This is a genomic window from Streptomyces tatrensis (genome assembly GCF_049310065.1).
Taxonomy (GTDB): domain Bacteria; phylum Actinomycetota; class Actinomycetes; order Streptomycetales; family Streptomycetaceae; genus Streptomyces.
This window is the reverse complement of sequence record NZ_JBMDLB010000007.1, coordinates 1-454,699: the sequence shown is the minus strand read 5'-3', so window position 1 is coordinate 454,699 and position 454,699 is coordinate 1. Positions and strand designations below refer to the sequence as shown.

Genomic DNA, 454,699 nt, shown 5'->3' with positions numbered 1-454,699 from the left:
GGGCCACGCGCTCGCGCTGGGCCTCCTCGGCCTCGGGATCGTAGAGCAGTCCCTCGTCCCCGTGCATCGCGAAGACGTCGGGGGCGAGGAAGGCGCACTGCGCGTATCCCTGGCACCGGTTGAGATCGACGACGAGCCTCAGCAAGGTGTGGTCCTTTCGGTGCCCCCCTGGGCTTCCCGGACCAGCGTGCGCGCGGTGGCGCGGGGAGGCCCGTCCGAGGAGGCCGTTGGAGTGAGGTCCAGGCGCCCGTCAGGGTGCCGGGCCGGGGGCAGGGCCGGGGCGGCCCCGGCCCGACCGCAGGATGTACAGGCTCACGAGCAGGGCCCAGGCCGGGAAGACCAGCTCGGACCAGGGCAGGGAGGAGCCCGCCACCAGCAGCACCAGGCCGGCGAGGTACCCGGCCAGGGCCAGCGGGCGCGGGAAGGCCCCGAGCCGGCGGCCGATCGTGGAGGTCGCGAACACGAACACGGCGGCCATCCGCATCCCGTACGTGGTCAGCAGGTTGTAGGCGAAGTGGCGGCCGAACTCCTGGGGCTGATCGGCGTCCAGCACCGTCCCGGCGGCCGCGGCGGCGCCGAAGAGGCTGGCGACGAAGATCAGCCCGCTGCCCAGGAAGACGGTGGCGACGAACCGGTCCTCGGCCTCGCCGGAGTGCTCCCGCAGCGCGCCCATGAACCACAGGAAGGCGATGCCCGCGAAGGGGACGAGCTCCAGCGCGGTGGTCACCGCGTCCCGCTGCCCCGAGGTGACCCGCAGCTCTGCCGCGCCGCCCCCCTCGGGCAGGCCGATCCGGGCCAGCACGATCGCCGCCGCCATGAGGACGGCGAAGAGGATCCCCGCGAGCCCCGCCGCCCTGGGGGTGCTCAGGCTCTGTCCCGGGGCCGTCCCCGGTGCTTCTGGTCTCATGCGTCCAGCAAGCCCGGGGTGCGGCCGTGGTGCCAGCGGGGCCGCGCGCCCGGGTGACACGGGGGCGGGCCCCGCCCCCGCGAGACCGATGTAAGAAATCATTGACACCGGGTATGGATCCTTTTACATTCGTGATGTCAAAGTTCTTTTACATGGGAGCGGGTGCGGTCGTGGCCTTCGAAGAGAAGCGCGCGTGGATCATGGGGGTGGTCGCGGTCATCGGGTACGCGGTCTACCTGGCCCTCGTGCTGGGCCGGTCCGGCGACGGGGTACCCCTGGCGGAGGTCCCGTACATCACGCCGCTGCTCTGGACGGTCGGCGGCGCCATCGCCGCCGCGATCCTCCTCAACATCACCGTGGCGCTGGCCAAGCCCGGCGAGGCCGAGGTCAAGGACCAGCGGGACAGGGAGATCGGCCGCCTAGGCGAGCACGCCGGGCAGTCCTTCCTCGCCATCGGCGCCGTGGCCGCGCTGATCCTCTCGATGGCCGGCGCGGACCGCTTCTGGATCTCGAACGCCCTCTACCTGGGCTTCGTCCTCTCGGCGGTGCTCGGCTCGCTCGTCAAGCTCGCCGCCTACCGCACGGGGTTCCAGTCGTGGTGAAGCCGACGGGCATCACGAACCGGATCAGGATCCTGCGCTTCGAGCGCGCGGAGATGACCCAGGCGGAGCTGGCGGAGCGCATCGGCGTGACCCGTCAGACCGTCATCGCCATCGAGAAGGGCCGCTACTCGCCCTCGCTGGAGACGGCGTTCAGGATCGCCCGCGTCTTCGCGGTGCCGCTCGAACAGGTATTCCAGTACGCGGACGGCGCAGACGGCACGGACCACGCAAACGCTGCAGACGAGGAAGGGACGGCGCCGTGAAGGCGATCGTGCAGGACACGTACGGCTCCAGCGAAGTACTGGAGCTCAGGGACATCGAAACGCCGAGACCGGGCACGGGCGAGGTGCTCATAGCCGTCCGGGCCGCCGCGCTGGACGCGGGGGTCTGGCACCTGATGAGCGGCAAGCCCTACCTGCTGCGGCTCCTCGGCTACGGACTGCGCGCACCCAGCGTGCCCGTGCGCGGCCGGGAGGTCTCCGGCCGGGTCGAGGCGGTCGGCGAGGGCGTGAGCGCCTTCCGCGAGGGGGACGAGGTGTTCGGCATCTGCGAGGGCTCCTTCGCGCAGTACGCGACCGCCCGGCAGGACAAGCTGGCGCACAAGCCCGCCGGGATGCCCCTGGAGCAGGCGGCCGCCCTCCCGATCTCCGGACTCACCGCCCTCCAGGCGCTGCGCGACGCCGGGCGCGTACGGCCCGGGCAGCGGGTCCTGGTCATCGGCGCCGCGGGCGGGGTCGGCACCTTCGCGGTACAGCTGGCCAAGGCGTACGGGGCACACGTCACCGGGGTGTGCAGCACCACCAAGACGGAGCTGGTGCGCGGGCTCGGCGCGGACGAGGTCATCGACTACAAGCGCGAGGAGTTCGCGGACGGCGTCCGCCGCTACGACCTCATCCTGGACACCGCGGGCAACCGGGCCCTGTCGCACCTGCGGCGCGCCCTGACCCCGCGCGGGACGCTCGTGATCGTCGGCGGCGAGGGTGGCGGCCCCTGGCTGGGCGGCATGGGCCGGGTCCTGTGGGCCGCGCTGCTGAACCCCTTCGTGCGCCACGGCCTCAAGGGGTTCATCTCCGCCGAGCGTCAGGCCGACCTGGAGGTGCTGCGGGGGCACGTCGAGGACGGCACCCTGTCCCCGGCCGTCCAGCGCACCTGCGGGCTCGCCGGGGCCCCGGACGCCATCGACCGGCTCCACCGGGGCGAGGCGCGCGGAAAGATGCTGATCGTGCCCTAAGGCGTGGGCGTGGGCGCAGGAGCCGTGCCGGTGTTGCTGCCGGACGCGGTGGACGCGCTCGGAGCGGAGGAGGCGCCGGGCGCCGTGGGCGCGGCCGGGATCCCGGGGGTGCCCGACGGGGTTCCCGGGGTGCCCGAGGGGGTCGCGCCGGGCGTGGCCGTGGGGGATTCCGGGGCGCAGACGATCTCGTCGCGCGGGGTGTAGTGCGTACGGAACGTCTCGCGGCCGACCTCGCGGCCGCCCCGGACGAAGACGCGGTCGACGGAGACGTCGAACCCTTCCAGCGGGGTCTGCGGCTCGCACGTCGGGCCGCTGACGGTGCGCTTCGCCGGCGGGGTGACGTTCGTGCGCGGGCTGTGGGTGGCGCGCACCTCGTCGTACTGCTTCGTGCCGAGCAGCGTGACGGTCACCGAGTTGGAGGTGGAGGAGGCCCGGACGGTCACGGGGTGCCCCGAGTCGTTCTGCCAGCGCAGGTCGAGGGTGCCCCAGGCGACGGTGGCCTCGCGGCCTTCCGGGTACCGCTCGATGTAGAAGGAGTGGGCCCCGTGCTCGACGGGCTTCAGGCCCGCGAAGAACATGGCGTTGTACATGGTCGTCGCGACCGCGGAGACCCCGCCGCCGGGGGACTTCACGTAACGGCCGTCGTTGATCATGATGCCGTCGACGAAGCCGTTCTCCACGGTCCGCTCGCCCACCGCCTGGTTGAAGCTCCAGATGTCGCCCTGCTGGACGACGGCCCCGTTGATCAGTTCCACGGCGCGCGCGATGTTGTGCGTCCGGTAGGGCGCCGCGGGATAGGCGACGGTGAAGGTGGAGAGGACCTGCTGCCCGACGGCTGCCGGGGCGGTGGCGGTGGCCGGGGCCGTTGCCGAGGGTGTGGCCGTGGGCCCGGCGGTGCGGTCCGGGGCGGGCGTGCCCGCGGCGGCCGCGGAACCGGCTACGAGGCCGCCGAGGCCGAGCACGGCGGCCGTCCCGGCCGATATCAGGGCGATCCGCGTGGTGGCCGTACGGCCGTGGGCGCGTCGCATGTCTCTCCCTGTCGCTGCGGAATCCGAACCACACAAGTTTGGTCCAAAACGGACCAAAAGGGTGAGAAATGTGCCGGGTCTCACGATCCGGAGGCCTACGGGACCGAGCGGATCCGCCTGACCAGCAGCGATCCCACCAGGGCCAGAGCTCCGGCCAGCGCGTACAGGGCCGTGTACCCGCCGAGGTGGGTGACGACCGGGGCCGCGATCACCGGGGCCAGCACCTGCGGCAGCGCGTTGGCGATGTTGATGACGCCCAGGTCCTTGCCCCGGTCCTCGGCGGTCGGCAGCACGTCCGTGAGCAGGGCGAAGTCCACCGCCGTGTACACGCCGAAGCCGAGGCCCAGGACGAGCGAGGCGACGACCGCGCCGGTCCAGGTCTGCCAGACGGCGAGCAGCAGCGTGGCCGCGGCGATGACCAGCCCCGACCGGATGACGTAGGACTTGCGGCGGCCGCTGCGGTCGGACCGGATGCCGCTGATCACCACGGTGGACAGCAGGGTGAGGGCGTTGAGCGCCGTGAGGATCAGGACCCCGGTGTCCGCGTCGCCCCGGTAGCGCACGGCGTCGGTGAGGTAGTAGAGCAGGTACATCGTGCTGATGGAGTACGAGAGGTTCATCAGGAAGCGGGTCAGCCAGGCCCAGCCGAAATCGGGGTGGCGGCGCGGGTCGATCCAGAAGCCGGTCAGGAAGCCGCGCCACCGGAAGGCCGGCCGGGCGGCGGGGGCGAGCACCGAGTCCCGCCGCATCAGCACGTACGGCACGGCCGCGAGGACGGAGAAGGCCGCGCAGGCCAGGTAGCCGGCGGTGATCCCGCCCGCGACGGTGGCCAGCGCCGTGCCGACCAGGATCCCGATGACCTGGGAGACGCCGAGCCAGCCGCCGACCAGCCCGCGCTGCCGGGCCGGTACCTGGTCGGGGACGGCCGCGGTGAGCGCGGCGAAGGCGGCGTTGAGGGCGAGCTGCACCAGGCACCAGCCCGCGATCACCACCGTGAGGCTCTGCGCGAACCCGAGGACCACCAGGCCCGCCGCCCCGCCCGTCACCCCGGCGACCACCCAGGGGATGCGGCGGCCCGCGCGCGCCGTCGTACGGTCGGACAGGGCTCCGAAGACGGGATTGGCCACCATCGAGACGGCCGCCCCCAGCCCCGTCACCAGGGCGAGGGTGGACGCCTTGTTCTCCGGGGTGAGGAACTCGGCCTGGCGTGCCAGCAGCAGCTGGAGCGGGCCGAACCAGCCGACCCACACCCCGAGGTTGGCGAGGGACAGCGCGCTCACCCACCGGCCGCCCGGCGGCGTGGCGGTCACCTCCGCCGCGGCGGCCTTCGGCCCGGCGGTCACCTGCCGCTCTGGATCAGGTCGCGGTACCAGGCGTACGACTCCTTGGGGGTCCGCGCGAGGGTCTCGTAGTCGACGTGGACCAGGCCGAACCGCTGCCGGTAGCCCTCCGCCCATTCGAAGTTGTCGAGGATCGACCAGATGAAGTAGCCGCGGACGTCGGCCCCCTCGGCCATCGCCTCGTGCAGGGCGCGGACATGACCCTCGTGGTAGGCGATCCGGCGCGCGTCCTCGATCCGGCCCGTGCCCGGATCCGGCCCGTCCCCGTACGAGCAGCCGTTCTCGGTGATGTACAGCGGCGGCAGCCGGTCGCCGTAGCGCTCGCGCAGGGTGGCGAGCAGTTCGCGCAGCCCGTCCGGGACCACCGGCCAGTCGAAGTCGGTGCGTTCGTACCCCTCGATCTCCCGGATGCCGAAGGGGAGGCCGGAGGGGATCTCGATCCCGCCGAAGGCGGAGGCGCCGGCCGGGGTGGGGGCGCCGACGAGCATCGGGTTGTAGTAGTTGACCCCGTACCAGTCCAGCGGTGCCGAGATCGCCTTGAGGTCCTCGGCCACCGGGCCGGGCAGCAGGGACTCCAGGCCGTCCGGGTAGGCGCCGGTCAGGATCGGGTCGGCGAAGAGGCGGTTGGTGAGCGTGTCGTACAACGCGGCGGCGGCCCGGTCCTCTTCGCCCTCGCCGGCGGCCCACACGGGGCTGTGCGAGGCGGCTATGCCGATGTGGCGGGCGCCCGCCGCGCGCAGGGCCTGTACGCCCAGACCGTGGGCCAGCAGCTGGTGGTGGGCGGCGGGCAGGGCGTCGAAGACGAGCTGCTTGCCCGGGGCGTGCTCGCCGAGGCCGTAGCCGAGGAGGGTCACCTCGGCGGGCTCGTTGATGGTGATCCACATGGGCACGCGGTCGGCCAGCCGCTCCGCGACCACCGAGGCGTACGCCGCGAACCGCTCGGCGGTGTCGCGCTCCAGCCAGCCGCCCCGCTCCTCCAGGGCCAGCGGGGTGTCCCAGTGGAAGAGGGTGGGCACCGGGTCGATCCCCGCGGCGCACAGCTCGTCGACGAGCCGGTCGTAGAAGTCGAGCCCCGCCCGGTTGACGGCCCCGTGCCCCTCGGGCAGGACCCGGGACCAGGAGACGGAGAACCGGTAGGCGTCCACGCCCAGTCCGCCCATCAGGGCCACGTCCTCGCGGTAGCGGCGGTAGTGGTCGGTGGCCACCTCCGCGTGCGAGCCGTCCTTGACGCGCCCCCGCTCCCGGGTGAAGGCGTCCCAGGAGGAGGGACCCCGGCCGTCGGCGGTGGGCGAGCCCTCGATCTGGAACGCGGAGGCGGAGACCCCCCAGCGGAAGCCGGCCGGGAAACGGGGAACGGGCGCCGCGGAAGGCGCGGGTGACACGGGCGGTACGGACGCGGGCATGCGGACTCGCTTCGGTCGGGGACGTTCACGGCACTTTCGGGTCCCCGGACCCGCCCTGTCAATGAAAAGTGAACAATTCTCAACTTTTGCCGGAGCGGGCCGCGTCGAGCAGCAACGCCTGCGCGAGGCGGGCCCGCAGGGCGGCGGCGAAGAGGAGGCCATGCCCGAGGAAGGCGAGAGGCCGTCCGGGTTGCCGCCAGTCGGGACGGGCCCCGGTCCTGCCTGCGCTCGACAGGCTGATACCGCCGGTCCGGCGGCCTCGGCGCCTCGGCGAGGTTGACCGCCGCGTTGATGTCGCGGTCCAGGACGGCCCCGCAGTACCCGCACTCCCGGACGCGGACGCGGACGTGCAGGGACTTGGGGCCGTTCTTGGCGCCGCACACGCGGCAGACCTGGGAGGTCGGCTCGAAATGGCCGACCAGGCCACGGCCACCGTGCGGCTGCTCCTGGGCCTGATCGAGGGCGGCTCCAGGGACCGGGTGCTCATGCCGAACGACCTCGTGGTCCGCGAATCGTCCTGAGGGAGCGCTCCCTCAGGCGCCGCTTCCCCCGGAGGAGCCCGTCACGTCCTGTACGTGCCGCAGGCCCGGCCCCGCCAGGACCTCGTGAAGCTGCTGGAAGACCTGCCGGGCGCCCACGGCGTTCCAGTCCGCGGGGAGCAGCTCGGCGGGGAGACCCGGATCGAGGTAGGGGAGCCGGCGCCACTCGGTGAGCATCGGCACGTAGTGGCGGAAGGCCTCGGCGGCGTCGATGCCGTCCTGCAGGGCGAGCTTCGCGGCGACCGGTGCGTACGCGCCGGTGAACGTGGCGTACTGGGCCTGGATCGCGGGGAAGTCCCACCAGGAGCTCACCGCCTCCGGCAGGTCGCTGAACGCGGCGTAGTCGGCGGCCGCGAACAGGTGGACGTACTCGCTCAGGCCGAGCCGGACGAGCATGTCGCGCGCGTCCTCCAGGAGCCGGCCCGGCGCCAGCCACACGCCGGGGGCGATGTTGCCGAAGCCGAGCCAGGTCAGCCTGGTGCGCAGCTGGTAGCGGTGGGAGCGCTCGGACTCCGGCACGGAGAAGACCGCCATGGCCCAGCCGTCGCCGAGGTCCGCCGGCTCGAGGCTGGCGAAGATGCGCCGGTCGCCGGCGTCGAAGACGGGGTGGACGGCCGGGCTGAGCCGGTACCCGGTGGCACCGCGGCGCTCAGGTTCGAGCACGCCCTTCTTCTTGAGCCGGGAGATGGCCGAGCGCACGGCCTGGCTCTCCACGCCGAGTTCCGACATGAGCGTGATCAGGTCGGCGACGGAGATCCAGCCGCCGCTCCCGCGCACGAAGGCCCCGTAGACCGTACTGATCAACGAGCTGGGCCTGAGGGGGCTGTCCGACATGATCACCTTCCCGTGGTGTGGGGTGGTGATCCTATCGAGGGGCGGCGGCCGGGCCGCCCCCGGTCACCCCGAGGCCCGCGTCCCCGAGTGCAGGGGAGCCTGCGCGTACGCGCCGGAGAGCAGATGACCGGCGCCGGGTGCGACGGCCGGCAGGTCGAGGGCGCGCAGCATCTGGTGGGCGGTGCAGACGGCCGCGGAGACGACAGGCTTGCCGAGCAGCTGCTCGGCCTCCTCGATGGCGCTGAGCGAGGGCATCTGCACGCAGGCCGACAGGACGACCGCGTCGGCGTCGGCGTAGTCCAGGGCGCGGGCCAGGCCGGGAAGCCTGGCCGGGTCGTGGGCGGCCACGTCGAGGTTGTTCGGGATCTCCAGGGCGTGGTGGTCGAGGACCTCGATGCCCTCGTGGGTGAGGTAGTCGACGACGGTCTGCGTGAGCGGGCGCATGTACGGGGCCAGCAGGGCCACCTTCTTGGCGCCCATCGTGTGCAGCCCGTGGACCAGGGCGCCGGCGCTGGTGACCACGGGGGCGGGGGCCCCGTTCTCCACGGTGCGCGTGTGCAGACGGTCCTCGGAGGTGCGGTGGTAGCCGAGGCCCATGCTCATGATGGCGACCAGACAGGCATAGCCGAGCACGTCGACCCGTGCGTCGGAGAGCTCCACGGCGCAGCGGTCGGAATCGGCGTCCATGGCCCTGAGCTGCTCCGGCGTCACATGGGTCATGCGCATGCGGCTGGAGTGGAAGGTGAAGCGGTCGTCGGGCGCGATCTCCATGCGGGCGCGCAGGATCGCGGGCACCTCGGTTTCCATGGTGACGTTGGAACTCGGGACGATCTGGCCGATGCGGTAGGTACGGGGCGGCACGGGTGCTCCTCGGTTCTGTATCGGGGTGTTGGGGTGTCGGGGTGTTCGGGGCCGGGTTCAGCGGGCGTCGACGACGGGGTTGGCGAGGGTGCCGATGATCTCGACGGTGGCCTCGACGGTGTCGCCGGGCACGAGGAACTCGGGCGGGACCATGCCGGCCCCGACGCCGGAGGGCGAGCCGGTCGCGATGACGTCGCCGGGCTCCAGGGTCACGCCCGAGCTGATGTCGGCGATGAGCCGGGCGATCGGGAACAGCATGTGGCGGGTGTTGGACTTCTGCTTCGTGACCCCGTTCACCCGCAGTTCGAGGTCGAGGTCCATCGGGTCCGGGACCTCGTCGGCGGTGACCACGGCCGGGCCGAAGGGGGCGTAGGAGTCCTGCCCCTTGGAGAAGAACCACTGGCCCGAACGGCGCTGGTCGCGGGCGCTGATGTCGTTGACGACGCTGTAGCCGAAGATGTGGCCGTACGCCTCCTCCTCGGTCACCCGGAAGGCGGTCCGGCCGATGACCACGGCGAGCTCGCACTCCCAGTCGAGCTGCGTCGTGAGGTCGGCGTTGTGCAGGATCGGCGCCCCGGGGCCGGTGACGGCGGTGGCGGGCTTGCTGAACAGCACCGGACGCGGGGGCAGGTCCTTGTCGGTGTCCAGGCTCCGGCTGGACTCCTCCACGTGCTCCACGTAGTTCAGCCCGACCCCGATGATCTTGCCGGGTCGCAGCGGGGCGCGCAGGGTGACGTCCTCCAGGCGGTGGACGGCCCCGGCGGGCCGGTCCGCGGGGTCGCCGGCCAGCAGGCGGGCGGCCGTCTCCCGGGCGGGGGCGCCGGCCCGGACGAAGGAGAGCAGGTCGGCGGGCAGGTCCACGCCCGCGTGCCGGGCGAGGGCCACGAGGTCGTACACCAGGCCGTCGGCCTGGGCGCCCAGACGGTCGGCGGTGGCGGTCATCGGCGCGGTCGTGTAGGTCACCAGTCGCATCGGTGGCTCCTAGGGGGAGAGGGAAGGCGGAAGGGGAAGGAGGCAGTGGCAGCGCGGGGGTGCGCCGCCGCACCGGGACCGGTGTCAGGGCCGGCGGTCCGGTGCGGCGACGCGGCTCAGGAGGCGGGCTGGTGCCCGCCGTTGTCCGGGTACGCCTCTTCGCGGTGGAAGCCGAGGGACCGCATGACGGGGAAGTCGTTGAAGGAGAACAGGCAGGCGTCCTCGGACGGGTCGAGGTTGTGGTGCTCGTGCCAGGCCCAGGACGGGACGCAGAACACGTCGCCCTGCTTCCACTCGAAGCGCTGCCCGGCGATCACCGACACGCCGTGTCCCTTCGCCGCCGTGTAGATCACCGACCCGGTGTGGCGGTGGGCCAGGGTGGCCTGGCCCGGGCGCAGCAGCTGCATGTGGGCGCTCATGGTGGGCATCACCGAACCGCCGGTCACCGGGTTCGTGTACTCCGCGATGACCCCGTCGTACGGGGATCCACCGGTGGCCGCGGCCAGGCCGCGCAGGGCCTCGTAGGTCTGCTCCCAGGGGTAGGCGAGCAGCGGGGAGTAGGGGCGGGTCCACTTCTCGGAGCCGTACGGGAGCAGGTTCGCGGCGTAGGTCAGGACCGAGGAGTTCACCACCTTCCCGGGCTGCTGGTACAGCTCCGGGTGGACCTCGTAGAACCCGGCGTCCAAGGCGTTGACCAGCGGGATGTCGAGGCCGTCCTGCCAGATCACCGGGGCGTCGGTGGCGTCGTTGCCGTGCTCGTGCCAGGTGCCGTTCGGGGTGATGGCGAAGTCGCGCGGGCCGACCTTCAGCTTCTGGCCGTCCACGATCGTCCACGCCCCGGTGCCCTCGTGCACGAAGCGCAGCGCCGCCGCCTGATGGCGGTGGGCGGTCATCGCCTCGCCGGGCCCCATGATCTGCAGCCCGGTGTAGAGGAGTCCGGCGGCGGCGCTGACGTCCCTGCGGCCGGGGTTGACCAGCATCACCACGCGGCGGCCCGCATCGTCGGCCCGGACCAGGCCGAGGGCCTTGTGGACCAGCGGCCGCAGCTCCTCGTAACGCCACAGCACGGGAACGGACTTGGGCTGCGGGTACCAGGGCTCGATGTCGTTGGCCACCGTCCACAGCGCGCCGGCCTCCAGGGCTTCGAGCTCGCCGTAGTAGGCGGTGAGTTCGGGGGTGTCGGACACCCGGGCGCGGCCGAGCGCGGTGTCGTCCTGGTCGGTGGTCATGCGTCCTCCTCGGGGGCGATGGTGGTCGGCTGGGCGGAGTGCGGACCGGGCTGCGGGACGGTGAAACTGACCGGCAGGCGCGGCCGGTTGTCCACTTCGAGGCGGAAGACGTCGAAGCGGTTGTAGTGCCCGGTGATGTCGTGCATCTGCTTCGGCTGGATGCACCGGTTCAGGTCGATCTCGGCGTAGACGATGCCCTCGACGTCGACGAGCGGCTCCGTGACCGGGCGGCCGTCGGGGCCGAAGATGCCCGACAGGGCGCTGCGCGGCCGGGCGAACAGGGCCCGCACCTCCTCGTCCTCACCGGCGACCGCGTCGACGATCTCGGGGGAGACGGTCGAGCAGGCGACGACCGAGAAGACCTTGCCCTCGAAGCTGTGGGCCGCGGTACGGACGGCGATGGCCTCGGCCATGTCGTAGTCGGTGGGCGCCACGGGCAGGGCGATGTAGCAGGCCGCGTGCACCAGTTCGCCCTGGGCCAGGAGCGTGAAACGGGCCAGGGTGTTGGTGTTCTCCCCGCACGCGAGGGCGCCGACCGGGCCGACGGGGGTCTGGTGGACGCGCAGGGAACTGCCGTCACCGCCGGTCCAGGTGAGCTTCTCGGCCCAAGTGGGCACCAGCTTGCGGTGAATGCCGAGCAGCTCGCCGTCGGGGCCGATGGTCAGCAGCGTGTTGTAGAGCACGCCCAGGCTGTGCGGGGCGCGTTCGTTGACGCCGATGACCAGGACGACCCCGTACTGGCGGGCCGCCGCGCGCAGGGTGTCCACGTGCGGGCCGGGGACGTCGATGGACGCGCGCTGCAGGCGCTCGAACCAGGGCGAACCCTGGACCGGGTTCATCGTCCAGTTCCAGTACGGGTAGCCGGGCACGAACGCCTCGGGGAACACGACGAGTTCGGCGCCCTTCCCGGCGGCCTCCGCGATCAGGGCGACGGCCTTGTCGACGGTGGCGGCGGGATCGAGGTAGACGGGAGCGGCCTGGACGGCGGCCGCGGTGAAGCGGGGCAGCGCGTTCGGGGAGCGGGTGTGACGGGTCTCGTGGGTATGCACGGGCTTCGGCCGTTCCGTTCAGAGGGCCGGCGCGGCGACGCGCGGCAGCCATCGCTGGTGCACCGGTGCGGCGGGCCGCCGCAGCAGTTCGAGGCGGGGCGGCACCCGGTCGGTGCGCGCCGCCGGGGGCCGGGCGCTGCCGGCCCGCCAGGACCGGGCCCACGGCGCGGCCGGTCCGCGGTACCCCTGGGCCACGGCCGCGTGCAGGGTCCACAGCGGGTCGTGGAGCTGGGCACGGCCCACCGCGCACAGGTCGGCGCGGCCCGCCAGGATCACCGAGTTCACGTCGTCGTAGGTGGAGATCGCACCGACGGCGATGGTCGCCACCCCGGTGGTGTTGCGGATCAGGTCGGCGTACGGCGTCTGGTAGCTGCGCCCGAAGGACGGCCGCTCGTGGGAGACGACCTCGCCGGTCGAGACGTCGATCGCGTCGGCGCCCGCCGCGGCCAGGGCGCGCGCGATGTGCACGGCGTCCGCCTCGTCGAGGCCGCCCTCGGCCCAGTCGGCGGCCGAGACGCGGACCAGGAGGGCCTTCCCGGCCGGCCACACCGCGCGCACCGCGCCCAGCACTTCGAGCGGGAAGCGCAGCCGGTTCGCCACCGGTCCGCCGTACTCGTCGGTGCGCCGGTTGGTCAGCGGAGAAAGGAACCCGGACATCAAATGGCCGTGCCCGTACTGGAGTTCCAGGACGTCGAAGCCAGCCCGGTCGGCGCGCTCGGCCGCGCGCACGAAGTCCCGTACGACCAGGTCCATATCGGCGCGGCTCGCCTCGCGGGGCACCTGTCCGCCCTCCTCCCAGGGCAGTGCGGAGGCGGCCAGCGGCGCGTCCCCGGCGGCCCGGCGGCCGGCGTGGGTCAGCTGGATGCCGAGACAGGTGTCGGACTGGCCGTGGGCGAAGGCGGTGATCCGGCGCCAGGCGGCCTCCTGCTCGTCGGTCCACAGACCGGGGCAGCCCGCGTCGGTGCGGCCGCCGGAGCTGACCGCCGTCATGCCGGCGATGACCAGGGCCGCGCCGCCGAGGGACTGGGTGCCCAGGTGGACGAGGTCGAAGTCGCCCGGGACTCCGTCGACGGCGGTGGACAGGGCCATGGGCGGTACGACGATCCGGTTGCGCAGGCGCAGTCCGCCGAGCCGGAAGGGCCGGAACATGGGCGGGACCGGCGCCGAAGTGTTGACGGCGGTGGTGAACTCCTCGTCACGCACCCGCAGGTTGTCGTAGGTGACCCGGCGGCTGCGGGTCAGCAGGTTGAAGGCGAACTGGTGCGGGTCCTGGCCGGTGTACCGGTCGATGTTCTCGAACCACTCCAGGCTGGCCTGCGCCGCCCGCTGCGTGGACTCCACGACGGGCCTGCGCTCGTCCTCGTAGGCGGCCAGCGCGCTGTCCACGTCGGGGTGCTCGTGCAGGCAGGCGGCCAGCGCGAGGGCGTCCTCCATGGCGAGCTTGGTGCCGGAGCCGATGGAGAAGTGGGCCGTGTGCGCGGCGTCCCCGAGCAGCACGGTGTTGCCGTGCCGCCAGGAGCTGTTGCGCACCGTGGTGAAGCGCAGCCACTTGGAGTTGTTGGGAATGAGCCGGTGGCCGTCCAGGTGCGCTGCGAGGATCTCCTCGCAGCGGCGGATCCCCTCCTCGTCACTGGCGCCGGGCACGAGGCCCGGGCCGGCGGACCCGGCGAATCCGCCGCGCCGCCAGGTGTCCTCGTCCATCTCCACGATGAAGGTGGAACGGGTGTCGTCGTACGGGTACGCGTGCACCTGGAGCGTGCCGAAGTCCCGTTCCTCCACGATGAAGGTGAAGGCCTCGAAGACCTTGTCCGTGCCGAGCCACATGTAGCGGCCCGCGCGCTCGTCGAGATCCGTGCCGAAGGTGTCGCCGTGGGCGGCCCGGGTGGCCGAGCGCACGCCGTCACAGGCGACCACCAGGTCGTATTCGGCGGCCAGTTGATCCGGCGGAGGAGACTGCGTGCGGTAGCGGACGTCCACCTCCAAGGCGGCGCAGCGCTCCTGGAGGATCTCCAGCAGCCGGCGCCGGCCCAGAGCGGCGAAACCGTGCCCGCCGGAGGTCAGGGTCCGGCCGCGGTGGCGGACGTCGATGTCGCTCCAGCGGGCGAACTCCGCCGACATCGCGGCGTGCACGAAGGGATCGGCCTGCGCGATGCCGTCGAGGGTCTCGTCGGAGAAGACCACCCCGAAGCCGAAGGTGTCGTCGGGAGCGTTGCGCTCCCAGACGGTCACCTCCCAGTGTGGGGAGATCTGCTTGGCCAGGGCGGCGAAGTACAGGCCGCCCGGCCCGCCTCCGATGACTGCTATGCGCACGGGGCGCCTCCTCGGTTGTTCTCGATCAGTTCGGGGGCCTGCCGGCCCGCCTTCGTGAGGACCTCGCGGACCTCGGCGGGCCAGGGGGTGGTCCCGGTCGCGCGGGCGGCGGAATGGGCGATGACCATCCGGCCGGTGGCGGCCACCGCGCCGTCCGGGCCCGCGGTGTCGTCCCTGTCCGCGGTGCCGTCCGTATCCGCGGTGCCGTCCGGGCCCGGAGGGCCCGGCTCGCCGCGCACGGTGAAGGCGTAGTGGAGGGAGCTCGCGCCGACCTTGGTGACCCGCAGCTCGGTCCGTACGGCCTCGCCGAACCAGAGCCGGGCCCGGTAGTCGGCCTCGAAGTGGACCCGGGGCGTGCTGCCGAAGAGGTGCGACAGGCCCAGGCGGCGCAGCAGCACGGCCTCGGCCGCCTCGACCCAGCGGATCACGGTGGAGTGGTGGTAGTGGCCCGCGGCATCGGTGTCGGTCCACTCGACCCGGCGCTCGACGACCACGCTCGGCAGGTGCGGCACCTGCGCCTCGGGACACCCGGCGGCGCAGCCGCCGTCGTCCGGGGCCGGGACGGCGGGGGCGGTGGGGGTGGCTTCCGCCGGTTCCCCTCCCCGGCTGCGGAGTTCGCCGCGCCGGAGCTTGCCGGTCTCCGTGCGGGGGAGCTCGGTGACGAACTCCACCGCACGCGGGTACTTGAAGGGGGCGATGGCCGCCTTGACGTGCTCCTGGAGCGTGCGGACGGTGTCCGGGGCGGCCGGGACGCCCGCGCGCAGGACCACGTACGCCTTGACGAGCATCCCGCGCCGGTCGTCGGGGACCCCGACGACGCCGCAGTCCGCCACGTACGGGTGGTCGGCCAGTGCCTTCTCGACCTCGGGTCCCGCGATGTTGTAGCCCGAGGAGACGATCATGTCGTCGCTGCGGGCCACGTACCAGAAGTAGCCCTCGGCGTCGCGGATGTAGGTGTCGCCCGTGATGTTCCAGCCGTCCCGGACGTACGTGGTCTGGCGCGGGTCGTCCAGGTAGCGGCAGCCGGTGGGCCCGGTGACGGCGAGCAGGCCGGGCTGCCCGTCGGGGACGGGCACCCCGTTCGCGTCCACGACGGCTGCCCGGTAGCCCGGGACGGGCCGGCCCGTGGAGCCGGGGCGGATGTCCTCGTCGGCCGCGGAGATGAACACGTGCAGCATCTCGGTGGCGCCGATGCCGTCGATGATGCGCAGCCCGGTGGCGGCGTGGAACTCCTCCCACACGGCGGCGGGCAGGGGTTCGCCGGCCGATACGCAGCGGCGCAGCCCGGCCAGCCGGCCGGCGGCGCCCGCGGCCAGGATCGCGCGGTAGGCGGTCGGCGCCGTGAACAGGACGGTCACCCCGTGCGCGGCCACGAGGTCGGCCAACTGCCCCGGCGTCGCCGTCTCCACGAGCAGGGTGGAGGCCCCGACGCGCAGCGGGAAGACCACCAGCCCGCCGAGCCCGAAGGTGAACGCGAGCGGCGGGGTGCCGGTGAACACGTCGTCGGGCTCCGGCCGCAGGACGTGCCGGGAGAAGGTGTCGGCGTTCGCGAGCACGTCCCGGTGGAAGTGCAGGGTCGCCTTGGGGCGTCCGGTGGTGCCGGAGGTGAAGGCGATCAGGGCTACGTCGTCCGCGGCGGTGTCCACGGAGGTGAAGACCCCGGACTTGGTCGCGCAGCGGGCGGCGAGGTCGTCCTCGCCGGGGCCGCCGTACGGGACCAGCAGCGGGGCGGTGGCCTTGCCGGGGCCGGGGCCGGGGCCGGGGCCGGGGCCTGGTCCGGCGTCGGTGGCAGTGGCGGCGTCGGCCGCTGCCCGGAGTTCCCCGAGGTAGCGGTGGTCGCACAGGGCGACGGCGGGGAGGCTGATCTCGCACAAGGCGGAGAGCTCGGCGGCGCGCAGCAGCGGCACGGTGGTGACGGCCACCCCGCCCGCCTTGAGCACGCCGAACCAGGCGGCGACGAGCCAGGGGTTGTTCGGGCCGCGCAGCAGCACGCGGTTCCCGGGGAGCAGGCCCAGGTCCTCGGTGAGCACCTGCGCGACCTGGTTGGCCCGCCGCAGCAGCTCGCCGTACGTCCAGCGCTCGTCGGTGGTCAGCAGGCAGGGGCGGTCGGGTCCCCAGCGCTCGACGGCGTCGTCGAGGAGGCTGTGGGCGCAGTTGAGCCGGTCCGGGTAGTCCAACTCCGGCAGGTCGAAATGGAGTTCGGGCCAGAGGTCGAACGGCGGGAGCCGGTCGCGGCAGAAGGTATCGGCGTGCGCCGAAGGGGAGAGCTCCATGGGGCGGCACCTCAATCAGGGAGCAGCGGGGGAGATGGGGCAAGTATCTCGATAATTTGGCGGCCGTCAATTCCTCGCCATATTTCTGTGGGGTGATCGTCCGCCCGAGAGGTTCCCCGGGGTCCGTCGATCCGCGTCGATCCGCGTCGATCCGGGCGTCAGGCGACCGGTATGCGCACCCGTACGGACTTACCGAACTCATCGGCCTGGACGCTGAGTTGCCCGCCGACCTCGGTGGCCATCAGGTGCACGATCAGCAGGCCGCGGCCGTCCTCGGCGTCCGGGTCCACCTCGCCCCGGGGGTGCGGCAGCCGCGGCAGCGAGGGGGCTCCGTCGGCGACCTCCAGCTGGAGCCATCCCCCTCGCAGGGAGATCCCGACGCGCAGGCGGCCCGCGTCGGCGGCGTGCAGGACGACGTTCCCGACCAGCTCGCTGACGGCCAGCAGCAGGACGTCCGCGATCTCGGCGGAGACCTCCCAGCCGTCGAGCACCGAGCGCACGCGGGAGCGGAACAGGGGGGCGGTCGCCGCGGTGGGCTCGGCGGCCCAGTGGTCGAAGCCGCGGGCCCGGGGGGCGGTCGCGGAGGCCGGGGCGTCCGGGTCGACGGGGGTGGCCGGGTCGGTGGCCGACCGGGTGGCGGGGGGTGTGGAGGTGAGCATGGCGTGCTCCCGGAGGGGGAAGGCGACGACATTCGCACGGTGGCTCGTGTAACTGCCGGGGAACTTGGACTGCCCGTGCTCTTGTGGTCTGCGGAAACGCGTCGCTAGAGTCGTGATTACACGTGTAACACGCTAGGCCTCCTCCCCGGCCCGCGCAAGCATTTCGGACATACGTTACGAAGCCTTGTCCGTAGCGCTGAGTGCCCAGCACCCAGCACCCAGCACGCACACCCGGTGCTCATTGCTTGCGCGGCCGGGGCGGGACCCCGCACCTGCCCCCCCGGCCCCAGGGCCGAACAGATTGGAAGGGCCGCAATGACGCAATCGCTCCCTGCCGCGATCGATCCGGCGGACATGACCTGGCCGCCTCCGCCGTTCCGCACCCCCGAGTCCGCCGTCGTGGACGCGAACGGGGTCCGCCGCTTCGACGGGATCACCTACGCGACCTCCCCCGGCTACCGCCCGCGGCTGCTCGACGTCCAGGTACCCGCCGGCGAAGGCCCCTTCCCGGCGGTGGTGTGGATCCACGGCGGCGGCTGGCTGGACGGCGACCGGCGCTATCCGCCGCCGACCGTGCCCGTGGAGCTGCTGCACGGGTCGGTGCTGGGGGCGGGGCTGGCCCTCGTCTCGATCGATTACCGGCACAGCCTGGAGGCCCCGTTCCCGGCCCAGCTGCACGACGTGAAGGCCGCGATCCGCTACGTCCGGCAGTTCGCCACCGCACTGGGCATAGACCCGGACCGGATCGGGGTCTGGGGCGAGTCCGCCGGCGGCCACCTCGCGGCCCTCGCCGGGGTCGTCGGCGCGGACACCCCGGACGCCGTCGCACTGGAGGGCACGCAGGGAGTGGGCGCCGGCGACACCGCCGTACGGGCCGTCGTCGACTGGTACGGGGTCTCCGACCTGCTCACCCTCGCCGAGCACCCCATGCCGGCGTTCCCGCCGCTGCCCGGCGGAGCCGAGTTCCCCGACCCGTACGAAGCCCTCCTCGGCGCGTCCGTCGCCGAACGCCCGGAGCTGGCGCGGGCCGCGAGCCCCGTCACGTACGCCGTCGAGGGCTCGGACCCGCCGCCGTTCCTGCTGATCCACGGAACCCTGGACGGGCTGGTCCCCTACAGCCAGAGCGAGGAGCTCGCCGCGGCCCTCGCGAAGGCCGGGGGCGAGGTCGTCCTGACCCCCGTGGAGGGAGCCGACCACATCTTCCTCGGCTCTCCCGACATCGACCGCATCGTCATCGACAGCGTCGCCTTCCTCGCCCGCCACCTGACTGCCTGAGCCCCGGCAGGGCCAACGGCCCGGCCCCGCACCGCCCGCCCCGACCCGATGGCGCGCGGCGCGGCGCCGGGCCCCTCCCGGATGTGCGGATCGGGCTCGAGGCGTGCACCCCGCGGGCCGTCGGCGCGAAGCCTCCGCCTGACAACTCCTAACAGAATGGGCCGCCCTCCGATCAGTGCGCGATAGGGCAGGCGAGTGCAAAGGAAGATCACTACTCTGCACGAGTGCTCTCATACGACCAGTTGAATACACCCGAGCGCGAGCTCTGGGATCTGGTCCTCGAAGGACGCCGCGTGGACCTGCGCACGGGTGTGCCCGAGGATGACGATGTCTCCGAGGGCGGGCAGTGGGGCCCCGGTCGGACGGTCCGGGCCACCGTGATCGTGGCGCTCCTTCAGGGCGCGAACACCGCGCAGACGGGCGCCGTCGCCTGCCTGAGGCTCGCTGGGGCGCGGATATCCGGGCACCTCAACCTGGCCGGCGCGCAGGTCGCTCACGCTCTCTGGCTGGAGGACTGCTGGTTCGAGGAGGGCGTGGACCTTTCCGGAGCGTCGACCCGGTCGATTGCGATCGTGGGCAGCCGCGTGCCGGGCGTGGAAGCGGGCTTGATCCGCATCGAGGGACGTCTTGACCTGCGGCGCTCCCGTCTGAGAGGTGGCTCTGCCTCGCCCTGCCATCGCAGGGTCACCGCCCTGTCGCTCATCAACGCCCACGTGAGCGGCGCCGTGAACCTCAGCGGCGCTGAGATCACCGCGTCCGGGGAGTGGGCCGTGTCCGCCGGCGGACTGGTTGCGGAGGGTGGCGTCTACTGCGAGGACGGATTCGTCGCGCACGGTGAGGTCCGTCTCATGGGGGCACAACTGCCGGGCGGACTGCACATGCGGGGCGCTCTACTGGAACGTCCCGGCCGGCGCGGGGTGGCGCTCGCCCTGGACAACGCCGTGGCCGCGACGCTCGACTTCTCCGACGGGTTCGTCGCGAACGGGACCGTACGGCTGCGGGGTTCCCGGATCTCGGACAGTTTGACCTTTCAAGGAGCCGTCCTCAACGGGCCGCCCGACGGGCGCGGTCCGTCATTGGTCGCCCTGCTGATGCAGGCGGTCGATTTCGACTTCACCCTCGCCCGGCAACCGTCCGCCGCCGTGGACCTGCGGGGCGCGCAAGTCTCCTACCTCCACGACAGCGACCACAGCTGGCCGAAGGTGGTGGAGCTGGACGGCTTCGTCTACGGCTCCATCAAGGTGGATGAGGCAGGCGAGCGGCGGGAGGCCGTGGGACGGCGGGACTCCGTGGCCCGCCGCGTGGCGTGGATACGACGCAGCCCGGGCTACAACCCCCAGCCCTATGAGCAGTTGGCGAGCTGGTACCGGAAGGCCGGCCACGACGACGACGCCCGCCGCGTACTCCTGGCCAAACAGCGCCACCGGCGTCAAACCCTGCCCCTGGCCGCGCGCGCGTGGGGACACCTGCTCGACGCGACCGTCGGTTACGGCTACCGTCCCTGGCTGGCCGGCATCTGGCTCCTCGCGCTGACCTTGCTGGGCACGCTGTCCTTCGGCACGCGCTCCCCCAACCCGGTCAAGCAAGGCGAGGGCGCCCCCTTCCAGCCCCTTGTCTACACACTTGACCTTTTGATCCCCGTCGGTGGTCTGGGTCAGCGCACGGCCTGGTACTGGTCGAACGACATCCTCCAGGCGCTGGCCTACCTCCTGATCGCCTTCGGCTGGGTGCTGACGACCGCCGTCATCGCGGGTGTCACCCGCGCCCTGCAGAAGAACTAGCGGGCGACAGCTGAGTCAGGAGTTCTAAGAGGTCTCGCGCTGGATCAGGACCGCCTCTATCTCGGGCACGGGCGCCGTGGTGCCGGTCTCGATCAGCTCGTGCACGGCGTCGGCGACCATGGCCGGCGAGGCCAGCTCCAGGCGGATCGAGGTCAGCGGGGGGTCCTGGAGTGCGGAGATGACCAGGTCGTCGGAGCCCACGACCGCCACGTCCTGCGGTACGGGGATCCCCTCGGCCCGCAGCGCGTGGAGGAGCAGGGCGGCGTACTCGTCGTTGTACGCGAACACGGAGTCCAGCCCGAGGCTCCGCCAGCGCCGGGCCAGCGCGGTCGCGGACTCCCGGGTGTACGAGAGTTCCACGGGGGTCACCGTGGCCATGTGCCGGGCGGCGACCGATTCGGCGCCCGCGAGCCGCGGCGCGGCGAACAGGCCGAGGCCGCGTTCCTGGGGCATGACCACACCGATACGGGTCCGGCCGCGGGCGATCAGGTGCTCGGCGGCGGTGGCGCCGATCAGGGCGTGGTCGAAGCCGATGGTGTGCACGCCCGGTACGGGACGGGAGGCGAAGGCGAGCAGCCCCCGTACTCCGGCGCGCCGCAGCACCTCCGCGGCCTGTGCGGTGAGGCGGTCGCCGTCGAGGGCGATGACGGCAGCGGGACGCAGTTCGGCCCAGGCGCGGGCGGCGTCCAGGGGATCGGTGAACCGTCCCGCGTGCAGGACGGCGGTGTAGCCGTGCCGGTCCAGTTCGCTGTGCAGGTCGTCGACCCAGTCGCTGACGAGGCGGCCGACCGCGGAGATCGACGAGGGCATCAGGACGAGATTGCTGCGGCCGGCCCGCAGGGACCGTGCGGCGGCGTGGGGTACGTAGCCGAGCTGGCGGGCTGCGTCGAGGACGCGCGCGCGGGCGGCTTCGCCGACGCGGTGGCCCTGGGTGTCGTTGAGGACGAAGGAGACCGTGGCGCGGGACACCCCGGCGAGACGGGCCACGTCGGCGCTGGTCGGGGACGCCGGAACAGGAGTGTCTTTGGCCATGACGTCGATCGACGCTCCTTTTGATCGGCTCGATGCCTTCCTTTCGAAGGTTACACGAGTTAGATCAACGGAGCGCGGGCCCGCCCGGATGGGCGGGCCCGGGAGGTGGAGGTGTCACCGGGGCCGGTGGAGTGCCCCTTCGTGCAGGCGCAGGGAGTCCCCGGCGAGGTCGTCGAGCGCGGTCACCACGGAGTCGAAGCGCATCGTGGTGCGGGTGTCCTTCTCGTACGGGCTCCACGCCGGCATGCCCGGATGGTTCGGGTCGCCGGTGCGGACGAAGGCGATCCAGGCCTCGTGCATGGTGTGCGCGAGCCCGTCGCGGACGGCGGGGTCGAGTCCGGCCACCAGGGGTGCGTGCGCCCACTGGTCGAAGTTGGCGAAGGCGAAGGGCAGTTCGAGGCAGTGCGCCGCCCCGAGCCGGCCCTCGTGGGCGGCCGCGGGGAGGTCGAACTGGTAGGCCCACACCGGGTGGCCCGCCGCGGCCCGCGCTTCGGCCAGCCGGAGGGCCGGCACCCGGAAGAGCTCGTCGGTGATGAGGTCCATCAGGACGCCCGTCGGCCCGGCGCCCGGCCGGGCGTGCTCGTACGCCGCGTAGACCCCCGGAGCGGCCTCGGGGCCGAAGGTGTCCGCGATCCTGTCGGTCACCTGCTCCCGGGAGGCCGCGGCGTAGGCCTCGTTGAGGGCGAAGCCGAAGTTGGCCTCCTCCCGGGTCCAGCCGATCATCACCTCGATGCCCGCGGCGGCGTCCTGCAGCAGGGCCTGCGCCGGGTGGCGGGGGAGCGTGACTCCGTCGACCACGGGCAGGAACGGCGTCGGCCAGTACCCCCAGCGCGTGGTCAGCGCGAAGAGCCCGCCCATGGCGCCGATCAGCTCGGGCCAGGGCACTGCGCGCAGCTCGGCCAGGCTTTTGACCCCGGCGAGCTCCAGGTACGCGGCGGTGCGCTCCCGGTAGGCGTCGGGTGCGGGGAGGTCCAGCCCGAAGGGCGGGCTCATCAGGATCACCCGCCGGATCAGGTCCTGGGCCTCGGGCAGCCCGGCGAGGGCTGCCGTGGACACCGCGCCGCCCGACTGGCCGGCGACGGTGATCGCGCCCGGGTCGCCGCCGAAGGCGGAGATGTTCTCCCGTACCCAGCGCAGGGCGGCGAGCTGGTCGGTCAGCCAGTGGTTGGCGCCGGAGCCGTCCGGCTCGGCTGCGGTGTCGGCTTCGGTGCCGGTGTCGGTGTCGGTGTCGGTGAGGAGGTAACCGAGGGGGCCGATCCGGTAGTTGATGCTGACGACGACCAGGTCCCCGTCGCGGGAGAAGGTCGCGCCGGAATAGTTCGGCAGCGATCCGGAGCCGGAGACGAAACCGCCCCCGTGGATCCAGACCAGCACGGGCCGCTGGGCGTCGTCGATCGCGGGCGTCCAGATGTCGAGGGTCAGGCAGTCCTCGTCGAAGGGCGGCGAACCGTGCCCGCCGAGGACGGGGTCGCCGCCCTCCATGTACATCTGCGGGGCGCTGGGCCCGTCGGTGGTCGCGTCCCGGATGCCGCTCCAGCCCGGATGCGGCTGGGCGGGCCGCCAGCGGGACTCGCCGAACGGGGGTGCGGCGTAGGGCACGGCCCGGAAAACGGCGAGCCCGTCCTCGACCGCGCCACGGAGCGGGCCCGCGGGCGGATGTGCCACGGGGTGATCGGGTCCTGGGGTGGGTGCCATGAGTCGATCCTTCCTGGGCCGCGCGCCGAACGCGCGCCGACCCGTCGAGAATATGGCGAGAATTCTACGACCGTCAATGTTTCGCGATATCGAGCTGATCGGCGGGCCGCCGCGGGTCTTCGAGGTCCGGCCTGTCGGGCCGCGCGAGAGCCGGGCGGCGCGTGCTCCCGGGGGTCGGGGGCCGGGGGCCCAGGACGGCCTGGCCAGGCCTGGGGCGGCCTGGCCTGACTCGACCCGAAACGGTCCGGCCTACCGGAAGGCGCGCCCGCGGTCGGCCTGAACGGCCCGGACTTGCTCGGCAGGCCTTGCGCTGTGGCAGGTCCGGGCCGCCCGGGCTGTCCGGACGGGCGTCTCGGCCACGTCGGCCGGACCGGCGCGGTGGCCCGTCACACCCAGAGGGTGTCGGAGGCCATGCGTTCCGCCTCCGTCTCCAGCAGTGGGGCGAACGCCCGCCACAGGAGCAGACAGGCCCCCACTGCGGCCAGGGCGCCGGCGAAGGTGTCGCTCAGCCACTGGGCGTGCTGCCAGGTGCGGCTCCACATCATGGCGCCGGTGTAGCCCGCGCCGAACAGCCACCACCAGCGCCGGCCGCCCGGCGGGAACAGCACCACCGCGGCCGCGATCACCAGGGCCACGGCGCTGAAGACCTGGCCGGAGGGGTACGAGCCGTCGTTGACCAGGACCCACGTGTGCGGGGGGCGCGGCCGGTCGGCCAGCTGCTTGAGCGGCAGCACCAGGAGCATGTTGGCCACGATTGCGGTGGCGAAGACGAAGAGCGCCGACCGCCAGCGCCCGTACATGCACAGGCAGCCCATCAGCAGGAGCGGTACGACCGTTCCGAGCGGTCCGCCCAGGCGGTCGAGGACGGTGGCGAACCCGCTGGCGGTGTCCGCGGGCGAGCCCTTCAGCGAAGCGGCCCAGGCGTCGTCGAGGCCCTGGAAGAAGGGCTGTTCGTCCACGCGCAGGAGCAGTCCCGTCAGCACGGACAGGAGGATCAGTACCACGCCCCAGGCGAGGGCATGGCGGGGCGGAGCCGCGGGGACGGGCCTCCGGGGCGGCCGGACGGCGAGCGGTGGCGGAGGCGGGGTGAGGGGGTGACCGAACAGGTCGGACATGAAGCAACCTTTCGCGGCCGCCTTCCCGGGCATCGGGGGCTCGGGGGAGGGCGACGGACGGGCGCGAAGCGCGGGGACGGGCGGAAGTGCGGGGACGGGTGGAAGGGGGCTTGCCGAAGTGGGCGTGCCGAAGCGGGCGTGCCCAGGCGGTACGCCTACGCGGGCGTGCCCGGACCGGTGCGCCGAAGGCGGCGCGCGGATGCGCAAGGCGGAGCCGAGCGGAGGGGATGGGCGCGGAGGCGTGCGGGAGGAGCGGATCCGTTGGGCCGAGCGGCAGCGGAGCGGGAGGGATGGGTGGAGCCCTGCGAAAGCGCGTGCTGAGGGCGGCCTGAGGACCCGGACCGCAGACGCGTACGGACGGGGTGGGCTGAGCCGTGCGGAGGGGATGCGGGGAGTGCGTCGGCCGGACCGGCAGAGTTGGCAGGGTTGGCCGGATCGGCCGGATCGGCCGGATGAGCCGGGTCGGCCGCGCCGGCAGGATCGGCCAGTTCAACCGGATCGGCTAGCTCGGCCGTTTGGCCGGAGCGGCCGATCCCTCCGGGCCGGCAGGGTGGGCTGGAACGGTAGAGGTGGTCGGGTCAGCCGGAGCGGCCCGGAGCGGCCCGGAGCGGCCCGGAGCGGCCCGGAGCGGCGGGACCGGCCGGATGGGCAGGGTCGGCTGAGTCGGTCGGGCGGGCAGGTTCAGCCGGATCGGCTAGCTCGGCCGGAGCGCCCGATCCTTCCGGACCGGCAGGGTGGGCCGGAACGGTAGAGGCGGTCGGGTCAGTCGGAGTGGCCCGGGTCGGGGGGACGGGCCGGATGGGGAGGGTCGGCCGGGTGGGCAGGATCGGCCAGGTCAGCCGGTTTGGCGGAGCTGCCGATCCTTCCGGGCCGGCAGGGTGGGCTGGAGCAGTAGAGGTGGTCGGGTCAGCCGGACCAGTCCGGGTCGGGTGGACCGGCCGGGTGGGCAGGATCGGCCGGTTCAACCGGATCGGCTAACTCGGCCGGCTAGGCCGCAGCGGGCGATCCTTCCGGGCCGGCAGGGTGGGCTGGAACGGTGGAGGCGGTCGGGTCAGCCGGAGCAGCCCGGGGTCGGCTGCGTCGGCCGGATGGGCGGGATCGGCCTGGTCAGCCGGCGCGGCAGGGTCAGCCGGATTGGCCAGGTCGGCCGGTTTGGCGGAGCTGCCGATCCTTCCGGATCGGCAGGGTGGGTCGGAGCAGTGGAGGCGGCTGAGTCGGCCGGAGCGGCCCGGGTTGGCGGGATCGGCCGGCTTGGCCGGATGGGCCGGGGTAGCCGGATCGGCAGGGTGGCCCGATCAGTAGAGGCGGCCGGGTCGCCCGGGTCACCCGGCCAGGGCCGAGTCGGCTGAGTGGCTCAGGGTGCGCCGGGCGTGCCGGGGCGCGGTGCGCTCGGCGTAGCGGGTGAGGCCCGTAGGGGTGGGTGGGCTTCGCCGGGGTGGGGTGGTGGGTCGGCGCGGTGCGGAGTATTGCGGAAGCGTGTCGGTCGCCACAAGTGCAAGAGGGTTCTCGGCCGGGCCGGGCTCCTCCGTAGGCCGCATTCAGGTGGTTACACGTGATCCACCTGGACTTCGTCCACGGGTCACGATCTGCACGGAGGTCTGCTCCAACCCTTGGCGAGACCGGGGAGTGAGTGCTACACAGTGTCCAAGCACCTGAAGTGACACGTGTAACAACATCAGGTGAACGACACAGCACGACACCGCTCAGCACAGCTCAACACCGCACACGCAACCCCACCGCACCGCACCGCAGGGCACCGCACGCACCGCGCCGAGCAACCGCACCGCGTCAGCCGCCTCGCGCTCGGCGCGGCACTTCCCGGCGACGCCCTCGTGCGCAACCGCACCCTCGGCGTCTCCGCCCTCCCCGCGCACCGCACCGGCGGTCCCCCCACGCCACCTCCCCGCTCCGTCCCCCGAGGAGTCGTCATGGCTACGAACGAGATCATCGACCCGCCCGCCCAGGCGGATCCCGAACCCTCCCGCGGACGCGGGCTCCTGCTCCTCCTGCTGGTCGCGAACTCCGCGATGATGGCCGTCTACATGGGCGTCGGCTCCGTCCTCCTGCCCACCCAGATCGCCGCGATCGCCGGCGACGACAAGGTGGCCGTGCTGGGTCTGATCGGCGGCATCAGCGCGATCTTCGCCACCGCGTTCAACCCGATCGCCGGCGCCCTCTCCGACCGCAGCGGCCGCCGCAACCCCTGGGTGCTGGGCGGTGCGATCGGTTCGCTCGTGGGCCTGGCCGTCCTCGGCAGCGTCAGTACGGCCCTGCTCGTCGGGATCGGCTGGTGCCTGGTCCAGGCGACCATGAACATCTACCAGGCCGCCGTCACCGCGATCGTGCCCGACCGGGTGCCCGCCGCCCGTCGCGGCACCGCGTCCGCGCTGGTGGGACTGGGCCTGCCCATCGGCGGCACGGTCGGCGTGCTGATCGCCTCCCAGACCTCGGAGCACCTGCGCACCGGCTACCTCGTCTTCGGCGGGGTCATCGCCGGAGCCGCGCTGCTGCTCACCACCTTCTGCCGGGACGTACCGCGCTCCGAGCCCGACCCGGACGCGCCCGCCGCCCCCAAGGGGGCCAAGATGAAGGCCTTCCTCTCGGCGCTCGCCAACCACGACTTCCGGTGGGCCTTCATCGGGCGCGCCCTGATGGTCCTCGGGTACTTCTCCGTGGTCGGCTACCAGCTCTACATCCTCGGCGACCACATCGCGCTCCCCGCAGGGCTGACCCCGCCCGCCGCGATGGCGATCCTCACCCCCGTGTCGATGGTCGCGATGGCCGTCTCCACGGTGGTCGGCGGCCTGCTGTCCGACCGCTGGAACCGCCGCAAGGTGTTCGTCGGCGTCTCGGCGGCCCTCGCCGGGCTGGTCATGGTGGTCCCCGTCGTCAGTCCCACGTGGACGGGCATGCTCGTGTTCAGCGCGCTCAACGGCCTGGCCTTCGGATGCTTCATGGCCGTCGACACCGCGCTCGTCACCCTGGTGCTGCCCCGCGCCGAGGACGCCGCCCGCGACATGGGCGTACTGAACATCGCGAACGCCGGGCCCCAGATCATCGCCCCGTTCGTCGCCTCCGCCGTGGTCACCACCTTGGGCGGCTACACCCCGCTGTTCCTGGTCGGCGGCGCGCTCTCGCTGATCGGCGCACTGGCGATCCTCCCCATCCGCAGCGTGCGCTGACCCCGCCGGGCCCTCTAGCCCCGTAGCCCCGAGGCCCCGAGACCCCCTCAAGGCCTCCGGCCCCGGGTGCCCCTCAACCCCGGGCCGCCCCTCCCGGGCGGCGGCCCGGCCCGCACTCCGGCGGGCTCGCGCCGAGGGTCGCGAGCCCGCCGGGCAGGACCCCTTCCCGGCCGCCCTCACCCAGTTCCCCGTTTCCACTTCCTCTCCGAAGGAGCGTTCCTTGCAACGCAAGCGAGTTCTGCCGTTGGCCGCCCTGCTGCTCTGCGCGCCGGCCCTCGCCGGTACGGTGCCCGCCGCCGTGGCCGCGCCGCAGGCCGGACCGGCGCCCACACCGGTGCCCGCGGGCCCGCTGCGGATCCTGCTCACCAACGACGACGGCTACAACGCGCCCGGCATCCGGCTGGCCTTCGCGCGGCTGACCGCCGCCGGGCACGACGTCACCATCGTCGCGCCGCTGACCAACCAGAGCGGCGCGGGCACGAAGACGTCCAACTCCCCGTCCCTCGCGGTCCGCCACCCCGAGCCGAAGGTGTGGGCGGTCGACGGAACCCCCGGCGACTCGGTGAACTTCGGGCTCTCCGAGGTGTTCGAAGGGCGGGCGCCCGATCTCGTCGTGTCGGGCACCAACTTCGGCCCGAACGTGGCCGCGCTCGCCAGCCACTCCGGCACGGTCGGCGGCGCCGTCGCCGCACTGGACGCGGGCGTACCCGCCATCGCCCTGAGCACCGGCGGCCTTTCGGCTCCCGACCCCGTGACCACGGTCAACGCGATGGGTCCGACGCTCGACTTCGCGGTCAAGCTGATCGACCGGCTGCGTTCGCGGGCCCGTTCCGGCGGCCCCCTGCTGCCCGAGGGCGTCGGCCTCAACGTCAACCACCCCGTCATGGGCGCCGACGGCAAGGGCACCCCGGCCGGGGTGGCCACCACCTTCCAGGACGCCCAGGCGCTCCTGAAGGCCGACTTCACGGATGCCGGCGACGGCACCTGGAAGGTCGGCGTGACGGTGGACCTGAAGACCCCGGCCCGGGGCAGCGACGTGGAAGCCGTCAGCGCCGGGAAGATCGCCGTCAGCCCGATGAACGCCGACTGGAACACCGGACCGGTGGACTTCGCCGTCACCGCCGCCCTGCTCACCGGGCTCCGTCCGTAGGTCTCCACACCAGCAGGCCTTCCGGAGGCGGGGCGGGCGTCCCGCGCCCCGTCCCGCCCCCGGACGGCCCCCGACCCAGGAGTACGGATGCAGCGGCTCTCCCGCCGGACCACCCGGCCATCCACGGCCACGGCCACGGCCACGGCAAGACCCTTCTTCGGTACGGTACTCGCCCTCACCACGCTGATCGCCACCGCGCTGATCACCACCGCTCTACCGGCGACCGCCTCTCCCGGCGGCCTCCCCGGTGGTCTCCCCGGCGGCCCGCCGGACGCGTCGCCCCGCCCGGTCGTCTCCGTCGCGCAGGGCGCGCTGCGCGGGCGTGCCCACGACGGTGCGCAGGAGTTCCTCGGCGTGCCCTACGCCGCCGCACCGGTCGGGGGGAACCGGCTGCGCGCCCCGCAGGCGCCCCGGCGCTGGAACGGGGTGCGCGAAGCCGTCGAACAGGCCCCGGCCTGCCTGCAGTTCTCGCCGTTCGGGCTGCGCGATCCCGCGGCCGTCAGCGAGGACTGCCTGTACCTGGACGTGTACCGGCCCGGCCGGACCCGCACGGGGGCCCGGCTGCCGGTGATCCTCTGGATGCACGGGGGCGCGTACAGCCAGGGCACCGGCACCCAGTTCGGCGGGCGCACGATGGCCGAGCTGACCGGCTCCGTCGTGATCAGCATCAACTACCGCCTCGGCCAGCTGGGTTACCTGGGCCTCCCCGAACTGGGACGGGAGAACGCACTGCGCTCCGGCTCCTTCGGCCTGATGGACCGGATCCAGGCGCTGCGCTGGACGAGGGAGAACATCGCGGCCTTCGGCGGCGACCCTGGCAACGTCACGGTCTCCGGCCAGTCCGCGGGCAGCGGTTCGGTGTGCGGACTGCTCGCCGCCCCGCCGGCGGCCGGGCTGTTCCACCGGGCCGTCCTGCAGAGCGGGCCGTGCACGCTGCTGCGTACGCCCGACGGCGCGCGGGCCGAGTCCGAGGCGCGGGCCTTCGCCGCGGCCGCGGGCTGTCCCGAGCCGGCCGGGGTCGTGGCGTGCCTGCGCGCCGCTACGGGGCAGGCCCTGGTGGAAGCGGCCCGTACGCACGCCACTTCGGGCCCCGCGTCGGGCGACGGACTGCTGCCGCGGGATCCGGCCGCCGCGATCTCGGCCGGGTCCTGGAACAAGGTCCCGGTCCTGATCGGGAGCACCCGCTCCGAGGCGCGCTTCTTCGTCGCGCTGACGCAGCCCGCCCTGACGGCCGAGCAGTACGCGCAGCAGGTCCTCGCGGGCTACGGCGCGGCCGGACCGGAGATCCTCGCCCGCTACCCGGTCGCCGCGCACGGATCCCCTTACCTGGCGCTGTCGGCGGTCATGACCGATGCGACGTTCGCCTGCGAAACGGCCCGGACGGCGCAGCTGTTCGCCCGCCAGGTCCCCACCTTCGCCTACGAGTTCGACGACCCCGACTCGCCGACACTGGCGGGCGCACAGGTCCCCGGCCTCGACGAGTCGAACGCGCACAGCGCCGAACTCGCCTACCTGCACGACTTCACGATGGGCGAGCGGCCCCTGACCTCCGTCCAAGTCGCCCTGGCGACCCGGATGAAGCGCTACTGGGGCGCCTTCGCCCGCCACGGTGTCCCCGCGGTCGCGGGGCAGGCCACCTGGCCGGCGACCGGACCGGCCGGCACGGTACTGAAGCTGGCGCCCGCGGGGGACCGGCTCGACCGGGCGTTCGCGGCCGACCACCAGTGCGGCTTCTGGCGCGACCAGCCCTCCCGGCCGCTCTGACGGGAGACGAGACCCGGTGGTCCGTACGGGGTGATCCGCACGCGCGTCAACGCGTGAGTCCGGAGCTCATCCTTTGGTGATCACCGAAAGGGCGGCGGCCCGGGGGGTGCCGCCACGCCGCCGGATGCCCCGAGGGCCACGGTCCCCACGGGCATCCGGCGGCTTTCCGCGTCCACGGAGCGGCTGCGGGCCGCGCTGCGACGGGGATCGCAGCACGGAACGGGCCGTACGCGATGCCAGCACGCCCGTTCGGGCAAGTGAACCCAGGCGAAGCCGTTGCGCAGGCACGGGAGGTGGGAACGTGACCGCTCAAGCGGTGGGCACGAAGGCTCGCTCGACGTTCGCGGGGCGCAGGTCCGCGGAGGCACCCGCGGATCCCGCCGGGGTCGCGGACGCGTCCGGGTCCGCGACCCCTCAGAGGCCGGAGCGGGCGCAGGCTCAGTGATTACCGAGGCGGTGGCGGCACGGAACGCGGCGGACGCCGGGCAGGGTCCGCGCCGCACGGATCCGGAGCTGCTGCTCGCGGCCTCGGTGCTCTTGGCGGACGCGGCCCTCACGGCGAAGCAGGCGGGCGCCGAGCTGACGGGCGCGCTCAGCAGCTGGCGGCTGGGGCTCGAGGCGCTGCGCCGCCCCGCCTGGGCGCTCGGTACGGCGGTGTCGTGCGCGCGTGCGCTGACCAGCCCGGCGGGCCTCGGATTCGGGGCCAGCGGAGGACCGGCCGGGGAACTGGCCCGGATCACGGGGAACGTGACGGACCGCAGGCCGGCCGCCGTGGCGATGGCCGTGGACGCCTTCGCCCTGCGGATCAGGGCGATCGCCTCCGACCACCCCAATCTGGACTCGCCGCTCGCCAGGCGGCTGACCGACGCCATGGTGGCCGGGAACCGGCTGGAGGCGCTGCGCGCCATGCACGCGCTCGTCGAACGCCTGGGTGTCACCCGGGCCCTGACCACGATGAGCCCCGTGATCATGGAACTGTCCGCGCTGCTCGGCCTGCTCGACGAGAACCCGGTCAACGACGAATTCTCGTGGGTGACCCTGGCCGGCGGAGTGCCGACCACCGATCCGTTCCTCGGGCTGCCGAGCGCGCTGCTGAAGCACCTCAACCCGGGCCCCGGCCGGGCCGAACGGGCTGACGCGGACTCCATCCTGGCGAAGGTGCTGGCCACGTCCGGCAACGACATCGTCAGCTACGTCAACGACATCGGCGCCCTGGGCAACCACGGGCTGGTGCTGCTGCGCCGCGTCGAATGCGCCGACGGCGCCGTACGCCACGTCCTGCTGCTGCCCGGGACGAGCTTCGCCCTGCTGAGCAACAGCACCCCGCAGGACCTGGTCGGAGCCTTCGACGGGCTGCTGCGCACCGATACGACGTACACGCGCGCCGCGCGCAAGCTGCTGGTGCGGGCCGGGGTGCCGGCCGGATCGGAGCTCATGATCGTCGGACACAGCCTGGGCGGCATGACCGCGATGAACCTCGCCGCGGACGTGGAGGTCGCCTCCCGCTACCAGCTCACGCACGTGATCGCGGTGGGCTCGCCCATCGACGGCAAATGGCCCGCCGACCACACCACCCAGGTGATCAGCCTCGTCAACAACCACGACGTGATCCCGATGATCGACGGCCGCGGCCCCGCCTCGCCCAACGACATCCCCGCGAGCTGGGTCGAACTGGCCTGGCTGGACGAGTCGTACGACTACCCGCTGTCGCACGCTCCGCAGGCCTACTCGGACACCCTGCGCGGCCCCATGGCGCACCACCGGGAGAAGGTCAACGCGCTGATCGGCGCCTACGACGGCCGCATCGTCGGCAACCAGCCCTACATGCTGCGCGACAAGTGACCCAGGGAGACCGCGAGATGACCACCGACCACGACGGCGACTCCACGGCGAAGACCGCCCCGCGACCCCCCGGGACGGCCTGGGCCCTGGAGAACGCCGTGTTCACCGCGGCCATGGTCGCCCAGCGCCTGCCCTGGACGGACGCCGCGGCCCGCGCGCTCGGCCTGGAGTCCCTGACCCGCGAAGGAGTGCGGCGGGCCCTGCTGGAACACCTGCGGCGCACCCGCTCCGGGCGCCCCGTCCAGCTGCGGACCCCCTTCGGGAACTTCCTCGTACCGCTGACCCCCGCCGCGTCCGAGTCCCTCCTCGTCCGGGCGGACGAGGGACGGGCGCTGGAGCCCGCGGTCGGGCTCACGGCCGCCGGGCGGAGGTACGGGCTGTCCCCGCACACGGCGCTGACCTGGGAGACCGTCGCACCGGGAAGCGAGCTGCCCGCGCTGGTGGCCCGGCACGTCGACGAGGCCGTCGAGGGCCGGCGCGGGGACGGCACCCTGGAGTGGCAGGCCTGGAGCCGGACGATGGCGGGGCTGGCCCGCCACCTGGTGGCGGGTGGGGCGGCAGCCGAGGACACCCTGCTGAGCGAGATCGTCACCCGGGCCGCCGCGGCGGACGGCCGAGCTGCCCGCGCGGACTTCGAGGCCGCTCTCGGGCGCAGGACGGCCCGCTACCTGGAGAGCCCGGACCCGGACTCCCTGGTCGGCAGGCTGGTCGCGGCGGGAGCCTGCGCGGACACCGTGCCCGCGGCGGTGGGCCACGCGCTCGTCCTGGTCACCGAGGCCGCCACCGCCACGACCCTGCACGCCCTGGCCCTGCACACGGTGGAACCGGCGGCCGCCCCGGAGGAGACCGTGGCCATGGCGCTGAGCCACTACCCGCCGGTGGCCGCCGCCGTGCACCGGGTACGGACGCCGTTCGTCTGGGAGGGCCTGGAGATCGGCGCCGGTACGGAGATCCTGTGCGCGCCGGGCTGGCTCCCCGCGCCGAAGGGCGGCGCCGGGCCGGGCGTCTGGCCCTCGGCGCTGTGCGGGGCGCCCGGCGCGTGCGCGGCGACCCGGCTCGCGGTGCTGGTCGCCGAGGAACTCGTCCGCGCGATCACCGCGGTCGCCCGGCCCTTCCTGGTCTCGCCGCGGCCGGCGGCCGGCCGGCTGCCGGGCACGCTCGAGGCGCGCTCCCTGCTCGTCTCGCTCCGGGAACTCCCGGGGGGCCGGGGCGACGGCCGGGTGACGGTCGGCGGGCCGGCGGCCCTGCCCATCCCGGTACGCGGCTGCACGTCCGCGTCCTACGGGGCCCTGGCGCAGACCAGCGCCGACCGGCTGGCGGCGCACGCGGAAAGCCTCGCGGCCTGCGCCGGGGCCGAGGGCTGGGACCAGGACGAGGCGGGGGAGGGCTTCCGCGAGGTCCTGCTCGACCACGCGGGACGGTGCGCCCGGGCGGCCGACGGCGTGCGGAGGGCGGCGACCCGGCTGGCGGACTAAGGCGCGGAGCCGGGCGGCGCGGAGCCGGGCTCCGCGCGGTCGCCGCCCGGCTACCAGAAGGGTGTCTCGCGCCTGCCGCGCTCCCTGTCCACCAGGGACTGCACGGCTTCCTGGGCCTCCTCGCACAGCAGGCGGGCCGCGGCCCTGCGGGCGGAGTAGGACTCCGGCCGGGGCCGTGCGGGGATCGGCTCGCCCACGGTGATGAGCCACTTCGCCGGCAGCGGGAGGAGCGTGGTGAGCGGGAAGTAGGGGAGGTCGAGCAGGCGCGCCAGGGCGGGGACGTCACCGAACCTGGGGTACGCCTCCTCGGCGCCGATCACGGACACCGGGACGACGGGCGCTCCGGCCTGGACGGCGGTCGCCGCGAACCCTGGGCTGAACGGGCGCAGCCGGTACCTGCTGCGGAAGGATTTCTCCAGTCCGGAAATTCCTTCGGGAAACACCCCCACGAGTTCCCCGGCGGTCAAATGTTCCAGCCCGAGCATCGGATCGAGCAGAAAGGCACCCATTTTCCGGGCGTACGAGCCGATCACCGGAAATCGAAAAGCCAGAGACGCGGCCGGAACGTTCAGGGGGCGGTTCAGAATGCGGGTGAGCGATTTGATCAGGACGAACGCATCGAGCCCCCAGGCCCCCGAATGCTTGGCCACGATCACGGCCGGCCCTTCCTGCGGGATGTTCTCCCAACCGGTGACTTCGAGGCGGAAGTAGTCGTCCATCAGCCACTCGAGCAGCCGGTCCCAGGCACCCTCCCCGGCTTCACCGAGCCGCTCCTTCGCGTAACGGAATTCGGCGGCCCCCGCCCCCATGACATCGGTCACGCTTTCCGACACGAGTGTTCTCCTTTTCCCGCCGGTCATCGGCGCCACCTTGGCGCAAGGGCCGCACTATCGCAAACAGGAGCTGTGATGATCGCTTCCACCCCCGAATCGACCGGATCGATGATCGATCTGATCGGCGAAATCGTTCTTTCGATGGGGGAATCCTCTGCCGGGGACGTGCACTCCGGTGCCCGGATGGGGGACCTGCTGACCGACTCGCTCATGGTGGTGGAGATGGCCATGGCCCTGCACGAGAAGCTGGACGTCAAGGTCGACGAGGAGGAACTCCGCGACCTCACCGTCGCCGAGTTCGCCGGACTCCTCGACGCCCGCCGCAACGCCGTGGTGCCCCCGCGGGACGGCGCCGCTCGGTAGTCCGGCCCGGGGCACGGCTGCACGGCCGGCCGGCGGACCTCCGGCCGGGCGGTGGGCGCCCGGCCGGAGGCGGACCCGTCGGGCCCGGCCCGTTCTAGCGGGCGCCCGCCGAGGCGTGAGCCGCCGGAACCGGAGCCGCTGCCGACCCCGCCGACGTTGCGTGCACGGCGTCGAGCTGGGTCTCCATGTCGTCGAGCGCGCTGCGCACCGCGGCGATCCGCAGCAGCAGCTCGTCCGCGGCGTCCGGCGGCGACTGCTTCGCCAGGAGCAGGGAGCGCTTCTCCTCCTTCTCCGCCTCGTCCTCCATCTCCCGCGCCTCCTCGAGGGCGTTGAGGACCACGCCGATCAGTACGTTGACCAGCACGAAGGATCCGAAGAGCACGTAGGAGGCGTAGTAGAGGAGGCTCAACGGGGAGATGGCCAGCCCCGCGTGGACGGCGTCCCCGAGCCCTTCGAGCGTCATCAGCAGGAACAGGGTCAGGGCGGCCCGGCCGATGGACCCGTAGTGCTGCGGGTCGTGACCGGCGAAGCAGATCCAGCCGATCATCGCGTACACGTAGACGATCAGCGCGCCCACGAACAGGAAACTGACGGTGCCGGGCAGGCTGCGGCCCACCGCGACCAGCAGGACCCGCAGCTGGGGCATGAACCGGGCGGTGCGCAGGACGCGTGCCAGTCGCAGCAGCCGCAGCAGCGTGGTGTTCTCCCGGAGGAACGGGATGAAGGCCGAGGAGACGACCAGCAAGTCGAAGACGTTCCAAGGGTCTTGGAAGAAAGCTTTCGGCCGGTCGGCGTGAGCGCCCAGGCGGATCAGCATCTCCAGGGTGAAGGCGATCACACAGAAACGCTCGGTCGCCGAAAGCAGGCCGCTGTACTCGGCGGAGAAGCCGCTGTACGTCTCGGCCCCCAGCAGTGCGGCGTTGAAGAGGATCACCGCGAAAACGGTGAGCGAGAACGCGGGCGCCTCGCACACGTCGCGGCAAGGTCCCGCAAGCCTTCCACGCCAGTTGTCCACCGCGGTCGGGTCGGTCATCGTGCTCCCTCGTACGGGCCACCGGCCGCCCCGGCCCCGCACGCGCCGCCTGCGCCGCGACGGAAGACGAGGCAGCCGAGGCGATGTTCATGTTCCGGGTCGTGTAACGCCGTACGGGGGAATTCGAGACGCCCTGGAGCACTACATCGCCCGATCGGGGCCCCGGCCCGCCCCGCGAAGGCCGGGGCGTGGCGTGCAGGATGGGCGCATGACGAGTCGTGACGGTGGGACCGGACAGGCGTGGGCGGCGTTGGGCGGCCCCGAGGAGCTGGCGGGGCGGGTCGGCTTCCGGGGGCCGAGCGGGCTGGGGGACGGGCCGCTGCCCGTACGGGAACTCGCGCGGGCCACCGTGGGCGCGTGCGCGCTGGCCGCCGCGGAGTTGGCGGCCGTACGGGCCGGCGGCGGTGCGGACGACGTGGCTCCGCTGCTGGTCGACGAAGGGGCCGTGGCCACGGCCTTCGTCAGCGAGCGGCACCTGCTGGTGGACGGCCGGGCGCCCGTGTCGTTCGCCCCGCTGTCGGGCTTCTGGCGGGCCGCCGACGGGTGGGTGCGTACGCACGCCAACTATCCGCACCACGAAACCGCGTTGGTGCGCGTCCTGGGGGCCGGTACCCGGGAGGGCGTGGCCGGGGAGATCGCCCGGCGGCGGGCGGTGGACGTCCAGGAGGAGGTCTACGCGGCCGGCGGGCTGGCGGTGTCCGTGATGACGCAGGGGTACGGCACGTCCCAACCCCTCGTGGAACGAACCGCCTCGGGCGTGCGCGGACGGTCCCTCGGGGCACTCGTCGGGGGCGGACTGCCGATGGCGGGGGTGCGGGTCCTCGACCTGACCCGGGTCATCGCGGGGCCGGTGGCCACCCGGACCCTCGGGCTGCTCGGCGCGGACGTCCTGCGGATCGACTCCCCGGGGCTGCCGGAATCGGACGACGCGTACGCGGACACCGGCTTCGGGAAGCGCTCCGCCCTCCTCGACCTCGGGGAGCCGGGGGACCGGGCGGTGTTCGACGGACTGCTGGCCGGGGCGGACGTGGTGGTGTCGGGATACCGGCCGGGGGCACTGGAGCGGTACGGGCTGGGCGCGGAGGAACTGCTCGCGCGGCGGCCGGGGCTCGTGGTGGCCGAGCTGTGCGCGTGGGGGTGGCGGGGCCCCTGGGCGGGCCGCAGGGGATTCGACTCGCTCGTGCAGGCGGGGTTCGGGATCTCCGCGGCCTGCGGGGACGGGCACGGTCCCGGGGTGCTGCCGGCGCAGGCGCTGGACCACGGCACGGGGTACCTGGCGGCAGCCGGGGTGCTACGGGCCCTCGCGGAGGGCGGTGGCCAGGCCCTGCGGTTCTCCCTGGCGGGGACGGCGTCGTGGCTGGTCCGCGAGGTCCCCGGGGCCGGCGCCGCCGTACCGGGGTACGCACCGGAACCGTGGCTGCGCGAGACCGCGTCGGGATACGGGCCGCTGCGGTACGCGGCCTCCCCGCTCGGGGGCCGCGGGTGGCGGCGGGGCCCTTCCCGCTGGGGCACGGACCGGGCGGCCTGGCTCTGAGACGCGGGTCGACGGCGCGCACCGGAGCGGGGCCCCGGCCAGGGTGTCGGCCGGGGCCCCGCGGGGAGGTGCCGGCCGCCTCCGGGGTCTGGAGGCGGCGGCATCGCACGGAACGGGTGAGGAGACTGGTCAGGGTCAGGTGCTCACGCGTTCCGGAAGCGGATTAGAAGTAGACGTTCCAGGTCACGTTGACCGAGGAGGACTTGCCCGCAGCGTCGGTCACGGTCAGGGTGCTTCCGCCGAAGCCCCAGGTGGTGGGGGAGCCGGTGATGACACCCGTGGCGGCGTTGATGCTCAGGCCGGCCGGCAGGCCCGTGGCCTTGAAGGCGTACGGCTTGGTGCCGCCCGTGGCCTGGAGGGAGAGGGAGACGGGCTTGCCGATGTAGACGGTCTGGTTGCCCGGGTTCGTCAGGACCGGGCTGGTGCCCGTGACGGTGCTGACGGTCCAGGAGAAGGTCGCGGAGGCGGCCTTGCCCGCGTTGTCCGTGGCGGTGACCGTCACGTTGGAGGTACCGGCCGTGGTGGCGGTGCCCGTGATGGTGCCGGTCGCGGAGCCGATGCTCAGGCCGGCGGGCAGACCCGTCGCGGACCAGGCGTAGGGGGCGGTGCCGCCGGTGGCCTTGACCGTCAGGTTGGCCGCGGCGCCGACGGCGGAGCTCTGGCCGCCGGGGTTGGTCACGGACAGGGCCGTACCCGCGGTCGTGATCGTCCACGAGAAGGAGGTGGAGCCGGTCTTGCCGGCGTTGTCGGTGGCGGTGACGGTCACGTTGGAGGATCCGGCCGTGGTGGGGGTGCCCGTGATGGTGCCGGTCGAGGAGGCGATGGCCAGCCCGGCGGGCAGGCCCGTCGCGGACCAGGCGTAGGGGGCGGTGCCGCCCTCGGCGCTGTTCTTCAGCTCGGGTATGCGGGCGCCGATGACGCCGTTCTGGGCCGAGACCGCGGCGACGGTGACGTTGCCGGGCTGCGGGGTGGAGGTGACCAGGGCCAGCTGGAAGTGGGTCAGGGCCTCGATCACGGGCTGGAAGATGGTGAACTTCTCACCGCTGCCCGAGGTGCAGGTGGCGGAGCCGCCGCCGGAGTGCAGGCCGACGGCCTTGGAGCCGGTCGCGGTGACGTACGCGCCGCCCGAGTCTCCGCCCGCCGAACACGCGCTGGAGTACGACAGGCCGCCGATCTTGACGTTGCCGTAGTCCACCTCCTGGTTGACCTTGGTCACTTCGCCGCACTTCAGCTGCGTGGTCTGCCCGGAGCGGCATATCGCGGTGCCGACGACGGCGTCGACGGAGCCGGTGACGGTGAAGTTGGGCTGGATCCCGTACCCCGCGACCCTCGGAGAGAGGTTCCATCCGGGCTGGTCCACGTCGACGACACCGAAGTCGCCCACCGGGCCGTTGACGCTGCTGTTGCCGTCCTTGTTGGACGTCCCGATCCGGGTCCCGTCCTTGCCGTAGGCAGGCTGGTTGACGTCGTTGGTGCAGTGGCCGGCCGTCAGGTACGTCCTGGCGGCGTTGGTGGTGCGGGTGGTGGAGAAGCCGATGGAACAGGGGCTCTCGGTGCCCGGCACCCACTTCTCGCCGCCGACCACGTCGCCGCCCTGCTGACGCGGGCTGTCGGAGGTCTCGGTGACGTGCACGATGCCGCCCATGGCGGCGAGGCGGGCCACGAAGGCGTCGGTGGAGGCGTTGCGCGCCGTGCGGTCCACGGTGACGTCGATCCGGTTGTTCCGGACGTCGGGACCCCACGAGACCACGCCCGCGATCCCGTCGCCGATGTCGCGGCTGACGGTCCGGGTGGTGGCGGCCAGTTCGGCCTGGCCGTAGCGGGCCTGCTGGGCGACGGCGCCCGTGTTCCGTACCAGCGCCGCGTCCGCGGCGGTGGAGACGGCCGCGTTCAGGCGCCCCGTGGAGGAGTCGAACCACAAGCCCGCCACCCGGTCGCCGATCCTGCCCCGGATGAGGGTGGCCGCCTTGCCGGCGGCCGCCTCGTCGGCGATCCGCTCGCGCACCTGGTCTGTGGAGAGGCCGAAGTCGCGTTGCATGGCCTTCAGGAGCTGCGGGTTCACGGACGGTCCGGGCTCGGAGGTCGCAGTGGCGTGTGCGGGGAGGGCTCCGAGGCCGCCGAGCGCGACCACGGCCGTGACCGAGGCCGCCGTGATGGAGGCCCACTTGGACCTGGTTGACAGATTTCGCACGGAGATCCCTTTCATGGGGGGGCGGGCCGGATGGGTAGGCCGGGCCCGTACGGGGGCGGGCCCCGTGGGGGAGCACGGGACCGTTCACAGCCCCGGAGCACGCATTCCGGGGAGCCGCGTCCGCGCACTCCGGGGGTGGCCAACAGAGTGATCCCGGGCCGGTGTCGGGAGCATCGGAGGAATCCCTTGCTGCCCACCGCGAGGACCACGTGGCCCGGACTGACCCCAACCCGCCGCGCCCCGCCCCGTGTTGTCCTCCCACGTGGACCGGGGCGGGGCGCACGCGCGCGGCGCGGGCGGCGGCCCGCGCGGGCGCCCGTACGGCGTGCCGGGCCCGTCGCGCCGGGCCCGACACGCGGAACGGCGGGCCGTCCGGACCACGCCCCCGCTCCTCCCGTGGAGGGCAGTGGTGCTCCGGGCATGCCACCCCGCACCCGGAGCGCGGACGGCCCGCCGTCGCACCACCATCGCGGGGAGCGGCGCCCCTTGGCATCAGGGGAAACCCTTGATCCCCCGGCCCGGCGGCACCCGGCGTTGTCACGGGAACCGACGCCGCCTACGGTGCCTCCTCGTGACGCCAGACAGTGACTCGGGGAACCCCGCCACCGCTCACCCCGTCCGTCCCGCGCCCGTCGCGGGGGCCCGGCGAGCGGCCTCGGGCGCGGCCGCCCACGCGGCCGGAGTGCTGGAGCGCGACGGGCGGGTGGCGCTCGCCGGCCCCTGGGGCGCGGGCAAGACCACCGTCCTGGAGGACGTGCTGCGCACCCTGCCCGCCGGGTCCGGCTCCGGCCCCGGGGCCGTCCCCGCCTCCGGCTCCGGCTCCGGGTGGACGGTGCTGCGCGTGACGACGGTCGAAGAGGACCGGGGCCACGTCTTCGGCGCGCTCGCCCAGATGCTGTCCCACTGCGGCCCGGCCCAACTCGCGGTGCTCTCCGGCAGGCAGAACGAGGTGGTCGACCGGATCCTGCACCGGGGCGCGGACGAACCGCTCGCCGCCTCCGAGCAGTTGCCCGCCCGCCTCGCGGTGACCGCGCTGCTCGCGTCGGGCCGCTGGATCCTGGCCGTGGACGGGGCTCAGTGGCTCGACCCGGCCAGCGCCGACGTCCTCGGCTACGCCCTGCGCACCCTCGCCCCGCCCGGACTCACCGCGATCGTCACCGAGCGCGTGCACGGCCGGGCGCAGTCCGCCGCCCGACTGCTCGGCGGCCACCCCGCCCAGGTCGACGTGGACCCCCTCGACGCCGAGGAGACGGCCACCCTCCTCGACGCACACGGGCTGCCCACCCGCTGGGCGGGCCCCCTGCAGAGCCACTGCGGCGGCCACCCCCTGCTGACCTCCGTGTCCTGTACGGCACTTGCGCGGCTGCCCGCCTCAGAGAGGCTCCGGCCCGCCTTGGCCGAGCAGTCGGTCGACGCGGCCGGAGCCTGGCTGCGCGCCACGCTCGGCGAACCCGCCCGGCACACCCTGATGCTCGCCGCCCTGACGAGCCGGCCCTCGCTGCCGCTGCTCCTGAGGGCGGGCCGCTCCGACGCCGAGGAACACCTGGCCCAGGCGCAGGCGGCCGGCGTGCTGAGCGTGGACCCGGCGAGCGCCGTCCACTTCACGGCGGCGGCCCTGGCCCGGGCCGCCGCCCGCTCCGGGGCCAGGCCCCTGCGGGCGGCCGCCCACCTGACGCTCGCGCGGGCCGTCGGAGACCCCGTGCACGAGGTGCGCCACCGGGCGCTGGCGGCCGACCTGCCCGACCAGGGGCTGGCCGAGGACACCGAGACCGCGGCGGCCACCGCCCGCGAGGCCGGCGAACGCTCCCTGGCCGCCGAGCTGTTCCTGATCGCCGCCGAGATCACCCCGCCGGCCCGGTCCGCCATGCGGATCCGCAGGCTCTCGTACGCCGCCCAGGAGGCGGCCTGCGCCGGCTCCGTCGACATCGCCCGGCAGGCGGCCGACGCACTGGCCGCCAGCAGGGCCGAGCCCACCGACCAGGTCACCGCACTGCTCGCCGTCGTCGATGCCCACGGACAGGCCATCTCCGATCTGGAGCCGCTGCTCGCGCGCTGCCGGGAACTGGCGACGGGCCACACCGAGCTCCTCGCCGCCGTCGAGCTCCGCGCGGCGATCGCCGCCAACGTCGCGCACGCCGCCCCCGAGCGGGCCCTGCGCGCCGCCGGCCGGGCCGCCGAACTCGCCGCCGCCGGCGGCCACCGCCCCCTGCAGGCCGCCGCCCTGACCATGCGCGCCCGGATGGAACGGGTCCTCGGCACCGCCGACGCGCCGGGCACCCTCGCCGAAGCCCTGGCCCTGGGGATCCCGGCCCAGCACTCCGGCATCCGCAACAGCGCCCAGTACCTCGCCGCCCGGCACGCCGTCTTCGACGACCGGCTGGCCGAGGCGCGCGATCGGCTGCTGGAGCTGCTCGCGCTCGCCGAGCACGAGGGCGACTCCGAGGACCTGGTCGACATCTGGCGCAGCCTCGCCGAGGTCGACACCCGCCTCGGCGCGTGCGCCCCGGCGCTCGCCTGGGCCGATCAGGCCGTACGGCTGTCCACCGGGGCGGGGCTGTCCATGGGCCCCGCCTGGTACACCGCCGCGCTGACGCAGAGCGCCGCCGGATCCTTCGCGGCCGCCCTGCGCACCGCCTCCTGCGGGGCCCGCGCCTCGCAGGAGGAGGGCGACGGGCTGTACGTGTCGCGCAACCTCTGGGTCATGGGCGCGGTCCAGCTGCACACCGGGGACGTGGCCGACGCGGTGGCCTCGCTCACGGCCGTCGCCGAGGCCGAACGGCACGTACCTCTCGCCGACCCCGGCATGTTCCGCTGGCAGCCGGACGCGGTGGAGGCCTTCACCTGCGCGGGCCGGCTCGACCTGGCCCGCGAACTGCTGGAGCGCGCCCGGCCCGCCCCGGGCGGGGCCGGAGTCGACTCGGGACCGGGCGCGGCACTGGACCGCGCGCACGGGATCCTGCTGGCCCGCGGCGGCGCCGTGGAGGAGGCGAGCGTCCTGCTGCACCGCACTGCGGCCGCCTTCGAAGGGCTGGGGCTGCCCCTGGAGCAGGCCCGTACGCTCCTTGCCCTGGGCCGGGTCGAACGGGCCCGCAGGCGCCAGGCGGCCGCCCGCGCGGCCTGGGAGGCGGCCCGCGCCGTCTTCGACGACACCGGCGCCCGCCCCTGGCAGGAGCTCACCCGGGAGCTGCTCGACCGGGCGGGCGGATCGGCTCCGGCCACCGGCCAGGCCACGGGGCCGGCCCCGGGCGCGAGCAGGCTGACCGAGTCCGAGTCCCGCCTGGCGGACCTCATCTGCCAGGGGGCCACCAATCAGCAGGCGGCCCAGCACATGTTCATCTCGGTCAAGACCGTCGAGGGCATGCTGAGCCGGGTCTACCGCAAGCTCGGCGTCCGCTCTCGCACCCAGCTCGCGGCGGCCCGCGCCGCCGCGGCCCCGGGCCAGGAGACACGGACGCCCCCCGAGTGACCTGGGGTCACGCGGGGGGCGTCCGGTACATCCGGTCCTACGGGGTCTCGGGGGATCAGACCGCCGGCGCCGGGTAGGTCGGGTACTCGACCCCGGAGACGTACTGGACGACCCGGACGACCTGGCAGGAGTAGCCGAACTCGTTGTCGTACCAGAGGTAGAGGATCGCGTTGTCCCCGTCGACCTTGGTGGCGCCCGCGTCGACGATCGAGGCGTGGCGCGAGCCGATGAAGTCGCTGGAGACCGCGTCGGGCGCCGTGGTGAAGTCGATCTGGCGCTTCAGCGGAGAGGTCAGTGACACGTCGCGGAGGTAGTCGAGCACCTCTTCGCGGGTGGTCTCGCGGCCCAGGCGCAGGCTGAGGATCGCGATCGAGACGTCCGGGACGGGGACGCGGATCGAGCTGCCGCTGATCGGGGCCTTGAGGTCGGGCAGCGCCTTGGCGACGGCCGAGGCGGCACCCGTCTCGGTCATGACCATGTTGAGCGGCGCGGAACGCCCGCGGCGGTCGGCGCTGTGGTAGTTGTCCAGCAGGTTCTGGTCGTTGGTGAACGAGTGGACGGTCTCCACGTGGCCGCGCAGAACGCCGTACTCGTCCGCCATCGCCTTCAGCGGCGGGACGATCGCGTTGGTGGTGCAGGAGGCGCAGGACAGGATCTGCTCGTCCGGCTTGATCGTGTCGTGGTTGACCCCGTGCACGATGTTCGGGACGTCGCCCTTGCCCGGAGCCGTCAGGACGACCTTGTCGATACCGGGGCGCAGGTGCTTCGAGAGGCCCTCGCGGTCGCGCCACTTCCCGGTGTTGTCGATCAGGATGGCGTCCTTGATGCCGTACGCCGTGTAGTCGACCTCGGACGGGTCGTTGGCGTAGATCACCTTGATCTCGTTGCCGTTGGCGATGATCGTGCTGGTCGCCTCGTCCACGGTGATCGTGCCCTGGAACTGGCCGTGGATCGAATCGCGGCGCAGCAGCGAGGCGCGCTTGACGAGGTCCGCCTCACCGCCGCCGCGGACGACGATGGCACGCAGGCGCAGGCCGTTGCCGGATCCGGTCTTCTCGATGAGCAGGCGGGCGACGAGGCGGCCGATGCGGCCGAAGCCGTAGAGGACCACGTCGCGGCCCTCGCCGCGCTCGATCTTGTCGGCACCCGTGGCGCCGGCGACGGCGCCCGCGGTGAACTCCTCCACCGACAGACCGCGGTCGTCCGCCGCGTACGACGCGGCGAGCATGCCGAGGTCGATCTGCGAGGGACCGAGGTCGAGGGTGGTGAGCGCCTGGAGGAACGGCAGGGTCTCGGTGACCGAGAGCTCCTCGCCGTCGATCTGGCGCGCGAACCGGTGGGTCTTGAGAATGCTCACCACGGACTTGTTCACCAAGGAGCGGCTGTGCAGCAGGATCGTGACGTCCCGCTCCCGGTGCAGCTTGCCGATGATCGGGATCATCGACTCCGCGATCTTCTCGCGGTTCTTCCAGTTGGTGAACGAGTCGTCATTGACAGTCACAGAATTATCTTTCGAGCTAGGCGGCGCTCATATGCTAACCCGCGCGCGGACCGCTCCTTCAGGCACCCCCTGAGCAGGCGGTCAGCCCTCCGCGCGCTGGGTCACCGCGGCGGTGCTCTCGTCGCCCAGGAACTCGTACCAGCGGCGCTGGAGGCACAGGTAGCGGGTGTCCGCCTCGGCCAGCGCGAGGAAGGAATCGACGGTGTCGGCCAGCCGCTCGCGCAGGCCCGGATCGGTCAGCTCGCCGTCCTCGCCGAAGGCCGAGTGCGCCATGGCGAGGCTGAACATGTCGGGGTACACCCGGGCCCCGAGGTGTTCGAGCGGGACCCGCAGTGCCCAGAGCCCGCGGTTCCCGCCGATCATCGACGGGGACGCGGACACCAGCAGGGTCTGCTTGTCCTTGAAGGGCTGCGGCCGGAACCGGGACACCCAGTCGACGGCGTTCTTCAGGACGCCGGGCACGGAGGCGTTGTACTCGGGCGAGGCGATCACCAGGGCCTGGGCCGCCAGCAGCCGCTCGCGCAGGGCGGCCGACCCCGCGGGCTGGCCGTCGGCCTCCTCGGCGTCGCCGTCGTAGGTGGGCATCACGAAGTCCCCGATCCGGGCGAGGTCCGCGACGGCGCCCGACCGCTCGACCTGACCGGCGACGAGCGCGGCCAGCCGGGCGTTCACGGAGCCCTCGCGGGAGGACCCCGCGAGGACGAGGACCCGTAGGGCGTCGGGTCCGCCGGTGAGGTCCAGGGGATCCGGGGCGGCCGGATCCTTCGGGAACTTCGGGCTCTGGGGCTGGTTCGCATCGGTCACGTGCGGGACCGTACGGGACCAGCCGGGGATCCCCGCGGCGCGGCGCACGGGCTGTCACCCGGACGGGGTCAGTTGGCGCCCCAGCCGCCGTCCAGGGGGAGCGAGGAGCCCGTCACGTAGCCGGTGTGCGGGCCGCAGAGCCACAGGGCGGCCGCCGCGACCTCCTCGGGCTCGATGAGCCGCTTGATCGGCGAGCGGGTCAGCAGCACTTCGGAGAGCACGTCCCCGGCGTCGATGCCGTGGGCGGCGGCCTGGTCGAGGATCTGCCCCTCGACCAGGGGGGTGCGGACGTAGCCGGGGCTGATGCAGTTGCTGGTCACCCCGTACGGGGCCCCCTCGATCGCGGTGACCTTGCTCAGCCCCTCCAGGGCGTGCTTGGCGGCCACGTAGGCCGATTTGTACGCGCTGGCGCGCAGCCCGTGCACGCTGGAGATGTTGACCACCCGGCCCCAGCGGGCGGCGTACATGTGCGGCAGCACGTGGCGCAGCAGCAGGAAGGGCGCGGTGACCATCACCTGCTGGATCAGCGCGAAGCGCTCGGGCGGGAACTCGGTGATCGGGGCGACGTGCTGGAGCCCGGCGCTGTTGACCAGGATGTCGACGGCGGTCGGAAGCCCCCCGATGGCGGCGGGATCGGCCAGGTCGACCACGTGGGCGTGCCCGCCGACGAGGCCGGCGACGGCCTTCGCCGCCGCCGCGTCGACATCGGCCACGTGCACCACGGCCCCGGCCTCCGCCAGGGCCACCGCGCACGCCCGGCCGATGCCGCTGCCGCCGCCCGTCACCAAAGCGACGCGGCCCCGCGGACCGGTGGGGGGCGGACCGGTGGGGGAAGGAAGTTCGCTCGTCATGGCCGGAAGCGTAGGGAGGGCCGTGGTGCGGCGCCCACGGTGTCGCCCCCCATACTCGGCGCCGCCCGTATGGAGACGATCACCATGCGTGCCGGTGGTGCACGCGGCCGGGGCGGCGCGTCCTCAGGTGTCGAGCGGGCAGCCGGCCAGCAGGGCCGCCGGGGTGGCGGACGGATCCCGGGGCACGGTGTGGCCGAGCGGCGGCCGCACGCCGCGGCCGATCCACTCCTCCAGGGCGGTGAAGGCGGCGCGGTGGCACGGGGTGAGGGGGCGAAGCCGGTCGGGGAAGGCGTCGACGAGCGAGTCCACGTGGGTGCCGCCCTCGATGCGGTAGTAGCGCAGCAGGTCCCCGCGGCCGGCCCGGCGGACCATCTCGGCGTAGACGTCGGAGTCGCGGGAGATGGGGAGCAGGACGTCGAGGGTGCCGTGCAGGGTGATCAGCGGTTTGCCGATCCGGCCGGTGAGCGCGATCCGCTGGACGGCGCGCCGGACCTCCGCGGGCCGCTCCGCGTAGGCGTAGTCGGCGTCACAGGCCGGGGTGCCGGGCGTGCAGAACGGGGTCCCGGCCTCGGTCGGACCGTCGAAGCCCGGATCGAACTCCTCGCGGTAGATCCGCTGGGTGAGGTCCCAGTAGTAGCTGTGGTGGAAGGGCCACAGGAACTCCGAGCCGGCCGGGAAACCGGCGGCGAGCATCGCCTCGTGCGCCGGGCCGGACTGCGGGCCGCCGGCCGCGTAGGCGGGATAGGCGGCCAGTGCCGGGGGCAGGAAGGTGAGCAGGTTGGGGCCGTCGGCCCGCCACAGGGTGCCTTCCCAGTCCACCCCGCCGTCGTACAGCTCCGGATGGTTCTCCAGCTGCCAGCGGACCAGGTAGCCCCCGTTGGACATGCCCGTGGCCAAGGTGCGGTCCGGGGCCCGGTGGTAGCGCTGTGCGACGACCGTGCGGGCGGCCCGGGTCAGCTGGGTGACCCGGGTGTTCCACTCGGCGACGGCGTCCCCGGGGGCCCGGCCGTCGCGGTGGAAGGCGGCCCCGGTGTTGCCCTTGTCCGTGGCGGCGAAGGCGTAGCCGCGCGAGAGCACCCAGTCGCCGATGGCCCGGTCGTTGGCGTACTGCTCGCGCACGCCCGGGGAGCCGGCGACGACGAGACCGCCGTTCCAGCGGTCGGGCAGCCGGATGACGAACTGCGCGTCGTGGTTCCAGCCGTGGTTGGTGTTGGGGACGGCGGCCGGGGCGGGGGTGTCGGGGAAGTAGCCGTCGATCTGGATGCCCGGCACGCCCGTGGGCACGGCCAGGTCCCTGGGGGTGAGACCGGCCCAGTCGGCCGGATCGGTGTGCCCGGAGGTCACCGTGCCGGCGGTGGTCAACTCGTGCAGGCAGGAAGCCTGTTGGTGTTCCGCGCCCGGTACGTGAAGACGGGCGCGGCGCGCGCAGTGGGCGTCGGATTCACCGGCGGCGGCCGGCGGGGCGAGGAGGGCCGGAAGGGCCGAGGCCAGGAGGACGACGGCCGCGGCCGCGGTGGCGGCGGAACGGATGGCCGGTGGCATGGGGAGCCTCCAGAAGGTGCGCGGGGACGGGGACTGGGCCGGAGGCTACGGCCGGAGCGCCGGCCGCCGACACGGCTGCGCCCGCCATGGCGGTGGCCCACCGGGTGGGGGCGGGAGCCATGGCGGGCGGCGGGACCGGTCGGTCGGGGGCTCAGGGGCAGCCGGCGTCGGCGAGGGTGAAGTAGCCGGCGGGGGCCTCCTTCAGGGTGTGCGTGACGTAGAGGTTGTAGAGCCCCAGGTTCTGCCCCGAGCCCTTGGCGTACGCGTAGCTGCCGTCGGTCGTGGCCCGCCCGGCCTGTACCTGCTGGTAGTTGTTCGCCTTCCAGCACGCCGCCGGCGCACCGGTCGTGCTCGCCGTGACCGGCGCCGAGCGGGCCCCGGCCGCTCCCGCGCCGTCGCGGGCCGCGACGGTCCACGTGTGGCCCGTACCGGGGGCGAGGCCGCCGTCGGTGTGAGGGGGCCCGGCCGGGGTGGCGACCTGGATCCCGTCCCGGTGGACGGCGTAGTCGGTGGCGCCCGGCACCCGGTCCCAGGTGAGGGTGACACTGGTGTCCCCGACGGCGGAGGCGGTCAGACCGGAGGGCGCGGGCAGGGAGCCGGGGCCGGGGCCGGGGTCGGTCGTGGAGCCGTCCAGACCGAAGAACTTCGAGATCCAGTGGGCGGAGCAGATCGAGGCGAGGAAGTACGCCGCCCCCGTGTGCCCGCACTGCCCGGGACCGGAGCCCGGGTCCACCGGGGTGCCGTGCCCGATGCCCGGGACCCGGTCCACCTCGACGGCCACCGTGCCGTCGGCGGACCGGTACTCCTCCTGGCGGGTCGCGTTCGGTCCGATGACCGAGGTTCGGGCGGGGGTCTGCGGGAGCCCGTGCAACGCCGTCCACTGGTCGCGCAGTTCATCGGCGTTGCGGGGAACGACGGTGGTGTCCGCTTCCCCCTGCCAGATCGCTACCCGGGGCCAGGGCCCGGGCCACGCCGGATGCGCGTCGCGGACCAACTGGGCCCAGGCAGCCGGTGACTTGTCCACCCCGGGGTTCATGCACGTGTACGGGCTGGTCCCCTTGGCGCAGTCGTAGGGCAGCCCGGCGATCACCGCCCCGGCCGCGAACACGTCCGGGTAGGCCGCGAGCATCACGGAGGTCATGGCGCCGCCGGCCGACAGGCCGGTGACGAACGTGCGGGCGGGGTCGGCGGAGTAGGCGGAGACGGCGTGAGCCGCCATCTGCCGGACGGACGCGGCTTCGCCCTGGCCGCGACGGTTGTCCGCGGACTGGAACCAGTTGAAGCACTTGTTGAGGTTGTTGGCGGAGGTCGTCTCCGCGAGGACCAGCAGAAACCCGTCACGGTCGGCGAGTTCGGGCAGTCCGGAGTTGTCGGCGTAGGTCTGGGCGTTCTGCGTGCAGCCGTGCAGGGCGATCACCACGGCCGGTTGGGCCGGGAGGGAGGCCGGCCGGTACACGTACATGGTGAGCTGCCCCGGATTGGAGCCGAACCCGGTGACCCGCTCGAGCGCGACGGCCGCGCGGGCGGGGGAGACGGGTCCGGCCACCACCCCGCCCACGACCAGCAGCACCAGCGCGAGCAGCCGGACGAGACTCCGGCGCGCCTGCCCGTACGACCGGCCGTACGTCTGCCGCTTCGACCACCCGTGAGGGCGCTGCCGGCCGGTGGTCCGGGTGTCGGAGGATCTCTTGCGCAAGGACATGGCGGCTCCCTGAGGCGGCGGGCACGGCGCGGGCCCGTCGTCCGGGGCCCGCGGTGCCCGCCACCGTAAGAGCGGCGCGGCCTGCTGCGGCATGGCGCGGAGCTCCATAGTCCGGCCTCCGCTTGACCGGTCCGCGAGGGTTGCGCGGGGCTCCCGCCCGCTGCTAACTGCCGGTGCTCACCGCCCCCGCCGCCACCGTCAGTTCCGCGGCCGTCGCCGTACGGACCTCGTCCAGCGAGACCCCGGGCGCCAGTTCGCGGAGCAGGAACCCCTCCGGGGTGATGTCGAGGACCGCGAGGTCGGTGATCACCCGGTGGACGACGCCCCGCCCGGTCAACGGCAGTTCGCACCGCTCCACGAGCTTCGGCGTGCCGTCCTTGGCGGTGTGCTCCATGAGCACGATCACCCTGCGCGCACCGTGCACCAGGTCCATCGCGCCGCCCATTCCCTTGACCATCTTCCCCGGGATCATCCAGTTGGCCAGGTCGCCCGAGGCCGACACCTGCATGGCGCCCAGCACGGCCGCGTCCACGTGCCCGCCGCGGATCATGCCGAAGGACAGCGCGGAGTCGAAGAACGAAGCCCCCGGCCGGACCGTGACCGTCTCCTTGCCCGCGTTGATCAGGTCCGGGTCGACCTCCTCGGCGACCGGGTACGGGCCCACGCCGAGGATGCCGTTCTCCGACTGGAGCACCACCTCGACCCCCGGTGGCACGTGGTCGGGGACGAGGGTCGGCAACCCGATCCCCAGGTTCACGTACGTGCCGTCCGTCAGCTCGCGGGCGGCGCGGGCCGCCATCTGCTCACGCGTCAGAGCCATGTCACACGCCGCCTTGCTGTGCGGGGAGGAGGGCCGTCCGGACCGTGCGGCGCTCGACGCGCCGCTCCGCCGCCGGATCACCGGGACGCACGAGGACCACCCGCTGGACGAAGACGCCCGGCAGGTGGACGGCGTCCGGATCCAGCTCTCCCGGCTCCACCAGCTCCTCCACCTCGGCGATCGTGATGCGCCCCGCCATGGCGGCGAGGGGGTTGAAATTGCGGGCCGAGGCATGGAAGACGAGATTGCCGTGCCGGTCCCCGGCCGCCGCCCGCACCAGGGCGAAGTCGGTGGTGATGCCCTCCTCCAGGAGGTACTCCCGGCCGCCCCAGCTGCGCAGCTCCTTGGGCGGCGAGGCCACGGCGACGCCCCCGTCGGCGCGGTAGCGCCACGGCAGGCCGCCCTCCGCGACCTGCGTACCGGCCCCGGCGGGCGTGTAGAACGCCGCGATGCCCGCGCCACCGGCCCGCAGCCGCTCGGCGAGGGTGCCCTGCGGGACCAGCTCCACCTCCAGTTCGCCGCTCAGGTACTGCCGGGCGAACTCCTTGTTCTCGCCCACGTACGAGCTGGTCATCCGGGCGATCCTGCCCTCGCGCAGCAGGAGTCCCAGCCCCCAGTCGTCCACCCCGCAGTTGTTCGACACCACCTCCAGGCCGTGCACCTTCGCGCGCTCCAGCAGCGCGCCGATCAGCACGCCCGGCACCCCGCACAGGCCGAAGCCGCCCACCGCGAGCGAGGCTCCGGCGGGGATGTCCGCCACCGCCCCGGCCGCACTCGCGACCTCCTTGTCCAACCCCATCGCATACCCTCCTCCACGCGGCCCCGGGCCGCCGGCCACCCGAACGGGCCGGCGCGCGGCCGGGCCCGCCCGACCGACCCTAGGAACCGCCGGCCCGCCCTGGCCATGGCGGCCGGGCCCACACCGGGCCGCCCCGCTGTGGGCCACGGCACCACGGGGAACCGGCGGAGCCGGGCGCGCGTCAGAGCGGTGCCGAAGAGCGGTGCCGATCCGGCACCGGAGAAGAGGGGGGAACCGAAGGTGCGTAGAACCACCGAGAGATACCAGCGGGTTGTGAACGCGAGCGCGAAGGGGAGCACCAAGGGGAAGGCCTCGAAGCCGAACGCGGCCGTGGCCCTCGCCCTGAGCATGGGAGCCGCTGCCGTGCTGCTCACCGGCTGCGGACAGGCCGGCGTGGCCGACCGGGCCGACCCGGCCGCCCCGGGCGATCCCGTGGCGGCGCCCGCCCGGCCCACGAAGGCCGCGACGAGGTGCCCGGTGATCGACCCCGCCGCACCGCAGTCCTCGCCGACGCTGATCGACGGCAGCCCGGCCAACACCCCCGAAGGCGAGCGGCTCGCCCAGGCCATCGGGGACCAGGGCTACGGAGCCTTCGCCGACGTGTACTCCACCCAGATCGTGGACCATCCGGCGGGCCGGGTCGCCCTCTGCGTCACCGACCTCGCCCGCGGAAAGCTCCTCGTGGCGGCGGCGCACGCGGCGGATCCGCAAGCGGACCCGGCCCGGGCCGATCTGTACCTGAGCACCTACGCGCACCAGACCCTCCAGGCCGCCGGCGACAAGCTGATCGGTCTCAGAATCGGCTTCCCGGTCTACAGCGTCTCCAGCGGCCACGGCGAGGCGGTCGAGGTGACCTCCACGAAGGAGGGCGCCGCGTCGGCGGAGTTCAAGGCGAAGCTGGAGAAGGCCACCGGGGGCATCCCCGTCACCGTCACGGAGGGCGAGCAGCCCACGCTCCTGGAGGGCCCGCTGACCGCCGCTCCCTGACCGGTGACCCGTGCCCGGTCGGGCGCGCCGGTCCGGTCAGGTGCTCCGGCCCGCACGATCGAGCAGCTCCTCCATCGCCGCCCGCGGGAGCGAGGGGTTGGCCGCCGCAGCCTCGGCCGTGTCGGTGTCGGTGTCTGTTCCCGTGTCAGGCCGCTCGCCGTCCAGCAGCCCCACGAGGACGGCTGCGGACAGGGCCGGGTGCCGTGCGGCGTCGGCGCGGGCCCGGGGCTCCGCCAGGCACGCCAGCAGTGCGGGCTCCGTCGCGCGCGGGTGCACCGCGATCTCGCGGAAGGCCCGCCGCACGGGCGGGTCGTGCCGCGCCAGGTCGGCCAACAGGGCGGGCGGCGCGTCCGGGTTGGAGGCCACCTGCGCGAGGACCCGTACGCCGTGCCGCGCGACCATCGCGCGCAGCCGGTCCTCGGACAGGCCGGGGTGCGCGGCGACGCATACGACGACGGCCGCGTCAGGGTCGTCGGCCAGGGCGTCGCGCACCGCCGCCGCAAGGCCCCGGCCCCGGGCCGCCAGCGCGCGTACCGCCGGGTGCGGGGAGGCGGCCAGCCCGGCGAGCTCCGGCTCGGTGGCTGCGGCGAGCCGCGGCACCGGCTCCGGGCCGAGCGGGACCGTCCGCGCCAGCTCCGCGAGCACGTCGAGCGGAACGCCGGGAAGGCGGGCCAGGAGCCGCAGGAGGCGTACGTCCGGCTGTCCGTCGGCGCTGGCATCCGCGGCCAGCGTGCGGATCAGCGGCCCGTCGAGCGCCGGGTTCCCGGCGGTCTCGTGCCGCACGCCCGGGATCGGATCCGCAGCCAGCTGCGCGTACAACTCCTGTGACAGGTCGGTCCGTTCGGCCAGCGACCAGCGGACGATCATCGAGGGGTGTCCGGCCAGGGACGCCGCGGCCCCGGAGGGCGTGGCCGGGTTGCGCGCGGCCCGCCGGAGCGTGTCGTGCACGGTGGACTCGTGGCCGCCCGCGCAGGCGGCTCCGCCGCGCAGTTCGCAGTCCCGGCGCGGGCAGTGGGGATCGTGGGTGAACGGGATCTCCTCCTGGTCGCAGACCAGGCACGACGCGGCCGGAGCGAGTCCCTCCCCGGTGATCAGCGCCGCCAGCGCGGCCGGCGGAACGGCCTCGTTGATCGCGGTCGCCATCCGGACCTCGGCGTGCGGATGCGCCGCGAGGCGGGCGGCGAGGGCCGGATCGGTGGTCCAGATGCCGAGCTCGGCCACGACCGACACGTCCGGGTCCGCCGCCAGGGACTCCCGTACGTCGAGTGGCAGCCCGGGCCGGGAGGCGAGCTGCCACCGCGTCTCCGGGTCGGGGTGCGCGGCGAGGGACCGGGCCCACTCGGGCGGTCCGGCGCCCTCTTCGAGCAGGGCCAGGGCCACTGGCGGCCGGTCGAGCGGGTCCACGTCGGCGGGGTCCAGCAGTCCGGCGTGCGCGAGGTGGATCGCGGCTTGCTCACCGGCGGCCAGGGTCCGGACCTGGCGGCCGGTGAGGTCGGTGCGCTCGGCCAGTGCGCAGGCGAGGTCCTCGTCAGGATCGTGGAGGTGGCCCGCGAGCTCGACCAGCCGGTCGAGGAGATCGGCGGGCAGGGCCGGATTGGCGGCGAGGCCGCACAGGATCCGGATCACGGCAGCACCACCCCGGGCACCACTCCGGTCAAGGCCTCGGCCATGGCCGCCGCGTAGGGATGGGGACGGCGTCGGCGCAGCGTCAGCACGCCGATGTGCCGTGCGGGGCAGGGTGGTTCGACCGGTACGACGGCGACGCCCCGGCCCGCCCGATCACTATGCCCGTCCCCGTGCCCGTCCCCGTCCCGGTGCCTGTGCCCTTCCCGGTCCCTGCCCGCATCCCCGTCCCCGCTCACGGCCCCGTCCCTGCCCGCATCCCCGTCCCTGGTCCCGTCCGCGTCCTCCGGCGGCAGCGCGACCCGGGGGATCAGTGCGACGCCGACGCCCGCCTCGACGAGGGAGCGCGCGAAGAAGTAGTCCGTGGTGGAAGCCGCCACCCGGAGGTCGAAACCGGCCCGGTCCGCGTACCGGCGCAGGTAGGCCTCGGTCTTGCGGCAGCCCAGTACCCAGCGTTCGGAGGCGAGTTCGGCCGGGGCGACCGACGTGCGCCCCGCCAAACGGTGCCCCGGCGGCAGGACCAGCGCCAACGGGTCCTCCATCAGAGGCAGCCAGTCGAGTCCGGCCCCCGGGCGGAGCGGCAGCGGCCCGTCGAAGTGGTACGTGAGGGCCAGATCGGCGGCGCCCGAAGCCATCATGGGGACGGCCTCCTCCGGCTCGGCCTCCAGGACCGTCAGCTCCACCTCGGGGTGCGCGGCGACGAACCCGGCGAGCGCACCCGGCAGGAGCCTGCGGCCCCCGCTCACGAAGGTGGCGACCGTCAGCCGCGGCCGCTCGGCGGTGACCCGGTCGATCTCGTGGCGCACCCGGTCGAGCTCCGCCGACACCGCTTCCGCCGCCTCCACCAGCAGCCGGCCCGGCTCCGTGAGCGTGATCCCGCGGGTACTGCGGACGGCGACGGGGTGACCCAGGCCGCGTTCGAGGGCCGCGATGTGCTGGGAGACGGCCGAGGGCGTCAGGAGCAGCGCCCCGGCGGCCTTGTTGAAGCTGCCGTGCTCGGCCACGGCGCGCAGGATGCGCAGCCGCTGCACATCGATCATCAGTTTCCCTTACGACGTGATCAGTATTGCGGTAGTTCCGCTGGCGACGGTACAGCGGCAGAGTCCAGGGCATGAAGAAGATCCTCGTCATCGGCGGCAGCCGCTACTTCGGAAAGCACCTGGTCACCCTGGAGCGGGACGCCGGGAGCGAGGTGACCGTCGTGAACCGGGGCTCCACCGCCCCGCCGCGGGGCGTCGGCCACCTGATCGCCGACCGGGAGGACGAAGCGGGGCTCCGCGAGGCGCTGGGGGAGCGCACCTTCGACGTGGTCTTCGACCAGGTCTGCTACACGCCCCGGCAGGCGGAGACGGCCCGCCGCGTCTTCGCCGGGCGCACCGGGCGGTACGTGATGACCTCGACGATCGAGGTCCACGACCCCGCGCCGCCCACCCCCGGTGCGCGCGCCTACGCCGAGGGCAAGCGGCGGGCCGAGGAGGTCCTGGGGGCGGAGCCCGCCTTCGGTCACGTGGCCGTGCGCACCGCGCACGTACTCGGCGGCGGCCGGGCGGAGTTCACCGGCCGCCTCGCGCACTACGTGGAGCGGATCGGCGCCGGGATCCCGGTGGCCGTGCACGAAGCCCCGTACCCGACCTCCTTCATCCACCACCACGAGATCGCCCGGTTCCTGCACTGGGCGGGGCAGCAGGAGTTCACCGGGCCGGTGAACGCGGCCTCGCACGGGGAGCTGGACGTGCTCGGGCTGGTCGGGGCCGTCGCCGAGGGGGTCGGGCGGGCGCCGCTCCTGCGGACCGTCGCGTCCGGGGCCGAGGCCTCCCCGTTCTCCCTCGACCGGGCCTACGCGATGGACAACGGCCGGGCCGCCGCGCTCGGCTTCCGCTTCGGGCGGCTCGCGGACTGGCTCCCGGAGGCCGTCTCGGAGAGCGCCGCCGCACTGCGGGCGTAGGGGTCGGGAGGCCTCATGGGGACTCCGGACCGCCTCCGGTGCGAGGAGGCGGTGGGGATCGGCATGTCGGTGTGCAGGCGGCGGGCGGCCAGTGACCGCTCGGCAGGGGAGGCAGCCCCTAGGCCGTCTCTTTCGGATCTTGCCGGGTCCGCGCCGCCCGGCACCGCACCTCGGCGCGCTGCCGGGGCACCCGAGTACGTCCAGTACGCGGGAGCCCCGGCAGCGCGCCGAGGCACGGCACCGGACGACGCGGACCTGACCGACAAGATCCGAAAGAGACGGCCTAGCGGTCCCCGGCCCGGCGCTCCAGGGGAGTTGCTACTGCCGAGTTGTTCACACTGAAGGTGACGCTTCCCGCCCGGTAGCGGTCGTCCGACCACTCGATGGGGCGGCCCGTGCGGGTCGCGGAGACGTGCCGCTGGCGCAAAAGCGGGCTGCCGCGGCGGATTTCGAGCAGCCGGGCGTCCTCGCTGCCGGCGGGAAGCGCGTCGATGAGGTGCTCGCCGTAGTGGGCGACGATGCCGGAGCCGTTCGCCAGACCGTCCATCACGGAGCGGCAGTCCTCGGGCATCGCCTCGACCGCCGCCGCGACCCAGTCGGCGTAGGCCGTCCGCTCGACCATCGTCGGCTCCCCGTCGAGCAGCCGGAGCCGCAGGACGGCCAGGATCTCCGTGCCCGCCGGCAGGGCCAGCCGGTCCGCCTCCTCGGAGGTGGCCGGGCGCCGGGTGCGCGACAGGAAGCGGCTCGCGGCCTGGTGGCCGACCCCCTCGGCCCACTGGGCGAAGCTGTTGAGCTCGCCGAAACTGTGCTTGCGCTCGTGGCGCAGGACGATCCTGCGGGCCCCCTGCCGGGAGCCGATCAGCCCCTCGGCGGCGAGCGTCGCCACCGCTTGGCGGACGGTCCCTCGGGAGGCCGACCAGTGTGCCGCCAGGTCGCTCTCCGAGGGAAGTTGGGCGCCCACCGGGTACTGGCCGGAGAGGATCGACCGGCGCAGCGCCTCGGCGATCTCCAGATACCGCACCGTAGCCATGCTGTCCTGTTCCCCCTTGCGTGGATGTGTGTACCGGCCCTGCCGCCCGGAGCCGTGAGCCCGTCGCTCCCGCCCGCAAGCCTAGGCCGCGCCGGGGCCCCGAAGATCATCTTGAGGCTGTCCGGCACGGTTGAATCCGGCCGGTCTCCGGTCTTCGTCGAGACGTGCTCCACGGGACAGCCGCCGTTCACCGTCCGTACAGAGACCCAGGGCGAACTGGAGCCAACTTGTTCAGACAAGTGAATCCTCCTCCAAGCGTTCTCATGCGTTTTCGTCTCCGGGAGAGACCGTGCTCAGTTCCTCCGCCCGTCGCGGTGCGGCCGTCCTGCTCAGTGCCGCCGTGCTCACCACGCTCAGCGCGTGCGGCGCCGCACCCGACAAGACCGCCGGCTCCGCCGGTGGCGACGGCAAGAACAAGACCCAGCCCGGCGCCGCCACCTCGGTCGCCGACTTCGGCGGCCTGGAGGGCCTCGTCGCGGCCGCCGAGAAGGAGGGCGAGCTCAACGTCATCGCGCTGCCCGCCGACTGGGCGAACTACGGCGAGATCCAGAAGGCGTTCGCGGCCAAGTACCCCAAGGTCAAGATCAACGCCGAGAACCCGGACGCCTCCAGCGCCGACGAGATCGCCGCCGTCAAGTCCCGCAAGGGCCAGACCCGCGCCCCCGACGTCCTGGACCTCGGCATCGCCTTCGCCCGCAGCGGCGCCGCCGAGAACCTCTTCGCCCCGTACAAGGTCACCGCCTGGGACCAGATCCCCGCCGCCCAGAAGGACGCGGACGCCCGCTGGTACAACGACTACGGCGGCTACGTCTCCATCGGCTGCGACGCCGCCCGCATCCCGAACTGCCCGCAGTCCTTCGCGGACCTGGCCAAGCCCGAGTACAAGGGCAAGGTCGCCCTCAACGGCAACCCGACCAAGTCCGGCTCCGCCTTCGGCGGCGTCTACGCGGCGGCCCTCGCCAACAAGGGTTCCTTCGCGGACATCCAGCCCGGCATCGACTTCTTCGGCCGGCTGAAGAAGAGCGGGAACTTCATCCCCGTCGAGTCCACCCCGGCCACCGTCGAGAAGGGCGAGACGCCCATCTCGATCGACTGGGACTACCTGAACGCCGGCTACGCCGAGCAGTTCAAGGGCAAGGGCGTCGACTGGAAGGTGGCCATCCCCACCGACGGCGTCTACGCCCAGTACTACTCGCAGGCCATCAACAAGGACGCCCCCCACCCGGCGGCCTCCCGCCTGTGGATGGAGTTCCTGTACAGCACCGAGGGCCAGAACCTGTGGCTGAAGGGCTTCGCCCGCCCCGTGCTGCTGCCCGCCATGACCCAGGCCGGCACCGTCGACAAGGAAGCCGTCACCAAGCTCCCGCAGGTCCAGGGCACCCCGGCCTTCCCGGCCTCCACCGAGCTGGACAAGGCCAAGGCCACCCTCGCCGAGAAGTGGGACAAGGCCCTCAGCTGATGTCCGCCTCCACCACCATCCCCCACTCGACGGGGACCGCCGGCGGCAGCACCACCCGCCGCCGGCGGCGCGGCCCGCGCACCTGGCTCGCCGCCCTCCCCCTCCTCGTCTTCACCGCACTGTGCTTCGGCGTCCCGCTGGGCGCCATCGCCTTCGGCGCGGTCACCCGTACGGACCCGGTGAGCGGCGCCACCGAAGCGACCGGCGAGCACCTGGCCCGCTCCCTCCAGGGGCCCTACCTCGGCTCGCTCATCGGCAGCGTCCAGCTCTCCGCCCTCACCGCACTCGTGGCCGGGGTGCTCGGCGTCCTCATCGCGCAGGCCGTCGTCACCTCCCCCTCCCGCGCCCTGCGCGGGGCGACGCTGACCGCCTCCGGCGTCCTCGCCAACTTCGGCGGGGTCCCCCTCGCCTTCGCGTTCATCGCCACCGTGGGGATCTCCGGGGTCGTCACCCAGCTCGCCGACCTCACCGACCTCGGCTGGAACCTCTACTCCTTCACCGGCCTCACCGTGGTCTACCTCTACTTCCTGACCCCGCTCATGGTGCTGGTGACCGTCCCCGCGCTGGACGGACTGCGCCCCCAGTGGCGCGAGGCCGCCCAGAACAACGGGGCGAGCACCTGGCAGTTCTGGCGCCACGTCGGCCTGCCCGTCCTCGCGCCCTCCCTGCTCGGCGGGTTCGTGCTGCTCTTCGGCACGGCCTTCGCCGCGCACGCCACGGCCGCCGCCCTCGTCGGCGGCTCCGTCCCGCTGGTCACGCTCAAGATCGCGGACGCCCTGTCCGGAAACGTGCTGACCGGCCAGGAGAACGTGGCCTTGGCCCTCGGCCTCGACATGATCGTGATCGCCGGCCTGGTCATGGCGGTCTACCTGCCCCTCCAGCGACGGAGCGCCCGATGGCTGCGATGACCCCGACGCCCGCCCCGCAGGACGAGGCGGCCCCGGCCGCCGCTCCGGCCCCCGCGGGCCGGGACGGTGAGCGGGACCGGCAGGAACCCCCGGCCCGAACCCCGCGCCGGCTGCGCCCCCGCTCCCGGCCCCGGGTCTGGCGCGGAGCGGTGCTCGCGCTCGCGGGCGCGTACTTCGTCCTCCCGCTCCTGGCCTCCTTCGTGTTCACCGTGCACGTCCCCGGCCAGGGCATCAGCTTCGAGGCGTACACCCAACTGCTCTCCGCGGAAGGGTTCACCGAGAGCCTGCTGCTCTCGCTGGGCCTCGCCGCCGCGACCATCGCCGCGTCGCTGCTCCTCGCCGTGCCCGCGCTGGTCGCCGTACGCATCGGCTCCCCGCGCCTGCGCCCGGTCGTGGAGGTGATGTGCATGATGCCGCTGGTGGTACCGCCGATCGCGCTGGTCACCGGCATCACCACGGTGCTGCGCTGGGGTCCCGAACACCTCTCCACGACCCCGCTCTACCAGACCTTCCTCGCGGTCCAGAACCCGGACTTCCCCGTCGTCCTGGTCCTCGCGTACACCGTGCTCGCACTGCCCTTCGTCTACCGCTCCCTCGACGCGGGCCTGCGCGCCGTCGACGTCCCGACCCTGGTCGAGGCCGCCCGCAGCTGTGGCGCGAGCTGGCCGTACGTGGTCCTGCGCGTGATCCTGCCGAACCTGCGGGCCGCCCTCGCCGGAGCCGGGTTCCTCACGCTGGCCCTGGTCCTCGGCGAGTTCACGATCGCCTCGCTGCTCGGCTTCCAGCCCTTCGCCGTGTGGATCGTGTCGATCTCCGGAGCGCACGCCCGCATGTCGGTGGCCGTCTCCGTCCTCAGCCTCCTCATCACCTGGCTGCTGCTGCTCCTCCTCTCCCGGGCCGGCACCGCCCCCACCACCGTGTCCCCCGGGCCCTCGCGCAACTCCGCAACCTCCCGCACCTCCCGTACCTCCGGCAAGGAGTCCTGACCCGCATGTCCCTCACCCTTCCCGAGGCCAGGAAGTCCGCGGACGGCGAAGCGGCCCCCGGCGGCGCGCGCGTCGAATTCCGCGGCCTGCGCCGGGCGTTCGGCTCCACCGTCGCCCTGGACGGACTCGACCTCACCATCGAGCCCGGCGAACTCGTCGCCCTGCTCGGCCCGTCGGGCTGTGGAAAGACCACCGCGCTGCGCGTCATCGCCGGGTTCGAACAGCCCGACTCTGGCGAAGTGCTCCTCGACGGACAGGACATCACGCGGATCCCGGCCAACCGCCGTGACGCCGGCATGGTGTTCCAGTCGTACAGCCTCTTCCCGAACCTCAGCGCCCGCGACAACGTGTCCTTCGGCCTGCGCGTCCGCAAGGTCGGTGCGGCCGCACGCCGCGAGCGCGCCGCCGAACTCCTCGACCTGGTCGGCCTGCCCGACCACGGCGACCGCTACCCGCACCAGATGTCCGGCGGCCAGCAGCAGCGCGTCGCCCTCGCCCGCGCCCTCGCCCTGCGCCCCCGCGTCCTGCTGCTCGACGAGCCGCTCTCCGCGCTCGACGCGAAGGTGCGGTCCAGCCTGCGCGAGGAGATCCGCCGGCTCCAGCTCTCCCTGGGCATCACCACCGTGTTCGTCACGCACGACCAGGAAGAGGCCCTGTCCATGGCCGACCGGGTCGCCGTGCTCAACGCGGGCCGCCTGGAGCAGTGCGCAGCCCCTGCCGAGCTGTACGAGCGGCCCGCGACCCCGTTCGTCGCCGAGTTCGTCGGCACCATGAACCGGCTCCCCGGACGGCTGTCCGGCTCCGGCACGGTCGAAGTGGCCGGCTCCCGGCTGCCGGTGGACGGCCCGGTGCCCTCCACCCCGGACGTCGAGGTGCTCGTACGACCTGAGAACATCACGGTGACGGCGGCTGCCGAGGGCGCGGCCACCGTCGCGTCGGCCTCGTTCTTCGGGTCGGTGACCCGGCTCCACCTGGACCTGCCCGACGGCATCCGGATCAAGGCCGACCTGCCCTCGCGCGAGGCCGGAGCCCTCGTACCGGGCGCGCGGGCAACCGTGGGCCTGGCAGAGCGCCCCGTCCTCGTCGTCGCCACCGCGGCCGCCACGGCCGCGGCCACCGCCTCAGACCCGGGGGAAGCTTCATGACAGAACTCGCCGCCGTCCTCTTCGACATGGACGGCACCCTCGTCGACACCGAGGTCCTGTGGTGGCAGACCACCGCGGAGATCGCCGCCGGCCTGGGCCACGTCCTGACCGACGCCGACGCGCCCGAGGTGGTCGGCCGGGCGGTCGAGGACACCGCCGCGCACCTCGTACGGGTCGCCCGCGCGGGGGACGCCGAGGAGGTGGCGCGGGCCCTGACCGACAGCTTCTTCGGCCGGGTCGAGGAGGGCGCGCCGATGCGGCCGGGCGCGCAGCAGCTGCTGGCCGCCCTGGAGGCGGAAGGTCTGCCGTTCGCGCTGGTCAGCGCCTCGCCGCGGGTGGTCGTGGACTCGGTGGTGGGCGGCTCGCTGGCCCATGTCCCCTTCGCCTTCACCCTGTCCGCGGACGACACCACCCTGACGAAGCCGCACCCGGACCCCTACCGGGCGGCCGCGGAACGGCTGGGCGCGGCCCCCGGGGCGTGCGTGGCGGTCGAGGACTCCCCGGACGGCGCGGCCTCGGCGGAGGCCGCCGGCTGCGGAGTCCTGGTGGTCCCGTCCCTGCTGGAGGTGCCCCCGTCGCCGGTACGCACCTTCGCGCCCTCCCTCACCGAGGTCACCCCGGACACCCTGCGGGCCTGTCTGGTCGCTCCGCTTCGGGTGTGACGACAGGCCCTAGACCGTCTCTTCCGGATCTTGCCGGGCCCGCGCCGCCCGGCACCGCACCTCGCCGCACTGCCGCGGCTCCCGAGTACGTCCAGTACGCGGGAGCCCCGGCAGCGCGGCGAGGCACGGCACCGGACGACGCGGACCTGACCGACAAGATCCGAAAGAGACGGCCTAGACCGTGAGGTCGAGCAGGCTCAGGATCCCGCCCGCGTACGCGGCGGATTCGGAGCCCGGGCACCGGGCCACCGTGTCGCGCAGCCCGGGCAGACCGGAGCGGATGTGCGCGGCGCACTGCCCGTACAGACCGGCCTCGTGCGAGGAACCGTCGTCCTCGGCTCCGAGGAGGCGCAGCAGCGCCCACAGCAGGGCCTCGCGCGTCGACTGCCGGGGCGGGCCCGCGAACCAGACGGCCATCAGGACCCCGCACACCGCCGGCGCGGGCGGTCGCAGCACTCCGGTGTGGAAGGCGTGGCCCTCCAGGGCACGGAACGCGGCCGGGTGTCCCTCTGCCGCGTCCCACAAGGTGTCCGGGAGGTGACCGAGGTGACCGGCCGGGCGGCCGCAGCCGCATGCGAGGGAGTTCCAGTCGTGCCGGGCGATCTCCCGGGACACCGCGTCGGGCACCAGCGGGCTGGTGCGGGGCTGCTTTTCCGTCGTTCTCACGGGAGAAGTATGGGATCAGGCCGGTGGCCCGTCCAGAGCGGCCCGCCCGAAGGGGACCGCGAGGTCAGCCGCCGTGCCCCTGGCAGCCGCAGACCTTGGCAGCGGCGCGCGGCAGCCCCTCGGTGAACTCGCTCTGCGAGAACACCGCGAGGACCGTTGCCGGCTCGGCGCCGTGGTTGACCAGGGTGATCTCCTTGTCGGCCGGCAGCATCGCGAAGGTGCCCGGTGCCACCGTCTTGGCACCGCACCCGCACGAGGCCTCCACCGTCCCGGCGACGCCCGTGAGCAGCAGCTCGGACGAGCCGTGCGCGTGGGCCGGGATCGTCCCGCCCGCAGGCACCTGGATCCGGACCGCCGCGAGGGCACGGAACGGGCCGCCCTCGGGGTCGAGGCGCAGCACGGGGCCGCCGGTGGTGGTGTCGGGGGCGGTGTCGATGGTCATGCCGAACATGGGTGGTTCCTCTACGCGTTGGTGCGCGGCCCGCGCCGAGCGGGCCGGGCCACGGCCACCGGTCCTTCCGGTCACGCTTCGAATTTAGATGACGGTCATCATCTCAATACCGGGCGGAACGTCCCGACCTCCCGGGCCTTTCGCCTAGGCCGTCTCTTTCGGATCTTGCCGGACCGACAAGATCCGAAAGAGACGACCTAGGCCGAGACTGCCTGGTCCCGGCCATGACAGGCTGTGTGCGTGAACGAGGCACCGCGCGACCCAGCACCCAGGACACCGCTCTACCTGAAGGTCGCAGGGGACCTGCGGACCGCCATCACGGCGGGCGAGTACGGATCCGGCGCGCGACTGCCCGCGGAGGACGAGCTCGCCCGCCGCTACGGGGTCTCCAGGGGGACTGTCCGCCAGGCCCTCGCCGCCCTGCGCACCGACGGGCTGATCACCTCGCGGCGCGGCACCCGCCGGGTGGTCCTCGGCGGTGGCGCGGGGGAGGCCGGGGGAGTCGCGGAACTCCGCAGCTTCACCCGGTGGGCCCGCTCGCTCGGCCAGGAGCCCGGAGGGCGGACCGTGGCCGTGGACCGGGGCGGGGCCGACGCCGAGGAGGCGGAGCAGCTGCGGATCGACCCGGGAGCCCCCGTGTACCGGGTACTGCGGCTGCGCACCCTGTCCGGTGCCCCCGTGATGGTGGAGCGCACGACGTACCCGGAGCCGGTCGGCGCCCTGGTCGCCGGCATGCCCCCGGACACCGTCTCGTACTCCGAGCAACTCGCCCGGCACGGAGTCCTCTTCGCCGACGCCCACCACACCATCGACATCGCCCCGGCCGACGCGGACGACGCGCGGCTGCTGGGCTGCCCGGCGGGCGAGGCCCTGCTGCGCGAACGTCGCCGCTCCACCGACCCGGCCGGGGTCCCGGTGGAGTGGTCGCAGGACCGCTACCTGCCGGGGACCGTCGCCTTCACCGTGCACACCTCCGCCGCCAGCGCGCTGGGCCGGCAGCTCGGCTCCTGACCAGCTCGTGACCAGGCGTTCTTGATCCGGAGTTGCCGATCAGGAGTTGCTGATCAGGTGTTCTCGATCAGCAGGGCCTCCAGCAGTGGCCGGAAGTGGTCGAAGTCCGGGGTGGCCAGCTCGGGGTCCTTGGCCTGCTCGTCCCAGCGCCGCACGGCCACCGCGTCGGCCGCCCCCGGCAGCGCCTCGAACGCCCGCGCCTGCTCGGCGGTCATCGGGCCGCCCTGGACCCGCAGGGTGTGCACGGACGCCTCCGAGAGCAGGTCGAAGTAGCCCGGCTCGGCCGTGCACAGGTAGCGCTTGGCGGCCACGTGCAGCCGGACCGGCTCGGTCACCTCCGGTCCGAACCACCGGGCCAGCCAGTCGGCCCCGGTGTGGCTGTGCCGGTTGTCCTGCCCGCCCTCCATCAGGTCGCGGCCGGTCACGGTCCCGTGGAAGTGCCCGATGTCGTGCAGCAGCGCGGCCGCCACCAGGTGGGCGGGCGCCCCGGCGGCTTCGGCGAGGGCCCCGGCCTGGAGCATGTGCCCGGCCTGGGTGACGGCCTCGCCGAAGTACTCGGCGCTGCCCTCGCCCTCGAAGAGGCGGGCCAGCGCGTCGACGGCGCCGGAGCCCGGGGTCTCGTAAGGGGCGGTGGTTTCGGGGGTGTTCACGCGCAGGCTCCTTCGCGGCGCAGGACGGCAAGGGTGGAGAGCAGCCCGTCGAGATCGGCGTACGTCCCCTGGAGGTGGCGCCCGCCCGATTCGGCGAAGGCGGTACGGGCGTGCAGCAGACGGGTGTTGTCGAAGACCACGCAGTCCCCGGGCGCGAGCCGGAAGTCGAGCCGGAGCTCGGGCCGCTCCAGCAGCTCCCCGAAGAGCCGGTAGGCCGCGTAGAACTCCTCCAGGACGGCCGCGGGTTGGTGCAGCGTGGAGATGGATCGGTTGTTGAAGCGGACCTCGCGGATCCGACCGAGCGGGTCCACATCGATCAGCGGCCGGTGGGCCCGCAGTTCGCAGTGCGCGTCGGTGAAGGCGAACTCCACCGGTACGCGGGTGAGCACCTCGAAGGCCTCCGGTTCCCGCTCGCGCAGCAGCGCGGCGGCGTGGAAGCCGTCGACCAGCCCGGAGTCGCCGCCCCGGGCCTCGTTGCGCAGGCAGTGCAGCAGTTGCAGGGTCGGTACGGGGTCCCGGTAGGGGTTGTCGGTGTGCGGGGTGATCAGCGCGCCGGTGAAGGCCAGGTTGTTGGGGTCGGCCTCCACGCGGACCTCGAAGAGCTCCCCGTAGTTCGTCTCGCGGACGAAGCCGAAGGTGCGGGCCACGTCCAGCACCATCCGGTCCCGGCACGGAACCTCCCGCAGGAGGGCGAAGCCCAGCCGGACCACGCTGTCCAGAACCTGTCCGCGGACCTCGCGGGAGCTGATGTACGCGTCCCAGCCGGCCTGCGGGACCCGCCCGTCCAGGTCCGCCGCCGCCCACAGCTCCTTGTCCGCCTCGGTCCGCCCGTCCCCGGCCGCGCGGTACGCAGGTCCGTCCGGGGCGTGGGAGTCGAGCCACCGGGCCGGGTACACGGAGCGGTGGCCGTCCGGCTGCCACTCCACCTCCCAGCCGGGCCCGCCGTCGGGGGCGGGCGCTTCGCGCACGGCGCCGACGGCCAGTCCGGCGGGCAGCTCGGTGATCTGGAACAGCTTCTGGCCGGTGCGCGGGTCACGGCACTCGGCGCAGGGGCAGTTGTCGCGCAGCCAGGGCGCGGGCGGGCGGGTGATCGCCGGTACGGACATCGTGGCTCCTGCCAAGCTCGGAAAAGTTGTATATACAACTCCGGGGTGCCCGCAGCGTGACAGGAGCAGGTGGCCGGCGGATGACGCGCAGGTGACCGGAACCGGATCGCGGCGCCGACCGTCTGAGACCGGGGCGGTCGGGCCGCGGGGCGGTCGGGCCGCGGGGCGGTCGGGCCCCGGGGCGGTCGGGCCCCGGGGTGGACCGGCCGGCGGGTGAAGCCGCCCGCGGGCGGCTGAGCGAGGAGCGTGGGGGAGACGGTGCGGACGGCAAGGGTGCGGGCGACAGGACCGCGGACGGCGAAGGCGTGGCCGGCGAAGGTGTGGACGACGATGGTGCGGACGGCAAGGGCGCGGACGGCGAGGGTGCGGGCGGTCGCGTGGATCAGGCGAAGGATCAGGATCCTGCTGTTCGCGCTGCTCGCGACCCAGGTGGGGTCCCTCGTCAGCCCGGCCTACGCCTGCGGCTGCGGGGCGATGGTCCCCGACGGCAGCTCCCGGATCGGAGTCTCCCGGGAAGCCTCCGTGGTCCGCTGGGACGGCCGGACCGAACACGTCGCGATGCGGTTCACGGTCGGCGGCGACGCCAAGCGGGCCGCCTGGATCATGCCGGTCCCGGGGCGGGCCACGGTGCGCCTCGGCGACGGCGGCCTGTTCTCGCAGCTGGTGGACCTGACCGGACCCGAGTACCGCACCCGCGGCTACTTCTGGCCCCGGCACGGGGACTGGCCCTTCGACTCCGGCCGCGGGGACACGGCCGGAGCGCCGCCGCCCGGCAGCGGTGACCCGCGGGTCGGCGTCATCGGCCGGGAGCGGCTCGGCGACTTCGACGTGGCCCGCCTGACCGCCACCGACCCCGGGGCGCTGGGCGACTGGCTCGAGGACAACGGCTTCGTGCTGCCCGACCGCCTCTCCGCCGAGCTGAAGCCGTACGTGGACCAGCGCTGGGAGTACGTCGCCGTACGCCTCGCACCCCGGGAGCCGGGCACCACCCTGCGCGGCACCCTGGACCCGCTCCTGATCCGCTTCGAGAGCGACCGGCTCGTCTACCCGATGCGGCTGTCGCGGCTGGCCTCCACCGCCCAGTCCCTGGGCCTGTACGTCCTGGCGGAGCACCGCATGGAACCCGTCTCCGCGATCGGCGGCAACGCGCCCGAGGTGACCTTCGCCGGGCGGATCACCCCGACGGGACCGGTCGCCGAGTTCGCGGGCACGGAACCGGTGTTCCTCACGGCCATCGACCAGAGCTTCCCGGTCCCGTCCCGGATCGACGGCGATCACGAACTGCGCGCCGCCGCGGCGGACGCCCCGTACCGCCGGGTCGAGTACACCGACGAGCTGCTCACGGCGGGCGGCGTCCCGGTCTGGATCCTCGCGCTTGGGGGCGCGCTCGCGGTGACGGCCGTGGCGGCCGTCCTGACCGCGCTGCGGTTGCGCCGCGTCCGGACGGGCGCCGTGCCCGGGAGTCCGCACGTGTAACCGGCGCGGCTCCCGCCGTCAGAGGGCGGCGGATTCCGCTTCCGCCGTCCGCCGCCGGGTGCGCGCACGCTCGGCGCTCCGCCCGGCCTCCCGGGCCAGCGCCGGGGCGCAGAGCCACCAGGCGACCAGCCCGGCCCCCGCGCCGGCCACCGCACCGGCGGCGGTGTCGCTGAGCCAGTGCGCGTGCAGCCAGGTGCGGCTCCACATCATCGCCAGCGTGAATACCGCGCCGCCGATCCACCACGCCCGGCGCCGGGCGGCCGGGACGAGGAGCGCGCCGACGATGACGACCAGGAGCGCCGCACTGGCCGCGTGCCCGGAGGGGAAGGAGCCGTGGTCGACCCGGACCAGCGGATTCTCCGGGCGGGGCCGGTCCACCAGGTGCTTCAGGCCCTGCACGACGAGCATGTTTGCGGCCATGTAGACGAGGAAGAGGAACCCCGCCGACACCCAGCGCCGCCGGATGAGCAGGAAGAGCAGCAGGCCGAGCGGGACGACGGCGCCCACCGGGCCCCCGAACCAGTTCAGCAGCGTGGCGACCACGGAGGGGAGCCCGTCGTGCGGTCCGCCCATCCAGGACAGCCAGCGGTCGTCGAGGCCCTGGAAGGGCGGCCGGATGACGTCCCTCCGTACGACGAGCGCGAGCGCGGCGGCGGATCCGAGCAGCGCGATTCCGAGGGTGAGGGTGCCGGTGCGCCTGCTGCCCGGGTCCGTCGCGGACGCGGGTGCGCCGGCTTCGAGGGGTGGGTCGACGGGGATCGTGGACATGGCTGTGCTGCCTCTCGCGGCGGGTGGGAAAGGGGGGAGGAGATATGAGGGGTACGAGGGGTACGAGGGGTACGAGGAGGAGGGATGACGCGTGCACGGGGGCGTGGCCGGATATGGAGTGGCCACATCTCTTGCTTACACGTGTAATCAAGGAATGTAGCCATGCCCTCCCCGCACCACAACCCCCGCGCGACCAGCAGCCTTGCCGCCCGGCTCAGTTCCGCGCGCCGACCCCCGGCCGGATGATCGTGATTCCCGGTCCCTGTCCCGGTCCCGGCGCCGCGCCCATCGCCGCCAGCGCGGCCGGCGCCGCGTCCAGCGGGATCGTGGAGGTCACCAGCAGGTCCGGCCGCAGCGCTCCGGAGCGGACCAGCTCCATCATCGGCGGGTAGGCGTGCGCGGCCATCCCGTGGCTGCCGAGGATCTCCAGCTCCCACCCGATGACCCGCTCCATGGGCAGCGCCGCGGACCCCTGCGCCGCCGGCAGCAGCCCGACCTGCACGTGCCGCCCGCGCCGGCGCAGCCCGGCCACCGACGCCGCCGCCGTCGCCGCGGAGCCGAGCGCGTCGAGGGACAGGTGCGCACCGCCGCGCGTGTGCTCCCGTACGGCCTCGGCCGCGTCGCCCAGCCCCGGATCCACGCAGTGCGCGGCCCCGAAGGCCCGCGCCAGCTCCAGCGCCGCCGGAGCGGTGTCCACGGCAACCACCCGGGCTCCCGCCGCCACCGCGATCATCACGGCCGACAGCCCCACCCCGCCGCAGCCGTGTACGGCGACCCACTCGCCCGGGGCCACCCGCCCCTGCGCGACGACGGCCCGGAAGGCCGTCGCGAACCGGCAGCCCAGCGCGGCCGCGGTGTCGTACGAGAGCTCCTCGGGCACGGCCACCAGATTGACGTCGGCGTGCTCCAGCGCCACGTACTCGGCGAAGGATCCCCAGTGCGTGAAACCCGGCTGCGTCTGCCGGGCGCACACCTGGTGCTGACCTGCGGCGCACTCGGCGCAGCTGCCGCACGCGCAGACGAACGGCACCGTCACCCGGTCCCCGGGACGCCAGTTGGCGACTCCCGGGCCCACCGCCTCGACCACACCGGCCAGTTCGTGGCCGGGCACGTGCGGGAGCGTGATGTCCGGATCGTGCCCCATCCACCCGTGCCAGTCGCTGCGGCACAGCCCCGTCGCCTCGACCCGTACGACCACCCCACCGGCGGCCGGCACCGGATCGGCCACGTCCCGTACCCCGCCGGGCTCCCCGTACCGCTCGAACAGCACCGCGCGCACGCCGACCGCCTCCACTCGCCTGATCCGCCCGACCACGGCTCCCTTGTCGGCCCCGGACCCGGATGCGAAGCTGCCGGGACGACCACCACACACCATCAGGGGGACCCCATGACCCGCAAGGCGACCCACAAGACGACCCACGAGGCGAACCGCAGGCGCGCCACGGCCGCCGCCGTATCCGTCCTGCTCGCCCTGACCGTCACCGCCCTCGGCGCGAGCGCGTCGGCGTACGCGGCCGCGGGTGAAAAGAAGGTCGAGGTCATCAAGTAGCCGGCCCGCTTCCCGGGAGCTCTCCGTAGACTGGCGGGCATGGTAAGCCGCATCAGTGAGCTGGTCATCGACTGCGCCGACCCCGAGCGCCTCGCCGCGTTCTGGAGCGGGGCCCTCGGCTACGTGGAGCTCTCCCGGGAGGACGACGGGAGCATCGAGATCGGGCCGGCCGTCGCCGGTTTCGGAGGTCCGCAGCCCACCCTCGTCCTCAGTCCGAGCAGCGACCCGCGGCGGGGGAAGCTCCGCCTGCACATCGACGTCAACCCAGTCGACCGCGACCAGGACGCCGAGCTGGAGCGCCTGCTCGCCCTCGGCGCCCGCCCGGCCGACGTCGGCCAGACCGGCGCCGAGGGCTGGCACACCCTGGCCGATCCGGAAGGCAACGAGTTCTGCCTCCTGCGCACCCGCCTGAAGCCCCTCTGACCCGTCCTGCGGCCCGGCCCTAGGACGGCTTGGCGGAGGACCAGGCGGTGACGGTCACCTTGTCGTCACAGAAGGCGAACACGCCGTCGTCCATGGCGATCTGGTGCTTCCCCGCGCCGAGTACGCCGATGACCACCGTCGGGTAGGAGCCCGGGGTCGCGCCGGAGACGCAGTAGCCGTCCGCCTCGCCCTGGACCTGGACGAAGGTGAGCTTGGTCCAGGCGCGGGCGCCCGGGGCCAGCACCACGTTGGCCGCGTCGGGGCCGGTGTGGGTGGTGGCCAGCGGCTTGTTCTTCTCCGGGGAGCCGTTGCCCGCCGCCGCGACCGTCGGGTACCCGTACACCTTGCAGGGGGAGGCGGAGGTGTTGGTGACGGAGACGACGGCGGCCCCGGTTCCGGTGCCCGACGGGCGGACGTCGGCCTGGTGCCCTTCGGAGACCTTGATGTCGGCGACCGTGCAGGGCTTCTTCGTCACCCCGCCGCCTCCGCCGGTACCGCCCGAGGAGGACCCGCCCGAGGACGACGCGCTGCCCGAGGGCGACGCACCGCCCGTGGCACCTCCGCTGGTCGTTCCGCCCTTGTCGCCGCCGGTGGGCGTCGGCCCGGCCGGCCGCGAGGCTGTGGCCGGCGCCGAGGGGGCGGCGGCTTCGCCGCCGTCGCCGGTGGGCGTACAGCCCGTCATCAGAGCCGCTGCTGCCAGGACCGCCGCCAGGGCCGACGCGGTCCGGCCGATGCCTGCTGTGTACTGCATTGGGTGCTCCCCGAGGTTCACGACCGGTCACGCACCGGCACTCGCGTGCAGGAACACGGTTCACGGACCCGAGCAGGTTCCCGCCGCACGCTGCTGTGGCGGTTCCGTGACGCGCCCATGACGTACGGCCGCCACCCGGGCGCCGCACCCGTCTAGGGGACAAGTCAGGGGTCGGTACCCGATGCGACTCGGGGTGACGCGTCCGTAGCGTCCTGCGTATGACCACACCCCGAACTGTTTTCCTCGCAGCCCCTGTTCTGACCGGGGCCTACGGCGTCATCCGGATCCTCGACGGTCTCGACGGCAGCCGCGGTCCGGGCTTCGCATGGAGCCTAGGGCACCTGTGCTTCCTCGGTGCGCTGGTCCTCTTCGTCCAAGGATTCGCCGCGATGCGGGCGATGGCCGGCGGCGGCAAGCTGTCCGCCGTGGGTCTGTGGACCGGCGTGGCCGGAGCGGTGTCGCTGGCGGGGCAGTTCGCGATCGACCTCGTCGTCGGCTTCATGTCCGCGGACCGGGGTGCCATGGAAGAGATGTTCACCAGGGTCCAGGACATACCCGGCATGCTCCCGGTGATCTATGAGTTCGGTCCGCTGCTGTTCTTCGTGGGCCAACTGATCCTGGTCTCCCAGCTCGCGGCGCGCCGCGTCCTGAAGCCGTGGGCGCCCGTTCTGGTCCTCGTCAACGCCGTGGTGCCCCTGGCCGGCAAGGACCTCATACCCCTTGGAGCCGTGCTCCTCCTGGTCGCCTTCGCCCCGCTCTACCGCACCCGTGAGACGGTCGCGGCCGACCCGAAGGTGCCGGTGGCCTGACCGCCTAGGGCCTGTCGTCACACTCCCGTCTGCCGCGCGACGCCTGGCACGCGCTCTCGCCGCACCGGGCGAAAACCAAGTACGTCCAGTACGCGGGCTTCCGCCCGGCACGCCGAGAGCACGCACCAGACGCCGCGAGGCCGCCCTTCGGGCGACGACGGGAGTGTGACGACAGGCCCTAGACCCGGCGCAGGGCCAGGTCCGCCAGGGCTTCCGGGGCGCCCGGCTGGTCGCGGATGCCGGGGAAGGCGTTGACGTCCACGATCAGGGGGGAGCCGTCGGAGGTGGCGATGATGTCCACGCCGTAGACGTCCAGGGAGTAGACCTCGCCGACCCGGCGGGTCAGATCGGCCCAGCCCTCCGGGATCCGGGGCAGCGGCAGGGTCGGGCCGCGGCCCTCCGGGGAGAGTTCCGAGCGGCGCAGGGCCGCGAAGACGCGGTCGCCGATGGCCCAGAGCTTGTGGTCCCAGCCGCTGTTCGGGGCGAAGTCCTGGATCACCACCGGCTCGTCGGGCCACAGGTCCGCCAGCTCCCCGAGGCGCACGGTGTCGTCGACCCGCGCCACGAGGTCCGCGCGGCGGCTGTGGCGGCTCTTGACGACCACGGGGGAGGCCGGCGCCGCCCCGGCCGCCCACGGTGCGAGCGCGCCGACGGTACGGGTTCCCGCGAACGGCAGCCCGGCCCGGACCGCCAGCTCCGCCATCAGGGTGCGGTCCTGGCAGAGCGTGGTCGCCGCGGCGGAGTTGACCACCGGCGCCCCGAGCCGCTCCAGGCGCCGGGCCAGTTCCAGTCCGGACGGGGTGTGTGCCTTGAGGAGGTACACGTCGGCCGGAGCCCCGGCGGCCGCGTCCGGAGCGCCGGGATCCAGCAGCTCCACCCCGTGTCCGGCGGCCCGTAGGAGGCCGGCCGCCGCGGACAGCAGCGGATGCCCTGGGTTGTCCGTGATCAGGCCGATCCTCATGCGGGCTCTCCCGTGGGTGCGGCCGGCGGGGTGACGACCGCGACGGGACTGGCAGGGGCGGCCGCCGTGGTCTGCAGGGGGATCGACACCGCCTGTCCGGACCAGCGCGGGGGCGCGGCCCCGGCCCCGGCCCCGGCGCCGGGCCGCGAACCGGCGCCCCGGGCGAGACCCAGTACCGCGCGGGCCACCCGGGCCGCCGCGTCGGGGACCTGACGGAAGCTCGGGAAGTCGTTCACGTCCACGACCACCGGCCCGTCGGGGCCCAGCAGCACGTCCACCCCGTACAGGTCGAGCCCGTACACCTCCCCGACCCGCGCGCCGATCTCCGCGATCTCGGCGGACAGCGGGACGAGGCGCTCCGGGACGGAGGTGTCCGGATGCAGGGGAGAGCGGCGCTCGGTGGCGAAGAGCTCCCCGCCGACCGCGTACACCTTGAGGTCGGTGCCAGAGTTCGGCACGTACGGCTGCGCGACGAGCATGCCCTCGCCGGCCAGTTCGGGGAGCATGGCGGCCAGCCGCTCGGGCGAGGAGACCAGGTGCACGGCCCGACCGGAGCTGCCGTCGGCGGGTTTGACGACCAGCGGGTACTCCGACGCCGGGATCTCGGCCAGCAGCTCCGGCCGGGCCGCCGCGTACGTCGGCGGCAGCGGCAGCCCCCGGCCGCGTCCGATGGCGGCGGCCAGCGCCTTGTCCCGTACGCCCCGGATCGCGCGGGCGTCGTTGACGGTGGTGGCACCGGCCGCGGCGGCGGCTTCGAGCAGGGTCAGCCCCGGCCCGCCGGACACCGTCTTGAGGACCCAGGCGTCATGGGCGCCGGCCTCCACCGCCTCGCTCATCCGCAGCAGCGAACCACCGGGCCGCAGTACCTCCACCCGGTGCCCCCAGGCCTTCAGTTGCCGGACCACCTCGTTCGGCATGCCGTCGTGGCGGTAGTGCTCCTCCACCAGGAAGCAGAGCCTCATGGACCTTCCCCATATTCCCCGGACGTCCGCCGATCCCGTCCGGCGAGTTGTGACGTCACAGGATGTCATGGGTCGCAATGTGATGATCGGTCCGTGTACGCAGCCATCCGCAACGGCGCCGCCGCGCCTAGGGGGAGGGCTTCCAGACCGGATCCCAGAGCCGGACCACCGCGAACGTCGCGAGCGTGGACGGCGTGACAGACGCGGTGATGTACAGGGTGCGTCGGGCGAAGTCGACGGGGGACAGGGCGGTGTACGACCCGTGCGGCAGGCCCATGAGCAGCAGGGAGACCCCGACCGAGATCCCGACGGGCAGGAACAGCGCGAGCGCCGCGACGCCGAACCATCCGCGAGCAGGGCCTCCGCGGCCCGCGAACCACCGGGTGGCGAGGCCCAGTGCCGGAACCACACCGCTCGCGGTCGTGAGTCCGGCCAGCACCACCACCGCGTCCCATCGGAAATCGAACCCGGGGGCCGGTCGCAGGGAGCAGAGGACCATGAGGGACATGCCCAGCCCGACCGACCACGTCAGCCCACGACGTTGTTTCACGGATTTCCCCCGATGTCAGGCGTAGGTGTGCGTGGGCGGAGTCTCGCCCAAGGGCCCAGCGGCGCGACGGGTTTTCCGCCGGATGCCCGTCCTCTGTCGGCAACCGGACGGACATTGCCGCGATCCCCGCGATGTACCTTCTCCGCAGAGGGTCACATAAGACCCTTTACCGGTCGCGGTTGAGCGGAAAACTTGTCAGGGGCTGCCCAAAGCGATCAACAACTCTCCTATAGTGATGCCTCGTTGCCAGGAACCTTCTCCTCCATTTACGCCCGGTATGAGGCTTTGATTGATGACGGCGCCGCCCTCCCCCCTTCGCCCCTCCGCGCTGGCCCTGCTGATCACCGCAGTTGCCGGTGGCGCGCTCACCACGGCGGCGGTGGCCGCGGCCCCGTCGTCCATCGCCACCGCCCTGGGCTGGTTCGCCGGCGCGGGCGTCCTGCTCCTCGCGGTCGCGGCCTTCGCGGTGACCTGGTGCGCGCGCACCTCCCGGACGCAGCGCGGCCGCATCTCCGGGCTGAGCGCCGAACTGGTCGCCCGTGACGGGCACATCGCCCGGCTGATCGCCGACGCGACCCGTGACGCCGCCGCGCACACCGCCGAACGGGGCCGGCTCACCGCAGAACACGCCGCGGTACTCGAGCGGCTGACGGGTGACCACGCCGCCGCGCTGGAACACCTGGCAGGCGCGCACTCCGCCGAACTCGACGGACTGGCCGCCGCCCAGAACGCCTCCCGCGAGCGGCTCGGCGGCGAGCTGCGCCGCGCCGAGTCCGGCCGGGCCGCGGCCATGGCCGCGGCAGCCAACGCCGCCGGCCGGATGCAGGCCCTGGCCACCGGGATGCTCGCCGACCTGCGCGACATGGAGCACCGGCACGCCGACGAGGACGTCCTCGGCGACCTGCTCCACCTCGACCACCGCACCGCCCAGGCCGGCCGCCTCGCCGACTCCATCGCCGTACTGACCGGGGCCCGTTCGGGCCGCCGCTGGGCGAAGCCGATCGTCATGGAGTCCATCCTGCGCGGCGCGATGGGCCGCATCGGCGGCTACCAGCGGGTCAGGCTCCACTCCACCAGCGACGCCGCCGTCGCCGGACACGCGGCCGAGGGCGTCATGCACGCCCTCGCCGAACTCCTCGACAACGCGGCCAACTTCTCCCCGCCGACCGCCGAGGTCCACGTCTACGTGGAGGAGGTGCCGTCCGGGATCGTCATCACCGTCGAGGACAGCGGCCTCGTCATGAGCGAGGTCCAACTGCGCCGCGCCGAACAGGCCGTGACCGCTGTCTCCCTGGACCTGGCCGGACTGTCCGGCACCCGGCTCGGCCTCGCCGTGGTCGGCCGGCTCGCCCGCAAGCACGGACTGACCGTCTCCTTCCGGCCCTCCGCCCGCGGCGGTACGGGCGCCCTGATGATGCTCCCGCAGGAACTCATCAGCCGCACGGCCGCCGAAGCCCCCGCCGCGCCCCTCGCCATCCCGGCGCAGCCGTCCGCCCGGGTCGCGCAGGAGGCTCCCGCGGCGGCCGAAGTCCCCGCCGAGCCCGAGCCCGAGGCCGTGCACGACACCGCCGCCGGCCGGGACGACACCGTCCGCGCGCAGGACCGTACGGCGGCGGACCGGGGGACCGGAGCCCCCGGCACCGGTGCTGGTACTGACACAGACGGCGCCGCCGAGTCCGAATCCACCGGCGAGCACCCGCACTTCGGCGACAGCGGCCTGCCCCAGCGCCGCCGCGGCCGGACCATGGCAGCGGCCCACCCCGAGGGCACGGACGGCGCGGGCACCGAGACCCGCACCGCCCCGGCCCCGGGCTCCACCACGGCCTCCGCACCCGGCGGGGCGTCCCGGTCGGCCGCGCGGTTCGGCAGCTTCCGCCAGGCCGTCCGCGGCGGCGGCGCCGCCCCGGGCGAAGCAGCCCCGGGCGAAGCAGCCCCGGGCGAAGCAGCCCCGAGCGAAGCAGCCCCGGGCGAAGCAGCCCCGGGCGAAGCAGCCCCGGGCAGCGCCGACGCCCCCGGCGACGAGCAGCAGCCCGCGCACACCCCAGACTCGGAAGGCAACACGCGATCATGACCGGCTTCACCACCGACGAGACGCTCAACTGGCTCCTCGAAGGCCTCCTGGAGCGCACACCGGGCGCCCGCCACGCCCTCGTGCTCTCCCGCGACGGCCTCAAGCTGTGCCGCACGCCCGAGCTCTCCGTCGACCAGGCCGACCAGCTCGCCGCGATCGCCGCCGGCATCCAGAGCCTGTCCCACGGGGCGTCCATCGAGTTCGGCGACGGAACCGGCGGAGTGCGCTCGGCCATGAGCGAGTTCTACGGCGGGATCCTCTTCATCGTCGAGGCCGGCGAAGGCGCGCACCTCGCGCTCGTCGCGAACGAGGACGCCGACGCCGGACTCGTCGGCCACAACATGTCCGAACTGGTCGAGCAGCTCGGCGAACACCTCATCGCCAGGCCCCGGGGATGAGCCGGCCCCGGCCGGGCCGGGACGATTCGCCGGACCGGCTCTACACCCTCACCGGTGGCCGCAGCCGCTCCGGATCCGACGTCTTCGACCTGGTCACCCTGGTCGTCGCCGAAAGCGATCCGGTGCCCGGCATGCAGTCCGAGCACGCGGCGATCCTGCGGATGTGCCAGTTCCCCACGGCCGTCGTCGAGATCGCGGCCGAGCTCGGGCTGCCGGTGTCGATCGTACGGATCCTGCTGGCCGACCTGCTCGCCACCGGACGGATCCGCGCCCGGCACCCGCGTACGGCGAACTCGGCGTACAGCTTTACCGACCCCGACATCCTGGAGCAGGTGCTCGTTGGACTCCGCAATCTCTGACGCGACGATCCCCGAAGCCGCGTCGCCGCACCCGGCCGAGGCCGAGCCGCTCCGGCCCCGCCAGGCACTGCGCAGCACGGCAGACAACGGGCTGAAGATCGTCATCGTGGGCGGTTTCGGCGTGGGCAAGACCACGATGGTCCGCTCGGTCAGCGAGATCCGCCCGCTGAACACCGAAGAGACCATGACCAAGGCCGGCGAGGCCGTGGACGACACCCAGGGGATCGCCGGGAAGAGCGCCACCACCGTGGCCTTCGACTTCGGGCGCATCACCCTCGACGCCCGCAACGTGCTCTACCTGTTCGGCGCCCCCGGCCAGGAGCGGTTCTGGTTCCTGTGGGACCGGCTCTTCTCCGGCACCCTCGGCGCCGTCGTCCTCGTCGACACCCGCCGCCTGGCGGACTCCTGGTACGCCATCGACCGGCTCGAACACCACGGCACGCCCTTCGTCGTGGCCTGCAACGACTTCGGCGGCCCCGAGCACACCCCGGAGCAGATCCGCGCCGCCCTCGACCTGCCCGACGGCATCCCGCTGGTGTTCTGCGACGCCCGCTCCCGGGAGTCCAGCAAGCAGGTCCTGATCTCCCTCGTCCAGCACCTCCAGACGGCCGCGCTGTCGCACGCCCGGCCGAGCCGCCAGCCGAGCCCCCTGTCCCAGACCCCGGAGCCCACCCCGTGACCTGCCCCGCCGCCCCCGAGCACCAGCCCGTCTACCTCGGCGGCCCCCGGTTCCAGACCGACCCCGCCGAGCTGTACCGCGAGATGCGCCGCGACCACGGCGCCGTCGCCCCGGTCGTCCTCGACGGAGACGTGCCGGCCTGGCTGGTCCTCGGCTACCGCGAACTGCACCAGGTCACCAGCGACCCCGTGCTCTTCTCCCGGGACTCCGAGCTGTGGAACCAGTGGGACCGCATCCCCGCCGACTGGCCCCTGCTCCCGATGATCGGCCGCCGCCAGCCGTCGATCCTCTACACCGTCGGCGAACGCCACCGCGAGCGGGCGGCCGTCATCTCCGAGGCCCTCGAAGCCGTCGACCCCTTCGAACTCAAGGGGCACGCCGAACGGTTCGCCGACGAGCTGATCGACGAACTGTGCGGCAAGGGCTCCTGCGACATCGTCGGCGAGTACGCCATGCTGCTCCCGCTGCGCGTCCTCGCCCGCCTCTACGGGTTCTCCGACGAGCAGGGCCCCGGACTCGTGCACGCCATGAACGAGATGATCAACGGACGTGAGGGCGCCCTGGAGGGCCAGCGCCACCTCGCCGAGTCGATGTTCGCGCTGCTCTCCGCCAAGCTCGCCGAACCCGGACCCGACGTGGTCTCCCGGATGCTCGCCAACCGGTCCGGCTTCACCGTGGAGGAGGTCGCCCAGGACCTCATGGTCATGATGGCCGCGGGCCACCAGCCCACCGCCGACTGGATCGGCAACTCCCTGCGCCTCATGCTCACCGACGACCGCTTCGCCGCCTCGCTGGCGGGCGGCCGGCACAGCGTCGGCGAAGCCATGAACGAGGTGCTGTGGGAGGACACCCCCACCCAGAACGTGGCCGGCCGCTGGACCTCCCGCGACACCCACCTGGGCGGACAGCGCATCGGCAGCGGCGACCTCGTCCTGCTCGGCATCGGGGCCGCCAACGCGGACCCGCACGTGCGCACCGACGCGGGAGAGCTGACCGGCGGCAACAACGCCTTCTTCTCCTTCGGGCACGGCGAACACCGCTGCCCCTTCCCCGCCCAGGAGGTCGCCGAGGTCATCGCGCGCACCGGCATCGAGGTGCTCCTCGACCGGCTGCCCGACGTGGACCTCGCCGTGCCCGCCGGGGACCTGGCCCGCCGCCCCTCGCCCTGGCTGCGCGGCCTTTCCGTCCTGCCCGTGACCTACACCCCGACCCCCGCCCTTGGAGCCACCCGATGACGTGCCCGATCGACCACACCGGCCCCGCGGCCATCGTCCTGGACCCCTTCGTCGCCGACCTCGACGCCGAGAGCGCCGCACTGCGCGCCGCGGGCCCCCTGGTCAAGGTGGTCCTCCCCGGTGACGTGGCCGTGTACGCCGTCACGCACCACGCCGAGGCCCGCAAGCTGCTCACCGACCCCCGCATCGTCAAGGACATCGACGTGTGGGGCGCCTGGCAGCGCGGGGAGATCCCGATGGACTGGCCGCTGATCGGCCTCGCCAACCCCGGCCGCTCCATGCTCACCGTGGACGGCGAGGACCACCGCCGGCTGCGCACCCTGGTCGCACAGGCCCTGACCGTGCGCCGGGTGGAGAAGCTGCGCGCCGGCATCGAGGCGCTGACCACCGGGATGCTGGACAAGCTGGCCGGACTGCCGGCCGGCGAGACGGTGGACCTCAAGGCGCAGTTCGCGTACCCGCTGCCGATGAACGTCATCAGCGACCTGATGGGCGTCGACGCCGAGGAACACCCGCGCCTGAAGGCCCTGTTCGAGAAGTTCTTCTCCACGCAGACCCTGCCCGAGGAGGTGCCGCAGATGATGGCGGACCTCGGCGCGCTGTTCTCCCGCATCGTCGAGGCCAAGCGCGAGAACCCGGGCGACGACCTCACCAGCGCCCTCATCGAGGCCTCGGAGGACGGCGACCACCTCACCACCGAGGAGATCACCAACACCCTCCAGCTGATCGTCGCCGCCGGCCACGAGACAACCATCAGCCTGATCGTCAACGCGGTCGTCGCCCTGGAGACCCACCCGGAGCAGCGCGACCTCGTCCTCAAGGGCGAGGTCTCCTGGGAGAACGTCATCGAGGAGACCCTGCGCTGGTCCAGCCCCACCTCGCACGTCCTGATCCGCTTCGCCACCGAGGACGTGGAGGTCGGCGACCGGATCCTGCCCAAGGGCGAGGGGCTGATCGTCTCCTTCGGCGCGCTCGGCCGCGACGAGGCCCAGTTCGGCGACACGGCGGGCGAGTTCGACGCCACCCGCACCCCGAACCGGCACATCTCCTTCGGCCACGGCCCCCACGTCTGCCCCGGCGCGGCCCTCTCCCGCCTGGAGGCCCTGGTGGCCCTCCCGGCCCTCTACGCCCGCTTCCCGGACCTCACCCTGGCCGTCCCTGCGGCCGAGCTCCGCAACAAGCCGATCCTCACCCAGAACGACCTCTTCGACCTCCCGGTCCGCCTGGCCTGACCTCCGCTGCCCCGCCCCTCGAACCGAGCGGGGGCGGGGCAGCGATTTTAATCGGATGTGCTTACTGGGCACGGTTGTTAGGTTCGGCGTGTGCCGAAGCTGAATCAGATCATCGCAGTCGAAAAGGGCGTCAAGTCCAAGGCCCTCCAGGAGCTCACCCAGGCTCACCAGGACGTGCAGAAGCCCGCCCTGCTGGCCGGCATCTCCCGGACCTACCAGCCCAAGGACGAGGAGGGCGAGCAGCTCCCGCCCGAGTCCACCCGGGTCCAGATCAAGGCCGAGGACGCCCTGCGGGCGACCGCCTCGACCCTCACCCGGCTCTTCGACGTGACCGCGACGAAGGACTGGGCGAACCGGTCCGCGGTCGCGGACGTGGTGGTCGACGGCACGGTCCTGCTGCCCCAGGTGCCCGTCCCGTACCTGCTGTTCCTGGAGAAGCAGCTCACCGACCTGCACACCTTCGTGCGCAAGCTGCCGGTGCTCGACGCCTCCGAGTCGTGGAACCTGGACCCCTCGACGGACGCGTGGAAGACGGACCCCGTGCGGACCATCCGCACGAAGAAGGTCCCGCGCAACCACGTGAAGGCCGAGGCCACGGAGAAGCACCCGGCGCAGGTCGAGGTGTACTACGAGGACGTGGCGGTGGGCTACTGGACCACCGTGAAGTTCTCCGGCGCGCTGCCCGCCCGGCGGGTCAACGAGCTGCTCGACCGGGTCGAGAAGCTCCAGCAGTCCGTCAAGTTCGCCCGCGAGGAGGCGAACAACACCGAGGTCACCGACCAGCGCATCGGCGACGCGGTATTCGGCTACCTCTTCCGGTAGCCCCACATTCGCCCTCCGTCGCGAGCGGAGGGTGCGCGATGAGCGCAAGCTGAAACTGATGTTGAAGCTGATTCAGGGGTGTCAGTTGGGGGTTCGAATCCCTCTCCCCGCACCACATGCGGGGGTGGCCCAAGCCCGGCAGAGGCGGCCCCGTCAAACTCAGATTCTCGCTCCAGTCTCAGTATTCGCCGCCGAACACCGGATCGACCGAGCGCGGGCGAACATCGACGGATGGGGGTTCAAGTCCCCTCGGCGGCTCTCTCGTGCCGCTGTAGTTCAAAGGCAGAACACGTCGATCTCAATATGACCCGCGGCTCTTAAACGCCGCCGGTGTGCGCAAATGGGTGGCAAGCTGGAGCCCGGGAGCTGGACATGCTCCCGGGCTCCGTCACGTTGCGCGGCCTCCGCCGTGCGGTGCGGCGCCGGGCCGGCTACGCGGGCACCGGTACCGAGACGAACGCCTTGCCCGACTCGTTCTCCACCAGGACGGCTCGTACGTCCGCCGGGTCCACCGCCGCCGAGCCGTCCAGCGCCGCGCCCTTGCCCTCGCCGTGCTCCGCGGTGCCCACCACCCAGCTGCCCGCCGTGGTGCGCGTACCGTCCCGGGAGACCACGACGATCCGGCAGCGCTGGCCCGCCGGGATCCCCGTCACCGCGGCGTGCACCCGCACCCACTTGGTCGCGGGCGTCACCCGTACGGTCATCCGCGCGCCCGTGCCCGCATCCGTCGCGGAGGCCACCTTGGTCCCCGCCGGCGGCGCGGAAGGCGCGGAAGGCTCGGCCGAAACCGTCGGCCGCGGCCGGGCCTCGACGCCGGTGCTCCCGCCGCCCAGCTGCGCACCGGCCCAGAAGACGGCGGTCAGCGAGGCCGCCACGGCCAGTCCGGTGAAGGCGGTCCGGCGCCGGCGCGCCCCGTCGACTTCCTGGCGCATCTGGCGCAGGGTGCGCTGGAGCAGCAGGTCCCCGCCCTGCGGCGGACCGTCGAGGAACGCCTCGGGGGGCACTTCACCCAGCGCCGCCTCCATCTCGCGCAAAGCCGTCACCTCCTGACGGCACTGCACGCAGCCGTCCACGTGTTCCTCGACCCGGCGGACCTCCGCGTCGTCCAGGACGCCGAGAACGTACGGGCCGAGCAGTTCCTCCTCGTGCCGCTGCCCGTTCATGCCACCACCTCCTGCAGTCCGCCGGGCCGCGGAGAGGGGCCGCCCGTGCGTGTGCTTTCCCTGAAGACTTCTCTGAGCGCCTTGAGCGCGTAGTGCGAGCGCGATTTCACCGTGCCGGCCGGGATGCCGAGGGCGTCGGCCGCCTCGGCGACGCTCTGCTGGCGGTAGTACAACTCCGTCAGCACGTCCCGGTGTTCCGGTGACAGCTGGTCCAGGGCCCCCAGTACGGTCATCGTGTCCACCACCGCGTCGGCGTGGTCCGCCTCCACCGGCGGATTGGCCGGCGATCCGGACACCTCCGGCGGCCGGGCCGCCTTCGCCCGGTACCGGTCCGTGATGATGTTGCGGGCCACCGTGAGCAGCCAGCCGCGTACGGAGCCCTTCCCGTTCACCAGGACCTCGGAGTGGCGCCAGGCCCTGATCAGGGTCTCCTGGACGATGTCCTCGGCCGCGGCCCGGTCTCCGGTCAGCCGGGTCGCGTACGCGAGCAGGGCGTGACCGTGCTCCTCGTACACGGACTTGATCAGTGCCTCGTCGGTCGAGCCCCGCCGAGTGCGGGGCCACAGTGGTCCGGCCATCTCACCCTCTCCGTCTTCCTCGCATTATTTGGTGCGGTCAGAACACGCCGCGCACGGGCACCCGGTTCACGTGACCTGCGTCACCCGGGAGCCGGTGGCCGGATCGCGCCGCCGGTCAGGTCCGGCAGGTGCGGCCCCGGTTGAGGCAGTCCACGACCTCGTCCATCCGCGGGCCCGTCATCACGTTCACGAACATCGCGTGGTCCGTGCTGGGGCTGTGCCGCTGCTCCGGGAATGAGTCGAGTGCGATCGGCGCGCCCGCGGGCACCTCGTAGGCGAGGGAGATCCGCAGGCGCGGCACGGGGAAGGTGTCCTCGGGGCAGACTCCGTTCGCCGCCGGGAAGCCCAGGTGCGAGCGGTGCCCGGCGCTGCTGGTGTCCAGGCCGTTCCAGCAGTTCGGGAAGGTGAGCGTACGGGTGAGGCGCTCGCCCTCGGGACAGCGCGGGTAGCGGGTGGTGGACCGGGCGGGGGAGCCCGAACAGCCCCAGCGGGCCCGCACGTCCTCGTCGGAGTCCGCGGTGAAGGCCACCGCGTCGCCGGTCACCGCCTTCAGGAACCGGGGCATCGCCACCACTTTGCTCACCGGACTGCCGAGGAACTCCACCGACACCGCCGCCTCGGGCAGGATCGTGCCCGCGTTGCCGTGGCCCGCGGAGCCCTCGTGCGGCCGCTCGCCGGGCCGGTCCGTGCGGCGCAGCACCGGCCAGTAGTACGTGGAACGGTCCCCGCCCGCACAGCTGGTGGCGGCCGCGTCCAGGGAGGCGTCGGTGGAGAAGGCGTCCGTGGACAGGTTCCCCACGTAGCCGTGCGTGTGGTGGGCGCCCGAGCGCAGCCCGGGGGAGATGACGAGGTTGTCCTCGTTGTAGTGGCCCTCCCCGTTGCGCCCGCAATCCACCGAAACCCGGCCCGTGGAGGCCTGCGGTCCGGCCGCGGGGGGCTCGGCGGGGCCGGGCGGGACCTCCCCGAAGTCCACGAAGTCGGCGGGCACGGGTCCGCCCGCACCCGCCGGCGGGTGCGGCCCGCCCGCGCGCGCGGCCCCCAGCACGGCAGCGGTCAGCCCGGCGCCCAGCACCAGGAAGATCAGCAGCGTGAGCAGTCGGCGTTCGTTCCCCATGCGGGTCACGGTTGCCGCCCACCCCCGCCCGAGTCAACCGGGCGTCCGCAGGGCGGTCACCGCCCGGCCGGGCGCCACGATCCGTTGAAGGTGTTGCACGCGCGGGCCCCGCGGCCCGGGGACCGCAACCTTTGCCCCCGCTTGACTGTTCATACGGCAAAGCAACCTTCTCGAGCGACCCGCATCGCAACGAAGGACCACCGCCGTGCCCGCTGCCAACCACCTCCTGCACCGCCTGATCAGAGAAACCGGCTGGACCTACGAAGCCCTGGCCCGGCGGCTCAACACGAGCGCGCAGGCGGCCGGCCTCACCACCGGGTACGACCGGACCTCGGTCGCCCACTGGCTGCGCGGCAGCACCCCGCGCGACCCCGTCCCCGGCCTCCTCTGCGAGATCCTCGCCGCCCGGCTGAACCGCCCCGTAGGCCCCGCCGACATCGGCATGCACCACGCCGGCCTGCACCACGCGGCGCTGCACCGCACCGGCTCGAACCGTACCGGCTCGCACCAGACCGGCTCGCACCAGACCGGCTCGCACCACACCGCCCCGGCGCGTCCGGGCACCGACCCCTCCGGCGGCGGTGATCCGGCCCCCGGACTCCACGCCCTGGCTGCGGAGCTCCTCGCCACCGTGCCCGGTCTGCACCCGCACCGCAGGCCCCGCAGCGGCGGTGAGGCGCACCGGGTCCCCGAACAGCGCGACCGGCCCGATGCCGGCCAGGTCCCCGCCCTCTCCCACACCGAACTGCGCCGGGCCGCCGAGAGCTTCTTCACCGGCCAGGTCGACGCCCTAGGCGGGGACGCCACCGCGCCCGTACTCCTCGCGTACCTCCAGAGCACCTTCCGTACGGCCCTCACCGCCACCGGGGACGAAGGCTCCCTGTCCGCCCTGGAGATCGGCCACGCGGCGCGCACGGTGCTGCTCCTGGCCCGCAGCTACGCCGACCAGTGCTCCTTCGCCGAGGCGCGGCGGACCCTGAGCCGGGCCGCCTCGCTCGCGGAGCTGGCCGGGGAGCCCTCCACCCAGGCCATCGCCCTGCGCATGCTCAGCCAGGACGCCCTGGACCAGAACCAGCCGTCCGTCGCCCTCTCCTACGTACGCCAGGCACTGGAGATCGCCCCGGGCGCCCCCGACGCCGTACGGGCCTTCGTCGCGGCCCAGGCGGCCCAGGTGCACGCGGCCCTCGGGGACAGGGCCCAGGCCCTCGCCTGGCTCGACGCCGCCGACCGGGCGCAGGGGGCCGCGGCGGGCGAGCCGGATCCCTTCCACACCTACCGCCCGGCAGCACTGGAGTTCAAGCGCGCGGTGGTCCTCGGCCTGCTCGGAGACCACGGCGCGGCCCACGCTGCCCTGGACGCCTCACTGGCCTCCCGCCCCGCCCAGCAGGAACGCGCGATCATGCTGACCCACGTGGAACGGGCCCGGCTGTACCGGCTCGGCGGCCACGAGCGGGAGGCCGCCGCCGAACTGCGGCACGCCGAAGCCCTGAACCGGGGCGTCCACTCCCCGCGCGCCGCCCGCGAGATCGAACTCCTCGGCCCGGGCGGCTCCCAGCTCCGCTGATCCCGGCTCAGGCCAGCGGTGCCGCGTCGAGCTCGATCACCTCCGCGGGTCCCGCACGGAACGCGGGGCTCGCCGCGTCCGCCTCGATCATGTGCGGGGTGACGTCGTGCGCGGCGAGGGCCGCCCGCGAGGACCATTCCTCGATGAGGGCGAACCGGTCCGGATCGCCGCTCACCCGGTGCATGTCGTAGCGGACGCACCCCACTTCGGCCCGCACGACCGGCGCGAGGCGCTCGTAGGCGTCGATCTGCTCCCGGCCGCGACCCGGGAGGGTGGTGATGAGGATCAGGAGTCGGACCGTCGATGGCGCGGGCAAGGGCAAGGGCATGGGTATGGGCATGGTCATGATCCGAAGACTAGATCGACGGGGCCGGCCGGCGGAAAGGCGTTTCCGCCGGGCTCCCGCATGGCCGGTCCGGTCCTTGCCCGTTTCGGGCCGACCGCGCAGACTGGCCCGGTATGACACCAGAAGACCTCCTTCAGGCCCTCGCCCGCACGCGCGCCTCCCTCGACGGAACCGAGGTCACCTTCTGGTGGACGGGCGACGTCCACTCCTGGGCCCCCGGTGAGCCCTACCGGCGGCTCTTCGGATTCGAAGGCCTCAACGTGGCCCGGCTGGTGGAGGACGAGGCACCGGGGACCTACCAGCTCCTCACCCGCGAGGCCGCGTTCTACCTGGACCCGGTGACCCGCGAGGTCCTGGAGACCTGGGAGGACAAGCCCGTGGTCCACGTCTGGAACGACCCCGCGAACCAGAAGTGGCGTCCCTTCCCGGTCCCCATGACCGAACTGGGCGACCAGGTCTGCTTCAGCCTGGAGATCCCGCTCGCCTACCCCTCCCCGCTGCCCGTCGCGCAGTACCCGGCGAACTCGGCGGACGACACCTACCGGGCCCTGGAGCTCTTCCAGTTCTTCGCCCCCGCCTCGGTCCTCGCCACCGGCGAGCCCAGCGTCCCGTCCACCATGTCCTGGACCCGGATGTCGCCCTGGCTCCCCTGGATGGAACAGGGCCCGCGCCCCGGCGGGCTCGCCTTCCACTGCCGGGGCCGCAAGCTCGACTCCTACGCGGAGGTCCCGGAGCGGACCCGTGCCTACATCGCGGCCCGTCATCCGGAGTTCGCCCACGCCCCCGAGAGGTGGACGGAACCGAACGAGACCAGCTGGACGTACTTCCGCAGGCTCAACCCGCCGTCCGGCCTGCCCGGCGCCTGAGCCGAGCGCGGCAGGTCCGGCCGGCCCCGCCCGAGGGTCTCGCCCGGGCCGGCCCCGCCCGGCGGGCTCTCAGCCGTCGGCCGCGAACCGGTCGAGGGCCCCGAGCACGTGGCCGAGGGTGGCCGCTCCGCCCATGTGGCCCGCCTCCTCCACCACGGTCAACTCCGCGCCGGGCCAGGCGCGGGACAGCTCCCAGGCCGTGTCGAGGGGGCTGCCCATGTCGAGCCGGCCGTGGATCAGGACGCCCGGGATCCCGGCCAGCCGGTGGGCACCGCGCAGCAGCTCGCCCTCCTCCAGCCACGCACCGTGCGAGAAGTAGTGCGAGCAGATCCGGACGAGGGCGACCCGGGCCGCGGGCGGGCGGCCGGTGTACGGCCGGGCGGCGACGTCCGTCTCGCCCGACAGCACCGCGTCCTCCCAGGCGCACCAGTCCGCCGTGGCCTTCGCCCGCACCTCCTCGTCGGGATCGGCCGCCAGGCGCGCGTAGGCCCCGACGAGGTCGCCGTCGCGCGCCGTGCCACCGGATCCGGCGAGGAAGCGGTCCCACTGCTCGGGGAAGTACCGGCCGACGCCGCGGTACAGCCAGTCGATCTCCGAGCGCCGGGTGGTGGTGACGGCCGCGATGACGATCTCGGAGACCCGCTCCGGGTGCCGCTCGGCGTAGGCCAGGATCAGGGTGGAGCCCCACGAGCCGCCGTACAGCAGCCAGCGGCCGATGCCGAGGTGCTCGCGCAGCCGTTCCATGTCGGCGACCAGGTGGCCGGTGGTGTTGAAGCGCATGTCGGTCGCCGGATCGCTCGCGTGCGGGGTGCTGCGGCCGCAGCCCCGCTGGTCGAACAGGACCACCCGGTAGCGTGCCGGATCGAAGAGCCGGCGGGCCTGCTCGGAGCACCCCGACCCGGGACCGCCGTGGACCACGAGAGCGGGCTTCCCGTCCGGATTGCCGCAGACCTCCCAGTAGATGAAGTTTCCGTCGCCGACGTCGAGCATCCCCTTGTCGTAGGGCTCGACCGGCGGGTAGAGCTCTGCCACCCCTCCCGACCTCCTCGTCTCGCCGTCCCGGACCGCCGCTTCCCGTCGGCCCCGTCGGCTTCCGGCCACCCTACGATGCCCTCCCCAGGGTGCGGACAAGGGTTTTCCCCGTATCGAGTTCATCCCCGCTTTGCCTACTGTCTGCCCACCGGCGATCCTCCCCGTCCGAACAGCCCCCGCGCCCACCCCACATGGCGCGAAGCTCGACGCTCGGTCCTTCGCCGGTGCCACCGTTGCCCAGCTCCGACGCTGCGGCGGGCGACGACGTGGTGTGCAGCAGCGGTGGCCGGGCGGGCTTGACCAGCCCGTTCCGGTCCCGCGGCCGCCGGTCAACCTCCCACACTGCACCAACCGGCCGTCCCGGCGCGTTCTGTGGCGGCCCGCGAAAGGGAACACCGTGCACGCATCCAGACGACGCAGGCTCATATCCGTGGTGGCGATGTCCGTCACCCTGCTCGCCGGCACCGCCACCACCTCCCTGGCGCTGTCCGCCGCGGATCCCGCCCCCGGATCGCAGCTCCCGGCTGCCGGCGCCCCCGCCGCCGCGGCCCCCGTCGAGAACCTCATCGTCGGGTACAAGTCCTCGGCCGCCGAGGCGGGCTCCAACTCCGCCGCCGCCGCCGACGTGGCGGCCAAGGGCAAGAAGGCCTCGAAGAAGGCCACCTTCGAGCGCCGCCTCGGCACCGGAGCCGCCCTCGTCACCCTCGGCGCCCCGGCCGACGCGGCCGCCGTCATGGCCCAGTTCCGTGCCGACCCCGACGTCGCCTACGTCGAGGCCGACTCCCGTGCCTACGCACTCGCCGTCACCCCCAACGACACCGAGTACGCCAGGCAGTGGGACCTCTTCGAGCCCGCCGCCGGCATGAACGTCCCGGCCGCCTGGGACACGACCACCGGCTCCGGCGTCACGGTCGCCGTGATCGACACCGGCTACGTCGCCCACTCCGACCTGGCCGCCAACGTGGTCGCGGGCTACGACTTCATCGCCAGCTCCACCGCCGCCCGCGACGGCAACGGCCGCGACAACAACCCGGCCGACCAGGGCGACTGGAGCGCGGCCGGCGAGTGCGGCACCGGCTCCAAGGCCAGTGACTCCTCCTGGCACGGCACCCACGTCGCCGGCACCATCGCCGCCGCCACGAGCAACTCCAAGGGCATCGCCGGCATCGCGTACGGCGCGAAGATCCAGCCCGTCCGCGTCCTCGGCAAGTGCGGCGGCGCCACCTCGGACATCGTCGACGCCATCACCTGGGCCTCCGGCGGCACCGTCTCGGGCATCCCGGCCAACGCCACCCCGGCCAAGGTCATCAACATGAGCCTCGGCGGCTCGGGCGCCTGCACCGCCACGTACCAGAACGCCATCAACGCCGCCGTCGGCCGCGGCACGACCGTCGTCGTCGCCGCCGGCAACAGCAACTCCGACGCGGCCGGCTTCTCGCCCGCCAGCTGCAACAACGTGATCAACGTCGCCGCCAGCAACCGCACCGGCGACCGCTCCTTCTACTCGAACTACGGCGCGATCATCGACGTCGCCGCCCCGGGCGGTGAGACCCGCCGCGCCACCGACACGCCCGGCACCATCACCACGCCCGAGAACGGCATCTGGTCCACCCTGAACACCGGCGCCACCACCCCCGGCGCCGAGAACTACGAGCCCTACCAGGGCACCAGCATGGCCGCCCCGCACGTCGCGGGCCTCGCCGCCCTGCTGAAGTCGGCGAACTCCGCGCTGACCCCGGCCCAGATCGAGTCCGCGATCAAGGCGAACACCCGCCCGCTGGCCGGCACCTGCACCGGCGGCTGCGGCACCGGCCTCGCCGACGCCGCCGCGACCGTGGCCGCCGTGACCTCGACGCCGCCCACCCCGGGCTTCGAGAACACCACGGACTTCGCGATCGGTGACAACACCACCGTGGAGAGCCCGATCACCGTCACCGGTGTCACCGGCAACGCCCCGGCCACCCTCAAGGTCGGCGTGAACATCGTCCACACCTACATCGGTGACCTCAAGGTCGACCTGGTCGCCCCCGACGGCTCCGTGTACACGCTCCACAACCGCACCGGCGGCAGCGCCGACAACATCGCCACGACCTACACCGTCAACGCCTCCACCGAGGTCGCGAACGGCACGTGGAAGCTGCGCGTCAACGACAACGCCGGCGGCGACATCGGCAAGATCGACTCCTGGAACCTCGCCTTCTGAGCGCGGTCCCACCCGGTTCCACCCAGCCCCCCACACCCCAGCCCGACCGGTCCTGAACTCCCTCTGACGGAGCGATAGTACGGACCAAGCGAGCCCGCCGGACCCGCCGATGCACCGCGTATCGGCAGGTCCGGCGGGTTTTCCTGTCACGTGACTGGAATCTGCGTCACAATCCGGGTCCGCCGGGCATCCGACCTCGTATTGTCGCGTCTCACAGGAAGGGCACAGGAACGGGCAAGCGAGAGGCTGGTGGCTGTGCGTGGTGGTGTCGACGGGACACGCTGACACGACCGTCGGACTCCCGACCGTCGGAAACGGCGAACTGATCAAGGCGGTCGACCGCGCGCTGACCACGCACGGGCGCGCCCTGCTCACCGGACCCGCGGGCTCCGGCAAGACCGAGGTGCTGCGCGCCCTCACCGAGGCCGCCGCGCTGCGCCACGAAACCGTGCTGTGCCTCGCCCCCGGAGCCACCGACCGGTGGATACCCGAAGCCTCCGCCGCCGCTCTCCTCGCCTCCGTGCCCGCCACCGCGCTGGACAGCCTCTCCGGCCCGCAGCGCACCGCCATCGCCCTCCTGCGCCGGGAAACCGACGCGCCCCGGGCCGGCCGCGACCACGTCGCCCTGCGCCTCGCCGTCGTCGAGGTGCTGCGCGGCCTCGCCGACCGCGGACCCGTCCTGCTCGCGCTCGACAACGCCCAGTGGCTCGACGCGGAGAGCACCGACCTGCTCCGCTTCGCCCTGCGCCTGACCCCGCCGCGGGTACGGGTCCTCGCCGCCGAATGCGTCCAGGGCGGGGCCCCGCTCAGCGAGGCCCTCTGCGGACCGGACACCCCCCAGATACGGGTACCCCCGCTCGGCACCGACGACGTCGCCGAACTGCTCGTGCGCCGCGGACTGCCGGCCCGCCTCGCCGGCCGCATCCACCAGGCCAGCGGCGGCAACCCCCGCCTCGCCCTGGCGCTGGGCCACTCCCTCGCCGAAGCCGCCGGCTCCCGCGAGGGCGGCGCCCACCACGCCGATCCGCTGCCCGTCTCCGGCCAGGCCCGCGAGGTGGCCCGCCGTCTCCTCGGCGTCGTGCCCGCCCAGGCCCGGCGGACCCTGCTGTACGCCGCCCTCGCCGCGCGCCCCACCACCGCGCTGCTGCGGCGGGCCGGGCGACCGGACGCGGAGGCCGAGCTCGCCGTGGCCGAACGGGCCGCGCTGCTCACCGTGGAAGAGGACGGCACGATCCGGTTCACCGCCGGGGCCCTGCCCACCGCGCTGGCCGCCGACGCGGGCTGGCCCGAACGCGCCGCCGGGCACGCCGCCCTGGCCGCCGCCGTCGACGACCCGGTCCAGGCCGTACGCCACCGCGCGCTCGCCGTGGACGCCCCCGACGAGCAGCTCGCCGCCGAGATCAGCGAGGCCGCCGCCTCCTGCAGGCGCCGCGGCCAGCGGGCCCTGGCCGCCGAGCTCGGCCTGCTCGCCGCCGACCGGACCCCCTGCCACCTGCCCGCCGCGGAACTCGCCCGGCTCGTCTGCGCCGCCGAGGACGCGGGCTGGGCCGGCCGCGCAGACCTGGCCCGCCGCGCCACCCGCGCCGTACTCGCCCGCGACGCCTCGCCCGCCGACCGGGTGCGGGCCCGCCTCGCCGTCATCGACGCCGAGGGCCAGGCCCTCGGATCCCTCGACGAGACCTTCGCGCACGCCACGGCCGACGCCGAGGGAGACCCCGCGCTGGAGGCCGCCATCCGGCTGCGGCTCGCCTGGAAGCACAACCTCAGCGACGGCGATCCCGTCCGCTCCCGCGACGCCGCCGCGCAGGCCGGCGTACTGGCCCGCGCGGGCGGCGACCAGGTAGCGGAGGCCATGGCGCTGACCGTACGGGCCCGGATGGGCCGCATCCTCGGTGATCCGGACGCCGAGGAGATCCTCGCCGAGGCACTCGTCCTGCCCGCACCCGACGTACCCCTCGGCATGCGCAACGCCCCGCAGTACCTCGCCGTCCGCCACGCCCTCTTCGACGACCGGCTCGCCGACGCGGGCCGCCAGCTCCTGGTGCTGCTGCCCGTGGTGCGGCGCACCGGATCCGCCGAGGACGTCTTCGAAGTCCTGCGCAGCCTCACCGAGGTGGAACTGCGCCGGGGCAGGTGCGCGGCGGCCAGGGCGCACGCCCGCGACGCCCTGCGGCTGACCGTCGAGGCGGGCCTGTCGCCCGGGCCCGCCTGGTACCTGACCGCCCTGGCCGAGGCCATGGGCGGGGGATTCGCACGCGCCGCCGGTTACGCCCGGCGCGGCATCCAGGCCTCCGAGGAGGAGCACGACCAGGTCTTCCTCTCCCGTGGCCTGTACGTGCTCGGCCTGGTCGAGCTGGCCACGGGCGAGGCCGCGAAGGCAGTGGTCACCCTGCGCCGCGTGGCCGAACTGGAAGCCGCCCAGCAGGTGGTCGACCCCTCGATCCTGCGCTGGCACGGGGAGCTGGCCGAAGCCCTGGTCGCCACCGACGCGCCCGACGAGGCCGCCGAGCTGCAGGCCGGGGTCCGTACGACGGCCCTCGCGCTCGGCCGCACCAGCGTGATCGCGGCCCTCGACCGGGCCCGCGGGCTGTGCCTGTCCGCGCACGGCGACGCCGAGGCGGCCGTCGCCCTCCTGGAGGACACCGCCGAGCGCTTCGAGCGCCTCGAACTGCCCCTGGAGCGGGCCCGTACGCTGCTCGCGCTCGCCCGGGTGGAGCGCCGCCGCCGGCGGCGCGCACCCGCGCGCGCCGCACTGACGGCGGCCGCGGAGGCCTTCGCCCGGGCCGGCGCGACCCCCTGGGCGGAGCTCGCGCGGGAGCCGTCCCCGTCGCCGTCCGGGAGTGAGGGCGGCGGCGGGGCCCGGCCCCTGGCCGCCCTCACGGAGGCGGAGGCCCGCCTCGCGGTGCTGGTGGCCCAGGGCGCCAGCAACCAGGAGGCGGCGGCGAAGCTCTTCGTCAGCGTGAAGACCGTGGAGGCCCGGCTGACCCGGATCTACCAGAAGCTCGACGTCCGGTCCCGGGCCCAGCTGGCCACCACGCTGCGGACGAGCTGACCTGAGACCTGCTGACCGAAGGTGCGCCGGCCCGGCTCAGCAGCTCAGGTTGTTGCCCGGGGTCACGCCCAGGAGCTGGGTGAAGCTCTGGTACGTGTTGATCCGGCTCTGCACCTGCGCGGGGTTGCCGCCGTTGCACTCCAGGGCGCCGTTGATGGAGCGGATGGTCTCGCCGAAGCCCGCGCCGTTCACCATGGCGGCGTGGGCGGTCATCGTGCCCGGGCCGTTCTGCGTGTTCCAGTACCAGAGCGCGGTCTTCATCGCGACGGCCGGGTCCTGCTCCACCAGGTAGGGGTTGGCCAGGAGGTTGATGCCCAGGGCGTCGCCGGCCGCCTTGTAGTTGAAGTTCCAGCTCAGCTGGATGGGCCCGCGCCCGTAGTAGGCGGCCTGCCCGGCGGGACAGCCGTAGGGCTGGTTCGCGTCGCAGTAGTGCGGGTAGTTCGCGGTGTTCTGCTCGACGATGTGCACCAGCCCGCCGGTCTCGTGCGAGACGTTGGCCAGGAACGCCGCGGCTTCGCGCCGCTTGACGGTGTCGTCACCGGTGGTGGCGAAGCCGGGGTAGGCCGACAGGGCCGCGACCAGGCCGTTGTAGGTGTAGAAGGAGTTCCGGTTCGGGAACATCTGGTTGAACTGGGCCTCGCTGACCACGAATCCGGACGGGTTGGGGGTGGTCGGGTCCGGGTTCGGGGTCGTTCCGCCGCCGCAGACGCCCTGGTCCGACCAGACGCCCCACTGGCCGGTGGTGCCCGGGGTCTCGCCCTGGGTCCACCACTTGGCCTGCCAGTTGTGGCCGCCGTACGAGGCGTTCATGCCGCCGGTGTAGACGGCCGAGGTCGCCCACGCGCCGGCGCAGGCGGGAGCCGCGGCGGCGGGGGAGGAGGGGAGGGCGATCGCGATGCCGAGGGTGACGGCCGCGGTGGCGGCCAGCGTCAGGGCGCGGCGGCGCAGGGTGCGTATCACGGAAGTTCTCCTTCAGCGGGGGGAGTTGCCGTGGGGGGCAACGGTCGACATACGACTGCGCCCACTGAAGCGAGGATGGTCTGGACCTGTCAAGGTCTAGACCAAAACGAAGCGCCGGTGCCACGCCCCGAAGGGCGGTGCACCGGCGCTCGGTTCTTGGGTCAGCTACCGGCGGAGAGGTTGCCGGAGAGGACCGGGATGTTGTTCAGGATGTGCGAGGCGGTCTCGTCACCCTTGGCCTGGGTGGAGTTCTCGGCGCACTGCTGGTTCTGCGGGTTGGACGCGATCGGGATGTCCTGGACGCCGACGTTGACCAGGGCCAGGATCGACTGGGCGTTGACCTTCGCGGGCAGGCCGACACAGAGCTTGTTCAGGGAGCCCTGGATGGCGGACATCTGCGGGCTCATCGAGCCGGCGGTCTCCTGGTTGCCGTAGACCTGGGAGGACTCGTTGCCGTTGACCGTGTTGACGCCGTTGTCGTTGCCGATCGCCATCGCCGGGGAGGCTACGGCGGCACCGGCACCCAGAACGGCGGCGGTGGCGGCTGCGGTGGCCATGAACTTCTTGAGCATGTGGGAGATCCTTCTTCTGTCGCACTGTCGCATGAGATAGCTGCCCTCGGCGGGACGAGCTGCTCAACTGCCGTGGACACCGGGGGTTATCACCCATCACCCGACTGGCTCAACCTTGCACTCCACCGGTGCGGTCGCGCGTCGGCCGATTGACCCAACGCCGACGGGCGGGCGGATCCCGTTCCCCGGGTGCGTACGTGCACGTGCGCCCCGGGTTCGCGCCCCGCGCGCCGGGGGATGCCGTCCCCGACCGGATCCGGACCGTATGCGGGTCCCGGGCCCCGTCGGGGTCGGCAGGGGCGGCGGCGCGGCCATGCGACGCCGCCGCGGTCAGCCGGTCTTGCGCCGGACCTTCTTGTTCTTGCCCCCGGGGTTGCCGCCGGCGCCCTGGATCTTCGCCCGGCTCTGGTGTGCCTGCTGCGACTGGGCATTGGCGGCGTTCCGCTCCAGGGCCTCCTTGAACTTGCGCTTGGCCTCCTCGGCCGGCGACTCGTTCTGCGGGGTGTCTGATTCTTCTGACATGCGTCCTCCTGGAATGTTCTGAAGCCGTTGCAGTCTGTCAGGTGGTGTTTCCCCTGGCCAACGCGTTCGGGCGATCCGGCTTCGCAGTGGCGTCGCAGTGGTGCCGCAAGGGCGTCCGAGCAGCTCGGACCCGCCCTCAGGCGTCCTTCTCCAGGGTCGGCCGCAGCCGCTCCAGCAGGGCGTGGAGGGTGGCGCGCTCGGTGTCGTCCAGGGTGTCGAGGGCGCCGTGCGTGGCCTGCATCTCCTCGCGCACGCGGCGGATCACCTCGCGGCCCGCTTCCGTGGCCACGACGTTCTTCACGCGCCGGTCCGCGGGGTCGGGCTCGCGGCGGACCAGCTCGCGGGCCTCCAGTCGGTCCACGATGCCGGTCACGTTCGAGGCGTCGCACACCAGCAGGGTGGCGAGGCCGCGCATCGGCAGCGGGCCGTTCAGCTGGGCGAGGACCTTGGCCTGGGTGGAGGTGAGGCCGTGGTGTGCGGCGGCCCCCGCGAAGTCCCGCCACTGGGCGGTGCCGATCGCGGCGAGCAGCTCCAGCAGCTCGAGCTTGGTCGGGACGGCGTGGGGGGTGGTGGCGCTCATACCCGGAGCGTACTCAAGGTGCTTGACATGGGCAACCTTTTACTTGACCACCTTAACTATTGAGGTCTACCGTCTGCTGGAGTCGAAGTACTTGATGACGTCAAACATCTGCGATCTGAAGCACTGAGAAGGTCCTCCCTGCCATGAGCCCCACTCCCTCCACCACCGCCCGGGCCGGCGGCCACCGCAACGAGACGGTCATCGTCTTCGCCCTGAGCCTGGCCGCCATGGTCGTGTCGATGATGCAGACGCTGCCGGTCCCGATCCTGGGGCTGATCCGCAGCGATCTCGGCACCACCACCGCCAACGTCAGCTGGGTGACCACCGCCACCCTGCTGTCCGCCGCCGTCTTCACCCCGCTGCTGGGCCGCTTCGGCGACCAGCACGGCAAGAAGCCGACGCTGGTGGCCGTACTGGGCGTCATGGTCGCGGGCTCCGTCATCGCCGCGCTCGCGTCCTCCCTCCCCCTGCTCCTCCTGGGCCGGGTCCTCCAGGGCGCCGCGACCGCGATCTTCCCGCTCGCCCTGTCGGTGCTGCGCGAAGAGGTCCGCCCGCAGAAGCTCCCCGGAGCGATGGCCCTGGTCAGCGGCACCCTCGCGTTCGGCAGCGGTCTCGCGCTCGTCGCCACCGGCCTGCTGACCTCCGGCAGCGACGCGGACTACCGCAACGCCTTCTGGATGGCCACCGGCTTCGCCGTCCTCGCGCTGCTCGCCGTCGTCTTCCTGGTTCCGGCGACCCGGCACAAGACCGGCGGCCGTACGGACTTCCTCGGCGCGCTCACCCTGGGCATCGCCCTGCTGCTGCTCCTGCTGCCGATCTCCCAGGGCCACGAGTGGGGCTGGGCGTCCGGCCGTACGCTGGGCAGCTTCGCCGGCGCCGTCGTCATGACCGCCGTCTGGGTGCTGACCGAGCTCAAGGTCCGCGAGCCCCTCGTCGACATGCGGATGTTCGTCCACCGTCCGGTCCTGATGGCCAACCTGGCCGGCATCCTCGTCGGCTTCGGCATGTTCGCGAACTTCCTGGGCGTCTCCTACCTCGTCCAGATGCCCAAGGCCCTGACCGGCTACGGCTTCGACGCCTCCATCCTGCGCGCCTCCGTGGAGTTCCTGCTGCCCGGCGCGATCGTCTCGCTCCTCGCCTCGCCCATCGGCGGACAGCTGGTCCGCCACCGCGGGCCGCGCGCCGCACTGGCCGTGGCCGCGGCCCTCGGCGCCGCCGGCTTCGGGTGGCTGGCCCTGGACCACGGGCACAGCGCCTCGGTGATCGGCGCGGGCCTCATCGTCGGCGCGGCCGTGAGCTTCGGCTACGCGGCGATGCCTGCCGTGATCATGGCGAGCGTTCCGCACCACCAGAGCGGCATCGCCAACGGGATCAACTCGATCTCCCGCTCCACCGGCAGTGCGATCGGCAGCGCGATCGTGACCACCATCCTGGCCTCGAAGACGATCGAACACCTCCCGGCGGGAGTTCCCGCACTGCCCGCCGAATCCGGCTTCACCCTCACCTTCGCCATCGGAGCCGTGGCCTTCGGCCTGGTCGCGCTGATCAGCGGAATCGGCTTGCGCGGGGCACACGGCCCGCGGACGGACGCCCCGGCGCCGGCCGTCGCGGGCGGCGGTGCGTCCCCGGTCTCCTCCCCGGCTTCCGCCGCGAGCGTGTCCGCCCGCCCGGCCGAGAAGGCCGACGTCTGATCGGAACGGGACGACCCAGCCGCCCCCGGGCCGCCGCTCACCCGCGGCGGCCCGGGGGCGGCCTCATGTGGTCCCCGCCTCCGGCTGGATAGGCTCGGCCGGACCGGGGCGCGTGTCACCGGAGCCGGAAGGGTGCCATGACCAGCAGCGAAGAAACGATCCGGATCCTGCGGGCGGCCGACCGCCCGGCGGCCCGGTGGAAGAACGGCGGGGGAGTGACCCGCGAGATCGCCGCCGGCCCCGAGGGCTCCGGGATGGACGACTTCGGCTGGCGGGTCAGCCTCGCGGAGGTCACCGCCGACGGCGCCTTCTCCGTGTTCCCCGGCGTCGACCGCACGCTCACCCTCGCGGAGGGTGCCGGCATGGACCTCGAGATCGGCGGCGTACGACGCCTCGTGGACCGGCGTTACGCGCCCCAGCGGTTCCCCGGCGACGAGCCGACCGACTGCCGGCTGCTGGCCGGGCCGGTGGTGAACTTCAACGTGATGTACCGGCGGGGCGCGGTGAGCGCCGACACCGCCGTCGTACGGGGCGACCTCGCGCTCGCCGTCCGGCCCGGCGAGAGCCTGCTGATCGTGGCCCTGGAAGGCAGGGCCGAGGTCGACGGCTCAGCAGAACTGGGCCCGTACGACGCCGTCCTGATGACGGGGGCGCGGGAGGTCCTGCTACGGAGCTCCGGGCGTGCGGCGGTGGTCCGCCTCGCCCCGGCCCCGGCCGCCCCGACGGAGCCGGGCCGGACTCAGCCGGCGTAGGAGAGCATCCGCTCCACCAGGGTCCGGGGCGCCCCGGCGCCGAAGCACAGGCCGAGGTTGTCCGCGGACTCGGCCGCGGCCGCCGCGGAGCGGGGGAACATCGCCTCCTCGTACGCGGCGAGGGCACTCTGCGGGTCTCCCGGGCGTGCCACCAGGGCGGCGGCGAGCTCGGCGCCGTCGAGCATGGCCAGGTTGGCGCCCTCCCCGGCGAAGGGGGACATCAGGTGGGCCGCGTCACCGATCAGGGTGACGCCGGGGGTGCGGGCCCAGCGGTGGCCCACCGGCAGTGCGTGAATCGGCCGGCCCACGAGCGGGACGTCGCTGTCGGCGACGAGCGCGCGCAGCCGCGGGTCCCAGCCGGTGAACCGCTCCAGGACGGCCTCCATCGCCGGGGCGCAACCGGTGGCCCAGTCCTCGCCGGTCCGCAGGGCCGCGTACACGTGCAGGGTCCCTCCCGGCTCCCGGTGGGCGAGCAGTCCCAGCCCCTCGTCGAGCGCGAACATCGATCCGCCGCCGACCAGGGCCGCGCTCGCGGGATGACGGACATCCGCGTCATACAGATGTGCCTCGGCGAAGGACAGGCCGTAGTACCGGGGGAGCGCGGACGAGACCAGCGGGCGGACCTTCGACCAGGCGCCATCCGCGCCGACGAGCAGGCCGGTGGTGAAGACGGACCCGTCGGCCAGGGTCACCTCGTGGACGCCGTCGGCGAGGGCCCGTACGCCGGTGGCCTTGGCCCCCCAGTGGACCGTTCCCGCGGGGAGCGAATCGAGGAGGAGGTCGCGCAGTGCGGCACGGTGCACCTCGGGACGGCCGCGGTCCTCGCCGTCCTGCTCATCGGCGTGTTCGAGGTGGACGGCCGCGCTGCTGTCGAGGATGCGCATGGCCTGGCCGCCGGGGAGTACGAGCGCGCGGAAGCCCTCGTGGAGTCCGGCCGCGCGCAGGGCGGCCTGGCCGGATTCCTCGTGCAGATCGAGCATGCCGCCCTGGTCGCGGGCGGTGCGTGAGGCGTCGAGGTCGAAGAGGGCCGCTTCGATTCCGTGCACGTGCAGGACGCGGGCCAGGGTGAGTCCGCCGAGTCCGGCGCCGATGATCGCGACGGGGTGGTGGGGAGTGGTCATGGCGTTGCTCCTTGGGTGAGGCTGGTGGGACAGGGACAGGGACAGGGACAGGGACAGGGGGAGGTGAGGAGCCGTGGCCGGCGGGTCAGGGCGCCACGGCCACTGCTTCCGCCTCCGCCTCCGCCTGCGCCTGCGCCTGCGCGGCGCGGGGCAGCAGTCGCAGGGCCGGGAGGCAGGCGGCCGTGACGGCCAGGACGACGACGAGGCTGAGGGCCATGGCGTGGGCCGGGGAGCCGGCGTGGAAGTAGACGGTGGTGACGACGGCGGAGCCGATGCCGTTCGCGATCTGCTGCACGGCGGTGAGGGAACCGCCGGCGCTGCCGGCCTCCTCGGCGGACACGTCGCCGAGGGTGATGTCGAAGATCGTGCCGAAGCAGGCACCCATGCCGAGACCGGTGACGAAGACGGCCGGAGCCATCGCCCACAGCGTGAGGTCCGTGCCGCGGGTCAGGACGAGCGCCAGGAGCCAGCCGGCGCCCGCGAGGGTGAGCAGCATGCCCGCCAGGATGAGCGTGCGCCCGAGTCTGCGCGTGAGACCGGCCATGCCGGCGACGGCCGAGGCGATGATGCCGAGGGTCAGCGGCAGCAGTCCGAGGGCGGTGTCGCCCGGGGTGGAGTGCAGTGCCTGCTGCATGAAGAGGGAGGTCACGTAGAGCAGGCCGCTGGTGACCGCGAAGTACAGCATTCCGACGAACAGGCCCGAGGTGAAGCCCTTGTTGCGGAAGAGGGAGGGCTTGATGAGGGGTTCGGCGGCGGTGCGCTGACGGCGCGCGTACAGGACGAGGAAGACGAGTCCGGCGGTCAGTGAGCCGAGCGCCGTCGCGCCCCAGCCGTGGGTGGAACCCTCGATCAGGCCGTACATCAGGGCGAACATCGTGAGGCCGAGGAGCGCCGCGCCCACGCCGTCCACGCTCAGGGAGCGGTCGCCCGGGTCACGGGGGAGCAGCCGGGCGGCGGCGAAGGTGCCGAAGACGCCGAGGGTCAGGTTGATCAGGAAGACCGGGCGCCAGGACAGGCCCGCCAGGTCGGCGTCGATGAGGAAGCCCGCCAGGATCGGGCCGCCGACGGTGGCCGCGCCGAGCAGCGGGCCGAAGAGGTTGAAGGCCTTGCCCAGCTGTTCGCGGGAGAACGACCTCGTCATGATCGCCATGCCCTGCGGGATGAGCAGGGCCCCGAAGGCGCCCTGGAGCACGCGGGCCGCGATGAGCAGGGCGGGGTCGGGCGAGAGCCCGCAGACGGCGGAGGCGGCGGTGAATCCGGCCATCCCGATCAGGAACAGCTTGCGCTGTCCGAACGTGTCGCCCAGCCGGCCGCCCACGACCAGGAGCACGCCCATGGCGAGGGTGTAGGAGGAGCCCAGCCACTTGATGAGGCTCTCGCCGCCGCCTATCTCCCGGACGATCGTCGGCGCCGCGATGTTGGTGACCGTGGAGTCGATCATGTCGAGGGAGTCGGCGAGCAGGACCAGCCCGAGGATCAGCCAGAAGGCGGTGGTGGAGAGGGAGGCGGCCCGCAGAGGGGGCCGCGGGGGCCGGATTTCGGCTGTGGAAGACATGACGGCTCCTGGATCGGGAGGGGAGGGAGTGAGGCGTGGCGGCCCCTCTTCCAGAAGAGCACAGCGACTATGAAAGTGCAATCGCTACACTTTCGGAGTGGCTAGCGAGTCCGGCTCTATGCTGGTTGCATGACACGCATGGACAAGGCAGCGGCAGAACCTGACGGCCCCGGGCGACGCGAACGCAAAAAGGCCGCAACGCGGCAGGCCCTCGCCGACGCCGCCCTGCAGCTCTTCCTGGAGAAGGGCTTCGACCAGGTCAAGGTCGCCGAGGTCGCCGAGGCCGCCGACACGGCCCTGACGACCCTGTTCGCACACTTCCCCGGCGGGAAGGAAGCGCTGATCCTGGAGGACGGTGCCGAGCGGGAGGAGTCCCTCGCCCTCGCGGTGCGCGGCCGGGCCGACGGGGTGTCGGTCCTGGCGGCGCTGCGCGCGTTCTTCGCCGGCCGTGGCCCCTTCGATCCGGATCCGGCGCCGGAGTTCCTGCTCAAGACCAGGCTCGTCGTCGCGACGCCCGCACTGCGCGCCTACGCCCGCCGGATGTGGACGGGCTGCGAGGAGGCGCTGGCCGGGGTCATCGCCGAGGAGTGCGGACGCCTGGCCGACGACGATTCGCTGCGCATCCTGGCCCGCTACGTCCTGGAGATTCCCGATCTCGCGGGCATGCGCCCGGACCCGCGGCGCGCCCTAGATGCGGCTTTCGACCACCTGGAGCGCGGCTGGCCCGGGGTCTGACCCGAACTCCCCTCTGTGCGTGAAGCGTTGACAAAGTCGTCATCTGCTAGAAACCTGTGGCGCCATGGCCGCATAACTGCGATCAGATCACTCAAAAAATTAATAACGGTGCGCAAGTTTGCGGCAGGCGCGGCTGCGTCGGGCCGGTCCCCTCATGGAACAGAGGACAGCATGAGATGGAATCAAGGCGGTCGGCTGATGCTGGCCGGCACGGTGGTCGCGGGACTGATGTCGGCCGGGCTCCTGCCCGTCACCCTCGCCGCCGCGGCGGGCGGCCCCAACCTCGCACTCGGCAAGGCGGTCTCCGCGAGCGGATCCCTCGGCGGGTACGGGGCCCAGGGAGTCGCCGACGGCAACCAGGGCTCGTACTGGGAGGGGCCCGGCAGCACCTTCCCGACGTGGGTGCAGGTGGACCTCGGCAGCAGCGTCGCCGTCGACCAGGTGGTGCTGAAACTGCCCGCCGGCTGGGAGACGCGCACCGAGACGCTCGCGGTGCAGGGCAGCACCGACGGGAACACCTTCACCACCCTGTCCGCCTCGGCGGGACGGGTGTTCAACCCCGCCCAGTCCAACACGGTGACCATCGGGTTCACCGCCGCGACGGTCCGCTACGTGCGGGTGAGCGTCACCGCCAACACGGGCTGGCAGGCCGCGCAGATATCCGAGCTGGAGGTGTACTCCGCCGACGGCAGCGATCCCGGCGACCCGGGTGATCCCGGGGATCCGGGTACGCCCCCCGTCGGCGTGAACCTCGCCAAGGGCAAGCCCATCGAGGCCTCCTCGATCACCCAGTCGTTCGTCGCGGCCAACGCCAACGACGACAGCGTCACCAGCTATTGGGAGGCCGGCGGCCAGCAGTCCACGCTGACCGTGAAGCTCGGCTCCAACGCCGACGTCACCGGAGTGGTCCTCAAGCTCAACCCCGACCCCGCCTGGGGCAACCGCACCCAGAGCTTCGAGGTCCTGGGCCGGGAGCAGTCGGCGAGCGGGTTCACCACCCTGAAGGCCCGCGCCGACTACGCGTTCAGCCCGGCCGGCAACCAGAACACCGTGACCGTTCCCGTCACCGGCCAGCTCGCAGAGGTCCAGCTGAAGTTCTCCGGCAACACCGGGGCCGGTGGCGGACAGGCCGCCGAGTTCCAGGTCATCGGCGCCGCCGCCCCGAACCCGGACCTGACGGTCACGGACCTCGCCTGGTCCCCGTCCACCCCCTCCGAGAGCGACGCCGTCACGGTCAACGCGACCGTCCGCAACGCCGGTTCGGCCGCCTCCCCGGCCACCACCGTCAACGTCAGCCTCGAGGGCGCGGCCGCCGGCAGCGCCCCGGTCGGCGCCCTCGCGGCCGGAGCCTCGGCCACCGTCCCGGTCGCCGTCGGCAAGCGTCCGATGGGCAGCTACACCGTCTCCGCCGTGGTCGATCCGGCCGGCAGCGTCCCCGAGCAGGACGACACCAACAACAGCCGCACGGCCGCCGCGAAGCTCGTCGTCGGCCAGGCGCCGGGCCCCGACCTGGAAGCCCTCTCCATCACCACCAACCCGGCCAACCCGGCCGTGGGTGCACCGGTCTCCTTCACCGTGGCCGTCCGCAACCGCGGCACCGCCGCGGTGAGTGCGGGCAGCATCACCCGGCTGGTCGCCGGCTCCACCACCCTGAACGGCCCCACCCCGGCGATCGCCGCCGGCGCGACCGTCAACGTGCCGATCAACGGGACCTGGACGGCGGTCAGCGGGGGAGCCACCCTCACCGCCACTGCCGACGGGACGGGCCTCGTCGCCGAGACCAACGAGACCAACAACAGCCATTCCCGCGCCGTGGTCGTCGGCCGCGGGTCGGCGCTCCCGTACACCGAGTACGAGGCGGAGTCCGGGAGTTACACCGGGACCCTGCTGCAGAGCGACGCCAAGCGCACCTTCGGGCACACCAACTTCGCCACGGAGTCCTCGGGCCGCGAGTCCGTACGCCTCTCCTCGACGGGCCAGTACGTACAGTTCACCTCCACCAACCAGGCCAACTCCATCGTCGTGCGCAACTCGGTACCCGACGCCGCGAGCGGCGGCGGCGCCGACGCCACGATCAGCCTGTACGTCAACGGCAGCTTCGCCCAGAAGCTGACCCTCTCCTCCAAGCACAGCTGGCTCTACGGCAGCACCGACAGCCCCGAGGGCCTGACCAACACCCCCGGCGGCGACGCCCGCAGGCTCTTCGACGAGTCCCACGCCCTGCTCGCGCAGAGCTACCCGCCCGGCACCACCTTCCGCCTCCAGCGCGACGCGGGCGACACGGCCTCGTACTACGTCATCGACCTGATCGACCTGGAGCAGGTGGCCCCGGCGGCGCCCAAGCCCGCCGAGTGCACCTCGATCACCGACTACGGCGCGATCCCGAACGACGGCATCGACGACACGCTCGCCCTCCAGAAGGCCGTGACGGCGGACCAGAACGGTCAGATCGCCTGCGTCTGGATCCCGCAGGGCCAGTGGCGCCAGGAGCAGAAGATCCTCACCGACGACCCGCTGAACCGGGGGCAGTTCAACCAGGTGGGCATCAGCAACGTCTCCATCCGCGGTGCGGGCATGTGGCACTCGCAGCTCTACACGCTCACCCAGCCGCAGGACGCCGGCGGCATCAACCACCCGCACGAGGGCAACTTCGGCTTCGAGATCGACGACAACACCCAGATATCCGACATCGCGATCTTCGGATCGGGCCGCATCCGCGGCGGTGACGGCAACGCCGAGGGCGGCGTGGGCCTCAACGGCCGCTTCGGCAAGAACACGAAGATCACCAACGTGTGGATCGAGCACGCCAACGTCGGCGTCTGGGTCGGCCGCGACTACGACAACATCCCGGCCCTGTGGGGACCCGGCGACGGCATCGAGTTCAACGGCATGCGGATCCGCGACACGTACGCCGACGGCATCAACTTCGCTAACGGCACGCGCAATTCCACCGTCTTCAACTCCTCCTTCCGCACGACCGGTGACGACGCCCTGGCGGTGTGGTCCAGCAAGTACGTGAAGGACCAGTCCGTCGACATCGGCCACGACAACCACTTCCGCAACAACACCATCCAGCTCCCGTGGCGCGCCAACGGCATCGCCATCTACGGCGGTTACGGCAACACCATCGAGAACAACCTGATCTACGACACCATGAACTACCCCGCCATCATGCTGGCGACCGACCACGACCCGCTGCCCTTCTCCGGGCAGACCCTGATCGCGAACAACGGGCTCTTCCGCACCGGCGGGGCCTTCTGGAACGAGGACCAGGAGTTCGGCGCGATCACCCTGTTCCCGTCGAACCTGCCCATCCCGGGTGTCGTCATCCGCGACACCGACATCCACGACTCCACCTACGACGGGATCCAGTTCAAGACCGGCGGCGGGGTCATGCCCGACGTGAAGATCACGAACGTGACCATCGACAAGTCCAACAACGGTTCCGGCATCCTGGGCATGGGCGGAGCGCGTGGCAACGCCATCCTGTCCAACGTCACCATCACGGGATCCGCCCAGGGCAACATCCTGATCGAACCCGGTTCCCAGTTCGTCATCACCGGCGGCTAGCTCCGGGCGGGTCCGTTCACCGCTGGCCGAGCTTGACCCACCTCGCCGTACCGGGCACGCCCCGGGCGTCGAGGAGGAACAGCATGTAGTACCCGGGCGGGGCGTCGGCCGCAGTGGCCGGCGCCCGCAGTCCGATCGTGCGGCCGCGGACACCGGTGATCCGCAGCTCCAGATGGCGCTGGCTGGTGTTGACCGCGTGCGTGACGGTCGTCGGCGCCAGCAGTACGGCGCGCCGTACTCCCGCTGCCGTCGGGCTCTCCACCGAGAACTCCGCGTCGTGGGCGATCTCGCCCGCCGGGACCCGGTCCAGTACGGGCCGGGCGCCCCGGTGCAGGTAGGCGGGCTCGTAGATCTCGATCGAGCCGTCCATGCCGTCCTTGATGTCCGGGTCGTTCGCGATCTGCTGGAGCTCGTCCCCGGTGACCATGACCCGGCCGTCCGGCAGCACCAGCGCGTTGGAGTGGTAGCCCCGCGGCAGCCGTTGGGCCGGACCGAGCCTCCACCGCCCGTCGCCGCCCCGCAGTTCGGTCTGGCGGAACTTCAGATCGGCCTTCGGGTTGAACGGCCCGAACCCGTAATCCCTGGTGTCCTTCGCCCCGTTGACCGTCAGCAGCGTGCCGTCCGGCAGGACCAGCGTGTCGTCCTGGGTCCGGCCGAAGGCGCGCGGCTCCTCCGTGGTCCAGGCCCCGCCCGACAGCCGGTAGGTGTTCGGGTCGAGCGGATCCCCGCCCAGCACCAGCACCGAGTCGGGTCCGCGGAACCCCGCCGGCAGCGGTACGGCGGAGCCGTAGCCCCGGAAATCGGCGGGCCGCCTGGGCAGGTCCGTACGGGATTGCGTGCGCGGGTCGAAGAGCCACTGCTGGTCGGCGTCGCGCCCCAGGCCGTAGATCATGCCGTCGCGCAGCGAGAACAGGTGCGGGTAGTCGTTGCGGAACGCCGCGTCGGAGCGCATCCGCTGCACGGAGAGGTCCAGCGGGATGTCGTACGGGCGCCAGGGCACGGGCTGTCCCGGCGCGGGGAACCGCTCCACCACCGGGGTGGGTGTCCCCGTGCCGCGCTCCGACTGGCCCGACATGATGATCTGGCGGCCGTCCGCGCCGGTCACCACCGACGGGTACCAACGGCCCACCGCCATGTCGCGGTTGCGGTACCAGCCCTCGGTCCACGGGTCGAAGACGAAGGACAGCTTCGCCCCGCTGCCGCCCTTGCCTCCCGTGTTGCCGCCGAAGACCCCCAGCATCCCGTTGGGCAGGAAGGAGTGCCCGGCGCAGAAGAAGGGCGCGGGGCGCGGGGCGTGCGTACCGTCGGGCATCAGCACCACGGGCGGGGTGACCTTCTTGAACGCCCGGGCGCCCGTCCCCTTCGCGGGGTCCCACACGTAGGCGCGGCCCGCGTTCGCCGGTCCGATCCGGTCCGTGGGCCCGGTCTCCTTGGTGGGGTCGGTCTCCACCCGCGAGAAGGAGAAGAGCAGCACCTTGCCGGTGGGCAGCTGGGCGACGTGCACACCGAAGTCGGGGGAGGGGAAGTACTCGGCGAAGCGTCCCGAAACCGCCGCCTCGAAGGCGGAGTTGGCCTCGCGCTGCGAGCCGGTGAGCGAGGCGAGGCTCGTGTTGCGGCGGGACTGCGGGTACTCCACGGCGCCCTTGGCCGCCCGGCGCAGCTCGGCGTGGGCGCGCGCGTGGCCGGCGCCGATCACGGCGGCCTCGGCCGGGTCGGTCCCCGCGGTCCCTCCGGTCCCCGCGGTCTCTGCGGCCCCTCCGGTCCCCGCGGCCCCTCCGGTCCCCGCGGTCGCCGTGGTCCTTCCGTCCGTGTCGTGCCCCGGTGTCCCGGCGGCGGCCGGCGCGGTCGCGAGGACCAGGGCGGAGACGACCGCGATCGAGGAGAGCAGGGCGGACCGGTGCAGGCGGCGCATGGGGCTCCTCGGCGCGGGCGGTTCCGTAGGGCGCTCAGCATAGGAAATAACGGGATGAATAGGGTGATCCGACGTGTTCGGCACCCTGCCGATGAGCCGTTCGGCCCTCCCCGGCCCTCTGACGAGACGTTTCTGCGGTGAAAGGGCCCGGCCATCGGAGTGAGGCCGCGCACCCGTTCCCCGATCGGCCCGGTACGGACCGCTTCCATGGCCGGGTGATCAGAACACTGCGCACCGCGCTCGGCGCCGTCCTCGTGACCGGCGGCCTCCTCACCCTCCTGCCCGCCTCCGCCGCCGGGGCGGCGGGTGGCCCCGCGGCCCCCGCCGCGCCGGAGGACCGGGTGGCCGTCGACGTCGCCACGGTCAACGGCTCGGGGTGCCGGCCGGGCAGCGCCACCGTCGCCGTGGCCGAGGACAACTCGGCCTTCACCGTCACCTACAGCGAGTACCTGGCCATGGCGGGCGGGAACAGCGCGCCGACCGACGGCCGCAAGAACTGTCTGCTCTCCCTGGTCGTCCACGTCCCGCAGGGGTTCACCTACGCCGTCGCCCAGGTCGACTACCGGGGATTCGGCAGCCTCCAGAAGGGCGCCGTCGGCACCCAGAAGGCCAGCTACTACTTCCAGGGCATGAAGCAGACCGACTCCCGCACCCACAAGTTCCACGGCAAGCTCGACGACAACTGGCAGGCCTCCGACACCACGGGCATCGAGGCCCTGGTCTTCGCCCCCTGCGGCGAACAGCGCAACTTCAACATCAACACCGAGCTGCGCGCCGAGGTCGGCACCTCGGACCCGGCGACGACCAGCTACATGGCGCTCGACTCCACCGACGGCAGCATCAACAGCGTGTACCACTTCTCCTGGAAGCAGTGCTCGTCCCGCTGAACCGGCCCGCTGAACGGCCCGGCGCGCTCCCCACGGGCGGTCGCGCGGCGGGACTCCCCCTCAGGAGTCCCCCCGCGCGGCCGCCTGCCGCTGCCGCTTGCTCAAGGGGGCCGGCGAGAGGTCCTGGGCCTGGGAGCTGATCCGCTTGAAGCCGTACCCGTGCTCATCCCTTCGGTCCAGGCCGCGCCCCGACCCGTCCGCACCGGGGTTTCCGGGGGCCCGCCACTCCGACGGCCCAATCACCGCGCGCCGCGAACGGCCCCGGCGTCACCCGGTCGACGCGGCCGCGACCTGGGCTTTCGCGCAACTGCCCGGTATGCCGGGCGTGTCGCGCCCCGCTAGCGTCGGCAGAGTCCGGAGTCCTTGGATTCCGCGAGGGGGGTCCTGCTATCCGCCTGTGCGAGAGGCCGAGCCGATGCTGAAGGACGCTCCGATAGCCCAGATGCCCCCGATAGCCAGCCTGCTCCGTGTGGAGAAGGGCGTGGCCGCCCCCGAGGAACTCGCCGCGATCGCGGTGGTCGTCGCCTGCTTCGCCCGCCGCAACTCGGCGGGAGCAGGAGCAGGAGCAGGAGCGGGAACGGCCCCCACCGAGACCGCCCGCCGCCGGCGCCCCGCGCACCACGGCTCCGGCTGCTGGGCGGGCTGCTGGACCTGCGGCTGACGCGGACCGGCAACCGGCACCACCCATGAACGCCCCTGCCCCCGGCCCGCTTACGGGCCGGCGGCGGGGGGACCACTCGGCGTACGGGCCGGTCAGGCCCGGCGCAGCACCGTCGACAGGGCCTCGGACAGCGCGGCCCCGGCATCGGCCACCGGCCCCTGCGAGCGCCACGCGACGAACCCGTCGGGCCGCACCAGTACGGCGCCCTGCTCGGACATGGCGTGCACCTCGCTCCAGTCGGAGCCCTCCTCCTGCACCAGATCCGTGCCGGGAGCGCCCGCGGACCCGATGGCATAGGCGTCCAGCTTCACCGACAGCCGCTCGGCCACCCGTTCGGCCGCCTCCCGCCACGGCGAGCCCGCGCCGCACAGCAGCACGAACGTGCGCTCGTAGAGGTCCACCGTGGAGACCCGCTCGCCGTCGGCCCGCGTCAGCCACATGTGCGGGGCCCGCGTGCCGGGGTCGCCCTTCATGCGCATCCCCTCCGGGATGACCGGGCGGTCCGGCGACCCGCCGACGAACGCCCCGCTCGGGTACGCGTAGGCCATCGCCGTCGTCAGGACCCCGCTGCCCGGTCCGCCGCCCATGGTGGGCGGCGGCGCGTACCCGGGGTGGCTGTGCTCCGCCGAACGGGCCGAGGCGCGCTGGGCGGTCGCCACGGCCACGGGGTGCCGCTCGGCCCCGTAGGTCTCCAGCAGCTCCATGCCCGCCGATCCGTCCAGCACTGCCGCGATCTTCCAGGCCAGGTTGTGCGCGTCCTGGATGCCGGTGTTGGAGCCGAACGCGCCGGTGGGGGACATCTCGTGGGCCGCGTCGCCGGCCAGGAACACCCGTCCGGACGAGTACCGCTCGGCGATCCGCTCGGCCGCGTGCCAGGGGGCCTTGCCGCCGATCTCCACGTCCAGGTCCGGTACGCCGATCGCGGCCCGGATCTGCTCCCTGCACCGTTCCTCGGTGAAGTCCTCCAGGGTTTCCCCCTGGTCCGGGTGCCACGGCAGGTGGAAGACCCACTGGGTGTCGTTGTCCACCGGCAGCAGCGCCCCGTCCGCACCCGGCTTCATCAGGTAGCAGACGATGAACCGCAGGTCGCCCAGCACCTCGACGAGCCGGCGCGAGCGGAAGGTGACGCTGACGTTGTGGAACAGCTCGCCGCTGCCCGTCTGCGGGATGCGCAGCTGCTCGCGCACGGGGCTGCGCGGGCCGTCCGCCGCGATCAGGAAGTCGGCGCGCACGGTGATGTGCTCACCGGTCTCCCGGTCCTTGACCAGCGCGTTCACCCCGGTCTCGTCCTGTTCGAAGCTCATCAGCTCGGTCGAGAACCGCACGTCGGCGCCCTGGGCGCGGCTCTGCACGGCGAGGATCGGCTCGATGTTGTTCTGGCTGCACACGCACCAGCCGGTCGGGCTGAACTTGCTGAGCGCCCCGGCCGGGTCGATGGCCTTGACCAGCCACTTGTGGTCGCCGCCCAGCAGGGACTCCGTCTGCAGGATGCCCATGTTGTTCTCCAGCGCGGACGCCGCCTGCCGGATGGCGCCCTCCGCCCCGGCCACCCGGAACAACTCCATGGTCCGGGCGTTGATACCGCGCCCGCGCGGGTGGTCGGAGGTACCGGCGTGCTTCTCCACTACCAGGTGCCTGATGCCGTGACGGCTCAGGAACAGCGAGGTGGACAGACCCACGAGGGAGCCGCCCACGACGAGAACCGGTACGCGAACATCTGCCGTGTCTTCCATCAGCTGCGAGCTCCTGAATTCTGTGTGGGGGGAGTGCACTCTTTTATGCCCCCGATCGCCGGCCAAGCCCAGGAGATACGCCGGTTGTCACCCGCTTGATCCGGAGATGTAGCGGTACGTCCCCACCCGGATGACGATGAGCGACAGCGGTTCCCCCGAAGACACGCCGGCCTGCCGTCCCCGCGACGGCCGCCGGTCCGGGGCGGCCACCGCCGATGACGGACGAGGGTCCGTACGCGATGAAAATCCCAGCCCTCCCCCAGGGCCCTCACGAAGGAGTGAGCAGATGACGACCACCCTGTCCGAACGGGTGTCACAGTCCGCCTTCGACGGATCCATGCTCCGGGTCGTCCTGCTGATGGACCTCCACGAAGGAGCCCAGCAGCGGTTCTTCGAGGCGTACGAGCAACTGCGCCACGACATCGCGTCCGAACCGGGCCACATCAGCGACCAGCTCTGCCAGTCCTTCGAGAACCCCTCGCAGTGGCTCATCACCAGCGAGTGGGAAAGCGCCCCGCAATACCTCGCCTGGGTCAACAGCGAGCACCACGCCGAACAGGTCCGCCCGCTCGGCGCCTGCGCCCGCGCCATGCGCCCGCTCAAGTACACCGTCCTGCGCGAGACCGGCCGCGGCTACCAGGACGCGCAGCGGCCCACGGGCGCCCGCCTGCAGGAAGCGCCCCGGCTCGGCGCCGGCATCGTGCGCCACGCCCTGACCTTCACGGTCAAGCCCGGCAGCGAGAAGGACGTCGCCGCGCTCCTCTCCAGCTACGCCTCCCCGGAGGCGAAGGTGGACGGACACACCCGGCTCCTGCGGACCTCGCTCTTCATGCACGGCAACCGGGTCGTGCGTACGGTGGAGGTCCGCGGCGACCTGATGGCCGCCCTGCGGCACGTCTCCGAACAGCCCGAGGTGCGGGCCGTGGAAGAGGCCATCAACCCCTACCTGGAACAGGACCGCGACCTCGGCGACCCCGAGTCCGCCCGGATGTTCTTCATGCGGGCCGCGCTCCCCGCCGTCCACCACGTCGCCGCGCACGAGGCGGGCGGCGCCGACCGCTCCGACGTACGCCGCCACGCGCTGTTCTACCCGGCCAAGCCGGGCTGCGGACCGGCGCTGGCCCGGTTCCTCGCCCGGCAGGACGAGGAAGCCGCCCACCGGTCCGACGCCCCGACCGTGAGCAGCAGCATCTTCCAGCGCGACGACATCGTCGTACGCCTCATCGACGTGCGCAGCCCGCACGGCGCCGGGCTGGAAACCGCCTTCGGCGTCCGGGGACCGCGCAAGGCGGCCGTCCTCGCCCGCCTGATGGCCGGACCCGTCAGCGGGTCCGAGGGGGCAGCCGCGTCCGCGGTCCGCCACACCATGAGCCTGATCACCGACCGCAGGGCCCCCGCCGAAAGCTGAGCCGCGGCGGCACCGCCCGCCCGGCCCGCCCGGCCCCCGGACCCCATCCCCGGACCCCCCACCCACCAGCCCCGTCCAGGCTCCCCACCGCCAGGAGGAACCCCCGCCATGACCAGACAACGCCCACCGCACATCGTGGACCTCAGCGAGACGCAGCCCAACACGAGGCGCGGCGGCGACCTGAGGGCCGTCCTCACACCGACCTCGGTGGGCTGCACCAGCGGCTTCATGGGACTGGCCGTCATGGCGCCGGGCGAGCACATCGCCGAGCACTACCACCCGTACTCCGAGGAGTTCGTGTACGTGGTCGCCGGTGAGCTGGAGGTCGACCTCGACGGCGAGGCCCACCCGCTCCTCACCGACCAGGGACTCCTCGTCCCGATGAACGTGCGCCACCGCTTCCGCAACGTCGGCGGCACCGAGGCCCGCATGGTCTTCCACCTCGGACCGCTCGCCCCGGACCCCAAGCTCGGGCACGTGGACACGGAGGAGGCCGTTCACCCGGAGGGCTCCGCCTGGGAGCGGCCCCCGGACCGTGCGGGAGCGGTCTCGTGACCCGCCGACGCGTGGCCGTCACCGGGGTCGGCGTCGTCGCCCCCGGCGGGATCGGTGCCTCCGCCTTCTGGGAGCTGCTCTCCAACGGGCGTACGGCGACCCGCGGCATCACCCTGTTCGACCCGACCGGCTTCCGCTCCCGGATAGCCGCGGAGGTCGACTTCGACCCCGCCGCACACGGCCTCGGCACCGAGGACGCGGCCCGCGCGGACCGGTACATCCAGTTCGCGCTGGTCGCCGCCGCCGAAGCCGTGCGCGACGCCGGACTCGACCTCACCACGGACGAAGCCTGGCGCACCGGAGTCTCCCTCGGCACCGCCGTGGGCGGCACCACCCGCCTGGAGAACGACTACGTGGCCGTCAGCCAGTCGGGCGACTGGTGGGACGTGGACCACCGGCTCGCCGGGGCCCACCTGCACCGCGCCTTCACCCCGGCCACCCTGGCCTCCGCCGTCGCGGAGAAGACGGGAGCACGCGGACCGGTCCAGACCGTCTCCACCGGCTGCACCTCCGGACTCGACGCCATCGGCTACGCCTTCCACTCCATCGCCGAGGGCAAGATGGACGTCTGCATCGCCGGCGCCTCCGACTCGCCCGTCTCGCCCATCACCGTGGCCTGCTTCGACGCCATCAAGGCCACCTCGCCCAACAACGACGACCCCGCCCACGCCTCCCGGCCCTTCGACGCCGACCGTGACGGCTTCGTCCTCGGCGAAGGCGGCGCCGTCCTCGTCCTGGAAGAGCTGGAACACGCCCGCGCCCGCGGTGCGACCGTCTACTGCGAGATCGGCGGCTACGCCACCTTCGGCAACGCCCACCACATGACGGGGCTGACCACCGAGGGCCTGGAGATGGCCCGCGCCATCGAAACCGCCCTCGCCCAGGCCCGGACCGACGCGCGCGAGATCGACTACGTCAACGCGCACGGCTCCGGGACCAAGCAGAACGACCGCCACGAGACCGCGGCGGTCAAGAAGGTCCTGGGAGACCACGCCTACAAGACGCCGATGACCTCCATCAAGTCCATGGTGGGGCACTCGCTCGGCGCCATCGGGGCGATCGAACTGGCCGCCTGCGTCCTGGCGATGACCCACCAGGTGGTCCCGCCCACGGCCAACTACGAGACCCCCGACCCCGAATGCGACCTGGACTACGTCCCGCGCGTCGCCCGCGAGCGCAAGCTGCGCAACGTGCTCTCCGTCGGCAGCGGCTTCGGCGGCTTCCAGTCCGCGGTCGTCATGACCCGCCCCGACGAGCGCAAGGAGGAGGTGGTCTCGTGAGCGTCCGTACGGTCATCACGGGCATCGGAGTGGTCGCGCCCAACGGCATCGGCGCCGAGGCCTTCTGGAAGGCGACCCAGTCGGGCGCCTCCGTCCTGGGCCGCGTCACCCGGGAGGGCTGCGAACACCTCCCGCTCCGCGTCGCCGGCGAGGTACGGGGCTTCGACGCGGCCTCCATGGTCGAGGAGCGCTACCTCGTCCAGACCGACCGCTACACCCACCACGCCCTCGCCGCGGCCGACCTCGCCCTGGAGGACGGCCGGCTCGGCCGGGCCGACTACGAGGACGACCCCTTCTCGGTCGGCGTGGTCACCGCCGCCGGATCGGGCGGCGGCGAGTTCGGCCAGCGCGAACTCCAGCACCTCTGGGGCCAGGGCCCGCGCTACGTCGGCCCGTACCAGTCGATCGCCTGGTTCTACGCGGCCAGCACCGGGCAGATCTCCATCCGCCGGGGCCTCAAGGGCCCCTGCGGGGTGGTCGCCGCCGACGAGGCGGGCGGACTCGACGCCTTCGCGCACGCCGCCCGGGCCATCAACCAGGGCAGCAAGGCCATGCTGGTCGGAGCCACCGAGGCGCCCCTGGCCCCGTACTCCATCGTCTGCCAGCTCGGCTACGAGGCCCTGAGCACCCACGAGGACCCGGAGCGGGCCTACCGGCCCTTCACCGAGAAGGCCTGCGGCTTCGTACCCGCCGAGGGCGGCGCGATGTTCCTGGTGGAGGAGGAGCAGGCGGCCGTCCGCCGCGGCGCCTCCGTACGGGCCCTCCTGGCGGGACACGCGGCGACCTTCACCGGCCCGCACCACCCCGAACGGGCCGACGCCTCAGCCGAAGGCCTGGCCCACGCCATCAAGGGCGCCCTGCGGGACGCGGGCTGCGCCCCCGAAGAGGTCGACGTGGTCTTCGCCGACGCGCTCGGCACCCCGGAGGCCGACCGGGCCGAGGCGGCCGCGATCCTCTCCGCCCTCGGAGCACACGGGCGCAAGGTGCCGGTCACGGCGCCCAAGACCGGTACGGGCCGGGCCTATTGCGCGGCCCCCGCCCTCGACACCGCCGCCGCGGTCCTCGCCCTGGAGCACGGCATCGTCCCGCCCACGCCGAACGTGTTCGACGTGTGCCACGACCTCGACGTGGTGACCGGCAGCGCCCGCCCCGCGGAGCTGCGCACGGCGCTCGTGCTGAGCCGGGGCCTCATGGGCTCCAACGCCGCGCTCGTCATCAAGATCCCCTCCTAGAGACCAGAGACAGAAGGAGCCGCTCATGTCCGAACGACTGACCGTCGAGGAGCTGGCCGCCCTGATGAAGTCCGGGGCCGGCATCACCGTGGACCCGGCCGACATGAAGAACCGCCCGGACTCCCTGTTCGACGACTACGGCCTCGACTCGCTCGGCCTGCTCGGCATCGTCGGGCTGCTGGAGAACCAGCGCGGCCGGGCCCTGCCCACCGACGCGGACCGCTGCAAGACCCCCAAGGAGTTCCTCGAACTCGTCAACACCAGCCTGATGACCGGAGCTTGAGATGGCAGGACACACCGAGAACGAGATCGTCGTCAAGGCGCCCATGGACACCGTCTGGGAGATGACCAACGATCTCCAGAGCTGGCCCGGACTGTTCAGCGAGTACGCCTCGCTGGAGGTCCTGGAGGAGGACGGGCCCACCACCCGCTTCCGCCTCACGATGCACCCGGACGAGAACGGCACCGTGTGGAGCTGGGTCTCCGAACGCACCCCCGACCCCGTCAGCCGCACCGTGCGCGCCCGCCGGGTCGAGACCGGCCCGTTCGAGCACATGGACATCCACTGGCAGTACTTCGAGGTCCCCGGCGGCACCCGGATGGTGTGGACCCAGGACTTCGCGATGAAGCCGCAGGCTCCCGTCGACGACGCCGGGATGACCGACCGCATCAACCACAACTCCAAGATCCAGCTCGAACTGATCAGGGAGAAGATCGAACAGCGCGAACGCGAGAGCCGCACGCCCGCGGCCAGCCGCGTCTGAGACGAAAGGCAGCACACCGGATGCACCGCGCTCTCATCGTGGCCCGCATGGCGCCGCAGTCCGCCCCCGACATCGCCGAGCTCTTCGCGGCCTCGGACGCGGGCGAGCTGCCGCACCTCGTCGGGGTCACCCGCCGCAGCCTCTTCCAGTTCGGCGACGTGTACATGCACTTCATCGAGTCCGACCGGCCCCCCGGCCCGGCCATCGCCGAAGTCACCGGCCACCCGGAGTTCCGGGACCTCAGCGACCGGCTCACCGCCTACGTCAGCCCGCACAACCCGGAGACCTGGCGCAGTCCGAAGGACGCCATGGCCCAGGAGTTCTACCGCTGGGAGCGCCCGGCCGGCTCCCGTACGGGCTAGCCGTACGGAGCGACCCGCGCGACCGGCAGGCCTCGGGCCCCGCACCCACCCGGGTGCGGGGCCCGCCACCATGCCCGGAGAACCTCCGTCCCGGGCCCCTCTCACGAAGTGGCCGCGGGTGTCCCGTCGCGGGTCGCCGCCATCTGGACGTCTGCGGGATGCGGGTCGCCGGATCGCGGCGGAGCATTGCCGTGAGCTCCGGACGATCCGTGGTGATCCGATCGCAGCGACCTGCCGGCACCTCCAGGAACGGACGGAACACCATGCGGGCCCACCGGTATGAGCTGGTCTTCGAGGACGGTCCCGAAGGGGCCCAGGACGTCGTGGTGGTCTCCGTGACCGACCAGAAGGGTCCGGGTGGCCACCCGGTGTACGTCGACGACACCGGCATCGTCAGGGCCGAGATCAGCGACCGCGGCGAGGTCCGCGTGCTGCCCAGCGGCGGCGGCCAGGAACCGGCACGGCCGGTGCGGGCGCGGGCCCTGCCGTCCTGACCCTGCCGGCCTGATCCTCCGGGCCGCCCGGGCTGCACGCTTCCCAAGCCGTAGCGAACGCGTCGGGGCCCGCCCGGAATCCGGACGGGCCCCGACGCCGGGCCGAATCAGCCCTTGGGCACCACGATGACGACGGTGCTGCACACCTTGTCGGCGAAGGTCTGCTTCTTCTCGTCCCACAGCGGCCACAGGTAGCCGATGTAGCAGGAGACGCTGTCGAGGAAGTGCGCGAGCTTGCGGACGAAGGCCATGCCGAAGCCGAGGACGTTGCCGTCGGCCTCGCGGCGCACGCTGATCCCGAGGACCTTCTTGCCGATCGTCTGGCCGGTCGCGCCTTCCTTGTAGAGCTGGAAGATGCCCATGCCGAGGGCGTAGAGGTAACCGATCGCGAGGACGATGCCGGGAACGGAGCTGCTCGCGTCGTCGCTCATCGCGATGCCGATGAAGAGGAGGGCGTACATCGGGCCCGCGATGATCAGACCGTCGAGGAGGGTCGCGCCGACGCGCAGGCCCCAGTGCGCCAGCGGCGGCATTCCTGCGCCCGGCATGGGCGGCATGCCGGCCGGCGGGTAAGCGCCGTACGGCTGCTGCGGGGGGACGCCGCCCACGGGCTGCTGCGGGTAGCCGTACTGCGGGGGGACACCCTGCGGTGCCTGCTGCGGGTAGCCGGGCTGACCCTGCGGGGGCTGCTGCTGGCCGTAGGGGTTGTTCGGGTCGCCGAAGCTCATGGCGAAATCTCTCCAGGGTGTGACGGGGACGAGCGGCCCGGTGCGGAGGGACGGGGAAGAGCGGGTTGCCCCCCTGCGCAGCCGCGAACTTGCGGGGGCCATCGTGTTAGTAACATCGGCCGCTTGTCCAATCCGTTGTCACTTGTGCCCGCCACGTGACGGACCCGTAAACACAGCATGGAGTCCCGGACCCTGAGGACGGGTCCGGGACTCCGGGGCCACTTCGCTGACCGCTTCTACAACGACCGGCGACCGTGCGGGTCACCGGTGGGGCGGGACCGCTACTACTTCGGCATCAGGACGGTGTCGACGATGTAGACGGTGGCGTTCGCGGTCGGGACGTTGCCGCAGACCACGTTGGACGTGCCGTTGACCTTGTAGGACTCGCCCGAGCCGGCGGTGGTCACCTTGCCCGTCTCGAGCGTGGCGAAGGAGCCGTTCTCGAGCTGCTTCGGCGTCAGCTTCTCGCCGACCACGTGGTAGGTGAGGATCTTGGTCAGCGTGGCCTTGTCGGCGAGGACCTTGTCGAGGTCGGCCTTCGGGATCTTGGCGAAGGCGTCGTTGGTCGGCGCGAACACCGTGATGTCCTTGGCGTTGTTGAGCGTGTCGACGAGCCCGGCCTGCTTGACGGCCGCCACCAGGGTGGACAGCGCCGGGTTGTTGGACGCGGCGGTCGCGACCGGGTCCTTGGCCATGCCGTCGAAGCTGCCCGCGCCCTCCTTGGGGACACCGGCGCACGCGGCGCCGAAGGGCCCGTCCGCCGTCATCGGCGCCGAGGCGTCCGCGGCGGGGGTGGAGGCGTCCGTGCTCGCCTCTGCGACGGCGCCGGCGGCCGCGTCCTTGCCGGAGTCCGATTCGGAGCAGGCGGCCAGCGCGAAGGGCAGTACGGCTGCCGTGGCGACGGCGAGGGCGGTACGGCGGAAACGAAGGGCGTTCATGGTGTTCTCCAGAGAATGAGTTGGTGATTGGCGCATACGGAAGGGAAGGGAAGGGAAGAAAGTGTGTGAAGTGGTGTGAAATGGCGTGAAGGGGTGCCAACTGGCGTGTAGCCGGGGTTCCTTCGGTCAGGTGACCGTGACGAACACGCCGTGCCGGCCGCTCGCGCCGTCCGGGATGGTCCGGGTCCGCAGCTCGGTCTGGACCTCGCCCCGGCCGTCCGTGGCCCGTACGGTCAGGCGGTGACCGCCCGGCGCGGCCTTCCAGTCGAAGGACCACTGGCGCCAGGTGTCCGTGGTCGCCTGCGCCGCGAGCGAGGCCTCCTGCCACGGCCCGTCGTCGACCTGGACCTCGACCCGCTCGATGCCGCGGTGCTGGGCCCACGCCACCCCGGCCACCGTCACGGTCCCGGCCGGGATCCGGGCGAAGGGCTTGGGGGTGTCGATCCGGGCCTGCGTCTTGATCGGCGCCCGGCGGGCCCAACCGCGCTTGACCCAGTACGGGTCGTAGGAGTCGAAGGTGGTGAGCTCGATCTCCCGGATCCACTTGCAGGCGGAGACGTAGCCGTAGAGACCGGGTACGACCATCCGGACCGGGAAGCCGTGCTCGAAGGGGAGCGCCTCGCCGTTCATGCCGACGGCCAGCATCGCGTCCCGGCCGTCCATGACCTCCTCGACGGGGGTGCCCAGCGTCATCCCGTCCACGGAGCGCGCGATCAACTGATCGGCCCGGCCGCCTCGCGACGGTGCCTGGACACCCGCCTCGCGCAACAGGTCCGACAGGCGTACGCCGAGCCAGCGCGCGGAGCCCGCATAGGGGCCGCCGACCTCGTTCGACACGCAGGTGAGGGTGATGTCGCGTTCGATCAGGGGGCGTTGGAGGAGTTCGGCGAAGGAGTAGGAGCGCGGGCGGGAGACGCCCTTGCCGTGGATGCGCAGCCGCCAGGTGTCGGCGTCCACCTTGGGGACCACGAGAGCGGTGTCGACACGGTAGAACTCCTTGTTCGGTGTGGTGAAGGCGCTGACCCCGGGAACCCGCAGGGCCGCCCCGGCCGGGATCGGTGGGGCCGGCGAAGCGGGAGCGGGCAGGCGTACGGCGGCGCGGGAGGTGGTGGCGCCCTGGCCGCGCCGGCCGGTCAGGGCCCGGCCGAGGGCGCCCGCGCCGGTGGAGGCGGCCGCCGTGATGCCGGCCGCGAGGAGGAAGCCCCGGCGGTTCCAGGCGGCGGGGAGGCCGTCCGAGCCGCCCGCCGGGGTGCCCGCCGACGGGTCCGCCGATGCGCTGTCCCCTCCGGCGGGCCGGGCGGCGTGGCCGCCCACCTTCCCCACCAGCAGGTACAGCACCAGCGCCCCGGCCGCGGCCCCCACCAGCGAGGGCAGTACGTCCGCCGCCCCGGCCGCGTCGGGCCGGGTCAGGGCCGCCGCTGCGCCGAGGACGCCGAAGGCCAGTACACCGGCCGCCCCCGTACGGCGGTGGCGCAGGGCGAACATCCCCAACAGGGCCGCCAGGACGCCGATGGTGGCCAGGATGCCGAGTTGGAGGACCAGCTTGTCGTTCTCGCCGAAGGTCCGGATGGCGAAGTCCTTGAGCGCCGCCGGAGTGCGGTCGATGGCCGCCCCGCCGATCACCGTGACCGGCCCCGCCTGCGGTCGCACCAGGGACGCGGTCAGCTCGGCGGCGGCCAGTGCCGCGTATCCCGCCAGCAGGCCGCTCGCCGCGGCGAGGGCGCCGCGTTCGACTGTCCTTCGGTTGATGCTCACGACTCTCATTCGGCGCCGGACCGTTCGCGGATGGGCCGGTCATCCGATCAAGTGAAGATCCGTCGGTGTGTTGACCTCTGTGTGCGGGTCGTGGGGGCTTCGCTCCGTACGGCTTCGCTCCGTAGGGCGTCGCTCCGTGCGGCACTGCTCCGTACGGCCCGCGCACGCGGGCGGCGGCGCCGACGGCCGCCGCCCGCGCGGGTCCTGCGGGGCCCGGCGGCGCTCAGGAGTGGCGACCCACTCCCCGCCGGTCCGCAGGACCACCGGCCCACCGCCGCCCCGTAGCCGGCGGCGGGCCGGAGACTGCGGTCCCTGCGACCCGTCAGGCGTTGACGCAGGTGTTGCCGAACGCGGGGTTGAGCAGACCGATCACGCTGACCGAGTTCCCGCACGCGTTGATCGGGATGTGGATGGGGATCTGGATCAGGTTGCCCGAGCCGACCCCCGGGGAGTAGGCGGCGAGGCCCTGGGCTCCGGCGTCGGCCGAGGCCACCGAGGCCCCGCCTACGAGAAGGGCACCCGAAGCGAGGGCGAGTGCGGCACTCTTGAGGACACGCGACACGACAGATCTCCTTGCTGGCTGTGCGGCGGCGGATTCCGGGGCTCGGCCCCGTCACCCACCGCGCGGCGGGCCCTGGAGCGGACCCGCAGCCCTCCTTCGGCCCGGACCCCCGGAGCGGTTTGGTCCCGGGGTGCCGGTTCCCCCGAACGGATGCCCTTTCGCGTGTATGTCGGCCAATCCGCGCGCGGGCCGGCTCCGAAGACAGGGTGAGACAGCAAGGACCCGGCGCGCACCGCGACCTCGGTGGACGGGGAACAGGTGCGCCTGCCACGAAGGATCGTTCATGCGATGGATGGACCGGCGAGCACCACTCGCGGCCCCGGCGTGCCCGCCCGGGCCCGGCCGTGCACGGGGGGCGCTCAGGTGAACCCCGAGAAGCTGCGCTTCCCCGGACCGGGCCCGGGCAGCGGCCCCGGCACCGGCACCGGCACCGGCACCGGACCCGGATCGGCCGCGGCCGAACTCGCCGACCTGATGGCGCGCGCCGCGCAGGGAGACCAGGACGCGTTCTCCGCGCTGTACGACGCCGTGGCCGGAACCGTCTTCGGCATCGCCGTCAAGGTGGTGCGCGACCGCGCACAGTCGGAGGAGGTCGCCCAGGAGGCGATGATCGACGTGTGGCGCCAGGCCGCCCGCTACCGCCCCGACCAGGGGAGCGTCATGGCCTGGGTGGCCACCATCGCCCACCGCCGCGCCGTGGACCGCGTCCGCTCCGCCCAGGCCTCGGCCACCCGCGAGCACGACGTGGGCGTACGCGGCCAGGAACGGCCCTTCGACGAGGTGAGCGAGCAGGTGGAGACCCGGCTCGAACGCGATCAGGTCAAACGCTGCCTGCGCCGGCTGACCGAGCTCCAGCGCCAGGCCGTCACCCTCGCCTACTACCAGGGGCTCACCTACCGTGAGGTCGCCGAGACCCTCCAGACTCCTCTTCCCACGATCAAGACCCGGATGCGCGACGGACTGATCCGCCTGCGCGACTGCATGGGGGTGACCACGTGAAGCACGACGAAGAACTGCACACCCTCACCGCGGCCTACGTACTGGACGCGCTCGGTCCGGGTGAACAGGAGGCCTTCTCCCGGCACTTGACCCGCTGCGCGCCGTGCTCCGGGGACGTGGCGGAGTTCTCCGCCACGGCCGGCAGACTGGCCTCCGCGGTGGCCCTCGTGCCCCCGCCGCAGCTGAAGGCGGAGGTCCTCGCCCGCATCGAGACCGTCCGCCAGCTCCCCCCGAGGGTCGGCGTCCGCCGGGCGGCCGGATTCCTGGACCGGCTCCCGCGCAAGGCCGGCGCCTTCGTCGTCGCCGCTTCCCTTGTCGGGGCCGCCCTCTTCGGCGGCGCCGCACTCTACGAGAGCGGACAGGCGGACCGGGCCCGGACCGAGGCCCGGCAGGCCGAGGCGCGCAGCCAGGAGCTGCGGGCCGTGGTCACGGCCCCGGACGCCCGTACCGTCCACGGCCGCACCAGCGGCGGAGCCGCGGCAACGGTGATCACCTCCGCGGCCCGGGACCGGGCGGTGTTCCTCGCCGACCGGCTGCCGCCCCCCGGGGAGGGCCGCACGTACCAGCTCTGGCTCGCCGACGGCGGCACGATGCGCCCCGCCGGCTTCCTCGCCGGCGACGGGGCGGCCGTGCTGGACGGCGACCTCGGCAGGGCCACGGCGGTCGGCCTGACGCTGGAGCCCGCCGGGGGATCGGCGCAGCCGACGACCAGCCCCCTGATCCTGCTGGCCCTCCCGGCGTAGGGCGCGGGGCGGACGGCGTACCCGGGCGGGTGGCCCGGAGCGAAGGCTCCGGCCACCCGCCCGCCGGTCTTACGGGTCGGCGGGGGTCACGCGGCAGCCGGCTCGCGGGCCATCCGTGCAGCGCTGCCGCGTTCGTGTCGGGGATCGCGACAGGCCGCGCCCACCATGCCGAGCTCGTCGAGGGCGTACGCGAGCTCGCGCAGCGCCGCGTCCACGTGCGGCAGCGGCAGCGCGGCAAAGGCCAGGAAGCGCCCGGGCCGGCCGGCGACCAGCTCGGCGTATGACTCGTTCACCGCCCGGGCCGGCTCCACCGCGTCGGCCTCCCGGGGCAGGTGCGGCGACTGCGGGGGTACGGAGAGCACCTGCGCGGAGATGCCCGTCCGGTCCATGAGGGCGAGCCGGTGGTCGAGGTCGGCCGGCGTGGCGTCCGCACCGATCCCGCGCTGGGTGCCCGTGTCGGTCCGGCCCAGCCGCTCCAGCCGGTCCAGGTAGGCGGGGGTCCACAGATGGGCGTGCACGTCGATCCGCGAGCCCCGCGCCGTGCCGGTGTGCGCACCCTTCGATGGAACGCCCTGCGCGCGGCACGGGCCAATCGGGGGACGCAGCACCACAGTGGACAAGGCTGACTTTGCAGCCGACGTGATAATTCCCCTCGATCATTGCTTCCAGTGCTATCGCTACGCGCCAACTTTGCTCTCGTGACAACCAGGAGCGGGAGCGCGCCCGTACGCGCCGCGATCTATGCCCGGATCTCGCAGGACCGCACCGGTGACGCCCTCGGGGTCGAGAGGCAGGAGGCGGAGTGCCGGACGCTGTGCGAGCGTCTCGGCTTCGAAGTAGGTGGGGTCTTCCGGGACAACGACCTCAGCGCGACGAAGAGGGGGGTTGCACGTCCAGGCTTCGAGGCATTGCTGGTGAGTCGGCCGGAGGCGATCGTGGTGTGGCACACAGACCGGCTCGTCCGAGTGACTCGGGACCTTGAGCGGGTCATTGGACTCGGTGCGAACGTGCATGCGCTGCATGCGGGTCATCTCGACCTGTCCACTCCTGCCGGTCGAGCCGTTGCTCGGACGGTCACGGCATGGACCCAGTACGAGGGCGAACAGAAGGCGCTGCGGCAGGTCGCCGCCAATGTTCAAGCCGCTCAGCTGGGGAAGCCCTACACGGCCGGGATCCGGCCGTTCGGGTATGCAGCCGATCACCTCACGATCGTGCAGAAGGAGGCAGAGGCCATCCAGCGGGGCGCGCGGTTGATCGTCGACGGAGAGTCGCTGTCGGCCGTCGCGCGCGTCTGGAACGACGCTGGTCTCATCTCCCCGCGGAGCAGGGCGCAGACCACGAAGGCGGAAGGGTGGACCCTGCGAGGGGTGAAGCAGGTCCTCACTTCTCCGAGGTACATCGGCCAGCGCACCTACCGGGGCGAAGTCATGGGCAGGGCCAACTGGCCCGCCATTCTTGACGAAGCCACTCATGACGCGCTTCTCGCCATCCTGAACGACCCGAAGCGGTTCTCGGGCGGAGCGCGTACCGGGAGGACGCCTCAGACGCTTCTGTCCGGTATTGCCCTCTGTGGCGTCTGCGGGGAGACCGTATCCGCTAGGGGCTACCGGGGCGCGAAGGTCTACGGGTGCCGTCAGACCCACACGCGGACACCCCGCGAAATCGCCGAGGAGCGGGCGACCACGGCCACGTTGGAGCGCTTGAACTCGCCTGACTTCGCGCTGCCCATCCGTCAGGCGCGTGCGAGTCATGGCGAGGCCTCCGGACAGCTGCACGCCGAGGCTCAGAGCCTTCGGGAACGTCTCGACGGATTGGCCGTGGCCTACGCCGAGGGGCACATCACGCTGTCACAGATGACCGCAGGATCAGATGCCGTCAAGGCCAAGTTGGAGGAGGCCGAGGCCAAGATGTCCAGGGTGACCGGCCTGCCTCTCATCGATCCGGTCCATGGTCTCCCTGGCCTGATCGCGGACTGGGCCTGCACTCCGTTGCCCGTACGTCGTGCCTGGGTGCAGTTCGTCACGGCGGTCACGCTCAACCCGGCCCAAGGGCGACACGCCTTGAAGATGGCGAGCGAGGACCACGTCTCGGTCCAATGGAAGTACGTGTCCTCGGGCCTTGACACCTGACGATGGGCAGCCCGGGGACCGCCGTTCCGGTGTCCCGTACCGTCGTCGTCACGGTACGGGACACCGGGCTGGCGGGCCCGCCCGTACCCGCTCAGCGGGCCGTCCCGGCGCCCTTCCCCGCGACCGTGTTGCTCGTGACCGTGCCGTCGGCGCCGGCCAGGGTCACCGCGTGGCGGACCCCGTCGGAGCCGAGGACCACGACGCGCCAGGCGCTCCCGCCGCCCTCCTGGGCGACCACGCGCAGGGCTTCGGCCTTGCCGCCGGGCACGGCGGCCTCCGCCTTCTCCAGGGCCTGGGCCGCCGGCAGTGCGGGCAGCGGGACGGGGGAGCGGTCGGGCCCGTCCACGGCGACCCCGTCCTCGCCGTCCGGCAGTCCCGGCCGCACCGCACCGTCCGGCGGGAAGACCCCCCGCTCGCCCTTCTGACCCCGCAGGCCGGGCTTCCCGGGCTCGCCCGGCTTCCCGGGGCGAGCGGGAAGCGGAGCCTCCATCTCGCCGCCCCCCTCCCGCACGACGTCGAACCGGTCCCACATCCGCTCCGCGCGCGTGCGGCGGACGTCGTGGTCGTGGTCCGCCACGGCCACCACCGCGCCTCCCGCGCCGGCGGAGGCCACGACCACGAGCCCGAGCGCGACCCAGCGCCCCCGGCCCTCACGGGCGAACCGGGTCAAGCGGGCCATCCGGGCGCCGCGCCCCGCCGCCTTGCCGGCCGGGTCGCCGCCGCCCTCGCCGGCGCCATCCCCGCCGCCCTCGACGGGAACAGTGGCCGGGGGGTACTCGGGCGGCTGCGGACTGGACTGAGTCATGTGGATGCTCCTCGCGTTCTCCGGGCGACGTGCCCGGCTCGGCCGATCCTGCGAGCAGGATGCTGAAGCCCCGCTGAAGCGAGCTGAAGAACCCTTCAGCAAGCCGGCGGCGCGACCTGAGAACCTTGCCCCATGCGCGTACTGGTGGTCGAGGACGAGCGGCGGCTGGCCGCCGCCCTGCAACGTGGTCTGCGGGCCGAGGGCTTCACTGTGGACACGGCACACGACGGCCCGCAAGGCCTGTGGATGGCCGGGGAGCACGAATACGACGCCATCGTGCTCGACATCATGCTGCCCGGCCTCAACGGCTACCGGGTCTGCGCCCGGCTGCGCGCGGCCGGCTGCGAGTCCGGCATCCTCATGCTCACCGCCAAGGACGGCGAGTACGACGAGGCCGAGGCCCTGGACACCGGCGCCGACGACTTCCTCTCCAAGCCCTTCTCCTACGTGGTCCTCGTCGCCCGGCTGCGGGCGCTGATCCGGCGCACCGGCCGCCGCAGCCCGCAGGTCATGGAGTTCGGCGACCTCCTCGTCGACCCGGCCCGGCAGCGCTGCACGCGCGGGGGTGTCGAAGCCCGGCTGACCGCGCGCGAGTTCGCCGTCCTGGTGCACCTGGCCCGCCGGGCCGGCGAGGTCGTACCCAAACGGGACATCCTCGAGCACGTCTGGGACGCCGCCTACGAAGGGGACCTCAACGTCGTCGAGGTCCATGTCAGCGCCCTGCGCCGGAAGATAGACGCGCCCTTCGGCCGGGCCGCGGTGGAGACCGTCCGGGGCGCCGGCTACCGGCTGGCGGCCGACGGTGGCTGAGCCCGACCGGTCCCGCGACCCCCACGAGGCCCGCGCCTCCCACGAGCCCTGCGATTCCCGCGACGTCTGCGACTCCCACGACGCCGACAACTCTGGCAAGCCCTACCAGCCGTACGACCTCTACGCGCCCCACGAGGACCGGGACCGCTCCCGCGCGGCGGCGTACCGTCCGCGCGAGCTCGCGCACCGGCTGCGCCGGGCCGCCTCCCGGCTCCGTCCGAGGTCCGTCCGCGCCCAGGCCACCCTCGGCGCGTCGGCCGTGGTGGCCCTGGCCCTCGCGGTGGCCTCCTTCGCCCTGCTCGGGGCGCTGGAGACCAACCTGACCATGAGCGCCCAGGAGGATGCCGAACACCAGGCCGCCAAGGTGGCCGCGCTGGCGGCCACCGGGGAGCTGGACCGCGTACCGCCCCCGGGCCGCGGGACCGGCTTCTTCCAGGTCGTCGACGCGCGGGGCCGCGTCCTCGCGGCCAGCCCCAACCTCCGCGGCCGCCCCGCCCTCGTCCCCGAACCACCCGTCGCACCCGGCACGGTCCGCGACACCTGGAAGGGCGGCCGGGTCCGCGAGGAACACCGCCAGCGCGTCGTGCAGGTCACCACCGTCACCGCGCAGGGCCTGGTCACCGTCTACGCCGGGACCTCGCTCCGGGACGCCGACACCGCCGACGCGACCATCATGGCGGTGCTGGCCGTCGTGGTCCCGCTGCTCGTCCTGGTCGTGGCCCTGATCACCTGGCGGGTCACCGGCTGGGCCCTGCGCCCCGTCGAGGCGATCCGCGCCGAGATGGCCGAGATCGGCGACCGCGAACTGCACCGCCGGGTGCCCGTTCCGCCCACCCGGGACGAGGTGGCCCGGCTGGCCGTCACCATGAACGCCACCCTGGACCGGCTGGAGGCCGCCGGCATCCGCCAGCGCCGCTTCATCGCGGACGCCTCGCACGAACTGCGCAGCCCCATCACGGTGCTGCGCACCCAGCTGGAAGTCGCGCAGGCCCACCCCGATCCCGAACTGTGGGGCGAACTGGTCAGCGGCGCGCTGGAGGACACCGTACGGCTCCAGGACCTGGCGGCCGACCTGCTCCTGCTGGCCCGCCTCGACACCTCGGAGCCGCCGCCGGCCACCGCCGTCGACCTCACGGAGGTGGTCCGCGAAGCGGTCCGTACGCGCCGGGGCGCCCGCGTCCCCGTGCACGCCGACATCGCCCCCGGGATCGCGGTCCGCGGCAGCACGATCTGGCTGTCGCGGCTCGTCACCAACCTGCTGGACAACGCCGGCCGCCACGCCGAGCGGAACGTCACCCTCGTCCTGCGCATGGACGAGCCCCGTGGCGAGGCCGTCCTGGAGGTCGGCGACGACGGAGCGGGCATCGCGCCCGCCGACCGCGAGCAGGTCTTCGAACGCTTCACCCGGCTCGACGACGCCCGCGCCCGCGACGAGGGCGGCACCGGCCTGGGCCTGGCCATCGCCCGCGACATCGCCCTGCGCCTCGGCGGCACGCTCGCCGTCCGGGACTCCCCGAAGGGGGCCCGCCTGGTCGCCACGCTCCCGCTGGGCCCCTGACGCGGCCCGGAAACCCGGCGCCGCCCGCTCAGCACACCGGCCGGCGTCCCGCGTCCCGCGCGGCCTCCTCCTCCGCCGCGACGGGCGAGGGCAGCCCCGGCACCGGCTCGGGCGGGGTCACCAGCAGGCCCGTACTGCCCGGGGGGTCGAGGAGCGGGACGGGCTTCACCGTCACCCGGCCCGTGGAGACGGCCTCCAGGGTGCCCAGGGCCGCGACGTACGCCGGGAAGCTGTCCGTGTCCCGCCGGTGGCGGGCGGGCTCCCGGTAGTCGCCGAGGGCCGGGTAGCCGTCCTGCCCGGTGAGCGTGTACGAGGTGGTCACCACCCGGTACGAGGTCTCCGGCCGCAGCGGGACTCCGTCGATGACCACGGCGCCCGGCGCCACCCGGCCCCCGACGGGCCCCGCCGCGTCGAAGGAGTACCGGACGTTGTCCGACACCGCGAGCGGGGCGTACGTCAGCACGCCGGAGCCGTCCAGCGCCCACTGCTGCTCCAGGGCCTCGAGGAGCCGGCGCCCGCTCACCTCGGCACTGACCAGGGGGCATCCGTAGCCGACGGCCCGCCAGGCCCGGTCGAAGCCCACCGGGTCGTCCAGGGCGGGACCGGCGAGCAGATCGGTGTTGATCACGCTGCGGCCCATGCGCGGGGATACCGCGATGAGCGCCAGGTCGGCGCCGGACCGGGCCGGCCGGGGACTGGTGTCGAAGGAGTCGGGCGCCTGACGGGCGGCCCACAGCGCCCAGTCGGCGACGAGATTGCCCATGGTGGACTCCCCGGCCGGGGAGAGCCGGCGGTGGAACGAGGCGCGCTGGCGACCGATGACTCCCGCCCCGCGCCGCTGCGCGTAGCCGGCCCAGTGGGTGACGACCTCCGCCAGCACCGGATCGGGGTCCACGTCGCGGGTGTTGGGGTGGTTGACGGAGCTGGTGAGCGCACGGACCACCGTACCGGTGTCCGCGTCGAGCCGCAGGGTGACCTCGCCGATGAGCTGGCCGTGGCAGCCGGCCTCGACGAAGGGCCGCGGCCGTCCGTCGGGCCCCGGGAGCATCATGTTGAAGGCGCAGTGCCAGTGCCCGGTGACGATCGCGTCGATGTCCGCGGACACGCGCAGCGCCAGCTCGTACGCCGGACCGCTGGGTTCGCTGCCGGAATCGAAGTCGCTGCCCGCCACCGCACCGTCGTGCATGCTCAGCACGATGGCGCCCACCCCGAGCGCCTTGAGCCGGGCGGCGCAGAGGTTGGCGGCGGCAAGCTGGTCGAGGGTGGTCAGGCCGGGCTGGAAGGAGTTCCCGAAACCCTCGGTGCCGACGACCGTCAGGTGGATGAACCCGATGGGCAGCCGCCGCCCGCCCGGTGCGTCCACCCACTCGATGTTGTACGGCGGGAGCACCGTCTCCCCGCTCGCCGCGGACACGGCATTGGCGCTGTAGTAGCGGAAGTCGGCGCCATGGAAGGGGGCGCCGCTCGAGTCCGGGAAGGCGTTGGTCAGTCCCGCCCCGTCGTAGGGAACCCCCTCCTCCATGTGCCGGCGCAGGAATCCGGGCGTGCGGTCGAACTCGTGGTTCCCGGCGGTCGCGAAGTCCAGACCGAGCCGGTTCAGCGCCTCGATGGTCGGCTCGTCGGCGAGGGTGAAGGCGGGGTACTCCCAGCCGGAGAAGAGGTCGCCCGGCGCGAAGAAGAAGGAGTTGGCCCGGCCTGCCCGCAACCGGGCCAGATGGGTGGCCATGTAGGCGACCCCGCCCACCGCGTACGTACGGCCGCCCGCGCCGGTGATGAGGGAATCCCGGGCCGGGGGAGCGGACAGGTAGCCGTGCAGGTCGGTGATGTGCAGCAGCTGTACGTCCACGTACCCGGCCGCGCTCGCGGCGTCGGACGCCGCGCCGGTGGCGGCCGCCGCGGTACCGGTGAGCGCCTTGACCCCGACGGCCCCGGCGACACCCGCGGCCCGGGCCAGGAACCGGCGCCGCCCGAACTCTTCCACCAGCGCCCCCGATTCCACCGGCGGGCCAACTCCCGCCCGCTCGGCAGCAGTCTGTGCCCGACCGGTGACCGTCCGTGGCAGGGCGTCCGTCACCGTGGCGAAATTCCGGGAAACTTCACCCTCTCGACGAACGGCCCGCTTCCGGCGGCTGCGAAGCGGCGTAGCGGGCCAGGAAGAGGTCGACTCCGGAGGTGACCACGCGGGTCAGCTCCGCCGGGTCCGTCCCGGTGCCGGGGAAGAAGGCGTGCGTCAGTTGCGGGACGCCGGCGGTCGCGGCAAGGAGCTGCCGGACGGCGAGCACGGGGTCCGGGAGGTCGAGCCTTCCGCGTCGGGCGAGTTCGGTGCAGGCCTCGACGAGGGGCTTGTCGTACGTGTCGTACGCGAGCCCGTACCAGAGCCGGCCGAGCTGCGGGAAACGGCCGGTCTCGCCGATCACCAGGCGGCACAGCGCCATGAAGTCGGGGCGCAGCAGGAGCGCGGCCCGGTCGCCGGTGCAGGCGATCAGGGCGGCGCGCAGGTCGGCGGCCTCCGTGAGGGCGGAGCCGTCGGGTTCGAGGCCGGCGCAGGTCTCGCGCAGCATGCCGCCGACGACGGCGAGGAACAGCCGTTCCTTGGTGCCGAAGTGCTTGTAGACCGTCGCTTTGGAGACCCCGGAACGGCTGGTGATGGCGTCCATGGAGGCGCCCGCGTACCCCTCGGCGAGGAACTCCGCGGCGGCCGCGGCGGTGATCGCCCGGCGCTTGCGCCGGACCGCCTCGGAGGAAGCGGGGATGGCGGGGAGGACCGGGATGCCGAATGCGTCGGTGGCGTTCGCCGTCTCGGCTTCCATGGGGGAGTCCTTCGTACCTGCGGGGGCGGGCATGGGCGGCGGTGGCGGCGGTGGTGCGTACCGGGGCCAGTGTAGGAACTGAACCGTTCGGCACGGCACGGCACGGCCTGCCGGGCTCTGCCCTGCGCACCCGCCGCGCGGGTCAGCCCTGCGCGGCTCTGCCGTTCTTGATGGCCTCGGTGACGTCGGCCGTGTCGGCGGCCGGCGGGGCGACGATGTCCTTCGCCACGCCGAAGGACAGGAAGTCCATCCTGACGACGGAGTCCCCGAAGGTCTGGTTCAGACGCGAGGGCATCCCCTTGTCGTCGACCCAGACGTCCGAGACGAGCTCGGTCGCACTTCCGCCGCCCACCGCGGAGAGCAGCGCCTTGGTGTCGCCCAGTTTGTCCACCGGGATGACGGCGCGGTAATGGACGGAGCTCTTGCCGTTGACGTCCTCCCGGCCGATCTCCGTGACGTTCTTGGCCCACTTGAGCGACTTCAGCGCGGCCGTCGGGTCGCTGTTCCCCGCGTTCATCCCGGCGGCGCCCTGCTCGCCGAGCACGGCCGAGGCCTCGACCTTCAGCCAGGTCTTGCCCGCGAAGGGGCCGCTCGGCGCCGGATCGATGCCGTAGTAGTACGCCCCCTGGACGAGCCGGTACGTGACCGTGCCGTCGGACACGTGGTCCTCCAGCTGGAGGGCCTCGGCCGGCATCTCGGCCTCCATCGCGAGGCCGTTGCCCCACGAGTAAGTGCCGTTCACCTGGACCGGCTTGCCGCCCGTGCTGGGCATCGTCACGCTCATCTCGACCTTGGCCGAGCCCGCCTTGGAGGCCTCGTCGGAGGCCTTCGTGAGCGTCGCGACCAGCGACTCGGCCGAGTCCACCGCCTGCTTGCCCACGGAGGAACCGGCCGTACAGCCGCTCAGGCCGGCCGTCATGATCACGGCCGCCGCGATGCTCGCGGTGACTGTTCCTGCCTTCATTCCCACCCCTTGGTCACTTGCCGGCCCTGTCCCCCCGGGCCGGACCTCATCGTCACACGCTCGCACGAAGCCCCGACCGGCAGGCTCAGGAAACTTACGGGCACCCGTCCGAGCAGCCTGTATATCCTGCCCGGCATGCTGCGACTCGAACGCCTGCGGGCCGATCACGAGGGTGCCCTGCTGGCCTTCGAACGGGACAACCGGGCGTACTTCGCCCGCTCCGTACCGGACCGCGGGGACGCGTACTTCGCGGAGTTCGCCGCCCGCCACCGCGCCCTGCTCGAGGAACAGGACACGGGCGCGTGCCGGTTCCACCTCGTGGTGGACACCGCCGGAGAGCTGATCGGACGCGTCAACCTGGTGGACCTCGCGGACGGCGCCGCCGACCTCGGCTACCGGATCGGCGAACGGGCCGCGGGCCGCGGCGCGGCCACCGCCGCCGTCCGGGAGGTCTGCCGGCTCGCCGCCACGGAGTACGGGCTCGGCATCATCACCGCGTCCGCGGCCCTGGACAACGCGGCCTCGACGGCGGTGCTCCGGCGGACCGGATTCACGGTCGTGGGGGAGACCGTCCTGGACGGCGCCCCCGGGCTGACCTACCGGCGGGAACTGACCCCGGAAGGCTGACCGGGCCCGGCCACACCTCGTCACACCACCCCGTCCCACCAGGCCCCGTCCCGTCCCGCCCCGCCCGAACGGGGCGGCAGCCCCCGCCCTGGTGCGTACGGGTGACGGTCCGACAGCGATGCGTCACCCCATCGGTGGCCCCGGCGCGCGCGCACGGCGTTGATCACCGAGTGTGTTGATCACCGGCAGCGCGCGCTGCCCGTCGGCCCCCGCACTGAGGAGTCCCCGGCCCCATGGCTGTCGCCGCCGTCCTCTCCGTCTTATGCGCCGCCATCATCGCGATGGGCGCCGCGAAACTCGGCCACTACGCGGCCCGCAACCGCGAGATGCCGGACGCGGGCCCCGTCCAGGAGCCGGCCGTCGAGTGGCCCAGGATGCGCGAGGGCGAGACCGGCGAGGAGACCTGGGCCACGGCCCACGGGCTCTGCCAACCGGCAGCCACGGCCCCGGCGCAGACCCCGCCGGAGGCCGTCGACGACGCGCGGGACGCGGTCAACCGGCTGCTCGCGGAGCGCCGGGTCCGGGTGGCGGACAGCCAGGGCGGGCTGTCGCGCGGCGCCGCATGGCGTTCGTGACCGCGCACGGCATCGGAGACACCCCGCTCCCCGCTCCCGCTCCTGCTTACTCTCCCTCCACGTAAGGGTTCCCCATGTCCCGTCCCGGAGTCGCCCGCGCCCTCGTCGCAGGCACCCTCCTCGGCCTGCTCCCCGCCGGCCCCGCGGCCGCGCACGCAGCCCCGTACGATCCAGATGCCGCGCGGCCGGCTCCGTACGTCGCCCCCGAGCGGGTGCGCCGCGAGATCAGCGCGGACGAGCGGCGGAACCTGGGCGAGGACCACGCCGAGGAGCACGCCCGTACCCGCATCGCGCTGCGGGACGCCGCCGACTACCCCGACACCACCCGCCGCGCCCGCCTGAAGGCCCTCACCGAGTCGCAGGCCGAGGCCAACGCCGGTCTGGCGCCGGAGAAGTACGGACTGTTCAAGGAGTACTTCGACTCCCCGGACTTCGCCGCCCACATCGCGCTGCTGCCCACCGGCAAGGTGCTGCTCTTCTCCTTCGAGCGGATCGAGACCAACCCCACCAAGGAACCCGCCCCCACCAACATCATCGGCGCCACGAACGCCGGTCGCGCCTTCCTCTGGGATCCGGCCAAGGGCACCGGGGCGGCCGCGTTCACCAAGGTCACCCCGCCGGTGGTCGACATGCCCGACGGCACCGACTCGCCGCGCCCCGCACCGTTCTTCTGCTCCGGGCACTCCTTCCTGCCCAACGGCATGCTCGGCGTCTTCGGCGGGAACCTGGGCTCCAACGGAGGCAGCGGTGCCAAGCTCTCACTGGTCTTCGACCCGTGGACGGAGAGCTGGAGCCGCAGCCAGGACATGGCCACCGGGCGCTGGTACCCCTCCGTGGTGACTGCCGCGGACGGCCGCCAGCTCATCATGTCCGGCCAGTCCGAACTGGGCTGGGGCACCCCGACCCCGCTCGTGGAGCGCTTCCCCGCCCTCGGGTACCCCGTACCCCGGGAGAAGACGGACGTCCCGCGCGACGCCCCGGTCGGGCCGTTCAAGGCGAAGGCCCCCTTCACCCGCGACTACCCCCACCTCTTCTCGCTCCGCGACGGCCTGGTCTACGGGCTCGGCCGGGTCCACGACGAACAGTGGGCCTTCGACCCCGTCCGCGAGTCCCGCACCGACCTGCCGCCCCGGCCCGACGGCAGCTCCCGGACGTACGGGGGAGCCGTGCCGCTGCCCGGCGGGTACGAGGGCCCGGACGCGGCCCTGATCATCGGCGGGGACCGCACCGACCCGAACACGTACAAGCTGTCCGGGGGCCGCTGGACCGTCGACAAGCCCCGGGCCTTCGGCCGCACCCAGGACAACACCCTGCTGATGCCGAACGGAACGCTGCTGACAACGAGCGGCGGATACGACATCCGCGACTACGGGAACGGGGTCCTGAACCCCAACGCCGACCTGAAGTACCGGCAGTTCGAGATGCGCGACGGCCGGGGGAACTGGAAGCTCGGCCCCGCCCAGCGGCTTCCCCGCGGTTACCACTCCAATGCCGTCGTCCTGCCCGACGGCAGGGTCATGGTCACCGGGGACGAGCTCCAGCAGCTCGCCAACGACGCCGACATCACCGACGAGATGAACGGCACCATCGAGATCTACGAGCCCTCCTACCTCCACCAGGGAGCCCGGCCCGCCCTCGACGAGGCGCCCGCGGGCCCGGTCGGCCACGACACCCGCTTCGCGGTCACCACGAGCACCCCCGAGCGGGTCGAGCGGGCCGTCCTGCTGGCGCCCACCACCGCCACGCACGCGGTCAACACCAGCCAGCGCCACGTGGAACTGCGCATCAAGCGGCGTGCGGGCGACGCCCTCACCCTGCAGGCCCCGCCGAACGCGGCCGCCGCCCCGCCCGGCTACTACATGCTCTTCCTCCTCGACGCCAAGGGAGTGCCCAGCGTCGCCCAGTGGATCAAGCTCGACTCCGGGGCGCCGGCCGCGCCGCCGCGCTGAACCCGGCGGTTCTCCCCTTCTGTTCGAGTCCGCCAGTGGTGTCCTCCACTCGATTCCCCGCATGCGATTCCGCTCTCCCTCCTCCCCGTCCCCACCGCCACTTGGAGCACGCCGATGGCGCTCGACCCGTCGCCGCCCCCGGGCTGCCCCCACACCGGATCCGACGGCGGACCTGCCCGCGGACCCGCCCGCAGGACCGTGGTCCGGGCGGCGGCCCTCGCCGCCGCCGGAGTCACCGCGGGCCTCGCGCCCACGGCGTGGGCCGCCGAGGCCCCGGCCCGTCCGGCGGCGGCGGGCCCGGCCGTGGAGCCCGCGCGCAGGGGCACCGACCCCGCGCCCCTTCCGCTGCGCACCGACCGCGACTCCCAGGGCGACATCCTCGCCGGGTTCCGCAAGGACCACGCCTGCTTCCTCTTCCTCCGCTTCCGCGACGCCGACAAGGCCCGGCACTGGCTGACCGGCCTGCTGCCCTCCCTCTCCACCACCGAGGAAGTGGCCCGCTTCAACCGGGCCTTCAGCAGGGCCCGCCGACGCAGCGGCGGCATCGACCCCGATTCCATGGCCACCCTGTGGACCGGGCTGAGCCTGACGCATCCGGGACTGCTCCTGTTCGCGGGCAAGGAGCCCTTCCCGGCGACCCCGGCGGGCTCCAGCGCCGAGGCCTTCACCCAGGGCTCCGCCGCCCGCGCGCAGCAGCTCGGCGACACCGGAACCAGCGCCCCGCAGTCCTGGCTCTTCGGCTCGGAGGAGCCCGGCCGCGTGGTGCACGCCGTCCTCACGCTCGCCGCCGACCAGCCCGAACGCCTGGCCACCGCCGTCGCCGAACACCGCGCGGGGGCGGCCAGGGCCGACGCGACGGTCCTGTTCCGCCAGGACGGGGCCACCCTCCCCGGCGAGCTCCGCGGGCACGAGCACTTCGGCTTCCTCGACTGCATCAGCCAGCCCGGAGTACGGGGCTTCGACGAGCCCGACCCGGCCGACCCCACCGGCGTGCTCGGCAAGCCCGGAACCCGGCTGATCCCCGCCGGCGAGTTCGTCGTCGGCGCCGAGCGGGTGGGCGAGCGCCCCACGGGCCTGCCCGCCTGGGCCACCGGCGGCGCCTTCCAGGTCGTACGCCGCATCGCGCAGGACGTGCCCGGCTGGTGGACCCAGGTCGCCCTGCGCCTCGCGGAACTCCAGCGCTCCGGCGCCGCGCCCGCCGACGCCGGCCGGGAATGGCTCGGAGCCCGCCTGATGGGCCGCTGGCCCGGCGGGATGCCGGTCTCCCTGTGCCCCGCGGCGGAGCAACTGCCCGTGCCGGGCGAGCACCCCGACGCCAAGCTCGACTACAGCCAGGACCCGCAGGGCTGGCAGATGCCCCTGTTCGCGCACATCCGCAAGGGGAACCCGCGCGGCGGCCTCTTCCTCACCCCGGGCCGTCCCCCCGTGGCCCAGGCGGAGCTCGACGCCCGGCGCCTGATGCGGCGCGGAATCCCGTACGGCCCCGTCTACCAGCCCGAACTGGGCGGGGAGCACGGTCCGGAGACCTCGCGCGGACTGGTCTTCGTCTGCCACCAGTCCGACCTGGTGGGGCAGTTCGAGCTGGTGATGCGCAAGTGGGTGAACGAACCCGACTTCCCGGCCGGCCGCAACCCGCGCACCGGCTGCGACCCGGTGCTCGGCCCCGACTCGCCCATCGCCTTCGAGACCCCCTCCGCCGACGGCACCGGCAGCCGGGCCAAAACCCTCCACTTCGGCCGGTTCGTGCGCACCGAGGGCTCCGTGTACGCCTTCAGCCCCTCCCTGCCCGTCCTGCGGGCCCTGGCCAAGGGGGAACTCGACGACTCCATCGAGTTCCACACCGGCTCCGTACTCCGCCTTGGCGAGAGCCTCGACGCCGGAACGTTCCGGCTGTCCCTCGACAGCACCGGCGACCTCGCCCTGCTCGACTCCGAGGGCCGCCGTACGTGGCACACCGACACCGCGGGCTCCGGCCACGACGCCGTCCTCACCCCAGACGGCGAACTGCTCGTGCGCAAGGCCGACGGCAGCCCGGCCTGGTCCAGCGCGACCACCGGCAACCCCGGCGCGCGCCTGCTGCTGCGCCCCGCCGGAGAGCTGGTGATCCTGGCCGGAGACCGGGTGCTGTGGAAGGCGTCCGCCTCGTAGGGTGGCGGCATGGCGATCACGGCACCAGTGACAGGCGACACCAGACTGATCTACGGCTGCATGGCTCTCGGCGGGAGCTGGGAGCCCGGCCCGTACCAGGCCGAGGACATCGACGCGGCCGAGGCGGTGATCGAGGCCGCCCTCGACAGCGGCATCACGATGTTCGACCACGCCGACATCTACCGGCACGGGAAGGCGGAGGCCGTCTTCGGCGAGGTGCTCGCCCGCACCCCCGGCCTGCGCGAGCGCATCACGCTGCAGACCAAGTGCGGCATCCGGCTCGCCGAAGGCGATCGCCCCGGGATCTACGACCTCCGGGGCGCGAGCATCCTGCGCCGCGTCGAGGAGAGCCTCACGCGGCTGCGCACCGATGTCATCGACGTCCTGCTCCTGCACCGGCCCGACCCCCTGGCCGACCCGGCGGACATCGCCGAGGTGCTCACCTCACTGCACCGCCAGGGCCTCGTGAGGCAGTTCGGCGTGTCCAACATGAACGCCGCGCAATGCGCCGCCCTGCAACGCCACCTCGATGTCCCCCTCGTCGCCAACCAGCTGGAGATGAGCCTGCGGCGGCGGGACTGGCTGGAGGACGGGGTCCTCGTGAACACCCCGGCCGCGGCCGCCGTCGGCTTCCCGGCCGGCACCGTCGAGTACTGCACGGCCAACGGAGTCCGCCTCCAGGCCTACGGGGCGCTGGCCCAGGGCCGCTACACCGGGCTGGAGGCGAGCGTCGGGGAGCGCGTGACCGCCGAGCAGCTGCGCGCCCTGGCCAAGGCCAAGGACACGACACCGGAGACGATCCTGCTGTGGTGGCTGCAACGCCACCCGGCCCGGATCGCCCCCGTCATCGGCACCGGCCGCCCCGACCGCATCCGGGCCTGCCGCGACGCCGCCCTGCGCGCCCCGGACCTCGGCCACGAGGAGTGGTACTCCCTGTGGCTCACGGCCCGGGGCGGGCCGCTTCCCTAGCCTCCGGAAGAGACGGCCTAGCCCGGCGAGCCGACCGCGCACACCAGGATCGGGGTGGCCCGGCGCGGGTCGAGGGCGTTGCGGACCAGGTGCCAGACGTTGAGGTCGTAGGCCTCGCCGATGTGGCCCACCGGGTCGAAGGGGCAGAAGTCCTGCACGTACTGGTTCTTGACCCCCGGCTCGCGGACGAACGCCGTCTCGGTCGGGGTCACCAGCTCGTCGTAGCGCGAGGTGATGATGGTGTACGCGATCCCGGGCTGGGCCACCGGGCCGTCGTTCAGCGCCAGGATCGCGGGACCGCCGGGCACCTCGTCGGCGAGCACCGGAATGCCGATGGTGGTCACGATCTTCTCCATCGCCGCCCGGCCAATCAGCTTGTCGCCCAGGTCCAGCAGCCCGGCGGCGTTCGTGCCGTGGGTCGGGGGAGCGATGGCCACGACCGCCTTGATGTGGGGCTGGATGCCCTGCATCTTGGCGAGGTAGAGGGCCTGGAGCCCGCCCTCGGAGTGACCGACGACCGACACCTTGGCGGCGCCGGTCGCGCCGCGCACCTTCTCCACGTACTCCTTGATCTCCAGGTTCGAGACGGCCACCGGCTTGAGGCCTCCGACCAGCGGGAAGCCGTCGTAGGCGCCGTAGGTCAGGGCGAAGGTGCAGTAGCCGCGGGCGGCGAGGTCGAGCTGGAGGAAGTTGAGGTCCTCGTACCAGGTGGCGAAGGTGCCGTGGAGCAGCACCACGGGCTCGGGGTGCGCGGCGCTCGGCCGGCAGGAGAAGTCGTTGACCCCGCCACCCGTGACGCCCTCGGTGGCGGCGTGCGCCGGGAAGTCGGCGCCGAGCAGGAGGGCCAGCGGGAGAGCGGCTCTGGCGAGCAGGGTGCGGGTGCGCGACGCACGGGTACGGGGGGCCATACGACATCTCCTGACGGGGGGTCGTGCACGGGGCGGACTGCACAGAATGCTCCGGCGCGCGGCCGGTGTCCCCTGGCGGTACGCGCAGAAAGCTTCCTCCCGCGTTTGTGCACGGTGACAATGCCGGGATGGACGACGCGGGCGGGGCGGCAGGTGCGGCAAGCACGGTGAGCGCGGCGGGTGCGGTGCCGGGCGGCGCGGAACGCGGGGTGCCGGACGGGGAGTACGCGGCCGCGCCGGGGCTCGCCGCCGCGCTGCTGCCCCGGATTCCGGAGATGGCGGCCGAGACCGTCGCCCGGCTGACCGCCGACATCCCCGCCTACCGGCTGCTGCCCGACAGCGTCCTCGGCGGAGACCTCGTCGCGAACACCGAAGCCGTGCTGAAGCTGTTCTTCACCACCGTCGCCGAAGGACGGGCACCCACCGAGGCCGAACTGGCCGCCCCCGTCGCCTGGGGCGCCGAGCGGGCCCGGGACGGGGTCCCCCTGGAGGCGGTGCTACGGGTCTACCCGCTCGGCGCCCGCCGGGCCTGGGAGCTCGCCGCGGCCGGCCCCGAACCCGTCGCCGACCCGTACGCCCTGGTCACGGGACTGCTGGCGTTCCTCGGCGAGGTCATGCCCAAGGTCGCCGAGGCCTACCTGCGCGAACAGGCCGACCTCGACTGGGAACAGCGCGAACACGGCCGCAACCTCGCCGGGGTGCTGCTCGCCGGCCGCCCGGCCCGGCGCGCGGCCGAACGGTACGGACGCACCCTCGCGGAACGGTACGAGGTGGTCGTGCTCCGCCTCCCCGAGGCGCCCGGCGGCGCGACGAACCGTATCCTGCGCGCCCTGCGCTCCGAACTGGACGGCAATCCGGAGGTGTTGGCCGCCTTCAAGGGCGAAGGCGGTGTCCTGCTGGTCCCGCTCGCCCCGGACGGGACGGATGCGCCGGACGGCGCGACCCGGCGGCTGCTCGCCCGCCTCGACACGGCGGCCGAACTGCGGTGCACGGCGGCGGCCGCCGTCGCCGAGGACCACGCATCGATTCCCCGGGCCCAGGCGGAGGCCTCCGAAGTGCTTTCCCTGGCCGAGGACTTGGGGCGCCCGCCGGGCCTCTACCGACTGGCCGACCTCGCCGTCGAGTACCAGCTCGTGCAGCCCGGCCCCGCCCGCGACGCCCTGGCCCGGGTCCTGGCACCCCTTGATGGCCAGCCCCATCTGCTCACCACACTGCGGGAGTTCATCGCGGCCGGCTACCGGCGGGCCGAGGCCGCCGAAGCCCTCACCGTCCACCGCAACACCCTGACCTACCGCCTGGGCCGCATCCGGCTGCTCACCGGCCACGACGCCACCGACCCCACCGGCGCCCGCCACCTCGCGGCCGCCCTCACGGCGTACGGTGCGGCCCACCGAAGCGGTTCCTGAGGGGTACTCCGCGAGCGGCCGGCCGGCCGGTGCTTCAGAGGACCGGCGGCCGTCCGGCGGCCGTCAGCCGCATCACCGTGCGCCAGCGCATGGGGCGCCGTACCTGCTCGTGCCGGGACGCCCACCCTTCGCGCAGGCCCTGGAGCGAGTCCCGCAGTCCGCCGCCGCGCAGTCCGCGCAGGGCCGTGACGGCAGTCCAGATGCCGAGGTACGCCGGGATGAGGGGCGCGGGGAGGTTGCGGTAGGCGAGCCAGACGCGGTTGCGGGCGGCCAGCCGGTGGAAGAGCGCGTGCCGGGTGGGGCTGGTGACCGGGTGGTGCATCCGGACGTCCGCCGCGTACCAGCCGGTGCCGCCCTGCTCCCACAGCCGGTACGCGAGGTCGATGCCCTCGTGGTACAGGAAGAAGTCGGGCCAGCCACCCGCCGCGTCGAAGGCGTCCCGGCGGACCATGACCACGCCCTCCGTCATGGTGGCGATGATGCCGGGCCGCCCCGCGTCACCGGCGCGCAGCCGGGGTACCCAACGGCGCGGAGTCGTGGTGTCGTCGGGCCCGGTCAGCCGCGGCTGGACGTACGCGGCCTCCGGGCGCCGGCGGGCTTCGGCCACCAGCCGGGACAGGACGTCGGGCCGGGGGAAGCAGGCGTCGTTGTCGAGGAAGAAGAGGAACTCGCTGCCCGTGTCCCGCAGGGCGAGCGCGCCGCGGTTGCGGCCCTCCGGGATGCCGAGGTTCTCCGGGAGGGCGACGACCGTGGCACCGTCCACCGAGAGCCCGGGGACGCAGCCGTTGCCGACGACGACGATGCGCAGGTCGACGTCCTGCTGCGCCAGGAGCGTCCGCACGGCCGCCGCCTCCTCGTCGGGACGGTCGTTCATCGTCAGCAGGACGACGTCGATGCCGGTCGCGGCGGGGGAGGGGGAGCTGGGCGAGGGGGAGGTGTGAGAGGAGGAGGCGGGCACGGACCGGATGCTATCGGAGCCGCCGCGCCCGCCCCCGCAGGGAAGCCGCGGGCCCGGCAAGATCCGAAAGAGACGGCCTAGGTGAGGGGGAGGAGCCGGGACGGCCCGTGCGCCGACGCGGGCGCGGAGGCGGGCGACGCGAGCGGGGAGTCGGAGTCGCCGCCCAGCGCGCTGCCGGCCAGCCAGGCGTCCCAGCTGAGGTTCCAGTCCCCGAACCCGTTGGCGAACGGGGCCATCGGCTCACCGCCGCTGTTCACCACCGACACCACGTCCCCCTCCCGTACCGTGTCGAAGAACCAGGCCGCGTCGGCCGTGCTCATGCCCGTGCAGCCGTGGCTGACGTTCTCCTCGCCCTGCGCGTCGACCGACCAGGGCGCGGCGTGCACGTACTCCCCGCTCCACGTCACCCGGGTCGCGTAGAAGACGGGCAGGTCGTAGAACTCGCTCGTACCGCGCTTGATGCCCACGCTGTCCCCGCGCATCCGCACCTTGCGCTCCTTGCCGAGCACGACCTTGATGCCGGTGCGCGTCAGGAATCCCGCCTTGCCGGTGGTCACCGGGATGGTCCGCACGGTCCTGCCGTTGCGCCGTACGGTCATCTCGTGCGCGGCGGCGTCGGTGAGCGCCTCGATCCGGTCCCCGATGGCGAACCGCAGGGGCTCCGAGGGGCCGCCGTACTGCCGTTCCCCGACCTCGACCCCGTCGAGACCGCTCACCACGTGCACCACGGCGTGGGCGGGCCAGTAGGTGCGGGGCCGGTAGTGCAGGGTCGATTCATCGACCCAGTGCCAGGCCCCCTCGACCGCGGGTTCCGAGGTGACCTGCAGGGCCCGCTCCAGCCGGGCCCGTGCGGCCGGGTCGGTGGCGGGGACGGGGTGGCTCAGGGAGGCCGTCACGATCTGCCCCGCCCCGTACGTGCCGGGCCGCGGCCCGAACTCGGCGGTGAGCCGGTCCTCCTGCGCCGCGGGCGCGGTCCGGAACGCCATGGTCACGCCGACCGGGGTACCCGCCGCATCCTGGGCGCCGACCCGGACGGTGTAGGTCTCCCCGGCCCGCAAGGGCTCGGTGTTGGCCCAGTGGTGGCCCCGGGCGCCCAGGGCGCCGCCCACGTGGCGGCCGTGACCGTCGTGGACGGTGACGTAGGTGAGGAGCCCCGGTCCCGCGAGGGCGATCTCCAGGGGGCCCGCCGCGTCGGTGGGCAGGACGACCGTGTGCGCCGCCGCCCGGGACGCCCCGGCGCCGCGGGACGAGGGATCGCGCACGACGGAGCCGGCTCCGCTGGAGGTGGCCCGGACCACTTGCCGCTCCAGCCCGCTGCACAGCCCGGCCCGGAAGGCGTCCATCGCGCACCGCCGGCCCGCGCCGTCCAGCACCCGGCCGACCAGCAGCTCGACGGAGCCGGCGTGTTCGGCGCCGGACTGCCCTCCGTCTCCGGGCCGAGACGCCGACTGCGGCGCGGCGGCGACGACGAAGACCACTCCGGCCACCGCCCCGGCCACGCTCCACGTCCTGCTCCGTCGCCGGAGTCCTCCACGGTGTGTCGATGACAGCATGCGCGCCACGCAGCCCTCCCAGATCGCCTTCGGCCGGATGGCAGCATCAAAACGATTTCCGGGCAGCCTGATGATCATGAACTCGGCCCGTGGGGCCGAATGGGCACCGAAGAGGGCTCGTACGGAGTAGGGGAAGGGCGCTTCAGACCGTGACGTCGGCGACGGCCGTCACGTTGGCGAAGAACGCGGCGAGGTTCGCGACCGTCCGCTGGATCTTTTCCTCCAGGGTGAGCGACTCGTGGAGCCGCGCGCCCGGGCCCGCGTCCTTCTTGCCCCGTACGTAGAGCGAGCAGGCGAGGTCTCCGCAGATGTAGGCGCCCACGGAGTTGCCCTGCTGCCCGGCCTTGCCCGCCTTCGGCGCGACCATCAGGGAAACGCCCCCGGTGTGGGTGGTCAGGCACAGCGAGCACATGCTGCGCCGCGCCTGGGAGGGGGCGGTGGTGGAGGTGCGCAGCGCGAGGGCGACCGTGCGGCCGGCCAGCTCGGTGACGAGGTAGGCGCGCTCGGGGGCCTTGGGATCCCACCAGCCGAGGAAGTCCAAGTCGTCCCAAGGCCGTTCGGCCAGATCGCGGGGTACGGACAGGCGCTTGGCTTCGCCCTTGGTGCAGTTCACGAAGGCGGTACGGATCTCTTGCTCGGTCAACGGCTTCATGAGCGGCAGGCTAATTTGCCTAAAGGTTTTAGGCAAATACATAATGGCTATCGCCAGCTAGGAGGCACATGATGGTTCGAGCAGGACTGACCACGGAGCGGCTGACCAGGGCCGGCGCGGAGCTCGCCGACGAGGTCGGCTTCGAGCAGGTGACCGTCTCGGCGCTCGCCCGGCGGTTCGACGTCAAGGTGGCGAGCCTCTACTCGCACCTCAAGAACTCCCAGGACCTCAAGACCCGGATCGCCCTGTTCGCGCTGGAGGAACTGGCCGACCGGGTCGCGGCGGCCCTCGCCGGGCGGGCCGGCAAGGACGCCCTGGCCGCCTTCGCGGACGCCTACCGGGACTACGCCCGGCAGCACCCCGGCCGCTACGACGCCGCCCGGCTCCGGCTCGACCCCGAGACGGCGGCCGCCAGTGCGGGCGTCCGGCACGCCCAGATGACCCGGGCGATCCTGCGCGGCTACGACCTGACGGAACCGGACCAGACGCACGCGGTCCGGATGCTCGGCAGCGTCTTCCACGGCTACGTCAGCCTGGAGCTGGGCGGCGGCTTCAGCCACACCGCCGTGGATCCGCAGGAGTCCTGGAACTGGATCGTGGACTCGCTCGACGCGATGCTGCGCAAGCCCGTGAGTCCGTGACCCCGTAAGCCCGTAAGCCCGTAAGCCCGTTGGCCTGCCACCCCGTAGGCCCGTCGCCCCGTAACCCCGAAATCCAGTGGTCCCCGCCCCCGATCATCACGAGGCTGAGGCGATGACCACCGACCACGACTGGATCACCACGCCCGTCACCGCGGACCTCCTGCGCGGCGCCCTCGACGCGGAGCGCACCGCGCACGGCCTGCTGGCCCACCGGCTGCCCGCCCGGGCCCGCCCGCAGATCCCCGACGACCAACTGGCCACGGCCGAGGTCCGCCCGTCCGGCGTGCGCCTGGTCTTCCGTACGCGGGCCACCGTCATCGAGCTGGACGCCCTGCCCACCAAGAGGGCCGACCGCGGCTTCCCCGCCCCGCCGGACGGCGCGTACGACCTCGTGATCGACGGCGTGCTCACGGCCCGGGCCACGGTGCCCGGGGGCAGGGTCCGCACCCTCGACCTGGCCACCCAGGCCGTCGAAGTCGAAGAAGGGCCGCCCGGCACCGCCCGCTTCGCGGATCTGCCCGCGCGGGACAAGGGCGTCGAGATCTGGCTCCCGCACACCGAGATCACCGAACTGATCGCCCTGCGCACCGACGCCCCCGTCATGCCGGCGGCGGAGAGCGGGCGCAGGGTGTGGCTGCACCACGGCAGCTCCATCAGCCAAGGCTCGAACGCGGACCGCCCGACCGGCACCTGGCCGTCGCTGGCCGCGGCGCAGGGGGCGGTGGACCTGGTCAACATGGGATTCTCCGGCAGCGCCCTGCTGGACCCCTTCACCGCCCGCGCGATGCGCGACACCCCCGCCGACCTGATCAGCGTCAAGATCGGCATCAACATCGTCAACCTGGACGTGATGCGGCTGCGCGCCTTCGCTCCCGCGGTCCACGGCTTCCTCGACACCCTCCGCGAGGGCCATCCGACCACGCGGCTCCTGGTCGTGTCGCCCCTCCTGTGTCCGATCCAGGAGGACACCCCCGGCCCCGTCACCACAGACTTCAGCACCGGGACCCTGCGGTTCAAGGCCCTGGGCGATCCCGCCGAGCGGGCCGCCGGGCGCCTGACGCTCACCATCGTCCGCGACGCGCTGGCCGGGATCGTCGCGCAGCGGGCGGCCGAAGACCCGCACCTGCACTACCTCGACGGCCGCGACCTCTACGGCGTCTCGGACCATGCCGAGCTGCCGCTGCCGGACGACCTGCACCCCGACCCCGCGGGCCACGTGCGCATCGCCGAGAACTTCGCGCGTCACGCCTTCGCCGCCGGGGGCCCCTTCGCCCCCGCGGGGCCCCGCCGGACTCGCCGCCGACGCGGCCCCGCGCCACAATGACGGCACGCCCGCCCGGTGCCCAGCCGCCTCTCCGGCCCGGCATTTTGCATGAACATGCATCGTGCCGCATACTCATCCCATGTCAAAGGTTCTCACCTCCCTGCCCACCGGCGAGCGCGTCGGTATCGCCTTCTCCGGCGGCCTCGACACCTCCGTCGCCGTCGCCTGGATGCGCGACAAGGGTGCCGTCCCCTGCACCTACACCGCCGACATCGGCCAGTACGACGAGCCCGACATCGCGTCGGTGCCGACGCGCGCCACGGCGTACGGCGCCGAGATCGCGCGTCTGGTCGACTGCCGTGCGGCGCTCGTGGAGGAGGGCCTGGCGGCTCTCGCCTGCGGCGCGTTCCACATCCGCTCGGGCGGTCGCGCCTACTTCAACACGACGCCCCTGGGCCGCGCCGTGACCGGCACCCTGCTGGTCCGCGCGATGCTCGAGGACAACGTGCAGATCTGGGGCGACGGGTCGACCTTCAAGGGCAATGACATCGAGCGGTTCTACCGCTACGGCCTGCTCGCCAACCCGCACCTGCGCATCTACAAGCCGTGGCTCGACGCCGACTTCGTCACCGAGCTCGGTGGCCGCAAGGAGATGTCGGAGTGGCTGCTCGCCCACGAGCTGCCCTACCGCGACAGCACCGAGAAGGCCTACTCCACCGACGCCAACATCTGGGGTGCCACCCACGAGGCGAAGACCCTGGAGCACCTGGACACCGGTGTCGAGACCGTGGACCCGATCATGGGCGTCCGGTTCTGGGACCCCGAGGTCGAGATCGCCACCGAGGACGTGGCCATCGGCTTCGAGCAGGGCCGTCCGGTCACGATCAACGGCAAGGAGTTCTCCTCCGCCGTCGACCTGGTCATGGAGGCGAACGCCATCGGCGGCCGCCACGGCCTGGGCATGTCGGACCAGATCGAGAACCGCATCATCGAGGCGAAGAGCCGCGGCATCTACGAGGCTCCGGGCCTGGCCCTGCTGCACGTCGCGTACGAGCGCCTCGTGAACGCGATCCACAACGAGGACACCGTCGCCCAGTACCACAACGAGGGCCGGCGCCTCGGCCGCCTCATGTACGAGGGCCGCTGGCTGGACCCGCAGGCGCTGATGATCCGCGAGTCCCTGCAGCGCTGGGTGGGTACGGCGATCACCGGCGAGGTGACGCTGCGACTGCGGCGCGGCGAGGACTACTCGATCCTGAACACCACGGGCCCGGCGTTCAGCTACCACCCGGACAAGCTCTCCATGGAGCGCACCGAGGACTCGGCGTTCGGCCCGGTGGACCGCATCGGCCAGCTCACCATGCGCAACCTCGACATCGCCGACTCCCGCGCGAAGCTGGAGCAGTACGCCGGCCTCGGCATCGTCGGCACGACCCACCCCGCCCTGATCGGCGCCGTCGAGGCGCCGGGCTCCGGCCTGATCGGCGCCATGCCCGAGGGCGGCGCCGAGGCGATCGCCTCGCGCGGCGAGGTCTCCGGCGACGACGAGCTGCTGGACCGCGCCGCGATGGAGTTCGGCACCGACTAGTCGCTGCCGGCGGCAGGACGTGAAACGCCGCCCGCGGTCCCCTCGGGGACTGCGGGCGGCGTTGTCTTCGGTGGGGCGACGGCGCCCCCGCGGACCCGGCGCACCTCGCCACGGGAGTCCAGGAGCCGGAGATCGCGGTGGATGGTCATCGCGCTGACGTCCAGTTCGCGGACGAGCCGTTCGAGGGAGACGTACCCCTCGCGGCATGCCGCCTCGACGATGTGGCGCTGCCGGGAAGCGGCGGTCAGCTTCCCCGTGGCCAGACTGATCCGGCCCACGCGATCGCTCGCGGCCGTCTCCCCGGAGTCTCGTCGGCTGCTCATCCCGTGCGCGTCCTTCCGTACACATGTATGGACCAGATGTAGACCAAAACTAGACCACTGTGAAGATGTGGAACTTGGCCGAAAGTCCCGTGCTTTCAGGCCTGTGGACCGGACCGGCCCGAACGGGACTCATCCTTCTGGTCCATTTCTGGTACGGGAACGGACCGGCCGCGGTGAATACTGAAGGGGTGAATCAGCCTCTCGACCTGCGGCCCGTCCTCCGGGACGGGTCGCGGCCCGTCCACGTGCAGGCGCGCGACGCGATCGCCGCCGCCCTCGCCGCCGGCGCCCTCGCGCCCGGCACGCGACTGCCCTCCGAGCGTCACCTCTGCGAGCGCCTCGGCGTCAGCCGGGTCACGCTCCGCAAGGCGCTGCACGCGCTGCAGGAGGAGGGCCGGGTCGGGTCGGCGGAACGGGCGGGCTGGCATGTGGCCGGCGCGGCCGGGGCCGGGCCCGCCCCGGCCTTCGAGCACACTTCGGAGCTGATCGGCGGGCTCAAGGAGTACGGCCGCCGGCTCGGGTTCGCCCCGACCGCGCGCGTGCTCGCCGCCAGGCTGCGCCCGGCGGCCTTCGAGGAGGCGGACACCCTCCAGGTGCTGCCCGGCGCGGAGATCCTCGAGCTCGACCGGGTACGGCTCTTCGACGACGCGGTCATGTGCCACTCCGTCACCCTCGTCCCGGCCGAGCGCGCTCCGGGCATCGGCGAGGCCGACTACACCACCGCTTCGCTGTACACCGAGCTCACCGCACGCGGCATCGTCCCCACCCGGGCGAGCTACGCCGTCCACTCCGCCCTCGTCCCGCCGGACGAGGTCCCCCTGCTCGACCTGCCCGAGGGGTCTCCCGTCCTGCACATCGAGCAGCTCACCTACGACCAGCTCGGCCGCCCCTGCGAGTACAACCGCGTCGTCTACCGCGCCGACCGCTACCGCTTCCACACCGTCCTGGCGGTCTCTCCCGGGCGGGACTGAGCGCCGGTCAGGCCGCCGCCGAGCGCCGTACGTGCAGGTGGCCGTCGAGCGGGAAGGCGGGCGGCGCGGCCGGCAGGATCCCTTCGAACCCGTAGCCGGCCTTCTCCGCGACCCGGCAGGACGCCGGGTTGTCGACCTGGTGGAGGAGTTCGAGCCGTTCCAGGCCCTGGGTCCGGAAGGCGTCGAGGGACCAGGCGGTGACGGCCTCCAGGGCGCGGGGGGCCACTCCCTGTCCACGGGCCGAGGCCGAAGTCCAGTACCCGACCTCGGCGGAGGCCTTGCCGGGGGAGAGCTCCTTCAGCACCACGCTGCCCACCAGCCGCTCCTGCGCCACTCCGGGCGCGGCTTCCAGCACGGCGAAGCCGAGGCGTTCACCCGCCGCCCACCCCTGCTCCTGGTCCCGCACCCACCGCAGCCCCTCCTCCTCGCTCGCCAGCCAGGAACCCCAACGGCGCAGCACGGGGTCCCGGTGGATCTCGACGAGCGCGGCGACGTCAGCCGCCCGCCAGGGACGAAGGGCGAGGGCGGGAGCGGTGGCCGTCGGGGCGGCGGTGAGCGTGATGTGAGGTGGCACGGTCGACTCCTATAGGGCTTCGGGAGAAGGCCGGATGGCGCCCGGGGTGGGGTCCTTGGTCCCTGGTGGGGGATCAAGCCGGCCGTAGTTTGGAGGAAAGGGAAGTCTGATCGATTTCGAGGGAGAGGCGAGAGCGATGACCGAGGTGCACTGGGAGGTCGGTCCGTACCGGATGACGGTGTCGCTGCCGGAGACGGACGCGCCGTGGGCGGTCGAGGGTATGAAGGGGTTGATGGGGATCCGCCCCATGTTCCAGGGGCGGGGCCCCGAGCCCCGGCCGCTCCCCGAAGTCGAGACCGGGATCAACCCCCTGCTGCTGGGCGCGCTCGGCAAGGGATTCTGACGGCGTCCTGGCAGGATCGCGGCATGGAACGCGTACTGGGAATCGGTGGATACTTCATGCGGGCCGCGGACCCGGCGGCCCTGGGCGCGTGGTACCGGGACTGCCTGGGTCTGGACTCCGACGAGCACGGCCTGTGGCGTCAGGGAGCCGGACCGACGGTGTTCGCACCGTTCGAGTCCGGGACCGACTACTTCGGTTCCCCCGCCCAGCAGACCATGCTCAACTTCCGGGTCCGCGACCTGGACGCGATGCTCGCGCAGCTGCGCGCGAAGGGCGCGGACGTGGCACCCGAGACCCAGGACATGGACGGCGTCGGCCGGTTCGGCTGGGTCACGGACCCGGAGGGCAACCGGATCGAGCTCTGGCAGCCCGCCTGATCGGGTCCTCGACCGAACCGGACCGGTCAGCTGCCATGCCGTCGACCGAGCAGACGACCCTGCTCCTGTTTCAGGCCCGCGAACCGGCGCCGCGCGTACGCGGCCAGCTCCTCGCTGGGGAAGGGCACCACGGACAGGTGCTGGTCGTAACTGCCCTGCTCCCACCGGGCGGCCGTGATCTCGTAGCCGGAAACGTGTGCGCACAGCTGAAGCAGGATCGGCGGCATCTCCGGTTCGCTCAGGAGGTCGGCGTGCTTGATGACGAGGTCGCGCATGGCCTGGATGTTCGGGAGGAAGACGGTCCTGATCCACAGCCGCCACTCGGCGAGTTCCTCGTCGGAAGGCGGTATCTCGTGTGCGAAGGGCGACCTGCCGTCCGGACGGGCGTTGCGCTCCATGAAGGCGCCGAAGACGCGGCTGTTGGCTTCCGTGAGAGCGAACAGCGGTCCGTAGAAATCGCTGAGCTGCCGGTTCAGACGGGCAAGGCGTTCTTGGCGCTGCGCCAGACGCAAGCCGTTGAGATAGGTAACCACATAGCCGACGAATGCCAGGGCGATGGTGATGACTGCTGTGATCATGAGAGGTGATGCTAATGAGCATCACCTCTCTTTGGTCAGGTGTTCGCGGCCACGGCCTCGCGGGCGGCTGTTTCCGGCGCAGCGGCCTGCGCGGGCGTCGGAGGCGGGGGCGGCTGGGTGGTGTACACGGCCTCCGGCGGGAGGTGGCGTTCCAGGCGGGTCAGGGCGAGTGCCGCGCCGAGCGCGGCGACGGTCAGGAAGGCCCAGGGCAGGCGGCCGTCGAGGGCGAGCAGGCCCGTGAAGAGGGACGGGGCCAGCGCGGAGGCCAGGGAGTAGGACAGCTGGTAGGTGGCGAGGTAGCGGCCGCGTACGGCCTCGGGCGCGGCCGAGACCGACAGGGCGCCGCCCGAGGGGCTGTGGACCAGCTCGCCGACCGTGTAGACCACCACGATGACCAGCAGCGCGACCAGCGTCGCGGTCTGTCCGGGCCGGACCGTGCCGAGCACGATCTGCCCCGCGAAGGCGGCGGCGAAGAGCAGAGCCCCGAGGGCCGCGGAGCGGGTGCGGCGGGCTCCGGAGCGGCGGACCCGGCTCGCGATCAGGACGCCGATCCCCGCGCAGAGGGCGGTGTTGACGGTGAAGGCCGCACCGGTGAGGGAGTCCGGTCCGTGCAGCCAGGTGGTGATGTAGAGCGGGAAGAGGACGGACAGGGCCGAGTACCCGAGCGCGGTCAGGAAGTTGGCGGCGGTCAGGCCCAGGAAGGGCCGGTCGGCGAGCACCATCCGGTAGCCCGCGGGCGGACGCTTGGCCGAGCCGGGCGCGGCGCCCGTGCCGAGCTCGCCGTTCGCGTGGTCCCGTACCGGCTTCACGCGGGTGACGAGCAGTCCGGCGAGCGCGAAGGCGACCGCGTTGCCCCAGGCGGTGTAGGTGAACCCGTCCGTGCCCCACAGGGCCAGTACACCGGAGACGACCAGGGCGCCGGCGCCCATGCCCGCGTTCTGCAGGGCGCGGATGGAGGCCTGGAGCCGGTCGCGGGCGCCGCCCCGGGCCACTTCCCCGATGAGGGACTGCTGGACGATGGAGAAGGACCGGTCGGCGAGGGCCGTGACCAGTGCGACGGCGGCGAAGGCGGGCAGTGATCCGGCGAACGGATAGAGGCCGAAGCCCAGTGCCCGGATTGCGTAGAGCAGCAGGTTGACCTTCCTGGCCCCGAACCGGTCGACGGCCGAGCCGGCGAGCGGCATGACCGCGAGGCCGGCCAGGCCGGTCACCGTCAGCACGATGCCGACGAGGGCGAAGGAGAGGCCGGTGACGTGGTGGAAGAAGACGAGCGAGAAGGGGATGTACATCCCGATTCCGATCGCGCTGATTCCCACCCCGAGGAGCAGCGAGCGCTCGCCCGCCACCCGTTCCTCGCGCATGCCTTTGACCACGTCGAACTCTCCCCCGAAATGGATTGACGGGAAGTAGCTTAGCGCTAAGCGGCTTAGCGTCAAGGAGTTTTCTTGTGGGTGTGGATGCGGATGCGGGTGCAGGCGGAAGCGGAGGCCGAGGCCTACTGTCTGTCCTCCGCGCGGCCCTCCCCGCCGAGGTTCCACGCCTCGACGTCGCGGTAGTGGATCGGCCCCGGGCCGCGGCCGATGTTGCTGCCGACCAGGTGCAAACGCTCGGTCCGCCAGCGGCGGCCGGCGAACGCGGCGAGTCCGGCCGCGGCCTCCACGGCCGAGGTGGCGTCGTTCCGGCGGGCCCGAGCCAGCGTCAGATGGGGGCGCAACGGCCGGTCTTCGAAGGGGATTCCGCACTCCTTGACCACGTCGCGCACGTCGGCCGCGAGCCGGTGCAGCCCGTCGAGGTCCCCGTCGATCCCGCTCCAGAGCACCCGTTCGGCGAAGTGGCCGCCCCCGCGCAGGGTCAGGCGTACGGGACTGCGCGCCGCCGCGAGCTCCGCGAGCGGCGGCCGCAGGAGGGGGACGGCCTCGACCGGCAGCTCACCGAGGAACGCCAGGGTGATGTGCCAGTCCTCGATGCGGTTCCACCGCATGTGGGGGTACGCGGCATAGGCGGGCCCCAGCTCGCGCGCGAGTTCCTCCTTCGCGTCGTCGGGCGGGGCGAGGGCGACGAACACGCGAACGGTCGCGGGCCGGGTCTGTTCGGTCTCGTCCATCGTGATCAGGCGTAGTCCGCCGTGTTGTGCACGTCGCCGAACCGGGGAAAGATCCGCTCCACGGCGAACTCGTGCTCGTCGGCGGCGAAACCGGACATGGCGTCGGCGACGAACTCCAGCTCGTAGCCGTGGTCGCTCGCGGCCCGCGCCGTGGACTCGACCCCCATCGTGGTGACCAGACCGCCGAGCACCAGCGTGTCCACGCCCAGGCCGCGCAACCGGTCGTCCAGGCCGGTGCCGTGGAAGGCCCCCACGGTGTTCTTGACGATCAGGACGTCGCCCGGCCGCTCCAGCCCGTCGGCGAAGCCGCTGCCCGGCGGCTGCTCCGGGACCCCCGGCCGGTCCACTCGGACGAGCACCACCGGGCGCCCGTCGGCCCTGAAGGCCTCGGCCAGCCGGAGGCAGCGGGCCAGTACCTCCGCACCGGAGTGAGGGGCGACCGGCAGGTCGATGATGCGGGGCATCAGGTCGATGAGGATCAGCGCGGAGGTCACGGGAACGATCATAGGACAGGGGCGTACGGGCGCCGGGGCCTGGCGCAAGGCCCTACGGCGTGCTCGCGAAGGAGCGGCGGTAGGAGCGGGGCGGAACTCCCCTGCGCCGCACGAACTGTTCGCGCAGGACCGCCGCGCTGCCGTAGCCGACCCGGCGGGCGATCTCCTCGACGGGCAGGTCCGTGCTCTCCAGGAGTTCCTCGGCGCTGCTCAGCCGCAGGTTCCGCAGCCAGGCGTGCGGGGTCGTACCGGTCGCGGCGGTGAAGCGGCGGGCGAAGGAGCGCTTGCTCATCACGGCGCGTCGGGCCAACTCCGTGACGGGGAGCGGCTCGTGGAGGTGGTCGCGGGCCCAGGCGAGCACCTCGGAGAGCCGCTCGTCCCGGCAGTCCTCGGGGACGGGCGTCGCGAGGTACTGGGCCTGCCCGCCGTCCCGGTGCGAGGGCAGCACCATGTCCCGGGCGACGGCATTGGCCATCGCGGCCCCGTGCTCCCGCCTCAGCAGGTGCAGGCACAGGTCGAAGCCGGCGGCGGCCCCCGCGCCCGTGACGATCCTGCCTTCGTCGATGTACAGGGCGTCCGGTTCGACGGCCACGTCCGGATGCCGGTGGGCCAGCAGTTCGGCGAACCGCCAGTGCGTGGTGGCCCGCAGTCCGTCGAGCAGCCCGGCCTCGGCGAGTGCGAACGTACCGACGCAGTGGGCCGCGAGCAGGGCGCCGCCCCCGTGCGCGGCCGCCAGCGCGTCGAGGACCGCCGGACCGGGCGGCGTACGGAAACCGGCCCCCGGCAGGGCGATCACCAGATCGGCGCCCGCCAGCCGGTCGAGGCCGTGCTCGATCGCGAGCGGCACGCCGAAGTCGGTGGGGACCGGCCCGGGCCGCTCGGCGCACAGGGCGAAGTCGAAGCCGGGCACCCCCTGCCCGTGGGGGCCGAAGACCTCGGTGACGATCCCGACGGCGAGCATGCCGACACCGGGCGGGACGTACGCGGCGACGGTCTGGAAAGGAGGCACGGGGGCAGTCTGCCACCGTGGCGGGCACCGTGGCACGAATCCTGCGATCACTGGCAGGTGTGCCACTCGTGCGTCCCCCGTCGCCGCGGAAGGATTACAGCCATGACGAACACGACGAAGAACAACACGGCGAAGAACAACACGGCGAAGAACAACACGGCGAAGAACAACGCGGTCACCGCACAGGACCTCCGCACCGACGCTCCGATCGGCCGCAGCGCCGTCTACAAGGTCCTGACCACCGGCTACGTCGGCTCCACGGGCCCCGGCGTCGCCGCCACCGTCTCCTACGTATCCGATGCCGGCCGGCACTTCATCTTCGACCCGGGCATGGTGGCGAGCCACGCGGACATCCTCGGCCCGCTCGCGGAACTGGGCCTCGGCCCCGAGGACATCACCGATGTGGTGCTCAGCCACCACCACCCGGACAACACCATGAACGTGGGCCTGTTCGGCCGGGCGCGGGTGCACGACCACAAGGTGGAGTACCAGGGCGACCAGTGGACGAACCGGGACGCCGAGGGCTACGAACTCACCCCCTCCCTGCGCCTGATCCGTACGCCGGGACACAGCCACGAGGACATCACCCTGCTGGCCGGAACGGACTCGGGCGTGGTGGCCTTCGCGGGCGACCTGTGGTGGCACGCGCAGGGCCCCGCCGACGACCCGGTCGCGCCGGACCGCGAGGTGCTGCGCGCCTCCCGGCTGCGGGTGATCGCCGCGGCGGACCTGATCGTGCCCGGTCACGGAGGCCCGTTCGCCGCCGATGGAGCCGTGCCGCTCTAGGCGATCCCTCCCGGATCGCGCCGGTGGCTGCGGTTTTGCGTCAACTCTCAGCTCATTTAGGTGAGTTGCTGCCGCCCTGACCTATCTTCCATGGGGCATACCGGTTCGCCCCAGGAGGTCAGATTGCAGTCCAGGCGCTTCCTCGCCTTACCCCGCGCGCTGCGCCGGTCCAGGCTGCTCATAGCCTTCGGCCTCGGCGCGCTGCTGATCGGCTTCACGCCGTGGCTCGGGGTCGCGAGCCCCACGCCCACCCCCGGGCCGGCCGGCGGGCAGGCGGCGCAGCAGTCGCCCCACCACGGCATCGCGCCGGCGAACGCCATGGAGCCGACGGCCCCCGTCCTCGCCCGGACCGGATGGACGGCCGCGGCGAGCGACGAGGAGACGGCCGGCGAGAACGGCCGTGCGGCCAACGTCCTCGACGGCGACACCGGCACCCTGTGGCACAGCAAGTGGTCGGGCACCGCGGCCCCCTTGCCGCACAGCATCACCATCGACATGCACCGTACGGCGGTCGTCTCGGCGCTCGTCTACACCCCCCGCACCAACGGGGCCAACGGGCGCGTCGGCGAGTACACCCTCAGCGTCAGCACGGACGGAGCGAGCTGGCCGGCCCCGGTCGCCAGTGGCACGCTCGCTGACGACGGCAGCGCCAAAACACTCGGATTCGCCCCGCAGGGGGCCCGGTTCGTGCGGCTCACGGCGCTCACCGAGGCCGGCGGCCGCGGCCCGTGGACGTCCGCCGCCGAGATCAACCTGCTGGGCGACCCCGGCACCCCGGAGGCCACCGTGGACCTCGCCCGGACCGGATGGACGGCCGCGGCGAGCGACGAGGAGACGCTCCGGGAGAACGGCCGCGCCGCTCATGTCCTCGACGGCGACACCAACACCCTCTGGCACAGCAGGTGGTCGGGCACCGCGGCGCCCCTGCCGCACAGCATCACCATCGACATGCACCGCACGGCCGCGGTCTCCGCACTCGTCTACCACCCCCGCACGAACGGCCCCAACGGCCGGGCGGGCGCCTACACCGTCACCACCAGCACCGACGGAGCCGCCTTCGGGGCACCCGTGGCCGCGGGCACCTGGCGCGACGACGACACCGTCAAGACCGCCACCTTCACCCGTACCGCGAACGCCCGGTTCGTACGGCTCACCGTGACCACCGAGGCCGGCGCCCGCGGCCCGTGGACCTCCGCCGCCGAGATCCGCCTGAGCGGGCCGGCGAGCCCCGCCGTCCACGGATCCTGGGGCCGGATCACCGGATTCCCCCTGGTCCCCGTGGCCACGGCCGTGCTGCCCGGCGACAAACTGCTGGCCTGGTCCGCGTACGCGGTGGACCGCTTCGGCGGCAGCAACGGCTACACCCAGACCGCGATCCTCGACCTGAAGACGGGCAAGGTCACCCAGCGCCGCATCGACAACACCGGCCACGACATGTTCTGCCCCGGCATAGCCATGCTGGCCGACGGCCGCGTGCTGGTCACCGGGGGCAGCAACGCGGAGAAGGCCAGCATCTACGACCCCGCCACCGACGACTGGTCCGCCGCCGGGAACATGAACATCCCCCGCGGCTACCAGTCCATGACGCTGCTCTCCACCGGCGAGGCCTTCGTCCTGGGCGGATCCTGGAGCGGCCCCGCGGGGGACAAGGCCGGTGAGGCCTGGTCGCCGGAGACCGGCACCTGGCGCGGACTCCCGGGCGTCCCCGCGCTCGGGGCGTCCACGGCCGACCCGGCCGGACCTTACCGCGCCGACAACCACATGTGGCTGCACGCCACTTCGGGCGGCAAGGTGCTGCAGCTGGGCCCGAGCAAGCAGATGAACTGGATCTCGACCACCGGTACGGGCAGCATCACCCCTGCCGGCACCCGGGCCGACAGCGCCGACGCCATGACGGGCAACGCCGTGGCCTACGACATCGGCAAGCTCCTCACCCTGGGCGGCTCGCCCGCCTACCAGAACACCCCCGCCACCCGCCGCGCCTACACCGTGAGCATCGCGGGCAGCCAGGTGGAGACCGCCCGTACCGGAGACATGGAGTACGCCAGGGCCTTCGCCAACAGCGTGGTCCTGCCCGACGGCAAGGTGATCGTCTTCGGCGGACAGAGCTACCCGGTGCCGTTCAGCGACGCCACCTCGGTGCTGACCCCCGAACTGTGGGACCCCTCGACGGGCGTCTTCACCCCGCTCGCCACCATGGCCGTCCCGCGCAACTACCACAGCGTGGCCAACCTGTTGCCGGACGGGCGGGTCTTCTCCGGAGGCGGGGGCCTGTGCGGTGACTGCGCCACCAACCACGCCGACGGGGCGGTCTTCACGCCGCCGTACCTCCTCAACCCGGACGGATCGCCGAAGCCGCGCCCCGAGATCACGGGCAACGTCCCCTCCAGGACGGCCCCCGGCACCTCGCTGACCCTCTCCACCTCCACCCCGGCGGCATCCTTCGTCCTGATGCGGGCCGCGGCCGCGACCCACTCCACCGACAACGACCAGCGCCGGGTCCCCCTGACCTCCACGGCCACGGGAACGGGCACCTACACGGTGTCCCTGCCCGCCGACCCGGGCGTGGTCCTGCCAGGGACCTACATGCTCTTCGCCCTCGACGCCCAGGGAGTACCGAGCACGGCCCGGTTCCTCACCGTCTCCTGACGCGCGTACGGTGTCCCGCCGGCCGGAGCTCCACCGCTCCGGCCGGCCGGGCGGCCGGTCCCGGCCCCGGTCCCGGCCCCGGTCTCAGCTCAGCGGTGCTTCCTGCTTCGGCCGTGCCGTGCGGTCGCGCCGGGGGAGCAGGAGCGGGGTCGCCATGGCCAGGACGCCGGCCGTCGCGAGGGCGGTGCGGGGGTCGGTGAAGGCGGCCAGCAGGCCCCACAGGGCGGTCAGCGCGGCGATGGAGGCCTTGCTGGTGACCGACCACGCGGACAGGACGCGGGCCACCCGGTCCGGCGGGGTCAGAGCGAGCCGGCGGGTGGCGAACACCGGGTTGAACACGCCCATGCAGGTGATCAGCCCGAACTCGACGGCCATGACCAGGACGAGCCCGCCGGTCCCGGAGTGGACGAAGGCCAGCCAGGGCAGCCAGCACGCCCGCAGCACGCCGGCGGTGATCATGACCCGGTGCTGCCCGAACCGCTCGACCAGCCGCGGGGCCAGCCGGGAGCCGAGCAGGCCGCCGGCGCAGGGCACGGCGAAGGCGAGTCCGTACTGCCAGGGCGTGAACCCGAGCGGGCCGAGCATGAGGACGGCGAGCAGCGGCGCGGTCGCCATGATCAGGCCGTTGACCAGGATCGTGTTGGCGAAGAGCGGGCGCAGCTCGGGGTCGGCCAGGATGTAGCGCCAGCCTTCGAAGAGGTCGCGGAAGCGCAGCCGCGCCGGGGCTCCGGCAGGCGCTGCGGGGCGTGGCTCCTCACCGCCGATCGCGCGGATCCCCGCCGCCGAGAGCAGGTAGCTCACCGCGTTGCCCACGACGGTCATCACCGGACCGAACACGGTGATTGCCACCCCGCCGAGCGGGGGCCCGAGCATGGTGGCGGTCCAGGTGGTGGACTCGAACCGGCCGTTCGCGACGAGCAGGTCGTCCGGCCGGACGAGGGCCTTCAGGCAAGCCCCGCCGGCCGCCGTGAAGGCGATGTCCGCCGCGCCGACGACGACCGAGACGACCAGGAGCTGGGTGATCCCGAGCCGGCCGAACGCGAAGGCCGCGGGCACGCTCATCAGCGCCGCGAACCGGATCAGGTCCATCGCGATCATCACCGGCCGCTTGCGGCGGAACTCGATCCACGGCCCGAGCGGCAGCGCCACCACCGCGGCGACCGCGGGCCCGGCGGCCGCCAGCGCCGACACCTCGGCCGGCCCGGCGTGCAGGACGAAGATCGCGATCAGGGCGAAGGCGTCGAAGGCGAGCCAGGTGCCGAGGGTGCTGACCGCGTACGCCGCCCAGAGCCACCTGAACTGCCGCCCCAGCGACCGCCCGGTCCTCGCGATCGATGTGATCGACGCGATCGACGTGATCCGCATGATCGCCGCAGCCCCCGCTCTCTCCCGCACACGATGTCGCGAACAAGCGTACGAATCTACTCGTGTCGACCGGAGCAATCAAAGCGAGCGGCACACCACCGGGTCAAACCACGCCCCCGGCACCGCTCCGGCCCGGCACCCGCGCGGTGCGGGGCCGGGCCGGAGCGTCTGCGGGCGGCTCAGGGGGCGAGGAGGTAGGCGTTCGTGATCGTCTCCCGCACGGTGTTGCCCGCCTTGTCCCTGAGGTCCACCTGGAACGACACGGCCTTGGCCGACGCTGGATGCTTCACGGTCACCCACCGCGCGCCCTTCGGGTCCTCCGCCACCGCGAGGAGGCTCCAGGTCTTGCCCCCGTTGTAGGAGACCCGGACCGTCAGCGTGGCGACCTGCCCTTCCGCGGCGGCCGCCCCGCCCAGCAGCAGCGGCACCTTCAGCGCACCGCCCGCCGGCGCCGTCCCCCTCAGACTCAGCTTCGGCGCGAGCCGCACCGTGGACAGCGGCAGCGTCACACGCTCGTCCGCGCCCGCCGGGCGGGCCGAGGTGAAGGTCCAGCTCGCCCGTACCTTCGTGCTGGTGGCGGTGTCCTTGGCGGACCGGGTCGCCTCCTTGGTCAAGCGGTACACGGCGGAGCCGGCCGGGACCTTGGCGCTGATCCAGCCGCCCGGATCGGACTCCGCGAGGACCCGGCCGCCGGACTCCAGCCGGGTGAAGCCCCCGGTGAAGGCGGAATGGCCCTCGTGACCTCCGCCGTCGTTGAACAACCCCACATTGGCGTCCAGGTAATCGCCGGTACGCCAGCCGCCCTGGTCCTCACCGGCCTCCAGGTCGGGTCCGACCACGCCGGTGTTGAAGTTCAGCGTGTAGCGCTTGCCCGGCAGGTAGGACGCCTGGTTCTGCGCGTAGATGATCCGCCCTTCGCCCTTGGAGTCGACCTGCGCGGCGACCCAGTCCCAGCGCACCCCGGCGGTGCTGACGTACTGCGTGCTCGCCAGCGGCAGGCTCTGCTCGGACGGGTCCGTGATGCCGGAGGTGTAACCGTCGGCGGCGGTCGGCGTCGCGTGGATCAGGCCCTTGGCGCCGGTGACCGACGCGCCGAAGCCGAGCTTGACCTCGGCGACGTCCGCCCGGGTGAGCTTGCGGTCGAGCCCGTCGAACCAGGTGCCCTTGCGGTTGAAGGCCAGCCGGTAGTCGACGTTCTTGCCCGGCGCCCCCGGCGTCTTCCACAGGCCGTTGTACTGCGCGCTCAGGGTGGTCCCCTTCGGGCCCAGGTGCTGGGTGAGGATCCGTGTGGTGCCGTCGGTGGCCCACATGTCACCCACCATCGCGGCCTCGTCGTAGAACCCGGCGTACGCGCTCACCAGCTTCGCCGACGGATCCGGCGGGGTGACGGCGAACGGCTTGGCCTTGCGGGAGTCGAAGGTGACCGTGCTCTTCTCGGTGACCTTCAGCACCGGCTGGACGAAGAAGCCCAGGGTGGAACCCGGGCCCCAGACGACGCCTTCCAGCAGGTAGTCGCCCTTGGGCAGCCGCTGGACGACGGTGCCGCTCGGGTCGTACGGGACCTCGAGGCGGGCGTCCATGCCCTCGCCGAGCTTCGTCACCGTGGTGTAGTACGTCGGCGGGCTCGCACCGTTGACGTCCAGGTGCTTCAGCGTGATGTCGTAGGACTCCACCTCGCGGTCGACCACGAGACCGGTGCGCACGTGCTGCCCGCCCCCCGAGGCCAGCACGGTGCCGCCGAAGGCGCCGTCGACGCTGCCCTTGCGGGTGTCCGCCGTGACGGCGGTCTTCGCGGTGCCCCCGGCGGGGACGGTCAACTGCGCGTCCTTGACGGTGAACATCCCGGCCGGGGCCGGGCGGCCGGACTGGTCCGTGCCGGACGTGCTCAGCTTGAGCGTGACGGGCTCGGTGCCGTGGTTGCGGTAGGTGAGGGTCTTGGTGACCGGCTTGTCGTCGGCGTGCGGCCAGGAGTGCGTGCCGAAGGCGAGGGAGCCGGGCACGGAGGTGACGACGGCCTTGACGGCCCGTGCCAGGTCTACGCGGCCCGCACCCTGCTGGTAGGAGTTGAGCGCGGGATTGGGCTTGGCCGAGCCGGTCAGCAGCGCTTTGATCCGGGCCGGGCTCCAGTCCGGGTGCTGCTGGCGGACCAGGGCCGCGGCGCCCGCGACGTGCGGGGTGGCCATGGAGGTGCCCGACATGCCGACGTAGCCGTCCGCGGGCCCGGGGTCCGGGCTCTGCGTGGTGTGGGCGGCGGTGATGTCCACGCCCGGGGCGGTGATGTCCGGCTTGGCCGCCCCGTCGGCGCTCGGGCCACGGCTGGAGAAGTCCGCGAGCTGGTCCTGCTTGTCCACCGCGCCGACCGTGAGCGCCGCGGGGGCGCTGCCGGGGGTGCGCAGCGTCCCGGCCCTGGGGCCCTCGTTCCCCGCGGCCACCACGAACAGCGCCTTGCCGGAGAGCTGGGCGACCGCTTCCTCCATGGGGTCGACGCCGGGCTCGTCGGGGGAGCCCAGGCTCATGTTGACCACCGTCGCACCCTGGTCCACGGCCCACTGCATGCCGCTGATGATGCCGGAGGAGTCGCCGTAGCCGTCGTCGCCCAGGACCTTGGCGTCCAGGAGCTGCACGCCGGGCGCCACTCCCTTGTACCGGCCGCCCGACCGCGCACCCGTTCCGGCGATGGTGGAGGCCACGTGGGTGCCGTGCCCGTACCGGTCCGCGGAGTCGGGCGAGCTGCTGAAGTTCCGCTGCGCCGTCTCGACGCCCTTGAGGTCGGGGTGGGTCTCGTCGACCCCCGTGTCCAGGACGGCCACCTTGACGCCCTTGCCGGTGTAGCCCGCCTGGTACATGGCGGGCGCGCCTATCTGGGCCACGCTCTTGTCCAGACTGGCGCTGACCTTGGCGTCCAGCCACAGGTGGGCCACGGGCGGCACCGGGACGGCGCCCGCCACGCGGGCGCCCGTCCGGCCGGTGACCGCCGCCCACAGGGCCGCGGCATCGGCCTTCGGCGCGTTGAACGCCTCGCCCGCCACCGCGGGCAGCGGGCGGCGGTCGCGCGCGACCCCGGCGAGCGTGTCGCCCGAGGCGCCGAAGGTCTGGGCCCCGGAGGCGTCCCGCCGGTAGCCGGCGATCAGCGGCAGCGCACTGCGGTGCGCGTCGTCGTACCCGTCCTCGACCAGCCGGGCCACGTCGAACAGCCGCCGGTCCAGGACCCCGTCGGCGACCAGGCGCAGCGCGTCCTGCGGGACGGCGTACGTGTGCGCGCCCTCGCGCCGCACCGAGAAGGCCGTCCCCTCACGGCCCGCGCCCCGGACGAGCCGTTCGACGCTGCCGTCGCCCTTGACGACGACCCGGTCGCCGGTGATCAGGGTCACCGTCGCCGACGGCTTCACGTCCGCCTTCGGCCGGCCCTTCGCCGAAGCCCCCGTACCGTCCGGCGCCGGCTGGGCACCGGCCGATGCGGTCCCCGCGATCAGTGTCCCGGTCACCGCGGCGGCGAGCACCACCGTCCTGGCCTTCCTTGCGAATCCCACCCGTGTTCCCCCGTGTTCGTGTGCATGCCGATCGTGTCGGCTACCACGCGACCCGGGGCCAGTTCGGTTCTGCGCGGGCTGCGACAAATCCGGACAACAGTCTGGTGGTTGGCCGAATCGGGTATCACCAGGCGACGGGGAGCTCCCGCAACCCGTAGACGATGGTGTCCCGTTGGAACACGAGCTGCTCCTCGGGTACGGCCAGCCGCAGGCCGGGGAGCTCGCGCAGCACGGTCTCCAGCATGATCTGGAGCTCGACCCGCGCCAGGGTGTGACCCAGACACTGGTGCGGACCGTGGCCGAAGGCCACGTGCCGGCGCGCGTCCCGGGTCACGTCCAGCTCGGCGGGACAGGAGGCCCCGCCCTCCGGGGCGTCCCCCGCCTGCGGGGCGCCGAAGAGCTTCGGCTGCCGGTTGGCGGTGGACAGCATGCAGATCACCCCGTCCCCGGCCCGGATCGCCGCCCCGCCGACCGTGACGTCCTCGGTGGCGGCGCGGCCCAGGCCCAGGTGGATGATCGTGAGGTAGCGCAGCAGTTCCTCCACCGCCCCTGGAATCAGTGCCGGTTCGGCCCGCAGCCGGGCGGCCTGTTCGGGGCGGCGCAGCAGGGCCAGAACGCTGAGCGCCGCCATGTTCGTGGTGCTTTCGTGGCCGGTGATCAGGAGCATGAAGCCGAGCGAGGCCGTTTCCCGCGCGGACAGGTCGGGCCGGACGGCGAGCCGGCTGAGGATGTCGTCTCCGGGATCCCGCCGCTTGTGTTCGGCCAGCCCGGCCAGGTAGCCCATCAGCTCCCGGTGGGCCTCGGCGGCCCGTCCGGGGTCGGTGGTGTTGTCGAGCAGGGTCCGGCTGAGCGACTGGAACAGCGCGTGGTCCTCGTACGGGACCCCCAGCATGAGGCAGATGACCAGCGACGGGACGGGCAGCGCGAAGTCCGCGACGAGATCGGCGGTCCTGCGGCCGTCGGCGGTCATCGCCCGGGCGGCGGCCTCGACCACGTCCGCGATGGCCGGCCGCAGTTCCTGGATCCGGCGGGTCAGGAAGTCCTTGGCGACCATCCTGCGCAGCCGGGAGTGCTCCGGATCGTCCATCCGGATGAAACTCGGCTGAGCGGTGGCCAGTTGGCGCTGGCCGGGGGACAGGAAGGGGAATCCGGGGGTGCGCGCGTCGGCGCTGAAGCGGGCGTCGGACAGTACCGCCCGGACCTCCTGGTGGCCCGTCACGAGCCAGCAGGGGGTGCCGTCGGGCAGCTCGGCGCGGCTGACCGGCGCCTCGGCGGCGGCCTGCGTGTAGCCGGGCGGCGGGTCGTAGGGGCAGGAGCCGTAAGGGGCGGGGAGGGTGAGCGACCCCGGGGCCGGGCTTCCGGCGGCAGCAGAGGCGTCGGCGGAGGCGGAGGCGTGGGCGTCGGTCGGCGTGGTGGTGACGGTCATGGTGGCGGATCTCATCCGGAGGGGGTTCGGCCGCCGTCGGGCGGGGTGTGGAGGGCGCCGAGCGTGGCGCACATGGTGGCGCACTGCCCGGCGAGGATCAGCAGTTCGATCAGTTGGTCGGGGCGCAGTCCGCCCGCCAGCCGGTCCCACAGCTGCTGCGGCACCGGCTCGCCCGCCGCGAGCGCGTCGGAAGCCTCCAGCAGGGCCAGATCTGCGGCGGACCAGGGGTGTTCGGCAAGGAGCGACGCCGTCGCCGCCACCTCACGGGAGTCCAGCCCGGCGTCGGCGGCGACCGCGCTGTGGCGGTCGAACACGAAGGACCCGCCGCGCCGGTGCGCGGTGCGCAGGACGACCAGCTCCCGCTGACGGCCCGTCAAGGTTCCTTCGTGGGTCAGGACCCGGGCGAGGGAGAGCCAGGCGTGGGCGAGGCCGGGATGGTGGGCGAGGGTACCGAAGAGGTTCACCCGCCCGGGGCCGTCCTTGGCGGATCCGGCCAGCAGCCCGCGCAGCGCGGGCGTCCACTGCTCGGGCGGCAGCGGGGTGATGCGTACGGGGCGCTCGGGCGGTTCGGTGGTCATCGGGCTCACCACCTGCAGACGACGACGCCGGCGCTGGCGCCGCTAGCGAACCCGAACATGCCCACCAGGTCGCCCGGGTGGAGCCGGTCCGAGTTCAGCGCGGTGGCCAGCTGCAGCGGGATGGTGTTGGTCGCGACGTTGCCGTGCGCGGGAAAGGTGGACAGGATCCGCGAAGGGTCCACGCCCACCCAGCCGCATGCCACCCGGGTGAAGGGCACGGACGGCTGGTGCACGCAGACGAGGTCGAAGTCCTCGACGTCCACGCCGAGTTCGCGCACCGCCCCGCGCACCTTGGCCGGCATGCCCTCGAAGGAGGCGACGAGCCGGGCCGAATCGATCTCCAGGCGGCCCATCCTGCGGTGGTTCGCGTACGGATTGGGCAGTGTCGCGGCTTCCCAGCCCCAGGAGTTGGCGAAGAACCGGCTCCCCAGGATGCCGGGCCGCGTGCTCGCGGCGACCAGCACCGCGGAGCCCATGTCGCCGGTGCTCAGGCTCGGCAGGGCGCCCAGCACCTCGTCCGGGTCCGTGACGCTCCAGCGGCTCTCCCGGGTGCTGACCTCGGCGCTGGTGATCAGCACCCGCCGGTACTGTCCGGTCCGGACGAAGGCGTCGGCCACCTCCAGCGCGTTCAGTACGCCGTTGCAGGCGTTCTTCAGATCGAACACCGGGCAGTCCAGGCCGAGTTTGGCCGCCACCACATGGGCGGTGGCCGGTTCCTCCATATCGGCGAGGATGCCGGCGTAGAGCAGCAGGTCCACCTTCCGGGCGGGGGTGCCGCTCTCCTCCAGCAGACTGCGCGCGGCGCGCACCGCCAGGTCGGAGGGCTGCTCGTCGAGGGGGGCCACCGTGCGCTGGTTCAGCCCGTACATGTGCTGGAGCACGCCCCGGGGCATCGGGATGCCCGGGCTGCCCGCCCGGAAGCGGTCCTCGACCGCGGAGACGCACTGGCGCTCCTGTGGTACGTGGACGGTGGCGTGGACGACGGCACTGTGAACGGCCAAGGGTACGAAGCCTTCTGCTGGTGGGGAGGGCGGTGGCGGTCAGGGTGCGGTCAGGAGGAGCACCACGTTGTGCCCGCCGAAGCCGAAGGAGTGGCTGACGGCGGCGCCCACCCGCTGCTCGCGCACCGTGCCGGTCACACAGTCGATGTCGTAGGAAGAGCCGGAGCCGCAACCGGAGCCCGGCGCGGCGAGGTTGGCGATCGGCGCCACCCGGGAGTCCCGGATGGTGAGGGCGGTGAGCGCGGCCTCCACGGCGCCGGCGGCGCCGAGGCTGTGGCCGAGCACCCCCTTGGGGGCGGTCACGCTGGGGCCGTGCGGCAGGACGCGGGCGATGAGTTCCGCCTCGGTGCGGTCGTTGAGCGGGGTGGAGGTTCCGTGGGCGTTGACGTGGTCGACGTCGGCCGGGGACAGCCCGGCCTGGGCGAGCGCCGCCCGCAGGGCCGCCTCGGCGTACTCTCCGCCGGGGGACGGCGCCGTCGGATGGTGGGCGTCCGAGGTGAGGCCGGCTCCGGCCAGGTGCGCGTATCCGCGCCGCCCGCGAGCCGCCGCGTCCGCCGGCCGCTCCAGTACGAGCACTGCGGCCCCCTCCGCGATGACGAAGCCGTCCCGGTCCGCCGCGAACGGCCTGGAGGCCAGGGCCGGCTGGTCCACCCGCCCGGACAGGGCGCCCATCCGGGCGAACCCGGTGGTGACCACCGGGGTCACCGCAGCCTCCGCGCCGCCGGCGATCGCGATGTCGCAGGCACCGGAGAGCAGCAGGTCACGGGCGATGGCCAGGGCGGTCGCCCCGGAGGCACAGGCCGTCTCGGTGGCCAGCGAGGGGCCGTGGGCACCGAGGTCCGCCGACACCTCGCCCGCGGCCATGTTGGGGATGAGCATCGGGATGAGGGAGGGCGAGACCAGGTCGGGTCCCCCCTGGTGGTGGCGCAGGGTCTGGGTCTCCAGATGGGGAGCCCCGGCCAGCCCCGAGCCGATCACGACGGCAACCCGCGCCCCGTCCCAGGAGGTGGGGTCGAGTCCCGCGTCGGCCACGGCCTCACGGGCCGCCAGGACCGCGAGCTGCGTGAAACGGCCCATCCGCCAGGCCTTGCCGCCGCCGATGCGCCCCTGCTCGGGGGTCATGGCGGGGATCCGGCAGGAGAAGTCGACCGGGCAGTCCTTCAGTTCGGGATCGGTGTCCGCCGTCGAGCGGCCCCGGAGCACACCGGCCCAGGTGTCCTCGCGGCCGATCCCGGCCGGGGTGATCAGCCCCAGGCCGGTGACGGCGACGGCGCGGGGGTGCGGGGAGGCCGTCACAGGGCGTCCCGCTCGGTCCGCTTGGAGTGGAGTACGGCCACGAGCTCGCCGATGGTGGTGCGCTTGGCGGCCTCGTGCTCCTCGACCTTCACGCCGAGCTGCTCCTGGAGGGCGAGGGCCAGTTCGGCGAGGGCGAGCGAGTCGAGGTCGAGGCTCTCCAGGGTGGCGTCGGGCAGGACGCTCTCGGGGGAGACTTCGAACTTCTCGGTGAGCACGGTGGTGAGAACGGTCTGGACAGGGGGCATGGCGGAGCGTCCTTCCGGGACGGGTGGTGAGCGTGAGCTGAAGACGGGCAGGGTGCGGTGGGCGGCCGGGAGCGGGCAGCCGGGACCGGTGTGGGGGAGTGGGGGGTCAGGAATCAGGACCGGGGATCAGGTGGCGGCGGGGTCCGGCGCGACCGATCGGGCCCGACCGCTTCGGCGCGGGCGGTGCGGGTGGTGCGGGTGGTGGGGCGCCGAAGGCTGCGCGGGGGTCACGGGGACCCGTGGGAACCCGGCGGGCGGAGGCGGTGGGCGCGGTGGGTACGGGTGGGCGTGGTGGTGAACGAGCAGACCTCAGGGCGCCGGTTCGATGCCGGGCACCGCGCGCTCGAGCCGCGGCCAGAGCACGGCGGCCGACCCCCAGGTGAGCCCGGCACCGAAGGTGGTGAGCAACACCCTTTCCCCGGCGTGCAGTTCGCCGCGCGAAGCGGCGTCGGCCAGGGCGAGCGGGATGGACGCGGCGCCGGTGTTGCCGACCCGCTCGATGTTGGTCACCCGGCGCGGTCCGGGTACGGGCAGGCGCTCCCCGACGACCTTCACGATGCGGGCGTTGGCCTGGTGGGCGCAGAACCGGTCCACGTCCTCGGGCGACCAGCCCGCGTGCTTCAGTACGGTCTGCGAGGACTGGGTCATCCGGGTCACCGCGTGCTGGAACACCTCGCGCCCCTGCATGCGGAAGTGCCGGTCGCCGGGGCCGTAGGACTCCGGGGCCGACCGCTCCCGGGCCCCGCCGCCGCGCACCTCGATCAGCTCGTCGCCCGTGCCGTCGCTGCCGAGGTCGAAGGCCAGGATGCTCCCCGGTTCCCCGTAGCGGCCGCGGCGGAGCACGACTGCGCCCGCGCCGTCGCCGAAGACGATGCCGGCCGAGTGGTCATCGGGGTCCAGGAGGGTCGAGTACAGGTCGGCCGCGACGAGCAGGACCCGGTCCGCGCAGCCGGACAAAAGGGTGCCGGCGGCGGTGGCGAGCCCGTAAAGGAAGCCGCTGCAGGCGGCGTTCACGTCCCAGGCGGCCGCACCGCCCAGGCCCAGACGGGTGGCCAGCTGCGGGGCCATGGCCGGCATGGGCCGGTCCGGGGTGGAGGTGGCCACGAGCACGGTGTCCACCGGAGCGCCGCCCGCCACGGCCAGGGCGCGGCGCCCGGCTTCGAGGGCGAGCTCGCCGGTGGACACGCCGGGGTCGGCGCGGCGCCGTTCGCGGATCCCGGTGCGGCGGTGCACCCAGGCGTCGTCGATGCCCCACGCCGAGGGGAGTCCGGCGTTGGCGACCACCCGGGGCGGGACGTATCCGGCGATGCCCTCCAGCACCGCCGCGGGCGGGGCGGAACGGGTGGCCGTGGTCGTCAACTGGTCTTCTGAGCAAGGCAGGAGGGGAGTCACGCACGTCTCTCAGGAGGGATCTCGGGGGAGCGGCACGACTGTAGGGCGGGTCAAGATCACGGCGGGCGCGGAGGCGCAGGGGAACGGATGTGCTGAACGCCTGGTTCGGCGGCATCGCCGCAGCTCAGGGGCGTACAGGAAGAAACGTTACGGCCGATGGACCATCCGGGGATCGCCCCAAAGGTTGAACTAAATGCGGCTGACCAGGCGTCCTGCTGACGTCGGGAGTGCCGCCGTCCTCGGGACCATCAACCACTTCTACGGGCCGAGGGCAACGGTGTGGAAGGGGTGCCGCTGTTGAACGTGTTGCACACACACCCCTGCCGGGCCTCTCCGTGGCACGCGAAGGCGGGAAGAGGCCGGGAGGGAGCGGACGGGAATGAGGGAGGAAAGGAGGAAAGGAGGAAAGGAGTAGCGGGGCAGCGGAAGGGGGGACGGGCAAGGGTGCCCGTCAGTCGATCTGGAGCTCGCCCATCCGGCTCCAGCCGGAAGCGCCCTCGATGGTGGTGCTGACGATCTCCGGCGTCCGGGTGACCAGCGGGCGCATGGTCTCCAGGGCCGCGCGGAAGTGCCCGGAGGTGACGTGCGCCTCCGCGGCCCCGTCCTGGAACGCCTCGACCAGGACGTAGGTGTCCGGCTCCTCCAGGCTGCGCGACCACTCGAACCACAGGTTGCCCGGCTCGGCGCGGGTGGCTAGCGTGAACTCCGAGACCAGCTCGGTCCACTGGTCGGCGTACTCGGACTTGACGGGGAATTTGACCACAATGAAGATCATTCGTGCATTGTAGGCGCGAGCCCGTCCGGCCCGGGGAAGGCGACGGCGGTGAGCGTCGCCGCGAAGTCCTCCTTGCGCATCCGCTGGTCGACGTAGAGCAGGGCGATGACCAGTTGCGGGAAACTGAACTGGAACAGCGAGCTGATGACACCGCCGAGCAGCATGGTGGCGCCGTAGACGAGGAACCCGAAGACCAGTGTGCCGGTGTCCGGTGACGGACCGCCCGGTTCGGGCAGGACCGGGAAGATCGCGAACATGCCGACGAAGCCGAACGGCATCTGGATGGCGTACCCGACGGCCATGGCCACGAAGTGCCCGAGCAGCGAAATGCCGAACACCCGCCACCAGCCGTCGCGGATCAGCTGCGAGGAGCGCCGCAGGGACGCGACGGGACCCAGTCCTTCGCACACCGCCGCGGCGGGCGCCAGGCTGAACCGGGTCACGATCCACATCGAGAAGGGCACGCACAGGAGCGAGCCCAGGAGGAGCAGGCCGAAGGCGGCCGGCGGGCCGGAGCCGTCCAGGTCCGTGGACATGATGATCAGCGGGATGCAGATCGCGTACAGCAGGAGCGCCGGCCCGCCCGCGATCAGCGCCGTGAGCAGTACGGCGGCGAGCACCGAGGGCAGCCGTGACCAACTGCGGCGCCACATCGCGCCGAAGGACGTGGGGAGACCGAGCACCGCCTTCTGGATCAGCGCGGGGCACAGGGCGCTGAACATCGCGGCGCCCACCGTCATCACGACGAGCAGCACCACGCCCGCCGGTACGAAGGACAGGAACAGGGCCGCCACGTCCGAGCCTTCGGGGTCCTGTCCCGGCGGGAGGCCGAAGACGGCGGAGAACCGGTCGTGCAGGGCCGCGTAGGAGATCGCGAGCGTGGCTGCCACGAGCAGGATTCCGATGCCCTGGACCACGGCCATGACGCCGATCAGGGGCTTCCAGTACCGCCGGAAGGCTCCGAAAGCCCCGTTCATCACATCGCCCGTACCCAGCGGGCGCAAGGGTATGACGCCCGGCCGGGGGGCCGGTGGTGGCATCCAGCCGCCACTCCACTGCGGCGGTACGGGCTGACCCGGGTGGTGACCCCACCCAGTGTGGTGCGACATCGCTGTTCCCCCTCGGATGAAGGGACACGGTAACCCGCAGGTGAAAGCCTCCTGTCAAGGACCCCCGGTCCTCAGCGGGTTCCCCCGCCCGCCCCGTCCAGGGGGACCTCGAGTCCGATGGTCTCGGCCGCCACGGCGACGGCGTAGTCGAAGAACGCGGCCTCGTCCCGGACGCTGTCGTGGGTACGGCTGAAGACCTGGAACACCAGGAGTCCGATCAGGCTGCTCCACAGGACGATCCCGCGCTCGATGACGTCCGAGAACGGAGCCGGGGGCAGGCCGCCGAAGGCCTCCACGGCGGCCGGCAGCAGCAACGGCGGACCGGGCACCGCGCGCCGCGGCGGGGTGAGTTCGCCGCCCGCCAGCCCCGCGCCCACGATGCCGGCGAGGACGCCGGGCGTGCGCGAGGCGGGCAGGACGGTGTCCTGCGGGGCGTGGTAGCCGGGTACGGGCGACCCGTAGATCAGCGTGAACTCGGCGGGGTGCTCGAAGGACCACTGGCGCAGCGCGCGCGTGACCGCGAGCAGCCGCGCACCCGCCGACGCCTTGACGGCGGTGGCGGCCGCGTCGGCCTGCTCCATCGCGGCGCCGGACGCGTCGTAGGCATCGACGACCAGCGCGGTCAGCAGATCGTCCCGGTGCGGGAAGAGGGCCCGCACCTCGGCGAGGGCGCGTCCGCAGTCGCGCGCGAGGGAGTCCAGGGACAGCCCTGCTCCGCCCAGCTCCGCCAGGTGCAGGCGCGCGGTCTTCTTGATCAGCTCTGACAGGATCGCGTCGCCGGATGCCGAATTCTTTGCGTAGTCGTCCATGTCGAAACCGTACCGTTCGGCGGCAACTGCCTTGCGTGCGGCTTCCGTCGGGGCGCCGGCCGAGGGGACCGGCAGGACGTGCCGCCCAAGTGCGCTGATGTCGTCGTACGCGACTCCTCCCCGGGTGCGTGAAGATCGCTCCATGGGATCCACGGACAGGGACTCGGAAACGGACACGCACCCGGGAACGGACACGCACCCGGGAACGGACACGGACCGGCCCGGCCGCATCGAGGCCCACGGCATCGACCACGTCCCGGACGAGGAGCGCCACGGCCGTGCCCGCGAGCTGTTCCCCGTCTGGGCTGCGGCGAACGTGAACTACCTGAGCATGGTGGTCGGCGGCGCCCTGATCCTCATGGGCCTGAGCCTGGGTCAGGCCATCGCGGTCATCGTGCTGGGCAGCCTGTTCTGGGCGCCGATCGGCCTGCTCGCCGTCTCGGGACCGGCCTCCGGCACGCCGAGCGAGGTGATCGCGCGGGCGATGTACGGCATCCGCGGCAACCGGGTGAACATCGCCGTCAACGGCTGGCTGCTCTGCATCTGCTACATCGCCCTCAACCTGGCCGCCGCCGCGGTCGCCGCCTTCGTCCTCGTGGAGAAGGCGGGCATCGACACGAACAGCGGGGTCAAGATCACCGTCGTCGTGGTCATCGCCGCCCTCACCCTGGCCATCGGCGTCTACGGACACGCCACCATGGTGAAGCTCTACCCCCCGATCGCGATCGCCCTCACGGTCACGTTCGCCGTCGTCGCCGTATACGTGTGCACCCGCGCCGGCCTGGGACGCCAGCCCGCCGAACCACTGACCGGCCGCGCCCTGTGGGCCACCCTCGCGGCCGGCCTCACGCTCATCGCCTCGGGACCGCTCTCGTACACCAACAGCGCGGACTTCTCCCGCTACCTGCCGCGAACCACCTCACGGACGGCGGTCGCGGGCTGGACCGCGCTCGGCGGATTCCTGCCCGGAGTCCTCCTCACCTCGCTCGGCGCCCTCGCCGCGACCGTCGTGGACATGGCCGAGCCGCAGGTGTAGGTTCCGGTCACACTTGTCGGCTGGGTGTGTCCTGACCTGTGGTTTTGGTTGGGTGTCCAGACGGTTTGTCGGCGGGTTCGTCCAACGGATCTGTCGGATTCCTCGGGGCGGGGAGGCCGCGGGTCTGGATTTCGTGGGTGGCTGCTCGATGGCCCTCGGGGGTGAGGGTGTAGTAGGCGCGCCGGCGGCCGGCGCCTCGTCCTGCGGGAGCGCGGTTGCGCCAGGATTCGTCGTCTTCAAGGCGGCAGGTCAGCCACCCTGCGTCGCGGAGACGACTGAGCTGGTCGGAGACTGTTCCTTGGGGGAGTCCGGTTCGAGCGTGGATTTGGGTTCCGTAGCTTTCCTCGTCGGCGTGGACGAGGAGGTCGTGAAGGAGCGTGAGGGTCTCTTGACGGATGCGGAGGCGCCGGACGGCGATGTCGTCGAACGGCTTCAGGGGGCTGGGCCGGCGGCGGTATTGGGCAGTGGCTGTCGCTGAGGCGATGGTGGCGGGGTCGGGCATGGGGTGCTTCTGGGCGGGGGTGAGAGCATCGTTCATCAGTTCCCGGATGTGTGGTTGTTGAAGGTGTCGCAGCAGTGACCTGCCGTGTGTGGTTGGGCGTTGAGGCGTCTTCTGGACTGACCGGTGGTAGAGCTGGTGCCCGATGTCGGTTTCCAGTCGCTGGAACTGCACCGTGAGGACTCGTTGGTCGATGTCGAGGTAGCGGCATGCGGTGTTCAGGTTTGGGAAGGCCATCGTGATCTGGAATCGGTGGAGGCGGAGCCAGCCGTGCAGGGCGCCTTCCACGGCCGCTCGAATGGCCCGAGGGATTGAGCGGCCCAGTTTTGCGGTCATCACGGTGCGGCTGTGGACGCCCTGCGGCCGCAGGGTGATGCCCAGTTGCTGGAGCCGGCGGCGGACTGTCTCGTCCGTGGTGCCGATCTGGTGGGCGATGTTGGAGGTGGAGTGTTTGTGGGTGAGGTATTGCTCGCGTAGCCAGGCCTCGTCGATGGGGTGAGGGCGGCGTGAGTGGTAGATCGTCAGGCCGGCCGTGTCGGCGTGTTCGAGCACGATGTGTTTGGGGATGCTGGTCTCGGTGGCGATACGGGTCAGGGTTTTTCCGAGTTCGGTGTACTCGCGTTGGAGGAAGTCCGGGGTCAGAACGCCTTTGGCCTGCTCGCGTAGACGCCATGAGCCAGTCGGGGAGGATCGGCCCCATTGGCGGGGTTCGCGTGGAACGTGTTCGAGCGCGAACCGGATGTGAGTGAGGGTGGTGCCCAGTTCTGACGCTGCGTCGCCGGGCGGGCGTTGTTCGGTGATGACGATGCGGCGGACTTCTTCGAGGCCGATGTCGTCTGGGTGGGGTCCGGGTAGGTCGAGTCCGTCGGCCAGTGTCTGGGGAGGTTCCCAGGTCAGGGGTTCGTCGATGTCCAGGCGGTGGAGGACGCCGGTCGCGTGGTCGCGAAGAGCGTCGCGCTGCGCGAGGGTCAGTTCGGCCGAGAAGGTCAGGTAGCGGGAGCGGTCGCCGGCTGTTCGGATCGCGAGGGGGTGGCGGGGATCGTTGAGGTCCGCTCCGGTCAGCAGGTGGTGCAGGTATCGCTGGGCGTTGCGGTATCGGGGTGTCTGCGTGGTCTTGGTATTGAGCTGTTCGCCGGGCTGGGTGCCGGTGGCGAAGCACAGTTGCTTCCATTGGTCTGGGGTGATGGGGGCGTCCGGAACGAGACGACGGCGGCGGTCGTAGTCGATGGGGCTGCCGTACTCGTCGAGGTAGTGGGCGATGTCGCAGATCGCGGTGAGCACGTCCGGGTGGCCGCTCTTCAGGGCGCGTTGAAGTGTGATGGTCATGAGATTCGGCAGGTGGGGGCTGAGGCGGTCGGTGATCTGGCGTGCGGTGAGCCGTGGCTGCCCGGGAAGGAGAAGGAGGGCCGCGGAGATGCCGCGGAAGAAGTGCTCCACCCCTTCGTGAGGCATGAACCGGACGGCCCAGCCGGGCCAGAGGAACTGAGGGACGTGTCGGATGCGCTCGGTGGGCTGCTGGCTGCCGTGGCCGGGCAGCCCGGCACGCAGGGTGGTGGAGGAGAACCGGACCCGGTCCAGCGCGCCCATGGTGTCGTCCGTGGCGCGCAGGAAATGGCGGTGCGCGTCCGGGGAGAGGTGGGACCACTGCCCGACGGTCATGCCGCGGGGAATGATCTTGCTGCGGGTGTCGTGCCTGGCCCGCAAGTTGCGGATGGCTGTGATTGCTGTGGCGTCGTTGTTGCCTGCGAGGAACGGCAGTGCGGTGTGGGCGATGACGCCGTGGACCGCGGCGGCCAGGGGCTGGCCCAGCCGCGCGGGTCCTGTCGTGGCGAGAGTGCTGTGACGCCAGTGACGGCGGATCATTTCACCCATCGGTGCGAGTTCGGTGTCGTCGATGACGTGCATCAGCCATGGAGTGCAGCGGTTCAGGTCCGTCCAGAGGGAACGGGGCGTGTCCGCGGCGGTCAGTAGTTCGTCGATGCTGTTCTGCGTGGTCAGCAGGGGGTGCCCGGTGTCGAGGGTGAGGGCGGGGACGTCCGTCAGGCTGGTGCCGCAGCCGGGTTTGCTCTTCCCGCGGGTGCAGGTGCCGGCGGGATGGCGGTGGGTGTGACCAGGCATTTGGATACGCAGTCCTTCGCCGCAACCCGGGCAGGTGTCGTGGAGGAGTGAGCCGTGCCGGGTGCAGGCGAATACCCAGGGCAGCCACCAGTTCATGAGCCAGCGGCCGTCCCGTTCGGCCAGGCACTGGGGGCAGAAGCGGCAGCGTCGCTGCTGCTGCGGGCCGAAGGGGAAGGAGTCGCCGACCACGGCCGTATTGAGGCGGCCGGCAGGCAGGCCGGCCTGGGTCTCGATGCGCCGCAGGGTGGTGACCGGCAGGCTGGTGATCAGCTGCCGGGTCAGGACGGTCTTGGGTAGGCCCAGCGTCCGCAGCGTGGTCGCCATGGTGATGCCGTAGCGGCGGCCCAGGGCCTCCACCCAGCTGTCCAGCCCTTCGCCCGGCATGACGGCCACGCGCAGAGGAAGCGCACGGGTCTGGTTCATGACACGTCCTCGAGGGGGGAACGAGTCCCGGCGTGGGCCAGGGCGGCGGCCAACTGCTTGCGTGCCTGCTCGGACGCCTCGTCGAGACGAACGTTGTCGAGGACCTCCTTGCTGATGGACTCGGTGCCCGTGCGGATCGCCCGGTAGCAGCCGCGCATGAGGAGGGTGAAGTACGAACCGATGTGCCCGCTGGTGCGTTCGAAGAGGTAGTCGGCGTTGCGCACCAGCATGCCTGGGCGGTGCCCGGCCAGGACGAGCTGCTGCTCGGTGGCCTTGATCAGGCTTCGCCAGTGGCGTCGGCCCTCGTCGGACTCCAGCTGGAAGGGCTCGACCCCGAGCCGGGTCCATCGCCGGGCGGTCTGGGCCAGGACGGTGTTCTTGCCGGTGAGGCCGTCGGCGAAGAACCGGCGCTCGGCCAGGCCGACGCCGACGTAGATGAACGTGACCGGAAGCTCGTTCGCCAGCCACTTGAGGTGGTTGGAGACGGCCAGGCCGTCGCGGCGGTCGAGGTCGATGAAGTGGATGTCGTCGATGATCCCGAGCTGGGTTTCGCAGGACAGTACGCAGTCCAGGGCATGACTGGCCAGGGAGGCGGCGTTGGCCCGGTCGGTGGCCGGGTGGCCGTAGTACTCGCAGATCATCCGGTTCAGGGTTCGCAAGGTGGTGTTGGAGGTCAGGCCCACGCGGAAGACGGGGATGCGTTCGTGTCCGGCGTCGGTGACCGGAGACAGCCGGCGCATCTGCTGGCGGTCGAAGACGCGGCCGTAGAGGTTGGCGATGGTGGTCTTGCCCAGTCCGGGCAGGGCGTCGATCACGGCGGCGGCGCGGATGCGGTCACCGTCCTGCCGGTTGCTGGCGACGATCTGTTCGAGTTCCTCGTGGACGGCTGCGAGCTGCGGGGTCTGCACGATCCCGAAGTTGGCGTGCCAGTCGTGCCGGGCATCGTTGTAGTCCTCCAGAGCGCTCTCGCCCAGGGCGGCCAGCTGGAGTCGGCTGAGTGTCTCGGGCCGCTGCCGGGCAGGTGTGTCGGCGAAACGTCGCCAGCCTTCCTTGCGGGAGAGGCTGAATTGGTTGGGCTGCCTCACTCGATCACCTCGAATGCGTCCGCGTAGAAGTCCTCGCCCTCCGGCGCGTCGAACAGCTCGTCCTCGTCATCGACGTCGCCCGCGGGCAGCTCCGGCACCAGGCGCAGGGCGGCCGGCAGCACCGGACCGGCATGGTCCTCCGGCAGCGCGGGCAGGGCCAGAGCCGAGCGCTCGGCCGAGAGGCGGACCGCCATGCGGCGTTCGCGCCGGTCGGTGACCATGCCCTGATCCCAGCGGGCCAGCAGATCAGCCAGGGCCTGGGAGGCGTCGATGTGGCGTCCTTGCCGTGCGGCGAGGCGCCGGGCGTAGGTGGCGGCCTCACCACTGAAGGGCATGTTCAGCGCGGGCGCGTGTTCCCACTCCAGCGCATGCCAGACGGCGGCATCGTCCGGGTCCCGGAAGTAGACGAACCGTACGTCGTCCGGATTCACGTGGATCGGCCACTGCCTGCTGCCTGCCCCGTAAGGGCTGGCCGCATTGCCCAGCCCGGCCAGGACCGGGCCGTTGTAGCGCAGGCCGTCGACCTCGACGCCGTAGTGCTGGATCGTGCGAGGCTTGACCGCCAGGAACTCGAACGCCAGCTCATGCCGAGCCGGCATGCGCAACCGGCCGGCCCGGCCCAAACCGATCCGCAGCATCTCCAGAGGCGACAGTGACAGCTTCGGCCACTGGGGGATGACCAGCCCATCGTGCTCACGCCGGTGATAGACCTCACCGACCCATTCGCGGACGATCTCCTCGACCTCGTGGACGAAGAAGAACGCCTGCCCCGTGACATCCTCGCCGCGACTGTGGACGTCAGGTCCCTTGTAAGCGGGCAGGTGCTGGATCAGCCCCTCACGCAGTGTCCGGAAGAAGCGCTCGACGGTCGGCTTGTCCGTGGGCTTCTTCGGCTGGGCCGGCTGGATCGACATCCCCAGCCGGGTGCATACCCCGATGACATGGGCAGACATGAACGCCCTCCCATGATCGATGACCAGGGTCTCCGGAGGACACAGCCCCCTGCCCGGCTGCAAGTCCTCCTCGGTGAACACCACTTCGTCCCACAGCCCGTGGTAGGGAGCCAGCTCCGGCCGGGCAGCATGGTCCAGCGGAGGGCAGACCGCTTCGAACAGCACCCCGGCCACATCGACGGCCTTGGTGGAGCACGCGGTCACCCGCAGGCCGACGATGCACCGGGTGAACAGGTCCTGGGCGACCGTCAGCTGCAGCGGGACCCACCGGCAGGTCACCGGCTCCATGGCGTAGACGTCCAGGTCCTGGGTGTCGAGCACGACGTACTCGCCCGGCCGGGTCGCCCGCAGCCGCCCGTAGGCGCCCTGGGGCCGCTCAGCGATCGACCGGCGGGCTTTGGCGCTGCCGGAGACCGCGTTCGTGCCCCTCGTCAGCCGGGCCAGCCGCCAGTAGGCCGTGCTCCGGGGCGGGACTGTCACCGTGCCTTTGCCGTACTCGGCCTCCAGCCGTTCCTCGACCCGCCGCAGCAGGGCCGACCTGGTCGGCGTCGAGGCGGTGACTGTCTCCGCCATCACCCGGCGTACCGCTTCTTCCCACCGGGGATCCACTCGGCCGGCGCGGCCTTTCACGGCCCGTGCGTCGATGAGCCCCGCCTCGCCGCCCTCGCGGTAGGCATTCAGCCACCGCTCCAGCGTGCGGGGCGAAACGTCCAGCTCAGCGGCCTTCGCTGCCGTCCGGTCCTTCAGCGGTAGGCCGGGTGCGAATCCAGGCCGGGGCTCGGCGGGCAGAGCACTGCCCGGATGGCCGGAACGGTAGCCGGAAAGCACCTCGCGCACGTGTGCGGCGCGTTCCGACAATGCCTCGCGCTGGAGCGACGAAAGCCCGGCGAGCAGCACCCCGGCCCCATCGTCCGTCCCTTCGGCGTCCACCGGCCGGGCCCCGGCCGCCAGACGCCCCAGCGAGAGAGAACTGAACTCGTCGGTCCGCTCGTTGCGCAGCGTCGTCGTCAGCCCCTCGATGCAGACGACCTCGACGACATCGCCGCCGAAGAACAGCCGAGCCCCCGGAACCAGCGTCATCGCGTACCCGCTCATGAAGCCCCCCGAACCCGGGTAGCCCGGCCGAGCGGAGCATTCAGGTCCGCCGCCAATGCCCCTGCCCAGACCAGGTGCAGGACGACAGGGCGGACGGCTTCAACCGGATACTGCGGGGCCAGTGTGGACTCGACCGAGCCGATCGTTGCCCCAGCCCTGGCGGCCTCCAGCACACGGGCTGCCAGCGACATCTCCACGAGCTCGTGCCGCCGGTAGCCGGCCAGAAACCGTACGTTCTCCAGCACCGAGGCCTCAGCCCCTGACCATGTCTCGTAGGCCCAGCCACGGCGGGAACACAGCTGGCGTGTCCAGTCGAACTGTGAGATCACCTTGGAATCCTTCATGCGAGAGGGTGCTTTGACGTCCACGACGGTCACCAGGCCATCGGCGTGGACGAAGAGCAGATCCGGGACGTGACGCCGGATGCGGTCGCCGTCTCGGCCGGTCAGCTGGAACGGCTGGGCCGCGATCTCCACGACCGTGCGATCGAAATCGGCGAGCAGGATGCGGGCCAGCTCCAGCCGGCTCTCGTAGGCCACCAGCCGGCCCGTGGTCGCGGCGTAGTACCAGCCTGAGTAGTGCTTCTGCCCGCGGTACCAGCGGAACTCGCGTACCGGCAGACCGCCGGCCACCTCGTCCACCGGAAGCCGGTCGAGATCCGCCTCGGAGAGGCGTCCGTCCGGTCCGCGGTATGTGGCCCGGACTGTCCAACTGTCTGTCGTACGCGACTTGCCCAAACCGGTGGCCACGGCGGCCCCTTCGTGTCCGATGTCGTCGACACCACGACACTGGCCGCCACCAGCAGTAACCTGAGTAGAAAGCCGGACAAACCAAACGAAAGACTGGACCGCAGGGCGCCAGCGTGACGTAGACCGCGTACCGAGTAGGTGTCCTGTCTCAGCGCATCTGTCAGATGATGGGCCTCCGACCTGCAGAGTTGCCATGTCGTTTGAGAACGCTGATCGCTCAGGTTCTCAAACGGCACGGCTTTCGCGGAAGTCGCGCTCGCGGTAGAGGTAGAAACGCCGGTAAAGGTGGCCAGGCGGGCCACGGCCCTGCAGAGATCGGTGTGGCCCGCCGCCGTCTGTTGGTCGCAGCCGGGGTACTTCAGGTTTGGTTTCCGATCCGGAGCCTCAGCTGTTGGCCAGTGCGCGGTCGAGAAGGGGGAGCAGGCGGTCCCAGTGGCGCTGTAGTCCGGCGGGGTTGAAGGCGTCGGTGTCGGACATGGTGAAGCCGTGGACGGTGCCGGGGTAGATCTCGGAGGTGTAGTCGACCTTCGTGGCGTCCAGTGCCCGGTTGAGCTCGCCCAGGGCCTTGGTTGTCAGGTCGCTTTCGGCGTGGCCGAAGTGGACCTGGGCGGTGATCTCGGCGAGGGCGTCGGGCCCGTCCGCGCCCACGGGACCGTGGAATGCGGCGAGGGCGGCCACCTGGCCGGGGTGGGCCGCTGCGGTGCGCATCGCCAGGAGGCCGCCTATGCAGTAGCCGGTCACCGCGACCGGCCCGGCGGCGACCTCGGGCTGGGTGGTGAGGAACCTGAGGTAGGTGTCGGTGTCACTCAGGACGCGTTCGGCGGTGTGCGCCTCGATCAACGGCATCAACTGGGCCATGATCGCGGGCCGGACCTCTTCTCCGATGTGCTCGGGAAGGTCGATCACCGGTGCCGGGCCGTGCCGGTAGAAGATGTTGGGGACAAGCACGTAGTACCCGTGCCCGGCCAGTTCGCGGGCCATCTCCCTCAGCACGGGCCGGATGCCGAAGCCGTCCGCGTACATCAGTACACCTGGGTGCTGCTCGCCGTTGTCGGGGAAGGCGGCGAAGGCGTCGGCCTGACCGTCCGTGGTGGGAATCTGCAGCGTCTTGATGGGCATGAATTCTCCTGTCGTGGTTGATGTGTAGAGCCTGTGATCAACACGACGGAGGCGGAGCCCGCGCAGCAGCGCAAGATTCTCGATCGAACAGCGGGCCCGCACCGGCCCGTACGGCGCTCAGAAGAGCGCCGGGTCACCAATCCGTGTGTGGCGCAATGCCGTCCCGGTAGTCATGGCCGCAGAGCATAGCCCACCGGGCAAAAGCCGACGTCAGCACCCCAGTCCACAGTGCGGTTCACGAGGATGATGTCGGCCAACGCCTCGGATCCTGATCCCAGGTCGTCACGAAGTCCAGCAGCGGACGCCGCCGACGCCCACGGGCAGCGTCCACGTACGACAACTCGACGCACGGCCCACCCACTCCACTCCGGCCGCGATGCACCGAGAATCCGACACATCGCTTGAGACTTCGTGAGAATCCGCCAGCTTCAATGCGACAGGACGGTAGGGGCTCAATCGAGCTGGTCGGACGACAAGTTGATGACAAGTCGCTTGGACACCGACATCTCTAATTGGAACCTACAGCAGGCCGGGCTGGGGAGCATCCTGCCCTCCTGGTTCTCGCCCGTGTTCCTGTTGGCGATCGTGCTCGGCACGATCGCCAACAACGCCATGACCGCCTACAGCTCCGGCCTCGCCCTCCAGGCCATGGGCGTCCGCGTCCGCCGCTCCGCCGGCGTCCTCGTCGACGGAGCGCTCGGAGTCCTGGTGACCCTGTACGCGCTGCTCGTCTCCAACTTCCTCGACACCGTCGGCAACCTCCTCCAGCTGACCGTCGTCGTACTGGGCCCCAGCACGGCCGTCTACGCGACCGACATCCTGCTGCGCCGCTGCCGCTACGACGGCCCCGCACTCGGCGACGAGACCCCGGGCAGCCCCTTCTGGTACACCGGCGGCGTCAACTGGGCCGGAGCGCTGGCCCTGACGGCGGGCATCGCGGCGGCCGCCCTCTGCGTGGACACCCTGTACACGGGCCCCGTCGCGCGGGCCCTCGACGGCGTGGACCTCTCCCTCCCCGCCGGCATCGCCGTGGCGGCCTCCCTCTACGCGCTCCTGATGCACCGCTCCGTACGAGGCCGGCCCACCGCCGCGCCGAAGGCCTGACCGGGTACGCGACTGTCCGGCCCCAGCCCACCGGCACCGGCTCACCTCAACCACACCGAACTGGAGCTCGACCAGCGCATGAGCCGACCGATGCCGGACGCCGTCCGACCCGTACCGACACCCGGGCCGGTGCCCGGGGTGGAATGGGTCGACCTCGTGGACACCGATCCGATACGGGCTCTGGAGTCGTTCGTCCTCGGCTGGTTCCCCGCCGAGGGGGCGGCGCCGGCCGACGCCGGGAGCACGGCGGGCGAACCGGACAGCCTGCCCCGGGCCCTGTCCGCCTTCAACCGCTTGGCCCGCCTCCGCCCGGCGATCCACAGGTTCCACGACCCGGTGCTGAGGCATCCCGAGCACGTCTCCGGGCCGCTCGGCGACCGGCTGGTCTTCGCCGAGTGGGCGGGAGGCTCCATGGACTGGTCCATCCCGTGGCCACCACGAGGCCCGGACAGAACAGACCCCCTCGTCTGGCACACCGAAGAACCCGGTGGCGATCACGCGGAAACCATTCTCGAAGAGGAGCCCCTGAGCCGCTTCCTCCTGCAGTTCACCCTCTTCGGAGCCTGGCTGGCCGCCCCCTACCACGCGGGGACCTACGTCATGCCGACTGCGCGTCTCGACGTGCTGTGGGACACGCTGCGTCCCGTCCCACTGAGTCCGTTCCTGCCTGCCTACCAGGGTGAGAAGTTCTATGTGACCCCGGGACTGATCGCGGCGGTCAGCAGCGACGAGCACGAGGCGACCGTGAGCTTCGGGGCGCTCCACCGCGGGACCCTGACACCACTGCTCGAACACGGGTTCCGCTGGGTTCGCTTCGACGGATGATGCACGGCGCGGACACGTACTCCTGGCCGATCTGCGGGGCGAAGCAGTCGTCCCGGGGGAGAAGAACCAGGCCGCCAACCGGAAGAAGAAGAGCTCCGGAGGCGGCCGGCCCGACTCGGTACGCGCCCTAGGACGGGGCGTGCAATTCGCCCGTGCGCGCCACGCGGGCGTACCAGCGCGCGCTCGACTTGGGCGTGCGCGCCAGGGTCTCGTAGTCGACGTGGATCGCACCGAACCGCTTGGCGAACCCGTACGACCACTCGAAGTTGTCGAGCAGCGACCAGAGGAAGTAGCCGCGCACGTCCACCCCGTCGGCGATCGCCCGGTGCACCGCGTCGAGGTGGGCGTGGATGTAGGCGGCCCGCTGCGGGTCGTGCACCGTGCCGTCCGGACCGACCTCGTCCTCGTACGCCGCTCCGTTCTCGCTCACCACGAGCGGCAGCCCGGGGTACCGGGCGGCGGTGCGGGTCAGCAGGTCGTACAGGGCGCTCGCGTCGACCGGCCAGCCCATCGCCGTACGCTCACCCGGAGCCCGGTGGAACGCCACGTGCTCCGCGCCCGGCCACGGCGAGTGCTCGCTGTTGCCGTGCCCGTCGTCCTGCGGCACGCCCTCGCCCTCCGCCGCGCGCGAGACGACCGTCGGGGTGTAGTAGTTGACGGCGAGCAGGTCCAGGGGCTGGTGCACCGTGGCGGTGTCGCCGTCCCGGACGAAGGACCAGTCGGTCAGGTGCGCCGTGTCCGCGAGCAGGTCCCGGGGGTACGCGCCCTCCAGCATCGGGCCAAGCCAGATCCGGTTGCCGACGGCGTCGATGCGCCGGGCCGCCTCCCGGTCCCCGGCCGAAGAGGTCAGGGGGCGGACCTCGTGGAGGTTCAGGGAGACCGCGACCCGACCGTCACCGGGCAGCGCCGCCCGCAGCGCCTGCACGGCGAGGCCGTGGCCGAGGTTGAGGTGGTGCGCCGCGCGCAGGGCGGCGACCGGATCGGTCCGGCCGGGGGCGTGCACGCCGGAGCCGTAGCCGAGGAACGCACTGCACCAGGGCTCGTTGAGGGTGATCCAGTGCTTCACCCGGTCCCCGAGGGCGTCGGCCACCTGGCCCGCGTACGTGGCGAAGCGTTCGGCGGTGGAGCGTTCCGGCCAGCCTCCCGCGTCCTCCAACTCCTGCGGCAGGTCCCAGTGGTAGAGGGTGAGGGCGGGGGTGATGCCGGCGGCGAGCAGCTCGTCGACCAGCCTGCGGTAGAAGTCGAGGCCCTTCTGCACGGCAGGTCCCCGGCCGGTCGGCTGGACCCGGGACCAGGAGACGGAGAACCGGTAGGCCCCCAGGCCGAGTTCGGACATCAGGCGGACGTCCTCGGGGAAGCGGTGGTAGTGGTCCACGGCCACGTCGCCGGTATGGCCTTCGAAGACCTTGCCCGGGGTGTGCGCGAACGTGTCCCAGATGGACGGGGTCCGTCCGTCCTCGCGGGCGGCGCCCTCGATCTGGTACGCGGCGGTGGCCGTGCCCCACAGGAAGTCGGACGGGAAAGAGCGGACGGCGGTGAGCGGCCGGGTTTCGGACGCGGTCATAGGAGAGCGCTCCCAACGCAGGGTCGGATGAAGTGGTGCCGGACGAAGGGGAAGTGGCGGTCAGTTCTTGACGGCGCCGGCCGTGATTCCGCCCACGATGTGCTTGCCGAGCACGGCGAAGACCAGCAGCAGGGGCAGCGTGGATATGAGGGCGCCGGTCAGTACGACGGCCTGGTCGACGGTGTGATTGCCGGAGCCGAGTCCGGCCAGGGCGACCTGGAGGGTCGGATTCCCGTCCGGGGTCAGCGCGATGAACGGCCAGAAGAAGTCGTTCCAGGCCTGGACGAAGACGAGCATCCCCAGGACCGCCATCGCAGGCCGGGCCACCGGGAAGACCACGTGCCAGATGATGCGCAGGCTGTGCGCGCCGTCCATCCTCGCAGCCTCCACCAGCTCCACCGGCAGCGCCTCGATGAGGTATTGGCGCATGAAGAACACGCCGAAGGCGGCGACCAGCGAGGGCAGGACGACCGACTGGAGCTGATCGACCCAGCCGAGGTCGGTGATGATCTGGTACAGCGGGATGACACTCAGCTGCGGCGGAATCGTCATGGTCGCCACCACCAGTGCCAGCAGGGCGCCCCGGCCCTTGAAGGGCAGCTTGGCGAAGGCGAAGCCGGCCAGGGTGGAGAACAGGACGGTGGACAGGGCCACGAGCCCGGCCACGATGGTCGTGTTGACCAGCGCCTCGCCCATGTCGACCTGGTTCCACGCGAAGGTGAGGTTGTCGAAGAGCCGGGGGCCGGGCAGGAGCGGGGCCGGGGCCTCGACCACGCGCTCACCCGTGTGGGAGGCGGCCACGAGGTTCCAGTACAGGGGGAAGAGGGAGAAGAGGGCGGCCAGGCCGAGGAGGACGTACGTCAGCGGTCCCGCGTGGTGCTGACGGCCGGCCGACTGGCGCAGCAGCCTGCGGCGCGGCGCCGGTGTGGTGGCCCTGTCCCCGGGCGTGGCCGCGGCTGTGGCCGGGGCCGCGGGTACGGACGTAGGCGTGGGTGTGGGCGTGGGCGTGTCGACCGTGCGGGCCATGAGCTCAGCTCCCCGACTTCTTGCGCTTGTGGTTCGAGCGGGTGACCAGCGCCTGGACGCCGCCGATGAGCAGGAGGAGCAGCAGCATGACCCAGGCGATGGCGGAGGCCTGGCCCAGCGCGCCGGTCACCCACCCCTTCTCGTACATGAGCAGGCTCAGCGTCTGGAACTGGTTCCCGCTGCCCCCGCTGATGCCGACGCTGCCGCCGTAGAGCATCGGCTCGCCGAAGAGCTGGGTGGCACCGATGGTGGAGACGATGACCGTGAAGAGGATCGTGGGCCGGATGGAGGGGATGGTGACGCTGAGGAACTGGCGCAGGCGCGAGGCCCCGTCCAGCGCGGCGGCCTCGTACAGGTCCTGCGGCACGGACTGCATCGCCGCCAGGTAGATGAGCGCGTTGTAGCCCGTCCAGCGCCAGATCACGATCGTCGAAATCGCGATCTGCGCGGGCCACTTGGAGGACTCCCAGGCGACCGGGTCGAAGCCGGCCCAGCCCAGGACCGTGTTGATCAGCCCGTAGTCGGTGTTGAAGAGCTGTGCGAAGACGAGCGTCGCCGCCGCGATGGAGGTGGCGTACGGGGCGAGCACCGCGACGCGGAAGAAACCCCGGCCCCGCAGCCGGTAGTTGAGCAGGTGCGCGAGGCCGAGAGCCATCAGCAGCTGGGGGACGGTGGAGATCACGCCGATGGTGAAGGTGTTGGCGAGCGCGTTCCAGAAGAACTCGCTGGTCGCCAGGGAACTGTAGTTGTCCAGCCCCCTCCACTGTGCGCTGCCGCCGAGTTCGACGCGGTGGAGCGAGAGCCAGCCCGTGTAGATCAGGGGGAAGAGCCCGAAGGCCGCGAAGGTCAGGAAGAAGGGGGCGACGAAGACGTAGGGGACCGCCTTCAGGTCCAGGCGGTAGAGCGTGCTGCGCAGGCCGGCGGGCGGCGCGGAGCCGCTGCTCGTCGCCCGTACGGAGGTGGCCACGGGGGCGTCCTTCCGGGTCGGTGCGTACGGGAGATGCGTACGGGGGAGTACGTACGGGTGGGTCGGTACGGGAGACGCGTACGGGAGACGCGTGCGGGAGGTGCGGACGGGGGCGGCCCGCCGCCCGCCGCCCGCAGGCCCGCAGGCGGCGCGACGAGCCGCGCGCGACCCACTACTGGTCGATCTTGTCCTCGACGAGCTTCTTGACGTTCTCCCAGGCCTTCGCCGGGTCGGTGCCGCGCTGCTCGATGTCGAGGATGCCGTTGTCCGTGAGGAAGGTCTTCACCTGGCCGTCCCAGCGGCTGATCGGGGCGGGCGTGATGCCGGCCGCGGCCTCCGAGTAGATCTTGCCGACCGGGGTGTCACCGAAGTACGGCAGCTTGGCGTCCTGGACCGCCGCGGAGGTGAGCGTGTCCTTGGTGGAGGGGATGTTGCCGTTCACGCCGAAGACCTTGGCGTGCTGCGCCGGCGCCGTGAGCCAGGCGGCGAGCTCGGCCGCCTCCTTGGCGTGCTTGCCCGACTTCGGCACGGCGAGGAACGAGCCGCCCCAGTTGCCGGCCACGGGCGGCGCGGCGATGTCCCACTTCCCCTGGTTCTCCGGGCCCGCCTGGTCCTTGATGATGCCCGTCATCCAGCTGGGGCAGGCGACGGTGGCGAACTTCGCGTTCTTGAAGGCCGCGTTCCAGGTGCCCTTCTCGTCGAACTGGCGCAGCTTCGCCGTCAGTTCGCCCTTCGCCGCCGACACGGCGGTGTCCCACGCCGTCTTCACGCCCGGGCTGTTCTCGTAGTCCAGCTCACCCTTGGCGTTGGCGTACTGCACGGGCTGGCTGGAGATCACCGCGTTGAACAGGCCGCTGGCGGAGTCGTGGAAGGCGGTTCCGGCCGGGGCGCTCTTCTTGTACGTCTCGCCGGCCTGGAGGAACTTGGCCCAGTCGCCCGCCCAGAGCTTGGCCACCTCGGTGCGGTCGGTCGGGAGCTTGGCCTGGGCGAAGAGGTCCTTGTTGTAGCAGATGGCCATCGGGCCGATGTCCGTACCGAGGCCGATCACCTTGCCGTCGCCCGTGGTGGCCTGCTTGACCTTCCAGTCGAGGAACGCGCCGAGGTCCGCGCCGCCCGTCTTGCCGAGGTCGGTCCACTTGTCCGCCATGGCCGGACCGGTGGCCTCCGCGATGTAGCCCACCTCCAGGGCCTGGATGTCCGCGAGACCGCTGTCGCGGGAGAGCCGCAGCTTGAGCGTGTCCCAGTACTTCTGGCCGTCGGCGACGTTCGACTCTTCGATCTTGATGTTGGGGTGGGCCTTCTCGTACTCGGCGTAGAGCTTGGCCCCGGTGGCGTTGTCGTAGCCGAAGGAGCCGAAGGTTCCGATCCGCAGCGTGATCTGCTCGCCGCCGCCGCCGCCGCCGGCCGTGCCGTCGCCCTTGCTGCTGTCGCCGTCGCTGCCGCAGCCGGTGAGCAGGGCCGTACTGGTCGCCACGACGGCGATCGCGGCGATCGCGTTGATCGCGGTGCGGCGTCCGCGCCCGCGTCCGAGTCTGCTGCTGGAAGTGCGCATGCCACTCTCCTCGTCCAAGGTGGTGCTCGTTGTGCGCCAGGGGGTCCGGAGGGCTGTTCGCGGCTCGGCGAGGGCCCTGCCCGGACCTGATGTGAAGGTCGTTCTCGCATCCCAGAGTGGGAGCGCTCCCACGTCGTTGCCGGAAGGTTGCTGCTTGGCGGGTGCGGGTGTCAAGAGATGAACGCGAATTCGTGACGTGACGGCCTTCGGTGCCTCTCGCGCCCCGCTTTCCGGCGGGGCCCCGCCCGGCCCTGAACGCGGCCATGGCATCGAGCCGGGATCATGAGTAGTGTGGGAGCGCTCCCATTCGAGTCTCCCGGGCGGCGGATCGGCGTAACGTGTTCCGCGTGAGACGGGGGCGGGAACCGCTTCTTACCTGATCAGCCGCGACCGGGCCCGGGCACGCACGGGTCCGGAGCGCGAGAGCGTACGAGGGGAGTTCGAGGATCGTGAGCGGACGGCAGAACGGCAGGCCCACCCTGGAAGAGGTCGCGGCCCTGGCCGGTGTCGGCCGGGGCACGGTCTCCCGGGTGATCAACGGCTCGCCGCGGGTGAGCGAGCAGGCCAGGGAAGCCGTCGCCCGGGCCGTCGCCGAGCTGGGGTACGTACCCAATCAGGCGGCCAGAGCACTGGCCGGGAGCCGGACCGACGCGGTCGCCCTCGTCATCCCGGAGACCGAGGCCAGGCTGTTCTCGGAGCCGTACTTCCTCGACCTGATCCGCGGGGTCAGTGCCGAACTGGCCGCAGCGGACAAGCAGTTGCTGCTCACCCTGGTCCGTACCGAGGCCGAGCGCCGGCGGTTCGAGGACTACCTGGCCGCCCAGCGGGTCGACGGCGTACTGCTGGCCTCCGTCCACGGCGACGACCCGCTGCCGGACCGGATCGCACAGCTGGGGTTGCCGGTCGTCATGAACGGCCGCCGCTCCGAGGCCGAACCCGTCGCCTACGTGGACTCCGACAACATCGGCGCGGGACGGGCGGCCGTCGCCCACCTGGTCGGGCGGGGCCGGAGCAGGATCGCGACCATCAGCGGGCCGCTCGACATGTACGTGGCCCGCGCCCGTCTGGGCGGCTACCGCGCGGGGCTCGCCGAAGCCGGGTTCCGGCCCGACGAGTCGCTGGTGGCGACCGCGGACTTCACCGAGGAGGGCGGCCGGCTGGCGATGCGCGAGCTCCTGGAGCGCGCCCCCGGCCTGGACGCGGTCTTCGCCGCCTCGGACGTGATGGCGGCCGGCGCGCGCGGGGTGCTGCGCGAGGCCGGACGGCGGATCCCCGAGGACGTGGCCCTCGTGGGGGTCGACGACTCGGCGGTGGCCCGCCTGATGGACCCGCCGCTGACCAGCGTGCGCCAGCCGATCGAGGAGATGGGCCGCACGATGACCCGGCTGCTGCTCCAGAAGATCGCGGAGCCGTCCGGGGCCGGGGTCGCGCCGGCGCAGGAGAAGGGCGAGGAGCCGCGCAGGGTCCTCCCGACGGAACTGATCGTGCGGGACTCCTCCTGAGGCCCGAAGCTCGCCCCGGTGCCTATGCCCCGCCCCCGCCCATGCCCAAGCCCATGCCCATGCCCATGCCCATGCCCATGCCTCCTGAGCGTGCCGTGGCCGGAGCCGTACGGAATCCAGCGGTTTCCGTACGGCTCCGGCCCATGAGCGGGGTGGCGGGACGGTCAGTTCACCAGCGGTGCGTCACAGCGCCGGGTGGGCGTTCTTCATGAGCTCCTGGAACTGGGCGGAGAACCACTGGCCCGACAGCGGCGCGTTCGGGAGGGATCCCGACATGCTGTTGCCGTTGCGCGCGTTGCCCGTGTACGTCGGGTCGCACATCCGGTCGAAGCCCTTGCCCTCGTCGTTCGGGATCTCCTTGCTCGCCCCGTCCGACTCGCCCGGCGGCTTGATCCACACGTAGGCGTCGATGCCCGCCGCCGGGGCGGCCTGCGGTCGCTCGCCGAGGCCGGCGCCCGACTGGTTGCACCAGTTGCCGAGGTGGATGCGGCGGTCGTAGCGGCCCCCGTTGACATAGGTGTCCACGCTCGTCAGCGCGCCGGGTCCGGTCGGCCGCGCCGTGCCGCCCCAGCCGTTGCGGGAGGTGTCGATCAGCATGCCGAGGTTCGCGTCGAAGCCCAGGGAGACCAGCTTGGTCCGCATGGCCTGGGCGTACGAGAGCTCGTCCGTGTACCGGTTCCAGTCGACCCACTTCGACTGGCGTACGGAGGTGCCGTTGACGGAGTCCTCGATCTTGAAGTGGTCCTCCTTGAGAGCGCTGTAGTTGGCCGTGTTCACGATGAAGCCGTGCACCTTGGCGAGCGTGGAGCCCTCGGCGGTGGCCGCCTGCTTGAACATCTCCGCGGAGGCGCCGAAGTTGTCGTCCCAGCCGAGCCAGCCGTGGTGCCCCGCGTCCACGTAGTTGTAGACGTTGGCGATCGAGCCCAGCTTGTTCAGCGCGTAGCCGACTCCCTTGACGTAGTTGCCGTTGGCCTTCATCACGTCGCAGTTGGCCGTGGCCGTCGGACGCCCGGTCACGTTGGTGACCAGGTTCGGCAGCGAGTCGATCTCGACGGTGGTGACGATCCGCAGCCCCGCGTACTTGCTGTCCGCGAGGATGGCGGCGATCGGGTCGATGTACTGGGTCTTGTACCTGTCGATCTCGGTCGGGCCCAGCTCGCCGTTGGAGGCGAGCGCGGCGCAGTCCCGTCCGGGCAGGTTGTAGATCACCAGCTGGACGACGAGCTCGCCGCTGCCCTTCTGTGCCAGCGCCGCGTCCAGGTGGGCGCGCAGTCCCATCGAGCCGCTCGTACCCGCGATGGCGGCGGTGCGGTCCAGCCAGACACCGGTGGGCTGGTTGGACACCTTGGTGCCGCCGGGCTCGGCGGCGGCCTTGGCGGACCACTCGGGATTCACGTACACCTTGGCGCCGGCGTAGGGGTTGTCGGCCTTGCCGCCCGACGGCGGCGGAGTGGTCGGCGGGGTCGTGGGCGGCGTGGTGGGCGGTGTCGTCGGGGGAGTGGTCGGCGGCTGGGTCGGGTCGGTCGCACCGTTGCAGGTGACGCCGCCCAGCTTGAACGTCGCGGGCACGGCGTTCGTGCCGCCGTGCGAACCGTTGAACCCGAAGGAGGTCGAACCTCCCGTGGCCAGGCTCCCGTTGTACGAGAGGCTCCTGGCGGTCACGGCCGCCCCGGACTGGCTGATCGTGGCGTTCCAGCCCTGGGTGACCTGCTGGCCGTTCGCGTAGGACCACTCCAGGGTCCAGGAGGCGACCGGGTCACCGGTGTTGGTGACGATCACGTTGGCGCCGAAGCCGGTGTTCCACTGGTTCGTGATCTGGTACTCGACCTTGCAGCCGGCGGTGGCGGCGCCGGCGGAGGTGCCGAACACGGTGGCGGTGGCGCCGGCCGCGGTGACGAGGCTGAGGGCCGCCAACAGGGCGGTGCGCCTGGTCGTACGGGACGTGGTGCGGGGAGTCGTGCCGATCGCTGTGCGGCTCATTTCGGTGGCATGCCTTTCAGTTCAGGGTGCGCAAGTGGTCGCGCAGCCCGGTGCCGAATGCGGTGGGGGTGCCGTCGTACGAGGTGATCAGGGCCGGACCGGAGGCGCAGTTCCAGGTGTTCCAGGTCCAGCCGAGGTACGAGAGGGAGCGGTCGTCGAACCACTTCATGACGCGGTCGATGAACGCGTGCGCGCAGGTGTTCTCGCCGATCTCACCCGCCACGAGCGGGACCCGGGCGGCGACGGGGGCAAGAGTTGAGTCCCAACAGGCCTCGCTGGAGCAGGTGTTGAAGTTGTAGACGTGCCAGGCCGCGGCCAGATTGCCCGTCGGGTCGGTGGGGGAGTGGGTGAGCCACTGGCTCAGGTCGTTGGAGTAGGCGATGCCGGGGACCAGGAGGAGATTGCGGGCGCCGGTCGCGCGGACGGCGTCCACCAGGTCCTGCATGCCGGCGACCGCGTACCCGATGCCCGGACACGCGCCGCCGTCGCGCCAGCAGGTCCATGCCTGGGCGGTCGTGGAGGTGGCCCGGTCCGGATAGGGCTCGTTGAACAGGTCGAAGACGACCCGCCGGTCGTTCTTGAAGGTGTTCGCCACCGAGGTCCAGAACGCCGGGGTGTACTGGGCGTCCGGCATCGGCTTCTGGCAGGAGGCGTGGACGTCGGCGCATCCGGAGGAGTTGCCGGTGTACTGCCCGTACGTCCAGTGCAGTTCGACGACCGGGGTCATGCCGTGCGCGAGGACCCGGTCGACCAGGCCCTTGACGGCGTTTGCGTAGTTCGTGCCCCGGTACTCGGGCTTGATGTTGTCGAGGCCGAGCCAGCACTCCTCGTTGAGGGGGATGCGGACCGTGTTGGCCTTCCAGTCGGCGATGGCGCGCACCGAGGCGTCGTCGACGGGGCCGTCGAAGATGCCGTGACCCTGGACGCACATGTACTCGGCCCCGGAGCGGTTGACGCCGAGGAGGCGGCGGGTGGCACCGTTCCGGTCGGTGAGGCGGTTGCCGGTGACGCTCAGCTCGGGCGCCCCGGAGATCGGGTCGGTGGGTGTGGGTGTCGGGCCCGTGGGTGTGGGCGTGGGTGTGGGAGAGGGCGTGGGCGTCGGAGTGGGCGTCGGAGTGGGTCCGGGCCCGGGTCCGGAGTCGGTGGTGCAGGCGGCTCCGCCCAGCGTGAACGCGCCCGGCGCCGTATTGGCGCCCGACCACGAGGCGATGAAGCCGGTCGTCACGCTCGCTCCGGCGCCGAGCGTGGCGTTCCAGGTCTCGTTGACGGCGGTGACGGCCGACCCGGTCTGGGACCACTTGGCGCCCCAGCCCTGACCGAGGGTCTGGCCGGCCGGGAAGCTGAAGCCGAGGCTCCAGCCGTTCAGCGCGGAGCTGTTGTTGGTGACGGTGACCGAACCCTGGAATCCGCCGGCCCATTGGCCGGCGACCGAGTACGTCACCGTGCAGGAGGGTGAGGCCGCGGCTCCTGCGGCCGTACCCATGACGGCGAGCGCACAGCTCGCCATCGCGAATGCTGCCGTCGTGAGCAGCACGAACGTGCGTGGGGGGTGTCGCATGAGCGAGTCCTTGCAGCGAGGGCGCGCTTCTGACGGCGCGCCGACTGACGGATTCGCTCCCACTGGTTGGGGCCAGACCGTAGCTGCAACTGACCCCGAGGAAAAGAGGAGTTGACGAAATTCCCCTCGGAAAGCCTTCGACTCTTCACGGACCTTGACGGCATTGAGTCCCGTCTGCACAGTGGGAGCGCTCCCACTGGTTCAGAGCTTGTGCCCATGCCCTGCACGCCTTCGTCACCAGACCGAGAGGAGAACCAATCCCCGCACCGGCCCGGGCCGCCCGCGCCCCCGCCCCGACAAGGTCCGTACGGACCATCGACGAGTGGCTGTGACCAGCAGGCGCGAAGGAGGTTTCAGCTGTCGCGACCCTGCCATGTGGTCACGCAGACTTCGTTGTCCTCCAGGTCGGCGAGCACCCAGAACGCGGGGGCGCGGGTCGCGGACACGAGTCGGCCGCCGGCCGCCAGTGCCGCCTCGATCCGCTGGGGTGCCTCGTCATGCGGCACACAGATGTCGAAGTGGATGCGATTGCGCTGCGGGCGCGCCCGGACCATCTGCTGGATCCAGACGGCCGGGCCCTGCCCGACCGGGTCGACGAGCGGATCCTCCGGCCCCTCGGCGCCGGCCTCGTCCGCATAGCCCAGTACTGCTTTCCAGAACGGCCGGATCCCGGCGATGTCCAGTGCGTCAACGGCGATTTCCAGGAGCTGGACGGACCGCGGTGCCCCCGTGCCGATGGCGGGCTCTGTCGGAAACCCGGACTCGTCCGCGGCGGCGGAGATCCGGTGCGCGAGTTCGACATCCCGGGCGGTAATGGCTGCCCGGTCCGACGACTGCAGAGTGAAGACGACCCGATCGGGGCGGGCGTCGACCCGAAGATGCCGGTCGGCGTCGTCGCCGCACACCGCGACCGCGTCCGCTGCCAAACCGATCGCCTGGGCCAGCGACGCGACCGCGACCGACGTGTGCAAGGTGCCCAGCAAGAAGCGCCACCCGTGGTCCTGGACCGCCTCCGACGCTTCCTGTCGACTCAACATCTGCTCCATGGCCGCATCCTTGCAGTCCCACGGCCGGCCCCGCCCACCCGTACGTCCGAAACGGACGCCGGCAACAGGCGCCGGCAACAGGCGCCAGCCCCCTTCAGCTCACGCGGGGCGCTTCGAGGCGGGCGACGAGCTCCTCGACGAACGACTCCAGGTGGGCCGGGCGCGGGCCGGTCCGGGTGGCGACGAACCAGGTGCGGGTCAGCGGTTTCGCGCCCATGCGGACCAGGGCCAGATCGTGCGAGGCGGCGTAGGGGGAGGCCACCCAGTTGGGCAGGACCGTCAGTCCCTGGCCGCCCGCCACCATCTCGATCACCAGGTCGGTCACCACCGGCATGGTGGTGATGCGGGCGGGCCGGGCGCCGGTGGGGATCGGGAGCGGCATCGACGGGATGCGCTTCTGGTCGTAGAAGTCGTAGAGGACCAGGTCCGTGCCGTCGAAATCGCGGGCGGTCACGTGCGCGCGGGAGGCCCACGGGTGCCCGGCCGGCACCACCGCCACCATCTCGTCGTCGAACAGCCTGGTCAGGGACACCCGGTCCATCTGCAGGTCCGGTTTGGTCACCAGGGCCACGTCGACCAGGTCGGCGAGCAGGGCCGGGATCGGCGCGTCGTCGGCGACGGTCTCGATCCGGACCTCGATGTCCGGCTCGCGCGCCCGGAAGGCGCGCAGGACCGGCGGCAGCCAGGAGAAGGTGGTGCTGCACTGCGCGGCGAACCGCACGCGGCGGTCCCGCCCGTCACGGAGCTCCCGCAGGTCGCGCGAGGCCGATTCGAGCTCGCCGAGGACGTGGCGGGCGGCGACCAGGAGCCGGCGGCCGGCGGCGTTGGGGATCAGCCGGCGGCCCTTGCGGTCGAAGAGCGGCATCCCGAGACGGGACTCCAGCCGGGTGAGCCGCTGGCTCAGCGCGGGCTGGCTGACGTAGAGCCGCTCGGCGGCGGCGGTCAGGGAGCCGGCCTCGGCCGTGGCCTCCAGGAGTTCCAGGTCACGCAGGTCCACATCCATAACGCAGGATTATCACATGCTCCATATTCCGTCGTGGTGTTATGGGTCGAGGGCTCCTAGGTTTCTGGTGTCGGCCACCGGGACTCCCCGGTCGCCGCCCACGAAAGGAACACCTTCATGAGCGTCACCAGCACCACGACCGCGCACACCACCACGGCCATCGTCACCGGCTCCTCCAGCGGCATGGGCCTCGACATCGCCCGCGCCTTCCTGGCGGCCGGCGCCAACGTCGTGCTCAACGGCCGCGACGCCGACCGGCTCGCCAAGGCCGCCGCCGGTCTCGGGCATCCGGAGCGCACCGCCTGCGTCGCGGGCAGCATCGCGGCCCGGGAGACCGGCGAGGCGCTCGTCCGTACGGCGCTGGAGCGGTTCGGACGGATCGACGTCCTGGTCAACAACGCCGGCACCTTCGAGCCGAAGCCCTTCACCGAGGTCACGGAAGAAGAGCTCGACGGCTATCTGACGGGCAACCTCAAGGGCACCTACCTCACCACGCAGGCGGTCGTGCGCGCCCTGCGCGCCCAGGGCGAGGGCGGCAGCATCGTCAACATCGGCACCGTGCTGGTGGACCACGCGCTGGCCGGCTTCCCGGCCACCGCACCCGTGGTCAGCAAGGCCGGTGTGCACGCGCTGACGACGAGCCTCGCGGCCGAGCTCGCCGCCGACGGGATCAGCGTCAACCTGGTCGCGCCGGGCATCATCCGCACCCCCCTGCACGCGGGCGCCGATGTGGATTCCTTCGGCGGTCTCGCCCTGCAGGACCGCGTCGGCGAGGTCGCCGAGATCTCCGACGCCGTGCTGTACCTCGCGGGCGCCGGGTTCGTGACCGGCCACTCCCTGCGGGTGGACGGCGGCCACGTCACCGGCCGTCGCATCTGACGCCCCTGCCCGCACCCGATTTCCGCGCCTGCCTTCCACCGCCACGAAACAGAGGAATCACCGTGCCGTACGTCAACGTCAAGATCACCCGTGAAGGCGCCACCGCGTCGCAGAAGGCCGAACTCATCGCGGGCATCACCGACCTGCTGGTCAAGGTCCTCGACAAGGACCCGGCGACCACGTTCGTCCTCATCGACGAGGTCGCCCTGGAGGACTGGGGCGTGGGCGGCGTCCCGACGGACGAGTACCGCCGCCGCAACCGTCCCCGCGGCTGAGTCCGGCCGGTCCCGTAGGGAGGTCAGGCCGTGCGCAGGTCCGCCGCGCACAGGTCCGGGCCGATGAAGGGCAGCAGCCGCACCGTGGTCCCGCTGCCCTCCAACAAGCCGTCCAGGACGCCTTGGTGGACGGCGCACACGACCTCGGGCCGGACTCGGGCCAGCTTCCGGTACGGGCACTCGTGCAGCAGCATCCGCCGGGTGCCGGGGTCGGGCCCCGGCGCGTCCCGGGGCGCGAAGCCCATCCGGGCGGCCGCGGCGAACACCCGCTCCGCCGCCGGACCGCTCCCGGCCAGCCGGCGCCCCCAGTCGAGGCCGGCCCCGTGGGAGGCGCCAGGGCCGCCCCCGACCGCCGAGGCCAGCGCCTCGGCGAGCTCCCGGAAGGGGGTGTCCGCCGCTTCCTCCCGGAGATCGGCCCGGGTGGCCGCGTACCGCAGCCGGGGCCGGCCCCGGCCCGGCCCGGCCGAGGCGGTGGCCGTGACCAGGCCCGCCTCGGCCAGGGCGGCCAGGTGGTGGCGGACGGTGGCGACCGAAAGGCCGGTGCCGGCCGCCATGTCGTCCACGCCCAGCAGGCCGTCCGCCTCCCGCAGCAGGGCCATCAGACGCCGACGCGACGGTACGGCCAAGGCGTGGTGGAGGCTCTGGGCATCCACATCGCGGGGCATTTCGGTCATGGCTCGAATGTAATCGACACCCATTGGCTAAAAGGGGAGTGCGCCCCGTCATCAGCGCTCCGTCCCCCGTCCCCCGTCCTCCGCTCCCCGCCCTCAGGTGCCCGTCCGGACGGCCAGGGACCATTCGTTCAGCACCCCGACGTTCGAGACGACCGCGTCGGTGATCCTGAGCTTCCAGCTCCCCGGCACCGAGTCGCCGATCAGCGGGGCGAGCAGCGAGGGCGGCTGCGAATCCAGCGTCACCCGCAGGTTCTTGGCGTTGCCCCCCGTGCGGTTGTGGATCACGGCCCGGCGGCCGCTCGGGGCCATCAGGACCACGCGCAGATCGCCGATGCGGGGGTGCTCGATGTCGATCGTCACCGTCAGGTCCCGGACCGTGCCCTGGCCCTGGAGGGTGATCGCGTCGGTCAGGCCGCCGAAGTCGTCCTCGGGAATGCCGGCGCCGGGCGCGGAGGCGCCGGTGACCAGGGTGCCCGCCACGCCCTGCTCGCCGGTCCGGAAGGTGAGCACCGGGCCCGGCGCGGAGACGGAGGAGATGGTCAGTCCGGACTCGGTGCCGTCCCACCACAGGGACGCGGGGCGGCTGCTGTGCGAGACGGCGGTGCCCTGGGTGGGTCCGAACAGGTCCGAGCCGTCGCCCTGGTTCCGGTTGGTCTCCAGGTCCAGGTGGCCGTCGGCCTGGAGGAGCGCGCACTGGTAGTGGCCCACCGGCGTGCCGTTCTGGAACTCGTTCGACCCCTTGATGTCGCAGTGGTAGACGGCGAGCCCGCTGGAGGTGAGCCGGGAGTCGAAGCCCGTGCGGGTGCGGTTCTCCACGAGGTAGTACTCGACGTCGCGCCGCTGCGGGTTCTGGTAGATCAAGGCCTCGTCGTACTCGCCCTGCCGGGCCTCGTAGACGCCGGGCAGGGAGATGTCGACGTCGTGCGTCCAGTGCACGAGCCGCCGCAGGTAGACGCAGACGGCGGACGGGAGGAACCCGTCGCCCAGGTTGTTGCCCGCGGCCATGGCGCAGTACGTGCCCAGTCCCGCGCTGGAGAAGTCGTCGCCCTCGCGCTCGGCCGTTCCGTAGTCGTACAGGTCCGGCCAGCGGCACAGCAGGTGGCCGCTCTCGTGACAGAAGGTCCCGATGCTCAGGTCGGCGGCCGTGTCGCCGATGCTCGTGACCGTGTACAAGTCCGTCCGCACGCTGCCGATCTGGGCGGGGAAGCGGGAGTTGTGCGGCCAGAGGTCCTCCCTGAACTCCGTCTGGCCCGCGTACATGATGCAGAGGGAGTCGACGACGCCCCGTCCGAGCGAGTCGAACCGGGTGAAGTCCACGCCGGCGTCGACGGCCGCCTGCAGCGCCTCCGGTACGAGCCTGCCCCGGTTCGCCTTGAGCCCGTAGGCGAGGCGGGGCAGGCTCAAACGCAGCGGGCCGACCACGGTGTTGGTGAAGCGGAGCCGGCCCGTCGACATCGTGCGGAAGAACTCCTTGACGGAGGAGCTGTTCCCGTTCGCCGTGAAATGGGGGCTGTTGAGCAGCGCGGAGACCTCGTCGACCGTGACCTCCGTGGGCTTGTCCGGGAAGTCGACGAGGATCGTCAGCCCCTGTACGTCCCCCTCGCTGAGGACGAACCCGGGGAGCAGGCCCTTGTTGGGACCGAAGGTCAGCAGGGTGTCCGGATCGGTGGTGGCCCGGTCCTCCTCCGGGACCGTCTCCATCAGCCGTTCCTTCACCACGTCCCGCCGGTAGACCTGCCCCTCCCGCAGGTGCCGGGGCAGCCCCTCGGGAGCCGGCCGGGAAACCGGCGTACCGCTGGAGACGAACCGGCGTCCGGCGCCTCCGCCGTCGGCCTCGGCGAAGCAGTACAGGCCGCGGGCGTCGTCGTAGACGACGGAATAGCCGTCGAGCGTCTCGTACCGTGCGTACTTGTCGTCACCGAAGGCGACGAGCCGCACGTCACCGCCCTCCTCCTGGGTGAAGGTGAGGGTGTCGCCGAAGATGCCACTCATCGCAAAGCGCCTCCCGGATCCGGGCACACGAGGGCTGTCGCCTTCAGTGTCCGGTCGATCCCGGGACGGGCACAGGGCAGAAGAACCCACCACGGGCGGGGCAGGGTTACCCCGGCCGGAAGGGCTTCGGGGTCAGGAGAGGTGCCCGGTCAAGAGAATGGCTCCGAGGGGATGGCCCCGGTCAAGAGGATGGCCCCGGTCAGGAGGAGGACGCCGGGATGAGGTCGTGGGTCAGTGCGAAGCGCGTCAGGTCGGCCCGCCGCCGCGAGCCGATCTTGTCGCGGAGCCGGTCCAGATGGGAGTGCACGGTGTGTTCGCTGATGCCCAGCCGGACGGCGATGCCGTGGTCGGTCTCCCCGTGGGCGACCAGCTCCAGGACCTGCATCTCGCGGTCCGTGACGTGGCAGTGGGGTTCCGCGTCCGGGACCGGCCCCACGGCGAGATCGGCGGAGACGTACGGGCAGCCGCCGGCGACCAGCCGGATCGCGGCCAGCAGCTCGCGCTCCCCGGCCCGCCGGCTCAGGCAGCCGCGGGCACCGGCGCGCAGCGCGGCCCCGGCGTCATCCGGTGGGCCGGAGGAGAGCACCAGCACGGCGAAGCCGAGTCCGGCCAGCCGCGCCACCACCTCCGCCAGGCACCCGGGCGCCAGCCGGAGGTCGACGAGCAGGACGTCTCCGGTCAGGGCGTCCCCGCGCGCCGGCGCGGCGGTGACCTCATCGACCGTTCCGGCGCCGAACACCAAGGCCGGGCCGTCGGCCGCTTCGAGCACGCGGGCCACGCCGTGGCGCAGCAGCGGGCAGTCACCGAGGACGCCGACCCGTCCCGCGTCCGCACTCATGCGCGCCCCTCTCCCGGGGCCGCCCGGTGGGAGCGCTGCCCCGCCCCTCCAGTCTTGGCCCTCCGAGGCCGTCCGGCATGCCGGACGGTCCGTACGTCCCCCAGCCCGTCCGGGACGCCCGTCCGGGACGGCTTTTCGCGGACTGTTATCGTCCGGTCATGCCCGAGCTGATCACGCCCACCCCCCGTCTGTACGCCTCCTGGCTCGCCGCACAGGAGGAGTGGGGGCTCGACGCCCACATGGACGGCGCCGGTCTCGGCTCCGACGACGACGTGGACACCCCCGAGGGCTTCGCCGCCTGGACGGAGCGGCTGAGGAGCTACGGGGACCGCGCGGTGCCGCTCGAACACGGACGCGTCCACGCCACGTACTGGTGGATCGCCGAGGGGGACGAGTACCTGGGCGCCATCGACCTCAGGCACTACCTGAACGGCTTCCTCCTCGACGCGGGAGGCCACATCGGATACAGCGTGCGCCCCTCGGCCCGCCGCCGGGGCCTGGCCACCTGGGCCCTGGGCGAGGTCAAGCACGAGGCCCGGCTGCTGGGGATCGACCGGGTGCTGCTCACCTGCGACCCCGGCAACGAGGCCTCGATCCGCACGATCGAGAGCAACGGCGGCGTACTGGAAGACGTCCGCGAGACCCTGATCGGCCCCAAGCGGCGCTACTGGATCGACCTCTAGCCGACCCTCCCCGCCCCCCCGGCCGGTAACCGTTACCGCCGGCCCGCTACCGCGCCGCCGGACGGTGCGGGAACGCCGGCGTCGCGGGAGCGGGGCCCAGCGTGGTGGTGCCGGGAGCCGCCCGGTGGCCGAGGCCCGTGCGGTAGGCGTCCAGTGCCGCCTCGGTGCGGCCGGCCCGGCGCAGCAGATCACCGAGGAGCCGGCACAGGTCCGCGAGGTCGCCCGTCGCCCCGCTGCGCTCCAGCAGCGCCAGGGCCTGTACGTAGTGCTCCTCGGCGGCCTCGGGCTCGCCCCGCTCCTCGGCCATGAGGCCGAGGAGCCGGTGCGCGCCGCCCGCGTGGACGGCGCCGTGACTGTCGCCGAGGGCCAGCAGCGCCGAGAGCAGCCCGGCGGCCTCCTCGTACCGGCCGAGCCGGCGCAGTACGTCGGCCAGTTCGACCTCCACCTGGGCGGTGTACAGGACTGCCCGCCCGGCCGAGAGCATGTCCCGCGCCGTGCGCAGTTCCCGCTCGGCGGAGGCGAGGTCCCCGTCCTGGGCCTGTACGTAGCCGCGCATCCAGTGGCAGTGGGCCAGATCGGTCCGCAGCTGTAGCTGCCCGTAGATCGCCTGGGCCTTGGCCAGGGAGGCGTCGGCGTCGGCCACCCGCCCCTCGGTCAGGAAGGTCCGCGCGACCTGCCGGTGCATTCCGGCCACCAGCGCCGGGTCGGTGACCCGGGGGGCCAGTGCCAGGGCGAGCTCGGCGGCGTGGGCGGCCCGGGCGTGGGCGCCCATGTCGATGTACGGCCCGATGACGGCGGCGTAGAGCAGGAGCAGCGCCTCGGGGTCGGCCAGTCCGCTCGCCCCCAGCTCGTCGATGGTGGACTCGAGCAGGTAGCAGGCGTAGCGCAGCTCCCCGGCGAGCAGGTGCGCCACGGCGCGGCCGCGGATCGGGCGGGCGCGGCGGGGGAGCGGCTCGTCGGCCAGCAGCCGTTCGGCGGACTCGAAGTACCCGATGGCGTCGCCCAGTTCGCCGGTCTCCAGGGCGCAGTCGCCGAGTCCGAGCAGTGCCCCGACCCGCTCGTCGGTGAGCCCGAGCCCCTCCGCTTCGGCGAGCAGGCGCCGGTAGTGGACGGCGGCCTCGACCGCCGCGCCGGAGGCCAGGAGCTGCTGGGCGTCGGTGAGGGCGAGGCGCAGCTCGGTGGCGAGGGAGGCGGGGCGTCCGGTGGCCAGTTCCTCGTAGGAGGTGCCGAGCCGCCCGGCCAGGAAGCGCAGGGCGGCCTCCGAGGGGCGCACCTTCCCCGACTCCAGGGTGGAGATATAGGCCGGGGTGTACGAGGGCTCCGCCAACTTGCGCTGCGTGAGGCCGAGTTCGGCGCGCATGCGCTGAACCCTGCGGCCGATTTCGGACGGTTCGTCCATGGGATCCCCCTGGTTGCTCGAACTGCCAAGTATTCAGCGGGACCAGGGCATTGCGCACCCGTCGTGCGCCACCTAATTTAAGCAGCCGATTCAATGTACTTACACAGCGACTTAACTCGCCTCGTTCCAGGAGGACTTCATGCACCACGTCAGACGCCCAGCCGCTCGGGCGGTGCTGCGGGCAGCCGTCGCGGCGGCCTGCGCGACCGCCGCGTTGCTGGCCGCCGGGCCGGTCCGCGCGGCCGACGACCCGGTCGCGCCCCGGGTCGTGGTGGAGGTTCCGGGGCCGGAGCAGGGCGGTGACGCCGGATCGGGCCACGCCCGCGTCCCCGCACGGGCCGGCCAGTCGGCCGGTTCGGGCGCCCGGCTCTCCGAAGCGGAGCGGGCGGCGGACGGCGAGGTCGTCAAGCTCGTCGACAACGGCCCCACCGGCGACCGGCTGGACGTGGTCTTCATCGGCGACGGCTACACGGCGGCCGAGCTGGCGAAGTTCCACACCGACGCCCAGGCCAAGTGGGCCGAGGTGACGGCCGTGGAGCCGTACACCACCTACCGGAACCTCTTCAACGTCTGGACGGTCGACGCCGTCTCCAACGAGTCCGGAGTCTCCGGCGACCCCGACCGGGCGACCGTCCGCGACACCGCCCTCGGCTCGTACTTCTGGTGCGAGGAGATCGAGCGGCTCCTGTGCATAGACCAGCCCAAGGTGGACGCCTACGTGGCCAGGGCGCCGGAGGCCGATCTGGTCATCGTCCTGGCCAACAGCGCCAAGTACGGCGGCGCCGGCTACAACGAGCCCAGCGCCACCCTCGGTTACGAGGGCATCTCCACCGCCTCGGCGGACCACGCCAAGTCCGGCCAGGTCGCCATCCACGAGACGGGCCACTCGCTCGGCAAGCTCGCCGACGAGTACTTCTACCCCGGGGTCCCGGACTACGAGAAGTACACCGGGCCCGAGCCCGCCGAGTCCAACACCTCCAAGCTGTCCGCCGAGCGGATGGCCCGGCAGCGGGCCAAGTGGTACCGCTGGCTCGGCGAGCCCTCGCCGGACGGCGGCGTCGTGGGCGCCTTCGCGGGCGGCGGCTACTTCGTCACCGGGATCAACCGGCCCACCGACAATTCGCTGATGCGGGTCCTCGGCAAACCCTTCAACCTCCCCGGCGTCGAGGCGATGATCGCCGGCTTCTACCAGCATGCGCGGGCCGTCACCCCGCTCACCCCGACGGACGGCACCCTGCGGACGGCGCACACCGTGAAGGCGGCCGTGCCCCGGCTCGCCGGCGCCGACGGCCGCCGGCTCCAGGTCCGCTGGTACCTCGACGGCCGCGAGCTCAGGCGCCTGGCGGGCCGGACCGACGTCACGGTCGCGGAGCTGCGGCTCCCCGACTTCCGCACCCACACCCTGTCGGTGACCGCCGAGGACCGGACCCCCTCGGTCCGCGATCCGGAGATCGCCCGCACGCTGCGCTCCACCGTCGACTGGAACGTCCGCCGGTAACCGTCGCCGGTGGTCCGGCGGGCGCAGTACGCACGACGGCGGCGCGGGAGCCATCGCTCCCGCGCCGCCGTCGGTTCACCTCCGGTCCGCAGCCCCTAGGCAGGCTCGCCCACGGGTTCGGGGGCCGGCACCTCGACCCGCTCGCCGCTCCGCGGCAGGCGGCGCAGCGCCAGGGCCATGGCGGCCACCGTGTAAGCGCACAGCACCGCGACGCCGGCCCACCAGGGCAGCGGGAAGTACCCCGCGGAAGGCGCGTAATGGGCGGTGACCTGCGGGTACTCCACCAGGGTCTGCTGTACGGCGAAACCGGCGGCCGGAGTCACCCGGAGCAGCCACTGCGCGAGCCCGTCGCTCAGCAGGGGGACGGTGGACACGGCGTACGGGACCAAAACCGCCGAGACGGCGACGAGCACCGCGAGCCGGCGGCGCCGCAGCACCGCGCCGAGGGCAAGGGCGAGCACGGCCGTGAGGGCGAGCACCGCGGAGACGCCGAGGACCACCCGCGCCCCGGTGAGGGCGGACAGCCCCACCACGGGCACCCCGTTCGACTCCAGGACCGCGGCGCCGACCGGCACCACGATGCCCACGGCGAGCAGCCCGGTCACGAACGTCACGGCCGCCACGACGACGGCCCTCGCCCCGAACACCGCACGGGTGAGCGGCGCGCCGTCCCCCGCCTGCCCGCGGCCGGACCCGCCACCGGCGAACCGTACGGCCACCACCAGCACGACGAGCAGGGCGAGGCTCAGGCCGGTCAGCATCCCCTCCACGGGGCGGCCGCCCGAGGTCGCCGCGGGCGCGATGTCACCGGTGCCGGTGACGGTGATCGTGCCGTCCTTCTCCACGGCCCCGGACGCCTGGTGGTACTTCTCCCAGTCGGTCGCGTTCATCCCGCCGACCAGCCCGGCCCGCCAGCTCCCGCCGGAGCCGGCGCCTTCCAGGCGGACGTGGTCGAAGGAACCGGCGGCCTGGGTGAAGCGCACCTCTTCCGTGGCCCCGCCCAGGCCCACCGGCCGCAGCGTCAGGTTGCCGGGAGAGGTGGCGAACAGGCCGACCTGAGCCGTTGCGGGCAGCCCGGGAACCTTCACCGCGGCCACCTTCGCCCACCGCTCGCCGTCGGAGGACTCGTAGCCCGTGATGGTGTCGCCCGCCCGGGTCAGCCGCAGCCACAGCGGTGAACCCTCCGAGACCGCGGAGCCCTTGACGGCGCTCCCGGCGATGTCGTGTCCGTAGTCGTACTGCATCCGCACGCCGTGCTCGCCCGTGACCATCAAGGCCGCGTACGAGGACCCCTGGCGGACGCCGTCCTTGATGATGATCCCGGCCTTCGCCCAGGGCACCAGGCCCGGGACGATCTGGTCGTGGTGGGGCGGCGGATAGGTGATGGTGCCCGTCATCGACTTCATCCGGACCGTGATGCTGCCCTCGCGCCCCAGATCCCGGTGCATGAAGGCGAAGTTGTCGCTGACCGCGGTGCCGTCCGGACCGGTGGGGTCCGTCGGGCACGGGCCGGAGCAGGACGCGTGGTTGCCGAACGCGTAGAGCAGCCCGAGTGCGAGGACCATCAGGGCCGCCGTGACCAGGGCGATCAGTCGGGCCGGACGCAGGAAGCGGGTCCACTCCTGCCGGAGGAGTTCGTTGTGTGTGAGCATGCTTCGGTTCTATGCAGCCGGCCGTAACGGGGTCCGAACCGCCGCTGTCATGACGCTGTTAGGTGCCGCCGGGCATGCTGGACGCCTTCGGACGGGACGGGGAGACACGCCATGGTCACACTACGGAGCAGGACCGTCGGACGGCGGTTCACGATTCTCTACGCGACGGTCTTCCTGCTCTCCGGGATCGGGCTGATCGGCCTGATCTACCTGTTCGCCCGCTCCGACTTGGCCGTGACCGCTCCCGGACAGCAGCCGCCGCCGGGCGGGCCGGCCACGGGCGTCGCCCAGCACGTCCTCGACCTCGAACGGCAGCTCGCGGACGTACACGCCCAGCAGTCCAGGCAGCTCCTGTTCGGGTCGCTGATCGCGATCGTCGTGATGGCGGCCGTCTCGCTCCTGCTCGGCCGGATCCTCGCCGGGCACGTCCTGCGCCCGCTGCGCCTGATCACCGCGGCCACGCGGCGGATCTCCGCGGACACCCTGGACCAGCGGCTCGCCGTGGCCGGGCCCGACGACGAGGTCAAGGAGCTCGCGGACACGGTGGACGGCCTCCTGGCGCGGCTGGAGGCCTCGTTCGCCGCGCAACGGCGCTTCGTGGCCAACGCCTCGCACGAACTGCGCACTCCGCTGACGACGATCCGGGCTTCGCTCGACGTGGCCGTGGCAAAACCGCAGCCCGCGCCGCAGACCCTCGCGCTCGCAGGCCGGGTGCGCAACGAACTCGACCGGGTGGACCGCCTGTTGGAAGGCTTCCTCGTCCTGGCCCGGGCCCAGCACGGCGTCCTCCCCGACCGGGTCCCCGTCTCGCTCGGCGAACTGGCGGGAGAGGCGCTGGCGGCCAGGGCCGCCGCCGTGACGGAGAAGGCCCTGACCGTCGAGGACGGGCTGACGCCCCGGGCGTGGACACGGGGCAGTCCGGCGCTGTTGTCCCGGCTGGTGCAGAACCTGATCGACAACGCGATCGTGCACAACCAGGGGGGCGGCTGGATCCGGATCGCCACCGAGGACGGCGCACGCGAGGGCGGCGCACGCGAGGGCGTCACCGGCGCGGACGGCGGCTCCTGGGTCCGCCTCGTCGTCGAAACCGGCGGAAGCGTCCTCGACCAGGAGCAGGTGGACCGGCTGACGCAGCCGTTCGAGCGGCTCGGCACCGACCGGACCGGATCGCCGGAGAGTTCCGGACTGGGACTGTCGATCGTCGCAGCCATCGTCTCCGCGCACGGCGGCCGCCTCGACCTCCGCGTCCGCCCGGAAGGCGGACTGAAAGTGACGGCCGCGATGCCGTCGGCGGCTGCCCCGAACGGCTCGGACGACTTGATCGGCTCTGACGACCTGGTCGGCTCGGACGGCCCGATCGGGGGGACGCCGTGAGGATCCTGGTCGTCGAGGACGCGCGCTCCCTCGCGGAGGTCGTCGCCGAGGGACTGCGCGACCAGGGAATGGCCGTGGACCTCGCGTACGACGGACTGGCCGCCGCGGCCAAGCTCGACGTCAACGCGTACGACGTGGTGGTCCTCGACCGGGACCTGCCCGGCATCCACGGCGACACGCTCTGCCGGATGATCACGGAGCGGGACGACCGCGCGATGGTGCTGATGCTGACCGCGGCCGGATCGCCCGGCGACCGGGTCAGCGGCCTCACCCTGGGCGCCGACGACTACCTCGCCAAACCCTTCCACTTCCCCGAACTGATCCTGCGCATCCGCTCCCTGGCCCGCCGCAGGCCCGCGGCCCGGCCCCGCACGCTGCGCGCCGCCGGAATCGAGCTCGACCCGGTCCACCGCACCGCCCTGCGGGACGGCGTCCGCCTGGAGCTCTCCGTCAAGGAGTTCGCCGTCCTGGAGGCACTGCTCCGGGCCGGCCCCGGATTCCTGAGCGCCGAGGCCCTCCTGGAACAGGTGTGGGACGAGAACGCGGACCCGTTCACCAACACGGTCGCGGTCACCATGGGCCGCCTGCGCCGCAAACTGGGCGCCCCGCAGATCATCACGACCACCCCCGGCGTGGGCTACCGCATCGCGGACCCCGCCTCCGGATGACCTCCGGCGTGCCCGGGCCGGCCGTTGCGGATGCCGCCGGCGGGTCCGCGCGGACCGGGACGGATAATGGCACGGCACGTACCGAGCGGAGAGTTGAAGAAGCGATGGCGCTGACAGAAGGCCGGCGGGTGAGGCTGGCGGCGGACGTCCGGCTGACCGACTGGGTCGCGATGACGGAGGACACCTCCGCCACGGCGGGGGCCGTCGCCGGTTCGCTGTCCCTGGCGGCGGGCACCGAGGGCACCGTGGAGCGGGTGGTCGAGCACGACCTGCAGACTCCGGAATCCCGCGAGTACGAGAGGCTGGGGTCGCTCCTCAACGCCTACGGCGCGGGGATGCCGGCGGAGAGCAAGAAGCAGCTGGAGGAGAAGGTCGCCGGGCTGGAGCCCGCGTGGACCGCCTACCGGGCGGAGCCGCTCCGGGTGACCGTCCGGGTGCGCTTCGACAACGGATTCATCCTCGACGACGCGGACGAGGACCTCTTCGCCCCCGCCTGACGGGGCTCAAGGGGCCAGGGCCGCGTCCACCGCCGCCTCGGCGTGCAGGCGGGCAGTGGGGAAGAGCGGTACGGGGCTGTCCGCGGGGCCGATGAGGAGTTCGATCTCCGTGCACCCCAGGACGACTCCCTCGGCGCCCGCGGCGACGAGGTCCTCGACGACCCGGCGGTACGCCGCACGCGATTCCTCGCGGACGACACCGAGGCAGAGCTCCTCGTAGATCACCCGGTGTACGAGCGCACGTCCCTCGGGATCCGGCACGAGGACGTCGAGCCCACCCGCGGCCAGGCGGCCCCGGTAGAAGTCCTGTTCCATCGTGAACGCGGTGCCCAGGAGCCCCACCCGGCGCAGTCCCGCGCCGCGGACGGCCGCCGCCGTGGTGTCCGCGAGGTGCAGCAGCGGGACGGAGACGGCCGCCTCGACCGAGTCGGCGACCTTGTGCATGGTGTTGGTGCAGATCAGCAGGAGCTCCGCACCCGCCGCCTCCAGCGACCGGGCGGCGTCGGCCAGTGCCTCGCCGGCTTCCTCCCAGCGCCCCTGGACCTGCAACTGCTCGATCTCCGCGAAGTCCACGGAATGGAGCACGCAGCGCGCGGAGTGGAGTCCGCCGAGGCGCTCGCGGGTCCGCTCGTTGAGGATCCGGTAGTACTCCGCCGTCGACTCCCAGCTCATACCGCCGATCAACCCGATCGTCTTCATGCGCTCACCATAAGGGAGAACTCGTAATATCGACTCATCCATAAGTCGGTCTTTGGTCTCCTGTGGGTGGGACCTCCAGCTCGTCCAGGACCCGGTGCAAGGGCCGGCGCAGGGCAACGGACATGGGCCGGGGGTCCGCGCCGGCGTACGCGGCCAGCCCCTCGCGGGCGGTGGTCACGGCGGCCCGGGGGTCGTCTCCCGACAAGGCCTGCTCGATGGCCCTGGCGGTGTGTGAGGCCAGGTCGGGAAGCCACAGCCGGGCCCTGGCAAGGTCGGGAGCGAGGTCCGCCCGGCCGCTGAACGCGGCCACCTCCCCGGCCAGGGTCGCCACGTGCACGGCGAGCCCGTCGGCGGTGGCGATGCGCCCGGCCAGGAGGGTTACGGTGCCGCGCTGACGGCGGCGCAGGGGGTTGAAACGCAGCGCGCGTTCGGCTTCGCGGGCGCGTGCGGCGCCCGCGTGCACCGCTTCGACGTGGGCGTGCACCCGGGTGCGGTTGTCGCGGGCGGCGGCCGGACCGCTGCCCAGCACCGCCGCCGTGCCGGTGAGGGAACGGCCCAGGCGGGCCCCGCAGTCGTCGGAGACGGCCTCCAGGATGCGCTGGGGGTCGGGCGGCCACAGCAGCGGAGCGAGGAGGATGGTGACGGCCGCGCCCGCCGCGGTCTCCCAGACGCGGTCCAGGGCGTAGGCGTCGGGGGAGGCGTTGGCGAAGACCAGCAGTGATGACAGCGCGACCTGGAGGTTGAGGGCGCCCCCGGCCCGCAGGACCATGCCGACGCCCAGACCCAGGGCCACCACCAGGGTCAGGGTCAGGGTGGAGGGCCGCCACAGGTTCAGGACGGCGATCGCGATCAGCACGCCCGCCACGACCCCCAGGATCCGCTGCAGCGAGGTGCCCAGGGCCGTCATCGGATCACCGCGCAGGGCCACCAGGGGGACGAGCGCCGCGAACACCGGCGGCTGGTCGGCGCCCAGCCACAGCGCGGTCTGCCAGGCGAGGGCCACGGTGACCACGATGCGGGCGGCCGCCGGACCCTCGGTGCGCAGCAGTGCCCGGGCCCGCCCGGCCCGCCCGTCCCGTCGCGCCGCGGAGTCGGTGAGGTCGGTCATCCGTTCCCTTCGGTGTGGTCCCGGCACGGACGGTTCAGCCGCGGTGGATCCGGTCGACGCCGTACCACTTGGACACGCAGGCGGAGACCCAGTCCCGCTCGTAGGTCCGGGTGAAGAAGGGCTCGGCGAGACTGCCGATGTACAGGGGCTTGTACGCCACGTCCGTCGCTCCCCGCTCGACCTCGGCCTCGATGCGCGCGTTCTGCGCGTCCCAGGCGATCGAGCGGGCGACCGTCGCGGTCGTCAGCCGCTGGAGCTCCGGGACCAGGACGGCCACCGAGGCCAGCGCGAGGCAGCCCGCCGCCACGGCCCCGGCCAGGAGCGCCGGTCCGGCGTTGCGGTGCTCCCGGATTCGCCGTCCGCCCCACGCACCCACCAGGGCGCCGTAGCCGCAGAGTGCCAGCTCCATCGGCACCAGGTAGCTCGTCCAGGTACGGGCGTACGTCCACCCGGTCGGCCCGTAGCCGCTGCGCAGGCCCACCACCACGGCGAACGAGCCCAGGACCACCACCGCCACCGGGATCAGCAGCAGGGCGACCAGCGTGCCGCGCGGCACGGCACGGAGCGGCTCCTGCTCCTCGGGCCCGGGACCGCCGCGCCGGGCCCTGCCCAGGACCATCGTCAGCCCCAGCAGTACGCCGACGGCCGCGGCCCCGAGGTAGGCCGGCCGGCCGGTGACGGAGTCCCACATGCGCACCCAGTCCCCGAAGGTGGCCCGGAGCCCGCCGGCGGACAGCAGGGACTCCTCGGCCGGATGCTGCGCCCGGCGCCACCGGGCGCCGGGGGAGGTGTAGAGCACGATCAGGCCGCTGACCAGGCCCGCGCACCAGACGAGGCACCAGGTGAAGGGCTGCCGGTTCCGTGCCAGTCCGAGCCGGGGCAGGCAGAGCAGGCCGACCAGCGTCGCGAGGAGGCCGCTGACGAGCGCGAACGGCTCGCTCAGGGTCCCGATGGCGAAGGCGATGACGAACGCGGCGACCAAGCCGGTCACCCGGACGGCGGTCCGGGGACGGGTGGCGGTCCGCAGGGCCAGCAGGAGCGCCCACACGCCGATGATGCTCGGCACGGTGTGCGAGATCGTGGCGGGGGCCCACAGCAGGGTCTGGTAGCTGCGGGGGCCCGCGAAGTAGACCAGGGCCTGGATGACCAGGGCGCACGCGATCAGGGCCGGCAGCCGGGGCCTGCCGCCGGCGGACCGGACGAACTCGCGGCCCAGCAGCACCAGTCCCACGGTGAACGCGACGGCCATGACCGTGGGCAGGATCTTGGCCCCGACCAGGCCGTCGCCGTAGACGATCCCGCTCAGGAAGGCGTTGGTGATCCTGCCGTTCTGCGTCATGTAGAAGTCGGAGGTGATGCCGAAGACCCCCATGTCGCGCGACTTCCACGCGGCGCACCAGTCGTCGGACGTGGGCCGCACGTAGAGACCGAGGAAGCATCCGACGGCGACCAGCGCCCCGGCCGCCGCGACGAGCACCGCCCCGGTGGCCGTGAAGATTCCGGGCGGGGGCGGACGGCGCCGGACGCCGGTGTCCCCCGGCTTCCCCTTCCCCTTCTCGGTCTCGTCCTGGACCTCGACTGTGCTCATGTACCTGTCCTTCGCAGCGGAAGCCGGCCGTGAGGAGCGGCCGAAGCGCCCGCCGCCCGCGCCGGCCCAGGGCCCGCGGAGATCCATGATGTGCACGCCCCCCGGCCCCCGGCATCCCGGGTGCGCCAGGACGGGTACGGGGCCGCGGGCCCCTCCGCGCTCCCGGGTCACCCGCGCGGCGGGCCTTCCGTGGCGGCCTGCGCGGGGCTCTCCCAGGATGAGGAGCCAGGGTCCGTACGCACGCGGGCCCGGCGGAGGGAGCGGCGATGCCACGTGTCCGGCCCGGCCGTTGGGCGGTCGTCACGGCGGCCTTGGCGAGCGTCGCCGTACCCGTGTGCACCTCGGGCCAGCCGACGGCGCAGCACGCGGGGCACGCCGCCTCGTACGAGGCGGGCCACCCCGGGGACCGGCAGGAGGCCGGGCCCGAGGACGGCGGCCCGGCGCCGTTCGTCCTGCCCGTGGGGCACCGGGCCCGTTCCGCCGCCGAGCCCGGACACGCCCGCCCGGCGGCGCTCGAGGCCCCCACCGCCGGCCTCCTGTCCAATACGACCGGCGCCGAAGGCGTTCCGCCGGCCCTCGCCTCGGACGCGCGGTACGTCCCGGGGAGCAATGTCCTGCGGCTGGCCTCCGGCCGGTGGATGTACCTTCCCGACGGCAAGACGGTCTCCGCTGTGGTCGCCGCCGGCCATCCGCCGGCCCAGCGGCAGATCGAACGCAGCCGCGCCTGGCTGGCCTCCGGCCGGATCCCCGGCACCTCGCCCGAGCAGCGCGCGGCGGCCGAGCGGGCCCTGCTGGCCATGCGCGCCCTGCTCCGGCCCAACGGCGCCCTGGCGGCGGGCTGGAGCCACGGCTGGAAGTACTCCTGGCCGCGCGACTCCAGCTTCGCCTCGGCGGCCTTCGCGCACACCGGCCACGACGCCGAGGCCCACCGGATCCTGAGCTACAGCGCCGCGACCCAGCGGGCGGACGGCACCTGGGAAGCGCGTACGAAGCTCGACGGATCCGGGCCGCCCGACGCCCGGAGCGCGCAGCTCGACGCCAACGGCTGGGTCCCCTGGGCCACCTGGCAGTGGTACCGGCAGGCCCCCCGGTCCACCCGCGGGGCCCGGCTGGCCGCCCTCTACCCGATGATCCGCAATGCGGCCGACCGCGCGGCGGGCTCCCTGCGGGCGGACGGACTGCCCCCGGCGTCCCCCGACTACTGGGAGCTGACGACGGCGACCCCGAACATCGGCACGGCCGCCCCGCTGCTCGCCGGGCTCAACGCCTCCGCCGACCTCGCCCGCGAGGCGAACCGGCCCCGGGACGCGGCACGCTGGGCCGCCGCCGCGCGGCGGCTCTCCGCCGGGATCTCCCAGCGCTTCCTGCCCCTGGGGTACCAGCGCACCGTGGACGGACGCCACGGGCACGACAGCGCGGTGGCCTTCATGGCGCCCCCCTTCAACGAAGCCCCCGCCGGCCTGGCCGGGGCGCTGGACACCACGTACCGGGAACTGCTCCTGCCCAACGGCGGGCTGACCCCCGGGAACGATCCCGGGGCGCGCTGGGGCGCGTACGCCTGGACACCCAGTACGTCCTTCTTCGCGCTCGCCTGGGCCGGCACGGGCCGGCCCGAGAAGGCCGGGCGGGTCCTGGACTGGGTCCTCTCCAAGCGGAACGCGCTGGGCGAACTGCCGGAGAAGGTGGACGGGAAGGGCCGGCCCTCCTCGGTCGCACCCCTCGCGTGGACGGGCTCCCTGGCCGTCCTGGCGCTCGTGGCGCTCGACGGTCCGGGGCTCCCGACCCCGCCCCTGCGCCCGTAGGCCCCGACTGCCCGCACCGCTCAGTGCTGCGACCCGGGACCCGCGGCGATGCCCGCCGCGCCCTGCGACGGCGGGACGGCCGGGTACCAGGGTGCGTAGGGCGGCCGGTTGGCGACCGGCCTGGGGGCGTTCGGGGGAGGGGTCGTCAGGTGCAGGGCGGCGTCCAGGCCGAGAACGGCGCCGATGGCCGGGCCGTCCGGCGGGGCCACGGCCGCCGGAGCGCCCGTGTAGTGCATCTGGGACTCGTACCAGGACGGCCCGCGGTCCGTGTTCCAGTCGGCGACCGTGCCCGTACCCGCGCGGCCCACGAGCAGGCCCCCCGCGACGCCGACGGAGCCGTAGCCGCCCTGGCCGCCCAGGGTGGTGACCGGGGAGAACCGCGGTCCGGTCTGGTGGAAAGTGGCCAGGCTCTTCTCGACGGTGCCCGAGCCGGGGCGCCGGAAGTACAGGGCGACGCCGTCGCCCTCGGGGATCGCCGAGAGCGGCCCGGCGGTCCACGGCAGCTTGGTCGGTACGGGGGGACCGAACGGAGCGCCCGGTGCGCGCTGGACCCAGGCCAGCACGGTCTTGGTCGTGGCCACGTACACGTGGCACCGCCCGTCCGAGTCCGTGGCGGTGACCGGGTCGCCCCAGAGCGGGTCCTTGCGGAGGGGGGAGCCGCCCAGGGAGGACCAGGCGCCGAAGGCGCCGTCGGGGGCCGACTGCGCGCTGGCGCGCAGGAAGCGCCGGGTGTCGCGGACGTAGACGGTCATCCGGCCGGTACGGTCCACGGCCACGGCCGGTGCGCTGATCGCCGAGCCTTCGGCGAGGTGGTCCGTATCCGGGGTGCCCAGGGACTGCCACGGGCCGAAGGCGCCGTCGGGCTCCGCCTGGACGCGGTACACGATCTCGCGCTTGAACGCCTGGGGCGTGGCGCCCAGCGTGGTCCGGGTACCGAAGACCCCGACCCTGCCGTCGGGGAGCCGGACCGCCGTGGCACCCGTGTCCATCCAGGTCCCGTCGAGGAACCGGGGCCCCTGCCAGGCGGCCGTGGGGCCGCTGCGCGACCAGTAGGCCATCCGGCCGTCCAGCACGCTGAAGGCCCACAGATTGCCGGGTGTGCCCTCGGTCATCCAGGAGCTGCCGTCGCCCCGGCCGTAGCGGATGGTCCGGTTCCAGCCGGGATAGGCGCCCTGGGGCCGGGTGGCCAGCTTGCGGTCGCCGCAGCCCGCGGGGCTGCCGCACCAGTTGACGCGGTCCATCCAGGCATAGGTCTTGAGGTAGATGAGCTTCTCCGCGGCGGGCTGCGGATCGAGGGCCGGCGCCAGGCCGGTGTTCGGATAGCTCACGTAGTTCTGGACCGAGAAGTGCGGCCGGTCCGTGGACTTCGCGTAGCGCTCGGTCGCGGCCTGCACGAAGCGGGCGCCGTACATGTGGTCCTGGTGGTCGGCCTTGCCGGGGCCGGGCGTCGGGTCCTGCGTCCGTATGGTGGTCGGCCGGTACATCGCGAAGACCGCCGCGATGGCATCCACGACCTGGTCCTTGGTGTACGAGAACCCGGACGGCTTGACCGGCGTCGCCGAGCTCAGCTGGACACCCAGGGTGGGTATCCGGCCGTCCCACAGTCCGCGCAGGCTGACCGGAACGTCCTTGGTGATCTCGCCGGCCTCCCGCAGCTGCATCCACACCAGGTTGACCTCGGGCCGCGCGACGAGGACGTCCACTTCGGCGCTCCCGCCGCCGATGGTGGGTATGGAGCGGCGCTCCCAGGCGCTGGCGCGGTTTCCGGTGGCCATCTGCGCATAGGCGGCGCGTACGCCGTTCTGCCGGCCCTCCGCGTAGGCGGCGTGGTCGGCCGGGCGCACGGGGTCCTGCAGCTGCCCTTCGTGGGCCTCGTTGTGGCCGTCGGCCTGGCCGGCGGTGAGATAGACGGTGGTGACCTTGATGCCCGTCGATATGGTGCGGCTCACGTCGGGGTTCATGAAGTAGAGGTCGTCGTCGGGATGCGCGACCACCTGGAGGACCGTGCCCCCGGTCACACTCGGGCGGGGCGCCGTCGCGGGCGTCTCGAGCTCCGGTGCGGTCCCGTCGGTGTAGGCCCAGGCCGTCACCCCGACGGTGCCGACGGTGAGCGCGGTGAGCACGGCCGCGAGGCGGGTGCGGCTGGCCAGGGACATCTGCGAAGCCTCGGGAATCGGTCGGGCGGGTGCGAAGTGGGGCTGCGGGGTGGGTCGGCTCCCCGTTGGCCCCACCGCTTTCCGGAGACGACCGGGTCCGATTATGCCTCGCGCGCGTGCGCCTGACGAACCGTCAGGCCCCTTATGTGTAGCCATCAGGCGACTTTCTCCTGTATCGCCCGAATTTCGCAACTTTGTCCGTATGTGTCGTGAGTCGACTCTTGCCCTGAGCCTCGGCGAACCCTGCCTCGCCATCGGGCACGCAGGACCGGCGCATCCGGCTGTTCGCGTAGTCCGTCCCCTGGTGGGAGCGGCATTTGCCGCAATCCAGACACCTGACGCGGAGTCGGAGGCCAGGCCGGGCACCTCCCCGGTGGCCGCGCAGGAGGGGGCCTTCCATGTGATCGGATCCACACGGCGGGCGCCCCCGCCCGAGGCCCTCGGGCGGCGGCCCGGCAGTCCGGCGGCGCCGGCGTCCGCGTCGGATCCGTCGCGCGCGACGGCAGTACGCACCCCTCGCGAAGATCAACCTATAGGGCCGAGGGGGGCTTGCGGCAAGGCCCGGGGCGTGGCGAAGAATCACCTACCGAAGCCGGGGATCCAGGGCTCTCCGCCTCTACCGATGTACCGAGAAGGGGAGTCTCCGCATGCGTGTGGTGTTGTCTGCGTACGGGTCGCGCGGGGCCGTGGAACCGATGGCGGGCCTGGCGGTGCGGTTGCGGGAACTCGGAGCGCACGTGCGGATGTGCGCACCGCCCGACGAGGAGTTCGCCGCACGGCTGGCCGGGCTCGGCGTGGAGTTGGTGCCGGCCGGCAGCCCGGTGCGCCCGCTGGTGACCTCGGTGACGCCGGGATCGGCCGAGGGGCTGGCACAGCGGGCGGCGGATCTGATGACCGCACAGTTCGACATCGTCGCCGCGGCGGCCGAGGGGGCGGACGTGCTCGTGGCGGCCGGCCCCCTGCCGCTCACCGCGGGCGCGCGCTCCGTGGCCGAGAAGCTGGGCCTGCGCTACGTGCACGTGAGCCACCAGCCCGTCAGTCTGCCGTCGCCCCACCGGCGCCCGCCCGCCCGGCGCGGGCAACCGCTGCCGCCGGGCGCCACCGACAACCAGGCGCTGTGGGACCTGGACGCCCGCATCGCGCACACCATGTTCGGAGGGACGCTCGACACCCTGCGGGCGGCGGCCGGCCTGGCGCCGGTGGACTCCGTCCGTGACTACGCCTTCACCGACCACCCGTGGCTGGCCACGGACCCCTTCCTCTCCCCGTGGCGGCCGACGGGACTCGGCGTGGTGCAGACCGGAGCATGGTGCGCACCGGACGAACGCCCGCTCCCCGCCGAACTGGTGGAGTTCCTGGACGACGGCCCCCCGCCCGTCTACGTGGGCTTCGGCAGCATGCCCCCGGGCACCCTCGAAGGCGTCGCACGGGGGGCCGTCGAAGCGATCCGTGCGCGGGGCCTCCGCGCGGTCGTCTCCCGGGGCTGGGCCGGACTGACCCTGGCCGACGGCCGGGACGACTGCCTCCTCGTCGACGAGGTCAACCACCAGGCGCTCTTCTCCCGGGTGGCCGCCGTCGTGCACCACGGCAGCGCCGGCACCACGACGACCGCCGCCCTGGCCGGAGTGCCCCAGGTGGTGCTGGCGCAGGGAGCGGACCAGCCCTACTGGGCCGGCCGGGTCACCGGCCTGGGCATCGGCGCGGCCCACGAGGGCCCGGCTCCTGCGGACGCGTTCCTGTCGGCCGCGCTGCACACGGCCCTGGCCCCCGGGACCCGCGCCCGGGCGGCCTCCGCGGCCGCCGCGGTCCGCACCGACGGGACGACGGTGGCGGCGCGCCTGCTGCTCGAGGGGGCCGCCCGGACCGCCCGGCCCGCATGACCCCGACTCCGGTCGAGGTCCCGCCGTCGCCCCTCCGCCCCGTAGCTCCGTAGAGGGATCGTCGGCGCAGACCCGCCGCCGTCCGCGCCCCGGACGGCGGCCCCGGAGGCCCCGCCCTCATCCGCCCGGCCCAGCGGGACGGCGGGCGGAATCCGCAGGCCGGGGCCGTGTGTTCCGCATCCCGTGGGGCCCGCCGTCTATCCCGGCCCGCTCCACGGATGGGAACCTGAACCTGCCGCTCGGCCGAGCGCGGGCGCCCGCTCACCCCCGATCTCGTGTGCGCCCTAGGGCCTGTCGCCAAACTCCGAGGCCGCCCTTCGGGCGACGACGGGAGTTTGACGACAGGCTCTAGCACCCGCCCCGCCATCAAGGGAGTTCACCGCATGCAGACCCGTTTAGCCGATGATGCGCGCAAGCGAGTGGTGTGGGGGATAGCCCTCGTCCTGATCGCGGTCACGGCGCTCCTCGGAGTCAGGCCGGGGGCCGCCACGGCGACCGCCCTGCCCGCCCCGCCCGTACCCGTGCTCACTTGGGGCCCCTGCGCCGACGGCCAGGGCGACGGCTTCGAGTGCGCCACGGCCCAGGTGCCGCTGGACTACCGCCGGCCCACGGGAAGCATGATCCCGCTGGCCGTCACCCGCCGGCTCGCGGCCGACCCGGCCCACCGCACCGGCGTCCTGGTGCTTCACCCCGGCGGACCCGGCAACTCCGGCGTCAACTTCGCCCGCAACAGCTACGCCGCGCTCCCCGCCGCCCTCCGTGACGGCTTCGACGTCGTCGGGTACGACATGCGGGGCGTGGCGCGCAGCGGCCAGGTGGAGTGCTGGAACGACGCCGAGTACTCGGCCGCCGTCGACGCCGCGCGCGGCGTCCCCGGACCGGGCGCCCTGCAGACCGCCCTCCGGCAGGGTCAGGAGTTCGCCGCGGCCTGTCGGGAACGCGCAGGCGGTCTCGTGCCGTTCATCGGCACCGGGTCGAACGCCAAGGACCTCGACCTGCTGCGCCAGGCCCTCGGCGAGGAGACGCTCACCTTCTACGGCCGCTCCTTCGGCAGCTACGTCGGCACCGTGTACGCCGCCCAGTTCCCCCGGCGCGTGCGCGCCATGGTCCTGGACGGGGGCTACGATCCGCGCCGCTACGCCAACGTCCCGTACGCCTACGACGCCGTGCAGTTCACCGCGCTGGACTCGGCGGTCGGCCGGTTCCTCGACTGGTGCGCGCAGAACGCCACCGCCTGCGGATTCGGTGCGGGCAAGCCCCGGGAGGCCTTCGAACAGCTCAAGCGGGACCTCGACGCCGACCCGGTCATCACCCCGAGCGGACGCCCGGCCACCGGCTACACCCTCGCCTACCGCCTGATGTTCAACATCAACTCCGGCAAGGAGATCTGGCCCTACCTGGGGGAGGCGCTGGCCGCCGCCCAGGCCCGTAAGACCACCTTCCTGCTGTCACCCCCCTCGCCCGGTTCCTTCGACTTCCTCAACGTCAACCTGGCCGTCGAGTGCGCCGACCGCGTCTACCCGACCAGCCGACTCCTCCTGGGCGCCATGGTCGGCGCACAGTCCGCCTCGGCGCCCCTGCTCGGGCCGCCCATCGGCCTCGGTCCGCCCACCTACGACCACAACCACGCGCCCGCCTGCGCGCAGTGGCAGGCGGAGCGCCCGAGCCGCTACGAGGGCTCCTACCGGGCGGCCGGGTCCGCCCCGATCCTGGTCCTCGGCACGACCGGGGACCCTGATACCCCCTACCGCGACTCCGTGGCCCTGGCCGGGACCCTCGAGGGCGGCCGGCTGCTGACCTTCGACGCCGAGGGTCACACCGCCTACAACCGGAGCGCTTGCGTGAGCGCGCTCGTCAACGACTACCTGGCCACCCTGGCCCTGCCCGCACGGGGCACGGTCTGCGCCGACGAGACGCCTGCGGAGGCGCTCGGCCGGCGCGCCACCGGTCCCGTGGAAGCCGACGAGACGAACGACGTGATCCCCACACTGCGCTGACGGGGGATCCGCCTCGGCTGCCCGCCTCAGGCGGCCGTCGCCGATGAGCCGGGGCGGGCCAGGTGGGCGAGGTAGCGGGCCAGTCCGGTCGCGTCCTCGCCCGCCCAGCCCACGTACCCGTCCGGCCGGATCAGGAAGAGCCCCTTGCCGTACGGCTCGTACGGTCCGATCCGGTGGACGTGCAGGAACTCCGGGGTCACCGGCCGCAGTTCGGCATCCGTTCCGACGGCCAGCAGGGTGAACTGCGGCCCCCGGAACAGGTCGAAGAGCCTGCGCCCGTCCGGCAGCGGGCCGTCGGGGGCCCGGTCCCCGGCCTCCAGGGCTCCCGCGGCCCCCTCGGACAGGGGGCCGCCCCGGTAGCCCAGGCCGAGCTGGCGGGTGGCGTCGCCGCGTTCCTGCCGGCCGCGGTGGATCCGCGTGGACAGCCCCAGTACGTGCGCGGCGACGGGCTGACGCTCCTCCTCGTAGGTGTCCAGGAGCGCGGGGTCCGCGCCGTGGCGCAGTACCTGTCCGAGCTTCCAGCCGAGGTTGTAGGCGTCCTGCACGCTGGTGTTGAGGCCCTGCCCGCCGGCGGGGGAGTGCACGTGGGCCGCGTCGCCCGCGAGCAGCACCCGGCCGTCGCGGAACCGGTCGGCCATCGCGGCGCGCGGCCTGAAGTCGGAGGCCCACCGGACCTCGATGACGTCCTGCGCGCCCAGGTGGGTCAGGGCCGCGACCGCGGCGGGGATGTCGAGGTCCTCGGTGCGCGCGACGAACTGGTGCTCGTCGGTACCGGGCAGCGGGCACAGCGCGGCGAAGCCGCCGTCCGGGCCCGGGAACAGGTGCCAGTGGTCGCGGTCCAGGGCGCCGGGGCGCAGCCGGACGTCGGCCACGACCATCGGGGCGGGATCCACGGTCTCGCCGGTCATGCCGATGCCCAGGGCCTTGCGGACGGTGGACCGGCCCCCGTCGGCGGCGACCAGGTAGGCGGCGCGCAGCACACTGCCGTCCGAGAGGTACGCGCTCACCCCGTCGGCGTCCTGGTCGAAGCCGGTCAGGTCGGCGCCGAAGCGGACCCGGCCGCCGAGCCCGGTGAGGCGCTCGAACAGGATCTCCTGGGTGCGCCACTGGGGCAGCAGCCGGGCCCGCGGATGCGGCTCGGTGTCCGTGGGGCCGCCGACGCCGGCGTCACCGAGCATGTCGTGCTCGCCGACCGGCAGGCCGTCCTGCCAGATCTGCCCGAGGGGTGCGTGCGCACTCGCCTCCCGCACCGCGTCTCCGACGCCGAGGTCGTCGAAGACCTCCAGGGTCCTGGGCTGGAGCCCCTTGCCCCGCGAGCCGGGGAAGAGAGTGCCGGCCCGCTCGACGACCAGTGCGTGGACGCCGCGGCGGGTGAGGTCCAGGGCCAGGGCCAGTCCCGTGGGGCCGGCGCCGACGACGAGCACGTCGGGAGCCCCGATTTCCTTAACGCTGTTAAGTTCGGTCATGGGCACGAGAATGTGCTTAACGCTGTTAAGTTGTCAAGGTGGTGAGAGAAGAACGAGAAGCGAAACCCGAACGGGCCCGGCTCGACCGGGCGACGGTGGCCGCCACCGCCCTGCGGCTGCTCGGCGACGTGGGCCTGGAGGGGCTGACCCTGCGGGCCATCGCCAAGGAGCTGGACGTCAAGGCGCCCGCCCTGTATTGGCACTTCAAGGACAAGCAGGCCCTGCTCGACGAGATGGCCACCGAGATGTTCCGCCGGATGACGGCGGACCTGGACGCGGCCCGACCGCCCGACGACTGGGGACAGGCGCTGGAGGCCGCGATGCGGGGCCTGCGGGGGCACCTGCTGCGCTACCGGGACGGAGCCAAGGTCTACAGCGGCACGCACTTCACCGACATCAGCTACGCCGCTCCGATGGAGGCCCATCTGCGGACGCTCGTCGCGGGCGGCTTCACCGCCGCGGGGGCGGCCCGGGCCTGGTTCACCGCGTACAGCTACACCATCGGGTACGTGATCGAGGAACAGTCGATGGGCCCGCAGCCCGGCTCGGACGGGAAGGGCTACGACCTGGAAGCCCGCGCCGAACGGCTCGCCGGCTTCCCGCTGACGGCCGAGGCGGGCCCGGAGATGTTCCGAGATCAGGACGCCGGCTTCGAAGCGGGCCTCGCGGCGGTGCTCGCGGGCATCGCCGCGACCCTGCTCCCGCCGGCCGCACGGTCGGCGCCGTAGGGGCTGTCGGCCCCATCAGGGCGTCGGCGCGGCGACCGCCGTGCCCCGCACCTCGCGGCGGCGCGCCGGCGCCGGGGCGGTGACCATGACGGCGGCCACGGTGGCGCCCAGGAGCATGATGCCGGCCGCCCACCAGAGCGCGACGCCGAAGCCGTGCACCATGCCCTGGGCCTCGATCAGCCGCTGCGCCGGGGACGCGGGGACGCTGTGGGCCGGCTCCCCCGCACCCGCGAGGTGCACGGCGACGTACACCGTCGCGGCCGTGCTCGCGATGGTGTTGAGGAGCGCCGTTCCGATCGCCCCGCCCACCTGCTGGGCCGTGTTGACCGTGGCCGAGGTGATTCCGGAGTCCCTGCGCTCCACGCCCTGGGTGGCCGTCGACATCACCGGCATGAACACCAGGCCCATGCCGAACCCGAGGACCAGCATCGCCGGGAGCACGTGCGTCGCGTACGAGGAGTCCACCGTCAGCCGCGTGAGCAGGACCAGGGCCACGGTGGCCAGGAGCAGCCCCGGGACGATCAGCGCGCGGGGGGCGAGCCGGTCGAGGAAGCGCGCGGAGACCTGGGTCGCACCGGTGATGATCGCCAGGGTCATGGGGAGGAAGGCCAGCCCGGTCCGGACGGGGGAGTACCCGAGGACGAGCTGGAAGTAGTAGGTCATGAACAGGAACAGGGCGAACAGACCGATGGTCGCCAGCGCCATGGTGACGAGGCAGCCGGCCCGCGTCCGGTCCCTGATGATGTGCGGCGGGAGCATGGGGTCGCTCGCCCGCGTCTGCCACCACCCGAACGCGGCGAGCAGGGCGGACCCGCCGACGAGGAGGCCGACGACCAGTCCGTCGGACCAGCCGCGCGGTTCGGCCTCGCTCAGCCCGTAGACGATGGCCACGAGTCCGCCGCACCCGAGGAACGCCCCCGGGACGTCGAGCTTCGCTCCCGTACGGCCCGTGTCGCGCAGGACGGCGAAGGCGCCGAGGATCGCGACCGCGGCGATGACCACGTTGACGTAGAGGCACCAGCGCCAGTCCGTGTACTCGGTGAGCAGGCCTCCGGCGATCAGGCCGACGGCGCCGCCGCCGCTCGCGATCGCCGCGAACACGCCGAAGGCCTTGGCGCGTTCCCTGGGGGTGTCGAAGGTGGTGGCCAGCAGCGACAGGGCGCACGGCGCGAGGAGCGCGGCGAAGACGCCTTGCAGCGCCCGGGCCGCGAAGAGCATCCCCGGTCCGCTCGCCGCGCCGCCCAGGGCGGAGGCGAGGGCGAAGCCGCTCAGGCCGATGACGAACGCCCGCCTGCGGCCGATGAGGTCCGCGAGGCGTCCGCCCAGCAGGAGCAGCCCGCCGAAGGCCAGCGAGTAGGCGGTGATCACCCACTGCCGGTTGCCGTCGGACATCCCCAGGTCGCGCTGGGCGGAGGGGAGCGCGATGTTCACGATCGTGGCGTCGAGGACGACCATCAGCTGGGCCAGCCCGATGACGGCGAGGGCCCACCAGCGCCGGGGATCGGGAGGGCCCGCGGGCGGCCCGCCTGCGGGCCGGGGGACGGCTTCGGGCATCGGGCCGGATGAGGTTCCGCTGGCGGACGTCATGCAGTCAGCCAAACACGGATCGTGATGATCAGCCCGCCTGGAGATCCGGCGGTGGGACCCTGCGTCCCCAGCCGGAACGGCCGGACGGGTGAGCGGGGCGCTGGGAGCGGTGGGGGCGGTGGGAGCGGAGGGAGCGGAGGGAGCGGAGGGAGCGCGCGGAGCGGCCGGGGCGCTCGGGGCGACCGGAATGGTCGGCGTGCTCGGGCTGACCGGCGCGCTCGGGGTCACCGGGCTGACCGGGCTGCTGACCGGAGTGCCCGGAGTGCCCGGGCTGACCGGGGCGGCCGGGCCGACCCGTCCGCACGCCCGGCCCGGCGCACCGTGCCGCCGCGTACACGGAGTCACGCCCGGAGGCCGGCCCGGCTCCCGTCGCCCGTTGGCGCCGGACATGGAGGCGGCGCAGGGTCGAGTACAGGGCGGCAGTGACCACACTGGCGGCGCACCAGGCGCCGAGGATCACGAGGATCGTGCTGAGGACGGCCACGCGGACTCCTCGGGGTGTGAACGGCACCGCATGGGCGGGCCGGGCGAGGTGGTGCTCGCCGTGACCGACCAGTACCCGGAGGAAGCGGACTTCACGCCCGCCGCCCCCGGCTCGGCCCCCGCTACGGCGCGATCGGCAGCTGTCGCTTGTGCTCGGTCAGGCGGTAGCGGCGGACGATCGTCTCGAAGGCGCGCTCCCCGACCGGCTTGCCCTCGAGGAAGTCGTCGATCTCGTCGTACGTGACACCCAGCGCGTCCTCGTCGGCCTTGCCCGGGTCGAGGGTCTCCAGGTCCGCCGTGGGCGTCTTCCAGACCAGCTCGGCCGGTGCGCCCAGGGCGTCGGCGCAGGCCCGTACCCGGCGCTTGGTCAGTCCGGTCAGCGGCACCACGTCGGCCGCGCCGTCACCGAACTTGGTGAAGAAGCCGGAGACCGCCTCGGCGGCGTGGTCGGTGCCGACGACCAGGCCGTCGTGCGCGCCCGCCACCGCGTACTGGGCGATCATGCGCTGACGGGCCTTGATGTTGCCCTGAACGAAGTCCTGGTGGTGGGCGTCCCGGAAGACGGTCCCGCCGGCCAGCGAGGCGGACAGCGCGGCGTCGCTCGCGGGCTTCACGTCCACGGTCAGCACCCGGTCGGCGTTGATGAAACCGAGGGCGAGCTGCGCGTCCCTCTCGTCGGCCTGGACCCCGTACGGCAGCCGCATGGCGAAGAACGTCGCCTCGTGCCCGGCCGCGCGGGCCCGCTCCACGGCGAGCTGGCAGAGCCGGCCGGCCGTCGTGGAGTCCACCCCGCCGCTGATCCCCAGGACCAGGGAGCGCAGGCCGGTGGAGGTGAGCCGCTCGGCCAGGAACGCCACCCGGCGCTCGATCTCCCGCTGGGCGTCGAAGGTCTCGGCGACCAGGAGCTCCCGGGCGATCTCCTGCTGCAGGGCGGTGGACGCCGGCTGGCTCACGGCTGCTCCTCATGATGGTGCGTCGGTTCGCAAGGCGATGGGATGCGATGCGCTGTCCCGCCGACCCTAACCGAGCGCGCGGGTGAGCCGCGTCTCACCCTCGTGGCGGCGCTTGTCTATGCAACGAGTTGCATAGAAAGATCGAGGCATGGCACTTGAGCACGCGATCCTCGTCTCCCTGCTGGAGCAGCCGGGGTCCGGATATGAGCTGGCGCGCCGGTTCGACCGGTCCATCGGCTACTTCTGGACCGCGACCCACCAGCAGATCTACCGCGTGCTGAACCGGATGGAGGGCGACGGCCGGCTCGACGTCCGCGAAGTGCCGCAGCGGACCCGGCCGGACAAGAAGGAGTACTCCGTCACCGCGGCCGGCCGCGCCGCCCTCTCGGCCTGGCTCCACGAGCCGATCCAGGCCGACACCGTCCGCCACGAGCTCGCCGTGAAGATCCGCGGCGCGGCCTTCGACGATCCGGCCGCCCTGATCCGCGAGGTCGAGCGCCACCACCGGACGCACGCCGACCGGCTCACGCACTACCTGGCGGGGGAGCTCCGCGATTTCACCGGACCCGGGGCTCCGGTCCCGGACCCCTCCGACGCCGGGCGGGAACTCCAGCACGTCGTGCTCCGCGGCGGCATCGCCTACGAGCGCATGCAGCTGGCCTGGCTGGAAGACGTACTCGCCACCCTCCACCGCTTGGCGGCCCTCTGACCCGGAGCGGCCACGCCCCTCCCTCCCGCCCCTCCTCCTGCTCTCCCGCTCCACCCCTCATCCTCCGACGCATCTCCGACCGGAAGGCGAACGCCCATGAGCGACCAGCTGCTGTTCAACCCGCGCACCTACGACCCCGCGCACTTCGACCCCGAGACCCGCCGCCTGCTGCGCGCGACCGTCGACTGGTTCGAGGAGCGCGGCAAGCGCCGGCTGATCGAGGACTACCGCACCCGTGCCTGGCTGGGGGACTTCCTCGCGTTCTCCGCGAAGGAGGGGCTCTTCGCGACCTTCCTGACCCCGGAGGCGTCCGCCGGCCAGGACGGGACCGACAAGCGCTGGGACACCGCGCGCATCGCCGCCCTCAACGAGATCCTCGGCTTCTACGGCCTCGACTACTGGTACGCGTGGCAGGTCACGATCCTCGGTCTCGGGCCCGTCTGGCAGAGCGACAACGCCGCCGCCCGCGACCGCGCCGCACAGCTCCTCGACGCGGGCGAGGTGTTCGCGTTCGGCCTGTCCGAGAAGACCCGCGGCGCGGACATCTACAACACCGACATGCTCCTGGAGCCCGCTGCTGAGGGAGGTTTCCGGGCCAACGGCTCGAAGTACTACATCGGCAACGGCAACGCGGCCGGACTCGTCTCCGTCTTCGGCCGCCGCACCGACATCGAGGGCCCGGACGGCTACGTCTTCTTCGCGGCCGACAGCCGCCACCCCGCGTACGACGTGGTGAAGAACGTCGTCGACTCCTCCAAGTACGTCAGCGAGTTCCGCCTCACGGACTACCCGGTCGGCCCCGAGGACGTCCTGCACACCGGCCGCGCCGCCTTCGACGCGGCCCTGAACACCGTCAACGTCGGCAAGTTCAACCTCTGCACCGCCTCGATCGGCATCTGCGAGCACGCGATGTACGAGGCCGTCACCCACGCACAGGGCCGCATCCTCTACGGCCGCCCCGTCACCGCCTTCCCGCACGTGCGCCGCGAGCTGACCGACGCGTACGTCCGCCTCGTCGGAATGAAGCTCTTCAGCGACCGCGCCGTCGACTACTTCCGCTCGGCCGGCCCCGACGACCGCCGCTACCTCCTCTTCAACCCCATGACCAAGATGAAGGTGACCACGGAGGGCGAGAAGGTCATCGACCTGATGTGGGACGTCATCGCGGCCAAGGGCTTCGAGAAGGACACCTACTTCGCCCAGGCGGCCGTCGAGATCCGCGGCCTGCCCAAGCTGGAGGGCACGGTCCACGTCAACCTGGCGCTCATCCTCAAGTTCATGCGCAACCACCTGCTGGAACCGGTCGACTACGCCCCCGTCCCGACCCGCCTCGACGCGGCCGACGACGCGTTCCTCTTCCGCCAGGGCCCGGCCCGCGGCCTCGGATCCGTACGGTTCCACGACTGGCGCCCGGCCTATGACGCGTACGCCGCCGTGCCCAACGTCGCCAGGCTGCGCGAGCAGGCCGACGCCCTCTGCACGTTCGTCCTGACCGCGGCCCCCGACGAGCGGCAGAGCCGCGACCTCGACCTCCTCCTGGCGGTCGGCCAGCTCTTCGCCCTGGTCGTGCACGGCCAGCTCGTCCTGGAGCAGGCCCGCCTGACGGGCCTGGACGAGGACGTGCTCGACGAGCTGTTCGGCGTCCTCGTACGGGACTTCTCCGCGCACGCCGTCGAACTGCACGGCAAGGACTCCGCCACCGCGGACCAGCAGGCCTGGGCCCTGGGCGCGGTCCGCCGCCCGGCCGTGGACGCGGACCGCTCGGCACGCGTGTGGGCGCGGGTGGAGGGACTCGCGGGGGCGTACGAGATGAAGCCCTGACGCACGGCTTTCCCGGCCCGGCCCGACCCGGGACCGGCCGGGCACCCGGCCCGGTCCCGGGTCGGGCCGGGGCCCGTCGGTGATGCCGGGAAGCCCTTGGGCCCGCGGCCACCGTCCCGAGCAGGGGAGCCCGGCCCGGGTCTTTGGACCCGTGTCCCTCCTCGTGCGCCGCCCGGTCCTTTCGGCCGGTGTGCACGCGGTCCTTCGCGGTGTTGGCTGGAAGGAGTCGCAACGGCCGGAGCACACACCCCGAGAGGCTGGAACAGCACCATGGTGACGTCCACGGAGCAGAGGGCGGAGGTGATCGCAGAGAACCGCACCCGCAAGGGTCTGCTGCCGCTGTGCCTGAGCGAAGCAGCGGAGCGGTTCTCCTTAGCGGTCCTTCTACGGAATGCGCGCGGTACTGGCGCTCTTCCTGATCGACACCGCCCACGGCCTCGGCATGTCGAAGACCACGGCGGTCGCCCTCGTCGGCGCCTACCTGTCCGCCTGCTACTTCACCGCCCTGCCGGGCGGCTGGATCGCGGACCGTCTGCTCGGCGCCCGTAGGACCGCCCTGGCCGGCGGGGTCGCCATCCTGGCCGGACACATCGCGCTCGCCTTCGAGGCCGGAGCGGACGGCGTCTACGCCGGCCTCGTCCTCATCGCCGTCGGCACCGGCCTGCAGAAGCCCAATATGACCGCCCTGGTCGGCAAGCTGTACGCGCAGGGCACCGACCAGGAACGGGACGCGGCCTACAGCAAGTTCTACGCCAGCGTGAACATCGGCGGCCTGGCCTCGACCCTCCTCGTGGGCTGGCTCGGACTCCACTTCGGGTGGAACGTCGCCTTCGCCGCGGCGGCCGTGGCCATGGCCGTCAGCCTGTGCGTCTTCCAGGCCTCGGGCAGCCTCCGCGAGGCCGCCGACGCGCCCGGCCGCCCGCTCAGCCGGGCCGAGGCGCGCACGGTGGCCGTCCGGACCGTGTGGTCCGTGGCCGGGGTCCTGGCGGCCGGCGCCGCGGCCCGCGCGACCGGCACGCTGACCCTGCCCCACGCCCTCACCGCGTTCGCGGTCCTGGCCGTGGTCGTACCGGTCGGCTACCTCGTCACCCTGCTGCGCCGCACCGACCTCGACGAGCGGGGACGGGCGGGCATCCGCGCCTACGCACGGCTGTTCGCGGCGGCCGTCGCCTTCTTCTGCATCTTCGACCTCGCCGCGTCCAACGTGCAGCTGTTCGCCGCGGACCACGTGGACATGATGGGCATCCCGGTCACCTGGCAGGCGGCCCTGAACCCCGTCATGACCATCGCCTTCGCCGGGGTCCTCGCGTTCGTGTGGCGCAAGGTGCGCATCTCCTCCCCGGCGAAGTTCTCCACGGGACTCGTGCTCGGCGGACTGTCCTTCCTGCTGCTCGCCCTCGCCGCGGGCCACGCCACCGGCACCACCCACATCTCGCTGCTCTGGCTGGTCGGGCTCTACGTCCTGCTGAGCACGGGCGAGCTGTTCCTCGCCCCCACCGGCCTGTCCATCAGCCACAAGCTGGCCCCGGCCGGCACCGGATCGCAGCTCGTGGGCCTCTTCTTCCTGGCCGCCTCGGCGGGCGACGCCATCGGCAGCCAGGTCGCCACCCACCTGACCGGCGCCGCCCTCTACCTCGCCCTGGGCGGCCTGGCGCTGGCAGCCGGCCTCGCGATGGCCGCCGCCACACCGAAGCTACGGCTCCTGACCGGCGAATGAACCGGCCGCCCGCCGACGCGGCCCTCCCCTCCCGGGCCCGCCGTCAGACCTGGGGCGGGCCCTGTACGAGGAGGCGGGCCGCGGCGTGGTCGGCGCGGTCCGCCTCGTCCGACGCGTCGATGTAGCCGTAGGCGTCGTCGCCGACGGGGATCCGCAGGGGTGTGGGGCCCTCGGCGGTGACGATGTCCAGGACCCGCGCGGCGAAGTACTCAGGGCGTCCGGTTTCCGGGCTGTCCGCGAGGCCCCGGGCCCCTTCGAGCATCTCGCGGTTGGTGGCGTCGTAGGCGGGGACCCGGTGGGCGGCTTCGGCCATGGAGGTGCCGTAGCGCGTCGCGAACATGCCCGGCTCGACGACGGTGACGCGGATGTTGTGGGGCGCCGCCTCCATGGCGAGGGTCCGGCTCATGCCTTCGAGGGCGTGCTTCCCGGCGGTGTAGGCGGCAAGGCCGGGGAAGGCCATCCGGCCGACCACGGACGAGACGTTGAGGATGTGGCCGTGCCCCTGGGCCCGCATCAGCGGCAGGACCAGGCGCGCGAGCCGCCAGGGGCCGACGACCAGGGTCTCCAACTGGTCGCGGAGTTCGGCGTCCGAGACCTCCTCGACCGCGCCGAACAGCCCGACGGCCGCGTTGTTGACGAGGATGTCGATGCCGCCCAGGCGCTCGACCGCGGTGCGGACGGCCTCCTCGCAGGAGGCGTCGTCCCGCAGTTCGAGCGGGACCGGGACGATCCGGCCGGGCCAGGCCGCGGCCAGATCCTCCAGGTCGGCGGTCTTGCGGGCGGTGACGGCCAGTTCGTCCCCGGCCCGGGCCGCCGCGGTGGCCAGTGCGTGCCCGAGCCCCGAGGAGCATCCCGTGACCAGCCAGCGTCGTCCCATGGTTCCCCCCGTCATGGCCGAATTGCCGCGGATGGTGGCGGCAGTTCATGTTCGGGGCGGCCCCGGTCCGCGGTCATCCCCGCTGCGGGGGCGTGCGGAGGCGCGCAGGCGCACGACTGGGCGCGCACACGCGCCGGGTGGGGACCGCGGACCCGGGGGTACGCCGGCCCGGCCGGCTATGCGAGCGGGCCCGCGCCTGCCGGTCCTGCGCCGGCCGGGCCCGCGACGCCTGCCGTACCCGCGCCGGCCCGGGCGGCGCGGCGCAGTAGGGACCTGGCCGGATCCTTGGGGGAGTACGAGGCCGTGCCGGTGTGTTCCCGCGGGTTCGGGCGGACGAAGAGGGTGACGGTGACCTTCTCGGTGAACCCGTTGCGCCGCATCATCGCGGCGGAGGCGGCGTTGCCGCTCTCCACGTCGGTGATGATCCGGGACGCTCCCGCGGCGAAGAGCGCGGAGCAGCAGTGCTCGACCAGGGAACTCGCGACTCCGCGGCCCCGGGCGCGTTCCTCCAGGGCGATCCACTCCAGGTAGCCCCAGTCCTCGCGTTCGTCGTAGGACAGCGACCCGAGGACGAAACCGAGCAGTCCCTCCTCGTCGCGGGCGGTCCAGCAGGCGTCCGGCTGGGCGTCCCAGTGCGCGGCCACCGACGACAGCGACCAGGAGGTGTAGGGCATCGCCTTCACGTCGAAGGCCCGGTAGCCGAGATCGAGAACGGCATCGAGGTCGGTCAGTCGCAGGGGGTGGGTCTCGACTTCACTCATGAACTCGATGATGACATGGCGGTATATGTCTCCCCCGTCACCTCACAGAGACGGCCTCGGGGTCCGCTGCCGGATCCTGGGCGGACGCCGGCGCCGGCGCCGGCGCGGGGTTCTTCGGGCCGCGGACGAGGATGTAGAGGAACAGGAGGCCCATGACGGCGACGCCCGCCCACATGGCCTGCTGCCAGCCCTCCACGAAGGACTGCCGGGCGGCGTGGAGGAGGGCCTGCGCCTGGGGGCCCGCACCGTGCGCAGCCTCGACGGCGTTGGCGACACCCTCCCGCGCGGCGTCGGCCGCGCCCTGGGGGAGGCCCTGGAGCCGCTCCTCCACGGCGCCGCGGTAGCCGGCCGACAGGAGCGCTCCGAGCAGGGCCACGCCCAGCGCGGTGCCGAACTCCCGGGTGACGTCGTTGAGCGCGGAGGCGACGCCCTGGCGCTCTCGCGGCAGGGAGCCGGTGATGGCCTCGGTGGAGGGAGTCATCGCCAGGCCCATGCCGATGCCCATGGCGAGCATGCCCGGAAGGACGGACAGGTAGCCGCCGTCGACGGAGACGATGCCCGCCATGAGGGCGAGGCCGGCGCCCGCGAGCAGGATGCCGGCCGCCATGGCCGGGCGGGCGCCGACGCGCGCGGCCAGCCGGGGAGCCAGGCCGGAGGCCAGCATCATGGCCACGGCCATGGGCATCAGCGCGAGCGTGGACATGAGCCCCGACCATCCGAGAACGGCCTGGAAGAAGGGGAAGAGCACCACGAAGATCCCCGCCTGCACGCCGAAGACCGTCAGCAGGGTGAGGGAGCCGCCGGCCAGTCCGCGCTCGCGGAACAGCCGTACGTCGAGCAGGGCGGCGTCCCGCAGGCGAAGCTCCCAGAACACGAAGGCGACGGCGGCGAGCAGCCCGACGACGAGGCCGGTCAGGGTGGCGGGATCGGACCAGCCGCGCTCCGGCCCTTCCTGGAGGGCGAAGATGAGACCGACCGCGGCGACGACCGAGGTCAGCGCGCCGACCGTGTCGTACGCATGCGCGGCAGTCTCGCGGGAGTTGGGGATGACGCGCAGCGACATGACCAGAGCCACGCAGACCAGGGCGACGGGCAGCACGAAGAGGTAGCGCCAGTTCGCCACGTCCACGAGCGTCGCGGAGAGGAACATGCCGAGGATGCCGCCGCCTCCGGCGACTCCGGTCCACACGCCGATGGCCCGGCCGCGCTGCTCCTCGGGGAAGGTGGAGGTGATCACGGCGAGGGTGATGGGCATGATCATCGCGGCGCCCACACCACTGAGGAGGCGTGCGGCGAGCATGACCTCCGCGGAGGGGGCGAGACCCGCGACGACGCTCGCGATGCCGAAGACGGCCAGACCGGCGATCAGCGTGGGCTTGCGGCCCAGCCGGTCCCCGAGCGCTCCGAGCGGCAGCAGGAGGGCGGCCAGGGTGAGGGTGTAGAGGTTGATCATCCACAGGACGGTGCTCTGCGAGGCGCCGAACTCGACGGCGAGGTCGGGCTGCGCGACGTTCAGCCCGGAGACCGAGGCGATGACGGCCATCAACGCGATGCATACGGTGATCAGGACGGTGCGCAGCTGACGTGCGTCCGGACCGCCGTCGCGGTCCGGGCAGCCCGGCACTTCGTCGGCTGCGGCTGCCCGTGCGGGCTGGTCGGTACTCATGGGTTCCTCCCGGGAAAGGGCATGCGGAAGGCAGCGCCGGACCAGGTCCGGCGCTGCCGGGGTGGGGTGGGACGGGAGCAGGCGCTCGCGCGCCGGCCGGCGGCTGGGTGTCAGCCGTCAGCCGTCAGCCGTCAGCCGTCAGCCGTCAGGCGTCAGCCGTCAGCCGTCAGCCGTCAGGCGTCAGCCGTCAGCCGTCAGCCGTCAGCCGTCAGGCGTCAGGCGGTGGCGGTGGTGGTCCCTGCCGAGGCGAGCGCCGCGACCGCGACCGCGACCGCGACCGCGGCGTCGGTGTCGGCGACGGCGAGGAGGGCGTTGATGTGTGCGCCGGCCAGCGCCCCGGCCGCGGCGGAGGCCCCGACCTGGGCGACTGGGTCGGTGACGTTGCCCGCCACCCACACCCCCGGCACGTCGGTGGCGCCGGCCGCGCCGGAGCGGAATCGGCGGCCGCCGCCGGGCAGCTCCTCCATCGGCAGGCCCAGGCCCGCCAGGCCCTCGGTACGGGCCACGAGGGTGGTCGCCACGGCGAGCACCCGGCGCTCGACGACGGCTGCGCCGGCCGGCCGCACACCGCGGATGCCGCCGTCGCCGTCCCCCACGACCTCTTCGATCGGGGCGTCGACGACGCGGATGGCGCGGGCGGCGAACCGCGCACGGGTCTCGTCGTCCAGCTCCGTGCCGTGCGTGAAGTAGACGAGGTCGTCCGTGAGCTGACGGAACAGCAGGGCGTGGTGGATCGACGCGGGGCCGGTGGCGAGGATGCCGATCGGCTCGTCGCGCACCTCCCAGCCGTGGCAGTACGGGCAGTGCACCACGCTGTGACCCCAGTGCTGCGCCAGTCCGGGCAGCTCGGGCAGGACATCGCGCAGACCGGTGGCCACGAGCAGGCGGCGTGCCGTCAGGCCCCGGCCGTCGGTCAGCGTCACGGTGAAGCGCAGGTCGCCGTCGGCGGACGGGTCGGCGTGCTCGGCGGCGGAGACCTCGCCGGAGACGACGAGCCCGCCGTAGCGGCGCACTTCCTCGCGGCCCCGCCCGTACAGTTCCGCCGGCGGGGTGCCGTCCAGGCCGAGCAGGCCGTGCACCCCTTCGGCGGGCGCGTTGCGGGGGGTGCCGCTGTCGATCACGACGACCGAGCGGCGGGATCGGGCGAGCATCAGCGCGCCGTTCAGACCGGCGGCGCCGCCGCCGATCACCACGGCGTCGACGGTCCCGTCCGGCAGTGCGTCGGTCGCGAATGCGGTAGTCGTCGCGGACATGTCGTCGGTTTCCTTTCGGATGTTCCTTGGTGCCGGCCCGGGGATCCGGGGCCGTCTGCACACGACGCTAACCCCGACTTGCAGCACGGGCATACAATGTTGCCTATGACGCAAGAAGACGGTGACCTGGACAGCCTGGTACGCAAACGCATCCGCGCGCTGCGGGTGGCGCAGGGCTGGTCGCTGGAGGAACTGGCCACGCGCGCCCGGCTCAGCCAGTCCACGCTCAGCCGCATCGAGAACGGCCAGCGACGCCTGGCGCTGGACAGCCTGGTCACGCTCGCCCGCGCGCTGGACACCACCCTGGACCAGCTCGTGGAGACCGCGACCGACGATGTCGTCACCAGCCCGATGATCGACGCCGCTCACGGGCAGATGCGCTGGCCGATCAAGGGCGAACCGGGGATGACGGTCATTCGCCAGCGGATGACCGAGCCGCCACCGGACAACCCCTCCCGGATGCGCGCGCACCCCGGGCGCGAATGGCTCGTGGTCCTGTCCGGCACTGCGATCCTGATGCTCGGGCACCGCCGCTTCCGCATCGAGACCAACCAGGCCGCGGAGTTCCCCACGATGATGCCGCACGCGATCGGCGCCGAGGGCGGACCGTGCGAGATCCTGGGGATCTTCGACAGGGACGCCCGCCGCGGCCACCAGCGGGACAGTGGCGTCGGTGACGCGGGGAGCGACGGGGACGGCGAAGGCGAAGGTGCGGATCGCTGACGGCGTACGGGGGTCATCGGGCGCGGGTCTTGCGCGTCCTGGGGGCTACGAGGCCATCCTCTTGCCTAACTGGCAAGAAGGTATGCGGTAAGCGCATGGGCGTCCTACCGTGGAGCCATGACCCACGCACAGCACGCACCCCAGCACGACCACACCCAGCACGGCGGCCACGGCCGGCACGGCGATCACGGCCAGCACGGCGGCCACGGCCATGACCACGGCGGCCACGGCCAAGCACAGCACGGCCAAGCACAGCACGGCCAAGCACAGCACAGTCACGACCAGCACGAGGTCCACGCCCAGGCGGAGATCCTCGACCTGGACGCGGAAGTCCTCGCCGAGCACATCGCCGACATCACCACCTGGCTGCCGCTGCGCGAGCCCCCTCGCCACATCGTGGACCTGGGCTGCGGTACGGGCGCAGGCACCTTCGCCCTGCTCGACCGGTTCCCCGACGCGCACGTCACCGCCGTCGACTCCTCGGCGGCGCACCTGCAGCGCCTGCGCGAGAAGGCGTGCGCCCGGGGCGTCGAGGACCGCGTCCGCACCGTGCAGGCCGACCTCGACGAGACCGAGTGGCCCGACCTCGGCACGCCGGACCTGGTGTGGGCCTCGGCCTCGATGCACCACATGGCCGACCCGGACCAGGCCCTGCGCACGGTCCGCGAACTGCTCGCCCCCGGCGGCCTGTTCGCCGTCGTAGAGCTGGCGGGCTTCCCCCGCTTCCTGCCCGCGGACACCCCCGAAGGCCGGCCCGGACTGGAAGACCGCTGCCACACGGCGAGCGAGAGCTACCACACGGAGCACGTGCCCCACCGCGGCGCCGACTGGGGGCCGAAGCTCACCGCGGCCGGATTCACCCTCGACGGCGACCGCGTGATCGACGTGAACATCGAGGGCTCCCGCAGCGGGGCGGTCGGCGCGTACGCCCTCAGCAGCCTGCAGCGCCTGCGCCGCAGCATCGTCGACACCCTCGCGCCCGAGGACCTCGCCGCGCTCGACGGGCTGCTCGACACCGACGGCCCCGGCAGCATCCTGCGCCGCGACGACCTCGCCGTGCGCACCGAGCGCACCGTCTGGGCCGCACGCCGCACGAGCTGATCCGTGCCGGCCGCGGCCGCGGACCCGTGCGTGGGGGTGTCGCTCGCGGACCGGCCGGAGCCGCCCGCCTAGGCCGTCTCTTTCGGATCTTGCCGGGCCCGCGTCGTCCGGCACCGCACCTCGCCGCGCTGCCGGGGCGCCCGAGTACGTCCAGTACGCGGGAGCCCCGGCAGCACGGCGAGGCACGGCACCGGACGACGCGGACCTGACCGACAAGATCCGAAAGAGACGGCCTAGCCTGCTCGGGTGGCACGAACCCGGCTTTACCGCGACGGCGTCCTGGCCCTGGAGGACTTCCCCACCGAGGACCTCTCCGCGTACGCGGGGCAGCTGGACTGCACCGTCTGGCTGGCCCTCTGCGATCCCACCGCCGCGGACTTCGACCTGATCACCGAGCAGTTCGGGCTGCACGAACTGGCCGTCGAGGACGCCCGGCACGCGCACCAGCGCGCCAAGCTCGACCGCTACCGCACGCACCTCTTCCTCAGTGCCTACGCCGTCTACGCCGACACCCCGGACGGTCCCCTGCAGACCCGGGAGGTCTCCGCCTTCATCACCGCCAACGCCCTGATCACCGTCCGTGCGAGCGGCCACTTCGACATGGACCGCGTCGTCGACTACTGGGACGACTCCGCCGACCTCGCCAAGGAAGGCGTCGGCTTCCTGCTCCACGGACTGCTCGACTACCTCGTGGACGACCACTTCAAAGCCGTCCAGCAGCTCGACGAGCAGATCGAGGCCCTGGAGCAACTGCTCTTCGAGGACGGCCGCGACGAGGGTCCGCACTGTCCAGCGGCGCTCGTACGCCCTGCGCAAGGACCTGGTCCTCCTGCGCCGGGTGGTGCTGCCCATGCGCGAGGTGGTCAACACCCTGCTGCGCCGCGACCTGCACACCGTCAGCCCCGCGATGCTGCCGTACTACCAGGACGTCTACGACCACGTCCTGCGGGCCACCGAGTGGACCGAATCCCTGCGCGACCTGGTGAACTCGGTCATGGACACCAACCTCAACGTCCAGGGCAACCGGCTGAACCTGATCATGAAGAAGGTCACCAGCTGGGCCTCGATCATCGCCGTCCCGACCGCGATCACCGGCTTCTACGGCCAGAAACGTCCCCTTCCCGGGCGACGGCACGCACACCGGCTTCCTGGTCTCCTCCGGCCTGATGCTCACCCTCCGTGGCCCTCTACTTCGGCTTCAAGCGGCGCGACTGGATCTGAACGATGCGCGATGATCAAGCGATGAGCGAGATCATCTTGATGTCGGACCCGAAGGTCGCGGCGATACCCGTCGAGGAGTGCGGCGAACGCCTCGTGGACGTCCGCCGCGGCGGCCACCTGCTGGTCGACGTACGCAAACAGGACCCGGCGGACGCCTTCGCGTACTTGCGGGAAGGCGTGCTGGCACGCCTGCTCGACGCCCAGCGGACCCTGCCACGGGGCCTGCGGCTGCTGTTCGTCGAGGGGTACCGGCCGCCCTCGCTCCAGCGCACGTACTTCGAGGAGTACGCCGGCCTGCTGCGGGCGGACAACCCCGGGTGGAGCGAGGACCGGATCCGTACGGCCGCGAGCCGCTACGTCTCCCCGCCCGCGATCGCCCCGCACAGTGCCGGTGCGGCCGTGGACCTGACGCTGGCCGATGCCGACGGGTGCGAGCTGGACATGGGCACGCGGATGAACGCGGACCCGGAGGAGAGCGCGGGCGCCTGCTACACGTACGCCGCCGGCCTCGGCGAGGAGGCCCGTGCCAACCGGGAGCTGCTGGGCGCCGCCCTCACCGCCGCCGGATTGGTGAACTACCCCACGGAATGGTGGCACTGGTCCTTCGGCGACCGCTACTGGGCTCTGCTCACCGGGGAGGCCGCGGCGCTCTACGGCCCGAAGGAGATCACTCCTGCGGGCGGCGCAGCAGCGGGGGAGCCGGATGGGGCAGGGGGCTCGCCGCGGCCGGACTCAGGCCGTCCATGACCAGGGTCACGTAGCGGCGCCAGCCCTCTTCGGCGGGGTCCATGGTCCACAGCACGCTGACGAGCATGGTGACGATCCTCTTCACATCGTCGGGCACGAGGTCGTCCCGGATCACCCCGGCCCGCTGCCCGCGGGTCACCAGCGGGTCGAGCGCGTCGAAGAACCGGGCGCTGGTCTCCGCCGAGAGGGCGCCGGCCTTCCGGGCGGCCGTCAGCACGTGGTGCTCGTCGGCCGCCGAGGTCAGGGCGGCTTCGAGTACGACGGTCAGGCCGCGGCGGGGGTCCTCGTCGGCCAGCCCGCGGTCGATGGCGGGGAGGACGTCCTGCGTGAACTGCTGGTCGAGCACGGCCCGGAGCAGGGCGGCCTTGTCGGGGAAACGGCGGAAGAGCGTGGCGATCCCCACCCCGGCCCGCCGGGCGATCTCGTCGAGCGGCGCATCGGGACCCAGCTCGGCGTACACGTCTCGTGCCGCTCCGACGATCTTCTCGATGTTGCGCACGGCGTCGGCGCGCAGGGGCTTGGGGCTTTCGGTCGGCACGCTGCCGAGAATACAACTGATAGTCGACGATCGGATCTGGTTGACACGTCGCCCACCGCGAACTGATAGTTGACTACTGATTGTGGTGTGCGCCGACCCTGTACCCAGGCCTCGCCGGACAGTCCCCTCCCCACCCCGTGCGCCCCGCGCCGTCCCGCCGGCCGGGCCTGCGGCCCACGCGCCTAGGACCCTTCATGCAACAGCCGCCCACGGCCGCCCCCCGCACCGGCAAGGTGATCGCGACGCTCGCCCTCGCGGGCATCGCCGCAGCCGTCATGCAGACCCTGGTCACGCCGCTGCTGGCCGACCTGCCGAACATCCTCCACACCTCCCACTCCAACGCGGCCTGGGTCATCACCGCCACGCTCCTGGTCGCAGGCGTGTGCGTACCGATCAGTGGTCGCCTGGGCGACATGCTCGGCAAGCGCCGCATGCTCCTGGCCTGCTGCATACCCCTGATCGTCGGATCGGTGGTGTGCGCGCTGGCGGGCGGAGTCGTCCAGATGATCATCGGGCGCGGCCTGCAAGGCGTCGGCATGGGCATGATCCCGCTCGGCATCGCCCTGCTCCGCGACATCCTCCCGGCCGAGAAGCTCAGTTCATCCATCGCCCTCGTGAGCGCGTCCATGGGCATCGGCGGCGGCATCGGCCTCCCGGTCTCCGCGGCCGTCGCCCAGTACACGAGCTGGCGCTTCCTGTTCTGGGGGTCCGCGGCGATCGCCGGCTGCGTCGCCGTCATGATCATGGCCTTCGTCCCCGACGGTCCGGCCGCCGCCAAGGGGCAGCGCTTCGACGTGGTCGGCGCGCTGGGCCTCGCGGCGGGCCTGGTGTCCCTGCTGCTGTTCGTGTCCAAGGGCGCCGACTGGGGCTGGGGTTCGGCCGGCACCCTCGGCCTGATCGCCACCGCCGTGGTCGTCCTGACCGCCTGGGGGTGGTTCGAATGGCGCACCACCGACCCGCTGGTCGACCTGCGCGCCACGGTCCGCCCGCGCGTCCTGCTGACCAACCTCGCCTCGGTCTCCATCGGCTTCGGCATGTTCGCCGGCATGCTGGTGGTCCCGCAACTGCTGCAGTTCCCCGCCGCCACCGGCTACGGCCTGGGCCAGTCCATGCTGGCGGCCGGCCTGTGGATGCTCCCCGGCGGGCTGATGATGATGGCCGTCTCCCCCCTCGGGGGCAACCTCACCAACGCGCGCGGCCCGAAGACCACCCTCGTCAGCGGAGCGCTCGTCCTGGCCGCGGGCTACGGCGTCGCGCTCCTCTTCTCCGGCACGGCCGCCGGGCTGATGGTCGCCTTCATGGTCATCAACAGCGGTGTGGCCCTCGCCTACGGGGCCATGCCAGCTCTGATCATGAGCGCGGTCCCCGTGACGGAAACCGGCGCCGCCAACGGCTTCAACGCCCTCATGCGCTCCCTGGGCACCTCGGTCGGCGCCGCGGTCGTCGGCGTGGTGCTGGCTCAGATGACCACCACGGCCGGCGGGTTCACCTTCACCTCGGAGGCGGGCTTCCGCACCGGCCTGCTGATGGGTGGCGGTTTCGCCCTGCTGTCCGGGGCCATCGCCGCGCTGATCCCCACCCTCCGGCCGCAGCAGCCCGCTCGGGTGGACCAGCCGGGGCCCACGTCCGAACCGGCCCCCAGCCCGATGAGCAAGTAGCACCGCCTCGGGCCTGCCTCAGGTCAGTCCAGGTCGCCGGGGTCACCGGGCCGCTTCGACGTACGACGCCAGGTGGGCCAGCGAGGAGGCGATGCCCGCCTCGTGGTCGACCCGGTCGATGCCCGGCGGTACGTCCGTGGCCGTGACGGTCACCTCGGTGCCCTCGCCGGAGGCGGCGAGGTGCCAGGTCATCGTCATGGTGCCGGCGTACGACGGGTCGTCGGACTCGAACACGGCCTGCTGCACCACGCGCTCCGGGGGCACCAGGCCGGTGAACCGTACGTCGACCACGTCGGTCGCGGCTGAGGCTTTGCCGGGGCCCGCGCCGGGGCCCGCGGCGGCGCTCGCGGCGGGATCGAGGTAGGTCAGGACCATCCGGAAGCCGCCCCCGGGCCGCGGGTCCCACTGCTCGATCCGCCCGCTCATCCCGTCAGGCGGAAGCCACGCTTCGAGGGACTCGCGGTCGAGGAGGGCGGCGTAGACGGCCGCCCGTGGCGCCGCGACCGTCCGGGCGACGCGGTCGGTCCTGCCGGGGGATCCGTTCCCGGGCCGGTCCCGGGGCGTCGGAGCGCCGTCGGCGGGGGCCTCCAGCGTGCGGAGGTGGGCGGTCACGGCCGCCGTGGTGCGCTGCTCGTCACGGCTGGCCAGGAGGTCCAGCAGCGCCCCGCGCAGGACCGAGAGCAGCAGGGTCCGCTCGGCGAGCCCCTCGGGCGTGTCGCGACGGGCCGGCGGCTGGGCGGCCGCGAAGACCTCCAGCCAGTCGGCGATGGTCCGCTCCGCGAAGCCCGCCCAGGGTCCCGTGCCACCGCTCAGCGAGCGCGAGTAACCCTCGACCCAGAGGGTGAGCACCTTGCGGTGGCCCGGGTCGGCCAGCCAGCTCCACACCAGCTCGCCCGTGCGGGCGAGGCCGTGCTCCGGCCGGGCCCGGTGCACGGCTTCGAGCATCCCCGTCTCGTCCTGCCGGGCCCGCGCGAGCAGCGCCTGCACCAGGGCGTCCTTGCTGCCGAACAGGAAGAGGAGGACGCGCGGACTGCTGCCGATGGCCTCGGCCAGGGGCCGCAGGGACATGTCCGCCAGCCCGTGGTCGAGGACGTGCGCGTAGGCAAGCTCCAGGAGCTGCTGCTTGCGGGCTGAATCGGCGCGGGCTGGGTCGTTGTGGGCGGAGTCGTCACGGGCGGAGGGGGTCATCCGGACATTATGCTTTACTGAAACAGTCGTTTCAGTAGCTTGGCGGTCAGCGGTTCGGTGATGCCGAGGATCAGAGAGAGGGTTCCCATGAACGAGGTCCGCGCGGTGATCCGGCCGCTGGGGGAGCCGGGCGATCTCGGCTGGGTGGTCATGGCCCACGGTGAGCAGTACGCGAAGGAATTCGGCTGGGACGGCAGCTTCGAGGCCCTGGTCGCGCGGATCGTCGCGGACTACGCGGCCGCCCACGATCCCTCCCGCGAGGCGGCCTGGATCGCCGAACTGGACGGCCGCCGGGTCGGCAGCGTGTTCTGCGTGGCCGGCGACGAGGACGGCGAGGGCACCGCGAAGCTGCGGATCCTCCTCGTGGACCCCGCCGCACGCGGCCACCGCCTGGGCTCGCGCCTGGTCGCGCAGTGCGTGGACTTCGCCCGTGAGGCGGGGTACGGGCGGATCCGGCTGTGGACCAACGACACCCTGGTGGCCGCGCGCGGGATCTACCTGGCCGCCGGCTTCCGCCTCGTGGAGGAGGAGCCGCACCACAGCTTCGGCGCCGATCTGGTCGGCCAGGTCTACGAGCTCGACCTGGCCGGGCCGTCGGCCTGAACGGCGCCACCGGCCGACCGGTGCCTACCGCCGCTCCGGCCCGAGCTCCACGGCGACCACCGTGCAGAGATCGTCGAGCAGCTCGCCCGGGATCTCCACGCGCAGCTCGCCGAGCGGATCGGCGGCCGCGGTGTGGATGTCCTTCAGCTGGGCCTGGACCGACCACTCCAGGGCCGTACCGGTCCCCAGCAGGGTGACCTCCCGGACCCGGGCGACGGGCAGCCCGCGCACGGTGATCTGCTCGTACGGGCGCATGGTGAGGTGCTGATGTACGACAGCCTCTCGGCGGCCCAGGTCGCCGACTACTGCGCGGCCGTGGACCACTTCCTGCCCGAGGCGGAGGTGGCCTCGTACTCCGGGCACAGCACGGGAGCCAACCGCGTGGACTTCTGCAAGGTGCTCGCCCTGCGCGGGGTGGTCGGGAAGGCCCCCGCGAAGATCGCGGTCGGGCGGGACGCGCTCTCCCCGGTCTTCCCCTACGTGACCTCGGGCGACGGCTTCTACCGCGACGGATCCTTCATCCAGCACGCCTCCATCCCCTACGCGGGCTCCTACGGCGCGGTCCTCATCAGCGGCCTGGCCTGGATCTTCGCCCTGCTCAAGGACTCCGCCTGGGACGTGACCGACCCGGACAAGCAGCTGATGCTGGACGCGGTGGAGGACTCCTTCGCGCCGTTCCTCTACAACGGCGTCCTCATGGACGCGGTCTCCGGCCGCGCGATCAGCCGCGGCCTCTCCGCCACCAGCACCAGCGGATTCGCGGGCAGCGACCACGCCCGGGCCCACGGCCTGATGGCGGCCCTCCTCATGCTGGCCGTGGCGGCGAGCAGCAGCACCGAGCGGACCCGCTGGCGCGGCCTGGTCAAGGGCTGGCTCCAGCGCGACTACTACCTCGGCCTCGCCGCCAACCCCGGCCTGGACCCGGCGTCGCTGTCGCGACTGGTCTCCGCGCGCGACGACGCAGCCCTGACCGCCGTCGCCGAACCGGTCGGGCACCGCGTCTTCGGCTCGGCCGACCGCGCCACGCACCGCCGGCCCGGCTGGGCCGCGGCCCTGTCCATGTCCTCGGCCCGGGTCGCCTTCTACGAATTCGGCAACCAGGAGAACAAGCGCGGCTGGCACACCGGTTCCGGAATGCTGTACTGGTGGAAGGACGTCACCCTGGGCCAGTTCTCCGACGCGTTCTGGCCCACCGTCGACCCGTACCGGCTGCCGGGCACCACGGTCTCGAAGAAGGTGCTCGCCGACGGGGCGGGCGGCGACTTCGGCGGTCCGAGGCCCACGTCCAGCTGGGCCGGCGGAGCCACCGACGGGAGGTACGCCGCCCTCGGCATGGACATCCGCGGACTCCAGTCCACCCTCGGCGGACGCAAGTCCTGGTTCTTCCTCGACGATTCGGTCGTCTGCCTCGGCGCCGGCATCGGCTGTTCCGACGGTACGGGCGTCGAGACGACCGTGGAGAACCGCAACCTCGGCTCGGCCGGCACCCACACCCTCACCGTGAACGGCGTGGTCCAGCCCTCCACCACGGGCTGGTCCGCCACCCTCACCGGCGCGAACTGGGCCACCCTCGCCGGCATGGGCGGGTACGTCTTCCCCGGCGGCGCCACGGTCAAGGCCCTGCGCCAGGAGCGCACCGGCAGCTGGAGCCAGGTCAACGGCTCCGGATCCACCGCCCCGTTCACCCGCCGCTACCTGACCCTTTGGGTGGACCACGGCACCAACCCGTCCGGCGGCGCCTACGCCTACGTCCTCATGCCCGGCGCGGACACCACGGCCACCGCCGCCCGGGCCGCCGACACCGGCTGGCTGACCGTACTCGCCAACACCGGCAACCAGCAGGGCGTGTCGGTGCCCTCGCGCGGGTTCACCGCCGTCAACTTCTACGGAACCGGCACGGTGGGGCCGCTGACCTCCACCGCTGCCGCCTCCGTCGTGGTCCGGGAGAGCGGCGCCTCGGCGACCCTGTGCGTCTCCAACCCGACCCAGACGGTCGGCACGGTGGACATCACCTGGAACCGGGCCGTGTCCGCCGTGGTGTCGCAGGACCCCTCGGTCACCGTGCTCGCCACCGGAGCCTCGCTGAAGATCCGCGTCGACACGGCCGCGAAGGCGGGCGCCACCCAGCGGATCACGGTCACGCCCGGCTGATCCGGCGGGCAGCGGTGCGCGTCCCGCGGAGAGATCGATAATCCGATCGCCAGGATCGATCGATCAGAACGGAAAAGCGCGCCGTCTGATCGCACGAGTAGGCTGGCCCCGGGGAAGCAGTCCCCAGAGACCACGGGAGACGGTGTGCGGTACACGGTGGACGAACGCCATGAGCGGATTCTCGAACTCGTGCGGGAGCACGGCACGCTGCGCGTCACCGACCTCGCCCATCACCTGGGCATCTCGACGGTCACCGCGCGCCGGGACGTGGAGTCGCTGACGTCGGCGGGGCGCCTGGACCGGGTGCGGGGGGCCGTGCACTGGCCCGGCACGCCCGTCCCGCAGTCACGGGGCGCGGCGCACGTGCTCCCGGAGGCCCGCCCGGCCGCCGCCGCGGACCGGGAGGCGCCCCTGATCGGCATGATCGTCCCCCAGTCCCAGCACTACTTCGGGGAGATCATCCGCGGCGCCCGGGAGGCGGTGGCCGCGGTCGGCGGGCGCCTGGTCCTCGGGCTCTCCGGCTACCAGCCCGACCAGGACGAGCTGCAGGCCGCCCGCATGCTCGAAGCCGGGGTGCACGGACTGCTGCTCACGCCGAGCTGGACGACGGGCGTGGGCGGCCCGGCGGAGCCGGGCGCCGACTTCGGCGTACCCGCGGTCCTGGTGGAGCGCCGCGGAGCCATGGGCACCGCGGTCGGCGGGCTGGACCACGTGTGCAGCGACCACGCCGGGGGCGCGGGTCTGGCAGTGCGTCACCTGGTCGGGCTGGGACACCGGAAGATCGCCCTGGTCGCGGGCGACAGTCCCACCACGGTCCAGGTCAAGGCCGGCTACGAGGCCGCACTGCGGGCGTTCGGCGTACGCGGCCCCGCGATCGAACCGATCGACCTCTACAGCGGCGACATCGACAACGCGAAGATCGACGCGGCGGCCGACAGGCTGGCCGAGCTGGTGGCCGCGCGCAAGGTGACCGCGGCGATCGTACTCAGCGACACCGACGCGATCCTGCTCCTGCAGAGCCTGCGCGACCGCGCCGAGCGGATCCGGGTGCCCCAGGACCTGGCCCTCGTAGCCTACGGCGACGACGTCGCAGCCCTCTCCGACCTGCCGTTGACGGCGGTGGCCCCGTCGAAGTACGAGGTCGGGGCCACCGCCGTCGAGCTGCTGCTCCAGCGGATCCGGGAGAACGCCTCGCCCGCGAAGCCCGCGGCGCGCCGCCATCTCGACCTTCTGCCCGAGTTGCTGGTGCGGCAGTCCTGCGGCGTGGACGAGCGCGACTGAAGCACCGCGAGGACGTCATCACGGGGACGCCGTCACGGACGTCTTCACGGACGTCTTCGCGGGCCGGGAGATAGGGACGCGGTTCGAGGGTAGACGCGAGCCGAGGCACCGCTGCGAAGCCACCCGCTTCGCCGCTTTCCCGACGCGCGAGTGAGGACATCATGCTCTTTGCCGGACTCATCCTCCTGCTCATCGGATTCCTGACCGGAATCTCCGTTCTGTGGACCATCGGCGTCATCCTGCTCGTGGTGGGGGCCGTCCTGTGGCTGATGGGCTCGGTCGGACACGCGGTGGGCGGCCGACGTCATTACTGGTAGCAGGCGGTGGCACCGCCCGATCCAGGCCCCTTGGTGGCCCGTCCCGTTCGGGGCGGGCCACCAGCCCGTTTCCGGGGCAACTCGGCCGTGTCATCGGACCGTTGCCGGGTATCCGCGCAGCACACCCGTCAGGCGGGCATCGCGGGCGGACGGTACCCGGCCGGCCCGCGGGCAGACGGAGGACTCGAAGGAAAGGGAACCCCGACGATGACGATCATGACGATGGCGACGACCGGACTGCACGGAAACAAGTCCGTCCCCAGCACGCGGGCGCTGCGCCGGCAGGCCGCCCGGACCCGCAAGGAACTCGGCCGGACGGTCGAAGCGCTGGTCTCCAGGGCGGGCGCCTCGGCGCGGGTCCACGAGACCGCCGAGCGGCTGCGGGAGACGGCGGCCTCGCACGTAGGCCGCCTGGTGGAGGAGAGGAAGCTCGACGCGGCACGGGGCAAGGCCGTGCGGGCAGCGACCACGGCGCGGAGCCACCGGACGGCGCTGGTCACGGCCGCGGGCGTACTGGCCGCGGCCCTGCTCGCCCGGCGCAGCCGCCGGGCACGGCGCGGGCACGCTGTTTGAGCCGACCGTTCCGGGTCAGACGAGGAGCGATCGCGCATCCGAATCAGGCCCGGATCCGATCGGAACCCGTTCCGGATCCGGGCCTTCTCCGATGGAGGTTCCGAGGTGGGAAATGTGTCGCGTCTGCCGGGTCGTTCCGAGCACCACTGGTTGTGGCAGGAGGACGCCGCCTGCCGGGGACTGGGCTCGCGCCTCTTCTTCTACCCCACGGGCGAGCAGCGCCCGGACCGGGAGGCGCGGGACGCCGCGGCCAAGGAGGTGTGCGCGCTCTGCCCGGTGCAGCACGAATGCCTGCGGCACGCGCTGGAGGTGGGAGAGCCGTTCGGCGTCTGGGGCGGGCTCACCGCGCACGAGAGGCGCGGACTGCGCACGGCGGGAGCCCGGAGGCCCGCACTGCACCCCACCGTGTGAACGCGGAGTGCCGGTAAAGGGATTGCCCAAGGAACGCGTCAAGGGAACGGCCCCCGAACACCGGGGGCCGTTCCCTTTGCGGCTTTCCACCGCTCGTCGCGCGCTCAGCAGGGGCGGACCGGCTGGAGGTTGTGCACGTAGCGGGCCGAAACCCAGCCCTTCGACCCGTGCAGGCGGTACCACACCGGGTTGCCGTCCACCCAGCCCCCGCGCTTCTGGCACACGAGGAGCACCCGCTCGTGCGGCTGCAGCTTCTTCACCACGTCCGAGTACACGGTCGGCTTCTCGCGGACGTTGAGCGGTGCGCGGGACTCGACGACGCCCACGGGGCCGGACTTGCCCTGCCCGTGCCCGGCGGCGAGCCCGCCGGCCGCCCAACCGGCCGTGCTCATCGGCCCGATCAGCACTCCGGCCGCCAAGGCGTACGTCAGCAATGCCTTCTTCACCATCGGAACCACTCTCCCTGTATCGCCTGGCCGCGGGGCCGGCAGCCCGTGCGCCCGCCCGCCCGACCGACTATCCACCGACCGGGCGGTGGATGGTCGGCGACCCGGAGGGAACACGCCCCCGTTGCTCCGGATGGCCCAGAGTCCTTCGCCGCGGCCGCCCTCCCGGCCGACCGCGGCGAAGGACCCCGGATGCCTGCGCCGGGCCCGGGACTCAGGTGGCGAGCAGCCGGTCGACCAGGGTGCGGTAGGCGCGCAGAGCCTGTCGCAGATCCTCGGTGGCCGGCCGGTCACCGCGGTTCCACTGCTCCTCCAGCCCGTCACGGCGTGCGGAAAGGGAGTCCGAGAACTTGAGCATGACCTCCGACACCAGGGCGTCCGCCGCCCGGACCGCCTCCTGCGGATCGTCCACGAACCGGCCTTGGATCTCGCTCCACGTGGAGTGGTAGCGCTCGGCCTCGGCGGCTCCCAGAAGCGGTTCTGCCTCGTCCCCGGACTCCCGGTCCGATGCCGGCCCGCCGGCGGGCCCGTCCGCGGCCACCGCCACCGCCGCCGCCGCCGCCGCCGCCGCCGACGACGATGGCATGCGGGGCGGCGGCGGAGTGGGACGAGCGAGGTCCTCCGCCGTGAGCACGGGCTCGGCCGGCGTTCCCCGCCCGGTGCTGTCCTCGTAGATCTTCTTCATGTCATCGGCTCCTCTGGTCGGAGAGCAGCTCCTCGAACAGGGTGCGGTAGTGCACCATCGCCCCGCGCAGCTGCTCCGTCGTCGCCTCGCCCGCACCGCCGCGCACCTTCGTCGCGTGGGCGGCCCGGTACTGCTCCAGCGTGTGGCCGTGCTCCACGGAGAGGTCCCGCACCTGTTCCCGGTGCCCCTCGGTGGGATAGCCGCGCTCACCCATCAGCCGGGTCACCAGCTCGTCGGCCTCGGCCACGGAGCGTCCGGGCTCGTCCACGAACCGCTGCTGGACCCCGGTCCACTCGTCCGCGTACTCCTGCCTGCGCCCGGGCGGCAGCTTCTTGATGCCGAGCCGGCCGTGCCGTTCCTCACGGGCGCGCAGGTCGCGCTCGGCGGCCCGCCTGTCCCCGCGTTCCTCTACGGTGCGCTCGTACTCCGGGCCGAACCGCGCGCGCAGGTGGCGCCGCCGGGACAGCGCCCACAGCAGTGCGATGAGCGCGATCACGACGACCGCCGCCACGACGATGACGGCTATTAGTGAATTCGTTGACATCTCAGGCCTCCGTTCGGGGGCTTCAGGTCTCGGTCGGCGCGGTTGCCCTGCCGGGCGGCGGGCAAACCCGCCCGGGCGCCGCCGGCACCCAACGGCTGCGGCAGCGTCGAGAACGTACGGGCACGCGTACGGGGATGACGGCGGGCACGGCACCGGGCCCGGACTCTTCGAGTCCGGGCCCGGCTGCTGCTCCGGGTCAGATGATCCGGCCGCCGAAGCCGCCGATGGAGTAGTAGGTCCCGAGTTCCTCGCGGTAGCCGACGTCGTCGAGGTGCTTCTCGCGGTGGAACTCCGGAGCGTTCTTGATCTGCTCCTTGGTGCCGTCGACGTAGACCTTCTCCCGGTCCACGTCGACGATGATCACCGTGCTCGCCGGGAGCAGGACCTCCTTGCCGAAGATCCAGATCCCCGTGTCCACGACCAGGTAGGCGTCACCGGCCTCGTCGGAGTGCTTGTCGACCTTGCCGATGCTGCCGTCGGTCGCCTCGACCGTGTACCCGATCAGATCGGTACCGGTCAGGTGGCCCGCGGTCGACCTGTAGCTCCACACATGCTCAGTCACGCGAAAACAACTCCTTCTCCGGACAGGGGGCGGCGGGGCAGTGCCCGCCGCCCCTCTCTTTCGATGTCGTACGGGGCACTGTCGGTGCCCCGCGCCAACTCGCCTGCCCCGGCTCCGCCCGTTCATTCGCTTCCGCGTGCCGTCGGTGCGACGGCCCGCCGGTCCCGACCCGGCTCGCACCGCCGGACGCGCGTACCGGACCCGTCACAGGGCAGACGGCCGCCATGACATGGAGACACGCGCTGCGGCGCGACGAGAGCCCCGACAGCGGAGCCGTGGCGGGCACCTGGCGACGACACCGTCCGGCGCACCCGGCCGTCCGGGCGCTGGCCATGGTGGCCGCCTTCGTCGGGACCGTCCTGTTCAGCGTGGTCCTGGCCCGGCTCACGCTGGAACCGTCCGCCGCCTCGGTGGCCCTGGTGCACAGCAACGTCCGGCCCGGCCATTCGATCAACGCCTACCTGGACGGGGCGTCGACCGTCGAGGCGGTGCGCCAGCTGGGCGGAAACCTGCTGCTGGGAATGCCGTTCGGAGTGCTCCTGCCCGTCCTCATGCCCCAGGCCCGGGGGCTGCTGCGCGTCGCCGCGGTGACGGTCTGTCTGATGACGCTGGTGGAGCTGATCCAGGGCGCCCTCGTCACGGGACGCGTCTTCGACATCGACGACGTCATCCTCAACACCACCGGAGCCCTCCTCGGCTACCTGCTGATCGGCCGCCGCCTGGGCCGGGCCGTGCACCCGCGCCGCAGGCACTGGTGGCACCGCCGGCCGCGGCAGGGCACGCCCGTGCCATCGCCGAGGCCGGAGTCGGGGCCGGAAGCGAAGCCGAAGCCGGAGTCGGGGCCCAAGCCGAAGCCGGAACCGAAGCCGGACTCGCGGCCGAAGCCGGAGCCGACGCCGGAACCCAAGCCGGTCTCGGAGCCGCGTCGCGCGGGCTGGCGGAAGGCCCTCCACCGCGAGAAGTGAGCCCCACGCGCGGGCCGGAGCGACCTCACCGCCCTCGGAGCGGGTCCCGCGGACGGTGCGCTCCCCGTGTCAGGTCCCTGTCGTGGGGCAGGCGCGCGGGAGTCCGTGCCGTCCACCCACTGGGGAGACATGAACACCGTACTCCGCCTCCTGACCGTCCTGGGAGGCTCGATCCTGCTCACCGCCGCGGCCGGCTGGGCCGTAGACCGACTCCTCCGCCGCGCCGATGCGCGACACCCCGAAACGCCGTTGTGGAACCTGCTGCGCCGCTGCCGCCACGCCCTGCAGATCGTCCTGCTGGCCGCGCTGTTCAAGGGCGCCTACCGGCAGACGGGATGGCCGCCGCTGCGGGACAACGCAGCCGCCGCGGGCCGGATCCTCTCCCTGGCCCTGATCGGCGCCGGGGCCTGGCTGATCGTGGTCGTCGCCTCCGCCGCCGTCGAGTCGGGGTACGCCCGCTACGCCACCGGCACCCGCGACCCGGCCCGGGTACGCCGCGTCCGTACCCAGGTGACGCTGATCACGCGGGTCGTGACGGTCGTCGCGGCCGTGATCGCGGTCGCCGCGATGCTCCTCACCTTCCCGAGCTTCCGCGCGCTCGGCACCTCCGTGCTCGCCTCCGCCGGGATCATCGGCATCGTGGCCGGCGTGGCCGCCCAGTCCACCCTCGGCAACCTCTTCGCGGGCTTCCAGATCGCCTTCGGAGACCTGGTGCGCATCGGAGACACCGTCGTGGTCGCCGGCGAGTGGGGGGTGGTCGAGGACGTCACCCTCACCTTCCTCGCCGTACGCACCTGGGACGAGCGCCGCATCACCATGCCCGTCTCGTACTTCACCACCCGGCCCTTCGAGAACTGGTCGCGCGGCGGCGTCCAGATGACCGGTACGGTCTTCCTCCACTGCGACCACGGCGCGCCCGTGGACCTCATACGGGACAAGGTCCACGAGATCCTGCACGGCTGCCCGGAGTGGGACGGACGCGGCTGGGACCTCGCCGTCACGGAGACGACGCCCTCCACCATCGTGGTGCGGGCCATCGTCACGGCCAAGGATGCCGACGACCTGTGGACGGTGCGCTGCGCCGTACGCGAGGAGCTCGTCGCCTGGCTGGCGGAGAAGCACCCCGGCGCCCTGCCCCGCGTCCTCCTGGACCGGGCTCCGGCGGCGCACGACACGACGGACGGGCGGCCGCGGCCCTGACGGAACTCCCGGCCGGCGGGGGCCCGTACGGTACGCGGTTGCGGGCTGTCGGCTGCCGCGCGGGTTCCTACCGGTGCCGGGCGAGGGTGTGCACGAGGACGATCAGTGCGAACGCGATGACGAGCAGGTGCACCCAGGAGGGCCCGATCGCCGGGGCCAGGGACAGGGAGGTGAGCTGATGAGAGGTCATGACGCGCTCCTGCCCCCGGCGGCCGGATCGACGCACCCCGTCGCGGGACGGCCGGCGACCGGACCCGGCGGGCAGGGCCCCGCTGCGGTCAGCGCGCCGCGGGCCTGCCGGACACCAGACGGGACGCCTCGATCTCGGCCCAGACGGCCTTGCCCTGCTCATGGGTGTCCGTGCCCCAGCGGTCGGACAGCCGCTCCACGATGTGCAGGCCGTGGCCGCCCGGCATGCCGCGCCGCGGGGCCGGGTGGAGGAGGGGCAGGACCGTCGTGCCGTCACACACCTCGATGCGCAGGGTCTGCCCGGCCGTGAGGACGAGCTCACGGCAGCCGTCCGCGTGCAGGGAGGCGTTGGTCAGCAGCTCGGACACGAGGAGCAGGGCGTCCTCGGCGGTCTCCGTGCCGTCCCAGCCCCAGTCGCGCAGGGCCCGGCGGGTGAAGTCGCGGCCCTTGGCCACCGCACCCCCGACGCCCGTCAGGGCGAGGCGACGCCGCTGGCCTCCACCGGGAAGGCCGGCGCTCACTGGATCTCCCGTTTCCGTTCCGATGGTCTCCACCGTGCTCTCGCACCCCCGTGCCGCCGCTGCCCTGTTCGCTGTTCCCGGGACCGGCCCGACCGACGAGATCGTGGTCGGTGTCCCGGTGTCCGTATGCCCCCGAGCGGCCAGAGGACACCCGAGCCCGATCCCGAGTGTAGGTGACCTCCGGTGTCAGGGCGTTGTCATGTGGAGCCGCAGCGTGAAGCCGTCGTCCAGGGCCCGGACCTCGACGAGGTCGCAGAGCTGGTGGATCATCCACAGGCCGCGCCCGCCGTTGGCCGAGGCCAGCGAGGGGCGGCGGCGCCCCGCGAGGGGGTCGGCCAGGAGGCCCGCGTCGTGGATCTCGGCGACGACTCCCGTACCGGCGCCGCCGGCGCCGCCGGTGGTCCACAGACGCAGGGTGCCCTTCCCGCCCCCGTGGGACAGGGAGTTGGCCGCGGCCTCGCTCACGGCCAGGACCAGGTCGCCGCGGCGCGCCCGGGCCAGTGCGGTCCCGCGGGCCCAGGCCTCGGCGTACTCGCGCACCTCGGCCAGTCCTCCGTGGGCGTACGCGAACCGGGGCGCCCCGCCCTCGGGTTCGGGCAGCGGCCGGTCGCAGTCCGCCGACACCCGCGCGGCGTCGGTGTACGCCGGGCTCGGCAGGGACCGGCCGTCCTCGATCAGCGTGGGGTGCGTGCGCCGGGCGTCGGCCAGCACGTCCGGCGCCAGCCCCCGTACGTCGTACGGGCACAGGACGCTGGCGGGCCGGCCGGCGAAGGCCGTGTTGATGAGGGCCTCGTGCCGGGTGGCCTCCAGGACCTCGGCGGGGGAGCGGCCGGGCCAGATCGGCTCTCCGACGATCCGGGCCGCCCGGCTCACGTGCAGGTCGGCGAAGTCCTGCAAGGCGGCCAGGATGCGGCCGGGATTGCGGCCCAGCTCCGTCATGTCCGTCCAGGTGACGTCCGGGGCGCTCGCGCCGAGGCTCTCGCGCAGGGCGTCCAGGTGCGGGCCGGGGACGGCGACGAGGACCGGTTCATCCGCCGCCAGGGCGGTGCGCACGAAGCCGCCCACACCGGACACGTACGCGTCGAGGTCCTGGTAGAAGAGGGCGGGATGGACGAACGCCCCGGGCCCGGCGGGCTCAGGAACAGTGATCATGCTGCGACCTCCAGCGCGGCGCATTCGTCCGGGAACATCTCCACGACCTTGCGGAGCGAGTAGGGCGGGTCGTGGAGCAACAGGCGCCGGCCCTGCCCGCTGAGGGCGGCCGCCGCCCGTACGAGGGCGGCGACCGCGGCCGTGTCGAGGAAGACCACGGCGGAAAGGTCGAGGTGGACGACGGGGCCGGGAATCGCGGTCACGGCTCCGAGCGCGGCGGACAGGCACTGGCGGGTGTCGAGGTCGCAGCTGCCGGTCAGGCGCGCGCCCGGACGGTCCTGCCACGGCCGGGCGGTCAGCGGGGCCGACGCGCCCGCGCCCGCCCCGGCCGCCGCCGCGCCGGATGGGGAGTTCATGGTCCTTTCCTACACCGCGAGCATGCCGGTGCGCAGCCGTGCCAGGGTCCGGGACAGGATGCGGGAGACCTGCATCTGGGAGACGCCGAGCGCGGCACCGATCTCCGCCTGCGTCTTCTCCTGCCCGAAGCGCAGCTGCAGGATGAGCCGGTCGCGCTCGTCCAGTTGCTCCAGCAGGGGTGCCAGGGTGTGGAAGTCCTCGAAGAGTTCCATCCCGGGATCGACGGCGCCGTGGCGCTCCGCCGCCGGCCGGGCGCTGCGGCCCGCCACGGACGACGCGTCGCCGTCGACGGCGGCGGCGTCGAGGGAACTGCTCGTGTAGCCGTTCGCGGCCACCAGCCCCTCGATGACCTCGTCCTCGGACAACTCCAAATGCTGGGCGACCTCCTTGACCGTCGGCGCCCTGCCGAGGACATCGCTCAGGGCGTCCTGGGCCTTGGCGAGTTCCGTGCGCAGTTCCTGCAGGCGGCGCGGTACGTGCACGGCCCAGGTGGTGTCGCGGAAGTAGCGCTTGATCTCACCGGTGATGTACGGGAGGGCGAGGGTGGAGAACTCCACCTCGCGCTCCGTGTCGTAGCGGTCGATGGCCTTGATCAGGCCGATGGTTCCCACCTGGATGACGTCGTCCATGTCGAGACCGCCGCCGAGCACGCGGGCGCGGAAGCGCCGCGCGGCGAACTGGACGAGCGACAGGTTCATCTCGATCAGGGTGTTGCGCGTGTACTGGTACTCGCGGGTCCCCTCCTCCAGGGTGCGCAGCCTCGCGAAGAAGAGCCGCGAGAGTTCCCGGGCGTCGGAGGGCGCCATCTCCCGCGCGTTCTCCACCCGGAACAGGTCCGCGTCCTGCGTGGGCGCTCCCGTGGACTCCTGGTCACACACGGGTACTTCAGCGTCTGCTGCACGAATGGGGCCTACAACGGTGGCCGAGCGATACATGGTGGCCGCTCCCTCCCGATTGACTGACGGCTGCCGGGGGCGCTTCTGCCCCGCCTGAGAGGGTCTACACACTTCGTGGTCGTCATTTCTCCTCAGGGGCCCGCTGCACGGCGCCGGCGAAGGGTGCCTGCGCCGCACAGCGGGGCGGCAGTTGGCGTGGGGGCACGCCTTCGTCTGGCCGCTGATCGGGCTCGTGCTGTGGGGGACGTTCGGGGTCGGCGCCGTCCGGTACCGCGTCCCGTTGGCGGGGGCGCCGGAGCGGCGAGCAGGCATACTCCCTTGGAAAGACGTACGACAGACGATCCGGGGAGGCGGACATGACCGGAGCAGGGGACGGATACGGGCAGGGCGTGGTCGGGGACGGCTACCCGGCGGGGGCCGGCTGGGTGGTGGTGGCCCGGGGAGAGCTCGACCAGGACACGCTCGTTCCCTTGGAAGAGGCCCTGACCGCGGCCGCCGGCCTGCATCCGCTGGTGGTGCTGGACGCCGGTGACATCACCTTCGGAGACTCCTCGTTCCTGAACCTGCTCCTGCGGCTGCACCGCCTCACGACCCTGCGCATCGCCGCCCCCGGCGAGCAGTTGCGGAGGCTGTTCGCGGTGACCGGGGCCGATACGGTCCTGTCCCTGCACGCGAGCGTGGAGGCCGCAGTCGGGGCGTGAACCCGCGCCTGCGACTCCCACGCCTGTGACTCCCGTTTCTACGACTCCCGTTTCTACGACTCCCGTTTCTACGACTCCCGCTTGTACGACTCCCGCTTGTACGACTCCCGTTTCCGCGGCTCCCGCGCATGCGGGTCCGGTCCGCCGCCGGGCCGGAAGCAGGCGGTGATCGCCTTTCCGCCGTGGCTCGCGTGGACGTCCAGGGAGTCGGCCAGCGCCGTGACGATCCCCAGCCCGCGGCCCGACGTGGCACCCGCGTCGGCAGCGGGCTCCCGGTACCGCGGCAGCCGCGGGTCGCCGTCCGCGACGCTCACGTGCAGGCAGCGGCCGTCCCAGGTCAGCACCAGGTGCGCCGTGCCGACCGCGTGCAGGTGCGCGTTGGTGACGAGTTCGGAGACGCAGATCAGCACGGAATGCGCGGTGTCGGCCACCGAACCGCTCCGCGGCAGGGACGCCAGGTGCCCCGCCGTCCACTCCCGTGCCGCCCGGACGCCTTCCGAGACGGGAAACGACCGGGCCCAGCCCACAGCCTTGACCGCCATCGCCTTCACCCCGTTTCCTCCGTTGTGTGCGCATGTCACCGGTTCGTCTACCCGGAACCCGCCGGGGTACCCCGGAGCCCGCGGAGCCTTTCAAACCGGTTTCACCCGGGCCTCGTTCGGGCCGAGTGCGCGGGCCTCCCGCCCGTCTCCCTTTCCCGCAGGCAGGATGCACTGTCCCCGGTGTGATCGACCGTGCCTTATGGTCCCTTCGGCGGCGCTAGCCTTCACCCGAGCGGTGGTGCGGCGAAGACGGATCCCCGCGGAGCCGGGCGCATCCGTGCGCCCCGAAACCGGGGTCCTTCTTGTCCCGTTCGTCGGAGTGTCGGTTTCGAGTGTGAGGTTGGGGCGGATGTCCGAGCGGGCGGCGACGGGTTCGGCGGGCGGGGTGCCCCCGCTCCCCGGTGAGGGCGGGATCGGCGAGGCGGAGCTGCGCAGGCTGCTGGCCGGGCTGACCGCCGTACGCGACGGGGATTTCCGTACCAGGCTGCCCGATGCGGCGGACGGGCTGCTCGGGGAGATCGCCACCGTCTTCAACGGGATGGTCAACCAGCTGTCCCTGTTCACCTCCGAGGTGACGAGGGTGGCCCGCGAGGTGGGCACCGAGGGGACGCTCGGCGGCCAGGCGGACGTGCCAGGGGTCGGCGGGGCCTGGCTGGACCTCACGGATTCGGTCAACTTCATGGCCGGGAACCTGACGGCCCAGGTGCGCTCCATCGCCCAGGTCGCGACCGCCGTGGCCAAGGGCGACCTCTCGCAGAAGATCACCGTCACCGCGCGGGGGGAGATCCTGGAGCTGAAGGAGACCATCAACACAATGGTCGACCAGCTCTCCGGGTTCGCCGGCGAGGTCACCCGGGTGGCCCGCGAGGTCGGCACCGAGGGGCGGCTCGGCGGCCAGGCGGACGTCCAGGGCGTCTCCGGTACGTGGAAGGACCTGACGGAGTCGGTCAACGTCATGGCCGACAACCTGACCGCCCAGGTGCGCTCCATCGCCGAGGTCACCACCGCCGTGGCCCAGGGCGATCTGACGCAGAAGATCCGGGTGGACGCGCGGGGGGAGATCCTGGAGCTGAAGGAGACCATCAACACGATGGTCGACCAGCTCTCCGCGTTCGCCGACGAGGTCACCCGCGTGGCCCGGGAGGTCGGCACCGAGGGAAACCTGGGCGGCCAGGCCACGGTCCGGGGCGTCTCCGGCACCTGGAAGGACCTCACCGACAACGTCAACGTCATGGCCTACAACCTGACCGGCCAGGTGCGCTCCATCGCCCAGGTCGCCACCGCGGTGGCCAAGGGCGACCTCTCGCAGAAGATCATGGTGGAGGCGAAGGGCGAGGTCGCCGCGCTCGCCGGGGTCATCAACACCATGGTCGACACGCTGTCCGCCTTCGCCGACGAGGTCACCCGGGTGGCCCGCGAGGTGGGCACGGAGGGCCGGCTCGGCGGCCAGGCACAGGTGCCCAATGTTGCGGGCACCTGGAAGGACCTCACCGACAACGTCAACTCCATGGCCAACAACCTCACCGGCCAGGTCCGCAACATCGCCCTCGTCACGACGGCCGTCGCCAACGGCGACCTGTCCAAGAAGATCGACGTGGACGCCCGCGGAGAGATCCTGGAGCTGAAGACCACCATCAACACGATGGTCGACCAGCTGTCCGCGTTCGCCGCCGAGGTCACCCGCGTGGCACGCGAAGTCGGCAGCGAGGGCCGCCTCGGCGGCCAGGCCGAGGTCGAGGGCGTCTCCGGCACCTGGAAGCGCCTGACGGAGAACGTCAACGAGCTGGCCGGCAACCTGACCCGCCAGGTCCGGGCCATCGCCGAGGTCGCCAGCGCGGTCGCCGAGGGCGACCTGACCCGCTCCATCACCGTCGACGCCTCGGGCGAGGTCGCCGAACTCAAGGACAACATCAACTCCATGGTCGGCTCGCTCCGCGAGAGCACCCGGGCCAACCAGGAGCAGGACTGGCTCAAGTCGAACCTGGCCCGCATCTCCGGCCTGATGCAGGGCCACCGGGACCTGGCCGCCGTAGCGGAACTCGTCATGGACGAACTGACGCCGCTGGTCGCCGCCCAGTACGGAGCCTTCTACCTCGCCGAGGACCGCCCCGGCGGCACCGTCCTCACCCTCGTCGGCTCCTACGGGCGGTCCGCCGCCGCGGAGGAGGGCGTCGCCTTCGCCCTCGGAGAGTCCCTGGTCGGACAGGCGGCCCGGAGCCGCCGGATCATCGCCACCGACCAGGTCCCCGGCGGCTACGTGATCTCCTCCGGGCTGGGTCACACCACCCCGGGCAGCCTGATCATCCTGCCGATCGTGGTGGACGACCAGATCCTCGGCGTGATCGAGCTCGCCTCCTTCACCGCCTTCAACCCCGTCCACCGCGACTTCCTGGCCCAGCTGATGGAGGCGATCGGCGCCAACGTCAACACGATCGTCGCCAACGCCCGCACCGACGAACTCCTCGGCGAGTCCCAGCGGCTGACCGGCGAGCTCCAGGCCCGCTCGGAGGAACTCCAGGTCCAGCAGGAGGAACTCCAGCGCTCCAACGCGGAGCTGGAGGAGAAGGCCGCCCTCCTCGCCAGCCAGAACAGTGACATCGAGGCCAAGAACCTGGAGATCGAGCAGGCCCGCCAAGAGCTCGAGACCCGCGCCCAACAGCTGTCGCTGGCCTCCACCTACAAGTCCGAGTTCCTGGCCAACATGAGCCACGAACTGCGCACCCCGCTCAACAGCCTCCTGATCCTGGCCCAGCTGCTCGCCCAGAACCCCGCGCGCAACCTCACCCCCAAGCAGGTCGAGTACGCCGGCATCATCCACTCGGCCGGCTCGGACCTCCTCCAGCTGATCAACGACATCCTCGACCTGTCGAAGGTCGAGGCCGGGAAGATGGACATCAACCCCGAGCGGGTGCACCTGCCCCAGCTCCTGGAGTACGTCGACGCCACCTTCCGGCCGATGACCACGCAGAAGAGCCTCGACTTCACCGTCACCACGGCCCCCGGCGCCCCCGACGACCTGCTCACCGACGACTCACGGCTGCGCCAGATCCTGCGCAACCTCCTCTCGAACGCCGTGAAGTTCACCGAACGCGGAGGCGTCGAGCTCCGCATCGAACCGGCCGCGGCCCCAGAGGTCCCCTCCGGACTCTCCCGGCGCGGCCCGATGCTGGCCTTCCGGGTGCGCGACACCGGCATCGGCATCCCCGAGCAGCAGCTGGAGTCGGTCTTCGGGGCGTTCCAGCAGGCAGACGGCACCACCAGCCGCAAGTACGGCGGCACCGGCCTCGGGCTCTCCATCAGCCGCGAGATCGCCCAGCTCCTCGGCGGGGCCGTCACCGCGGAAAGCACCCCCGGCCAGGGCAGCACCTTCACCCTCTACCTGCCGGTCAGCCGCGCGGACTACGAGGACCCCTCCTACACCGACGCCCCCCTGGCGCTCGCGCCCGGCTCCTCGTACCGAGCGGCGGCGGGGCAGGGCGGCCGTCGGGGCAAGGCCGTACTCCCGGAGCAGCGGCGGCCCCGCCGGCTCCTGGTGATCGAGGAGCGGACCAACGGGCTGCTCTCCCTCGTCGCCGAGAGCGCCGACCGCGACTTCGCCCCCGGCCACCGGACGCCGGGGGAGCGGGACGGCATCCACGTGGTCCACGCCACGAGCTCCCGCGAGGCCGCCGCCGCCCTGGCGGCGCACTCCTTCCACTGCGTGGTGCTGGAACTGGACCTGCCCGACGGCGAAGCCCTCCGCTTCCTCGACGCCCTCGACGGAGACCCGGCCCTCGCCTCGCTCCCCGTACTCGCCCACAACAACCCGCGGGTGCGGACCGGCCAGGAGGAAGCCCTGCGCCGGCGATCCGCGTCACGCCGCGTGGAACTGCTCTCCAGCCTGGACGAACTGCGCGAACGCATCGCGCTCCACCTGTCCGCCGAACAGCCGGGGGACGTCCTGCCCCTGGTACAAGGCGATGCGCGGCGCCGACCCGCCGAGCACGTGCTCGAAGGCGACCTGTCCGGCCGCACCGTCCTCGTCGTCGACGACGACGCCCGCAACCTCTTCGCCCTCAGCGGCGTCCTGGAACTGCACGGCATGCGGGTCCTGCACGCCGAGGACGGCCGCAAGGGCATCGACACCCTCGTCCGCAACCCGGGCGTCGACATCGTCCTGATGGACGTGATGATGCCCGAACTGGACGGCTACGCGGCCACCGCCGAGATCCGGCGCATGCCGCAGTACGTGGGCCTGCCCATCATCGCGGTCACGGCCAAGGCGATGCCCGGGGACCGGGAGAAGAGCCTCGCCGCGGGCGCCAGCGACTACGTCACCAAGCCGGTGGACGCCGACGACCTCATCGCCCGCATCCGGCGCAGGCTCACCCGGTGACCGCGGACACGCACCGGCACGACGAAGCCCGCCGGCCGCACACACCGGGAGCGCCGCAGATACCGGAGGCGCCGCGCACACCGGAAGCGACGCAGACACCGGAAGCACCGGACGGCGACCGGCCCACCGGCGTCGTGCCCCAGCAGGCCCCGACGCCCCTGGGGCGCCTCGTCGCCACCGTGGAACGGCTGCGCCGCGAGGTGCTGGAGGCACAGGCGGCCGCCGACGGGCGGGCCCTGGTCGAGCTGGCCAAGGGCATCCTGATCGGGCAGCTGAACTGCACCCCGGCCGCGGCGGCCCGCCAGCTCGACGTGCTGTGCCGCGAGAGCGGGATGTCCCCCCTCGAACTCGCCGCCGACATCGTCAACCAGGCCTCCCGCGACCACGTCAGCGAGATCGCCGCCGAGTTCGTCGAACGCACGGGCGCGGGTACGGGCGCGGATACGGGGGCCGGCGACGGCGGCGCCGACCCGGCCGGGGCGTCCTCCACGGTGGCGGTGCGGCTGCGCACCGCCGAGAGCGGGGTGCTCGCCGTCACCGCCGACACCCAGGCGGTCGCCGAGTCCCTCCTGGCGAACGCCCTGGGCCCCCTGGGCGCGGTCGCGGTGGCCGTGTGGACCGCGGTGCCCGACGGTTCGCTGGCCCTCGCCGGCCACGCCGGGTTTCCGCCCAGGGAAGCCGCCCGCTGGCGCCACGTGCCCCCGGGCGTCTCCACCGTCGCCCGCCTCGCGCTCGGGGAACGCCGGCTGGTCACCCTCGCCGACCTCGACCGGGAAGGGCTGCCCTCCATCGGCCGCGCCGAATGGCCGGGCGGCGGACGGATGGCGGTGCCCACGGGGACGGGCGGACGGATCCAGGGCGTCCTGGAGATCTGCTGGCCGCACCCTCTGGAGCCGCAGGCACCCCAGTTCGAGCGCCGGATCGAGCGGCAGGTCGAGGCCCTCGCCGAGCTGTGCGCCCGCACCATGGACGCCTCGCCCCCGCGCGACCCCGCGGCGGCCGACGCGGTCCTCCCCGACGTCGCCGAGCTCATCGACCTCGCCGAGGGACTCCAGGACCCGGCCGTGGTCCTCACCCCGGTCCTCGACTCCGAGGGCCGGCTCGCCGACTTCCGGATCCGGTACACCGGCAGCCGCTTCGTCGACCCGGTGGGCCGGCCGCGCGGTGACGTCAACGGCGCCCTGCTGCTGGAGGCCTACCCGCTGGCAGCCGGCGAGAGCGGGCTGTTCGACATCATCGAGCGCGTGCACGCCACGGGCGAGCCCTTCCGCGCCGAACGCATGAGCCTGACCGCGCTCGTCGACCAGATCCCGCTCACCTCGGTCGCGAACATCAGCGTCAGCCGCCACGGCTCCGCCGTCCTGCTGATCTGGCGGATCCAGGACGAGACGGCCCGGCTGGCGGGCCTCCTCCAGCACGCCCAGCGCCTGGGCCGGATCGGAGGCTTCGAGGAGAACCTCGTCACCGGCGAGACCACCTGGAACGCACAGCTCTACGACCTCCACGGGCTCCCGCCCACCGCGGCACCGGTCCGGCTCCACGAACTCCCCGGCTACGCGCACCCCGACGACTCCGCTGCCCTCGGCCGCTTCCTGCGCGCGGTGCTCCGCCACCGCCGCCCCGCCTCCGTCAACCTGCGCCTGCGCAGACCCGACGGAATCACCCGCCACATCCGGGTCGTCGCCGAGCCCGTCCTCGACGCGGACCAGCGGCTGCACGCCGTGCGCGGCGCCTACCAGGACATCTCCGCGCAGCACTGGACCGAGGTGGCCCTGGCTGCGACCCGGGACCAACTCGCCCACACCGAGGCCGAGTCCGCCGAGCGCAGCCGGCTGGCCCTCCAGCTCCAGCACGCCATCATGCCCCCCACCCCACCGGCCATCGAGGCCCCGGGCCTGCGGGTCGCTGTCCGCTACCGGCCGGCGGAGATCGAGGCGCTCGTCGGCGGAGACTGGTACGACACCGTGGTGCTGCCCTCAGGGCTGATCATGCTGTCGGTGGGCGACGTCGCCGGGCACGGCATCGAGGCGGCCACCGGCATGGTCGTCCTGCGCAACGCCCTGCGCGGCCTCGCCGTCACCGGGGCGGGCCCCGCCCAACTGCTGTCCTGGCTCAACACGGTCACCCATCACCTGGCCAAGCACGTGACGGCCACCGCAGTCTGCGGCCTCTTCGACCCGAGCACGAGGGTGATGCGCTGGGCCCGCGCCGGCCACCTGCCCCCCGTCCTCGTGCGCCGCGGGGAGGCGGAGGCCTTCCCGCTCATCGAGGGGCTGCTCCTCGGTGCCCTGCCCGAGGTCACCTACGTGGAGCGGGAAGTGCAGCTCGAACCGGACGACACGCTGCTGATGTACACGGACGGGCTGGTGGAGCGCCGGGACTCCTCCGTGCAGGAGTCGCTCGGCCACCTGGTGCAGGTGGCGGCCGACGCTGCCGGGGACCTGGACGGCCAACTGGACCGCCTCCTCGCCGAGAGCCGCTCGGACACGGACGACGACACGTGCGTGATCGGCATCCGGGTCGGCTGAGAGCCCCGGCCGGCCGTCTAACGGGCGGCGATCAGCACGGAGTCGACGATCACGTCCTGCCTGGGCGCTCCGTCGCCGCTGCCGTCCTTGGTTCCCTTCCTCGCGATCCCGTCCAGCACGTGCGCGTTCCGGGTGATCCTGCCGAACGGGGTGTAGGCCGGGGGCAGCCGGGTGTCCTCGTAGACGAGGAAGAACTGGCTGCCGTTGGTTCCCGGCCCCGCGTTCGCCATGGCGACCGTACCGGCCGGATAGACGGCGCCCTTCAGGTTCTCGTCCCGGAACCGGTAGCCGGGCCCGCCGGAGCCGGTACCGGTGGGGTCTCCGCACTGCAGGACGAAGATGCCCGCGGTGGTGAGCCGGTGGCACGTCGTCCCGTCGAAGTACTTGTGGCCGGCCAGGTGGGCGAAGGAGTTCGTGGTGCACGGCGCCTTCGCCGTATCGGCTTCGAAGACCACGTCGCCGTGGTTGGTGCGGAGCGTGGCCGTGTACGGCCGGAGACGGCTGACGTTCCCGGACGGGGTGCCCACGTTCCTGGCGGCCTTGCCGTCCGGCGTGTACGTACAGGCGGAGGCGGCCGAGGCCGGCCCCGTGGGCCCGGTGACCAGCCCGGCGGCGAGTGCGGCGCCGGCGGCCACGCGGAGGACGTTCGAGAGCATGGGGTTTCCAATCCAAGAGCAGTGACCGGATCTTGATACCGGTGTCCCACCCCGCCCGGGGGAGAAACGCCGTGCGGGTCCTCCGATCGGCGGACCCGAGTGGCTGGTAACCGACCGAGCAATCAGCCCAGCGATCATCAGCCGAGAGACCAACCGCCCCGTCAACGGAGGATGTTCACATGAACCATCGGCCCGAATCCTTGCCCTTCGAGATCCTCCCCGGCGCCGGCGCGTCCCCGGTGATCCTGCACGTACCGCACTCCTCGCGCGTCATACCGGAGTCCGTCCGCCGCGGAATCCACCTGTCCGACCCGGCCCTCGCACGGGAGCTCGACCACATCACCGACTCCCACACCGCCGAGATCGCCGCGGTGGCCGCGGCCGGTTCCGCGCTCACGCCGTGGCAGTTCGTCAACGGGCTGTCCCGGCTGGTCATCGACCCCGAGCGGTTCCCCGACGAGCGCGAGGAGATGCTCGCCGTGGGCATGGGGGCGGTGTACACGCACTCGACCCACCGGGAGCGCCTGCGCCCCGAAGGCTTCGACGTCCGGCCGCTGATCGACCGCTACTTCCACCCGTACGCCGACGCGATGACGCGGGCCGTTGAGGACCGGCTGGAGGCCACCGGCCGGGCCGTGATCATCGACGTGCACTCGTACCCGACGGAGCCCCTCCCCTACGAACTGCACGGTGACGGCAGCCGCCCGCCGATCTGCCTGGGCACGGACCCCTTCCACACCCCGGCCGTCCTGCTGGCCGCCGCCGAGAGGGCGTTCGCGGGCTTCGGCGGCACCGGACTCGACAGCCCCTTCGCCGGTACGTACGTGCCGCTGGAGTACTACGGCAAGGACGAACGGGTCGGCGCGCTGATGGTCGAGATCCGCCGGGACACCTACATGTCGGAGCCCGGCGGCGCCGCAGGCGCAGGCCTCGGCGCACTGGCGGCGGCTCTGGCGGAACTGGTGGACGACCTGCACGCGTGACCCGGCGCCACCACGCGACTCCCGCGTGGCGCCGGAGGCGGGCCGGGCGGTGGAGCGCGGGGTCCCGAGGCGTGTCGGTCCTGGTCCGGGCCCTTGCCGTCCGGCACGGTGGGCGCGGCCGGTGGCCGTCCGCCCGTGACGGTCCCAGAAGCGCGCGAAGGGATGCGTATGACGGAGAACGGCAACCCCCGGACCAGCCGCCGCACCATCCTGCTGGCCGCCGGATCGGCCGGAGCCGCCGCACTGGCGGCGGCCTGCTCGGGTCCGGCCACCACGCGGGGGGCGGCAGGCCGGCCCGAGGCACCCGCGTCCCCGACCGCGACGGGATCGTCCATCCCGGCGTGCGTGCTGACCACGGAGGCGGGCGAGGGCCCGTACTACCTCGACCTGGACCGGGTACGGTCCGACATCACGGAAGGCCGGGCCGGCGTGCCGTTCCGCCTGGACCTGACCGTGCTCCGGGTACCGGCCGGCTGCCGACCGGTCGCGGGCGCCGCGGTCGACGTCTGGCACGCGGACCCCTCGGGCACCTACTCCACCGGCAAGGACACCTACTTCCGCGGCACCCAGCTCACGGACGCCGCAGGGCGCTGCACCTTCCGCACCATCGTGCCGGGTTGGTACCGGGACCTGGCGCCCCACATCCACTTCAAGGTCCGCCCCGACCGGCGCACCGGGACGACCTCGCAGCTCTTCTTCCCCGAGGAACTCCTGGTGCGCGTGTACCAGCTCCAGCCCTACGCCCGCCGCCCGGCCCCGGCCCACCCCAACACCCGCGACGGCCGCTACCGGGACTCGGGCGCCGCGATGACCCTGGCCCCGTCACCGGACGCATCCGGCTACCGGGCGGCGTACACCATCGGCATCACCTGAGGGCCGCCGCGCCCGTTCGGCTCACGGCGCGGCGTCCGAAGGCTCGTACCAGAGGCTGGCCATGGGGGAGCGCGTGGTCCAGCCGAGCGCGGAGTAGAGCGCCTGACCCTCGGGCGTGCCGACCAGGAGGCCGGTCCTTGCGCCGGCCTCGTACGCGGTGCTTCCCAGGCTGCGCATCACCAGCCCGCCGAGCCCCTTGCGCCGGTGCTCGGCGGCGGTCTCGACCTGGTCCACCACGACATGCGCGCCGACATGCGTGCCGACATGGGCGATCTGCCCACGGGCGGCGAAGTGACCGGCGCGGGTACGGACCAGCACGCGGCTGACGCCGCCCCGGGTCCAACAGGTCAGCGTGTAACCGGCCGGCACTTCAGGGCACTCCGGTGCGAGGCGGGAGGTCATCAGGAAGCCGGGACCGCCCAGCCGCCAGCCCGGCCCGACCCAGGGCAGGACCGCCTCGTCCTCGGCGAACAGCTTCAGCCAGGTCCCCGGCGCGCTGGTCGAGGCCACGATCTTGCGCACCTCGGCCTCGGTGGGCTCCGGGAGCACGTGCCGGGCGACGTGCCGGGGCTGCCCTACGTCGATCGTCCACCCCCACGGCTCGCCGATCGGGTCCGAGCTGCCGCGGGAGACGGTCCAGCCGTCGACCCACATCCGCACGAGCTCACTGATCCTGCTGTCCGGCATCGCCGCCCGCCCCCTGACTGGTAATGGCCGATAGCTCCAAAGGAACCTTACGCTTCGGGAGTTGGATTTGACCACGGGGGCAGGTCACCGGACCACGGGACCAGGGGCGGAGCGTGACTCCGTGGCGGCTATTCGTTTGCGCGCCAACGCCGCGTGGGTCAGCCTCGCCTGACACCGTACGAAGGCAAGGACGATGACATGATGACCGCGCAGACCCCCCACGTCGACCACGAGCTCATCCGGGCCGCGGCCGACATCGCGCGCACGCGCTGCCGGGGCGACAACCACACCATGGCGGCCGCGGCCCGTGCGCTGGACGGCCGGATCATCACCGCGGTCAACGCCTACCACTTCACCGGAGGCCCCTGCGCCGAGCTGGTCCTCATCGGCGCGGCAGCCGCCCAGGGCGCCTACGACGCGACCGCCTCCGAGCGGTCCCCATCGCCGACTTGCTGCCCGAAACCTACGTCTGGGCCGACCACCAGCTCGATGCCGAGTAGACCGTCCTGCCGGCGGACCGGAACGCGCCCCGCCGCGGGCTACTCGAGGAACTCGCGGAGTACGGCGACCGTCTCCTCCGGTGCTTCGAAGGGCCAGAAGTGGCCCGAGTCGAAGAGGTGCACCCCGCTCCCCTCCGGGAGTTGCGCGAGGACGTCGGGGTCGGTGTAGAACTCGCGGGGCTGCAGCGGGTCGCCCGCGCCCTGGAGGAGGAGGACCGGGCACCTCCACCGGGGGATGAGCCGGGTGCGCCGCTCGATCCACTCCTGACGGAACGACGAGGAGTGGAAGTAGCGGGGGACCGCGGTGCTGATTCCGTCGTAGCCGAACTCCTGCACGGTGCGTGCGAGGTCCGAGGTCTTCACTTCGCGCTCGGTCAGCAGGAGGTAGGCGGTGGCCACGAGCCGGCGGGCGTCGGCCAGCATCGAAGGAGCATCGGGCGAGGTGAACATCGCCTGCTGCGGGTGGAGATCGGGATTCAGGTGCCAGAGGTGCTGCTGGCCCCGGCCGTAGCGAACGACCCGGTCTCCCGCTCGGGCCACGAGATGGTCGGCGACCGGGGTGCCCCTGTCGTGCGTGATGAGACTGAACCGGTCGATCCCGAGCTGGTCCAGGAGGGCTTCGAGCTGGATGGTCGTCACCCTCCTGGCGCCCATGCTCCGCGGCCAGCACGTGGTGTGGGCGGGCCCGCTCGGCTACCGGGAACCGGCCCTCTACAGCCACATCTGGAAGATCGTCGAGCGCTACCGGATCTCCGCGATGTCCGCGGTCCCCACGGTCTACTCCGTCCTGGGAGACGTCCCGGTGGACGCGGACATCAGCACCATGCGATTCGCCGCCGTCGGCGCCTCGGCCCTTCCCGACACCGTCCGCACGGCCTTCACGTCCCACACCGGCATCGAACTCTGCGAGGGATACGGGCTGACCGAGGCGACCTGCGCCACCGCCCGCAGCTTCACCGGCGACGACCACCGTCCCGGATCCGTCGGACAACGCCTGCCCTACCAACAGGTGCGGACCGTGCTGGTCGACCCCCAGGGGAACTGGCTGCGCCTGCCCGACGGAGCGCCGGGCGTGCTCCTGGTCAAGGGCCCCACCGTCTTCGCCGGCTACGTCACCGGCCACGGCCCGACCCATCCGCGCCTGGACGGCCTGGGAGGCGTACGCGACGGCTGGCTGAACACCGGCGACCTCGCCCGCGTGGACAAGGACGGGTTCATCCACCTCCTCGGCCGCGCCAAGGACCTGATCATCAGGGGCGGACACAACATCGACCCCGCCGTGATCGAGGACGCCCTCCTGCAACACCCCTACGTCACCGGCGCCGGCGCGGTGGGCCGCCCCGACCCCCACGCGGGCGAGGTCCCCATCGCCTACGTCACCCTCACCCCCGGCGCCCCCGCGGCCGCCACCGGATCCGACGCACTGGTCGCGCACGCCCGGGCCCGCCTCCACGAGAGGGCAGCCGTACCCAAGGAGGTCATCGTCCTCGACGCCCTGCCGGTCACCGCCGTGGGCAAGCCCACCAAAGTCCCGCTGCGGATGCGCGCCCTCCGGCAGGCCGTCCTCGACGAACTCGCCGCCATCGGACTGCCCTGCGGCCCCGACAGCGTCCGCTGCCTCCTCGACGGACCACGACTGACGGTCACCGTCCCCCGACCTGCCGTCGCCGCCGACGCCGACCGGATCGCCGCGGCCCTCGGCCGGTGCACCTTCGACTGGACCTTCACCGAGCGCTGAGCGCCACCCGTCTGGAGACCACCCATGACCTCCACCACCCCCGCCGCGCCGGACCCTCACCAGGGGCTGCACAGCCAGGACGGCGCCCGCCAGGGCGAACACCCCGGACGGGACCCGCAGCCCGTCATCAAGGCCGTCGACCTCGCCTGGCTGGAGTTCGTCAAGCCCGACCTGGAGCGCGCGGAAACCTTCGCCCTAGACTTCGGCTTCACCGTCGCCGCCCGGACACCCCAGGCCCTCTACCTGCGCGCCACCCTGCCGGGACCGCACTGCCTCGTCATCCGCAAGGGCCCGGCCTCCCGCTTCCTGGGCCCGGCCTTCCTCGCGGCCGACCGGTCCGACCTCGACCGCCTCGCCCAGGCCACGGGGCCGGCGCGTCCACGCGCTGCCCGGGTACGGAGGCGGCCGCGCAGTGGACCTCCTGGACCCCTCCGGCATACCCGTCCAAGTCGTCCACGGCGTCACCGAACACCCGGCCCTGCCCGTCCAGCAGCTGCTGCCGCTCAACTCGGGCGGCAGCCGCGTACGGATCAACGCGACCCAGCGGCCGCCCCTGGAGCCGGCCCGCGTCGAGCGCCTCGGCCACGTCGTGCTCTCCACCCCCGTCTTCCGCCGCGCCCTGGACTGGTACCTGCACCACCTCGGCCTCATCGCCAGCGACTTCCTCTACCTCGACGGACAACGCGAACGCGGCCCCACCATGGCGTTCCTCCGCTGCGACCGCGGCAGCCGGCCGGCGGACCACCACACCCTCGCCATGCACCTGGGCCCCGACACCGGCTACGTCCACTCCGCCTACCAGGTCGCGGACCTGGACGCCCTCGCCGCCGGCGGCACCTACCTCGCCCGGCGCGGCTACCGCCGCTCCTGGGGCATCGGCCGCCACATCCAGGGCAGCCAGATCTTCGACTACTGGCGCGATCCCGACCGCCTCCTCGTCGAGCACTTCACCGACGGCGACCTCTTCGACCACACTCTCGAACCGGGCTGGGCCGCCATGTCAGCCTCCGGCCTCGTCCAGTGGGGACCGCCCGCCACCCGTGACTTCCTGGGCGCCACCCCTTCCCCCGCCATGCTGCGGCCCGTGCTCACCGTGCTGCGCCAGGACAACGAACTCGACGCGGCCCGCCTGACCGCCCTGATGAAAGCCATGACCTCATGACCCCCCTCCCCGGCGGACACATTTCGGCGGATCCGGTCGCGGTCATCGGGGCGGGCCCCGTGGGGCTGCTCGCGGCCCTCCTGCTGGCCCGGTACGGCGTGCCCTGCGAGGTGTTCGAGCGGCACGCGGACCTCTACCCCCTGCCCCGCGCCGTCCACATGGACGACGAAGTCGTGCGGATCCTCCAGTCCGTCGGAGCGGCCGACGCCTTCGCCGCCCTCAGCCGTCCGGCCCTCGGCATGCAGCTCGTGGACGCGCGCCACCGCGTCCTGGCCAGGTTCCTGCGCGACGCCCCTACGGGAGCCCACGGCCACCCCCAGGCCAACATGTTCGACCAGCCCGAACTGGAACGCGTCCTGCGCGACCTGCTCACCGAGCAGACCTCGATCCGCCTCCACGGGAACACCGAGGTCCTGGGCCTGACCCTCCCGGCCCCAGGCTCCCGCCGGCCCGTATCCCTCCGTGTCAAAGAGCTCGGCACCGGCGCCGAACGCACCGTGCACGCGGCCTCCGTCCTCGGATGCGACGGCGCCACCAGCCCTGACCCGCCAGGCCATCGGCTCCCACCCGCAGCTCCTCGGCAGGCCTCAGCACTGGTTCGTGGTCGATGTCCGATGTCCCGTACCGCTCCCCGCCTGGGACGGGGTGCACCAGGTGTGCGACCCCGAGCGCCCGGCCTCGTACATGCGCATCGGCGAGGACCGCTACCGCTGGGAGTTCCGCCTCACCGACCAGGAGGCCGAAGCGGCCGTGGCGGACCGTTCCCACACCCTGCGGCTCCTCGCGCCGTGGACGGGGTCCATCCCCGAGCGCCACCTCGAAGTGGTCCGCCTGGCCCGCTACACCTTCCGCGCGCAGGTCGCCGACCGCTGGCGCCACGACCGCGTCTTCCTCCTCGGCGACGCCGCCCACCTCACCCCGCCCTTCATCGGCCAAGGTCTCGGCGCGGGCCTGCGCGATGCCCACAACCTGGCCTGGAAACTCGCGCGAGTGCTCCGGGGGCACAGCTCCGAAGCCCTCCTCGACACGTACGAGAGCGAACGCCGTCCGCACGCCGTCCACCTCGTCCGTACCGCGGTCCTCGTCGGCGGGGCCATGACCAGCGGGCACCCCGCCGCCCGGATCGCACGCCGGGCAGGGCTCGCGATCGGCCGGCACACCGGCCTGGCGACCCGAGCGGCGCTCACCACCCTCAGCCCGGCCCTGCACGGAGGAACCCTCACCCGCCGGACCCCCGTCCCCACACGGAGCCCGCGCGCGGGCGAACTCGCCCCCCAACCCCGCGTCCACACCCGGGACGGAGCACCCGCACGCCTCGACGACCTGCTCGGCGACGGTTTCGCGCTCCTCACCTGTCGCCCCCTCACCCCCGGCGAGGACCGTCTCGCACGTGCGCTGCCCGCCCGGATCCTCACCGTGCTCCCGCCGGGCGTCGAATCCGCAGCCGCCGGGAACACCCCGTACGCCATCGACACCACGGGCGCCCTCGGCACCTGGCTCCGCGGAGGCGCGGTGCTGCTCCGCCCGGACCGCGTGGTGCTCGCCGCTCAACACGGCACCGGGGACTCGCTGGTGGAGTCGGCTCACGCGTGGACCCGGATCCTGACACCGGACGGCCCACCCGTGGAGACGTAGAGTGTCCAGTTGCTCGCAGTGCGTGAGGATTCAGGTGTGCGGGGAGTCCCGGCGGGCAGATAACCTCCATGCTCTCGGACATGATCGAACGGCTGCGGCTCCTGCCCCGCCCACGCCGAACTCCCGTCTTCACCGCCGACTTCGCCTCTCCCACCCAGTGGATCGCGGGCCACTCGTGGGCCTATCCCGACGGCGGCCCGGTCAACCCGGGCGACAACAAGCTGGACCACCTCACCGCCGACCCCGCCTACAGCCGCGGCGGGGTCTTCCGGGCGACACCGCGCCCCGACGGCAACTGGGACAGCGGACTGCTCACCACCGAGGGCAGCGACGAGGGCTTCGAGGTGCGCACCGGAGACGTGCTGGAGGCCCGGGTGAAACTGCCGGTGGAGGTCGGGGCCTGGCCCGCCATCTGGACCTGGCGCGACGGCGGTCAGGAGATCGACGTCTTCGAGTACCACCCCGACAACCCGGACCTCCTCGAACTGTCGAACCACGTCCGGGAGGCGCACCGCTACCACCGTGACCCGGCGGTGCGGCCCGGGGCGTGGATCGACCTGAAGGCCGAGTTCGGGAGGGGTTCGGTCGTCTGGTGGGTCAACGGCGACCGGGTCTTCAGCGACGGCAGGGGAGTGGGCCGCCGCTGGTCCGCGTACCTCATCGTCAACCTCTCGGTCTGCGCGGGCAGGTACCACCCGGCCCCGGAGCCCGGGGTCACGGAGCTGTCCTACGAGGTCTCGCAGTTGAGGGTGTACCGGACTCATCGGGGGCTGGGGCTGCTCTAGCGAGGCGACGCGGCGGCAGTGCCGGCGCAGGCGGCCGGATTCCAGGGGGAGCCGGTGGCCGGGACGCGCCCTGGACGCCGAATCCGGGGTGCGTTAGCTTCCGGCGCCATGAGACTTCTGGGAGTTGGCATGTGCGCGGCGGCTCTGCTGCTGGGGGTGGTGGCCGCCCCGGCGCAGGCCGCGGGCGAGTCACGGGACCTCCGGGGCGCGCGCTGGGCGCTGAAGGAGACCGGCAAGGACGCCCGCTTCCGGGGACTGTCGGCGGTGAGCAGGTCCACGGCCTGGGTGGCCGGCTCGAAGGGGACCGTACTGCGCACCTCGGACGGCGGTCGCAGCTGGCGCGACGTCTCACCGCCGGGGGCCGTCGCGGAGGGGCTGGAGCTGCGCGACATCGAGGCCTTCGACGGGCGGCGCGCCGTGGCCCTGTCCATCGGCGAGGGCGAGGCCTCCAGGGTGCTGCGCACCGAGGACGGCGGCGCCACCTGGACGGAGGCCTTCCGCAACCCCGACCCGCGGGCCTTCTACGACTGCCTCACCTTCTTCGACTCCCGCCACGGGCTCGCGATGAGCGACCCGGTGGACGGCAAGTTCCGCATCCTGTCCACGAACGACGGCGGCCGGAGCTGGCAGGTGCTGTCGACCGCCGGGATGCCGGACGCGCTGCCGGGCGAGGCGGGCTTCGCGGCGAGCGGCCAGTGCCTGGTGTCGGCCGGACCGCGCGACGTCTGGCTGGCCACCGGCGGGGGCCCGGTCGCGCGGGTGCTCCACTCCGCGGACCGCGGCCTGACCTGGCAGGTCGCCGACTCCACCCTCCCCGCGGGCGACCCGGCGCGCGGGGTCTTCGCCCTCGCCTTCAAGGACCGTACGAGGGGCCTGGCGGTCGGCGGCGACTACCGCACCGGGCAGGCCTCCCCGCAGGCCGCGGCGGTGTCCTCGGACGCCGGCCGCACCTGGAGCCCGGCGTCGACCCCGCCGCCGGCCTACCGGTCGGGCGCGGCCTGGTTCCCGTACGGCGCCCGCACGGCCCTGGCGGTGGGCCCGACGGGCACGGACGTGACCCGGGACGGCGGCCGCACGTGGCGACCGCTCGACGCGGGTTCGTTCGACACGGTCACCTGCACACCGGACGGCGGCTGCTGGGCGGCGGGGGAGAAGGGACGGGTCGGGCGCCTGGAAGGGGTGCGCGGAAGCTGACCTGCCTTCCGGCGCACGGCGTCACCTGCCGCCGTGCGCCGCCCGCAGACGGGCCAGGTAGAGGTCCGGGTCCGGGCCGTGTGCCCGGTCCTGGGCTCCGCGCCGGACCAGGGCCAGGTCCCCGCCGGAACCGATGCGCAGCATGGTGGTGGCCGCGTGGGCGGTGCCGGGGCGGCGCAGCGCGTCGGCGTCGACGACCGGGATGCCGGGCCCGAACATCGCCGTCGCACGGGCCGCCGTGTCCGCCGGGGGCTGCCCGGTCCGGTTGGCGCTGCTGACGTAGAGGTGCGCAAAGCCCGTCAGCAGCGGGGACAGCGGCCGCCAGTGTGCGCCGAACAGCAGGAGGTGGCCGTCGCGCAGGGCGGGTCCGGTCCAGAGCGACGGCCGCGCGTCCGGGCGTACGGGCACCAGCAGAGTGACCAGGTCGTCGCGCAGCAGGGCGAACGCGGTGCGCAGCGCGGCCGGATCCAGGGCGAGCTCCGTGCCGAGGTCGCTCCAGACGGCGTCGTCGTGGACCCACAGGGCGACCTCCTGGCCGGTGGGGCGGCCCTTCGCGTCGTTGACGGCACCGGGGGTGGTGGCGGCGACGACGTAGGTGAGGGGGCTGGGGTTGGGCAGGATGACGGCCCCTCCGGCCCGCAGGGCGTCGGCGGCGGCGCCGGTGTCCGGGAGGTGGGTGTCCAGCATGGGGTGAGTCCGTTCAGGGTGCGGGTGCGGGCTGATGTGTGGTCGTGGGCGTGGGTGTGGCGGCGGTGAGGCCGGTGAGGCCTTCGAGGTACTCGGCGAAGTCGGCGTCGGGGACCTGGGCCTGGTTCAGGCGGTAAGGCCCGGTCCTTGACCCAGGTCAGGGCCTCGCCGGTTTGATCCTGGTCCAGGTGGTGGCCCAGGCGTTCGGCGACCGCGCGCAGGACGCGCCGGCTGGCGAGGTGGGTCAGTACCACGGTCGGTGCGAGGCCCAAGTGGTGTTCGGGATCGTAGGGCTGGAAGGTGCGCGGGTGCGTGAACGGGGTTCCGGTGGAGATCGTGGCGACCCCGGTGCCCACGATCGGCGTGGTGACGGTGAGCGGCACCCCGATCTCCGCGGACACCATCCGGGCGATGCCCGGCAGCCGCGTGAGGTCCGGCTCGGTCCACCACGGCTCGCAGCCGGGCCCCAGGACGTGCGCCGCCTTGGCCGGATCGTGGGCGAGGAGGAAGAGCAGCTGCTCGGTGGCGACCATGCCGCTGCGCTCGGCCATGCCCAGCCAGGAACAGGCCGCGACCCGTGCCCCGCTCTCGAGGGCGGCCAGGGTGTTCGCCAGGCCGAGACCGAGGTCGTTGTGGAGGTGCGAGACCAGGACCGTGTCCCGACCGGCGCCGGCGGCGACCCGCCGGAAGAGGTCCCGGGTCTGGCCGGGCAGCAGGTCTCCGACCGTATCGGCCAGCACGATGGTGGCCGCCCCTTGGGCCGTCATCCGGCCGGCGTACTCGGCCACCAAGGCGTGGTCCGCGCGCGGCGCGTCCACCAGGCACACGTCCACCGCCGTGCCGTCCGCGCGGTCCACGGCCTCCTTGACCACGTCCAGCCCCCGGTCCAGGGCCGTACGGGCGTCCGTGTGCACCAGGGCACGGGCCGTGGCTTCCGAGGCGGCCACGATCACCATGATCCGCGCGTGCGCCGCACCGCGTACCGCGCTCAGTGCCAGCCGTACGTCCTCCACCGTGCCCCGGCAGATCGCGGACGGACTCACCGACTCCTGCGTCTCCAGGGCGACTTGACGGGTCGCCTCGAACTCCTGCCCGCACACGGAGGGGAATCCCGCGGCGAAGACCACGTGCCGGGGCCCGTCGGCCCCGAACACCGCCCCCTGCTCACGGGCCAGCCGCACCAGGAAGTCGGCACTCATCAAGGTCTTCGCCTGCGCGCCGTCCCGTGCCGACTCCTCGAACAGCACGACCCGGCCGGCTCCGGCCGACTCCCGGACCACGTCCACGTTCGCGCCCGCGTCCACGTTCACGTTCACGTTCACGTCCAACAACGTCCAAGCTCCCTGTCCGACGCGGTACTTGAGCGCCCGCGCGCGCCGTGGAGATCCACTGGGAGCGATCGTACGGGGCACGGCAGCCGTGGATCCGCCATCCGGCGGACGCTCGATTCGATGATCGAAATCGAGGTGCGCGACTCCTCCGGGGGCTGGCAAGCTGCGCCGGTGAACCGTGAACAGATCTCCGCGATCGCCCATGCCGGCCACCCGATAAAGTCCCCGCTCGACGACGAGTCCGTGCGCCGGCTCTTGGAACGGGGTCTCCCGCGCGGCGACGAGCGGGTGCTCGATCTCGGCTGCGGCGGCGGGGAATGGCTCCTGCGCGCTCTGGCCGCCCGCCCGGACCTGCACGCCGAGGGCGTCGACATCTCCGAGGACGCCCTGGCGCAGGCCGGGCAGGAGGCGGACCGCCTCGGCGTCGCAGACCGCCTGGTCCTCCACCACCGGGAAGCCGCGGACTTCGTCTCCCCGCAGCCGTTCGACCTGGTGCTCAGCGTCGGAGCCACGCACGCCTTCGGCGGTCTGCTGCCCACCCTCGCCGCCGCACGCGAGCATCTGGCTCCGAGCGGCCGGGTCCTGATCGGCGAGGGGTTCTGGGACGGCTCCCCGTCCCCGGAGGCCGTCGAGATGTTCGGGGACCTGGCCGACCTGGCGACCACCGTGGACCAGGTCGTCGCCGACGGCTGGACTCCCGTCCACGGACACGTCAGCACGCGCCGCGAACTGGACGATTACGAATGGGCCTGCTGGGGGTCACTGGCCTCCTGGGCCGTGGACCACCCCGCCGATCCGGACAGCGCGCACGTACTGGCGACGGCCACGGAGCGCCGCACCGAATGGCTGCGCACCTACCGGGACTCCTGGGGCTTCCTTTCCCTGGTCCTGTGCCGGACGCCGAGCTGAAGCAACCCGTTTGGCAGCGTCACACGTAGGCGACCGTGACCTCCTGGAAGCCCAGGGAGTGCAGCAGGCCCTCCAGCATCGTCGTGGTGTTCTTCTCGGTGCGCTCGACGAGACCGCTGTCACGAGCCGCCTCGGTGATGTGCTGAACCGCCAGCCGCTGTACGGCCTGTTCGCCTGCCGGATTGTCGGTGAACAGGTCGCCCAGCCGGTCCAGCAGTCCCCGCTGCTTGGACACGGCGTACGAGCGGTCCAGGTCCAGCGCCGCCGTCCCGAGGACGGCGTGCGGCAGGCGGAGCGAGACCTTGGTGCGCTCCTCGTTGACGGTGACGGCCTGCTCGCCGAGTCCGCCCAGGTCCACGTAACCGCTCACGGAACCCGCTCCGACGTAGAGGGTCCGGGTTCCCCTGACGGAGTCCGGCAGGAAGGCCGCATCCTTCTCCAGGTCCACCACGACCTGGAAGTTGCCGGCGGCGCCCTCGTAACGGTGCATGTCCTGGATGGACTTGAGCAGGACGGGCCCCGAGCGGTCCACGGTGTTCTCGCGGAACAGATCGCCGAAGCCGGGCAGCAGGCTGAACCGGCCGGCCAGCACCAGGACCACCGCCAGCACCGTCAGCCCGGCCAGGGCCCGTCCCCACCACGGCAACCGCCGCGGCTCTCTTCGCGGTGCGGGTTCGCGCTCCGCGTCGTGCGCTGAGTTGTCCATGCCCTGCGGATGCCCGCCCGGCGCGGTCCCACGCCTCGAACGGCCGCGGCCGTGGGCGGCGTCCGGTACGGAACCCGCCGCCCCGGTCTACCAGTTGCCGCCCGGTGCGGCCCCGGGGTGGGCGGAGCGGCCCGGGGCGAAGGACATGCGGTTCCAGGTGTGGCGGCGGCCGCGGATGGCCACCGAGTAGGCGTACATGACCTCGGGGTCGCACATGCCGGGAAGGTAGGAGTCGCCGAAGTGGTGGGCGTCGAAGCCGGCTTCCTTGGCGTTCAGGGCGAGTTGCGGCACCACGTTCGCGTGGGAGCCCTCCTGGCTGGTGCCGATGGCTCCCATCACGATCGCGCCCGCGTCCTGGACCGCGGCCACGGCCGTCGCGGCCAGCTCACGGGTCATGCCGGGCAGGGTGCCCGGCAGCGGGGCGACCACGCCGTCCGCGCCGGCGTCGACGAGGGCGGTCAGCCGCGCGGGGGTGACGCGTTCGGGGCAGCCGGCGTGGTGCATCTTGCCCGACCACAGGGCCGCGTCGTCACCGAGCCCCTTGCGCAGTTCCTCGGTCACCCGCGCCATGCCGTCGTAGGTGCCGCCCGTACCGGGGTTGGCGGTGATGCACAGCAGCGCGGCGCCCATGTCGACGAGCCGCCGGGCGTGCTCGGAGGTGGCGCGGCGGATCTCCGGGACGTCGCCGGGCTCCAGGTTCACGCCCACGGGACGACCGATCAGGCGGGCGAGGTCGGTGAAGGACGTGAAGGTCCCGAGGCCGGGCATGACGAGCCGCTCCCCGTCCCAGGCGCGCTCGATGAGGTTGAGGATGACGATGTCGGCGCCGAAGGCGGCCACCAGCTCGGCGTTGTGCACGCCGCGCCCGTCGGGGTGCGGGGAGAGCGCGGCGCGCTCGGCGAAGACCTCGGCCACCATGGTGCGGCCCTCGGCCGCGGCCACCGCCCGGGTCAGATCGCGGCCGCGCAGGGCGGAGAGCGCATCACGGTCGAGGTCGAGGATTCGCTGCGTGGTCATGGCTACGACCCTAGCCACCGGGCACCCCGGACCCGGGCCGCCGTTGGTCCCCCCGAGGGGGCCCTTGGCCCTTGCCTCGCTTCCCCCTCCCCTCCCCCCGCCGTACGGTCCTGCGTGCTCACGGCACTGCCGAGTGCGTCGGCGTCCCCCGACCGCCGGTCCGGCGCTCCGCCGGGCGCTCGGGCGGCCCGGAGATCCGCGAAGGCGCCGGCGCCCGGCTGCACGGCGATGCGCCCCGCCGTGCCCCCACCCGGAGGCACCGGACCGGACGTGCGGGAGAGGCCGACGCCGCCGCCGACGAGCACGCCGAGGCGCCCCGCCGCAGGCGCGGCCCCGCTCCCACGCAGCAGTGTGGGCGAGGGGCGTCCGGTCTCCCACGCCCTGCGAACGCCACCGGCAGAGGGGGACGGGGCCTATCGGCTCCGCTCCCACGTCGTGAGCGCCTCGTCCGCCGCGTCGCGGACCTCCGGGACGGGGTGTGCCAGCAGGGCCCGGAACACCCGGAGTGCCGGGCCGAGTTCGCTGCCGGTCGATGCCGCCCGGCTCGCATGATTCTCGGCCAGGCCCACCGCGTACAGTCCCGAGAAGAGCCCGTCCCGGTGCGGGGGCGTGCCGTTCCGGCGCCGCGCGGACCACCACATACCCGACGCCCCGATCGCCGGCGCCGCGTCGCACGCCTCCGCCAGCGCGGCCGGGGAGACCAGGGGCGAGCGGCGGGCCAGCGCCACCGCGGTACGGGCCGCGAGCAGCGGCCGGTCGCGCACCGCCCGCGCCTGTACCCGTAGCTCCCGGGCCCGCTCGGCCGCCGGCGCGGTCGGGTCCCACAGCGCCGTCCGGGCCGAGACCGCCCACCGCAGGCTCGCGTCCTGCTCCGCGATCAGCGCGATCGCGTCCCGCCAGAAGGGGCGGCAGTCCTCGGGCAGGCCCTGCCCGGCGGTGCGTTCGAGGCTCCCCGCCAGCACCGCGATCCGGTGCAGGGCAGCACGCGGGTCCCGTACGGCCGGTTCGGCCCGCGCGCCGCGCCCGCGCGCCCGGTCCTGCGCACCGGCCTCCCGCAGGTGCCGGCCCAGCAGCGCCGTCGTGACCGTCCCCAGCACCGGTCCGTACGCGTCCGGCTCGACCCGTGCCGCGTCCACGACCGCCGCCACGGCCGCTCGCCACACGACCTCACGGCTCTGCGGCTCGATCGCCAGACGTGGCAGCAGGCCCGGGTCCACGACGTCCGGCACCGCGAGGGCCCAACGGTGCAGGACCCGGCATACGTCGGCCGCCGTCCGCGCGTCGAGGGCATCGCCGGGAGCACGCCCAGGGGCCTCGCCAGGGGCCCGCTCCGCGCCGGCGGGGGAGTCCGTGTGCGCGGGTGTCTCCGTGAGAAGGCGGCGGCACACCTCGCCGACCAGCTTCCCGTACGGCTCGCGCGCCGCCGCCGGGAGGTCGAGCGGGTGCACGCGCAGCAGTGTCTCCCGCTCCGCCACCGAACCCTCCCGCACTGTCGTACGAAGGCACGCCTCCACCGGTTCCAGCGTGACGAGCCGCGCCGCACGCGTCACCGCCGCCACCCGTACGTCGCGGTGCTGGCCCGGCGCCGAGAACGCCGCCACCAGCAGCTCGCCCGCGAGCGCCGCAGGCAGCCGGTCCGCCGCCAGCCGGACGATCTCCTTGCGACTCGTCACCTTCGTGCCCGTCGCCCGCTCCAGCACCGGCCGGAAGTGCTCCGCGAGCTCCTCCGGCGGCACGTGCGCGCAGACCCGTCCGATCGCGTACACGGCGACGCGCGCCCGGTCGCCGTCGGCCCGCGCGAGCAGGTCGGGCAGGACCAGGCCCGGCCGGTCCGCGCCGGGCAGCGCGGCCAGGGCCGCCTCGGCCGTCGGTACGTGTGTCGATGCCGCGGCCTCCCGTACCGCCGGCAGCCCACCGCCGCCCGGCACCGCGGCCAGCTCCCGCAGGAGCTCGTCGCCGGGGGACCGCTCCGGATGCGCCCGGGCGCGCAGCCCGGCCGCGAGCCAGTCGGCCACGGCCGCGCAGGTCGCCTCCGTCCACCGGTGCGCGTACTCCCGTACCGGAGGCAGGGCGTGCCGCGGGGACCCGCCCACGGCCCGGTCCGGGTCGTGGAACCGGCCGTGGGGAGGCGAGTCCAAGGGCGCCGAGGTGAGCGCCGGCAACAGGTCGTCGGCCTGTCGCGCCACGAGCTCCACCACGCGGGGCAGCACGACGGCGGAGGGGTCCGCGGCGAGCAGGGCGCGGACCCGCTCGGCCCGCGGACCGGCTGAGGCCAGCCACAGCTCGCAGGCGCGTTCGGCCGGCCCGCGCGCACCGGTCAGCGCGATCCGCTCCACGGCCTCCGCGAGCCAGGGCTCGGCCCGTTCCCACCGCGGATCCGACGACAGGGACTCGGCGAGGGAGAGGGCCGGGACGGGATCCCCCTCGCCGAGGCGCCGCGTCACCACGGGACGCACGGCGTCGAGCAGCGCCCGGGCCGCGACGGCCGGAAGGTCCTTGCGCAGGGCCCGGGTCACGAACGTGCCGAACCCGCCGCCGGGCATGTCGGGGCCGTCCGCGCGGGCCAGCGTGCGGACCGCCCAAGCGGCGAGCGCGGGCAGCGCGGCGCCACCGGTTCCGGAAGCCTGCGGAGCGGGGCGGTGCGTCGCGTCCCCGGCCGTGTCCAGCAGGCGCCCCGCGAGCTGGGTGAGCGCCGCGAGGGTGCTGTACGAGAGGTCCCGCGCGGCCAGCGCGTCCGACGCGATCCGCTCCAGCGCCGGCACGGCCGCCGCCGTGAACGTGTGCGTGGGCAGGGAGCCCAGAGCGCCCAGGGCGCTCTGGCGCAGCGGGTCCTGCTCGGAGCGCAGTCGGGCCAGTTCCGTCAGCACCTCCGTCGTCACCTCCGGACGCCGGGCCCGCGCCGCCGTGTGCACCAGCGCCCGCCAGGCGGCCGCGCGCTCGCCGGAGTCCGCCCGCCGGGTGTCCACCCGTAGCGCGGCTGCCTCGTCGTCGTACGGCAGGAAGGACCGCAGCTCCAGCAGTTCGATCGGCGCGGCGCCCCGGGTCCGCGCCCGTTCGAGGGCGTGCCGGGCGAAGGGCGCGGCGTCCCGGGCGGGCAGCAGGCGCATCAGCTCGGGCGGGAGCACCGCCGTTTCGGAGCCCGCCGGCGTGGCGGGTACGGAGTCCTCCCCGGCGCGGACCGCGTCGAGCACCGCCCCGCGCCGTCCCGGCGGGAGCGCGGGCAGGAGCGCCGCGAGCACCGGCGCGGGGTCGGCCGCGGAACGGACCGCCGCGACCAGTTCCTCCTCGGGGACGGCAGCGGCGAACCGGCGCGCACCCTTGTGGGACAGCGTCCTCGCCCCGAGTACGAGACGGCCCTGCCCCCACAACCGCGCCGCGAGCCGGGGCCGGTGGGCGATGAACCCGGGTAGGTACGGGACCAGTTCGGCCGGGAGCCGCTCGGGGCCGACCCGCTCGAACAGGTCCAGGGTCGCGCCCGGGTCGACCCGGGCCAGCGCGGTCAGGGGGCCGTGGGCCACCACCAGCCACCAGATCTCCCGGGCGGCCGGAGCCTGCGCCTCGGCCTCCCGCACCACCGTCTCGTACACGACCTCGGGCACCCGGAGCGCCAACGGCAGCCAGGAGTGCAGGGCGTGCCGGAGTTCGGGCAGCAGCCGCCGCACGGTCGCGGGGGAGCAGGCGGGCAGCAGCCGCGCCGCCTCGCGGTCGCCCCAGGTCGCGCGGACGGAGTCGATCAGGGCATCGGGAAGGGGAGCCGGCGTGCGGTGAAGGGCGGCGACGAGCTGCTCCCGGGCCGCGGCCGTGACCTGGTCGGTCACCAGGACATCGGCGTTGGGACGTATGCGGCCGGTGCGGAGCGCCACCAGCGACTGGGCGCGCACGGCCCCGTGCGGATCGGTGAGCCCCGCGACGAGCAGGCTCGCCAGCCGGTCGCCGTGGGCCGGATCGCCGGGGACGGAGCGCGCGCAGATCAAGGCCGTGGCCCGGGTGTCCGGGACGTGCCGATCGGGGTCGGCGAGCTCCGCGAGCAGCTCGGGCACCTCGGCCGGGGGCAGCGCACGCACATGGGCGACGGCCGCGCGGGTCCGCTCGCGGTGGGTGAGCGGAGCGAGCGAGTCGAGGAGCCGGGCTGCGGCTTCCCGACCGGGCCGGGCGGAGTGGTGCGGGGGCTGCTGGGAGGTGCTCATGGGGCCATCGTGCAACAGGGGGTTGATGAGGAGCGAGGCAATTGAAAGGCGCAGGCCGTAAGCCCCGAGAGATGAGGACAACCGTCCTCGAGCACGATGATTTGACCCGCTCCGTGCCGTGAAGGAAGGTCGGGGCATGGATCCGATCTTCGAGAAGTTCCGTGCCCTGCCCGTCGAGGAACAGCTCTCCCCAGGCCTCACCCGCCGCAGGTACGCGGACTTCCCCGTCCTCGTCGTGGACCACCCGCGAGCCGGACAGGCGTGTCTGAGCATCCAGGGCGGACAGCTCGTCACCTGGCGGCCCGCTGCCACCCGCCCCGGCGACCCCGGTGTGCTGTGGTCCGCCGATCCGGACCTGTGGCGGCGCGGAACGGCCGTGCGCGGCGGCGTCCCGCTGTGCTGGCCGTGGTTCGGCCCGGCCGGCCCCGCCGGCTCGCCCTCGCACGGGTTCGCGCGGACCACCGACTGGGAGCTGACGGCGTGGGAGGAGGACGCGGACCGGGTCGTCGTGGAATGCACGCTGCGCCCCTCCCCGGAGACCCGCGCACTGTGGCCCGAGGAGTTCGTCCTCGTGGCGCGGTACACCCTGACCGACACCTGCCTCATCGAGATCGAGGACCGGGGCGAGCACACCGCCACCGCCGCCCTCCACACCTACGTACGGATCGGCGACCTCGGACGGGCGCACCTCGCGGGCCTCGGACCCGAACACACCGACGGGCTCACCCGGCGCCGCTACGAGGACGAGGACGGCACGCTGACCCCCGTGGACCACGTCGAGCGGTTCCAGACGGCGCCGGCGCCCGTCACCACGGTGCGGGACGAGGTGCTGGGAAGGATCGTCGCCCTCGCCCACCACGACCACAGCGACGTGGTGGTCTGGAACCCGGGCGCCGAACTCGCCCGGGGCATGGCCGACGTCGCGCCGCAGGAACACCGGCACTTCGTGTGCGCGGAGACCGCCCGGGTGGGACGGCCGCTCGTGGCGGAAGAGGGACGGCCGGGACGGCTGGCGGTGGAGCTGCGGATGACGGAGCAGTGAGAGCGGGTCACCGCCCGCTCAGGGCCGTGGCCACAAGTGCCGCAGCCCGCGCGACGAGGGGGTTGTCCGCCGGGGCGTCGGGGTGCGGCTTGGTCGTCAGGACGGCGATGACGAGGGGCGGCCGGCCGGGCGGCCAGGCGATGCCCACGTCGTTGTTCGTGCCGTACGCGCCCCCGCCGGTCTTGTCCGCCACGGTCCAGCCCTCCGGCAGCCCGGCCCGCAACCGCTCGCCGCTCGTGGTGTTGCCCAGCAGCCAGTCGGTGAGCCGCCGCCGGTCCGCGGGCTCGAGCGCGGAGCCGAGGACGAGGCGCCCGTAGGTCCGCCCGATGGCGTACGGGGTGGTCGTGTCGGTGACCCGCCGGGGCTCGGCGCTGTTCAGCTCCGGCTCCCACCGGTCCAGGCGGGTCGTGGCGTCGCCGGTCGAGCGGGCGAAGCGGGTGACGGCGGTCGGGCCGCCCAGCTCGCGCAGGAGCAGGTTGGCGGCGGCGTTGTCGCTGAAGCGGATCGTGGCATCGCTCAGCTCCGCGACGGTCATCCCGCGGGCGAGGTTCTCCGGCCGGCCCGTGACCGGCGCGTACCCGGAGGCGGTGACCTCCTGCGCGGTATAGCGGACGCGCTTGGCCAGGAACTCCCCGTCCCGGTCGAGGTCGCGCAGCACGGCGGCCACGGCCAGGGTCTTGAAGACCGAGCAGATGGGGAAGGGCTCCTGCGCCCGGTACCGCACGGTGCGCCCGGTACCGGTGTCGTGGGCGTAGACGCCCAGGCGGGCGGAGTGGGCCCGCTCCAGGTCCGCCAGCGCGTGCGCGACCGCCGCACCGTCGGCGGGGGAGGGGGCCGCGGCCAAGGCGCGCCCGCCCGCGGGCAGCGAGGTGGCCGCGGCGGCTCCGGCGCCCCACGCGAGCAGGGCGCGTCGGGACGGGGTCTTCCCTGTGGTGTTCACGGTCGTCCTCTTCCTCTTCCTCTTCTTCTCCGGACCAAGATCTCAACCAATCACCACGCATGTCCCGCGGTGGCGGTTCCAAACGGAGGGGTTCCGGGAGTCGGCGTTCTCAGCGCCTGTGGCCTTGGATCCGGGGGCTGCAAACACTTCCAAACCTTCCCTTGGGAGGGGTTCGGGTGGTTGCGGAGGGTGAGATTCGGGGCTTCCGGCGGTGACCCGCCCCACAGGACCTTGGTCACATACGACCCGGGATAGTAGTCCTTAAACGGCCCTTACCCACCCCGTCGCAGGGTCTGCGACCTGCGGTGATGCCTGTCCGGGTGGTGGGGGGTCGTTGCGCCCCGGCTGCGAGGGCCACTAGTAAGAGGGGGTCGTTGCCAGGGGGCCGGGACCCCCGTAGAACTGGATGAGTCGCAAGGCGGACGGAGATCCCCCGGGTTCACCCCCGGAGCCTGGTTCTCCCGCTCCCGCCGGTGAACCTCTCTCTTTCACGTGAGTGGCTCGTGCACGTCTGCGACTGTCCTTGCCCCCGTCGAAAGGTCCGTCCGTGTCCAACGCCGTCATCCGCCGCATCGCCGCTTCGAAGAAGACCCTCGTCGGTTCCGTCCTCGCCCTGGGTGTCGCCGGCTCCATGCTGGCCGCCGTTCCCGCGCAGGCCGCCCCGATGAGTGCCAAGGCGATCGCTCAGCAGATGATCAAGGACCCGGCGCAGTTCGCGGCGTTCAACAACATCGTGTCCCGCGAGAGCGGCTGGAACCACACCGCCACGAACGCTTCCTCGGGCGCCTACGGCCTGGTCCAGGCCCTGCCCGCCTCGAAGATGGCCTCGGCGGGCTCGGACTGGAAGACGAACCCGGCCACGCAGATCAAGTGGGGCCTGGACTACATGAACTCCCGCTACGGCAGCCCCGCCGGTGCCTGGACGTTCTGGCAGAACCACCACTGGTACTAAACCACCAGCGGCAGCAGACGAAGCAGGACCACGACAACGCCCGGCCGGACACCCCGGCCGGGCGTTGTCGCGTCCGCACGCCACCACCGGGCCCACCGGAGCCCGCCGCGTGCGGAGCCCTCACGACGGTGCGCCGCTCCTTTCGGCCCGGTCCACCAGTCGTGACAGCTCCGTCCGGGAGCGCACTCCGAGCACGGCGAAGACGTTGCGCAGGTGGTGGTCGACGGTGCGCGGGCTGACGGAGAGGCTCAGCGCCACTTCCCGGTTGGTGGCGCCCTCGGCCACACAGCGTGCGATGCGCAACTGCTGCGGCGTGAGCAGGGCCAGACCACCCTTCGGTACCGGGGCGGGTGCGTCACCGGTGGCCCGCAGTTCGGCACGGGTCTGTTCGGCCCAGGGCGGGGCCCCGCAGCGCTCGAAGGTGACCAGTGCGTCCCGCAGCCGGTTCTTCGCCTCGGCCGGACGACGCCGGCGGCGCAGCCACTTCCCGTACAGCAGCTGGGTGCGGGCCCGCTCGAAGTCACCGTGCACCGTCTCGTGCCGGGTCAGTGCAAGGGCGTAGAGCGCATCGGCGGTGTCGTCCGGCGGGGCGATCAGGGCGCGGCACCGGGCCAACTGCGCCGGTGCCTGCGGATCGGTGCCCTGAGCGGCCCAGAGGGCGAACTCCTCGACGGCCGCCTCAGCTTCCGCCGCGGCCCCGGACTGTACGGCCGCCTCTACGAAGCACGGCAGGGCGAGCATCCGGACGGCGAAGTGGCCGCGACCGGGCCCGGGCCGGGTCAGCGGGCCGAGCCGGGCGGCGGCCTCGAAGGGCCGGCCGCGGCACAGGTCGGCGCGCGCCGAGGCCCATTCGGCCAGGGTGACGGCTTGGAGGAGTCCGTGCGGGCGTGCGATCTCCACGGCGGCTCCGGCATGCGCGGCGACGGCTGCCGCGTCGTCCTCGACCGAGGCGACCAGGGCCAGGATCGCGTGCTGACCTGCGGCCACGTTGCGGTGGCCGGCCCGGTGGGCGGCGCGGAGACCCTCCTGGGCGTGGGCCCTGGCCCGCGCGTGCTGGCCGGCCCGCAGCTCGGCGTACGCGAGATGTTCGAGGATCCGCGGGGTGAGGGAGGCCAGCCCCCGGGACCGTGACACCGCCAGGGCGCGCGCGTTGGCCCGGCACGCCGCCGCGATGTCGCCGAGGACGAGCGCGGCCACCCCGGCACGCAGCAGTCGGGTGGGGTCGTCGTCGTCCCGCGCACGGTCGAGGACCCGGCGCAGCGGCGATTCGGCCTCGGCCAGGTGCCCGTCGATCGCCGTGCGCAGTCCCGCACGGAAGTCGAGCCCCGGATCCTGGGAAGCCGAGGCCGGCTGGGGCTGGGGCTGGGGATAGGGATGGGAGCCGGATCGTACGGACGCCACACGCGGGACCCGCCCCAGCGGGTCGGCCGGCGCCGCGAGCGGGGTCTCGGCGAGGGCGGCGAGGCAGGCGGCGGCGTCGCCCGCGGCCCACGCCGCGTCCATCGCCTCCAACCTGGCTTCCAGAGCCGCCTCCGCGTCGGACGGGTCGAGCCGCTCCGCGGCCATGAGCAGCGCCTGGTAGGCGTCGCCGACCGGCCCGTCCCGCAGGGCCATGCTGCCCCGGACGAGTTCCGCGCGGCCCTGCACCGCATCGGGGGACGCGCCCTCCCGGGTGGCCGCCAGCAGCCGGCGGGCCCTGCGGGTATGCCCCGCCAGGCGTGCGTAGTCGGCCGCGGCGGTGAGGCGTGCGGTACGGGCACCCTCGTGGGCGGTGAGCTCGGCGGCCCTGGACAGGGCGGCCGAGCGCTCCATGCCGGACGTCGGAGTACCGGGAGCGGCCGCCTCGACGAGGCCGGCCGCGAGGACCGCGTCGGGCCCCTGTACGGCCAGGGCGAGGTGGAGCAGGTGGCGCAGGCGAAAGCGGTCGGTGTCGATGACCGAGGCGAGCAGGGCGTGGGCGGCCCGGCGCTGCGAGGACGGTGCGCCGGAGTAGACGGTCCGGCGGAGCAGGGATGCCGCGAAGGCGATGCGGTCCCCGTCGTGGTGCACCAGCCTCGCCGCCTCGGCGGGGTCCAGCGCGGCAGGGTCCAGTCCGGCTTTGCGGGCGGCCCGCAGGACCAGGGAGGCGTCCGCCCCGGCCGTGTCGGGATCGGGCTCGTGCGCGGCCGCCACCAGGAGCAGGAGGTGCCGGCAGGCCGGCGGCAGCGCGGCGAGGCGGCCCCCGAAGACGGCCCGCAGGGCGCCGCCGTCCACGAGCGGGCGGGGCAGCGGCCGATGGCCGCCGAGCTGATCCGGCGTCAGGCGCTGGGCGAGGGCCGTCAGGACGGCGGGATTCCCCTCGGCCTCGGACAGCAACTCCGAGCGTACGGAAGGGTCCAGGACCCCACCCGTGAGGTCACGGAGCAGGGCGGTTGCCGCGCCGTCATCGAGCGGGCCGAAGCGGACCACGGGCAGTCCCGCGATGTCGGGATCGTCCGACCGGTGCTCCGCGACCGAGAGCAGGAGTCCGATCGGGCGCGCGGGGTCGGGGCGTCGTGCGGCCGCACCGAGGACGGCCCGCGAGGGCGCGTCCCACAGGTGTACGTCGTCCACGCAGACGAGCAGCGGCTCTTCCTCGGGGACGTACTGCCCGAGCAGTCGGGGGAGTTGGGGCAGTACGGGCCGTCCGTCCGGCCGGTCCGTCCCGAACGCGGCCCGCGGTGGCGCCGCGCCCCTGCTTTCGGCCGCCGCGCACAGCAGTGCGCGCATGCCGTCGTAGGGGTGGGGCTCGCCGGTCAGGGGCCGGGGGCGCAGGACCGGCCCGGGCGTGAACTCGTTGGCGGCCCAGGAGAGAAGCGTGCTCCGGCCCAGTCCCGGCTCCGCCACGAGGAGCAGCGCCCCGCCCCGCTGGGGCCGGACTTGATCCGACAGGGCGGCCAGCGCCGCCAGTTCGGGCGTCCGGCCGTATATCCGGCAAGGACTTGTCACGGTCGTGTGTCCGGTCACGCCGGTGAGGTTACTGCCGTGTAAACCATGGCGGAAGACCGGACGCAGCAGGTGGGGGGCTGAAGCGGAACGGCCTCCCACCTGCCGGGGGCGGTTCAGGAAGTGTGGGGGCAGTTGCCCCGGTACTCCTCGATGGCCAGGCTCGGGCTCGGCAGCGGGCAGAGGAACTGCTCGTAGCGGCTGTCGTTGTCGATGAACCGCTTCAGCCACGAGACGCTGTACTTCGCGATGGTGGTGTCCGAGCTGTTCGGGGTGAAGTGCGTGGCGTTGTTGAGTTCCAGGTACGCCTTGTCGAGCGAGCCGGGCAGGCTCGTGTAGAAGGGCTCGGAGTGCGTGGCGACCGGTGCGACCGTGTCGCCGTCGGCCCCCACGATCAGGGTCGGGGTGTTGATCTCGGGCCAGGTCTTGTCGGTGTTCCAGCCGGTGAGCGCGATCGCCGCCTGCAGCGAGGGCCGGGTCTTGGCGGCCTCCAGCGTGCCGCCGCCGCCCATGGAGTGGCCCATCACGCCGAGCCTGCTGCTGTCGATCCTGGTGCGGACGGTGCTGCGCTCCGTCAGGTAGTCCAGGGCGGACAGCAGCTGGCGTCCCCTGCTGTCGGGCTGGTCGAGGGTGGTGAGCGTGTCGGTGGTGAAGACGACGAAGCCCTGGGAGGCCAGGCGCGGGCCGAGCCAGGCGATGGACGACTGGTAGGCGGTGAAGCCGGGTGAGATCACCACGGCGCCGAAGGTCCCGTCCGCGGTGGACGTGGGGTAGTAGATGGTGCCGCCGCCGAAGCCGGTGACTCCGAGGGAGGAGACGTTGGTCTGCGACACGGCGTAGGAGCCGCGGAGGGCCTCGATGCTCGAGTTGGTCGGCGCGGGGCCGCGCTCGTACGGGTTGGCCGCGGCCTGTGCCCCGGACGCCGTGAACGTGGCGATCGCGCCGATCGTCACGAGCGCCGCCAGTGCGGACACGAGCGAACGGAGCCGCGTCCCGCCGCCGACGGGATCGACGGACCGCCCCCGCATACCGGCGGGGCCGTGGTCGGAGCGGGCCTGGTGGGCGTTCTCGAAGTGATGCTGCTGCACGACGGAGTCGTCCTCTCGGTCGTGGCGGAGCCGTCCCGGCGGTGGCGGGTACCCGGCTGCGTGCCGAGGTCCGTGCCGCCTGACGGTGGTTCCCGCCGCTGTCGCTGGCCGGACCACTGTCACGGCGCACTCCGCGACCGCACATCGGTGGAATCACCGGTCTCGCCGCCGGATGTACCGGTCTCGCCGCCGGACGTACCGGGGCGCCGCCGGACGTACCGGTCTCGTCGACGGGCGCACCGGTCACGCCGGCGGACGCGGCCGGCGACGCGACGGACTCGGCAAGCCAGGAGCCCGGCGCGGCAAAGCCGTCCGATACGGGCGCGACCGGCTGCCCGGCGGACTCGGCAAGCCAGGAGCCCGGCGCAGCAAAGCCGTCCGACCGGCGCGGCCAAGCCGTCCGATACGGGCGCGACCTGCTGCCCGGCGGACGCGGCCGGCCAGGCGACCGGCCGCCCCCCTCAGCCGCCCGACAGCCGGTACGCGTCCCGCGCCAGGGTCAGCGCGATCAGGTCCCGGGGACGGGACAGGGACTTCGACGTCAGGCTCTCCAGTCGGCGCAGCCGGTTGAAGACCGTGTTGCGGTGGCAGTACAGGCGGCTCGCCGCGCGGCCCGCCGAACCCTCCGCCGCCAGCCAGGCGTCGAGGGTCTCCAGCAGCATCGCCCGGTCCGCCGGGTCCAGGTCCAGCAGGGGGCCGAGGACCGCCTGGACCAGCTCGGCCGACAGCTCCGGCTGGCGCACCACCAGGGCCGTGGGCAGCCGGTCGGTGAGCCGTACCAGCACCCGTTCGTCCTGCCCGCAGGTCCGCAGCGCCGTCTCCGCCAGCCGCCGGGCCCGGCCCAGTTCGGCCAGTCCGTCCACCACCGGGCTGATTCCGCCCGGCCCCGGGCAGCGGTCCGCGAGCTCCGCCGCCAGATCGGCCGGCGAGGAGTCGCCCAGCGCCACCACGGCCAGCTCCCGCTCCGTGCGCATCCGCCAGAACAGCCGCATCCCGCCCGCCGCCACCACCCGGTGCACCGATTCGCCCCGGTCGGCCGGCAGCACCACCACCGCGTACCGCCCCTGCTCCGGCAGGTCCAGCGCGAGTGCCACCTGCGCGGCCAGGGCCGGCGCCGTGTCCCCCTCCAGCAGGGCGTCCAGCAGGGCCTGGGCCCGCTCGTCGCTGCGCCGGCGCATCTCCACCTCCGCGGTGCGGTACGCCTCCGCGGTCGCGGCAGCCTGCTGCTCGATCCCCGCCCACATGGCCCCGGCCGCGCGGGCCAGGACGGGGAGCGCCTCCGGATCCTTCTCGGTGACGATGTCCAGCAGCGCGTCCCAGGTGAGCCGGCCCGCCCTGCGGTACGCGTAGAGCAGCAGGTCCAGCGGCAGCCCCTGCTCGGCCCGCCGGCGGCCCAGCTCCTCCGCGTACGCGAGGTCCTTGCGCGGGCCGGACCGGGGCGCGGCGAAGGCCTCGATCCCGTAGTGCATGGCCTCGCTGACCTGTTGCCAGTGCTCGTCCCGCGGAACGGCCAGGTCGAACAGCGGCGAATGCTTCGCCAGGTCCTTGATCAGCTGGTCGGTGAGGCCGGGAATGTCGGCGATCAGTACGTCCGCCGCCGACACCAGGACCGACCACTCCTGCTCCGTGCGCGTTCTGCGTCCACCCATGGCCGCTGAGGATGTCACCCCGCCTCCGCCGCCGTAAGGGGCGCGCGCGACAGGTCTGTGCGCGTGCACAGCACGCTCCTGTCCGGGCTGGTCATCGGCAGCGATTCCGCATCCGCCGGTGGACGCCCGCCCCGGCCCGGTGCTGATGTGTGCGCCAGCACAAGGCCACCCAGAGGAAGGAGAGGACGTGGGTTCGCTACAAGTGCGTGCGCTGTCCATCGGCTACGGGCCGGTCCGGGCACTGCGCTCCGTATCGCTCGACGTGCCCGCCGGCGCGGTGGTCGTCGTACTCGGCGGCAACGGCGCCGGGAAGTCGACGCTGCTGCGCGCCGTGTCCCGGACGCTCGGATTCCACCGGGGAGCCGTCACGGGCGGGAGCATCGCCTTCGACGGGAAGCCGCTGGACGGGCTCACCCCGGACCGGGTCGTCGCCGCCGGAGTGGTGCAAGTACCCGAGGGGCGGAAGGTCTTCACCCGGATGACCGTCGCGGACAACCTCCGCGCCGGGGCTCTCGGCGGCCGCGCGGGATCCCGCGCCGACACGGCCCGTTCCCTGGCCCGGGTGCACGAGCTGTTCCCCGTACTGGCCCAGCGGGCGCGGCAGCGGGCCGGACTGCTGTCCGGCGGCGAACAGCAGATGCTGGCCCTGGGCCGGGCCCTGATGGCCCGCCCCCGCCTGCTCCTGTTGGACGAGCCCACCCTGGGGCTCGCCCCCAAGATGGCCGCCACCATCGCCGAGACCATCACCGAGATCAACGCCTCGGGCGCCTCGGTGCTCCTCGTCGAGCAGAACGCCGCCCTGGCACTGCGGCTGTCCTCGCACGCCTACGTCCTGGAGGTCGGCGAGGTCACCCTCGACGGCCCGGCCGCCGAACTGGCCGCCTCGGACGAGGTCCGGCGCCGCTACCTCGGCATCACGGACGAGACCGCGCCCGGGCCGGCCACCGCCGGGACGGGCCGGGAACTGCGCAGGTGGTCGGCGTGAACGCGAACGCCTCCCCACCGCCGCTCACCGTCACCGACGTCACCGTGCGCTTCTCCGGCCTGACCGCGCTCGACTCCGTGTCGTTCACGGTGGACCCCGGCAGCGTGCACGCCGTCATCGGACCCAACGGAGCGGGCAAGTCCACCTGTTTCAACGTGCTGTCCGGGGTCTACCGGGCCACCGGCGGAAGCGTCCGCTTCGGCGCCGCCGAGCTCACCGGCCTCGCCCCGCACGCCGTCGCCGCCCTCGGCATCGCCCGCACCTTCCAGAACCTGGCACTGCCCCCGCACACCACCGTGGCCGACAGCCTCCTGCTGGGGCGCCACCGGCTGATGCGGACCGGCTTCCTGGCCGCGGGACTGCGGCTGCCCGCCGCCGCCCGCGAGGACCGCCGGCACCGCGAACGGGTCCGGGAGATCGCCGAGTTCGTCGGGCTGGAGGGCGACCTCGCGGCGCCCGCCGGCTCGCTCCCGTACGGAAAGCAGAAACTCGTCGAGCTGGCCCGGGCCCTGTGCATGGAGCCCCGGCTGCTGCTCCTCGACGAACCCGTCGCCGGCATGACCGCCGACGAGAGGCAGCGCACGGCGGCCGTCATCGCGGGTGTCCGGGACGGCCTCGGCATCTCGATCGTGCTGGTCGAACACGACATGGGGGTGGTGATGCGGCTCGCGGACGCGGTGACCGTACTCGACTTCGGCAGGCGCATCGGCGGCGGGACCCCCGCACAGGTGCAGAACGACCCCGCGGTGGTCCGCGCGTACCTCGGAGAGGAGGAGCCGGCCGCATGACCACGTTCCTCGAACTGCTCCTCGGCGGGCTCTCCATGGGCTCCGTCTACGCGCTGATCGCCCTCGGCTTCGTGGTGATCTTCAAGGCCACCGAAGTGGTCAACTTCGCGCACGCCTCCCTGCTGCTGGCCGGCGGGTACGTCACCGCCACCCTGCACGAGGAGCTCGGATTCTGGGGCGCCCTGCTGGCCGGCGCCCTCTCGGCGGCAGCCGTCGGGGCGGCCATCGAGTTCCTGGTGATGCGGCGCTACCGGGGCCAGGACCAGAGCGTTCTGGCCATCGTCACCATCGGCGTCGACATCCTCCTCATCACCGACCTCACCCGGCGCCTCGGCACCGACGTGCTCTCACTCGGCGATCCGTGGGGGGACCGCGTGGTGCACCTCGGCGCGGTCACCGTGCCGCAGACCCGGATCGCCGCCATCCTCGCCGCCGGGCTGCTCATCACCGTGTTCCTGCTCGTGTTCCGGCACACCTCCTGGGGCGTTGCCATGCGCGCCGCCGCCGAACAGCCGGAGACGGCCGCGCTGATGGGCGTACGGCTGGGCAGGGTCTCGCTCGCGGCGTGGGCCGTGGCCGGGGCGCTGGCCGCCGTCGCCGCCCTCTTCCTGACGGTCTTCCCGACGCCCGGCCTGGAACGGGCCACGTCCCTCGCCGCGCTGAAGGCCTTCCCGGCCGCCATCCTCGGCGGCCTCGACTCCACCTCCGGCGCACTGGCCGGCGGCCTGATCGTGGGCGTCACCGAGGCGCTGGCCACCGGCTACCAGGGCCAGTTGACCTTCCTCGGCCGGGGCATCGGCGACCTGGCCCCGTACCTGGTGATGGTCGCGGTCCTGCTGATCCGTCCCGCCGGACTCTTCGGCACGAAGGAGCTCGCCCGTGTCTGACACCCGCAGCACCGTGCTGCGACCCGAGGCCGCCGCCCCGGTGGCGGCCACCCGGCCGCGGCTGCTCGGCGCCCGCAACGCGGCAGCGGCAGGCGCCGGCCTGGTGCTCCTCGCGCTGCCGTTCTACCTCGACCGGTTCTGGCTGCAGGCCGGGCTGTTCGCCATCGCCGCCGCCATCGGGGCCATCGGGCTCAACCTGCTCACCGGAGCCACCGGCCAGCTGTCGATGGGCCACGCCTTCTTCCTCGCCGTCGGCGCCTACGGGTACTGCGCGCTCGCCGGGGACGGCAGCACGGTGGGCAGTCACACGCTGGTCGGCCTCGGCCTGCCCAGCTGGCTCGCCGCGGTCCTGGCCGTCGCCCTCGCCGGGGCGGCGGGCGGCATCTTCAGCCCCATCGCCGGCCGCCTGCGCGGCGCTTACCTCGGCATCGCCACGCTCGCGCTGATCTTCATCGGCCAGCACGTGCTGTTCAACGCCACCAGCGTCACCGGCGGGTTCAACGGCCGGGAGGTGGAGCCGCTGTCCCTCTTCGGCTTCACCTTCGACGACACCGAGACCGTCATCGCCGCCGTCCCCTTCCAGTCCGCCGAGAAGCTCTGGTACGTGGGCCTCGCGGCCCTCCTGTGCGGCGCCCTCTTCGCGCGCGGCGTCCTGCGGGGCCGCCCCGGCCGGGCCATGAACGCCCTGCGCGACCACAGCATCGCCGCCGGGGTGATGGGAGTGCCGGTCGCCCGGTACCGGGCAGCGGTCTTCGTCCTGTCGTCCATGTACGCCGGGCTCGCCGGCGTCCTGCTCGCCCTGGTCTTCCAGCGCACCGTGCCCGACTACTTCGGCATGGTGCTGTCCCTGGAGTACCTCGCCATGATCGTGATCGGCGGCCTCGGCACCGTATCGGGCGCCGTCGTGGGCGCCGTCTTCGTCTCCCTCCTGCCACAACTCCTCACCCGCTACAGCGACGCCCTCCCGCTGGTGTCCGCCCCGGGAACGGGCGGAGTCTCGCCCGGAGAGGCCTCCCGCTACCTGTACGGAGCGGCCGTCGTCGTGGCCGTCCTGTTCCTGCCCGGCGGTCTCACCGGCATCACCCGGATCGTCCGCACCCGCACCACACCCTCGAAGGAGCGAACGTGAACAGAAGAAGGCACGCTGCCGCGGCCCTGGCGGCCGCACTCGTCCTGACCGGCGCCGCCGGGTGCAGTGGCAAGGCCAAGACCGCCGATGGCGACAAGCCCGCCGCCTCGGGCGGCGTCAAGGCCGGAGCGGGGGTGAGTGAGAAGACCATCAAGCTCGGCGCGCTCACCGACATGACCGGCGTCTACGCCTCCCTCGGCAAGAGCGTCACCCAGGCCCAGCAGCTGTGGGTCAAGCAGACCAACGCCGCGGGCGGCATCTGCGGCCGCACCATCGAGCTGACGGTGCGCGACCACGGCTACGACCCGCAGAAGGCCCTCGCCGCCTACACCGAACTGGAGCCCTCGGTGCTGGGCTTCGCCCAGTTCATCGGCTCCCCGTTCGTCGCCGCCGTGAAGCAGCGGATCGACGGCAAGGACAAGGGGCTGGTCATCCCGCAGGCCTGGTCCGCCTCGCTGCTCGGCAGCCCGTACATCCGTACGGTGGGCGCGACGTACGACGTCGAGACCATCAACGCCGTCGGCTTCCTCCTCGACCAGAAGCGCATCGCCTCGGGCGACAAGATCGGGCACGTCTACTTCGAGGGCGACTACGGCGAGAACGCGCTGACCGGGGCCAAGGCCATCGCCGCGGAGGCCGGGCTGAGCATCGTCGAACAGAAGATCAAGCCGACCGACAACGACATGACGGCCCAGGTCGCCGCGCTCAAGCAGGCCGGGGTCAAGGCCGTGATCATCAGCGCCGGCCCCCGGCAGGCGGCCTCGCTCGTCGGAGTGGCCGCGGCGAGCGGCTGGGGCATCCCGATCGTCGGCAACAACTCGGCCTTCGCACCGCAGCTCCTGGCCACCCCGGCGGGCGCGGCCCTGCAGAAGGACTACTACGTCGCCTCCTCGGCCCTGCCGATCGGCTCGACCGAGGCGGGCCCGGCGGCCCTGGCCGCCGCGTACAAGGCCGAGTACCCGGACGCGGGCCTGGACAACGGCGTGGTGGCCGGCTACTCCGCCGGCGCCCTGTTCGGGGAGGTCCTGAAGAAGGCCTGCGCCGACAAGGACCTGACCCGGGAGGGCATCCGGGCGGCGCTGCTGAGCCTGAAGTCCTACGACAACGGCTTCGGCATCACCCACGACTTCTCGGACCCGAAGGCCCCCTCCACCAAGCAGAGCGTGATCCTGAAGCCCGACGCGACGGTCCCGGGCGGCATGAAGGTGGTCAAGGAGGCCACCGCGGCGCCCGCCGCGACGAAGTTCACGCCCGCTTCCTGAGCAGCGGCCGGCAGACGGACGGTGCCGCCCCGACCAGCGTCGGGGCGGCACCGCTGCCGTTTCCCTACGGGCGCGCCGTGAAGGCGGCTTCCGTGAACTCCGTGACCTCGCTGAAGCCGAGCCGGCGGTAGAGGCGGACGGCGGTGGCGTTGTCGGCGCGGACGTTCAGCCCTATGTGGTCCACGGTCTTCCCCAGACGCCGGCACAGCGCGGCGACACAGGCGCTGCCGGCGCCCTGTCCGCGGACCCGCGGGTGCGTGGTGACGTTCCCGAGCGCGGCGACCCGGTACGCGGCCGAGTGGACGTGGACGCCCGCCACGGCGACCAGCTGTCCGTCCTGCCGCGCGCCGAGGTACTGGCCGGTGTCGAGCATGCGGTGGTCGAACCAGTTGCCCGGGTACGCCTGTTCGAACAGCTCGAGCAGTTCCGGGAGGTCGTCCCGGCTCAGCGGAGCGGGCCGCCACGGTCCGCCGGAATGCCGGTCGGTCGGCTCGGAGTCGGTCAGCGCCATCCGGATCAGGGTGCTCCGCGACTCCACGGCGTACGCGGATTCCAGTACCTTCGCGGCGTTTCCGGTCAGGTGCCCGAGGAAGCGCCGGGGGAGTACGGGCAGCAGCGCCCCGGCCAGTTCCTCCAGCGCGGCCGCCTGCCCGGGGCGGGTGAACCCCAGCAGCGTCGGGATGTCGCCGACGGCGTAGAGGAGCGCCACCGGCCCGTCCTCGGAGAGGGTGTACCAGGTGGTGTGGGGCCACGGCAGGTCGTCGAGGTCGCCGAGCTCCATCAGGTTCACGGCCGGGTCCCGTTCGAAGCGGGCGGCCAGGGCTGATCGGTCGTGAAGGCTGTGCAGGATCACCCGCACAGAGTACGGCGGGACCCGGACCGGCCCGACGGCGAGGGGGCCACGGACGGCGGAAGCGGCCGACGGAGCGGCAGCGCGGACGGGGCGGACGCGGCGACGCCCCGCACCGAAACGGTGCGGGGCGTCAGGATGCTGCGGCTCGGAGCTGCTGCTCAGAGCTGTGGCTTAGAGGGGACGAATGTCCTCGGCCTGCGGGCCCTTCTGGCCCTGGGTGACCTGGAACTCGACCTTCTGGCCCTCCTGGAGCTCACGGAAGCCCTGGGCGTTGATGTTGGAGTAGTGGGCGAAGACGTCGGGGCCGCCGCCGTCCTGCTCGATGAAGCCGAAGCCCTTTTCCGAGTTGAACCACTTCACAGTTCCGGTGGCCATCTGAATGCTCCCTGTCGGGGACGAGGATCCTCGCTTGTGAGGACCCTTGGGTGTGGGTTGCTTGCCCTGGTCCTCCGACGCTTGGTGAAGCGGTACTTCGGACACACGACTGCCGATCACGAGGCATGATCTACCCACTTGCACGAGGAGGGCAAACCGATGATCGGTTTGCCCCGGCTTGGGGCCCCTCTCCGGGGGACGGACAGGGTCCGCGGCCGGGTCCGCGCCCGGTCGGGTGAGCCCGCCACGGCGCGGTGCCGAGGGCGGCCGACACGCCCATGACCTGCAGCCTCTAGGGTGGCCCTCATGGAGTCGTACACGATGGGGCAGGCCGCCGAACTGCTGGCTGTGAGCGTCGACACGGTGCGGCGGTGGGCGGACGCGGACCGCTTCCCGACCCACCGGCAGGGCAACCGGCGCATCGTCGAGGGGCCCGACCTCGCCGCGTTCTGCGTGGAGGTCTCCCAGGAGGGCGCCGACGCCGAGGGGACCCCGTCCACCTCGGCGCGCAACGCGTTCCCGGGGATCGTGACCGCGATCAAGCTGGGCGGCGTCTCGGCGCAGGTGGAGGTCCAGGCGGGACCGCACCGGGTGGTGTCGCTGCTGACCCGGGAGGCCGTCGAGGAACTCGGCCTGGAGCCGGGCGTGACGGTCACCGCCCGCGTGAAGTCGACCAGCGTGCACGTCGAACGCGGCTGAACGGCCGTGGAGTGGGGGACGGGCCTGGCCGGCTTGGCCACCGGCCTGCTCATCGCGGTGATCACCGCACCGGTCGGCGTCTCCGGAGCGGTGTTCCTGCTGCCCGTACAGCTGAGCGTGTTCGCGGTCCCGAGTCCGGCGGTCACACCGACCAACCTGCTCTACAACGTGGTCGCAGGCCCCGGCGCGCTCCTGCGCCACCACCGCACGGGGAGCCTGCACGGGCCACTGGTGCGCCGCCTGGTCCTCGGGACCCTGCCCGGCGTGGTCGTCGGCGCCGTCATCCGGGTGTTCGCGATCCCGGGCCCGGTCGTCTTCAAGGCCTTGGTGGCGGCGTTCCTGCTCCCGCTCGGACTGTGGCTGATCCTCCGCACGCTCCTGCCGTCCCGGCGGTCCGGACAGGCCCGTGACCAGCTGTCGCCGCGGGCGGTGACCGGCCTGGCCCTGGTCGTCGGCGTGGTCGGCGGGATCTACGGCATCGGCGGCGGATCCCTCCTCGGCCCCGTCCTGGTCGGCCGCGGCACGCCCGTCGCCCAAGTCGCCCCGGCGGCCCTGGCCTCCACCTTCGCCACCTCGGTGGTCGGCGCCGCCACCTACACCCTGCTCGCGCTCTCCGGGCCGGGCAGCATCGCGCCGGACTGGTTCCTGGGCCTGGCCTGTGGTGCGGGCGGACTCGTCGGCGGCTACCTGGGCGCCCGCCTCCAGCCCCGTCTGCCGGAGAAGGCACTCCGGCTCCTCCTGGGCACCCTGGCCACCACCGTCGGCACTCTCTACGCCGCCCAGTCGCTCACCTGAGGCACTCGCCGGGTCCGGACCCGGATACCCCGGACCCGGGAGCGGATCCGGGCCCGGGAGCGACGCTTCAGGCGCGGCGGTTCCGCCAGAGCCATGCCGTCGTACCGGCCAGCAGGGCGAGCGTCATCAGGTTGGCCACGTTGGCCGCCGTGTCGTCCGTCGGTGCGGCGGCAAAGAGCTTCCAGATGCCGATGGCGAGGGTCGGCAGGACGGCGGTGAGCAGTACGCCGGTCCACTTCTGGGCCGAGGTCCAGTGGACCGAGGTGCACAGGAGCACCGCGCCGATGACGCGGAACAGGGTGCTCAAGATCGACGTGGTGTCGCTGTAGGGGAGGACGGCCGCGACGAGGAAGGGGACGGTCAGCATCAGGAGCGGGATCAGGGGGTGCACTTTGCCCTTCCGGACGGGTGCGCCCGCTCCGCTCTGCGCAGGGGCCTCGACGGCCTCGACGGCCCCGTCGCCCGCCTCGGCCAGTGCGGTCGCCGCGATCGTACGGGGGTCCCCCAGCTCCGCAAGGACCTCGCCGATCGTGACCTCGGGACGCTCGGCGCGGGTCACCTCGATGTGTTCGGCGAGGTCGGCGAGGAGCTCCCGTCGGCGGTCGGCGGGCAGTGCGGAGGCCTCGCGCTCGACGGCGGAGAGGTAGTCGCTTACGGGGTCGGCCGAGGTCTTCATGCGGGATCTCCGGTGGCGTGGTGCGGGGTGGCGAGGAAGGCGTCGACGGCGTTGCGGAAGCCGGGCCAGACGCGGGTGAACTCGTCGAGGGCGGCACGGCCGCTGTCGGTGAGCGCGTAGTAGCGGCGGGGCGGTCCGGAGGCGGACTCCTGCCAGGTCGTGGTGACCAGGTCGTCGCGGCGCAGCCGGGAGAGCAGCGGGTAGACGGTGCCCTGGCTGGTGGCGAGGGTGCCGGAGTCCTCGAGGGACTGGAGGAGCTCCACGCCGTAGCGGGGGCGGTCCCGCATCAGGGCGAGGACGCAGTACTCCAGAACCCCCTTGCGCAGCTGGGCGGCTGCCCGGGCCTGCTTGGTCGAATCACCTGGTTCCATGCGATGCAAGATACCTGGTGAGGCGACCGGCTGGGAAGGGGGGTGGGGAACCCGGCACGGGCACGTGCCCCCGCCGGATTCACGTGGCCGATACTTGATCACGTGACGGGGGGAAGCACGGCGGTGGGTCGACCGGTGAAGGACTGGTCCACTGCCAGGTCAAAAGGGTGTGGGTGGTCGCATGGGCTCGCTGGTGGCGTCGGAAGCCGTCGTGGCGCGCGAGGACAGGTTCGATTGGTTCTGCGAGACGGTGTCCAGCGATGTGATGCCGGTCATGCTCAGCACCCCGCACACGGCCGACTTCCGCGCGAAGATCACGGACCTGGACCTCGGCGCGGTGCGGTTGTCCTCCTTGTCCTGCTCACCGGTGCTCTCGCGGCGTACCGCGGCCCATGTCCGCAGCGGCGATCCGGAGCACTTCCAGCTGGCCCTCGTGACGCGGGGCCACGTCCGGATCTCGCAGCGGGGCAGCGATTCGGTGGTCTCCGGGGGGTTCATGCTCACGGACACGTCGCGGCCGAGCGCAGGGGCCTGCGTGGGCGGGCAGGTGGACACGATCGTGCTGCAGATCCCCCGCCCGGCCCTGGCGCTGCGCCCGAACCGGGTGGACGGCCTCCTCGCGCAGGGCCTGGACGCGGACACGGGATCGGGGGCGGTCCTTGCCGACTTCCTGAAGACCCTGCTCGTCCACGGCCCGCGCTGCGGCCCGGAGGAGCTGCACGGGATGGGGGCCGTCGCCCTCGACCTGGCCACCGCGTGTCTCGCACGGCAGCTGGGCGACCTCGGCGAGGCGCCTGCCGAGGTGCGCACGCAGGAGGCCCTGCAACGGATCCACCGCTTCATCGAGAACAACCTCGGCGACCCGGGCCTGACCCCCCAGACGGTCGCGGACCGGCACAACATGTCCCTGCGTTCCCTCTACGCCCTCTTCGCGGACCAGGACCTCAGCGTCGCGGCACGCATCCGCGAGAGCCGGCTGGAGCGGGCCCGCGCCGACCTGGCACGAGGGGAACTGGGCGGTCAGCCCGTTCAAGTGATCGCGGCCCGCTGGGGATTCCCCAGCGCCTCCGCGTTCAGCCGGGCATTCCGCGAAGCCTACGGAATCACCCCCACCGAGCACCGGGCGTCGTCCGTGACCACCCCGGGGCGGGCCGCACCGCGCGGATGTTAACTTCCTTCCCGTGGCGGATCATCAAGACAGGACCAGGGCGGCCTACGACGGCGTGGTCGAGCTGTACGCGTCGATGTTCGCCGACCGGCTGGAGACGCAGCCCTTCGCGCGAGCCATGATCACCACCTTCGCCGAGCTGGTGCGGGGGACGGGGAACCCGCGAGCGGCCGACGTCGGGTGCGGCCCCGGACACCTGACGGCCATGCTGAACGACCTCGGACTGGACGCCTTCGGGCTCGACCTCTCCCCGGCCATGGTCGACCACGCCCGCCGGGCCCATCCGGCGCTGCGGTTCGACGAGGCGCGCATGGAGGCCCTCCCCGTCGAGGACGGCGCGCTGGGCGGCGTACTGGCCCACTACTCGATGATCCACACCCCGCCCGGGGAACTGCCCGCGCTGCTCGCCGAGCAGGTCCGCGTCCTCGCACCGGGCGGCCTGCTCCTGGTCTCCTTCTTCGGGACCGAAGGCCCGGATCCGGTCCGCTTCGACCACAAGGTGGCACCCGCCTACAGCTGGCCGGCGGACGGGCTCGCCGACCTGCTGACCGGCGCCGGCCTCGTCCCGTTCGCCCGGCTGCTCCACGACCCGGCCTCCGAACGCGGCTTCCTCGACTCCCACTTGCTGGCCCGCCGCCCGTAGGACGCGCCCCGCCCCGGGCCGCCGGGCCCGCACCGCGAGCTACATCACAGGGCCGTCGCCGTCCGCACGCACTTCCCGGTGTTAAGGTTTTGTCTGATCGATCTCGATCACAGGATTGCTACTCCCCGAGGTCACCGCTTTCGTCGCCACGCGACGTCAAGGCGGTGCACCGCTTGAGGGGAGGCAAGGCCTGGGTGGCGCCGCGTGCGCGACCCGGGCCTTTTTTGTTGCCCGGATCCGGGCGTGAGAGATCGCGAACCGAAGCAGGATGGCATCAGCCCCAGGATGCAAGGACGCATCATGAACACACCCGTAGCCGGACCCGGCACGCTCGCGGAGCAGATCCTCCGCGGCGTCGGCGGCGCCGAGAACATCGAGAGCCTCACGCACTGCGCGACGAGGCTGCGCTTCCAGCTCCACGACGGGGCGAAGGCCGACGCGGCCGCCCTCGATGCCCTCGACGGCGTCATGGCCACCGTGCCGCAGTCAGGTGACCGTCTGCAGATCGTGATCGGCGGAGCCGTCGCACGCGTCTACTCCGAGATCATGAACCTGCCGTCCATGGCGGGCGGCGGCACTCCCGGCCCGAAGTCCGACGCAGACGTCAAGGCCGCGATGCGGGCCAAGAGCCGCGGCCGCTACGCCGTGGTCGACAACTTCTTCGAGTACCTGTCGGACTCGTTCCGCCCCCTCATGGGCGTCCTGTTGGGCTCCTCGCTCATCATCGCGATCGCCTCCGTCCTCGATGCCCTGGGCTTCGTCGACTTCCGCGCCGCGGACAAGTCCGCCACCTGGGTCTTCGTCGACGCCATGTGGCGCTCGGTCCTGTACTTCCTGCCGATCATGGTCGCCTACAACGCGGCCAAGAAGCTGAAGATCGACCCCTGGGTGGGCGCCGCGGTGATGGCCGCGGTGATGACCCCGAACTTCACGGGCATGCTCAACCCGAAGTCCGGCATCCCCGGCATCACCTGCACCACCAACGGGACCCTGGGCACCCAGGAGTGCGTCGCGCACGTCTTCAGACTGCCGATGCAGCTGAACGACTACGGCGGCCAGGTCTTCGTGCCGCTGCTGATGGTCGCCCTGCTCGCCCTGGTCTACAAGGGCCTGCAGCGCATCTTCCCGGAGGCCGTGCACCTGGTCTTCGTGCCGTTCTTCAGCATGCTGATCATGATCCCGATCACCGCGTTCCTCATCGGCCCGCTGGGCGTCTGGGCCGGCAACGGCCTCGGTGAGGGCCTGTCCTGGCTGAACGGCAACGCCCCGATCGTCTTCGCGATCCTCATCCCGCTGCTCTACCCGTTCCTGGTGCCGCTGGGCCTGCACTGGCCGCTGAACGCGCTCATGCTCGTGAACATCAACACCCTCGGCTACGACTTCATCCAGGGCCCCATGGGCGCATGGAACTTCGCCTGCTTCGGCGCCACCGCCGGTGTCCTGCTGCTCTCGCTGCGCCACCGCGAGAAGGAGATGCGCCAGACCGCGACCGGCGCCCTGGCCGCGGGTCTGCTCGGCGGCATCTCCGAGCCGTCGCTGTACGGCATCCACCTGCGCTTCAAGCGGATCTACCCGCGCATGCTCGTCGGCTGCCTCGTCGGCGGCGTGATCGTGGGCGTCCTGGGCGGCGTGGACACCAAGGCCTTCGCCTTCACCTCCCTGCTGACCATCCCGGTCTTCTCCCCGATGGCCACCTACGGCATCGCGATCACGGCCGCCTTCTTCGTCTCGATGGCCCTCGTGTACTTCTCCGACTTCCGCACCCCGGCGGACCGCGTCCAGGCCAACGCCGATCGCGACGCCGCCGAGGCCCTCTCCCGCGGGGAGGCCACGGCCGCCGATGACCGCGAGCTCGTCACAGTCGGCGCCGCCACGGCCGCCGTGACCGCCGCGGGCGCATCCGCCGGCTCCGCCTCCGCATCCGCCACGGCATCCGTCTCCGCGTCCGACACCGCCGCCGGTGCTCCCGCCTCCACCCCCGCCAAGGGCACCGAGCTCGCCGCGCCCGTCGCGGGCCGTGTGGTCGGCCTCGACGAGGTCGGGGACCCCGTCTTCGCCTCCCGCGCGCTCGGCGAAGGCGTCGGCATCGAGCCGGCCGACGGCCGCATCGTCTCCCCGGTCGACGGGGAGCTGGTCATCGTCGCCGCCACCGGCCACGCCTTCGGCATCCGTACCGCGGACGGCGTCGAGGTGCTCATCCACATCGGCATCGACACGGTGCAGATGCGCGGGGAGGGCTTCGACGTCCGCGTCGAGGCGGGCAGCCGGGTCTCCGTCGGCGACCTCCTCGCCGAGGTCGACCTCGACGCCGTGCGCGCGGCGGATCACCCGACCGTCACCCTCATGACCGTCACCAACACCGCCGACCTCACCTCGGTCGAGCCGCACACCGGGCAGACCGTCGCCGCCGGCGCCCCCGTGGTGACCGTACGGCGGTAACGACCGCCACCGGTCCGACGCGGGCACGCGCCACCTCGTGGGGCGTGCCCGCGTCGGACCGGTTCGGGGCAGAGTCCAGGGGAGAGGGTGGCGCACGCGTGCCAGACAATGCGGGATCATTGGGCAGAACCGGACCGCGAACGAGAAGGAGAGCAGGCGTTGAAGGCGCTGCGTGTCCTCAATAACAACGTGGTCCTCGCGCGCGACGAAAAGGGCCAGGAGGTCATCCTCACCGGGCGCGGCATCGGATTCAGCTCCCGGCAGGGCAAGCCCGTCGACCCCGCGCTCATCGTGCGCGTCTTCGTCCCGGCGGACGGCCGCGACCCCGACCACCTGAGCGAGGTCCTCGCCCTCATCGACGAGGAGGTCCTGCGGGCCGTCGTGATCGCCCTCGACGAAGCGGGCATCGAGGGACGCGAGTCCACCCGGCCGACCCTCGCCATCGCCGTCGCCGACCACGTGACCGGCGCACTGGACCGGGCCGCGCGCGGCATCGTCATCGAGTACCCGCTGCGCGCGGAGGTCCAGGCCCTGTACGCCTCCGAGTACGCCCAGGCGCAGCGCCTGCTGGACGCGATCAACGAGCGCCTGGACCCGCGGCTGGAGGAATCCGAGGCGATCGCGCTCGCGTTGCACCTGGTCAACGCGGGCTTCGCCACGGGCGACCTGTCCTTCACGTACACGATGACCGGGGTCATCCAGCAGATGCTCGCCGTCGTCCGGGAGCGGTACGGGCTGTCGGTGTCCCAGGAGTCCATGAGCGCGGCGCGGTTCATCACCCACGTGCGCTACCTCTTCGTGCGCATCCAGCAGCACCGGCAGCTGAAGGGCCACGAGACCACGATCGGCGAGGGCATCCGCCGGCACTACCCGGAGGCGACCCGCACCGCGCAGCAGTTGGCGACCGTCGTCGAGCTGCGCCTGGGTGAGCACCTGAGCGAGGACGAGGTCTCCTACCTGGCGCTCCACGTGGCCCGCATGACCACGGAGCCGGACGGCACCGCCGCGTAAGCCGCACACGCCGCGTAAGCCGCACACGCCGCACACGCCGCACACGCCGCACACGCCGTCCAGGCCTCACCCCGGGGGCGCGACGAGGCCGAACTCGTAGGCCAGGATCACGAGGTGGACCCGGTCGCGCGCGTCGAGTTTGGTGAAGAGCCGTGAGACGTGAGCCTTCGCGGTGGCCACGCTGATGGTGAGCTCCCCGGCGATCTCCGCATTGGACAGGCCGCGGCCGACCAGGGTCAGGACCTCGCGCTCCCGGTCCGTGATGCCGCCCGCCACCGCCCGGCCGGCTCCGGAGCGTCCCCCTGGACCGGCGCCGGGGGAGGGGCCGGGCCGCGCCGCGAACTCCTCGATGAGGCGGCGCGTGACGCTCGGCGCGATGAGGGCGTCCCCGGCGGCGACGACCCGGACCCCGTCGAGGATGGACTCGAGCGGCATGTCCTTGACGAGGAAGCCGCTCGCCCCGGCGCGGAGCGCACCGTAGACGTACTCGTCGTCGTCGAAGGTGGTGAGGACCAGGACGCGGGTCGTCGAGCGCGGATCCGCGTCGATCCGCCGGGTGGCCTCGATCCCGTCCGTGCCGGGCATCCGGATGTCCATGATGGCCACGTCCGGCCGCAGCCGCGCCACCAGTTCCACGGCGTCGGCGCCGTTCCCGGCCTCCCCGACGACCTCCAGGCCGGGGGTGTCGGCGATGAGGACGCGCAGGCCCGTACGGATCAGCGGCTGGTCGTCGATCAGCACGACGCGGATCACCGCCCCGCCTCCACCGGTACCGGCAGCACGGCCGCCACCCGGAAGCCGCCGGCCGGGAGCGGCCCGGCGCTGAACTCGCCGTGCAGCAGCCCGACGCGCTCCCGCATGCCGACGATTCCGTACCCGGATCCGCCGACGCCGCCCCCGCGGCCGAGGTCGACGACCTCGACGGCCAGCTCGTCGCCGCGGTGGTCGACCGTCACGGTGCAGTCCCGGGTGCCGGAGTGCCGCACCACGTTGGTGACCGCCTCCTGGACGATGCGGAAGGCCGCGAGGTCCACGTCCGAAGGCAGTTCGCGGGGCTTCCCCCGCCAGTGGACCTCGACCCGGACACCGGCGGCCGCGCTCCGCCCGACCAGCTGCCCCAGGGCGGCCAGACCGGGGACCGGCTCCAGCGGCGCCGACTCCTCCTCGCCCTTGCGCAGCGCCCCGAGCATCCGCCGCAGACCGGCGAGGGTCTCCCTGCCCGTGGCCTCGATGGCGTCGAGCGCCTTGCGCGTCTCGGCGGGCTGGGTGTCCATGACCCGGCTGCCCACACCGGCCTGGATGGTGATGATGCCGATGTTGTGGGCGACCATGTCGTGCAGTTCCCGGGCGATGCGCAGCCGCTCCGCGGTGACGGCCTGCCGGGTGACCTGGGCGCGCACCGTGTCCGCGTGGGCCCGGTCCTGACGGATCGTGTTGCCGATCAGCCAGGCGATGACGACGGTCGACGCGAGCCCGGCCGGCGCCGAGGGGTTGAAGAAGTAGCCGCGGGCCAGGTGCCAGCCCGCATAGCCCGCCAGGGTGGCGAAGCAGAGCAGGGCGGCGGAGACCGAGACCCGCCGCGGACGGGTCGCGGCGGTGTATCCGACGGCCGCGTCGGCCAGCAGGAACAGGACGAACGGCGTCTCGCGCACCTCCATCCCGATCGAGAACACGGTGCCCGCGAGCGCGACGGCCACGGCCGCCAGTGGCGCGCGGAACAGCAGCAGGGCGCCAAGGGTCGTGACGACGGCGGTGGCCAGGAGCGGCGCATCCTCGATGTTGCCGTTGTACTGGACCAAATGGCGCAGCTCGTCCGGCCGTTGCAGCATGCGTACGAGGACGAGGGTCACCCAGAAGGCGCCCACCCACGCGCCCGGTGGCACGCGTCTGAGCAGGGACGGACGAGGAGGAGCGGTCATCGGGCGATCGTATCCGCGCCCGCCCGCCGGGACATTGGCCCGCAGGACTAATCCCCCGGGCTACCGGAAGGGCGTCGCAGTGTGAACCACCGGCCGACGCACGGACCGTACCCGCACGGGCAGCGTGGCCCCCGTGATCGAATCGACTGGGCTGACCAAGCGGTACGGCGACACCGTCGCCGTCGACGACCTGAGCTTCACCGTGGAACCGGGCCGGGTGACGGGATTCCTCGGCCCCAACGGCGCCGGCAAGTCCACCACCCTGCGGATGATCCTGGGCCTCAACACGCCGACCGGCGGGACCGTCACCGTGGACGGGGTGCCCTTCTCGCACCGCCCGCGCGGACTGCGCCACGTGGGCGCTCTGTTGGACGCCCACGACGTGCACGGCGGCCGGAGCGCGCGGGCGCACCTGTCCGCCCTGGCCCGTGGCAACCGCATCCCCCCGTCCCGGGTGGACGAGGTGCTGCGGGAAGTCGGGCTGGCGAAGGCGGCGGCCCGCCGGATCGGCGGGTTCTCCCTCGGGATGAAGCAGCGCCTCGGCATCGCGGGCGCCCTGCTCGGCGATCCGCCGGTGCTGCTCTTCGACGAGCCCCTGAACGGCCTCGACCCCGAGGGCGTGCTGTGGGTGCGCGGCCTGTTCCGGCGGCTGGCGTCCGAGGGCCGCACCGTCTTCGTCTCCAGCCACATGATGGCCGAGATGGAACACACCGCCGACCGGATCATCGTCATCGGCAGGGGCCGGCTCATCGCCGACGCGAGCCTGGCCGACTTCTCGGCGCGGCACGCCTCCCGGGGCGTGACGGTCAGGACCCCCGACCCGGCGGACCGGGAGGCACTGGAGGCCGTACTGGTCGCCGAAGGCGGGTCGGTGCACCGGGAGGGCGGCCCGGCGGTCCGCGTCACCGGCCTGACGGCGGCCCGGATCGGCGACCTCGCCCACCGGCACCGCATCGTGCTGCACGAACTGGCCACCCACACCTCGTCCCTGGAGTCGGCGTTCATGTCCCTCACCGCCGACAGCGTCGAATACCTCGCAGGAGAACCCCGATGAGCACGCCGACCACGTCCGGAACCAGGCCGCCCGTGCGGGCGGCCGAACCCGCCGGTGAACCCGGGGCCGGGTTCACCGACCTGCTCGCCGCCGAGTGGATCAAGATGCGCTCGCTCAGGTCGACCTACTGGGTGCTCGTCCTCAGCGCCGTCGTCGCGATCGCGATCAACGTGAACGCCGTTCACTCCGACTTCCCGTACATCGACCAGCCGCACCCGACGCTCCCCCCGCCGCCCGGCGAACCTTCCTACACGTACGACCCCTTGTTCCACGGCCTGAGCAGCATCGCGGTCGGTGTCATGGCACTGGCGGCGGCCAGTTTCGGAGCCATCACGGTCTTCGGCGAGTACGCCACCGGGATGATCCGCACCACGTTCGCGGCCGTCCCCGACCGGCGTGCGGTGATCACCGCCAAGGTGGCCCTGGCCGCGGTGGTCACGCTCGCCCTCGGTGCGATCGTCTCCACGACCTCGTTCTTCACCACCAACGCGATGCTGGCCTCCCGTGACGTCGGGCTCTCGATCCACGACCCCGGCTGCCTGCGGGCCGTCGTGGCCTACGCGCTGGTCGTCCCGGTCTGCGCACTCATCGGGATGGCCTTCGGGGCCGTTCTGCGCCACGCCACGGCCTCGATCGTCGCCGTCGTGGGGATCCTCTTCATCCTGCCCATGCTCTTCGGCGGCGACCGGTACCGCGTCCTGAGGGAGATCGGCAACCACCTCCCGCTCGCCGCCCAGGGCCGGCTGTCGCTGAACCCGGAATCCGCCACGAGTCTGGGCGCCCACCCGGGCACGATCACCGGCTCCTGGATCGCTCTCGCGGCCTGGGTGCTCGTCTCGGTGACCGTTGCCGTGACGGTCGTACGGCGCCGGGACGTGTGAGGCCGGCACGGTCGCGCCCCGCGGGCCTGCCGGGAGGCACACGGGGCACGCGGGAGCCGCGCGGCGGTGTCTCAGCGGAGCTGGAGCACGCCTCTGACGCCGGCATGGTCGGAGGGCCACAGACCCGACGGGGTGCGGTCGGCCTGGGCGCGGCCCACGCGGTGGGTCGACAGCGCGGTGATCTTGCCGCGGAAGAGCACGTAGTCGATGCGCTGCGTGAGGGCGGAGGTGGAGTTGCGCAGGTCGGGGGCCTGGCAGCAGGTGAAGCCGGGGTCGCGGGGGCGGGTGGCCGTCCAGGCGTCGGTGAATCCGGCGGCCAGGAGCCGGTTGTGGCTCTGGGTGTTGGTTCCCGGTGTCGCCCCGACTCCGCCGGCCGCCGAGTTGAGGTCGCCCAGCAGCACGGTGGGGAGCGTGGTGTTCAGCGGGCCCGCGAGCAGTTCGTCGGTCTGTGCTTCCTGGACGGCGGGGGCGGCGGGCTCGAGATGGGTGGTCACCACTCGGGTGGTGCGGCCGCGCAGCGTGGCATCGGCCGCGACCCAGCCGCGCTCGATCCGCAGGGCCGGATTGGGCGGGCAGCCCAGCACGGGACGGCAGACGGGTACGTGGCTCTGGAACCGGGCGGCCTGCGCGTTGGCCACGGAGAACGTGTGTGCGGGCAGGTCGGTGCGGGTCAGGAGCACGTCGCGGTCGGTGAGGCGGATGTCCTGCAAACCGGTGGGCGTGGAGCGCGGGGCTTCGAAGTCGCTGCCGACGGTGACACTCGCCACGGCCGCGTAGTGCTTGCCCCGGGCGGAGAGCTCGTCGAGAAGGATCTGCAGGAAGTCGTACTCGACGTGGGTGGCGCTGCCCGGTCCGGCAGGTGTCTGGCTGCGCCACAGCACGGCTTCCTGGACACCCACGAGGTGCGGATCGCCGGCGGCGATCTCGTCGGCCAGCGCTTCGGCACGCTCGGGGAAGTCCGTCGCCCGGACGTTCGCCCACACCGCGGTCACCGCGGCGACGAGCCCCTGGGGGCTGGTGGCGGCGAGAACGGGCGCGAGGTCGGCGCCGAGATAGAGGTTGCGGGTCATGACCCGCAGGGAAGCCCGTCCTCCTTCGGCGGCCGAGGCCGCGCCGAGCGACCCCGGTGCGAGGAGCGCGAGCGCGCACAGGGCGGATGTGAACCAGCGGCGAGCCATGCGGGCAGCCCTTTCGGTCAGAGCGGGCGATTTCCCGCATCCTCGCCGCAATCTAGAAGGGCTGACGGAACACGGCGATCCAGGTGTGGGCCGGGCGGCCTACGGTGCACCTGAATGCGCCGGAGCCGTCCGCGGAATCACCCTCATCGGCCACCCGTTCGGCGGACCGGCCGCCGCCGCACTGCACTAGGTTGGCGAGACCAGGAGAAGGAAGCCCACCGCCCGGCATCCACAACCAGACCGACCCCCGGAATACAGGACCCTCGCCATGCCCCATGCCCTTGCGCGGCTCTTCGAAATCGCCCGGGCGCCGAGTGCGCGCCACCAGAAGGACTGGTGCGAGATCGAGCGCGTTCTCGGGGTCGAACTTCCCGCCGACTACAAGGACTTCATCCATGTCCACGGCGGAAGCAACTGGGACGACTACCTGTACGTCCTGGAGCCCGGCTGCCCCAACGAGAACTACGACCTCATCACCTGGGCAAGGAACCAGGCCGAAGACCTCGAAGACCTGTGGCGGTTCGAGAGGAAGCCGGCGGAACTGGAGGCCGAAGGCGCCCGTGTCATCCCCTGGGCCACTACGGACAACGGAGAATGCCTCTACTGGCTCGTCCGGCCGGGTCTTGATCCGGACCGATGGACCGTCATGGTGAACGAGGCGCGCGGCGACCGGTGGGAGCACTTCTCCGTGTCCTGTACGCAATTCCTCGCGTCCTCGCTCGACGGCGAGCTGCGGTCGGGCATTCTCTCCTCCTCGTTCCCCGGCGCCGGGCACGAGTACCGCCGGCTTGCCGCACCGTGACGACGCGTCGCACCGGCCGGCACCCAGGACACGGACGGGCTACGCGGCGCCCGCAGCCGTCAGCACCGCGACGGGCAGGAGCAGGATCCACTGCGGCAGGCGGAGCAGCGGCCTGGGCCAGCCGACGGACAGGGTGATGACGAGGAAGGCTGCCGCGTACGCGACGAAGTGCGCGGCCACGAACCACGCCAGCAGGCCGGTCCCCGGCGTACCGTCCCTCAGGGAGAGGTAGAGCAGAGCGAGTCCGGAGAGCCCCAAGTCGATGCTCACCATGTGCCAGACGGCGTGCAGGACACGCTTGGGTTCGTCCGCGAGCCCGGAGGACAGCAGCGGGCGCACCACATCGCGGCGCCCGGCGATGACGTGCACTGCGGCGACGCCGACGGCGGTGATGCCCGCCGCGAGGAACCAGCTGTTCATCGGATCTCGATTCCCTTGGCCACGACGGCGGCCAGCAGTGTGGCCAGATGCGGGCCAGGGTGTTCCCCGACCAGTCCCACGTGGAAGAACACGGCTCCGGCCAGCGTGTCCAGGACCAGGTCCACCGGCGTTTCGGCCGCGATCTCCCCGCGCGCCACGGCGCGTTCGAAGACGATCAGCAGCCCTTCCTTCGACGGGGCCAGGAAGTCGCCGCGGATGCGCGCCTTCAGTTCCGGATCGGCGGCGAAGTCGGCGAGCAGCCCCGGGAGCGCCGCCGCGGCGGCCGGCGCGCGGAACTCGTCGACCAGGCCCTGGAGCAGCACGGTCAGGTCCCCGGCCAGCGTTCCGGTGTCCGGGGCAGGAGCGTCGTCGGTGGTCGTGAAGACGGCCTCGAAGACCAACTCCGGCTTGCCCGGCCACCGCCGGTAGATCGTGTCCTTGCCCACGCCGGCCCGTGCGGCCACCGCCCCGATCGACGTCGCGGCGTAGCCGACCTCGGCCACCAGCTCCGCCGTCGCGCCGATGATCGCTTCGTGCGACCGGGGATCCCTGGGTCGCCCCCTGGAGGGCGGAGAGGAGCTCATGGCACTTACCTTACGGGTCGACCCGTAAGGTAAACAAGAGGCCGGCCCCGCGAACCGACGCCGGCGCGGCGCAAGACGGGCCGGCGGGACCTAGGCAGGGGTGCTGAGCGAGATCCAGGTATCAGGAGGCAGGTCCGGCCGCCCCGGAACGAGCCTGCGCTCCTCGGCCCATGCGTCGCCGGCGATCGCCGTGGCAACCCGGTGCCAGAAGCGCACCGCGGCCGTGTCGGCGTCCTGGAAGGCGATCTCCCACGAGCCGGGGTGCAAGGCGAGGATCTCCTGAACGGCGCGCAGCCCGATCCCCGCCCTTCGCGCACCACGCACCACGCACCACGAAAAAGCTGTTCAGCACGCGCGTCGATCCGATCAGGCCGCGGACGAACGCGAAGCCGACAGGTCTGTCACCGCTCGTCAGGAGGTTCGGCGCCCAGTCGGACTCGGAGAAGGCCTGGTGGAGCCATTCGTCGCGCAAGGCGCCGTCGCCGGGAGCGGTGACCGCCACCCGGCGTGACCGGCGCCATCACCCGGGACGCGACGTCTCCGGGGCATCGGGGGTACTTGCCGGCAGACAGGTGCTTGGTGTCCGGACGTTCAGGGGCGGTGGCGAACCAACCGCAGCACCACTCCCGCGGTGAAGAACAGTGCGCCGAAGCCGAGGAGCGCGAACCCGAACCCGTTGAAGAGGTCGAGGGCCAACCATGGTTCAGCCGACCGGTTCAGCCATGCCACGAGGAGCAGCACGCCGCCCAGGCCGAGGAGGGCCAGGCCGCGGGCGTACCAGGTCTGCGGGTCGCGGTTGTCGACCGGCACCCGCTCGCGGTCCGTCACCGCGACCGCCGCAGCCGCACGGCATACATGGCCGCCATGCCCAGCTGGGCGGCCGCGCTGGCCGCCAGGATCGCCGGCACCAGCCCGCCCGGCATGTCGAGCGGCTCGGGGACCACCAACAGCCAGAACGCCAGCACTCCGCACCACGCCACCCCCATGACGCCGGAGATCCACAACCCTGCCTTCGGGGGCATCGGCTTCTTCACGGTCATGACGATCTCCCCCTGTTGTCTTCCGCCAGGGTAGGTGCGCGAGCTCCTCGGCGACATCCCCGCTTCAGGCAGCCGCACGCTGCGCGAACTCATCGCCCGTGCCCGCCCACTCGCATGCGTTTCAGGGGTTCGGTCCCGCCGGCGGTCAAGCGCTGTCCGCGGGAGTGATGCGGCGCAGGGTGCGGATCGCCGGGATCGAGAGCAGTGCCACGCAGCCCGCCAGGCAGGTGCCGGCCGAGACCAGCAGCAGCGTCTGCGGGGAGGCCAGCTCCGTGGCCGGTCCGGCCAGGATCTGGCCGAGGGCGATTCCGGACACCGAGCCGGCCAGCTCGTACGCGGTGACCCGGTTGAGCACCGCTGGTGGCGTGTGGGTCTGCACGCTGGTCGCCCACATCACCGACCAGAACGCCCAGGCGCCACCGCCGAGGACGTGTCCCGCCAGCAGCACCGGCAGCCCGGCACCCAACGCCACGCAGAGCGGGAGCGCGGTGAACAACGCCATGGCGATCGCGCCGGCGGCCAGCGGCCGGGCCGGGCGCAGTCGCAGGGCGAGCAGGCCTCCGAGCACCGTGCCGACACCGAGGAAGGAGACGGCCAGACCGTACGCGTTCGGGCCGAGGCGGGCGCCGATCAGCGCCGAGCTCAGTGGCACCAGCGGGCCGAAGAGGAGCACGCCGTAGGCCACCCAGATCAGGATCACCGCCCACATCCAGGTGCGGGAGCGGAACTCCTGCCAGCCCTGGCGCAGGTCGCGGCGGAGCGAACTCCGTCGGGCGGTGGCCGCGGAGTTGGCGGCTTCGGCGTCGGTTCCGGTGCCGGTGCCGGCCAGGCGGATGAGCCCCAGGCACAGGGCGCTGAGTACAAAGGTGCCCGCGTCGATCGCGTAAACGGTCCCGGCGCCGGTCAGTACGATCAGCAGCCCAGCCAGGGCCGGGCCGATCAGTTGGGCCAGCGCGTCGGCGACTTTGAGCGTGGCGTTGGCGCGCTGCGGTTCCCGGGCGACCAGCGGGACCATCCCGTTCACCCCCGGCTGGAACATCGCGACGGCCGCACCGGCCAGTGTCGCCATGGCCACCAGCAGCCAGAACGGCGGCGTCCCGGCGAAGAACGCGGCGGCCAGCACCCCCTGGGTGACCACCCGGACGAGGTCCGCGCCGACCATCATCCGGCGCGCGCCGACCCGGTCGGCGAACACCCCGCCGAAGAGGACCAGGAGGACGAAGGTCCCGGTCCAGGTGCCGAGGACGAAGCCGACTCCGGAGATTCCGTACAGCGGTCCGACCGCGAGCGCGGCGGCGACCGGCATCATCGCGTCGCCGACCAGGGAAACGGCGCGGGCGATGAAGTAGAGCGTGAATCGCCGGTCCCACAAGGAGGCTCCGGCGGTCGGCGCATCGGAGTGGACGGTGTGGACGGTCTGGGCCTGTGTTTGTTTCTGTGCGGTGGTCACAGGATGATGCTGGACTAGACCAATGGCTCGCTCCAGTGTCCTGAACGACACGATGGGGTACTTTCGGGCCATGACGCCTCGTCCGCTGCCGAAGTCCCCGGCGATCCACCGGGTCGTGGCCGTGCTGCAGTCCCCGCAGTCGACCTTCCCGCTGGCCTGCGCGACCGAGGTGTTCGGCGACCACAGCCCGGCGATCCCTTCCCGCTACGCGTTCGAGGTCTGTACCGAGCACCCCGGCCCGCTGCGAACCCAGGCCGGATACGACCTGCTGGTCATGACGGGCCTGGACGCGCTGGAGCGCGCGGACACCGTACTGATCCCCGGCTGGCAGCAGCCCGCCGGCACCGAGGTGTCGGCAACGCTGATCGCGGCGGTCCGCAAGGCGCACCGCCGCGGCGCGCGCGTCGTCGGCATCTGCTCGGGCGCGTTCGTACTCGCGGCCGCCGGGCTGCTGGACGATCGCAGGGCCGCCACCCACTGGGCCCAGGCCCCGGAGCTGGCCGCCCGGTTCCCGCGGGTCCGGGTCGACCCCGCAGTGCTGTACGTGGACCACGGCGACGTCGCGACCAGCGCCGGGTCGGCGGCGGGCGTGGACCTCTGCCTGCACCTGGTGCGCACCGACCAGGGCGCCGCGTACGCGATGCGGATCGCCCGCCAGATGGTGATGCCGCCGCACCGCGAGGGCTGCCAGCTGCAGTACGCCGAACTGCCGACCTCCGGACCGGTCGCCGACTCGCTGGCCCCGCTGCTGGAGTGGCTGGCCGGGCGCCTGGACCAGCCGGTCAGCGTCGCCGAGATGGCGGTCCGCTCCCAGGTCTCGGCCCGCACGCTGACCCGGCGCTTCACCGAGCAATTGGGGATCAGCCCCGGACGCTGGCTACTGGACCGCCGTCTCGCCGCCACCCGCGCCCTGCTGGAGGAGACCGACCTGCCCGTGGAAACCATCGCGCACCGGGTCGGCCTCTCCTCGGCCGTCAACCTGCGCCGGCGCTTCCACGAGGCCCTGCGCACCACACCCGCCGCCTACCGGCGCGCTTTTCGAGCGGACGGGGCCGGGCCTGAGGTCGAAAAGGTGCCACGGTGACGCCGACCGCAGCCCGGCCATAGCCCTGGCGAGCGCCAGTTCCAGGGGCGATGGCTTCCGCGGTTCCCGGAAAGGACCCGGCACACCGCCGCGGCTTCGGGTCGGACGCTTCCGTCGTGTTGGGCATGAATGGGGGCCGATGCCTGTACAACCCCCGGGGCCGGTCGGCAGTCGTACCTGCTGTAGTCGACCAGATGTAACGCACGGGGGAGACCGGTGAACAGCTTCAAGAGTCCCATGACGGCCGGCGGCACGGCAGTCGCGTTCGGGGCCGTGGGCGCATCCGCGCCCCCCGCCGGCGGCGCGGCAGCCGGTGGCGTCCCCGGGGCCTCATCCCCGTCGGCCGGTGTGGGGAAGGGCTTCACCCACCCGATCCCGCTCCGCACGGCGGCGCTCATGGGTCTCCTTGCCGCTTCCCTCACCGGCTGTGGAGTCCTGGGAGACTCGGGCGACTACGCGGACGGCGCCATGGGGGCCGGCGGCAGCGGGCGGTCCTTCACCGTGGCCGCGGCCGGCGACATCCTGATCCACCCCCAGCTGATCGACCAGGCCGCCCGGGACGCGAAGGCCGAAGGCCGGTCCGGGTACGAGTTCGACAAGATCATGGCGGGCGTGAAACCCGTCATCAGCAAGGCGGACCTCGGCATCTGCCACATGGAACCGGTCCTCGGAAAGCCCGGCGGCCCCTTCCAGAGCTACCCGGACTTCCTGGTTCCGCCGCAGATCGCGACCACGATCAAGAACATCGGGTACGACACCTGCTCGACGGCCTCCAACCACACCCTCGACCACGGCCCCGATGGCGTGTACCGCACGCTGGACACCCTCGACAAGGCGGGCCTGAAGCACACCGGCTCCGCCCGCAACCAGGCCGAAGCCAACAAGCCGTTGATCGTGGACGTCAAGGGCGTCAAAGTGGCGCAGATCTCCTACGCCTTCGGGTTCAACGGCCGGGAACTACCTGCGGACAAGCCGTGGCTGGCCAACCTGACCGACTTCGACAAGATCGCCGCCGCCGAGACCGCCGCCCGCAAGGCAGGCGCCGAGGTCGTGATCCTGTCGATCCACTGGGGCCGTGAGCACCAGCCCAACGCGAGCAAGCCCCAGCTCAAGCTCGGCCGCCAGATCGCCGAGAAGACCGGGATCAACCTGGTCATCGGACACCACGCGCACGTGGTTCAGCCCTTCGAGAAGGTCGACGGCACCTGGATCGCGTACGGCCTCGGAAACCAGCTCGCCCGCCACGACGTGCCCACCGGCCTGACCGAAGAAGGCGCCATCGGCTGGTTCGAGTTCGCCGAGAAGGGCGGCAAGTGGGACGTGCAGGCCCGGTTCGTGCCGACCTTCACCGACATCCCGCCGGACCCCGAGGCCGCGCAGGACGGCGCCGCCACCGGGGTCGAGATCAAACCCGTACGCGACCACCGCCTGGTCGACGTGGCCGAAGCGCTCCGCAACGACGAGAACCTGCTGCCCGAGCAGCGCGCCCGCTACCGCGTGGCCTTCGAGCGCACCGTGGGCACGATCCTGAACCGGGGCGCCGCCCAGGACGGCCTGCGCCCCCTCCAGGAACTCCCGGGCTGAGCCTCCCCGCCCGGCCCGGACGGCCGGCCCCCGCAGGAACTCCGGGGCTGAGTCCCTCTTGCCCGGCTCGGGACCTTTTACTCGTACATACCGCCATATCCGCAGGATCCATACCCAGGAGAGGAGCGCCCCTGTGGCCGCTTCCCAAACGAAGCGGCGGCGCAAAGCCCGCCGAAGGGCAGACATGTCCCTGCTCGGCGGCATACGCCCGCCGATCGCCGCGCTGTCCGCCCTACTGCTCCTCCTGGCCGGTCTCACGGCCCTGAGCCTGGGCAGCGTCCGCAAGGACCAACTGCCCGAAGCCGTCATGACCTCCCAGCAGCACTTCGCGGAGGACGGCGCGATCGCCCTGCGGGCGTCGCTGGACGAGAGCGTCACCGACCTCAACCGGACCGCCACCCTCTTCTCGGCGGGCGACCCGGTCACCCCCGACGCCGTCCTCGACAAGATCGGCGGCGCCTACCAGAAGTGGCGCGGCACGGCGCTCGTCGAGATCAGCTCCGGCCGGCTACTCGCCGCCCGCGGCGAGAACCTCCCGCTGCCCGCCATCGACTTGTCCAAGCTGTCGGACAAGAGCGGCCTCACACCCCGGATGATCCGCCTGGAGAACGGCGAGACCCGACTGCTGACCCTCGCCCTGCTCACCTGGCCGGGCAAGCCGCAGCAACTGCTGGTCGCCTCCAGCAGCCTGCGCTTCCCGGGCATCAGCCTCGGCGACTTCCGGGCCATCGCGGTCGTGGACTCCGAAGGCCGGATCCTCAGCAGCGACGGCATCCCCGAACCCGAGCAGGTGCTCACCGACCTTCAGCGCGCGGACGTCAAGCGGGACACCAAGCAGCTCAAGTCCTTCGCCAAGTCGGCGGCGAAGAAGGCCAAACGCCACCCGCTGACGACCAAGGAGCCGGGCTCCGGAGGGTTCCGCGGCGTGAGCGGAAGCCTGTTGGGCGGCGAGTTCGCCGGTGACCGCGCCGCCGCCGGCTACGCGACCCTGGCCGGCCCCGAAGCCGGTGTCGGCACGACTGCCACCAGCCTCGGCCTCACCGTCGTCGCCATGGTCAACGTCGCCGAGGACACCCGGCCCGCGACCGACGCCGTCGTCGGCCTCGTCGCGGCAGGCGCCCTGCTGCTCATCGGCGGCCTGGTGATCCTCCTGCTCGTCACCACCGTCCAGCGGCCACTGCTCGCCCTCTTCCTGGAGAGCCGACGGCTGACCCGCGGTGACCTGCACCGGCCCGTGAGGGTCCCGCGCAGCGGTGAAGGCGCCCGGATCGGCCTGTCGCTGGAGCGCCTGCGCCACCAGCTGCTCGACCAGCCCGACCCGGGCCCGGACGGCATCGCCACCGGCGGCAAACTGCGCAAGACCGGGGTCCGCACCCTCGTCGCACTGGCCCTTGTCCTGCTCATCGGCTGGTGCCTGCCCCTCGGGCTGATGCTCAACCGGGCCGGCGAAGACGTCGTCGTGCCCCAGCAGATCGTCAACGACCAGCGCGAGCGCACCGACACCGTGAACGACCGGGTCCGGCGCGCGCTCAACGAAGGGCACGCCGACCTGGTCTCGGTCGCCTCGCTGATGAACGACCGCACCACCCCGCAGCACATGGCCATCGTGCTGGAGCGCACGCTGGAGGAACACCTGCGCTACCAGTCGCTGTACGTGGTCGACGCGAACGGCAAGGTGCTCGCCAGGGCCGGCACGGAGCCGAAGGCGCCCGCCACCAAGGGGCCCGGCCGGGAACCGATCACCCTGGTCACCGGCGGCAACGAACCGATCCTCGTCGCCGCCGCCGACACCTCCAGCCGCAAGGGCGCGGCAGTCGTCGCCGAGTTCCGGGTCGACTTCCTCAACTCGCTGCTGAAGCGGCCGGGCCTGGGCGAGATCCGGGTCGTCGACGCGGAACACCGGGTGATCGCCTCCAGCAGCGGCTACCAGGCCTTCGAGAAGCTCGGCGACAAGCGGCTCGGGGCGCTGGTCGACGGTGCCTCCCTCAAGGTCGGCATGGCGCCCCGCCCGGCCGGTGTCCTCTACCGCGACCGCGGTTCGCCGACCATCGCCGCCGCGACCCCGTTCGTCGGCGGTGGCGCCGCCAAGAAGATGAACTGGACCGTGGTCAGCTGGCAGCCCGCCAGGGGCCTGGCCATCCCCGAGTACAGCCTGCAGAACCGTACGGTGCTGGCCGGCCTGCTCGGCCTCACGGCCGCCGTGGCCTGCCTCGGATGGATCCACCTCATCGTGGTCCGCGCCCTGCGCGAACTCGCCCAGCGGGCCGAGGCCCTGGCGGACGGCGACCGCCGCACCGTCCTGTTCCCGCGCCACCACGACGAGGTCGGCGCCGTCACCCGCAGCCTGGAAGTCATCAGGCAGCAACTCCAGCAGCTGCGCAAGCGGGAAGCGCCCCGCACCACCGGCCGGCCGGAACGGCCCGCCCCGGCCGGAAGGCACTGACCCGCGGAGCTCCGCCTCCGCACCCCGGGATCCGGGGCGGCGGAGGCGGAGCTCCCGGCCGCCATCAAGCTGACGGCTTCGCCGGACGGACCGTCAGCCGAGCTTCCCGGCCTGGGCCTCGACGACGTCCTTGGGGTGGTCGGCGGTGCCGCTCATGCTCTGCGCGTGGAAGACGGCGAGGGTGTTGGCCTTGCGCACGACCACGAGCTCCGTCGAGATGCGTCCGATCTCTTCGTCCGCCATCGCAAGGGTGTACGTCAGGCTCTCATCGCCGACCTCGACCTTGGTGAAGGGGCGCACCGTGGTGTTCCCAAGTTGCTCGCCTTCCACGGTGGCCACGAAACCCTTCTCGCAGGGCAGGCCCGCGTCCTCGAGCGAGCGGAAGACCCGCTCGGCACCATCGCCGTCGTACGAGTACAGGCTGACCACGGTCGCGGTGGCTCCGAGGGCGTTGTGGGCGGCGAGCCGCTTGTCCTCTTCGCTCGCGTCCTTGGCCACCGGCTTCGGCTTGGCGGCCACCGCGATCCGTGCCGCTCCAGTCGGGTGGCCGATCGGTGCGGAGGCCATCCCCTGCAGCACCGGCAGACAGTCGGGGACGTCACTGACGGCGCCCTCCCCAGCCTTCACGTCCTGCTCGGAGACGGCTTTGAAGAGGTGGTCGGGCAGGTCCGCTTGAACCAGGATCATGCCCGCGAGCTCCGCATCCGTCTTCCCCTTGGCGGCCGGAGCCGCCGGAGCCGCCGGAGCGGATGGGGAAGCCGAGGCCGACGGCTTCGCGTCGGCCTTCGCACCGGCCTTCCCGTCGGCCTTCCCGTCGGCGCTGCCGGAGCCGCCGCAGGCGGAGGCGAGCAGTGTCAGAGACAGGGCCGAGGCGGTCAGTACCGTACGGCGGACGAGCGTGGTGGGCATGATGGTGGTTCCCCCACAGGAAGTTCTACGGATACGGCAGCACTCCGGGCCACCCGAGCCGGGTGGTGTCACAGGCTGCGTGACTCACACCGTAGGGGAACGGGGTCCGGCGTCAGCACGCACCTGCCCGCCCTGCACACATCGAACGCCGCGCGTGACCGTGCCCCGACATCCGCGCCGCAGATCTCCGGGGCCCGGGTCCCGGGGCGGAACGGGCGAACACCCCACGGGCCGGGCCGAGCCGCGGCGTGGGGGGAACCGTGGATCCATCGCACGCGCAGAGCACGGCCGGTCCCATCAGGGTGGCCGCGGTCGACGGCCGCGAAGGGCACGCGCATGACGTGGGTGGAGTTCCCGTTCCCCGCTTGTCCGGCCTGCTCCCGCGCGTGGAGTGCGAGCAGGCACCGGGACTGCCCGGCCGGCGGCCGGGACGGTGGGACGCTGGACGTCGACCCGAACGCGGCGCGGGTGCGGTGCGCGGCCTGCCGGGGGACCTGGAGCGTGTGGGAGACGCGGTTCCACTGCGGCTGCGGGCTCCGCTTCGAGGCGGCCGAGGCGTCCTTCCGCGCGTGGCTCGGACACCTCACCGACGCGCTGGCGGGCACGCTCGGGGCGGCGGCGGGACGCGTCGTCGGGAGCCTGGTGCGGACCCTGTTCTGAGGGTCTGTCGGCCCCGGCCCCGGCCCGGTGGGTGGATCGGGGCCGGGGCCGGGGCCGGGGCCGGGGCCGACAGGCAGGAGAGGCGGACGTCAGTCGAGGTAGGTGTAGCCGAGCGGATTGCTGAGCCGCCCGCAGTCGGTGCCCGCGTAGACGGAGACGGTGGCGGCCGTGGGCCACGGGGGTGCGACGGCGACGATGGAGGTGTCGCTGAGCACCACCACGTCCGGGGCTTCCCGGCCGGTGAAGCACCCGTCGGCTCCCAGGGTGCCGAAGAACACCCGCGTATAGGTGCTGAGGCCGGCGCCGGTCAGTGTGACCTGGTTTCCGCCGCTCCGAGGGCCGGCGTCCGGCTGCAGCGCGACGAGCTGCCCCTGCGGATCCCCGTCCGGGGAACCAGGCCGGCTGAAGGGCACCCCGGCCGCACAGTGTCCGGGCCCGGCGGCCTCGGCCCGCGGTGCGGAGTGGACCAACGGCAGGTTCCACAGGAACACCGCGACGAGCAGAAGCCCGGTCCGGCGCTGGGTACGCGTCATGGCGAGGAAGCCTTCCGGCGAATCGGGCGAAACCGGGGAACCCGGGCCGCCCCATCATGGCGAGGCGGTACTCCGCGAATCCAGCACAAACGCCTGATGTCGCGGACGGCCGGGGCAGGCCTGGCCGTTTGGCCGAGGCCCCTCACCCGGAGGTTCCGGCACGCTGGAGGGCCCTGCCGGATCGGGACGAACAGGGTGGCGTGCGCACGGCATCACGGTTCGTCGCTCCCCGGCTCGTGTCGATCGTAGGGAGGGCGTCCGGTGACGCCGACGTACCGTGTGGTGCTGCTGATGAAGGGGACGTCGTGACGCCCCTTCCCTCGCCGGCCGCATCCGCCGCATCCGCCGCATCCGCCGCATCCGCCGCATCCGGCCGGCGGGCGGCTCCCCGATCCGTCGGCTCGATGCGCGTGGCCGGGTGGGCGATGCCGCTGCTCGCGTTCGCGCTGGGGATGTGGGGGATCACGGGCCCGTCCCCGTGGACGGACGAGATCGTCACCATGGACGTGGCGCGGCGGTCGTGGTCGGAGCTGTTCGCGCTGCTGGGTCGCGTCGACGCGGTGCACGGCTTGCACTACGTACTGATGCACCTGGTGGGGCAGGTCACCTCGGTCACCGAGTTCACGATGCGGGTCCCGTCGGCGGCGGCCGTCGCCGTCGCCGTGGCCGGGACGGTGTGGACGGGCCGGGCGCTCGGCGGACCCCGCCTCGGCGCGTGTGCGGGGTTGGCCCTCGCGGTGGCGCCGACGGCGTCCCGCTACGCGCAGGAAGGGCGCTCGTTCGTCTTCGTCATGGCGGCGGCCGTCCTGGCCACCGGAGCACTGGCCCGGATCCTGGGCGGGGACGGCCGGCGGCGGTGGCCGGTCGCGTACGCGGTGCTGCTGGCGCTGCTCGGCTGGTTCAACATCATCGGGCTGCTGCTGCTCGCCGCGCATGCCGTCACCGTGGCCTGGATCCGTCCCCGGCGCCGTACGGTCCTCCGCCTGGCCGCCGCCCAGGCAGCGGCCGTCGCGGCCGTGGCACCCCTGGTCGTCCTGGCCCTGACGCAGAGTTCCGCCGTGGGGGAGTCCCCGCCGGTCTCCCTCGGCACCCCCGCGGCCCTCTTCTCCTGGCTGCTGTTCCCCGGCCAGGACACCCTCCTGACCTCGTTCAAGCTTCTGCTCATCGGCGCGACACTGGCCGCCCTGGGAGCCCTGGTCGTGCGACGGCGTACGAGCCCGACCCTGATCCGGGCCGTGGCCGTGCCGTGGTTGTCCGTACCCCCGGCCCTCCTCGCCCTGGCGACCCTGGCCCAACCCGTCTTCGCCTACCGCTACCTGCTCTTCTGCCTGCCCGCGCTGACCCTGCTGTTCGCCGCGGGAATCCTCACCCTGCCCTGGTGGGCCCGGGTCGCGCTCATCCTGGCGGTGGCCGCGCCCCTGGCCTTCTCCCACCGCGCGATCCGGCTGGAGCAGAGCCGTCCCTGGGACAGCCTGGCCGTCGTGCGGATCCTGCGCGTCCACGGCTCCCCGGGTGACACCGTCCTGTTCAGCGGCGCCCGCTGCGGCCTGATCTCCACCGCCTACCAGGAGGCGTTCACCCGGCGTGCCGACCTCGGCCGCTCCCGCACCGCCGCTGCGGCCGACGCGCTGGACGACGCGCGCACCGACCCGGCCACCCTCGCGTACCGCCTGGAACGCGCCCCCCGGGTGTGGCACGTCATGTGCACCCACCTCTCCCCGGCGGCCCGGCCGGCAGCCGATCGGGCCGCCGCCACCCAGGAACAGGCGATCCGGGCCGCGGGCCTGCGCCCCTCCCGCCACTTCACCATCCGGGGCATCGAGATCACCCTCGAAACCAGGCCCTGACGGCGCCGCCGACCCCGGTGCGCTACGGGTGCTCAGGCGAAGTGCGCGGTGATGCGCTGGAGCGGCACGAACTTGAAGTTCTGGTTCCCACTGGTGGCGGGGGCGCCGTTGGAGCCGTCCTGACAGATGAAGACGCCCTGGGGGAAGGCCGGACCGAGGTTGGCCGCGGTGGCGTCGATGCCGTCGGTGTCCTCGCAGTCGTCGGCCGCGGTGCCGCCGGCGACGGAGAAGCGGCCGAGGTAGGCGCGGGTGGTGCGGTCGTAGACGGTGAAGTCGTTGCTGCCCTGGGAGGAGACGTAGATCCGGTTGCCCGCGGCGGCGATTCCCTCGGCGTCGGCGGTGATGTGGCCGCCGGATCCGGTGGAGTCGAGCTTGGTGCGCGAGGTGCCGGCGGTGGGCTCGGCGCCGTACACCCAGACGCCGACGTCCTCCTCGCCGAGGTAGAGCTTGCCGGTGCTCTCGTCGGCGTAGCAGCCCTCGACGGCGGAACCCGCGTCCCACAGGCGGACCGAGGCCGCGTTCACCGTGTCGCCGTTCACGTCGAGTTCCCACTGCTCGACCCGGCCCGAGGTGGAGTTGGGGAAGGCGTACAGCTTTCCGGAGGCCGGGGAGGTGTAGAGGCAGATGCCGTGGGCGGTGACCTCGGTGGGTACGTCCTTCAGGTGCCCCAGCTGTCGGGTCACGGGGTCGATGCGGTAGACGTGCATGGCGCCGTTGCCGCCGGCGGCCTCGTCGTCCGCGGAGACGACGATGTTGCCGCGCAGGTCGACGTTGTTGCCGTAGTCGCCGCTGATCCGCTGGATGCGGGCGCCGGACAGGTCGTAGACCTCCAGCGCCCCCTTCTTGTCCGTGGCGACGACCACCGACTTGGCGGGGTCGGTCGGGTGAACCCAGATCGCCGGGTCGTCGGCGGCGTCCCCGCTGTGCGAGACGGGCGCGGTCTCCACGCTCGCGGTGACGGAGACGGACGCCGCGTGCGCCGGCGCGGCGGGTACGACCAGTGCGGCCAACGCCGCGGCGGGCAGGACGGCCGTACGGACAGAAGCGGTGAAGGACACCGGGTTTCCCTTCCACTGTGCATGCTGGACAGGGGGAGGGTAGGGAGGCATTGCGTGCTCGGCATGAACAGAAGCTGAACCGGCTGCGCCGTCGGCGTCGCCCTCGGACGGCCGGACACTCGCTCCTTGACCGGGCTGCCCGCCGTAACCGGCCCTGTTCTGGTGGAGTCCCCTGGCTACCGGGTCAGCCGACGTACGCTGTCGAGCGTGATCTCGCCGATCGCGCCGTCCACGATTCGGCAGCTGAAGAAGGCCTCGAAGGGGTCCTTCGACCTGACGATCGGGTGGTTGAGGAAGTCGCCGCTTTCGATCAGGTGCGCTGCGGCGGTGGTGCCGTAGCCCCACGAACCCGCCAGGATCAGCACCGTCTTCTCCGGGGCGAAGGGGTTGGCGCACCGGATGATGAGCCCCTGATCGGACTGGAGCCTTTCGCCCGCATCCACCCGGCAGTCCGTGACCGTGTTCAGTCGGCTGTCGTAGATGGCGCTGTCCTTCCCTTCGGGCCTGCTCGCCTCGCCGAACCGGAGCGTGGTGGTCAGGCTCCCCATCACCTGAGCCGTCAGGGGGTTGGAGTGCGGCCCGCCTATGAGGATCAGGTTCGAGTTGCGCTGTTCGTTCGAGACCTGGTGGCCGGGTCCCAGGTCGAAGTCGCGGAAGCCGCTGCGGTGGAGCTGGCTCTTGAGCTTCAGATAGGCCTCGATGTCGCCGAGACCGGCAAATCCCGCCCGTTCCCTGCGGTAGTACTCATCCTCCATGAAACTGCCCACGGCGACCCAGAAGCCCCCGCTCAGGATCGGCTTCCAGAAACCTCTCAGCACTCTTGTCCTGAGGTTGAAGAAGACCCTCCGCCGGGAAGCACCAGCGGCGAAGGCGATGACGGCTGCGGCAAGGTTGATCAGCAGATCACGCAGGCTGTCTTCCATACTCGATCCCCCTCTTTTGGGGCACGGCCGTCGGCTCACTCCGGACAGACCGACGAGCAGGGGGCCGGAAGTCGTGGGGTGGGGCAGCGGTGTGCTTCTCGTGAGTATCCACATACCGCGTTCACATGGGCAGACCAACTCCTCCTCGGCATCGGGTAATCCGTTGCCCGGGGCTTGGGGACGCTGATCAGCTTCGAGCCCGCCAACAGCTTCCACACCGGGGGATTCACCTTGCGCACTCACCCGATGACCATGCGCTCGAGCGCGAACGCCGCGCGACATCGGCTGAACGATGTGGCGCGGCGTTCTCGGGTCGTCCGTCCTTCCGGCCGTCCCTCCGGACGGAGTCCGGCTGCGGGCCGGGGCCGCGGGCTATCGGCTGAGGGACTTGAGCGACGCCGCGTCGTACGGCTTCAGTTCGTCGAAGCGGTTGCCGAGGACCTTCGCCGCCCACTGCGGGTCCTGGAGCAGTGCCCGGCCGACGGCGACCATGTCGAACTCGTCGCGTTCCATGCGGTCCAGGAGGTCGTCGATGTCGCCGAGCGCCGCGCCTTCGCCGGCGAAGGCGCGGAGGAAGTCTCCGTCGAGGCCGACCGAGCCGACGGTGATGGCCGGCCGGCCGGTGAGCTTCTTGGTCCAGCCCGCCAGGTTCAGGTCCGAGCCCTCGAACTCCGGGAGCCAGTAGCGCCGGGTGGAGGCGTGGAACGCGTCGACGCCGGCCTCCGTCAGCGGGGCCAGGATGGCCTCCAGCTCCTCCGGGGTCTGCGCGAGCCGTCCGTCGTAGGCCTCCTGCTTCCACTGGGAGTAGCGGAAGATCACCGGGAAGTCGGCCGGGACGCGTTCGCGGACCGCGGTCACGACCTCTGCGGCGAACTTCGTACGGTCCACCGCGTTGCCGCCGTAGGCGTCGGTGCGGCGGTTGGTCCGCTCCCACAGGAACTGGTCGATCAGGTAGCCGTGGGCGCCGTGCAGCTCGACGCCGTCGAAACCGATGCGCACGGCCTCCGCGGCGGCGTCGGCGAACGCGCCGATGACGTCGTCGAGGTCGGTGCGGGTCATCGCCCTGCCGGTCCCCTCGGTGCCGTCGACGCGGATGCCGGAGGGGCCGACGGCGGGTGCCTCGGCGTACGGCGCCTCGCCCTGCTTGCGCACCATGCCTATGTGCCACAGCTGGGGCACGATCGTGCCGCCCGACTCGTGCACGGCCGCGGCGACCTTCGCCCACCCCGCCAACTGGTCCTCGCCGTGGAACCGCGGCACCCGGTCGCTCTGCCCGGCGGAGTCGTGACCGACGTAGGTGCCCTCGGTGATGATCAAGCCCACACCCGCGGCGGCCCGGCTGGCGTAGTACGCCTGCACGTCCTCGCCGGGTACGCCGTCGGGGGAGAACATCCGCGTCATGGGCGCCATCGCGATGCGGTTGGGGACGGTCAGGCCGTTCAGGGCGACGGGCCGGGACAGGATCTCGGCCGCGCGTGAGGCGGTTGCCGTGGTGACGGTCATGCGGGTCCTCCGGGTTGAGACTGCGGCTCGTCGGGTGGCAACGAGGAGTGCATAGTACACAGGCTATGTATCATGCATATTGCAGCCGGACCCGTGCGGGGGCCGCCGTTCCCCGGGTGGAGGGGTTCGCGATAATGGAGCGCCGGAAGGAGTGGGAGGCGCAGTGCTGGAGAAACTGGAGCGGGAGCTGATGCTGCTCTCGCGGCACCAGGTGCTTGCCCGGCGGGAGCGCGACCCCGAGCGCCTGGAGCGCTCGGCGTACCTGCTGCTCAGCCGGATCGACACGCAAGGCCCCATGTCCATCGGGCAGTTGTCGGAGGCCTTCGGGCTCGACACCTCGACCGTGAACCGCCAGACGGCCGCGCTGCTGCGTTGGGGACTGGCCGAACGCGTCCCGGACCCGGAAGGCGGCATGGCGCGCAAGCTGCGCATCACCGTCGAAGGCGGGCGCCGGCTCGCCGAGGACCGCGAGGTCAACCGGTCCTGCCTGGCCCGGGTGGTCGCAGGCTGGTCCCCCGAGGAAGTGCGGGAGCTGGAGGACGTCCTGGTCCGGCTCAACCGCAGCGCCGAGGCCCTCGAAGGACGGTTCTGGCCGCGCGCGGAGGAAGCGGAGTAAGGGGTGTTGCCCTGCTCATTTCCTTGCCCGGGCGGCCGGACTCGCGGACGATGCTGCAAGGCCCCTTCCGTCCGGTTCCGCCGGGCCCTGCCGGGGCATCGAACAAAAGGGGGATAAAGTGGCAAACTATCGCACTTCGAGGAAGCGTTCCCGTACGGCGATGTCCGCGCTGGTACCGCTCTTCGTGCTCGCCGGGCTCCTGCTCGGCCCGGCGGCGACCGCCACGGCAGCGGCGTCGGCCGCGTCGGCCGTCCGGCAGGCTCCCGCGGCTGCGGCCCACCCGCAGGGCCCGCTCCTGGCGGGCGTCGGCGCGGTGACCGTACTTCGCGCGCCGACGTCGTCCCAGGTCCAGGCCACCACCGGCAACAAGAAGAAAAAGAAGAGCAAGAAGAAGAGCGGCGGGTTCTTCAAGATCCTCCTCGTCATCGTGCTCCTCGTCATCGTCGCGCTCGCGATCTTCTTCGGGGTACGGGCGCTGCGCCGCAGGTCCGCCTAGGGCTTGCCCGGCAGATCGTGTGACGCGTCCACCGTTGATGGGCCCACCGTCCGGAGTCCCGGCCCGCAACTCCGCATGGGCGCAGCCGTCGATGACGGCGCGGAGCCGGCGGTCGCTGCGCGCCTTGTGGGCGGGGCCGCACCGGTGGTGCGGCCCCGGACCGTGTGTCAGTGCTGGTCGAGCGGCAGGGCGATGTCGGTGACCTGCCGGTTCTTCGGGAAGGCGCCGAGGTCGCGCGCCGCGCCGGTCAGCAGGTTGATCCCGTACAGCCGCTGGGCACCTGCGCTGCCGAGCGCCGCGTAGCCGCTGTTGGTGGACTTCCCGGGGCTGTAGTAGATGTCGAAGCCGGCCTCGGGTCCTGCGTCGACTCCGAGGCTCCCGGTGGGGGCGAGGGTGCCGGCGTTGGCCGGGGACTGGATCGAGGCCCGGTCGGCCATGGTGTCGAGGTCGAACAGGGTGGTCGCGGTTACCGCGTCGAGGTCGTTGTTGGTGTACGCGGCCCCGGTCACGCCGAGTGCGGTGGAGGGCGGTGCGGTGGGGTTGGTGAGCGTTCCGTCCGCGGTCGTCGTGAGGGGCGCGGCCGCGTCGTCGATGTTGTGGCGCAGGTTCTGTCCCGTGTCGCTGATGACCCGCAGCCGGTTCGCCGCGGGGTTGAAGTCGACGCCGAAGGACCGGCCTGCGAGCGCCACGGTCAACTGGGACACCTTGACCGCGCGCGCGGACTCGGTGCTGAGCGTGTAGATGCCGCCCCGGTCGCCGACGCCGTAGAGCTTCTCGTTCTGGACGCGGAAGTCGATCCCGACGATCTTCATGTCCCCGGACAGGCCGGACAGCCTCCCCAGGTCCGAAGTCTTGCCCGGCTTGTCGACGTCGAACTCGACGAGCCGCTGATCAGAGGTCAGCCCGATCGCGTGCAGCGCCGTGTGGGCCGCGATCCGCTCCGCGGGCCGATGGCTGTCGGCACTGGCGAGAGCGGGTACCGCCAGAGCGGTGGCAGCGGCGGTGCAGACGAGAGCGGGCAGGAACCGAGCATGCATGAGCACTCCTGGAGGGAGACGTCCTGGCGTGTCACGACAGCCGCGACACGTCCAGCCCCTCTTCGGTGCGCACGGCCTTGTGAATTGGTCCGGGCGCCGAAGTCCACCCGGATGCAGCACGGTTCCCGCCGGCTTCAGGCCCGGCTGATCCGGAGAACCGGGATGTCCCTGTCGGTTCCCTTCTGGTACTGCTCGTACCGGGGGAATACGGAGAGCAGGAGCGGCCATACCCTGGCCTTCTCCTCCGCGGGCAGGACTTCGGCGCGTGCCCGGAAGCGTTCGCCCAGTACCCGTACGTGCACCTCGGGGTTGGCCTCGACGCTCGCGAACCACATCGGGTGCTTGGCGGCGCCCCCGTTGGAGGCCACGATCAGATGGCAGTCGCCGTCCTTCGCGTGGATGAGGACGGTGCGGTGCCACGCACCGCTGACGCGGCCCCGGTAGTCCAGCAACAAGCAGGGCGATCCGTTCATGTCGGTGCTCTCCGTGCCGTCCGACTCCTCGTACCTGATGCCCTGGTCGCGCACCTGCGGATGGGGGCTCAGTTTCACGGTGGCCGGGTCGTAGGCAGTCATGTGGATCCTCCGGAAGTCAAAAGCAGCCCCGCCGATCATCCACCATCGGCAGTGCCGGATCCGCATCGAGAGTGTCGTGACGAAGCCTGGTGGAGTTCAGATCGTGAACACGCTCCGTTCTAGTGTCATGTGAAATATCACATGACATAAGCGCCGACCGGGAACCCTTGGACGGCGCCCCATCACAAGGAGAACGAACCGCGATGAACCGCTTAGCCCTCCTCGCAGCCGGCGCCGTGACTCTGGCCGTCTGCACGATCACCCCGGCCACCGCCGCCGCCCCGCCGGCCGAGACGGCCGAGACGGTCACCTCCTGCGGGAACTCCGGCCTCCAAGCGGGTCTGGCGACGCGGGTGTGCGCGGAGATCACCGGCACGACCGTCACGTTCTACGGGAAGGTCGGACTTGCCGGCCCGCCCTCTACGCCCTCCCCGGGCAGCCCGCAACCCGCGGCCAAGGAACTGCTCACCACCTTGTCCGTGGAGCTCGTCGGAGCCGCCACGCTCTCCGCGCAGGCGAAGCCGCTCCTCTTCACCGCCGCCACCCTCGAGGTGCGCGCTCCCGCCGCCACCGTTCCGTGCGGTTCGACCGTCCGCGGCACCTTCGCCGTGGCCTCGTACCCCCGTGCGGCCAGTCCCGTGGTCCACGAGGTCACCCTCACCTGCTGAGACCTCCCGCGTGGACGGCCAAGAAGCCCCAGGTCATCGACCTGGGGCTTCGGTCAGCCGATGGGGCGGCTCACTTGGACTGGGTGGAGACGCTCACCCCGCTGAAGTCCTGTGCGGCGGCGAGGCTGAAGTACACCCAACCGGAAGGCGGGTTGTCCACCGTCAGGGTCTCGCCGTTGCCGGCGCTGGTGGACTTCGCCTGGTAGCTGCTCGTGGTGGCCCAGCTGCTGCCGCCGTAGTACAGGTCGGCATTGCCGGAGCCGCCGCTGCTGGTGATGGTCAGCTGCCTGACGCCGGCCGGCAGGTACACGAAGTGGTAGCTGTAGTTCCCGGCGGTGGCCGCGAGGTTGTCCCGGCGGCAGTTCTTGTCGAACTGACGGGGGTCGCTGCTCGTGCACAGCGGGGTGGTGGAGGCCTCGGGCAGGGGGCCGCAGTCGTTGGTCGCGCAGGCGGTCGTCAGCCAGGTGGCGAAGCCGGCGTCGTAGGTGGTGCCGATGGTCTGCTTCAGGAAGGTGCGGGCACCGTTCCAGTCGCCGGCGCGGTACTTGCCCAGTACGGTCTCGACGTCGGCGGGGTGGGCCTGGAGCATGTAGCGGACCGCCAGGAAGCCCCAGCGGTAGACCCGGTTCGAGTTGACCTCGGGGTCGGCGTCCTGGCCGTAGACGGTGTCGAAGAGGTCGCTGAGCTTGTAGGTCCCCTTGCCGGCCTCGGCGATCGCGTCGGCGTTGCGCTCGCCCCGGTAGCCGAAGGAGATGTTCTCGGCGATGCCCTCGACCCACCAGATGGTCGGCGTCACGATGCCGGCCTCGAAGTCGCCGGCCATGTTGTAGCGGCCGTCGAGGTAGTGGGTGTACTCGTGGTTGAGGTTCCAGATCTGGAAGTCCGGTCGCAGCCAGTGGGCTTCGTGGGCGATGAAGCGGGCCTGGTTGCCGGCGGCGGCCGGGTTGCCCTCCTCGTACATGCCGCCGTTGTCGACGTCGATGTTGTAGATGGCCCAGGCGTACAGCGAGTAGTTGGTGTAGTCGTCGAAGACGACGACCTCGAGGTTGGTGTTCACGTCACCGGGGATCGCACCCTTGTCGCCGATGACCCGGTGGAAGTAGGCGTCCTGGTTGACCAGGCTGGTGCAGGTGCTCGCCAGCTGCCCGGGGGACATGTCCTGGGCGCGGATCTTCAGGCCCGGGGTGCACGTGTGCTGGATCGGCAGGATCACCGGGAGCACGCGCTCGCCCAGGTCGCAGATGGCGTAGGCCGCGCAGTTGTTCCTGTCGTACTGGCGCGTGTACCAGCCCAGGTTCATGGTGATCGGCGCGGTGGGGCCGACGTTCGGGTAGCGGTTGATCAGGTCCTTCAGCAGCGGGCGGACCCGCTCCTTGAGCTCGGGGACGTCGAGGGCGTGGCCGAGGAAGCGGCCGACGTTGCTGACGACGTCCAGACGGTTGAGCTGCGCGCTGTTGCGCGTGATGAATCCGGCCCAGGTGTCGAGGATGGCGGGGTCGGCCTTGAGGGCGGCCCGCCAGCCGCGGTCGTCGTTCTTGGCCTTGAAGCCGTTGTCGACGACCCACTCGACGTGCTGCATCGCGAGGTTCATCTGGCCGGGCCACGCGCCGTCGTAGCTGCCGAGCATCCACTTGACGACGCCCGCGTAGCGGCCGGCGGCGTGGGTGCTGTCGATCAGGGTGACGACCTCGTTCAGGATCTCACCGTTGGCGTCCGTGACGTCCTTGCTGCGCGGGGAGGCGAAGAAGGCGTCCAGCGCGCCGAGCGCGGCGCCGTCGAGCGCCGAGCCGTAGGGGCCGACGGCGTCCGCGTTGTTGTCCTGCACGTAGTAGCCGGCCCGCAGGAACAGCACCAACTGCCCGACCGCGGCGCTGTTGCCGCCCGAGTAGGTGGCGGACGCGTCGCGCAGCGCGTTGGCGACGGTCACCATCTGGGCTTCGTTGAAGGCCCTCCGCGCGTTCTCCCCGGTGAGGCTGAACAGCGGGTACGTACAGGAGATCCGGGGGAGCGCCTTGAGCTGCTGGACCAGGGCGCTGCCGGTCGCGTTGATCACGCCGGAGAGGTCGCCGCACTCGTCTGCGGCAGCGGCCCCCGAGGACCGCCGGGCGTCCTTGCCGGACTTGGCCGGCTGTACGGGCTTCACGGTCGGCGCGGGGGCGGTGGCGGACTCCTCGGCACTGTCCTGCGAGGAGATGCGGAAGCGGGAGCCGTTGCTCATCGCATCGGGGGACTTGGGGACCGGGATCGACCGCGGCGCCGTGGCCGCGGTTCCCCGTGCGTACGCACCGGCGGGGGTCGTGGCGCCGGCGGAGGCGGCCTGGCTCTGTGGCGCGAGCAGGCCGAGCGCGAGGAAGACGACTGCGCCCAGTGCGGGAAGTCTGCGCGCGGTGGCCTTCGATATCCGGAAGGGATGCATCTGCGGGGGCCTCCGGGGCCGCTGTGGCCGCGTGTTGGGAACACGGGCGATTGATGTGTGACATGTAAAATTTCACATGTCGCATCACGCCGGAAGTCTTTTGGCTGGATTGGCCCCTGACGCAATGGAAACGTTGTCGGCCGCCGGCTCCGGGTCGTGTCTTCGGGCAGCCGGCTTCCTTGGCGCGCGAAGAAAGTCCCGCAAGTCCGGCCGCAGGGCCCGGTCACCTCGGTGCGCCAACTGGGCATCAAGGGAGGGCGGGTCGACGCGGAGCGACCGCCGCCTTGTGATGGAGCTCGGGGAGACGTCCTGGTCGAGGACCTCGGTGCCGTGCCGTGCTGCCGCGGCAACCGGAAGGGCTCCCCGGCGCGGTGCCGGGGAGCCCTCGTCAGCGGTGGGCGTCAGCCGCGCGCGCAGCCCCCCGCCTCGAACTGGTCCGTGCTCATGTACGTGACGTCGGGCAGGTAGGAGCCCATCGCCGTGGCCTCGTCCCCGGGGACCTTGGTGTTCTGGACCGCCTGCTGGAAGCCGGTGTCGGGCAGCATGTTCCGGATCTGGAACCAGGCGAAGTCCTGGTCCTGATAGCCGTCTCCCCGGGCCGTCCGTTCGATGTAGGCGACCCCGCAGGCCTTGCGGGCGTTCTGCGGCCGGTCCTGGCCCAGGCTGACGACGACCGTGTAGTTGCCGTTCCTGTCCACCGGTACCTCTTCGTCGTACGCGCAGCCCATGACGCGGGTGGTGTACACGGACTCGTTGACGCAGAACGAGGCGTAGCGCACCTGGCCGGAGCCCATGACGGGGTCGCGGTCATGTGTGGAGGCGGCGGTCGGCAGCTTGCCCTTGACGACGGCCACCTGGCCGAGCTTGCCGTTCAGGACGGTGCGCATGTAGTTGTTGTGGATGTTCGGAAAGAATCCGCCGCCCGTCCGGCCGGGTGCGGGATTCGCTCCGACCGCGTCGTCACCGGTCCAGGTCTGCAGCAGGTACGAGCGGTCGTACTGGGCCGTCCACTTGGTCGTCCGCGAGGTTCCCTGACCCTTGCCGGGCGTGTACGCGGCGGGGAAGGCGGGGCCCACCGCGCGCTTGGTCTGGAACAGCACGCCGGGCGGCGGACTCGGGTAGGACTTCGGTGTCTTCGGACCGGCCGGCGGGAAGACCTGCACCTGGACGCCCGGCGTGTTCGGCAGCATGTCGGCGCTGTCGGGGATCCGGTCGGGATAGCGCAGGGCGCTGTACGTGGCCTCGCTCAGGGTCATCGATGACGGGTCCGGCAGACGGGTGGCGCCGTTGTTGAGGCGGGCGTGGTCCTTCGACTCGGAGTCCATCGCGTCACAGGCGGCCTGGCCGGTCAGTTTCGTCCCGTCGGCGAGGGTCAGGGCCGGCCGGGGCATCCCGACGCCGCCGGTGATGTCCTTGCCGCGGTCCGGGACGTACACGCGCATGAGGACGAGGTCGGTCTCGTACCGGACGCCGTCCGAACCGGTCTCGACGCCCAGGGGCGTCTGGCCGAGGGAGGCCGTGGGGATGGTGCGCAGGGCGTTGCGCTGCGGTTCGTCGTTGCGCGGGTCGCGGATGGTGAACTCGGGCTTCCCGGTGGCCGCGTCGAAGTTGGCCGCATGGTCGAACGACACCGTGTAGTCGCGCTTCTTCGCGGGAGTGTTGCGCCGGGCCCCGGGGGAGTACGGATTGGCGGAGCCCTGGTCCGGTGCGATCTGGTAGTCCGCGATGCTGTCCACCGGTTGGCCGAGGCGGTCGTAGGAGATGAAGGAGAAGTACCGCGCGTGCGGGTAGGTGCCTTCCAGCGTCAGCTTCGATCCCGCGGGGCGGCGGTAGTAGGCGGCCCAGTAGACGGCGCCGGCGTCGGGATAAGCGATGTTGAAGAGGGGATCCGCACCGATCCCGCCGTAGTACCAGAAGCAGTCGCTGCCGGGCCCCCCGATCAGGGACGGGGCAGTTGCGGCCGGCTTCGGCACGTGGTCTGCCTGCGGGGACGGGGTGTCCGCCGAGGCGGCGGGCATTGCGGCGGCCAGCGCTCCGGCTAGGGCAGCGGCCGCCACCGGGACGAGCCATCGCTTGTGCACGCGGTTGAGCATGGAGGTCTCCTGACTTCGTCGTCGGCCGAAGCCTCGCCGAAGCCGGAGGGCCGCCCAAGGCAGTGGCCCGCACCAGGGGGGTTCGGTTTTCTGGTGTCTTTGCCGGCGGGGAACGCGGGGGTGCGGAACCGAACGGGGTCCGCCGGGTCAGGAGCCCTCTGGCCGCAGCGGGACGTGACCGCACACCTCGGTGCCTCCGCTCGGGCGTCCGGCGATGCTCACCTCTCCGCCGCACGCCGCCATGCGGGCGCGCATGTTGGCCAGACCCATGCCGTGTGTTCCACGGGATCCGGCCGGGCCGTCGGGTGACCCCCCGGACTGTGACGGTGACGGTGACGGGTTTGCGGGCGACAGGCCGGGTCCGTCGTCCCGCACCGAGAACGACAGGCGGCGCCCGTCGTCCGTCAGCTCGACGACGACCGTACAGCTCGGCCCCGCGTGCTTGACGGCGTTCTGCACGGCTTCCACGCAGGTGAAGTACACCGCGCGCTCCAGCGCACCGGGATACCGGCCGATGCCCTCGGCCCTCAGGGACACCGTCTCCGGGAACCGTCCGATCGCGTCGGAGAGGGCGACGGCCAGCCCCTCCGCGTCCAGCATCCAGGGACCGGTGCCGTGGGCGACGTCCCGGATCTCCCGCAGGGCGGCGTCCACGTCCGGGCCGAGTTCCCCGGCCAGCTGCGCGGCGCGCCGCGCGTCCTGCGGCAGCAGTCGCGTGAGGACGCTGACCTTCATCCGCAGTGCGATGAGCCGCTGCTGGGCACCGTCGTGCAGATCGCGCTCGATCACCCGGCGCGCGCTGCTGTGCGCGTCGGCGATCCGCGCCCCCGAGAGCGCCAGCTCCGCCGCGTCCCGGTTGGTCTCCAGCGCCATCCGGACGCTCTGGGTGACGGCCGTCAGCAGCGCCGGCTGGTCCAGCAGCACCTCGTCGTGCACGACGCACGCGAGCGGCTGCCCGTCGCTTCCGTCGACGGGGGTCACGGCCTGCCCGGGACGGGACACCGGGACATCGCGGTGGAGGACCCCTGCGGAGTCCGCCCACCGGGAGCGGTCCGCCAGCCAGTAGAAGATGCCGAGGCCGGGATCCCGCAGGGCCGTTGCCATGACCAGGCGCAGCGCGTCCGCGTCCGGCCGGCGCTGGAGCCCCGACACCAGTCGCAGGAGTACGCCGGCCGCGTGCAGACGGGCCAGCAGCAGACCGAGGAGCATGGCGAGGGGAACCGCCCAGAACAACGGCACCAGCACCTGCCCCGACGGCAGCGCACCGTTCGTGACGACGAACACGGCTACGGCCAGGGTGCGCAGGATGGACACGACGAGCAGCGGTGCCAGCGTCCGGCGGGCGCCCGGACTGGAGCGGACCAGCCGCTCCAGGAGGGAGAGCGCGGCCGCGAGCAGGATCGCGGCGCTCAGCCAGCGGAAGGCCGTGAGGAATCCGTCGGCGACCTGCGGGAGATCCTCTATGAGGAGCGCGTTGCGCGGGCAGTCCGGGGCGCACGGAACGAGCGGGCCCGGAAGGGGCACCGTGGCCGAGTACAGGACGGTCGGCAGCCACAGCACCGTGGCGCTGAAGCCGCTCAAGGCCACGATGACACGATCGGCCCGGGACCGGAGCCGTCCGGTGGGGAAGCTCAGCATCACCCAGACGAGGACGAACTCGGCGATCTGCCCCAGGGCCCTGCCCAGGCCGAAGGCCCACGGGTTGTCCGAGGCGCCGAGCCCGCGCACCGCGTACGCCGCGCACAGCAGGGCCAGCAGGCACGCGAGCCGCCGGTCCTGCGGGCGCCGTCCGAGGAGTGCCGCGGCCAGCAGCACCAGGACCACGCCGACCGTTGCGAGCACGGCTGCGGTCATCGCCGGTGCGTGTCGAGATACAGGAGCGTGGCCCGTACGCGCCTGCTGACATCGGCGTCACCCGTGAGACCGAGCCGGCCGAAGATCTCACTGACGTGCTTCTCGACGGCCCGCACGGAGAGGAAGCGGTCGCGGGCGATGGCGGCGTTGCTCCTGCCCTCGGCGACGTCCGCGAGGAGTTGGCGCTGGCGCGGGGTGAGGGCGTCGAGGGCAGAGGCCCGGGTCCGGCGCCGGTGCACCAGGTCCTCGACGAGTGCGGAGTCGATGTGGCACTCGCCCCTGGCCACCGATCGCACGGCGGAGACGAGCAGGTCGAGGTCGTGGACGCGGTCCTTGAGGAGGTAGCCGCGACCCGACGCTCCCGACTCCAGCAGTCGGGCCGCCAGGTCGACGTGCCGTTCCTGGCTCAGCAGGACCACGGCGACGTCCGGATGCGAGAGCCGCAGGCCGTCGGCCAGGGCCACTCCCTCGTCGGTGAACGACGGCGGCATCCGGATGTCGCAGAGCAGTACGTCCGGCGGGGCCGCGGCGACGGCGGCGACGGTCGAGGGTTCGTCGGCGCAGGTGCCGATGACCTCGACGGCGTCACTGAGCTCCAGGAGCCGCCTCAGCCCCTCCCGGATCAGGAAGCTGTCGTCCGCGATCAGCACACGCAGCCGGGTCGGTTCCTGCTCGCGTGCGCCCGGACCTTCGTCGGGCGCCGACACCGAGACCTCCCGAGACCCGACCTGGCATGGACTGTGCCGAAAGTACCTGGTGGACGGGCGAAAACGAAAGCGGCGGGGCAGTGGCGTCCGTCCGGCCGGATACGGGAAGGGGCCCGCCCCGCCCCGGCACGTTTCGTGGCGGAGCGGGGCGGGCGCTTTCAGGGGAACCGAGGTCCGGCCTCCCGTGCAGCTGTCGGCTCAGGGACGACGGATCACTTGCCCAGGTAGGCGTTGACGATCGTGACCTCGGAGACGTTGCCCTGCTTGTCGGTGACCCGGGCCCGGAAGGAGATCCCCTGGTCCTTCGCGGGGTTCCGGACGGAGAACGCGCCGTCGGTGACCGTGACGCGCTTCCAGGTCGTGCCGCCGTCCTCGCTCACGGAGATGGTCAGCGACTTGAGGTTCTTCCCGGAGGCCGCGCCCTGCACGGTCACGGGGATCCGGGTGACCTTGCCGGCCGGGGCGCGGGAGGCGCTGTCGAGCGGGGCGTGGAAGCGCACCGTGGAGACCGGGAGCGCGGTGCGGCCGGCGACCTGGCCGGAGCGGAAGGTGAAGCTCGTGTCGACGCGGGTGGAGACGGGGGAGACGTCCGGGGACCGCTCGACGGAGGTGGTCAGCCGGTACTCGGCGTCGGCGCCGTCGACCGTGAAGGGGTCCCAACCGCTCAGCGGGTCCTCGCTCTCGGCGACCTTGACTCCGTCCCGGTACAGGGTGGTGGCGGCCTTGGTGAGGGCCGAGGAGCCGGCGTGTCCCGCGCCGTCGCCGAAGAGGGGCACCGAGGCGGTGATGGTCTGCTCGCCCGTCTCCGGGTCGGGTGCGGTGCGGAACGCGCCCAGGCCCGTGCCCAGGAGGGGTGAGAAGACTCCGGTGTTGAAGGTCTCGCGGTGGGAGGAGCCGGCCGCGTAGCGCTTCGGTTCCAGAGCGGCCTGGTCCGCCTCGACGCGCTGGTTTCCGTCTGCGTCGGGGGCGCCGAGCTGCCAGAACCCGCTCCGCCAGGCCGCGCCGTCGAGGGCGGAGAGCAGGATCGTACGGGTGCCGGGAGCGGGCTGGAAGCCTCCGTAGAGATCGCCTTCACGCATGCCGGGCAGGGTGGGGGCGGCGTAGGCGAAGCCGGACTTGCCGGGGAGGGGCGCCCCCATGTCCACGGAGAGCTTCGCCAGCCCGGACGCCCTTATGTGCCGCGTGTACCCGGTGGCGAGGCGCTTCGTCACGCCGCCGAGGGCGACGGAGTACTGGGTGGCCGGGTCCTTGAGGAACGTCGCCTGCCAGCTCTGCGTGAGCGAGCCGTCGGTCACGGCCGGCCCCATGTGGGCCGAGCGGAACCCGGTGTACCCCTTGGGGAGGACCCAGCCGTTGCCGAGGTGGCCGTCCCCGACCGCCTGTTGGTAGTACGGCAGGGCGAAGTCGGCCGTGGTCAGACCGGGAACGGTGATGTCCACCGGCTTCGCGGTGCGCGCGTCGACCGTGACCGTGGTGGCTCCGGAGACTTCCAGCCGGGGCTGGACCAGCCAGTCGACGCCCTGGGTGAGGTCCGACTCGTCCTGGTACACGGCGCCGTGGAGGGCGTAGGTGCCCTTGGGGACACGGAGGGTGCTGGGGCCGGCCTCATTGCTGACGCCCACCCAGACGCCGTCGGCAGCTCCCGCGATTCCGAACAGGGAGTGGGAGAACGCGCGGGCGGCCGATCCGTCGCGGTCGACGGTCGCGATGGTGACGTCGTACGCCTCGGCCTCGCGGACGACCGCCGCGCCCGTACGGACCGACTGGCCGCCGCCGGTGGCGGTGACGTAGGCGGAGAAGGCGCCGTCGGTGGCGCCGAGCCGGGTGTCGGCGGTCAGATCGACCGTGGCCCGGCCACCGGCGGGCACGGTCACCTTGTCGGCGCCGAGCGCGAAGAACCCGGCCGGGGCGGGCTTGCCCTGGGCATCGGTGCCGGTCACCGCGAGGTCGAGGGTGATGTCGGTGGTGCCGAGGTTGCGGTAGGTGACCTTCCGGGTGAGCGGCACGTCGTCGGCGTGCGGCCACTGGGCCGTGCCGAGGGACAGCGACGGCTGTTCCGTCATCACCGTTTGGGCGAGGGCCTTGTCCACTTGCATGCGGCCGGTGCCCTGCTGCTGGACGCCCGTCGCGCCGTCCTTCGTGGACGCGGTCAGCGCGCCCTTGAGCTCGGTCGCGGTCCAGCCGGGGTTCTTCTGCTTCAGCAGCGCCGCCGCTCCGGCCACGTGGGGGGTGGCCATGGAAGTGCCGTTGAGCTGCAGGTAACCCGGGGCCGGGTGCTGGGCCCCGGGAGCGGTGTCGAGCCTGCTGCCCGGGGCCGCCGCGGCGGTGATGCCCACGCCGGGTGCGGTGAGGTCGGGCTTGACCGCGCCGTCGCCGACGCGCGGGCCCCTGCTGGAGAAGTCCGCGAGGACGTCCTTGGCGTCTACGGCGCCGACGGTCAGGGCGGCGTCGGCGCTGCCGGGCGAGCCGACCGTCGATTCGCCGGCGCCGTTGTTGCCCGCGGCGACGGCGAACAGGACGCCCTTCTCCGCCGACAGCCGGTCGACGGCGGCCTCGACCGGGTCGACGCCGGGGAAGTCCCGGCTTCCGAGGCTGAGGTTGACCACGTCCGCACCCTCCGCGACGGCCCACTCCATGCCCGCGATGAGCGCGGAATCGGTGCCGTACCCGCGGTCGTCGAGGACCTTGCCGCTGATCACCTTGGCGCCGGGCGCGACGCCTTTGAGTGCTCCGCCGGACGCGGCCCCGGTCCCGGCCGCGATGGAGGCCACGTGGGTGCCGTGGCCGACGCGGTCCGCGGCGTCGGGGGAGTCGGAGAAGTTCTTCTCCCCGACGACCTGGCTCTTCAGGTCCTCGTGGGTCTTGTCGACACCGGTGTCCAGTACGGCGATCTTCACGCCCGTGCCGTCGAACCCGGCCTGCCAGGCCCGGTCGGCGCCTATCTGCCGCGTGCTCTTGTCCAGGCTCGCCCGGCGCACTCCGTCCAGCCAGACCTTGCCGATGCCGGCGCCGGCGGCCCGGACTCCGCGGGCCGTGGGGTTCGTCAGGGCCTCCCAGACCTTCGTGGCGTCGGCGGTCGAGGCCTTGACGGCTTCGGCGTTGACGGTCGGGAGGGTGCGCCGCGCCCCGTTGCCGGCGGCGGACCGCAGTTCCGTGCGAGCCGCCCCGGCGGCGCCCTCGTACTGGACGATCAGGCCGAGTCCGCCGCGGTGCAGTGCGCGCAGGGTCGGGTCGGCGAGCGTGGTGACGTCGAAGAGGCGCCGGTCCAGCTTGCCCGCGGCGAGCAGGGCGCGGGCGTCGGCGGGCAGGACCAGGGTGCGGTCGCCGGCCCGTTCGATCTCGACCGGTACGCGTTCACGGCCCTTGCCGGGCTCGAAGCGTACGACGGCGCCGCTGCCGTTCACGGTCACCCGGTCGCCGGTGATCAGCGTGACGGTCACGGGGGCGCCCGTGGTCCGGGCGGCCGGGGTGTTCTTCGTGGGGGAGGCGGCGGGCGCCGCCCCGGCGGGGCCGGTCAGCCCCGTGCTGAGGGCGACGACGGCGGTGGCGAGGGCGAGGGCCCCCGCGGCGCGTCGAGGCCTGTGTGCCGGTGTGAACAACTCTGCTCCTGTGGAAGGCGCGACCGCGGCCGGAGCCGTGGCGCGCGCCCCGTCGTGAGGCGTACGTACGTGGCGTACGCGGTCTGTGTGCGGTGCGGTGCGGTGCGTGTGGGTTGTGCGTGGCGCTGTGGTGACGCCGATCGCCGGGGCCCGGTCGACCCGCGTCCCACCGGCCCCCAGGGGGAGAGGTGGAGGTGGGCGGTGCGAGTCGTCCGGGCCCTGCGGCGACCGGGTACGGCAGCAGTCCACCGGCTCGCGGATTGTTCAGCAGCCCTGATCCGGGCGGCTGAACAATTGATTTCCGTGGCCGAAGAGGCCCTTGTGGCTGCCCGGACCCCCTCCTACGGTGGAAAGGATCTTGATCCCGGGGGAGGGGAGCAGCATGGGCACTGGCGCGGGAAGGCCGGAGAAGACGCTCGATCCACAGGCCGGTCCCACCGCGCGGTTCGCCGGTGAGCTTCGCGCACTTCGCCGCGCCGCCGGCTCCGTCCCCTACCGGGAACTGTCCGCGCGGGCCGGCTATTCGGTGACGGCGCTCTCCCAGGCCGCCGCCGGGAACCGGCTCCCGAGCCTGCCCGTGGCGCTGGCCTACGCCGAGGTCTGCGGCGCCGCCCGCAAGGAGTGGGAACGACGCTGGCGCGAGGCCGAAGCCGCGGTCACAGCCGCGGCCGAGACCGAAACCCTGGCCTCCCTCGAGCTCGCCGGCGACGGCTGCGGCGGCGACGCTGCGCCCTACCGGGGCCTGACGCGCTTCGAACCCGAGGACGAGCCGGTGTTCTTCGGCCGGGAACGCCTGACCGACCAACTGACGGCCCTGGTCGCCGAACACCGCTTCGGCGTCCTCCTCGGGCCCTCCGGCAGCGGCAAGTCCTCCCTGCTGCGGGCCGGTCTCGTCCCGCGCCTGCGCCGCTCCGCGCCGCCGCTGCCGCCCGCCGCGGCCCTGCGCGTCCTCACCCCCGGCGAACACCCGATGCGGACCCACGCGCCGGTCCTCACCGCGGCCGCCGCAGACGGCGAGACCTGGCTGATCGTCGACCAGTTCGAGGAGGTCTTCACCCTCTGCGCGGATCCCGACGAACGACGGGAGTTCCTCGCGGCCCTCCTCACCGCCCGCAACCCCGCAAGCCGCATCCGCGTGGTGCTCGCCGTGCGCGCCGACTTCTACGCGCACTGCCTGGCCCACCCCGCCCTGGCCGAGGCCGCCCGCGCCGCGACCCTTGCCGTGGGCCCGCTGACCGCCGAGGAGATGCGCGGCGCGATCGTGCGCCCCGCGGCAGCGGCCGGCCTCACCGTCGAACGCGCCCTCACGGCCCGGCTCGTGGAAGAGGTCACCCGCGAACCCGGCAGCCTGCCGCTGCTCTCCCACGCCCTGCTGGAAACCTGGCGGCGCCGCCGCGGGCGCACGCTGACCCTGGCCGGACACGAGGCGGCCGGTGGTCTGCGCGGCGCCCTGGCCCAGACCGCCGAGGAGCTGTACGCGGAACTCGGGCCCGACCGCGCCCCCGTCGCGCGCCGCCTCCTGCTGAACCTGATCACCCCCGGTGACGGAGCCCCCGACACCCGGCGGCCCGTACCCCGCGACACCCTCGTGCCCCCGGACTCGCCGGAGGCCGCCGAGGCGGGGGCCGTGTTGGACCGGCTGGCCCGGGCCCGGCTCGTCACCCTGGACCGGAACGTCGTCGACCTGGCGCACGAGGCCCTGATCACCGCGTGGCCGCGGCTGCGCGGCTGGATCGACACCGACCGCGAGCGGATGCGACGCCACCGCAGGCTGACCCAGGCCACCCACAACTGGCTGACCCGACGCCGCGACGCCGGGGCGCTCCTGCGCGGCGGGGAACTGGCCGAGGCCGAGGCCACGTTCGCGGTCGACGCGGACCGCTCCGCAGAACTGGTCCCGGTGGAACGGGAGTTCCTGCACGCAGGCCTCGCGTCCCGGGCCCGTACGCGCCGAATCCGTCGGGGCGTGACCTCCGTGGTCGGCCTCCTCCTCGTCCTGCTCACCGTGGCGAGTACGACCGCCTGGCAGCAGGTCCGCGACAACGTCCGCCAGCGGGTCGACGCCGAGACCCAGCGGACCAAGGGGGAGGAACTGGCCGCAGGCCGGCTGGGGCCCAGGGGCTGCGGGCCTCCGACCCCGCGCTGGCGATGCGGCTGAGCGTGGCCTCCTGGCGGCTCGCCGAGACCGCCGAGACCCGGTCCGCACTGCTCGCGGCGTCCGTCCAGGCCGAGTCCGATGCCTACGACGTGCCGGACGAGGCGGGGCCCTGGTACTCCCACCCCGCGCAACCGGTCCGGCTGAGCGCGGACGGCCGGATCGCGGTCACCGTCGACGTGGACTCCGTACGCGCCTGGGACGTCACGAACAGGACGGCGCTCGGACCGGAAACGGCCCTCGACCAGGGCACTCTGTTCCGCGGGATCTCCCCGGACGGCCGCACCGCCCTGGTGCAGGGCTCCCGGGACAAGACGGATCCCGGATCCGGGAGCGGGGCGCGTCGACTGGATCTGGCGTCCGGCACCGCGCTCGACGCCGTGCCCCGGCCGGCGGGCCCCTCGGTCGCCTGGACGGCCGCCGACCAGGTCATCGCCAACATGGACATGGACGGTGCCACGGGCCGGCTCTCGCTCCGGGACGCACGAAGTGGCCGCACCCTGCTGGAGGTGCCGACCGGGCGGCATCCGATGTGGGCACTCAGCCCGGACGGACGCCACCTGGCCCTGTGCGCCAGGGGAGGGGACGCGGCGTACTCCTCCGAACGGGCCGACGTGCCCCTGCGGGTCTGGGACGTGGCCCGGAGCACGGAGCTGCCCGCCACCCGACCCGGGGCGTGCGCCGTCGACTCGTTCCGTTTCACCGGCGACGGCGCCGTCCTCATGACCCAGGCACCGGGCGGGCTGGGCCTGTGGGACCCGGTCACGGGCCGGGAGCCGGCCCGGATCGACCACCCCGGCCTGACCGAGGTGACGACTAGCCCCGACGGCCGGTTCGCCGCGGCCGTCGACGGCCGGGAGATCCTGATGTGGCGACTCGCCACGCCCGAACGGCCGGTCTTCCGGTACTCCCTCGCCAACGGGGCCGCCTCCCAGCTCCGGATCGACCCGAAGGACGGCGTCATCAGGTACCTGACCGAACGCCGGCTCGGGGACACCGTGGTGCGCACGATCTCCTACGGACCGGCCACGACCGCGGACTGGAACCCCGAACCGGCATCGACCGGCGCCTTCAGCGCGGACGCCACGACCGTCGCGGTCGACCGCCGACAGGGCGCCGCCACCTGGTTCGAGGCCTACGCCGTCGCCGACGGCCGGCGCACCGCCCGCACACCGCCGGCCGACTGCCCGAAAGCCGTTCCGGGCTCCACCGGGGCGCCCGCGGAACACGACTGCCGTGTCCTCCTGGCGCTCACCCCCGACGGACGAACCCTCGCCCACACCCGCACCGCTTTCGCCGAAGGCTCCGACGCCGGGGACGGAGAGCGGGAGAAGGCCCAGGAGCCGACCCTGTGGGACGTGCCGGCGAACAAGGCCCGCCCGCTCCCCGCGGAGCCGAAGCCGCCGTTCGCCGCCAGGATGCCCATCACGGGACTGGCCGTGACACCCGACGGCCGGTCCCTGCTCACGACGCGCGCGGGCGTCGACGCCCTGGACGTACGGGACTTGGCGAGCGGCCGCCGCACCCGGCCCCAGGACCTCACGAAGGACCGCACCATCCCCGTCGAAGGCTCCCGGACCGACCGAGCCACCCCGGCCGCGGTCCGCCCTGACGGCCGACTCCTCGCGACCTCCACACACACCTTCGACCTCACCACCGGCCGACGCACCGAACGGGGCCCGGCCGCGGAACGCGGCGGGGTGATGGCCTACAGCCCCGACGGCACACGTCTGGCGGCCGGAGACACGACGGGCGGGGTCACCCTGTGGGACGGGGAGGCCGGGCGACGACTGGCCACGCTCCCTGCCGGGTTCGACGCCATCGGCCCCGACTCCGACAAGGCCGTCACCGCCTTGGCCTTCTCCCCGGACGGCCGAACCCTGGCCGTGGCCGGCGCCTCCGGCACGCTCCGGCTCTGGGACGCGCAATCCGGCCGACCTCTGGGATCACCGCTGCCGACCCCCGGAGACGGGATCGTGGCCGTCGCCTTCTCACCCGACGGGCGGACCCTGCACAGCGCGGGCGAACACAGCACCGTCCGCACCCACCAGGTGGCCCCGGCCCGACTCGCGGAGTCCGTCTGCACCCGCGCCGGAAGCGGACTCTCCCGGTCCGACTGGCGCACCTACCTTCCGGACCTTCCTTACCGAAAGACCTGTTGAGAAAGCCTTCCTGACCGCCACGGGACCCACGGGGGAACCACACCATGACGAACGCACAAATACTCGCGGCCTGCCGCAGCAACTGGGAGTACCGGGGGCTCGACGACGCGTCCGTACGGGAGATGCTCGACGAGCTCTCCGCACAGCTGGAGGACGCGCAGGCCGCCGGCCGCACGGGACAGGACGTCGTAGGCCGGAACGTCCGCAGCTTCGCCGCGGCACGGGCGCGGGAGCGCGCCCCGCTCTCCCGCCGGGCGCTGCGCACCGTGTCCCTGGCCTGTTTCGTACTCGGCTGCGTGCTGCTGTTCTCCTACCTGCGCCATTGGAGCACCGCACTGGCCGTGCCCCCCGACTACCTGGCCTTCTGGACGGTCCTCGGTGTGGCCACGGTCGCCTGGAAGCTGCGGCGGGGCAGCCTGGGCCTGTGGGCGGGCTGGGCGCTCGGCCTCGTCACGGCCCTGCCCGCGGCGATCCTCACCAGCCTCTTGGCCGGTGACGGGGCGCTGTTCACGCTGCCGCTGTGGGTGGCGCCGCTCCTGCTGCTGCCCGGCCTGCCCTACGCCGTTGCCGACGCGCGGGCCAAGAGGAGCGGCCGCCCTGGCGAACCCGGAGCCGTGGGTCTTGGCTGAAACAGGTCCTGGACGGAGCCTCAGGCAGGGCACAGACTGCAGTGGACGATCAAGCGGCGCTTGATCGGACAGCCATGGGGGATGCTCGGTGCTACGCATTCATTTCACCGCCGAGGATCTGGCTCGGACCCGTGTGGCCGCGACGATCGGAGCGGCCGCGGAAACGATGTACGGCCTGAGGCTGCTGCGCGGCAACTGTGCCGCCAAGGCCCTGCCCTTCCGCCCCTGGCAGGAGGCGGTCCGCGGGCGGCTGGGTGCGCAGGCCCGCCCGTTCACGAGCCTGCTGGCCGTGGGTGGCGGGGATATCGACCTGACGGGACTGATGGGCGACACGCCGTCCGTCGAGGAGGGAATCGACAACCTGCTTCGGGCATCGCCCGCCCATTTGCAGACCGAGCTCGAACACATCGCCTTCCACCCCTCGCAGTTGTCGTGGGCTCGGAGCCTGGCGGCCGGCGACCCCGAAGCCCGCAGGGACTTCGCCGCGGGGCTTGCCGCCTGCAACGAGGCGATCGTCGCCCCCTATTGGAACAGCGCGAGATCCCATGTGGAGGGCGTACGGGCGACCTTTGCGCGGAAGCTGCTCGATGGCGGGGTCGAACGCCTGCTGGAGGGGATGTGCGTCCCGCTGGTGCGGTGGCGGGCGCCCGTACTGGAGGTGCGGTACCACCGGCCCGTCGACGTCCACCTCATGGGGCGCGGTCTCGTCATCGCGCCGACGGTCTTCCTCTGGCGGGACCCGGCACTGCTGTGGGACTCGCAGGACGACACCTCGGCGCCCACGCTTGCCATTCCCACCATCGGTGACGCAGCGGCGGGCGCCGCGCTGTGGGGCGCGGCGCAGGCCGCGGACCAGTCACTGGCCGCATTGCTGGGGCGCACTCGGGCCGCCGCACTGCAGGTGGCCACCGAGGGATGCAGTACCACCGAGCTGGCACGGCGCCTGAACGTGTCGATCGCAGCGGCGAGCGAGCACGCGACGGTGCTGCGCAACGCCAGTCTGATCACCACCAGCCGACGCGGTAAATCCGTCGTGCACACCGTCACCCCGCTGGGCGCCGAACTCCTGGGAAGCCCACCCCCCGAGCACGGGTGATCCGGCACCGAACCGGCTGGAGGCCGAGCTGCGTGCCCGCCCTTTACGGCCCGTCGGCGGTCTGCCGCTGCGCGCCGCCCCGCAGGGCCGCGGCGATGTCGGAGGGCGTGTCGTGGGCGGGTTCGAGTTCGTCCAGCCACGCGGCGTCCTCGCTGTAGTGGGCCCGGAACGGACGGCCGACCAGCTGCGGGTCGCGGGCCTGGAGCATGCGCAACTGGAAGAAGCGGCCCCGGGCGGTTTCGGTGACTCCGTCGACGACCACCTTGCCGGGCGTGGCCGACATGACCGGCCCGCGCACGGTACGGGCGAGTCCGGGCAGGGTCAGGTAGGCGGACCGGAAGATCTCGTGGGCACGGGCGAGCGGCACCTTGAAGTACTCGTACGGGCCGGTGTCCCGCTCGACGAACATGTAGTACGGGATCGCGCCCGCGGCCAGTTCGGCACGCCACAGGGCGCTCCAGGTCCGCGCGTCGTCGTTGACGTGCGCGACCAGGGGCGCCTGGCAGTAGACCATCGCGCCGGTGGACCGGATCCGGGCGATGGCCCGGCGGGCGAGGTCGGACTCCAGCTCTCGCGGGTGGGTGAAGTGCATCATCAGCGCCAGGTTCTTCCCCGATGCGACGACGTCCTCGAAGAGCCGGAGCACGTCGTCGGCGTCCGTGTCGGTGACGAACCGCTGGGGCCAGTAGGCGACCGACTTCGTGCCGATGCGGACGGTACGGACACCGGGGACGCCCAGGATGGGGCCGAGGTGGCTGCGCAGGCGCTCGGTGGACATGATCATGGGGTCGCCACCGGTGACGAGGACGTCGTCGACCTCGGGGTGACGGCCGAGGTAGTCCACGAGGCCATCGGGCGTCGGGGCGGCGAAACGCAGATCGGCGTCCCCCACGAACTGCGCCCATCGGAAGCAGTAGGTGCAGTACGCGTGGCAGGTCTGTCCCTGGCCGGGGAAGTACAGGACGGTCTCGCGGTACTTGTGCTGGAGGCCCGGCACCGTATCCCCGTCCAGCGTGGGGACGTTGAGCTGCTTCTGGCCCGAGGGGTGGGGGTTGAGGCCGCTTCGGATCTGCTGGACCGCGAGCCGGAGTTCCTTCTTCGCGCCCGGATCGTCCACCAGGCCCGCCAGCCGCAGTTCGTCCTCGATCCGGAGCATCCCGGTCTGCGGGAAGACCATCTGGAAGATCGGGTCGTCGGGGACGTTGCCCCAGTCGATCAGCTGGGAGAGGACGTACTCGTTCACGCGGAACGGCAGCACGGCGGCGAGGGATTTTATGGACCGGGAGATGTGACCCGGGATCGCGAACCTGTGACCGAGCTCGTCCAGGTGGCGGGCGCCGTAGGCGTGGAATCTCTCTGTTTCCCGGGCCGCGGGAGGCGTTGTGGGCATGGAGGAGGTCTCCGGCTTCAGAAGTCGACGCGGCCAGTTTCCTTGATCGTAGATCGATCGGGACGGCCGGAACGATGTGCGCCCAAGGTCGGCCGATAGGAGCGGCGCATGGCCGGAATGATGGGCCTGTGGAGCCTCGGAGCACGATGCCCTCAGATGACGACGTCCTCAGAGCACGACGTCCTCAGGGCGCGGCCGGTCGGCCCGTGCGGTGGCGGCGGCGGGTGCCCCCGCCCGCGCCGGCCAGCTCGCGCTCGGCGCTCTCCAGCAGCATGTCCAGTGCGACCGGATAGGCGCTGTGCGGCATCCGGGCCGCGAGGAGCCCGGCGGTGGCCGCGATGTTCGGGTACGTCCCGGCCGGCAGGCGGGCGTACGTGGACTCCCACCGCTCCTCGTCGGACTCCCGAGCCGTCTCCGTGAGCGCCAGGGAACCCGCGTCGAGCGCCGCGAAGGCCAGACACTGGTCGATGTAGGCGTGGTAGATCCGTACGGCGTCCTCGTCGCCGAACCCCGCGCCGCGCAGGCTGCCCAGGATGGCCTCGTCGGCCGCGATCTCCCGGGGCCGCCCGGTCACCCGGCTCGTGGTCAGCAGCGCGGCCTGTGGATGGGCGAGGTAGGCACCGTAGATCCGCAGGCCCAGGGAGCGCAGGTCCTCGCGCCACCGCCCGGTCGGGATCCAGCCCGCGAGGGCCCGGCCGATGAGCTCCTCACCGATGGCCAGGGTGAGCCCGTCCATGCCGTCGAAGTAGCGGTAGAGGGTGCTGGGGTCCGCGCCCAGGGCGGCACCGAGCCGCCGGGCGGTCAGGCCCGCGCTTCCGTGCTCCCGCACCATCCGCAGCGCCGTCTCGACGATCAGCCGCTCGGAGAGCACCGTGCCCTGCCGGGTCGGACGCCGCCGTCGGCGGGCCTCCTCCGGAACCACGTCCTTCGGCATCGCGGACTCGCCTCCTGGACCGTTCCGTGCCCTTATGCCAACAGCATTGACCTTAACTCCTGGCAGACGGTTCCATCAGCCCCCTGGGGCAGACGCCCCACCGAGAGAGGACCTGGCCATGCGTGTTCTGCTTGTGGGTGCCGGCGGTGTCGGGAGCGCGATCACCAAGATCGCTGCCCGCCGCGGCTTCTTCGACCGCTTCGTCGTCGCCGACTACGACCTGGCCCGCGCCGAGGCGGCCGTCGCCGCCCTGGGCGAGGCGGAGCAGCGCTTCACCGCCTGCCGCGCGGACGCCTCCGACGAGGAGGGCATCACCCGGCTGCTCACCGAGCACGGGTGCGACGTCCTGATGAACGCGACCGACCCGCGGTTCGTGATGCCGCTGTTCAACGCCGCGCTGGCGGCCGGCACCCACTACGTGGACATGGCCATGTCCCTGTCCCGCCCGCACCCCGAGGACCCGTACGGCACCTGCGGGGTGAAGCTCGGCGACGAGCAGTTCGAACGGGCCGCGGAGTGGGAGAAGTCGGGCCGGCTCGCGCTCGTCGGCATGGGCGTCGAGCCCGGTCTCTCGGACGTCTTCGCCCGCTACGCGGCCGATGAACTCTTCGACGACATCGAGGAGATCGGCATCCGCGACGGGGCCGATCTGACCGTCGAGGGCTACGACTTCGCACCGTCCTTCAACATCTGGACGACGATCGAGGAGTGCCTGAACCCTCCCGTCGTCCACGAGCGCGAGCGCGGCTGGTACACCACCGAACCGTTCAGCGAGCCGGAGGTCTTCGACTTCCCCGAGGGCATCGGCCCCGTGGAGTGCGTCAACGTCGAGCACGAGGAGGTCCTCCTCGTCCCGCGCTGGGTCGGAGCCCGCCGGGTCACCTTCAAGTACGGCCTCGGCGACGATTTCATCGGCAAGCTGAAGACCCTCCACGCGCTCGGTCTGGACTCCACCGAACTGGTCACCGTCCGCGGTGAGGACGGCCGCCCGGTCCGCGTCTCACCGCGCGACGTGGTCGCGGCCTGCCTGCCCGACCCGGCGACCCTCGGCGACCGGATGACCGGCCGCACCTGCGCCGGGACCTGGGTCAAGGGCACCAAGGACGGCCTGCCGCGCGAGGTGTACCTCTACCACGTGGTCGACAACCAGTGGTCCATGCGCGAGTACGGCTCCCAGGCCGTGGTCTGGCAGACCGCCGTCAACCCGGTGGTGGCCCTCGAACTGCTCGCCGCCGACGTGTGGTCCGGGTCCGGAGTCCTCGGCCCGGAGGCCCTGCCGCCCCGCCCCTTCCTCGACCTGCTCACCGCGTACGGATCCCCGTGGGGGATGCGGGAACAGGACCCGAGCCCGGCACTGCCGACTCCGACTCCGGCACCGGGCCACTGACGCCGCTGCCCTCCCCGGACGGGGGCCTTCGGAGCCGTCAGCGTTCCGACAGCTCCGAGGGCGCCTCCTGGACCACCCAGCCGTTGCCGTCCGGGTCGGAGAAGGTCAGGAAGGAGTTCCAGGTGTCGCCCTTGCCGTCCTCCCAGCCCTTCTCGCCGACGTGCCGCACCGGCGATACCTCGACGCCGCGCACCGTCAGCTCCTTGCGCGCGGCCTCGATGTCGGTGACGCAGAGCTGCAGGCCCTGGAGGGTGCCCGGCGCCATCTGGCGCGTACCGGGCGCCGGGGGCATCCCGTGCTCCAGCGCGATGGAACAGCGCGAGCCGGGCGGGGTCAGCTGGATGATGCGGATGCCGGGCGCGACCTCGCTGTCGAGGTCGACCGTGAAGCCGACCTTGTCCGCGTAGAACTCCTTCGACCGGTCCATGTCGGTGACAGGGACCAGAACCACTTCGAGCGTCCAGTTCATGACGGGCCTCCTCGGAACACGAATGGTGCAGGGAAGGTCCACCGTCGCCCACAGGCCGCCCGTGTGCGAGCCGAAACGCGGCATGCGGCCGGGTCCGGGTGCGCGTTTCCGCCCACCGGACCCGTCCGCCGTCCGCCCGGGCCAGGATCAGCCGGCCGGCCAGTGCGGCCACGAAGGGGCGTACGCGCACCAGTACTCGGGGCAGCCCACCCGGTAGGCCCGCGTGATGGTCTCGGTCAGCGAGGCCCCGTCACGGCCCGTTCCCGTGACCCGGAGCGACACCCGGCCCTCGGGCAGCCCCGGGACCGTGACCCGCCAACCACCCTTGTCCGCACGGACCTTCGCCGGCATCCAGGTGGCCCCGTCATCCGTGGAGTAGGCGACCGACACCCGGTCCACGTCACCCCCGTGCGTGCCCCGCTGCCGCTCGAAGTCGACACCGAAGGCGAACTCCCGCCCCGCTGTGACCGAGTTGTCCCCGTCGAGACCCGACATGTCGTACCGGGTGTCCAGCAGGTCCAGGGGCCGTTCGCGGTCGGTACGGCCCGACCGGAACCGCCAGGTGTCCCGGACCGTCGTGCCCAGTTCCCACAGGGAGCTGGCGCGCGTGGTCGTGGAGTCGAGTTCGTACCACCGGGTGCGCGCGGGCAGGTCGAACACGCCGCGCCCGCCGCCGTCGTTGCGGGCCAGGACCTTGCCCTTCTCGTCGCGCAGCACCGTCTCCCCGCTCTCCAGCTCCGCGACCGCCTCCGAGAGATGGCCCGAGGCGTCCGAGAACATCGGCAGGTCGAGCCGCAGCTTGTCCCCGTCGCGGGTCGCCTGCGCCCGCCCGTCGTGGCCCAGGACCGACAGCGAGGGGTTGAACGGCCCCGTGAGCCAGGAGTCCCGGGTCGTACGGCCCGCCCGGTAGACGGTCGCCTCCGTGAACTGGGTGCCGAGGGGGAGTCCCTCCTCGGTCGCGTACTCGAAGGTCGCCGTCCGCCACGGGACGTCCGGCGTGTAGTACGCGGTCAGCCGGTGCGGCGCCCGCACGACCGTGTGCTGCTGCACCACGTCGAGGCCCTTGTAGCGGGCCCAGCCGTACAGACCCTTGGGGTCGTCGGGGTAGCCCGTGGTGCGGAGCGTGTGCTCGACCGCCGCCATGTCCTGCCCGCGGTCGGTCCAGCGGGCGCCGGGCGGAACCCCGTCCTCGTACGTGTGGAAGGTGAAGTACGCGCGCTCGCCGTTGCGTTCGGCCTTGATGGAGAGGGTGACGGGCCCGCCGGCCAGGCGCTTTCGCAGCAGCGTCGGACCGGGCTCCGCGATGGTGAGCACCTGGTCCTCCGGCTCGGCGGAGACCCAGCCCCGGCCGATCAGGACCACGGCCGGCTTCTGCTCCTTGATGGCCTGGTAGCGCCTGGCGACCTCCTCGCCCGGAGCCCCGTAGCCGGGCTCGAACAGCACCACCTTGTCCGTGAGCCGCAGCTCGCCGACCGTGCTGCCGTCGCCCGCGTCGACCACCTCACCCGTGATGTCCCACTCGATGCGGGCGAAGTAGTACGGGCCCACGGGGATGTCCACCGGGTCCGCGCCCGATGTCCGGGCGTGCAGGAACGGCTGCTGCCAGGACGCCCCGGCGAAGTATCCGAGCCCGGGCATCGGGGAGCTGCCCACCGCGTACGCCTGGTACTGGCCCTCGTAGACCGGCGTGAGCAGCCCGGTGCTGCCCGCGCCCACGTCGGAGACCAGCCCCTGGGCCGAGCCCTGCTGGACGACGCGCATCCGCGGATCGTCCACCGTCATGGTGACCGGCCGCGCCCCCGAGACGTCGAGGGTCACCGTCCGGTCCCCGGTGAGCGCCACCCGCTGCGCGAGCTGGACGGTGGACCGGGCGACCATCACCTCGCCGTCCATGTCGCCCTCCCAGACGCTGCCGAGCACCCGGTAGGAGCCTTCGGGCAGCCGCAGCCGCTCCTCGCCGGCGGCGAGGCCGACCAGCTCGGCGGCCCCGGTCCCTTCGTTCTGCACGACGACGGTGGTGTACGCCCGGTCCACTCCGGGACGGGTCGCGCCGGGAGCCAGCGTCAGGGTCGCGCTCCTGGCCTCGGCCTCGACGCCCACCGGGGTGCGGACCCGGCTGCCGTCCGTCCCCCGGGCGGTGATCCAGGCGCTGCTCGTACCGGCCTTCGCGCGGCGGCCGTCGATCCGTACGACGGCCTCGGCGCCGCCGCCGGCGGGCACCGTCAGCGTCTTCGCGAGGAGCGAGACGGGCGCGTCGCCGTCCACGCCGAGGGTGAGCCGGACGTCCTTGGTGCCCGGGTTGCGGTAGACGACCGTCCGGCGGGTCTCTTCGGCGTACGGCCAGGAGAGTTCGGCGGAGACGGCCGGCGGCGAGGCCGTCACGGCGGCGGCCAGCGCCGCGGGCACGTCCACGGTTCCGGCGCCCTGCTCGTACACCCCCGCCCCCTCGACCGGCCGCGCGGTGGCGACCAGCGCCGCCTTGATCCGCGCCGCGTCCCAGTCGGGATGCCGCTGCTTGACGATGGCCGCGGCGCCCGCGACGTGCGGGGTGGCCATCGAGGTCCCGCTGATCGTGGCGTAGTACTCGCTCGCCGCGACCTCCTCGAAGGTGCCCTCGGCCCGGGCCGCCGTGATCTCGCTGCCCGGCGCGGTGAGCTCGGGCTTCACGCCTCCGTCGGCGAGTGCGGGCCCCTGCGAGGAGAACGGGGACATCGCACGCTGCTTGGTGACCGACCCGATGGTGAGCGCACTCGGCGCGGCCGCCGGGGAACCGATGGTCCCGGGCGCACCCGCGTTGCCGGCCGCCACGACGAACAGCGGACCGCCACCGGCGGACAGGGTCTCGACGGCCTGCGAGAGCGGGTCGCTGCCGTCGCTGGGCAGGTCCGAGCCCAGCGACATGGACACGATGTCGGCCTTCTGCGCGGCCGCCCACTCCATGCCCTCGAGGATCCAGCTGATGTAACCGGAGCCCCCGCCGTCGAGGACCTTGCCCACGGCGAGCTCCGCGCCGGGCGCCACCCCCTTGTACCGGCCGCCGGACGCCGCCCCGTCACCCGCGATGGTCGACGCCACGTGCGTGCCGTGCCCATTGGCGTCCTGGACCGATTCGTCCCAGGTGAAGTTCTTCTCCGCGGTCACCCGGCCCTTCAGATCGGGGTGGCCCGTGTCGTAGCCGGTGTCCAGGACGGCGACCTTCACGCCCTTCCCGTCGAGACCGGCGGCCCAGGCCTCGGGAGCGCCGGTCATGGCCACGCTCCGGTCGAGGCTCGCCCGGACCTTGGAGTCCAGCCACAGCTTCGCCGGTGCTGCTCCCCGCTCGCGGCCCTGCCGGAGGAAGTCCTGCCAGGAGCGGACGGCGTCGGCCTTGCGCACCGTACGGGCGGCCAGGCCGAGCCCGTCGTACGCGCCACCGCGCGCGGCGCCCGACAGCGTGGTGCCGGTGGTCGCGATCAGCGGGATGTCCTCGCGGGCCGCGTCGTCGTAGCCCTGGGCCGCGAGCGCCGTCACGTCGAACAGCTGCCGGTCGAGGCGGCCCCCGGCCAGTGCCTCGGTCGCGTCGACCGGGATGACGTACTCGTGTTCGTCGACCCGGGCCCGGGTGAAGGCGACGTGCCGGCGCCCCTCGCCCGGGATGATCCCGCTGACCTGCACGGCCGTGCCGGAGCCGGTGAGGGAGACCCGGTCCCCGGTCACCAGCGTCACCGTCCGCGCGCCGGGCCCGGCCTTCGGGGGCGCGAGCGCGGCCCCACCCGGCTCCACGGGTGCTCCGGGCTCCGCCGCGGCGGGCAGACCCGCCGCCAGCAGAGCCGCCACGGCTGCTGCCACCACTGCCGCGGCGGTTCTCGATCCTCGTACGGGTCCTCTGGTCAACGGATCGCGACCTCTCCTCGTGCCGGACGGGCCTCGTGGGCCCGGTGCTGCGAAGAGTGTCGGTGGCCGGATGCGGCCGGCGGTCCAACCGGAACGGGCGGATCACCGCCATGGCACACAACCGCCAAGTCGCTTTGAGCGCAGCTGTGTTGAAGGCCGGCCGGCAGCTGCCACGCGCAGGCAGCCCTTCAGGTAAATTCTGGGCAAGTACCGATAAGCTATGAAATGTGGAGGAATATCTTGAAGGGTGGAGCGACTTCAATGTCGCCATGATGGGAGCCACTGCGGCGCTCGCCGGCCTCGTGATCGTGGCGGCAAGCGTCAACATCGCCGAGGTGGCCAAAGCGCCGGCGCTCGCATCGCGACTGGCCGGGGGCATCGCAGGCCTCGTGCTGGCCCTCTCGGGTTCGGCAGTGGGGCTCGTCCCCCAGGTCTCAGCGGTGGCGTACGGCTCGGCGATGGCCGTACTCGCAGTCGGCGCAGGGTTTTTGCAGGGGCAGGCGGCGAGGCGGATCTACGAGAATCCCCACCCCGGCAATCAGATGAAGCTCGGAAAGTCGGCCGTCGGCTTCGTGGCGCCCTCCGCCTACCTCGTCGGTGCCGCGCTCCTTGTCACGGGGTCATCGCAAGGCGTCGCATGGTTCGCCGCCGGGGCCGTCGTCGCCATCATCACGGCGCTCGTCATCTCCTGGATCGCGCTGGTCGAAGTCCTGCGCTGAGAAGACACGAGCCCTCACCGCTCACCGCTCACCGCTCTCCGCGAACGGTGGAGGCGCCGAGGACGTGGCGGATGACGGCCCCGGCTTCGTTCGGGTGGCGGTCCAGCCAGGCGGTGAGGTGCTGGCGGACGGCCTTTCGGACGTAGGCGCCCGCTTCGGGGTTCGCGAGTCTGGTCATGGTGGCACCCTCGAAGACGGGGTGGGTGAGACGTACGGAGATGACGGCGGTCAGGCCCTCGTGGACAGCGTCGGCGGTGATGTCCTCGCCGTCGGCGGGCAGCTGCCCAAAACGGCGCGCGTAGTCGTTGACGACGTCGGTGAGCGCAGTACGGAGGCCTTCCTCGTGCGAGCCGCCCTCATGCGTGCGGCCGCTGTTCGCGAAGGAGCGGAACCCTCCCGTGGACCGGGTGTTCCACTGCATGGCGACCTGCACGAAGATCGTCCCGTCCTCGTTCTCCGACTCGAAGCCGATGGCGGGGGAGTGGACGGGACTCCTGGGGTAGGGGTCGAGGTGGGCGACGTAGGCCCGAAGGCCGTCCGTGTGGTGATAGCGGACCGGCCGCTCCGGACGTTCGTCGGTGAGCGAGATGGCCAGACCTCCGTTGATGAAGGCGAGTTCCTGGAGGCGCTCCGACAACGTGGCGAACGAGTACCGGGTGGTCTCGAAGATGTCGGCGTCGGGCAGGAAAGCGATCGTGGTGCCGTGCTCGCCCGTCTCCTCGTTCCTCGTCAGCGGAGTGACCGGGGTGCCCTTCTCGTACTCCTGGGTCCAACGGTGGCCGTCTCGGTGGACCTCGACCGTGAGACGGCCCGACAGCGCGTTGACCACACACAGGCCCAGGCCGCTGAGGCCGCCGGCGACCCAGTAGCCGGTACGGGGCTTGGAGCCGAAGGACAGCTCCGTCAGTTCGTGTTCGACGGCCGACTTGCCGGTGGCCTCCTGCACTTCGACGGGCAGTCCCCGTCCGTTGTCCGCGACGCGAATGCCGCCGTCCGCGGTGATCGTCACGTCGATGGCGTCCGCGTGGCCGGCGAGGTGCTCGTCGACGGCGTACGAGACGACCTCGTACACCATCTGATGAAGGCCGCGCTCACCGACCGTCCCGATGTACATGCCGGGCCGCTTGCGTATCGCCTCGAGGCCCTCGAACACGTGGATGTGACTGCTGCTGTACTCGTTCACGTTCGCAGGCTGACTAGGGTTGCCGGACTCGGTCATGAAGCACTCTCCCTGGGCCGTCGTGAGCAGGTTCCTGAGCGGACGTCACCGAAGCAGCCGAGGCTGCTTCCATGCCGTCGCCCGTGCATGTAGATCCTAGGTATCTGGAGGAAAACATGCAGGTCAGGACGCCTATGAGGAAGCCTCAGGTGGCTGCCTCCTCGGCGCAGCTGCCGCCGCCGTTCTGGGGGGACACCGCTGGGATCGGAGCATCGCGAAGGCACCACGGAGGGCGCGCAGGGGGTATTCCAGGCTGGCCCCCAGGGGACTTTTCTCGCGGATTTCCCGGCGGGGTGCGAAGCCGAGTCGATCCCCGCGGTGCTGCGAACGAGCCGCGCCGGAACGGTCCTTGATCAGCGGGTGGTGGGGTGGCCCGGGCTGATCGGCTTCGTTGAACGCTCTTCTGCAGTGGCCAGCCAGTACAGGGCGGTGTCCATGTCGCGTGGGGTCCAGTTGCGGATGGGGGCCGGGGCGGCGGTCAGGAGCTGGTCGATCGTTTCGATGTAGCGGCTGTACCGGCCGGGAGCGTGGTCGAGAGGGATGCCGAGGCTGTGCAGTGCGTCGTGGGCGCGGCGGTCGTAGATGGCCATGCGGTCGGGAGCGGCCGCTGTGAGGACGGCGGAGGCGAGGGCGTCGCCGGTGACGAAGCCCGGCAGCGGGACGAGGGCAGCCCGGCCGGCGCGTGCGGCCGCACTGCGGCTGAGAGAGGTGTCGCGGGCGGCGGTCGTGGCCGCTGCGGTCGCGCGGCGCACGTCGGCTTCCGGGAGAGCCATGAGTTGGGAGGCCCAGGGCGTGTCGGCTCTGAGACGCTTCCAGATCAGCAGTGCTCCGATGTCGGCCTTGCCGATGTCCCCGCTGTCGCGTGCGCGCTGGGCCACCTGGTGCAGCGTCTCGTCGTAGTACGGGCTGACAGCGTCGGTGTAGGCCTCGCGGGCGTCGGCGAGGCGCTGCCATTGCTCGCCTGTGAGGGCGGAGAGGTTGTCTGTCATGGCTTGCTGCTCCCTGTTGTCGGGGGTCCTCGTCGGCTACGCGGTTGCCGAACCGGGTTCGCCCCCGCTCCGGGCCGCTGATGACGACCTACGGTATGGAGTGTGGGGACTGACGACGGCCCGGCGGGAGCAATTCCCAGGAATCGTGGCGAAGCCACTCGCTGAACGTGGCCGGGCGGGCGCTGCCCGCGTGATCGAGGGACAGCGGGACGATCAGGTCGCAGGTGGCGCGGCCGTCCCACCACACCGTGCCGGCGAGGGGACCGGTGACCGCCAGGAGCGTGTAGAAGCCACAGCCGTGTTCCTGCAGGACCACGGCTCCTGCGGTCTTGTGGTCCTGGAAGACCTCGTACTCCTGGTCCCAAGCCTGCCAGGCGTCCGCGTAGGCCCGCTCGTCGGTGAACTCCTCCAGTAGGGGTTCGCGCGCGTCCAGTTCCGCAGCCGCGCTCACATAGGAGTCGGGGTGGGGGAAGGGCAGAGCCAGCAGCTCCGCCGGTGTCCCACGGCCGGCGTCCCAGTCCCAGCCCCGCTCCGTCCGACGCGGTGGGAACACGCGCTTTGCAGGCTTCGCCTCCTGCAGGTACGCGCGGTATGCGGCCGGGAAGGACACACCGAGCTCTTGCTCGGCCATGGCCAGCTCGGCCTCGGTCAGCGGTGTGGGCTCGGACGGATGACGCATGGTGCCGAGCCTAGAGCAGGTCGCCCGCCCGGCAGCTTGGCGTCCGGCACATGCGGTCAGGGCGACTCCTGACCGTCCTCGCGGGCGAGACGAAGGGCGAGTTCCTGCAGGATCGCGTCGGTACCGGGCTCCGCGCCGGTTTCGTCGTACGCGTAGGCGACCGCCGCGAAGGCGGCGATGAAACCGTTGACCAGGGCGCTCAGCGGCCCGGAGAGCTGGTCGAGCACGGCGCCGCCGACTTCTTCGGGATCGGCTCCCGCCGGCACCAGGAAGTGGCCGGGGGTCACTTCCGCGAGGAGTTCGGAGGCGAGGCCTTCGCCGACATCCGCGCGCAGGGCCGTGAGCGCGGCGATGGCTTTGAGTTTGATCTCGTTTTCGTGCACCGCTCGAGACTACGACGCGGCCGACGTCCCGTGACAGGTCGCGGGACGCGGGAGCAGCGGGCGATGCCGTTGTCGGAGCCGGCTCCTTGGCCGTGCGCGCGGTTCGAAGCCGGCGGCCCCGGACTGTTCCCAGGGCCGCGCGCAGGAGATGTCCCCCCTCAGCCCCGCACCAGCCCGCCCCGAGCGATCACCTCCGCGTACCACCGCGCACTGTCCTTCACCGTCCGGCGCTGGGACGCGAAGTCCACGTGGACGATGCCGAAGCGCTTGCTGTAGCCGTACGCCCACTCGAAGTTGTCCAGCAGGCTCCACAGGAAGTAGCCGCGTACGTCCACACCGTCCTCGATCGCCCGGTGGACGGCCGTCAGGTGCGCGTCGAGGTACGCCACCCGCTCCGGGTCGTGGACCTGTCCCTCCGGGTCCGCGTAGTCGTCGTACGCCGCCCCGTTCTCCGTCACCAGGAGCGGGAGGTGCGGGAGTTCGTCGCGCAGCCGGGTCAGCAACTCGTACAGGCCGTTCGCGTCCACCGGCCAGTCCATCGCCGTGCGCGGTCCCGCCGCCGGGCTGAACGCCACATGCTCCTCGGCTCCCGCCCAGGGGGCGGGTGAAGCGGAGGAGCCCGCCGAAACCACACTGGGGGAGTAGTAGTTGATGCCCAGCGAGTCGATCGGGGTGGACGTGACCTCCAGGTCGCCGTCCCGGACGAACGACCAGTCCGTCACCCCCGCCGTGTCCTCCACCAGGTCCTGCGGCAGCCGCCCGTGGAAGACGGGGTCCACGAAGATCCTGTTCGCCACCGCGTCGATCCGGCGCACCGCGTCCCGGTCCGCCGCGGTGTCCGTCAGCGGGCGCAGGGCGTGGAGGTTCAGGGTCAGGGAGATCTCGGCGGTGGACGGGAGGCGGTCGCGCAGGACGCGGGCCGCTCCGCCGTGGGCCAGGTTGAAGTGGTGGGCGGCACGCAGAGCGGCGAGGTTGCTGGTGCGCCCGGGGGCGTGGACCCCGTTCCCGTACCCGAGGAACGCCCCGCACCAGGGCTCGTTCAACGTGGTCCAGGTCGTCACCCGGTCGCCCAGCGCCCGGGCCACCAGGCCCGCGTACTCCGCGAACCGGTGTGCGGTGTCCCGTTCCGGCCAGCCGCCCGCGTCCTCCAGCTCCTGCGGGAGGTCCCAGTGGTAGAGCGTCGCGACCGGCCTGATGCCGTTCGCCAGCAACTCGTCCACCAGACGGCGGTAGAAGTCCAGGCCGCGCTCCACGGCCGGGCCCCGTCCCGTCGGCTGGACCCGGGGCCAGGAGACGGAGAAGCGGTAGTCCGTGACGCCGAGCTCCTTCATCAGCTTCACGTCGTCCGGCATCCGGTGCAGGTGGTCGGCGGCTATGTCACCGGTGTCACCGTTGCGGACCTTGCCGGGGGTGCGGCTGAAGGTGTCCCAGATGGAGGGGGTCCGGCCGTTCTCGGCGGCGGCTCCCTCGATCTGGTAGGCGGCGGTGGCCGTCCCCCAACGGAATCCGGTGGGGAAGCGGAGCCCCGTCCCGGTCGCGGGGCGGGCATCGACAGCGGTCATGAGACGGGCACTCCAGGGAGTAGGGAATAGGGATTGGGGGGGAGGAGGAGGGGGACGATCGGATGGGGCCGGCGGGGCCAAGCTCTCCGCCGGCCGTGGCCGGAAGGCAGGAACGCGTCAGCCCTTCACGGCTCCCTGCATGATGCCGCCGACGATCTGCCGGCCCAGCAGGCCGAAGACGAGCAGCACCGGCAGGGTGCCGAGCAGCGTGCCGGCCATGATCACCGACTGGTCGTTGACGTAGCCGCCGCCGAGCTGCCGCAGCGCGACCTGCACGGTCGGCTCCTGCGAGGACAGTGCGATGACCGGCCAGAAGAAGTCGTTCCACGCCGTCATGAACGTGAGCATCCCGAGCACCGCCATCCCCGGCCGCGCGATCGGGATCACGATCGACCAGAAGATGCGGGCCGTGGAGGCCCCGTCCATGCGGGCCGCCTCGATCAGCTCGTCCGGCAACGACTGGATCAGGTACTGGCGCATGAAGAACACCCCGAACGCCGACACCAGACCCGGCAGGATCACCGCCTGGAGCTGGTTCACCCACTGGAGTTCGGCGATCAGCATGAACAGCGGGATCACGCCGAGCTGCGGCGGGATCATCATCGTCCCGATCGTCAGCGTCAGCAGGGCGCCGCGGCCCCGGAACTTCAGCTTGGCGAAGGCGAACCCGGCCAGCGTGCAGGAGAGCACCGTGCCCACGGTGATGGACCCGGAGACGATCAGCGAGTTCAGCAGCGCCTTGCCGATGTCGGCCTCTTCGAGGACCGCCTCGAAGTTCTTGATCAGGTTCGGGCCGGGCAGCAGGCTCGGCGGCACCTGCGCCAGGTCCGCGTTGGACCGGCTCGCCGCGACGATCGTCCAGTAGAAGGGGAAGGCCGAGACGAGCAGCGCGAAACCGAGGATGAGGTAGGCGAGCCAGCCGCCCGTCATCGTCCTCCCGGCCCCGCCGCCCCTGCGGAGCCAGGGGCGCTTGCCCGGCCGCTCCCGCGGAGGGCGGCGCTTCTCGGGCGCGGTCGGCGGTGGGGCGAGCGCGGTCATCGGCCGGCCTCCTTGCGTGCGCGGCGGCGCGCGATCAGGGCATTGACCCCGACGAGCACCACGATCAGGACGAACATCACCCAGGCGATGGCCGCGGCCCGCCCCAGGTGGAAGAAGCCCCAGCCCTGCTCGTACATGTACAGGCCGAGGGTCTGGTACTGGTGCGAGATGCCGCCGGAGATCGATCCCTCGAACAGCAGCGGCTCACCGAAGAGCTGGGTCGCCCCGATCGTCGAAATGATCACCGTGAAGACGATGGTCGGCCGCAGACCGGGAAGGGTCACGTGGATGAACTGCCGCCAGCGAGAAGCCCCGTCGATCCCCGCGGCCTCGTACAGCTCGTGCGGGATCGACTGCATGCCGGCCAGGTAGATCAGTGCGTTGTAGCCGGTCCAGCGCCAGATCACGATCGTCGATACGGCGATCTGCGAGGCGACCGTTCCCGTCTGCCAGTCCACCGGGTCGACACCGACGAGACCGATCACGTAGTTGATCAGCCCGAAGTCGCGGCCGAAGAGCTGGGCGAAGACGAGCGTGGCGGCGGCCACGGACGTCGCGTAGGGGAGCAGGACCGCGGTCCTGATGAACGTCCGCCCGCGCAGCTTGTAGTTGAGCAGATGGGCCAGGCCCAGGGCCATCGCGAGCTGCGGCACGGTGGACAGCACGCCGATGGTGAAGGTGTTGCGCAGCGAGATCCAGAAGTACTCGTCGGCGAAGAGCGCCGTGTAGTTGGCGATGCCCCGCCACTCCATGTCGCCACTCGTCTGGAGCTCGACGCGGTAGAGGGAGACGAACGCCGTGTAGAGGAGCGGGAAGAGGCCGAAGGCGAGGAACAGGGTGAAGAAGGGGGCGATGTAGGCGTACGGAGAGGCCTTGCGCCAGGTACGCCGGAGAGCGGCTGCCGGACCGTCGTCCGGGCCGGTCCCGGGACCGGCCCCGGGGCGGGATCCGGTCCTGGCCGGACGGGGGCCGGCCTTCGCGGTGGAGGTGGGGGACACGATGCGGCCCTTCGGTGGATCGGGGCAGGTGGGGTTGCGGGGGCGGGGCGAGGCGGGGCAGGGCGGGGCGGGTGCGGGGCGGGACGGACACGGGGGGCGGGACGGCTACGGGGTACGGGGTGCGTCCGGTCCGTCGAGGTGCGCGGGGCGACCGGCCGCCGGGGAGGACGGCCGCCGGTCGCCCCGCGACCGGTGTCAGCCGATGACGTTCGCCACGCCCTTCTTCGCCGTCTCCCACGCCGTGTCCGACGAGACCCCCTTGCGCTCGACCTCGCTCAGCGCGTTCGTCAGCTGCTGCATCACGTTCTGGTCGTGCACGCCCAGTACCTGGACCGGGGACTCCTTGGCCGCGTCACCGAAGATCTGGCCGATCGGGGCGCCGGAGAAGTAGGAGTCCTTGGCGTCGGCGATCTTCGCGATCGCGCCCGTCGAGGACGGGAAGTTGCCCTGCTTCTGGAAGACCTTCGCCTGCTGCTCGGGCGCGGTGAGCCACTCGATCAGTTTGTACGCCTCTTCCTTGTGCTTGGCCGCACGCGGGATCGAGAGGTACGAGCCGCCCCAGTTGCCCGCGCCGCCGGGCAGCTTGGCGACGTCCCACTTGCCCTGGCCGGCGGCACCTGCCTGGCCCTTGACGTAGCCGAGCATCCAGGCCGGGCAGGGGATGGTGGCGAACGAACCGGCGGCGAAGGCCTGGTTCCACTGCGGGGACCACTGGTCGAGCTTGGCGCTCAGGCCGGCCTCGGCCGCCTTCACGGAGGTGTCCCAGGCCGCCTTGACCGCCGGGTTCGTCTCGTAGATCAACGTGCCCGAGGCGTCGTAGTACCGCTCCTTCTCCTGGCCGATCATGACCCCGTAGAGGGAGCCGATGCTGTCCAGCCAGGCGCTCTGGGCGGGCGCCTTCTTCTTGTACTCCTTGCCCAGCTCCAGGTAGCCGTCCCACGTGGACCACTTCTTCGCGAGCTCCTCGCGGTCGGTGGGGAGACCGGCCTGCTTGAAGAGGTCGGTGCGGTAGCACATGGCCTCGGGGCCCACGTCCGTGCCGAGGCCGAGGACCTTGCCGTCCTTCGTGGTCGCCGCAGACCACTTGGCCTCGGCGAACTGGCCCGCGAGCTTGTCGGCCCCGTACGCCTTCAGGTCCTGGAACTTGTCGGACTGCTGCTGGGTGACCGACGCGATCCGGCCCACCTCGACGCCCTGCACGTCCGCGAGACCGCCGCCGCCCGCGAGGCGGGTCTGGAGCGACTTCCAGTAGTCCGCTTCGTCCTGGGTGTCGCTCTGCTTGATCGTCACGTTGGGGTGGAGCTGCTGGTACTCCTCGTAGAGCCCGGCCTCCTTGAAGCCGAAGGAGCCGAAGAGGTCGATCGTGAGGGTGACCTTGCCGCCCGCACCGTCGGCGGCGTCCGGCGAGGCGCTGGATCCACAGGCGGCGAGGAGGGCCCCCGTGAGGACGACCGCGCCGAGGCGGGCCGTGGCTCTCTTGGCGACTCGGGCGATGGGCATGGGAAGCCTCCCTTGACTTCGGGATGAACCGAGCGCTGCTTTGAGAGCGCTCTCAGTGCGTGCGTCTGGAGCGTCCCCCACCGCCTGTCCCCCGTCAAGACTCGAACGCATAACAGCTTGACGTTACGCATAACTGCACGTTGTGCATGCTCCCTTGACGCTGAGGTTTCAGGAGGTTTACGTTCCTTGGCACTTGAGAGCGCTCTCGAACGCGCTCTTCCCCCCCACGTGATCGAGGTGTGTTTCGTGCAAGCCTCCCTCTCCAGACCCGCTGTGGCGACGCTCCTGGCCATCGGCCTGGCCGCCGTCGGCCTGGGCCCCGCCGCCTCCCCGGCGGCAGCCGCCACCATCCCGGCAGGGTCCGGCAGTTACACCGACACCCGACCTGCCGGCACGTCGGGCCCCACCACGAACACCGGCGCCCCCGTCACCCCCAAGCTCACCGCCGCCGCCCGGGACAAGCCGGTCCCGACCAACGACTGGTGGACCTCGCTCGCCTACCAGCGCTACGGCGACAACCCGTACTCCACCCCCATGTACGGTCACCCCCTCACGTACCAGGCCAAGGCCTCCGGCCTGGAGGTCGGCTACCCGACCGCGCCCGCGATCGTCGGTGACGGCCGCCAGTACGAGTACGCCCACAAGGCCGACCTCACCGTCGGCCTCACCGGACTGAACTCTCCCGACACCAAGGCCGACGCCTGGTCCGACTGGACGGTCACCCCGTACTGGGCGGACGGCTCCCGCACCTTCCGGGCCACCATCGGCCACGGCATGCCGTTCGTGTACGCCAAGGGCTCCGGCGGCGACGCCCGCATCACGACCGCCTCCACGACCACCGTCTTCGCGGACAACGGCAACGTCCTCGGCATCACGGTCGCCGGTCACCACTACGCCCTCTTCGCCCCGACCGGCGCCGACTGGAACGTCTCCGGCACCGCGATCACCGCCGGACTCGCGGGCAAGGACTACTTCTCGCTCGCCGTCCTGCCCTCCACGGACGCCCTCGCCACCTACCGCAAGTACGCGTTCAGCTTCGTCACCGGCTCCCAGGTGGCTTGGCAGAGCGCCGGCGGCGACGTCCGGGCGACCTACACCCTGACCACGGAGGCCAAGGAGGGCACCGAGCGCGGCACGCTCCAGGCCCTCTACCGGCACCAGTGGCTGCACACCGCCGACGCGCTGACCCCGTACACGTACGTCTCACCGCGCGGCACCATGAAGGTGCGCGAGTCCGCCTCCTTCACCACCAGTCAGAAGAACAACGGCGTGGTGCCGGCCCTGCCCGCCACCAGTGGCGTCGACCGGGCCCGGCTGACCGGTTACCTCAACGAGGTTGCCAATGCCGCCGACCCGTTCTCCGGGGCCTCCGACACCTACTGGACCGGCAAGGCGCTCGGCCGCCTCGCCCAACTGGTGCCCGTGGCCGACCAGATCGGCCAGACCGCGACCCGCGACAAGCTCCTCGGCCTGATGAAGGGCCGGCTCCAGGAGTGGTTCACGGCGGGCGGGGCGAGCGGGTTCAGCTACGACAAGGACTGGAAGACCCTCACCGGTTACCCGGCCTCGTACGGCAGTGACACCGAACTCAACGACCACCACTTCCACTACAGCTACTACGTCTACGCGGCGGCGATCATCGCCCAGTACGACCCGGCCTGGGCGGCGGACCCCGCCTGGGGCACGATGATCAAGCACCTGATCCGCGACACGGCCAACCCGAGCCGCACCGACGCGGCGTACCCCTTCCTGCGCGGCTTCGACGTGTACGCGGGCCACAGCTGGGCCTCCGGCCACCAGGGCTTCGCGGCGGGCAACAACCAGGAGTCCTCGTCGGAGTCCGTCAACCTCAGCGCCGGCCTCGTGCTCTGGGGCGCGGCGACCGGCGACACCTCGCTCCGCGACCTCGGCAGCTACCTGCTGACGACGGAGTCCGAGGCGATCACCCAGTACTGGTTCGACGCGAGCGAGCAGGTCTTCCCCGCCTCGTACAAGTACGGCACGGTCGGCATGGTCTGGGGCAGCGGAGCCGCGTACTCCACCTGGTGGACCGCCAACCCGGAGGAGATCCACGGCATCAACGTCCTCCCCGTCACGGGAGGTTCGCTCCACCTGGCCCGCGAGAAGGCCGCCATCAAGCGGAACATCGCCGAGATGGAGCGCGAGAACGGCGGCCCGGCCCAGGAGTGGCGCGACCTGCTCTGGGAGTTCGAGGCGCTGACCGATCCGGCCTCGGCGAAGGCCAAGTGGGACGGTGCGAACGGCAATTACACCCCCGAGCAGGGTGAGTCCAAGGCGCACACCTACCACTGGATCAACACCCTCGACACCCTCGGCGCACCGGACATGACGGTCAGCGGCGACCTGCCCACCTCCGCCGTCTTCAGCAAGAACGGAACCCGCACCTACACCGCGCACAACTACGGTTCCACCACCCGTACGGTGACCTTCTCGGACGGCAAGACCCTTTCCGTACCGGCCCGTTCGACGGCCACGAGCACCGGGCCCGGCGGCGGAGACCCGGACCCGGAGGAGCCGGGCCCGTCCACCGGAAACACCTTCCGCCTCAAGACCGGAGGCGTCCTCACCACCGCAACCACCGACCCGGCCGGCGCGGACACCCTGGCCTCGGCCGACGGCGTGAACCGGGACGGCACCCCGTACCGGCCGACCGTCTACGAGGCGAAGCAGGTCAACGGCAAGGTGTCCGCCGGGGCTGCCACAGCGTTCCGCCTCCGGGTGGACGCCGGTACCAAGGTCGGGCTCGCCCCGCAGGTCCGGGTCAGCTACGACCTGACCGGTGACGGCACCTTCGACCGCACCGAGACCTTCCGCTACTTCGCGACCGACCCGGTCGCGGGCTGGGAGGAGTACACGCAGGCGGTCGGCGCGCAGGCCGTCACCGGCAGCCTGGGCGAACTCAAGAACGGCACGGTCCGCCTGGAGATCTGGAACGCGCTGGGCAACGGCACGTCACAGGTGCAGACGGGCACGGACGCGGCGGTGCTGAAGATCCCGTACGTGTAGTCCCCTGCCTGGACGAACCAGGCGTACGGGCACGATCGGTGCGGCGGGTCTCCGGCTCCTTCGGGCGGAGACCCGCCGTACGCGTGCGCCGGGGACGGGTCAGGCCGAGTCCCGCCGGACCAGCATGGTCGGGGTGATCACCGAGTCCGGTGCCGCGCCGTTCCCCGTACGGTCCAGGATGCGCAGCAGCAGCCGTGCCATCAGCCGCCCCTGGCCCTCGATGTCCTGCCTGACGGTGGTCAGCGGCGGGTCGGTCTCCCTGGCCACCGGATCCATGTCGTCGAACCCGACGACCGCCACCTGATCCGGCACCGCGATCCCGCGATCCCGCAGGACGCGCAGCGCCCCCGACGCCATGAGGTCGTTCGCGACGAACACCGCGTCCAGGTCGGGCCGCCGTTCCAGCAGCTCCGCCATCGCCCGCGCCCCGCTCTCCACGGTGAAGGCGCCCTGGGCGACGAGCGTCGGATCCATGTCCAGCAGCACGTCCCGGTAGCCGTCGAGGCGGTCCATCGCCGAGGTCTGGTCGGGGGGCCCGCCGATGTGCGCGATCCGTTCCCGCCCGAGGTCCCGCAGGTGCTGCACGGCGACCCGGGCCCCGCCCCGGTTGTCGGCGTCGACGTACGGAACGGCTCGTTCGCCGGGGTCGGCGGTCCAGCCGGGCCGCCCCCCGAACACGGTCGGAATCCCCGCTCGCCGGGTGATCGCGGGCAGCGGGTCGTCCGTGTGCAGCGAGAAGGCGAGCGCGCCGTCCACGTGCCCCCCGGACAGGTACCGGGTGATCCGGTCGAAGTCCCCCGGCCCCTCCACCAGCAGCAGCACGAGCTGGGTGTCGTGGGCGGTCAGCTCCTTGCTGATGCCCCGGATCTGCTGGGAGAAGAAGGGGTCCGAGAAGATCCGCACCTCCGGCTCCGCGATGACGACGGCCACCGCGCCCGTCCGCCGGGTCACGAGCGTCCGGGCCGCGTGGTTCGGTACGTAGCCGAGCTCGTCGACCGCCCGGAGCACCTTGTCGACCAGCGGTTTGCGGACCCCGTCGCCCCCGTTGACGACCCGCGAGGCGGTGGCCCGGGAGACCCCCGCACGCGCCGCGACGGCTTCCAGGGTGGGGCGGGTCCCGGGGGACTGCTCGGGCAAGGCGGTGGCTCCTCGTCGACGGGGGGCGGCGACGCGCAGGGTGGTGCGGACCTCTGCCTTCGCCGGATCGTCTACAGCCTAGCGCCGGGACGGGCCGAGGACTGAGAGCGCTTCCAATCGGGCGTCACCCGGCTCACCGCGGGCTGCGAGCGCGGGCCGCTCAACCGGCGTAGGGCTGCCACATCTTGACGGTCGTCGCCGGATTGCTCGCGGAGTTGGACTTGTGCGTCACCAGGCACCGGTACTGCCTGCCGAGATGGACGACCCGGTCGTTCTCCGCGTACTGCCGGTTGACCTTCCACTCCGAGAATCCTGCTGCCATGTGACGCCGCCCTTCATCGAGCCGGCTCACTGCCGGCGTGCATGAAGCATCGCACCCTCCTGAGCAGGGCAGACACCCGAACCTGTCGGCCGACGGATTCCGGATGCGGCAGACCCGTAGCGCAGGCGCACAGGTCTGGACCAAGCTCAGGGCATGGATCTGGAGTTGAGGCACCTCAAGATCGTCAGAGCCGTCGCCGACGCCGGCAGCCTGACCCGCGCGGCCACCGTGCTGGGGCTCACGCAGCCCGCTCTGAGCACCCAGCTCAAGCGGATCGAGCGGGCGCTGGACGGGCCGCTCTTCGTCCGGGGGCGGGCCGGCGTACGAGCCACCGCGCTCGGGGAGCTGGTGCTGGAGCGGGCCCGCGTGGTCCTGCCGGCCGTGTGCGAGCTCCAGGAGGAGGCGGTGCGCTTCTCCCGGCAGGGCACGGTCGGCTACCGGCTCGGGGGGACGCACGGGCCGCTGCTGGGCGGGCTCGTGGACCGGATCATCCGGCAGGAGCCCGGGGTACCGGTGACCACGTACACCTCCTGGTCGGAACGGGAGGTCGCCGGGGGCGTGGCCGCCGGCAGGCTGGACTTCGCCCTGGTCGGGGTGTGCGGGGAGAGCGCCCCGCCGGAGCCGGGGCGGCTCGCGTGGATGGAGGTGGCACGGGACCCGGTGCACGTGATGCTGGCCGAGGACCACCCGCTGGCGCGGCGGCCGCGGATCGAGCTCGCGGAGCTGGCCGCCGAGGCCTGGACCGACGTACCGGGCGACGGGTGCTTCGGGGACTGCTTCGCGGCGGCGTGCGTGCGCGCCGGGTTCACCCCGGCGTGCGTGTACGAGACGGACACGGCTTCGTGCGTGCACCTCGTACAGGTCGGGCGGGCCGTGGGCCTGTGCCGGGCGACGTTCCCCGTGACCCCCGGGCTCGTGACCCGGCCCCTAGCCGGGAGCCCGCTGGTGTGGAGGCACCTGCTCGGCTGGCATCCGGCGGCGCGGGCAGCCGCCCGGGCGGCAGCGGTGCTGGGCCATGCCCGGGACGCGCACGCGGAGGCGCTGGCCCGGTCCTCCGCGGTCGCGGTCGCGGCGGCCCTCGCGGAACGGGCGTAGGCCGGAGGGGCCCCGACGGCCCGCCGGCGGCCCGCCCACCGGCCGCCCGGCGCGGGCCTCCGACGCGCGGCCATAACACCAGGGGAGGGGCCAACCGGCATCTCCCGCAGCAGCGTTCGGATTCCTACGGTGTCGCTGACCCCCACTGAACCGAGGAGATCCCCCATGCTCAAGCGACACGCCCGCGCGGCGTGTACCGCCCTGGCCGCCGCCGGGCTGCTGCTGGCCGCCACCGGCGCCGTTGCCACCGCAGCCCCCGCGGACTCCGCCGACACCGCACGCCCGCAGAAGTCGGCCTCCGCCACCCTGCACACCGCACAAGCCCCTCCCGAGCTGCTCACCGCCATGCAGCGCGACCTCGGCCTGACCCCCACACAGGCCAAGGTCCGACTGGCTCACGAGGCCGAGGCGGGTGCGACCGCCGCCCGGCTGCAGGCCCGGCTCGGCGCGGCCTTCGCCGGAGCCTGGCTGGACGGTGCCGACGCGGGGACCCTGACCGTGGCCACCACCCGGGCCGCCGACACCGCGTCGATACGGGCCACCGGGGCCCGGGCGAAGCTGGTCGGCCGCTCCCTGGCCGACCTGGACACCGCGAAGGCCGCGCTGGACCGGGCCGCCACCGCCGGGACCCCGGTCCGCTACGTCGACCCGCGCGGCAACACGCTGGTCGTCGAGGAGGCCCGGCCCGGAGCCGCGGCCGGCCTGCTGGCGGCCACCGGGACCGACCCGGCACTGGTCACGGTGGTCCGTACCGCCGAGGCCCCGCGCCCGCTGTACGACCTGCGCGGCGGGGACGCGTACTACATGAACGGCAGCGGCCGGTGCTCGGTGGGCTTCCCGATCACCAAGGGCACGGTGAACGGCTTCGCCACCGCCGGGCACTGCGGGCGGGCCGGGACCACCACCAGCGGCTTCAACCAGGTCGCCCAGGGCTCCTTCCAGGCCTCCGTCTTCCCCGGCAACGACATGGCCTGGGTCGCGGCGAACGCGAACTGGTCCTCCACCCCCTACGTGAAGGGCAGCGGCGGGGCGAACGTGCAGGTCACCGGCTCGGTGCTGCAACCCGTCGGGGCCTCGGTGTGCCGCTCCGGATCGACCACCGGCTGGCACTGCGGGACCATCCAGCAGCACAACACCAGCGTCACCTACCCCGAGGGCACCATTTCCGGCGTCACCCGGACGACGGTCTGCGCCGAGCCCGGTGACTCCGGCGGCTCCTACATTTCCGGCAGCCAGGCCCAGGGCGTGACCTCGGGCGGCTCCGGCAACTGCTCCAGTGGCGGAACCACCTTCTTCCAGCCGTTGAACCCGATCCTGTCCTCCTACGGCCTGACCCTCAAGGTCACCGGAAACGACCCGGGCCCCGGCCCGGGCAACCCCGAGCCCGGCGGCACCTGGAAGGCCGGCTCCGTCTACGCGGCCGGCGCCACCGTCACCTACGGCGGCGCGAGCTACCGCTGCATCCAGGGCCACCAGGCCCAGACGGGCTGGGAGCCGCCAGTGGTCCCGGCGCTCTGGCAGCGGCTGTAGGTCGCTCGACGGACAGGAGGCGCCGTGGCTGCCAAGGGGGGAGCCACGGCGCCTCCGGCGCGTCCGGGAGCGCCCAGAGGCGTCCGGGAGGGCTCAGGGGGTGCCGGTGCCGCTCTTCACGGTCGTCCAGCTGCCGCCCTTGACCGCGTACACCGTCAGCCGGCGGTTGACCGTGTCGCCGTACTCGTCGAAGGCCACGCGACCGGTGACGCCGTCGAAGGCCAGCCCCGACACGGCCTGCGGCATCCTCGCCCGGGCGTCCGCGGGCAGGGCCCCGCCATGGGCCTCCACCACGGCCTTCACCGCCTCGATGACGGCCCAGGCCGCGTCGTACGCGTAGGGGCCGTACGAACCGGCCGCCTCCGGGTACCCCGCCTCCTCGTACTGCTTGAGGAATTCCTGTCCCTTTGCCAGGTCCTCGGCAGGAACGCCGATGCCCGTGGCGAGGTCGCCCTCGGCCTTCGTGTTCGTCGTGAGGAACTGCTGGTCGAAGATGCCGTCGCCGCCCATGAGGGGGACGCTCACGCCCGCCTGCTCGACCTGCTCGGAGAGCGGTCCGGCGGTGTCGTAGTAGCCGCCGAAATACACGGCATCGGCGCCGGATCCCCGGATCTGGGAGGCCAGGTAGGAGAAGTCGCCCTGCCCGGGATCGACCCGGTCCGTGCCCACCACGGTTCCGCCGAGCTTCGTGAACGCGGCGCTGAACCCGGCAGTGAGGCCGGTGCCGAAGGCGCTGCCGTCGTCGATGACGTAGAGCTTCCTCTTCCCGGCGTCGCCGTGGAGGTACCGGGCGGCGAACGGTCCCTGGTCGACGTCCGTGGCGACGGTCCGGAAATAGCTCTTGTAGGGCCGGGACTTGGAGCCCTTGGCCCAATCGGGGCCCAGCGTCAGCACGGGGTCGGTGTTGGCCGGTGACACGTTGACCAGGTTCGCCTGTCCGAGCGGCTGCGCCATGGTCTTGGCGACGCCGGAGGTGAGTGGCCCGACGATGCCGAGGACCTTCCCGTCATCGATGAACTGCGCGGCGTTCGACTGGCCCTTCGCGGGCGTGCCCTCGTCGTCCAGAGCCTTGATCTCGAACTTCACTCCGGGGACGTGCCCGGTGCGGTTGGACGTCCTGACCGCCAGGTCGGCGGAGTTCTTCATGCCGACCCCCATGGCCGACAGGTCGCCGCTGAGCGGTGCGTCCACCCCGATGACCACCGTGACGGCGGAGGCCGAGGCGCCGCCTCCGGTCGTTCCGCCGGCGGGCGGGGTGTCGCGGGTCAGCTTCCAGGTCAGAACGGAGCCGGCCGCGAGCGTGACCATGGCCACGCCCAGAACGGCGGAGCGCCGCGTGAGGGTGCGCCGTCGGGTGGAAGCACCTTCTTCCCGCCCCTCCCGGCCGGTCCAGCCGAGCGAGATCACGTCCTCGGCCGGGGGTACGGCCACGGGCGGGGTGGTCGGCCGCTCCGGTACGGGCGGGCGGAGGGTATCGGGCATGGGCGCCGGTTCCACGGCCGTGGGCGTCGGCAGGGGGGACGGCGGAGGCAGCTCCGCTTCCCGCTCGGTCGGGGCCGGAGCGTGCTCCGTCTCCGCCTCCGGGAGGGGCGCCGGTACGGTCTCGCGCGCGACGGTCTCCGGGGAGGTGTCCACCCGGGAGGACCGCAGCGCCGACGCGAGCAGCTCGGCGGCCTCGGCTGCGCCGATGCGCTGCGCCGGGTCCTTCGTGAGGAGCGCGTCCAGCACCGGCGCCAGCGGGCCCGCATGGGTCGGCGGCCGGTGGGGGCGGGTGAAGACGGCCACGGCAAGGGCGTGGAGCCCGTCGGCCTCGAACGGCGGGCGTCCCTCGATGGCGTGGTAGAGGGTGGCGCCGAGCGCCCACAGGTCGTTGGCGGGGGTCGGGCGCTTGCCCTCCAGCTGCTCCGGGGGCATGTAGTGCGGGGTGCCGATGACGGTCCCGCTCCGGCTGAGCTTGGTCGTGGCGTCCGCCAGGTGGGCGATGCCGAAGTCCGTGAGGACGACGCGGTCCTTGGTCAGGAGCACGTTGTCCGGCTTGATGTCGCGGTGGATGATCCGTGCGCCATGGGCCTCGGTGAGCGCGCCGAGCAGGGCGGCCCCTATCTCCGCCACACGCTGCACGGGCAGCCGACCCTGTCGGCGGATGGCCGCGGCGAGGGACTCTCCCCGGATGAACTCCATGACGATGACGGGGGCGCCGTGGTGCTCGACCACGTCGTGGATGGTGATGATCCCGGGGTGGCTGAGAGTGACCGCCGCGCGGGCCTCGCCGGTGAACCGCCTGAGCAGCGTCGCGCGGTCGCCGTCGTCCAGCCCCGCCGGGAAGAGGATCTCCTTGATGGCGACCTCGCGTCCGAAGAGCTGCTGGTCGACGCCGCGCCAGACCCGGCCCATGCCGCCCTGGCCGATGGCCTCGACGAGCTGGTAGCGGCCGGCGATGAGTTCGGATTTCTGCTCGGTCACGCGCACACTCTAGGACCTGTTGGACCGGTCGGGTGACGGAACCATGGCCTGATCCCGCACCCCGTCCCGGTGGGCACGTCGAGGCAGCCGGGGCGGAACGCGCGTACGGACCCCCGCGGCCGTGCCGAGGTGTGAATGCCGGACGTGAATACCGAGGCGTGAATGCCGGGACGTGATGGTGCGCGCCCGGGGGCCGCGGAGCCCCAGAGGTGCTACAACTGGGTGCGTGACCCTTCCTTGCCACTCGTGCCGGGCGTGTCGGTGCGGTCACTCCTAGGCAACAGACTGCGAAGCGTCGCCGGACAGGTGTTCGTCCTTCAGGTGGCGATCGTGGTGTTGCTCGCCGCCGGAGCCCTGCTCTCCCTCCTGCTCCAGTCGCGGCACGACAGCGACCGGGAGGCACGCAACCGGTCGGTGTCCGTCGCGCAGACCTTCGCCCACTCGCTGGGCCTGCAGGACGCGCTCAAGACGTCCGACCCGTCCGCCGTCCTGCAACCCCTCGCCGAGACGACGCGCAAGGCCGCCGGCGTCGACTTCATCGTGGTGATGGACACCAACGGCATCCGGTACAGCCATCCCCAGCCCGACCGCATCGGAAAGAAGTTCGTCGGCACGATCGAACCCTCGCTCGCCGGGCAGGTCCACACCGAGAGCGTGGACGGTCCGCTCGGCAAGGAGATCCAGGCGGTGGTGCCGGTCACCGCGGCCGACGGCCGGGTCGTCGCCCTGGTCTCGGCGGGCCTGACGGTGAAGAACGTGACCGGCGTCGTCGACCGTCAGCTCCCGGTCATCCTCCTGGCCATCGCGACCGGCCTGGCCCTGGCCACCGCCGGCACGGCCCTGATCAGCCGGCGGTTGCGCCGGCAGACCCACGGGCTCGGCACGCAGGAGATGACCCGCATGTACGAGCACCACGACGCGGTGCTCCACGCCGTCCGCGAAGGGGTCCTGATCACCGACGGCGACGGGCGGCTACGGCTGGCCAACGACGAGGCCAAGCGGCTGCTCGGCCTGCCCGAGGACGCCGAGGGACGCAGCATCGGGGACGTGCCCGGCCTGGACCGCCGGATGGCGGACCTCCTGCTGTCGGGCCGCGTGGCCACCGACGAGGTGCTCGAAACGGGCGACCGGCTGCTCGTGCTCAACCAGCGGCCCACCCACCCCGGGGGCCGGCGGGAGGGCGCCGTGGTCACCATCCGGGACTCCACCGAGATGCAGGTCCTGACCAGCCGGGCCGAGACGGCCCGCCGACGGCTCAAGCTGCTGTACGACGCGGGAGGCGACGTCGGAACGAGCCTCGACGTGGTGCGGACGGCCGAGGAGCTCGCCGCCGTCGCCGTGCCCCGGTTCGCGGACTTCGTCACGGTCGACCTGGCCGACTCGGTGCTCGACGGCGAAGAACCCGGAGCCGGCGCCGACATGCGGCGCACGGCGGTCAGCGGCATCCGCTCCGACCACCCCCTCTACCCGCGCGGACGGCTGATCGACTTCCTTCCGTCCACCCCACAGGCGCGCGGCTACGGCACCGGCCAAGCGGAGCTGGTGCCCGACCTGGCCGACGCTCCGGGCTGGCACGCCCAGGACCCGCAGCGAGCCCGGGCCATCGTCGATTACGGGATCCACTCGCTCATCGTGGCCCCGCTCAGGGCACGGGGCGTCGTCCTCGGCGTGGTCAACTTCTGGCGGTCGCGGAAGCCGGAGCCCTTCGACGAGGACGAGCTGTCACTGGCCGAGGAACTCGTCGCCCGGGCGGCCGTCAGCATGGACAACGCCCGCCGCTACACCCGTGAACACGCCCTCGCCGAGACCCTCCAGCGCAGCCTGCTGCCGCGCGCCCTGCCCGAGCAGAGCGCCGTGGACGTGGCGCACTTCTACCTGCCCGCCCAGTCCGGGGTGGGCGGCGACTGGTTCGACGTGATCCCCCTGCCGGGCAGCCGGGTCGCGCTGGTCGTCGGAGACGTCGTCGGGCACGGACTGCACGCCGCGGCCACCATGGGGCGGCTGCGCACGGCGGTGCACAACTTCTCCACCCTCGACCTGCCGCCCGACGAGATCCTCGCCCGCCTGGACGACCTCGTGCAGCGCATCGACCGCGACGGGGCCGCCGACGACCTGGACGGCGGCGTACTGGGCGCGACCTGCCTGTACGCCGTCTACGACCCGGTGTCCCAGCGCTGCACCATGGCACGGGCAGGGCACCTGCCACCCCTCGTGGTCGCTCCCGACGGCACGACGCACATCGTGGACCTGCCGGCCGGGCCCCCGCTGGGGCTGGGCGGCATTCCCTTCGAAACGGCGGAACTGTACCTGGCGGAAGGCAGCCAGCTCGTCCTGTACACGGACGGACTGATCGAGGAGCGGACCCGGGACATCGGAGAGGGGCTGGAGCTGCTCCGCGGGGCGCTGAGCCATCCGGACCGGGACCCCGCGGAGAGCTGCCGGGCCGTACTCGATCTCCTCCTGCCGACCCGGCCGACCGACGACGTGGCGCTGCTCATCGCGCGGACACGGACCCTCGGCCCGGACCGGGTCACGGAGTGGGACATGCCGTTCCAGCCGAGCGCGGTGGCCGCCATGCGGAGCGTCGCGGTGAAGCAGCTCGACGAATGGGGCCTGTCGGAGCTCGGCTTCGCCACCGAACTGATCCTCAGCGAACTGGTCACCAACGCCCTGCGGCACGGCAGCGCGCCGGTCCGGGTACGGCTGCTGCACGCCCGCACCCTGACCTGCGAGGTGTGGGACGGCAGCAACAGCGCCCCGCACGCGCGGTACGCCGCCACCACGGACGAGGGAGGGCGCGGCCTGTTCCTGGTGGCGCAGCTCAGCGACCACTGGGGCACCCGCTACACGCCCGGCGGCAAAGTCATCTGGGCGGAACTGGCCCTCCCCGACACCCCGGGCGCCGGCACCCCGCCCCTCGCGGCCTTCCTCGACCTGGAACCCCTCTGACCCACACCCGTACACCGGGGCGCCGTACGGCCGGCATTCTGGTCAGATCTCGCCGCGCCTGGAGCCCTGGGTCCGTCCCTACGGACGGCAGGTACCAGTGCGGAGCGTTCGGATGGGAACCGTGCATGGCGTTCTGGACCTCACCGGCCCGTGACATGCCCCGGAGACCGAAGACACGCACGTAGTGGGGGAGCGCGGCCAGCTCTCCTACCGCAGAGGCCTTCCAGCGCCCGGGGCCCGACCACAAAGCGGCCGCCAGCAACCGCCCGTCGCCGGTCGCGGCGACCCGGACACCACCCGCACGGGGTCGCTGCTGGCGCTGGGCGAGCTCGAAGTAGCGGGCGATCCGGCGTTCCCGGTCGACTGAGGCGGGGATCATCCATGCCATGACGGGGTCGTCCGAGAAGGCGCGGGCCAGTCGACGCCACCGCCATGGGGGATCCCATTGCGAATGGCGGCCCTCGGTGCGCCTGTGGCCTTGGATCCGGGGCTGATTTCGTCTGCCGGCCTTCCCCTGGAAGGGGTTGGTGTGGTTGCGGAGGGTGAGATTCGGGGCTTCCGGCGGTGACCCGCCCCACAGGACCTTGGTCACATACGAGCCGGGATAGTAGTCCTTAGACGGCTCTTACCCACCCCGTCGCAGGGCGTTTCACCTGCGGTGATGCCTGTCCGGGTGGTGGGGGGTCGTTGCGCCCCGGCTGCGAGGGCCACTAGTAAGAGGGGTCGTTGCCAGGGGGCCGGGACCCCCGTAGAACTGGATGAGTCGCAAGGCGGACGGAGATCCCCCGGGTTCACCCCCGGAGCCTGGTTCTCCCGCTCTCGCCGGTGAACCTCTCTCTTTCACGTGAGTGGCTCGTGCACGTCTGCGACTGTCCTTGTCCCCGTCGAAGGGTTTGTCCGTGTCCAACGCCGTCATCCGCCGCATCGCCGCTTCGAAGAAGACCCTCGTGGGTTCCGTCCTTGCCCTGGGTGTCGCCGGTTCCATGCTGGCCGCGGTTCCCGCGCAGGCTGCCCCGATGAGTGCCAAGGCGATCGCCCAGCAGATGATCAAGGACCCGGCGCAGTTCGCGGCGTTCAACAACATCGTGTCCCGTGAGAGCGGCTGGAACCACACCGCCACGAACGCTTCTTCGGGTGCTTACGGCCTGGTTCAGGCCCTGCCGGCCTCGAAGATGGCCTCGGCGGGCTCGGACTGGAAGACGAACCCGGCCACGCAGATCAAGTGGGGCCTGGACTACATGAACTCCCGCTACGGCAGCCCCGCCGGCGCCTGGACGTTCTGGCAGAACCACCACTGGTACTAAACCACCAGTGGACCGCAAGACCACGAAAACGCCCGGCCGGACACCCCGGCCGGGCGTTTTCAGTGTGCCGCGGGATCGATGTTGCAGCTGGCTCGGCGGCGCCCGATGGCGACCAGGGCGTGGTGGAGGGCGTCGAGATCGGCACGTCGGACCTCGTGAATGGCTCCTTGGAGCGGCTCGAGTCCCGGGCTGATCGCCTCGGCGGCCTCGTGCGGGTCGCGGCGCAGGATGATCCCCGTCGGAGGGTCGAAGGACCGAAGGGCGCGAACGAGGGCCCGGCGGTCACGTTCCCCCTGGGCGTCGGGACGGTGGAGGGTGACCACGGCGATGTCCGGAAGCAGCACGCGGGCCTGCGCCAGGGCGACGTCGGCGTCGTGCGTGTGGGCGACGATGCGGAAATGCGGCCCCGTGTGAATGCACGTACGGAGGGCTTCCAGCTCTGCGCCGTCCGCCACACCTGTCACCAGAACGGTCATCATTGCCCCTATTCTTCATGAAATCTCCGATTTTGGTAGAGGAGGTGGGGTGGGTGGCCGGTGGAAGGTAAATGCGTCGACAGCGCCCCTCGGCACCCGGCAGAGTGTCCGCCCGTGACGACCAGTGAGCTGTGGACCCGCGCGACCGCCGACCGCTACGACGCCGAGGAGGCCGAGACGTCCTCGGCCGCCGTTCTCAAACCGACTCTTGCCTTCCTCGCGGAGCTCGCCGGAGACGGCCGGGCACTGGAGTTCGCCATCGGGACCGGCCGAGTGGGCGTCCCGCTCCGGGAACGGGGCGTGCCGGTAGTGGGCATCGAACTGTCCGAGCACATGGCAGCGGTCCTGCGGCGCAAGGTCGACGAGGACACGCTCCCGGTAGTCATCGGGGACATGGCCACCACCGCCGTTCCCGGCGAGTTCACCGTGGTCTATCTCGTCTACAACACCATCACGAACCTGCTCACCCAGGACGAGCAGGTCGAATGCTTCCGCAACGCCGCACGCCATCTGGAGCCCGGCGGCCGATTCGTCATCGAGCTGGGCCTGCCGCCGCTGCGGCTCCTGCCGCCCGGGCAGGTCGCGGTGCCGTTCGACGTCTCCGAGCAGCATCTCGGCTTCGACACCTTCGACCTGGTCGAGCAGATTCTCGTCTCGAACCACTTCACCCGCGAGGACGACGGCCGCTACCGCCGAGACGACTCCCGGCACCGCTACGCCTGGCCGGCCGAGCTCGACCTGATGGCACGGATCGCCGGGCTCGAGCTGGAACGGCGCGTCGCGGACTGGGACGGGGCGCCGTTCGCCCAGGACTCCTCGAAGCACATCTCGGTGTGGCGCAAGCCGGGGGCGGCCTGATCAGGAAGGGGCTCCTCCGGCCCGTAGGCGGGATCGGCGGGCTCACCCCCGGACTGCCGGCCTGCGGAACCTCCGTAGCAGGTCACGCGGGTTCCGTTGGCGGGCAGCTGGTGGCCGGGAGCAGGGCGAGGTGTGCGTAAGGTCGGCACGGCCGCCGGCGCCATGGCCGCGGTGGTGACCTGGTGGAGGAACACGTGGGAAATGCTGAGCCCCGGCGGCGGCCGCACTCTGATGCGGGGGGTCCTGGCGTACCAGGAGTCGATGGTCTGCGTGAGCATGGGTTTGCCCGCTACGGTGCCGAGCAGCTCGGTATCGCCCCGGGCGGCTCCGCGGCGAGGGACTTGGCCCGGATCCGGGAGGCCTGCGCGGCCCTGCCGCCCGACCCGTACGCTCCGGGAACGAACCGGTTCCGCCGCTACTCCCATGCCGTGTACCTGCCGTGGAAGGACGAACTGTCCTGGATTCCCGGAACCCCCGACCCCGTCCACGGCACGGTCACCAACTTCTCCCAGGGCGAGGACGACCCGGAGCACCCTCGAAAGCTCCGTGTCCTGCCCGAGATCCCCGAGGCGCTGCGCGACAACGCACTGCTGCTGAGGCTCCTGCAGTGGGACATCGAGCAGGTCCTTGCCCTGAGGGACCTGAGGCGGCGGCCCCTGTGGGCCGGGGTCCACCTGATCAGGCTCGGCGTCGAGGGTCCGGGCCAGGATGCTGTTTCCTCCCCGAACTGCCTCCACCAGGACGGAGGTTCGGCCAGCACGTTCACTTTCGCCCACCTGATCAGCCGCACCAACGTCACGGGTGGGCAGAACGTCATCGCCACGCCGGGCAGTGCGGGCCTGCAGCCCGAGGACCCGTGGGCGGACATCCACACCAGCTTCACCCTCGCCGACCCGCTGGACGGCTACGCCGTCCACGACCACAGGGTCAGTCACTACGTCGGCCCGGTCCGCGCGGGCTCCGAAACGGGGCCGGGCGAACGGTCCATCCTCATCGTCGGCCTCGCCCCCTACGTCCCCCAGCTGTGACACCGCACCGCCGCCGCCGTCACCCGTTGCGCGAGGCCTCCCAGAGCGCGCTGGTGCCGAAGTAGGAGTCGTACAGCTCCTGCACTTCGAGCAGGCTCTCGGGCGGGACCTTCCCGTAACGGATCCGCTCCAGGTGCCGGAAGTACTCGAAGCGCTCGATGCCCGGCGTGATGATGACGAGCATGTCGGCGATCTCGCCCGGAGCGGCGGCGAAGGCGTGCTGCTGACCCGGCGGCACCACGACGACATCACCGCGCTCGGCCGTCACGACCTGGTCGCCGGCGAGCAGTTGCGCCGTGCCGTCGAGGACGTAGAACATCTCTGCGGACTTGCCGTGATGATGCGGACGAGCCCCGTTCGCACCCTTGGCCAGAGTGACGCGCATGGTCGAGAGCGCGCCGCCCACCTGGGTGCTGTCCACGAGAAGGTGGTTCTGGACCGGGGTGCCGTCCCCGATGAGCTCGGCGTCGGCTGCGCGCACGACGACGGAACCGTCGAAGTCGGGAATGAAGAAGGACATTCTCAGTAGCCTGTTCTGTGCTCTTACGCCAGGGAGGCATGGAAATACCGGCCGCGCACGCCCTCCCCTCGCTCGTGCGCAGCCGGTCGACTCGCGGCCGATCGGCCGCCCGTCACTGATTGGAGTCGCGGACCTTCCTCAGGATCGGTCCTCGCCGGGAAGCTGGAGCTCTTCAATGGCGTGAAGTGGGTGACGGGCCGCGCCGGCGACTTCGCGTGAGCGGGTGTCGTCAGCCGCGGGTCCACCGGAAGTCGACTTCCGGGTAGCGCGGGGAGGGGCTGTTGAGCAGGGGGGACGGCCGGCCCTTCAGGAACTGGTCGAGGGTCAGGCGGGTGTAGGTCCGGATCAGCTCGGTCGAGCGCGCCGGGTCCAGGGTCCCGAGCAGCTCTGCGTAGAGGTCGGGTGGCCAGGCCTCCGCCAGGCCGCCGGGAACGGCGAAGTGCGGCAGGTCGGTGTAGGTGAGGTGCCCGGTGTCGCGCGCTCGCAGCTGGCGGCCCCATCCGCGCTGGTGCTCGCGCCAGCGCTGCCAGGTGTCGTGGTCCTCCAGCGCGGTGAGCAGCAGGTACGGACGGTCCAGTCCGAGGTCGGCCACGGGGGAGCCGAACAGGGCGCCGTCGAGGTTGACCCCGACGGTGAAGCGGTCGTCCACCCGGAGGAGTTCGGCGGCCGCGGCTCCGCCCATGGAATGTCCGACGACGCCGATCCCGCGGGGGGCCGCGCAGGGCGACCGCCGCCGACGGGTCAGGGTCGTGGCGACGAACCGCAGGTCACCGACGCGCGCGCCGATTTCGAGACGTTCCTGGCGGTCCCAGTCGTCCGACTCCTCGGGCAGCACGCTGTGGACGGCCCGGCCGTCGGGGAACTCCACCACCGCCGCGTCGTAGGTGTGGTCGATGCCCGCGACCAGGTACCCGTACGAGGCGAGCTCCTCGGCCAGAGCGGTGCAATTGCTGCGACCGCCCTTGCGCCCGTGCCCGAGCAGCACCAGCGGCAGCGCCCCCGGCACGGCCGGTGCGCCGGTCCGGGCGTGCGGACGTACGGACCCCAGGGTGCCGGCCTTGAGGGGCAGGCCCGCCTCGAGGGAGGCGGCGACCCGGCTCGTGGTGTACGGGGCCCGGCGGAAGCCGGTGGTGGTGAGCGCGGGGTACCAGAGCTGCACCATGAGCTCGCGCGGCCTGCGGTCCGGCGCGAGGGGGTCGTCGCGGTCGTGGTCGACCAGGTGCAGGTCGATGGTGCCCACCGGCCGCCGGGAGGTGGGAGCGGGCAGATCGATGACCTGCCCGGCGGCCAGCGCGGGCACGGAGGGCAGGGTGACCGCCCCCGCGCTCAATCCGGCGAGAACCAGGAGGGACCGGCGGGAGACCATCAACCACCCCAAGATGACTACGTGCGGAAGGACTTGACGATCGCCCACCCTAGAAGGTCTGGACCATTCTGCCTAGACGTGGGTGCGGGTGCCGGTGGACCTGCCGCCACTCGCGGTGCCGGGAGGGCGCCGTCGAGTCCGGTCCTCACGCCTGGTCGAGGTGGGCGCGCTGAGCCGGTGTCAGTTCCAGGTCCACGGCGTCCAGGGCTTCGTCGAGCTGGGCGACGGTCGAGGCGCCGACGACGGGCAGGACGGGGAGGTCGCCACCGAGCAGCCAGGCGAGGACGACTTGGTTCGCGGTCGCGCCGGTCTCGGCCGCCACGTCGTCCAGCGCTGCCAACTGGGCTGCTGCGCCCGGGTGATCGAAGCCGCCCGGGAGGGGCTTGGCGGGGTCGGTGTACGCGCCGGCCAGCAGGGAGGTGTAGGCGAGCAGGGTGACTCCGGGTTCGCTGCGGACGTAGTCGAGCAGTTCCGGCGTCGCGTGCTCGCAGGAACCGAAGGTCGCGCCGGGGCGGGGCCGGAGGTAGGTGTACTGCTGCTGTACGCAGCTGTATCCGGCCACTCCCTGCTCGCGGGCCAGCGCACGGGCCCGGTCGACGCGCCACGTGAGCTGGTTGCTGACGCCCAGGACGTCGACGGTGCCGTCGGCGACGAGTCCGCCGAACGCCGCGACCGTCTCGGCCAGTTCCGGCCGGCGGTCCTCCATGTGCGCGTACAGGACGTCGAGCCGGTCGGTGCCGAGCCGCTTGAGGCTGCCTTCGACGGCGGCCTGTACGGCTGCCGCCGACAGTCCTTCCGCGGTGCCCGGCCACTCGCCGGGGCCGGTCGGCCGGGCGCCGACCTTGCTGGCCAGCACGACCTGGTCCCGGTTGCCGCGCGCGGCGAGCCAGCGTCCGATCACCAGCTCGCTCTCGTCGCCGTTCGCGCCGTCGAGCCAGAAGGAGTAGCAGTCGGCGGTGTCGATGAAGGTGCCGCCGCGCTCGACGAACCGGTCCAGCAGCTCGATCGCGCGCTGCTCGCCGATACGGGTGCCGAATGGCAGGGTGCCGAGGCAGAGCGTGCTCACCGTGGGACCGGGGGTGCCGTCCGCGCGCAGGCCAAGGGTACGAAAACGCATGGGAGTTCCTCCACGGAAGGGGGGTTGGGGGCGGGCCGTCGGCGTCGGATGCCGGGAGCCGCGGAAGGAACGCTGCCACCTGGAGCGCGGTCCAGGTCAAGCCGCTCGGCGGCCCCGCTGCGGCCGATGGCATGATCCCCGCATGAGCGCACCCACGACCGAGTACCTGACCCCGGCCGAGACGGTCGAACGGTCCGGCTTCAGCCTGGACACCCTGCGGTACTACGAACGCATCGGCCTGCTGGGCGCCGTCCACCGCTCGCACACCGGCCACCGCCGATTCACCGAGCACGATCTCCAGTGGCTGGCCGTGCTGCGCTCACTGCGCGACACCGGGATGCCGATCGCCGACATGCGGCGCTTCGCCGGGCTCGTCCGCGACGGCGACGGAACCTTCGCGGAACGACTGGCCTTGCTGGAGCAGCACGACGCGCAGGGGGAGGAGAACATCGTCCACCTGCGCGGACAGCAGGCGTACGTCCGCGAGAAGATCGCCTTCTACCGCCGGGCATTGAACTGACGCACTGCGCCACGCGGCAGCAGGGCGCACCGGCCTCGGTCGGCGCCGTGACGTGGCCCGGACCGGGCGGGCCTTGCAGCCCGGCCCGGTCCGGTCCGGAAGGGAGCCGTCGACGTAGGGGTCAGCCCCGCAGGGTGGCGATGGCCTTCTCGATACGGCGTCGGCGCGTCTCGGGCATCTTCGCGCTCTCGATGGCGCGCACGTGCTCGCGCTTGCGGCTGTCCGTGAGGCTGTCGTAGGCGGCGCGGGCGGCCGGGTCGGCGTCCAGCGCCTGGGTGAAGTCCGCAGGCTCGACGACGACGCGAGGCTCGGTGTCGAGCTCCAGCTCGACCTCGACCTCCTCGCCGATCTCCACTTCCGCGGCCCGCCGGTTGGCGTGGCTGAGGCCGATCAAGTGGCGGCCGCGCAGGAGGGCGACCCGGCTCCTCCAGGAATGCTCGTTGATCGTGATCGTCACCGGTGGCCGCGAGCCCTCGCCGAGCGCTGCCACCACCTCGGGCGGAACTTCAAGACCCCGCATGGGTTCGGGTGGTTCAACGATGGACCGAAACTTCAAGATCTTCTCCTGTTCCTTCTGCCGTTCACCGCGGCTACTCGGCGTAGGGCTGGTCGGTTCCCTGGTCGCTGTAGCCGAGACTCCAGATGTAGCCTTCCGGGTCGGCGAACGTGCCGCCGTACCCGCCCCACGGCAGCGCGCCGGCCGGCTTGAGGACCGTGGCGCCGGCCTTCTGGGCCTCCGCCATGATCTCGTCGACCCGCGCCTCACTGCGGACGACGTAGGTCAGAACCAGTCCGCTGAAGCCGCTGCCTTCCTGGTCCGTGCCCACCTGGTCGGCCAGGCCTTCGCGGCTGTAGAAGCCGACGGGCGAGGCGCCGTCCGATGCGAAGAACACCGAGATGCCGAAGTCGTTCTGGATCTTCCAGCCGAGCCCCTCGGCGTAGAACTGCTTGGCCCGGTCCATGTCCCGGACGCCAAGAAGGATCGAGCTGACGTGTGCCTTCATGCCTTGCTCCTTGAACTGTGGGTGTATGCGTGCCTGACATCCGGGCCGGGGCCCGGTGGTCACATCGGTGCGTGTTGGCCGGTCAACCGGTGGGAAACGGCGGGGAGTCAGGACGGCGTGGGGGCGAGCGACGCGTCCGGGTCGTCGTGCGGCAGGGAAGCCGTGTGAACGGTGGTGTCCATGGTGAGAAGGCTAGAGGCGTTCCGTGGACCGCGCTTCTCGATTCCTGATCGATTCGGATTCGCCCCGGACGTTCACGGGCCACAGGTGGCGGCCCCGGCAACCACGGCCCCGGCCACCCCGGCCCCTCCCTCCCGGCAAGGAGTCAGGCGGCTACGGCCCGGGTGCTGCTGGTCTGCGTACCGCTGGCGCGGGCCAGCGGTGGACCGCTCGCGTGGGCACTGCGGCCGGCCGCGAAGTCGCGCGGGCTGCCGCCGGTGAGAAGGCTGAAGTCCCGGTTCAGGTGCGGCTGGTCGAAGTAGCCACAGGAGTCGGCGACTTGGCTCAGCGACGCCGAGGTCTGCAGGAGCCGCAGGGCGTGCTGGAGCCGGACGATCCGGACGGCGGCCTTGGGCGTGAGGCCGATCTGTTCGCGGAAGCCCTGCTGAAGGCGGCGCGCGCTCCAGCCGGTGGCCTCCGCGAGCTCCTGTACGGTCGTGCGTCCTCTGCACCCGCTCAAGTGGTTCCAGGCCTGACGGATCTCGGCGGCCCCGGTGGGCGGATCGCCCGCCGCCCGGGCGGCCAGGGCGCGGTCGAGCAGGGCGAAGCTCCGGCACCAGGTGTCCGAGGCGGCCAATCGCCCGTGGAGCCGGGCGAGCCAGGGCAGGGAGAGCTGTTCGGGAACGACGACCGTGTCCGTGAGCTGATGCATGGGCACGCGGAACAGGGCGGACGCGGCCCAAGGGGTGAAAGCGATCTCGATGCCGTGTATCCGGCCGTGGTGCGTACCCAGCCCCGCTTGCTGCTGGGGTCCGCACAGCAGGGAGGTGTGGCTGGTTTCCACCCGCTCAGGGCCGCGCAGCAGGGTCAGGGGTTCGGCGAATCCGAGGACGAGGTACACGCACCCGTCCGGGGCCTCTAAGCGTGCCCGCGCACTCGGCGCGTCGATGCGGAATCCGCGGTAGCCGAGTAACCCGGGCAGGGCGGGTGGCCCGGCACGCCGGGCCACCTCCCAGCCGGGTCCGGTGTGTAAGTCGATGCCTGGACATGCGGGTGCCACCAGCTGCACGGGTCCCCCTGAGCGATCAGCGGTGTGGAGGTGCAAGGCGCGGCGCGAGGGCCGCGGCGGTCAGCAGCAAGCCTGCCCCACCGGAGTCGGCCTGCACCCCGTGATGACCATCACAGCGTCGAGCGGCGGTGCGGGACGACTGCCCGCAAGCGCGTCGGGGGCCGATCCGCGGGCTTCGCGTTTTTCCAAGACGGCGCCCCGAGACCCCCGGCATTGTCGTGCCCGGCTCACCCCCCCAGCAGGGTCTCGGGATCCTGCCGACCGAAGGAGCTCCTATGAGGACCACACGATTCACCACCGCCGCCGCGATCGCCCTCGCGCTGGCCGGCTGTCTGGTGACGGCCGGTCAGGCCACAGCCGGTACGACGGCCACCGCCGGCTCGGAGTTCAGAGCCCAGTCCCGCTCCGCGGGCCTGACCGCGGCCCAGGCCCGCACCCTCCAGTCGGTTGTCGACGCACGGCTGGCCCAGGAAGGCGGTGAGCAGACCGCGGCCAACGAGGTGACGCTGGCCAACGGCACCGAGATCCTGTTGGTGCTGCCGGGCGAGACCTACGCCCGAGACCTCGACGCCGCCCCGCGCGCCGCGGGCACCCTCGCGGCCCCGACCAGCTGCGGCTCGTACACCTTCTGCGCCTACCGCGGCGAGAACTTCTCGGGCGAGGTCAAGCGGCAGAAGGTGTGCAGCGAGACCATCAACGTCTCCACCTGGACGGGCAACGGCTCCTGGAGCAACAACCAGTCGTCCGGTACCCGGGCCAAGATGTACGGCAGCGCAGGCGACCTCCGCTACACCACGCCCGGGGCGTACTCCGAGGACCGCAGCGGCTCCTGGAACACCATCTTCAAGATCGACGCCTGCTGACACCCGCCCCGGCCCGCCCCCGGGCGAACAACCGCCCCACCGTGGCCCTCGGGTGCGTACGGGTTCACTCCGTACGCACCCGAGGGGGTCATGGTGAGCGCTCGCTGAACGGACCGACCCACCCCGGGTGGGGACGGGTCACCATCGGGTCAGGAACTCATGGAGCGCGCTGCCGGTCTCCTTCGGGTGGGTGAGCAGCCCTCCGTGCGCGGCGCCGGCGATGACCGTGAACTCGCCTCGCGGCAGGGCGTCGGCGGCGGCTTTGGACGCGTGCGGCGGGAAGTAGAGGTCGTGTTCGAAGCCCAGGACGAGCACGGGGACGGTGATGCCTGAGAGCGCGGCCATCCGGTGCGGATCGCGCAGCCACGCTTCGGCTGCCGTGGCCTGGCCGACCTCCCCGTCGGGCGATGTCCAGAGTTCCTCCTGCGCTCCGAGGAGTTCCAGCCAGGCGCGGGTCTGCTCCTCGTCATCGCGCAGGACTGCCGGCGGCAGGCTGGAGAGCAGGGTCTGCAGGCGCGTGAACGCGGCGGGCAGCCGGCCGGTCGCGGCGATCAGCTCGGCCTCCGCGTCCAGCATCGCGTCGAGGACCCCGGTGACAGGTCCGGCTCCCGCCATGAGCACCGCGGACGCCACCAGGTCGGGCCGGGTACGGGCCAGCAGCTCGACGGTGAAGCTCCCCAGCGAGTACCCGACCACCGCGGCGCCGGTCAGGCCGAGTGCATCCATCAGCCCCGCCAGGTCCCCGGCCAGGTCCGCCATCGAGCACACCGCCGAGGGCGCGTCGGAAGGGGCGACGCCGCGCGCGGCATAGGTGATCACCTCGAAGCCGGCCCTCACCAGTCCCTCGCGGACCCCGCACAGCTCCCATGCCACCGGCGGCATCCCCGTACCGCCCGCCAGCACCACTGGCCGGCCCCGCCCCGTTCGCTCGTACGCGATCCGCACTCCGTCCACGACCACCGACTCCACGCGCGCCCCTTGATCCGTGCTGATGTGTCAGGGAAGGATGCCCGTGCCGGAGACAAGACTCCATGCCGTTGTGAATCCACGACCCGCTGGACTGCTGTACGGTGCCCGCCGTTGCCGACGCGCGGAGTCTCGCCGGGTATCGGCCGTGGTGCGGCGGGCGCGGGAGACTTCCGCGCATGGATATGGACGTGGAGTCCGTGAATCTGGAACTGCTCGGGCTCCCGCCCGCGGAGTTCACAGCTGCCCGGGACGAGCGCGTGACCCAGGCCCGCAAGGCCGGGAACAGGGACCTCGCCACCGCGATCGCCAAGCTGCGCAAGCCAACTGTCGCGGCATGGACGGCCGGGCTGCTGGCCCGCCGCAGGCCGAAAGAGGCACAGCAGCTCCTCCAGCTCGGCGAGGCACTGCGCGCCGCGCACCGGACCCTGGACGGCGCACAGCTGCGAAAGCTGTCGCACGACCAGCACATGGTGATCGGCCACCTCGCGCGCACGGCGCGCGACCTCGCCGCCGAGGCCGGCCAGACGGTCAGCGAGCCGGTGTTGCACGAGGTCGAGCAGATCCTCCACGCGGTCCTCGCAGACGGCGAGGTGGCCGCGCGGTGGTTGGCGGGCCGCCTGGTGAAGACCCCGGATGCCGCGGCGGGCTTCACCGGCCTCGAACCACAGCCCGGCGCGACTGCGCCCCGGAAGACGGAGGAGCTCCATCCCGCCGGGTCCGCGAAGGAACGAACCCCGGCCCCGGCCCCGGATACGGACGGGGCGGCGGAGCAGGCGCACCGCGCTCGGCTGGACGCGGCTCGGGCAGAGGCGGCCGAGGCGCAGGCTGAGGCGGAGCGCCTGGAGGCCGACCAGGCGGCCGCACGGCAGCTGGTGGACAGCACGGCGGCCTCCGTGGCGGCGGCCGAAGAGCAGATGCGGGCCGCAGGCGAGCAGCTGGAGACGGCACGCACGGCGAACGCGGACGCGGTGGCCCGACTGCGGCAGGCCGAGCGCGCGGCTGCGAAGGCGAGCCGCCGGGGGCCCGCATGGCCACGACGGCCACGCCGTAGCTGAGCACCTCGACAGCGTCCGGTCCACGGGGCCCAGATGCGCCCGATGACCCGTCAGCACGCCGGCCCCTCACATGACGTGGCTCTTCCGGCTTGCCGGCGCTGGACCCCGACCGGCTGCGCCTCGCGTGGGCGGCGGTTAGCCTCCCAGGGGATCGGCAGGAGGCCGGCCCCTGGGAGGGGTGGATCGCGTGGCCGACGGGCAGGGCTGGGAAAGGCGCAACGAGGCCGCGTACGGGATGGTGGCGTGGCGGCGCGCCGTGATGACGTGCGGATCCCTGGTCGTGTGGCACACCGGCTACGACAACCGGGCCGTGCCCGGCCCGCCGGGACCGCGGCCGGGCCGCCCGGACGCACCCGACGGCGCCGAGTTCAACTCCCGGTGGATGCGCGTCGTCGCTCTGCTGGCGCTCGCGGCGTGCCGTGCCGCCCGCGCGGCGGACGTCCTGGTCGACGACGTCGAGCTGCCGCCCCTGTTCGACTGGGTCGACGGCGCCCACACCGGGCGCCTGCACCAGGGACCGCTGGAGACCGGCGAGGCCCGGGAACGAACCGAGGCGGGTTGGCTGGAGCTCGTCGGAGACGAGAAGCGCCGACACCTTGCCCGCCAAGTCCTTTCCGGCCACGTCAGGGCGCACATCGCCGAAGACCGGGAGCTGAAGGGCACCTACGACGGGACGGAGCCGCCCCCGTTGACGATCGGAGACCGGGCTCGCGCGGTGCGGGCCGCCGGGATCACGGATCTCGAGCCCGAATGGGCGGGCGACGTGGCCCATGCCCGCGCCCAGATCGACCGGCTGCAAGCAGCCCTGCGCGCAGGACTCTGGACTCCCACCCGAGAGCACCGCACGTTCGCGGGGATCATGCATCACACGCTGGCCGCCGAGCCGGACTATCCGAGCCTGCCCGACGGAGGAACCGAACCGGCCTGGGTACAGCGCACACTGCGCATGCCCCACATCAACTCCACCTTCCTCACCCTCACCGAGCTGCCCGAGTTCGTGGCCTTCGGCCCCGGAGGGGACGCCGGCGATCCGCTGGGCAACGCCGTCAACTCGGTCGCGGCGAAGGCGGCGCACTCGCTGGTGAAGACGGCAACCGACATCGAGACGCTGTGGGCGGCCCGCCCGGCAGATCAGCCGGTGGCCCTGTGGGAGCGAGCGCACATCCCCGCACCGGTCCGCACGCAGATCCTGACCGTGGAGAAGGTGATCCACGAGCTGACCGTGATCCTCTTCGACATCGCCAACCCCGACGCCGAGCGGCCGGGTTTCCTGCATTGACGGAGGCGCCGGCCAGGTCGCGGCGGGTGGCGAGGGCGCTGGGGGCCCGCCGTTAAGGCGACGGGCCGCACGGAAGACTCCGTGCGGCCCGTCGCCGTCCTGAACGTCCGGGGCCACGAAGGTCAGCGCAGGACGAGCAGGACAGCCAGCGCGAAGAGCAGCGAGTCGATCCGGTCCAGCAAACCGCCCGAACCGGGTAGCCACCGTCCGGCATCCTTCACCTGCGCACCCCTCTTGACCATGGACTCGAGGAGGTCGCCGGCCGGACCGCCGACCGCCGCCGCGATCGCCATCGGCCAACTCAGCGCGGAAAGCATGCCAAGGACCCCTAGGGCAGCCACGGCCCCGACCAGGGTCCCGCTCCACCGTTTGGCCGGTGACAGGGGTGACAGCCGCGGCCCGCCCAACCCCTGCCCGGCGAAGTACGCCACGATGTCGGCGACCGAGACCGCCACGAACAGCGCCAGCGCGCTCGCCCCGAGTGGAACCAGCGCGGCCAGGACACTGAGCCAGGCGAGCCCGAGGAGGCCGGAGGTCAGCCGACGCAGGCCGTTGTCGGCGTCACCGGCCAGGAGCGGCACCGAAGCCACGGCGAGCGCCCCGATGGCCAGCGCTCGAGGTTCCTGTCCGGGGGCCCACAACGCGGTGAGCACCACGCCGGTCACCGCCGAGGCGAGCACCGCCCGGTCGACCCGGTTCATCCGCATCAGACCGCCGAACTCCATCACCGCGATCGCGCCGACCACGACGGCAATCGCCGCGGTGCCCGGACGGCCCAGCCAGAACGCCCCCGTGACCAGTGGCACGCCGACCATCCAGGCGCACCACCGGATGATCAGCTCGCGGCGCCGGGACGCTGCCACCGCGACACCGGCCAGCGCCAGTGCCCCACCGAGGAAGGGCGCCAGCGAGGCTACGGTGATCACCGGGAAGCGCCGGAGGCGGAGGCGGAGACGGAGACGCTCTCGGACATCGGGACAGCCGAGGACGTCCCCGGCCGCAGCACGCCCATCGCCTGCTGGAACGCCGACACGATGCGCGCGTTCTCGACCGTGTCCCTGACCGCGATGCGCACCGTGCGTCCCTCGTACTCGCAGGACATGGGCGACAGGTCTCGCAGATAGACGTCGTGACGGCGACACTCCTGCACCAGCTGCGCGGCGCTCGGGCCATCGGACGGCAGCGTCACGGTGATCCAGTTGGCCACGGCCTCCTCCACCGTCACGGTCTCGTCCGCCCCGACGAGATCGGCGGCCAGCTGCCGCCGCAGAGCATGCGTGCGCTGCCACTGGCTCGTGTAGTACGCCGGGTCGCGCAGGGCGGCCACCGCGGCCAGTTGCGCAGGGAGGCTCACCGACCAGGGCGGCGTCCGCCGGAGCAGCTCCGCAGCGGTGCCCGGCTCGGCAACCAGGTACGCGGCCCGCATCCCGGACAGCGCGTACATCTTGGACAGGGAGCTGCAGACCACCACCCGTGGATCCGTCGCGGCAAGGTCGGCGAGCGACTCGCCCATCCCGACGTAGCCCAGGTACGCCTCGTCGATCCACCAGCGGGTTCCCCCGGGCGCGGCGGCGATCACGGAGCGCAGTTCAGCGGCAGGGGCATGGCGCCCGGTCGGGTTGTTCGGATTGACCACCACGACGAGGTCGTAGCGGCCGTGCTCGACGGCAGCGGACAACCGCTCCCCATCGATTCGCCAGCCGTCTTCACGACGCAACCGGAACCGGCTTACGTGGCATCCGATCACCTTCTCCGTGACGTGGGCGTACTCGCCGTAGCCCGGATCCAGCAGGAGCACCCTGCTCTGCGGGGTGAGCCAGTGACCGAAAGCCCTGAAGATCAGGTCGGACGAGCCTGCCCCCGGTACGAGCGTCTCCACCGGTAGTGACCGCACCCGGGCGATCTCCGCCAGCAGGCCGTCGGCGCCGGTCGGCGGCGAGGTCCGGGCGGCCCACTCGGGATCCTCCGCGAGCGCCGCGCGCACGCCGGGCGCCGGCGAGAACCACGCGTCCAGCACATCCGCCGCGACGACCCGATGACGGCGGTCCAGGTGGTGGAAGTCCGTACCGATGGCGGTGAACGAGGCGCCTCCGTGCTCGCAACCGTCCGCGCGGGGCGCGAACGACGCGTCCAGCCGCCAGTCCACTTGGGCTCGCAGACGGTCCAACGTGGTGCGATGGCGGTCCATCGCGACCCTCGTCAGCTCGCCGACGCTTCCGGTCAGCACCTCGAAGGTCAACGCCCCACTGTGAACCGTGCGCCCGACCGGCTGCAGCCCGGCGGCCCGGTACATGGCGAGCAGCTCGGTGCGTCCCATCGCGACCACCCGGCGGCCACCCCGGGAAGCGATCCAGCGCAGCGCCGCGTACATCAGCAGCGGCGCCGCCGCGGAGGCCCGCCAGCGGGGCTCGACGGTGAGGATGCGTACTTCGAACAGATCCTCCTCGTCCAGCAGCGGCAGCTCGGCGCGGGACACGTACTTGTCCAGCGCGTACCGCTTCAACCAGGGCGGAGTCAGGCTGATGAAGCCTACGCGGACCTCTCCTCGTGCCGCGACCAGGTAGACGTTGTCGCCGTCCAGACCGTCGCGAAGCCGCCCGACCGAGTTCGGTGCGTGCTGGCCGAGCTCTTGCGCGTATACGCGGTGACGCAATTCGTGGATCCACTCGAGATCCTCGGGAGTAGCGGCGCGCAGCTGCAGGTCACGTTCCATCAGTTCCTCATCCTTCGAATTGGGTTGAATCCTGCGCTGCGCGTGTCTGCCGAGTCAGAGCTGCCCAGCTCATTCGACCTGGGTACGGGTACTCAGGCGCACCGTTCCTGAGCGTGCGACATCCCGGGAAGCAGCCGGCGCCGAGCGGCGGGACCGTGCTGGAGCCGGGGACGACGGGCGGGGTGGACATCGTCCACCGACACGGCGAGCCGTGGATCAAGGTCTCGCGGCTGGGCAAACCGGAGCAGCCGGAGCACGTGATGGCGCTGAAGGCCGAGATCGAACGCCGTCGGGATCCATCGACTAAAACAACTCTCGCGTATGCGTATGCGTATGAGCAGGTCAGAGGCTCTAATGCTAGCTTCTAGCCATGGCTGATCCGAACGATCCCGGACTGGCTCTCACGCGCTCTCTGCTGTCCGAAGTGGGTCGATTGGTCGAAATCGACGAATAGCAGGAGCCCTTCCGGCTGCTCGATCCAGCCGCCTTACCCGTCCGCAGGAGACCGCACCTCAGCCTGGTGAACCGCCAGGAGATGATCAACCCATGAACGAGATCATCCTGATGTCGGATCCGAGGGTCGCTGCCGTACGCGTCGAGGAGTGTGACGAGCCGTTGGTGGACTGCCGCAGCGCGCTGCGCGTCGACCAGCGGCGGTCCGACTCGGCGGGCGACTGGGCCCATGTGCGAGCCGGCGTGCTGCAACGGCTGATACGGGCGCAGGAACTGCTGCCCCACGGGTGGCAGTGGCTGCTGGTGGAGGGCTATCGCCCCCCGGCCTTGCAGGAGAGCATCTTCAACGACTACGCAGCCACGCTGCGGCGGCTTCACCCTGAGGAGTCAGAGGCCCACATCCGCACGGCCGCCTCGCGCTGGGTCGCCCCGATGGAGACCGCCGGGCACGTCTCGGGAGCCGCCATCGACCTCACGATCTGCACCCAGGACGGCATCGAGGTCGACATGGGCAGCCCCGAAGCCGCCACACCGGAGGAAAGCGCCGGAGCCTGCTACACCCATGCCGCCGGACTCCCCGCGCAGGCCCAGCAGAACCGCGCCGTGATGATCGAAGCCCTGACCGCCGTCGGCATGGTGAACTACCCGACCGAGTGGTGGCACTGGTCCTACGGGGACCGCTACTGGGCCATGACCACGCGGTCCGCCACCGCTGTCTACGGCCCGTGGTACCGCGGCTGAGCGCACCCACCAGAGGCCACGCCGGGCGGGGCGTTGCCCGGGGCCGGCGCCGGACACCCGGCAGGGTGACTTCTGATTACGCCTGCCGGGTGCACGCACTCCGCACCCCGCCACGGCAACGGGGCAATCGCCCCGTCGTTCATGGGCCCAGGCGCGCCCAGGCGCTGGTCAGCGGAGGCGCTTCCAGAAGGGAGGGACCTCGCCTTCCCTCCGGTTGGGATGGGCGGTGACCTCGCGGGGAGTGATGGACCAGGGGCTGTCGCACTGGACGACCAGCAGACGCGCTCCTCGCGTCAGAGCCACCGTGCTCCACCCCCACCTGTACCCGGTGTACAGGTCACGGCGCGAGGCGCTTCGCCTGATGGACTCGAGTCGGAACCAGGCGTCGTCCCTGCGGTTGCGGTGCTTGATGGCGAGGTCGACGGGGGGCCCTGAGTACGCCAGGACATCCGGACCGACGCCCTCGACGCGCTCGGAGAGGTCCCGTAGCACCGAGAGGGGGCTCACGGTGATCTTCCACTCGCCGTGCGCCTTCACGCGCAGCCGCAGTGGCCCGTTTCCGTCGTGGTCCACGATTCCGCGCCCGCTGAAGTCTTCCAGCCAACTGTGGATGACCGATGGGGATTCCTCGCGGTTGCGGTGGTCCAGCGCCGTGATGTCGATGAGGCTTTCCCCCGCCCGGACCACCTCGACCACCGCGAACCCGGCGGGGATGGGAGTGTCCACCTGGACGATGTCCTTCCCGCTGCCTTCTTGTGAGAAGACGGGGAAGTCCGGCCCGAAGTCGGTGGGGAGCTGGTTGAGCCGCCTCGTGATGGTGCCCAGCAGGGGAGCGCTGGTCTTGGAAACGGCAGTGTCGGCGGGCACGGCGGGTGCGGGCACGGCCGCAGGTGCCACGACGGCCGCCGTGGCCCCGGGCGGGACCGGCGCCGGCGGAACAGCAACTTCCGCCGCGGGGAACGCCGTTGCCGGAAGCGGCGGGGCGGGCGGGGGAGCCTCGGGCAGTGCGGGTGCGGGCGGCGGAGCCGCGGCCGACTGGGCCTCAGCCTCGGCCTCTTCCTCTTCCACCGTGAATCCGTAGTCGGTGGCCAACCCCGGAAGCCCGGAGTCGTACCCCTGCCCGACCGCGCGGAACTTCCAGCCCCCGTCCCGGCGGTAGAGCTCACCCAGCACGTATGCGGTTTCGGTCGTAGCGTCGTCGTCGTCGACGGAGTACACCGCCATCCGACCACCCGTCACCGCGCTGACCGCCTCCACGTACAGCCCCGGTACGTCCCCGAACGTTCCCCCCTCGGCCGAGGCCGCGATGACAATCCGTTCCACCTCCGGCTCCACCCGGCCCGGATCGATCTCCAGCCAGTCCGCCGTCCGCCCGTCCTCGCCTTGGGCGTTGCCCAGGAGCTGTACGGCACTGGCGGCGTGCGAGCGCTGGTTGTAGAAGATCAGGTCGCTCCGACCCCTCACCTTTCCGCTGCCGTCCAGCAGTAGTGCCGCCGGGTCGACCTCGGGCACACCGGGCCCGGCCGCGCGACGGACTACGGCGACCCGCATGGGCTCGCCGGACATGGGCAGGTTGCCCCCCTTGATGATCTGCGTCATGAGGGCATCGTCGCAGGCCAGTTGCCCGTAAGTCGAGCATTTGTTCCCCGAGAGGTGGCCGGCGGCGTCAGGCCCCCTTGCCTGCCGGTAACTCCGTCACAGGGGTGACACACGATGATCCGGGCACGACAACTGACGGGGCGTCTGCAACCGGCTGCGGACGTGGACCACTGATGGCACTCGGAAGCGGATGTTCAGCGCGCGGATGGCGCGGGCTGACCCGGACGGGGACCTGCCCTGGCCTGGACGGTGTTCGTTCGGACTGGAATCTTCCTTCAGCCCGCCCTGTGATCAGCTAGTTCAAGTGATGTCGTGCCCAATCGGAGACGCCGCTCAGCCGGAGGGCGGCTTTCGCAGGGTCACCGGTTCGGGTGGACTGGTCCACCTCGAAGTCGTGGCCGGTCAGGCTGGTTTCGTCCTCGACGATGCGAGCAATGCGATAAGCCATTTCCATCACTTCCATCACTTCCAACGCCGCCGGCCCCGAGTGGCGGTAAGCAACCTCGATGTGGGCTGTATCCCCGCAGTAATCGAGCTGTACGCGTCCCGGCGGACCAACCGTCTCAAGGGTGAGGCTGTACAGGTACTCCGCAGACTCGACAGGACCAATGTCCCGCGAGACCCGGCCCAGGATCCGGTCCCACTCGTTGCGTTGTGCGTCGGTAAGTCGGAGAAGCGGCAGGTCGGCATCGGGATCAAAGTCGGCGTTGAGGCGGTCAAGCGTTCCCTGGAGCGTCAGGCCCGGCTGCACCCGCACGAGGATGATGTCGTAGGTCACCGGGTGAATCTATGCCACGTTCCGCTCCTCTCCGATTCCGCAGGTGGGCAACGGGTGAAACGCCCGAGCGGATACTCCGGGCACCTCAGTGCGGGCGTGATCCTCTCGCCCGCTGCTGCGGTGCCGCCGAGGAGATGAGTGTGATCAATGCACGACAAAACCCAGACGGTTCGGGACAGCATCCATGACGCGGAGCGCCGCGACCTACCCTTTGACGGCACGACCTAAGGCCTGTTCGATGGGTCGTCCACGTGGTCTGAGAGGATCGGATGGGCGGATCGAGTAGGGGGTGCCCGGTTGCCGAGCGAGCTGTGGCTGCCATATGACGCGAGTTCTCTCGCGCGCCTGGGTGTGGGCGGCGAGGCGGTGTCCGGGCTGGTCGAGCGAGGGCTGCCGGCCGACTGCAAGCGCATGTTCGTGCGGGACTCGGGGCGGGAGCTGGATGACCGCGACCTGCCGCCGGGTCGGGCTGCGTTCCTGGGAGCGTTCGAGGACGGCGTCAACACGTACTGGCTGCTGCTCGACAGCGGTGAAGTGTGGATGGTCCGCGGCTATGAAGGTGATGGGGAGCAGCAGTACGGGCTGGTCAATTCTTCGGTTGCCGGTCTGCAGAACGTCCTGGAGGTGTGGGAGGCGTTCGCCTGCTCGGGAAGGAGCGATGCGGACGACGACTACGAGGACTACGTCGAAGACGTGATTGAGCGGGCCCGGCAGGGGGATCCGCAGGTGTTCGAGGATGACGAAGCCTGGTGGTCACGCGTTTTCGAGGAAGTCGAGCTCGGAGTCCTGGTCCCGGGAGAGGTATAGCCGAGGGCCCGGTGGTCATGCGCGGAGCCGCAGTCGGAGCGCCGCGATCGTGACCGACCTGTGGAAGGCATAGGCCCGCTTGTCGTAGCGGTGGCGACCGCGTGGAACGTCTTGAACCGGTTGATGGTGCGCTCGACTTATTGCGGCGCCGGTAGACCATTGTGCCGAAGCCGATGGGATGGGCCTGCCGTCCCTACTGCCCCGCCTTTGGCGGTTGGCGCGCTGGTCCCTTGGGTTCAGGGATCGTGTGCTTGATCTGGCGGCGCCGCAGGTGCCGGCTGTTTCGGTTTCGGCGAGAGGAATAGGCGTTGTCTCCACCGACGTGGTTTGGTCGGGTGCGTGATTCTCCACCGCCCGGCCTTGGGACTTTGACCTGTTCGGGCGCAGGTATGAACTGCGTGGCGTCACACCCCTGTCGGGGTGTGACGACGAAAGCCAACGGGCGACGGCCGCCGTCGCTGGCCAGGTGGATTTGCAGTTCAGCCCTCCCCGGGAGCGGCCCAGGCCCTCGTCGGAACGGTGCCGCACCGGGCGACTACGGCTGCCCGGAATTCGTGGTGCGCGACTGGGGGCACCGGCTGCGTGCTGGTGCGCCCGGCAGGACGTCGAGTCGACGTCACCATGTTCCGGTCGATCCGTCCCTCTGCATCAGCGTTGGCTTGGCCGGCCCGCAGGATCTTCTCCCACGTGCCGTCCGCCGACCATCTGCGATGACGATCGTGGACCATCTTCCACTTGCCGAACTGCGGCGGCATATCCCGCCACGGCAGACCGGTCCGCTGCCGGAACAGAATGCCGCTGATCACCCGCCGGTGGCACCGCCAACGCCCGCCCGACCCCGGTTGCGCGGCAGATGCCGCTCCAGCCGAATCCACTCGTCACCTGAAAAATCACCTCGCCCCACACCGACCGAAACGCCAGCGCAAGGCTAGTGACAGAGCCCATCGGACACGGCCCAGCCCCGGTCGCGGCGTCGACCGTGCAACGGGGCGGGCGTGTAGGCGACGGCGTTCTCTCTCCCCCCGGTGCCTGGCATCGACCGCGCCGTCCCCGATCGTCGACGGACGGTCGGACACCCCACAACACCGAGGCGTGACGGGGCTCACAAGGAACGTTTCCCCTGCGACCCCCCTCCTCTGTGTGCCGGAGCGTTGCCGGAGCGATCCACCACCGAGGGAGCACACGATGAAGGACACGACACGCAGGCGCACCGGGCGGGCGCTCGCCGCGCTGCTCGCCGCCGACGGGCTGGTCCACCTGTACTGGGCCACCGGCCTGACCTGGCCCGCCCCCGACGAGCGGACCCTGTCCCTGGCCGTGCTCGGCTCCGAGGTGTCTTTCGGCCCGCCCGTCGTCCTGCCGCTCGCGGCGCTCACCCTGACCGGGGCCGCCGCCGTACTCGCGCACGCGCACGGCCGGGCCGGACGGCCCGCCCGCCTGGTGACGGCCGCCGTCGCGGCCGGGCTGGCCGTACGGGGCCTCGCGGGCCTGGGCTGGGCCGCCGGTCTCCTCGACAGCCCGGCGGACGGCCCCTTCCGCACCCTCAACCTCGCCCTGTACACCCCCGCCTGCCTCGGCTTCGGCTGGGCCGCGGCCCGGCTGGCACGGGCCCGGTGAGGCCGGTGGCCCCGGTGGACTCCGTGCCCGGCCGGCCCCCCGGCGGACTGCGGGGCGGCCCCCTCACCCCAGCCGCCCGCGCCCGCGGAATCGCCCTCGCGCGCGCGGCCCGGGGCGGAGACACCCTCGCGCTGCACGACCTCCTCGACCACCTGACCCCGTACCTCGCCCGGATCTGCGAACCGATCGCCCTCGCTGACGGCCCCGACGCCACGCAGGAGGCCCTGCTCGCGGTCTTCCGGTCCCTGGGCTCTCTCCGTGACCCGGAGGCCCTGTACGGCTGGGCCCGGTCCATCGCCGTCCGTGAGGCCGTCCGCGCCGCCCGGCGCGCGGGCCGCGACCGCCCAGCCGAACTGGCCGACGTACCCGGCCGGGACGATCCGCAGCTGGCCACCGACATCGAGGACGTCCTGGCCCGCCTCTCACCCGCCCACCGGGCCGTCCTCGTACTCCGTGACGTCGAAGGCCTCGACGAGGAGTCAGCCGCGGCCCTGCTCGGCGTCCCGCCGGGCACCGCCAAGTCCCGGCTTCACCGGGCCCGTACGAGCTTCCGGAAGGCGTGGTCCGCATGACGACCCACCCGAACGCGATGGACCCGGTCGCCCGCCTCCGCATCATGGCAGCCGGGGTCCCGGGAGCCCAGGTCGTCGAAGCGACCCTCCCCGCCCCCCTGGAGGCGGTCTGGGCAGTGATGTCGGACCTGGAGGGCGAGTTCGGCCGCTTCCAGCCGGACATGCGCAGCGTGCGCGTGCTCCGGGTCACGGGCGATCGCGTGGAGGCCCTGGCCCGGAGCAAGTACGGCCTGCGGGCCCACTTCCACGGGGTCCTGCGCCCGGGCTGGTGCTGGCTCCAGAGCCGCTTCCTGATCATCGGCATGGCCGCCACGCCGACCCCCGACGGTGGCACCCGCGCAGCGCTGACGGGCGGCGTACGCGTACCCGGCCGCGCGGCGATCGTCCCGGTGGGCGCGGAGCGGGAACTCCGCGAGGCGATGACCCGGTTGGCCGGGCGGGTCGTAGGCGCGGGCGGGGCCTGAGGCGTTCGCGCCGGCGGAATCCCGCGGCCACGGGCGGCCGCACCGGGACGGCAGCCGGGCCCGCCTGCTCCTGCGGGGCTGCCGCAAGAGCGCAGCTGCCTCTTCGGTGGCCGCCGCCCATGGCGGCGACCACCTGCCGCAAGACCCTGCCGCTCCCGGGATCCCACCTCTTCCCGGGACAGGCCGGCGACACCGAAGCATTCCGCTGCCCGTTCGAAGACGGGCACCGCCTCACCCATCCGCTCCAGCAGGGCCAGCCCTACCCCCTCTGCATGCCGACGCCAACATCGCGGCCAGGCGCCGCTGGTGGTCGACCCGACGTGCTTGCCCGGAACCGGCAGGTGCCCTCGCGCTCGAAGAACCCTCGCGGGGCCGTGGACCGGACCGCAGCCCGCCGCGCCGTCGCCTCCAGAGCCCTCGGCGCCTGATGGCTGGCGCGGACTGGCCGGTGGTGGCCGGGGTCGTGCCTGTGGCTGGTCCGGCAGCCGGTGTTCCTTGCCCGAACGTTGTGGACCTTCCCCGGAGCACGATCGTGCCGCCTTGCACAGCACCTGTACGGCGGCACAGCCGCGCACTCTTGTCCCGACCCCCGCCGTGCAGCGGCGGGCTTCCGGCGGTCGGCGATCAGCGGTCGGCGACCAGAACGCGCTGCAGGCCGACGCCAACCGCACCGCGCCACAGGCCTGGCACGTCCTGCCCGTCGACCCGGTGACATTTCGGCGGCGGCCTCGATGCCTCATCATCGCCGCGACTGCACGCGGCAGACCTGTCAGGGGTGTGCGGACAGTTCTCCTGAGGGCTGGTCCAGACGGTCGAGCAACCGGTGCAGGCCCCGGACCAGCCGGGCCCTGCCCTGCGCGTACGCCAGAACGCCGAGCCCCGAAGAGGACACCGACAGCCGGCGGTCCGCTTCGGCCAGCGAGTACCCCAGCAACTGCACCCGCGCGGACCCGGCCGGGAGGGCTGCGGCCCGGACGGTCAACTCCTCGCGGATCACCCGGGCGTGACCGGTCAGTTCCAGCGCGGCCAAGTCGATGTCCCGGATGGGCGGGGCCGTCGTCGTGGTCCAAGCGAGGACCACGGCAGTTAGCGTCAAGTGGACCTCCCGGTCCACGGGCAACGCATGCCCCCATCTACCGTCCGGATCGTGCACGAACCCCGCACCGGCCATCCCGACCCCCATCTCCCCTCGCATTCACCCAGGGCATCCCGTGCACTCTTCGGTTCATCCCGGCTCCGCGGATGCGCCGCCGACGGGTGGTGCATTCGCCGCATGCACCACCGTGGACGGAGAGCGCGGCCCTTCAACGAACCGGAACAAGAACGGTTCTGCACATACGTCCGCAACCGCCGCCCGCGCACCTGCCCGACATCGGGTCGTTGTGTCAGGCGCGGGGATGCACACCCGCACTCGGCACTCCGAGCGTGCCGGGTGCGGGCCGGCCTCACGAACGGGGCCGCACGGCCGTCGCCCGAGCGCCCCGCCGAGAACTCGTTCACTCACACGGGAATCCGGCCACGCATTGATCATCCGGGCCGCTACGCTCCCCGCCCATGACCACCCGCTCTCTACCCCTCGCCGCCTCCACGCTCGCCGTCTTCCTGCTGGCCATACCGCATCCGGCGAGGGCCGTGCCCCCGGCGGCGGCCGAAGCATGTGACTCCCGGGGGAACTCCTCCGTGGACGCGGGCGTGATCGCCTGGGAGGACGAGACGGCCCTGAACACCGCGCTCGCCTACGCGAACAGGCAGTGGAGCACCAACGGCCTCACGCAGGTCAAGCTCAAGCGGGACGACGCCTCCGACATCGCCGACCTCCAGTGGCGCGACGTCAACCGCACCGACGGAGACTGGGCCACGCGCGACGCCCAGTGGGCTCCGCACACCGGCGCCGACAACGTCTACTTCAACCTCGCCCGCCTCGGCGACGGCAAGGTCAACGGTACCGAGTACCACCGTGCGCACGTCGCGGCGCACGAACTCGGCCACGCCCTGGGCCTGTGCCACACCACGCACCATCGTGGCCGTGAGTGCGGCGGCCGCCCTCGTCATGGCCGCCGGAGGCTGGTACGCGTACCAGGAGATGCAACCGGTCGGCCAGGAGTCCCTGTACTCGATCGACGTCACCGACCCGACCGAAGTGGCCCCGGAGGCAGAGGACATCTTCCTCGGCGAGGTGGTCGAGGACTCCGGCGTGGAGACCGTCTCCGACGTCGACTCCCGCACCTACCGGGTGAAAGTGAAGGAGCTGATCCGGGGCTCCCTGAACGGCGAGGTCACGGTGACCGAGGCCGTCGACGTCTTCGACAGCAGCCGCGCCTACAGCGTCGGCGAGACGTACGTGTTCGCCACCAACTCCTGGGCGAAGCCTGAGAACGGGCACGCCCAGCTGTACCTGGGGCCGCCCGTACCGGCCGACGCCTCGGCGGCCGGGCGGTGGCGCGATGCCGCAGCGCTCCCGCGGACCCGGTAGACGGGTGAGGAATGCCCGGTGAGTTCGGGACCGCGTCCACGGCCAACCGGCGTCGCATCGGCGCCCCATCGGCGCTCCGACGTGTTCGCGCTGGGCCCCGTGTCGGGGCTTGTGCCGCTACGCCCGCTCTGCCCCCTGACCTCGCCTTATTGATGGCCAGAGGTATTGCGGAGAGTGATCACTTCGGGAATCATTCCCCGCCGTGACCATCTTCCTCGCCGTGGTGCTCGGCGTGTTCCTCATCGGGCTCCTCCTCTCCATCGCCCCCGGCGCGGCCGACCGCTGGGCCGAAAAGCACTTCGTGGCGTCCGCCTACGGTCTTCCGCCCCGCGAAGCGCTCGACAGCCGGCGCCCCGGTCCTCCCGCGCCGGCATACCGCGCGCAGGAGAGGCAGGCCGTCGCCGACGCCGCGTGGGAAGGGGACTGGAAGGCGGCCGCGCGGTACCTCCGTGCCGCGGGAGAAGACTGGGACGAGCGCTGGGACCGGCTCGAGCTCCTGCTGCACGTCGCGCAGAAGGACGGCGCCTGGCTCGACACCTGGCTCGACGCCGAGCCGGGGGACTGTGACGCGGCAACCCTCCACGCGAGGCTCATGGTCCATCGCGCCTGGGAGATCCGGGGCAGCGCCTTCGTCCACGCGGTCCCGGTCGAGGACATGAAGCGCTTCCGCGCCATGCTCCCGGCGGCGATCGAGGAGGCCCGCAAGGCCGCGCTGCTCGACCCCGCGAACCCGGGCCCCTGGGTCGTGATGATCACGGCGGCGCGGGGAGCGCAGTACGGCCACTCGCAGTTCAGGCCGCTCTGGAAGGAACTCGTCGCCCGCGCGCCCCACCACTACGAGGGGCACTGGCAGGCCCTCCAGTACTGGTGTGCCAAGTGGTTCGGCAGCAACCGGCGGATGATGCGGTTCGCCCGGGAGGCGGTCCGCAAGGCTCCGGACGGCAGCCCGCTCGCCGGGATCTACCTGCACGCGCTGAGTGAACTCGCCGACCGGTCCGCAGCCGTCGCGCTGCCCGTCACACCCATGACGAGGAGCCTGCTGAAGCGGACCGCCGCGTCGTTCGACCGGGTCGCGCCCGACGACGAACGCCTGCCGCTGCTGCGCCACCTGCTGGCGCACTACATGCTCCAGTCGATGATGTACGCGCCCGCCCTCCGGCAGTTCCGCGAGATCGGCCCGTGGTGCGGAGCCGAACCCTGGCGCAAGACGGGGAACCCGGTCACGGCGTTCGACACGGCCCGGGGCCGGGCCGTGAGGCTGTCCCGGAGCCGTCCGGCCTCGGCGGCGAAGGATTTCGGCATGACGCGCTGACCGGTGGTGTGAAGGAACGGTGTCCGGCCGTGCGCCGGGTCTTCGCGTAAACAAATGTGCGATCGTCGGGCGAGCGTGATAGTCACTTCTCTCATGGAGGGTGATCCATGCTCTCCCCGTTTGGAAACGGCAAGGGGTGGGGACATGGCGTTGCTCCGTCAATGGGGGCTTACGCTGGGGAAATGGGCCGGAAAGCCCGTCGCGCGGGTCCAGGAGGACTCCGGCGATCCAGACGTGCGGCGCGTGCGCGAGGCCGCCGCGGCCGCGGACTGGACCGCCGTCCGCGAGGTGCTCGAAGCACGTTCCGAGAGCGACGACCGGACCGAACTGCTGTGGGCCGTCGGCGATACCGCCGGGGTGGAGCGGTGGATCGTCCCGGTCCTCGAAGCGGACCAGGACGCATCGCTGGCCCGGCTCGTGGCGGGGATCCGTCACATCAGCTGGGGATGGGAAGCCCGGACCAGCGCCCGGGCCGCGCAGGTCTCGAGCAAGCAGTTCGAGGTGTTCCACGAGCGGCTGCGCACCGCCGAGCAGTGGCTGTACGAGGTGGCCGAGCGCGAACCGCGGTGGACCTCGCCCTGGTACGGGCTCCAGGTCACCGGCCGCGGCCTCCAGGTCGGGTCGACCGTCGCACGCCGCCGCTTCGAGGCGACCGTACGCCGCGATCCGCAGCACCTGGGAGCGCACCAGCAGCAGTTGCAGCAGGTCTGCGAGAAGTGGGGCGGCTCGCACGAGGAGATGCACGCCTTCGCCCGGGACTCCGCGTTCGGCGCACCCGCCGGCACCCAGCTGGGCCAGCTCGTCGCCATCGCGCACATCGAACAGTGGCTCTCCCTCGACTCCGGCCCGGACGACGCGTACATGCGCGGGCCCGAGGTCGCTCAGTCCCTGCGGGAGGCCGCCGATCATTCCTTCCGGCACCCGGACTTCGTCCACCGGGCCGGGTGGGCGCAGATCCTCAACACCTTCGCGATGGCATTCTCGATCGCGGGGGACCGCGAGCGGGCAGCGGAGTGCTTCCGCGCCACCGACGGCCGGGTCACCGAGTTTCCCTGGTACTACATCAACGGCTCCGACCCCGCCGAGGCCTACCGGAAGCATCGTTCCTCGACCGGAGGCTGAGCGCGCCGAGCCGTCGGCCGTCGGCCGCCGCCGTACGCCCGAAGGCCGGCACGGCACGGTCACTCCCGGCTCCGCGCCGCGACCGCGCGACGACGCCCGTGCGCTGACAGCCTGCGTTCCGGGTCCCCACCCCGCCTTCCGACAGACCGTGCTCCCGGTCCCGACCCGCGCAGCCGGTGCGGGTGCCGGCCCCTGACGACTGGTCCCGCACGGCAGCGCCGCGCAGCCCTTCCCGCCCCCCGCCCTTCCCGCCCGCGTCGCCCACGATGCGGACGGGGCCCCACCGAAAGATTCCGCCAGGTGCCCGATTCCGAGACGTCCCACACTTTCCAGGTCGACCTTCGCGGCCTCGTCGACCTGCTCTCCCACCACCTCTACTCCAGCCCCCGCGTCTACCTGCGCGAGCTGCTGCAGAACGCCGTGGACGCCATCACCGCGCGCCAGGCCCTCGCGCCCGGCTCCCCGGCCACCATCACGGTGCGCACCGGCGAGACCCTCACGGTCACGGACACCGGCATCGGTCTGACCGAGACCGACGTGCACCGGTTCCTCGCGACCATCGGCCGCAGCTCGAAGCGGACCCCCGACGGGGCCCTGGACGGTGCGGGACTCGACGCCGCGCGCGGGGACTTCATCGGCCAGTTCGGCATCGGTCTGCTCGCCTGCTTCGTCGTCGCCGACGAGATCACGGTGCTCAGCCGCACGGCGGCCGACCCCTCGGCGCCCGCCGTCGAATGGCGCGGCCACTCCGACGGCCGCTACACCATCCGCACCCTGCCCGCCTCGGCCGTGCCGGAGCCGGGCACCACGGTGCGCCTCACCCCGCGGGCCGACACCGCAGAGTGGACCAGCCCCCAGCAGGTCGTCTCCCTGGCCAGGCACTACGGCGGCCTCCTGCGCCACGAAGTCACCGTCGTCGGACCGCGCGGCGAGACCCACACGGTCAACGAGACACCGCCCTGGGAGCAGGCCCACCGCTCCCCGCTGGCCCGCCGCGAGGCGATGAACGCGTACTGCCGGAACCTGTTCGACTTCACCCCGCTCGACACCATCGACCTCGACCTGCCGGCCGCCGGGCTGCGCGGCGTCGCGTACGTCCTGCCCACGGCGATGAGCCCGGCGCAGCGGGCCGGCCACCGCGTCCACCTCAAGGGCATGCTGCTCACGGACCAGGCGCCCGAACTGCTCCCGGAGTGGGCGTTCTTCGTCCGCTGCGTCGTCGACACCACCAGTCTGCGGCCGACCGCCTCGCGGGAGTCCCTGTACGAGGACGGCACGCTGTCCGCCGTACGGGACGCCCTGGGCGAACGGATCCGCGAATGGCTCACCGGGCTCGCCGCCAGCGACCCCTCCCTCCTGCACCGCTTCATCGAAACGCACCACCTCGCCGTGAAGGCCCTCGCCCGCTACGACGACGAGCTGCTGCGCATCGTGCTGCCGTGGCTTCCCTTCGAGACCACCGACGGCAACGTCACGCTCGAGGAGTTCGCGCGCACCCACCCGACCCTCCTGGTCACCCGCAGCGTCGAGGAGTTCCGCCAGGTCGCACCCGTCGCCTCGGCGGCCGGCCTGGGCGTCGTCAACGGCGGCTACACCTACGACCGCGACCTCGTGCTGCGCTTGCCGGAGATCCGGCCCGGCACGTCCGTCACCGACCTCGACCCGGCCACCGTCACCGCCCACCTCGACGCCGTCGACCCCTCCGCCGAGCTGCGCGCGGCCGCCTTCCTCGCCATCGCCCGGGAGACCGTCGGCGTCCACGACTGCGACGTCGTCCTGCGCGACTTCCAGCCCGTCACGGCTTCCGCCCTGCTCCTCGACAACCGGGAGGCCCGCCACGAGCGGACCAGGTCGAGCCTGGCCGCCGACAGCGACGGTGTGTGGGCGGACATCCTCGGCTCCCTGCGCAACGAGACCCCGCGGGCCCAGCTCGTCCTGAACCACCTCAACCCGCTGGTACGCCAGGCGATCACCATCGCCGAGCGCGGACTGGCCGTCACGACCGCCGAAGCCCTCTACGGCCAGGCACTGCTGCTCAGCCGCCGCCCGCTCCGGGCCAGCGAGAGCGCCCTGCTGAACCGGGCCTTCATCGGCCTGCTCACCCACGCCATGCACCACAGCGGTACGGCGGCACCCGGCTCCGAGCCCCGGAAGGAACTGTAGATGCTGGACACCCCCGAGGCCGTGATCGAGGCGCTCCGCGAGAACCACGACAGGCCGCACGGCCTGCACCGCACCGTGACCGCCGAGGAGATCGTCGACGCGGCCGAGCTCCTCGACGAGCCCGACACCCTCGTCACGGCCCTGCTGGAGCTGATGTCCTCGTACGAGTTCACCGGCGAGCACCGCAAGTCGCCCGTGGTCTTCGCACGGCTGCTCAAGCTGTGGGACACCGCCCCCGGCACCTTCAGCCAGTGGGAGGCCCATCAGGTCTTCTGGCGCTTCAAATGGGTGACGACCTCCCTGCTGCAGGTGCCGGAAGTACCGCTCGCCGCCATCCACGGATGGCTCGAGACGATGCGCGGCCGCTACGCGGCGGCCGACCACGGCATGCAGCCGGTCGCGGCGATGCGCTACCACATCGCGCACCACACGGGCACCGGCCTCGCCGACGCCTACGACCTGTGGGCCACGCGCCCCCGTACCGAGTTGAGCGACTGCGAGGCCTGCGAGATACGGCACCTCGCCCAGCACCAGGTGGAGTCCGGTGACCTCGCCGGGGCCCTGGAGATCTGGGGTCCGGTCCTCGACGGGGAGACCGGCTGCACCGAGGAGCCGCAGCTGAGCCGCTCGCGCTCGCTGCTGCCGCTGCTCCGCTCGGGCCGCGCGGACGAGGCCCGCTCCCACCACCTCAGCGGCTACCGCCGGGTCCGGGGGAACACCGGCACGCAGGAGGAGGTGGGCCTCCACCTGGAGTTCTGCGCCCTCTCCCGCAACGAGGGGCGGGGGCTGGAGATCCTCGCGGAGAACCGCCCGCTGTTCGAGGCCACCGGCGCGCCACTGGCCCATCTCGGCTTCCTCACCGGAGCGGGGGTGCTGCTCACCCGCCTCGTCGAGGACGGGCACGCCGACACCGCGGTCGCCGGGCCGCCCGGGCGCGACTGGAGCGCCGACGCGCTCCTCGCCCACGTACGCTCCGAAGCCGGCCGGATCGCGGCCGCGTTCGACGCGCGCAACGCCACCAGTGCCGTGGGGGACCGGCTGCGGACCCGTCTCGCGGGGCGCCCGATCCTCGACGAGCCGCTGTCGCTCGGCCTGCGCGCCCGGACCCCCCGCCCTTCCGCGGCCGTCAGCGCGGCGGCAGCCGTCGCCGTGACGCCCACCGCCGGAGCGGACCTTTCCCAGGACTTCGCCACGCTGGTCCGCGAGGCACGCCGGCTGGCCGCCGCGGGGCACCCCGGGGAGAACCGGCTCTGGGACCGCGTCGAGGAACGCCTGGCCGACGGCAGCGCCGCCCCCGGCGAAGAGCTCGGCCCGCGGGAGCTCCTGATGGCAGAACTCGCCGACCAGCGGGCTTATAAGCTCGCCAGGAAGGAGAGCGACGAGGAGAGCGTCGTCGAGCTGAAGCGGGCGGCCGAGCTGTACGAGGGCCTGGGGATGCCCTGGCACGCGCTGTCCGCGCGTTCCCGCTCCCTGGCCTGGCGGAACACCTCCGACGACGCGGACCACGATGCGACCCGCGCGGCCCTCGACGAGGTCGTGGCCGAAGCCGAGCGCCTCGTGGCCGAGGATCCGCTGACGCAGGAGACCACGCTGGAGTACCTCACCGTGCGCTACTCCGATGCCTTCGCCGCCTACCAGGAGGCGGTGCGGGACCTGCCGGAGACCGAGGGGGCCGCCGCGGAGCGGTTCCAGGAGCGGGCCCGGACGCTGCGCGCCGAGGCGGAGCGGCTGTCCGTACCCCACCACGTGGCCAACGCGCTGCAGCTCACCGCGGACCTGTCCGGCCGCGGGGGCGACACGGACGCGGCCGAGGAACTGCTGCGCGCGGCCCTCGACGCCGTGGACGCCTCCGAGCGGCCCTGGCGGGGTACGCGCCCGCGCGCCCTGCTCGCGCAGTTCCTGCTCGCCAAGGGCGAGCCGGACGAGGCGGCGGAGCTCCTGCACCGCGCGCTCGCCGACGCGGCCCGGTACGACGACACGGACTTCGCGCTGGCCCCCACGTACTCCCTGCTCGGGCACGCGGCCTCGCACCTCGGCGACCTGAGTGGCGCCGTACGCCATCTCTCCGAGGCGGCCGCGCTGTTCGACCAGGCCGGGGACCAAGCCGAAGCCACCGACGTACGCCTCCAGCTCGCGGACGTCCTGGGGCGCGGCGGCCGGCCGGAGGACGCGGTCGCGGTCCTGGAATCCGTCCTGGGGGACGAGGCTCCCGCCCCGGACAACGAACGGGCCTTCGCCCAGGCGCGCCTGTCCCTGGGCCGCGGACTGCGGGAGCTCGGTGAGTACCTGCCCGCGGCGGAGGAGTTCCTGCGGCTGGCGGACACCGTCGCCGCATGGGAGGACGACCGCGAGGTCCACACCATGGTGGCGGCGGAGGCGGCCGTCACGCTGGCGATGGCCGACCGGTGGGACGCGGCGGCCGCGGCGTACGAGCGCGCGGTCGCCTCGCATGCCGAGGCGCCGAACGCGTCGCTGCTCATCCACATGATGTGCCAGTTCGCGCGTCTCACCGTGTCGGCCAGGGAGGCCGAAGGCCTGGACGCGGCGCTCGAGCACCTCGCGCGGGCGGACGCGGTCCGCGCCGGAGTGCCGCAGGACGCCGAGGACTTCGCCCCCTGGTTCGAGCGCGGCACCGTGCACTACCGCCGCGCCTGTGTCCTGGCGGAGGTCGAGCGCTACGAGGAGGCCCTGCCCGAGGCGGAGGCGGCCATCGCGGCCCACGAGGAGGGCGGCGAGCACGGCGAGGTGCCGCGTGCCGAAGCGGTACGGATGGCCGCCCTGATCGAGGGCAAGGGCCTCGGCCGCTTCCAGGGGGCCGTCGCCCGCCTCACCACGGCGGCGGCCCGCTGCCGGCAAGGCGGCCTCACCGAGGCCGCCGACATCCTGGAGGCCCTCCGCCAGGACTATCTGCGCCGCTGACACTCCGCCCCCGTCCACGTCTCCGCCCCCGGCCCGTCACCCGGTTCGGGCACACTGTGCCCCGACCGTTCGACCGGGGCCGAGGGGTGGGGACGATGGGTGGCAACGCCGACGCGGACGACCGGCGGGCGGGCGCTTCGCCGCGGGGCGGGCTCCGCGCAGTGACCACGGTCCGTACCCTGCCGGGGTCGTTCGGGCCGGGCACGGTGGCGATCTCCCCGGACGGGCGCCTCGGCCTGTGCGGAGGCGGGAACGAACCGGTCCGGCTGTGGGAACTCGCCACCGGGACACTCCTGCGGGACCTCGGGGCGGACGGCTCGGGCTCGGCCGGGGTCGCCGTCCCAGGGCAGTGGGTGCTGGCGAGCGGTGACGGCACGTTCATGCGGTGCACGGTGACCGGCCGGGTGAGCCGGTTCGACACCCTCAACCCCCTCGGCCAACACCCGTTGTCCAGGGGCCCGCACCATGATCGCAGCACGGGCGCGAGCGGCGACCGGGGCGCGGTCGCCTACAGCTCCACCGGCCGCTTCGCGCTGGCCATCTGCGTGGACCGTGCCCTGCGGATGTGGGACCTCGCCGACGGCACGTGCACGCGGACGCTCACGGGACACACGGTCTGGCCGACCGCGGTGTGGCTCGCCCCGGACGCACGCCGGGCGGTGTCGGCCGGCTCCGACGCCGAGATCCGGGTATGGGACGTGGACGGCGGTGAGTGTGCGGTGTTCCCGCACCCGGGCTCGTGGGTCTCCTCGGTGTGCCTGAGCCCCGACGGCCGCCTCGTGCTCGCAGCCGGCCACCACGGGGACCGCACCCTCTGGCTCCTCGACGCCGGCACGGGTGACCTCGTGCGCGCCTTCGAGGACGTACGGGACCCCCGCTCGGTCGCGGATCCCGAGGACCGTTCCACCGAGGTCCTGACGGCCCGGTTCACCTCCGACGGGCGCTTCGCCGTCTCGGGCGAGGACGACGGCCGGATACGGATCTGGGACACGACGACCGGCCGCTGCGCACGCACCCTGGACGGTCACACCGACGAGGTCTACGGCGTCGCGCTCACCCCGGACGACCGCTACCTTCTCTCGGGGAGCTCGGACGGCACCCTGAAGCTGTGGGAACTCGACTGGTAGCCGACGCCGTCCGCCGCCACTCTGCTCCCGCTCCCACGAGCTGGGGCACGCCCTCGGCCTGACAAGGCGAATTGCCGAAAGCTGTGGGTCTCATGAAGAAGGTGTGGATGATCGCACCGGCAGCCGCCGCCGTACTGGCCGGGGGCGGCGGCTGGTACGTCTGGGACGCGCACGCGCCGGAGCCTGCGGCACAGCTCTGCGATGCCCCGTACGGCACGGACACGGAAGTCGCCACCTCCGCGCAGGGCATCGCAGTGGTGGAGGCGACGGGCCCGGCCGGACCGGTCTCGCTGGAGGGGATCTCCGATGCCGAGGCGCGGAAGTTCGTGACAACGCCGGTGCGCGTCCTGGAAGTCGTGAAGGAGGAGTGGGCGCCTGCGGTGGCGATTACCCAGCGAGTGCAGTCCGGCGGGACCCCGGGCAGCTACACCCTGACGGTCACCCCGAACCGGCATGAGGTACTTCTTGAGGCCGGCCGCCAGTACGTGGTGGCCGTAGGCCCCGGAGACCTGACGGCCGGTCCCGGGACGAACAACTACGGCTTCGCGTTCGCCGAGTCCGTCCAGCCCGCGAAGCGAGGCGTGGCCGGGGAAGCCGCCTACTGGCGGGCCGTCCTGGCGAAGGCCCCGCCGAAGCCACCTTGCAACGACACGGTCACCAGCTGACCGACGGGGATTCGGGACCCCTTGGTCATTAGACTCTCCGCAACTTATGAGTGAGGAGATCCATGAGCCGATCCCGTAGGGCCCTGCTGATAGTGGAGTCGGCTCTGGTCCTTCTCCAAGCAACCCTGGTTGCTGGTATCTGCTTTGTCTTCGCCCCGCTGATGATCGGCGGACTCGGTCCGCACGCCTACGAGGAAGGCACTCCTGGAACCGGTGAGAGAGTCGGCTACCTGGCTGTGGCGGTAGTCGCGGGTCTCATCTTCCTCATCGCGAGCGCCTGGTATCTGCTTGGCCTGATTCGTTCATTCCTCAAGGACGTTCTGCCAGGCCGCCGGGCTCAGGTGGCGTGCGTTCTCCAGGCCGTTCTGCTCGTGGGCGCCATCGTGGTGGATATGGCGCCGCTGATCATCATCACCGCCCCATCGCTGCTCCTCATGGTCTCCGCCCGGATGCTCGACCGAGGCCGCGGGGCAGTAACGGCCTGACAGTCGAGGGCCCTGGACGACACCTCCGGGACCCGCGCGCATGTGCCGACCGGCGGATCAGGCATGCCGCGTAGGCCGCGTGGTGAGGAAGTGGCCAAGGGCGGTGAGGGCGAGGGTCAGTAGCGTCACCGCGGTGAGGGCGATCAGTGTCTGCCGGTCCGGGTGGGCCACGGACTGGCCGCGTCGTGCCTGCCAAGTGAGTACGGCGAACAAGCCCGTGTACCAGCAAGCGAACGCGCCGACGATCAGGGTCCTGACCCCGTCGTCGAGCCGCCGGTGGAAGAGGGTCCCGTACAGGTGGATCACGGCGATGAGCAGGAGCAGGACGTGGATGGCGTGCATGCTGACGAGGTGCGGTACGCGGAGGTCTCCGCCGGTCAGGCTCCATCCGGTGAGCGGCATCCCCCGCCCGTCGGGATCGCCGATCCCGTGAGCGCCGCTGCGCACGACCGGGTTCCCGGCCGCGTCCGGGACGGTACGGGGCTCGCTGGAGAGGGTACTGAGCCAGGCCGCCACGGCCATGCCGGCGGCAGCGAGCGTGAGCCCCGCGCCCAGGGCGACGGTGAGCGCCCGGTCGGTGCCGGACTGGAACAGCACCAGCGTCGCGATGACCAGGGTGGCCACGAGGAGCGGCATGACGCCGATCGAGAAGGCCGTGGCGACATTCCGGGCGACGGCGTCGGGGTTCTCGTTGAAGTGGCTGTAGGTGCCGTGGGCGGCGGCGTAGACGACGGCGCAGACGTCGATCATCCCGGCCGCGGCGATGACGCTGCCGGTCCACCATCCCAGCCGCCGCCCCCTGTTGAGCCTGCTCAGGAGCCAGGCGAGCGTGACTCCGTAGATGCCGAAGGCCACACCGAACTTCATCGGTTTGAACCAGAGGGATTCACCCAGGAGTTGACGGTCGTCGACCAGTGCGGCGACGGCGCAGATCAGCGAAATGGCAAACATCAGAGCAGAGTTCAGGATGAGTGGGCGATGCCATTGCGGCACTGCCGGTGAACGGTTCACGGGTCCTCCAGGAGCGGGTGCGGTTCGTGCTCGCCACGCTAGGAACGGACCCGCCCCGGCCGCGTCCCCTGCCGGGGGCACCCGGCGGACCTCGGTAGGGGTGGCCGTCCGGGGCCGCGTACCCCACAGGGACGATGCGCACCCCGCGGTCCCCGGCTAACGTGCGGGCAACAGGGCAACAGGGCAACAGGGCAACAGGGCAACAGGGCAACAGGGCAACAGGGGACAGCCGGCTTCCGGAGTCCGCCCCGGCTGGAAGGACCTGGCAGCGATGCGCCGACCCGCGAACCACCTGAGCACGTGGTGGCCGCCCCGTACGCGGCGGATACCGACGGGCCGGCCGCTGATCGCCCGCCCAGCCGCCGCGGACCTCGTACTCGCCGCGGCCTTCTTCGCCGTCATGCTCGTCGAACAATTGGGGCCGGCAGCACGGGCGGACACGGGCACGACGCGCGCCGTCATGTTCGCCGTGGCGGTCGCCGGACCGCTGGCCTGCCGCAGGACCGCGCCGCTGGCCTCGTACCTGGTCGGCACCGCGGCCCTGTCCGTCGAAGCGCTGTGGGGTCTGGAGAACCCGCTCTCCCCGTACGCGAACCTGATCGGCCTGTACTCCCTCGGCCTGCACGCGAGCCGCACCCGGGCCTGGGCAGGTCCGTTCGCCGCGTTCCTCGGAATGATCGCCTACTTCACCGGCCAGCAGGAACGCGACGTCTGGTCCGTGGTGCCGGCCGGGGTGCTCTTCCTGTGGCTCCTCGTCTGGGCCATCGGCTTCGGCGCCGCGCGGCGCCTGGAGGAACGCGACGCGACCCAGCTCCGGCTTCGCGAGGAGGTGATCGCGGGGGAGCGCGCCCGGATGGCGCGCGAGCTGCACGACCTCGTCGGCCACACCGTCAATGTGATGCTGATTCAGGCCGGCGCCACCCGGCGACTGCTCGACCGCGACCCGGAGCGCGCCCGCGAGGTGCTCGGGCAGCTGGAGGACTCCGGCCGCGAGGCACTGGAGGAACTCGACCGGGTCCTGGGCCTGTTGCGCCGCACCGCGCCGGCCGGCTCCCAGCCGAAGCTCGGCGACCTGAGCCGTCTCACGGATCGCATGGCGCAGGCCGGGATCAGGGTGGCGGCGCAGGTGGATCCGGGCCGGGACGAACTCCCCAGCAGCATCGACATGTCGGCGTACCGGATCGTGCAGGAGGCGCTCACCAACACGGTCAAGCACGCCCGCGCCGGATCCGCCGACGTGACCGTCCGCCGGGTGGGGGACCGCCTCGACATCGAGGTCAGCGACGACGGCCAGGGCGCAGGCAGCGGCTACGAGCCCGGACGAGGTCTGCTCGGCATCGCCGAACGCGTGTCGATCCTGGGCGGCAGGCTCGAGCACGGGCAGGGCGAGCAGGGCGGGTTCCGCCTGCACGTCTCGCTCCCGGTCCGATGACCTGGCACGCCGTCGGACCGGCCGACGACGAGCGCCGGATCAAGATCGTGGTGGCCGACGACGACGCCCTGCTCCGGGCCGGCCTCGAACTGATCCTCGGCACCGAGGACGGCCTGGAGGTGTCCGGGCGGGCAGCGGACGGCATCCAGGCCGTCCGCCTGTGCCACGAACTCGTTCCCGACGTCATCCTGATGGACGTACGGATGCCCGGCATCGACGGGGTCGAGGCGACCCGGCGGATCGTGGCCGCCGGTCTGCCGACCCGGGTGCTGGTCCTGACGACGTTCCACCACGATGAATACGTATGGAGTGCGATCCGGGCCGGCGCGAGCGGTTTCCTCCTCAAACGCGCTTCCCCCGAACGCCTCATCGACGCCGTACGGACCGTCGCGGCCGGTCAGGCCGTGCTGGACCCGGCCGTCACCCGCGACATCCTGACCCGGCTCGCGGCCCAGCCCGCACCCGCGCGCCCAGGAAACCTGCGGGCACCGGCCGATGCCCGCCTGGAGCGACTCACCACCCGTGAACGAGAAGTGCTGCGGCAGGTCGCCCAGGGCCTGTCCAACACGGAAATCGCCGAGCTGCTCTCCCTCGCAGAATCCACCGTCAAGACGCACGTGAAGAGGATCCTGTCCAAGCTCGACGCCCGCGACCGAGCTCAAGCGGTGGCGATCTCGTACCAGAGCGGCCTGATGCCGACCTGAGGGCATCCGTCACCGCCTGGACATTGCCGGCGGCGGGCACACGCATACCGCCACGGTGGACGTCGAGGTTCCCTCACATGGTTTGCCCGTAGCGGACGCCCAGGCCCCACAGCGGCGATATCGTGGGGGAACACGCCAGATGACAGCCCAGGAGCCCCGGATGAGCGAGCAGCCGGCCACCGAGCCCGACCGCCAGCCCCTCGACGAGCGCGCTGCCGCATCCGTACTCGCGTACGCGGCGGACCAGCGCGCGAAAGTCGACGTCCTCGCCTCCGTGCTGGAGGACATCGCCGCGCACGGCTACCCCTCGCCCGAGACCGGAGTGCCTTGGGAGACTGCCCGTGACGCCCACCTCGACCGCCTCGCCGATGAGCAGCCCCGTGTCGCCTGAGCACGCCGCTCGACGCTCGCGCGTCGTCATGGTGGAGCCCGCGCTCACCCAGCTCGCCAAGCTCACCGCCAACGAGACGCACCGCCTGGACCGGGCGATCGTCGCCATCAGCGTCAACCCGGAGCTCGGCACCGAGGTTCCCGACACCCTGCTGCGCGACTACGCGGACGAGATCGACGCGGTCCGGGTCATCTACTTCGTCACAGCCCTTCGGACCATCACGATCGTGGCGTACATCGAAGCCTGAACACCGCAGCTGAGCCCCGGAACCCGGTCGGATCCGGGGGCGGCCCGCAGGCTGGAGGCGGGGGAGTCCCTACCGCTGACCGCCCGGGGATCCTGCGCGGATCCCGGCTCCGCCGAAGAACCGGGTCTTCGGGCTCGGTGTACCCGCGCTGGGTGGACCTACTTGGTGCAGCCAGTGGCAGCGGGGTTCGAGGGATCGCAGTTGCCGGGGTTGTTGTTCGCGATGGTGGTGTGGTTCAGGGTGACGGTTCCACCCTCGTTGTGGAGGCCGGCGGGAGCGTGGGCCGCGGTGTTGCCTGTGACACGGGAGTCGGTGAGCGTTGCGTCGCCCTGGTTGTGAAGGCCGCCGCCGGTTCCTTGGGTGACCGCGTTCCGGTCGATGAAGGTGTTGCGGGTGTTGAGCGTTCCAAAGTTGTAGATGCCGCCACCGGAGAAGCTCGCAGTGTTGCCACGGATGGTGGTGAGCATGTTGATGGTGAGCGTGCCGAAGTTGGCGATGCCCCCGCCGGTTCTGGCGTCGTTGCCGCGGATCTGGCTGTCGGAGACGGTCGCGGAGGAGCTGTTGTTGTGGATGGCGCCGCCCAGGCCCTTTGCTTCATTGCCGGTGAGGATGCTCGAGGTCAGGGTGAAGGGGGCGGAGGCGGTGGTGTGAGCGATGGCTCCGCCGTTACCACCGCTGACGGGGCCGGTGGAGTTGCTGGTGAAGACACTGAGGTCTACGCGTGTGGTGCCGCTGCTCACGATGGCACCGCCGTGGCCGGCTTCGGTGCTGTTGCCCTTGAAGTAGGAACCTACGACGCGGAGGGTTCCATTGCTGTTGTTGATGGCGCCGCCTCCGTTGCCGGCGGTGTTGCCGGTGAGGCGGGTGTTGGTAAGGGAAGCAACGGTGCCGAATCCCAGCTGGATGGCCCCGCCCTGGGCGCCTCCTCCGGCCTTGGCGTTGGTGAGGGCAAGGTCTCGGAGAGTCAGGTTCCCGCCGGTGGTAGGGGGGAGGCTGAAGAAGCGGAATTCGCTGTCGGTGTTCTCGTCGCGGGTGATGGTGGCGTTGCGTCCGTTGATGGTGATGAGGCTGGTGATCTGGGGGAGCGCCGCATGCCCGGGGCCGGCGATCTGCTCCGTGTAGGTATAGGTGCAGTCGCGGGCGAGGTTGAGGGTGTCGGAGGTGGTGGGGGTGCTGTTGGCGGTGTTGATGGCCTGGATGAGGGCGGCGGGGGAGCAGCTGACGTTGATGGTGGCGGCGTGAGCGGGGGTGGCGACCAGGCCGGCGAAAGTGAGAGCGAACGCAGGCGCGGAGAGCAAGGTTGCGGCCTGGCGGGGGCGACGCAGTGGCCTCATTGTCTGACTCCTTTTTCGGGGCAGGCGCCGGGGGTGATTCGATCATTGTTTACATCAGATCAACATCGACCCTTTTCGGGACACACCGGGCGTACGTTGTGGGTTGCTTCGGCCTGCCCTCCGCCCTCACCCCGTGCTCGGGCCTGCTGCCGCCAGAGGTGTGCGAGTAGCGGATCCGCCCGCTGATCGCCGAGCGCGGCCGTGAGAGCCGCCTGGATGGTGGCGCCCGCTGACCGGGCGTCGGCTGGAGTGCCTGCCGGAATTGGCTGGCAGGTGCATGACGGATTGAGGGAGCGCGGGGCTACCTTCTTAGGGCTCCGGAGGGGCGGCTGTCCGAATGTGCGGACACAGGCGGGCGGTGACGGCGTCTCCAGTGCCCCGGCTCCGCCGAGGGGCCGGGTACCCCCCACGCATGAAGGAAGACGACCATGTCTCTGGGCACCTGGCTGAAAGTCGGCACCTCCGCCGCCGCAATGGTTCTCGCGGTGGCAACCGCCGCGACCGCGGCACCCGCGCCCGTACCGGACGCCTCCGCAGCGGTAGTGACGCTCCGTTACGATGACAGCAGGGCCGGCGGCTGGGAAGCGGCCATCACGGCCGGGGTCGCTTCCTGGAACGCGAACGTCAGTAACGTTCGGCTGGTGGAGGCCGCGCCCGGGGTACGGGCCGAGATCGTCATCGTGGCCACCACCGGCTGGCCGCAGGCCACCCTCGGTCCGGTCCGCCCTGGGCGACAGGTACGAGTCGAACTCGGCGCGCAGGCTGTGAGCCAGGGGTACGACAAGACGCGCATCGCTGCGCACGAGCTGGGCCACAGCCTGGGCCTCCCCGACACCAAGCCGGGGCCCTGCTCCCAGCTGATGTCGGGGTCCAGCGCCGGGACGGCCTGCACCAACGCCGTGCCCAACGCGACGGAGCGGTCCCGCGTGCAGACCGCGTACGCGAACGGGCTCGCGGCCATCGTGCCGACCGACGGACGGGTGCTCATCGACGCCCCCTGACCGGCGGATCGGCGGATCGACGGGTGGGCCGGTGCGGAGCCCTGGCCCGGGACGGGACTCCCGGAGGGTGGCCGCGCCGGCCTACTGCCGCGCTCTGGTCTGCGTCGGACCGTTCGCCGTGAGCGGGGGCGGGGGCGGGTTGCTTCGGCCGAAAGTGGGCGCTACCGAGAGACGATCTTCAGTACAGTGAGGGGCAGTTGGCCTTCGTACTGCTCCAGGCGGGAGAACCATGCAGATCGCCATATCGGCGCGGGACGACGGCGGTCGGGCCGGAACGGACGATCTCAGGGGCTGGCTCGGGAAGCAGCGGGAGCTGCGCGGGCGCGTGCAGCGCGGGGCCGTTGAGTCGCCGGCGCCCGGGACGATGGGGACAGCCACGGAGTTCGTCACTGTGCTGCTGGAGCCGGGCGGCGTCGTCACCGTGCTGGTGGCTGCGGTGGTCACCTGGGTGCAGAACCGCAGCGGCAGCCAGACCGTGACCATCGTGCGGCCCGACGGCACCGAGGTGACCGTGACGTCCGACCGGGTCAGGGGCCTCAACGCCCAACAGGCCGGCGCACTCGCCCAGGAGATCGCGGGGCAGCTCGGCGTCCCGATGCAGCGCCGGGAGCCGGCCGAACACGCCGAGCGTGAGGCTCAGGCCGAGCCGGGCGCCGCCCCGCCAGAACCCGGGGCGGTGGACGGAACCGCCCGGACACCCGGCGACGGACGGGAAGAACCCGGGCCTGACACCGACCCGGACCCTGACCCCAACACCGACCCCAACCCCGACCCCGAGCCAGGGGTTGACGGCCGCCGTCCGTGACCGCTCCGCCGCGCCGTACCAGCGACCTCGCAGGCCCCGGCGTCCGCGCCGTGATCGTCGGCACGAGCGTCCACGGCGACTGGTCCGGGCTCCCCGACCTGCCCAGCGTCGAAGCGTCCGCCCGCGACCTTGCCCGCGACCTCCACGAGATCTGCGGCATGGACCCCTCGCAGATCGAGCTGCTCCTCGACCCCGCCGACGGCGCCACCGTCGTCGAGGCCGTCGAGCAGGCCGTCGCCGACACCCGCGGCCTGGTCCTCTTCGCCTTCATCGGCCACGGGCTGCTGGGCCCGCAGGACCAGCTGTACCTCGCCACCGCCACCAGCTCCGCGCAGGGCATCGCGCGCTCCATCCCGTACCAGGTCATCAGGGACACGCTCGGCAACAGCGCCGCCCGCGTCGTCGTCCTGCTCGACTGCTGCTTCTCGGGCATGGCGCAGGCCACCTCCCGGGGGTCCGTCCGCGGCCCCTACGTCACCGCACGGCCGGACGGCAGTTTCCTGCTGACTTCCGCCTCGAACTACGCCGTCTCCTTCGCCCCCGAGGGTGAGCGCCACACGCTCTTCACCGGGAAACTGCTCGACCTCCTCCGCGAGGGAGATCCCTCCGCACCCGCCTGGCTCACCCTGGACGGCGTGTACGCCCACCTCGACCGCCAGTTCCAGGGCGTGCCCGTACTCCCTCACCGGCAGAGCGAGGACCGGGCGGGCGAACTGGTCGTCGCCGCCAACAGGGCCTACGCCGCCGCCTCCGTACCGCCGCCCGGGCCCGCGCACCCCGCCGACGGTACGGCCTGCCCCTACCCCGGCATGGAACCCTTCCGGGCCGAGGACCGCGAGCGCTTCTTCGGCCGCGAGGCGCTCGCCCGCGATCTGATCGACGAAGTCGTACGGCCCGCACAGCCGGCGGGCTCGCCGGAGACGGCGCACCCCGCGCCGGTCGTCCTCGTCGGCGCCTCCGGCGTCGGCAAGTCCTCCATCCTGCGGGCGGGCCTGCTCGCCGGCCTCGAACGCCGCTACGAGTCGGACCCCGCCACGCCCTGGCCCGCACTCCTGCTCGCGTCCCCCGGACCGCACCCGCTGCGCGCCCTCGCCGACCTGTGGTCCAGGGCCTCCGGCACACCGAGGGCGGAGATCGAGCGGGAACTCAACGACGGCCGCCTGCCCGGCGACGGGGCCTGCCGGGTGCTGGTCGTGGACCAGTTCGAGGAGGTCTTCACCGCCTGCAAGGACACCGACGAGCGCGCCCGGTTCATCCGCGCCCTGTGCCGCGGCGCGACCGCCGCCACGGACGGCGACAGCCCCCGCGTCGTCCTCGGCCTGCGAGCCGACCACTACGGCAGCTGCCTCGCACACCCCGACCTCCGTCCCGCCCTCACAAGGCAGTGGAACGTCTGGCCCATGGACGAGGACGCCCTCCGAGCCGCCATCGAGCACCCGGCCCGCGACGCCGGACTCCGCCTGGAGACCGGACTCGTCGACCTCCTCCTCCGCGATACCCGCGAGGGCGGCGGCCGAGACCACGGCTCGGCGCTGCCGTTCCTCGCCCATGCCCTGCGCGAGACCTGGATACGACGCAGCGGTGCGACCCTCACCCTCTCCGGATACGCGGCGACCGGCGGGATCTGGGAATCCGTGGCCCGTACGGCCGAGGAGATCTACGAGGGCTTCGACGAGCCGGGCCGCGAAGCAGTCCGCGAACTGGTCCTCGCCATGGTCACCCTCACCGGCAGCGGCGACGAGGCCGTCCGCCGCCGCATCGGCCTCGACGAACTGCTCGAGGACCGCTCCGGGGCCCGGCGGCGCACGGTCACCGGCGTCCGCGACCGGCTCGCCCGGGCCCGCCTCATCACCGTCGACCGGACCACGGCCCAGATCTCCCACGAAGCGCTCCTGCGTGCCTGGCCCCGGCTCCGGCGCTGGATCGAAGAGGACCGGGCCGGGCTGGTGACCCGCCAGCAGCTGACCGACGCCGCGGACGCCTGGAACCGCGCCGGGCGTTCCCCCGAGTACTGCTACCGCGGTACGCGCCTGGTGGCGGCCGACGACTGGCTGGGCGAGCAGCGGCACGCACGTCTGGTACGCCCCCTCGACCGGGACTTCATCGCCGCGAGCCACGCCCTCGACCAGTCCGAACGGCAGCGTGAGCGGCGCCAGTTGGAGGAGGAGAAGCATCGCACGCGCGAGCTCCGGGAAGCGCTGGAACGGGAGCAGGAGCAAGCGGAGAACCTCCGCCGGGCGGGGTTGCGCCTGCAGCGCCAGACGCGCCGGCTGAGGCAGTTTGCCGGGGTGATCGGCGGGATACTGTGCCTGGCCCTGGTCGCCGGGGGAGTCGCGCTCCAACAGCGCTCGAACGCCCGGGTCAAGGGTGAGCAGGCGCAGAACCGCCAGCTCCAGGCAGCCGCCCGCGCGGGCATGGGCGCCGATCCGCGCGAGGCCCTGCTGCTCGCGGTCGCCGCCCACCGCGAAGCCCCGTCGTCGCAGACCCGCGACACACTGATGGACGTACTGAGCGGAACGCAGTACGCGGGCTCCCTCGACGCCGGGAGCTGGGTCACATCGATGGCGTACAGCGACGACGGCCGGACCCTGGCCGTGGGCCGGTCCGACGGGGTCGTGGGCCTGTGGGACGCGTCACGGGCCGGCGGGGAGCCTCGCAAGCTCGCCGAGGTCGTCGCGAAGGAGCCGGGCTTCCTCGGGACGGCCGCGCTCTGGATCGGCGACGGCACGTCCCTGCTGCTCACCGGGGCGGACGACGAGAGGTCCGTGGGCGCGTTCTCGCTCGCCGCCGACCGCGGGCGCCCGCAGCCCCGGGGCAGGCACGCGCTGCCGATGGAGGGGTTCGTGGAGCAGGCGGAGTTCAGCCCCGACGGCCGGCTGCTGATGACGTCCTCCTTCTACGAGACGAGGCTTTGGTCGGTGGACCCGGGAAGCGGCGCCGTCCGCGCCCGCGCAACCATCCCGCGGCGCGAGAGCGACGTCCGGGCCGCCGCCTTCGGTCCGGGCGGGGCCCTTCTCGCGCTGGCCTGGCAGGACGGCACAGTGGAACTGTGGGACGTCGGGAACCCCGACCGGCCGCGCAGCCTTGGCACGCTCGAGGGCACCGGCGGCCCGGCCCGCGCCATGGCCGTCAGCTCGGACGGGAACACCCTCGCCGTCGGCTCCGGCGACGCCCAGGTCCGCCTGTGGGACGTCTCCGCGGCAGCCGGCCGAGGCCTTGCCGCCGCGGACCGCCGCCCCACCGCCGTGGTCAGCGGCCACGGCGGCCCCGTCGAAGCCGTCGCACTCAGCCGGGACGGCCGCCACCTCGCCCTCGGCAGCACCGACCACTCGGCGACGGTATGGGACGTCTCCGGGGCCGGCCCGGTCCGTTCGGCTGTCCTGTCCGGTCACGCCAACACCGTCACGGCCCTGGCATTCACGCCCGACGGCCGTACGCTCGCCACCGCCGACCACGACGGAGACGTACGGTTCTGGTCGCTGACGGACAGGCTGCTCCCCACCATCGCGGCACGGCCGTTCACCCTTCCCACTTCGGACTACAACCCGTGGTTCGGATCGGTGGTCCCCCATGCCCTGTCCCCCGACGGGCGCCTGCTGGCCGTGGCCACCGCCGACGATCAGGCCGGTCTGATTCCGCTGACGGGGCCGTCCGCGGGCCGCCGGGCGGGCGCGGTCCGCCTGGATGCGGGTGGGGAGTTCCGGTACACGGCGATGTGGTTCTCGACCGACGGGGGCCGGCTGGCAGCCGAAGGCCCGGCGGGCGTCCTGACGGTGTGGGACGTAAGGGACCCGGCCCGCCCGAAGCAGGAGTTCCGGTTCCAGGCGGGCGCGGCGGGCGACACGTACGACCTGAAGGTCTCCATCCGGGACGGCCTCATGGCGATCGGCTCCGCAGCCGGTGCCACCCTGTGGGACCTCTCCCGGCCCGGCCGGCCGGAGCAGCTCGGCCTCGACAAACGGGAGCGGAAGCACGTCCCGGAAGTCCTGCTCGCCCCCGACGACCCCCTCCTGGCCGTCGACGGGGCACTGTACGACGTCGGCGACCCCCGCAAGCCCGTCCGGCTGTCCGCCATGCCCTCCGCCGACGGCAGCCGTCCCTACCTGACGCCGCGCGCGTTCTCCCCCGACGGCACCCGACTGGTGGCGACGGAATTCGGTGGGAGCGGAGGCTTCCTCTACGACGTCTCCGACCCGGCCCGGCCCCGGTTCCGGAGCCACCTCCGCCAGGGCAGCGAGACGGGGCCGTACGCGTTCAGCGCGGACGGCCGACTGCTCACGGGAGCCGGCTCCGGCACCCGGCTCCTGGCCTGGGACGTGACGGACCCCACCGCTCCGCACCCCGTAGCGACCCTCACCCTGGACGACGAGGCGCACTCCCTCGCCGTCTCCGCCGACGGCGCCACACTGACCACCTACAACCACCCCGGTCAGGCCGTCCGCTGGAACATCGCCCAGCTCGGCGCCACCCTGCAGGACCCGGTAGCCCGCGCCTGCCGCCTCGCCGCGGCCAACCCCACGCGCGCCGAATGGGAACGGATGGCCCCCGGCGTCCCCTTCCGCCGCGTCTGCCCCACCCTCACCCCCGCCCCCTCTCCACCGCCCACGGGCGCCATACCGGCCTTCCCTGTCCCCCAGACTCCGCTCCCTGCGGGGAACTGAGAACAGCCCGGCCTCCGCCCAGCCATGGGCCCGTCCTTCTTCCCTCGTCGCAGGCGAGCAGCCGATGACGGGGTTCAGCAGGGCCAAGTTCACGCACTGGGCGGGCCGGCCAGACGCCTGCGGCACCCGCGAAGTCGTCCCGAAACGCTCCGGACAGGCCGTGAAGCGCGCTGGCGAATGCAAGGCGGTCGAGGGTACGTGGACCTCGGTCTACGACGGGATCACGGCCACCGACGCCGGGAAGCTCACCATCGACCACATGATCCCCATCGCGAACGCCTGGTCACCCTGTGCACAGCTCGTGGACTGCCGAGCACCGCAAGGAGTTCGCGAACGACCTGACCCACCCCAGCTCCTCGCGGTGTCGGCGGCGACGAACCGGGAAAAGGCTGACCAGGGCCCCGACGACTGGCAGCCCCCGGCCAAAACGTACGGGTGCACCTGTCCGACGCCGTGGACGAACGTGAAAAACACCCACCACCTGACCGCCACCCAGACGGAGAAGACCAAGCTCACCGAGATGCTGGAGACCTGCCGATGGCCACCCAACCCCACCCCGACCACCACGCCGGCCGGGAAGGAGCAGGGGTCGCGCTGACCGCCCACGTGAAGGCGGGGCCCGGCGGTGCGATGACGGACGAGGCCGGCGTCATCACCGGCGACGTCACCCTGACCACCACCCCCGGCCCCCACGACACCGTCCACGTCCGCATCCAGTACACCGGGGCGGAGGAGTGGTACACCCTCACCGGCAGCCCGGCCCCCCTCCCACCGGGCGGCCTCGCCACCTTCCACGAACGTACCGTCCAAGCCGTCCAAGCAGGCGGCGGAGCCGAAGTCCCCGACACCATTTCGTGAACTGTCCGTTACAGCTGACCGTGATTCTGGGCTTGTGGAGAAGGACGAGAAATACTCGCGCGGTCGCTTCAACAGGTGTCGCCGGGGCACCCGAGGCCCCAGGGCCGAACCAGTGGGAGTAAGAGGCGGTCAGGCGGCAGCCGTATGCGTGACTCGCGATCGGAGTCCTGAGTAGACCCCACTGGGTCCCGGCCTTCTCGCACGAGCAGAACGCGCTTGCGGCGGGGGCGAGAACGCGCAGGCAGCGGTGGTGCCGGGAGACGCTTCGCTCGGCGGCCTCACTGAGGTTGGGCCACAGGTACACCACCGGTCGGCGACCTGGACCGCCTGCGGTGCACCAACGGTGGCACCCTCGATGAAGAACCGAGCCCGGTCCCGACACATCCGGAGGGGTCGCCCACTACCGGCGCCGCCGGGCAGGAGGGGACAGCCACATGAAAGCCCTGCGGCACCTGTCCAACCGAATGCTCGGCCAGTGATCGCCGAGGGATCGGCCCATGACAGGCTGCTGTCCCTCTTGAGCACGGAGGGGGAGCCATGGCAGAAGTCGGTGGATGGATCTGGGAGCGCAACCTGCGGTCGTTCCTGGAGCTGCTGTCTCACTACGTGGGCTACGAGTTCGATTCCACCGACTGGGAGACGGTGGCCCTGGCGGTCGAGGTGACCGACGACGAGCGGCCCGACGGCTGGTACTCGTATCCCTTGACCGGTGAGCATCGACAGGTCGTCGGCCCGGGCGGGCCGCCCGCACTTCCACCGACACGGCCGTCGAGGATGCGCGGCGGGCTCAGCTCCGGCCCTTCTCTGCCCACCAGGGTGAGCACTGCACTACTGCTCCTCGGTGGCCCGGCCTTCGCCGGCCATGAACCGCCAGACCAGAGCGTGGCCCAGCGCGATCAGACCGATCAGCATCAGCGCCTCGGCCTGGATGGGTCGCAGCCCTGCCGGGTCGGCGAGTTCGGGGACAGCGCCGACCACGGCGATCAGGGCGTAGAGCAGGGTGGCGGCGGCCTGCTGCCAGGTCAGGAAGCGGTCGCCACGCGCTCGGGCCAGCAGCCGCAGGGTGGACGCGCAGCCGATCACCGCGAGGACGACGAAGGCCGCGCGCCAGACCTGCGGCTGGTCCGTGCCGCCGACTTGGGCAAACAGGCCCATCAGGGCGGGAAGCAGGAAGGACAGGTAGATCCCGCCGACGACGCGCCGCTGGGCCGGGTCGCGCATCCAGTCGTGGTGGCTCTGGACGACGTTCCACCACAGGCCCACCAGGGTGAAGCAGGTGGCGGAGAAGAGGGCGTAAAAGGTGCTCACATCCATGGACGACGAGCCTGGCATCTTTCGAGCCCGCACCCACCACCCCACGCCCATGGCCCGCCCCCCCTTCCCGGTTTGGGCTTGGGCTTGGACAGGTTTCTCTTGGTCGGTGGGTGCGCAGGATTCTGTGAGGCCCCCGGCACGGAGCATCGGGGCCGCGACGGGGGCCGCCGCACCATCTGATCGACACGCAGGTGTGCTTGAGCAGCACCCTTTCGAAGAGGCCGGACTCAGTGGAGAGTCCGGCCTCTCTCCGTCTGGGGGGTCCGTACGCGTCATCGCAGGGGCGCGTCTACGGGGAGGCCGAAGTGCCGGCGGGCGACGGCGGCGGGATCGGCCCACTTGGTGCCTCTCAGGCGGCGCACTTCGTCCGTGGCCTGCTTCGACCAGCGCTTGTTCCAGGCCTCCAGTTCGTGGTCCTCCGGGTCGTTGATGCTCGAATGGACCCGGGGGCCGTCCAGCTCGACGAGCCACGGGCCCGACTCGCCGGACATCCCCTTCACCACAGTCCCGATCTCCGTCTCATTGCCTTCCAGACGCGCCATGCCGATGCCCGGTTGCACCTGTCCGATCCGAGTGAAGGCCGCTGGCCTGTGCGGCCGGTGCAAGGCCGACTGACCTATGCAAGGTCAGTCGGCACGGGACAGTGGTGACCGAATCGGTGAGTTGCTGGTGTGTGGGGCAGGGGCCGGAGAGCGATGACACTCGCTTCCGGCCCCGGGGCCGCTTCCCGTCTGGCGGGCGCAGCTCAGGGTTCGTGTGGCGTGGTCTCCATGATGGATATCGCGATCATTCGAGCCGGTCAGATGTACCGCTACTGCCTGCGTCAGGTCGTCGTCGGTGACGGCCGCCGGCCGGCCCGTACTTCCCTCCGTGAGGCTCAGGAGGAGGCGGGTGTCCCGGCCGGGCGATGGATGGGCCGGGGACTTGCCGTCCTCGGGCTGGCAGCGGGGGAGGAGGTCACCGAGCAGCAGCTGCGGAACCTGTTCGGCGAGCGGGGGCGGCACCCGTACGCGGACCAGATCGAGGCCAAGAGCTCGTCGCGGGGACGTTCCCGAAGGCGGCGGTGAGGGCTGGTGCTCTCGGACGCCGGGTGACGGTCACTGGGTTCGATCTCGTGTTCCGGCCTCAGCAAGGGCGGCATCTACAAGGTCCGGCCGCCTGGTGGTTTGGTCGCGGCTTGATCGCCAAGCTGGAGCGCTACGACGCCCACCGCAGCGCACCAGTCTCAGGCCGGGGGAACGCCGCCCTGTGCGCGTTGTCGAAGTCGCAGTGAGCACGGCGGGCCCGCCGCCCTTCACCCCGGGGCCGGGCCGCCGGCCACAGGGTACGCACTGCGGTGGCGGCTGGGGTTGGGCGCCCCCACGCCGATGACGAGCAGCTGCTGTTGCCAAGGCGGCTGTACGGCCGCGATCACGACGGCCCCGCCCCTGGTCCACTGCCGCGCCAGACGTACGCCATCCTCGTCGGCGGCCGCTTGACGGACTGTGTTCTCCGACAGCATGGGCCAGCGGCCGGATGACGTCGACGGAGGCGTCGCCCGTCCACCGGGCTGCCACGGTGGCCCGGCTGCTGCACGCTGCACGATCCGCGCCCCGACGAGCCGCGCCCGGTGGGCGAACCATGAGCCATATCCAGCATCCAGGCCTTGGCGGTGCCTGGACAGAGGTGGCCCGGCGGTGGAACCTGCCGGTCCGGTCAACGTCGAGAGCGCCGCCACAGCCACGACCACCGTTGCGTGCGCTACCGCGGCCGTGCTACCGCGAGGTTGCTGCGGGTGATGAGGGTGTCGGGGTGGTCCGGGCCGAGGTGGCGGGCTTCGCCGTCGAGAACGCACTGACGCAGCAGGTGCTGTTCTGCAGCATCCCCCGAGTCCTGGAGAGTGTCGGCGAGGTCGTCAAGCAGGTCGCGGGTGGTGGTGAAGTCGGTTGTGGGCGTGCGGTGGAGGAGGGGTGGGAGGTGTGGGCGGCTTGACTCCGAAGATCCCCGACGCCTCGGCGACTACCGCCTGCTGTGGCGGCTCGCCTCCGGCGGCATGGGCCGGATCCATCGGGCGCGCCCGGCGGCGGGGGGCCCGCTCGTCGCGGTCAAGACTCTGCTCGCCCAAGGCCCCGTGGAGCGCCTCGACCGGGAGCGACGTCAAACCGCAGAACATCCTGCTGCCGCTGACCGGCCCGCTCCGGATCGACTTCGGCATCTCGCACGCCGTGGACCGCACGCGTACGTCGCTCACTCTGGGCACCGTCGCCTTCACCTTTCCGGAGCAGGCTTGCGGGGAGGCGCCGACCGAGGCAACGGACGTCTTCTCCTGGGAGCCACCCTGTACCACCCCGCCGTGGGGCGCCCGCCGTACCGGGAGGCGGAGTCCTCAATGGTGCTGCTGGCCCATGTCCAGGGGGAAAGCTGGACTTGACGCGCCTGCCCACAGCCCTGGCCCCGTTGATCGAGCCGTGCCTGGCGTTCGAGCCGCGCCGGCGTCCCGAGCTCGCCACCGTCCTGGCGACCACCGTTTCCGTGCCCCGGCGCGGGCGGCGCTGGCTGCCGGTGGAATGGGCGGCGACGATCACGGCGTACGAGGCCCACGGGCGCGCCCTCGACGGGGACCGCACCGCGACCGGATCCGCGGCGGGTGGAGCCGTCACCAAGCCCGCGCCGCCTCCCGTCTGCCCGCACACGGAAGGCGGTGCAAGGCCGAGATCGAAGGCGGCTTCCACGCGGCGTGGATCCGAGAAGGAGCCGGAGCACAGCTCGGATGAGGGGCCGGCCGAGGCGTCGCGGCCGGTGCCGCAGCTCCGGCGGGCGCGCGTCAGGAGACTGGACGGCCGCATCGGGCCTGGCGGTGCTGGGTCCGTGGTGCCCGGGGCTGTCTGTGGGGTGTGCAGTGGCGTTTCGCCGGTGAACTGGTCTGCCCGGACGGGTGAATCCGTCTTCGCAGGCCTGCCACTGACGGTGTTGCAGCAGATACAACCGGCCCATGACGATCAAGAAGTGGGCTGCGGCTGCGGCCGTCGCAGCCCTCACGCTGTCCCTGCCCGTCACCATCGCACAGGCCACTGAGACGAGGACTGCGGCCGGGCCGCACATCGTGCCGACCGGTGTCGTGGTGTCCGCGCCCCGGCCTGCCGCAGGTCCCGCCCCGGACGACGACGCTGAGCTGCTGGTCCTGTCGAACGAGGAGTACGCCAGGCGCTTCGGGGACCAGACCGCGCGGACGGCCGGTGTGCCAGTGCCTGCCGGTCCGCTCGCACCCGCCGCCACTGTGCTCCAGGATCCCCAGCAGCCTTGGCACAAGGTCAACTGGTCCGTCCGCGACCGGGACGGAAGCAGCATTCCGACCCGACACGGCACCACGGACTTCGGCTGGCTCCATACCTCCTCCAGCCACAACATGCGCAGCGAGAAGGCCATCGACGCCGCGTTCCACGGCAACGCCGACAAGGTCACAGGTAATCGAGCGGAGTACTGGGCAGTGGTCGTCACCAACAACGGCTAGGTCCGCATGAGCACGGTCTCCGTCGCCGAGCGCGGCAATCGCGGCCCGATCGGGGCCCCGACCCCGGACGGCCGTTCCATCGGCACGATCACCGCCTACTGCCGTGGCCAGACTCTTTGCCCCGGCTGGATCAACAACCTGTGAGCGCCGGCACCGGAACCACGCCGATGGGGAAGGGTGCAGGCATGGACGCCCACTTCCCGCACGCACTGCTGACGCTGCGCAGATTCATCGGCGTACCCCTGCCCGCCACAGACTGGCGCATCCGTGCCATGCTGCGCCAGGACCCGGACCGGATCCGGGTCCGCCTTGCCGACTCGGCGGGACGGAGTGTCACGGTGGACCTGCCCACCCGTTACGGGCGGGAGCACGGCACCTGGTGGTACGCAGGAGCCCTGCGCCACACCGCCGCCTGGCTGACCCCGGACACGATCCCCCCGACGGGCGAGGACGGACTCCCGTACGTCGACGTAGCCACCCTCGTCGGCACGGTCGTATCCGAGACGGCCGAGATCACCATGGACGACGGCATCGACTACCTGATCGCCGACCTGGCGGCGACCCGCTGTGGCAGGGCGCCCAGCCCTCGATCGACTCCGCCCTCTACGTTCTGGCGGGCTTCGACCACCACCACTCCGACACCGTCCGCGTCTATCTAGACCACGACGGCCGCACCATCGGCATCGACCTCGCGGTTCGCTCCCGAACAGGGGCACCCCGTACCGTCGGTTGGTGGGCTGCCACCAAACTCGCCGCCCTCCTGCGCCCGGAGGATACCGCCACCCTGGCCGCCCACCGGGTCCACGCCGTGAGGGACCCCCTGTCCGACGCCGTGTACGACCTCACCACGTGGGCCTGATGAACGGCTCGTCACCGCCGCCGTCAGCCAGGTCCGGGAGCGTCCAGCGCAGCCTGTCGCCGCAGCTCACCTCCGTTCCCTGACTGGACCGCTCTGGGTGCAGGGGGAGGGGAGGGTTGCGGCTGGCGGGTACAGAAATGGGGACGGCTCTTGCCGGCCGTCGGGAGACTCCGGTCGACGTGTGCGTGCTGCTTCCCAACCCCGATGGGCGGGTGCTGTTGATGGAGGGGTTGAACACGGGCGTGGCCGATAGGTGGCCTACGGTCCCGGCCAGGCAGCTGGAGGCGGGTGAGTCGCCTCCTTCCGGTGCCGTTTGCCCGGCGGAGGCCCGCTCCCGTTCCACCACCACGCCTCCCGCAGCGGCACCCGGACAGCCGGCCCGGCCGGAAGCCACCATCCTGTGCTTGCTGACCGTCTGTCGGTCTTTCCGTCCGTCCGGCTCACCGGGTCAGGCGGGACCCGAGTACGGGCAGCAGCCGGTCCGTCAGTACGCGGTGAGCTGGTTCGGAGGACAGCCACAACAGTTTGTGGCGGGTGCCGTCCGTCATCGTCACGGCAACGCCGGACGTGGTGAGACCGCGGTGCAGACTGGCGTGCGCGATGCCGTCCAAGGGGATGACCTTGTTGGTGCGGTGCCCGTTTAGGACGGCCGCCGGGTCGTAGCCGATCACACTGGTGGCGGTGTGTTCCCGTACCCGTACGCCGGGGCTGATGGAGTTCACGACGGTGTCGACGAATCCGCCGCGAATGCGGACCAGGGAGTCCGGCAGCAGCCACAACTCGCCGTGGAACCAGTCGAGCCAGCCCGTGGTGCAGCTGGCGGCAAGCAAGTGGGCATGCCGCACTTTCAGGCCGCGAGCGCGCTGGACGGCGTTGCCCAGCAGCGCGTCCCATGCTTCGACGGAGTGGACACGCACGCGCTCATCCACCCACCCGAGGGGTGCGTGGTACGCCAGACCAGCCGTCCCGTCGGGCTGCAGCTCGACGTACAGGACCACGCCCCAGTCCGGTCCTGTGATCCGCACGGCAAGGCCGTCGGGGGCCGTGACCGGCTCGTGCTCGGCCGGTGCATGTGAACCCGTTTGATGCCGCCACAGGACGGGAGATACGGACAAGCCCTCTGCGAGCCACCGCTCCCTGTGGAGGTCCAGTCGTGCGCCGGCCAGATGCAGGTCTATTCGCTGTTTCATCCCCACGGCGTCGTCTCGTCGACAGGAACCACGAGGCAGACGCCGTCGGCCGCAACGGCGATCGCGAAGTCGAAGTGCTGGATGACCACCGCCCACCCCGCGTTCTCGTTGTCAGTAGCGTTCGCCCCCGAAAGAACCATGGCCAAACGGTACCTGTCCGTCATTGCAATCCCGGCCGCCCCCTTCCTCGTTGTGCGATGTGCCGCTTCCGTCTCAGTAGCGTGCTGTCAGCGACATGCCGGAGGGTTTTGCTGTCGGTACACCCGGCTGGCTGGGGCGAGTGCTCCGAGTCGCGATGCATGCCGCCGCCCGCGTCTTCGAGGCCCGCTGGGGCTTGACGCCGATGTCGCCCGGGGACCGGGATCGCGCGCCGGGCCCCGGAGCCCGCTGACACCCCTCAGCGCGAACTTCCGCGCTTTCCCCACCCCGCCAGACATGGGTACGGGATCGTCGTCCTCAGAAACGGGCGCACGCCCAGACCGCAGGTGTGGGAAGGGCGTGGGGGTGGAAGACGAGACCTGGACGCCGGACGAGTTCGGGGCGTCGCATCAGGGCCGGGTGGGTGTGCTCCTGGCTGACGGGAGCGTTCCGAAGCCGGTGTGCTTCGACGGCTCCTCCGCCGATGGACACGATGTCGCGCACTGGAGCGTCTATGACGGTGGCACCTGGCCGGAGCGCCCCCGCGCCGCCGTGTTGCGCGCCGAGTGCGTCTGCGGCTGGACGGGCGAGCATCACACCGTGAACTGGGCCGGGTTCGGCGATGTTCCGTTCCGCCGGGCCGGCTCCGGGGGCGCGGACCGGTGCATGGACGCCTGGGACGGGCACATCGCCGATGTCGCCCGCCGCACCATCCCGCTCCCACCCGAGCTGAAGGCCCTGTTGGAGTCGGTCAGTGCCGCGATCGAGGCCCCGGCCGGCGACGCGCCGGCCGCTGCGGTGAAGGCGGCCCGCCAGTTGGAGATCATCGCCCAGCGGACCGGGTACTGGCCCGCGAACCAGGCCCGCGCCCAGGAACCGGAACAAGTCGCGACGGCGCTCGGGCTGAACGTGGATCAGACGCGTTCGCTGCTGGCCCGCTTCGGACGCTGGAACCCCTACCACTGACCCGCGCCACCGCGCGTTATGGCGGCCCGCCCGGGCCGACGTGCGAAGGAGGACCGGGCGAGCTCCACATTCCAGCCTGCCAGCACACCGGGTACGGACACGGCGGCCACGCTGCGCGTGGCGGGCAGGCTGGCTCGTGCGGTCTACAGGGCCCCTCGCCCGCTGCCACCCCCTCGACGGTAACCAGGGCGCCCCGATCGTTCCAGCACATCGCAAGGCCCGACGCGAGTACGAGAACCGAGTCAACGCCTTCACAGGAGACACTCCGTAGCCAGCCGCCCGGCCCCCCAAATCATCCCGTGGCGGGTTTCTGGCGTATCTGGGTCACGCCCCCTTGTCGGTGGTCGCATGCGCCAGGCACAGCCCGACCGACGGCGCCGACGGCGCTTCCAGCGTCACCACCAGGCCCGCCACGCACCCGCTCGCCACGTCGATCGCCGCCGTCAGGTAGGGCCGGCCGATCGGTAGCCGGTGCTGTTCGTCGACCACGATCACATCCACCGGCACGTGTGGTCGACCTGGACCTGCTCCAGCACTTCGGTGACTGCGGGCGGCACACCCCCGGCCGACCGCAGCGGGAGGGCTGCCTCGCTTCCCTCCCGAGCGGTGGTGGAGACGACCGGGTCCAGCTGCACGTTCCGCCGCGACACCGTTCCCCTGGAGGACACCCGCAGACCACGAATCCGGCACTCACGGGCGATCTCTCTGCAGATGGCCGCCACCGGGTGGCGCTGCCTGGTCAGGTACCGGTTTCGCGGCACTTCATGAACGATCCCTCGACTTCATCCGGCGGCCGTCCGCCCCCGAGGCCGCCGCTGGAGCGGCCCGGCCGCGCACACGACTACGGTCAATTTGACGGTAGCGCAGGCGACTTCAGGCTGTCCCATGACTCCGCAGTGCCCTGCGCTTGCCGACGAAACACCAGTTCACCTGTGCACGTGGCTTCGGATATCGACACGAGGGCTGTTCCTGTTCATGCTGCGCCGCAACGTCCCCGTCGGCGAGGACCATGTGCAGGATCTGCTCACCTCATGCAGCGCCGGCTCACTGAGCGTCTGCCAGGCCTCCGCTGCGAGAGCGGGTGCGGTCCGCGCGAGCTGGCCGATCACCTACTTGCTGATCATGCGACAGCCTCCGCAGTTGCTCGGCGTCCGGCGTCCGGTGCGCCGTACGGAGGGCGGAGCGCCTCGCCCAGCCGCATCCGTACGGCGGACCGGCCGGGCAGGGTCGGGCTTGAGCGCTCAGCGCAGTACGGCCGCCAGCAGGTCGGAGCCCAGGGCCGTCAGGCCGGGCAGGTTGAGGGTGTAGCGGACGTAACGGCCGTGTCGGCGGGCCGTGAGCAGGCCCGCGCGGCGCAGGACGGCGAGGTGGCGGGAGACCTCCGGGGGTGAGAGTTCCCAGGCGTTGGCCAGTTCACCGTTGGTGTGCGGGCCGCGGGCCAGGGTGCGCAGTAGCCGCAGCCGTACCGGATGGGCGAGTGCGTCCAGTCTCAGCGTGACCGTTGCCAGCGATACGGGTTCTGATGGACCCGGCTCCGCCACTGGGTACTGCACCACCGGCTGCCATCCGGGCGCGTGGACCGCCACCAGGTGTGGGCGGCCGAAGACACTGGGGATGAAGGTGAGTCCGGCGCCGTGGGCGGTGGTCGCGTTGTCCTGCAGCTTGTCCACGATGACGCAGTCGCCGTCGGGTGCCAGGGTGACCGCGCCGGAGACCGATGCGAGTGCCGCCCCGATGCCCTGGCGCTTGAGCAGGTCGTTCTTCAGGCGCAGGTCGGTGGCGAGTTGCACGGCGACGCCCTTCCAGGCTGCGTTGAAGAAGGCCTCGGCGCACTGATCGAGGGTGTCCCGCACCCGTGCCCGTACGGCGGCCGGGTCCGCGAGCAGCCGTTCCGCGAAAGCCTCTTGGAGCGCGCCGCGGGCCTGGGCCAGGTCCAGTACCCGCTCGCGCGCTGTCGCGTCCACGAGCGGCGATGGCGCGGCGAAGTGGACCCGGTTGCTGCCGCACGTGGTGACGAGCGCAGCGGTCACGTACGTTTCGTCGTCGATGCGGTCCACACCGTCCAGCTCCTCGGCGAGGGTCGCCTGGGGCCGGGCGGGGACCAGGAAGTGGGCCCGTGAGGACCGCCAGAGGAACTCCGCCTCCCGCAACCGCTCAGCCAGCTCCGGCCGCAGCCCGGACCAGACGTTCCCGGCCCAGCCGGCGAGCTGCGGGTGATGCCCGGGTTCGGCCAGCACGTGCAGCATCGCAGTCAGCTCGGCCAGCGGGGAGGCGGCGAACCGCAGCCGCTCGGACGGCAGTCCGCTGATGTCGATCCTCAACGTCACCCCCTCATCATCACCGACCAGTTGGCGGATGACCGCGACGGTTGACGGTGTCCGTCAACCGTCGCGCCCCGCCCGGCGCCCGGACGCACCGTTGACGCCATGGCAACCACTACCACCAAGATCCGGCCCCGCGCCCTCGTCCGTGCCTCCGGAGGTCCACGCTATGCCGTCGCCCTGGCCGTTGACGCGCTCGGCACCGGCCTGCTGCGTCCCTTCCTGCTGCTCTACGGGGTGACCGTGCTGGAGCTGTCCGCGCCGGCCACCGGTATCGCCATGACGGCAGGCGTCGTCGTGGGTCTGGTGTGCATGCCCGCGGTGGGCCGATGGCTGGACCGGGGCGCACGCAGCGCGGTCGTCGCGGCGTCGATGCTGGTACGGGTGCTGGGCGTGGCGCTGTTGCTGGGCACCCCGGCGGGGCACGTCTGGCTGTTCGCGACGGCGGCGCTCTTCCTCGGCATGGGCAACCAGGCGTGGCCGGCCGCCCACGCGGCTCTCGTGGCCACGATCGCCCACGGCCGGGAACGCGACGCCGCCCTCGCGGCAGGGCGTGCCCTGCGCAACGCCGGCCTGGGCGTGGGCGCGCTCCTCGCCACCGCGTGCCTGGCGGGCGGCACCACCGCGTTGCAGGCGCTGGCGGCCGTCACCGGGCTCGCCTACCTCACGGCGGCGGCCTTGGCATGGTCGGTCCACCTGCACGCGCGCTCGGCCGCTACCCCGGCCAAGGACGCGGACGGGGACGGGGACGGGGACGGAAACGGGGACGACGGGCCCGCACCACGGATGCGCGGGCTGCTTGCCGCCAACGTGGTCTACGTCTTCTGCCTCAACGTCCCCGAAATCGCGCTCCCTCTGGTCCTGTTGACACAGTTGCACGCGTCCCCAGTGTGGTCGGCGGCCATCTTCGTGACCAACACGCTGCTGGTGGTCGCCCTGCAGGTGCCGGTCACCGTCCTGATGTCCCGGTTCTCCCGGCGGACTTCGCTGGCTCTCGCGGGGGTGGTACTCGCAGCGTCCTACCTCGGCTTCCTCGCGGCCACCTCACTGGGACACGGCTGGGGTGCCCCCGCTGTCGCCACGGTGTCCGTTGTCTGCACTATCGGTGAGATCCTCTACGCCGGCAGCGCCACCGCCCTCGTCACCGCTCTCGCCCCGGCCCCTGTCCTGGGCCGCGCCCTCGCCCGCTTCCAGCTCTCCACGGGCTTCGGCCTCGCCGTCTCCCCGGCGGCCATCACCGCTCTCGCCTCCCACGGCCCGTCCGCCCTCTGGGGCAGCCTCGCCGCTGCGACGCTCCTCTCCGCCTCCGCCGTCGCCACCGAGAAGGGCCGAGGACCACGGCTCGGCGGTTGCCCGGCCCTCGAAGGGCGGTGCTCGGCAGAGGCCGGGAAGGTGCCCACCGTTCAACTGCCATAGCGCGGCCGAGGGTCGGGTCCGCTGCCCTGTGCTCACGCTGCAGGCTCAAGAAGGAGCCCGGATCGAAGCGGCCGCGGGGACGACGAAGGGTCCTCTCTGAACAGCGGGTCGGGAACCGTCTGGCGTGATCGTGCGTGAGCTCTTGATGGACAGTCGGCTGGTGGAGGGGAGTCTGATGAAGACGCGGGCGATGGTGAGCGCGGCAGCGGTATCGGCATGCGTGGCGCTGCTGACGTGCGGGTGCGGTCCGGACGAAGCGAAGGAGAGCGCCGTCGCAAAGCCTTCGCCGCCGTCCGCGTCCACACCTGGGAACGCTCCGCCGGGCACGCCGTCCGCATCCGCCGGAACCGGACAGCCATCGGCCACCGTGAGCGCCGACCTGCCCGCGCCCAGGACGAAGGAGCGCGCGATCCAGCGGTACGAGGAGTACCTTCACGGCCTCGGTCGTGAAGACATCGGTACAGTCTGCGAGGTTGCAGGGCCAGGAGCGAAGAAGGCAGAGGACCAAGGGCTCGGTCCGTGCACGACGACGTACGCGATCGTGTTCCAGATGATTTCACCCGAGCAGAAGAAGGCCCTGAAAACCGCGACGGTCGATCCGCAGCACGTTCAGGTGCGCACGCTCGACACGATCGAGATGCCGCTCGAAGCGGTCAGGTCCTCCGCCACCTTCTCCGAGGAAGACCTCGGCAGCTACGTCCTGGAATACCTCAAGGACGACTACTACATCACCGACGGGAAGTAACTCTCCAGCCGCGGGGACCCGCCGGAGGTTCCAGGCTGCCGAAGCCGAATAGCCGGCGCCCGGCCCGGCGGGTGATCACGTCAGCAGGCTCACGGGGTGCTCGAACAGGCCGGCGAAGGCGGGCCGCGCTTGGCCTGGTCGGAGGGGCAGGCGGTGATCCCCGGTCCGTCGAGGAGTTGTGCGGGTGCGCCGCCGATCTGCTGCCCCCCTGGGTGAACGTGTTATTCGTAGGCTCCGCGCATGAGAGTGCTTTCGTTCGCGCCGCCGAAGCGAAGCCGGCCGGACGATGAGCACCCCCTTGGCCCGGGCCGAGGCCCTGTACCTGGCAGGGCGCTATGCCGAGGCCGAGGCCGAGGCACGATCCGTGGCCGCGGCCCGGGCCCGGCCGCGCGACGACATGTACGCGCCGCTGGCCCTGGGCATGGCCGCGCTCGCGGCGGGCGCCCAGGACCGCCATGCCGATGCCATCACCAGTTACGACACACTGCTCCCGGTATTCCGCAGGACCGTTCGGCGCCGAACACCCGAAAACCCTGAAACTGCGCTCGGACCGCGCCCAAGCACTGGCCTCACTCGGCCGGCACGCCGAATGCGAGGCAGAGTGCGCGGCCGTCGCCCAGATCGCAGCCCAGGGCACAGGGCCGGACGCGGCGCACATAGCGACCACCGCCCGCAACGGACAGATCTACGCCCTCACCGCCCTGGGCCGCCACCCGGAGGCAGAGGCGCTGGCGCGCCAGGCACTCGCCATCCATCGCGTACCGGACCGGTTCGCCCTGGCACTGCGCCTCGGTCTGGCCCGCAGCCTGACTAGCCAGGACCGCCACGAGGACGCTCTCGCCGAAGCAGCACGCGCCGACGAACTGCTCCGCAGCTTGCCCCAGGAGCATGGCCGCGCAGAAACCGGTGCCGTCGAGCTGGCCGCGGCCACCGCCCTCCTCGGACTGGGCCGTGGCACCGAGGCCCGCCCTCTGGCCGCAGCCGCGCATGACGCCTGCCTGGCCGCCTTCGGCCCGGAACACCGCCGCACCACCGAGGCTCAGACCTTGCTCGACCGCATCGGTGCTGCTTGAGGAGAGGCGCAGACCCGCTCGGCGCACGCCGCCCCGGATCCGCTTCGCCCCGCAGGCCCGCCGGGTCTGTCAGAGGGGGCTGTCGTCGCTTCGTGTGGGGTGGTCGAGGGTCTTCCGGGTGGTCGCGTGTGGCTGGCTGGGAGGATTTCGAGGTCGTGCGCAGGGCTGCGGCGGGGGAGTCGATGGCGCCCACCGCGTGGGCGGGGCATGCGGTCATGGCCGTCGCGCAGTCCGTTCTGGTGCCGGTCTCGGCGGAGCGGATGGACGTCCTGCGCGGTGGTGGAGGCGCAGTGGAAGCCGGCCCCCATCGGAGGCTGACCGGGCGAGGCCGATGGCTCGGGGATGCGACGCTGGAAGTGGTGGGGGCGTGAGCGGAGGTCCGGCGATGCGTCCCATCTGGTCCGGCGCGATCAGTTTCGGCTTGGTCACTTCTCTGAACTAAGAGTCGTGGCCTCAATCCGAGCTACAGCGGGCAGGGTCACAACCTGTCCGAATCCACGGAGCTGGCGTACGGGTCCGTGATCCGGCGTTCCTTTGCAGATCCAGCCCAAAACAGCTTCAGAGACCTCACGCCTTCACCCGACCGCAACGCCTGTACGCTGCACGGCAAGAATGCTGGGTAGCCAACATCCTGGGGTGGGACATGGAAGATCGTGAGCGGTTCACTCTGCTGCGGATCACTGGCAAGTACGGCGGCAGCGTGGCCATTGAACTCGATGAATCCGGAGCGTCCGGCATTCCGGACACCTGCGGTGAGCTGATGGTGCACAACGACTTCGTTGCCGGACTCACTCGCACCTACGTCGAGCCGTACGACCTCGCTCCCTGGGAGCACGTGCTGGATGAGCTCGAGGCCGGCCGAGACGCGGTGTGGCGCGAGTGCGCCCGAGTAGCTGAGATTGGCATCCAGCTCGTGGACAGGGAAGACGACCAGGACCAGATCACTGTCACGGTCTCCGACCAGCAGACAACGCGGGTGGCCATCAGCCTGGAAGTGAACCGCGGTTGGATCGAAGAACAACGTGAGCTGCTTCATGGAATCCGCAAGGCTTGGAAGCATGTGCACCCGACCGCACTGCGGTAGCTGCCTCGGAACAGCAACGGAGTACTGAAATTTCTCAGCGCCCACAAGTCGACCGTGACCGGCGCAGCAGGCCGTTTACGTGGCTCCTTTGCCCAGCAGCGACCAAACTCTTGACCTGAGAATCGCACAAGTCAGTTCAGTCAACACGCCTTCTCTGAACCAGTTGTCCGCGTACTCCTCTGCGTTCTGAGCACCGCCAAGTACAGAGATACGTGTACCGCAGGAGCTCCCGTTCGGTTGCCTGCTTGAGTCCCGTAATGTCTGCTCTCTCAAGTGTTGAAGAGTGATGGAGGGGCTTCTTGGAGGAGAGCGAAGCACGGAGACTGGCTGAAGACTTCGGTCGGACCCTGACCGACCGTTGGGACGAGTGGGCCTTCAGGCTTGGCCTGTGGGCGACCCCGGCGGTCACTGGCGTCTATGGCTTCACCTGGTATCCCACTGCGAAGGACGAACAGGGGCGCCAGATCAGGGTCGGAGGAAACTGGCCCATCCTCGTCGACCAGGACACGGGGGCGTGTCGAGTTGTGCAGGGGCCGAAGGAAATGGCCGCGCTCAGAGGTACGTCAGAGGTTCGCTCTGCGCTGATGCGACGCTACGGTGGTCGGTAGGAGACGGGCTGACACGGCAGTGTTCATGCTCTCGTGCCGTCGTTGTCGGAGCCGATCGCCGCGCTCAGGGTCCGCAGGGCGTCGTCGTATTGGTGACGGTCGAACTGGAACGGGCCGAATGGCACGTAGTCGCGAGTCGTGCGGTGTGGTTGCTCGAAGGCGTCCCAGGTCACGAGGGTGGCTGTTGCGGTGATGCGGGCCATGAGCGGCCAGCATCCCCACTCGCCACATTCGCAACCGAGGACGGGTGTCTTCGGCCCCATGGCGCTGGTGGACCGTCCGAGGAAGTGGTCCTGCATCGGGCCGAACCGGAAGAACGCCGGGATCAGACCACCGTAGGCATCACCTGCAGGTTCCATTTTGGCCGAGATCTCGAATCCGTCGATCAGCTCGGTGAGTGGTGCTCCGTCGATGTGAGGGACCACCACGAGCGGGCCGTCGTCGCCTCGGTTATGGCAGCCGAACCGGATCTCATTGCTGATCATCCCGTCATTGTCTCAACGGTGCGCTGCTCCCTTCTGCCGGGCGGGTTGAGCGGGGGCCTGTCGAGGCATGCCGAGGTTGATCGGCATACCTCTGGAGACGGCGTCGATCTGGTCGGATTTGGCTTCGGCGCCGGCGAGGCTGACGCGCAGGCCCTCGATTTCACCGAGCTGGCCCTCGCGCTCGGCTTCGGCGATCCGGTCGAGGAGGTTGTCGCGGACCCCAAGGTGATCTTCCGCCTGGAGGAAATCAAGACCGATCTCATCGCACGCCGGGCCCGGGCCGAAACGGAAGGCTGGCTCGGAGAAATCGAGAGCATCGACCTGACCCTGACCCTGACCCTGACGCTGCTCCAGCAGAAGCACACCGAAGCGTTATGGCTGCCAGGCAGGCCCCGAACCATTGACCTGGGCATTCCCGCGCTGGCGCCTCGTGGTAGGCAGGAGAGGTGATCGCCCTCACGCGAGGGGCCTGCTTGGGCTTGCGGGTGATCCGGTGGAGGTGCGGCTTCCAGTCGCGCGCCTCGGCGGCGACGCTCGGACGCGCGCCGACCCGGCCGCGCTCGCGGGCGGCGGCCGAGCGCAGGCGTCAGCCTAGGGCGAGCCATCGGATGCCGAGCTGTTCGATGTGCGCGGTCTCTGAGTCGTCCAACGGCTCGCGGCCGGTGGCTTTCCGCAGGAAATGCGGCTGGCTCCAACCCAATTTGTCGGCGGCCGCCAGCTGCTCTGCGCCGAGAAGCAGTTCCAGCACGGCGTCACCGGCTGACGAGGTGAGCCAGGGTTCGTATCCGAGTGCGTCAGCCAGGTCGAGGCCGTGGACGGCGACTTCGACGACTCGGGTGATCAGGAACTCCGACAGGAGCATGGCGTCACCATGGCGTGTCCGCACGGTCCGGCCGGCCGGCTGGACCCGGCACAGCCGGTCGACCCGGCGCCAGGTCGCGGTGAAATCCTCGGCGAAGGCGGCACCATCGGCCGGCTCTGCTGCCCGGTCCTGAGCCAGAGTGATCCGGGCACCGTTGGTCTGGGGTGAAAAGCGGTCGTCCGGACGGTAGTAATCCGCAGCGGAAATCCCGGCATCACCCGGGGCTGGCGCGTCCAGCATGCCCGGAAGCCAATCGATCACGACGCACACGTGCCCGAGCAGGTCACGTACGGTCCAGGGAGCGCAGCGTGTCGGGAGGCTCCACTCAGCTCCGGACAGTCCTGACACAGCATCAGTGAGCGCCCCAGATTCCCGACGAAACGCTTCGAGCACATGGTCTTGATTCATTCCGGTGACGCTACTGAGCCTCGACGTCGGTGTCGTGGAAGTCGCGGGCACAACCAGCCTGGTCCTACCCGCAGGGCCGGACCTGGGAGACTAGGGATCATGAACGACCGTCGACCGCTCTCGCTGCCCGTCTTCTCCGAACCCGCTTCCGACGCTCCCGTACCCGCCCAGGCGGGTGGGCGCCGGCTGATGCCGATCGAGCAGGGCGCCGACTTTCGCCAGCCGCCCGGCGAGACCGAGCCCGCACCCGCCCCGGCCCGACGTCCGCTCGCCCCAGGCGGACTCACCTTCTCAGACCCGGACCGCCATATCTGAGCGCTACCACCACGGGTTGCGCCACGTCCAGGACCAGCTCATCACCTAGCCCCACCGCCCGGTGTGCCAGCGCCTCCACCTGGACAGTGGTCGTAGCCGGCCCGGCTCCCGCCTCGGATACCGTGTTCCTCTACGGGGGTGCATATCGGATGTGACGCCCCCCATCGGAGGTAGTTCAGCGTATGAGTTCAAAGCGCAGCAAGAATCCAGCCCTGCCCGTACTTGACGACGCATTCCGACTCGCGTCGGTCAAGGACGCCGAAGAGTCCACCCGTGACTTGGCCGCGCGGCTGGCCACCACCGAGCTGCGCCGCGTTTCGCACCCGGGCCGGGTCACCTGGGAGCCCACCGATCAGGCCGAGCCCGTACCGGCCCCGCCGACTGTGGTCGACGGGGACGGGGACCTGTGGCTGCGGGACCGGGGCACTGGCACCTGGACCATGCCCGAGTTCAACCCGAAGGAGTTCCCGGCCCGCTGTGGCGAGGTTCTGACGTGGAACGAGCTTGCCCGCGAGTTCGGCCCGCTGACCGCACTGGCCGACGACCGCCGCATGGGCGGCGGCCGGCGCTGACCGCAGTCTTCTGGGGTGACCGCGCCCCTGAAGCGCCCGTTCCGGGTAGCTGGAGCTCCAGCTCACCGCCGAGCTCGACGATGGCGGCGAGCAGCTGAGCGTGGTGGTGGCGTGCGACGGCCTCGAGCAGCGTGGTGCGGGCTTGGCGCCACCCGATGCTTCCGGCTCGGGGCCGTTTCCCGTCTGGCGGGCGCCGGTGAAGAAAGTTCGGCCGCTGCTCCCGCCTGGCGGGACGTAGGGCTGATCGGTCTTTTCTTGCAGGTCAGGGTCGTGTGGCGTGGTCTCCATGATGGAAATCGCGATCATTCGAGCCGGTCAGATGTACCGCTGCTACCTGCGTCAGGTCGTCGTCGGTGACGGCCGCCGGCCGGCGCGTACACCCCTCCGTAAGGCGCAGGAGGAGGCGGCTGTCCCGGCCGGGCGATGGATGGGCCGGGCCTGACCGTGTTCGGTCTGTCGGCGTGGGAGGCGGTCACCGAGCAGCAGCTGCGGAACCTGTTCGGGGAGCGGGGTCGGGACCCGTATGCGGACCGGATCGAGGCCGAGGAGCTCGCCGAGGGGAAGTCCCCGAAGACGGCAGTGAGGGCCGGCGCTCTCGGACGCCGGGTGTCGGTCACCGGGTTCGATCTCGTCTTCCGACCGAAGCCGACGATCTACTTGTTGTGGGCGCTCGGTGATGACGAGACTCGGCGGGTGACCGAGGCTGCGCACGAGCGCGCGATCGAGCGGGTGCTGGAGTGGATCGAGGACGAGATTGCGGTCATCCGGTACGGCAAGGAAGGCATCTACAAGGTCCGGCCCCCCGGGCGGTCTGGTCACCGCCCGCTTCCGCCACTACGAGGCGCGCTCGGGTATGCCGCTCCTCCATGACCACCTGCTGCTGTCGGTGAAGGGCCAGCGCCTGGATGGGAAGTGGGGGTCGATCCATTCGGAGGTCCTGTTCGAGAACACGGTCGCAGCGTCCTCGCTCTACAACGAGTGGCTTGACGGTCTGATTCGGTTCAGGAACGGATTCCGTGAAGGCGGCCAAGAGGCGGTTACGGTCTGTGGGTGGTTGGTCGGAGTCTTGCTCGGAGACTGTGCTGGGCGGAGCTCTGTGCGCGAAAATGTTCGGCGTGACGACTTGAAGAGCACCGGCCGGACGACAGCGCTGGCGAAAGGTCGGGACCTGGGCGATTCCCGATGGCGATCGACGCGTCTGCGCCGACTGCGGAACGCCCGTCAGTTCCTACCAGTGCCGTTTCCATCCGCCTGAGTCCTCGATGTTCGAGCGGTGCATCGGACTCGCCTGGTGTTCCACTTGCCGGATCTACTCCGGCAGCATGGTGCAGGTCCCGCGGAAGCGAGTCCTTGTTGACCTCCTCGCATCTCTTCCTCCTGAGCAGCGAGAACGGCTTCTGTGTTCGGAGACACGACTGATCGGGTTCCTGGACCGCCAGGCCCGAGGAGCCAGAAGTTAGGGTCGGCGGCTGGCCGCGAGCAGGAGGAGCCGCCTGCGCAGTAGTGGAAGTTTCGCTCTGCCGAACATGCTGCGCTTGAGGGCTTTCAGGTCGTTGACGCGGCCTTCGACGGGACCGGATGGCCATTCGGTGCTCATGCCGAAGATGACGGCGTCGAGGTCGGTGATCAGCCCCGGCGGCGAAGGAGGCCAGGCCGCACTGCTGATCGGCGCAGACATCGGCGATCCATCCGCGCAGCCGCTCTCCTTCACGGTTGGTCATGATGGTCGCGAACGTCCGGACGTGGGTGATGGCGGCCGTGAGCTCGGGCGAGTCGGCCAGCAGCGTCTTGAGCCGCAGTTGGTCGTCGTCGCGAAGGTGGTCGGGGTGGCTCATGATCCAGCGAGTGGCTTCGCGGGGCGAGGGAGGTCGGGCCATCGGCGGACGGCCGGCCGCTGGTGGGCGTTTGGGATGTAGAGGATGGACGTCTGTCGGTCTTCCACCGCGAGCTGCAAGAACACGGGGCCCGCTGGGCCTACCGCACCCTGCGCGACTCCGCTGGTCCGGTCTTGCCACTGGCCGTGCAGCATCGCCTCCGGGCTGGCGGCGCGAGCGTACTTGTGCACGGTGTTGCGGCCTAGCCCGAGCCGGCGGGCGTCTTCGCACTGGCGCAGGCCCTGCTCGACCTGGGCCCTGACCGCGGCGTGGGTGTCGCGGAGCCGGGGTCGAGGAACTTCCCCGCGGGGTAGGGCTCGGATGGCTCCTGGCCTACGGAGGTCGGCACGGGTTCGGGTGAAGGTTTCTGCTCGACGAAATCCCGGAGGAGAACGCGGTGGTGGGAGACCAGGCGTTCGACGGCTTCGCCGAGGTTGTGCCAGACATGCCATTTGTCTGCGCAGCGCGGGGCCTGCGGGGCGCGGTGCGGGCACCTTCGGCGAAGAAGGCCGCACGGTCGCGGCAGACGATCTCGACGCCGGGGTGTTCGCGCAGCCATGCGGCCAGGGTCTCGGCCTCCCGGTCGGGCAGCAGGTCCCAGGGGCTGGTGGGTCTCGCAGTCGATCAGGATCGTGCCGTACCGGCGGCCCTTCCAGGTCGCGAACTCATCCAATCCCAGCACCCGCGGCACCGCCCAGACCGGCTCCGGCAGCGCCATCACCACTCGAAGTACGGTCATCCGGCTGACCACGATGCCCAGCACCAGCCCCAGCCGGACCACGGCGCGAGCGGCCAGATCGACACCAAGCGCTCCGACGATCCGCAGCACGCCGTTCTCCACCACCACGAGTTCCACCAGCACCGTCACCAGGTGGGGGAACACCAACTCCAACAAGGTCTCACACGACCGAAGAATGATGTCCAGGATGACGGAGCGTCACCGGCGCACGGCAGCACGATCCATTTCGCGGAATCCGGGCCTGAGCCGACGAACGAGAGCCGCTTGGGCGGTGGTTTCGGGAGCCATGTTGGTCCGTCCGTGCAAGAGACGGAGAGGGACGGAAGTCCATGATCGGCGGCGGGATTGGGAGCCTCACTGATCGGGTGACATCCGGTTCGGTGTGTCTGCGGTGTCCGAGCTGGGTGGACCAGAAGCTTTGCGACCAGGGTCCTGCCGATCCGTGTCCCTGACAGGCGCGGTGCGGAAGGGGCCCACCTTCTTTTTCGGAGAGGGCGGGCCCGCCGGCGGTCGATGATGTGTCGATGAGCCAGAACGAGTTCGACGTACTGCGGCAGGCCGGAGACAGCACCGGCCACCGCGAGTTCGCAGAGCGCATGGTGCGGGCTCTGAGTGACGGCCTCCAGGCCCTGGAAGACCTTCCGCGCGACGACGAGTTCTGGCAGGGCTGGGCCAACGGTGACATCACGGTCCACAAACTCAACGCTCTCACCTCCGAGCGTCTGCATCGCGATCCCGCAGACCGGACGGCGCGGTGGACGCTCGTGGCCCTCGCTCTCGCCCACGGCGCCAATGACGGCGGGCTTCCCCTGTTGGGGCCGGAGATCGCCGCCTATCCGACCGTCGTGGCGGACGCGCTCGTCATCGCGGACTGGATCGGCCAGGAGATCGGACTCGATCTCACCGCCGAGTTGCGTGAGGCGTGTGCGTGGGCCGATCGCAGCGAGCTGGAGCTGCTGGCCCGGACGGAGGGAGGAGAGGCAGCACGAGCTGCGTTGGCTGTTCTGGAACCACGGCCCCCTCTCTCCAGCCGCGACTGAACCGGCCGGGAGACGGTCAGGGGCTGCGTCGTTCCGCTTCGGTGACGCGGAAGCGGTAGGACTCGCTACCGGTCTGGATGAGGGTGTAGCGGAAGGTGATCCGGTCGGCGATGGCTGCGCAGAGGCGGGGGGTCGCACTAGGCCCGGATTGAGGACTACCGCGGAGCAGCCGGCCGGGCTCCCAACGCCGACGTCCACCCAATGGCGACTCTGCGCGGGGACTGAGAGGCTGGCTCACGTGGACAGGTTCCGGAGCTCCTTTTAGCAGGTCGGGGCGGTGGCCATGGCCGAACCACGGCTCCGCCAGTCGTTGTGGACTGCGTACGGGATCTTGAGACGATGAGCAGCCCATGGCAGGCTCGTGCCACATGATCGATGAGTTCGCGAAAGACAACCTGCACAAGAGACTGCGGCGGGACCGTGAGGCGCTGCTCTGGAAGCTCGACGGCTTGTCCGAATACGACGCGCGTCGGCCTCTGACAGTGACCGGGACCAACCTCCTCGGCCTGGTCAAACACGTGGCCACGGTCGAGGCCAGGTACTTCGGCGAGGTCTTCGACCGCCCTTCTCCGGAGCCGCTGTGCCGGTGGCAGGACGCCGACGGCAGCGATCAATGGGCGGCCGAGAACGAGACACGCGATCAGATCGTCGGGTTCTACCGGCGCACGTGGGAACACTCGGACGCGACAATCAACGAGCTTGCCCTCGACTCCCCCGGCCACGTGCCCTGGTGGCCGGAGCCTTATGCCGACACGAACCTGTTCGCCATCGTGGTCCATGTCCTCGGCGAGACCATCCGGCATGCCGGGCACGCCGACATCCTGCGCGAGGGCGTAGACGGCCGGACCGGGATGCGCGCCGAACACGAGCAGCCGATCGACAAGGAAGCCCGCGCAGCCTACTTCGCGAAGATCGAGCAGGCCGCCAGGACGACCGCATCAACCATGGCTTAAGCCGGCGCTGCCTACGGGCTCAGCGGCGCGATTCGGGCTCCGCTACGGACTCGCCCTGGGGGGCCACGTCCGCAGCACGCGCCGGACCGGTCAGTCTCCTCGATGAGCTGGATAACCGAGGCCTGGCTTCCGTGCAGCCCGACCCATCGCCGGTAGGTACGCCGCGCGGCGTCCTCGTTGTGGTTCACCCCCCCCGGGGACATCACCATGTCCGGCCACTTCGACGGGAGGCCGGGTGACGGTGGCGATTCAGTCAGCGGATTATCTCGGCGAGCGGCAGAGTCCGTTCCGTTTCGCCTTCTGCGCGCAGGAACCGGTCGGCTTCCTGACGGACCTGTGCCCACAGTTCGTGAGTTCTGAGGCCCTGCGCGGTCCAGTCCGTGGATCCCTCCGCCGCGGTCAGGTGGCCGAGGAGGTCGTCCATCCGCTGGACCTCGGACAGTGCCTCGGGGGTGAGCCAGCCCTCGTTGCCGAGCTGCTGTGCCATCACCGCGGCGTCGTCGAAGTTCAGGGCGATCTCGTCCACCGGGACGTCGTACGTCTCCAGCCAGGCCAACTGGTCGGGTGCGGGAGCGGCCAGCAGCGCCACGGCGGCCAGGAGCTGCCGGTACCAGCCTTCCCAGTTTGGTTCGGTCACGGCCCGATCATGTCAGTCGCCGGCCGGGGGACTTCCGTGCGGGGGCTGCGGTAGGAAGGTCACGTCCGGCCGCGTGGATGCCCGGTACTGCAGTCCCGCGTGTCGGCAGCGCTCCTACCGGCGCCGGACTGAGGACAATCTGCACGCACACCCGTAACACCACGCCACCACCTCTGGGGCTGTCATGAGATGACCAAGCTGCTGTCGCGGGACGCCTATCGCGAGGATGGCCGGCTGCCATGGGCGTGCCTGTTCACAGCGGTGATCGACCTGACGGCTCTGCGGGCCTTGCGGGAGTCCCGTACGGACGTTGGACGCCCTGGACCTCACCGCCGAGCGGCTGAACCGCCTACGGCTCGCGTTGACCAAGGTGGCCGAGGACTCCCGCGCCCGCGCTGACTACTACGACGAACACGGCGATCCCGAGGGGCGACCGGTGCGCCAGGACGGGCAGCGAGCACACCGCCCTCAGCAGCCGGACCCGCGCCGTGGGCCACAAGCCGGCCGCTGAGGGCACCGGTGCCCGGTGGGTCTTTCCTGGTACCGCCCCCGGGCAGGTTGGCGCGGCAGCGTGAGGCTCTCTCGCGGGGAACTCGGCTACGTCATCCGTCGTCTTTTGAAGACCGGCGGCATGTGCACCTCAATGGGCCGCCCTGACCGTGAGAGGACGCGCCATGTCGAGCAGCCCTGGAGCCGAGGACGCCGCCCCGCCCCAGCCGGCGTCTCCACCGAGCGTGGCCCCGCCTGGGGGATTTCTACCGGGACTACGACGAGTTGTGGGCGATCAACGAAGCACGGATCGTCGCTCTTGAGGCTGCGGAACCTGGTTCTCTGGCGACATGTAAATCCGTCACACGTTTCGTCGACGTGCTGAAGATCGCCTCCCTTGAAGCGGGCATGCGGTTCTGCTTCGAGAGCGGCAAGGGCTTCCTGACGCTGGTCGAGGTCGGCAAGGACGGCGACCCTGAAGAATTCCTCGACCTCAAGATCACCTTTCTGGGAGCTCGGTGAAGGTGTGCACGCCGCGTTTTGCTATGACACCACCGCGTGTCAAAGCGAAACATGTCAGGCCACATGGTGCCCCTCGCGAACGCCTGGCGTTCGTGCGGCGGGGCGTGGACGGCGGAGCGGCGCAAGGAGTTCGCGAACGACCTGCCCCGCCCTCAGCTCCTCGCGGTGTCGGCGGCGACGAACCGGTCAAAGGGCGACCAGGGCCCCCAGGACCGGCAGCCTCCCGCGGAGGCGTATTGGTGCACGTACGCGACGGCGTGGACGAACGTGAAGAGCAGCTAACAGCTCACGGTGACCAAAGGCGAGAAGAAGAAGCTGACCGAGATGCTGGAGACGTGCTCATGACCGACCAGCCCGATAACACCCCGCAGCCTCACCACGGTGCCGTCCTGGAGGGGTCGGTCCCGTTGACCGACCACGTGAAGGCGGGGCCGGGCGGCGCGATGACGGACGAGGTCGGGGCCACCACCGGCGATCTCACCCTGAGGACCGAGGCTGGCCCGGACGGCACAGTCGCGGTCCGGATCCAGGGCACCGGAGCCGAGGAGCGGTACGCCCTCACCGGCAGCCCCGCTCCGCGGCGGGGGCCGTGGTGACGGGGGTCGGGTCGATGGTGATCCGTCCGGCCGCTGTGTGGTGTCAGGCCAGCGCCTGGGCGGTGATGTCCGGATCGTCGTCGGGTCGATGAGGAGGGTGAGGGGCGGTGGTGCGGCTCGGCTCGGCCCGGGCTTGCGGCTGCGGGGCCGGCCGGCACTACATGCCGCCGATTCCCGGCGCCGAAGCGCAGCTGGGAAGCCAGCCGGGCGCCGGCCCGCCCGGCCAGCGCGAGCCCCACTCGCTCCAGGGCGCGGTTGAGCCGCGTGGCGAACCGTGCGTGCGGGGCGGCGAGCCGAGAAAACTGCTCGGCGAACGTCCGGCGCGGGCAGTCCGCCGCTCCGCAGATGAAGCGCCGGACCGTCAGCCGGATCACGAAGCCCTGCTCAGCGAGCGGAAGATCCTTCAGCCTGCGCTGGTAGCGATCGTGGACCCGGAGATACCTGATGGATCGTCAATTAGTGTCGCGGACGACCAAGGCGTACGCGGTCTCACGCGAACCCGTCTCCTCACAATCGAACATCGGGGTAACGCTCCGCGACGACTCCCCCCAAGAAAAGATCTGCGGCTTGTGTTCGGTGATCCAGGGGGCGGCGAGAAGCCCGGGGGTGGCGGTGATAACGGCTGCGGCGATGACGGTGGCATTGAGGCCGAGGATGCTGGCGACGAGCGCTCCGGCGGCGGAGCCGATGTCCCTCCAGAACCGGTAGGTCCCCAGGGCGTTGGCCCGCCAGCCGGGGTGGGCGTGGTCGGAAATGGACGCGATGAGCGCCGGGTAGACCATGGCCGTGCCCCAGGCCGAGGATGACCGCGGACAGGATGCCCGCGAGCAGCGGACGGTCCAGCAGCGCGAGACCGAGGACGAACCCGACCGCATGGACGAGCTGCCGTGGACGATGAGGATTTCGTGGCCGATGCGGTCGGCGAGGTGTCCGGTGGGAATCTGCCCGCGCCCCCACAGGATCGGGTAGAGGCCCTTGATCAGGCCGACTGCCGCGAGGCGTGACAGGTACTGCTGCAGAACTGTCACGGTCCGGTTTCTTGCGCCGCACGGGACGGTCATGGGCCGCTGTGAGGCTCTTGTGTGTCCTCGCGACAGGTCCGGGGAGAAGGAAAGGAAAGGCTCAGACTGTGTCAGCGCTGCTCGTTCTGCCCTTGCCGCGTGCGCGCGCCATGCAGGAACCGGGGCATGCTCCTGCGCGCCATCACCGCGGAGACGCGCCGCGCCCTCCTCGCATTCCCCGACGGCGCCGCCCGCGGCGCCGTTTGGTGAGCGTAGCCGCGAAGACCCAGCCGTTAATGATCAACATCTTGGGGGTTCCATGTTGAAGTCACTTCGCCTGTTACTGCTCACTTCACTGGCAGTGGGCACGCTGATGACCACGTCCGTCGGGCCGGCCAGCGCCGCGCCGGAGACGATCAACCGGGATCAGGTGCTTTCGATCTCGGACAAGAGGACCGCCGAGTGGACGTCGATCGGCGGGTTCCAGGTTCAGCTGCGCTATGGCACCTACGCCGGTTCCCAGTACGGCTGGGCCAAGTTGGACAACTTCCCGACGGACCGGCAGGGTGCCATCTGGCTGGAAACCAGTTCCGACAGCAGGGCGAACTGGGTCACCCGGTCCATCTACAGCACAACGGTGAGCGTGTTCACCGATGGTGTCCAGACCAGGTCGGCCAGCAGCTTCGTGATGCGTGCCTGCTACCGGGGCCCGGAAACAAACAAGTGGTGCACCGACAAATGGTGACCGGCTAGCCTCGATCGTTCATGAAGGGCCGTCAGCCCGCTGACGGCCCCTCATGTTGGACGTTGGCGGGCGAGTCCTGGCCGGATAGTTCTTCGGCCAGTTCCAGTTCCATACAGCGCAGGCGGGCCGGGGAGAAGTTGTAGGGCATCCTGCTGATATTCGGCGTCGGTTCTTCAGTGGTCCGGCGTTTCGTTTTCAGTAGGTTGTGAGCGCTGTGACGTGCAGGTTTGTGGTGATGCGGCTCCTGTTCTGAAAGTTCGGCGCTGATTTGTTGCTGAAGAGTGCTGCCGAATCTGGGGTGGAGCTCGCGCCGAGTCTGTAGGCGTTGGACCGGTATGCGCGGAGTGAGTTGGGGCGAGCTTCTTGCTGGTCCTGTGTTAGGTGAGGTCTCGGGTTGCCCAGCCGGGTGGGAGCTTGGGGAGTCCGATGAGGGCGTCGATGTGGAGGTGTTCGAGGAGGAGCGCTTTGAGGTGGCGGCCGTCGATGACTTCCATGCGGCCGGTGCGGTAGGCGAAGTCGTGGCTCGCTTTGCCGAACCAGGCGGTGGTCACGACGATGCCCTTGGCTGCTGCTTTGTCGTGCATGACGCCGGCGAGGGCGCGGACAGCTTCGGCGGGAACGGCGTTCTTGGTGCGCTTGGCCTGGATGATGCAGAGCCCGCCGATCAGGGGTTCCTCGTTGAGGGCAACGGCGTCGATTCCGTCGTCGCGTGAGGCCTGGGTGACCCAGGATTTGAGTCCGATTGCCTCGAACAGCCGGCGGATGAGGTGTTCGAACTCAATCGGGTCGAGTGCTACGAGGTCGGGGCGGCTGTCGAGGCCGGCGATCACGTCCCGTTCGGGTGCCAGCTTGTATTTGGCGAGGTCGAAGGTGACCACCGGGCGGACGGGCTCGAGGTCGTACGGGTGCTGGGAGACGATGGCATTGAGGTAGCGCAGGCTCTGGACGGGATCGAGTTCTGGTTCGTCGAGGACGAGTTCCTCGAAGGTCTCCCTGCTGACACGCAGGCTGATCAGGCAGGGGCGGTCGGGTCTTCCTGTGGCGCGGTCTTTGGCGTGGACGTGTCCGTTGAAGGCCACGACGTCGACCAGCGCGGGTGGTGTCACGGCGAGCGCTTCGTCGATGGCGCGGAGCGCGAGTCTGGCGACGAGGTCCCTGTACATTGCCTTGGTCTCGGCGTCTTTCCGCGGCTGGGGGACGACTGCGGGCGGAGTCGAACCCTTGTATCGGTACTGCATGGCCACTGGTACTGCCACCTGGCTGGGGAGTTCGACGTCCAGCACGAGCTCTCGTGATTCGGGTGTGAACGCCGTGCGCCACGTGCCGCGAAGTCCGGTGGGGTAGCTGACCTGGCGGAGTGCGGCTTCGACGTGGCCAGTCATCGCGTCGATGCCATTGCTGAGAAAGGCCTGCTCTACCGGCAGGCGGTGAGCGTGCAGTCCTGTCGTTCTGCCGGTGAGCACGGCGTTCAGGCGCTTGACCTGCTCCTCGACTTCGGCTGTCTTGGCTGCCGCTTCACGGCGCAGGTCCCCGCTCAGCTGTTGGCTTGCTCGCCGGTCGGCCTCGGTTTTCTCACGCGCCGCGGCCTTCTTCTTCTGCTCGGCCGCCTTCGCCCGGGCTGTTTCACGCTTCTCCAGGTCCCGAACGATCTGATCGGCCTTGCGTGCCTCCTCGGTACGCGCCTTCTCGTTCTGCTTCTTGGCCCGTACCCAGGCTTGCGCCTGCTCCCTCTCTCTGCGCGCCTCCTCTCTGGCCTGGCGGGCCGCTTCCCGTTCCTCAGCGCGCGCCTGCCGTAGCCGCTCTGCTTCTGCCTGCTTGGCAGCTGCTGCCTTGGCCTTTTGGGCATCGCGGTACGCCTGCATGAGCTGAGACGCCAGCGACTTCCTTCGCGCCATGGGTTCCCCTTCGTAGCCCCGCCTGCAGGCAAGAGCTGCCCCGTGGGCTACTGCATCAATCTGGGCGGTCCACCTGAGCCGGGCACCTCCGTTCGGGTGATGCTGCGCGGCGTGTCTGCATGAGGTGGGCAGGGGAGGACAAGCGTCTTCGCGGGGGAGTGGGTCTGGGGGGTGGTGCGCATGGCCGGGAAGGATCTCGACGTCGGGGACGTGGTGATGCCGCTTGCTGTGGGGCGGGAGGCGGCCGTTGCCCGTCTGCTGTCGCTGGATTCCCGGGGCGAGCTTTCTTCGGGGCATGTGCGGTTGGTGGCTTCGGTGTCTGGGGTGTCGGAGCGGACGGTGTGGAGCTGGCTGTCGGCGGGGCGCCGTGAGGGGCGTCTGTCTGCTCGGACGCCTGCGCGGACTGGCGTGAGTGCTGATGTCCGTGCGCGTCTTGCAGTGTGGGGTGGGAACGTGGCCGCGGTCCACCGTGAGCTGCTCGCCGAGGCGACGGAGGCTGGTGTCGCGGATTCGGTGCCTTCTCTTCGTGCTCTGCAGCGCGCGGTACGGCAGGACTTGTCGGTGGGGGAGCGGGCGGGGTTGAAGGGCGGTGAAGCAGCCCGCCGACGCTACGACGTCTATGGCAAGCGTCCGCGGACTCATCGGAACGCGTGTTGGGAGGGTGATCACAAGCGGGTCCCGGTCCGTGTGGACGTCGAGGGCGTGGCGGTGTGTCCGTGGGTGACGTGGTTCATCGATGTCGCGACGAAGGCCATTGTGGGAGTGGCGGTGACTCCGCATCAGCCGGCCCGGGACGCGGTCCTGGCCGCGCTGCGCACAGGCATCAGTAGGCAGGATCCGTACGGCCCGTTCGGTGGCCTGCCAGGCGTGGTGCGGGTGGACCGGGGCAAGGAGTTCTTGTGCCGGACGGTGGAGCGCGCGCTGGGTGCCTTCGCGGTTCCGGTCCATGACCTGCCCGCCTATAAGCCGTATCGCAAGGGCACCATCGAGGCGCTGAACGACGCGGTCGAGGTGATGTTCCTGGTTTCGCTGCCTGGCTATACCCGCAGGGCTCGGCCGGTCGGTGCTCACCGTCCGGATCGGGTGGAGCACCTCTTGTCGTATCCGGAGTTCGTCGAGGAGCTGCTGAAGTGGGTGCGGGGGTGGAACACCAGCCACCATCCTGAGGGTCTTGCGGACGGGATGACGCCGTTGGCGGCGTGGGAGGCGGATCCGGTGCCGGTCGAGGACGTCGCGGAGGAGCGGCTGGCGTTCTTCGCGTTGGAGGACGACGGTCGGGTCCGGAAGATCACCACGAACGGAATTTTATGGCGGCGCCGTGCCTACATCGCGCCGTGGATGGCCGGGCACGTCGGCATGCGGGTCCGGCTGCGGTATCTGCCGCACTACGACGGGCGGATCGAGGTGTTCTCCGCCGAGGAGTGGGGCCGGCATCTGGGTAGCGCCTATCTGGCCCAGGCGGCGACGGTGGAGCAGCGCCGTGCGCTCAGTTCGGTCAGGGAGAAGAAGGCCCGCGCGCTGAAGGCGGATCTGAAGGCGGCGGAGAAGCTGCGCAAGTCCCGCTACACGGCCACAACGACGGCGTCCGTGCCCCGTCCGCGGCGCACGGTCACGTCTTCTCAGGCGGAGGCGGAGATCGCCCGGGCCAGGGGTGTGGATCTGGCGGCCCGGGCGCTGCCGGACTTGATCCCTCCCCGTGAGCCTCCGGCCTCGTGGGCGCGTCCGGTTGTCCGCCCTCGCCGGGCGGCCGACTTGCAAACGGATGCTGGACAGGCGGAGGCAGCCGATGACGGGCTGCCGGGAGTGGCTGATGTACGTGACGACAGCGGGGAGCGTTGATCAATGGCGACTGCTGAGCGACAAGGCCGGCTGCCCCGGGAGCGGGAGGACCACTTCATGCGACTGCCGGGCGCCCAGGTGGTCTCAACACGTGCCCTACTCATGGTCCGGGAGAACATCCGTGCCGCGATCGAGGCCAGAGCCATGATCTGTATCTACGGGCAGGCGGGCCGGGGCAAGTCGTTGGCGGTGAACACCTCGCTGCGCGAGCTCGCGCCGAAGCTGACGCGCCGGATCCAGTTCAGGGCCCGCCCCTCCACCCGAGACCTGCGCCACGAACTGTTCCATGCCCTTGGTCTGCAGGGCCGTCCGCCGGGGCAGCCGATCGAGTTCGACCGGATGCTGCGCGGCGCCCTGGAGGAGACGCACGTCCTGGTCTGTGACGAGGCGCAGTGGCTGTCGAAGATGTGCTTCGAATATCTGCGCTATTTGTGGGATGACATCGGTTCGGACCTGACGATCGTGTTCACGGGCGGGGACGGCTGTTTCGAGATGCTGCAGAGCGAGCCGATGCTGGAGTCCCGCGTGTACGCGTGGCAGGAGATCGAGCCGATGCCGCTGGAGGAGGTTCTCACTGTCGTCCCGGCGTTCCATCCCGTGTGGGCGGATACGGACCCGGACTTGATCGCCATGTGCGATGACGAGGCCGCGCACGGCAACTTCCGGGCCTGGGCGAAGATCACCCATCATCTGACCGCCGGGATGAAGGAGTCCGGACGGATCCTGGATGAGGACCTCCTGCGTTGGTCCTACAGCAAACTGCGCCAGCGACCGGTGGTGGCCTGAGGTGCTGGACTGCCCGAATCCGCCGCCGGTCACGGTGGTCCTGGACCCGTACGACGACGTGGTCCACACCCGGGCGGCCCTGGCATCCCACGCCCCGCAGCACGGACGCCTCACCGTGCACCCCACTCCCGGCACCGACGCCGGGATCGCGCTCGCCTACGACATCCTCGCCGCCCTGGGCAAACCCGTCCCCCTCACCGGCTACCGTCACCTCGACCCCACCCCGGCCTGGGCGATCGCGGCCGCCTGGATCCTGGCCACGCCCATCACCCACCTCACTCTGCTGCGCGCCCACCTGCTCACTCCGCACCGCTTCAGAGATCTCCTCGCTCTGCGCCGGCGCACTGGTGTCCGCCTGGTTCTGGTCTGCCACCACCGGGCCATGCGGGCTTTCCTGGAGCGTGAGCTGCGGCAGGTGGAGCACCTCGTCGCTGAGGCCTCCGCTCTGCTGCCCGAGGCCGAGCTGGCCACGCCGCAGCAGCAGGTGTCCCAAGCGGCGCGGCCGTTGGTGAACCGCTGGATCAGCCTGCCCGCCCTGACCACGCTCAGGGCTCTCGACGAGGCGACCGGCTCGTGCCGGTGCGCCGCGCCGCTGGCGCAGGACCGGGACTTCTTCGCGCCGGTGATGCCACCGGTCACCGAGGCGGAGGTGGTGTGGCGTCTTCACCGTGCAACGGCGCACCCGTACCTGGCGGCTCAGCTCGCCACGGCCGTGTTCACCGCGGCCTCGACCACCCAGCTCGCCACCGCGTACGTCCGCGATCTGGCCCCGGACGGCACGACGATCACGTTGCACGATCAAGGGTTGCGTCAGGGCTGTATGACTCACGCTGTTCCAGCCTGGGCCCGCCCCTTGCTGAGTGCGACCGCTCTCCTCTGGCGGATTGGGGCCGGCACCAGCGGGCCGCCGTTCAGCGACCCGCTGGGAGGTGAGGGGCTACCGTCCCTGACGGCCTTCGCTGAGGAGTGCAAGCTGCGCCCGCCTCAGCCGCCGCGCCCCAAGCTGCGCCGGAGCCGACATGGGACGGCGCTGTGCCTGAAGGAGTCTGTGAAGACCATCTGGCCTGTGCGTACCGCCCATTACGGGCTTGCCTGGGCCAGGGATGAACCTGATCTGATGCAGGGCTGTCCGCAGCCGCCTCCGCACACACGGAAGACCATCGAGAGGCGGAAGAAGGGGTGGCTGCCGCCGGACTACGGACTGCGAGAGCTTCGCCACCTGCGCTGAGAGCCAGTGAATCTGCAGTAGAAGTGGCCAGAACGGGCGGCTACGCTTCTGGCTTCCCCGTAGCGTCCGGGGCCTCTGCCCCGTACCGGGGTCGAAGCTGTAGGTACCTCTCCTTCATGGCGGGCCCGAGATGTGCCTCTATGCCGTGCCCGGGTTCCCCCTCGTACGGGAGGTCGTAGAGGAACGAGGTCACGATGACCTCGATTGCCCCGGGCACGCGACGCTGTGTCTCTTCCTCCAGGAACGCAAGGACCCGGCGCCAGTCGGGACCGTCCGGGGCGTCCTCCGTCAGGTACGAGCGGACGGTGTCCTGCACGACGTCCCAGAAGAACACGTGCGGGAGCAGCCTGTTCTCGTTGAAGACGTGGCACTCGTAGGCGTCCTCGAACCCGGGCACCTGAGCAACGAGGTCTTCCACGAGGCGTACGCCGGCAGCATCCTTCTCGGCAGTCCCGTCCGCCTTCTGCTCTTCGTTGTCGTCGGCAGCCATGTGCTGGGACGCTATCGCATCGGTTCAGCACCACCCGCCGCCTCATCTGCTTTGACCTGCGTGTACCTGGTCTCTCGTTCATCCAACGGAAGAGATGGCTGCGATCATTCGCAATTCCTGGTCAAGTTGTGCCAGGCGTGTGTGCAGGTGCCTTTGCAGTACATCTCCCTGCGTCGGGTGTCGGCGACGGTGAATACGGAGACGAGTACGCGGAAGGCTTTGACGTGTTCGTCGGCGGGGAGGCCTGAGAATCCGTAGCGGGGAGGGTTCATGCAGATCATGACCGAGGGGTTGGCGGTGGGTTTCACGCCTGACCGTGCTACGCCCGCGCGGCCGTCTTCGGCTGTGATGTGGGCCTGCATCGCGTACAGGCCGGCCTCGTGCAGTGCCTCCTGCCGGCGGGCCGGTGACAGGTTGGTGAACCAAGCTATGCCCTGCTCCAGGGTGCAGAGTCCTTGGGCGATCCCGTTGACGACTCGTTCGGTTCCATACCAGAAGGAGGGGTCGTCCGCGTTGTTCGGTTCAGTCATCGCTTGATCATTCCATGTGCTGGCAGCGCATGAGGAGCCCTCAATGCGACTGCGACGGTGTCGGGTCGTTGCATGAGATGTCATGGTGGCCGACGATTCAGCGCCGACGTCACGTGTTGTCAGTGGTCGGTGTCACTGACGGGTCGGTAAAAGGCCCAGTTCACGAGGTTTTTGATGGTGGCTCAGGCTTCACCGATCGCCGACAAAACACAGCCGACGTCTTGCTGCTGGTATGTGGGCTGTCAGCCAGTTTCTAGCTGGTGTTCAGATTGAAGCATGTGGGTTGGTGGGTTCGAGGTTGGGTTTTTTTGATCTTTGGGTGGGAGGGGGTGTCTGGTCGGTAGGCTCCGGTTGGTTCCGCGGAGTGTGTGACCGGGTGTGTTTGTGGCTGATGGGGGTTGTGTGGTGTCTGTGGGTTCTGGTGCTGGGGAGTCGGTGGTGTTGTGGGTGGATGAGAGTCTTCCTCCGGCTCGGATTGATGTTGATTCGCACCATGATGGTGTGCCGTTTGTGGGTCCGCAGGAGTCCCATGAGCCGGTGAAGGTGCTGGTGGGGCCGTATCCGGACATGGCTGAGGGTGATCTGATCAGCTTGTGGTGGGGCCCGCGTACGGTCGCAGTCGCGGACTACGCCTCTGAGGGCCGCCTGCCTGAGTATCGGGTGGGTGAGCACGAGGTCGGCAAGGCGGTCGAGTTGCATGTCAGCTGGCACGAGGTCGGGGCTGAGGGCCAGGGCCAGGGTCACGTTGTGACGTATGTGGTGGGGCGTAGTGGCGGGTCGGGTGTGTTCGTCGAGTTGCAGGAGGGTGAGGATCCCAGCTTCGAGGTGCAAGCCCTGTATTCGGGGTGGGCTCCGTTCACCCGGGTTGATGTGGTGGCCCGTGGGGGTGGGGAGGAGTCGCCGGCTCCGGAGGTTGGGGTGGCTTCGGAGGGTGTCATCGATCTGGCTGTTGTAGGTGATGACGATGTTGAGGTGGTTGTTTCTTTCCCGTTCTGGCAGGGCTTGGACGGGGGGGCTGAGGCTGTGCTGACGTGGGAGTTCGTGACGCCGGGCCGTTTTCCCCTGCCGCTCCAATGGGACAAGGGTGATGTGGTCTTCGACCGGCCGGGAGAGTCGTCAGTAACGGTTACCGGCAAGGCCGTCGAGGGGCGGGTGGTCTTCCAGGTTCCGAATGAGAGCGTCGTGAAGGCTGCCGGCGGTTTTGGGACCTTCCGTTACGAGGTGCCGGGGTGGGAGTACGCCTCTGTCCTCCCGGGCGGTTTCGATAGGACCACGGTGACGGTGGTC

The 454,699-nt window shown here is 72.2% G+C and carries 402 protein-coding genes and 14 pseudogenes (1 of these 416 cut by a window edge); 205 read left to right on the top strand and 211 right to left on the bottom strand.

Features of this window, described 5'->3' with window-relative positions; translation table 11 throughout:
* Positions 1-142 carry the 5' portion of a ferredoxin gene (locus ACODT5_RS05805; RefSeq protein WP_422519566.1) on the bottom strand. It extends 122 nt beyond the left edge of the window, so the window shows 142 of its 264 coding nt (coding positions 1-142); its start codon is at positions 140-142; its stop codon lies beyond the left edge, outside the window.
* Positions 143-250: 108 nt separating this feature from the next.
* Entirely contained in the window at positions 251-907 is a 657-nt protein-coding gene (locus ACODT5_RS05800; RefSeq protein ID WP_422518105.1) for a hypothetical protein, read from the bottom strand.
* 134 nt (positions 908-1,041) lie between these two features.
* Here ACODT5_RS05800 and ACODT5_RS05795 point away from each other — a divergent pair, with 134 nt between their 5' ends.
* Genes ACODT5_RS05795 through ACODT5_RS05785 form a run of 3 tightly spaced genes read left to right on the top strand, consistent with a single transcriptional unit; the run spans position 1,042 to position 2,740 of the window.
* Complete coding sequence (locus ACODT5_RS05795) at positions 1,042-1,509, top strand: hypothetical protein (RefSeq protein ID WP_422518104.1); 468 nt, start codon at positions 1,042-1,044, stop codon at positions 1,507-1,509.
* Complete coding sequence (locus ACODT5_RS05790) at positions 1,503-1,772, top strand: helix-turn-helix transcriptional regulator (protein WP_479685659.1); 270 nt, start codon at positions 1,503-1,505, stop codon at positions 1,770-1,772. The genes ACODT5_RS05795 and ACODT5_RS05790 overlap by 7 nt, the downstream gene beginning before the upstream one ends.
* The gene (locus ACODT5_RS05785; protein ID WP_422518103.1) at positions 1,769-2,740 is read left to right on the top strand and encodes an NAD(P)-dependent alcohol dehydrogenase; all 972 of its coding nucleotides are present in this window, start codon (positions 1,769-1,771) and stop codon (positions 2,738-2,740) included. Before ACODT5_RS05790 ends, ACODT5_RS05785 begins: the two co-directional genes overlap by 4 nt.
* On the opposite strand, the gene ACODT5_RS05780 is transcribed toward ACODT5_RS05785, so the two are convergent.
* From ACODT5_RS05780 to ACODT5_RS05720, 13 genes and pseudogenes are all read right to left on the bottom strand, one after another.
* Positions 2,737-3,768, bottom strand: a complete 1,032-nt coding sequence (locus tag ACODT5_RS05780; RefSeq protein ID WP_422518102.1) for a VanW family protein — start codon at positions 3,766-3,768, stop codon at positions 2,737-2,739. The two genes, ACODT5_RS05785 and ACODT5_RS05780, sit on opposite strands and share 4 nt — an antisense overlap.
* Positions 3,769-3,863: 95 nt before the next feature.
* A complete protein-coding gene (locus ACODT5_RS05775) occupies positions 3,864-5,111 on the bottom strand; it encodes an MFS transporter (RefSeq protein ID WP_422518101.1) in 1,248 nt (415 codons plus the stop codon).
* A complete protein-coding gene (locus ACODT5_RS05770) occupies positions 5,108-6,511 on the bottom strand; it encodes a GH1 family beta-glucosidase (protein WP_422518100.1) in 1,404 nt (467 codons plus the stop codon). The genes ACODT5_RS05775 and ACODT5_RS05770 overlap by 4 nt, the downstream gene beginning before the upstream one ends.
* 323 nt (positions 6,512-6,834) lie before the next feature.
* A pseudogene (locus ACODT5_RS05765) lies at positions 6,835-6,894 on the bottom strand (hypothetical protein); the annotation flags it as partial.
* Between the two features lie 150 nt (positions 6,895-7,044).
* Positions 7,045-7,884, bottom strand: coding sequence for a PaaX family transcriptional regulator (locus ACODT5_RS05760; protein ID WP_422518099.1), 840 nt, complete (start codon positions 7,882-7,884; stop codon positions 7,045-7,047).
* 63 nt (positions 7,885-7,947) lie between these two features.
* Positions 7,948-8,691: a maleate cis-trans isomerase family protein gene (locus ACODT5_RS05755; protein WP_422519564.1), complete on the bottom strand. Its 744-nt coding sequence runs from the start codon at positions 8,689-8,691 to the stop codon at positions 7,948-7,950.
* 111 nt (positions 8,692-8,802) lie between these two features.
* Complete coding sequence (locus ACODT5_RS05750) at positions 8,803-9,717, bottom strand: fumarylacetoacetate hydrolase family protein (protein WP_422518098.1); 915 nt, start codon at positions 9,715-9,717, stop codon at positions 8,803-8,805.
* A gap of 116 nt (positions 9,718-9,833) precedes the next feature.
* Positions 9,834-10,946 (bottom strand): cupin domain-containing protein, encoded by a 1,113-nt coding sequence (locus ACODT5_RS05745; RefSeq protein ID WP_422518097.1) that lies wholly within the window; start codon positions 10,944-10,946, stop codon positions 9,834-9,836.
* Entirely contained in the window at positions 10,943-11,995 is a 1,053-nt protein-coding gene (locus ACODT5_RS05740) for a carbon-nitrogen hydrolase family protein (protein ID WP_422518096.1), read from the bottom strand. The genes ACODT5_RS05745 and ACODT5_RS05740 overlap by 4 nt, the downstream gene beginning before the upstream one ends.
* 18 nt (positions 11,996-12,013) lie before the next feature.
* Complete coding sequence (locus tag ACODT5_RS05735) at positions 12,014-14,305, bottom strand: oxidoreductase (protein ID WP_422518095.1); 2,292 nt, start codon at positions 14,303-14,305, stop codon at positions 12,014-12,016.
* Positions 14,296-14,742, bottom strand: a pseudogene (locus ACODT5_RS05730) (acyl-CoA thioesterase); the annotation flags it as partial. The gene ACODT5_RS05735 and the pseudogene ACODT5_RS05730, both read right to left, overlap by 10 nt.
* Before the next feature lie 165 nt (positions 14,743-14,907).
* A pseudogene (locus ACODT5_RS05725) lies at positions 14,908-16,578 on the bottom strand (AMP-binding protein); the annotation flags it as partial.
* Positions 16,579-16,736: 158 nt separating this feature from the next.
* On the bottom strand, positions 16,737-17,237 hold the full coding sequence (locus ACODT5_RS05720) for an ATP-binding protein (protein ID WP_422518094.1): 501 nt from the start codon (positions 17,235-17,237) through the stop codon (positions 16,737-16,739).
* Between the two features lie 315 nt (positions 17,238-17,552).
* Here ACODT5_RS05720 and ACODT5_RS05715 point away from each other — a divergent pair, with 315 nt between their 5' ends.
* Together ACODT5_RS05715 and ACODT5_RS05710 are read left to right on the top strand one after the other, a co-directional pair.
* Positions 17,553-18,512, top strand: a complete 960-nt coding sequence (locus ACODT5_RS05715) for an alpha/beta hydrolase fold domain-containing protein (protein ID WP_422518093.1) — start codon at positions 17,553-17,555, stop codon at positions 18,510-18,512.
* 224 nt (positions 18,513-18,736) lie between these two features.
* Positions 18,737-20,293, top strand: coding sequence for an oxidoreductase (locus tag ACODT5_RS05710; RefSeq protein ID WP_422518092.1), 1,557 nt, complete (start codon positions 18,737-18,739; stop codon positions 20,291-20,293).
* Positions 20,294-20,317: 24 nt separating this feature from the next.
* On the opposite strand, the gene ACODT5_RS05705 is transcribed toward ACODT5_RS05710, so the two are convergent.
* From ACODT5_RS05705 to ACODT5_RS05695, 3 genes are all read right to left on the bottom strand, one after another.
* Complete coding sequence (locus tag ACODT5_RS05705; protein ID WP_422518091.1) at positions 20,318-21,325, bottom strand: LacI family DNA-binding transcriptional regulator; 1,008 nt, start codon at positions 21,323-21,325, stop codon at positions 20,318-20,320.
* A 114-nt stretch (positions 21,326-21,439) separates the two neighbouring features.
* The gene (locus ACODT5_RS05700) at positions 21,440-23,020 is read right to left on the bottom strand and encodes a carboxylesterase/lipase family protein (RefSeq protein WP_422518090.1); all 1,581 of its coding nucleotides are present in this window, start codon (positions 23,018-23,020) and stop codon (positions 21,440-21,442) included.
* 386 nt (positions 23,021-23,406) lie between these two features.
* Positions 23,407-24,135 carry a phosphatase PAP2 family protein gene (locus ACODT5_RS05695; protein ID WP_422518089.1) on the bottom strand — a complete coding sequence of 243 codons (729 nt, stop codon included), beginning with the start codon at positions 24,133-24,135 and terminating at the stop codon, positions 23,407-23,409.
* A 1,679-nt stretch (positions 24,136-25,814) separates the two neighbouring features.
* Between ACODT5_RS05695 and ACODT5_RS05690 the strand changes: the two genes are divergently transcribed.
* The 5 genes from ACODT5_RS05690 to ACODT5_RS05670 all read left to right on the top strand — a co-directional run bounded on the left by ACODT5_RS05690 (position 25,815) and on the right by ACODT5_RS05670 (position 33,548).
* Positions 25,815-27,317, top strand: coding sequence for an MFS transporter (locus ACODT5_RS05690; RefSeq protein ID WP_422518088.1), 1,503 nt, complete (start codon positions 25,815-25,817; stop codon positions 27,315-27,317).
* A gap of 220 nt (positions 27,318-27,537) precedes the next feature.
* The gene (gene surE / locus ACODT5_RS05685) at positions 27,538-28,467 is read left to right on the top strand and encodes a 5'/3'-nucleotidase SurE (RefSeq protein ID WP_422518087.1); all 930 of its coding nucleotides are present in this window, start codon (positions 27,538-27,540) and stop codon (positions 28,465-28,467) included.
* Between the two features lie 87 nt (positions 28,468-28,554).
* Positions 28,555-30,231: a carboxylesterase/lipase family protein gene (locus ACODT5_RS05680; protein ID WP_422518086.1), complete on the top strand. Its 1,677-nt coding sequence runs from the start codon at positions 28,555-28,557 to the stop codon at positions 30,229-30,231.
* Positions 30,232-30,687: 456 nt separating this feature from the next.
* Positions 30,688-32,073, top strand: a complete 1,386-nt coding sequence (locus tag ACODT5_RS05675) for a lipase family protein (RefSeq protein WP_422518085.1) — start codon at positions 30,688-30,690, stop codon at positions 32,071-32,073.
* 17 nt (positions 32,074-32,090) lie between these two features.
* Positions 32,091-33,548 carry a cytochrome P450 family protein gene (locus tag ACODT5_RS05670; protein WP_422518084.1) on the top strand — a complete coding sequence of 486 codons (1,458 nt, stop codon included), beginning with the start codon at positions 32,091-32,093 and terminating at the stop codon, positions 33,546-33,548.
* A gap of 50 nt (positions 33,549-33,598) precedes the next feature.
* Here ACODT5_RS05670 and ACODT5_RS05665 read toward each other — a convergent pair whose 3' ends face one another.
* A complete protein-coding gene (locus ACODT5_RS05665; protein ID WP_422518083.1) occupies positions 33,599-34,381 on the bottom strand; it encodes a lysophospholipid acyltransferase family protein in 783 nt (260 codons plus the stop codon).
* Between the two features lie 75 nt (positions 34,382-34,456).
* On the opposite strand from ACODT5_RS05665, the gene ACODT5_RS05660 reads away from it, so the two are divergent.
* Positions 34,457-34,744 carry an acyl carrier protein gene (locus ACODT5_RS05660; protein ID WP_422518082.1) on the top strand — a complete coding sequence of 96 codons (288 nt, stop codon included), beginning with the start codon at positions 34,457-34,459 and terminating at the stop codon, positions 34,742-34,744.
* 94 nt (positions 34,745-34,838) lie between these two features.
* Here ACODT5_RS05660 and ACODT5_RS05655 read toward each other — a convergent pair whose 3' ends face one another.
* The gene (locus ACODT5_RS05655; protein WP_422518081.1) at positions 34,839-35,777 is read right to left on the bottom strand and encodes an ion transporter; all 939 of its coding nucleotides are present in this window, start codon (positions 35,775-35,777) and stop codon (positions 34,839-34,841) included.
* Between the two features lie 208 nt (positions 35,778-35,985).
* On the opposite strand from ACODT5_RS05655, the gene ACODT5_RS05650 reads away from it, so the two are divergent.
* Complete coding sequence (locus ACODT5_RS05650; protein ID WP_422518080.1) at positions 35,986-37,311, top strand: CoA transferase; 1,326 nt, start codon at positions 35,986-35,988, stop codon at positions 37,309-37,311.
* A 163-nt stretch (positions 37,312-37,474) separates the two neighbouring features.
* On the opposite strand, the gene ACODT5_RS05645 is transcribed toward ACODT5_RS05650, so the two are convergent.
* Positions 37,475-39,502: a putative Ig domain-containing protein gene (locus ACODT5_RS05645; protein WP_422518079.1), complete on the bottom strand. Its 2,028-nt coding sequence runs from the start codon at positions 39,500-39,502 to the stop codon at positions 37,475-37,477.
* A gap of 571 nt (positions 39,503-40,073) precedes the next feature.
* On the opposite strand from ACODT5_RS05645, the gene ACODT5_RS05640 reads away from it, so the two are divergent.
* Positions 40,074-42,968 (top strand): helix-turn-helix transcriptional regulator, encoded by a 2,895-nt coding sequence (locus tag ACODT5_RS05640; RefSeq protein ID WP_422518078.1) that lies wholly within the window; start codon positions 40,074-40,076, stop codon positions 42,966-42,968.
* Between the two features lie 55 nt (positions 42,969-43,023).
* Here the strand turns inward: ACODT5_RS05640 and ACODT5_RS05635 are convergent, their stop codons facing one another.
* The 7 genes from ACODT5_RS05635 to ACODT5_RS05605 form a co-directional block, all read right to left on the bottom strand.
* Positions 43,024-44,469 carry a glyceraldehyde-3-phosphate dehydrogenase gene (locus ACODT5_RS05635; protein WP_422518077.1) on the bottom strand — a complete coding sequence of 482 codons (1,446 nt, stop codon included), beginning with the start codon at positions 44,467-44,469 and terminating at the stop codon, positions 43,024-43,026.
* A gap of 81 nt (positions 44,470-44,550) precedes the next feature.
* Positions 44,551-45,210 carry an NADPH-dependent FMN reductase gene (locus tag ACODT5_RS05630; protein WP_422519563.1) on the bottom strand — a complete coding sequence of 220 codons (660 nt, stop codon included), beginning with the start codon at positions 45,208-45,210 and terminating at the stop codon, positions 44,551-44,553.
* Between the two features lie 131 nt (positions 45,211-45,341).
* Positions 45,342-46,124 carry a 3-hydroxybutyrate dehydrogenase gene (locus tag ACODT5_RS05625; RefSeq protein WP_422518076.1) on the bottom strand — a complete coding sequence of 261 codons (783 nt, stop codon included), beginning with the start codon at positions 46,122-46,124 and terminating at the stop codon, positions 45,342-45,344.
* A 123-nt stretch (positions 46,125-46,247) separates the two neighbouring features.
* Positions 46,248-47,666, bottom strand: coding sequence for a 3-hydroxybutyrate oligomer hydrolase family protein (locus ACODT5_RS05620; RefSeq protein WP_422518075.1), 1,419 nt, complete (start codon positions 47,664-47,666; stop codon positions 46,248-46,250).
* Between the two features lie 151 nt (positions 47,667-47,817).
* Positions 47,818-49,368: an extracellular catalytic domain type 1 short-chain-length polyhydroxyalkanoate depolymerase gene (locus tag ACODT5_RS05615; RefSeq protein WP_422518074.1), complete on the bottom strand. Its 1,551-nt coding sequence runs from the start codon at positions 49,366-49,368 to the stop codon at positions 47,818-47,820.
* 163 nt (positions 49,369-49,531) lie between these two features.
* On the bottom strand, positions 49,532-50,188 hold the full coding sequence (locus ACODT5_RS05610; protein ID WP_422518073.1) for a CoA transferase subunit B: 657 nt from the start codon (positions 50,186-50,188) through the stop codon (positions 49,532-49,534).
* Position 50,189: 1 nt separating this feature from the next.
* Positions 50,190-50,987: a CoA transferase subunit A gene (locus ACODT5_RS05605; RefSeq protein WP_422518072.1), complete on the bottom strand. Its 798-nt coding sequence runs from the start codon at positions 50,985-50,987 to the stop codon at positions 50,190-50,192.
* A 273-nt stretch (positions 50,988-51,260) separates the two neighbouring features.
* On the opposite strand from ACODT5_RS05605, the gene ACODT5_RS05600 reads away from it, so the two are divergent.
* Positions 51,261-51,974, top strand: coding sequence for a hypothetical protein (locus ACODT5_RS05600; RefSeq protein ID WP_422518071.1), 714 nt, complete (start codon positions 51,261-51,263; stop codon positions 51,972-51,974).
* A gap of 36 nt (positions 51,975-52,010) precedes the next feature.
* Here the strand turns inward: ACODT5_RS05600 and ACODT5_RS05595 are convergent, their stop codons facing one another.
* Complete coding sequence (locus tag ACODT5_RS05595; protein ID WP_422518070.1) at positions 52,011-53,600, bottom strand: hypothetical protein; 1,590 nt, start codon at positions 53,598-53,600, stop codon at positions 52,011-52,013.
* On the bottom strand, positions 53,597-54,637 hold the full coding sequence (locus ACODT5_RS05590; RefSeq protein ID WP_422518069.1) for a LysR family transcriptional regulator: 1,041 nt from the start codon (positions 54,635-54,637) through the stop codon (positions 53,597-53,599). The genes ACODT5_RS05595 and ACODT5_RS05590 overlap by 4 nt, the downstream gene beginning before the upstream one ends.
* Before the next feature lie 71 nt (positions 54,638-54,708).
* On the opposite strand from ACODT5_RS05590, the gene ACODT5_RS05585 reads away from it, so the two are divergent.
* Entirely contained in the window at positions 54,709-55,542 is an 834-nt protein-coding gene (locus tag ACODT5_RS05585) for an NAD-dependent epimerase/dehydratase family protein (protein ID WP_422518068.1), read from the top strand.
* A gap of 283 nt (positions 55,543-55,825) precedes the next feature.
* On the opposite strand, the gene ACODT5_RS05580 is transcribed toward ACODT5_RS05585, so the two are convergent.
* Positions 55,826-56,572, bottom strand: a complete 747-nt coding sequence (locus ACODT5_RS05580) for a GntR family transcriptional regulator (protein WP_422518067.1) — start codon at positions 56,570-56,572, stop codon at positions 55,826-55,828.
* A 289-nt stretch (positions 56,573-56,861) separates the two neighbouring features.
* Between ACODT5_RS05580 and ACODT5_RS05575 the strand changes: the two genes are divergently transcribed.
* From ACODT5_RS05575 to ACODT5_RS05555, 5 genes are read left to right on the top strand one after another with little or no spacing between them, the layout of a single operon-like run.
* The gene (locus ACODT5_RS05575) at positions 56,862-58,031 is read left to right on the top strand and encodes an ABC transporter substrate-binding protein (RefSeq protein WP_422518066.1); all 1,170 of its coding nucleotides are present in this window, start codon (positions 56,862-56,864) and stop codon (positions 58,029-58,031) included.
* The gene (locus ACODT5_RS05570) at positions 58,031-58,939 is read left to right on the top strand and encodes an ABC transporter permease (RefSeq protein ID WP_385382083.1); all 909 of its coding nucleotides are present in this window, start codon (positions 58,031-58,033) and stop codon (positions 58,937-58,939) included. Before ACODT5_RS05575 ends, ACODT5_RS05570 begins: the two co-directional genes overlap by 1 nt.
* Entirely contained in the window at positions 58,927-59,925 is a 999-nt protein-coding gene (locus ACODT5_RS05565; RefSeq protein ID WP_422518065.1) for an ABC transporter permease, read from the top strand. Before ACODT5_RS05570 ends, ACODT5_RS05565 begins: the two co-directional genes overlap by 13 nt.
* Before the next feature lie 5 nt (positions 59,926-59,930).
* Positions 59,931-61,070, top strand: coding sequence for an ABC transporter ATP-binding protein (locus tag ACODT5_RS05560; RefSeq protein WP_422518064.1), 1,140 nt, complete (start codon positions 59,931-59,933; stop codon positions 61,068-61,070).
* A complete protein-coding gene (locus ACODT5_RS05555) occupies positions 61,067-61,732 on the top strand; it encodes an HAD family hydrolase (RefSeq protein ID WP_422518063.1) in 666 nt (221 codons plus the stop codon). The genes ACODT5_RS05560 and ACODT5_RS05555 overlap by 4 nt, the downstream gene beginning before the upstream one ends.
* Positions 61,733-61,906: 174 nt before the next feature.
* Here the strand turns inward: ACODT5_RS05555 and ACODT5_RS05550 are convergent, their stop codons facing one another.
* Positions 61,907-62,398 carry a hypothetical protein gene (locus ACODT5_RS05550; protein WP_422518062.1) on the bottom strand — a complete coding sequence of 164 codons (492 nt, stop codon included), beginning with the start codon at positions 62,396-62,398 and terminating at the stop codon, positions 61,907-61,909.
* A gap of 64 nt (positions 62,399-62,462) precedes the next feature.
* Positions 62,463-62,849: a cupin domain-containing protein gene (locus ACODT5_RS05545; protein WP_422518061.1), complete on the bottom strand. Its 387-nt coding sequence runs from the start codon at positions 62,847-62,849 to the stop codon at positions 62,463-62,465.
* Positions 62,850-63,089: 240 nt separating this feature from the next.
* Between ACODT5_RS05545 and ACODT5_RS05540 the strand changes: the two genes are divergently transcribed.
* Positions 63,090-63,860: a GntR family transcriptional regulator gene (locus ACODT5_RS05540; RefSeq protein WP_422518060.1), complete on the top strand. Its 771-nt coding sequence runs from the start codon at positions 63,090-63,092 to the stop codon at positions 63,858-63,860.
* 53 nt (positions 63,861-63,913) lie between these two features.
* Here the strand turns inward: ACODT5_RS05540 and ACODT5_RS05535 are convergent, their stop codons facing one another.
* Both ACODT5_RS05535 and tmpA read right to left on the bottom strand, forming a co-directional pair.
* Positions 63,914-64,510: a phosphonate degradation HD-domain oxygenase gene (locus ACODT5_RS05535; protein WP_422518059.1), complete on the bottom strand. Its 597-nt coding sequence runs from the start codon at positions 64,508-64,510 to the stop codon at positions 63,914-63,916.
* Positions 64,507-65,616 (bottom strand): 2-trimethylaminoethylphosphonate dioxygenase, encoded by a 1,110-nt coding sequence (gene tmpA, locus ACODT5_RS05530; RefSeq protein ID WP_422518058.1) that lies wholly within the window; start codon positions 65,614-65,616, stop codon positions 64,507-64,509. The genes ACODT5_RS05535 and tmpA overlap by 4 nt, the downstream gene beginning before the upstream one ends.
* A gap of 330 nt (positions 65,617-65,946) precedes the next feature.
* Here tmpA and ACODT5_RS05525 point away from each other — a divergent pair, with 330 nt between their 5' ends.
* Positions 65,947-67,092, top strand: a complete 1,146-nt coding sequence (locus ACODT5_RS05525) for a DUF2330 domain-containing protein (protein WP_422518057.1) — start codon at positions 65,947-65,949, stop codon at positions 67,090-67,092.
* An 18-nt stretch (positions 67,093-67,110) separates the two neighbouring features.
* Here ACODT5_RS05525 and ACODT5_RS05520 read toward each other — a convergent pair whose 3' ends face one another.
* Both ACODT5_RS05520 and ACODT5_RS05515 read right to left on the bottom strand, forming a co-directional pair.
* Positions 67,111-67,860 carry a phosphatase PAP2 family protein gene (locus ACODT5_RS05520; protein WP_422518056.1) on the bottom strand — a complete coding sequence of 250 codons (750 nt, stop codon included), beginning with the start codon at positions 67,858-67,860 and terminating at the stop codon, positions 67,111-67,113.
* A 214-nt stretch (positions 67,861-68,074) separates the two neighbouring features.
* On the bottom strand, positions 68,075-69,139 hold the full coding sequence (locus tag ACODT5_RS05515) for an alcohol dehydrogenase catalytic domain-containing protein (RefSeq protein ID WP_422518055.1): 1,065 nt from the start codon (positions 69,137-69,139) through the stop codon (positions 68,075-68,077).
* Between the two features lie 108 nt (positions 69,140-69,247).
* Between ACODT5_RS05515 and ACODT5_RS05510 the strand changes: the two genes are divergently transcribed.
* Entirely contained in the window at positions 69,248-69,409 is a 162-nt protein-coding gene (locus tag ACODT5_RS05510; RefSeq protein WP_422518054.1) for a hypothetical protein, read from the top strand.
* A gap of 39 nt (positions 69,410-69,448) precedes the next feature.
* Entirely contained in the window at positions 69,449-69,832 is a 384-nt protein-coding gene (locus ACODT5_RS05505; RefSeq protein ID WP_422518053.1) for a VOC family protein, read from the top strand.
* A 19-nt stretch (positions 69,833-69,851) separates the two neighbouring features.
* On the opposite strand, the gene ACODT5_RS05500 is transcribed toward ACODT5_RS05505, so the two are convergent.
* Entirely contained in the window at positions 69,852-70,583 is a 732-nt protein-coding gene (locus tag ACODT5_RS05500; RefSeq protein ID WP_422518052.1) for a DUF4232 domain-containing protein, read from the bottom strand.
* 218 nt (positions 70,584-70,801) lie between these two features.
* On the opposite strand from ACODT5_RS05500, the gene ACODT5_RS05495 reads away from it, so the two are divergent.
* Positions 70,802-71,392: a hypothetical protein gene (locus tag ACODT5_RS05495; protein ID WP_422518051.1), complete on the top strand. Its 591-nt coding sequence runs from the start codon at positions 70,802-70,804 to the stop codon at positions 71,390-71,392.
* Between the two features lie 178 nt (positions 71,393-71,570).
* Here the strand turns inward: ACODT5_RS05495 and ACODT5_RS05490 are convergent, their stop codons facing one another.
* From ACODT5_RS05490 to ACODT5_RS05480, 3 genes are all read right to left on the bottom strand, one after another.
* The gene (locus tag ACODT5_RS05490) at positions 71,571-72,353 is read right to left on the bottom strand and encodes an ATP-grasp domain-containing protein (RefSeq protein ID WP_422518050.1); all 783 of its coding nucleotides are present in this window, start codon (positions 72,351-72,353) and stop codon (positions 71,571-71,573) included.
* A complete protein-coding gene (locus ACODT5_RS05485; protein ID WP_422518049.1) occupies positions 72,350-73,315 on the bottom strand; it encodes an ATP-grasp domain-containing protein in 966 nt (321 codons plus the stop codon). Before ACODT5_RS05485 ends, ACODT5_RS05490 begins: the two co-directional genes overlap by 4 nt.
* A gap of 127 nt (positions 73,316-73,442) precedes the next feature.
* Entirely contained in the window at positions 73,443-73,865 is a 423-nt protein-coding gene (locus ACODT5_RS05480) for a hypothetical protein (RefSeq protein ID WP_422518048.1), read from the bottom strand.
* Between the two features lie 292 nt (positions 73,866-74,157).
* Between ACODT5_RS05480 and ACODT5_RS05475 the strand changes: the two genes are divergently transcribed.
* From ACODT5_RS05475 to ACODT5_RS05445, 7 genes are all read left to right on the top strand, one after another.
* Complete coding sequence (locus ACODT5_RS05475) at positions 74,158-75,936, top strand: ATP-binding protein (protein ID WP_422518047.1); 1,779 nt, start codon at positions 74,158-74,160, stop codon at positions 75,934-75,936.
* Positions 75,933-76,334: a roadblock/LC7 domain-containing protein gene (locus tag ACODT5_RS05470; RefSeq protein ID WP_422518046.1), complete on the top strand. Its 402-nt coding sequence runs from the start codon at positions 75,933-75,935 to the stop codon at positions 76,332-76,334. Before ACODT5_RS05475 ends, ACODT5_RS05470 begins: the two co-directional genes overlap by 4 nt.
* Complete coding sequence (locus ACODT5_RS05465; protein ID WP_243333039.1) at positions 76,331-76,693, top strand: DUF742 domain-containing protein; 363 nt, start codon at positions 76,331-76,333, stop codon at positions 76,691-76,693. Before ACODT5_RS05470 ends, ACODT5_RS05465 begins: the two co-directional genes overlap by 4 nt.
* Positions 76,674-77,372 (top strand): GTP-binding protein, encoded by a 699-nt coding sequence (locus tag ACODT5_RS05460; protein ID WP_422518045.1) that lies wholly within the window; start codon positions 76,674-76,676, stop codon positions 77,370-77,372. The genes ACODT5_RS05465 and ACODT5_RS05460 overlap by 20 nt, the downstream gene beginning before the upstream one ends.
* Positions 77,369-78,607 (top strand): cytochrome P450, encoded by a 1,239-nt coding sequence (locus ACODT5_RS05455; protein WP_422518044.1) that lies wholly within the window; start codon positions 77,369-77,371, stop codon positions 78,605-78,607. The genes ACODT5_RS05460 and ACODT5_RS05455 overlap by 4 nt, the downstream gene beginning before the upstream one ends.
* On the top strand, positions 78,604-79,839 hold the full coding sequence (locus ACODT5_RS05450) for a cytochrome P450 family protein (RefSeq protein ID WP_422518043.1): 1,236 nt from the start codon (positions 78,604-78,606) through the stop codon (positions 79,837-79,839). Before ACODT5_RS05455 ends, ACODT5_RS05450 begins: the two co-directional genes overlap by 4 nt.
* Positions 79,840-79,929: 90 nt before the next feature.
* On the top strand, positions 79,930-80,661 hold the full coding sequence (locus tag ACODT5_RS05445) for a DUF7873 family protein (protein ID WP_266912131.1): 732 nt from the start codon (positions 79,930-79,932) through the stop codon (positions 80,659-80,661).
* 431 nt (positions 80,662-81,092) lie between these two features.
* On the opposite strand, the gene ACODT5_RS05440 is transcribed toward ACODT5_RS05445, so the two are convergent.
* The 3 genes from ACODT5_RS05440 to ACODT5_RS05430 form a co-directional block, all read right to left on the bottom strand.
* The gene (locus ACODT5_RS05440) at positions 81,093-81,824 is read right to left on the bottom strand and encodes an anti-sigma factor family protein (RefSeq protein WP_422518042.1); all 732 of its coding nucleotides are present in this window, start codon (positions 81,822-81,824) and stop codon (positions 81,093-81,095) included.
* Positions 81,821-82,402 carry a sigma-70 family RNA polymerase sigma factor gene (locus ACODT5_RS05435; RefSeq protein WP_422518041.1) on the bottom strand — a complete coding sequence of 194 codons (582 nt, stop codon included), beginning with the start codon at positions 82,400-82,402 and terminating at the stop codon, positions 81,821-81,823. Before ACODT5_RS05435 ends, ACODT5_RS05440 begins: the two co-directional genes overlap by 4 nt.
* A gap of 115 nt (positions 82,403-82,517) precedes the next feature.
* The gene (locus tag ACODT5_RS05430; protein WP_422518040.1) at positions 82,518-83,516 is read right to left on the bottom strand and encodes a DUF1996 domain-containing protein; all 999 of its coding nucleotides are present in this window, start codon (positions 83,514-83,516) and stop codon (positions 82,518-82,520) included.
* Positions 83,517-83,721: 205 nt separating this feature from the next.
* On the opposite strand from ACODT5_RS05430, the gene ACODT5_RS05425 reads away from it, so the two are divergent.
* Positions 83,722-85,080: a tetratricopeptide repeat protein gene (locus ACODT5_RS05425; protein WP_422518039.1), complete on the top strand. Its 1,359-nt coding sequence runs from the start codon at positions 83,722-83,724 to the stop codon at positions 85,078-85,080.
* A gap of 7 nt (positions 85,081-85,087) precedes the next feature.
* Here ACODT5_RS05425 and ACODT5_RS05420 read toward each other — a convergent pair whose 3' ends face one another.
* Positions 85,088-85,426: a putative quinol monooxygenase gene (locus ACODT5_RS05420; protein WP_422518038.1), complete on the bottom strand. Its 339-nt coding sequence runs from the start codon at positions 85,424-85,426 to the stop codon at positions 85,088-85,090.
* 113 nt (positions 85,427-85,539) lie between these two features.
* Here ACODT5_RS05420 and ACODT5_RS05415 point away from each other — a divergent pair, with 113 nt between their 5' ends.
* Complete coding sequence (locus ACODT5_RS05415; protein WP_422518037.1) at positions 85,540-86,292, top strand: DUF1838 family protein; 753 nt, start codon at positions 85,540-85,542, stop codon at positions 86,290-86,292.
* A gap of 69 nt (positions 86,293-86,361) precedes the next feature.
* On the opposite strand, the gene pip is transcribed toward ACODT5_RS05415, so the two are convergent.
* The gene (gene pip / locus ACODT5_RS05410; protein WP_422519562.1) at positions 86,362-87,282 is read right to left on the bottom strand and encodes a prolyl aminopeptidase; all 921 of its coding nucleotides are present in this window, start codon (positions 87,280-87,282) and stop codon (positions 86,362-86,364) included.
* 481 nt (positions 87,283-87,763) lie between these two features.
* On the opposite strand from pip, the gene ACODT5_RS05405 reads away from it, so the two are divergent.
* Both ACODT5_RS05405 and ACODT5_RS05400 read left to right on the top strand, forming a co-directional pair.
* Entirely contained in the window at positions 87,764-89,527 is a 1,764-nt protein-coding gene (locus tag ACODT5_RS05405; protein WP_422519561.1) for a S8 family peptidase, read from the top strand.
* A 259-nt stretch (positions 89,528-89,786) separates the two neighbouring features.
* The gene (locus tag ACODT5_RS05400; protein WP_422518036.1) at positions 89,787-92,579 is read left to right on the top strand and encodes a helix-turn-helix transcriptional regulator; all 2,793 of its coding nucleotides are present in this window, start codon (positions 89,787-89,789) and stop codon (positions 92,577-92,579) included.
* A gap of 36 nt (positions 92,580-92,615) precedes the next feature.
* Here the strand turns inward: ACODT5_RS05400 and ACODT5_RS05395 are convergent, their stop codons facing one another.
* The 4 genes from ACODT5_RS05395 to ACODT5_RS05380 form a co-directional block, all read right to left on the bottom strand.
* On the bottom strand, positions 92,616-93,527 hold the full coding sequence (locus ACODT5_RS05395) for a glycoside hydrolase family 19 protein (RefSeq protein ID WP_422519560.1): 912 nt from the start codon (positions 93,525-93,527) through the stop codon (positions 92,616-92,618).
* Between the two features lie 173 nt (positions 93,528-93,700).
* Complete coding sequence (locus ACODT5_RS05390) at positions 93,701-94,111, bottom strand: rodlin (protein WP_422518035.1); 411 nt, start codon at positions 94,109-94,111, stop codon at positions 93,701-93,703.
* A 330-nt stretch (positions 94,112-94,441) separates the two neighbouring features.
* Positions 94,442-94,633, bottom strand: coding sequence for a DUF5302 domain-containing protein (locus ACODT5_RS05385; protein WP_243333056.1), 192 nt, complete (start codon positions 94,631-94,633; stop codon positions 94,442-94,444).
* A 136-nt stretch (positions 94,634-94,769) separates the two neighbouring features.
* Entirely contained in the window at positions 94,770-95,213 is a 444-nt protein-coding gene (locus ACODT5_RS05380; RefSeq protein WP_422518034.1) for a MarR family winged helix-turn-helix transcriptional regulator, read from the bottom strand.
* Between the two features lie 143 nt (positions 95,214-95,356).
* On the opposite strand from ACODT5_RS05380, the gene ACODT5_RS05375 reads away from it, so the two are divergent.
* Together ACODT5_RS05375 and ACODT5_RS05370 are read left to right on the top strand one after the other, a co-directional pair.
* Positions 95,357-96,904: an MFS transporter gene (locus ACODT5_RS05375; protein WP_422518033.1), complete on the top strand. Its 1,548-nt coding sequence runs from the start codon at positions 95,357-95,359 to the stop codon at positions 96,902-96,904.
* A gap of 137 nt (positions 96,905-97,041) precedes the next feature.
* Positions 97,042-97,656, top strand: coding sequence for a HutD/Ves family protein (locus ACODT5_RS05370; RefSeq protein ID WP_422518032.1), 615 nt, complete (start codon positions 97,042-97,044; stop codon positions 97,654-97,656).
* On the opposite strand, the gene ACODT5_RS05365 is transcribed toward ACODT5_RS05370, so the two are convergent.
* Positions 97,644-98,777 carry an FAD-dependent oxidoreductase gene (locus ACODT5_RS05365; protein WP_422518031.1) on the bottom strand — a complete coding sequence of 378 codons (1,134 nt, stop codon included), beginning with the start codon at positions 98,775-98,777 and terminating at the stop codon, positions 97,644-97,646. The two genes, ACODT5_RS05370 and ACODT5_RS05365, sit on opposite strands and share 13 nt — an antisense overlap.
* An 85-nt stretch (positions 98,778-98,862) precedes the next feature.
* Positions 98,863-100,332 (bottom strand): MFS transporter, encoded by a 1,470-nt coding sequence (locus ACODT5_RS05360; protein WP_422518030.1) that lies wholly within the window; start codon positions 100,330-100,332, stop codon positions 98,863-98,865.
* Between the two features lie 129 nt (positions 100,333-100,461).
* Between ACODT5_RS05360 and ACODT5_RS05355 the strand changes: the two genes are divergently transcribed.
* Both ACODT5_RS05355 and ACODT5_RS05350 read left to right on the top strand, forming a co-directional pair.
* Complete coding sequence (locus tag ACODT5_RS05355; RefSeq protein WP_422518029.1) at positions 100,462-101,067, top strand: TetR/AcrR family transcriptional regulator; 606 nt, start codon at positions 100,462-100,464, stop codon at positions 101,065-101,067.
* Positions 101,068-101,238: 171 nt separating this feature from the next.
* Positions 101,239-104,637: a CARDB domain-containing protein gene (locus ACODT5_RS05350; RefSeq protein ID WP_422518028.1), complete on the top strand. Its 3,399-nt coding sequence runs from the start codon at positions 101,239-101,241 to the stop codon at positions 104,635-104,637.
* A 16-nt stretch (positions 104,638-104,653) separates the two neighbouring features.
* On the opposite strand, the gene ACODT5_RS05345 is transcribed toward ACODT5_RS05350, so the two are convergent.
* Positions 104,654-106,549 carry a galactose oxidase early set domain-containing protein gene (locus ACODT5_RS05345; protein ID WP_422518027.1) on the bottom strand — a complete coding sequence of 632 codons (1,896 nt, stop codon included), beginning with the start codon at positions 106,547-106,549 and terminating at the stop codon, positions 104,654-104,656.
* A 215-nt stretch (positions 106,550-106,764) separates the two neighbouring features.
* Here ACODT5_RS05345 and ACODT5_RS05340 point away from each other — a divergent pair, with 215 nt between their 5' ends.
* Positions 106,765-107,436, top strand: coding sequence for a DUF4360 domain-containing protein (locus ACODT5_RS05340; protein WP_422518026.1), 672 nt, complete (start codon positions 106,765-106,767; stop codon positions 107,434-107,436).
* 442 nt (positions 107,437-107,878) lie between these two features.
* Positions 107,879-108,097, top strand: coding sequence for an acyl-CoA carboxylase subunit epsilon (locus ACODT5_RS05335; RefSeq protein ID WP_422518025.1), 219 nt, complete (start codon positions 107,879-107,881; stop codon positions 108,095-108,097).
* Between the two features lie 92 nt (positions 108,098-108,189).
* Here the strand turns inward: ACODT5_RS05335 and ACODT5_RS05330 are convergent, their stop codons facing one another.
* Positions 108,190-109,830, bottom strand: a complete 1,641-nt coding sequence (locus ACODT5_RS05330; protein ID WP_422518024.1) for an FAD-dependent oxidoreductase — start codon at positions 109,828-109,830, stop codon at positions 108,190-108,192.
* Positions 109,831-110,116: 286 nt separating this feature from the next.
* On the opposite strand from ACODT5_RS05330, the gene ACODT5_RS05325 reads away from it, so the two are divergent.
* The 8 genes from ACODT5_RS05325 (at position 110,117) to ACODT5_RS05290 (ending at position 115,925) form a co-directional block, all read left to right on the top strand.
* On the top strand, positions 110,117-111,238 hold the full coding sequence (locus ACODT5_RS05325) for a SchA/CurD-like domain-containing protein (RefSeq protein WP_422518023.1): 1,122 nt from the start codon (positions 110,117-110,119) through the stop codon (positions 111,236-111,238).
* A gap of 108 nt (positions 111,239-111,346) precedes the next feature.
* Entirely contained in the window at positions 111,347-111,793 is a 447-nt protein-coding gene (locus ACODT5_RS05320) for a cupin domain-containing protein (protein WP_243333070.1), read from the top strand.
* On the top strand, positions 111,790-113,073 hold the full coding sequence (locus ACODT5_RS05315) for a beta-ketoacyl-[acyl-carrier-protein] synthase family protein (protein WP_422518022.1): 1,284 nt from the start codon (positions 111,790-111,792) through the stop codon (positions 113,071-113,073). Before ACODT5_RS05320 ends, ACODT5_RS05315 begins: the two co-directional genes overlap by 4 nt.
* A complete protein-coding gene (locus ACODT5_RS05310) occupies positions 113,070-114,305 on the top strand; it encodes a ketosynthase chain-length factor (RefSeq protein WP_422518021.1) in 1,236 nt (411 codons plus the stop codon). Before ACODT5_RS05315 ends, ACODT5_RS05310 begins: the two co-directional genes overlap by 4 nt.
* A 25-nt stretch (positions 114,306-114,330) precedes the next feature.
* Complete coding sequence (locus tag ACODT5_RS05305; protein WP_112448182.1) at positions 114,331-114,588, top strand: phosphopantetheine-binding protein; 258 nt, start codon at positions 114,331-114,333, stop codon at positions 114,586-114,588.
* 1 nt (position 114,589) lies between these two features.
* A complete protein-coding gene (locus ACODT5_RS05300) occupies positions 114,590-115,069 on the top strand; it encodes an SRPBCC family protein (RefSeq protein WP_422518020.1) in 480 nt (159 codons plus the stop codon).
* A 20-nt stretch (positions 115,070-115,089) separates the two neighbouring features.
* Positions 115,090-115,431 (top strand): TcmI family type II polyketide cyclase, encoded by a 342-nt coding sequence (locus ACODT5_RS05295; protein ID WP_422518019.1) that lies wholly within the window; start codon positions 115,090-115,092, stop codon positions 115,429-115,431.
* Positions 115,432-115,694: 263 nt separating this feature from the next.
* Positions 115,695-115,925 (top strand): DUF6296 family protein, encoded by a 231-nt coding sequence (locus ACODT5_RS05290; protein WP_422518018.1) that lies wholly within the window; start codon positions 115,695-115,697, stop codon positions 115,923-115,925.
* A gap of 107 nt (positions 115,926-116,032) precedes the next feature.
* Here the strand turns inward: ACODT5_RS05290 and ACODT5_RS05285 are convergent, their stop codons facing one another.
* The 4 genes from ACODT5_RS05285 to ACODT5_RS05270 all read right to left on the bottom strand — a co-directional run bounded on the left by ACODT5_RS05285 (position 116,033) and on the right by ACODT5_RS05270 (position 119,908).
* On the bottom strand, positions 116,033-116,653 hold the full coding sequence (locus ACODT5_RS05285; RefSeq protein ID WP_422518017.1) for an RDD family protein: 621 nt from the start codon (positions 116,651-116,653) through the stop codon (positions 116,033-116,035).
* A 284-nt stretch (positions 116,654-116,937) separates the two neighbouring features.
* On the bottom strand, positions 116,938-117,591 hold the full coding sequence (locus tag ACODT5_RS05280) for a fasciclin domain-containing protein (protein ID WP_422518016.1): 654 nt from the start codon (positions 117,589-117,591) through the stop codon (positions 116,938-116,940).
* Between the two features lie 126 nt (positions 117,592-117,717).
* Positions 117,718-119,355 (bottom strand): molybdopterin-dependent oxidoreductase, encoded by a 1,638-nt coding sequence (locus ACODT5_RS05275; RefSeq protein WP_422518015.1) that lies wholly within the window; start codon positions 119,353-119,355, stop codon positions 117,718-117,720.
* Positions 119,356-119,668: 313 nt separating this feature from the next.
* A complete protein-coding gene (locus ACODT5_RS05270) occupies positions 119,669-119,908 on the bottom strand; it encodes a chaplin (RefSeq protein ID WP_422518014.1) in 240 nt (79 codons plus the stop codon).
* A 378-nt stretch (positions 119,909-120,286) separates the two neighbouring features.
* On the opposite strand from ACODT5_RS05270, the gene sigK reads away from it, so the two are divergent.
* Positions 120,287-120,907 (top strand): ECF RNA polymerase sigma factor SigK, encoded by a 621-nt coding sequence (sigK, locus tag ACODT5_RS05265; protein WP_422519559.1) that lies wholly within the window; start codon positions 120,287-120,289, stop codon positions 120,905-120,907.
* Positions 120,904-121,650, top strand: a complete 747-nt coding sequence (locus ACODT5_RS05260) for an anti-sigma factor (RefSeq protein WP_422518013.1) — start codon at positions 120,904-120,906, stop codon at positions 121,648-121,650. Before sigK ends, ACODT5_RS05260 begins: the two co-directional genes overlap by 4 nt.
* An 86-nt stretch (positions 121,651-121,736) precedes the next feature.
* On the opposite strand, the gene ACODT5_RS05255 is transcribed toward ACODT5_RS05260, so the two are convergent.
* Entirely contained in the window at positions 121,737-122,168 is a 432-nt protein-coding gene (locus ACODT5_RS05255) for an amidohydrolase family protein (RefSeq protein ID WP_422518012.1), read from the bottom strand.
* 180 nt (positions 122,169-122,348) lie between these two features.
* On the opposite strand from ACODT5_RS05255, the gene ACODT5_RS05250 reads away from it, so the two are divergent.
* Positions 122,349-123,779 carry a recombinase family protein gene (locus ACODT5_RS05250; protein WP_422518011.1) on the top strand — a complete coding sequence of 477 codons (1,431 nt, stop codon included), beginning with the start codon at positions 122,349-122,351 and terminating at the stop codon, positions 123,777-123,779.
* 91 nt (positions 123,780-123,870) lie between these two features.
* Here the strand turns inward: ACODT5_RS05250 and ACODT5_RS05245 are convergent, their stop codons facing one another.
* Positions 123,871-124,584 carry a PepSY domain-containing protein gene (locus tag ACODT5_RS05245; RefSeq protein ID WP_422518010.1) on the bottom strand — a complete coding sequence of 238 codons (714 nt, stop codon included), beginning with the start codon at positions 124,582-124,584 and terminating at the stop codon, positions 123,871-123,873.
* A gap of 132 nt (positions 124,585-124,716) precedes the next feature.
* Here ACODT5_RS05245 and ACODT5_RS05240 point away from each other — a divergent pair, with 132 nt between their 5' ends.
* The gene (locus ACODT5_RS05240; RefSeq protein ID WP_422518009.1) at positions 124,717-125,394 is read left to right on the top strand and encodes a response regulator transcription factor; all 678 of its coding nucleotides are present in this window, start codon (positions 124,717-124,719) and stop codon (positions 125,392-125,394) included.
* On the top strand, positions 125,387-126,952 hold the full coding sequence (locus ACODT5_RS05235; RefSeq protein WP_422518008.1) for a sensor histidine kinase: 1,566 nt from the start codon (positions 125,387-125,389) through the stop codon (positions 126,950-126,952). The genes ACODT5_RS05240 and ACODT5_RS05235 overlap by 8 nt, the downstream gene beginning before the upstream one ends.
* Positions 126,953-126,980: 28 nt before the next feature.
* Here ACODT5_RS05235 and ACODT5_RS05230 read toward each other — a convergent pair whose 3' ends face one another.
* From ACODT5_RS05230 to ACODT5_RS05220, 3 genes are all read right to left on the bottom strand, one after another.
* Positions 126,981-128,951: a bifunctional metallophosphatase/5'-nucleotidase gene (locus ACODT5_RS05230; protein WP_422518007.1), complete on the bottom strand. Its 1,971-nt coding sequence runs from the start codon at positions 128,949-128,951 to the stop codon at positions 126,981-126,983.
* A 97-nt stretch (positions 128,952-129,048) separates the two neighbouring features.
* Positions 129,049-129,762 carry a TetR/AcrR family transcriptional regulator gene (locus tag ACODT5_RS05225; protein ID WP_422518006.1) on the bottom strand — a complete coding sequence of 238 codons (714 nt, stop codon included), beginning with the start codon at positions 129,760-129,762 and terminating at the stop codon, positions 129,049-129,051.
* Between the two features lie 142 nt (positions 129,763-129,904).
* Positions 129,905-130,726, bottom strand: coding sequence for an SCO4651 family lipoprotein (locus tag ACODT5_RS05220; RefSeq protein ID WP_422518005.1), 822 nt, complete (start codon positions 130,724-130,726; stop codon positions 129,905-129,907).
* 135 nt (positions 130,727-130,861) lie between these two features.
* Between ACODT5_RS05220 and ACODT5_RS05215 the strand changes: the two genes are divergently transcribed.
* The 5 genes from ACODT5_RS05215 to ACODT5_RS05195 all read left to right on the top strand — a co-directional run bounded on the left by ACODT5_RS05215 (position 130,862) and on the right by ACODT5_RS05195 (position 136,994).
* Complete coding sequence (locus ACODT5_RS05215) at positions 130,862-131,353, top strand: GNAT family N-acetyltransferase (RefSeq protein WP_422518004.1); 492 nt, start codon at positions 130,862-130,864, stop codon at positions 131,351-131,353.
* A 233-nt stretch (positions 131,354-131,586) separates the two neighbouring features.
* Positions 131,587-131,928: a hypothetical protein gene (locus tag ACODT5_RS05210; protein WP_422518003.1), complete on the top strand. Its 342-nt coding sequence runs from the start codon at positions 131,587-131,589 to the stop codon at positions 131,926-131,928.
* Positions 131,929-132,002: 74 nt separating this feature from the next.
* Positions 132,003-133,877 carry a galactose oxidase early set domain-containing protein gene (locus ACODT5_RS05205; protein WP_422518002.1) on the top strand — a complete coding sequence of 625 codons (1,875 nt, stop codon included), beginning with the start codon at positions 132,003-132,005 and terminating at the stop codon, positions 133,875-133,877.
* Positions 133,878-133,991: 114 nt separating this feature from the next.
* Positions 133,992-136,025 carry a peroxidase gene (locus ACODT5_RS05200; RefSeq protein WP_422518001.1) on the top strand — a complete coding sequence of 678 codons (2,034 nt, stop codon included), beginning with the start codon at positions 133,992-133,994 and terminating at the stop codon, positions 136,023-136,025.
* A gap of 9 nt (positions 136,026-136,034) precedes the next feature.
* Positions 136,035-136,994 carry an aldo/keto reductase gene (locus tag ACODT5_RS05195; protein WP_422518000.1) on the top strand — a complete coding sequence of 320 codons (960 nt, stop codon included), beginning with the start codon at positions 136,035-136,037 and terminating at the stop codon, positions 136,992-136,994.
* Positions 136,995-137,011: 17 nt separating this feature from the next.
* Here ACODT5_RS05195 and ACODT5_RS05190 read toward each other — a convergent pair whose 3' ends face one another.
* Complete coding sequence (locus ACODT5_RS05190; RefSeq protein ID WP_422517999.1) at positions 137,012-137,902, bottom strand: esterase/lipase family protein; 891 nt, start codon at positions 137,900-137,902, stop codon at positions 137,012-137,014.
* A 128-nt stretch (positions 137,903-138,030) separates the two neighbouring features.
* Here ACODT5_RS05190 and ACODT5_RS05185 point away from each other — a divergent pair, with 128 nt between their 5' ends.
* Positions 138,031-139,308, top strand: coding sequence for a PucR family transcriptional regulator (locus ACODT5_RS05185; RefSeq protein WP_422517998.1), 1,278 nt, complete (start codon positions 138,031-138,033; stop codon positions 139,306-139,308).
* 34 nt (positions 139,309-139,342) lie between these two features.
* Here the strand turns inward: ACODT5_RS05185 and ACODT5_RS05180 are convergent, their stop codons facing one another.
* From ACODT5_RS05180 to ACODT5_RS05170, 3 genes are all read right to left on the bottom strand, one after another.
* Positions 139,343-140,182, bottom strand: a complete 840-nt coding sequence (locus ACODT5_RS05180) for a glycosyltransferase family 2 protein (RefSeq protein WP_422519558.1) — start codon at positions 140,180-140,182, stop codon at positions 139,343-139,345.
* A gap of 161 nt (positions 140,183-140,343) precedes the next feature.
* Positions 140,344-141,765 (bottom strand): L,D-transpeptidase, encoded by a 1,422-nt coding sequence (locus ACODT5_RS05175; RefSeq protein WP_422517997.1) that lies wholly within the window; start codon positions 141,763-141,765, stop codon positions 140,344-140,346.
* 196 nt (positions 141,766-141,961) lie between these two features.
* Positions 141,962-142,471, bottom strand: a complete 510-nt coding sequence (locus ACODT5_RS05170; RefSeq protein ID WP_422517996.1) for an FBP domain-containing protein — start codon at positions 142,469-142,471, stop codon at positions 141,962-141,964.
* A gap of 71 nt (positions 142,472-142,542) precedes the next feature.
* Between ACODT5_RS05170 and ACODT5_RS05165 the strand changes: the two genes are divergently transcribed.
* From ACODT5_RS05165 to argG, 3 genes are all read left to right on the top strand, one after another.
* Positions 142,543-143,112 carry a TetR/AcrR family transcriptional regulator gene (locus ACODT5_RS05165; protein WP_422519557.1) on the top strand — a complete coding sequence of 190 codons (570 nt, stop codon included), beginning with the start codon at positions 142,543-142,545 and terminating at the stop codon, positions 143,110-143,112.
* A 112-nt stretch (positions 143,113-143,224) separates the two neighbouring features.
* The gene (locus ACODT5_RS05160) at positions 143,225-144,436 is read left to right on the top strand and encodes a GDSL-type esterase/lipase family protein (RefSeq protein WP_422517995.1); all 1,212 of its coding nucleotides are present in this window, start codon (positions 143,225-143,227) and stop codon (positions 144,434-144,436) included.
* Positions 144,437-144,515: 79 nt separating this feature from the next.
* The gene (gene argG, locus ACODT5_RS05155; RefSeq protein ID WP_422517994.1) at positions 144,516-145,964 is read left to right on the top strand and encodes an argininosuccinate synthase; all 1,449 of its coding nucleotides are present in this window, start codon (positions 144,516-144,518) and stop codon (positions 145,962-145,964) included.
* Here argG and ACODT5_RS05150 read toward each other — a convergent pair.
* Positions 145,961-146,287, bottom strand: a complete 327-nt coding sequence (locus ACODT5_RS05150) for a DeoR family transcriptional regulator (RefSeq protein ID WP_422517993.1) — start codon at positions 146,285-146,287, stop codon at positions 145,961-145,963. The genes argG and ACODT5_RS05150 overlap by 4 nt on opposite strands.
* Before the next feature lie 188 nt (positions 146,288-146,475).
* On the opposite strand from ACODT5_RS05150, the gene ACODT5_RS05145 reads away from it, so the two are divergent.
* Positions 146,476-147,258, top strand: coding sequence for a GntR family transcriptional regulator (locus tag ACODT5_RS05145; RefSeq protein WP_422517992.1), 783 nt, complete (start codon positions 146,476-146,478; stop codon positions 147,256-147,258).
* A gap of 7 nt (positions 147,259-147,265) precedes the next feature.
* Here the strand turns inward: ACODT5_RS05145 and ACODT5_RS05140 are convergent, their stop codons facing one another.
* On the bottom strand, positions 147,266-147,832 hold the full coding sequence (locus tag ACODT5_RS05140) for a GNAT family N-acetyltransferase (RefSeq protein ID WP_422517991.1): 567 nt from the start codon (positions 147,830-147,832) through the stop codon (positions 147,266-147,268).
* A 136-nt stretch (positions 147,833-147,968) separates the two neighbouring features.
* On the opposite strand from ACODT5_RS05140, the gene ACODT5_RS05135 reads away from it, so the two are divergent.
* Entirely contained in the window at positions 147,969-148,175 is a 207-nt protein-coding gene (locus ACODT5_RS05135; protein ID WP_422517990.1) for a hypothetical protein, read from the top strand.
* Between the two features lie 23 nt (positions 148,176-148,198).
* Complete coding sequence (locus ACODT5_RS05130) at positions 148,199-148,552, top strand: VOC family protein (protein ID WP_388498573.1); 354 nt, start codon at positions 148,199-148,201, stop codon at positions 148,550-148,552.
* A gap of 26 nt (positions 148,553-148,578) precedes the next feature.
* Here ACODT5_RS05130 and ACODT5_RS05125 read toward each other — a convergent pair whose 3' ends face one another.
* From ACODT5_RS05125 to ACODT5_RS05105, 5 genes are all read right to left on the bottom strand, one after another.
* Positions 148,579-149,130 (bottom strand): hypothetical protein, encoded by a 552-nt coding sequence (locus ACODT5_RS05125; protein WP_422517989.1) that lies wholly within the window; start codon positions 149,128-149,130, stop codon positions 148,579-148,581.
* A gap of 35 nt (positions 149,131-149,165) precedes the next feature.
* Entirely contained in the window at positions 149,166-150,503 is a 1,338-nt protein-coding gene (locus ACODT5_RS05120) for an MFS transporter (RefSeq protein WP_422517988.1), read from the bottom strand.
* 122 nt (positions 150,504-150,625) lie between these two features.
* Entirely contained in the window at positions 150,626-151,234 is a 609-nt protein-coding gene (gene thpR, locus ACODT5_RS05115) for an RNA 2',3'-cyclic phosphodiesterase (protein WP_422517987.1), read from the bottom strand.
* A 5-nt stretch (positions 151,235-151,239) separates the two neighbouring features.
* Positions 151,240-151,728 carry an isochorismatase family protein gene (locus ACODT5_RS05110; RefSeq protein ID WP_422517986.1) on the bottom strand — a complete coding sequence of 163 codons (489 nt, stop codon included), beginning with the start codon at positions 151,726-151,728 and terminating at the stop codon, positions 151,240-151,242.
* A gap of 52 nt (positions 151,729-151,780) precedes the next feature.
* The gene (locus ACODT5_RS05105; RefSeq protein WP_422519556.1) at positions 151,781-152,689 is read right to left on the bottom strand and encodes a GlxA family transcriptional regulator; all 909 of its coding nucleotides are present in this window, start codon (positions 152,687-152,689) and stop codon (positions 151,781-151,783) included.
* Between the two features lie 150 nt (positions 152,690-152,839).
* Between ACODT5_RS05105 and ACODT5_RS05100 the strand changes: the two genes are divergently transcribed.
* Both ACODT5_RS05100 and ACODT5_RS05095 read left to right on the top strand, forming a co-directional pair.
* Positions 152,840-153,523: an MBL fold metallo-hydrolase gene (locus ACODT5_RS05100; protein ID WP_422517985.1), complete on the top strand. Its 684-nt coding sequence runs from the start codon at positions 152,840-152,842 to the stop codon at positions 153,521-153,523.
* Between the two features lie 123 nt (positions 153,524-153,646).
* The gene (locus ACODT5_RS05095; protein WP_422517984.1) at positions 153,647-156,172 is read left to right on the top strand and encodes a galactose oxidase family protein; all 2,526 of its coding nucleotides are present in this window, start codon (positions 153,647-153,649) and stop codon (positions 156,170-156,172) included.
* Positions 156,173-156,256: 84 nt separating this feature from the next.
* Here ACODT5_RS05095 and ACODT5_RS05090 read toward each other — a convergent pair whose 3' ends face one another.
* The 11 genes from ACODT5_RS05090 to ACODT5_RS05040 form a co-directional block, all read right to left on the bottom strand.
* Positions 156,257-157,537: an MFS transporter gene (locus ACODT5_RS05090; RefSeq protein WP_422517983.1), complete on the bottom strand. Its 1,281-nt coding sequence runs from the start codon at positions 157,535-157,537 to the stop codon at positions 156,257-156,259.
* A gap of 179 nt (positions 157,538-157,716) precedes the next feature.
* Positions 157,717-161,067 (bottom strand): S8 family peptidase, encoded by a 3,351-nt coding sequence (locus ACODT5_RS05085; RefSeq protein ID WP_422517982.1) that lies wholly within the window; start codon positions 161,065-161,067, stop codon positions 157,717-157,719.
* A 124-nt stretch (positions 161,068-161,191) separates the two neighbouring features.
* A complete protein-coding gene (locus ACODT5_RS05080; RefSeq protein ID WP_422517981.1) occupies positions 161,192-162,493 on the bottom strand; it encodes a cytochrome P450 in 1,302 nt (433 codons plus the stop codon).
* 11 nt (positions 162,494-162,504) lie between these two features.
* Positions 162,505-163,071, bottom strand: a complete 567-nt coding sequence (locus tag ACODT5_RS05075; RefSeq protein ID WP_422517980.1) for a carboxymuconolactone decarboxylase family protein — start codon at positions 163,069-163,071, stop codon at positions 162,505-162,507.
* 5 nt (positions 163,072-163,076) lie between these two features.
* Positions 163,077-164,072 (bottom strand): 3-oxoacyl-ACP synthase III family protein, encoded by a 996-nt coding sequence (locus ACODT5_RS05070; protein WP_422517979.1) that lies wholly within the window; start codon positions 164,070-164,072, stop codon positions 163,077-163,079.
* Positions 164,073-164,111: 39 nt separating this feature from the next.
* Positions 164,112-165,368: a beta-ketoacyl-[acyl-carrier-protein] synthase family protein gene (locus ACODT5_RS05065; protein ID WP_422517978.1), complete on the bottom strand. Its 1,257-nt coding sequence runs from the start codon at positions 165,366-165,368 to the stop codon at positions 164,112-164,114.
* Positions 165,365-165,613 (bottom strand): phosphopantetheine-binding protein, encoded by a 249-nt coding sequence (locus ACODT5_RS05060; RefSeq protein ID WP_422517977.1) that lies wholly within the window; start codon positions 165,611-165,613, stop codon positions 165,365-165,367. The genes ACODT5_RS05065 and ACODT5_RS05060 overlap by 4 nt, the downstream gene beginning before the upstream one ends.
* A gap of 309 nt (positions 165,614-165,922) precedes the next feature.
* On the bottom strand, positions 165,923-166,972 hold the full coding sequence (locus ACODT5_RS05055; protein ID WP_422517976.1) for a beta-ketoacyl-ACP synthase 3: 1,050 nt from the start codon (positions 166,970-166,972) through the stop codon (positions 165,923-165,925).
* Between the two features lie 484 nt (positions 166,973-167,456).
* The gene (locus tag ACODT5_RS05050) at positions 167,457-167,780 is read right to left on the bottom strand and encodes a putative quinol monooxygenase (RefSeq protein ID WP_422517975.1); all 324 of its coding nucleotides are present in this window, start codon (positions 167,778-167,780) and stop codon (positions 167,457-167,459) included.
* Positions 167,777-168,757 (bottom strand): DUF7847 domain-containing protein, encoded by a 981-nt coding sequence (locus tag ACODT5_RS05045; RefSeq protein WP_422517974.1) that lies wholly within the window; start codon positions 168,755-168,757, stop codon positions 167,777-167,779. Before ACODT5_RS05045 ends, ACODT5_RS05050 begins: the two co-directional genes overlap by 4 nt.
* Positions 168,758-168,960: 203 nt before the next feature.
* On the bottom strand, positions 168,961-169,698 hold the full coding sequence (locus ACODT5_RS05040) for a TetR-like C-terminal domain-containing protein (RefSeq protein ID WP_422517973.1): 738 nt from the start codon (positions 169,696-169,698) through the stop codon (positions 168,961-168,963).
* 142 nt (positions 169,699-169,840) lie between these two features.
* Here ACODT5_RS05040 and ACODT5_RS05035 point away from each other — a divergent pair.
* Positions 169,841-170,728 (top strand): annotated as a pseudogene (locus ACODT5_RS05035) (purine-cytosine permease family protein); the annotation flags it as partial.
* Positions 170,729-170,741: 13 nt separating this feature from the next.
* Here the strand turns inward: ACODT5_RS05035 and ACODT5_RS05030 are convergent.
* From ACODT5_RS05030 to ACODT5_RS05010, 5 genes are all read right to left on the bottom strand, one after another.
* Entirely contained in the window at positions 170,742-173,774 is a 3,033-nt protein-coding gene (locus ACODT5_RS05030; protein ID WP_422517972.1) for a TniQ family protein, read from the bottom strand.
* The gene (locus ACODT5_RS05025; RefSeq protein ID WP_422517971.1) at positions 173,771-174,859 is read right to left on the bottom strand and encodes a TniB family NTP-binding protein; all 1,089 of its coding nucleotides are present in this window, start codon (positions 174,857-174,859) and stop codon (positions 173,771-173,773) included. Before ACODT5_RS05025 ends, ACODT5_RS05030 begins: the two co-directional genes overlap by 4 nt.
* On the bottom strand, positions 174,856-176,907 hold the full coding sequence (locus ACODT5_RS05020; protein WP_422517970.1) for a helix-turn-helix domain-containing protein: 2,052 nt from the start codon (positions 176,905-176,907) through the stop codon (positions 174,856-174,858). Before ACODT5_RS05020 ends, ACODT5_RS05025 begins: the two co-directional genes overlap by 4 nt.
* Positions 176,904-177,548, bottom strand: a complete 645-nt coding sequence (locus ACODT5_RS05015; protein ID WP_422517969.1) for a TnsA-like heteromeric transposase endonuclease subunit — start codon at positions 177,546-177,548, stop codon at positions 176,904-176,906. Before ACODT5_RS05015 ends, ACODT5_RS05020 begins: the two co-directional genes overlap by 4 nt.
* A 492-nt stretch (positions 177,549-178,040) precedes the next feature.
* Positions 178,041-178,775, bottom strand: a complete 735-nt coding sequence (locus tag ACODT5_RS05010) for a dienelactone hydrolase family protein (protein ID WP_422517968.1) — start codon at positions 178,773-178,775, stop codon at positions 178,041-178,043.
* A 525-nt stretch (positions 178,776-179,300) separates the two neighbouring features.
* Here ACODT5_RS05010 and ACODT5_RS05005 point away from each other — a divergent pair.
* Positions 179,301-179,879, top strand: a pseudogene (locus tag ACODT5_RS05005) (cytosine permease); the annotation flags it as partial.
* Between the two features lie 78 nt (positions 179,880-179,957).
* On the top strand, positions 179,958-180,704 hold the full coding sequence (locus tag ACODT5_RS05000) for a hypothetical protein (protein ID WP_422517967.1): 747 nt from the start codon (positions 179,958-179,960) through the stop codon (positions 180,702-180,704).
* A gap of 127 nt (positions 180,705-180,831) precedes the next feature.
* On the opposite strand, the gene ACODT5_RS04995 is transcribed toward ACODT5_RS05000, so the two are convergent.
* The 4 genes from ACODT5_RS04995 to ACODT5_RS04980 all read right to left on the bottom strand — a co-directional run bounded on the left by ACODT5_RS04995 (position 180,832) and on the right by ACODT5_RS04980 (position 185,813).
* Positions 180,832-182,268 (bottom strand): GH1 family beta-glucosidase, encoded by a 1,437-nt coding sequence (locus ACODT5_RS04995; RefSeq protein ID WP_422517966.1) that lies wholly within the window; start codon positions 182,266-182,268, stop codon positions 180,832-180,834.
* Between the two features lie 60 nt (positions 182,269-182,328).
* Positions 182,329-183,294 (bottom strand): carbohydrate ABC transporter permease, encoded by a 966-nt coding sequence (locus tag ACODT5_RS04990; RefSeq protein ID WP_422517965.1) that lies wholly within the window; start codon positions 183,292-183,294, stop codon positions 182,329-182,331.
* Between the two features lie 4 nt (positions 183,295-183,298).
* On the bottom strand, positions 183,299-184,261 hold the full coding sequence (locus ACODT5_RS04985; RefSeq protein ID WP_422517964.1) for a carbohydrate ABC transporter permease: 963 nt from the start codon (positions 184,259-184,261) through the stop codon (positions 183,299-183,301).
* Between the two features lie 172 nt (positions 184,262-184,433).
* The gene (locus ACODT5_RS04980; RefSeq protein ID WP_422517963.1) at positions 184,434-185,813 is read right to left on the bottom strand and encodes an ABC transporter substrate-binding protein; all 1,380 of its coding nucleotides are present in this window, start codon (positions 185,811-185,813) and stop codon (positions 184,434-184,436) included.
* A gap of 449 nt (positions 185,814-186,262) precedes the next feature.
* Here ACODT5_RS04980 and ACODT5_RS04975 point away from each other — a divergent pair, with 449 nt between their 5' ends.
* Positions 186,263-187,315: a LacI family DNA-binding transcriptional regulator gene (locus ACODT5_RS04975; protein WP_422517962.1), complete on the top strand. Its 1,053-nt coding sequence runs from the start codon at positions 186,263-186,265 to the stop codon at positions 187,313-187,315.
* 183 nt (positions 187,316-187,498) lie between these two features.
* Here ACODT5_RS04975 and ACODT5_RS04970 read toward each other — a convergent pair whose 3' ends face one another.
* The 4 genes from ACODT5_RS04970 to ACODT5_RS04955 all read right to left on the bottom strand — a co-directional run bounded on the left by ACODT5_RS04970 (position 187,499) and on the right by ACODT5_RS04955 (position 192,902).
* On the bottom strand, positions 187,499-189,295 hold the full coding sequence (locus ACODT5_RS04970) for a glycoside hydrolase family 6 protein (RefSeq protein WP_422517961.1): 1,797 nt from the start codon (positions 189,293-189,295) through the stop codon (positions 187,499-187,501).
* 16 nt (positions 189,296-189,311) lie between these two features.
* A complete protein-coding gene (locus ACODT5_RS04965; protein ID WP_422517960.1) occupies positions 189,312-190,853 on the bottom strand; it encodes a cellulase family glycosylhydrolase in 1,542 nt (513 codons plus the stop codon).
* 353 nt (positions 190,854-191,206) lie between these two features.
* A complete protein-coding gene (locus tag ACODT5_RS04960) occupies positions 191,207-191,899 on the bottom strand; it encodes a VOC family protein (RefSeq protein WP_422517959.1) in 693 nt (230 codons plus the stop codon).
* 94 nt (positions 191,900-191,993) lie between these two features.
* The gene (locus tag ACODT5_RS04955; RefSeq protein ID WP_422517958.1) at positions 191,994-192,902 is read right to left on the bottom strand and encodes a LysR family transcriptional regulator; all 909 of its coding nucleotides are present in this window, start codon (positions 192,900-192,902) and stop codon (positions 191,994-191,996) included.
* A gap of 117 nt (positions 192,903-193,019) precedes the next feature.
* Between ACODT5_RS04955 and ACODT5_RS04950 the strand changes: the two genes are divergently transcribed.
* Together ACODT5_RS04950 and ACODT5_RS04945 are read left to right on the top strand one after the other, a co-directional pair.
* Complete coding sequence (locus ACODT5_RS04950; protein ID WP_422517957.1) at positions 193,020-193,781, top strand: SDR family NAD(P)-dependent oxidoreductase; 762 nt, start codon at positions 193,020-193,022, stop codon at positions 193,779-193,781.
* A 62-nt stretch (positions 193,782-193,843) separates the two neighbouring features.
* Positions 193,844-194,056 (top strand): tautomerase family protein, encoded by a 213-nt coding sequence (locus tag ACODT5_RS04945; RefSeq protein WP_243333154.1) that lies wholly within the window; start codon positions 193,844-193,846, stop codon positions 194,054-194,056.
* 23 nt (positions 194,057-194,079) lie between these two features.
* Here ACODT5_RS04945 and ACODT5_RS04940 read toward each other — a convergent pair whose 3' ends face one another.
* From ACODT5_RS04940 to ACODT5_RS04930, 3 genes are all read right to left on the bottom strand, one after another.
* Positions 194,080-194,730: a helix-turn-helix transcriptional regulator gene (locus tag ACODT5_RS04940; protein ID WP_422517956.1), complete on the bottom strand. Its 651-nt coding sequence runs from the start codon at positions 194,728-194,730 to the stop codon at positions 194,080-194,082.
* Positions 194,731-194,823: 93 nt separating this feature from the next.
* Complete coding sequence (locus ACODT5_RS04935) at positions 194,824-196,722, bottom strand: M6 family metalloprotease domain-containing protein (RefSeq protein ID WP_422517955.1); 1,899 nt, start codon at positions 196,720-196,722, stop codon at positions 194,824-194,826.
* 199 nt (positions 196,723-196,921) lie between these two features.
* On the bottom strand, positions 196,922-197,560 hold the full coding sequence (locus tag ACODT5_RS04930; RefSeq protein ID WP_422517954.1) for a response regulator transcription factor: 639 nt from the start codon (positions 197,558-197,560) through the stop codon (positions 196,922-196,924).
* Positions 197,561-197,718: 158 nt separating this feature from the next.
* Here ACODT5_RS04930 and ACODT5_RS04925 point away from each other — a divergent pair, with 158 nt between their 5' ends.
* A complete protein-coding gene (locus tag ACODT5_RS04925) occupies positions 197,719-198,243 on the top strand; it encodes a GNAT family N-acetyltransferase (protein WP_422517953.1) in 525 nt (174 codons plus the stop codon).
* A 46-nt stretch (positions 198,244-198,289) separates the two neighbouring features.
* Here the strand turns inward: ACODT5_RS04925 and ACODT5_RS04920 are convergent, their stop codons facing one another.
* Positions 198,290-199,642: a tetratricopeptide repeat protein gene (locus ACODT5_RS04920; protein ID WP_422517952.1), complete on the bottom strand. Its 1,353-nt coding sequence runs from the start codon at positions 199,640-199,642 to the stop codon at positions 198,290-198,292.
* 139 nt (positions 199,643-199,781) lie between these two features.
* On the opposite strand from ACODT5_RS04920, the gene ACODT5_RS04915 reads away from it, so the two are divergent.
* Positions 199,782-201,140, top strand: coding sequence for a M64 family metallopeptidase (locus tag ACODT5_RS04915; protein ID WP_422517951.1), 1,359 nt, complete (start codon positions 199,782-199,784; stop codon positions 201,138-201,140).
* A 95-nt stretch (positions 201,141-201,235) separates the two neighbouring features.
* On the opposite strand, the gene ACODT5_RS04910 is transcribed toward ACODT5_RS04915, so the two are convergent.
* Positions 201,236-202,792: a DUF1349 domain-containing protein gene (locus ACODT5_RS04910; RefSeq protein WP_422517950.1), complete on the bottom strand. Its 1,557-nt coding sequence runs from the start codon at positions 202,790-202,792 to the stop codon at positions 201,236-201,238.
* A gap of 111 nt (positions 202,793-202,903) precedes the next feature.
* Here ACODT5_RS04910 and ACODT5_RS04905 point away from each other — a divergent pair, with 111 nt between their 5' ends.
* From ACODT5_RS04905 to ACODT5_RS04895, 3 genes are all read left to right on the top strand, one after another.
* Complete coding sequence (locus ACODT5_RS04905; RefSeq protein WP_422517949.1) at positions 202,904-204,166, top strand: sensor histidine kinase; 1,263 nt, start codon at positions 202,904-202,906, stop codon at positions 204,164-204,166.
* A complete protein-coding gene (locus ACODT5_RS04900) occupies positions 204,163-204,834 on the top strand; it encodes a response regulator transcription factor (protein ID WP_422517948.1) in 672 nt (223 codons plus the stop codon). The genes ACODT5_RS04905 and ACODT5_RS04900 overlap by 4 nt, the downstream gene beginning before the upstream one ends.
* 104 nt (positions 204,835-204,938) lie before the next feature.
* Positions 204,939-205,331: a hypothetical protein gene (locus ACODT5_RS04895; protein ID WP_422517947.1), complete on the top strand. Its 393-nt coding sequence runs from the start codon at positions 204,939-204,941 to the stop codon at positions 205,329-205,331.
* 6 nt (positions 205,332-205,337) lie between these two features.
* Here ACODT5_RS04895 and ACODT5_RS04890 read toward each other — a convergent pair whose 3' ends face one another.
* Genes ACODT5_RS04890 through ACODT5_RS04880 form a run of 3 tightly spaced genes read right to left on the bottom strand, consistent with a single transcriptional unit; the run spans position 205,338 to position 208,726 of the window.
* The gene (locus ACODT5_RS04890; RefSeq protein ID WP_422517946.1) at positions 205,338-206,030 is read right to left on the bottom strand and encodes an aspartate/glutamate racemase family protein; all 693 of its coding nucleotides are present in this window, start codon (positions 206,028-206,030) and stop codon (positions 205,338-205,340) included.
* A 34-nt stretch (positions 206,031-206,064) separates the two neighbouring features.
* Positions 206,065-207,138, bottom strand: a complete 1,074-nt coding sequence (locus ACODT5_RS04885; protein WP_422517945.1) for an FUSC family protein — start codon at positions 207,136-207,138, stop codon at positions 206,065-206,067.
* A gap of 34 nt (positions 207,139-207,172) precedes the next feature.
* On the bottom strand, positions 207,173-208,726 hold the full coding sequence (locus ACODT5_RS04880) for a DUF6056 family protein (RefSeq protein ID WP_422517944.1): 1,554 nt from the start codon (positions 208,724-208,726) through the stop codon (positions 207,173-207,175).
* Positions 208,727-208,992: 266 nt separating this feature from the next.
* Between ACODT5_RS04880 and ACODT5_RS04875 the strand changes: the two genes are divergently transcribed.
* Positions 208,993-210,528, top strand: a complete 1,536-nt coding sequence (locus ACODT5_RS04875; RefSeq protein ID WP_422517943.1) for a glycoside hydrolase family 15 protein — start codon at positions 208,993-208,995, stop codon at positions 210,526-210,528.
* A 20-nt stretch (positions 210,529-210,548) separates the two neighbouring features.
* On the opposite strand, the gene ACODT5_RS04870 is transcribed toward ACODT5_RS04875, so the two are convergent.
* Positions 210,549-212,684 carry a PIG-L family deacetylase gene (locus ACODT5_RS04870; protein ID WP_422517942.1) on the bottom strand — a complete coding sequence of 712 codons (2,136 nt, stop codon included), beginning with the start codon at positions 212,682-212,684 and terminating at the stop codon, positions 210,549-210,551.
* Positions 212,685-213,331: 647 nt separating this feature from the next.
* Between ACODT5_RS04870 and ACODT5_RS04865 the strand changes: the two genes are divergently transcribed.
* Together ACODT5_RS04865 and ACODT5_RS04860 are read left to right on the top strand one after the other, a co-directional pair.
* Positions 213,332-214,564, top strand: a complete 1,233-nt coding sequence (locus ACODT5_RS04865; protein WP_422517941.1) for a glycosyltransferase — start codon at positions 213,332-213,334, stop codon at positions 214,562-214,564.
* Between the two features lie 383 nt (positions 214,565-214,947).
* Complete coding sequence (locus ACODT5_RS04860) at positions 214,948-216,561, top strand: alpha/beta hydrolase (RefSeq protein ID WP_422517940.1); 1,614 nt, start codon at positions 214,948-214,950, stop codon at positions 216,559-216,561.
* A 26-nt stretch (positions 216,562-216,587) separates the two neighbouring features.
* Here the strand turns inward: ACODT5_RS04860 and ACODT5_RS04855 are convergent, their stop codons facing one another.
* Positions 216,588-218,027 carry an FAD-dependent monooxygenase gene (locus tag ACODT5_RS04855; RefSeq protein ID WP_422517939.1) on the bottom strand — a complete coding sequence of 480 codons (1,440 nt, stop codon included), beginning with the start codon at positions 218,025-218,027 and terminating at the stop codon, positions 216,588-216,590.
* A gap of 41 nt (positions 218,028-218,068) precedes the next feature.
* Between ACODT5_RS04855 and ACODT5_RS04850 the strand changes: the two genes are divergently transcribed.
* On the top strand, positions 218,069-218,755 hold the full coding sequence (locus tag ACODT5_RS04850; protein ID WP_422517938.1) for a TetR/AcrR family transcriptional regulator C-terminal domain-containing protein: 687 nt from the start codon (positions 218,069-218,071) through the stop codon (positions 218,753-218,755).
* Positions 218,756-218,770: 15 nt separating this feature from the next.
* Here ACODT5_RS04850 and ACODT5_RS04845 read toward each other — a convergent pair whose 3' ends face one another.
* The 3 genes from ACODT5_RS04845 to nadE all read right to left on the bottom strand — a co-directional run bounded on the left by ACODT5_RS04845 (position 218,771) and on the right by nadE (position 221,778).
* On the bottom strand, positions 218,771-220,342 hold the full coding sequence (locus ACODT5_RS04845) for an MFS transporter (RefSeq protein WP_422517937.1): 1,572 nt from the start codon (positions 220,340-220,342) through the stop codon (positions 218,771-218,773).
* 28 nt (positions 220,343-220,370) lie between these two features.
* The gene (locus ACODT5_RS04840; protein WP_422517936.1) at positions 220,371-220,826 is read right to left on the bottom strand and encodes a hypothetical protein; all 456 of its coding nucleotides are present in this window, start codon (positions 220,824-220,826) and stop codon (positions 220,371-220,373) included.
* A 121-nt stretch (positions 220,827-220,947) separates the two neighbouring features.
* Positions 220,948-221,778 (bottom strand): ammonia-dependent NAD(+) synthetase, encoded by an 831-nt coding sequence (nadE, locus tag ACODT5_RS04835; protein WP_422517935.1) that lies wholly within the window; start codon positions 221,776-221,778, stop codon positions 220,948-220,950.
* 148 nt (positions 221,779-221,926) lie between these two features.
* Between nadE and ACODT5_RS04830 the strand changes: the two genes are divergently transcribed.
* The 3 genes from ACODT5_RS04830 (at position 221,927) to ACODT5_RS04820 (ending at position 226,025) form a co-directional block, all read left to right on the top strand.
* Positions 221,927-222,487: a PadR family transcriptional regulator gene (locus tag ACODT5_RS04830; protein WP_422517934.1), complete on the top strand. Its 561-nt coding sequence runs from the start codon at positions 221,927-221,929 to the stop codon at positions 222,485-222,487.
* Positions 222,488-222,583: 96 nt separating this feature from the next.
* Positions 222,584-224,308, top strand: coding sequence for an acyl-CoA dehydrogenase family protein (locus ACODT5_RS04825; protein ID WP_422517933.1), 1,725 nt, complete (start codon positions 222,584-222,586; stop codon positions 224,306-224,308).
* 391 nt (positions 224,309-224,699) lie between these two features.
* Positions 224,700-226,025: a peptide MFS transporter gene (locus tag ACODT5_RS04820; protein ID WP_422517932.1), complete on the top strand. Its 1,326-nt coding sequence runs from the start codon at positions 224,700-224,702 to the stop codon at positions 226,023-226,025.
* A 43-nt stretch (positions 226,026-226,068) separates the two neighbouring features.
* Here the strand turns inward: ACODT5_RS04820 and ACODT5_RS04815 are convergent, their stop codons facing one another.
* From ACODT5_RS04815 to ACODT5_RS04800, 4 genes are all read right to left on the bottom strand, one after another.
* Positions 226,069-226,902, bottom strand: a complete 834-nt coding sequence (locus ACODT5_RS04815; protein WP_385381689.1) for an SDR family oxidoreductase — start codon at positions 226,900-226,902, stop codon at positions 226,069-226,071.
* Between the two features lie 176 nt (positions 226,903-227,078).
* A complete protein-coding gene (locus ACODT5_RS04810; RefSeq protein WP_422517931.1) occupies positions 227,079-227,663 on the bottom strand; it encodes a GNAT family N-acetyltransferase in 585 nt (194 codons plus the stop codon).
* A 37-nt stretch (positions 227,664-227,700) separates the two neighbouring features.
* Entirely contained in the window at positions 227,701-229,329 is a 1,629-nt protein-coding gene (locus ACODT5_RS04805) for an MFS transporter (protein ID WP_422517930.1), read from the bottom strand.
* 215 nt (positions 229,330-229,544) lie between these two features.
* A complete protein-coding gene (locus ACODT5_RS04800; RefSeq protein ID WP_422517929.1) occupies positions 229,545-230,582 on the bottom strand; it encodes an NAD(P)/FAD-dependent oxidoreductase in 1,038 nt (345 codons plus the stop codon).
* 105 nt (positions 230,583-230,687) lie between these two features.
* Between ACODT5_RS04800 and ACODT5_RS04795 the strand changes: the two genes are divergently transcribed.
* The 5 genes and pseudogenes from ACODT5_RS04795 (at position 230,688) to ACODT5_RS04775 (ending at position 234,374) form a co-directional block, all read left to right on the top strand.
* Positions 230,688-231,305, top strand: a complete 618-nt coding sequence (locus tag ACODT5_RS04795; protein WP_422517928.1) for a helix-turn-helix domain-containing protein — start codon at positions 230,688-230,690, stop codon at positions 231,303-231,305.
* A 117-nt stretch (positions 231,306-231,422) separates the two neighbouring features.
* Positions 231,423-232,406, top strand: a complete 984-nt coding sequence (locus ACODT5_RS04790) for a class I SAM-dependent methyltransferase (protein ID WP_422517927.1) — start codon at positions 231,423-231,425, stop codon at positions 232,404-232,406.
* Positions 232,407-232,652: 246 nt separating this feature from the next.
* Positions 232,653-233,168, top strand: a pseudogene (locus ACODT5_RS04785) (CorA family divalent cation transporter); the annotation flags it as partial.
* Between the two features lie 76 nt (positions 233,169-233,244).
* Complete coding sequence (locus ACODT5_RS04780; RefSeq protein WP_422519555.1) at positions 233,245-233,652, top strand: CorA family divalent cation transporter; 408 nt, start codon at positions 233,245-233,247, stop codon at positions 233,650-233,652.
* On the top strand, positions 233,649-234,374 hold the full coding sequence (locus ACODT5_RS04775) for a M15 family metallopeptidase (RefSeq protein ID WP_422517926.1): 726 nt from the start codon (positions 233,649-233,651) through the stop codon (positions 234,372-234,374). The genes ACODT5_RS04780 and ACODT5_RS04775 overlap by 4 nt, the downstream gene beginning before the upstream one ends.
* On the opposite strand, the gene ACODT5_RS04770 is transcribed toward ACODT5_RS04775, so the two are convergent.
* Entirely contained in the window at positions 234,295-234,912 is a 618-nt protein-coding gene (locus ACODT5_RS04770) for a TetR/AcrR family transcriptional regulator (protein WP_422517925.1), read from the bottom strand. The two genes, ACODT5_RS04775 and ACODT5_RS04770, sit on opposite strands and share 80 nt — an antisense overlap.
* A 194-nt stretch (positions 234,913-235,106) precedes the next feature.
* Between ACODT5_RS04770 and ACODT5_RS04765 the strand changes: the two genes are divergently transcribed.
* Positions 235,107-236,570, top strand: coding sequence for an MFS transporter (locus tag ACODT5_RS04765; RefSeq protein ID WP_422517924.1), 1,464 nt, complete (start codon positions 235,107-235,109; stop codon positions 236,568-236,570).
* Between the two features lie 42 nt (positions 236,571-236,612).
* Here ACODT5_RS04765 and ACODT5_RS04760 read toward each other — a convergent pair whose 3' ends face one another.
* Positions 236,613-237,758: an SRPBCC domain-containing protein gene (locus ACODT5_RS04760; protein ID WP_422517923.1), complete on the bottom strand. Its 1,146-nt coding sequence runs from the start codon at positions 237,756-237,758 to the stop codon at positions 236,613-236,615.
* 87 nt (positions 237,759-237,845) lie between these two features.
* Between ACODT5_RS04760 and ACODT5_RS04755 the strand changes: the two genes are divergently transcribed.
* Positions 237,846-238,361, top strand: coding sequence for a GNAT family N-acetyltransferase (locus tag ACODT5_RS04755; RefSeq protein ID WP_422517922.1), 516 nt, complete (start codon positions 237,846-237,848; stop codon positions 238,359-238,361).
* 24 nt (positions 238,362-238,385) lie between these two features.
* Here ACODT5_RS04755 and ACODT5_RS04750 read toward each other — a convergent pair whose 3' ends face one another.
* Positions 238,386-238,616: a hypothetical protein gene (locus tag ACODT5_RS04750; protein WP_422517921.1), complete on the bottom strand. Its 231-nt coding sequence runs from the start codon at positions 238,614-238,616 to the stop codon at positions 238,386-238,388.
* Positions 238,617-238,628: 12 nt separating this feature from the next.
* Between ACODT5_RS04750 and ACODT5_RS04745 the strand changes: the two genes are divergently transcribed.
* The 5 genes from ACODT5_RS04745 to ACODT5_RS04725 all read left to right on the top strand — a co-directional run bounded on the left by ACODT5_RS04745 (position 238,629) and on the right by ACODT5_RS04725 (position 243,094).
* Positions 238,629-240,512 (top strand): polysaccharide lyase 8 family protein, encoded by a 1,884-nt coding sequence (locus ACODT5_RS04745; protein WP_422517920.1) that lies wholly within the window; start codon positions 238,629-238,631, stop codon positions 240,510-240,512.
* A gap of 144 nt (positions 240,513-240,656) precedes the next feature.
* Positions 240,657-241,793: a LacI family DNA-binding transcriptional regulator gene (locus ACODT5_RS04740; protein ID WP_422517919.1), complete on the top strand. Its 1,137-nt coding sequence runs from the start codon at positions 240,657-240,659 to the stop codon at positions 241,791-241,793.
* 161 nt (positions 241,794-241,954) lie between these two features.
* Complete coding sequence (locus ACODT5_RS04735) at positions 241,955-242,110, top strand: DUF6131 family protein (RefSeq protein WP_385381719.1); 156 nt, start codon at positions 241,955-241,957, stop codon at positions 242,108-242,110.
* Between the two features lie 207 nt (positions 242,111-242,317).
* Positions 242,318-242,683, top strand: coding sequence for a DUF3618 domain-containing protein (locus tag ACODT5_RS04730; RefSeq protein ID WP_422517918.1), 366 nt, complete (start codon positions 242,318-242,320; stop codon positions 242,681-242,683).
* A 114-nt stretch (positions 242,684-242,797) separates the two neighbouring features.
* On the top strand, positions 242,798-243,094 hold the full coding sequence (locus tag ACODT5_RS04725; protein ID WP_422517917.1) for a WhiB family transcriptional regulator: 297 nt from the start codon (positions 242,798-242,800) through the stop codon (positions 243,092-243,094).
* Between the two features lie 104 nt (positions 243,095-243,198).
* Here ACODT5_RS04725 and ACODT5_RS04720 read toward each other — a convergent pair whose 3' ends face one another.
* From ACODT5_RS04720 to ACODT5_RS04705, 4 genes are all read right to left on the bottom strand, one after another.
* Positions 243,199-243,543: an SH3 domain-containing protein gene (locus ACODT5_RS04720; RefSeq protein WP_422517916.1), complete on the bottom strand. Its 345-nt coding sequence runs from the start codon at positions 243,541-243,543 to the stop codon at positions 243,199-243,201.
* Between the two features lie 211 nt (positions 243,544-243,754).
* Positions 243,755-244,225: a hypothetical protein gene (locus ACODT5_RS04715; protein ID WP_422517915.1), complete on the bottom strand. Its 471-nt coding sequence runs from the start codon at positions 244,223-244,225 to the stop codon at positions 243,755-243,757.
* Position 244,226: 1 nt separating this feature from the next.
* The gene (locus ACODT5_RS04710; protein WP_422517914.1) at positions 244,227-244,769 is read right to left on the bottom strand and encodes a hypothetical protein; all 543 of its coding nucleotides are present in this window, start codon (positions 244,767-244,769) and stop codon (positions 244,227-244,229) included.
* 196 nt (positions 244,770-244,965) lie between these two features.
* Positions 244,966-245,331 (bottom strand): PRC-barrel domain-containing protein, encoded by a 366-nt coding sequence (locus ACODT5_RS04705; RefSeq protein ID WP_422517913.1) that lies wholly within the window; start codon positions 245,329-245,331, stop codon positions 244,966-244,968.
* Between the two features lie 224 nt (positions 245,332-245,555).
* On the opposite strand from ACODT5_RS04705, the gene ACODT5_RS04700 reads away from it, so the two are divergent.
* Both ACODT5_RS04700 and ACODT5_RS04695 read left to right on the top strand, forming a co-directional pair.
* A complete protein-coding gene (locus ACODT5_RS04700) occupies positions 245,556-246,296 on the top strand; it encodes a VanZ family protein (RefSeq protein WP_422517912.1) in 741 nt (246 codons plus the stop codon).
* Between the two features lie 129 nt (positions 246,297-246,425).
* A complete protein-coding gene (locus ACODT5_RS04695) occupies positions 246,426-247,496 on the top strand; it encodes a mechanosensitive ion channel family protein (protein ID WP_422517911.1) in 1,071 nt (356 codons plus the stop codon).
* A 67-nt stretch (positions 247,497-247,563) separates the two neighbouring features.
* Here ACODT5_RS04695 and ACODT5_RS04690 read toward each other — a convergent pair whose 3' ends face one another.
* From ACODT5_RS04690 to ACODT5_RS04670, 5 genes are all read right to left on the bottom strand, one after another.
* On the bottom strand, positions 247,564-247,686 hold the full coding sequence (locus tag ACODT5_RS04690) for a hypothetical protein (RefSeq protein ID WP_327250591.1): 123 nt from the start codon (positions 247,684-247,686) through the stop codon (positions 247,564-247,566).
* Positions 247,687-247,774: 88 nt separating this feature from the next.
* Positions 247,775-248,206 (bottom strand): ATP-binding protein, encoded by a 432-nt coding sequence (locus ACODT5_RS04685; protein ID WP_422517910.1) that lies wholly within the window; start codon positions 248,204-248,206, stop codon positions 247,775-247,777.
* Between the two features lie 186 nt (positions 248,207-248,392).
* Positions 248,393-249,358 carry an anti-sigma factor RsbA family regulatory protein gene (locus ACODT5_RS04680; RefSeq protein WP_422517909.1) on the bottom strand — a complete coding sequence of 322 codons (966 nt, stop codon included), beginning with the start codon at positions 249,356-249,358 and terminating at the stop codon, positions 248,393-248,395.
* The gene (locus ACODT5_RS04675; protein WP_422517908.1) at positions 249,355-249,714 is read right to left on the bottom strand and encodes an STAS domain-containing protein; all 360 of its coding nucleotides are present in this window, start codon (positions 249,712-249,714) and stop codon (positions 249,355-249,357) included. The genes ACODT5_RS04680 and ACODT5_RS04675 overlap by 4 nt, the downstream gene beginning before the upstream one ends.
* 9 nt (positions 249,715-249,723) lie before the next feature.
* A complete protein-coding gene (locus ACODT5_RS04670; RefSeq protein WP_422517907.1) occupies positions 249,724-250,650 on the bottom strand; it encodes a SigB/SigF/SigG family RNA polymerase sigma factor in 927 nt (308 codons plus the stop codon).
* 317 nt (positions 250,651-250,967) lie between these two features.
* Here ACODT5_RS04670 and ACODT5_RS04665 point away from each other — a divergent pair, with 317 nt between their 5' ends.
* Entirely contained in the window at positions 250,968-251,312 is a 345-nt protein-coding gene (locus tag ACODT5_RS04665) for an STAS domain-containing protein (RefSeq protein ID WP_422517906.1), read from the top strand.
* Between the two features lie 68 nt (positions 251,313-251,380).
* On the opposite strand, the gene ACODT5_RS04660 is transcribed toward ACODT5_RS04665, so the two are convergent.
* The gene (locus tag ACODT5_RS04660) at positions 251,381-251,854 is read right to left on the bottom strand and encodes an ATP-binding protein (RefSeq protein ID WP_422519554.1); all 474 of its coding nucleotides are present in this window, start codon (positions 251,852-251,854) and stop codon (positions 251,381-251,383) included.
* A gap of 349 nt (positions 251,855-252,203) precedes the next feature.
* Here ACODT5_RS04660 and ACODT5_RS04655 point away from each other — a divergent pair, with 349 nt between their 5' ends.
* Together ACODT5_RS04655 and ACODT5_RS04650 are read left to right on the top strand one after the other, a co-directional pair.
* Positions 252,204-256,229: a HAMP domain-containing protein gene (locus ACODT5_RS04655; RefSeq protein WP_422517905.1), complete on the top strand. Its 4,026-nt coding sequence runs from the start codon at positions 252,204-252,206 to the stop codon at positions 256,227-256,229.
* A complete protein-coding gene (locus ACODT5_RS04650) occupies positions 256,226-258,757 on the top strand; it encodes a SpoIIE family protein phosphatase (protein WP_422517904.1) in 2,532 nt (843 codons plus the stop codon). Before ACODT5_RS04655 ends, ACODT5_RS04650 begins: the two co-directional genes overlap by 4 nt.
* 17 nt (positions 258,758-258,774) lie before the next feature.
* Here ACODT5_RS04650 and ACODT5_RS04645 read toward each other — a convergent pair whose 3' ends face one another.
* Complete coding sequence (locus ACODT5_RS04645; protein WP_422517903.1) at positions 258,775-259,413, bottom strand: peptidylprolyl isomerase; 639 nt, start codon at positions 259,411-259,413, stop codon at positions 258,775-258,777.
* Between the two features lie 179 nt (positions 259,414-259,592).
* Here ACODT5_RS04645 and ACODT5_RS04640 point away from each other — a divergent pair, with 179 nt between their 5' ends.
* On the top strand, positions 259,593-260,396 hold the full coding sequence (locus ACODT5_RS04640) for an N-formylglutamate amidohydrolase (RefSeq protein WP_422517902.1): 804 nt from the start codon (positions 259,593-259,595) through the stop codon (positions 260,394-260,396).
* A 168-nt stretch (positions 260,397-260,564) separates the two neighbouring features.
* Positions 260,565-261,269, top strand: a complete 705-nt coding sequence (locus ACODT5_RS04635; RefSeq protein ID WP_422517901.1) for a dioxygenase family protein — start codon at positions 260,565-260,567, stop codon at positions 261,267-261,269.
* Positions 261,270-261,290: 21 nt separating this feature from the next.
* Here the strand turns inward: ACODT5_RS04635 and ACODT5_RS04630 are convergent, their stop codons facing one another.
* Complete coding sequence (locus tag ACODT5_RS04630) at positions 261,291-261,956, bottom strand: GNAT family N-acetyltransferase (protein ID WP_422517900.1); 666 nt, start codon at positions 261,954-261,956, stop codon at positions 261,291-261,293.
* Between the two features lie 201 nt (positions 261,957-262,157).
* Here ACODT5_RS04630 and ACODT5_RS04625 point away from each other — a divergent pair.
* Positions 262,158-262,456 (top strand): annotated as a pseudogene (locus ACODT5_RS04625) (cytidine/deoxycytidylate deaminase family protein).
* Positions 262,457-262,495: 39 nt separating this feature from the next.
* On the opposite strand, the gene ACODT5_RS04620 reads toward ACODT5_RS04625, so the two are convergent.
* Complete coding sequence (locus tag ACODT5_RS04620) at positions 262,496-263,095, bottom strand: alpha/beta fold hydrolase (protein ID WP_422517899.1); 600 nt, start codon at positions 263,093-263,095, stop codon at positions 262,496-262,498.
* On the opposite strand from ACODT5_RS04620, the gene ACODT5_RS04615 reads away from it, so the two are divergent.
* The 6 genes and pseudogenes from ACODT5_RS04615 (at position 263,085) to ACODT5_RS04590 (ending at position 268,970) form a co-directional block, all read left to right on the top strand.
* A complete protein-coding gene (locus ACODT5_RS04615) occupies positions 263,085-264,194 on the top strand; it encodes an AMP-binding protein (protein WP_422517898.1) in 1,110 nt (369 codons plus the stop codon). The two genes, ACODT5_RS04620 and ACODT5_RS04615, sit on opposite strands and share 11 nt — an antisense overlap.
* Positions 264,195-264,218: 24 nt before the next feature.
* Positions 264,219-265,356, top strand: a pseudogene (locus tag ACODT5_RS04610) (VOC family protein).
* Positions 265,353-265,838: pseudogene (locus tag ACODT5_RS04605) on the top strand (FAD-dependent monooxygenase); the annotation flags it as partial. The pseudogenes ACODT5_RS04610 and ACODT5_RS04605, both read left to right, overlap by 4 nt.
* Positions 265,839-266,040: 202 nt before the next feature.
* On the top strand, positions 266,041-266,991 hold the full coding sequence (locus ACODT5_RS04600) for an FAD-dependent monooxygenase (RefSeq protein WP_422519553.1): 951 nt from the start codon (positions 266,041-266,043) through the stop codon (positions 266,989-266,991).
* Between the two features lie 80 nt (positions 266,992-267,071).
* Entirely contained in the window at positions 267,072-267,776 is a 705-nt protein-coding gene (locus ACODT5_RS04595) for a LamG domain-containing protein (RefSeq protein WP_422517897.1), read from the top strand.
* Positions 267,777-267,884: 108 nt separating this feature from the next.
* A complete protein-coding gene (locus ACODT5_RS04590; RefSeq protein ID WP_422517896.1) occupies positions 267,885-268,970 on the top strand; it encodes a WD40/YVTN/BNR-like repeat-containing protein in 1,086 nt (361 codons plus the stop codon).
* Between the two features lie 21 nt (positions 268,971-268,991).
* Here ACODT5_RS04590 and ACODT5_RS04585 read toward each other — a convergent pair whose 3' ends face one another.
* Positions 268,992-269,657, bottom strand: coding sequence for a hypothetical protein (locus ACODT5_RS04585; protein WP_422519662.1), 666 nt, complete (start codon positions 269,655-269,657; stop codon positions 268,992-268,994).
* A 506-nt stretch (positions 269,658-270,163) separates the two neighbouring features.
* Positions 270,164-270,856, bottom strand: a pseudogene (locus tag ACODT5_RS04580) (beta/alpha barrel domain-containing protein); the annotation flags it as partial.
* Positions 270,857-271,159: 303 nt separating this feature from the next.
* Here ACODT5_RS04580 and ACODT5_RS04575 point away from each other — a divergent pair.
* Positions 271,160-271,897 (top strand): SAM-dependent methyltransferase, encoded by a 738-nt coding sequence (locus tag ACODT5_RS04575; protein ID WP_422519552.1) that lies wholly within the window; start codon positions 271,160-271,162, stop codon positions 271,895-271,897.
* A gap of 19 nt (positions 271,898-271,916) precedes the next feature.
* Here ACODT5_RS04575 and ACODT5_RS04570 read toward each other — a convergent pair whose 3' ends face one another.
* The 3 genes from ACODT5_RS04570 to ACODT5_RS04560 all read right to left on the bottom strand — a co-directional run bounded on the left by ACODT5_RS04570 (position 271,917) and on the right by ACODT5_RS04560 (position 277,807).
* A complete protein-coding gene (locus ACODT5_RS04570; RefSeq protein ID WP_422517895.1) occupies positions 271,917-272,603 on the bottom strand; it encodes a DUF4230 domain-containing protein in 687 nt (228 codons plus the stop codon).
* Between the two features lie 87 nt (positions 272,604-272,690).
* Entirely contained in the window at positions 272,691-273,620 is a 930-nt protein-coding gene (locus ACODT5_RS04565) for a DUF7916 family protein (protein ID WP_422517894.1), read from the bottom strand.
* A gap of 413 nt (positions 273,621-274,033) precedes the next feature.
* Positions 274,034-277,807, bottom strand: coding sequence for a hypothetical protein (locus ACODT5_RS04560; protein ID WP_422517893.1), 3,774 nt, complete (start codon positions 277,805-277,807; stop codon positions 274,034-274,036).
* 136 nt (positions 277,808-277,943) lie between these two features.
* Here ACODT5_RS04560 and ACODT5_RS04555 point away from each other — a divergent pair, with 136 nt between their 5' ends.
* Complete coding sequence (locus tag ACODT5_RS04555) at positions 277,944-278,849, top strand: D-hexose-6-phosphate mutarotase (RefSeq protein ID WP_422517892.1); 906 nt, start codon at positions 277,944-277,946, stop codon at positions 278,847-278,849.
* Positions 278,850-278,856: 7 nt separating this feature from the next.
* Here the strand turns inward: ACODT5_RS04555 and bla are convergent, their stop codons facing one another.
* On the bottom strand, positions 278,857-279,789 hold the full coding sequence (bla, locus tag ACODT5_RS04550) for a class A beta-lactamase (RefSeq protein WP_422517891.1): 933 nt from the start codon (positions 279,787-279,789) through the stop codon (positions 278,857-278,859).
* Between the two features lie 547 nt (positions 279,790-280,336).
* Here bla and ACODT5_RS04545 point away from each other — a divergent pair.
* On the top strand, positions 280,337-280,741 hold the full coding sequence (locus tag ACODT5_RS04545) for an aggregation-promoting factor C-terminal-like domain-containing protein (protein ID WP_422517824.1): 405 nt from the start codon (positions 280,337-280,339) through the stop codon (positions 280,739-280,741).
* 120 nt (positions 280,742-280,861) lie between these two features.
* Here the strand turns inward: ACODT5_RS04545 and ACODT5_RS04540 are convergent, their stop codons facing one another.
* From ACODT5_RS04540 to ACODT5_RS04530, 3 genes are all read right to left on the bottom strand, one after another.
* A complete protein-coding gene (locus tag ACODT5_RS04540; protein ID WP_422517890.1) occupies positions 280,862-283,726 on the bottom strand; it encodes a helix-turn-helix transcriptional regulator in 2,865 nt (954 codons plus the stop codon).
* A gap of 95 nt (positions 283,727-283,821) precedes the next feature.
* Positions 283,822-284,733: a bis(hydroxyethyl) terephthalate hydrolase gene (bdeA, locus tag ACODT5_RS04535; protein ID WP_422519551.1), complete on the bottom strand. Its 912-nt coding sequence runs from the start codon at positions 284,731-284,733 to the stop codon at positions 283,822-283,824.
* 521 nt (positions 284,734-285,254) lie between these two features.
* Positions 285,255-286,442 (bottom strand): PucR family transcriptional regulator, encoded by a 1,188-nt coding sequence (locus ACODT5_RS04530; protein ID WP_422517889.1) that lies wholly within the window; start codon positions 286,440-286,442, stop codon positions 285,255-285,257.
* Positions 286,443-286,587: 145 nt separating this feature from the next.
* On the opposite strand from ACODT5_RS04530, the gene ACODT5_RS04525 reads away from it, so the two are divergent.
* From ACODT5_RS04525 to ACODT5_RS04505, 5 genes are read left to right on the top strand one after another with little or no spacing between them, the layout of a single operon-like run.
* A complete protein-coding gene (locus ACODT5_RS04525; protein WP_422519550.1) occupies positions 286,588-287,427 on the top strand; it encodes an ABC transporter ATP-binding protein in 840 nt (279 codons plus the stop codon).
* Positions 287,424-288,215, top strand: a complete 792-nt coding sequence (locus tag ACODT5_RS04520; protein WP_422517888.1) for an ABC transporter ATP-binding protein — start codon at positions 287,424-287,426, stop codon at positions 288,213-288,215. Before ACODT5_RS04525 ends, ACODT5_RS04520 begins: the two co-directional genes overlap by 4 nt.
* On the top strand, positions 288,212-289,102 hold the full coding sequence (locus tag ACODT5_RS04515; RefSeq protein WP_422517887.1) for a branched-chain amino acid ABC transporter permease: 891 nt from the start codon (positions 288,212-288,214) through the stop codon (positions 289,100-289,102). The genes ACODT5_RS04520 and ACODT5_RS04515 overlap by 4 nt, the downstream gene beginning before the upstream one ends.
* Positions 289,095-290,231 (top strand): branched-chain amino acid ABC transporter permease, encoded by a 1,137-nt coding sequence (locus tag ACODT5_RS04510; RefSeq protein ID WP_422517886.1) that lies wholly within the window; start codon positions 289,095-289,097, stop codon positions 290,229-290,231. Before ACODT5_RS04515 ends, ACODT5_RS04510 begins: the two co-directional genes overlap by 8 nt.
* On the top strand, positions 290,228-291,493 hold the full coding sequence (locus tag ACODT5_RS04505) for an ABC transporter substrate-binding protein (RefSeq protein WP_422517885.1): 1,266 nt from the start codon (positions 290,228-290,230) through the stop codon (positions 291,491-291,493). Before ACODT5_RS04510 ends, ACODT5_RS04505 begins: the two co-directional genes overlap by 4 nt.
* A gap of 64 nt (positions 291,494-291,557) precedes the next feature.
* Here ACODT5_RS04505 and ACODT5_RS04500 read toward each other — a convergent pair whose 3' ends face one another.
* Together ACODT5_RS04500 and ACODT5_RS04495 are read right to left on the bottom strand one after the other, a co-directional pair.
* Positions 291,558-292,346, bottom strand: coding sequence for a GNAT family N-acetyltransferase (locus ACODT5_RS04500; protein WP_422517884.1), 789 nt, complete (start codon positions 292,344-292,346; stop codon positions 291,558-291,560).
* Between the two features lie 171 nt (positions 292,347-292,517).
* On the bottom strand, positions 292,518-292,721 hold the full coding sequence (locus tag ACODT5_RS04495) for a cold-shock protein (RefSeq protein WP_243336897.1): 204 nt from the start codon (positions 292,719-292,721) through the stop codon (positions 292,518-292,520).
* A gap of 306 nt (positions 292,722-293,027) precedes the next feature.
* On the opposite strand from ACODT5_RS04495, the gene ACODT5_RS04490 reads away from it, so the two are divergent.
* Positions 293,028-293,420 carry a TOBE domain-containing protein gene (locus tag ACODT5_RS04490; protein WP_422517883.1) on the top strand — a complete coding sequence of 131 codons (393 nt, stop codon included), beginning with the start codon at positions 293,028-293,030 and terminating at the stop codon, positions 293,418-293,420.
* A gap of 6 nt (positions 293,421-293,426) precedes the next feature.
* Positions 293,427-294,215 carry a sulfite exporter TauE/SafE family protein gene (locus tag ACODT5_RS04485; protein WP_422517882.1) on the top strand — a complete coding sequence of 263 codons (789 nt, stop codon included), beginning with the start codon at positions 293,427-293,429 and terminating at the stop codon, positions 294,213-294,215.
* A gap of 67 nt (positions 294,216-294,282) precedes the next feature.
* Here the strand turns inward: ACODT5_RS04485 and ACODT5_RS04480 are convergent, their stop codons facing one another.
* Complete coding sequence (locus tag ACODT5_RS04480) at positions 294,283-294,891, bottom strand: HAAS signaling domain-containing protein (protein WP_422517881.1); 609 nt, start codon at positions 294,889-294,891, stop codon at positions 294,283-294,285.
* Positions 294,888-295,262 carry a PadR family transcriptional regulator gene (locus ACODT5_RS04475; RefSeq protein ID WP_422517880.1) on the bottom strand — a complete coding sequence of 125 codons (375 nt, stop codon included), beginning with the start codon at positions 295,260-295,262 and terminating at the stop codon, positions 294,888-294,890. The genes ACODT5_RS04480 and ACODT5_RS04475 overlap by 4 nt, the downstream gene beginning before the upstream one ends.
* 181 nt (positions 295,263-295,443) lie before the next feature.
* On the opposite strand from ACODT5_RS04475, the gene ACODT5_RS04470 reads away from it, so the two are divergent.
* The 4 genes from ACODT5_RS04470 to ACODT5_RS04455 all read left to right on the top strand — a co-directional run bounded on the left by ACODT5_RS04470 (position 295,444) and on the right by ACODT5_RS04455 (position 300,523).
* Entirely contained in the window at positions 295,444-296,433 is a 990-nt protein-coding gene (locus ACODT5_RS04470; protein WP_422517879.1) for an AraC-like ligand-binding domain-containing protein, read from the top strand.
* A 10-nt stretch (positions 296,434-296,443) separates the two neighbouring features.
* Positions 296,444-297,073, top strand: a complete 630-nt coding sequence (locus tag ACODT5_RS04465) for a class I SAM-dependent methyltransferase (RefSeq protein WP_422517878.1) — start codon at positions 296,444-296,446, stop codon at positions 297,071-297,073.
* A 300-nt stretch (positions 297,074-297,373) separates the two neighbouring features.
* Positions 297,374-299,512, top strand: a complete 2,139-nt coding sequence (locus tag ACODT5_RS04460) for a glucose PTS transporter subunit IIA (protein ID WP_422517877.1) — start codon at positions 297,374-297,376, stop codon at positions 299,510-299,512.
* A 159-nt stretch (positions 299,513-299,671) separates the two neighbouring features.
* Positions 299,672-300,523 (top strand): PRD domain-containing protein, encoded by an 852-nt coding sequence (locus ACODT5_RS04455; protein WP_422517876.1) that lies wholly within the window; start codon positions 299,672-299,674, stop codon positions 300,521-300,523.
* Positions 300,524-300,589: 66 nt separating this feature from the next.
* On the opposite strand, the gene ACODT5_RS04450 is transcribed toward ACODT5_RS04455, so the two are convergent.
* Entirely contained in the window at positions 300,590-301,276 is a 687-nt protein-coding gene (locus tag ACODT5_RS04450; protein ID WP_422517875.1) for a response regulator, read from the bottom strand.
* Entirely contained in the window at positions 301,273-302,442 is a 1,170-nt protein-coding gene (locus ACODT5_RS04445; RefSeq protein ID WP_422517874.1) for a sensor histidine kinase, read from the bottom strand. Before ACODT5_RS04445 ends, ACODT5_RS04450 begins: the two co-directional genes overlap by 4 nt.
* A gap of 133 nt (positions 302,443-302,575) precedes the next feature.
* Here ACODT5_RS04445 and ACODT5_RS04440 point away from each other — a divergent pair, with 133 nt between their 5' ends.
* A complete protein-coding gene (locus ACODT5_RS04440; protein ID WP_422517873.1) occupies positions 302,576-303,496 on the top strand; it encodes an ABC transporter ATP-binding protein in 921 nt (306 codons plus the stop codon).
* Positions 303,493-304,377, top strand: a complete 885-nt coding sequence (locus ACODT5_RS04435; RefSeq protein WP_422517872.1) for an ABC transporter permease — start codon at positions 303,493-303,495, stop codon at positions 304,375-304,377. Before ACODT5_RS04440 ends, ACODT5_RS04435 begins: the two co-directional genes overlap by 4 nt.
* A 71-nt stretch (positions 304,378-304,448) precedes the next feature.
* Here ACODT5_RS04435 and ACODT5_RS04430 read toward each other — a convergent pair whose 3' ends face one another.
* Entirely contained in the window at positions 304,449-305,555 is a 1,107-nt protein-coding gene (locus ACODT5_RS04430; protein WP_422517871.1) for an endonuclease/exonuclease/phosphatase family protein, read from the bottom strand.
* A 268-nt stretch (positions 305,556-305,823) separates the two neighbouring features.
* Between ACODT5_RS04430 and ACODT5_RS04425 the strand changes: the two genes are divergently transcribed.
* Positions 305,824-306,357, top strand: a complete 534-nt coding sequence (locus ACODT5_RS04425; protein WP_422517870.1) for an SMI1/KNR4 family protein — start codon at positions 305,824-305,826, stop codon at positions 306,355-306,357.
* 39 nt (positions 306,358-306,396) lie between these two features.
* Here ACODT5_RS04425 and ACODT5_RS04420 read toward each other — a convergent pair whose 3' ends face one another.
* From ACODT5_RS04420 to ACODT5_RS04395, 6 genes and pseudogenes are all read right to left on the bottom strand, one after another.
* Positions 306,397-306,777: a hypothetical protein gene (locus tag ACODT5_RS04420; protein WP_422517869.1), complete on the bottom strand. Its 381-nt coding sequence runs from the start codon at positions 306,775-306,777 to the stop codon at positions 306,397-306,399.
* Complete coding sequence (locus tag ACODT5_RS04415; protein WP_422517868.1) at positions 306,774-307,361, bottom strand: TetR/AcrR family transcriptional regulator; 588 nt, start codon at positions 307,359-307,361, stop codon at positions 306,774-306,776. The genes ACODT5_RS04420 and ACODT5_RS04415 overlap by 4 nt, the downstream gene beginning before the upstream one ends.
* Positions 307,362-307,451: 90 nt before the next feature.
* Positions 307,452-307,863, bottom strand: a pseudogene (locus tag ACODT5_RS04410) (GNAT family N-acetyltransferase).
* 89 nt (positions 307,864-307,952) lie between these two features.
* Positions 307,953-308,189 (bottom strand): hypothetical protein, encoded by a 237-nt coding sequence (locus ACODT5_RS04405; protein ID WP_422517867.1) that lies wholly within the window; start codon positions 308,187-308,189, stop codon positions 307,953-307,955.
* Complete coding sequence (locus tag ACODT5_RS04400; RefSeq protein WP_422517866.1) at positions 308,186-308,401, bottom strand: hypothetical protein; 216 nt, start codon at positions 308,399-308,401, stop codon at positions 308,186-308,188. The genes ACODT5_RS04405 and ACODT5_RS04400 overlap by 4 nt, the downstream gene beginning before the upstream one ends.
* A 145-nt stretch (positions 308,402-308,546) precedes the next feature.
* Entirely contained in the window at positions 308,547-309,851 is a 1,305-nt protein-coding gene (locus tag ACODT5_RS04395) for an MFS transporter (protein ID WP_422517865.1), read from the bottom strand.
* A gap of 70 nt (positions 309,852-309,921) precedes the next feature.
* On the opposite strand from ACODT5_RS04395, the gene ACODT5_RS04390 reads away from it, so the two are divergent.
* From ACODT5_RS04390 to ACODT5_RS04380, 3 genes are all read left to right on the top strand, one after another.
* A complete protein-coding gene (locus ACODT5_RS04390; protein ID WP_422517864.1) occupies positions 309,922-310,935 on the top strand; it encodes a GlxA family transcriptional regulator in 1,014 nt (337 codons plus the stop codon).
* Positions 310,936-311,331: 396 nt separating this feature from the next.
* Positions 311,332-312,519: a CapA family protein gene (locus ACODT5_RS04385; protein ID WP_422519549.1), complete on the top strand. Its 1,188-nt coding sequence runs from the start codon at positions 311,332-311,334 to the stop codon at positions 312,517-312,519.
* A 184-nt stretch (positions 312,520-312,703) separates the two neighbouring features.
* On the top strand, positions 312,704-314,962 hold the full coding sequence (locus tag ACODT5_RS04380; protein WP_422519548.1) for a cache domain-containing protein: 2,259 nt from the start codon (positions 312,704-312,706) through the stop codon (positions 314,960-314,962).
* 93 nt (positions 314,963-315,055) lie between these two features.
* On the opposite strand, the gene ACODT5_RS04375 is transcribed toward ACODT5_RS04380, so the two are convergent.
* Positions 315,056-315,871, bottom strand: a complete 816-nt coding sequence (locus ACODT5_RS04375) for a hypothetical protein (RefSeq protein WP_422517863.1) — start codon at positions 315,869-315,871, stop codon at positions 315,056-315,058.
* Positions 315,872-316,207: 336 nt separating this feature from the next.
* Between ACODT5_RS04375 and ACODT5_RS04370 the strand changes: the two genes are divergently transcribed.
* The gene (locus tag ACODT5_RS04370) at positions 316,208-316,531 is read left to right on the top strand and encodes a hypothetical protein (RefSeq protein WP_422517862.1); all 324 of its coding nucleotides are present in this window, start codon (positions 316,208-316,210) and stop codon (positions 316,529-316,531) included.
* Between the two features lie 89 nt (positions 316,532-316,620).
* On the opposite strand, the gene ACODT5_RS04365 is transcribed toward ACODT5_RS04370, so the two are convergent.
* A complete protein-coding gene (locus tag ACODT5_RS04365) occupies positions 316,621-317,064 on the bottom strand; it encodes an IPT/TIG domain-containing protein (protein WP_422517861.1) in 444 nt (147 codons plus the stop codon).
* Positions 317,065-317,369: 305 nt separating this feature from the next.
* Between ACODT5_RS04365 and ACODT5_RS04360 the strand changes: the two genes are divergently transcribed.
* A complete protein-coding gene (locus ACODT5_RS04360; RefSeq protein WP_422517860.1) occupies positions 317,370-318,911 on the top strand; it encodes a glycosyltransferase family 39 protein in 1,542 nt (513 codons plus the stop codon).
* 32 nt (positions 318,912-318,943) lie between these two features.
* On the opposite strand, the gene ACODT5_RS04355 is transcribed toward ACODT5_RS04360, so the two are convergent.
* The 3 genes from ACODT5_RS04355 to ACODT5_RS04345 all read right to left on the bottom strand — a co-directional run bounded on the left by ACODT5_RS04355 (position 318,944) and on the right by ACODT5_RS04345 (position 322,395).
* On the bottom strand, positions 318,944-319,969 hold the full coding sequence (locus ACODT5_RS04355; protein WP_422517859.1) for a phytase: 1,026 nt from the start codon (positions 319,967-319,969) through the stop codon (positions 318,944-318,946).
* A gap of 176 nt (positions 319,970-320,145) precedes the next feature.
* Positions 320,146-320,892 carry a hypothetical protein gene (locus tag ACODT5_RS04350; RefSeq protein ID WP_422517858.1) on the bottom strand — a complete coding sequence of 249 codons (747 nt, stop codon included), beginning with the start codon at positions 320,890-320,892 and terminating at the stop codon, positions 320,146-320,148.
* 372 nt (positions 320,893-321,264) lie between these two features.
* Positions 321,265-322,395, bottom strand: a complete 1,131-nt coding sequence (locus ACODT5_RS04345; protein ID WP_422517857.1) for an NADH:flavin oxidoreductase — start codon at positions 322,393-322,395, stop codon at positions 321,265-321,267.
* Between the two features lie 190 nt (positions 322,396-322,585).
* On the opposite strand from ACODT5_RS04345, the gene ACODT5_RS04340 reads away from it, so the two are divergent.
* On the top strand, positions 322,586-323,011 hold the full coding sequence (locus ACODT5_RS04340) for a MarR family winged helix-turn-helix transcriptional regulator (protein ID WP_422519547.1): 426 nt from the start codon (positions 322,586-322,588) through the stop codon (positions 323,009-323,011).
* A 118-nt stretch (positions 323,012-323,129) separates the two neighbouring features.
* Positions 323,130-323,507, top strand: coding sequence for a hypothetical protein (locus tag ACODT5_RS04335; RefSeq protein ID WP_422517856.1), 378 nt, complete (start codon positions 323,130-323,132; stop codon positions 323,505-323,507).
* A gap of 167 nt (positions 323,508-323,674) precedes the next feature.
* Here the strand turns inward: ACODT5_RS04335 and ACODT5_RS04330 are convergent, their stop codons facing one another.
* Both ACODT5_RS04330 and ACODT5_RS04325 read right to left on the bottom strand, forming a co-directional pair.
* Positions 323,675-324,544 carry a DUF4394 domain-containing protein gene (locus ACODT5_RS04330; protein WP_422517855.1) on the bottom strand — a complete coding sequence of 290 codons (870 nt, stop codon included), beginning with the start codon at positions 324,542-324,544 and terminating at the stop codon, positions 323,675-323,677.
* A gap of 134 nt (positions 324,545-324,678) precedes the next feature.
* Complete coding sequence (locus tag ACODT5_RS04325; protein WP_422517854.1) at positions 324,679-325,119, bottom strand: nitroreductase family deazaflavin-dependent oxidoreductase; 441 nt, start codon at positions 325,117-325,119, stop codon at positions 324,679-324,681.
* Between the two features lie 203 nt (positions 325,120-325,322).
* Here ACODT5_RS04325 and ACODT5_RS04320 point away from each other — a divergent pair, with 203 nt between their 5' ends.
* Positions 325,323-325,787 carry a hypothetical protein gene (locus ACODT5_RS04320; protein ID WP_422517853.1) on the top strand — a complete coding sequence of 155 codons (465 nt, stop codon included), beginning with the start codon at positions 325,323-325,325 and terminating at the stop codon, positions 325,785-325,787.
* Between the two features lie 70 nt (positions 325,788-325,857).
* On the opposite strand, the gene ACODT5_RS04315 is transcribed toward ACODT5_RS04320, so the two are convergent.
* The 5 genes from ACODT5_RS04315 to ACODT5_RS04295 all read right to left on the bottom strand — a co-directional run bounded on the left by ACODT5_RS04315 (position 325,858) and on the right by ACODT5_RS04295 (position 336,456).
* Complete coding sequence (locus tag ACODT5_RS04315; protein WP_422517852.1) at positions 325,858-328,203, bottom strand: M9 family metallopeptidase; 2,346 nt, start codon at positions 328,201-328,203, stop codon at positions 325,858-325,860.
* A gap of 401 nt (positions 328,204-328,604) precedes the next feature.
* Positions 328,605-330,296, bottom strand: a complete 1,692-nt coding sequence (locus ACODT5_RS04310; protein ID WP_422517851.1) for a hypothetical protein — start codon at positions 330,294-330,296, stop codon at positions 328,605-328,607.
* Positions 330,297-330,443: 147 nt separating this feature from the next.
* Positions 330,444-332,150 (bottom strand): sensor histidine kinase, encoded by a 1,707-nt coding sequence (locus tag ACODT5_RS04305; RefSeq protein ID WP_422517850.1) that lies wholly within the window; start codon positions 332,148-332,150, stop codon positions 330,444-330,446.
* Positions 332,147-332,857, bottom strand: a complete 711-nt coding sequence (locus tag ACODT5_RS04300) for a response regulator transcription factor (RefSeq protein WP_422517849.1) — start codon at positions 332,855-332,857, stop codon at positions 332,147-332,149. The genes ACODT5_RS04305 and ACODT5_RS04300 overlap by 4 nt, the downstream gene beginning before the upstream one ends.
* Positions 332,858-333,069: 212 nt before the next feature.
* Complete coding sequence (locus ACODT5_RS04295; protein WP_422517848.1) at positions 333,070-336,456, bottom strand: S8 family peptidase; 3,387 nt, start codon at positions 336,454-336,456, stop codon at positions 333,070-333,072.
* A gap of 382 nt (positions 336,457-336,838) precedes the next feature.
* On the opposite strand from ACODT5_RS04295, the gene ACODT5_RS04290 reads away from it, so the two are divergent.
* From ACODT5_RS04290 to ACODT5_RS04275, 4 genes are all read left to right on the top strand, one after another.
* A complete protein-coding gene (locus ACODT5_RS04290) occupies positions 336,839-338,614 on the top strand; it encodes a helix-turn-helix domain-containing protein (RefSeq protein WP_422517847.1) in 1,776 nt (591 codons plus the stop codon).
* Positions 338,605-340,773 (top strand): WD40 domain-containing protein, encoded by a 2,169-nt coding sequence (locus ACODT5_RS04285; RefSeq protein WP_422517846.1) that lies wholly within the window; start codon positions 338,605-338,607, stop codon positions 340,771-340,773. The genes ACODT5_RS04290 and ACODT5_RS04285 overlap by 10 nt, the downstream gene beginning before the upstream one ends.
* A gap of 44 nt (positions 340,774-340,817) precedes the next feature.
* Positions 340,818-341,402: a hypothetical protein gene (locus ACODT5_RS04280; RefSeq protein WP_422517845.1), complete on the top strand. Its 585-nt coding sequence runs from the start codon at positions 340,818-340,820 to the stop codon at positions 341,400-341,402.
* An 88-nt stretch (positions 341,403-341,490) separates the two neighbouring features.
* Complete coding sequence (locus tag ACODT5_RS04275; protein WP_422517844.1) at positions 341,491-342,498, top strand: ArsR/SmtB family transcription factor; 1,008 nt, start codon at positions 341,491-341,493, stop codon at positions 342,496-342,498.
* Between the two features lie 43 nt (positions 342,499-342,541).
* Here ACODT5_RS04275 and ACODT5_RS04270 read toward each other — a convergent pair whose 3' ends face one another.
* Positions 342,542-343,888, bottom strand: a complete 1,347-nt coding sequence (locus tag ACODT5_RS04270) for a KamA family radical SAM protein (RefSeq protein ID WP_422517843.1) — start codon at positions 343,886-343,888, stop codon at positions 342,542-342,544.
* A 184-nt stretch (positions 343,889-344,072) separates the two neighbouring features.
* Positions 344,073-344,822 (bottom strand): TetR/AcrR family transcriptional regulator, encoded by a 750-nt coding sequence (locus ACODT5_RS04265; RefSeq protein WP_422517842.1) that lies wholly within the window; start codon positions 344,820-344,822, stop codon positions 344,073-344,075.
* A gap of 118 nt (positions 344,823-344,940) precedes the next feature.
* Here ACODT5_RS04265 and ACODT5_RS04260 point away from each other — a divergent pair, with 118 nt between their 5' ends.
* Positions 344,941-346,209, top strand: coding sequence for a saccharopine dehydrogenase family protein (locus ACODT5_RS04260; protein ID WP_422517841.1), 1,269 nt, complete (start codon positions 344,941-344,943; stop codon positions 346,207-346,209).
* A 37-nt stretch (positions 346,210-346,246) separates the two neighbouring features.
* Here the strand turns inward: ACODT5_RS04260 and ACODT5_RS04255 are convergent, their stop codons facing one another.
* Both ACODT5_RS04255 and ACODT5_RS04250 read right to left on the bottom strand, forming a co-directional pair.
* On the bottom strand, positions 346,247-346,678 hold the full coding sequence (locus ACODT5_RS04255) for a VOC family protein (RefSeq protein WP_422517840.1): 432 nt from the start codon (positions 346,676-346,678) through the stop codon (positions 346,247-346,249).
* Positions 346,679-346,825: 147 nt separating this feature from the next.
* Complete coding sequence (locus ACODT5_RS04250; protein WP_422517839.1) at positions 346,826-350,494, bottom strand: S8 family serine peptidase; 3,669 nt, start codon at positions 350,492-350,494, stop codon at positions 346,826-346,828.
* Between the two features lie 284 nt (positions 350,495-350,778).
* On the opposite strand from ACODT5_RS04250, the gene ACODT5_RS04245 reads away from it, so the two are divergent.
* Entirely contained in the window at positions 350,779-351,270 is a 492-nt protein-coding gene (locus ACODT5_RS04245; RefSeq protein ID WP_422517838.1) for a hypothetical protein, read from the top strand.
* 28 nt (positions 351,271-351,298) lie between these two features.
* Here the strand turns inward: ACODT5_RS04245 and ACODT5_RS04240 are convergent, their stop codons facing one another.
* The 8 genes from ACODT5_RS04240 to ACODT5_RS04205 form a co-directional block, all read right to left on the bottom strand.
* Positions 351,299-352,453: an ATP-binding protein gene (locus ACODT5_RS04240; RefSeq protein ID WP_422517837.1), complete on the bottom strand. Its 1,155-nt coding sequence runs from the start codon at positions 352,451-352,453 to the stop codon at positions 351,299-351,301.
* A gap of 389 nt (positions 352,454-352,842) precedes the next feature.
* A complete protein-coding gene (locus ACODT5_RS04235) occupies positions 352,843-353,478 on the bottom strand; it encodes a hypothetical protein (RefSeq protein ID WP_422517836.1) in 636 nt (211 codons plus the stop codon).
* 88 nt (positions 353,479-353,566) lie between these two features.
* Complete coding sequence (locus tag ACODT5_RS04230) at positions 353,567-354,157, bottom strand: SMI1/KNR4 family protein (protein ID WP_422517835.1); 591 nt, start codon at positions 354,155-354,157, stop codon at positions 353,567-353,569.
* A 56-nt stretch (positions 354,158-354,213) separates the two neighbouring features.
* Positions 354,214-354,540 (bottom strand): hypothetical protein, encoded by a 327-nt coding sequence (locus tag ACODT5_RS04225; RefSeq protein WP_422517834.1) that lies wholly within the window; start codon positions 354,538-354,540, stop codon positions 354,214-354,216.
* Between the two features lie 158 nt (positions 354,541-354,698).
* On the bottom strand, positions 354,699-356,102 hold the full coding sequence (locus ACODT5_RS04220) for a GH1 family beta-glucosidase (RefSeq protein ID WP_422517833.1): 1,404 nt from the start codon (positions 356,100-356,102) through the stop codon (positions 354,699-354,701).
* Positions 356,103-356,219: 117 nt separating this feature from the next.
* Positions 356,220-357,140, bottom strand: coding sequence for a carbohydrate ABC transporter permease (locus ACODT5_RS04215; protein WP_422517832.1), 921 nt, complete (start codon positions 357,138-357,140; stop codon positions 356,220-356,222).
* Entirely contained in the window at positions 357,137-358,138 is a 1,002-nt protein-coding gene (locus ACODT5_RS04210) for a carbohydrate ABC transporter permease (protein WP_422517831.1), read from the bottom strand. The genes ACODT5_RS04215 and ACODT5_RS04210 overlap by 4 nt, the downstream gene beginning before the upstream one ends.
* Before the next feature lie 195 nt (positions 358,139-358,333).
* Positions 358,334-359,638, bottom strand: a complete 1,305-nt coding sequence (locus tag ACODT5_RS04205; protein ID WP_422517830.1) for an ABC transporter substrate-binding protein — start codon at positions 359,636-359,638, stop codon at positions 358,334-358,336.
* Positions 359,639-359,866: 228 nt separating this feature from the next.
* On the opposite strand from ACODT5_RS04205, the gene ACODT5_RS04200 reads away from it, so the two are divergent.
* Positions 359,867-362,665 carry a glycosyl hydrolase gene (locus ACODT5_RS04200; protein WP_422519546.1) on the top strand — a complete coding sequence of 933 codons (2,799 nt, stop codon included), beginning with the start codon at positions 359,867-359,869 and terminating at the stop codon, positions 362,663-362,665.
* A 99-nt stretch (positions 362,666-362,764) separates the two neighbouring features.
* On the opposite strand, the gene ACODT5_RS04195 is transcribed toward ACODT5_RS04200, so the two are convergent.
* Together ACODT5_RS04195 and ACODT5_RS04190 are read right to left on the bottom strand one after the other, a co-directional pair.
* Positions 362,765-363,802, bottom strand: coding sequence for a LacI family DNA-binding transcriptional regulator (locus tag ACODT5_RS04195; RefSeq protein ID WP_422517829.1), 1,038 nt, complete (start codon positions 363,800-363,802; stop codon positions 362,765-362,767).
* A gap of 160 nt (positions 363,803-363,962) precedes the next feature.
* Positions 363,963-364,124, bottom strand: coding sequence for a carbohydrate-binding protein (locus ACODT5_RS04190; protein WP_422517828.1), 162 nt, complete (start codon positions 364,122-364,124; stop codon positions 363,963-363,965).
* A gap of 153 nt (positions 364,125-364,277) precedes the next feature.
* On the opposite strand from ACODT5_RS04190, the gene ACODT5_RS04185 reads away from it, so the two are divergent.
* Both ACODT5_RS04185 and ACODT5_RS04180 read left to right on the top strand, forming a co-directional pair.
* A complete protein-coding gene (locus tag ACODT5_RS04185) occupies positions 364,278-365,219 on the top strand; it encodes a LysR family transcriptional regulator (protein ID WP_422517827.1) in 942 nt (313 codons plus the stop codon).
* A 165-nt stretch (positions 365,220-365,384) separates the two neighbouring features.
* Positions 365,385-366,749, top strand: a complete 1,365-nt coding sequence (locus ACODT5_RS04180; protein ID WP_422517826.1) for a carbohydrate-binding protein — start codon at positions 365,385-365,387, stop codon at positions 366,747-366,749.
* A gap of 93 nt (positions 366,750-366,842) precedes the next feature.
* Here ACODT5_RS04180 and ACODT5_RS04175 read toward each other — a convergent pair whose 3' ends face one another.
* Entirely contained in the window at positions 366,843-369,212 is a 2,370-nt protein-coding gene (locus tag ACODT5_RS04175) for a bifunctional serine/threonine-protein kinase/ABC transporter substrate-binding protein (protein ID WP_422517825.1), read from the bottom strand.
* A 255-nt stretch (positions 369,213-369,467) separates the two neighbouring features.
* Here ACODT5_RS04175 and ACODT5_RS04170 point away from each other — a divergent pair, with 255 nt between their 5' ends.
* Together ACODT5_RS04170 and ACODT5_RS04165 are read left to right on the top strand one after the other, a co-directional pair.
* Entirely contained in the window at positions 369,468-372,161 is a 2,694-nt protein-coding gene (locus ACODT5_RS04170; RefSeq protein ID WP_422519545.1) for a SpoIIE family protein phosphatase, read from the top strand.
* Positions 372,162-373,060: 899 nt separating this feature from the next.
* Positions 373,061-373,465 carry an aggregation-promoting factor C-terminal-like domain-containing protein gene (locus tag ACODT5_RS04165; protein ID WP_422517824.1) on the top strand — a complete coding sequence of 135 codons (405 nt, stop codon included), beginning with the start codon at positions 373,061-373,063 and terminating at the stop codon, positions 373,463-373,465.
* Between the two features lie 59 nt (positions 373,466-373,524).
* Here the strand turns inward: ACODT5_RS04165 and ACODT5_RS04160 are convergent, their stop codons facing one another.
* A complete protein-coding gene (locus ACODT5_RS04160) occupies positions 373,525-373,944 on the bottom strand; it encodes a response regulator (RefSeq protein ID WP_422517823.1) in 420 nt (139 codons plus the stop codon).
* A 111-nt stretch (positions 373,945-374,055) separates the two neighbouring features.
* Between ACODT5_RS04160 and ACODT5_RS04155 the strand changes: the two genes are divergently transcribed.
* Together ACODT5_RS04155 and ACODT5_RS04150 are read left to right on the top strand one after the other, a co-directional pair.
* Positions 374,056-374,799 (top strand): class I SAM-dependent DNA methyltransferase, encoded by a 744-nt coding sequence (locus ACODT5_RS04155; RefSeq protein ID WP_422517822.1) that lies wholly within the window; start codon positions 374,056-374,058, stop codon positions 374,797-374,799.
* A 341-nt stretch (positions 374,800-375,140) separates the two neighbouring features.
* Positions 375,141-375,827, top strand: a complete 687-nt coding sequence (locus ACODT5_RS04150) for a 2OG-Fe dioxygenase family protein (RefSeq protein WP_422517821.1) — start codon at positions 375,141-375,143, stop codon at positions 375,825-375,827.
* Positions 375,828-375,846: 19 nt separating this feature from the next.
* Here the strand turns inward: ACODT5_RS04150 and ACODT5_RS04145 are convergent, their stop codons facing one another.
* From ACODT5_RS04145 to ACODT5_RS04135, 3 genes are all read right to left on the bottom strand, one after another.
* Entirely contained in the window at positions 375,847-376,347 is a 501-nt protein-coding gene (locus tag ACODT5_RS04145; protein WP_422517820.1) for a cupin domain-containing protein, read from the bottom strand.
* Positions 376,348-376,576: 229 nt separating this feature from the next.
* Positions 376,577-377,713 (bottom strand): alpha/beta hydrolase, encoded by a 1,137-nt coding sequence (locus ACODT5_RS04140; RefSeq protein ID WP_422519544.1) that lies wholly within the window; start codon positions 377,711-377,713, stop codon positions 376,577-376,579.
* Between the two features lie 145 nt (positions 377,714-377,858).
* Complete coding sequence (locus tag ACODT5_RS04135; RefSeq protein WP_422517819.1) at positions 377,859-378,830, bottom strand: aldo/keto reductase; 972 nt, start codon at positions 378,828-378,830, stop codon at positions 377,859-377,861.
* Between the two features lie 142 nt (positions 378,831-378,972).
* Here ACODT5_RS04135 and ACODT5_RS04130 point away from each other — a divergent pair, with 142 nt between their 5' ends.
* Positions 378,973-379,350: a MerR family transcriptional regulator gene (locus ACODT5_RS04130; RefSeq protein WP_422517818.1), complete on the top strand. Its 378-nt coding sequence runs from the start codon at positions 378,973-378,975 to the stop codon at positions 379,348-379,350.
* A gap of 121 nt (positions 379,351-379,471) precedes the next feature.
* On the opposite strand, the gene ACODT5_RS04125 is transcribed toward ACODT5_RS04130, so the two are convergent.
* From ACODT5_RS04125 to ACODT5_RS04115, 3 genes are all read right to left on the bottom strand, one after another.
* A complete protein-coding gene (locus ACODT5_RS04125; RefSeq protein WP_422517817.1) occupies positions 379,472-379,870 on the bottom strand; it encodes a YdeI/OmpD-associated family protein in 399 nt (132 codons plus the stop codon).
* Between the two features lie 70 nt (positions 379,871-379,940).
* Positions 379,941-380,354, bottom strand: coding sequence for a VOC family protein (locus ACODT5_RS04120; RefSeq protein ID WP_422517816.1), 414 nt, complete (start codon positions 380,352-380,354; stop codon positions 379,941-379,943).
* Between the two features lie 325 nt (positions 380,355-380,679).
* Positions 380,680-381,522 (bottom strand): helix-turn-helix transcriptional regulator, encoded by an 843-nt coding sequence (locus ACODT5_RS04115; protein ID WP_422517815.1) that lies wholly within the window; start codon positions 381,520-381,522, stop codon positions 380,680-380,682.
* A gap of 335 nt (positions 381,523-381,857) precedes the next feature.
* Here ACODT5_RS04115 and ACODT5_RS04110 point away from each other — a divergent pair, with 335 nt between their 5' ends.
* Positions 381,858-382,445, top strand: coding sequence for a hypothetical protein (locus tag ACODT5_RS04110; RefSeq protein WP_422517814.1), 588 nt, complete (start codon positions 381,858-381,860; stop codon positions 382,443-382,445).
* Between the two features lie 138 nt (positions 382,446-382,583).
* Here the strand turns inward: ACODT5_RS04110 and ACODT5_RS04105 are convergent, their stop codons facing one another.
* Positions 382,584-383,414: an alpha/beta fold hydrolase gene (locus ACODT5_RS04105; RefSeq protein WP_422517813.1), complete on the bottom strand. Its 831-nt coding sequence runs from the start codon at positions 383,412-383,414 to the stop codon at positions 382,584-382,586.
* Between the two features lie 176 nt (positions 383,415-383,590).
* Here ACODT5_RS04105 and ACODT5_RS04100 point away from each other — a divergent pair, with 176 nt between their 5' ends.
* Together ACODT5_RS04100 and ACODT5_RS04095 are read left to right on the top strand one after the other, a co-directional pair.
* A complete protein-coding gene (locus tag ACODT5_RS04100; RefSeq protein ID WP_422517812.1) occupies positions 383,591-384,469 on the top strand; it encodes a hypothetical protein in 879 nt (292 codons plus the stop codon).
* A gap of 187 nt (positions 384,470-384,656) precedes the next feature.
* The gene (locus ACODT5_RS04095) at positions 384,657-385,748 is read left to right on the top strand and encodes a hypothetical protein (RefSeq protein WP_422517811.1); all 1,092 of its coding nucleotides are present in this window, start codon (positions 384,657-384,659) and stop codon (positions 385,746-385,748) included.
* A 122-nt stretch (positions 385,749-385,870) separates the two neighbouring features.
* Here ACODT5_RS04095 and ACODT5_RS04090 read toward each other — a convergent pair whose 3' ends face one another.
* Together ACODT5_RS04090 and ACODT5_RS04085 are read right to left on the bottom strand one after the other, a co-directional pair.
* Positions 385,871-386,674, bottom strand: a complete 804-nt coding sequence (locus ACODT5_RS04090; protein WP_422517810.1) for a phosphatidate cytidylyltransferase — start codon at positions 386,672-386,674, stop codon at positions 385,871-385,873.
* Complete coding sequence (locus ACODT5_RS04085) at positions 386,671-388,461, bottom strand: aminotransferase class I/II-fold pyridoxal phosphate-dependent enzyme (RefSeq protein ID WP_422517809.1); 1,791 nt, start codon at positions 388,459-388,461, stop codon at positions 386,671-386,673. The genes ACODT5_RS04090 and ACODT5_RS04085 overlap by 4 nt, the downstream gene beginning before the upstream one ends.
* 182 nt (positions 388,462-388,643) lie before the next feature.
* Here ACODT5_RS04085 and ACODT5_RS04080 point away from each other — a divergent pair, with 182 nt between their 5' ends.
* Together ACODT5_RS04080 and ACODT5_RS04075 are read left to right on the top strand one after the other, a co-directional pair.
* Positions 388,644-388,829: a hypothetical protein gene (locus ACODT5_RS04080; RefSeq protein WP_422517808.1), complete on the top strand. Its 186-nt coding sequence runs from the start codon at positions 388,644-388,646 to the stop codon at positions 388,827-388,829.
* Between the two features lie 178 nt (positions 388,830-389,007).
* Complete coding sequence (locus ACODT5_RS04075) at positions 389,008-389,655, top strand: M15 family metallopeptidase (protein WP_422517807.1); 648 nt, start codon at positions 389,008-389,010, stop codon at positions 389,653-389,655.
* Between the two features lie 168 nt (positions 389,656-389,823).
* Here ACODT5_RS04075 and ACODT5_RS04070 read toward each other — a convergent pair whose 3' ends face one another.
* Positions 389,824-391,254, bottom strand: coding sequence for a TerD family protein (locus ACODT5_RS04070; protein ID WP_422517806.1), 1,431 nt, complete (start codon positions 391,252-391,254; stop codon positions 389,824-389,826).
* A gap of 295 nt (positions 391,255-391,549) precedes the next feature.
* Entirely contained in the window at positions 391,550-392,032 is a 483-nt protein-coding gene (locus ACODT5_RS04065) for a hypothetical protein (RefSeq protein WP_422517805.1), read from the bottom strand.
* Positions 392,033-392,329: 297 nt separating this feature from the next.
* Between ACODT5_RS04065 and ACODT5_RS04060 the strand changes: the two genes are divergently transcribed.
* Positions 392,330-392,839: an SUKH-4 family immunity protein gene (locus ACODT5_RS04060; protein WP_422517804.1), complete on the top strand. Its 510-nt coding sequence runs from the start codon at positions 392,330-392,332 to the stop codon at positions 392,837-392,839.
* Between the two features lie 15 nt (positions 392,840-392,854).
* Here ACODT5_RS04060 and ACODT5_RS04055 read toward each other — a convergent pair.
* A pseudogene (locus ACODT5_RS04055) lies at positions 392,855-393,743 on the bottom strand (IS5 family transposase).
* Positions 393,744-394,024: 281 nt separating this feature from the next.
* On the opposite strand from ACODT5_RS04055, the gene ACODT5_RS04050 reads away from it, so the two are divergent.
* From ACODT5_RS04050 to ACODT5_RS04040, 3 genes are read left to right on the top strand one after another with little or no spacing between them, the layout of a single operon-like run.
* Positions 394,025-394,456, top strand: a complete 432-nt coding sequence (locus ACODT5_RS04050; protein WP_422517803.1) for a DUF3995 domain-containing protein — start codon at positions 394,025-394,027, stop codon at positions 394,454-394,456.
* Between the two features lie 47 nt (positions 394,457-394,503).
* The gene (locus ACODT5_RS04045; protein WP_422519543.1) at positions 394,504-395,028 is read left to right on the top strand and encodes an RNA polymerase sigma factor; all 525 of its coding nucleotides are present in this window, start codon (positions 394,504-394,506) and stop codon (positions 395,026-395,028) included.
* Positions 395,025-395,492 (top strand): SRPBCC family protein, encoded by a 468-nt coding sequence (locus tag ACODT5_RS04040; RefSeq protein ID WP_422517802.1) that lies wholly within the window; start codon positions 395,025-395,027, stop codon positions 395,490-395,492. Before ACODT5_RS04045 ends, ACODT5_RS04040 begins: the two co-directional genes overlap by 4 nt.
* A gap of 769 nt (positions 395,493-396,261) precedes the next feature.
* Here the strand turns inward: ACODT5_RS04040 and ACODT5_RS04035 are convergent.
* Positions 396,262-396,588 (bottom strand): restriction endonuclease, encoded by a 327-nt coding sequence (locus ACODT5_RS04035; protein WP_422517801.1) that lies wholly within the window; start codon positions 396,586-396,588, stop codon positions 396,262-396,264.
* Positions 396,589-397,518: 930 nt separating this feature from the next.
* Here ACODT5_RS04035 and ACODT5_RS04030 point away from each other — a divergent pair.
* The 8 genes from ACODT5_RS04030 to ACODT5_RS03995 all read left to right on the top strand — a co-directional run bounded on the left by ACODT5_RS04030 (position 397,519) and on the right by ACODT5_RS03995 (position 407,758).
* Positions 397,519-397,965 carry a hypothetical protein gene (locus tag ACODT5_RS04030; protein WP_422517800.1) on the top strand — a complete coding sequence of 149 codons (447 nt, stop codon included), beginning with the start codon at positions 397,519-397,521 and terminating at the stop codon, positions 397,963-397,965.
* 202 nt (positions 397,966-398,167) lie between these two features.
* On the top strand, positions 398,168-399,277 hold the full coding sequence (locus ACODT5_RS04025; RefSeq protein WP_422517799.1) for a tetratricopeptide repeat protein: 1,110 nt from the start codon (positions 398,168-398,170) through the stop codon (positions 399,275-399,277).
* Positions 399,278-399,421: 144 nt separating this feature from the next.
* Positions 399,422-400,399 carry a hypothetical protein gene (locus ACODT5_RS04020; RefSeq protein ID WP_422517798.1) on the top strand — a complete coding sequence of 326 codons (978 nt, stop codon included), beginning with the start codon at positions 399,422-399,424 and terminating at the stop codon, positions 400,397-400,399.
* A gap of 300 nt (positions 400,400-400,699) precedes the next feature.
* Positions 400,700-402,562, top strand: a complete 1,863-nt coding sequence (locus tag ACODT5_RS04015; protein ID WP_422517797.1) for an HSP90 family protein — start codon at positions 400,700-400,702, stop codon at positions 402,560-402,562.
* Positions 402,563-405,481, top strand: coding sequence for a tetratricopeptide repeat protein (locus tag ACODT5_RS04010; RefSeq protein WP_422517796.1), 2,919 nt, complete (start codon positions 402,563-402,565; stop codon positions 405,479-405,481).
* Positions 405,482-405,576: 95 nt separating this feature from the next.
* Positions 405,577-406,608 carry a WD40 repeat domain-containing protein gene (locus tag ACODT5_RS04005; protein WP_422517795.1) on the top strand — a complete coding sequence of 344 codons (1,032 nt, stop codon included), beginning with the start codon at positions 405,577-405,579 and terminating at the stop codon, positions 406,606-406,608.
* Between the two features lie 107 nt (positions 406,609-406,715).
* The gene (locus ACODT5_RS04000; protein ID WP_422517794.1) at positions 406,716-407,273 is read left to right on the top strand and encodes a hypothetical protein; all 558 of its coding nucleotides are present in this window, start codon (positions 406,716-406,718) and stop codon (positions 407,271-407,273) included.
* 62 nt (positions 407,274-407,335) lie between these two features.
* Positions 407,336-407,758 carry a hypothetical protein gene (locus ACODT5_RS03995; protein ID WP_422517793.1) on the top strand — a complete coding sequence of 141 codons (423 nt, stop codon included), beginning with the start codon at positions 407,336-407,338 and terminating at the stop codon, positions 407,756-407,758.
* A gap of 57 nt (positions 407,759-407,815) precedes the next feature.
* Here the strand turns inward: ACODT5_RS03995 and ACODT5_RS03990 are convergent, their stop codons facing one another.
* Positions 407,816-408,709, bottom strand: a complete 894-nt coding sequence (locus ACODT5_RS03990) for a hypothetical protein (protein WP_422517792.1) — start codon at positions 408,707-408,709, stop codon at positions 407,816-407,818.
* A 331-nt stretch (positions 408,710-409,040) separates the two neighbouring features.
* Here ACODT5_RS03990 and ACODT5_RS03985 point away from each other — a divergent pair, with 331 nt between their 5' ends.
* From ACODT5_RS03985 to ACODT5_RS03970, 4 genes are all read left to right on the top strand, one after another.
* Entirely contained in the window at positions 409,041-410,201 is a 1,161-nt protein-coding gene (locus tag ACODT5_RS03985) for a sensor histidine kinase (RefSeq protein ID WP_422517791.1), read from the top strand.
* Complete coding sequence (locus ACODT5_RS03980) at positions 410,198-410,905, top strand: response regulator (protein WP_422517790.1); 708 nt, start codon at positions 410,198-410,200, stop codon at positions 410,903-410,905. The genes ACODT5_RS03985 and ACODT5_RS03980 overlap by 4 nt, the downstream gene beginning before the upstream one ends.
* Before the next feature lie 160 nt (positions 410,906-411,065).
* Positions 411,066-411,296, top strand: a complete 231-nt coding sequence (locus ACODT5_RS03975; protein WP_422517789.1) for a hypothetical protein — start codon at positions 411,066-411,068, stop codon at positions 411,294-411,296.
* On the top strand, positions 411,286-411,543 hold the full coding sequence (locus ACODT5_RS03970) for a hypothetical protein (protein WP_422517788.1): 258 nt from the start codon (positions 411,286-411,288) through the stop codon (positions 411,541-411,543). The genes ACODT5_RS03975 and ACODT5_RS03970 overlap by 11 nt, the downstream gene beginning before the upstream one ends.
* A gap of 158 nt (positions 411,544-411,701) precedes the next feature.
* Here the strand turns inward: ACODT5_RS03970 and ACODT5_RS03965 are convergent, their stop codons facing one another.
* Positions 411,702-412,877: a hypothetical protein gene (locus ACODT5_RS03965; RefSeq protein WP_422517787.1), complete on the bottom strand. Its 1,176-nt coding sequence runs from the start codon at positions 412,875-412,877 to the stop codon at positions 411,702-411,704.
* Between the two features lie 428 nt (positions 412,878-413,305).
* On the opposite strand from ACODT5_RS03965, the gene ACODT5_RS03960 reads away from it, so the two are divergent.
* The 5 genes from ACODT5_RS03960 to ACODT5_RS03940 all read left to right on the top strand — a co-directional run bounded on the left by ACODT5_RS03960 (position 413,306) and on the right by ACODT5_RS03940 (position 420,202).
* Positions 413,306-413,878, top strand: coding sequence for a snapalysin family zinc-dependent metalloprotease (locus ACODT5_RS03960; protein WP_422517786.1), 573 nt, complete (start codon positions 413,306-413,308; stop codon positions 413,876-413,878).
* A 229-nt stretch (positions 413,879-414,107) separates the two neighbouring features.
* Positions 414,108-414,683, top strand: a complete 576-nt coding sequence (locus ACODT5_RS03955) for an effector-associated constant component EACC1 (RefSeq protein WP_422517785.1) — start codon at positions 414,108-414,110, stop codon at positions 414,681-414,683.
* The gene (locus tag ACODT5_RS03950) at positions 414,680-419,344 is read left to right on the top strand and encodes a caspase, EACC1-associated type (RefSeq protein WP_422517784.1); all 4,665 of its coding nucleotides are present in this window, start codon (positions 414,680-414,682) and stop codon (positions 419,342-419,344) included. The genes ACODT5_RS03955 and ACODT5_RS03950 overlap by 4 nt, the downstream gene beginning before the upstream one ends.
* A gap of 64 nt (positions 419,345-419,408) precedes the next feature.
* On the top strand, positions 419,409-419,942 hold the full coding sequence (locus ACODT5_RS03945; protein ID WP_422517783.1) for a hypothetical protein: 534 nt from the start codon (positions 419,409-419,411) through the stop codon (positions 419,940-419,942).
* The gene (locus tag ACODT5_RS03940) at positions 419,882-420,202 is read left to right on the top strand and encodes a hypothetical protein (protein ID WP_422517782.1); all 321 of its coding nucleotides are present in this window, start codon (positions 419,882-419,884) and stop codon (positions 420,200-420,202) included. Before ACODT5_RS03945 ends, ACODT5_RS03940 begins: the two co-directional genes overlap by 61 nt.
* 828 nt (positions 420,203-421,030) lie before the next feature.
* Here the strand turns inward: ACODT5_RS03940 and ACODT5_RS03935 are convergent.
* Positions 421,031-421,516, bottom strand: a complete 486-nt coding sequence (locus tag ACODT5_RS03935) for a hypothetical protein (protein WP_422517781.1) — start codon at positions 421,514-421,516, stop codon at positions 421,031-421,033.
* Between the two features lie 272 nt (positions 421,517-421,788).
* On the bottom strand, positions 421,789-422,007 hold the full coding sequence (locus ACODT5_RS03930) for a hypothetical protein (protein ID WP_422517780.1): 219 nt from the start codon (positions 422,005-422,007) through the stop codon (positions 421,789-421,791).
* Positions 422,008-422,286: 279 nt separating this feature from the next.
* Between ACODT5_RS03930 and ACODT5_RS03925 the strand changes: the two genes are divergently transcribed.
* The 5 genes from ACODT5_RS03925 to ACODT5_RS03905 all read left to right on the top strand — a co-directional run bounded on the left by ACODT5_RS03925 (position 422,287) and on the right by ACODT5_RS03905 (position 425,665).
* Positions 422,287-422,583, top strand: coding sequence for a relaxase domain-containing protein (locus ACODT5_RS03925; RefSeq protein WP_422517779.1), 297 nt, complete (start codon positions 422,287-422,289; stop codon positions 422,581-422,583).
* A gap of 724 nt (positions 422,584-423,307) precedes the next feature.
* The gene (locus ACODT5_RS03920; RefSeq protein WP_422517778.1) at positions 423,308-423,487 is read left to right on the top strand and encodes a hypothetical protein; all 180 of its coding nucleotides are present in this window, start codon (positions 423,308-423,310) and stop codon (positions 423,485-423,487) included.
* Between the two features lie 1,000 nt (positions 423,488-424,487).
* Positions 424,488-425,006: a hypothetical protein gene (locus tag ACODT5_RS03915; RefSeq protein WP_422517777.1), complete on the top strand. Its 519-nt coding sequence runs from the start codon at positions 424,488-424,490 to the stop codon at positions 425,004-425,006.
* Between the two features lie 6 nt (positions 425,007-425,012).
* Positions 425,013-425,150 (top strand): hypothetical protein, encoded by a 138-nt coding sequence (locus tag ACODT5_RS03910; protein WP_422517776.1) that lies wholly within the window; start codon positions 425,013-425,015, stop codon positions 425,148-425,150.
* Between the two features lie 41 nt (positions 425,151-425,191).
* Positions 425,192-425,665, top strand: coding sequence for a hypothetical protein (locus ACODT5_RS03905; protein WP_422517775.1), 474 nt, complete (start codon positions 425,192-425,194; stop codon positions 425,663-425,665).
* A gap of 640 nt (positions 425,666-426,305) precedes the next feature.
* Here ACODT5_RS03905 and ACODT5_RS03900 read toward each other — a convergent pair.
* A complete protein-coding gene (locus ACODT5_RS03900) occupies positions 426,306-426,890 on the bottom strand; it encodes a hypothetical protein (RefSeq protein ID WP_422517774.1) in 585 nt (194 codons plus the stop codon).
* Between the two features lie 161 nt (positions 426,891-427,051).
* Positions 427,052-427,195 (bottom strand): hypothetical protein, encoded by a 144-nt coding sequence (locus ACODT5_RS03895; protein WP_422517773.1) that lies wholly within the window; start codon positions 427,193-427,195, stop codon positions 427,052-427,054.
* A 364-nt stretch (positions 427,196-427,559) separates the two neighbouring features.
* Between ACODT5_RS03895 and ACODT5_RS03890 the strand changes: the two genes are divergently transcribed.
* On the top strand, positions 427,560-428,159 hold the full coding sequence (locus ACODT5_RS03890; protein ID WP_422517772.1) for a hypothetical protein: 600 nt from the start codon (positions 427,560-427,562) through the stop codon (positions 428,157-428,159).
* 324 nt (positions 428,160-428,483) lie between these two features.
* Here ACODT5_RS03890 and ACODT5_RS03885 read toward each other — a convergent pair whose 3' ends face one another.
* Positions 428,484-428,648 carry a hypothetical protein gene (locus ACODT5_RS03885; RefSeq protein ID WP_422517771.1) on the bottom strand — a complete coding sequence of 55 codons (165 nt, stop codon included), beginning with the start codon at positions 428,646-428,648 and terminating at the stop codon, positions 428,484-428,486.
* Between the two features lie 752 nt (positions 428,649-429,400).
* Positions 429,401-430,486 carry a DUF5937 family protein gene (locus tag ACODT5_RS03880; RefSeq protein WP_422517770.1) on the bottom strand — a complete coding sequence of 362 codons (1,086 nt, stop codon included), beginning with the start codon at positions 430,484-430,486 and terminating at the stop codon, positions 429,401-429,403.
* A gap of 99 nt (positions 430,487-430,585) precedes the next feature.
* Here ACODT5_RS03880 and ACODT5_RS03875 point away from each other — a divergent pair, with 99 nt between their 5' ends.
* The 5 genes from ACODT5_RS03875 (at position 430,586) to ACODT5_RS03855 (ending at position 434,798) form a co-directional block, all read left to right on the top strand.
* Entirely contained in the window at positions 430,586-431,896 is a 1,311-nt protein-coding gene (locus ACODT5_RS03875) for an MFS transporter (RefSeq protein WP_422517769.1), read from the top strand.
* 124 nt (positions 431,897-432,020) lie between these two features.
* A complete protein-coding gene (locus tag ACODT5_RS03870; protein ID WP_422517768.1) occupies positions 432,021-432,641 on the top strand; it encodes a hypothetical protein in 621 nt (206 codons plus the stop codon).
* A 461-nt stretch (positions 432,642-433,102) separates the two neighbouring features.
* The gene (locus ACODT5_RS03865) at positions 433,103-433,714 is read left to right on the top strand and encodes a tetratricopeptide repeat protein (protein WP_422517767.1); all 612 of its coding nucleotides are present in this window, start codon (positions 433,103-433,105) and stop codon (positions 433,712-433,714) included.
* Positions 433,715-433,842: 128 nt separating this feature from the next.
* Positions 433,843-434,085: a hypothetical protein gene (locus tag ACODT5_RS03860; RefSeq protein WP_422517766.1), complete on the top strand. Its 243-nt coding sequence runs from the start codon at positions 433,843-433,845 to the stop codon at positions 434,083-434,085.
* A 272-nt stretch (positions 434,086-434,357) separates the two neighbouring features.
* The gene (locus ACODT5_RS03855; protein ID WP_422517765.1) at positions 434,358-434,798 is read left to right on the top strand and encodes a DUF5959 family protein; all 441 of its coding nucleotides are present in this window, start codon (positions 434,358-434,360) and stop codon (positions 434,796-434,798) included.
* A gap of 631 nt (positions 434,799-435,429) precedes the next feature.
* Here ACODT5_RS03855 and ACODT5_RS03850 read toward each other — a convergent pair.
* Entirely contained in the window at positions 435,430-435,891 is a 462-nt protein-coding gene (locus ACODT5_RS03850; RefSeq protein WP_422517764.1) for a hypothetical protein, read from the bottom strand.
* Positions 435,892-435,909: 18 nt separating this feature from the next.
* On the opposite strand from ACODT5_RS03850, the gene ACODT5_RS03845 reads away from it, so the two are divergent.
* Positions 435,910-436,341 carry a hypothetical protein gene (locus ACODT5_RS03845; RefSeq protein WP_422517763.1) on the top strand — a complete coding sequence of 144 codons (432 nt, stop codon included), beginning with the start codon at positions 435,910-435,912 and terminating at the stop codon, positions 436,339-436,341.
* A gap of 136 nt (positions 436,342-436,477) precedes the next feature.
* Here the strand turns inward: ACODT5_RS03845 and ACODT5_RS03840 are convergent, their stop codons facing one another.
* A complete protein-coding gene (locus ACODT5_RS03840; protein WP_422517762.1) occupies positions 436,478-437,161 on the bottom strand; it encodes a maleylpyruvate isomerase family mycothiol-dependent enzyme in 684 nt (227 codons plus the stop codon).
* Positions 437,162-437,260: 99 nt separating this feature from the next.
* Between ACODT5_RS03840 and ACODT5_RS03835 the strand changes: the two genes are divergently transcribed.
* The 4 genes from ACODT5_RS03835 (at position 437,261) to ACODT5_RS03820 (ending at position 439,303) form a co-directional block, all read left to right on the top strand.
* Positions 437,261-437,476: a hypothetical protein gene (locus ACODT5_RS03835; protein ID WP_422517761.1), complete on the top strand. Its 216-nt coding sequence runs from the start codon at positions 437,261-437,263 to the stop codon at positions 437,474-437,476.
* Between the two features lie 182 nt (positions 437,477-437,658).
* On the top strand, positions 437,659-438,048 hold the full coding sequence (locus tag ACODT5_RS03830; RefSeq protein ID WP_422517760.1) for a hypothetical protein: 390 nt from the start codon (positions 437,659-437,661) through the stop codon (positions 438,046-438,048).
* A gap of 423 nt (positions 438,049-438,471) precedes the next feature.
* Positions 438,472-438,918: a relaxase domain-containing protein gene (locus ACODT5_RS03825; protein ID WP_422517759.1), complete on the top strand. Its 447-nt coding sequence runs from the start codon at positions 438,472-438,474 to the stop codon at positions 438,916-438,918.
* Positions 438,803-439,303, top strand: coding sequence for a relaxase domain-containing protein (locus ACODT5_RS03820; RefSeq protein WP_422517758.1), 501 nt, complete (start codon positions 438,803-438,805; stop codon positions 439,301-439,303). The genes ACODT5_RS03825 and ACODT5_RS03820 overlap by 116 nt, the downstream gene beginning before the upstream one ends.
* Before the next feature lie 201 nt (positions 439,304-439,504).
* Here the strand turns inward: ACODT5_RS03820 and ACODT5_RS03815 are convergent.
* Together ACODT5_RS03815 and ACODT5_RS03810 are read right to left on the bottom strand one after the other, a co-directional pair.
* A pseudogene (locus ACODT5_RS03815) lies at positions 439,505-439,678 on the bottom strand (ISL3 family transposase); the annotation flags it as partial.
* Between the two features lie 446 nt (positions 439,679-440,124).
* Positions 440,125-440,814: a hypothetical protein gene (locus tag ACODT5_RS03810; RefSeq protein ID WP_422517757.1), complete on the bottom strand. Its 690-nt coding sequence runs from the start codon at positions 440,812-440,814 to the stop codon at positions 440,125-440,127.
* Positions 440,815-441,185: 371 nt separating this feature from the next.
* On the opposite strand from ACODT5_RS03810, the gene ACODT5_RS03805 reads away from it, so the two are divergent.
* Positions 441,186-441,701, top strand: a complete 516-nt coding sequence (locus tag ACODT5_RS03805) for a hypothetical protein (RefSeq protein WP_422517756.1) — start codon at positions 441,186-441,188, stop codon at positions 441,699-441,701.
* Between the two features lie 368 nt (positions 441,702-442,069).
* Entirely contained in the window at positions 442,070-442,654 is a 585-nt protein-coding gene (locus ACODT5_RS03800; protein WP_422517755.1) for a DinB family protein, read from the top strand.
* 253 nt (positions 442,655-442,907) lie between these two features.
* Here the strand turns inward: ACODT5_RS03800 and ACODT5_RS03795 are convergent, their stop codons facing one another.
* Positions 442,908-443,291, bottom strand: a complete 384-nt coding sequence (locus ACODT5_RS03795) for a hypothetical protein (protein ID WP_422517754.1) — start codon at positions 443,289-443,291, stop codon at positions 442,908-442,910.
* 310 nt (positions 443,292-443,601) lie between these two features.
* Between ACODT5_RS03795 and ACODT5_RS03790 the strand changes: the two genes are divergently transcribed.
* From ACODT5_RS03790 to ACODT5_RS03775, 4 genes and pseudogenes are all read left to right on the top strand, one after another.
* Positions 443,602-443,802, top strand: coding sequence for a hypothetical protein (locus ACODT5_RS03790; protein WP_422517753.1), 201 nt, complete (start codon positions 443,602-443,604; stop codon positions 443,800-443,802).
* Between the two features lie 356 nt (positions 443,803-444,158).
* On the top strand, positions 444,159-444,302 hold the full coding sequence (locus ACODT5_RS03785; RefSeq protein ID WP_422517752.1) for a hypothetical protein: 144 nt from the start codon (positions 444,159-444,161) through the stop codon (positions 444,300-444,302).
* Between the two features lie 60 nt (positions 444,303-444,362).
* Positions 444,363-444,647 (top strand): annotated as a pseudogene (locus ACODT5_RS03780) (GmrSD restriction endonuclease domain-containing protein); the annotation flags it as partial.
* Positions 444,644-444,898, top strand: coding sequence for a hypothetical protein (locus ACODT5_RS03775; RefSeq protein ID WP_422517751.1), 255 nt, complete (start codon positions 444,644-444,646; stop codon positions 444,896-444,898). The pseudogene ACODT5_RS03780 and the gene ACODT5_RS03775, both read left to right, overlap by 4 nt.
* A gap of 452 nt (positions 444,899-445,350) precedes the next feature.
* Here ACODT5_RS03775 and ACODT5_RS03770 read toward each other — a convergent pair whose 3' ends face one another.
* Entirely contained in the window at positions 445,351-445,926 is a 576-nt protein-coding gene (locus ACODT5_RS03770; RefSeq protein ID WP_422517750.1) for an MFS transporter, read from the bottom strand.
* A gap of 292 nt (positions 445,927-446,218) precedes the next feature.
* Here ACODT5_RS03770 and ACODT5_RS03765 point away from each other — a divergent pair, with 292 nt between their 5' ends.
* Positions 446,219-446,644: a hypothetical protein gene (locus tag ACODT5_RS03765; protein WP_422517749.1), complete on the top strand. Its 426-nt coding sequence runs from the start codon at positions 446,219-446,221 to the stop codon at positions 446,642-446,644.
* A gap of 377 nt (positions 446,645-447,021) precedes the next feature.
* Here ACODT5_RS03765 and ACODT5_RS03760 read toward each other — a convergent pair whose 3' ends face one another.
* Positions 447,022-448,539, bottom strand: coding sequence for a restriction endonuclease (locus tag ACODT5_RS03760; RefSeq protein ID WP_422517748.1), 1,518 nt, complete (start codon positions 448,537-448,539; stop codon positions 447,022-447,024).
* A gap of 180 nt (positions 448,540-448,719) precedes the next feature.
* Between ACODT5_RS03760 and ACODT5_RS03755 the strand changes: the two genes are divergently transcribed.
* Genes ACODT5_RS03755 through ACODT5_RS03745 form a run of 3 tightly spaced genes read left to right on the top strand, consistent with a single transcriptional unit; the run spans position 448,720 to position 452,392 of the window.
* Positions 448,720-450,378 (top strand): Mu transposase C-terminal domain-containing protein, encoded by a 1,659-nt coding sequence (locus ACODT5_RS03755; protein WP_422517747.1) that lies wholly within the window; start codon positions 448,720-448,722, stop codon positions 450,376-450,378.
* Between the two features lie 3 nt (positions 450,379-450,381).
* On the top strand, positions 450,382-451,164 hold the full coding sequence (locus ACODT5_RS03750) for an AAA family ATPase (RefSeq protein ID WP_422517353.1): 783 nt from the start codon (positions 450,382-450,384) through the stop codon (positions 451,162-451,164).
* 1 nt (position 451,165) lies between these two features.
* Entirely contained in the window at positions 451,166-452,392 is a 1,227-nt protein-coding gene (locus ACODT5_RS03745; RefSeq protein ID WP_422517746.1) for a hypothetical protein, read from the top strand.
* A 40-nt stretch (positions 452,393-452,432) separates the two neighbouring features.
* On the opposite strand, the gene ACODT5_RS03740 is transcribed toward ACODT5_RS03745, so the two are convergent.
* Positions 452,433-452,882 (bottom strand): hypothetical protein, encoded by a 450-nt coding sequence (locus tag ACODT5_RS03740; RefSeq protein ID WP_422517351.1) that lies wholly within the window; start codon positions 452,880-452,882, stop codon positions 452,433-452,435.
* 104 nt (positions 452,883-452,986) lie between these two features.
* A complete protein-coding gene (locus tag ACODT5_RS03735; RefSeq protein ID WP_422517350.1) occupies positions 452,987-453,412 on the bottom strand; it encodes a DUF5958 family protein in 426 nt (141 codons plus the stop codon).
* Positions 453,413-453,949: 537 nt separating this feature from the next.
* Between ACODT5_RS03735 and ACODT5_RS03730 the strand changes: the two genes are divergently transcribed.
* On the top strand, positions 453,950-454,699 hold a 750-nt coding region (locus tag ACODT5_RS03730; RefSeq protein ID WP_422517745.1), incomplete at its 3' end, for a hypothetical protein.

Coding starts and splice junctions, on each gene's coding strand:
- ACODT5_RS05290 (WP_422518018.1), top strand. CDS start 115,695: ATGCGGGCCCACCGGTATGAGCTGGTCTTCGAGGACGGTCCCGAAGGG.
- ACODT5_RS05335 (WP_422518025.1), top strand. CDS start 107,879: ATGCCCCCGATAGCCAGCCTGCTCCGTGTGGAGAAGGGCGTGGCCGCC.
- ACODT5_RS04875 (WP_422517943.1), top strand. CDS start 208,993: ATGCCACGTGTCCGGCCCGGCCGTTGGGCGGTCGTCACGGCGGCCTTG.
- ACODT5_RS05560 (WP_422518064.1), top strand. CDS start 59,931: ATGTCCCTCACCCTTCCCGAGGCCAGGAAGTCCGCGGACGGCGAAGCG.
- ACODT5_RS04310 (WP_422517851.1), bottom strand. CDS start 330,296: ATGCTCAACCGCGTGCACAAGCGATGGCTCGTCCCGGTGGCGGCCGCT.
- ACODT5_RS05770 (WP_422518100.1), bottom strand. CDS start 6,511: ATGCCCGCGTCCGTACCGCCCGTGTCACCCGCGCCTTCCGCGGCGCCC.
- ACODT5_RS04260 (WP_422517841.1), top strand. CDS start 344,941: ATGCGTGTTCTGCTTGTGGGTGCCGGCGGTGTCGGGAGCGCGATCACC.
- ACODT5_RS03990 (WP_422517792.1), bottom strand. CDS start 408,709: ATGTTTGCCATTTCGCTGATCTGCGCCGTCGCCGCACTGGTCGACGAC.
- ACODT5_RS03945 (WP_422517783.1), top strand. CDS start 419,409: ATGACGGGGTTCAGCAGGGCCAAGTTCACGCACTGGGCGGGCCGGCCA.
- ACODT5_RS05220 (WP_422518005.1), bottom strand. CDS start 130,726: ATGAAGGCAGGAACAGTCACCGCGAGCATCGCGGCGGCCGTGATCATG.
- ACODT5_RS04385 (WP_422519549.1), top strand. CDS start 311,332: ATGGGTCTCCTTGCCGCTTCCCTCACCGGCTGTGGAGTCCTGGGAGAC.
- ACODT5_RS03740 (WP_422517351.1), bottom strand. CDS start 452,882: ATGGCTGCCGACGACAACGAAGAGCAGAAGGCGGACGGGACTGCCGAG.
- ACODT5_RS05385 (WP_243333056.1), bottom strand. CDS start 94,633: ATGTCAGAAGAATCAGACACCCCGCAGAACGAGTCGCCGGCCGAGGAG.
- ACODT5_RS04745 (WP_422517920.1), top strand. CDS start 238,629: ATGTACGACAGCCTCTCGGCGGCCCAGGTCGCCGACTACTGCGCGGCC.
- ACODT5_RS04400 (WP_422517866.1), bottom strand. CDS start 308,401: ATGACCGTGAAGAAGCCGATGCCCCCGAAGGCAGGGTTGTGGATCTCC.
- ACODT5_RS03830 (WP_422517760.1), top strand. CDS start 437,659: ATGAGTTCAAAGCGCAGCAAGAATCCAGCCCTGCCCGTACTTGACGAC.
- ACODT5_RS04040 (WP_422517802.1), top strand. CDS start 395,025: ATGACGACCCACCCGAACGCGATGGACCCGGTCGCCCGCCTCCGCATC.
- ACODT5_RS04010 (WP_422517796.1), top strand. CDS start 402,563: ATGCTGGACACCCCCGAGGCCGTGATCGAGGCGCTCCGCGAGAACCAC.
- ACODT5_RS04330 (WP_422517855.1), bottom strand. CDS start 324,544: ATGCATGCTCGGTTCCTGCCCGCTCTCGTCTGCACCGCCGCTGCCACC.
- ACODT5_RS03735 (WP_422517350.1), bottom strand. CDS start 453,412: ATGACTGAACCGAACAACGCGGACGACCCCTCCTTCTGGTATGGAACC.
- ACODT5_RS04070 (WP_422517806.1), bottom strand. CDS start 391,254: ATGACGCAGATCATCAAGGGGGGCAACCTGCCCATGTCCGGCGAGCCC.
- ACODT5_RS04560 (WP_422517893.1), bottom strand. CDS start 277,807: ATGAGCACCTCCCAGCAGCCCCCGCACCACTCCGCCCGGCCCGGTCGG.
- ACODT5_RS03765 (WP_422517749.1), top strand. CDS start 446,219: ATGTTGAAGTCACTTCGCCTGTTACTGCTCACTTCACTGGCAGTGGGC.
- ACODT5_RS03960 (WP_422517786.1), top strand. CDS start 413,306: ATGTCTCTGGGCACCTGGCTGAAAGTCGGCACCTCCGCCGCCGCAATG.
- ACODT5_RS04470 (WP_422517879.1), top strand. CDS start 295,444: ATGGGCTCGCTGGTGGCGTCGGAAGCCGTCGTGGCGCGCGAGGACAGG.
- ACODT5_RS04880 (WP_422517944.1), bottom strand. CDS start 208,726: ATGAGCACAGTCGAGGTCCAGGACGAGACCGAGAAGGGGAAGGGGAAG.
- ACODT5_RS03875 (WP_422517769.1), top strand. CDS start 430,586: ATGGCAACCACTACCACCAAGATCCGGCCCCGCGCCCTCGTCCGTGCC.
- ACODT5_RS04820 (WP_422517932.1), top strand. CDS start 224,700: ATGCGCGCGGTACTGGCGCTCTTCCTGATCGACACCGCCCACGGCCTC.
- ACODT5_RS04340 (WP_422519547.1), top strand. CDS start 322,586: ATGCTGCTCTCGCGGCACCAGGTGCTTGCCCGGCGGGAGCGCGACCCC.
- ACODT5_RS03750 (WP_422517353.1), top strand. CDS start 450,382: ATGGCGACTGCTGAGCGACAAGGCCGGCTGCCCCGGGAGCGGGAGGAC.
- ACODT5_RS04555 (WP_422517892.1), top strand. CDS start 277,944: ATGGATCCGATCTTCGAGAAGTTCCGTGCCCTGCCCGTCGAGGAACAG.
- ACODT5_RS05720 (WP_422518094.1), bottom strand. CDS start 17,237: ATGCTCACCTCCACACCCCCCGCCACCCGGTCGGCCACCGACCCGGCC.
- ACODT5_RS04615 (WP_422517898.1), top strand. CDS start 263,085: ATGGTCGTCACCCTCCTGGCGCCCATGCTCCGCGGCCAGCACGTGGTG.
- ACODT5_RS05285 (WP_422518017.1), bottom strand. CDS start 116,653: ATGAGCTTCGGCGACCCGAACAACCCCTACGGCCAGCAGCAGCCCCCG.
- ACODT5_RS04515 (WP_422517887.1), top strand. CDS start 288,212: ATGACCACGTTCCTCGAACTGCTCCTCGGCGGGCTCTCCATGGGCTCC.
- ACODT5_RS03975 (WP_422517789.1), top strand. CDS start 411,066: ATGAGCGAGCAGCCGGCCACCGAGCCCGACCGCCAGCCCCTCGACGAG.
- ACODT5_RS03985 (WP_422517791.1), top strand. CDS start 409,041: ATGCGCCGACCCGCGAACCACCTGAGCACGTGGTGGCCGCCCCGTACG.
- ACODT5_RS03840 (WP_422517762.1), bottom strand. CDS start 437,161: ATGAATCAAGACCATGTGCTCGAAGCGTTTCGTCGGGAATCTGGGGCG.
- ACODT5_RS04845 (WP_422517937.1), bottom strand. CDS start 220,342: ATGACGTCCGCCAGCGGAACCTCATCCGGCCCGATGCCCGAAGCCGTC.
- ACODT5_RS04965 (WP_422517960.1), bottom strand. CDS start 190,853: ATGCGACACCCCCCACGCACGTTCGTGCTGCTCACGACGGCAGCATTC.
- ACODT5_RS04160 (WP_422517823.1), bottom strand. CDS start 373,944: ATGATGACCGTTCTGGTGACAGGTGTGGCGGACGGCGCAGAGCTGGAA.
- ACODT5_RS04350 (WP_422517858.1), bottom strand. CDS start 320,892: ATGGAAGACAGCCTGCGTGATCTGCTGATCAACCTTGCCGCAGCCGTC.
- ACODT5_RS05165 (WP_422519557.1), top strand. CDS start 142,543: ATGGTTCGAGCAGGACTGACCACGGAGCGGCTGACCAGGGCCGGCGCG.
- pip (WP_422519562.1), bottom strand. CDS start 87,282: ATGCTCGACGTCGGCGACGGAAACTTCATCTACTGGGAGGTCTGCGGC.
- ACODT5_RS05655 (WP_422518081.1), bottom strand. CDS start 35,777: ATGACCGACCCGACCGCGGTGGACAACTGGCGTGGAAGGCTTGCGGGA.
- ACODT5_RS05680 (WP_422518086.1), top strand. CDS start 28,555: ATGCAGCGGCTCTCCCGCCGGACCACCCGGCCATCCACGGCCACGGCC.
- ACODT5_RS03800 (WP_422517755.1), top strand. CDS start 442,070: ATGATCGATGAGTTCGCGAAAGACAACCTGCACAAGAGACTGCGGCGG.
- ACODT5_RS04915 (WP_422517951.1), top strand. CDS start 199,782: ATGCACCACGTCAGACGCCCAGCCGCTCGGGCGGTGCTGCGGGCAGCC.
- ACODT5_RS03955 (WP_422517785.1), top strand. CDS start 414,108: ATGCAGATCGCCATATCGGCGCGGGACGACGGCGGTCGGGCCGGAACG.
- ACODT5_RS04600 (WP_422519553.1), top strand. CDS start 266,041: ATGCGCATCGGCGAGGACCGCTACCGCTGGGAGTTCCGCCTCACCGAC.
- ACODT5_RS04980 (WP_422517963.1), bottom strand. CDS start 185,813: ATGCGCACTTCCAGCAGCAGACTCGGACGCGGGCGCGGACGCCGCACC.
- ACODT5_RS04635 (WP_422517901.1), top strand. CDS start 260,565: ATGACGGAGAACGGCAACCCCCGGACCAGCCGCCGCACCATCCTGCTG.
- ACODT5_RS05695 (WP_422518089.1), bottom strand. CDS start 24,135: ATGTCCGACCTGTTCGGTCACCCCCTCACCCCGCCTCCGCCACCGCTC.
- ACODT5_RS04790 (WP_422517927.1), top strand. CDS start 231,423: ATGACCCACGCACAGCACGCACCCCAGCACGACCACACCCAGCACGGC.
- ACODT5_RS05320 (WP_243333070.1), top strand. CDS start 111,347: ATGACCAGACAACGCCCACCGCACATCGTGGACCTCAGCGAGACGCAG.
- ACODT5_RS04920 (WP_422517952.1), bottom strand. CDS start 199,642: ATGGACGAACCGTCCGAAATCGGCCGCAGGGTTCAGCGCATGCGCGCC.
- ACODT5_RS04885 (WP_422517945.1), bottom strand. CDS start 207,138: ATGACCGACCTCACCGACTCCGCGGCGCGACGGGACGGGCGGGCCGGG.
- ACODT5_RS05485 (WP_422518049.1), bottom strand. CDS start 73,315: ATGAGGCTCTGCTTCCTGGTGGAGGAGCACTACCGCCACGACGGCATG.
- ACODT5_RS05355 (WP_422518029.1), top strand. CDS start 100,462: ATGACACGCATGGACAAGGCAGCGGCAGAACCTGACGGCCCCGGGCGA.
- ACODT5_RS05780 (WP_422518102.1), bottom strand. CDS start 3,768: ATGCGACGCGCCCACGGCCGTACGGCCACCACGCGGATCGCCCTGATA.
- ACODT5_RS04215 (WP_422517832.1), bottom strand. CDS start 357,140: ATGACCGCGCTCGCCCCACCGCCGACCGCGCCCGAGAAGCGCCGCCCT.
- ACODT5_RS04375 (WP_422517863.1), bottom strand. CDS start 315,871: ATGCCCACCACGCTCGTCCGCCGTACGGTACTGACCGCCTCGGCCCTG.
- ACODT5_RS04680 (WP_422517909.1), bottom strand. CDS start 249,358: ATGATCACTGTTCCTGAGCCCGCCGGGCCCGGGGCGTTCGTCCATCCC.
- ACODT5_RS05700 (WP_422518090.1), bottom strand. CDS start 23,020: ATGGCACCCACCCCAGGACCCGATCACCCCGTGGCACATCCGCCCGCG.
- ACODT5_RS04805 (WP_422517930.1), bottom strand. CDS start 229,329: ATGAGTACCGACCAGCCCGCACGGGCAGCCGCAGCCGACGAAGTGCCG.
- ACODT5_RS05440 (WP_422518042.1), bottom strand. CDS start 81,824: ATGAACGGGCAGCGGCACGAGGAGGAACTGCTCGGCCCGTACGTTCTC.
- ACODT5_RS05160 (WP_422517995.1), top strand. CDS start 143,225: ATGACCACCGACCACGACTGGATCACCACGCCCGTCACCGCGGACCTC.
- ACODT5_RS05590 (WP_422518069.1), bottom strand. CDS start 54,637: ATGATCGATGTGCAGCGGCTGCGCATCCTGCGCGCCGTGGCCGAGCAC.
- ACODT5_RS05490 (WP_422518050.1), bottom strand. CDS start 72,353: ATGAGGATCGGCCTGATCACGGACAACCCAGGGCATCCGCTGCTGTCC.
- ACODT5_RS05620 (WP_422518075.1), bottom strand. CDS start 47,666: ATGCCACCGGCCATCCGTTCCGCCGCCACCGCGGCCGCGGCCGTCGTC.
- ACODT5_RS05580 (WP_422518067.1), bottom strand. CDS start 56,572: ATGGCTACGGTGCGGTATCTGGAGATCGCCGAGGCGCTGCGCCGGTCG.
- ACODT5_RS04795 (WP_422517928.1), top strand. CDS start 230,688: ATGACGCAAGAAGACGGTGACCTGGACAGCCTGGTACGCAAACGCATC.
- ACODT5_RS05555 (WP_422518063.1), top strand. CDS start 61,067: ATGACAGAACTCGCCGCCGTCCTCTTCGACATGGACGGCACCCTCGTC.
- ACODT5_RS05755 (WP_422519564.1), bottom strand. CDS start 8,691: ATGGAAACCGAGGTGCCCGCGATCCTGCGCGCCCGCATGGAGATCGCG.
- ACODT5_RS03980 (WP_422517790.1), top strand. CDS start 410,198: ATGACCTGGCACGCCGTCGGACCGGCCGACGACGAGCGCCGGATCAAG.
- ACODT5_RS05225 (WP_422518006.1), bottom strand. CDS start 129,762: ATGGAAGCCGAGACGGCGAACGCCACCGACGCATTCGGCATCCCGGTC.
- ACODT5_RS04370 (WP_422517862.1), top strand. CDS start 316,208: ATGACGTGGGTGGAGTTCCCGTTCCCCGCTTGTCCGGCCTGCTCCCGC.
- ACODT5_RS04120 (WP_422517816.1), bottom strand. CDS start 380,354: ATGAAGGCACACGTCAGCTCGATCCTTCTTGGCGTCCGGGACATGGAC.
- ACODT5_RS05670 (WP_422518084.1), top strand. CDS start 32,091: ATGACCACCGACCACGACGGCGACTCCACGGCGAAGACCGCCCCGCGA.
- ACODT5_RS04425 (WP_422517870.1), top strand. CDS start 305,824: ATGCCCCATGCCCTTGCGCGGCTCTTCGAAATCGCCCGGGCGCCGAGT.
- ACODT5_RS05210 (WP_422518003.1), top strand. CDS start 131,587: ATGGCTGTCGCCGCCGTCCTCTCCGTCTTATGCGCCGCCATCATCGCG.
- ACODT5_RS04190 (WP_422517828.1), bottom strand. CDS start 364,124: ATGGCAGCAGGATTCTCGGAGTGGAAGGTCAACCGGCAGTACGCGGAG.
- ACODT5_RS04305 (WP_422517850.1), bottom strand. CDS start 332,150: ATGACCGCAGCCGTGCTCGCAACGGTCGGCGTGGTCCTGGTGCTGCTG.
- tmpA (WP_422518058.1), bottom strand. CDS start 65,616: ATGTCCGTACCGGCGATCACCCGCCCGCCCGCGCCCTGGCTGCGCGAC.
- ACODT5_RS05435 (WP_422518041.1), bottom strand. CDS start 82,402: ATGGCCGGACCACTGTGGCCCCGCACTCGGCGGGGCTCGACCGACGAG.
- ACODT5_RS04480 (WP_422517881.1), bottom strand. CDS start 294,891: ATGAAGACCTCGGCCGACCCCGTAAGCGACTACCTCTCCGCCGTCGAG.
- ACODT5_RS04110 (WP_422517814.1), top strand. CDS start 381,858: ATGAGGACCACACGATTCACCACCGCCGCCGCGATCGCCCTCGCGCTG.
- ACODT5_RS04760 (WP_422517923.1), bottom strand. CDS start 237,758: ATGACCCCCTCCGCCCGTGACGACTCCGCCCACAACGACCCAGCCCGC.
- ACODT5_RS04445 (WP_422517874.1), bottom strand. CDS start 302,442: ATGACCGCTCCTCCTCGTCCGTCCCTGCTCAGACGCGTGCCACCGGGC.
- ACODT5_RS05060 (WP_422517977.1), bottom strand. CDS start 165,613: ATGCCCCCTGTCCAGACCGTTCTCACCACCGTGCTCACCGAGAAGTTC.
- ACODT5_RS04970 (WP_422517961.1), bottom strand. CDS start 189,295: ATGAGCCGCACAGCGATCGGCACGACTCCCCGCACCACGTCCCGTACG.
- ACODT5_RS03760 (WP_422517748.1), bottom strand. CDS start 448,539: ATGGCGCGAAGGAAGTCGCTGGCGTCTCAGCTCATGCAGGCGTACCGC.
- ACODT5_RS05760 (WP_422518099.1), bottom strand. CDS start 7,884: ATGTCGGACAGCCCCCTCAGGCCCAGCTCGTTGATCAGTACGGTCTAC.
- ACODT5_RS04420 (WP_422517869.1), bottom strand. CDS start 306,777: ATGAACAGCTGGTTCCTCGCGGCGGGCATCACCGCCGTCGGCGTCGCC.
- ACODT5_RS04870 (WP_422517942.1), bottom strand. CDS start 212,684: ATGTCCCTGGCCAGCCGCACCCGCCTCGCGGCCGTGCTCACCGCGCTC.
- ACODT5_RS03940 (WP_422517782.1), top strand. CDS start 419,882: ATGGCCACCCAACCCCACCCCGACCACCACGCCGGCCGGGAAGGAGCA.
- ACODT5_RS05470 (WP_422518046.1), top strand. CDS start 75,933: ATGACCGGCTTCACCACCGACGAGACGCTCAACTGGCTCCTCGAAGGC.
- ACODT5_RS04925 (WP_422517953.1), top strand. CDS start 197,719: ATGCCCGAGCTGATCACGCCCACCCCCCGTCTGTACGCCTCCTGGCTC.
- ACODT5_RS04960 (WP_422517959.1), bottom strand. CDS start 191,899: ATGGAGCAGATGTTGAGTCGACAGGAAGCGTCGGAGGCGGTCCAGGAC.
- ACODT5_RS05525 (WP_422518057.1), top strand. CDS start 65,947: ATGGTGCGGACGGCAAGGGCGCGGACGGCGAGGGTGCGGGCGGTCGCG.
- ACODT5_RS05500 (WP_422518052.1), bottom strand. CDS start 70,583: ATGCAGTACACAGCAGGCATCGGCCGGACCGCGTCGGCCCTGGCGGCG.
- ACODT5_RS04645 (WP_422517903.1), bottom strand. CDS start 259,413: ATGCTCTCGAACGTCCTCCGCGTGGCCGCCGGCGCCGCACTCGCCGCC.
- ACODT5_RS05170 (WP_422517996.1), bottom strand. CDS start 142,471: ATGAAGCCGTTGACCGAGCAAGAGATCCGTACCGCCTTCGTGAACTGC.
- ACODT5_RS05430 (WP_422518040.1), bottom strand. CDS start 83,516: ATGGGGAACGAACGCCGACTGCTCACGCTGCTGATCTTCCTGGTGCTG.
- ACODT5_RS04775 (WP_422517926.1), top strand. CDS start 233,649: ATGAGCGAGATCATCTTGATGTCGGACCCGAAGGTCGCGGCGATACCC.
- ACODT5_RS05745 (WP_422518097.1), bottom strand. CDS start 10,946: ATGACCACCGACCAGGACGACACCGCGCTCGGCCGCGCCCGGGTGTCC.
- ACODT5_RS04590 (WP_422517896.1), top strand. CDS start 267,885: ATGAGACTTCTGGGAGTTGGCATGTGCGCGGCGGCTCTGCTGCTGGGG.
- ACODT5_RS05625 (WP_422518076.1), bottom strand. CDS start 46,124: ATGACGAGCGAACTTCCTTCCCCCACCGGTCCGCCCCCCACCGGTCCG.
- ACODT5_RS04205 (WP_422517830.1), bottom strand. CDS start 359,638: ATGCCCATCGCCCGAGTCGCCAAGAGAGCCACGGCCCGCCTCGGCGCG.
- ACODT5_RS05030 (WP_422517972.1), bottom strand. CDS start 173,774: ATGAACCAGACCCGTGCGCTTCCTCTGCGCGTGGCCGTCATGCCGGGC.
- ACODT5_RS04460 (WP_422517877.1), top strand. CDS start 297,374: ATGAACACACCCGTAGCCGGACCCGGCACGCTCGCGGAGCAGATCCTC.
- ACODT5_RS05570 (WP_385382083.1), top strand. CDS start 58,031: ATGTCCGCCTCCACCACCATCCCCCACTCGACGGGGACCGCCGGCGGC.
- ACODT5_RS05660 (WP_422518082.1), top strand. CDS start 34,457: ATGATCGCTTCCACCCCCGAATCGACCGGATCGATGATCGATCTGATC.
- ACODT5_RS04220 (WP_422517833.1), bottom strand. CDS start 356,102: ATGACCGCTGTCGATGCCCGCCCCGCGACCGGGACGGGGCTCCGCTTC.
- ACODT5_RS05200 (WP_422518001.1), top strand. CDS start 133,992: ATGGCGCTCGACCCGTCGCCGCCCCCGGGCTGCCCCCACACCGGATCC.
- ACODT5_RS04320 (WP_422517853.1), top strand. CDS start 325,323: ATGAACCGCTTAGCCCTCCTCGCAGCCGGCGCCGTGACTCTGGCCGTC.
- ACODT5_RS04940 (WP_422517956.1), bottom strand. CDS start 194,730: ATGACCGAAATGCCCCGCGATGTGGATGCCCAGAGCCTCCACCACGCC.
- ACODT5_RS04380 (WP_422519548.1), top strand. CDS start 312,704: ATGTCCCTGCTCGGCGGCATACGCCCGCCGATCGCCGCGCTGTCCGCC.
- ACODT5_RS03905 (WP_422517775.1), top strand. CDS start 425,192: ATGGACGCCCACTTCCCGCACGCACTGCTGACGCTGCGCAGATTCATC.
- ACODT5_RS05080 (WP_422517981.1), bottom strand. CDS start 162,493: ATGACCGTCACCACCACGCCGACCGACGCCCACGCCTCCGCCTCCGCC.
- ACODT5_RS04810 (WP_422517931.1), bottom strand. CDS start 227,663: ATGAGTGAAGTCGAGACCCACCCCCTGCGACTGACCGACCTCGATGCC.
- ACODT5_RS04365 (WP_422517861.1), bottom strand. CDS start 317,064: ATGACGCGTACCCAGCGCCGGACCGGGCTTCTGCTCGTCGCGGTGTTC.
- ACODT5_RS04140 (WP_422519544.1), bottom strand. CDS start 377,713: ATGGTCTCCCGCCGGTCCCTCCTGGTTCTCGCCGGATTGAGCGCGGGG.
- ACODT5_RS05075 (WP_422517980.1), bottom strand. CDS start 163,071: ATGACCACCGAACCGCCCGAGCGCCCCGTACGCATCACCCCGCTGCCG.
- ACODT5_RS05375 (WP_422518033.1), top strand. CDS start 95,357: ATGAGCCCCACTCCCTCCACCACCGCCCGGGCCGGCGGCCACCGCAAC.
- ACODT5_RS05420 (WP_422518038.1), bottom strand. CDS start 85,426: ATGACCATGCCCATACCCATGCCCTTGCCCTTGCCCGCGCCATCGACG.
- ACODT5_RS03805 (WP_422517756.1), top strand. CDS start 441,186: ATGAGCCAGAACGAGTTCGACGTACTGCGGCAGGCCGGAGACAGCACC.
- ACODT5_RS04020 (WP_422517798.1), top strand. CDS start 399,422: ATGGCGTTGCTCCGTCAATGGGGGCTTACGCTGGGGAAATGGGCCGGA.
- ACODT5_RS04815 (WP_385381689.1), bottom strand. CDS start 226,902: ATGGGACGACGCTGGCTGGTCACGGGATGCTCCTCGGGGCTCGGGCAC.
- ACODT5_RS05325 (WP_422518023.1), top strand. CDS start 110,117: ATGACGACCACCCTGTCCGAACGGGTGTCACAGTCCGCCTTCGACGGA.
- ACODT5_RS05505 (WP_422518053.1), top strand. CDS start 69,449: ATGGTAAGCCGCATCAGTGAGCTGGTCATCGACTGCGCCGACCCCGAG.
- ACODT5_RS05330 (WP_422518024.1), bottom strand. CDS start 109,830: ATGGAAGACACGGCAGATGTTCGCGTACCGGTTCTCGTCGTGGGCGGC.
- ACODT5_RS04495 (WP_243336897.1), bottom strand. CDS start 292,721: ATGGCCACCGGAACTGTGAAGTGGTTCAACTCGGAAAAGGGCTTCGGC.
- ACODT5_RS04930 (WP_422517954.1), bottom strand. CDS start 197,560: ATGAGTGCGGACGCGGGACGGGTCGGCGTCCTCGGTGACTGCCCGCTG.
- ACODT5_RS04905 (WP_422517949.1), top strand. CDS start 202,904: ATGGTCACACTACGGAGCAGGACCGTCGGACGGCGGTTCACGATTCTC.
- ACODT5_RS04690 (WP_327250591.1), bottom strand. CDS start 247,686: ATGACCTCTCATCAGCTCACCTCCCTGTCCCTGGCCCCGGCGATCGGG.
- argG (WP_422517994.1), top strand. CDS start 144,516: ATGTCAAAGGTTCTCACCTCCCTGCCCACCGGCGAGCGCGTCGGTATC.
- ACODT5_RS05390 (WP_422518035.1), bottom strand. CDS start 94,111: ATGCTCAAGAAGTTCATGGCCACCGCAGCCGCCACCGCCGCCGTTCTG.
- ACODT5_RS04640 (WP_422517902.1), top strand. CDS start 259,593: ATGAACCATCGGCCCGAATCCTTGCCCTTCGAGATCCTCCCCGGCGCC.
- ACODT5_RS04990 (WP_422517965.1), bottom strand. CDS start 183,294: ATGGCCCGCACGGTCGACACGCCCACGCCCACACCCACGCCTACGTCC.
- ACODT5_RS05800 (WP_422518105.1), bottom strand. CDS start 907: ATGAGACCAGAAGCACCGGGGACGGCCCCGGGACAGAGCCTGAGCACC.
- ACODT5_RS05415 (WP_422518037.1), top strand. CDS start 85,540: ATGACACCAGAAGACCTCCTTCAGGCCCTCGCCCGCACGCGCGCCTCC.
- ACODT5_RS04585 (WP_422519662.1), bottom strand. CDS start 269,657: ATGCTGGACACCCACCTCCCGGACACCGGCGCCGCCGCCGACGCCCTG.
- ACODT5_RS04050 (WP_422517803.1), top strand. CDS start 394,025: ATGAAGGACACGACACGCAGGCGCACCGGGCGGGCGCTCGCCGCGCTG.
- ACODT5_RS05245 (WP_422518010.1), bottom strand. CDS start 124,584: ATGACTCAGTCCAGTCCGCAGCCGCCCGAGTACCCCCCGGCCACTGTT.
- ACODT5_RS05350 (WP_422518028.1), top strand. CDS start 101,239: ATGAGATGGAATCAAGGCGGTCGGCTGATGCTGGCCGGCACGGTGGTC.
- ACODT5_RS04000 (WP_422517794.1), top strand. CDS start 406,716: ATGATCGCACCGGCAGCCGCCGCCGTACTGGCCGGGGGCGGCGGCTGG.
- ACODT5_RS04180 (WP_422517826.1), top strand. CDS start 365,385: ATGCTCAAGCGACACGCCCGCGCGGCGTGTACCGCCCTGGCCGCCGCC.
- ACODT5_RS04675 (WP_422517908.1), bottom strand. CDS start 249,714: ATGAACTCCCCATCCGGCGCGGCGGCGGCCGGGGCGGGCGCGGGCGCG.
- ACODT5_RS05405 (WP_422519561.1), top strand. CDS start 87,764: ATGTCCGTCACCCTGCTCGCCGGCACCGCCACCACCTCCCTGGCGCTG.
- ACODT5_RS05450 (WP_422518043.1), top strand. CDS start 78,604: ATGACGTGCCCGATCGACCACACCGGCCCCGCGGCCATCGTCCTGGAC.
- ACODT5_RS04270 (WP_422517843.1), bottom strand. CDS start 343,888: ATGCCCACAACGCCTCCCGCGGCCCGGGAAACAGAGAGATTCCACGCC.
- ACODT5_RS04570 (WP_422517895.1), bottom strand. CDS start 272,603: ATGGACAACTCAGCGCACGACGCGGAGCGCGAACCCGCACCGCGAAGA.
- ACODT5_RS04265 (WP_422517842.1), bottom strand. CDS start 344,822: ATGCCGAAGGACGTGGTTCCGGAGGAGGCCCGCCGACGGCGGCGTCCG.
- ACODT5_RS05360 (WP_422518030.1), bottom strand. CDS start 100,332: ATGTCTTCCACAGCCGAAATCCGGCCCCCGCGGCCCCCTCTGCGGGCC.
- ACODT5_RS04670 (WP_422517907.1), bottom strand. CDS start 250,650: ATGTATCGCTCGGCCACCGTTGTAGGCCCCATTCGTGCAGCAGACGCT.
- ACODT5_RS05100 (WP_422517985.1), top strand. CDS start 152,840: ATGACGAACACGACGAAGAACAACACGGCGAAGAACAACACGGCGAAG.
- ACODT5_RS04005 (WP_422517795.1), top strand. CDS start 405,577: ATGGGTGGCAACGCCGACGCGGACGACCGGCGGGCGGGCGCTTCGCCG.
- ACODT5_RS05190 (WP_422517999.1), bottom strand. CDS start 137,902: ATGGCCCCCCGTACCCGTGCGTCGCGCACCCGCACCCTGCTCGCCAGA.
- ACODT5_RS05050 (WP_422517975.1), bottom strand. CDS start 167,780: ATGATCTTCATTGTGGTCAAATTCCCCGTCAAGTCCGAGTACGCCGAC.
- ACODT5_RS04755 (WP_422517922.1), top strand. CDS start 237,846: ATGAACGAGGTCCGCGCGGTGATCCGGCCGCTGGGGGAGCCGGGCGAT.
- ACODT5_RS05185 (WP_422517998.1), top strand. CDS start 138,031: ATGGACGACGCGGGCGGGGCGGCAGGTGCGGCAAGCACGGTGAGCGCG.
- ACODT5_RS05380 (WP_422518034.1), bottom strand. CDS start 95,213: ATGAGCGCCACCACCCCCCACGCCGTCCCGACCAAGCTCGAGCTGCTG.
- ACODT5_RS03925 (WP_422517779.1), top strand. CDS start 422,287: ATGATGGATATCGCGATCATTCGAGCCGGTCAGATGTACCGCTACTGC.
- ACODT5_RS04595 (WP_422517897.1), top strand. CDS start 267,072: ATGATCGAACGGCTGCGGCTCCTGCCCCGCCCACGCCGAACTCCCGTC.
- ACODT5_RS04565 (WP_422517894.1), bottom strand. CDS start 273,620: ATGACCACGCAGCGAATCCTCGACCTCGACCGTGATGCGCTCTCCGCC.
- ACODT5_RS05475 (WP_422518047.1), top strand. CDS start 74,158: ATGACGGCGCCGCCCTCCCCCCTTCGCCCCTCCGCGCTGGCCCTGCTG.
- ACODT5_RS03995 (WP_422517793.1), top strand. CDS start 407,336: ATGAGCCGATCCCGTAGGGCCCTGCTGATAGTGGAGTCGGCTCTGGTC.
- ACODT5_RS04255 (WP_422517840.1), bottom strand. CDS start 346,678: ATGAACTGGACGCTCGAAGTGGTTCTGGTCCCTGTCACCGACATGGAC.
- ACODT5_RS05105 (WP_422519556.1), bottom strand. CDS start 152,689: ATGCTCGCCGTCGGGATCGTCACCGAGGTCTTCGGCCCCCACGGGCAG.
- ACODT5_RS05000 (WP_422517967.1), top strand. CDS start 179,958: ATGAGCCGACCGATGCCGGACGCCGTCCGACCCGTACCGACACCCGGG.
- ACODT5_RS04830 (WP_422517934.1), top strand. CDS start 221,927: ATGGCACTTGAGCACGCGATCCTCGTCTCCCTGCTGGAGCAGCCGGGG.
- ACODT5_RS04230 (WP_422517835.1), bottom strand. CDS start 354,157: ATGCGTCATCCGTCCGAGCCCACACCGCTGACCGAGGCCGAGCTGGCC.
- ACODT5_RS05705 (WP_422518091.1), bottom strand. CDS start 21,325: ATGGCCAAAGACACTCCTGTTCCGGCGTCCCCGACCAGCGCCGACGTG.
- ACODT5_RS05300 (WP_422518020.1), top strand. CDS start 114,590: ATGGCAGGACACACCGAGAACGAGATCGTCGTCAAGGCGCCCATGGAC.
- ACODT5_RS03855 (WP_422517765.1), top strand. CDS start 434,358: ATGGAAGATCGTGAGCGGTTCACTCTGCTGCGGATCACTGGCAAGTAC.
- ACODT5_RS05795 (WP_422518104.1), top strand. CDS start 1,042: ATGTCAAAGTTCTTTTACATGGGAGCGGGTGCGGTCGTGGCCTTCGAA.
- ACODT5_RS05010 (WP_422517968.1), bottom strand. CDS start 178,775: ATGCCCATCAAGACGCTGCAGATTCCCACCACGGACGGTCAGGCCGAC.
- ACODT5_RS04665 (WP_422517906.1), top strand. CDS start 250,968: ATGACCGGAGCAGGGGACGGATACGGGCAGGGCGTGGTCGGGGACGGC.
- ACODT5_RS04430 (WP_422517871.1), bottom strand. CDS start 305,555: ATGGCTCGCCGCTGGTTCACATCCGCCCTGTGCGCGCTCGCGCTCCTC.
- ACODT5_RS05150 (WP_422517993.1), bottom strand. CDS start 146,287: ATGAGCAGCCGACGAGACTCCGGGGAGACGGCCGCGAGCGATCGCGTG.
- ACODT5_RS03930 (WP_422517780.1), bottom strand. CDS start 422,007: ATGTCCGGCGAGTCGGGCCCGTGGCTCGTCGAGCTGGACGGCCCCCGG.
- ACODT5_RS04800 (WP_422517929.1), bottom strand. CDS start 230,582: ATGTCCGCGACGACTACCGCATTCGCGACCGACGCACTGCCGGACGGG.
- ACODT5_RS04285 (WP_422517846.1), top strand. CDS start 338,605: ATGCGGCTGAGCGTGGCCTCCTGGCGGCTCGCCGAGACCGCCGAGACC.
- ACODT5_RS04235 (WP_422517836.1), bottom strand. CDS start 353,478: ATGACAGACAACCTCTCCGCCCTCACAGGCGAGCAATGGCAGCGCCTC.
- ACODT5_RS04730 (WP_422517918.1), top strand. CDS start 242,318: ATGACGATCATGACGATGGCGACGACCGGACTGCACGGAAACAAGTCC.
- ACODT5_RS04890 (WP_422517946.1), bottom strand. CDS start 206,030: ATGAAGACGATCGGGTTGATCGGCGGTATGAGCTGGGAGTCGACGGCG.
- ACODT5_RS04125 (WP_422517817.1), bottom strand. CDS start 379,870: ATGCGGGGTCTTGAAGTTCCGCCCGAGGTGGTGGCAGCGCTCGGCGAG.
- ACODT5_RS04695 (WP_422517911.1), top strand. CDS start 246,426: ATGAACACCGTACTCCGCCTCCTGACCGTCCTGGGAGGCTCGATCCTG.
- ACODT5_RS04530 (WP_422517889.1), bottom strand. CDS start 286,442: ATGGGTGGACGCAGAACGCGCACGGAGCAGGAGTGGTCGGTCCTGGTG.
- ACODT5_RS04700 (WP_422517912.1), top strand. CDS start 245,556: ATGACATGGAGACACGCGCTGCGGCGCGACGAGAGCCCCGACAGCGGA.
- ACODT5_RS05495 (WP_422518051.1), top strand. CDS start 70,802: ATGACCACACCCCGAACTGTTTTCCTCGCAGCCCCTGTTCTGACCGGG.
- ACODT5_RS04765 (WP_422517924.1), top strand. CDS start 235,107: ATGCAACAGCCGCCCACGGCCGCCCCCCGCACCGGCAAGGTGATCGCG.
- ACODT5_RS05610 (WP_422518073.1), bottom strand. CDS start 50,188: ATGGCTCTGACGCGTGAGCAGATGGCGGCCCGCGCCGCCCGCGAGCTG.
- ACODT5_RS03935 (WP_422517781.1), bottom strand. CDS start 421,516: ATGGATGTGAGCACCTTTTACGCCCTCTTCTCCGCCACCTGCTTCACC.
- ACODT5_RS03915 (WP_422517777.1), top strand. CDS start 424,488: ATGACGATCAAGAAGTGGGCTGCGGCTGCGGCCGTCGCAGCCCTCACG.
- ACODT5_RS05280 (WP_422518016.1), bottom strand. CDS start 117,591: ATGAACGCCCTTCGTTTCCGCCGTACCGCCCTCGCCGTCGCCACGGCA.
- ACODT5_RS05650 (WP_422518080.1), top strand. CDS start 35,986: ATGACGAGTCGTGACGGTGGGACCGGACAGGCGTGGGCGGCGTTGGGC.
- ACODT5_RS04655 (WP_422517905.1), top strand. CDS start 252,204: ATGTCCGAGCGGGCGGCGACGGGTTCGGCGGGCGGGGTGCCCCCGCTC.
- ACODT5_RS05240 (WP_422518009.1), top strand. CDS start 124,717: ATGCGCGTACTGGTGGTCGAGGACGAGCGGCGGCTGGCCGCCGCCCTG.
- ACODT5_RS04720 (WP_422517916.1), bottom strand. CDS start 243,543: ATGGTGAAGAAGGCATTGCTGACGTACGCCTTGGCGGCCGGAGTGCTG.
- ACODT5_RS04895 (WP_422517947.1), top strand. CDS start 204,939: ATGGCGCTGACAGAAGGCCGGCGGGTGAGGCTGGCGGCGGACGTCCGG.
- ACODT5_RS04135 (WP_422517819.1), bottom strand. CDS start 378,830: ATGCGTTTTCGTACCCTTGGCCTGCGCGCGGACGGCACCCCCGGTCCC.
- ACODT5_RS05465 (WP_243333039.1), top strand. CDS start 76,331: ATGAGCCGGCCCCGGCCGGGCCGGGACGATTCGCCGGACCGGCTCTAC.
- thpR (WP_422517987.1), bottom strand. CDS start 151,234: ATGGACGAGACCGAACAGACCCGGCCCGCGACCGTTCGCGTGTTCGTC.
- ACODT5_RS03850 (WP_422517764.1), bottom strand. CDS start 435,891: ATGATCAGCAATGAGATCCGGTTCGGCTGCCATAACCGAGGCGACGAC.
- ACODT5_RS04475 (WP_422517880.1), bottom strand. CDS start 295,262: ATGGAACCAGGTGATTCGACCAAGCAGGCCCGGGCAGCCGCCCAGCTG.
- ACODT5_RS05090 (WP_422517983.1), bottom strand. CDS start 157,537: ATGCGGATCACGTCGATCGCGTCGATCACATCGATCGCGAGGACCGGG.
- ACODT5_RS05195 (WP_422518000.1), top strand. CDS start 136,035: ATGGCGATCACGGCACCAGTGACAGGCGACACCAGACTGATCTACGGC.
- ACODT5_RS04935 (WP_422517955.1), bottom strand. CDS start 196,722: ATGAGTGGCATCTTCGGCGACACCCTCACCTTCACCCAGGAGGAGGGC.
- ACODT5_RS05520 (WP_422518056.1), bottom strand. CDS start 67,860: ATGTCCACGATCCCCGTCGACCCACCCCTCGAAGCCGGCGCACCCGCG.
- ACODT5_RS05275 (WP_422518015.1), bottom strand. CDS start 119,355: ATGAGAGTCGTGAGCATCAACCGAAGGACAGTCGAACGCGGCGCCCTC.
- ACODT5_RS04995 (WP_422517966.1), bottom strand. CDS start 182,268: ATGACCGCGTCCGAAACCCGGCCGCTCACCGCCGTCCGCTCTTTCCCG.
- ACODT5_RS04130 (WP_422517818.1), top strand. CDS start 378,973: ATGAGCGCACCCACGACCGAGTACCTGACCCCGGCCGAGACGGTCGAA.
- ACODT5_RS04435 (WP_422517872.1), top strand. CDS start 303,493: ATGAGCACGCCGACCACGTCCGGAACCAGGCCGCCCGTGCGGGCGGCC.
- ACODT5_RS03965 (WP_422517787.1), bottom strand. CDS start 412,877: ATGAGGCCACTGCGTCGCCCCCGCCAGGCCGCAACCTTGCTCTCCGCG.
- ACODT5_RS04100 (WP_422517812.1), top strand. CDS start 383,591: ATGGATATGGACGTGGAGTCCGTGAATCTGGAACTGCTCGGGCTCCCG.
- ACODT5_RS05205 (WP_422518002.1), top strand. CDS start 132,003: ATGTCCCGTCCCGGAGTCGCCCGCGCCCTCGTCGCAGGCACCCTCCTC.
- ACODT5_RS03835 (WP_422517761.1), top strand. CDS start 437,261: ATGAACGACCGTCGACCGCTCTCGCTGCCCGTCTTCTCCGAACCCGCT.
- ACODT5_RS04290 (WP_422517847.1), top strand. CDS start 336,839: ATGGGCACTGGCGCGGGAAGGCCGGAGAAGACGCTCGATCCACAGGCC.
- ACODT5_RS05615 (WP_422518074.1), bottom strand. CDS start 49,368: ATGTCCTTGCGCAAGAGATCCTCCGACACCCGGACCACCGGCCGGCAG.
- ACODT5_RS05180 (WP_422519558.1), bottom strand. CDS start 140,182: ATGAACGACCGTCCCGACGAGGAGGCGGCGGCCGTGCGGACGCTCCTG.
- ACODT5_RS04525 (WP_422519550.1), top strand. CDS start 286,588: ATGTGTGCGCCAGCACAAGGCCACCCAGAGGAAGGAGAGGACGTGGGT.
- ACODT5_RS04855 (WP_422517939.1), bottom strand. CDS start 218,027: ATGACCGAACTTAACAGCGTTAAGGAAATCGGGGCTCCCGACGTGCTC.
- ACODT5_RS05605 (WP_422518072.1), bottom strand. CDS start 50,987: ATGGGGTTGGACAAGGAGGTCGCGAGTGCGGCCGGGGCGGTGGCGGAC.
- ACODT5_RS05045 (WP_422517974.1), bottom strand. CDS start 168,757: ATGAACGGGGCTTTCGGAGCCTTCCGGCGGTACTGGAAGCCCCTGATC.
- ACODT5_RS05715 (WP_422518093.1), top strand. CDS start 17,553: ATGACGCAATCGCTCCCTGCCGCGATCGATCCGGCGGACATGACCTGG.
- ACODT5_RS04280 (WP_422517845.1), top strand. CDS start 340,818: ATGACGAACGCACAAATACTCGCGGCCTGCCGCAGCAACTGGGAGTAC.
- ACODT5_RS04710 (WP_422517914.1), bottom strand. CDS start 244,769: ATGTCAACGAATTCACTAATAGCCGTCATCGTCGTGGCGGCGGTCGTC.
- ACODT5_RS04345 (WP_422517857.1), bottom strand. CDS start 322,395: ATGACCGTCACCACGGCAACCGCCTCACGCGCGGCCGAGATCCTGTCC.
- ACODT5_RS04660 (WP_422519554.1), bottom strand. CDS start 251,854: ATGGCGGTCAAGGCTGTGGGCTGGGCCCGGTCGTTTCCCGTCTCGGAA.
- ACODT5_RS04315 (WP_422517852.1), bottom strand. CDS start 328,203: ATGCATCCCTTCCGGATATCGAAGGCCACCGCGCGCAGACTTCCCGCA.
- ACODT5_RS04715 (WP_422517915.1), bottom strand. CDS start 244,225: ATGAAGAAGATCTACGAGGACAGCACCGGGCGGGGAACGCCGGCCGAG.
- ACODT5_RS05215 (WP_422518004.1), top strand. CDS start 130,862: ATGCTGCGACTCGAACGCCTGCGGGCCGATCACGAGGGTGCCCTGCTG.
- ACODT5_RS05130 (WP_388498573.1), top strand. CDS start 148,199: ATGGAACGCGTACTGGGAATCGGTGGATACTTCATGCGGGCCGCGGAC.
- ACODT5_RS05585 (WP_422518068.1), top strand. CDS start 54,709: ATGAAGAAGATCCTCGTCATCGGCGGCAGCCGCTACTTCGGAAAGCAC.
- ACODT5_RS04145 (WP_422517820.1), bottom strand. CDS start 376,347: ATGTCCTTCTTCATTCCCGACTTCGACGGTTCCGTCGTCGTGCGCGCA.
- ACODT5_RS04825 (WP_422517933.1), top strand. CDS start 222,584: ATGAGCGACCAGCTGCTGTTCAACCCGCGCACCTACGACCCCGCGCAC.
- ACODT5_RS05565 (WP_422518065.1), top strand. CDS start 58,927: ATGGCTGCGATGACCCCGACGCCCGCCCCGCAGGACGAGGCGGCCCCG.
- ACODT5_RS05345 (WP_422518027.1), bottom strand. CDS start 106,549: ATGCGCCGCCTGCACCGGTCCGCCCTGCTCTCCTCGATCGCGGTCGTC.
- ACODT5_RS05510 (WP_422518054.1), top strand. CDS start 69,248: ATGACCCGCAAGGCGACCCACAAGACGACCCACGAGGCGAACCGCAGG.
- ACODT5_RS05135 (WP_422517990.1), top strand. CDS start 147,969: ATGACCGAGGTGCACTGGGAGGTCGGTCCGTACCGGATGACGGTGTCG.
- ACODT5_RS05125 (WP_422517989.1), bottom strand. CDS start 149,130: ATGATCACAGCAGTCATCACCATCGCCCTGGCATTCGTCGGCTATGTG.
- ACODT5_RS04075 (WP_422517807.1), top strand. CDS start 389,008: ATGAACGAGATCATCCTGATGTCGGATCCGAGGGTCGCTGCCGTACGC.
- ACODT5_RS04085 (WP_422517809.1), bottom strand. CDS start 388,461: ATGGAACGTGACCTGCAGCTGCGCGCCGCTACTCCCGAGGATCTCGAG.
- ACODT5_RS04910 (WP_422517950.1), bottom strand. CDS start 202,792: ATGCTCACACACAACGAACTCCTCCGGCAGGAGTGGACCCGCTTCCTG.
- ACODT5_RS05295 (WP_422518019.1), top strand. CDS start 115,090: ATGCACCGCGCTCTCATCGTGGCCCGCATGGCGCCGCAGTCCGCCCCC.
- ACODT5_RS05750 (WP_422518098.1), bottom strand. CDS start 9,717: ATGCGACTGGTGACCTACACGACCGCGCCGATGACCGCCACCGCCGAC.
- ACODT5_RS03825 (WP_422517759.1), top strand. CDS start 438,472: ATGGATGGGCCGGGCCTGACCGTGTTCGGTCTGTCGGCGTGGGAGGCG.
- bdeA (WP_422519551.1), bottom strand. CDS start 284,733: ATGCGGGGGCGGTCCGTCGATCCCGTCGGCGGCGGGACGCGGCTCCGT.
- ACODT5_RS04950 (WP_422517957.1), top strand. CDS start 193,020: ATGAGCGTCACCAGCACCACGACCGCGCACACCACCACGGCCATCGTC.
- ACODT5_RS05545 (WP_422518061.1), bottom strand. CDS start 62,849: ATGTTCGGCATGACCATCGACACCGCCCCCGACACCACCACCGGCGGC.
- ACODT5_RS04860 (WP_422517940.1), top strand. CDS start 214,948: ATGCAGACCCGTTTAGCCGATGATGCGCGCAAGCGAGTGGTGTGGGGG.
- ACODT5_RS05370 (WP_422518032.1), top strand. CDS start 97,042: ATGACCAGCAGCGAAGAAACGATCCGGATCCTGCGGGCGGCCGACCGC.
- ACODT5_RS03865 (WP_422517767.1), top strand. CDS start 433,103: ATGCCATCACCAGTTACGACACACTGCTCCCGGTATTCCGCAGGACCG.
- ACODT5_RS04630 (WP_422517900.1), bottom strand. CDS start 261,956: ATGCCGGACAGCAGGATCAGTGAGCTCGTGCGGATGTGGGTCGACGGC.
- ACODT5_RS05040 (WP_422517973.1), bottom strand. CDS start 169,698: ATGGACGACTACGCAAAGAATTCGGCATCCGGCGACGCGATCCTGTCA.
- ACODT5_RS04490 (WP_422517883.1), top strand. CDS start 293,028: ATGGAGTCGTACACGATGGGGCAGGCCGCCGAACTGCTGGCTGTGAGC.
- ACODT5_RS03755 (WP_422517747.1), top strand. CDS start 448,720: ATGGCCGGGAAGGATCTCGACGTCGGGGACGTGGTGATGCCGCTTGCT.
- ACODT5_RS03775 (WP_422517751.1), top strand. CDS start 444,644: ATGACCGACCAGCCCGATAACACCCCGCAGCCTCACCACGGTGCCGTC.
- ACODT5_RS04865 (WP_422517941.1), top strand. CDS start 213,332: ATGCGTGTGGTGTTGTCTGCGTACGGGTCGCGCGGGGCCGTGGAACCG.
- ACODT5_RS04185 (WP_422517827.1), top strand. CDS start 364,278: ATGGATCTGGAGTTGAGGCACCTCAAGATCGTCAGAGCCGTCGCCGAC.
- ACODT5_RS05020 (WP_422517970.1), bottom strand. CDS start 176,907: ATGAGCGGGTACGCGATGACGCTGGTTCCGGGGGCTCGGCTGTTCTTC.
- ACODT5_RS03895 (WP_422517773.1), bottom strand. CDS start 427,195: ATGGTTCTTTCGGGGGCGAACGCTACTGACAACGAGAACGCGGGGTGG.
- ACODT5_RS04325 (WP_422517854.1), bottom strand. CDS start 325,119: ATGACTGCCTACGACCCGGCCACCGTGAAACTGAGCCCCCATCCGCAG.
- ACODT5_RS04735 (WP_385381719.1), top strand. CDS start 241,955: ATGCTCTTTGCCGGACTCATCCTCCTGCTCATCGGATTCCTGACCGGA.
- ACODT5_RS04750 (WP_422517921.1), bottom strand. CDS start 238,616: ATGCGCCCGTACGAGCAGATCACCGTGCGCGGGCTGCCCGTCGCCCGG.
- ACODT5_RS04415 (WP_422517868.1), bottom strand. CDS start 307,361: ATGAGCTCCTCTCCGCCCTCCAGGGGGCGACCCAGGGATCCCCGGTCG.
- ACODT5_RS03910 (WP_422517776.1), top strand. CDS start 425,013: ATGAGCACGGTCTCCGTCGCCGAGCGCGGCAATCGCGGCCCGATCGGG.
- ACODT5_RS04390 (WP_422517864.1), top strand. CDS start 309,922: ATGACGCCTCGTCCGCTGCCGAAGTCCCCGGCGATCCACCGGGTCGTG.
- ACODT5_RS05305 (WP_112448182.1), top strand. CDS start 114,331: ATGTCCGAACGACTGACCGTCGAGGAGCTGGCCGCCCTGATGAAGTCC.
- ACODT5_RS04955 (WP_422517958.1), bottom strand. CDS start 192,902: ATGGATGTGGACCTGCGTGACCTGGAACTCCTGGAGGCCACGGCCGAG.
- ACODT5_RS05365 (WP_422518031.1), bottom strand. CDS start 98,777: ATGACCACTCCCCACCACCCCGTCGCGATCATCGGCGCCGGACTCGGC.